The organism is Frankia sp. R43 (assembly GCF_001306465.1).
Classification (GTDB): domain Bacteria; phylum Actinomycetota; class Actinomycetes; order Frankiales; family Frankiaceae; genus Parafrankia; species Parafrankia irregularis.
On the sequence record NZ_LFCW01000005.1, the window covers coordinates 230687 to 692059 of the forward strand.

Here is a 461373-nt window from a genome sequence, read left to right on the forward strand (position 1 = left end):
TGTTGCTCCTCGTGCCGCTCGGCGTCCCGTTCTACAACTCGATTACACCGAACCTGGTGCTGGTCGCCGACCTGACCCGGCTGCAGGAGAATCTGATCAATGGCACACAGGTCGGCTTCGCCGTCGCCGTGGGCGGGCTGCTGATTCGCCGGTGGTTCGTCGCGACGCCACCGGCCCGCCGCGTGCTGGCACCGGTGTACGGCGTCGGGATCACGGGAGTCGCCGCGTCGCTGTCACAGCCGGGGCTGCCCGGTGAGAGCGCCGAGCTGGTCAACGAGATCGCCCACCTGGCGACGTTGGGTCTGCCGCTGGCCTTCCTCGCCGGTGCGTTACGGGTCCGGCTCGGCCGCACCGTCGTGGGTGGCCTCCTGCTCCGGCTGCCGCGGGCGGATCCGGCGGAGCTGCGCGACCTGCTGGCCCACGCGCTCGGCGATCCGACACTGCGGATCGCCTACCCCCACCCGGACGACACAGACGACCCCGGCGCCTCCGATCTCTATGTGGACGCCGCGGGGCGCCCGGTCATCCCCCGGCCGCAGGACGCGGTCACACCGGTCCTGCGCGGTCCGCGGGTGGTCGCCGTACTGCTGCATGATCCGGCGCTGCGCGCCGACCGGCACGTCCTGGAAGCCACCATCGCGGCCGCCGCGCTGGAGCTGGACAACCAGCGGCTCGCCGCGGAGGTGCGTGCACAGCTCGCGGAGGCTCGGGCCTCCCGGGCCCGCATCGTCACGGCGGCCGACGAGCAGCGCCGCAGGATCGAACGCGACCTGCATGACGGAGCCCAGCAGCAGCTGGTCACGACCGCGCTGATCCTGCGGCTGGCACGGGACCGGCTCGGCCCCGATCCGTCCGATCCGGAGCTGGGGGTCCTGCTGCGGCGGGCCGCCGACGGGCTGGAGGCCTCGGTGTCGGAGCTTCGGGAACTGGCCCGCGGCATCCACCCGGCGGTGCTCACCGAGGCGGGCCTGATGCCCGCACTGCGGGCGCTCGCGGCCCGGTCCGCGTACCCGGTCGACGTCATCGACGGTCCGGCGCTTCCTCCGCTGCCGGACCAGGTGGCCGCGACCGCCTATTTCGTGGCGGCCGAGGCGGTCACGAACGCCACGAAGCACGCCCACGCCACTCGGATCCACGTCGGTGTGCGGGTGTCCGCGAACCGGCTGGTCGTCACCGTCGCCGATGACGGCGTCGGCGGCGCGGACCTGGCCGGTGGGACCGGACTGCTCGGGCTGCGCGACCGGGTCGCCGCGATCGAGGGCCGGCTGGTCGTGCGGAGCTCCCCCGGCGACGGCACATCCGTCCACGCCAACCTGCCCCTGGAGATGCCTTGACCCCAGCCATCACCCCAGCTGACCAGCCTGCTCCCGCTCACCGTCCTGCGACGGGCCAGCCCGCCACGAACCAGCCCGGACGATCTTCCTCGTCGGGGCCTCGGGTCGTGCTCGCCGACGACGCGGAGCTGTTCCGGACGGCTCTCGCCGATCTGCTGGAACGCGACGGATGCGTGATCGTCGGCCAGGCCGCGGACGCGGACGGACTGCTCGACGCGGTCGAACGACACCGCCCCGACCTCGCGGTCGTCGACATCAGGATGCCGCCCGGCCACCATCTGGAGGGCCTGCGCGCGGCCGTCAGGCTGCGTCGGCGGCACCCCGGGACGGGAGTGCTGCTGCTGTCCCAGCATCTTGAGGTCACGCATCTCGACGAGTTGGTCGGGCAGTCCGCCCGCGGCGTCGGCTACCTGCTCAAGGACCGGGTCACCGGGCCCGATTTCCTCAGCGCGATCCGCCGGGTGGCCTCCGACGGCTGCGCGTTCGACCCGGAGGTGGTCCCGCTGCTCGCCGGCCAGCGGGGCGGGGCGCGGCGCGGCGAGCTGGCCGCGCTCAGCACGCGGGAGCGGGAGGTCCTCGCGCTGATGGCGCAGGGCCGGTCGAACGGCGCGATCGCCACCGAGCTCCAGCTCACGACGCGGACCGTGGAGACACACGTACGCAACGTGTTCCTGCGGCTCTCACTGCCTGACGAGGCGGAGCACAACCGCCGCGTCCTGGCCGTGCTCGCCTATCTGCGTTCGGCCCCGCGCGCCCGCGCCCGCGCCACGACGAGCGCGAGCGCCTCCGCGGACAGCGTCGACTTGGGGAGGAAGCCGGCGGCGGACGACTGGTCGACCGCGTCTCCGTAGTGCTCGGCGTCGCGTACCGAGCAGAACACAACCGTGGCACCGGGAACGGTGTCCCGCAGCTCGCGGCAGACGGCGAAACCGTCCAGGTCGGGCAGGGCGACGTCGAGCAGCACGACGTCGGGGCTCGCCGCGGGTGCCGCGGCCAACGCCTCGGCCCCTGTCGCGGCGTCGCCGACGACCTCGTAGCCACCGCTTTCCAGCAACGCGCGGGCCACCGCCCGGAACGGTGCGCTGTCGTCGACGATGAAGACACGCCCCACCGCCACCCGGTCCACGGCTCGGACGTTAGCACCGCCGCACGCGCCCGGAACTCCGTGCCAGCACTGGGCTGTACCGGTCAAAGAAGCCAGTGGTGGCACAGATGTGCCGGTTTCCGGCCCGCCGGACACTCGTTTCCGTGAAGGCCTTGCGCACCGGCACCGCCGACCCGTTCACCCGCGGGTGACGCCGCCACGCCCGCCGCTGTGGCGGCACCCGGCCCTGGCGCCCGTATACGCGGCGGCGCTGGCGATCGGCTGTGTCGCCCTGGCGAGCCTCGTGGTGGCACCGCACGCCTCGGCCGGTGACGATCCACCGGGTCCGCCGACGGCCCCACCGACGGCCACCGCGCCCGTGGCCTCGCCCACCACCAGGGCCGCCGCCAAGCCCGTGACCACCGCGCCGGGGAAGGTGCCCGTGACCGCGGTGGTAACGGTGACGGAGGCGCGCGCCGGGCTCCGGCTCAGTCACCTGGCCGTGCAGATCCGTGAAGGCGCGGTCGTACTGGCCGACGAACGGGCCGACGACCAGGGACAGTGGTCATCCGAGATCACCGCCGGCAGACGCGAGGTCTGCGTCATGTCGGCAGACGCCCCGGTGCGGCTGGCCGGGACGAAGCCCGCGTCCGCGTGCCGGCAGGAGCAGGTCCCGGGCACCCGACCCATCGAGCTGAAGATCGAACCGGCACGGGTGATCGCGCGGGTCACGGGGGGTGGCACCAAGGTCCCCTCCGACAGCTCCGTCACGATTCGCTACGCACAGGACGGCTATTCGGAGGATGGCGCGCTCGATCAGTCCGGGTCGTTCATCCCGAAGCAGCTGCCGCCTGACGCGCGGGTCTGCCTGAGGCTGGTGGACGGCTGGCGGTTCGCCGGCGCCGCGGCACCCGGCGGCGAGCAGTGCCAGGCGATCACCAATCCGGTCGCCGACGTGACGTTCTCGGTGGAGCCGTCATGACGCCGGCCGCCTCATCAGCCCCATCAGGCCCCATGGGAAAGGTGGTGGCCTGGTGACCGCGAAGGCGACGCGGAACTCCCTCGTCCTGCTCCTGGTCGCCGCCGGCGGCGCGTCGCTGGCCGGTTGGGGGCTGCTGTTCCGCGACCGCCCGGGAACCACCACCGCCATGGTGGTGGCCGGCTCCTTCGCCGTGGGTGTGCTGACGTCGGCGCTGCTGGTCCTGCCGCCCGGGTCGGCGCGACGACCGGCCGGGGCGCGGGATGCACGGCTGGGCGAAGGGCCCCGTCGGCCACATCCCGACCAGGCGCCCGGGCGCACCGGGAGCGCGGGCGCACATCGACCGCATCCCGCGGACCGATCCCATCCCACCGACCGGCAACAGCCCACAGCCGACGACCAGTGGGCGCCACCGCGTGGCGGCGGGAAACGTGAGGCGCCGGCCCAGGCCCAGACACCGGCCCAGGCCCAGGCCGTCCTGCTGCCGGTCGAGCGTCCCGGTACCGAGACGACCCGCAGCGGCCAGTGGTGGACCCAGACCGCAACGCCACCGGGCGGGCCCGCGAGCGGCGCCCGGGAACCCGCCGGGAACAGGACCACCCCGGGTACCGAACCGGTCCGACCGGCTCCCCGTGAGATCGCCGAGCTGCGCGAGGCGGCCAGGGTCGTCCAGTGCCCGCGCTGCGGCGCGTTCCGTGTCGACGCCCGGTACGCCGCTACCGGGTTCGCCTTCCGCTGCCGGGTCGACGGGCACAGCTGGTCCTGGCAGCCCGGGACCGCCTGGCCGGTGACCGTCGTGACGAGCCGCCGTCGGAACGGAAACCCATGAATCCCGGACCGCGCTGACGAGAACGGACAGAGCGAGCATGTACGAGCAGACCTTCTCCCGTGCCAACCCGGGTTGCATCGTGTTCCTGCTGGACCGGTCCGACTCGATGAAACAGCCGTGGCAGTCCAGTGGGGGAACCCTCGCCGAGGGCGCCGCCCGCGCGGTGAACAAGATCCTCCTCGATCTGTGCGTGAAGTCGGCGAAGGAGGTGGGCGGCCGGGCCCGGCACTACTTCGACGTCGGCGTCTTCGGCTACGGCGCCTGCCCGGTGACGGGCGGTGAGGGCGTCGAGCCCGCGCTGATCGGCCCGGTGGACGGTCAGCCGATCGTCCCGATCTCGCACGTCTTCGAGAACCCGCTGCGGATCGAGTCGACGCCGCCGCCATCCGGGCCCGGCGCCGTGGCGACGGTGGACCCGGTCGCGGGCTCACGGCTGCCGGTCTGGGTCGAGCCCGTCCACGGCTACCGCACCCCGATGTGCCAGGCGATCGCCAGCGCCGGCGAGCACGTCTTCGAGTGGGCGGCGAGCCATCCCGACTCCTTCCCGCCGATCATCATCAACATCACCGACGGGATGGTCACCGACAGCCCGTTCGACGGCGTCGGCCTGACTGACTGGGCCTCCCGGCTCACCTCGATCGAGACCCACGACGGCCCCGCGCTGCTGTTCAACATCTTCCTGTCGCCGGCGCTCGCGCCCGAGGTGCTGTTCCCGGTCTCCGCGGCCGGGCTGCCCGAGCCGGGCCCCGAGCTGTTCGCGATCTCGAGCACGCTGCCGGCGTCGATGGTCGCGAACGCCCGCGGTGCCCGGATGGAGATCACCGACGGTGCCCGCGGGTTCGTGTTCAACGCGGGCCTCGCGACGCTCGTGTGGTTCCTGGAGATCGGCACCCGGGTCGCCGACCTGCGGGACCGGTGAGGGCGCACCGATGATCGTCGCCCGCTCGGTCTGCTTCGCGCTGGAGAAGCTGGGGAGCACACCCCAGGAATGGGAGGACGCCGCGGCCTGCCACGACGGCGATCCGGCGGTCGGCGTCGCGCCCCGCTACGCGGTCGCGGACGGCGCCACCGAGGCCTACGACGCGATCCGCTGGGTGGACCACCTGGTCACCTCGTTCGTCGCCGGCGCCGGACCGGACCTCACCTCCGAGGGCCTGCGGGCCTGGTTCGAGTACGTCCAACAGCTGTGGGTGGCCGAGTCACCGGCCCGGTTCGCGACGGTGATCGAGGAGCACAAGTTCCGCAGCGAGGGGTCGTTCGCGACGTTCCTCGGCTGCCGTCTCACCGGCCTGGACGGACCACAGGCCCGCTGGGAGGCGGCGGCGCTCGGTGACACGGTGCTGTTCCACATCCGGGGCGGCCGGCTGCTGACCCACTTCCCTCACCTCGACGTCGACGGGTTCGGCCTGTCCCCCGACGGGGTCAGTACCCGTCCGGAGGCGCTCGGCCCGATGCTGCGCGGCCTGGCCCTCGCCCACGGCGAGCTCCGGGTCGGCGACGTCCTGTTCATCGCCACGGACGCACTGGCCCACTGGCTGCTGACCGAGACGGGCGCGGGCAGCACCAGCCGACACGGCAGCGGCACACACAGCACCGGCACACACAGCACCGGCACACACAGCACCGGCGCACACGGCACCGGCAGGCACGCCACCGGCGGCCGGGGCACCGGCCGGAAACGGGACGGGCTGTGGGCCGACCTCACCGGTATCGACCACGACGCGACCTTCGCCGCGATCGTCGCCGACCAACGCGCCGCGGGACGGATGCGCAACGACGACGTCACCCTGCTGCGGGTGCAGCTCGTGGCGGCCGAGCCCGACGCGCTGGTGGTGTGCCTGTGACCAGCGCTCGCCAGCCGGCTGTCCGCCACCCGTCGGCGGAGGACTACATCCGCGCGGTTCAGCGGCCGGACCTCGTGTTCGACCATCCCGAGCTGACCGGGGCCCGTTTCGACGTCCATCCGCTGCTGGGCATTCCCGTTCCGGCGTCGGGCAGCACCGCGGTCGTGTTCCGCGCGACGATCGGCGGCGCCACGCACGCGCTGCGGTTCTTCACCCGCGAGGACGCGTCCACCCAGCAGCGTTACACCGCGATCGACGACTGGTTCACCGAACGCGGCCTCGGCCCGGACGTCGCCGCCTGCCGGTGGGTGGACGACGCGATCCTGGTGAACGGGCGCCGCTGGCCGATGGTCCAGATGGACTGGGTGGACGGCCACACCCTCGACCGGCATGTGGAGGAGCTCGTCGAGGCCGACGACCGCGCGGCGCTGCGGACGCTGGCCGACTCGTGGCGGGATCTGCTGCGCCGGCTCCAGGCCGCCCAGTTCGCGCACGGCGACCTGCAGCACGGCAACGTGCTCGTCGACACCGCCGGGCGGCTGCGCCTCGTCGACTTCGACAGCTCGTGGATCGCCCCGTTCACGGGCTCGCCGCCGCCCACGGAAGGCGGGCACCGCAACTACCAGCCCGAGAACCGGCCGTGGGGGCCGTGGATGGACACGTTCCCCGGTCTTGTGATCTACCTGTCGCTGCTGGCGCTCGCCCAGGAACCGGACCAGTGGGAGCGGTTCAACGACGGCGAGAACCTGCTCCTGGGCCGCCGCGACTTCCAGCCGCCGCACCAGACCGAGGCCTGGTCCTGGCTGGCCGAGCTGCGCGACCCGCAGATCGACCAGCTCGCGGCCAGGCTGCGATCCTGCTGCGCGGCAGGCTGGACGGCAACCGGCGACCTCGAGGATCTGATCACGGGCTCGGTGCCCTGGTGGACGCGCACCAGCAGCCGCGTCGTACCCACCGCGCCGGCCGAGCCCGCGGCGACCGCGACCAGCTCCACACCCGACCCGGCGACACCGCCGGCCGGGCCGGTGCCCACACCGTCCAGGCCCACCGCCAGACCGTCCAGGCCAGCCGCCAACGCGTCCCGGTCAGCCACCAAGCCAACCGGGCCAGCTACCAGACCAACCGGGCCGAGTGCCAAGCCATCCGGACCAGCTGCCAAGCCGTCCGGACCGGCGAGGACATCGACGGGGCAGCGCCGCCGCCGGGGTACGCAGACAGGTACCCGGCCGGCGGAGGCAACCGCCTGGTGGCAGCAGTCATCCGGCTCCGAGGGAGCGGCCGCGGCCGGACCGGGCCGGGGCTCGGCACCAGCTCCTTCCACACCGGTGCGGCCGACGCCCGCGCACCCGATGCCGACAAACCCGGCGCCGGCTGCGGCGGCTGGCCGCGGGCGGGTGCGGCGCAACCTGAGCGCCGTTGCCGTGGCGGTGCTTACCTGGCTGGCCGCCACCATCGCGATCACCCTCGCGATCGTCCAGGGTGAGGACGCGCGGCCGGCGATCGCGAACGTCAGCGCACTGATTGCTCTCCTGCCGGCGGTCCTCGTCGGCGTCCTCTGGGCACGGTGGCGACGACGCCGCCGTAAGCAGCCCGGGAACCCGCGATAGCGACGTCCGAGCACGGGCGAGACCTCGCACGGCGACCACCGGAGAAGGCGGTATGACAGAGCGGATGTTCGGCCCCTACCGCATCGAGGCCCGACTGGGCCGCGGCGGTATGGGCGAGGTCTACCGGGCGTACGACACCGCCCAGCAACGTCTGGTGGCACTCAAGCTCCTGCTCCCGAGCCTGGCCGAAGATCCGCACTACATCGAGCGGTTTCGCCGGGAATCCGCGACGGTGGCCCAGCTGCGTGAGCCGCATGTGATCCCGATCCACCGTTACGGCGAGATCGACGGCCAGCTGTACATCGACATGCGTCTCGTCGAGGGCGCCGACCTGGGCACGGTGCTGCGGGCCGGTCCGCTCGACCTGCGGACGGCCGGCAACGTCATCGAGCAGATCGCCGCCGCGCTGGACGCCGCACACGCCGACGGCCTGATCCACCGCGACGTGAAGCCGTCCAATGTGCTCTGCGCGGGCCGGGGGCGGCCGACCGACTTCGTCTACCTCGTCGACTTCGGCATCGCCCGTTCGGTCCACGGCACCGACCTCACGACGGTCGGGGCCGCGATCGGCTCGATCGACTACATGGCACCCGAGCGCTTCGGCACCGGGCCCGTCGACCACCGGGTGGACGTCTACTCCCTGGCCTGCCTGCTGTTCCAGTGCCTCACCAGGCGCCGGCCGTTCGCCTCCGCCGAACGGCTGGCGGTGGTACGAGCACATCTGGAGGAGCCGCCGCCGATCCTGTCCGCGGTGCGGCCGGACGCTCCGGCGGCACTCGACGCCGTCATCGCGCGCGGCATGGCGAAGGATCCTGCGGAGCGGTATCCGTCCACTGCCGCCTTCGCGGCGGCGGCCCAGGCCGCCATCATCGGCGCCGCCCCGAGCACCCCGAGCAGTCCAAGCAGTCCAAGGGCTCCGAGCAGTCCAAACGCCCCCAGCAGATCAGGTACCCCGAGCGCGGCCGGAACCCCGGCGGCGCCAGCGGCTTCGAACCCGCCGCCTGCCAGCCCCGCGCCGCGGGCCAAGTGGTGGGCGCAGACCCCCGGCGCTCCCGCGGCGGCATCGCCCGTATCGCAGCCCAGCCCGCCGCAGCCACAGCAGCCACCACCACAGCAAGCACCGTCACAGCAGCCACCGTCACAGCAGCCACAGCAGGCGGCCCAGCCGTCAACACAACCGATGCGGCCGCCGTCCCAGCCAGCGGCGCCGGCGGCAGCGGCACAACCATCACCGCCGGCACCGGCGTCATCCCCCGCGCCCGCCGGCAAGTGGTGGCAGGCGGCGAGCGCCCCGCCCACCCCCGTGCAAGCACCGGCACCGCCGTCCACAACCCCACCGCCCATCGCGGCGCCACCGCCGTCCACAACCCCACCGCCGTCCACAACCCCACCGCCGTCCGCAGCGCCACCGCCATCCACAACCCCACCGCCGTCCGCAGCGCCACCGGAATCCGCGCAGGCTTCGGCTTCGCCCACCGCGGCGCCCGGCGTTCCCGGGCCGCCGACCGGATCCGCCGCCGCCGCGGTGTTCGGAGCCGGGCGCTACCGAGCGGCCCAGCCCCCGCCCACCGCCCGGCTCGGTGCCGGCCAGCCCACCGTCACCGCTCTGCCAGGCGGCGGCCAGCAGACGCCAGCCGCTCGACCGGGCAGCAGCCAGGCAGGCGGCGGCCAGGCGACGACGACCATCGGGCCGGGTGCCGCCCGCCCCACCCCGAGTTCCCGACCTGGCGGCGGCCGGTCGTCCGGGAGTCCGTCCGCCGGTTCGGTGGCTGGAGGGCAGTGGTGGGAGCACCGAGCCACGGCGCTGCATCCGATGACCACCGCTTCCGTCGTCATCGGCCGCGCGCCCGAATGCGACGTGGTGCTCGGCGACCCGCTGGTGTCACGCCGGCATGCGGAACTGCGCCGAACCGGCACCGAATGGAAGATCGTCGACCTCGGCAGCTGGAACGGGACCTTCGTCAACGGTCGCCGGATCGGGCAGCAGGCCCCGCTCGCCGCCGGGGACATCGTCGGCATCGGCCACGCCCTGCTGCACCTGCAGAACGGCACGCTTGTCGAGTACGTCGACGAAGGCGACATCTCGTTCGAGGCTGACGGGCTGACCGTCACCCGCTCCGGGCGGCGGCTGCTCGACGATGTCGGTTTCGCGCTGCCGCAGCGCAGCCTGCTGGCGGTGGTCGGGCCGAGCGGCGCCGGAAAGTCGACACTGCTCGGTGCGCTGACCGGGCAGCGGCCCGCCGACTCCGGCGAGGTCCGCTACGCCGGCCGTGATCTCTACGCCTCCTATGACGAGCTGCGCCAGCGCATCGGGCTCGTCCCGCAGGACGACATCCTGCACCCGCAGCTGACCGTCCGCCGGGCCCTGCGGTACGCGGCCGAACTGCGGTTCCCCGCGGACACAGGTTCCGCGGAGCGCCGCGCGCGCGTCGACGAGGTGATCGACGAGCTGGGGCTGACCGACCATGCCGAGCAGCGGATCAGCACGCTCTCCGGCGGGCAGCGCAAGCGCACCAGCGTGGCGCTGGAGCTGCTCACCCGCCCGTCGCTGCTCTTCCTCGACGAGCCGACGTCCGGGCTGGATCCCGGCATGGACAAGTCCGTCATGCAGACCCTGCGCACGCTGGCCGACGACGGCCGCACGGTGGTCGTCGTCACCCATTCGCCGGCGCAGCTCGACCTGTGCGACCGGCTGCTGGTGCTCGCCTCGGGCGGCCGGCTGGCCTATTTCGGCCCGCCCGACGAGGCGCTCGAATACTTCGGTCAGCAGGACTTCGCCGACATGTTCCTGCTGCTCGACCGCTCGCGGGACGTCGACTGGACGGCCCGTTTCCAGGCCTCGCCCCAGTACGCGAAGTACGGCGCACCGCGCGGCACGGCGCCTTCCGCGGCGCCGCAGCCAGGCGGCCCCGCCGGCCCGGCCAGCCCGGCCCGGGTCGCGCCGGATGCGCCGCCGCGCCAGCAGCCGGCCGTGCGCCAGTTCGCCGTGCTTGCTCGCCGCTATCTGGCGGTGATCGCGGCCGATCGGGCCTACGCGGTGTTCCTGCTGGCACTGCCGTTGGTCCTGAGCCTGTTCGCCCAGCTGCTGCCGGGCGGGCACGGGCTGTCCTGGCACCATCGGCAGACCGGCGCCGACCGTGAAAGCGACATCTCGCCGCTGATGCTCGTGCTCATCCTCGGCTGCGCGTTCACCGGGTTCGCCGGCGCGTTCCGCGAGCTGGTCAAGGAACGGTCGGTCTTCAACCGGGAACAGGCGATCGGGCTCTCCCGCGGTGCCTATCTCTGGTCGAAACTGGCCGTGCTCGGCGCGATCAGCGGCCTGCAGGCGGTGATCCTCGCCGTGGCCGGCCTGGCCGGCAAGCCGCTGCCGGACGCCCCACCGGCACTCGGCGGTGGCCTGACCGAGGTCGTCATCGCCATGGTCGCGGTCGCGCTGGCGGCGATGGCGCAGGGCCTGCTGGTCTCCGCGGTGATCGGTAACGCCGACCGGGGCATGCCGATCCTGGTGGTCGTGCTGCTGCTGCAGCTGCTGCTGTGCGGACTGATCATCCCGTTGGACCATCGGCCGCCGCTGGAACAGCTCGCCTACCTCATGCCGGCCCGGTGGGGCTTCGCGATGCTCGCGGCGACGACCGGCTACCGGCAGACCCCGTCCGACCCTGATATCGACGCGCTGTGGACGTCCGACGCCGGTACCTGGGCACTCGACCTCGCCGCCCTCCTGCTGCTCACCGCCGCCGTCGCGGCGACGATCTGGCCCGTGCTGCGCCGCGGGTCGGCACCGCCGCGGCGCCGGGGATCGGCACCACGGCGGCGACTCGGGCGGCGACTCGGGCGGCGATGAGCCCACTCTGCCGGCCGAGCCGTTCGCCGAACCCGCGGCGGCATGTTCGGACGCGTGACGGCGGAGCCACCAACGGGCCGTGGGCGCCATGGAGCACCGACGACATCCAAGCTAGTGTGGATGTCGTGAGCGTGGCCTACGAGGAAGTCCCGTTCAGCGAGCTGCTCCACCACCCGGCGGCGACCGCCAGGCGGCTGGACGAGGTGCGGGCCCTGCGGTTGCGCCGCCGCGGCGCGACGGATCTCGCCCTGATGCGCGTCGACCAGATGGAGCGGGACTCCGTCGTGGTGGACTTCGCGACCAGCATGCTCGCCGGCCTGATCCGCACCGGGAACACCGCCGCGCTGCGGCAGGCGCTGCCCGACGCGCTGCCCTGGACGATCTTCCTGCCGCCCGAGGACGTCGACACCTTCTTCACCGAGCTGATCGAGACAGCACGCGGCGCGATGGCGCTGAACACGCTGGCTCCCATCGCCGCCCTGCTGGGTCAGTGGCGGCACAGCGCCGAGATCCACGCCGACCCGGACCTGTATACGATGTTGACCCGCGAGCCCGACGGCGACCTCGGGCCCGCCCCACGCCCGTCCGGTACATCCGGTGCGTCCGGTGCGTCCGGCCCGACCGGTTCGACCGGCGCCTCCGGAGCACGTGGGGGCTGACACCGGGAAACGCCGAAGCGTTGCTGAAAAAGGCTGGATGAGCCCGAAGCGAGGAGAGCGCGCCGCCCCACCGCCCAGCGGGGGTGAGTACGACATCCGTTTCGCATCCAACAATGCCGCCGAGGGCTGGGAGCAGCTCGCCGGGCAGGCGCCGAACAACCTGCGCAGGGCCTTCGACGCCATCAGGTCCAGGCCGCGCTCCCGGGACGCGCCGGACCGCCAGCACCGCCTGAAAGGATCCCTCGGCACCGCGGTCTTCAAGGGCCAGCCGCTCGAACGCTGGCAGTACGAGGTGACCACCGGCGGACGAATCTGGTATCTCGTCGACGACGCGAGCCGCACGGTCTGGGTGATCCACGCCGGAACAGGCCACCCCAAAGCCACGGACTGAAGCACGGACTGAGGCGCAGAACCACCGGCCTCGGGTTCAGCGCTCCGTCATGCCTGCCGACACCGGGTCCGCGGCTCGGCGGCCCTCGCCGGGCCCCGAATCCGAGGTGACCGGGGCGGTGGAGGCGTCGACGGGATGCTCGCCGGTTTCGCTGAAGGCGCGCGAACGTTCCTCGGCCTCGGCGCTGCCGGTGAACAGGCGGGCGTCGGCGAGCAGCTCGGGCTGCTCCTTCTCCAGCTTCACCCGGTCCGGGGACGGGGTGCGGTCGATCTCGACCCTGGTGCGCGGCAGTGCCGGCACATGGTTGCGGCGCAGCCAGCCCACCAGCGCCTCGCGAACGTGGCAGCGCAGGTCGAAGGTCGTCGGCCCGTCCTTTCCGCTGACCAGAACCCGGATCCGCACCTGGTCGCCGACCGCGTCGGTGACCTGCAGGACGCTGACCCGACCGTCCCACAGCTCGGTGTTCTCCACGATGCGGTGCATCTCGGCCCGCATGTCGGTGACGGGCACCGACCAGTCCAGATCGAACTCGACCGCGCCGAGGACGGCGGATTCCTTGCGGGTCCAGTTCTGGAACGGGTTCGTCGTGAAATAGGTCGACGGGAGAATCATCCGGCGGTCATCCCAGATGTGCACGACCACATAGGTGAGCGTGATCTCCTCGATGCGCCCCCACTCGTCCTCGACGACGACCACGTCGTCGACCCGGATCGCGTCGGTGAACGCGAGCTGCAGGCCGGCGAAGACGTTCGCGAGCGAGGTCTGCGCCGCCAGGCCGGCGATGATGCCGACGACGCCGGCGGAGGCCACGATGCTCGCCCCGGCGACGCGGACGCTGGGGAACGTCATCAACATCGACGCGGTCGCGATGACCGCGATGACCAGCACGGTGATCCGCCGCAGCAGGGTCACCTGGGTCCGGATCCGGCGGGCATGGCGGTTGTCGGCGATGTCCATCCGGTAGCGGGCCAGCGCCAGATCCTCGACGACGAAGGCGAGCACGCCGATGATCCAGGCCACGGCGGCGATCAGGGCGAGGCCGAGCACACGCACCGTCGGCGGCGTCCACGGCTGCTCCGCCGCCGCGTTCGCGGCCGTGAGCAGGGCGATGAGGACGAACGCGAAGCGGGTGGGCCGGCGTCCGCGTTCGGCGAGGTCGTGGACGATCTGCGAGTGCCGGCCGATCCGGCGCAGGCCCTGGTGCAGTAGCAGGGCTGCCAGGTAGCCGACGACGCCAGCCCCAACCATGATCACCAGCACGGCCAGGCCGGAGTCCAGAGTGTCGAGGTCGGCGAACGCAGGCGCGGATCCATGGATCACAGGCAATACTCCTTGCGATGCGGGCTTTTCCAGGCCACGCCCCGGTATGCCCGCCTCCGCCCGGGTAACGCCCGGTTGTGGCGAACGCCCGGTTGCGGCGAACGCCCGCACCGCCCGGGCGACCCCCGCACACCCGGCCGGGAGACCTCAGACCACCAGCGAATCCGCACCCGGCACGTCCACGCCCACGCCCACGCCCACGCCCGGGGATTGCGCCGGACGGTCCGCCCGCCGGTGTTCCTGGGGGCTGACCCCGCGAACCCGCTTGAACGCGGCGCTCAGCGCGAACGCACTGCCGTACCCGACCTGCCGGGCCACCGCGGCCACCGTCGCATCGGTCGTGCGCAACAGGTCGGCGGCCACGTCGAGCCGCCAGTTCGTCAGATAGGTCATCGGCCCCTCGCCGACCAGCGCGTTGAACCTGCGGGCCAGTGCCGCCCGCGACACCCCGACCCTGGCGGCCAGGGCGGCGACCGTCCACGGAAACGCCGGTTCGGCGTGCAGCAGGCGGATCGCCGGCCCGACCACCGGATCATGCTGGGCCCGGTACCAGCCGACGTCCGGCGCGTCGGCGCTGGAAAGCCAGTGGCGCAACACGCTCACCAGCAACAGGTCGAGCAGCCGGTCGAGGATGAGCTCCTGCCCCGGCTCATCCCGGGCGACCTCCCGCCCGAGCAGTTCGACGAAGGGTGCGTCGGCGGGTGTGGTGGTGCGGGTCAGCACCGGTGGCAGCAGCCTGAGCAGGCGGCGGTGCACATCACCGTCCAGCTGGTATGTCCCGCTGAGCATGACCGTCGCGTTCGGGCCGGCCTCGCCCCAGGTCCGCACGCCCAGCCGCATCGCGTCGGCCAGGTCGTCGCCCTGCGGTGTGCTGCAGCGCTGGCCGGGATGGATGACGACCCGCACGTCCCGCCCCGGCTCGTCGGCCATCGTGTAGCAGTCGGGGCCGCGCAGGATCGCCGCGTCACCCGGCTCCAGCCGCACCGGCGCACCGTCGTCGGGCAGGAGCCAGGCGTGGCCACGGATCAGTGCAACCAGGGTCAACGGCGCCCGGTCCTCGATCCGCAGCGACCACGGCGGGCTCAGGATCGACCGGAGCACGAACGCCCCGCGGGCCCTGGGCTGGTCCAGCAGCTCGGCGAGTGCGTCCACACCTGCGATCGTAGATGCTTTCGTATGAATTCGAGCCGTCCACGCATTGCTCCACGGGGACCGAGATCAATAGCGTGGACGGAAAGGGACGGCGAACAGAATCGCGGGCAGACCGGCAGGCCGGCAGACCGGGCAAACAGATGACCGGCGGACGAGAGAACAGGGCGCGGCGCCGCCCTGGCAGGGGGAAAAATGTCCGAAGCGGCACTGATTGCGGCCGTGGTGACCACCGGATTGATGTCCGGGATCTTTCTCGGATTCTCGACGGCGGTGATGCCCGCGCTGGCCCGGGTTGATGACCGGGCATTCGTCGACGTCATGCGGGCTGTCAACGCCGCCATCCAGAACGGCGTCTTTGCCCTGGTCCTCCTCGGCGCCCTGGCCAGTACCGGCGTCGCGACCTGGCGGTATGCCGGCCACGACGACGTTCTTCCGTGGGTCGCGGCCGGCTTCGCCGGCTATCTGGTCACCCTGGCCATCACCTTCCGGGCCAACATCCCGCTGAACAACAGGCTCGATCGGACGGGGCCGGCCGAGGACGAGGACGTCCAAGATCTCCGCGCGGGCTTCGAACGCTCCTGGGTCCGCTGGCACCACCTCCGGACCCTTGCCTGTGTGTTCGCGTTCGGCTGCCTCTGCGCCGCCCTGCTCACCGCGGCCTGACCACGTCTGACCAGGTCAGGGGCACAAACCCGATCCGGCTCGCACCGGCCGGCGCCAGGTGGGTCAGTCCGGCGGCGACGGCCCGCCCCGGCCGTGCAGCACCAGGGCCCGGGTGAGGAAGGCCAGGGCCGCGGTGCAGGTCAGCGTGCGCAGGATGTTGACGGCGACCCAGGTGCTCTCGAAGTCGCCCCGCACGGCGGCGAGATCCCTGATGGTGCCCGGATCGCCGGCGGCGGCAAGCTCCTCGTTCAGCGGCACCTCGACGGCCATGGTCAGCAGCAGCGTCAGGCAGTAGCAGGCGAGTGCCGCCACGGTCCACGTCACGACCGCACGCCGGCGGAGCCGGAACTGCAGCACCGCCGCGGCGGCGGGGGCCAGCAACGCCCCGGCGAGGACCAGGCCGAAGGCGGGGTTCTCGATGGCCGTGTTGATGTTCTGCATCGCCGTCACGAAGGTGTGGTCGTCCGAGGCCGCGAGCCCCGGCATCACCGAGATGTCGAAGCCCCAGAACAGGCCGGCCATCAGCCCCGTCAGAACGGCGGACACCCCGAGCGCGGCGCCGGCCGTGCGGCCGCGCCCTGATATCCCGGGCGGCACCGGAGCAGGCGACAGCGGCGCCGGAGAAGGAGGCGGAAAGGAATGGCCGGGTGCGACGGACATCGGCGTTCCCCCCTCAGAGCGACCGGTCCCAGGCTCCGGACGCCGCCGTGTTCCGGGCGTAGTCAGCGAAGTCCCGGGGCTCCCGGCCCAGCACGCGGCGCACGCCGTCGGTCAGGCTCGCGTTGCGTCCGTCGAGGATCCTGGCGAACAGTTCGAGCAGGTCGAGCGGCAGGCCGTACTCCGTCAGCACCGCGGCGTACTGCTCGCTGGTCTGCGGCACGTACCGGATCTCCCGGCCCAGCGCCTGGCCGAGCTCCTTGGCGACATCGTGGAAGGTGAGCAGCCGCGGCCCGGTCACCTCGTACACCTCGCCGGCGTGGCCGTCGCCGGTCAGCGCGGCGACGGCCACCTCGGCGATGTCGTCGGCGTCGACGAAGGGCTCCGCGGCGTCGCCCGCCGGCAGCGCGATCTCACCGGCCCGCACCGAGTCCAGCAGGAAGTCCTCGTGGAAGTTCTGGTTGAACCAGGACGCCCGGATGACGGTCACCTCGGCTCCGGACGCCCGCACGGCCTGCTCACCGGCCAGCGCACCTTCCTCCCCGCGCCCCGAGAGCAGGACCAGCCGGTTCACTCCAAGGTTCACCGCGAGCCTGGCGAACGCGCCGACGGTCTCGGCGGCGCCGCGGAACCCCAGGTCGGGGACGAAGCAGAGGTAGGCCGCGCGGGCCCCCTGCAGCGCGGGGTGCCAGGTGCTCTGGTCCTCCCAGTCGAACCGGATCGGCGTGCTGCGGGAGACCGCACGCACCGGCTCGCCGGCGGCGGTCAGCCGCGCGGCGACCCGGCGGCCGGTCTTCCCCGAGGCGACGGTCACGAGGACGGGCTTGGCGGGGTTGCTCTGCGTGTGAATGGTCACGACGTTCAGTCAAGTCCGCGGTGCCGGGACGGACCATAGCCGAACGGCTCAACCACATGTCCGCCCGTCCAGGGCAGGCCGGCGGACCGGCAGAGCGGCGGACCGGCGGACCGGCGGACCGGCCGGCCGCGGTCAGCGCCGGCCGGCCCCCGCACACGAAACGGCCGCCGTCCTGCGGCAGGACGCGCCCGAGCCGTCGGTCAGATGAAACGCCGGACGAAGCCCAGGGCGGTGTCACAGACCTCGCGCCAGCCGGCGTCGATGGTGAGGGAGTGGCCGCGGTTCGGGATCTCGGTGATCTCGGTGACGGCGTCCTTGTTGTGTTCCTGCTTCTTGAAGGCGGCGTTGGTGATCGCCCAGGGCACCGTGTGGTCCTTCTCGCCCGAGATGAGCAGCAGCGGCCCACGCTCGGGGTTCTCCGTGTCGACCTTGACCTCGGACCACGGGTTGAAGTTGGCGACGGCGGCCTGGAAGAGCGGCTTGCCGGGTGCCGGAACGGCGAAGGTGTCGTAGAGCTGCTGGGCCTCGTCCTCGCTGACGGCGTTCGCGAAGGCGTAGCGGAACTGGTCATAGGTGAGCGGCACGGCGCGGTGGACGTTGGCCGGGTTCCCGAGCACCGGGGCCGAGGAGCGCAACGTGGAGATCGGCAGCGGCAGGACACCCTGGAACGGTGCCGGGTCGACCGCGACGGTGGCTGCAGACAGCCCTCGGCCGGCCAGGATCTGCGCGAACAGCCCGCCGAAGGAGTGCCCGATCACGACCGGCTTCTTGTCCAGGCGGCCGATGATGTCGGCGAAGTGGTCCGCGACCTGGCCGACGGTCTTGCCGGCGAACACCTCGGGATGGGCGTTCGCCTCGGCGACGGTCTCCGGATCGTCGGGCCAGCCGGCCAGGACGGGCGCGAAGCCGGCTTCGGTGAACACCTCCGCCCACCGCTCCCAGCTGCTGGGCAGCAGCCAAAGCCCGTGGACGAACACGACCGGCGTGCGCCCGGAGGCGTTGGCCTCTTCGATCTGCTGAACGTCGTGCTCGCTGGGCATCGCGGGTGGCTCCTTCTGGTCGGCGGCATCCTCATCCTGGCCGAACCACCCCCGAGAATCCGGTGACCTGGAAACTCATCGATCGCGGTGGTTGAGGCGGGGGCCGGCGGAACGGAGGCCGGACCGCGCCGATCAGGACACGTCGAGTCGACGCGGTTCGGACGCGACGAACGTCGCCACCCCGCCGATGATCTCCACCCGGTGGGTGGCGAACACGGCCTCCAACGCCCGGTCCAGGGCTCCCACCTGGTCTTCGGTGTTGTGAAAGATCCCCTTCTGGTTGTAGAAGCCGAGCAGTTTCCGCGCCGGCGCGGACAGCTTGGCGGCGTCGGCGAGGATCGTCGATCCGAACAACACCGCACCCGGCCCCATGGTCGGCCGGATCGCCGCCAGCAGCTTTTCCGCCTTGACGTCGAGCGAGCCGGGCATGCAGTGCAGAAGGTAGTTCACGCCGACCGAGTCGAACGGGGCGCCCGGCAGGGTGCCCACCGGCTCGAGCGCATTGCGGACGGCGGTCAGCGGCGCGAGCCTGCCGATCCTGGCCGAAGCCGTCCGCAGGGAGTTCTCGTTGAGATCCACCAGGGTCACGGCGGGGTTCGGTGTGGGCCACCGTGCCTTGTCGAGGTAATAGCCGGTGCCGACACCGATATCCAGGTGCCGGGCGCTGACGTGGTCGTCGTACAGGCGGCGCAGCCGCTTCGTCGGGCAACGCCAGACAAAGCTGTTGGAAATTCCGAGCACCCCGATGTCGTAGGCGGCCAGAACCCACCGGTTGTAGGCCGCCTGACCGGCAACGACGTCATCGGAGAGGTCTCCGGAACCAGCCGCACCACCTGAAGTAGCAGATGCCATACGGCCAGTCTCTCCTATTCGGCCGTCACCGGCCGCTTACCAGCCGCTCACCGGCCGCTCGTCGACGCGCGGTGCCAGGTGAGGGTGATCGTGCCGTCCTCACCGTCACGCCATCGGCGCGCGAGGTCCCGCAGGCGGGTGTGGATCGTGTCGACGCGATCGGATGTGGCGCTCTGCGGCAGCTGGAAGCCGAGGCGTCGGGCGGTACCGGGCAGGTCGGGGGTGGCGAAGGAGCCCGGGTCGACCCGGGCAAGAATGATCTCGCCGGACTGTTCCAGGTGCGGCTGCGGGCCGAGGATGGCGACGGCTTCCTCGGCCCGCCGCAGGCCGGCGAAGCCGGTGTCGGGCCGCTGGGCGAGGGGCACCCCGTCGCGGGTCAGCACGGCCTGGTCACCGACCATGACCACGTAGGCCCCCTGGTCGATCAGGCCCCAGAAGCCGTCGGTCAGGTCGAGGCCCTCCTCCACGACGAGGTGGACGAGGTCGTGGGGCAGGGCGTCGCCATAGCTGGGGAACTCCCAGCCGGTCGTGGTCGTGTCGCCGCGGGTGACGTGCACCTGGTCCGCGCGTCCGCGGCGGCGCGTGAACGAGACGGTCAGCGCGCCGGTCACGGCTGGGCCACCGGGCGAGACGGCTGCCGTCCGTCAGAGCGTGGGCGAGGGCCGGCCGGATCCGCCGCGGCGGGATCCCGCGCGGGTCCGGTCGCCTGGTCGAGGACGTCGTGCAGGCGGGCCGCGAACGCGGTCGGTCGCAGCACGAAGCCGGAATGCCCGCCGGGGAACTCGGCCAGCGGCCGGCCCAGTTCCTCGGCCAGGGCGCGGGCGCACTGGCGGGGGAAGCCGGTGGAGGTGGCACCGGCCGCGGGCACGATCCGGCCAGCCGCGGCCCGCAGACCGGGCCAGGCCAGCCGGTGAAGCCGCACGGCGGGAGCGTCGTGGGACAGGAAGAACGCGAGGTTGGCGATCCGCTCCGGTCTGGGCCGCGGCACCGCGACGTCCGGCTCCCGGTCGGTGACGTCGACCCCGCCGAGCGCGGGGAGCCGCCGCATGGCCGCGGCGAGCCCCTCCTCGCGGTACAGCCGTTCGATCTCCTGCTGGGCATGGACGGCCTGCTGACGTTCCGGCTCGGGGAGCAGTTCGGTCGCCGGCGGCTCGTGTGCGACGAGCCGCCGCACCTGGTGGGGGTGACGGCAGATCAGATCCAGCCCGATCAGGGCGCCGAGGCTGACTCCGAGCACCAGCGCCGGGCCGCCGGCGACCGCCGCGAGCACCCGGGCGGCGTCGTCACCATGCGTCGCCACGTCGACAGTGGCGTCCGCGTCCTGGAGCGGGCTGCGTACCTGGCCGCGCCGGTCATAGCTGATCACCGCGTACCGGCCGGTCAGCCCGGCGGCGAGCGCGTCGGTGGCGTCGGCGTCGCCGTCACCGCCCGGCAGCACCAGCAGCGCGGGGCCGTCGCCGCGGATCTTGTAGTGCAGCGTGGCTCCTGGTACGTCCAGCAGCCCTGTCTGGGTTCCGTCTCGCACGATCCACCCCAACCTACACCAGATAAGATACTCAGGTTTCTTATTGGGCAGCGTAGTCGGCCGCATTAGGGAACTCAAGTATCTTGTTGGCATGCCGCTCGACAGGGACACCCCACTGGCGGAGAACCGTGACCGGCAGACGGCGCCCCGGACACGGCGGCGGGGAGACACCCTCGAGCAGGCGATCCTGGACGCGGCCTGGGAGGAGCTCGCCGCGGTCGGCTCCGCCGAGCTCACCGTCGCCGCGGTCGCGGCCCGTGCGGGAACCAGCAAGGCCGTGCTGTACCGCCGCTGGCCCACCCGAACCGACCTGCTCGCCGCCGCCATCAGCCGGCGCGTCGTCGACCTGGCCGGCCCACCGCCCGACACCGGGAGCCTGCGCGGCGACGTCATCGCCGTCCTGACCGCGATGAACCAGCGCGCCCACGCCGCCCAGGCCGTCCCCGACATCGGCGGCGACCTGGCCGTCCACCTGCGTCGCCAGGCTCACGTGGACGGCGCCGACCAGACGGGAATCGTCCTCGACCGTGCCGCCGGCCGCGGAGAGATCGACCTCGACGCGCTCCCTGCGCGCCTTGCGCGCCTTCCCGTCGACCTGCTGCACGCCGAGCTGTCGCTGCGGCACTCGCCCGCCCCCGACGACCTGATCGTCGAGATCGTCGACGATCTCTTCCTTCCGCTCGCCTTCCTGCGAGCCTCACCATCCGCGTCACACGCACCGCACGCACCGCACGCACCGCGCAGCGACCTGCGCTGAAGCCACGAACCGCGCCGCTCCAGGCGAGCAGGCACTCCGGTCAACCGAGCTGGCTGATCCCGTGCCGGCACCGCCCGGGGTCTGCTCGGCTAGAGCCAGCCGGAGTCCTCGGCGACGCGCAGGGCCTCCATCCGGTTACGGGTTCCGGTCTTGGCGATCACCGCCGACAGGTAGTTGCGGACAGTGCCCTCGGACAGGAAGAGACGCTGGGCGATGTCGGCGACGGTCGCGCCGTCGCGTGCGGCGACGAGCACGTCACGTTCGCGGCCGGTGAGCGGGCTGGCTCCGCCGGCCAGCGTGGCCGCGGCCAGGGTCGGGTCCACCACCCGTTCGCCGCGGGCAACCCGACGGATCGCCTCCGCGAGGGCCTCGGCGGGGGCGTCCTTGACGACGAACCCGAGGGCACCTGCTTCCATCGCGCGGCGCAGGTAGCCGGTGCGACCGAAGGTCGTCACCACCAGCACCTGGGTGTCGGGGGCGGTGGCCCGCACGGCCCGGGCGGCGGCGAGGCCGTCGATGCCCGGCATCTCGACGTCCATCAGGACCACGTCCGGATGCAGCCGGGTCACGGCGGAGACCACCTCGTCGCCGCGCCCGACCTGGCCGACGACCTCGAGATCGTCCTCCAGTGAGATCAGGGCGGCCAGCGCACCGCGGACGAGGTGCTGGTCATCCGCCAGCAGAACCTTGATCACTTCACCGGGCCCCTTCTTCGGCCCGCGCCGTACCCGCCCGGCCCGGAAGGTCAGTGCCCGAGTCGGCAGTGCCCGAGCCGGCAGTGCCCGAGCCAGCAGCGTTCGAGACGGCGGAGCCCACGACGCCGGCGCCCGAGCCGGCAGCCACCGGGGCAGCGGTGTTCGGCAATGGGCCCGCCGGGAAAGCAGTCGTCGGGACCGCCTCGGCGAGCGGTTCCACCGCGGACGGGATGACCGCGCGCAGCACGAAGCCCCTTCTCACGGGCCGCATGCCAGCCGCCGCGAGGCCCGGCGTGGCCGCGGCGGACTCGGCGGGGCCGGCCTCCAGCTGGCCACCGACGGCGGCGACGCGCTCCCGAAGCCCGCCCAGGCCCGAGCCCGGACGCGACGAGGCCGGCGCCGACGGCGGCCCGGACCCGTCGTCGGAGATCTCGATGCTGTGCCCGTCCACACGCACGCGGACATGCTGGGCGCCGCTGTGGCGCACCGCGTTCGTCACTCCCTCCCGAAGCACCCAGCCGAACAGCTCGCGCAGCTCGCCGGGGACGGCTTCGGTGGTGGCGGGCAGCTCCGCCGAGATGCCGGCCGCGGCCAGCACCTGCCGGGCGGAGGCCAGCTCGGTGACCAGGTTCACCTCCCGGTAGCCAGCCACGGTGGCCCGCACGTCGGCGAGGCCCTGGCGGCCCAGTGCCGCGACCTCGGCCATCTCGGCGGCGGCCCGCTGCGGGTCGCGGCGGGCAAGCTTCGAGGCGAGCTCGGCCTTCACCGTGATCGTCGTGAGCGCGTGGCCGAGCAGGTCATGCAGGTCGCGGGCGATCCGCAGCCGCTCCTGCTCCTTGGCCAACCGCTCGATCTCCAGGCGGGCCCGGGTGAGCTCGGCCTGGTTGCGCGCCCCCGCCCGCACCCCGTACATCGCGATCGCGGACAGCAGCGCCGGGCCGGACAGTGACCACTGCGGACCGTCGGCCTGCCACCACCCGACCTGCTCCGGCAGCCAGGTCTCGATCACCACACACGCGGCCACCAGCGGCAGCGAGACGATCGGACGCAGCAGCAGGACGAACGTCATCGCCAGGTAGATCGTCATCACCAGGCCACCGCCGCCCGCGATCGGCAGGTAGCAGACGACGCAGGCCGTCATTCCGATCATCACCGTCAGGCGGTGGCGTTCCCGGTCGCCGAACAGCACCTGCGGCAGCAGACCGATGTAGAGGTAGATGAACACGGCCAGGATCACGAAGCCGTACGCCATGGTGGCGGGGCCTTCGTTCAGGCGGGCCATGTCGACGACCGCGTACGCGAGGTAGATCAGGAACACACCCGCGCTGCGCCGCCAGCGCGCCGCGTTCATCCCGGCCTCGTCGGCCCGCCGCTCCCCCGTCAGCGTGGGGCGCAGAAGCCAGGCCACCAACGCCCCGGGCAGGTCGCGATCACCGCGTACCCCGGTCACCGCCACCGCGGGTTCACCGTCGCCGGCTGGCCAGCGGGCACTCGCCATCGCCGGACTCGCCTCTCTCCGCCGCGCCCGCGTCAGGTACGCAGCTGGTCGCGGGCGTAGGCGCGGCCGGCGACGGCGGCGAGCACGACCGACCAGATCGCGAGCGTGCCTAGCCCCTGCCAGCCAACCCAGCCGCCTTCCAGGACCGCACGGCCGGCCTGCGCCGACCAGTACATCGGAAGCTCCTTCACGATATCGGCGAGCCAGCCCGGGAACTGCTCGATCGGCACCCAGATGCCGCCGGCGAGCGCCAGCAGGCTGAACACCCCACCCGCGACGGCCTGCAGGTTCTCCGGGCGCACGAGATAACCCAGCCAGACGGCGAACCCGCCCAGCGGGAGGAGGCTCAGCAGGATGGACGCACCGGCACCGAAGTAGGTTCCCGCGGACAGTTCCACTCCGCGGGTCGCCCGGCCGTAGGCGAAGACGGCGACGATCGGCAGCACGGCCGTGGTGAAACCGGTCGCCACCTTCCCGAACACGTACTGGGAGCCGGTGAGGGCGGTGAGCCGCAGCTGGCGGTTCCAGCCGATCGACCGTTCGACGGCGATGCGCCCGGCCGAGCCGAGTACCGCGTTCATCGCGCCGAACGTGGCCATACTGATCATGATGTACGGGGCGATCTCCAGCCCGCCGAGCGTGTCGCCGTCGTCGCTCGCGCTGAACGCGGCGAACAGGAGAATCGGCATGACCAGGCTGAACACGACCAGCCGGGTGTTGCGCATAGCCCGGATGATCTCGGAGCGGATGTACCGGAGGTAGGTGCCCCGACCGCCGGCGGCAAGACAGCTCTCGATCATTTATCTATCTCCTCGCGGCCGAAGTGGAGGCGGGGGCGGGGGCAGAGGCAGGGGTCGCGTCGCTGGTAAGGGCGGTCTCGCCGGTGAGAGCGGTGTCGCTGGTGAGAGCGGTGTCGCTGGTGAGAGCGATGAAGGCATCCTCCAACCCGGCACCGACAATCTCGATGTCGCAGGCGTCCGGGCAGGTGGCGAGCAGCGCGCGCAGCGCCCGGTCGCTGTCCGGGCAGGCGAGGCTGACCACGTCACCGCGCCGCTCCGCCCGGGCGACCCCGGGCAGCCCGCGCAGCTCGTCGAGCGCGGAGGCGTCCAGCCCGCGCACCGTGGCCCGGATCGTCCGGCCACCGACGAGTGCCTTCACCTCGGACGTCGGCCCGTCCGCGATCACCCGGCCGCGGCGCAGCAGCACGATGCGGTCCGCGAAGTCGTCGGCCTCCTCCAGGTAGTGGGTGGCGAACAGAACTGTGCGCCCACCAGCCGCCCACGCCCGCATGGCCACCCAGAACGCGCGCCGGCTCTCGACGTCCATCGCCGCGGTGGGCTCGTCGAGCACGATCAGGTCCGGGTCCGGCAGCAGGGCGAGGGCGAACCGGACCCGTTGCCGCTCGCCGCCGGAAAGCCGGTCGGTGCGGGATCCGGCGAGGTCGGTGACACCGGCCCGGTCGAGAACCTCGTCGACCGACAGCGCGCGCGGGTAGAGCGACGCGACGTCGCGCAGCATCCGCCCGACGGAGACCCCTGGCAGCAGCCCGCCGTTCTGCAGCATCGCGCCGACCCGCCCGGCGGCGCAGGCCTGGCGTGGGCCGAGCCCGAACAGTGTGACCGCGCCCTCGTCCGGCCGGGTGAGGCCCAACAGCATGTCGATCGTCGTCGACTTGCCGGCGCCGTTCGGACCGAGCAGCGCGACGATCTCCCCGGCGTCAACGGCCAGGTCGATGCCGTCGACAGCCCGGACCGCCCCGTACATCTTGCGCAGCCCGGACAGGCGGACACTCACAGGAGGGTCGCTCGTCATGGTGTCGAGGGTCCTCTCCGGGCCGGCCTCACCCCAGTCATCGTCGTCACTGTTCAGCCATGACATGTGTCATGAACCATGACCGAGGCGAGTGACAGGAAGCGCCTCAGCCCCGGGGCGACGGGGCTTCTCCGGGGAAGGGTTCGGGGAGGGCTTCGGGCGACGTCCCGGTGGGCTGGCGCAGCGGAATCCGGCCGGTGAAAACGGTCGCGAGCAGCGCGAAGAAGACGAGGACCGCCAGCGAGGCCCGCAACGCCGTCACGCGCGCGTCGGCGTTCTCCTCGACGATGATGTCGACGGTCGGCGCGGGCACACCGGCCGCGGTGAGCTTTGCCCGCAGATCCCGGTCGGAAAGAAACGGAGCGCCCTGGGCCAGCTTCACATTCGCCTGCGCGGCGAGGTCCGGCGGAACCGCCGGGTTTTCCCGCACTCCGGCGAGAAAGGACGTCGTCAGGCTGGCGATGAGCACCGTTCCGGCCACGGCGGTCCCGATCGATGCACCCAGGTTCGTCACCGTGTTCTGCACACCGCCGACCTCCGCGCTGTGCTCGTCCGCGACGGAGGAAACGGTGACGCTGCCCAGCTGGGAGGCGAGCGCGCCGATGCCCAGGCCGGCGAGCAGCAGCGGCCAGACCACGATCTGCGGCCCGGCGCCGAGGTCGAGCGCGGCGACCAGGATCACGATCCCGACGAGGAGTGCAAGAAAGCCGCCGCGGACAGTACGGCGTGGGGAGGCATGCGGAAAGGCCTTCGGGATGCCGACCGCGGCGACGAGCAACGTCACGGACAACGGCAGCAGCCAGACACCGGTCCCGACCGCCGACAGACCCAGCGACACCGACAGGAACAACGGCACAACAAAGAAAAGCCCGGCCTGCAGGAGGTACTGGAAGAAGAAGGATGTCAGGCCGCCGCGCAGGACGGGGCTGCGCAGCATCGCGGGGTCGAACAGGGATGCCCGCCCACGCGCGATCCGTGCGTTCTCCCACCACAGGAACAGGCGCAACACCACCAGGCCGGCAAGCAGCAGCCAGAACGTCGGTGAGATTCCGAGCCAGGCGGGAGCACCGGCCTTGGGACGGAACAGTCCCCAGGATCCCGCCCGCAGAATGCCGTACACCGCCAGGCACAGGCCGAGAGCGGACAGCACGGTACCCACCGGGTCGAGGCCGTTCATCTCACCAGCCCGGCCAGCCTCACCGACCCGTCCAGACCCGTCAGCTGCGTCAGCCCGGCCAGCCGCGTCACGCTGCTCGGAGAGGGCTGGTGCTGGCCGTGCCGTGCTCGGCGGCGGGGCCGGCTCCGGTGTGTCGGTCAGCTGGCGGGCGAAGAACAGGATGCCCAGCACGACCAGCACCTCGCCGGCGAACACCCAACGCCAGGAGAGATAGGTGGTGAAAAGGCCACCCACAAGCGGCCCGGTCGCCACCGCGATCGCGCCCGCCGAGGCGACCAGGCCGTAGGCGCGCGGCCGGTCGGCCGCCGCGAAGTTCGACGCGACCAGTGCGACGATCGCGGGCATGATCAGCGCTGCGCCGATCCCTTCGAAGAAGGACCAGCCCAGGATGAGCACGGGCAGGTTCCCCGCGAGCGAGGTCGTCAGCGACCCGCAGCCGTAGATGGCGCACCCCACGGCGAAGACCCGCCGGCGGCCGAAGATCCGGCCGATCCGACCACCTGTGATCATGAATGCCGCCATGACCAGCGTGTAGAAGGTGATGGCGGTCTGGATGCCGCTCACCGTGGTGCCGACATCCGCGGAGACCGTCGCGATCGACACGTTCATGACCGAGCTGTCCAGAGTCATCAGGAACTGCCCGGCGCACAGCGTGAGCAGCACCATCCCACCGCCGGAACCGCCACCGGGTCCAGGGTCAGGGCCTGGGTCAGGGCCATCTCCGGTCTGGGCCATAGCCGTCCTCCCCACCGAGGCATCCGGGCAGGTGCCGCCGCGGTCACCGCCATATCCGCCGCATTTCTCCGCGTCCCGCCGGTTCGGGCCTCGTCGACGGATTCGGCGACGAGCGCGGAGCCGGCGGTCGGCCGCCTCATTGTCGGTGCACCCGCCAGCCAGCACACCTGCTCAGAAACCTGCGCCGCCGCCCGGTGCCCCTCTGACAACAAGACAGCCAGCCCGGCCGGCGAAAAATCGGAGCATCCACGGACACCCGGAGGAAAGGCGGAGGCGAGGAGATGAGGATCCTTCCCCTGTCACCACGGTATCGCGGCACCAATTCACAGCAAAAGGAACGAAGGTCGCACAAAGCCATCTTGACGATCCACAAAAAGTAAGGATTTCGGTCGTTCCAGCAGCCAAAATCCTCACCTCCTGCCCGTCGGCAACGCCGACCCGAAGCCCACGATTCCGCGAGAGGCCTCAGGACAACAAAATCCTCTCAACCGTGATCGACGCCACCTTTGCGACAAGGACGGACTTGACCCCGAGGGCCGCGTGAGCGATTCCGGTCGACGACGAGTCACAGCCGGAAGCTCGGCGGCAGGCTCGCCGACGATGCTCCCGCCCTGAAGGAGATCACTCCAGCGAGGACGGCGAGGCCTGGCGGGTGGCGAGGGTGGCGCCAGCGATGAACAGATCCATCCACCCCACCCCTAATGCGAGAACAGCACAATGATCCGATTCGTTTCAGCGCCACACGATCACCGCAATGCCAACAGGCACACCAGGACGCATCAGAACGCACCCGACATCACCCGATCTGCGATGATGGACTGCTGCACCGCCGCGGGCTCCAGAGTCACGGCGTTCCGTGCCTGGGGGGGCGAGATGGTGACCGACAACCGTGATCTGATCATGGCCGCATTACCCGGCTACCAGATCGGCAACGAGATCGGCCACGGCGCTTTCGGTGTGGTTTTCGCCGGCCAGAACCGGCTCCATCGCGAGGTGGCCGTCAAAGTCGTGCACGGTGCCGATGGCGACGGTGACGCCAAGGCGGAAGCCCTCACCCTGGCCAGGGTCGAGCATCCGCACGTGGTGCAGGTGTACGACTACATTCAGCAGAACGGCTCCGCGTTCATCGTCATGGAGCTGCTCGGTGGCGGCACCCTGCGCGGGCGGGCCACCCGCGGGCTGTCCACGGAACAGGTGTGCGCGGCGGGTCTCGCCACGGCCGCGGCCCTCGGATACGCCCACGAGCAGGGCGTGCTGCACCGGGATGTGAAGCCGGCGAACGTCCTGTTCACGAACAGAGGGCAGCTCAAGGTCGCCGACTTCGGAATCGCCCGCGAGTACGCCGGCACCGCGCTGCAGACGGCGACCGCCGTCGGAACCCCGCGGTACATGGCACCGGAACAGTTCCTGGCCGGGCGGCTGACGCCGTCCACCGACCTCTACGCGCTCGCCGTCATTCTCTACGAGCTGCTCGCCGGCCGGCCGCCGTTCCGGGCGGCGCCGACCGACGCGCGGTCCTTCGAAGGGCTGCGGCGCAGCCATCTGGACGAGATACCGCAGCCGCTGCACACCGCACCGGCGCCACTCGGCGCCGTCGTGCTCCGCGCACTGGGCAAGCGCCCCGTCGACAGGTACCAGACGGCCCGCGAGTTCTCCGCCGCGCTGGCCCGCGCGGCCTACGATTCGCTCGGGCCGGGCTGGCTGGAACGCGCGGGCATGATGCTGGCTCTGGATGACGACATCCGCGCCCTCGCCGCAGGTGACGCGGTCACAGTCAAGATCCCGCCGCCGGCGCGGACTGCTGCACCGGCTGCCGTGCTGTTGCCGTTGCCAGCGCCAGCGCCGCTGTCTGCGACTGCGCCATTGCCCGCGCCAGGGCCAGCGCCTGCGCCTGCGCCGCTGCCCGCACCAGCGCCGCTGTCCGCGACTGAGCCGTTGCCCGCGCCAGGGCCAGCACCCGCGCAGTTGCCGGCGCCGGTGACTGTGGTCGTGCCCGGGCCGGTGCCTGCCACTGCCCGGGCGTTCCCGCGGCCGGCCGCTGCGCCCCGCCCCGCGGGTGCGCTGCAGCAGGTGGTCGGGGACGAGCCGCGGGTGGTGGTCCACACCGGGTCCGATGTCGGCTACCGCAGGTTCGGCGTCCGCGCGGCGGTCGCCGTGACGGTGCTGCTCGGTTCGGTCGGCCTGCTGGTGGCCGCGGTGGTGGCGCTGGCCAGGTGACTCCGGCCGCGGCCGGAGTACCGGCATACCGGCCCAGGCCCGGCTCAGGCCCGGGCCAGGCCCGGTGAGGACGCTGGGCGGCAGGAGAAGGCCTGCCGCCCCGAACGGGGGAATGATGACGGAATCTCTGGTGGACGCGAGCGAGGCCACCTGGTTCGCGGAACGCTGCGCGGCACTCGTCCGCAACGTGGAGACGTTGATCCGGGGCAAGACCGAGATCGTTCGGCTCGTCACCGTGTGCATGGCGGCCGAGGGCCACGTGCTGATCGACGACGTCCCCGGGACGGGCAAGACGTCGCTGGCGAAGGCGGTGGCGAACTCGGTCGCCGGCACGATGCGGCGGATCCAGTTCACGCCCGACCTGCTGCCCACCGACGTCACCGGCGTGCAGGTGTGGAACCCGGAGAAGAGGATCTTCGAGTTCCAGGCGGGCCCGATCTTTGGCAACATCATTCTGGCCGACGAGGTGAACCGCGCCTCGCCGAAGACGCAGTCGGCCCTGCTGGAGGTCATGGAGGAACAGCAGGTCACCGTGGACGGCCAGCCGCTCGCGGTACCGCGCCCGTTCGTCGTCGTCGCCACCCAGAACCCGGTCGAGCACGGCGGGACGTACGACCTGCCCGAGGCGCAGATCGACCGGTTCATGATGCGCCTCACGCTCGGCTACCCCGACCACGCGGCCGAGGTGGAGGTGCTGGCGAACCGCCGCGGCGGTCAGTCCGCCGCCGCGGTGACACCCGTCCTGACCACGGCCGACGTCGAACGCATGATCGGGATCGCTCGGCGGGTGCACCTGTCCGCGCAGCTGCTGGGGTACATCGTCACGCTCGCCGACGCCACCCGGCGCCGGCCCGAGGTGCGCCTCGGGGTGAGCACCCGTGGTGCGCTGGCGCTCGCCGCCGCCGCGCAGGCGCACGCGGCCGCCGACGGCCGCACCTACGCGACGCCGGACGACGTCAAGGCGCTGGCACCGTCCGTCCTCGCGCACCGGGTGCTGCTGCGTCCCGAGGCGGAGATGTCGGGCCTGCGCGCCGTCGACCTGCTCGGTGAGACGCTCGCGTCGGTCCCGGTCCCGAACCAGCGGCTGGCGATGCGGTGATCACGCGATCCGGTGCCACGATGATCGTGGCCGCGGCGGTGCTCCTCGTAGCGGGGATCCTGCTCGACTACCCGGAGCTGATCGTTCTCGGGCTGGGCGCGGCGACGGTCGTGGCCGCGGCCGCCGGCTGGATGCTCGCCAGGCCCGAGGTGACGATCGAGCGCGAGATCCGTCCGGACCGGGTCGCGGAGGGCGGGATGGCCCGCGGCGTCCTGGTCGTGACCAACACGGCTCGACGTCGCTCCCCACCGATGGTCGTCGGCGAGTCGGTGGGCGGGCAGCCGGTCGGGATCACGGTGGCGAGCCTGCCGCCGGGTGGCTGCCAGCAGGCCGAATACCAGCTGCCGACGGCCCAGCGCGGCGTCTTCGAGGTCGGGCCGCTGACCCTCGGGCACGCCGACCCGTTGCGGCTGATGCATCTGCGGCGGGGGTTCCCGTCCCGCTCGGTGCTGCGGGTGTACCCGAAGCTGCTGCCGGTGGTGCCGCTGCCAACCGGCGGCTCACCTGACCTGGACGGACCGACCACCGCAGCCGCCGCACCGGGCGGCGTGGCCTTCCACGGTCTGCGTGACTACGTCCGCGGCGACGACCTGCGGCTCATCCACTGGCGTTCCACCGCGCGGGCCGGCAAGTTCATGGTCCGCCACAACGTCGTGCCCCGCGAGCCGCGGATGCTGGTCGTGCTCGACACCAGCGCCGCCCCCTACCTGGACGCTCCGAACGGCGGCCGCGCGAACGACGGCCGCCGCGGTGACGGCGACGGTCACAGCGCCGGCGATGGCCGCGGCCAGGGACAGGTGCACGGCCGCTTCGAGGACGCGGTGCGCATCGCCGCCTCGCTCGCCGCCGCGGCGGTGACGCACGGTTTTCCCGTCGAGGTGCATACGACCGGTGGCCAGCGCGCGGTCGCCCAGCGGGGCGAAGGGGCGCCGATGGCGGTCCTCGACCTGCTCGCCGGGGTCGAGGCCGGTGCGGACGACCCGGGCCTGACCGCACTGGCCGGGATGGTTCCCCGCGACGGCGGTGTCGTGCTCGGGATCGTGACCGGTCAGCCGGCCGCGGCCGCCGCGGCCACGGTGTCGGCGGTCCGCCCACGGTTCGCGATGGTGACCCTCGTCCAGGTCGGTGCGACACCGGGGCGGCCCGGCCCGGCAGTCCGCGGAGCGCTGGTGCTCAACGTGCGCACCAGCGAGGATTTCGTGGCCGCCTGGAACACGCGGGTGGCCCGTTGAGCCGCGAGACGCAGGTACCGGGCGCCGGTGCGCTGCCCGGGGGCGCCGCGGGGCGGCAACGAGATCTCGCCCTTGCGGACATCTCCGACGCGGCCACGCTGCTGGCGCCGCCGACCGCGGGACGACCACCGGGTCCACCGCCTGCGGTACCCATGCCGCTACCGATGCCCGCCGTCCCGTCTACGTCCGCGTCTGTGCCGGCGGTCGCGGCCACCGCTGCGCCGACCACGGCGGTGGGCGCGAAGGCCCGGCCCCTGGGCCGTCGGTTCACGCAGGCCGCCGTGGTCGTCCTGCTGATGGTGCAGGTGGCGGCGACCTACCGTGGTTTCTTCGCGGGCACCGCGTTCCTGGCGCCGCTCGGCGGCGCGGTGCTGCTGGCGGGCGTGCTGGCCGCGGCGACATCCAACCGCCTGAAGATCGACGCGATCGTGGCGGTCGCCGCCGGCGGCTGGCTGTTGTTCGCGCTGCTCGCCCTGTTCGGCGCCCGCGGCGGCGCCGCGCCGTCGGCGTTCGCCGGCGCACTGCGTGAGGGCTGGGCGGACCTGCTCACCGTCGGGCTGCCCGCCGACCCGACCGGCGAGCTGCTGCTCGCCCCGAGCCTGCTGCTGTGGGCGGCCACGTTCGCCGCCGTCGCGCTGGCCCTGCGCACTGGGGCGGTGCTGCTCCCGCTGCTGCCCGCGGTGCTCGCGGAGGTTCTCACCCTGATCGTCACCGCGGCCGGCGAACGGTCCCAGCTGCCGCTCACCGGATGCCTCACCTGCACCGCACTCGTGCTCGTGTTGCTGCGGGCGTCGCAGTCCGGCGATGCGGACGGACCGGAGGGTTCCGGCCCGTCGGCGTCGGCGTCGGTGCTGGTGCTCGGGCTGCCGCTGGTCGCCGCCGCCGCCACGGTCGCGACCGTCGGCGCGGCCGTCCTCCCCCTCGCCGACGGCGATGGGCGCTTCGACCCGAGGGAGCATCGGACCCCACCGGTCGAGGCGACGCCGCTGCTCGACCCGCTCGCCCAGGTGCAGGTCGAGCTGCGGACGAACCCGCCGCGCTCGCTGTTCACCGCGCGGCTTTCCACCAGCACCGGACGTCTGCCCGTGGACCGGCTGCGCATCGCCGCGCTCGGCGACTTCGACGGGGCGACCTGGCGCGACGCCGGGCTCTTCCTGCGCGCCGGCAGCACCCTGCCCCAGGACGGCCCGGCCGTGACGGTCCCCACCGCCCAGGTGGGCCTGGACGTGTCGATCGAGGCCTGGGACCGCACCCTGCTGCCGCAGGTCGGTGTGCCGGTCACGCTGCACGGGCGGGAGATCTCCGTCCAGGCCGAGTCGGGTGCCGTCGCGGCGACGTCCGTCCCGCGTGACGGCGACGGCTACCAGCTGCGGGCCGAGGTCGCCACCCCCGGCGCGGAGGACCTCCGCCTCGCCCGCGCGGCGATCGGGCCCGCGACGGACGGCGCGGTGGCGCTGCCGCCAGGCCTGGCCCCCGAGCTGACGCAGCTCGCCGACGAGGTGATGGGGACGGCGGCGACGTCCTACGACAAGCTGCTCGCGCTGGAGCGCTACCTGCGTGACCCGCAGCGTTTCCCGTACGACGGGGACGCCCGGCCGGGCCACTCGTACGGCGCCGTGACCCGTCTGCTCGACGCGGGCAGGACAGCAGCCAGCGGCACAACAGCCGCTTCGGGCACGGGTTCAGGGCCGGGGTCGGACGCGGACGCGGACCGCCGTGGCTACGCCGAGCAGCACGCCGCCGCCTTCGCCATCCTCGCCCGCACCCAGGGGTTCCCGACCCGGATCGCGGTCGGCTACCTGCTGGACGAACAGTCCGGCGACGGCCAGGGGGCGTTCCACGTGACGACCCGACAGGCCCACGCCTGGCCGGAGGTTGCGCTCGCCGGGCTCGGCTGGGTCCCGTTCGAGCCCACCGACGTCAGCCGGCTCGGGCTCGCGCTGCCCCCGGTCGACCGCGCGACCAGCGCCGACACCGGCCAGCAGGAGCAGAGCGTGGATGTGGTGACCCCCGTCGTCGTCCCCCAGCTCGACCCGGCCGGCACGGGCGCCGGCGGCGGCACGGGCACCGGCCGGAGCTGGACGTGGCTCGGCTACGCCGCCGCGGTGGCCGCCGTGCCGGTGCTGCTGGTCGCGCTGGTCCCGGTGGAGAAGCGTCGCCGCCGGCGACGACGGCGGCGCACCGGCACCCCGACCACGCGGATCGAGGCCGCCTGGCGGGAGGTCGGCGACCGGCTCGCCGAACACGGCCTGACCGGCACCGCCGCGCTCACCCCGCGGCAGGTCTGCGGCCACGCCGGGGCTCTGCCCGGCTGCGCCCCGGCGGCGCACCATCTCGAGGCGCTGGCGCCGCTGGTCACGATGGCGCTGTTCGCCGCGGCCGAGCCGGGCGAGGACGACGCCCGCCAGGCCTGGCACCTGACCGACCTGACCATCAACGATCTCGGACGTCGGCCCGGGCACGGCTGGCGCGGGCAGGGCTGGCGCGGGAACGGTGCACGGGCGCGGGCCGCGCTCGACCCGCGCCCGCTGCTGCCCCGCTCCCGCTCTGACTCCCGCTCCCGCTCGGGCCGGCCGAGGGACGTACACGAGGTGACGCGATGAGGAACCTGCGCCGGCCCCCGAACAAGCGCGGGCCCCGGAAGGTGCCGCGGCCCCGGAACGTGCTGCGGGTGGTGGTCGCGCTGGCACTGCTCGCCGGCGGGGCGGTGCTCGTCGGCCAGGCCGGCGGGGTGCCGGGCAGGCTGCTGGCCGTCGAGGACGGCGCGGCCTGGCTGGTGTCCTCCGCCACCGGCCAGGCCGCGCTCGTCGACGGTGCGTCGTCCCAGGTGGTGACCAAGGTCGCCGTCGGCAGTGGGGATCTGACGTCCGCGCAGTCGGGGCCGGACGCCTACGTCGTCAACCGCACGGCGGGCAGCGTGCTGCGCGTCGACGGCGCGACGTTCGAAGCCTCCGAACCGGTCCGGTTCGGTTCGGGCCAGCGACAGCTGCGGGTGTTTCCGACCAGTGCCGCGACCTACGTCGTCGACGAGGAGTCAGGCCTGGTCACGACCGCCGACCCGGGCACCCTGCAGGCACGTTCGCTGCAGTCGGTCGCGGCGCGCGCCGGGTCGGGCAGCGCGGTCACCGACGGCTTCGGCCGGCTGTGGCTGGTCGACCGCGACAACGGTGACCTGGTGCGGCTCGACGAGCACGGCGGGAAGGGCCGGACCCGCGCCGGTGTCACCGCCAGCAGCCAGCTCGTCCTCGCCGGCGACCGGCCGGCCGTGGTCGACCCGGCGGCCCGCACCGTCCGCGCGGTCGGCGACACCGGCGGCGGAGGCGGCGCCAGCGGCGACGATGCCAGCGGAGGCGGAGGCGGAGGCAGCGGAGGCGGAGGCGGAGGCGGAGGCAGCGGAGGCGGAGGCGGAGGCAGCGGAGGCAGTGGCGGAAGCGACGGAGGCGGTGCCGAAATCGGGCCCGATGCCAGCACCTGCCTGGAGACGACGGCCGCCGACCGGTCGGTGGTGATCCTCGGCAGCACAAGCCGTCCGGTGGTGTACGCGGCCAGCGGCCAGCACGGCACACTGGTGATCAGCAATCTTGCGACGGGGCGTTGCGACACCGTTGTGGATCTCGCGGCGGCAGGCCACGACCTGGGCCAGCCGCGGGAGGCCGCCGGCCGGGTGTTCCTCCCCGACTTCACCGACGGGCATGTCATCGTCGTCGACGTCGACCAGCGCCGGGTCGTCGCCCGGCCCGAGGTGCTGCCCGCCGGCACCCGGTTCGAGCTGGTCACGCAGGGCCCGTTCATCTTCTTCAACGACCCGTCCAGCTTCCGGGCCGGCGCGATCCGCCTCGACGGCAGCGTGCGGGTCATCGAGAAGTACAACCCGGACCGGCCCGGTGACGGCCTCGCCGGCGGCTCCGCGACCAGCGGCGCAGGCGATGGCGACAGCAGCACGGACGGCGGCGCGCAACCCGCGACGGCACCGCTGCCCGACACCGCCCCCTCCCCGCGCATCAGCGACGTGAAGAACACCTCGGACGGCGCCGAAACCAGCGACCCCGAGGTGACGATCCAGGTGTCGGCGGTCCGGGTCCGGATCGGCCAGCCGGTCACACTGCGCCTCGCCGCCCGGGACGGAACCCGGATCGCGGGCGCGACCTGGTCCTTCGGCGACGGCACGACCGGCAGCGGCAGCCAGGCGAGCCACGCCTGGTCCCAGCTGGGGAACTACCTGGTCGTCGCGCACGCCGTCCTCGCGGACGGCCGCCAGGCCACCCCCGCCGTGCGCCTCACCGTCGACCGCCGCGGCACACCATCGGTCGAGAACGCCGGCTCCCCACCACCCGGAACGGCACCGATCGACGCGCCGCCGACGAACCTGCTCGTCGCACGGCTGACGGTGACACCGGCGAGCGGCGAGGCACCGCTGCACATCACCGCGGACGCCTCCGGCTCCACCGCCGGCACGGGCCCGATCGCCGGCTACGCCTTCGACTTCGGCGACGGCACCGCGGCCGGCGGCTCGGGGGCGGCGGCGAGCGCCACCCACACCTACGAGTCCGCCCAGCCCGGAGCAACCTTCGTCGTGTCGGTCACCGTGACCGACCAGGCCGGGAACACCAGCCGCGCCAGCCAGCAGGTCACGATCATCGGCTCGGGGGCGCCGCCTCCCCCCACCATGACCGTGACCGCCGCCGGCGACCACTGGCGCGTCGAGGCGGCCCCCGGCACGGGCGGCGCACCGACCGCCCGCTTCGGTCTCACCGCCGACCGGGCGGACGTCGGAGTCACCCCGATCACGGACAGAACGTTCGACGTGATCCCGTCGACCTGCGACGGCTTCAACCTGACCCTCTCCGCCTACGCCGCCGACGGCACCGAGACCCCCGCCAACCCACAGGTCCTCGACCCACGCGAACTCGACCCACAGTCAGTCGGCCTGTGCGCCATGCATAAGCCGGAGCCCGTGGTGCAGCCCGGCGACGGCTTCGGCTTCAGCGTCACCATCGGCAACGCCGTGACGGACGGGTCAGTCACCTACGCGTGGTCCTACACGGACGGCGGTGGCGGTGCCGGCTTCAGCGTGCAGCCGCAGGCCGACCAGATCTCCTTCCGCACCACCGACTGCCGCCAGTTCACCATCACGGTGACAGCCACCGGCCCAAGCGGAAGCCTGGTCTCGGACCCAGTCATCGGCATGGGCTGCGCTACACCAGCCTCGGTCGGCATCATCCGGTCGATCGTCGGTACCCAGATCACCTGGACCTTGACCGCGCCGTCCAACACCTACGTGGAGCAGTACTCCGTCTCGCAGACGTATCCGGGCGTTGCCGGCCAGGACGCGCAGAGCAGCGTCACGACGGCGCTCTCGACCACCGTCGTCGTCGACGGCGTTCCCGGCGGAACCTACGGGATCTCCATCGACGCGACGAACGCGGCCGGCGCCTCGTCCGCCCACGACGAGGTCACCCTGGACGGCTACGGCCCGCCCCCGCCAACGACGTCGCCACCCCCCAGCCAGACCACGGACCCGCCGGAGACTGGACCGACGACTCCAACGACCGAACCGACCACGCCGACAACCGAACCGACGACACCGACAACCGAACCGACCACGCCGCAGACAACGGACCCGCCGACGACGGATCCGGAGCCGATCCCGGATCCGCCGGAGAGCACGGAGCCGCCGCCCGCGCCGACGCCGGAGCCGACCCCGCCGGCGGGCGGGTAACACCGTGCTGACGCCGGGACCAGGCGACACCGTCCGTCCCGGCGCCAGCCGATACTGTCTCCGCACGCGTGCGGCTTGCACGCATGCCAGGTCAGATGGGGTGGAGGGCGGTACGGGTGACACAGCCGGGGATCTTCGGGCTCGGTACTCCGGAGCACTGCTATCTGGAGTTCTCGCTGCACCAGGACGCGTCTGCCGCCGATCTGGTCAAGGCGGTCGCGGGCCTGAGCGACCCGCTGTCGACCGGCGGCGGGGTGAACCTCGTCGTGGGCTTCCGGCCCGAGCTGTGGGCACAGGTCGCACCGGACGAGCTGCCTCCGGACGTCCGGAGCTTCACCGAACCGATCATCGGTACCGACGGTTTCCAGATGCCGGCCACCCAGCGGGACGCCTGGGTGTGGGTCGCGGGCGGCGACCGCACGGCGGTGTTCAACAACAGCCGCAACGTCATCGCCGCCCTCGCCGACATCGCGTCGGTGGCCAGCGAGGTCACTGGCTGGGGGTACGAGCACAACCGTGACCTGACCGGTTTCATCGACGGGACGGAGAACCCGTCCCTGCTGGTGGCGCCGAATGTCGCGGTCGTGGGGGCGGGCGGGCCGGGTGCCGGCAGCAGCGTGCTGCTGTTCCAGCAGTGGCGGCACGACTCCGACGCCTTCCAGGCCCTGCCCGTCGAGGAGCAGGAGCGGGTGATCGGGCGGACGAAAGCCGACAGCGTCGAGCTGGACGAGGACGTCATGCCCGCCACCTCGCACGTCTCGCGGACCGTCGTCGAGGAGGACGGCGAGGAGCTGAAGATCTTCCGCCGGAACACGGCCTACGGCGCCGCGACCGAGCACGGCACGATGTTCGTCGGCTTCAGCCGCGAGCAGCGGGTGCTCGATATCATGCTGCGCCGGATGGCCGGCGCCTACGACGATGGCCTGCGCGACGAGCTCACCCGCTACTCGACGCCGGTGAGCGGCGCCTACTACCTGATCCCGTCGGTGGCCGCGCTGAGCCGTTTCGCCCCCGAAGACGAGGACTGAGCGGGCCGGGGGCCGAGTCAGCCAGGCCATCTACGCCCCGGGGCGCTCGGCCGGCCGCGGCGCCGGTCGCGCCACCGGCTCGGCGATGGGGCCGGACCGGCGTGCCCGCCGGCCGCGTGCGATCTCGGTGGCCAGTGCGTCGAGGGGCTGGACGAACTGGGCGAGTGGATCAGCGTCGCATGCAGCGGACTCAACGGGCTCGCCTGACACCGCCACCGGGACGCCTGACACGGCCACCGGGTCCGCTGACACCGCCACCGGGTCCGCTGGCACGGCCACCGGGTCGACTGCCCGGGAGGTCGCGGCCTCCCGGGCGGCGCGCGCGAGGCGGGTGAACCAGTCCTGGGCGGCCTCGAGCCCGGCTGGGTCGAGGGCGTAGAAGCGGCGGGCGCCCGCGGCCCGCACAGTCACCAGGCCCGCGTCGCGTAGCACCCGTAAATGCTGCGAGACGGCGGGCTGGGAGATCTGCGCGTCGGCTCGCAGCGCCTCGACGACGGCCCCCGCCGGCTGCTCTCCACCCGCGGCCAGCAGCTCCAGAATCCGTCGGCGGGTCGGTTCGCCGAGCGCGTCGAGGGCGAGGTCCACCTAGTTCCCGGAACCCGAGGAACCCTCGGAGTCCGAGGGTTCCTCGGGCAGGGTTGTGTAGAAGGCGACCGTCCGCCCCGCGGCGTCGTGGGCCGGGCCGGGCTCGTCGCCGTCGCTGACAGCGGCGTCTGCCCAGCCGGCGGCTGACCTGCGGACGAACTCGATCCCTTCGGGCGAGGTGGGAAAGGTGATCGCGATCGTCGGGTCGACCGGCGCGCCGCTTTCCAGGTGCAGGCCGAGGCCCATCAGCGCGAGGTCCCAGCCGACGCCGACCGCACCCGGGCCGAACTGCCCCCACATCTGCGGGTCGACCGGTGCCTCATGGACAAGCTCCAGTGTGGTGCCCCGGCCAGCCGGGGCGAGCGTGATCTCCAGCCACGACATCATCTCCCCGAACTCCCAGGTCACGGCGAACGAGTCGGGTGCGGTGCAGCGTTCGACCACGCCACCGGCGTTGCCTTCGAGCTGGTAGCGCCCACCGACCTCAAGGTCTCCGCTGACGGGCAGGAACCATCGCGGGATGCGCTCGGGGCTGGTCAGCGCCTCCCAGAGGTCGAGCTGGTCGGTGGGATAGGTGCGGCGAGCCACGACAATCCTGGTCGCGGCCCCGTCCCGGGTGCCGCTTCGAACCTCTCGGACTACCAGCCCGGCCGTGGCCGCGGGATCAGCGATCATAACCTCACCCTATAAGCATGGGCTTATATTTCAAGCGTATGCGCCTGCCGGTTGTCGGGCGAGTTCGGCGGGCCGCGTCCGCATCGACACGTCCTGGTGGTCGCGCTGGCAGCGCGGACGAGGTCATCGGCGGTTCGGGTGGTTCGGGCGGTTCCGCGGAACCGTGAACCGCCCGATGCGGTTCCGCGGAACCGCCCGACCGATGCGGTTCCGCGGAGCAACCACACCGCGCGGTTCCGCGGAACCGCGCCTCGTCAGGGGTTCCCCGGAACCGGCCCTCGTCAGGTGAGCCCGGCGATGACGGCGTTGAGGGATGCGGACGTCACGGCGCTGAACAGTCGCGCCGCGATCCGCCCGTCGGAATCGAGCACGAAGGTTGTCGGCAGGCCCGGAACGTTCCAGCGCGCCGCCACAGTGCCCCGCTCGTCGACGATGTTCGGGTAGTGCACGGCGTTGTCACGCACGAAGGCCCGGGCGGCGGCGGAACCGTCGGCCTCCCGGTTCACGCCGATGAAGGCGACCTCCGGATGTGTCTGCGCCATCTCGACCAGCGCCTTCGTCTCCGCCCTGCACGGCCCGCACCAGGAGGCCCAGAAATTGACCACGGCCGGACGGCCGCGAATGGACGAGAGGTCGAACGCGTCTGCGGTGAGGGTCCGGCCGGACATGGCCGGCGCCGGCTTCCGGTCAGCGGCCGGAATCACCTCGGCGGCGCCGCCCAGCGATCCGCGTTCGGCGCGGCCACCCGCCGAACCACCGGCAGAACCGTCCGCCGTGCTCGCCCCGGGCGAGCATCCCGCGAATGCCAGTACCAGGCTGGCCCCGACCACCAGTGCGAGAACTGCCAGGCGAGCGGATCCCGGTAGTAACCGTCGTTCGTTCCCCACAGCAGAGCACCTCATCGCCATTCCAGCCAGACCACTTCTACAAGACGTAGAAGCTACCGAACCGGAATTGCACCGGTCTCGCGCCGGTACAGGCGTCAGGTTATCCTGACATCATGAGCAAGAGCGGAAGTCCGTGGCAGGACGCCCGCCGCGCTTGGGAACACCTCGCCGGCTGGCATCGCACCCCCTCGAATCCACCCGCCGACAACCCCCGCAACACCGATAACCCCGATGACCTCGATAACCCCGACAGTCCCGGAGAAGCGGCGCTGGAGGCACTGACCGACATCGGCACGGTGCGCAGACTGCTCGATCAGGTCGAGCTGGACGCGGTCCGCTCCGCCCGGCGGGAACGCAGGTCCTGGGCGGAGATCGCGATTCGGCTCGGCGTCAGCCGGCAGTCCGCCTGGGAACGCTGGCACGAGCTCGACGATGAGATCGCGGGCCCGCGTCCGCCCGCAGGCACCAGCGGGGAAGCCGGCGGCAAGGGCACCGGTGGCAACGCCAGCGGTGCCGCGAGTGGCCAGCCCGGCGACGCTCCCGACGAGAACGCCACGCAGAGCCGACGGCGCTCACTGCGCTTCGGAACGGAATCTCTACTGGGCCGGGCGGCGAGCGAGATGCTGCAGGACGCGACCGACCAGCTCTCGGACGCGCGGCGGCGGCCACGGCGGCACTCCCGCGTCGTACCGAGCGTGATCGGCCTTTCCTGGGACGATGCGCGCGCCAAGCTCTCCGGGGTAAGCCTGATCGGGGTCGGGCCGGACCCCGACGGCCCGCCGCTCCCCGTCGACGCGCTCGACTCCGGTTCGGTCGTGGTGAGCCAGGTTCCCGCCGCCGGCACCCGGGTGGCGATCGGCACGATGGTGCGGCTCAGCCTCGGGCCCGGCGGCGGCTCCGCGGGCGTGCGCGAGCCCCGGCGGCCGGTGCCGTCACCGATCCCCGCCCGCGAGATGCACCCCGAGCCCGCCGACGAGGCGGTCGGCTGACCCGCCGCGAAGGCAGCGGGCACAGCCATGGCCGGCACGGCGGCGGCCACAGCGACGGCAATGGCGGCCACGGCGGGAGCTTCCTCGTCGCGGGCGCCTACCTGCTCGACTGCCTGATCAGCACGCCCCGGCTACCGGTGTGGGGGGACGACCTGCGCGCCGACGCGATCCGGACCGCCCCCGGTGGAAAGGCCCTCAACCAGGCCGTCACCCTCGCCCGGCTCGGTGCGCGGGTGACGGCCCTGGGATGCGTCGGAGCCGACGCGGTCGGCGCGGCCATCCGGGGTGCCCTCGCCGCCGAGGGCATCGACACCGCCGCGATGGCGGTCGTCCCGGGCCTGCCGACTCCGGTCTGCGTCGTCTACTCCCGCGCCGACGGGGAGAACGCTTTCGTGTGGCAGGTGCCGGACGCCTTCGCCGTCACCGCCGATCTCGTCACCGCCGCCCTCGCCGAAACCGGCCCGGCCGCGGGCGCGGGCGCGGCGCGGCCACCGGAGGCGCTGTTCGTCACGCTCGACGCCCCTGAGCACATCGGGGGCGTGCTGAGTGCGGCCGGGGAGCACGGCCTGCGTGTGGTGGTGAATCCGGCGCCGCTGCCGGCGGACCTGTCGGTCGTCGGCGGGATCGCGTGGGAGCAGGTCGACATCCTGGTTCCCAACGAGGCCGAGGCACGGGCCCTGCTCGCGTCTCGGCGAGGTGCGCACGGGCCCGCCGCGCATCTCGCCGACGCCATCGCCGACGAGCTGGGCGTGGAAACGGTCTGCGTGACCCTCGCCGAGCGCGGGTGCGTCCTGCGGATCGACGGGAGCAGCACCGCCGTCCCCGCGCCACCCGCCGAGGTCGTCGACACCACTGCGGCCAGCGACGCCTTCACCGCGGTGCTCTGCGCCCAGCTTCTCACCGGTGCCGGTGCCCAGGCGGCCGTCCGCCGGGCCCAGCACGCCGCCGCGCTCACCATCAGCCGCCCCGGTGCCTACGAGGCCCTTCCCACCCAGGCTGAGCTACGCGGCTGGCCCGACGACGAAAGCGACCGGTAGCGGCGGCACCAACCGCTGCTACCGGTCGCCTCACTCCGTCAGGTCACCGGTCGCCGGTCACCGGTCGCCGGTCAGCGGCCACCGCCTCCACCGGGGACGCCGCCGGCGAATCCACCGCCCGCGAAGCCACCGCCGGCGCCGCCGGGGAACGTCCCGCCGCCGCTGTTGCTGCTGCTGCCGCCGAACAGTCCGCCGCTGTTGGACGAGTCGTCCGAATCGTCGGAGGGCAGCGCGGCGTTGACGTCGGCGAGGACGACCTGGTCACCGGCTTCGAGTCCGGAGGTCACCTCGGTCCGTTCGGGGCCGGTCGCGCCGATCTGCACCTGGACGGCCGTCGCCTTGCCGTCCTTCAGCACGTTGACCGTGGTCAGCTGGCCGGTGCGGTGCACCGCGGACGTCGGCACGGTCAGGACGTCCCTGACCTCCTTGACCGTGATCGACACGCTGGCGCCGGTGCCGTCATAGAGGTTGGCGCTGCTCGGCTTCAGCACGATCCTGACCGGATAGGTCGTGGTCGACCCGGTGCTGCTGTTCAGCGCGCCGATCGACGACACCGTGCCGGTCAGGGGCTCCTTGACACCGTCGACGGTGATGGTCGCCGGGTTGGACACCTTCACCGTGTCGACGGCGGACAGCGGGACCGTCGTGGTGATCTGCTTGTCGCCTTCGCCGAGCACGGTGATGGTCGCGCTCGACGAGAACGAGCTGACCTCGCCGCCGACGGCGACCGAGATGGCGCCGACCGTCCCGCTGATCGGGCTGGTGAGCGTGGCGCCGTTCAGGTTCGCCTGGGCCACCGTGACCTGCGCGGCCGCCGCGTCGATGGCGGCCTGGTCGGCGGCGAGCTGCTCGGCGGTGGCCACCTGGGTCGTCCGCGTCGACGAACCGCCGCCCGTGACGCCGGACATCGCGCCACCGGAGGTGGAGCCGCTGCCACCGGAGGCGCTGAAGCCCGAACCACCGGTACTACCGGTGCCACCAGTCGTGCCGGTACCGCCAGTGCCGCCGGTGGTACCAGTGCCGCCGGTCGTGGATCCGCCGGTGCCGCTGGTCGCCCCACGCCCGTCCGTGCCAGGAGTCGCGCTCTGCGTCGCCGTCGAGCCGGTGCCGCCGGAGGGGCTGGCTGCCGCGGACGGGCGGCTACCGGTGCCCGTCCCAGTACCCGCACCACTGCCAGTACCCGCACCACTTCCGGTCCCCCCGCCGCTGCCGGTACCCGCACCGCTGCCGGTCGAGCCCGTCGCGGACGGTTTCGGGGAGGGAGCGGTCGAGGGCCGGCCACCCGTACCGGAGCCGCCCGTGCCGGAGCCGTTCGTGCCCGGAGCGGACGTCCCGCCGGGGGACGGCGAGGTCGACGGAGGCGAGGTCTGCGGCCCGCCTGATCCGCCGCCGGCGCTGCTCAGCGCGCTGACGGCCTTGTCAAGGTTGGTCTTCGCCGAGGCGAGACGCGAGGTCAGGGAGGCCAGGTTCGACCCGCCCGACGCACCGGACGACCCACTGAACCTGGTCACGAGCGCGTTGATCGCGTTCTGGCACTGCGTGACGTCGATGGTGCCGGTGCCGCCCGCCTGCTGGATCTTCACGGTGTACTCGGCACCGGCCTTCAGCCCGGTGAAGGTGTACGAGCCGGTCCTGGTCGCGATGACGGAGCCGTTGCGGCTCAGCGTCACCTTGTCCTGGTCGCCGACGGTGCCGCTGATCGTGCCGGCCGTGGTCGGCGTCGCGGTGAAGGAGATCGGGGCGGGCGCGGCGCCACTGCCCACTGCGCAGCCGCCGCCCTGAGCGGTCAGCGCGGTCAGGTCGGCACCGAGATCCGCCAGCACGCTGTCCAGCTCCGACTGGGCGGCGATCACGTCCTGCTGTGCCGCGGTCACCGCGGTCGCCAGCGCGCTCGGCTTCCCGGGGGTGGTCGTCGTCGCGGCCGCAGTCGTGGTCGTGGCGGCGGTGTTCGCGGCGGCGGTGTTCGCGGCGGTGCGGATGGCGGCGCCCGTGGAGACGCTCACGATCCGTCCCGCCGAGACCGTGGCCACGACCCGTCCGGTCTCCAGGCTCGTCAGCTGCACGCCGGTGGAACCGCCAGACCCGCCGGAGCCGGGGGCGGCGGTGGAACCGGACGCGGAGTTCGCCAGCAGGCTGACCGCGCCGTCCGACGCCCCGGAGGTCAGGTTCGTCGACCCGCCCTGCGAGCCGCCGCTGCTGCTGGACGTCTGCCCGGAGGCGTCGTTCGCCAGCGTCAGCTTCGCGTCGGCCAGGTTCTGGTTCGCCGTGTTGAGCGCGACCTGCAGCGCGGCCGGGTCCAGATAGGCGAGCACCTGCCCGGCGCTGACCTTGTCGCCGATCTGCACCGGCACCGAGGTCACCGTCCCGCTGACCGGGAAGGCGAGGGTCGCCGTGTTGACCGTGCTCAGGGTTCCGACCGAGGTCAGGGTCTGGGTGACCGACGCGGTGCTCGCGGCGGCGAGCCGGTAGGAGGGGCCGTCATCCCCGCTGGTCGCGAGCCCCGTGCCCACTCCTGCCGCGACGACCACCACCGCGGTCACCGCAACGGCCACGCCCTTGCGCCGGGGCTTCGGCCGGCGCCGCCGGCTCCGCATCGCAGTGGAGTCCGGCCGGGCCCGCACCGCACCGTCAGCCGGCACAGCACCATCGGCCGGCACCGCACCGTCAGCCGCCGGCACCGCACCGTCGGCCGGAACGGCACCGTGGGCAACGGCGACGTCCTCAGCCATTGGCAGTCCCGTTGCCGTTGGAGCCGTTGCCGCCCGCACCGCCGCCGCCACCGAACCCGCCACCGCCGCCGAACCCGCCGGCACCGAAACCGGTCGTGCAGGTTCCGTTCGTCGCGTCGCTCAGCGCGATCCGGGTCGCGGTCACGGTGCCGGTGTCGTCGGTGTCGCCGTTCACGACCGCGCACCGCCCGACCGTCGCCGCGTCGGCGGCCGCCGTGGCCGACTTGGTGTAGGTGGTGCTGCCGTCCACGAGCACCGTGTAGGTGACGGTCTCGTTGCTGCCGAAGCTGGTGCCCGAGACGGTGATCGTGGAGCCGGAGACCGCCGTCACCTCGCCCGTCGCCCGCCCACCGAACCCGCCGCCGCCTCCGGGCGCGCCCTGACCACCGTTGCCGCCGCCACCGAAGCCACCGCCCTGGCCGCCAGGCGCACCGCTCGGCATCGCGGTCGGCATACCACTCGGCATACCGCTGGGCATACCGCTCGGCCGGGTGCCGCCGCCGAAGCCGCTGGTGCAGGAGCCGTCGGTCGGCTGGCTGATCGACACGGTCGTGGCCGTGAAGGACGTCGGCATGGCCGTCGGCTGCGCCGCGGACCGCGCGCTGGGCGTGCCGGAGGCCTGCGTGCCACCCGCGGACACGCTCGCCGCGGTGACGCACACGCCGGTCGTGACATCACCCAGGGCCGCCGAGACGGTCTGGGTGAACGTGGTGCTGTCGCCGAACTTCACCGCGACCTGGCCGGACTGCTGGTTCTGCACCTGCATGGTGCCCGAGTCGACCGCCGCGATGAGCCCGGAAGCGGCCGCGCCGCCGGCCCGGCCGCCGCCGTTGCCCTGCCCGGTCTGCCCGCCGCCCTGCTCGCCCTGCGCGTTGGACGTCCCGGAGGAGCCACCGCAGCCGGCCAGCACCGCGGTCAGCACGGCGGCGGACGCGACGGCGACGACGACGGACGCGCGACGACGCGCAGGACGACGTCCACCGGTCGACGAGCCGGATGACCCCGTCGACGGCACGGACCCGGTCGACGGCACGGAAGTGGGAGCCTGGCCAGTCATGATCTTTGTCCTCGTCATGGTCGGCGACTAGTCGCTGCGGAGCGCGTCGATGGGAGCCAGTCGGGCGGCCCGGCTGGCGGGGTAGACACCGAAGGCGACGCCGATGGCCACGGCGACGGCGAGGGAGCCGAACACCGCCCACCAGACGATGGCCACCGAGTTGTCGATGAACTGGGGCAGTACCAGGGCCCCGGTGATACCCAGCAGGGCACCGACCGCGCCGCCGACGAGGCTGAGCATCGACGCCTCGATCAGGAACTGCCGCCGGATCGCGGCGGGCGGTGCGCCCAGGGCCTTGCGCAGCCCGATCTCACGGGTGCGCTCGGTCACCGAGACCAGCATGATGTTCATGACGCCGATGCCACCCACCAGCAGCGACAGCGCCGCGATGCCGGCCAGCAGCACGGTGAGCGTCTTGCTCACGGACGTCGCCGTGTCGAGCAGCGAGTCCTGGGTGGTGATCGTGAAGTCCGCGCTGGACGAGTCCGTGATGCTGTGCTGGTTCAGCAGCAGGTTGTTGGCTTCCTGGTAGGCCGCCGACAGCGTGTCCGACGAGGTCGCCTTGATGTAGATGGTCGAGACCGAGTTGCGGGTCGTCCCGCCGAACAGCCGGTTCGCCCCGGTCGACATCGGCACGATGGCCTGGTCGTCGAGGTTGCTCGAGCTGTCCGACCCGGCCGATTCGAGCACCCCGATGACCTGGAACGCGATGTTGTTGATCGTCACGCTCTGGCCGACCGGGCTGCGCCGGCCGAACAGCTCCGTCGCCGTGTCCGAAGCCAGGACGGTGACCGCCGCCGACTGGGCTTCGTCCGTCGTGGTGATGAAGCGGCCCTCGGTGAGGGTGCGGCTGCGCACGGGCAGCCAGTCCGGGGTCGTGCCGACCACGGTGGTCGTCCAGTTCGTCGAACCGTTCAGCAGCGACATGGAGCTCTGCTTGATCGGGGCGACGCCCTCGATGTCGGGGGCGGCCGTCTTCGACGTCAGCGCGGTCGCGTCGGCCGTGGTCAGGGTCGACGAGGAACCGAACCCGCCGCGCAGGCCCGTCGACGAGTCCGTCGAGCTGCCCGGCGAGACGATGAGCAGGTTGCTGCCCAGCGAGTTGATCTCCTCCCCGACCTCGTCCTGCGCACCGACACCGAGGCCCACGGTGAGGACCACGGCGGCGATACCGATCAGGATGCCGAGCACCGTCAGCCCGGACCGCAGCCGGTGCGTGCGGATGGCGTCCAGGCCGGTGCGGAGTGTCTCCAGCCAGCCCATCAGCGGGTCGCCGCCTGAGTCGCCGGCTGAGTCGCCGGATGGGCGACCGGCTGGGTCGCCACGGCGGGAGCCGAGCCAGCCACGGAGTCGACGGCGGAGTCGGCCGCGGAGTCGGAATCGATCAGCCCGTCCCGGATCCGAAGCACCCGCCGGGCCCGGTCGGCCACCTCCTGCTCGTGGGTGATTAGAACGATCGTGCGGCCCTGCGCGTGCAGCTCGTCGAAGAGGTTCAGCACGTCGCGGGTCGCCGTCGAGTCCAGGTTGCCGGTCGGCTCGTCGGCGAGGATGAGGGACGGGTCGCCGACCAGCGCGCGGGCCACCGCGACCCGCTGCTGCTGGCCGCCGGAAAGCTCACCGGGCCGGTGCTCGACCCGGTCGGCGAGGCCGACCCGCTCCAGCGCGGCGACGGCCCGGCTGCGGCGGACGTCCCGCCGCTCCCCCCGGTACACCAGCGGCAGCTCGACGTTGCGCCAGGCGGACAGCGACGGCAGCAGGTTGAACTGCTGGAAGACGAACCCGATCCGGCGGTTGCGGATCTCGGCCAGGTCCTCCTCGGTCATCGCGCTGACGTCCTCGCCGGAAAGCCGGTAGGTGCCGCCGGTGAGGACGTCGAGGCAGCCGATGATGTGCATCAACGTCGACTTCCCCGAGCCGGACGGACCGACGATGGCGACGTACTCGCCCTGGCCGATCCGGGTCGAGACACCGCGCAGCGCGGCGACGTCCAGCGCACCGGCCCGGTAGGACTTGGACACCTGGTCCAGCTCGATGACCGGTGGCCCTGCCGCGGTCGCGGTCGCCGCCGCGTCCGTGGTCGCCGCCGCGTCCGTGGTCGCCGCCGCGTCCGTGGTCGCCGCCGCGTCCGTGGTCGCGGCGCCCAGCGGCACCCGAGCCAGCGGCATCGTCGCCGGCTCCTCGTAGGTCACCGGGGTGAACTGGGACGGGACGTCCCGGGACTCAGTGCCCCTGGCCCAGATTTCCGTGTTCGAGGAGTCCGTGGTCGAGAAGTCCGTGGTCGGGGAGTCTGCCGTCGTCGGCGTGTCCGCGAGTCCGTGCTGGGGCGACTCGGCCGCCGCCGCGCGCTCACGCCTGCGCGATCTCCTGGCCATGTCAGTTGCCCCCGCCGGGGAAGCCGCCCCCGCCGCCGGCCGCTCCCCCACTCGGGAAGCTGCCGCCACCGGGGAAACTGCCGGTGCCGCCGCCGAAGCCGCCGTAGCCCTGGCCACCGTTGCGGTTCGTGGTACCGCCGCCGGTGCCGGTGCCACCGGGAACCACACTGATGACGTCGTACTTCACCTGGTCGCCCTCGGACAGGCCGGAGACGATCTGGGTGTAGCCGCCGCTGGCGGTTCCGGTGGTGACCTCGCGGGTCGTCGTCGAGTCACCGGAGACGAGCTTCACGACGGACTTGCCGTCCTGCTGCGTGATCGCGCTGGTCGGGATGACCAGGACGTTGCTGAGCTGCTTGTAGATCAGGGTGACGGTCGCGCTGGCGCCGGAGTGCAGGCCGGTGGGGCTGCCCGTCACCTTGATCACCACGGGGAAGGTCGCGGTCTGGCCGGAGCTGGACGCGATCAGGCCCACCGACTCGACCGTTCCGTAGATCGTGCTGCTGGTCCCGCTCGCGGCCGTGCCCGATCCAGTGCCGGTGCCGGTGCCGGTGCCGGTGCCGCCCGTCGTGCCGCCGCCGCCCGTCGTGCCGCCACTTGTGGTGCCGCCGCCCGCGGTGCCGCCGGCGGCCACACCGCCGTTGCGGGCCGCGAACTGCCCGAAGCCTCCGCCGGTGGTGGTGGAGGAAGAGCTGCTTGAGCTCGGCACGATCGTCGCCTGGTTGCCCTTGGCGATCAGATCGACGCTGTTGGAGTCGACGGTCGCGTTGACGATCCACGAGTCGGTGCTGATGACCGTGATCTGCCCGCTCGTCGACGTGGTGGACGTGCTCCCCGAACCGGTGGACGTCCCGCCGCCCGCGCTCATTCCGCCTGTGCCGCCGCTGCCGCCGCCGGACGACCCGGAGCTGCTCGAGGAGCCGGAGACCTGCTGCCCGACCACCAGGCCCATGCTCGTCACGACGCCGTTGACCGGCGAGGTCATGGTCGCTCCGGCCAGGTCCGTCTCCGCCGAGGTGACGCCGTCCGTCGCGGTCGTGACCGCCGACTCGTCGGCGGCGATCTGCTCGCTGGAGGCGTCGGCGCTCTCGTCGGAGGCGAGCTTCTCCTGGGCGTTGGCCAGCGTCAGCTTCGCCTGGGCGAGGCTGGCGGTCAGCGAGGCCGAGTCGATCGTCGCCAGCTTCTGGCCGACGGTCACCTTGTCGCCCTCGCTCACCAGGACGCTGGTGACCTTGCCGGACGCCGGGAACGTCAGATCGGACTGGGTCGCGGGTGCGATCGTGCCGGTCGTGGAGATCGACTGCTTGATCGTACTGAGCTCCGCCGTCACCGTTCGCGAGGTGACAGTCGGCGTCGCCGCGTCCGCGTCGTCGGATCCACCACGGGTGACCGCGTAGATGATGATGCCGGCGGCGATGACCACCACCACGACCAGCGCGACCAGCAGTCGACGGCGCGCAGCCAGCCGGCCCACGAATGTCATGACCGGGCGCATGGGGCCGGTATCTGTCTCTGCACGTTCGAGAGCTTCTCGAGGACAGCTGTGGCCAGCCCGTGCGGAATCTATGTGTAGGCTATGAATCACCGTTTCCGTTGTTTAGTGCATGGATTTGTGCTGGTAGATCGATGGGCACCCAGATGATCCGGGTTCGGGCGGCGGGCAGACGTTGATCCCACTCCGAAATACCGCACACCGATCCACGGGGACACCACCGGATCGACGAACATCCACCGATCACACACGAACACCGACGGGTCGACCACGCAGGCGACCGGACGTTCCCTCCTGATGCGCTGCCGGACCGAGCCCCGGCGTTCCATCGCCAGTTCCCGGGACGGTGCTTGACCTGAAGCCTGGTTGAGCCTGCAGGATCAGCGCATGATCTTCACCACCGTCGAACTCGCCTATCTGGCCGGGCAGCGCCTCGGCCGGCTGGCCACCGTCGCGCCGGACGGCACACCACAGAACAGCCCGGTCGGTTTCCGGCACAACGCCGCCACCGGCACCATTGACGTGCACGGGTACAACCTGGGCGCCAGCCGCAAGTTCCGCAACGTCGCCGCGACCAGGGTGGTCTCCCTCGTCGTGGACGACATCGCATCGGTGGACCCCTGGCAGGTGCGCGGCCTGGAGATCCGCGGGGAGGCCGACGCCGTCAGCGGCGAGGATCCCCCGGAGGGATACCTGAGCCCGGAGGTGATCCGCATTCGTCCACGGCGGATCATCAGCTGGGGAATCGACCCGGAAGCGCCCGGGATGCAGGCGCGCAACACCTCACTCTGAATCCGGGCACGGCCGACGGCGACTGATTCCTGTTGGTCCGGGGTATGCCCGAGCTGCAGTGAACCTTTTCCGTCGTCAACGCGGACTCGCGGCATCCCTGGCTGTGGAACGTGAGATGGAAAAGGCTCAGTCCGGCCGGAACTTCCTCGATGACATGGCGTTTCATGCGCCGGGGGGAGCAGAGATGGCGTACCGGAAGAGCACCCGATTCCCACTGCTGATCGCCGCTGCCGCACTCGGTTCGGCTCTTTCCGCGGCGCCCGCCCTGGCCGCGCCGGCGTCACCGCCACCTGACCGCGTGCCCACCGCCGCCGGATGTTACTGGCGTCATGTGAGCGGCCACTGGGTCTGGGCGGCCGGAGAACGGCGCTGGGTGCCCCCGCGATCCGTCTGGGTCTGCGGGCGCGGGTGATCCCGGGCCCGGTCGGCGGCCCACCCGCCGACCGGGCCAACCGCCCGTTCCCCAACCGCGCCTCGCCCGTTCTCCGACCACCCCTCGCCCGTTCTCCGACCGCCGCCCCCGACCGCCCACCCGCCGGCGGAACCTGCCACCGGAACCGCCTGCGTAGGAGCCACCGGCGGCGATACGGTCAGCTGCGCCGCGTCGCCTGCGGCACAGGCGAGCCGGAGGCGCCCGCACATGCAGGTCCAGACACCGCGCCGAGACCAGCGGCCCGCACCGACACACGCGCGGCGCACGACCGCGGTCCGCACGGCCACCGACCGCACGACCGCGAAGCCCGCGGCCACCGAGCCCACCACCGCCGACGGCACGACCACCGTCCACGCCACCACCGACCGCACGGCCACCGACCGCACGGCCACCGACCGCACGGCCACCGACCGCACGGCCACCGAACCCGCGGCCGTGGAGGTGTTCCCCGCGATCGAGGACTCGGCCGGCGGCGGCCCCGGGCCGGACGAGCAGCGTCGTGGGCGCGGACGACGGCTCAGGCAACGGCTTGCGCGATGGCGTGCTCGGCGGCGCGAGCGGCGCCGAGGGCGGCGGCGCTCCTCAGCCGACGCCGACGACGGATGCGACGCTCTCGACGCGTGTGACGGTTGTGACGCCTGCGACGGTTGCGACGGATTTCCCGCCTTTCTCGCTCTGTCGACCTGGTTCACCGTGCTGTCGACGCTGGCAGCCGCCGGTGCCCGCCTTCGCTTCGGCCACACCGCGGGCACCGACCACACCGGACAACACGCCAGCCACGCCAGTCACGCCGGACGCACCGGTGGGTCCGGCGCGCGGTCGGCGTCCGTCCGCGGTGTGCTCGGGGCCATTCACCTGTACCAGCGGTTCGGGTCGCCGCGGATGCGGGCGCGGTGCCGCTACACGCCCACCTGCAGTGCCTTCGCCGCCACGGCGATAACCCGCCACGGGCTGGCCGACGGAGCCGCCCTGACCGCACGCCGGCTGCGCGGCTGCCGTCCGGGGGTCGTTCCGGGCACCGCCGACCCGGTTCCCTAAACCCAGGCGGAAGCAGCAGCGGCAGCGGTGACGGCCGGCAGGCCGCGGGCGGCGACGAGGCCGTGTCGGTCTTACCTCGCGGGGAAGAACCACAACATCGCGGGATGTGAGGGGACAGGTGGTCCGACCTTCCTCCCGTGCGGCCGCGTCGTCGTCTGCTTCGAGGGAGGTCCCATGCCACTCCTGGCCGACAAGGTTCTCGATCTGCCGTTTGATGTCGTGCCCGACCCGGAGGAGTTCATCCGGGCGGCGATGGAATGGCATTTCAACCCCGCGACGGGCTCACCGTTCTGGCTGCGGCGAGCGGAGTCCCTCGGGTTCGACCCGCGGGCCGAGATCCGGTCCCATCATGATCTCCGACGTTTCCCGAACGTCCTGCCCGACCTGCGGGACGTCCACGCGGAGGATCTCATTGCGCGGGGGTACGGCGACCGGCCGGACGTCGCCGGGTTCTTCGAGAGCGGCGGCACCACCGGCGCACCCAAACGAGTGGTCCTCATGCGGGAGTGGCAGGACCGCCTGCTACGCCTCCACGAGGACATCCTCGACCGGCACGGCATCCCGCGTGGGCTGAACTGGCTGGGTGTCCTCCCTTCCGGGCCGCACATCATCGGCGCGCTCTTCCGGCTGATCACCGAGCGGCACGGCTCGTACGTGTTCACCATCGACCTCGACCCGCGCTGGGTGAAGAAGCTCATCGCCCAGCGGCGCCTCAACGACGCCGACGCCTATGCCGAGCACATCATCGACCAGGCCGCCGACATCCTGCGCCGGCAGAACGTCGGCGCTCTCAACATCACCCCGCCGCTGCTCGAGCGCCTGTCCCGGCACCGCGACCTGGTCGACCTGGTGAACGAGAAGGTGCGCGCCATCATGTGGGGCGGCGCCCACATGGACGCCGACACGCTGGCGCTGTTCCGCACCGAGGTGTTCCCCGAGACGATCTTCCTGGGCCAGTACGGGAGCACCATGTACCTGGGCTCTGCCGCCGAGCGGCCGAACCTGCCGGTGGAGGCGCCCTGCATCTTCGACCCGTACTCGCCGTACCTCACCTTCGAGGTCGTCAACCCGGACACCCTCGAGCGCGTCGGCTACGGGGACCGGGGCCAGATCCTGGCCAGCCACGTCAGCAAGGGCTTCCTGCTGCCAAACAACCTCGAGCGGGACATGGCGACCCGGATCAAGGCGCTCGACGGCACCGTCGGTGACGCGGTCGCCGACGTCGCCCCGGTCGCGACCTTCGAGAACGAAGCCGTCATCGAGGGGGTCTACTGATGACGTCTGCGGTCAGCTCCCCGGTCGAGCTCGCCGCTCTCGGCCCGGCCGGCGAATATCGGACCAGGAACCAGCAGGCGATCATGGATGTCGCCGGTGCGCAGGTCGCCCAGCTCAGTCTCGTGCCCCCGCTGTACGTCCACCGCACGGTCAGCCAGCTGCGCGCCGCCGACGCCCTGCCCGTCGACGCCTGGACGGAGATCCTCGCCGACGCGGCGAAGCTCTTCGCGAGCGCGACCATCGGCGGGCTGACCGTCGGGGAGTACCAGCGGCTGGTCAGCCGCGTCGGCGGGCTGCCTATCTCGACCGTGCGAGGGGCGACGAGCTCCACCGCCGAATGGATCACGAAGGCCGCCGACACCGTGGCTCGGGCCTGCCCGGTGGGAACAGCCAGCGACTGGCGGGATCCGTCCACCTGGCGTGGGCGGGCGGTCTGGGCCCGCCGCGGCGAGGTGTTCGCGGTCCACGCCGCGGGAAACCATCCGGGCACGCATGCCCTGTGGCCGGAGGCGCTCACGTTGGGATACCGGATCGCCGTCCGCCCCTCGCGCCGTGACCCGTTCACCCCCCACCGGCTCATCACCGCGCTGCGCCTCGCGGGCGCGCCCAACGACCAGGTGGCGCTGCTGCCCACGGACCACGGCGGCGCCGACGCCATCCTGCAGGCCGCCGACCTCGGGATGGTCTACGGCGGCGACGACGTGGTGAGCAGGTTCGGCGCCGACCCGACCGTCCTCATCCAGGGGCCGGGACGGTCGAAGATCCTCATCACCGCCGACGCCGACTGGCGTGATCACCTGGATGTCATCGTCGACTCGGTGGCCCGCGGCGGGGGCACCGGCTGCGTCAACGCGACCGCGGTGTTCGTGGAAGGCGACCCGGCGCCACTGGCCGAGGCCGTCGCCGACCGGCTGGCCCGCCTGCCGAGCCTGCCCCCCGAGGAGGACTCCGCCGCCCTGCCTGTCCAGCCACTGGCGAGCGCCCGGGTCGTCGAGGAGTACCTGGCCCGCAAGGCCGCCGGCACCCGCTCCTGGCTCGGTGGCGACGGCATCGTCGACGAGCTCGGGGACGGCAGCGCGGTGCTGCGGCCCGCCGTCCACGAGCTGGACTCGCCGACCGCCGCGCAGGCGGGGATCGAGCTGTCGTTCCCCTGCGTCTGGATCGCTCCCTGGACCCCCGACGCCGGCATCACCCCGCTGCGGGACTCGCTGGTGCTCACCGTGATGACCCGGGACGGCCGGCTGATCGACCACCTGCTGAACGAGCCGACCATCCGGAACGTCTACCTGGGCGACCAGCCCACCGTCTGGATGGCCGCGGGCGTCCCGCACGACGGGTACCTCGCCGACTTCCTGATGGAGAACAAGGCGTTCATCCGGAGCTGATCGAGACCGGAACGAGACCCACGCCACGCTGATCGCCCCGACGCCGCGGGACGCGATAGAAGGGGAGCTATGGGAGCGAAGTACGACCCGGCGCGGATCCAGCTGGCGAACTACCCGTTCGCCCTCACCATGCAGCCGCGTTTCGGTGACATGGACAGCCTCGGCCACGTGAACAACGTGGCCATCGCGGCGCTGTTCGAGGAGGCCCGCATCGCGATGAACCGGGCCCTGCTCGGCGCGAACCACGGCGGCCTGCCCCACGAGCGGCGTCCCCTCCCGGTGGTCGCAGCCCGGGTGGAGATCGACTACCTGGGAGAGGTCGCCTACCCCGGTACCTACGAGGTCGGGGTCGGGATCGGCCGGCTCGGCAACACCTCGATCCTGCAGGTGTGTGGGCTGTTCGAAGGCGAGACCTGCCTGGCGCTGTGCGACACCGTCATCGTGCACCGGTCGGAGAACGGCCCCGCCCCGGTACCCGAGCGCGTCCGCGGTGTCCTGGCGTCCATGTCCTTCCCCGCCTCCGCCCAGGTGCCGGCCGGCTCCGACTCCTGACCACCGATGCAAATTCTTTATCGATAGGTAGGGGGCCGGCTGCGCCCACTTGGCCGGCGGGCGATGATTCATCCTGGGCGGCCGTTTTCGCTCGTCGCGTCAAGCTCGACGGTGGCACATTCCCCGTCGAGATACGAATGCGGCCGCACCTCATAACGGCGGCCGGTCGGACTCGTCCACCGGAACACCCCCGGCCGAGGCTGGACCACCCGCCACCGACTGTGATGACGCACCCGATGATGCCGCCGACACAACGGCCCCAGATTCTCCACCAGCGTCTTCCCACCCGCGGCGTACGGCCGAGTGTGGTCCAGATCGCAACGCCACGCCCCACGGGTGCAATGCGGAAACGTGCAACACGGGTTCCGGACCTGCACATGACGCCTCTGCCCCGGACTCGGATACCGCCGCTCTCCCAGCTCCACCAGAGAGCCCAGCCCATCGGTGAGCATCCGCCGCCACGTCGACGCAGGCCGTGACGCGATCTCCCGCGCCACCACCGCGGGAATCGGCCCGTACCCCACCAACTCACCGGGATCGGCGTCCAGGCCGAGCAACGTCCCGATCGGAACGATCACCTGCACATCCGCACCTGCCGCACCCGCCGGCCCGGGCTGCCCGTACCGGCCCAGGATCAGATCCATCAACGTGTCCGCACGCACCTCATCCCGACTCCGACCGTCCTCTTCGGCCCTGTCCACGATCGTCGCGTCGGCGATCCGTTCGATCCGCTTCCGGCAGGCCAACGCGCCGTCCGCGGGCAGCAACGCCCCCAACACCGCCATCCCGTCCTCCTCCGGCTCCACCCACACCCGCCGCTCCCGACACCGCTCCTCAGACCGCCGCGCCGCACCCTCCGGATCGATTTTGATCACCCCCCGGCGGCACGCCGCCGTGAACGACCTCCGATGCGCCCGCGGCCCCTTCGCGAGGACGTGGTCCACGACCCGGCCGGCAAGCCCGACATCCAACGGGGCGGTCGCACGCTCCAACGACCGCAGCCGCGGCAGGTCCAACACCCCCGCCGCCAACGCCTCCAACCCGACCGGGATCCGGCGGACCACCTGATCGGCGAAATCCAGATGCCACTCCGCCGACCCCGTCGAGATCCGCATCAACCCCGCCACCTCACCCGCCACCACCGAACCGAACAGACCCAGCTCGTCATAGCCCTCCGGCGGCCGGGCCGCGGCAAGCTCCGCCTGCACCCGGATCGCCACCGCCTGCGCCGCCGCGATCCCCGCCACCGCCACCCGAAGCCGCTCCAGACACTCGTTCAACCACCCCTCGAACACCCGATGAGCGACCGGAACCCCCTCGCCGTCGCCTTCCACCGGCACACGGGACACGCTGGCCGGGTCGGTGCGGGTCGAGCGGGTACTGGAAGCCATGGCACTGCCCTCCGGTCCGGAAACACACACCACACGATCGAACGGGCGTTCGATCACAAGGGCGATGCTAAACCGGAAAGCGGGAGTGAAGACCGGGCCGGAGAACGGAGGACACAACGAGTTCACCGGCCACCCAGACCGCCTTGACAGACAGACGCCCCAGCCGGCAACCTCGCATTCCCAGATCAGCCAGAAGACCACCGCCGACGAGCGGTTTATCCGCAAATCCGTGCGGCCGATATGCCGCACTGTGAGGTCACCAGCCATACCCAGACGTGACATCCAGAGGCATCATGAAACCAAGAGAGTCAGCGAAATCAATGTATTATAGAAGTAGTAGAATAGGCACGGAACGGGCGAGAACTCGGGTTCTTCACCCGGGTTTCAACGCCCGTCCGTATCCCAACCCCGCGGCCAGCCGTAGCGCACGGCGGCATCGGCCTGGGCGCCTTCGACGAAGTCGTTCTCCCGGCGGATCACCAGGTCGTCCCCCACCATGTGGAACGACGCCGCCACGCACGTGCGCGCGTTTTCCGGCGCGTTGCCCAGCCGGATGGTGAGCTGCTCACCGGTCCGCGCGGAGACAACCACCGACGGCCGTAGCAGCGCCCACTCTGGCGCACGGTGCAGGCCATAGGCGTATACGAAGAACCGCTTGAAGGTCGCGAGCGTGCCGAGGTCAGCGAAGATCGTCTGCTCGTCGCGCTCGTCGCCCCCAACGAGCCGCAGGACCTGGCGACCGGCACGCCCAGTGCCGGTCGCCGTACCGGCGCCGTACTGCTGGATCACCCCGGTCTCGCCATCCAACGCCTGCCAGAAGCACCCGAAATGGATGTTTCCGGGGCGGGGCAGGCCCGTCCGCGTCGTCAGCGGGGTCCAGTTCAGCGACACTGTCATGGCACCGCCGGTTCCCCGTTGCTCGCCGGTCCAGATGGTGGCGGGATGCTCCTCGTCCAAGGTGCTGACACGCTCATGGCGCTGGCGGTAACGAGACGAACGCTCGCTCACCTCGATGGTCGCTGGCCTTGGGGCGCCGTCCTTCTGGCTGAGGTCGAGCGGCGACGGCGCGGACTCCCGCGGTGACGACGGGTGCGCGCCGGCTGGGACGGCGCTACTTGGTCTGGCTGCCGGACCCTGGTGCCCCGCAGCAGGTGCCTGCGCGGTACCCGACGGACGGAGCGTGGCTGGCGGCGCAGGCGAGGATACGGGCAGCGGTGGCGCAGACGGCGATGCAGGCGTCGCCCGTGCGGACGGCTGCGGGGCAGGCGCGGGCGGAGACGGAGCAGGCGCAGACGTAGACGCGAGCGGTGTGGGTCTGGCCGGCTGCGGTGACGCGGAGGGCCGCGGTGGTATGGGCGACGGCGCTGGGGGTGAGGCCGCCGGGGGTGAGGCCGCTGGCGGACGTCTCGCCGCCTCCAGGTGGTCGGCCACCTTCCGTCGGCTGTGGGATCGGGAAAGCCGACTCACGAACGAGGCCACCTCCCCCGGCCTGGCCACTGGCAGTTCATCCGGGTAGCCGGCGCCACCCGCGGTACCTACGCCACCCGGCGAGCCGGCACCACTCGGGGAGCCGGCCAGGCCCGCCATCCCGTCCGTGTAGCCCTCGCCGACCGCCCGGAACTTCCAGCCGGTCGGATGCCGGTACAGCTCTCCGAAGACGAGCGCGGTCTCGTAGCCGGTCTCGACCGTGAAGGTGTAGCTGACGATCTCGGTGCCGGTGGCGTCGTCGTACAGCCGGATCGAACCGTGCGGCACCGAACGGAAGCTCCGGCCGGATCCGGAGGCGGCGTAGATCGCGGCCGCGAACTGGAGTCTGGTGACCGTACGTGGCACGGCGGCGAGGGTGACGACGACCTCCTCGCTCCCTCCGCCGGCGGGCTGCCTCGGCAGGGGCGACACCCCGATCGGCTCCGTGGGATTCGGCACCTGGCTGGTGAGGAGCAGCTGCGATGTGGGCTCCGCGTCATCCACCAGGACGAGTACGCCGTCGACCTCAAGCCACGCGCCAGGCCCGCCGTCAGCCCGAGCACCACTGCCAGCCCGAGCACCACTGCCAGCCCGAGCACCACTGCCAGCCTGAGCGCCACCATCAGCCTGAGCACCGCTCCCGAAGCCAGCCCCGGCGCCAGCCCCAGCTCCGCCCCCGGTCCCAGCCCGGGCCCCGAATTCGGGTGCGGCGCCGCTCCAGGAGGTCACGACACGGACACGCTCAATCCCGGGTGCTTCCTTCGCCAGCAGCACGTTGCCGCCGCGGGGCAGGGTCGCCGTCAAGAGTCGAGATCCGATCGGCGGAACTTCGCCTCCAGGAACCGGGCCTGGATCGCCAGTTTCGCGGCGTCCCCGGAGTAGACGGAGTCCTGGAGTTCGATGGCACCCTCGTCGAGGAGCTGCAGCTGGCGCACCAGGTCCTCGGCGGGGGTCGTCCCGGTGATGCCCGGGCGGTCGGTGTACTGCGATGGCAGCGCCAGGAAGTCGTCGAGCGCCCGCGGCAGGTAGTCACGGACGATCATGGTCAGGTAGCGTAGCTCCTCGTCGCTCGCCGACCTGGCCTCGACATATACCAGCAACGGCCGCACGACGTCGTCGATGTCGCGCACGGTCGGCACCGCGCCGGGCGGGAGCCGCCCCCCGTCGGCGTTCGCTCCGGTGACAATCGCCGCGAGCTCCTTGCGCAGCTCGGCTGCCCGCCCTGCGGGGGACGTCTGCGCGTCCTGTTCGGTGTCTTCTTCGGCGCGCCCGCCACGCCGCCGGAAGATCATGCTTCCGGCCCCGGCCGTGGGCCCGCCGTCACTGGGGCGGGCACCGGTCAGCCCTCGCCGTTGTGGGCCCGCTCCAGGTAGGCCTTCGAACGGCCGACCTGCGTTTCCAGCGCGGCGACGGTGGTCGCGAGGCTGTCGACCGCCTTGACCTTGTAGGTGTCGATCGCGTCCATCGTCGCGAAGACGTTGTCGAACGCCTTCTGCAGCGTCTCGACGTCCACGGTGCTGGATGAGGCCTGTTCCTGGATGCGGCCGGACTGTTGGCGCAGCAGCTCGCTCGTCGACAGGATCATGTTGTTGGTGGTCGCGTTGAGCGCCGTGATCTGGTCGAGGACCAGCTGCTGGTTGGCCAGGGCCTGAGCCACCATCACGGCGGTGCGCAGGGCGGCGACGGTCGTGGACTGCGCCCGGTCGACGCCCTTGATCAGCTCGATGTTGTTCTTGCGGACGAGGTCGAGGGCCAGGTAGCCCTGCACGCTCACGGCCAGCTGGGTGACCAGGTCCTGCTGGCGCTGGCGGATGGGGAACAGCGCGTCGGAGGTGAGGGCGTCCGCCGTCGCCGGGTCGGTGATCCTGATCTGGTCGATCCGGGCCGAGACGGCGCTGTCGAGAGCGCGAGCGAGCGTGGCATACTCGGTGATCTTGCCCATCGCGGCCCAGAGCGTGGCCTTCTCGTGCTCGATGGCTGCATTGTCCTTGCGCAGCTCGTCCTGACCCGAGCCAAGGGCACCGATGATCGCATCGAGCTGCTTCTGCGCGGACTGGTAGCGCTGGAAGTAGCGGGCGATCTTGTTCCCCATCGGGACCACGCCCAGCAGCTTGCGGGCGCCCTTCAGGTCCGCCTTCCCCGGATCGAGGTCGGTGACCGTCTGGCGCAGCTCGACCAGGGTGCCGGCGACCCGGGCCTGGGCGTCCGCCCCGGCCCGACCGCCCCGGGACCCGCGGCTCGACTGCAGCGCCGCCGCCGGCCGGTCCAGCATCCGGCTGGACACCCGCGCGCTCGCCACGATCTCCCGCTCGCCCATCCGGGTGATGTCGTTGATCTTGGACTGGAAGGCGGGGCTGCGCGGGTCCTGCGCCGCGAGATCGGCCGCGAACGCCGCGGCGCGCTCCCGCAGCGCCACCTTGGTCGCCTCGTCGAGCGGGACCATGCTGTCCACCTGGTCGTCGGCGACGACGGGCACCGGGGCAGGCGGCACCAGCTCCAGCACGCCACCCGTGGCAGCAGCCCCGGCGGAGGCGGCACCGGCCCCCGAAGCCGGCGTGCCACCAAGGTCCAACGAGTCCGACACGGCGTCCCCTCCCCGACATCCGCCGGGCAGTAACCCTGCTCGGCCGGCGTGGCCCACCACAAACCGGATGAAGTGGGCCGCACGAAGTGTCTGCCACCTTCGACCCTACGCGAAATGCCTTGTCGACCAGCGGACTCAGGCGATGCCCCCGAGCCCTGCCACGACGTCCGTCCAGGTACCGATGGAAGGCGCGCGGGCGGTGCTCGTCAGGTGAGGCGGGTCTCGTCCGCCTTGTCGTAGGGACGGATCTCCGCCAGGCGCCCTTCCCGCAGTTTCGTGGTCCAGGCGGGTTCGGAGAGCACGGCCCGGCCGAGCCCGACCAGGTCGAACTCGCCGCGGGCGAACAGCTCCAGCAGCGGGGCGAGGCTCAGCGACGCGGCCGCGCCCTCATGGTCGCCGCGGAAGGCCGTCGGCACCCCGACCGAACCGATGGCGATGGTCGGGAGGCCGGACAGGTGTTTCGTCCAGCCCGCGAGGGTGCGCGGTGAGTCGTCGAATGCCGGCAGCCAGTAGCGGCGGGTGGACACGTGCAGGGCACTGACGCCGGCGCCGACGAGCGGGGTCAGCAGCGTGTCGAGATCGTGGGGCGTCTCGGCGACGACCGCGTCGTAGTGCCCGCCCTTCCACTGCGAGAACCGGTAGATCACCGGGTAGTCCGGGCCGACCTCGCCGCGGACCGCCGCGACGACCTCCGCCCCGAGGCGGGCCCGGCCAGCCAGGCTCCCGCCGTAGCCGTCGGCGCGACGGTTGGTGAGCGACCAGAAGAACTGGTCCAGCAGGTAGCCGTGGGCACCGTGGAGCTCGACGCCGTCGAAACCGACCCGCCGCGCGTCCGCCGCGGCACGGGCGAAGGAGGCGATCACCGCGTCGATCTCCGCCGTGGTCGCCGGCTCCCCGGCCACGGCGCCGTCGGCCCGCAGGCCGGACGGGCTGAGCACCGGCGCCCGCGGATGCGGCGGTGCCCCGGGCTCACGAACGGCCCCGAGATGCCACAGCTGGGGCACAATCCTCCCGCCCGCCCCGTGCACGGCTTCAACGACCCGGCGCCAGCCGGCCAACGCGTCGTCGCCGTAGAAGCGCGGCACCCGGTCGCTCGTCCCGGCCGAGGGATGGTCGACGTAGGTGCCCTCGGTGACGATCAGGCCGAGGTGCGCGGCCCGCCGCGCATAGTAGGCGGCGACGTCCTCGCCGGGCACACCACCCGGGGAGTGCTGGCGGGTCATCGGCGCCATCACGAAGCGGTTGGCCAGCTCGACGCCCGCCAGCGAGAACGGCGTGAACAGCGGCGCCGCATCGGTTCCGTCCAGCAGTCGCGCGCTGGCCTCCACGGTGGAAAAGCGCTGCGTCGCAGAGCTCGGTGCGGCAGGGACAGGGCTCGATGACAGAGTCACATCGCGTTCAAGGTTGGTGCGGGCCCCCGTGTTCCGTCACGAAGCCGCGGACGTGGCGGCAGACACGGTGGCGGCGGACACGGTGGTGGCGGCAGACACGGCGGCGGCGGCAGACACGGCGGCGGCGGCAGACACGGCGGCGGCGGCAGACACGGCGGTGGCCAGCGGGGCCGTCGGATGGCCGATGAGCCGAGCCAGGTCACCGGTGGTGATCAGCAACCGCCCGGCGCTGATGGCCCGGTCCGCGTCGGCGAGGACGGCCGCGACGGGCGCGGGAACACCGGCGCCGGTCAGGACTGCCTCCAGCTCCGCCTGGGTGACATCCCGGTACACAACCGGGCGGCCGGAGTGCGTGGCGACCTGCTCGGCCAGCTCCGGAAGTGTGAAGGACGTGTCGCCGCCCAGCTCGTACACAGCACCCTCGTGCCCCTCGCCGGCGAGGACCGCGGCGGCGGCCTCGGCGTAGTCGGACCGGGCCGCCCCGCTGATCCGACCCTCACCGGCGCTGCCGACGATCACACCGGTCTCCAGGTAGACCGGGATCTGGCTGGTGTAGTTCTCGAAGTACCAGCCGTTACGCAGGAAGGTGAACGGGACACCGAGCTCGCGGATGCCCTCCTCGGTGCCTCGGTGCTCCGCGGCCAGCAGCAGGTCGGTGGTGTCGGCGTAGGGAGCGCTGGTGTAGGCGACGAGCGCCGCACCGGCGTCGCGCGCGGCCCTGGCCGCACCGACGTGCTGTTCCACCCGACGGCCGAAGTCCGTCCCCGAGACGATCAGCACCTTCTCCGCGCCGGCGAAGCCGGCCGTGAGCGACGCCGCGTCGTCGAAGTCGATCCGCCGGACGTCCACACCCTGCTCGGCCAGCGCCGACAGCGCGCCCACATCGCGTGTTCCCGCAACGATCCGCCGAGGGTCGACGCCTCGCGCCAGCAGGTTCTCCACGACGAGACGGCCGAGGTTGCCGCCGGTTCCGGTAACGACGAGGGACATCAGATCTCCAGGTGGCTGCGTTTGCGTTGCCGCGTTACCGCATCGCTGCATCGCTGCGTTGTCAGGGCGCGGCCGCGCCCATCCGGACTCTCCCGCAGATACTTCCCATCGCACAGTACCCACCTTCAGGTAAGGTACTGACCTTATGGTTAGCACACAGCTCACCGACCAGGCCGACGGACAGATCCGGACCGGCGAGCCAAGCCAGAGCGCCGAACACACCAGCGACCATTTCGGCGAGCTCCGGTCCTACTTCGCGGACGGCGTCTTTCCCTCGTCATGCCCGACCAGGACTGTCCTGGATCATGTGATGAGCAGGTGGGGCGTCCTCGTCCTGCTGACTCTGGCCGAGCGCACCCTGCGCTGGGGTGAGCTGCGCCGCGCTGTCCAGGGGGTGAGCGAGAAGATGCTCGCCCAGACCCTTCGGACACTGGAACAGGACGGGCTGGTCCACCGCGAGGCGTTCCCCGTCATCCCACCGCATGTCGAGTACAGCCTCACCGACCTCGGGAACGATCTCGTGCTCCGCCTGGCACCACTGATGACCTGGATCGCGCGGCACGCGGACGAGATCGTGGCCCGTTCGGCGCAGCCCACCTGAGATCTCGGCAGCGCGGACCGGCGATCACGGTGAAGGCGAAGACCCAGGCAAAGGCTGAGGCTGTACGTATCGGTCTGGTGGCGTTTCGTGGCAGGCTATACAGCTATGGGCACGGGGGCCCCAGGCGGTGGCGTGGATGTGTTTGTCTCCTACACAGGGGCAGACGAGGCATGGGCGACCTGGATCGCCGCTGTCCTGGAAGCCGAAGGTCAGGCGGTCCGGCTGCAGGCGTGGGACTCGCCGGCCGGGGCGAATGTCGTCGCCTGGGTCAACGAGCAGATGACCATCGCGACCCGCACGATCGCGGTCTGCTCGCAGGCCTATTTCACCTCCCACTGGTGCACCCAGGAATGGACTGGTGCCCTCGCCGGCAACGGCCTCACCCCACTGCGAGTGGAAAACTGTGCGATGCCACCGGTGCTGGCCCCCATCGCCTGTCGCGATCTGCACGGTGTCGACGAAGCCACCGCTCGGCGCCGGCTGATCGAAGCCGCGGGCCTGGCCCGCCCGGCCCGCCGCTCTGACGGCTTCCCTGGGCACGCCGCTCCGCAGGTTGGGGCCGTGTTCCCCGGCGGGACCCCGCCGGGGAACACTCCGATGGGGCCGGGGTGGCCGCTGGAGGAGGTGAGCGACCCGTTCAGGCTGGAAGTCCATCGCGCCGTCGCCACGACCGCCGCCGGTGTGCCGGTTCTGCCGGTGTATGTGCCCCGTGAGCATGACCGCCAGCTCGCCGAGGTGGTGGCCCGGACCGCCGACGAGAAGATCAGCCAGATCGCAGTGCTGGTCGGCGGATCCTCCACCGGGAAGACCCGCGCCTGCTGGGAGGCGGTCGGCCTGCTGCGGGGTCGTGGCGAACCGTGGCGGTTGTGGCATCCCATCGACCCGACCCGACCCGAGGCAGCCCTCGCGGACCTGGCGCGGATCGCCCCGTACACCGTGATCTGGCTGAACGAGGCCCAGTTCTACCTGGCCCCGGACGCTGGCGGCGACCAGGTCGCCGCAGGGCTGCGGAACCTGCTCCGCGAGCCAGGGCACGGCCCGCTACTGATCCTGTCCACCCTGTGGCCTGAGCATTGGGACGCCCTGACCACCCGTCCGCACGCCGCCCGACCCGACCCGCACGCCCATGCCCGAGAGCTCCTCGACGGGGCCCACATCATCCGCCTACCAGACGCTTTCGCCGGAGCCGACTGGGAAACGCTGGCCGGTCTGGCCGGCAGCGACCCTCGCCTGGCCGAGGCCGCCACACATGCCCGTGACGGGCAGATCGTCCAGTACCTGGCCGGGGCCCCGGCCCTGCTCGACCGCTACCAGCAGGCACAACCCGCCACCCAGGCGTTGATCCACGCCGCGATGGACGCCCGTCGTCTCGGCGCCGGCCCGCATCTTCCCCTGGCCTGGCTGGCCCAGGCCGCCCCCGGCTACCTCACCGACACCGCCTGGGAACAGGCGCTGCTCGCGGCCGAGAGGACCGGCGTCGACTGGCTCGACCATGCCCTGGACTACGTCACCCCCGCCAACGGCATCCCCGGCGTTCTCACCCCTGTCCTCAGCAACACTGCCCGTAACCAGCGCACGCCCCGCACGAGCAGCAGCACTGGGCCGGAACGGAGGTACCGGCTGGCCGACTACCTCGACCAGCACGGACGCCGTCACCGTGCCGGCCACCTCCCGCCGATCGACTTCTGGACCGCCGCGGCCGCCCACGCCCGCCGCTCCGACCTCGACACCCTCGCCTACGCCGCCTGGAACCGTGGCCTCTACCGCGACGCCACGCAGCTCCACAAAGACGCCACCACCCACGGCAACCCGCACGCCGCCCATGCCCTCATCACTCACCTGAACACCCTGCACCCCACCGACCACCGCCCCGCCGGTCACGCCGCCGCCCACGTCGCTCTCGACGACCCGGCCGCCGTTGCCGCGCTGCTGGACAGGCTGCATCAACTGGGGGCGAGGGAGCAGACAGCGACACTGGCCACGCGAGCCGCCGCACACGTGGCCCTCGACAACCCGTACGCCGTGGCCCGACTGCTGGAAAGGCTGCGCGAGCTGGGAACGGCGCGACAGATGGCCATGCTGCTGGCCCGCGACCCCGCCGCGCACATCGCTGTCGACGACCCGGTCGCCGTTGCCGGTCTGCTGGATGGGCTGGAGGAGGCGGGGGCGGGAAGACAGACACTCATGCTGCTGGTCCGCGACCCCGCCGCGCATGTCACCCTCGACGACCCGGACGCCGTGGCCCAGCTGTTACACAGGTTGCACCGGCTGGGTGCGGCGGATCAGACAGCCACGCTCGCCACCCGAGCCGCCACACACGCAGCGCTCGACAACCCGGACGCCGTGGCCCGACTGCTCGACGGACTGGACGAGGTGGCAGCGGCGGAACAGACAGCCGCCCTGGCCGAACGAGCCGCCGCACACATCGCGCTCGACAACACCTACGCCATGGCCCAGCTGCTGGAAAGGCTGCACCGGCTGGGGGCAGCGGAACAGGCTGCCACACTCGCCACCCGAGCCGCCGCACACATCGCCCTCGACAACCCGGACGCCGTGGCCCGACTGCTCGACCGACTGGACGAGCTGCCAGCGGACGAACAGATGGCCACACTGCTGGCCCGCAACCCCGCCACACACGTCACCCTCGACGACCCGGTCGCCGTAGCCCGACTACTGGACACACTGCACCAGCTGGGAGCCGAGGAACAGACAGCCACACTCGCCGAACGAGCCGCCACACACGTGCCGATCGACAACCCGGACGCCCTCGCCCGGCTACTCGACGGCCTGAACGCGGCGCGGGCCGCAAATCAGACAGCCGTCCTGGCCGAACGAGCCGCCGCACACATCGCCCTCGACAACCCGGATGCCGTGGCCCGACTGCTCGACAGACTGGACGAGCTGCCAGCGGACGAACAGATGGCCACACTGCTGGCCCGCAACCCCGCCACACACGTCACCCTCGACGACCCGGTCGCCGTAGCCCGACTACTGGACACACTGCACCAGCTGGGAGCCGAGGAGGAGGTAGCCACGCTGGCCACCCGAGCCGCCGCACACGTCACCCTGGGCAACCCGGACGCCCTCGCCCGGCTGCTGGAGACACTGCACCAACTGGCCGCGACGGAACAGACGGACACGCTCGCCACCCGGGCCGCTACCCACACCCCCCTCGACAACCCGTATGCCCTCGCCCGGCTGCTGGATCGGCTGCATCAACTGGCCGCGACAGAACAGGCATACATGTTGGCCGAACGAGCCGCCGCAGACGTCACCCTCAGCAATCCGGTTGCTGTAGCCCAACTACTGGCCAGGCTCCACCAGCTCGGAGCCGAGGAACAGACAGCCACACTCGCCACCCGAGCCGCCACCCACACCCCCCTCGACAACCCGTACGCCCTCGCCCAGCTGCTGCACCGGCTGCACCAGGTGAGAGCGAGGGAACATGCAGCCACGCTGGCCACCCGAGCCGCCGCACATGTCGCTCTCGGCAACCCGGTCGCCGTAGCCCAACTACTGGCCAGGCTCCACCAACTCGGAGGCGAGGAACAGACAGCCACACTCGCCACCCGAGCCGCCACCCACACCCCCCTCGACAACCCATACGCCCTCGCCCAGCTGCTGGACCAGCTGCACCAGCTGGGGGCCGAGGAGGAGGTAGCCACGTTGACCGAACAGCTACCCGCCGCGGGGCATTTCGATCAGTTCCTTACCGTCAGGGATCACCGGGAGCGCTTCCGGTTTGGGCGGGAGCCCGATCACAGCCCCGCCGCCCCCTGGTCATGGGATGACCTGGAATAGCCCCAGCGCACTCGCCGCACTGCCGGCATGAACTTCGAGGAGACTCCGGCAACATGCCACGCCGCTGGAGAATCCTGCGGTGTGTTCCGCGCAGGGCTACTGGTCGCGCAGGGCGGCGAGGACGTCCTCGGCCAGCTCGGGACGGCAGATGAGCAGGTCGGGCAGGTACGGGTTGGCCTGGTTGTAGACCAGCGGGGAACCGTCGAGGCGGGAGGTGTGCAGGCCCGCTGCGGCGGCGACCGCGACAGGGGCGGCCGAGTCCCACTCGTACTGGCCGCCGGAGTGGGCATAGACGTCCGCCTCGCCCCGTACGACGGCCATCGCCTTCGCCCCGGCGGAGCCCATGGGCACCAGGGTGGCGTCCAGCCGGCTGAGCAGGTGGTCGACGCAGGCCGGCGGACGGGTCCGGGACACGACCAGGCGAATGGGCCCGGGCTGCCGCGGCGGCAGCACCGGGGGTTCACCGGTGTGCAGGACGAGACCGCCGGCGGCCGGCAGCGCCACGGCTCCGAGGACTGCCCGGCCACCGACGGCGAGGGCGACGTGGACGGCCCAGTCCTCGCGGGGCGGCTCACCGTACTCGCGGGTGCCGTCGAGCGGGTCGATGATCCAGACCCGCTCGCGCTGGAGCCGTTCGGGGCTGTCGGCGCTCTCCTCGGAGAGGACGGCGTCGGCCGGCCGGGCCGCCGCCAGCCCGGCCAGCAGCAGCTCGTTCGACTGCCGGTCACCCTCGGCGCCACCCTGATCGCGGATGGCAACCAGATGCGTGCCGGCCTGGGCGGCGAGGGCCGCGGCGAGGCCGTGGTCGTCCAGGTCAGCCAGGTCAGCCAGGTGAGTCAGGCCGGCCAGGTTGGCGGCCGAGGTCGGGGGTGTGCTCACGATGCCTCCGGTGGGGTCAGGATGCCGGTGCCGCGCAGGTAGTCCACGACCGTCTCAGCCGCGGTCTCGGCCGAGACGGACCCGCTGGCGTCGAGCACGATCTCCGCGTTCTCGGGCGCCTCATACGGCGAGTCGATGCCGGTGAAGTTCACCAGGTCGCCGCGGCGGGCCTTGGCGTAGAGCCCCTTGCGGTCGCGGGACTCCGCCACCGACAGCGGCGTGTCGACGAAGATCTCGATGAACTCGCCCGCGCCGAGCAGCTCGCGGGCCATCTGGCGCTCGGCCCGGAACGGGGAGATGAACGAGGCCAGGACGATGGTGCCGGCGTCGACCATCAGCTTCGCGACCTCGGCGACCCGGCGGATGTTCTCCACCCGGTCGGCGTCGGTGAAGCCGAGGTCCTTGTTGAGGCCGTGGCGGACGTTGTCGCCGTCCAGCAGATAGGTGTGGAAGCCCTGGTCGTGCAGGCGCTTCTCGACGAGGTTGGCGATCGTCGACTTGCCGGCGCCGGAAAGCCCGGTGAACCACAGCAGCGCCGGCCGCTGGCCCTTCTGCCGGGCCCGCGCGGTCTTGTCGACCTCGACGGCCTGCCAGTGGACGTTGTCGGCGCGGCGCAGCGCGAAGTGCAGCAGCCCAGCCGCCACCGTCGCCCGGGTGAAGCGGTCGACGAGGATGAAACCGCCGGTGTCACGGTTGGCCGTGTACGGGTCGAACGGGATCTGCCGGTCGAGGTTGATGTTGGCGACGCCGATCTCGTTGAGCTCGAGCGTGCGGGCCGCGGTGCGTTCCAGGGTGTTGACGTTGACCTTGTACTTGGGCTGCGCGATGGTCACGCTGGTGGTGCGGCTGCCGATCTTGAGCAGGTAGGGCCGGCCCGGCAGCATCGGCTCCTCGCTCATCCAGACCAGGTGGCATTCGAACTGGTCGGCGATGCCCGGCGGGTCGCCGGCGGTGGCGATGATGTCGCCGCGGCTGACGTCGATCTCGTCGGTGAGGGTGAGGGTGATCGACTGGCCGGCGATCGCCTCGTCGAGGTCGCCGTCGGCGGTGACGATCCGCTCGACGGTGCTCTCCTGGCCCGACGGCAGCACCCGGACCCGGTCGCCGGGACGCACGCTGCCGCCGGCGATCTGGCCGGAGAAGCCGCGGAAGTCCAGGTTCGGGCGGTTGACCCACTGCACCGGCAGCCGGAACGGGCCGGCGTGCAGATCGTCGGCGATCTCCACGGTCTCCAGGTGCCCGACCAGCGTCGGCCCGGTGTACCAGCCGATGTTCGGACTCAGCTCGGTGATGTTGTCCCCGCGCAGCGCCGACATCGGGATCGCGACGATGTCGGTGAGGCCGATCTGGGCGGCGAACTCGCGGTAGTCCGCCTCGATGGCGTCGAAGACGTCCTGCGAGTAGTCGACGAGGTCGAGCTTGTTCACCGCCAGGACGACGTTGCGGATTCCCAGCAGCGACACCAGATAGCTGTGCCGGCGGGTCTGGGTGAGCACACCCCGGCGGGCGTCGATGAGGATGACGGCGAGGTCGGCGGTGGACGCCCCGGTGACCATGTTGCGGGTGTACTGCTCGTGCCCGGGGGTGTCCGCGACGATGAACTTGCGCCGCTCGGTGGAGAAGAACCGGTAGGCGACGTCGATCGTGATGCCCTGTTCGCGTTCCGCGGCGAGCCCGTCGACGAGCAGCGCGAAATCGAGCCCGTCGCCCTGGGTGCCGACCTTCTTCGAGTCGTTTTCCAGCGCGGCGAGATGGTCGGAGAAGACCAGCTTCGAGTCGTAGAGCAGCCGGCCGATCAGCGTGCTCTTGCCGTCGTCGACGCTGCCGCAGGTGATGAACCGCAGCATCGACTTGTTCTCGTGCGCGCGCAGATAACCCTCGATGTCGGCCGCGACGAGGTCGTTGGTCGCGTGCGCCATCAGAAGTACCCCTCCTGCTTCTTCTTCTCCATCGACCCGGAGGAGTCGTGGTCGATAACCCGGCCCTGCCGCTCCGAGCTCGTCGTCAGCAGCATTTCCTGGATGATCTCCGGCAGGGTCGCGGCATTGCTTTCCACCGCGCCGGTGAGCGGGTAGCAGCCCAGGGTGCGGAACCGGACGCTGCGCTGCTCGGGAACCTCACCCGGGGCCAGCGGCATCCGGTCGTCATCCACCATGATCAGCGCTCCGTCGCGTTCCACCACCGGCCGCTGGGCGGCGAAGTACAGCGGGACGATCGGGATCTGCTCACGGTAGATGTACTGCCACACATCCAGCTCGGTCCAGTTCGACAGCGGGAACACCCGCACGCTCTGGCCCGGGGCCTTGCTCGCGTTGTAGAGGCGCCACAGCTCGGGGCGCTGTGCCTTCGGATCCCACCGGTGCTGCGCCGACCGGATCGAGAAGACCCGCTCCTTCGCCCGGGACTTCTCCTCGTCCCGGCGGGCCCCGCCGAACGCCAGGTCGAAACCGTGCTTGTCGAGGGCCTGCTTGAGACCCTCCGTCTTCCACATGTCCGTGTGCGTCGCGGAGCCGTGGTCGAACGGGTTGATCCCCCGCTCGACGCATTCGGGGTTCTGGTGGACCAGCAGATCGACACCGAGGTCGGCCGCGATCTTGTCGCGGAACTCGTACATCGCCCGGAACTTCCAGGTCGTGTCCACATGCAGCAGCGGGAACGGCGGCCGGGACGGATAGAAGGCCTTCATCGCCAGGTGGAGCAGCACGGAGCTGTCCTTGCCGACGGAATAGAGCATCACCGGTCGCTCGCTCTCGGCGACCGCCTCCCGGAAGATCTGAATGCTCTCCGCCTCAAGGCGCTGCAGGTGTGTCAGTCGGCCCATGCCGGGGTTGCCCTTCTCCGTCCGTGCTCTCCGTGCCGGCGCGTCCACGCGGTCGGTCTGGCTCATCGCTGCGGTCCTTCGTCACGTCCGGTGACCGTTGCCGGTCGAGGCTGTCGGGGCTGTCGAGGCGGATCGGCGTCGGCGGCCGGTCCGGGATCGGCGGCCGGTCCAGGATCGGCAGCCGATCCCAGCGAACCAGCAGCCGGCCGGGGTGGGCCGGCTGTGGTGAACCTCGTCCCAGCCGGATCCACGGCCCAGTCCGCGGGGCAGCCCCATTCCTCCTCGTACACAAGCTCGGCCAACGGCCTCCGGCGCACCGGGCCATGCCGGCCCGCCGGCCGGCCCAGCGTGATGGTGCCGGCGATGAACGTGCCGTCGGGAACCCCCAGCAGGGCCCGCAGCTCGGCATCGACGGCGAAGTTCCAACCAGTGAACGCGCCACCATATCCGAGCGCGCGGGCGGCGAGCAGAAGATTCTGACAGGCCGGATACACCGACGCGCCCTCGGACGGCGTCGGCTCACGGTAACGCACCAGGCACGGCAGGATCAGCACCGGAATCCGCTCGAACCCGTCGACGAACTGCTGGAGGGCACGGGCCGTCCGGGCCTTCGGCGAGTCGGCGACGCCGCCGGAGCCGCGGTCGTAACCGTCCGCCTGGCGCTTCCCACCCCAGGCCCGCCGGGCGGCCTGCCCGATCAGCGCCTTCGCGGCCTGGGCCTTCGGGCCGTCTGTCAGCACGACGAACCGGAACGGCTGGCGGTTGGACCCGCTGGGGGCCCGGGTGGCCGCGAACAGGATGGTCCGCAGGACCTCCCGGGGCACCGGTTCGTCGGTGTAGCGACGGATGGCCCGCGTCGTCGTCAGGCCCTCCAGCAGGCCCACCGTGTCCACCGGAAGCTCGGTGCCCGCCTGAAACACGGTGTCCGTCTGAAACACAGTGCCCGTCTGAAACACGGTGTCCGCCGGAAGCCCCGGGGGCGCCGTAGGCGCCGGGCTCTCCCCCGTGGTCATCGGTCAGACCCACCTGTCCGCTCGCGGTGCATCCGTCCATCCTCCCGCTCGGTCGCCGCGCCCGTCCGACTGGTTCGTTGTTATGAAGCAACCACGGGCAGGCACTTCCATCCCCTCGGCGTGGATGTGTGGTCCAACACCGTGCCTTCGCGGTCGATGTCCCGGTCGGTCCAACGCCACAGCACCTCGCCGAGCACCACCCGGCCTTCCATGCCTGCCGGCGAGGTGCCCAGGCAGAGGTTCGAGCCACACCCGAAGGCCAGGTGACGGTCGATCCGCCGGTGGATGTCGAACGAGTCCGGGCCCACGAAGTGGCGTTCATCACGGTTCGCAGCGGAATTGAGCAGCGGCGCGGCGCTGCCCGCGGGGACGGTCTGACCGCGGTGCTCGACCACGCGGGAGACCGGGGCCCGCACCGGCGACCCGCGACCCGAACCGCAGCGCCTCGTCGCGGGTAAGCCCCCAGAGGCGGCCGCTGCGGCTGCGCCTGCGGCGATCAGCAGAAGTCGGAGCCGCCGTCGACATTGACGTTCGCGCCGGTCATGTAGGTGTTGCGACGTGAGGCGACAAAAGCGATCACCGCACCTATCTCGGATGGCGCCCCAGCCCGCGGCAGGTGCGCGGGGTGACCGAAATGCTCGGCAATACCGCTCATGACGGCCCGCAGGTCCCCGGGATCGATGCCGACACCGCGCGCCCAGGTGGCCAGCCCCTCGGAGGCGAAACTTCCGGGCGACACGGTGTTGACCAGAATCTCGTCGTCAGCCAGGGTCAGCGACAGGTTCTTGCTGATGCTGGTCACCATCGACTTGGCCGCCGTGTAGGCGATCAGGGAGGCGGTCTGACGCTTGGTCGAATGCGCTGAGATGTTCACGATGCGGGCCCATTCGGCAGCGCGCAGGAGCGGGAGGGCTGCACGTACGCAGCGCACCATGCCCAGGACGCCCACATCGACGGCGGCGAGCCAGTCGTCGTCGGTGAGCTCCTCGAACGGGCCCATCCGGTCGCCCTTCGGACCGGTGGCGTTCACCAGGCTGTTCAGCACACCCCAGCGGCCCCGGACCACGTCGAACGCGGCGGTCACCTCGTCCGCCCGGGTGATGTCGGCCTGCAGGGCGACCGCGTCGGCCGCCCCGAGCTCCAGCAGCCGCGCGACAGTTCGGTCGAGGTTCGCCCGGCCGCGGGCGAGCACTCCGACCTTCGCGCCTTCGGCCGCGAAGCACTCCGCGGCGGCCAGGCCCATTCCCTGGGTACCGCCCTGCACCACGACCGCGGCACCGGCTAAGCCAAGATCCACCTTGACCGCTCTCCCATCCGACAATCGAACGATTCGCCGACGAACAATGCGCGTGACGAACAATCTCTCCGGCGAGCGATCCGCCCGGACGAACCATCCGCCTGACGACCGATTCGCCCCACGACCGATGCGCCCGCCGACCGACACCCGAGGACCAGTTCACCCGAATGAATTTCGCGACAGCATGATGACACCAATATGAGCGTGCCCGCAACACCCGCCGAGAACGGGGGCCAGGCGCGAGCCCGTCGGCGCTACAACAGCCCGGTCCGCCGCGAGCGAGCCATCCAGACGCGGGAACGCATCGTCACCGCCGGCTCCGAACTGGTCCACGGGTTCCCGGTCTGGGACTGGAGCGACCTCACCTTCCGTGCGGTCGCCGAGCGGGCCGGAGTCGGCGAGCGCACCGTGTACCGCCATTTCCCCACCGAGGTCGACCTGCATGGTGCCGTCATGCGCCGGCTGCAGGAGGAGGCCGGCGTCACCTACGACAATCTCGGTCTCGACCGGCTCACCGAGATCACCGCGCGATCCTTCGCGACGCTCTCGTCCTACGCGGTGGCGCGCTGGGACCGCACCGAGCCGCACCAGCCGGCACTCGTAGCCGAGGACCGGCGGCGCCGGGACGCGCTCCTCGCCGCCGTTGCCCCGCACAGCGTCGGCTGGAGCGACGACGAGCGCGCGGCGGCGGCGGGCATGCTCGACGTCCTGTGGAACGTGCCGACCTACGAACGACTGGTCCGGACGTGGAACCTCACGCCCAGCACCGCGACCGAGGCCGTCAGCTGGGTCCTTGATCTGGTTGTGGAGGCGATCCGCGCCGGCCAGCGTCCCGGTGCCGGCCGGCTCGAGGCAGACCGGCACCAGCAGGCCAGCTCAGCACCGACAGACCCCGCTCAAGCCGGGCCAGAGCAGACCGAGCCGGGGCAGGCGGTGTCAGGGCAGGCGGTGTCAGGGCAGGCGGGCGTCAAGCTCGGTCAGGGCGGTCAGGGCGCCGAGCGGGAGTGAGACGCCGCCGCCGGCACGGACACCGGCCTCCACCGGGTTGACCCGGATCAGCCGGCTGCCCGCGACCGACTCTGCCAGCAGCCGCACGGTCGGCACCGCGGTGCCGGCACCGAGCTCGATCACGGCCAGCCGGGCATCGCCACCCCCGGCGAAATGCCCGTCGAGCCAGGACATGCAGGCACGCGTCGCCTGTTCGGTGCGTAGCCCGACCCAGTTCCAGTCACCGAACATCAGGATGTTCGGGCGGGCGAGCGAGCCACAGCGCGGGCAGCGGGGCAGCGGTTCCCGCGCCCGCATCGACTCCTGGTCGACCGCGACGTCGACGCCCTGCGCCGACCAGATGTCCGAGGTGCAGGGCCGCACGCACTGAAGGTGATGGATCGAACCGTGCACCTCGGCCACCTCGGCGATACCGGCCCGCTGGAACTGGCCGTCGACGTTGGAGGTGAACACCCACATGCCTGCCGGCAGCCGAGCGCCCCACCGGCGCAGGATGCCGAAGCCGGCATGCGGCACGGTCTCACGGTAAAGGGCGAGCCTATGCCCGTAGAAGCCCCACGCCAGGGCGGGGTCGGTGCCGAAGTGGGCCGGATCGGCGAGCTCGACGAAGGACAGGCCGAGGCGCGCGTAGGGCGGGTACGCCCGCCAGAACCCGGTGTCGCCACGGAAGTCGGGCAACCCGGAATCCACCCCCATGCCCGCTCCGGCGCACACCAGCAGCGCGTCCGCCTCGCCCAGAAGCTCGGCCGCCCGGTCCAGGGCATCGCGGACCTCGGCCGGCGGAAGTTCCCGCGACGCCGTCATCTTCGCCTCCAGTACCCGTCAGGTCATCGGCGTCCCCATCATCTCGGCCGGGGGCGGACCACTCACGGTCCCGCCCCCTCGATCGGGGCGTCCCCGGCCCCGATCCCATCGCCGCCGCGCCGACGCGCCGCCGCGCCGCCACGCCGCCGAGCCCACGCCGGACGCCCCATCACCGCGACCGGATTCACAATTCCAGCCCGTGCCATGCCGGCCCGTCGTACAGTCCTGGCAGAGTTTCATTCGGAGGGACACTCTCGGACGGATTCTGCGTGCCCATTTCGGGCGCTGTCCGCCTTACCACCCGGCGAAGTGACCCCGTTGATCTCTTCGGGGGCGCGGATGTGCACGAATCAAGATCGGGAGCAGTCCGGCCCGAGTTCGCGCCGACTCATCGAACGGCGACTGGTCGAGGTGCTCGACGACGCCGCCGATCTGCATTCGGAACGCAGCCGCCTGCTGCTGGCCCGCCAGGTCGAGCGGGAACTGAACACCCGCGTCCGGGTGACCGACCTTCCCCTCTCGCGGCAGTGGTTCATCCGACTGCTGGAGATCTGCGCCGAGCGCCCCGGCGGAATGGCCGCACTCGCCGTGGCCGTCGCGCAGATGGAGCCCGGCGGAGTCACCGCGAAGGACGTCGCACAGCTCGCCGCACGCTGGGAGCAGCTCGGAACTCCACGCGGAAATCACGCCACCGCAGCGGAAACCGCAGGACCGCGCATCAGGCCGGCACGGGAGAGCCCCGCACCGGAAAGGATCACCGGCGCTCCGAACGTGCACGGACTCTCCGTCGCCGAGGTGCAGGCTCTGGCCGCCGCCTTTCCGGCCCGGTCCGCGTCACAGAGCCTTCTCACCGCCGCCGGTCTCGCGCCGGAGCAGCAGCCGTCCTGGGCCGCACGCAGCGCCCTGGAGTTCTGGACCGAAGTGAATCAGCTCCTCACCGCCGGCGCGCTGGTGGACGGCCGGCGGAAAATTTTGGCCGCAGCGGCCGAGCGCCTACCCGAAAACCCGCATTTCGGGGGTTTCCAGCCACCTTGTTTGTGCTGATGTAGGACACTCTGAAGAAGGCTCAGCCGCGCCCGGCAGATCTACCTGCGCGGCCGGCGCGAGAGGTTCGGGGGGCCGTGACCGGTGCGGATGAGCCTCGCAACCGTATGACTCGGGATGCTTTCCTGCACCGATACCGGTCCGCGATCGAACGGCAGATCGTCGATACCCTCGACGACCACCCGGACCTGCACGGGGCCGGAAGCCGACCGGTGCTGCTGCGCAGATGCGCCGCCTGGTCGGGAACACGGCTGCCGATCAGTGACCTGCCCCACGCCCGGCACTGGTTCGTCGACCTCGTGGGCTCCTTCAGCCGCGAAGGCCGCTTCGATTTCCTGGCCGAGGCCGTCAACGACCTGACCGGTGACGGCGAGCTGCGCGCGGCACTGCTGCGGCTGGACGACGCCTGGCAGGCAGCCGAGGTCGCCGCCGACGCTCCCGAGGGCCTGTGGGAGGAGCTCCAACGCGAGCTCAGCTCCGTGCCGGCGTCGCGGGTCGCGGACGTCCTGCACCAGGTCACCGAGGGCCGGCACAGCGGGCCGGAGTCCGACCACTGCAGGACCGCCTGGGAACTGTTCGTCTTCCTCTGCGACAGGTCGGCTCCGGGCAGCCGGCTCGGTCCCCGCATCGAGTTCCTCGAGCATCTGGTGCACGACATCGATCAGCGGGTGGCACGCCGGGTCGAGGCCTGGCACCAGTCCTGCGCCGACGACTGGAAGGCGACGGCAGCGCTGCGTGCGCTGCGGCTGGGCCGCGGCAGCCCCGACAGCGGTCGCAATGGTGCCGATGGCCGAAGCCGACAGGCGATCCTGACGCTGCAGCTGGAAAGGATCACCACCAGCCCCGATCTCTATCTGCTGCGCACCTGGCAGCAGTGGGACGGCCGGGAGACCGTCTTCCACCCGGCGGCGCCACCGGTGCAGATCACCCGCCAAGCCCTGGAATGGCAGGTCGAGGCGGCGGTGCAGCGGTTCGAACGCTCGCTCGCGAGCGACGGTGTCGACGCGCGGATCGAGTTCATCCTGCCGCTGGACCTGCTGGGCCTGCGGGTTGAGTCCTTCCGCGTGGAGTGGGCTACCGGTGTGCCGCTCCCCCTCGCGCTGCGCTATCCGGTCGTGCTGCGCAGCCTCGACCGGATGCGCCAGCGGGAATGGCACCGGGCGTGGCGCCTGCGGTGGCGGATCCTCACCCGGGAACCGGCGCGGGCCGCCGTCGTGCGTGGCGAGCCCGCCGACGGCAGCCTGCGCCGGCTGGAGGCACGGCTGCTCTCGGACGAGGGAGTGGTCGCGGTGGTGTTCGACAGCGTGCCGGCGAGTCACATGCCGGCGGGCCGCGTGCCCGTGGACCAGGCGCCGACGAGCCGCGTGCCCGTGGCCCGGGTGCCTGCGGCCCACCATCCCACACCACCGCACGAACAGCTCATCATAGCCCTACGCTGCGGAATTCCGGGAATTCTCTGGTCGTATTCCCCAGATGCGACGGACGCCGCCTCGGGGATCCATGAGTTCGCCGGCACCCAGAAAGTTGACACCCTTCCCGACCGGGTCACCTCCGCCCGCCGTGCGGCTTTCCTGGAAACCGCACCGGACAATAGCCTCGGCGGGTATCTTGCGCTGCTATGGGATGACCCCGACAGGCTGCCGGAACGGGGGTTGGCCGGTTCGCCCAGCCACCCCGAGGGGGGACACCACCGTGACTGACGATGCCCCGGGCCGCGATCGGCCGGATTCCGCCGATGGTGGCGCACGCGCCGGTGATCCCGCGCCCACGAGCCCTCCCCGGCCCAGTGGGCCGGGGAGCACGGACCCCGCGCCGGGCACGCGACCTGCGCAGGCACCGTCAGTGCCGGGCTGGTGGCTGTTCGACGGTGGAATCCGGTCCGAGGTCCGGGAATGGCCTCCGCCACCACCGTGGCGGACGTTCTCCGGGGGTCCCGACCAACCGGAGCCCCCGGAAGAGCAACGCGAAACCACCCGGCGACTCGGCCTCGGCGGTGTCCGCCTGCTCGACCACTCCGCGCTCGCGATGGTGAACGCCGCTCTCGTGCTGCGCCGGCCGTTGCTGGTGACAGGCAGCCCGGGCAGCGGGAAGTCGAGCCTGGCGTATCAGATCGCGGCGAGCCTGGGGCTGGGCCGGGTGCTGCGCTGGCCCATCACCAGCCGCAGCACCCTGGCACAGGGCCTCTACGACTACGACGCGATCGGCCGCGCCCAGTACGAGGTGTTCGGCCGTGCCCAGGCGGCGCCGTCGGGCCGACCCACCGGAACGCGGGCTCGGTCGCCGATACGCGCCAAGGATGTCGCCGACGCCGAACGTCCCGCGCCTGCCGCCATCCCGCCGGTCGGGGACTTCGTGCATCTCGGGCCTCTCGGCACAGCGCTGCTCCCGCATCGCCGGCCGCGGGTGCTCCTTGTCGACGAGTTCGACAAAAGCGACATCGATCTGCCCAACGATCTGCTGAACGTCTTCGAGGATGGGCAGTTCTCCATCCCCGAGCTGGTCCGGGCTCGAGACGCCACACCCGAGGTTCGGGTCCACACCGCGGACCCAGGTGGCACGGCGACGGTCCATGCCGGCATCGTCGAGTGCCACGAGTTCCCGGTCGTCGTCATCACGAGCAACGGGGAGCGCGAGTTCCCGCCGGCGCTGCTGCGCCGGTGCACCCGCCTGGACATCCCGCCGCCCGACACCGATCGGCTGGCGGCGCTGATCGCCGCGCACTTCCCACACGGCGTCGCCGGGCGTGCCGAGCTGGTCGAACAGTTCACCCGGCAGCGGACCCTCGCCGGGCCGCTCGCCGCGGACCAGCTCCTCAACGCGGCCTACCTGCTGACGCTCGGCGCCGACACGGACGGCGCCCAGGCCTGGCCAGATCTGCGCGAACAGCTCTGGCACCGCCTCGCCCCAGACACGGACCCGGGATGACCAGCGAGGGATCCGACCCTGCCCCATCCGCACGGCTGCCGCCCCCGGCGGCTTCCGTGGAAGCCGGGCCGATCACCGGCTCGTCCGCCGGCTCCGCCGCTGGAGCCTCCGCCGTTTCCGCGGTCGGCCGGGCCGCGGCCGCGACCGCGGCCACGGTGGAAATCACGGCCCGCGAGCACGCCGAGGCGCTCTGGCTCTACGGCCTCATGGCCAGCACCGGTTCGAGCGGTTCGAGCGGTTCGAACGCGCAGGGCTCCACCACTGGCGATCCACCACCGGCGCCGTCACCGTCGGGCGCCGGTCCCAGGGACGGCGCCCTCGGCGAGGGGCGCCCGACCGGACCGGTTTCCCTCCCGGCACCCGACCCCGACACCCGCGGCGACAATGCCGGAAACACCGACACCGAAGAACAATTTCCGCCATTTCCGCGGACTGACCGGGACATTGCGCTCGCAGCTCCCGTATCGACGAACACCCGACGCCTTCAGGGTGCCCCGGAGGATGACGCGGAGTCCTTATGGACACCCCTCCCCTGGATGCGGCCCCGTAGTGGTTTCGCGTCGCTGGAGAGGCAATTATCGGGTGCCCGTCGCAGCCTGCGGCCGCTACGGCAGACTGTCGCCTCAAAGGTCCAAATGGTGCTGGACGAGGAGGCCACCGCGGAACGTCTTCTGCGCGGGCCGGCGCCTGTTCCGGTCCGCAGACCAGCCCCGGAGCGCCGCTGGGACCTTGTCCTCCTGGTGGACGACAGTCCGTCCATGCAGGTGGCCTGGCTCGACCTGGTGCCGCTGCTGCGCGGCTACCTCGTCCGCGAGGGCGTCTTCCGCGACATCCGTGTCTGTTTCGTCGACGGAGAGGCCGCGGAGGCGGGCCAGGTCACGCTCCGGCCCGAGTCCCGGGCCGGCGCCCTGCACCGGTCCCCACGGGAAATCATCGATCCGAGCGGCCGGAGGATCATCTGGGTCCTGACCGACGGCGTCGGGCGCGGCTGGCACAACGGGGCGCTGCACAGGCAGCTCTGGTGGTGGAGCCGCCGCCTTCCGGTGGCGGTGATGAACCCGCTGCCGGCCCACCTTTGGCATCTGACCGGCCTCGCCCCGCACCAGGTGAGCATCTTCGCCGCCGCCGGGCCGGGCTCGGTGGCGGTGCGCTGGCGGTTCCAGGATGCCTGGGCCGGTCTGACCGGTGGCGCGGTATCGGATCAGGCCGCCGTGGCGCCGATTCCGATGCTGGGCGTCGACGGAGGCAGCATCGCCAGCTGGGCCCGCTTCCAGTCGGCGGAGCACGAGCGCCGGCTGGACGCGCCGGCTGTGCTGGTAGGACCCGGCGGCACCGGTGCTGGCGCAGGGGCGGCCGCGGGGCGGGACACCGGGGAAGGCACAGCCGCTGGCCGGAACGCGGGGGCCGGAACAGATGGGGCCGGCGCCCGCGTGACAGATGGCGTCGGGGTGACGCTGACGAAGCTGACGCCGTTGGAGATCGTGCGCCGCGCCCGCGCGACGCTGAGCCCCGCGGCCTTCGACCTCGCGGTGCGGCTCGCGGCGGTCCCGTTGACCCGGGACGCGATCCACATGGTCTGTGACCAGGTCTCACAGGCCGGCCGGGCCGAGCTCGGCGAGATCCTCGTCCACCGCCTGCTGCGTCCGGTCACGGCTGCCGCTGCCCTGCCCACGGCCGCCGACGAGGTCGCCTTCGAGTTCGGCGAGGGGGTTCCCGCCGAACTGCTCGCCTGCGGCAGGCAGTCCCAGACGATCCGGACGTGGCGTTCCGCCGGACGTCTGCTGAGTCCGGCGGTGGCGGCGCTTCGGCACGTCGACGTCGTCCTGGACGACCCGGTGGGCGCCCCGCTGCCCGTGATCACTCCGCACAGCGCGCCCTTCATCCGGGTCGAGGAGGTCGTCCTGAGCGCCCTGTCAGGGCCCTACCGATCCCGCGCACTGATGCTTCGCGACGCCCTTCGGACAGCGGAGCGTGAGGTCCGGACGGATGGCGGCCCGGCGCCCCGGTCTGCCGGCTCCGCGCAGGCCGGCGCCGCGCAGGCCGGCGTGTCTGGCACGCGCAGGCGTGGCCGTCGACATGAGGTAGAGCCTGTGACCCACAGTAACGACTCGACATCACGCGCGCCGGCCGCACGGACGCCCATAGATGACCAGCCCACCGCGGCCGAGGTTGCTTCCGCTGACCCTGGAGGAGGGAATGTGGCGCAGTACGACGCGCCGACAATCGTGACCAGCCCGACCGCGGCAGGCATCGCGCCGGAAATACGTCCCCCGGCACGGCGGCCCGGGGGGCAGCCCGCGGTCTGGGGCAACATGCCCCAGCGGAACCCGAACTTCACCGGACGTGCGGAGCTGCTCGACGCCCTGCACGAGCGGCTGCAGACCGGGACCACGGCCGTGCTGCCCGAGGCGCTCCACGGCATGGGTGGAGTCGGCAAGTCGCAGCTCGCCATCGAGTACGTGTACCGGCAGCTGGCCGACTACGACGTCGTCTGGTGGATCCCGTCCGAGCGGACCACCCAGATCAACCAGGCGCTCGTGGAGCTGGCCCAACGTCTCGGCCTGGGCGTCGGTCAGGAGGCCAATGCCGCGGTGCCCGCCGTCATCGAGGCGCTGCGCGTCGGCAAGCCCTTCAGCAACTGGCTGTTGATCTTCGACAACGCCGACGACCCACGGGCGGTGCGCGACTTCTTCCCGGCGAGCGGCACCGGCCGCATCCTGATCACGTCCCGGAACGCGCAGTGGGCGGGGGCCGCCCGTGCGCTGGAGGTCGACGTGTTCCAGCGCGGCGAGAGCGTCGAGCTGCTCCGCCGGCGAACGACGTCGATCGGCGAGGTGGACGCCGACCGGGTCGCCGCCGCGCTCGGCGACCTGCCGCTGGCCATCGAGCAGGCGGCGACCTGGCTCGCGGAGACGGGCATGCCCGCCGACGAGTATCTGCGGCTCTTCGAGGACAAACGTCAGGAACTGCTGGGCACCGCGCCGCCGCTGGACTACCGGATGCCCGTCCGGGCGGCCTGGAACGTCTCGCTGGACCGCCTCGCGCAGTCCAACCCCGCCGCCCTGCGGCTGCTGCAGGTCTGTGCCTATTTCGCGCCCGACCCGATCTCCCGGCAGGTGTTCCGCCGCGGCCGGCACATCTCGATCGTTCCCGAGCTCGACGCGGCGCTGCGCGACTCGTTCCGGCTGAACGAGGCCATCCGCGAGATCAACCAGTACGCGCTGGCCCGCATCGACCACCGCACCAACTCCCTGCAGATGCACCGCCTGGTCCAGGCCGTCCTCATCGGCCGGATGAGCCCCGACGAGCAGGAGACGATGCGCCACGGGGCGCACCGCCTGCTCGCGGCCAGCGACCCGGACGAGCCGATGAACCCCGAATGGTGGAGCGTCTACGCGGAGCTGTATCCGCATGTGATCGCGGCGGGCGCGGTGGAGGGCCACGATCCCCTCATCCGGGACCTGCTCGTCAACGAGGTGCGCTACCTGTGGAAGTGGGGCGACCACGAGGTCGGCGTGGACCTGGCGCGCCAGGCCTACGAGAGCTGGCGGGTCACCCTCGGCGAGGAGCACCCCCACACGCTCTCCGTCGGTGGCTGGTACGGCTGGCTGCTCCAGGTGGTCGGCAACTACTCCGAGGCCGCGCCCATCAACACCCGGATGCTGGAGCTGTGCGAACAGGTACACGGCCCGCGGCATCCCGAGACCCTGGCCGCGTTCGCGAACGTCACGATGGATCGCAAGGTCAGCGGCGACTTCGCGGGCGCGGTCGAGCTGAGCGAGACGGCGCGCGAGCGCGCGGTCAACGTCTACGGCGCCGACCAGCCACAGTCCCTGAACGCCGCGCACAACCTGGCGGCCGCGCTTCGGCTGGTGGGTGACTTCCGGCGCGCGCAGGAGATCGACGACGACACCTGGCGCCGACGTTGCGCCCTGCTCGGCGAGGACAACGTCACCAGCCTGGAGTCCCACAGCAGCCAGAACCTCAACCTGCGCGAGCTGGGTGACTACCTGGGTGCGCGGGCTCGGCAGGAGGAGCTGGTCGCGCGGCTCCGTGCGCTGTTGGGCAACGAGTACCACCCCGACCTGTTGCGGGCACTGCGCAATCTGGCCATCGACCAGCGCAAGGCCGGCGACCACGACGTGGCGCTGCAGACCTCACGCCTCGCCTGGGAGCGGCTCCTGTCCCGGTACGGGCCGGACCATCCCGACACCCTCGCCGCGATCCTCTGCTACTCGATGGACCTGCGCCACAACGGTGATCTCGACGAGGCGCGCCGCCTGTGCGAGGACGCCCACCGGCGTTACCGGAACAGCTTCGGCGACACCCACCCGCACACTCTGGGCGCCGAGACCAACCTGGCCGTCGTCTACCGGCTCGCCGGCGACGCGGAGACCGCGTTCGAGATCGACCTCCGGTCCTGCGCCGCGCTCGCGGCGACGATCGGCCCCGACCATCCGCTGGCCCTGATCTCGGCGACGAACCTGGCGAGCGACCACTACGCGCTCGGGCGGCCGGGCGAGGCCCGTGGGCTCGACGAGGACACGCTGGAGCGGTCACGCGTCCATCTCGGTGCCGACCACCCGTCCACCCTCGCCGTGCTGTCCAACCTGGCCATGGACCTGCGGGCGCTGGGCGAGCGGGAGCGGGCGGAGGAGCTGCACGCCCAGGTCGTCTCGCAGCTGGACCACGCGCTCGGCGTCAGTCATCTGGCGACCCAGTCGGCGATGAGCTGGGTGCGCTCCGACTGCGACGTCGATCCGATGCCACTGTGACGCCGGCCTCCCGGCGAGCGACGAGCGGCGCCACGTCGTTACCAGGAGGCCGGTGTGATCAGGAGGCTGGCGTTGTCAGGAGGGAGGCTGGTGTGATCAGGAGGCTGGCGTGTCCGAGCCGCGGCGGTGTCAGACCGGGAGGCCGCTGAGATCGCCGACGCCGTCATCCCAGTTCGTCGGCCCGGGCCGGGCCTCCAGGATGCGGCAGGCGGCGAGACCGGCGACGGCCCGGTCATCCGCCGGATCCGCCCGGGCCGCCCGCTCATAGCCGTCGCGGGCACCCGCGAGATCGCCTGCCACCAGCAGCCAGTCGGCGGGCAGCAGTGCGTCGCCGGGGCGGGTGGCCCCGGCGGTCGTCTGTGCCGCCCGGGTGCGGAACTCGCGCGGCTCGAGCAGCTGCAGCCGGCACAGGTCGGTCAGCCCCTGCAACGGCAGCGGCCGGACGACGTCCGCGGTGCGGTGCCGCAGGCGCCAGCGCGTCCGGTGCACGTGCCGTGCCAGACCGGCGAACCGCTCGGCCTCCGAGGCCACCGGTTCCCCCAGCCAGCTCTCCAGGCGCAGCACGAGGCCGGTGACGAAACGGTGACCGGCCTGGGTCAGATCCGGGTGCACCCGCACCTGGCGGAGCGCCTCGTCGACCTGCCCGCGCGCCAGCGCGAACTCGAAGTCGGCGTGCAGGCGCGCCGCCCCGTCCAGCGAACTCCGCCAGGTGCGCCAGAACGCGGTGACCTCAAGAAAAGCGTATATCCCGTGCAGCATTCCCTGAAGCGGACGCGGATCATCGCGCCAGGGTGCGTAGCCGACCGGTCCCGGCCGGCGGACCAGCAGCTCCGTCAGGTTGAACAAAGCACCGAGACGGGCGTGCGCCAGCTCGTGCAACAACGTCTCCGCCAGCCACGGCCCGTGATTCGTCTCGGCGAGGCCGATCGAGCCGACCGCGTCGCCATCCGACGCGCTGTTGATCCGGAAGCGCTGCCTGTTCGGTATCGGGGCCAACATCAGCGGAGCCTGTGACAGCAGCACGGCCTGTTGCGGAAAACGAGTCACCAGAATCTCCCACGCGGCGGCGAGGGTTTTCTCCCAGTGCCGTACCGAAGAGGTTTCCAGCCGCAGCGGACGTGCCGGGGTGGCGATATGGCGGAACGGGTCCGTGTCGTCAAGGGCCACGGTCAGGACACGGTCCCCGTATTCAGCGCGCAGCACCGGCAGCGGCCGCCATCCGGCGCCGGCCACCGTGACATCCAGGCAGATCTCCCCACCGGGATCGGCGCGCAGCCGACCGGCCTCGTGGCGCAGGGCCACGACAGCCCAGATCCCGTGGCCGGGCACGTTACCCGAGCCCAACGTCGGCAGCACCAGAAGGCGATGGCGCAGGGGCACCCGGAGCACGAAGTCAAGCCCGGCGCGCACGGCGGCGGACGCGGCGACGGTGTGCAGATAGCCGAGATCCACCCACAGCGGCGTGTCGGAATGGGCCACACCGCGCAGGCGACGCAGCACATGGGCGACCCAGCGCCCGACGGTCGGGTGCTCGAGCACCGCCCGGGCCTCGGCGGGGGCCCGGGCCTCCGCGGCCTCCAGCAGCTCCCAGGCGACGTCCAGCGACGGTAACGGCCCGTAGACACCGGCCCGGGCCCGGGTCTGGTCCAGGAGCGCCCGCAGCAGCAGCCGCCGCCGGCTCCGCTCGGCTCGCCACAGGATCCGGCTGGGCGCGCCGTCGTCCGTCCCCGCGGCCAGCGCGTCGAACGCAGCGGCCGACAGCTCCTGCTGTGCGTGAGCCCCACCGGCCATGGGCCCCCGCGGCCCGTCGACGCCCGTTGCTGGGCGGTAGGTCACACCCACCCGGCCCGAATGCCCCCGATCAGCCGACTGTCCGGTTCGTCGATGACCGCCAGGATCCGGCGCAGTCGGTCATCGAACTCGACGTCGTGGCGATGACGCAGGTCACGAAGGCTGAGTTCGCTCAGGTCCAGGAATGAGCTCTGGATGTTGACCGGGCCTTGGGTCATCACCGTCGGTCTCCTTTCGGGCATGGCTGACCACCGGTGCGAGGCGACGGCCGCTATCACGACGGCACGCCGCGGGAACGTAGCTGGCTTCGCTGCCAGAAGTGTCGCACGGCGTCGCCGCACACGCGGCCGGTTCTGGCCCCACCTGGAAAGGACGAACCACCGCCGAGGAATGGGGCCTTGGATCCCACCGGCCGTATCCAGAGGAGTCCGTTGCCCCGCACCGATCAGCCAACGATGACAATCGCCCAGGAGCCCATTACGTACGGATTTCGAATCATCCGGCGATTTTGCTCGTCCACAACCCGAGGCCGCGTTCCAGGTGCCTCCGACAGGCCGCACCACGCGGACGGGCCGCCGCTACACGCTGGACGACTCGGTAGCCCAGTAGACGTCCCGAAGCGCCTTCTTGTAGAGCTTGCCGTTGTCGAGACGGGGCAGCTCAGGCACGAAGTCGATCGAGCGCGGCCATTTGAACGGGGCCAGCCTGTCCCGGCAGTAGTCCAGCAGGCGGGCCGCCAGCGCGTCCCCCGCGTCGGCCATGGTCGCCGGCTGGACGACGGCCTTGACCTGCTCACCGAGCTCCGGGTGCGGGACTCCGAACACGGCGACGTCCGCCACCTCGTCGTGCATGACCAGGACGTCCTCGATCTCCCGCGGGTAGATGTTGACACCGCCGGCGATGATCGTGAAGTCACGCCGGTCGCTCAGGTAGAGATAGCCGTCCTCGTCGACATGACCGACATCGCCCAGTGTGCGCCAGCCCGGATGGGCGGGGTGGCTCACGGCCTTGGTCCGCCCGGGATCCTTGTGGTAGCTGAAGCCGGCACCCGGGCTCTCGAAGTAGACCGCCCCGGTCTCGCCGGCGGGCAGCTCGGTGCCGTCCTCGGCGCAGATGTGCAGCACACCGCCGCCCTGGGCGCGCCCGACCGAGCCGGGGTGGGCGAGCCATTCCTCGCTGGAGATACCGGTGCTGCCGAAGTTCTCCGAGCCGGAGTAGTACTCGTAGACGATCGGCCCCCACCATTCGATCATCCGGCGCTTCACGTCGACCGGGCAGGGCGCCGCGGCGTGCAGGGCGATGCGCATGCTCGACAGGTCGTAACGGTTCCGGATCTCCGGGGCGAGCTTGAGCATCCGGACGAACATCGTCGGCACCCACTGCGCGGCGAGAACCCGGTACCGCTCGATCGCGCTCAACGCCTCCTGCGCGTCGAACTTCGGGAGCACCACGACGGTTCCCCCAATGCTGTGCAACACGGCCGACACCCTCAGTGGTGCCGCGTGGTACAGCGGCGCGGGCGACAGGTAGACGGAGTCGGCGTCGAGGCCGTACATCCGCACCGTCCCGTTCAGCAGCTGGACGTCGCCGGCGGAGGCGGGAGTGTCCGGCAGCGGGAAACGGATGCCCTTCGGGCGGCCGGTGGTCCCCGAGCTGTAAAGCATGAACGAGCCGCGGATCTCGTCCTCGCGGGGCCCGCTGTCGTAGCCGGCGGTGGCGACGTCGAGATCCTCGTGGTGCTCGGACGACCCGTCGAGCATGAGCCGGCGCAGGACCCCTGGCGTCTCCGCCACGATCCCCTCCGCGACACCGGCCAGCTTCTGCGTGGTGACCAGTGCCTTCGCACCGCTGTCGTTGACCAGGTGGGCGACCTCGGGTGCGGTGAGGTGGGAGTTGATCGGAGTGATGTAGAGGCCACAGTTGAGACCCGCCCACACCAGCTCGAAGTAGCGCAGATGATTCTCGGCGAGTATCGCCAGGCAGTCACCCGGGCGCAGGCCCGAGTGGACGAGTAAGCGGGACAACCGCGCGGAACCCTCGGCCAGCTCACGGTAGGTCTGGACGCGGTCCGCACCGTCGGGGCCACCGGTCAGGATCACCGCGGGCTTGTCGGGGGTCAGTGTCACGAAGTCGGGCGGGTACATGGATCCTCCGGTTCCTGCGGTGCGGGTGACCGCCGCGGGCAACCGGCGGTTCCCCGCGGCGCAGGGGCACCGCCGGCAGACCGCCACCCACCAGACCCACGGCCACCTTCCGCTGCGGAAGCAGCATTCGTGCCGAGCGGAACGACGCTCTTCTGGACGTAATATCAGATTCTCCGAACCGGAGATAGGTGTTGACATCGAGGTCAGGACACCCCCGGCGCCCTGTCGCCGATCCGGCGGGCAATCCTCCAGGCAGGCCCTACGCTCAACAAATGACACAGCAGCGCCGATCGACGGTGGGCCTGATCGGCACTGCCGGGCTGCTGGCTGCTGTGGCGATCACGGTGGCCAATGCCGGGGGCAGCGACAAAGCCTCCGACGCCGGAGCGCCCGGCGACCAGCGGACCACCGGGCCGGCCACCGGCACACCGCGCGACTCGACCGGCGCCGGTTCGTCGGACCGCGACCCGACCGCCACAGCCTCGGCAACCGGGCCGGCCTCAGCCGCCGCCTCCGCGCCCGCGGCCCGGCCCGACGGCGCGGGCGCGGGCGCGGCGCCCTACTGCGGCGCGAGCCGCTACGCCGAGGAGATCACCGTGCAGCGGTGGGCCGGCGGCGACTTCCGGATCTCGTTGTGGCCCACCGACGCGGCGCGGCACGCCGATGACCGCGACGGAGCAGTCTCGGAGATGTGGGCGGCGATCAACAGGTGCGTCGGGACGCTGGACTCCACGGTGACCGAGAGCCTGCAGGACCAGCTCCGCTGCCACGAGTTCCTCGCCCTGGTCCCCGGGTCCGGCGGGGAGCGGTACGCGACCGGGACGACGTTCGACATCGAGAGCTGGCGGCCGACTCCGGGGCGCCGGCGGTGGATCTCCACCCGCTGCGGCAACACCCTGGGCACCGACCCGACCACCACCCCGATGAAGACCTACCGCCCGGACGGCGTCCCGCCCCGTTCGCAGCCCACCGGCGAGCACGCCTAGCGCCGCCCGGCACAGCGCTGCCTGGCGCAGCGTTACCCGGCACAGCGCTGCCCGAACACCGGCGCCGGGAACCGGATCAGCTGCTCGTCCCGTCGGCGCAGACGCGTTGCCTGACGACGTCGAAGGCATCGCCGGCGGGATTTATCTGGACGATCGCCGAACAGGGGCTCGGTTTGCCCATGTTGTCACGCAGGCTCACCGGGGAGATGAGGCCGCCCGCGTCGTAGTCGGTGACCCCTCGCAACGCGTTGATGAATCCCTGGCGGGTGGGGCAGGAGCCGGCCAGCTCCAGGCCGCGCAGGAACATGTCGGTGTAGATGTACGCGAACATCGCCAACTGCTGGTCGGGCCCGCCGGCCTGTGGCGCGAACGCGTTCATGGCCTGCCGATAGCGGTCGATGGCGGGGCCGCCGGACTCGAACGGGCGGAAGGCGACGGGAAAGGAAACACCGGCGAGCTGCTTCCCCTTGGCCGCAAGCAATCGCTGGTCGTACCCGCTCAGCGCGACACTGGCGGCGATCTCCATTCCCGTGGTGTGAGCGGCCTGCATGATGGTGGCGAGATCGTCCAGGCTCGACAGGCCGACAAGTGCGTTCACGCCCGACGCCGCGAGGCGCCGCGCCGTCTGGGTGGCGCTGTCGACCGCCGGGTTGAAGGGGACCGACTCCGACGCAATGCCCACCGACGCCAGCGCGGAGGTGTACCTGGCCGCCAGTTGCAGCGTCGAGGGCGCGTCGCCGGTGATGACAATGCCCGCTCTGACCGCGCCGCTTGTAGCGACATACTGCGCGACGACTTCGGGCGAGTCCGCGTAGACGAAGCTGAACATGTTCAGATAGTTCGACCAGGACGACTCGGCGGCAAGCCCGACCACGGGTACTCCGTCCGCGGAAAGAGCGGCCATCGAGTCGCCCATCGTCACCGAAGCCGTGAGAAGGCCGAAGACGGACTCGTCGTGAACAAGGCTCGTGACGACCTGAACGTTCTGGGTCAGCGAGGTGGCGTCGTCCCGCCAGTCATAGACGATCCGCCGGCCGTGGATTCCGCCCTGCTCGTTGGCGAGGCCGAGCCGGGCGTCGACACCGGCACGGGTCGAGGACAGTGCGTCGCTGCCCGGGCCGGAGTCGGGGTAGACAAAGCCCAACGTGATCTGGTCCGCCGATACCCCGGGGCTCGTGCAGATTTCGGCGGCGCCACCCTGGCTGTCGACAGTGCTGGTAGCCGAGCAGCCAGCACTCGCGGCGACAAGGACGGCGGCCGCCATACCTAACAGGCCAGCCTGACGACACAAGCGCATGATGGGCCCTCTCGCTTATTCACAGACAGCAGCACATCCCCTATATCGGCAAAATTCTAACGAAAAAGGCACCTTCGACACAGACCCGCTCTCAGTGCGTCACGTGGTCAGGCCACGCCGCCGCTCAGCGGGTCCGGGCTGGCGACTCCGGCATGTCGATACGAGATCTGTGTTCCGGCCGGCTCGCTGCGCCATCTCGGCTCCGAACGTCCGCGGCGGGCGGTCTCGGCTCCGGGAGCCAGCCAGCCGGCCGACGGTGAGGACGGAGACGGAGACCGGGACGAATCGTCGTGGCGCCCCGTTGCCGCGCGCGAAATTCCTTGATTCCGCGCAGGTAGGCGGCCTCCTTGCGGCGGGCGATGGCTTCGGGTTCGAGCTCGGTGACACCGTGCCGGCCGTGCTCGCCGACCGCGGCCGCCCAGCCGGCGTCGAGCAGGAAGGGCGCCAGCGCGTCTGCCAGGGCGGCCGGGTCACCGGTCGGGACCACAGTTCCCGCGTTCCAGCGCTGCACGAACGGCGCGACTCCCGTCCGGCTCGTGACGACGACGGGACGTCCAGCCGCGATCGCCTCCACGGCGACGAGGGAGAAGCTCTCGAACCGGCTGGGCACCGCCACGACCCGGGCCCGGCCGAAGACCTCACGGATCTGCGCGGCCGTCAGGTGACCGGTGAACTCGGCGTCAACACCCAGCTCACGGGCCCGGCCCCGCAGCCAGGTGCCGGACTCCACCCCGCCGATCGCACCCGCCGACCGACCCACGACGACGAGGCGGTGCGTCACGCCTGCGGCCCGCAGCCGGGCGGCTGCGTCCAGGAGCACGTCGACGCCCTTGAACGGTTCCAGCCGACCCACGACGGCGATCGTCGGCTCGGTCGCCCCGGCGTCCGGCAGCCCACGCCACGGCGTGGCGTCGAAGAGGTTGGGGATCACCTCGACCGCACGGTCGCCCAGCCAGCCGTCCCGGCGCAGTTCGTCGACGAGCAGCTGGGACGGTGCGGTCACGACGGCGGCCCGCCGCGCCGAGACCTGGTCGAGCCGGTCCGCGACCAGGCCGCGGGTGCCGATCGGCTGCCCGGCGAGGCGGACCGCGAGCATCGTCGGGCAGTGCAGGTGGATGGCCAGCGGCCGGGTGTGGCAGACCGCCTCGATGAGGGCGCGGGTCTCGCCGTCCTGTGTTTCGATCACATCCGGCCGAAGCTGGAGCTGGCGCATCCAGAAGCTGTAGGAGACCGCGAGGCTGGCCCGCAGCGCGAGCGAGTCACGCGGGTGGAGTGGGCCGCGCAGCCGGGAACCGAGGCCGCCCAGCGCACGGGTCGCCGGAGCCTGCAGCAACGGCCGCCGGTGCACGTGCACTCCGTTTTCCACGGTGTCCGAGATCCGCCGCCCCTGAGCACATAGAACGTGCACGTTGTGCCCGAGCCCGACAAGGGCGGCGGCAAGAGCCGCCGTGTACGTTCCGGCACCATCCCAGACAATGGGCGGATACTGCTCGCAGAAGAAGAGAACCGTTAGGTTCCTGAATGTTCCGAGTAGCCCCATCGCATCCCCAGACCCGGACCTGGGAGCGGATCAGGTACCGGAAGAAGTCAAGTACCGGAAAGAGCATGCAAAGGCTACTTGGGTCGGCCGGCCCGGCCGGTCGCACGACAACCTTCCTTGTCACCTGCGTGAGCGCCCGGCGGAATTCGACGCGAGCTGTCGCCAAGCTCTCGCTGTGTACCTGATACGACCTGGATGTCGGACCTCTACCGGCCGCCACCGGTGGCGGCCCGGCCCGAAAGGCCCGGATCGAGCCGGGTCAGTGAGACCTGCAGCACCGGCCGGGTCGCCGCCGCGATCCACTCGGTACCGGAGGCCGTGCGCAGCCGCCGCCAGCCGAGCCCGGGAGCGAGCAGCGCGAGCTCGCCGTCTGAGCGCTGGACCATCGGGATCCGTTCCTCCCAGACGGCGGCCCCGGCGCCGGAGCCGTCCGCGTAACCCACGACGAGTTCCTCGGGCGGCGACGCCGGCGAGATTCCGATCTCGTCCGGACCGGTCGCCAGATCGCTCGTGGTGAGAACAAAGGTGTGGCTGGTGGCACCGTCGAGCGCCCGCAGCGCACCACCGAGCCGCACGTACAGTCGCGGCTCCTGCCCCAGCCCCTGGCCCTGGCCCTGGCCCGCGCCAACGGGTGCCCGCACGTTCACCTGGATCTCGATACGAGTGCCGGTGACCCGCCGCAACGCTTCGAAGGAGCCACGGAAGCTGCCGGGAACGGTCGGGTCGACAATCTCCTCCGGCCGCAGCCGGTAGATCGTCCGGCCGGGCATCCGGTCGGGCAGCGCAGCCGAGCCGGGACCGATGTCCGCCGCGTAGACGACCGGATCATCAAGATCTGGGGAGTTCCGCAGCGTGTGGTACGGGATCTGGGTGTACCGGCTCGGGGTCTGCGGCGTCACCAGGATCACCGCGGGTGTGTCGAGCTCGTCAGGGATCAACTCGTCCACAAAATGATTGCTCTCGTTGACACCACGCTGGACGTCGATGCGCCCCGGCAGACTCGACCAGGTGATCGCGAGGAGTCCCACCCCGGCGACCACGGCCACCCCCGGCCGGGCCAGGTGCAACCCCGCCGCCCACCAGTCCCCCGCCCGCCCGGCCATCACCTGCCCGGCCGTCGCGCGCCGGCCCACCGCGCGCCCGGCCACCGCACGCTCGCCGACCGCACGCCCGGCCAGGCCCAGCCACTCGGTGAGGCGCCGCGACAGGCCCCAGAGCCACCGCGCGCCCTCGGCCGCGAGGATGACGACCGGGGTGAACGCGGCGAGGTGGTAATGCGGCCCGAGCCCGTTACGCAGGCCCGGCATCGCGAACGCGGAGCCCCACCAGAAGGAATAGCCACCGAGCACCATGCCGGCCGCGGCCAGAAGCATGATCCGTTCGGGCCGGCGCCGTGGCGCGAACAGGCCAGCGGCCGCCAACCCCACCAGGACGGTGCCACCGAACAACCAGCTGGGGGCGGCAGCGAGGGTCTCGCGTAGCGCGTCCAGCGCCAGCCGGCGGGTGAACAGAAAACTCGACTCGGACGGCAGGATGCGCCGCGGCCCGAAGCCGAAGCGGTCCAGCGGATCAGAGGCCGACAGGGGCATGCGCAGCGGTGATCCCGTGACGTACCAGCAGTAGGCCGCCGCCACCAGCACGAACGGCAGCGCACCGATCCCGGCCCAGCCCGCGCGATGCGCCATCGTCCGCGCCCGGACCCGCACCCACGCCCGGGCCCCCGACAGCGCCCCCCGCCGTACCACCGGCTCTGACCATTCCGAGCCGGTCAGCTGCCGTGCCCGCAGCAGCACCAGCCCGAGCACCGGGAGAAGTACCAGGACCGCGTCGAACGGCCGGATGAGCAGCGCGAAGCCCGCGCTGGCACCGCCCAGGAGCAGTGCTGGCCGCGAACCGGTCCGGGCCCCGCGCAGAAGCTCGGCAGCCGCGAGCACGAGCGTCGCCGCACCCGCGGCGTACGCAAGCGGAAGTGCGGTGTGCAGCAGCACAATCGGCGACAGGGCCACGCCCGCCGCCGCCATGAGCGCCGTGCGCACATCGGCGAACAGCTCTCTGGCCAGCCGAAACGTCCCGACGACCCAACCGGCCGCCACCGCCGCGGGCGCGACCACCATCGTCCCGAACAGCGCCTGCGACGCGGCGAGCATCGCCGGCCAGCCAGGTAGATACTTCGTGAACACCCTGCCGTCGTGCTCACCGGTGAGCCAGGGCCGGAAGAACGGCTCGACCACCGTGGCGTCCAGGGTCAGCCGCCCCTGGAGCAACATCCGGGCCTGCAGGACGTAGGCGGCTTCGTCCGCGTCACCGGAACCGTCCGGGAAGAGGATCTTCTGCAGGAGCACGCTGCCGACGAACGACAGCAGTGCGAGCACGGTGACGGCGATCGCCGGACGCGAGAGCCGCAGGCGGGTCCGCCTCGTGCGTGCGGGTCGCGACACCACCCGCCCACGTACGCCGAGGCTGCGGGACGCCCCCACCACGGCAGCCTTGTCGAGTGCCGCCTCGTCGAGGGGCGCCTCGCGCACCGTCGACACGTGGACGGTCGACTCGTCGACCGTGGTGTCGACGGTCATCGGCTCGATGGTCATCGGCCGCGGTGGGAGTTGGCGGCGTTTGTCACGCGCAGGCCACGGTGCGGTGCGAACCTTTTCCGATCATGTACCTGCCCGACCCCATCCAAGGCCGCTGGGCGGATTGCTCGCACCCAGCCGTTTGCAACAAATGATCCGTATGCAGTACCTGGAATGATAGAAAACCATTGACGGGTTCCTGCAACGGGGTCGGAAAAGTGTCACTTCAGTGCCCTGAGCTGGCCACATAGGCCAATGCGGATCAGCCGGCCGCGCCGCCGCGTCGCCACGCCACGCCGTCATGTCGCCACGCCACGCCGCTGGCCGATCTCGCTGGTGGCCCGCGGCGCCCACAGGCAAGCCGCACCGACCGGGGCACCACCGCCAAACCAGGTGTTCACGGCCTCCCGTGACACCCGGGTGGCAGGACATGAGGATCCCGGTCGTGGAACGACGAAAATCCCCGGATCTTCGAGCCGCGGCTTCAGGCTGCCGTCGCCGAGTACCGAGTACCGAGTACCGAGGCTCATTGTCGAATACGGGCCGGCGAGGGGTCCGGCTCTCCTAGGATGACGATCGTGCTCGACGACCAAGCAACTGGTTCGGACAGCTGCTATTCATGCAGGCAGGAGGCTTCGCTGGCCACCTTGCCGATCCGCGAGCGAATCCTGGTCGGTGCGGGATGGCGCGCGGCACACGCCATCCGTTGCGCGCTTCCGGGCTGGCTGGTGCTCGTCGCCCGTCGACACATCACCACGATCGCCGATCTGGACGCGGCCGCGGCCGCCGAACTCGGCGTTCTGTGCCGCACGCTGAGCCTGGCGCTGACCGACGTGACAGGGTGCGCGAAAACCTACGTCGCGGCGTTTTCCGAGGCCCCGGGATTCGACCACCTGCACGTGCATGTCATTCCCCGGGCGCACGACGTTCCCGTCGAGGAGCGCGGCCCGTCGATCTTCCGATACCTGCGCGAGCCTTCGGCAGCCTGGGTGCCCGAGGCGGCGATGAACGACCTCGCCCGAGCGCTCGCCGCACGGATCACGACCACCGCGTAGGCCGAGTGATCCTTTCCGTGACCTTCAGCGGTTACGGAGCCGTTCCACCGCTCGGCGGTCCCGCTTGGTCGGGCGCCCCGTACCCCGATCACGCACTGCCATCAGCGGCTGGCGCTCCGGTGGTGGCGGGCTGTTGTCGAGGTAGCACTCCGCCGCGACAGCGGCGCCGACCCGCTTCGTGAGCACCTTGGTCACCACCACGACACGTTCGTGGCCGTCCTGCCGGAGCCGGACCTCGTCCCCGACCCGCACGGGCCGGGCCGGTTTCACCCGCTCACCGTTGAGCCGGACGTGACCACCCCGGCAGGCATCCCCCGCCATCGTGCGGGTCTTGACGAGCCGGACCGACCAGATCCAGATGTCAACCCGTGTGGTCCCTTCCTCCGACGTCATGGAGAGGATGCTACGAACCGACAGCGCTGGTGGCGAGCCTGATCGTGAAACCGCCAGCCGAGCCGCCAACGCGACCGAAGACAATCACTTTCGCCACGGACAAGTCCACCACCTGCGAAAACACATTGGTCAACACGGCCGGGACGGGCAGCGGCCAGGAATCCCGGTCGCCAACGGCCACCAGAGGCCCCGGTTGACGGCCTTTACGCCCACCTGGGTCGGATACCCTCGACAACCGTGGCGGGGGAGCAGCTGCACCAGCGTGGAGCGGATGGAGCCCGCCGGGCAAAGCTCTGGCTCGAGGCCACGACCCGTGCGAACGTCTACTATGTGACTCCCGAGCCAGTGGCAGTGGCGAAGCTGAGCTACCGGTGGGCTGATGGTGGAAGCTTCTCCTACGACCTCGGCGGAGTTCTGCTGGGCGGCGAGTTCCAGGGCCACGAGTTCGTGGCCGAGTCCAAGTTCTACGACGGCCATCACGACCAGGGAACCCTCTATGTGGAGTTCCTCGCGAAATGCTACCGCGCGCTGACGCTGCAGCCCACGCGAATAGACCACTTCATGTGGATCACCTGGGCCCCCTTCCTGGTGACCCGCTGGTCAGACCTCCGCTCACCCGGAGAGATCCGATCGGCTGTGAAGCTGCACCGCAGACGGGTCTTCGGAAGCCCGTCGAACCACCCGTCGAACCACCCGGTGGACCAGATCTCGGACGAGACCTGCGAGCTCCTGGCGGAACGCCTGTGGATCATCGTGCTCTCCGAACGACAGGAGAAGCTGGTGATCTCCACCGAGAACCTAAGTATACTTCGGGCGGTAGGCATCGAGAGGGGAGCCGGATGACCACCCCGACCTACGCCGCCGCACTGGAAGCAGCACTCGGCATATCAAGCACCCGGGAAAGCATCCAGGGCATAAAATCCGTCGTCGCACGCGAGATCGAGGCGACCGACACGTCGGCGCGAATCCGCGACACAGGATATTTCAATCACTCGTACATGCCCGACTTCGTACTGGAATGGCCGGACGACGAGGCCGCCGGCCAGCGATTCATGTACCTGAAGTTCAGCGGCGATGCCGACTACTTCGCCCGCGATGTCGCCCTTGTCGAGGACCGTGAGCCGATCGTCTTCAGCATCGGGCACCACCGCAACGCCCGCGCGGCCCAGGCCCGCCTCGCGGCGGAGACCGGCGCCGTCAACACGCTTCTCACCGACGCCGACGGCCTCGCCACGATGATCGAGCGGCGGGACCGCTCGCCCGACGTCCGGATCATCTCCACGGCTCTCACCCAGGACGGGCGCGGATTCCTCGACGCCGAGAACGCATCCCTCATCGCCGACGGGTTCAGCCAGGGTATCGACGCGGCACGCTCATTGGCGGTCGAGGGCACCAGGCACGCGACGGACATCGTCACCGCCAGGCTTCGTCGGCGGCAGTCCCGCCTGCTGAACCAGTTCCTCCAGGCGGTGTGGGTCGGGTCCGGCGGAAGTATCGAACGGTTTCCGGGTGTCCGCGACCTGTCCGGCGAGATCGCGGACAGCGCACTGGAGTTCCTTCTCAGCGGCGACGAGATCGTCGACCCGGAGTTCTGGCGGCGGCTGGGCCGGCACGCGACACTGGAGCAGCTCACCCGGCTGAAGATCGGCCGCTCGACCCGAAACCTTCAGCATTTCATCACGCACAACATCGACGTCCTCTGGGCCCGCGCGTTCCACCTCCAGCAAACAACGGACAGCCCGACCGAGGAGCCGGCCGCCCTGGAATGGGCGATCGAGAGAAAGCTCCTCTCACTGCTTTCCGCGGGTTTCTCCGCATATTTCGACACCTCCGTCGAGGAGCTGCGCCGGAAAACATCCGGGGCGCGCACCCGCGGAATCAGTCTGGCGGTCCTGCTCGAGCGGGCCGCCGGCACCGTGGTGGCCGAGCTGGAGATCACCGCCGACCGTCGAAGCATCGTCTACCGGTCGGACGAGAGCATCGACATCACCCGTGACGAGCGCCTCGCCGCGCTCGCCGCGTCGCTCGGCCCGGACGCACGTGTCACCAGAGCGCGGATTCCGGTCACCCGGGACAGAAATCTCGTCTGTGACTTCACCGCGCAGATCGTCGCGCCCCGAGGCCCGAGCAAGGTGCCGATGTCGGAGCTGCTGGTCTGCCTTCCGCTGCTGCACGAGCTCACCAGCGCCGAAACGACCGAGCTCTCCGTGATTCTCGAATCGGCCGCCGGGAAGGAGGCCATGACCGACCACTCGACCGTGCGGCTGCCGCCGCCGGCAACCGGCGAGCTTGCGGGCGGCGGCCAGGCCGCGGTGGGCGCCGGCCGGGAGGACACCTGGGAGGACACCGGTTGGGAGCTGGGCCGGCTACCCTTCGACGACGGCTGTTGAGGTCCGGCTGGCGCGGCGAGGGAGCACCGTCAGGGCCGCGACCAGAGCGCCTGCCATGAGAACCAAAGGCACGCCGAGGGTGGTGCGGCAGGCGGCCGCGAAGCCCGCTGCGACGTCGACAGCCGCCTGCGCCGGGCCTGCGCCTGGTACAGCGGTGTCAGATCCACCGCCGGTCTCTCCTCCGGCGAGCACCGCGGCGAGCCCTCGCGAGGCGAGGCCGGAGGCCAGCACGACCGAGGTCGCGGCGGTGCCGATCGACACGCCGACCTGGCTGGTGATGTTCAGCAGCGTGCTCCCCGACGGGGAGTCCCGATCATCGAGGTTACGCAGCGCGGTGGTGATGGTCGGCATGATCGTCGAACCGGCCCCGACACCCGTGACCGACATCGCGAGCATGAGCTGCCAGTACGGAGTGTTGGCGTCGAGCAGAAGCACCGCGGCGAGCAGCCCGGAGGTGGCCAGGGTGATACCGAATCCGACGACCCGCGCCGGTTGCAGCCGATCGACCAGCCGGCTTGCCACCTGCAGCGAAAGGCCGGTGGCCAGAGCCTGCGGTATCCCGAGCATGCCCGTCTCCGCCGGGCTGAGCCCCCGTGCGACCTGCCAGTACAGCGGCAGGACGAGCATCGATCCGAAGTAGGCCGACGAGAACAGCACCAGTGTGACCGCGCCGGAGGCGACCGCCCGCCGCCCCAGCAACGTGATCCGGACCAGCGGAGCCGGTGTCTTCAGGGCACGGACCACAAATCCGGCCACCATCGCGATGCCGACCAGGGCGGGCACGACCACGGAGCTGGACGCGACCGTTCCCAGGCGACCGCTCTCGGCCAGCCCGAAGACGAACAGGGCCAGGCCGGGCGCGACCAGGGCGAGACCGGCGACATCAAGTCGTGGGCCGGTCGCACGATCACCGACAGCACCACCGGCTGCCGCGGCGGCATCACCCGCCGAGCCGGTGAAGGGGCGCAGCGCCCGCGCGGCAAGCAGCAGCGCGGCCAGGCCCACGGGCAGGTTCACCAGGAAGATCCATCGCCAGGAGATTTCGACCAGCCAACCGCCGAGGGTCGGCCCCAGCACCGGCCCGACGAGAACCGGAAGCCCCAGCAGGCCCATCGCACGCCCCCGCCGTTCGGGGGGCGTCGCCCGCAAAACGATCATCATCCCGACCGGTTGCACCAGGCCGCCGCCGACGCCCTGGAGCACCCGGAAGGCGATGAGCGATCCGATGTCCCACGCCAGCCCGCACAGCACCGATCCCAGCACGAAGCCGCCGAGCGCACCGACGTACACGCGACGGACCCCGAACCGGCCCACCAGCCAGGCACTGGTCGGCACCGTCATCGCGAGAGCCAGCGTGTAGCCGGTCGAGACCCACTGGATGACCGGCAGCGAGACCTCCAGGTCCCGAGCCAGCGTCCGGATGGCCACGTTGATGATCGTGATGTCCAGGACGACGAGCAGACCGCCGAGGATCAGCGCGGCGAAGACCATCCGGGGCCGGATCCCGGGCGTTCCCGCGGACGAGGCACCGCCCGCTGCGCCTCCCGATGTGTCCGGAGATGGAGCGGACCCGTCGTCCGCGCTCGGCGGCCTGGCTGGCAGCACGGCCACTGCTGTCTCCTCCCGCGAGGCCAGCGGGGAGGACCCGGCCGGCACGTCAGTCGGGCCAGCCTCCTTCCTCAACCGAGGTTCAGGTCAAGCCGTCCTGATCAGCCCGCCGGCAGCCCAGCCCAACTCAGCCCACCGGCAGCCCAGCCCATCGGCAGCTCAGCCCACCGGCAGCAGCGGCCGGATGGCGGCGACGGTGCCGCCGTCGACCAGCAGGTCGGTGCCGCTGACGAAACTGGCGTCCTGGCCGAGCAGGAAGGCCGCGGCGGCGGCGATGTCGTCCGGGGTGCCGAGACGCTTCGCCGCGGACATCGACACCATCATCCGCATCTGCTCCCCCGACTCCCCGGCCAGCTCTTCCTGGCCCATGGGAGTGGAGATGACCCCCGGGCTGATCGAGTTGACCCGTGCGCCGCGGTCCCCCCAGGGCCCGGCCGCGGCCTGCACCCGCACGATGTTGGCCCGCTTCGACCTGGAGTAGGCAGCACCCGGCGAGCCGAGGACGTCGGGTTCGAAGAAGGGCAGGGCGAGCAGCTCGTCCGTGGGTGTCACGGCGACGATCCGCTCCTCCTCCGGTGTGAGGCCGCCCATGTGGCCGGCCATGCTCGCGATGACGACTCCGGCACCACCGGGGGCGACGACCCGGGCGAACTCGTCGAGCACCAGCGCGACGCCGAGCAGGTCGACCCGCAGGATCGCCTCGGTCGACGCCTGCGTCGGGGACAGGCCGGCGGTGTGCGCGATCTGGGTCACCCGCCCGAGCCCGGCGGCGGTGTCGGCGAGCGCGGCCACCGAGTCACGGCTGGAGACGTCGACGACCTGGGTGACGACGTCCTGCCCCTCGCCCAGCAGCACGTCGGCCACGCTGAGCGCGCCCTCGCTGACATCGGCCAGCAGGATCTTGCGGCCGTTGCCGATCCGGCGAGCGATCGCCCGCCCCATCCCGCCCACGCCGATGACGACAACGATGTCCTTGTCCACCTGACGACCTCCGTCTTGCCGCTCCCAGAACGGTGGGGACTATACGGCTGCGCCCCGTACGGTGCCGGGCTGGACGCCCGGCGCCGAACGACGACCAGTCCGCGTTCGGAAGCCGCGCAGGTCAGGGGCCCGCCACCGGCAGCGGACGGGCCGTCGAACCAGCGCGGCGGGCCCGCAGGACGACGTCGTGGGCGTCGATCTCCCGCCCGTCCGGGGCGGTGAGGCGCCGTGGCCGGCGCTCCGCCACCTCGACGGCCCAGCCCGCGCCCAGCGAGGCGGCGACATCGGCGGCGGTCCAGCCCGTCTCCGCCACCCCCGGGCGAGGTGTCGGGATACCGAGGTCGTTCAGGTCGTGGCCGACGACCAGCAGCGTTCCACCGGACCCGACGGCGGCCGCGAGGTGGGCGAACAGCGCCGGGCGACGGGCCGGTGGCAGATGCAGGTAGTGCGCGGTGACCAGGTCGAACGTCCCCGGCGCTTCGTGCTCCGACAGGTCGATGTGCAGCCAGGCGATGTCATGCCCGAGCTCCTCGGCCGTCGCGGCCGCGCGGCTCAGCGCGAGGGTCGACAGGTCGGCGCCGGTCACCTTCCAGCCACGGGCGGCCAGCCAGAACGCGTCCCCGCCCTCCCCGGACCCGGCGTCGAGCGCGGTGCCCGCGGGCAGCTCGGCGACCTCGGTGACCAGCACCGGATTCGCCCGGCCGCTCCAGATCTTCGGCCGGGCCCGGTACCGCTCGTCCCAGGCCTCCTCACTGAACTCGCTCTCCCAGTCGTGATCACTGTGCCCGTGCCCGTGCGCATGCCCGTGGCCATGGGAGTGATCATGACCGTGACCTGTCGCGTCCATCCGCCTGCTCCTCGGATCCCTCGATGAGGGCGGTGCCGGTCAGGGTCGACAACCGCCTGCTGGCGACCCTGCGCGAACGTCCACGGAGCTGACAAAAATCTTTGCCGAATCGGCAAACAAGCGGGGCGGTGAGATGGGGAACTCACGTAACTGGGCCCGCATCCGCATCCGCACCACGCGACGAACGGCGCTCCGAGACGGGGCGACAGTCTTCGGCATGGCGGGTCACCCTCCGGGGAGGCCGCGGTATCTCCTGGATCGTAGGCACTACACCCTGTAACGACGACCGGAAAGTCAAATCCGCGTAGTTTCTGCGCTTCTACGCCGCAGCGTCGCAGCCTCGGGCCCAGCGCTCCAGACATCCGTGCACACCGCGATGACGCAAGGGCCATGATTACGCTGTGGTCGCCACCAATTTGCTCCGCGTAGTATTTGCGGTCGTCGTACTCGCAGGGACGGGAGCGTGTTCGGCGCCGACGGCCCCAGCGGAGCCGTCACCACCCAGCGACGGCGCCGTCCTGCCCGCCGGGGCGCCTGGCGGCGGAGATCCGAGCATCCCGCCGCTTGATACGGCCCGAGGGCCGCGTGTGACCTCACCGGTTCGAACGCCGGTCCCACCGGTAGAAAGCACAGTGCCAACAGCCGCACATACCCCTAGACCTCCCAAGACGACCGACGTGGAAACGCCGACAACCTCGCCAGGGGAACCACCAACGTTTACCCAAACACTCGACCCGACTTCGACCCCACCGTCGCCGTCTTCCACGCTTCCGCCTGAGGGCGTGAACGGGGCCGGTGGTCGCTAGGCGAGCGAGCGGGGCCTCGTGTCCACGCGGTAGGTAGCGGGGTTGTCGTCGAGGACGACGACAGGAGCTCCGTTGTCACGGCGCCAGTCCGCGGGAAGCAGGAACCAACGGCCCTCGCTGTAAAACAGCACGTGCAGTCCGGTATAGCGGAAGCGCCAGTCGCTCTCCCCCAGGGGAAGCGAGGTGACATTTATGCCGTAGCCGTCGAGCTGCAGCCGCTCCTTGGTGTAGACGATGGCTTCCGGCTGGTGCGGAACGTCACTGGCGACCGCGTAGGTGACCTTCGCTCCTTCGCTGGCCGCCTGGACCGCGAAGCCCCAGAACACAGCGATGAGCACGACCGATCCCAGCAACGCGCGCCGCGCGAGGGTGCCCCCGGAACTCATCAACGGAGACGGGGGCTCACCGCGCCGCCGGCGACGGCGTTGCCGCCAGCGGCGTAGCCGTTGCCCCTCGGCCAGGTGGACGGCGTACTCAGCCAGGATCGCGCCTAGCCCCAGCGGGACCGCTACCTCCTCTCGCGTGAACCACCATGGGCTGCCTGGAAGGCGACCGAATCCGTCGAGCGCGGCCAGGAACGACAGCGCGGAACCCACCGCCACCGCAGGCGCCGCAGCTCGACACCACCGGCTCTGGGGCGACAACTTGTGTAGCCCCCGGGTCATCAGCAGGTGCACGACAATGCCGACCAGCGCCAGCACCGCGAGCACGACAAGCCGGTCGAACACCAGTCGGGAGCTGCGTACAACGTAGTCCTGGCTGGAGAGCCCAAGCCGGCTGATTGAGATCCCGAAGTAGTCACAGACCACCTGGGTCCGTACGTACCCGAAGTAGTAGAGCAATGCAGTCAGCAGCGGAACCGGGACTACCGCGAGCGCTGCCAACTCCAGCGCTCGCTGCCACGACGGCGCGCCCTCAGTGGCAACCACACGCCACGCCCCGGCCTACCCCCATGCGCACATGCTCGCACAGTGTGGATGATTGCTCGCTATGAGCGTCAACGGGGGGCGCGGGAGACCGCAGTTGATCTGGCTGACAGCTGGCGCTGCGGCCGTGCTCGCCGGCGCGGTGGCATGGCCCGCCGGGCAGGGTGGCTGGGCCGCGGTGCTGGTCGCGGCAGGGGTCCTGCTGACGGTGCTCCCAATCCTCCTCGACCGCGAGGCCTCCCGCGCCGGCGACCTGGACATCAAGATGGTCGCCGACCGGCTCGCCGCCGCCGTGCGCAAGCAGTGGGCAGACGAGGCGAAGCGCCGTGAGATCACCAGCCCGCCGCTGGCCGTCTCCTGGCGCCCCGTCAACCCGTCTCTGGTTCAGCCCTGGACCTACCTGCAACAGCTCGCCGGCGACGGCGCTGGCTGGCCCACCACGACGGCGACCGCCGCCGGGCCGCAGGACCTCGCCGGCAGCGGCCCGCAGATCCTCACCACCTACGACCGCACCCCCTGCGGACGCCTCGTTGTGCTCGGCGAACCCGGAGCAGGCAAGACAGTCCTGCTGCTCCGGCTGGTCCTGGACCTGCTCGCGCGCCGCCAAGACGGCGAGCCCGTACCCCTGCTTGTGCCGCTCGCGTCCTGGAACCCTGACGGACAGAACCTGAACGACTGGCTGGAAAGCCAGATCCTGCGCACCTACCCGGATCTCACTGGCTCGATCTCTGCCGGAGGTAAATCCCGAGCTAGAGCACTCCTGGACGACGGGCTGATCGTGCCCATCCTCGACGGCCTCGATGAAATCCGCGGCGGCAGCCGCGCCCAGGCACTCGTGAAGATCAATGCCACTTTGGGTAACCACACCGGCATGGTTCTGTCCAGCCGCGTGAAGGCATTCCGCAACGCCGTGCGCCCACGACCGGGCGTCGGCCCGATCCGACTCGAAGGCGCCGCAGGGGTACACCTGGACCCGATCGCCCCGCACGCCGTCGCCGACTATCTGATCGCCACGGCGGGCGAAGGCGGACAGACCCGCTGGGCCGCCGTACGGACCGCGGTGACCAGCCCCGGCACGCCGCTCGCCCGGACACTGGTGACGCCGCTAATGGCCAGCCTCGCCCGCACCATCTACAACCCCCGCGACGGCGAATCCACCATCGGCCTCCCCAACCCCGCAGACCTGGCCACCCTGCAGACCAGGGCCGCCATCGAACAGCACCTGATCGCCGGATTCGTTCCTGCCGCCTACCGACCCCACCCCCACCAGTCCACGCACTGGAACGCCGAGCAGGCCACCGGCTACCTCAGCTTCCTCGCCCGCCACCTCGAACACCGCCTGCGCACCACCAGCCTCGCCTGGTGGGAGCTGCCGCGCGCGACATCACGCTCGCTTCCGATCATGACGGTCTGGTCAGCGGTCGCGCTCGCGTTCACGGTCGCGGTCGGACTGACATCCGGGCTCACGGCGGGGCTCGCAGGCGGGTTCGTGAGCGGGTTCCCAGCGACGCTCTCGTTCGCGGTGGCCGAGGGACAGGGCGGGTATTCCCGCCATCTGGTAACGCTGCGGCGGCTCCGGCTCGCCGAGATGGCGGCAGTGCTCGCAGCCGGGCTCTTCGCCGGCGTCACGATCGGGGCAATGGTAGGGGTCAGAGGCGGGATCGGGGGCGGGATCGGGGTCGGGTTGGTCTGTGGGCTCGGGGTCGGGTGCGTCACCCAGCTCGTGGAGACGTTCGCACCGTTTGCCAACGCGGACGTGAGCCGCGCCGCAGACCCTGGAAGCCTCCTGGCCCAGGACCGGACCAGCGGGCTGGCGAGCATGCTCATAGCCGGGCTCGCCGCCGGATTCGCTGCCGCGAGCATCGCCGGGTTCGCCGCCGCCCCCGGATTCACGATGGGGCCTGCCGCCAGGCTCACCTTCGCTCTCGCGTTCGGACTCGTGGTCGGGCTCGTGGTCGCACTTGCTTCGGCGTGGGGCCGCCTCGGGCTTGCCCGGCTATGGCTGGCCACCCGCCGCCAGCAACCCCTGCACCTGATCGCCTTCCTCGAGGACGCCCACGCCCGCGGCGTCCTGCGCCAGGCCGGCGCCGTGTGGGAGTTCCGCCACTCCAGCCTCCAGCGCTACCTCGCGGGCCCGCCGTGAGATCGGTGCTCGACTGGTCCTGACAGCCGCCGGCAGCCTGGCCGGACCTCACACCACAGTGCGTGTCGTTCGGCGGCCTGCGCCAGCACCGCGGCGGGCAGGACGGCCGGAACGTCGGGCGCGAAGTCGATCACTCGCCAGACCGAGGCGGGCCGGTTGTCGAACTCGCCGCTGGTGCCGGCCGCGCGATGTGCGTCCTCGGCTGCCGAGCGTAACCATCTGTCCACGCCGTTTGAGGACCGCGGGGGCCGGGGCCCACCGGCGAAGCTGCGCCTAGACCGGATCCGCCGCCTCGACGGCCGCACCCGCGATGTCAGCCGAGGTGGCGGAGTCCTTCCCGTCAGCGGAGTCGTCCCCGTCAGCGGAGTCGTCCCCGTCAGCGGAGTCGTCCGCGCCGGCCGCGGTCGGGTCGGTCCGGCCTCGGCGCGAGTCGCGCATCAGTGGGAAGAGGACCACCTCCCGCAACGTCGGGGCGTCGGTGAGAAGAGCGATGAGCCGGTCGATGCCGATGCCGAGCCCCGACATCGGCGGCATGCCGTACTCCATCGCCTCGATGAAGTCCTCTTCGAGCATCATCGTCTCGTCGTCGCCGGCCGCGCGCAGCTCGGCCTGTTCCTCCAGCCTGCGGCGCTGCTCGACCGGGTCAACCAGCTCCGAGTAGGCCTTCACCAGCTCCCAGCCGTTGACCACCACCTGGAACATGTCCAGCTGGGACGGATCGGAGTCGCTGCGCCGGGCCAGCGGGACCAGCTCCGCCGGGTGGTGCAGCAGGAAACACGGCTGGATCAGATGCGGGCGGACGGTCTTCTTGTAGAGCAGGTCGACGAGCCCCGCGTAGGAGGCCGCGTCGTCGACCTCGAGGCCGAGCTCGGCGATCCGCGCGCGCAGCGTCGGCAGATCACGAACGACCGTCAGGTCGATACCGCTGTGCCGGGCGACCTCGGCGCGGTAGTCCAGCTCCGGCCATTCGGCGCCGAAGTCGAGCTTCACCCCGCCGTAGGTGACCGTCCGGGACCCGAAGACGTCGTCGAGAACAGCGAGGATCATCTCCCGGACGAAACGCATGTTGTCGCGGTAGTCCCAGTAGGCCGCGTACCACTCGAGCATCGTGAACTCCTGCAGGTGCGAGGGGTCCATGCCCTCGTTGCGGAAGTTCCGGCCGAGCTCGTACACACGGTCCAGCGAACCGACGACGACCCGCTTGAGGAACGTCTCCGGTGAGATGCGCAGGTAGAAGTCCTCGCCGAGGGCGTTGTGATGCGTGATGAACGGCCGGGCGGCGGCTCCGGAGGCGGCCTCCTGCAGCATCGGCGTCTCAACCTCGAGAAAGTCGTTGTCGTCGAGGAAGCGACGGATGCGGGAGATGGTCCGGGCCCGGATGCGGAACCGTTCCCGGGAGTCGTTGTTCACCAGCAGGTCGAGGTAGCGGCGCCGTAGCCGGGCTTCGACGTTCGACAGGCCCAGCCACTTGTCCGGCAGAGCGCGCACCGTCCGGTTCAGCACGACGAGTTCGGACGCGCCGACCGTCCGCTCGCCGCGGCGGGTGGTGTAAAGCTTCCCGGTGACGCCGACGAAATCGCCGATCTTGACGGCGCGGGCCCATTCCTGGAAGGTGTCGACGCCCAGCTCGTCACGCGAGAGCGAGACCTGGACGCGCCCGGCACGGTCCTGAATGTGCCCGAAGACCAGGCCGCCCATCCGCCGCCACAGCACGACACGGCCGGCGAGGCGAACGACCTCGCCATCATCGGCGGCGCCGGCGGCGGCGGTCACCGAGTCGGTGCGATACCCGGAACGGGGACCGGCTGTGAACTCGTCCGTCGCCATGCACAACACCCTTTTGCGAGAGGTTCCGAGAGGTTCGCTGCCCGGGGGAACCCGGACGTCGTCACGGCCCGACGCCTCCGCGGGAGCGCCGACGGCCCGCACCCACAAGCCTACTGGCCGCCTCCACCCTGCCCGTGTTCCGTGCCCGCGGCGGCTGGTCTCACCCGGCTCTCACCCGGCTTCCGCGACGGCCTGCGCGAACTGGGCCTGGTAGAGCCGGGCGTACGCCCCGTCCGCCGCCAGCAGGCTGGCGTGGTCGCCCTGTTCGACGATCGCGCCGTTCTCCATGACGAGGATCGTGTCGGCGTCACGAATGGTGGACAGCCGATGGGCGATGACGAAGGCGGTGCGCCCGTGGCGCAGCCGGGACATGGCCCGCTGGATGAGGACCTCCGTCCGGGTGTCAACGGAGCTGGTCGCCTCGTCCAGGACGAGGATCAGCGGCTCGGCGAGGAAGGCGCGGGCGATGGTGATGAGCTGCTTCTCGCCGCCGCTGACGCCGACGCCCTCGTCGTCGAGCACGGTGTCGTAGCCGTCCGGCAGGGTGCGCACGAACCGGTCGACGTGCGCGGCGCGCGCCGCCTCGACGACCTGCTCGTGGGTGGCGCCCTCGGCGCCGTAGGCGATGTTCTCCGCGATCGTCCCGCCGAACAGCCAGGTGTCCTGCAGGACCATGCCGATGGAGGAGCGCAGGTCGGCCCGGGACATCCCCGCGATGTCCGCGCCGTCCAGCGTGATCCGCCCGCCGGTGACCTCGTAGAACCGCATCAGCAGGTTGATGAGGGTGGTCTTGCCGGCACCGGTCGGGCCGACGATGGCGACGGTGTGGCCTGGTTCCGCGACGAGCGACAGGTCGTCGATCAGCGGCTTGTCCGGCTCGTAGCGGAAGGAGACGTGCTCGAACGCGACCCGGCCGCGGGTCTGCTCCGGTATGGCGGGCACCAGCGGGTCGGGCTCCTGCTCGGCGGCGTCGAGCAGGTCGAAGACGCGCTCCGCCGAGGCGACCCCGGACTGCGCCATGTTCGCCATGCTGGCCAGCTGCGTCAGCGGCTGGCTGAACTGCCGCGAGTACTGGATGAACGCCTGGACGTCACCGATGGACAATGACCCGGAGGCCACCCGAAGGCCACCGACGACCGCCACCAGCACGTAGTTCAGGTTGCCGATGAACATCATCGCCGGCTGCATGAGGCCGGAGATGGACTGGGCCCGCCAGCTCGCCTCATAAAGCCGCTCGTTGTGCTCGCGGAAGATCTCGGCGGCCTCGTCCTGCCGGCCGAACGCCCGCACCAGCATGTGCCCGGTGTACATCTCCTCGATGTGACCGTTGAGCTGCCCGGTCGTCTTCCACTGCTTCACGAACTGCGGCTGGGCGAGCTTGCCGACCCGCGCGGTCACGAGGATCGACACCGGGACGGTGACGACCGCGATCAGCGCGAGCAGCGGGGAGATCCAGATCATCATCGCCAGCACTCCGATGATGGTCAGCACCGAGGCGAGGATCTGGGAGAAGCTCTGCTGCAGGGTCTGGCCCAGGTTGTCGATGTCGTTGGTGACCCGGCTGAGCACCTCGCCGCGCTGGCTGCGGTCGAAGTACCGCAGCGGCAGCCGAGTGATCTTCGCCTGCACCTCGGACCGCAGGTCGCTCAGCATGCGTTGCAGGGCCTTGTTCACCAGGCGGGCCTGTGCGACGGCGCAGGCCGTGGCGACCAGGTAGACGATCAGCACGGCCAGCAGCACCATCCCGATCGCCGTGAAGTCCATTCCCTTTCCGGGGGTCACGTCGACGGACGCGAGCAGGTCGGCCTGGGTGCCGTGCCCCTCGGCCCGCAGCCGCGCGATCGCCTCGGCCTTCGTCGTGCCCGCGGGCAGCCGCGAGCTGAGCAGACCGGCGAACACCAGGTCGGTGGCGTGCCCGAGCAGCCGTGGCCCGGTGACGGTGAGGCCGACGCTGATCACGGCAAGGATGACCGCGGGCACCAGCAGGCCCCGCTGGCGGCTCAGCAGCCCGAGCAGCCGCCTGGTCGAGGCGGCGAAGTCGCCGGCCTTCTCTCCGCCGCCGCCCATGAAACGGGCGGGGCCGACCATCGGGCGGGGTCCACCCGCCGGTGGGCGCGTCATGCCGCCGCTTCCTCCTCGGTCAGCTGCGAGAAGACGATCTCCTGGTAGGTCGGGTTCTCGGCCAGGAGCTCATGATGGGTCCCGGTACCGACAATCTCGCCGTCCTCCAGGACGATGATCTGGTCGGCGTCCCGGATGGTCGCCACCCGCTGGGCGACGATCAGTTTCGTGGCGTCGGCGGTCTCCCGGGCCAGCGCGGCCCGCAGCCGGGCGTCGGTGGCATAGTCCAGCGCCGAGAACGAGTCGTCGAACAGGTAGATCTCCGGACGCCGGACCAGCGCCCGGGCGATCGCGAGGCGCTGGCGCTGACCGCCGGAGACATTGGTGCCGCCCTGGGCGACCCGGGTCGCAAGCCCGTCCGGCATCGCGGTGACGAACTCCCGGGCCTGCGCGATGTCGAGCGCCCACCACAGGTCGTCGTCGGTGGCCTCCGGGTTGCCGTACCGCAGGTTCGACGCGATCGTGCCGGTGAACAGATAGGGCTTCTGCGGGACGAGCCCGACCACCCGGGCCAGCAGCGCCGGGTCGAGCTCGCGGACGTCCACCCCGTCGATCAGGACGGCGCCCTCGGAGACGTCCGACAGCCTGGGAACGAGGCCGAGCAGGGTGGACTTGCCGCTGCCGGTGCTGCCGATGATCGCCACGGTCTGCCCCTGGCGGGCCGTGATGTCGACTCCGCGCAGCACCGGCTCCTCGGCGCCCGGGTAGCGGAAGCCGACGTCGCGCAGTTCCAGCTCGCCGCGCCCGGCCAGCTCCCGCACGGGCCGCACGGGCGGGGCGAGCGTGGACTGCGTGTCCAGGACCTCCTGGATGCGCTCCGCGCACACCTCGGCCCGCGGGAGCATCGCGAACATGAAGGTCGCCATCATCACCGCCATCAGGATCTGCATCAGATAGCTGAGGAACGCGGTCAGTGCGCCGACCTCCATGCCGCCGCTGGCGATGCGGTGCGCGCCGAACCAGATGACCGCGATGCTGGAGACGTTCACCACCGCCATGACCAGCGGGAACATCAGCGCCATGAGGCGCCCGATGCGCAGCGAGACGTCGGTGAGCTCGGTGTTGGCGGTGGCGAAACGCCGCTTCTCGTGCCCGTCCCGAACGAAGGCGCGGATCACCCGCAGACCGGTGATCTGCTCGCGCAGGATCCGGTTCACCTCGTCGAGGCGGTCCTGCATACGGCGGCCGAGCGGCGCCATGCGCCGGACGATCAGGACGACCGTCGCCGTCAGCACCGGCACGATCACGACGAGGAGCAGCGAGAGCTTGGCGTCCTGGTGCACGGCCAGCGCGATCCCGCCCAGGCACATGATCGGGGCCGAGATCATCATGGTGAACGCCATCAGCACGACCATCTGGACCTGCTGGACGTCGTTCGTCGCCCGGGTGATGAGCGACGGCGCCCCGAACCGCCCGACCTCGCGGGCCGAGAAGGACTGGACCCGGGCAAACACCGAGGCGCGCAGGTCGCGGCCGATGCCCATGGCGGTGCGCGCGCCGAACAGGACCGCGGCGGCAGAGCAGGCGGCCTGCACCAGCGTCACCCCGAGCATCAGCCCACCGAGGCGGAAGATGTATCCGGTATCGCCCGGGACGACCCCGTTGTCGATGATGTCCGCGTTCAGCGTCGGCAGGTAGAGCATGGCCAGCGTGGCCGTGAACTGCAGCGCCACCAGCAGGGACACCAGCCGCCGGTAAGGGGCGAGGTGACTCCGCAGAAGTCTGACAAGCATGTGATCTCCGTCGGCGAATAGTCCCGGTCGGCGGCCACCGCAGCCAACTGGAACTGTACGACCGGTACGCGCAGGTCGATCGGGTCCGCGAGTGCGACCGATACGGAGAGTACGACCGTTTTCGCGGCCACGGGGCGTACCCGACCTCAACCGGCCGGCGTCGGCCCGCTCGGCCGACCCGGCCGACGGCTGGCGAGCAGCAGGTTCCGGACGGATCAGGAAGTGAGTCGGCCCCGGCCCGAACAGCCCCGCCTCCGGAAACGGGAGGCGTCGGCTGCCCGGGACCGGGGCCGATCAGATCGCGACGTCAGCGACGCTCGAGGAACCAGGAGACTCCAAGAGCCACCGCCAGGACCACACCGACGATCAGCAGACCGCCGAACGTGTAGAAGCCCACCGTCTTCACCAACGCGACGAGGATCGGTAGCGCGGCCGCGAGCAGGAAGATCCCGCGGCTGCGTACCGGAGTGTTGAGAAGGGCGGTGATCTTGCGCGGCCAGCTCTCCCGCGCCACGTTGAGATCATCGATCATGATCGGAATCGCCCTGATGGTGGACCAGCTCAGCGCGACGAACGCAATCGCCAGGCCCCACCCGTAGAGGAAGCCGAGACCCCGCCCGAACGCGTCGAACGAGGAACCTGCTCCGACCACCGTGATCGCCAGCGGGATGTACCAACCGGTCGTGCGGTCCTGCCGGGCCTGCCCGGCGAACCGGCGGGCCTGCGCGAAGCGCTCTCCCTGCCAAGCGCCGTCACCTGGGTTCATGTTGACCATCGACCTTTCCTCCTTCGACGGCCCCCAGTCCGTCCTGACCCGCTGAACTCCCCACGGCCCGCGACGCCCGGACCTCGCGGACCGTGCACCCCCGGTTGCAGGTGCGCACCTTCGCATCGTCCTTCAGAAACGACCGCCATCGCGGCCGGATCCGCCACCTTGGGAGGAACCCGCAAGCACCTGACCTGATTGCCCGACTTCCACCAACCTGGACACACCCAGTATCACGGATACCCACCCGCAGCCGACCTACATCCGCCGATCGTCACAATCCAGGACGGGCGGGCGGCTGCCCGGGTGACATCACTTCCAGCGACGTCCGCCCCAGGGGACATCCACACGAAGTGCTCGAAACAGCACCCTCCGTGGCTGCCACGGAACATCGTGGCGTGGCACACCACCCCCACGCGGCGCAGCCGGTAGGAAAAACCGGATCGGGGCTGGCTTGAGAGAGGCATCACCCATGAAGCGCTCCGTCCGCAACCTACGCAGAACCGTTCTGGCGATCCTCGCCGCCGGATCACTCGCGCTGCTCACCACCGCGGCCGGCTGCCAGCCCGGAGAGCCCTGCCCGTATCCGCCCGGCAAGCACCGGAGCCACTGCTGATCCGATGATCCGACGCGACGCCGTTCGATCGCGTCCGTCGCGTCCGTCTCGCCGGTCGGCGGCGTCCGTCTGACGCCTCCGACCGCGCGACGAACCCATCACGTCAGCCGGAATCCGGACCCGCGATCCGGATTCCGGGTTTTCACTCCGCATCGGGACGTATACGGTCGCACCCCCGCGATCCGCAGCTTTCGGCCCGAGCGAGGTTCAGCGATGCGACGCCTTTTCCGCCCCGCCATCGGTATTGCGACGGCCGCGTGCGTCGCGGTCCTGGCCGCGAGCTGTACCAGTGACGGGTCACCCGACGGTCGCACAGCCACCGACCCGGGTACGCCGACGGCGGCCGCGACCGCGCCGACGAAGCGGGTCACCGTTCCCGGCGATACCTGGGAGACGGTGGATCCGGCCGAGGTCGGTCTCGACCCGGCAAAGCTCGACGAGATCGCCGACACCGCGGAGCGGGGCAAGTCAACCTGTTTACTGGTATCCCGAAACGGGAAAATCGCTGGCGAATGGTACTTTCGGGGCAGCACGCCGAGCACTCCCAGCGCGGTGTATTCCGTGACCAAATCGCTCACCTCCACGCTGGTCGGCATCGCCCAGGACGACGGTGACCTGCGGCTGGACGACTCCGCTGCCACCTGGATCCCGCAGTGGAAGGGCACGGAGTCCGAGGCCGTGACCATCCGTGACCTGGTCAGCAACGACTCGGGCCGGCAGTGGAGCCTGAAGATCGACTACCAGGATCTGATCCGGGCCCCGGACAAGACCGCGTACGCCGTGGCGCTGCCGCAGGAGAAGGCGCCCGGGCAGGTCTGGGCCTACAACAACTCGGCCGTCCAGACGCTCGAGGAGGTGCTGCGCACGGCCACCGGCGAGGAGGTGACCGACTTCGCCCGTGAGCGGCTCTTCGAGCCGCTCGGCATGGACGACAGCCGGATGACGACCGACGCGGCCGGCAACACCCTGACCTTCATGGGGCTGCAGTCGACCTGCCGTGACATCGCCAGGCTTGGGTATCTTATGTTGGCGCATGGAAACTGGAACGGCGAGCAGATTGTCTCCGGCGACTGGGTCGACGCCGCCACCGGCACCTCGTCGACGGAGATGAACGCAGCCTACGGATATCTTTGGTGGCTCAATCGCGAAGGTGTTCTCGCCCAGCCGCTCGCGGCTTCCGACATTTCCGCCGCGGCCGATACGACAAAGAAGAACGGTAGTCTCGTGCCGGGCGCCCCTGCGGACATGTTCTGGGCAATCGGGCTCGGAAACCAGATCCTGCAGATCGATCCGGGGTCGGGAACAGTCGTGGTGCGGCTGGGTACGCCCGAGGCCCGACCAGTACCGCCGACATTCGGCACCGCGGAAGCGGCCCGGGTCGTGACCGAAGCGCTTGTCGGCTGATCCTTCTCCATCGTCGACTCGGACCAGCGGCAACCTCGGTCGTACCGTGAGATGAATAAGATCACCCATTCGATCCAGGTGGACCAGCAGCGCCGAGGAACGCCGCTCCCCGAGCAGGGAGCGGAGTTCCAGGACCGACACAATCACGATGCGGAACACGAGAACGTTCTTCGGCCGTGGTTCGGCGGCACCCACGGCACGGCGAACCGACGAACCCACGGCGAACCCACGGGGACTGCGACACCGCCGACGCGACCTGGGCCCTCGCCCTGGACCGGCCAGCACCAGCCGGTCCAGCACCGGCGCCGCCACCACGACGCCCGTCGTCAACACGACGCCCGTCGTCAACACGACACCGTCTCGAACCGACCAGCTGCGACAGTTGCGCCGATGCCGATGATCGGGCAGTCCGGTTGCGCCGGCCTTCCGCGACACAGGCACCCACCGAGACCGACCCGAAGTTTTCTCGGTCAGCTGGTTGTGCGAACTTGCCGCGCATCTCGCCACCCAGTTTCCTCGTCTCCCAGAGCCCACCGGCAACAGGCCGCCGCTCGGAAAAGGGGTAAAGGAGATGCGGGAGCGCTTACACGGCGACGCGACCAGGAGTCGCACTTCACGCCGCGCGAACGAGGCCGACCCGGCACCAGCTAACCGGCCCCGCGGACCGCACAAGGGCCCACGCTTCACCAGGCATGATCGTTCGCTGTACAACGAAACCGCGCAGATTCAGCGCGCGTCCACATCAGGCGCACCCGAGCCGTATCATGCGCAACAATCAGAGTGGATCGCCGGGGAACGTGCCCGCCCCACCGCCCCACCGCCCGATGCGCCGAGAGCACGCGGGCGAACGAAGCAGAGAGAGGATCCGCGCAGTGCCGCGAACTCGCCCGCCGGCCGACATGCCGCCCCTCGCCCGGACGGGGTGTGGGTGACTCTCGCGGGGGCCCGCCCCAAAGGGCCGCGCGCAGACCTCAAGGACGGGCCACAGAAAGTTCTTCTGACGCGCTTAAATGAGCTGAACAACCCCTATCGCGTCAGTTACGAAATGGTTGCGCGCGAGCTCTGGGCCGACACGGATCCCTCGAAGATCCAGAGGTCGCGGACCAGGGACCTGAGCCGCCAGTTCCGCGGCGAGAAGGCGATCGAGTGGCAGGTCGTCGAGATTTACGTCCACCTGCTGTTCCCCGACCCCGGCACCGGCACGGAGCGTTCCGAGCTTCTGGAGCACCTGCGCCTGCTCCATGCCGAGGCGTTCGGCCAGACCGTCGCGCCCGACGGGCAACCGGCGCCGGAGGCCGAGGAGCCCGTGATCGACGCAGCGTACGTCGCGGAGCTCTCACGGCAGCTCGACGAGGCCCGCACCCGAGCGGCCTTCGCGACCGCGCTGCTGGTCATCGTCCAGGCGGAGAACACCGCGCTGAGGGGCCGCGGTCGGTCCTTCGACTGGTTCGGCACCACCGCGCGGGCCGATCAGCCCGCGCCGCCCAACCGCACGCGACGGCGAGCGACGACTTCGGGCTCGTCCTCGGGCGGCAGAGTCCAGACCGATCCGACCCCAGCCGCCGGCTCCGACGCCAGTTCGATCGACCCGGTCACCGCGCCCATCGCCCGCAGGCAGGCCTACCGGGCCGCGCAACGCCGCCGCTCCGGCTCACCCGCGGGGTCCGGCGAGGCACTGCCGCCCGGGCATCGAGCGGCCTCGGTGAACCCGGTGGTACCGACGCCGTCCACGAGCTACTCACTCGCGGCGCTGACCCGCTACCGGCCGGCACCCGCGTCACCTCGGCGCCTGCCCGGAACCGAGGTCCCGCCCGACGATCTGGGGCCTGACATCCTGGTCGGGCGGGAGAAGCGGCGCCGCGGTCGGCCACGATGAGGCGCTGACACCCCCCGGCCGGCCGGGGGGGGTGGGGCGCGGGTCGACGCCGGCCGGCCCGCGGACCGTCGATCCGGCGGCCGTCCCGGGCCATCCGGCACAGTCTCGGGCCGCTCGGTGGGCTACCAGGCAGCCCAGGGCCGCCGGCGGCAGTCGCTGGGCTGGCGGGCTGGGCTAAAGGAGCGAGATCCCTGCGGACCGCTGCTCCAGGGCCAGCAGATGGCGCTTGCGTTCCAGGCCACCGCCGTACCCGGTCAGGCTGCCGTTCGCGCCGATCACTCGATGGCAGGGCACGATGATGCTGATCGGATTCCTGCCGTTGGCGAGCCCGACAGCGCGGGACGCCCGCGGCTGGCCGATCCTGCGGGCGAGCTCCCCGTAGGAGATGGTCTGGGCGTACGGGATGTCGCGCAGTGCCGACCACACCTCGCGTTGGAACTCCGTACCGGCTGGCCGCAGCGGCAGGTCGAAGGTCGTCCGCCGGCCGGCGAAGTACTCGGCGAGCTGATCGGCCGCCGCTGCGAACGCGGAGTCGTCCCGGTCGCCGAACCAGGCCGGGTCGGGCACGTGACGCCCGCCGTCCATGAAGAGGCCGACGATCGCGCCGTCCCGGCCCACCAGGGTGATCGGACCGATCGGGCTGTCCACGACAGTATGGATGCGCCCGGAGGCGTTCGGCCGCGAAGCCCTGGCCCGAGACATCACCTGAAGTGAATACTCTGGTACTTGCGTGTCACCGATCACGAATGGTCCCCTTCCCTCGGCGGCATCAGGTTGATCGGATGGTCCAGCGCCGCCCAGAGGTACTGGACGGCGTACGCCCGCCAGGGGCGCCAGGCCGCGGCTCGCCGCAGCAGCGCGGCCGGGGTGGCCGGCAGGCCGATCCGTTCCGCCCCGCGCCGTACACCCAGGTCTTCGAGCACGAATGCGTCCGGGTCACCGAGCGCGCGCATGGCGATGGTCTCAATCGTCCAGGGGCCGATGCCGGGCAGGCCCGCCAGGGCCGATCGGGTCCGTGACCAGTCACCGCCCTCGTCGAGCTCGGCCTCCCCGGAAACCAGCGCCGTGACCAGAGCCGTGAAGGCCCGCCTGCGCCCGGCCGGCACCGCCGGAGCCGGCCCGTCCGCCAGTTCGGCGACCGTCGGCCACAGATGGGTGAGACCGCCATCCGGATCATGGATCGGCGGCCCGGCGGCCCGGACGAGGCGGCCCGCGTGGGTGCGCGCCGCGGCGACCGAAACCTGCTGCCCGAGGACCGCGCGCAGCGCGAGCTCGGCCGGATCGACGGTCCGGGGAATCCGCCGTCCCGGGGCCCGCGCGACGAGCGGGGCCAGGTGCGGGTCGGTGCGCAGGTGCGCGTCGACCGCCGTCGGATCGGCGTCCAGGTCGAGCAGGCGGCGGCAGCGCGCGATGACGAAACCGAGATCCCGTATGTCGCTGAGCGCGAGCCGGCAGGCGATGTGGTCGGGCAGCGGGCGCAACGCGACGATGGCGTGCCCGTGCGGGGTCCGCAGAGTCCGCCGGTAGGCCCCGTCCCGCCATTCCTCGACGCCGGGTACCGCGGTTGCGACAAGATGCCCGAACAGGCTGTCCGGGTGCAGCGGGGCTCGGAACGGCAGCCTGACCGTGATCGTCGCAATGAGGTCCGAACCATCGGCCGAACCACCGGCCGATGCCGCGGGCACGGCCCGAGCAGGCACAGCCCGAGCAGGCACAGCCGGGCCCGACAGCGCCCGCCGCCGCAGGTCGCCCGGAGCGAGGGCGAAGATCTCGCGCACCGTGCCGTTGAAGGCACGGATGCTGCGGAACCCGGCGGCCGTCGCGACGTCCCCCATGCTCATGGTCGTGGTCTCCAGCAGCAGCCGGGCGGTCTGCGCACGCTGGGCGCGGGCGAGGGCGAGCGGGCCGGCACCGAGCTCGGCCAGCAGCTGCCGCTCGAGCTGGCGGGGGCTGTACCCGAGCCGGGCGGCGAGCCCCGGCACACCGGCCCGGTCGACGACGCCGTCGGCGATCAGCCGCATGGCCCGGGCGACCACATCGGCGCGATGGTTCCAGGCGGGCGAGCCGGGGCTCGCGTCGGGCCGGCACCGCTTGCAGGCGCGGAAGCCGGCACGCTGGGCTGAAGCCGCGGTCGGGTGGAAACGCATGTTCTCGACCCGCGGCGCTCTCGCCGGGCAGCTGGGGCGGCAGTAGATGCCGGTGGAGGTGACCGCGACGAAGAACCACCCGTCGAAACGGGCGTCGCGGGACCGCACGGCACGCGCGCAGAGCTCGGGATCACGATGCGGCGCGGCCGAGTCGAGACCGTCCAGGCTCCACACCGTGGCCGCGGCGGCGTCCGGCAGCTCGCCGGCGTGGGCCAGCTCGCCGGGCTTTCCGGCGTGAGCCAGCTCGCCGGCGTGGGCCAGCTCGCCGGGTTCTCCGGTGTCAGGCAGCTCGTCGGTGGCGGGCACCTGTCCAGGATTCGCGTGCGGGACCGGCCAGGTCCAGCAAGAATCCGACATCACGCCGGATCGGCGACGCCCCCGCTGTCAGCTCGCGGCGCAGGCGCGCGGCAGCGTCGTCGCGGCGAACTTGCCCGCCGACACCGGCTCGCCGAACAGGTGGCCCTGGCCGAGATCCGCGCCGAACGCACGCAGCGCGGCCGCCTGTTCGGAGGTCTCGATGCCTTCGGCGGTCACCGAAAGCCGGAGCTTGCGCGCGAACTCCACGATCGCCTCGACGAGATGGTCGTCCCGGCCGGGTTCGGTGCCCTTGCCGAGCTTCGCGACGAACAGGCCGGCGAGCTTCAGGCCACGCACCGGCATCGTCGAAAGGTAGGCGAAGTTCGACCAGCCGGTGCCGAAGTCGTCGATGACTATGCGGACACCGAGCGCGTTCAGCTCATGCAGTGCGCCGACCTGCCTGCCCCCGGAATCCATCAGGACGCTCTCCGTCAGCTCCAGCTGGAGGCGCTGCGCGGGGAGCCCGGTCCGGGCCAGGATGCGCTCGACCACCTTGACCAGGCCCGGCTCCCGCAGCTGGCGGCCGGAGAGGTTCACGCTGACGAACATGTGCGCGGGCCAGTCCCGCGCGACCTCACAGGCGCGTTCGAGCACCCACTGCCCGAGCTCGACGATGAAGCCGGAGTCCTCCGCCAGGTCGATGAACTCCCCCGGGCGGGTGGGGCCCAGGTGCGGATGGTCCCATCGCAGCAGTGCCTCGGCGCCAGCCATCGTGGCATCGCGAAGGTCGACGATCGGCTGGTAGGCCAGGGAGAACTCGCCCCTGGCCAGGCCCGGGCTCATCGAGCGGGACAGCAGCCCCCGGGTGGCCTCCCGGGTTCCCCGGTCCGGGTCGAAGGCCGTCCACTGGTTCTTGCCACCGCGCTTCGCCCAGGTCAGGGAGGCGTCGGCCGCGGCGACCAGGTCGCCGGGACGGGTGTCGGCGACGGCCATCTCGACGACGCCGATGCTGCAGGTGATCGGAAGATCACGTTCATCCACGCGGATGGGGTCACGCAGCGCGGCCAGGCACCGGCGGGCGATACCGGTGATCTCGTCGAGCCCGGCGCTGTCGGGCACGAGAATGACGAACTCGTCCCCGCCCATCCGCGCCACGGTGGGCACCGGCCCGGGCGCGGCGACGACCCGGGCCAGGCGGCGGGCGACCTCGACCAGGAGCTGGTCACCCGCCTCGTACCCGAAACCCTCGTTGATCATTTTGAACCGGTCGATGTCAAGGAAGCACAGGCCGATCCGCGCCGAGGGCCCGGCCTCCCGGAACGCGGTCTCCAGCCGGTCGAGGAACGCCGCCCGGTTCGCCAGCCCCGTCAGCGGGTCGTGCCGGGCATGAAAACGAACCTCTTCCTGCAGGCGGTGGCGCTCGGTGATGTCCTCGATCGTCGCGACGCCGAACCACCCACCCGCGCCGGCTCCGGCCTGCGTGGTCGACAGGGTCATCACAATCCACATCGGCGTCCCGTCCGGCCGGAGAATGCGGCATTCCCCCCGGGAACGGCCGTGCCGAGCCTCCTGCCACAGCCGGGCGACCATTTCCCGATCCGCCGGATGGACGATCTCGTCCAGCGGCCATGACACCGGCGGGCGATGCGTGGACAGGCCGAGAATGTCCAGGGCGACGTCACTCGCCTCGAGTATCCGGCCGGCGCGGTCGACCACGAGCACACCCAGCGCGGCGCCGTTCACGATGGCGTTGAGCCTGCTCTGGGAAATGCGGCGTTCCCGCTCGGCACGAACCAGGGCCCCACGGTCGGCGCGACGCAGCGCGGCCTGACCGTCCCGGGCGCGCTCACGCAGCGACTCCGTGTGGCCCCGGACGAGCTCACCGAGCAGGTCCATGATCCGCTCGTTCGGCAGGCTCCGCGCCGGTGACCCGTACGGTTGGGCCAGGTGGCGCCCCAGCAGGGCCACCGTGCGCCCCAGGGCCTCGCCGGACGCCACCTGGCCGTACGCAAGCCTGGCGCCGATGTCATAGCCGACCTCGGGCTGGCAGGACTCGCCGCGCACCGCCCGGAGCAGCTCGGCAGCGAGGCCCGCGAGCCAGGCGCGGGCGTCCGCGGCGGCGAGCGGCAGGAGATCGACCGCGGTGATCTCGGCGAACCATCGGTCCGCCAGGTCCGCCGTCTCGGTCTCGATCGTCACCGGATACCTCAGTCCCGCCCGTGGAGTACCGCTTCCGCGTCGCCACTCATTCACTGAAACCGTGTACTCACATCGCGTTATCATTTGGGCAAAACAGTCCATTTTCGCCAACGCCGCAAACCGTACTCCAGTCTGCGCGGCCCGGGCGGGCGGCAGCCCATACGCGCCAGCGCCACGATTGCCAGGCCGCCATCGTTTGACGACCCAGGAACGGGGCATCCAGCCACCGCGACCATGCCCGAAAGCACCATGAGGCCGGCACCACCACGCTTTGCCTGTGAGGAGTGCCACCTCACCCGACACCCGAGACGCCGGACGGCACACCGGAAAGGCATGAAGGAGACGGAAAGAGCGGCCCCGTGGCTACTGCCGGGCGGTCGCCGCGGCCAATCATAGCGGCACCCAACCCTGGTGACCGTGGTAATGCGTAACTGGTGGCCGAGGACCCATCCGGGCAGGTCCATCCGGGGAAGGATGTCCGGGCCGGTCGGAGCCACCGAAACTGGTTCACCATCAACACCGGACTTCCCGGCGGCCCCGCCGCAATCCAGCGACAGCGCCGACATCCGGACACTGACGCCCGCGGCGCCGGTCAACTCCCACGGGTTCCCGCGGCGGGCGGAGCAGAGAGGCGGCGGTAGGGGTGCGAATCATACTCAACGTGATCTGGCTGGTGCTGTGCGGAGTCTGGCTGGCGATCGGCTACACGCTCGCAGCCTTGATCTGCTTCATCCTCATCATCACGATTCCGTTCGGCATCGCCTCACTGCGTATGGCCAACTACGCACTGTGGCCGTTCGGGCGTCGGGTTGTCGACAAGCCGACAGCTGGAAACGCCTCACTGATCGGCAACATCCTGTGGATCCTCTTTGCCGGCTGGTGGCTGGCGCTCGGCCATCTGACAACCGGGGTCGCACTCTGCCTGACGATCATTGGCATCCCGTTGGGTTTGGCCAACTTCAAGCTCATCCCGATATCGCTGCTTCCCCTCGGAAAGGACATCGTCCGCATCGAGGACGGCGACCAGGACCATTACGGCGCGTCCTTCGGCCGGTAACAGCGCGCTACCGGCCATGGAGGCGCCGACCGACCCGGTTCCCCTGCGCCATGAATTTACCCAAATCCCGCGAGGCTCCACTTCCTACGCACAATCCCCCTTGGGTACCATCTTCGCGCTGCGCCAGGTAACACCAGGGGGGAAATCGTGGGGTACCAGCTGGGCATCCATCTGGGGGCATCTGAAACAACTGTCGCGGTCGCCGACGCGGGCTGGCCCAGCCTCGTTCCGATCGGGGCCTCGGTAACCGTGCCGACAGTTCTCCATCTCGGCCCGGGCGGCTCGGTCGGCGGCGGTGGCCTGGCAGCGGCCAGACTTGCCCGAACTGATCCGGCCCAGTTCGCGCAACGTTTCGTCGAGCGCCTCGGGGACCCCACCCCGATTCTGGTGGGTGGGGTCGGCTACAGCGCATCCGCGCTCGTGGCGCGATACCTGTCCTGGCTGGTGGAGCAGGTCACCGCGGTGCGCGGCGGACCGCCCGAGCTTGCCGTCGTGATCGCCCCGGGGAGCTGGCCGGGGCGGCGCCGGGAGGCCCTCGCCGACGCACTGGCCCGGGTCGAGGCCGACATCCCCATCCTCGCCCGTTCGACGACCGATGCGTTCGCCGCGCTGCTCGACCGGTCAGGCCGGGCGATGCCCGGTCACCACGCCGGAAGCTTCGATCTCGGCACGAACTGGTTCGAGGCCGCCGTGTACGCGGCGATGCCCGCCGGTGTCCTGGTCACAGGTGGGCCGGTCGGGCTCGCCGACACCACCACGACCATGCTCGACGAGTTGCTGCGCACCCACGTCCTGGCGCAGGCCGCGGCCACGTCGCAGGCGGCCATCACGCCGACGACGGCCACGTCCACACCGCCGGCCGCCACACCACCGGCGCCGGGCAGCACGCCATCGGCACCGGCTGACGGGCTGCTCGCCGCCTGCGCGGCGGCCCGCGAGGAGCTGATCGCCGAGGAGAGCACCAGCATCGAGGTCGGCGCCGCGGAATCCGGTACCGGCACCGCGATCAGCGTGCCGGTCACCCGGGCGGAGTACGAGAACCTCGTCCGCCCGATGATCGAGGACTCCGTGCGTGCCCTCGCCCGGGCGCTGCGCTCGGTCCCGGCCGCGCCCGAAGACCTGTCGCTGGTGATCCTGCGTGGCCCTGGCGCACGCATCCCGCTGGTCGGGCGGCTGCTGTCCGAGTCGGTGGGCGCGACGACACGGTGCGAGATCCAGGCCGAATCCGACCTCGCGCTGGGTGCCGCGCTGTTGGCGGCGGCCGAGAACCCGACGGAGCCGGCAAGTTCCCAGACCGTCGTGCTCGGCCCGGCGGCCTACGTCACGACGCCGCCACCGAGCATCCCGCCGATCAGCCGGCCGCCCACCATCAGCTCACCGGTGGACACCCCGCCCGGCGCTGTCGCAGCCGGCGGTGACGCCGGGACAGGCGCAGCGATCGGGGCCGGGATCGGGGCGTCCGCACCGGCACCGGTCACCGCGCTCACGGCACTCGCCGACGGCGGCGCGACGGCCAGCCCGCTCGTCGCGCGGGCCGGCGCCGGGGACGGGTCGCGAACGGTACGGCCCGCGGGTCCCGCCGGCCCGTTCGGATCGACGCGGAAGCTGATCGCCGCTGCCGCCGCCCTCATCGTCTTCGTCGCCGGCAGCGTGACCCTCGGCCTGGTCCTCGCCGACGGCGACGAGGAGCCCGCGGCCATCACCGCCGCCGACACCGGCTCGCTGCCGAAGTCGACGATCGACCAGCACCCGCAGCTCCCGGCGGACCAGATGCGCAACGCCGAGGAAGCCGCCGACCTCAGCGCCGAATACGCCACCGCGCCGACAACCACCGCCGAACCCGGGGCGAACACCGTGATCTCGACCGGTTCGGCCGAGGTCGCACCGATCACCGGCACGGCCTATGCGATGTTCCGCGAGGTACAGAAGGGCGTCACGGTCCAGGTCAGCGCCACCGACACCGACGACGGCCTCGCGAAGCTCTGCTCCGGCCAGGCCGACATCGCCGGGGCGTCGTTCGCGCTGTCCGATCCGGCCTGCAAGGACAAGGTGGTCGGCTTCGAGATCGCGCACCATCTGCTGCCGATCGTGGTGCCCAAGGCGAACACCTGGGTCAAATGCCTCACCGTCGCGCAGGTCGGCGAGATCTGGAAGCGGGATTCCACCGTGACCAGCTGGAACCAGGTCGACCCCGCGTTCCCGAACGTGCCCGTGCGGCTGGTCGGCCCCGGCCCGCAGACCGTGCACGCCAAGGTGTTCCTCGCCAGCATGACCGGATCGTCCGACAACACCCGTCAGTACCAGGAGGTCGAGCTGGAGGAGGTCGCCGAGGACGTCGAGTACGTCCAGGGCGCGATCGGCTTCATGGACTACGCGAACTTCCTGTCGGCCGCCGACGAGGTGCGCGCGATCCAGATCGACAGCGGCTTCGGCTGTGTGGAGCCGAACGCGCTCACCGCCGGCACGGGAATGTACCTGCCGCTGTGCAAGCCGCTCTACATCTATGCGTCCAAGGAGTCGCTGCGCAAGCCCGGTGTGGCCGCGTTCATGCGGTACTACATGGAGAACCAGCGACAGGTGACCGACCGGGCGCACTTCGTCGCCCGGGACGACGCGACGATCCGGGACAACCTGGCGATCGTCAACGGTATGACGGCCGGCGTGGAAGCCGTACGCACCTAAGCCGTACGCACCCGGCCATGCCCGGCACCGGCCTACCGGTGTCTCCGGCGAGTTCCCGTGTCGGACGGCGTCCGGACGGCGCATCGGGGAGGCCACCGGTAGCGTCGTCCGGGTCACCTTCGGTGACGATCGGTTATCCGAACGATCGCCCGAACGGTCGGCGCGGATCCTCGGTGAGGGGCTGGCCATGGACGTGTACGACGACATCACCGATCTGGTCGGTGGCACGCCGCTGGTGCGGCTGACCCCGACGATCGCCGAGACCACGACCCCCGTGCTCGGCAAGCTGGAGTACCTCAACCCGGGCGGCTCCGTGAAGGACCGCATCGCCCTGTCCATGGTCGCCGCCGCCGAGCGGGAGGGCCGGCTCGGCCCCGGCGGGACGATCGTCGAGCCGACCAGCGGCAACACCGGCGTCGGCCTCGCGATGCTCGCGGCGCGGCGCGGCTACCGGTGCGTCTTCACGATGCCTGACAAGATCAGCGAGGAGAAGCAGGCCGTTCTACGGGCCTATGGCGCCGAGGTGATCGTCTGCCCGACGGCCGTCGCGCCCGAGGATCCCCGCTCCTACTACTCGGTCGCGCGCCGGCTCGAGCGGGAGACGCCCGGGGCCTGGAGCCCCGACCAGTACTCCAACCCGCAGAACCCGGCGGCGCATGAGGCCACCACCGGTCCGGAGATCTGGCGTGCCACCGACGGCCGGGTCACCCATTTCGTGGCCGGCATCGGCACCGGTGGCACGATCAGCGGGATCGGCCGCTACCTCAAGCGGGTCAGCGGCGGCACCGTCCAGGTGATCGGCGCCGATCCGGAGGGCTCGGTCTACTCCGGCGGCAGCGGCCGGCCGTACCTCGTCGAAGGGGTCGGTGAGGACATCTGGCCCGCGACGTACGACAAGTCCGTGGTCGACCGGGTGGAGGCGGTGAGCGACCGCGACTCCTTCCTGATGACCAGGGAGCTCGCCCGCCGGGCTGGAATCCTCGTCGGTGGTTCCTGCGGGCTGGCGGTCGTCGCGGCGATCCGGGTCGCCCGCGAACTCGACGCCGCCGCGACCGCGGACGGCTGTGTGGTGGTACTGCTGCCCGACTCCGGCCGCGGGTATCTCTCCAAGATCTTCAACGACGAGTGGATGTACGACAACGGCTTCCTCGACCCGCCCTCGAACGAGCCGACCGTCGCCGCCGTGCTCGCGCACAAGAACGCGCAGACCTCCGCCCCGCCCAACCTCGTCCATGTTCATCCCGGCGAGACGGTCGGCGCCGCCATCTCCTACCTGCGCGAGTTCGGGGTCTCGCAGATGCCGGTGGTGCGCCACGAACCCCCGGTCCGGGCCGCGGAGGTGGCCGGGGCCGTGGTCGAGCGCGACCTGCTTGAGGCCGTCTTCGCCGACCGCGCGGCCGTCGACGCCCTCGTCGTCGACCACATGTCCGCACCACTGCCGACCGTCGGCGCCGGCGAGCCGCTCTCGGTGCTCGTGTCGGCCCTCGGCGAGGACCCGGCGGCACTCGTCCTCGACGAAGGCAACCCCAGCGGGATCCTCACCCGGGCCGACCTGCTGGGCTTTCTCGCCGTCCGGTAGTCCGCCGGCCCTCGGCCTCATCCGCCGGCCCTCGATCGCGGACTTCGCGCGACTCGGTCGAACCGGTGATGTCCCCGGCCCCGCGGCCACCCCGTGCGAAGGTGAGCGCCATGGCTGATCGGAACGCGGGATCGAACGGATTGAACGCGGAGTTCGAGACCCTGGCGGTGCACGCCGGCCAGGAGCCGGACCCGGCGACCGGAGCGGTGGTGGTCCCCATCCACACCGCCTCGACCTTCGCCCAGGACGGCGTCGGCGGGCTTCGCGCCGGCTTCGAGTACGCCCGCTCAGGAAACCCGACCCGCGCAGCGCTGGAGACCAGCCTCGCCGCGCTCGAACGTGGCGCCGAGGCCCTTGCCTTCGCCTCCGGGCTGGCGGCCTCGGACGCCCTGCTGCGCACGGTCTGCCGGCCGGGCAGCCACGTCGTCATCCCGGCCGACGCCTACGGCGGCACCTATCGCCTGTTCGCCCGGGTGCTGGCCGAGTGGGGCGTGGAGCACACCGCCGCCGATCTCAGTGATCCGGCCGCCGCGAGCGCCGCGATCCGACCGGGCTCCACGGCACTGGTGTGGTGTGAGACGCCGACGAACCCGCTGCTGGCCATCGCGGACATCGCGGCGCTCGCCAGCATCGCCCACGGGGCGGATGCGCTGCTTGTCGTCGACAACACCTTCGCCTCGCCGTACCTGTGCCAGCCGCTGACGCTGGGAGCGGATGTGGTCGTCCACTCGACGACCAAGTACCTGGGCGGGCACAGCGATGTCGTGGGTGGCGCGGTGGTGACCGCCTCGGCCGAGCTCGCGCGGCGGGTCCGTTTCATCCAGAACGCGGCCGGCGCGGTGCCCGGCCCGTTCGACGCCTGGCTCGTCCTGCGCGGCGTCAAGACCCTGCCGGTACGGATGGACCGGCACTGCGCGAACGCCCGCGAGGTCGCCGCGCTGCTGTCCGCCCATCCAGCGGTACACGCGGTCCACTACCCGGGCCTGCCCGGGCATCCCGGCCACGACGTCGCCGCGAAGCAGATGCGCGACTTCGGCGGCATGGTCTCGTTCCAGCTCGCGGCGGGTGCGGCGGGAGCGCTGGCGGTGTGCGCGGCGACCCGGCTGTTCACCCTCGCCGAGTCGCTGGGCGGAGTCGAGTCGCTCATCGAGCATCCGGCGAGCATGACCCACGCCTCCGTCGCCGGATCACCGCTGGCTGTGCCCGACGATCTCGTCCGGCTCTCGGTGGGCATCGAGGCGGTCGACGACCTGCTGACCGATCTGGAGCAGGCGCTCCACGCGGGGTGACCGGCAAGTCAGGCGAAACCGGCGCATCCGCCGACCACACCCGACACAACCACGAGAAAACGCATCCACACTCACACGTCAAGATGGCAAGGTTTCGACAAGGCAGACGCCATATGACGAAAGTCCCGAGATCCGACCAGGACGACGACAGAGCGGCGCGAAATCGCTACCGTCAGAGCAGCGTCGCGATCATCTCTTTCCGGAGACTGATGAACCTTTTCCACCTCACGGTGCACGGTCAGGGATGCCGCAGGTCCGCGTAGACGACGGAAAAGGTCCAATCATGAGATTACGTCCGGATCATCCGGGCTTCTGCCGCCGTGACCGGACAACGACGCCCAGGAGTTGGGGATGGACGAAGCGGCGGACAGACGGCTGGTCGTTGCCACTTGCGCGGCCACAGCCGCGCTCGCGCTGGGCGGATCACGTCTCATGATCGCCCCGGACGACCGAAGCCAGGACACTCTCGGCCGGATAGAGACCGGGCTCGCCACCATGGCCCGCCGCTGGGAGACGATGGCGCCCGCGGATCTGGTCGACCGGCTCGATGTGATCTCCCGGCACACCGAAGCGATGTCAGGACGGCGCCAGCCCGCGGCGATCCGCAGGGACTGGCGCCGTACTCACAGCAGGGTTCTCGTCATGTCGGCAGTCGCGCAGGGAGACAACGGGCTCTCCGGGCGCGCGGTGGTGTCGGCCCGCACAGCCCTCGTGCTGGCCCGCCACGTGGGTGACGCGCCGACCGCCGCCCACGCCGGAGTCGTCCTGGCCGAACTGGCCGCCTACACCTTCGACAGTGCCGACGACGGGCTGTCGCTCGCGATGGCCGCGCGGGCCACCGCTCCCCACTCCCACACCGCGATCCTGGCCATGACGACCGAGGCCAACATCCGCGCCGGTCGCGGCGAGCCCGCGGACCGGGTGATGGAAGTGATACGAGAAGCCGAGAGCCTCGCTCGCGGAGCGGCGCCCGCGGCCCAGGGCTACGCACTCGACGGCCTGCATCCGGGCTACCTGCCGACCTTCGGTGGCGCGGCGCTCGTGGGGGCGGGAGCGCTGTCGGAAGGGCGCCGCCGCCTTTCCAACGCCGCCGCCCTGTTCGACCGCTCACGCGCACCCGGAGCACTGGCCGCGGTGCGCCTCTACCAGGCCTCCGCCGCCATGCACGCCGACGCGCTGGACGAGGCTCAGACGCTGGCAACCCGAGCACTGGCCACCTCGGCCGTGCGGCCCACCGCCTGGCTGACCAACGGGATCATGTCGCTGGCGACTCGGGCCCGGCGTCGCGGAGCCGACTGGGCCGGCCTCGTGGCCCAGGCCCGGGAATGGGCGCCGGTCGCCGTGTAGTCCCGCCATGGGTTGGCGTTGCGGTCGGCTTTGAGGCCGGCATTGAGGCCGGTGTCGCGGTCGACGTCACGGCCCATGGCTGCGTCGCGGTCCATGCCGGCGCGGGCCTGCCGCCAGGGCCTCGCCTCGGCCACCCGGGCGCACCAGGCGACAGTCAGCGCGATCACCGCGAGAACGAGCAGCAGGACGAACAGGGCCAGCACCGGTGAGCCGGTAAGGGCGTCAACCAACCAGCCCCTCGGGGCGGCGGCCCCGTCGAGCAGCGAGTGCGTGTCCGCGCGAATGGGCGGAGGCGTCGGCAGTGCGGCCGGAACGGACGGTGGACCCACGGAATGCTGAGATAGCGAACTCAAAGACACGGCGGCACGGTAGCGGATGGCCGATCAACCTAACCGATTGACCTGATCATTCGCAGGCAACTGCAGCCCGGACCACTCAGCTTGTTTTCCGGCAGGCCTTCCCCAACACCTCCCTTATTGAGCCTTTTCCATCTCACGTTTATCGGGTGGTGTTGTTGCGGCTCGGATCCGACGACGGAAAGGGCTCATTGACACACCTACCCTGGCGGCGACCTCCGCAAGGCCGCTCCATCGGGGCTTGTCCGTGGGCTGACGAATGCACGCGGAAGGCTCACCGTACAACCGCGAATGCACACCATACGCTCAGGTGGTCATCTTTTGCACGCCACCCACACCAGAACCCTCCGGACTGGACAGCCAATATCCTGCATCACGACTGGAGCGATCCTGGCACACCTCGGACACAAATCCGGTAGAACCTTCGAGATGTGGCCGGAGAAACGCCGGAATCTACGCTGGCCACCGAGTGCCGCCTCAGCACCCGGCGCCGGCGCCGGGAACAGGCCGGAGCCGGCCTGCGGATCACACCGGGATCCGCCGTGGGGCGGGCCGGATCATCCGGGCCGGGTGATCCGGCCCGGATGGTCCGACATTCGTCACCGGCCCGGGGCAGGCGAGGCAGGCGAGGCAGGCGAGGCAGGCGGGCGCATGATCCTGGCGGGTGCGGCGAAGACGGTGGAGCCGGCGGGGACATCCGTCGTCACGATGGAGCCGGGCCCGATCCGGGTGTCGTCACCGATCGCGATCGGACCGATCAGGTGCACGCCCGGAGCGATGTCCACCCGCGCACCGATCCTCGGAACATCCGCGGGCGGGGCATTCGTCCGCGCATACCCGATGGTCACGCCGTGACGAATGATGGTGTCATCGCCGACCACGCAGTACCGCGGGATCATCACGGCCTGGTGGTGCCCGATCAACACACGACGTCCGATGCGGGCGTCGACGGAGATCTCGGTGCCGTACACGTTGCGGATGACGATGTTGTTCACCGCCTTGAAGGCGATCAGGCCAACCCGGCCGACCAATCCCCCCCGTTCCAGGCTCCATCGCCCGAACCGGTGCACCGCGAGCACCTGAAAGCCCGGATGCAGCCACGAGCCGTAGTGGACAGCCCTGTCCTCGCGGAGCTGTTCGCGGAGCGAGACGGCGGGCCGGGAGTCATTGGACGTCCCGGTGGCCACAGCACCGACCGACTCGGTGCCGACCGACTCGGTGCCGACCGACTCACCGAGCACCGCTGAGCTCCTCGATACACGCGCGCAGCTCGCCGACGTTCGCGAAGGAGGCGAGTCGCTCGTCGGGAATCCGCACGTCGAACTCGGTCTCCAGCGCGTAGATCAGGTTGATGTGCGCCAGCGAGTCCCAGCCGGGTACGTCATCCGCCGTCGTGGTGTCGGAGACGACCAGGGCATGGTCGCTGAAGATCTCCTGGAAGACCCGCTCGAGGCGCTCCTGCACCATCAGCCGGCCACCTCCTGCATCGTCCGTGCGGATGTCCCCGCGTCTGGATGGCCGACCTCCCCCGAACGGGGCTCGGGCGGCCTGGATTCATTCGGGCCCGGCTGGTGCCGGCGGGTGTCGACGACCCGGATGAGGCCTGGCCGTTCAGGGGCGAGCACCACCGGCAGCAGCCAACGAGTGGAACCGTCGGCGCCGCCGTGGGCGGCCCCCACGCGCTGGAAGCCCAACCGGGCGTACAGATCCGCCACCAGCGAGTTCTTGGCGGTCGGAAGGTAGTGACCGCGCACAGCCGTGCAGCCGAGGCGCCGAGCCTCCGCGACGATCAGCTCGGCGAGCTCGCACTCCAGCGTGCGGCCGATGACCCGGCAGCTCATCAGCCAGGTGTCGACATCCAGCACCGCGGTACCGGCGACGAGGCCCGCGGCTGCCTCGGCCTCGGCGTCGGCCACGGCCTCGGCGTCGGCGTCGGCCACGACGGCGGCCACCCGACTGGCGATCACCACCGCGACCAGGCCGTGATCAGCGAAACGGTCGGCCAGCCGCACGCAGATGATCACGGTTGCCGGATCGGCCGCGAGCTCGGCGACCTCGGCCGCCCCGCGCCGCCGGGTCGTCAGGTTGAACTGGTTGGTCTTCCCGATGAGCTGGACGACCCGGGGCAGGGTCAGCTCATCGAGCGGAACCACGGTCGCGACCATCTCGAGCCCGCGGTGGAACTCCTCCAGCGACGACGCGGAGGCTTCGAGCTCGACGGCGCGGGCCCTGGCCCGGTACTGCTCGGTGCGGGCTGAGTCCTCCGCGGTCAGCGCACCCGGCTCGAAGAACGGGTAGTCGGCGAGCGCCCGCACATACTCGTGCGGGTCCTTCGGCAGTGCGATCACGTCGACCTCGGGAACGAGCTGGCGCACCACCTCACGCTCGGCCGGGTTGTCGTCGACGAAAACCAGGGAGTCCAGCCCGATGCCCAGTGTCTGGGCGATACGCCGGATCTGCGTGGGCTTGTCATCCCAGGACGCGCTGAACATCGCGATGTCGTCGAGGCGCAGCCGCATGGCGGGATGTCGGTCGAAAGCCGCCCGGGCATCCGCGTCATTGTTCTTCGAGCACACGGCAAGGACCACGCCGCGTTCACGCAGCAGGGCGATGTACTCCTGAAACTCGCTGAAGGCCTCGCCGGCCGGGCCGTCGCCCAACGCGATGCCCGCGAGACCGTCCTCGCCGAGCACTCCGCCCCACAGGGTGTTGTCCAGGTCGAGCACGAGGCACTTGCGGCTGGTGCCGAGCTGGGCACCCAGCACCGCGGCGGTGTGTCGGGCCAGCGCGGGTACGTGCGCGAGGGAGACCGCCTGCCTGGATCGATGCCAGTACCGCGGGTCGAACCAGCTGCGCTTGCCCACCGTCGCCGCCAGGCGCTCGCAGTCCACGAAGGAGACCTGGCCCGAGCCGGCCCCGATGCCCCCACTGCCCCCGATGTCCCCGCTGCCTCCGATGTCCCCGCTGCCTCCGGCGTCCCCGTTGCTCCCGCGGCTCCCGCTCGCGCCGCCTCCGACGCCCGCGGCGGCCTGGCCGAGCGCCACGTTGACGGCCGCGAGCAACGACGATCGGGCGCCCGATGCCTGCCTGGCAAGGTGGCCGAACGGTTCGGTCTCGGGCACCACGAAGGTGTGCTGGATGACCGCTGCCCCGAGGCGGTGGGTGATGATCTGCCACAACGACGTCCACCGCGCCGCCTCGACGGCGACGGCCTGCTCGGGGTCGCGCGCGAACGACGGCAGGGCCGTGTCGCCCGCGTGCACCGCGAGGATCACGACGTCCGGCCCGAAACGGTGCAGGCCGCTGGCGGGGTCCAGAACCTCCTGCCGGTACTGGCCGTAGCCGCACTCGTACACCTCGACCGCGACCCCCGCGCGCGCCGCGGCCAGGGGCAGCAACGCCGCGAACTGTGCCGTGGTGTAGCTGCCGAGCACCGCGACTCTGGCCGGCCGCAACGTGAGACCCGCTGCGGGAAGGGCCCGGCGCAGCACACCGGCGGCCGCCGACCAGCAGGTGAGATCGCCCCCGGCATCGGTCATCGCGAGCGCCCAGCGCACCGCGGCGGCGGCATCGCCCGCCCGTTCATGGGCGAGGGCAAGATCTCGGCACAGGCCGGCCGCCGGCACCTCGGTCATCGCCGCGGCACCGGCCAGCTCCTCGAGGCTCCGCGGACCTGTCCGCCGGGGATCAACCATCGATCGAATTCCTCCCTGGGCGCCACTCGCGGGCCGCCTCCGCCGGGGAGATACAGGACTAACTCTACCCTTACGTAAGAGTAGCCTGCCGAGTGCGGACGATCTCCGGGCTGATGCCCGAGAAGCCACTCGACGACCACGCCGCCGCGCCCGATCAGGTGACAGCGCACCTGGCGTCGCTCCACGCCCCGCGTCGACAGCTCCCGCCCCGCCAGCGGAATGCACCGGATTTCACCGAGTCCCACTGCCCGGTCAGCAGACACTCACGCTGCCAGCCAGCGCAACGGGCCCACCACGACGACGTAACAACCAGGACACTTCCGCGCGTGAGCGTACGAACATCGCGCGACGAGCGACCCGTCCGATCTCCTGCGGCGGCGCTCGGGCGCGGTGCGGCACCACTCGCCGGTTCGCCTCCGGTCTCCCCTGATCGGCGTCCGGCCGGCCCGACCCCGCGGAGGCACCGATGACCCAGGCAACGTGTGACGTGATCGCGCAACGCCAGCCCTCGGAGGAGGGCGCGGCGGCCACCCCGCGGAGCGTTTTCACCGCGACCGAGAGCGCGGACTTCCGTGCTGTTCTCGGGCATTTCTGCTCCGGAATCGTGATTGTCACGGCGATGGACGGCTCCGAACCCGTCGGCATGACCTGTCAGTCGTTCAGCAGCGCATCGCTCACTCCCCCACTGGTCATGTTCCTGCCCGCGCGGACGTCCACCAGCTACCCGAGAATCCGGGCCGCCGGGCACTTCTGCGTGAACGTTCTCGACAACAGCCAGGAGGCGGTGTCCGCACAGTTCTCCAGGAGTGGCACCGACAAGTGGAGCGGAATCAGCTGGACGCCGGCTGAGAACGGGGCCCCCGTGCTCGACGGCGCACTTGCCTGGATGGAGTGCACGTTGCACCGCGAATACGACGCCGGCGACCACGTGATCACTCTCGGTCTGGTCGAACGGCTCGGCGCCGCCGCAACCGGCGAGCCATTGCTCTACTTCCGCGGCGCCTACGGCCAGTTCCTGGCACGCTCCTGAAGCGACAGTCACGAAAACTCACAGGAGGGCCCTGTCATGCCGCAGCGTCGAGTTCTCAGTGTCGTCGGCAACCCCAAGCCGAACTCGCGCACCCGCACGGTGGCCGAGGCCGTCGCCGCCCGGGTGGCCGCCGCGATCCCGGCCGAGGGCGACGTCGTGACCGAGGTGATCGAGGTCAGCGCACTGGGTCCGGGGCTGCTGGGCTGGGGTGACCCGGCGGTGAAGGAAGCCGTCGCCTCGATGCGGACGGCGGACGCCCTGGTCGTGGCGACCCCGACCTTCAAGGCCACCTACACGGGGCTCCTCAAGCTGCTGCTCGACCAGATCGGGCAGGGCGAGCTCGGCGGGGTACCAACCGTGCCCGTGCTCGTCGCCGGGGCTCCCGAGCACGCGCTGGCGGTGGAGGTGCACCTGCGTCCGCTGCTGGTGGAGATCGGCGCATCGTGCCCGACCCGTGGCGTCTTCGTGCTTGATTCCACGCTTCCCGAGCTGCCCGCCCAGCTGGACACGTGGGCGACGGCCAACCTGGCCGCCATCACCGCTCTCGTCGAGTCCCGAGCCACGGTGTCGCAGGACCTCGGCTGAGACCCCGCGTCCTGTACCCGTCGCCTACCCGTCGGTCGCTGCCGGATACAGGACGCCGGCGTCGCCACCGGCGCCCTCAGAGGACGTCCCGGGCCACCACCGGACGTCCCAGGTCACCGTTCACGGGCAGGCCTCGGCGAGGCCGGCGAGGATGTCCCAGACCGACACGTCCGGCAGCCCAACGCCCAGGCCACCGTCGTCCGTGCCGTAGCAGCCACCGTTGCGGCCCTCCGCCGGTGGCACCCGTGGGTTGCCGCGTGGCGAGCCACCCGTGTCGCGAGCCTGGCCGCCCTGAGCCGCTTCGCCTCGGTCCGGGCTCAGGTCCGCACCGCCGGTGGACGATCCCGTCGTGCCAGCCGAGTCACCGGTCGACAGAGATCCCGATCCCGCGGCGTCCGTGCGGTCCGGTGCCGCGGGCGACGGCGACGACGACGGCCACGGCGTGATCCCGTGAAGGCCAGGGGCCGCTCCACCCGGGACAAGGCCCGGCGGCACCAGAGCACCCGGGCCCGCCAGGTCCTGGCCGGGTCGGACACCGGCCGGGAGCCCATCCCCTGGAAACGCCGGCCCTGGGGACGCCTGGCCAGGCAGCACCTGACCAGGCAGCACCTGACCAGGCAGCACCTGCCCGGGCAGCACCTGCCCCTGCGCTGTCGACCCTGGCATCGTCGGCCACGGCGGGACGACCGGCTGTGCGTAGGAGCCCGGGCCGCCGGAGCCGAACGGCGCGGGGAACTGCCGGACCGCCGCGCGCGGCAGTCCGCTCCCCAGGTCGCCGGTGCGCCCGTCCGTCGGGTGTCCGTCGGAGAGGCTGGGGTCCGTTCCGAGCGGCCGGGCGGTCACCGTCGCGTCCGGCTGATCTCCGCCCGTGGCGAGCACGCCGAAGGTCGCCACGGCGACCGTGAAGCTGGCCGCCGTCAGCAGGCCCGCCATCGGGCGATCGTCGATGCCCAGGAAGCCGATCCGGCCGCGGAGCAGGCCGACGATCCCGACCACCAGCGCGATCATGGCAAGGGCCGCGAGCACGCCGCTGATCAGGGCGATCACGGCTTGCCCTGCGACGTCACGCTTTCCCGCATGCGTCCCCCCAGCCACCGATCCGATGTCCGCGGGAACGTACCTCACTCAGGGTAGCAGGACGGTCTCAATTTCAGGTGTGTCGGCGTCTCGAGGCCTGCCCGACGATGGCTCGGCACCGACCTCACTCACCGCCTCACTTCCGAGCCGCGGGCTTCGACGCGGCAGGCTTCTGAGCCGGTTTCGACCCAGCAGGCTTCGACCCAGCCGGCTTCTGACCAGCCGACCTCGACGCAGCAGGTTTCTGAGCCGATGGCTTCGATGCCCCAGGCTTGGACGCCGTCGGCTTCGAGACAACAGGCTTCTGAGTCACGGGCTTTGCCCCTGCAGGCTTCGACGGCTTCTGAGTCACCGGCTTCGACGCGGCAGGCCTGGACACCGCAGGCTTCTGAGTCACCGGCTTGGCCGCCGCGGGCTTCGATGCCCCAGGCTTCGATGCCCCAGGCTTGGACGCCACCGGCTTCGACGCCCCGGACTCGGACGCGGCAGGCCTGGACACCACAGGCTTCTGAGCCGGCTTCGCGGTGCTGCTCTGGTTTGCCTGAGCCGAGGTGCGGGCGGCGAGTGGCGAGCGCGCTGACCGCGACGAGGGCTTCCCGGTGATCGGCTTTGCGCGGGCGAGCCGGTCGACCGACCGCCGGACCTGCGTGGCAAGCGCGCCGAGTCGATCGCCTCCCGCCGACTCCGCGGAACCGATCGTCCCCGCCGCGACCGCTGCCGTGGTGGTGGGCCACCAGGGGAACGTCGGCATTCGTGCCGGTGAAGGGCTCGCTGTCGCCGAGGTCGGGTCGGACGAGACCGCCGAGGCAGGGGCCGACGGCCGGGTCGTCGTCGGCCGGGTTGTCGACGTCGAGGCCGGCCCGGAGGTGGTTCTGGTCGCCGGCTTCGACGTCGGCGATGCCGTGGCGCGAGGTCGGACACTCGCGGACGGCGTGGCACGCGGGCTCGCGGAGGCCGTCGCCCGCGGCTTCGTGGAGGGCGTCGGCGTCGAGGTCGTTCTGGATGCCGCACCGCCCGGCGTCCGGCTCGTTCCCGTCGTCGGCCGCGGAGAGCGGGACGAGGATGTCGAGGGCGACGGTGACGCTGTCCCCCCACCGGCGGTCGTCCCGGCACCGGTGGTCGGCGGGTAGGTGCGGGTCGCGGTCGGGGACGGGTACTCCAGCCCCGGGATGCCGGTCACGCTCGTCGGTGTGGACGAGCGAGGCCAGGTCGACCCTCCGGGTGTGGACGCCGGCCGCGGGCTGCCGCCGGTTGCGCCGCCGCGCGGTGCGGCGACCCCACCGGAGGAGGTGCCGCTCCCAGATCCGCCAGGGCCGTCGGAGGCCCTCTGCTTGAGGTCGGGATCGTCCTCGGGGTCCGGGCCGGCCGACGCTGGTTGTGACCTGGCGGTGGCCTGCGGCGCCGGCCGCGGGGACGTCGACGCGTCGGCGGCGCCGCTGCCCGCGCCCGGGTCGTCCGGGGTGCTCCGGCGGGCTGCCGCCACGGACTCGCCCGATCCACCGAAGCGCACCGCGATGGCGCTCAGCGCGAGCACCGCGGCGAGACCGGCACCGGTGACGATCCCGGCGGTCCGGCGGTTACGTATCCAGGCCCATTCAGCGACGCCGCGCACGAGCCCAAAAAGGCCCGCGAAGACCACCAGGCCCGCCACGGCAAGAAAGAAGACGATCATCACACCCCCGGAGGCAGGCAACGGGCTCAGCCTAAGAGGCCGACCGCCACCTTCCGCTACGCCATAACCACAGTGCGCTTCCAGCAGTGCGAAACTCGAACCGCAGCAAACTGTCCAGAGTCAGGATAGGACCGGACGTACCTACCAAGGTCACATCGGGCTGGCGTCACACCCGTCCGTGCAACTCTCCGTACTCGTCTGATCGCCGTCGCGCCGCGCGCAACCGATCACCGCAGGCCGCGAGGACTGCGCTCAGACAGCACCGTGCGGGATCCGCCGCAGGATGCCGTCGAGATCGAGACCTGGCGGAAGGGTGCCGAAGGCCAGGCCGGCGTCACCCCCCACCCGGGCCACGCAGAACGCGTCCGCCACCGCCGGCGGGGCGTGCCGCACCAGCAGCGCGCCCTGCAGGAGCAGGGCCATCCGCTCGACCAGCCGGCGAGCGACCAGCTCCAGCTCGACCGGCTCGTCGGCGGCGAGGAGAGCGTCCAGGTCGTGGCGCAGCCGGCGCCAGGCGTCGTCGAGGTGGCGGTTCCCGCCGGCCGCCGCGTCGATCTCGGCCGCATAGGCGGCGAGGCTGGCCGGCTCGCGGCCGAGGGCGCGCAGCACATCCAGGGCGTTGACGTTGCCCGAGCCCTCCCAGATACCGTTCAGCGGCGCTTCGCGGTAGAGCCGCGGCAGCCCCGAATCCTCCACGTAGCCGTTGCCGCCGAGGCATTCGAGCGCCTCGGCGACCATGGCCGGCTGACGCTTGCACAGCCAGTACTTGGCGAGCCCGGTCGCGAGACGACGGAACGCCCGCTCGCCCTCGTCGCCCTGCTCGGCCCGGTCCACCGCGCCGGCCACCCGCATCACGAGCGTGACCGCTGCCTCGGATTCCAGTGCCAGGTCGGCCAGCACGTTGCGCATCAGCGGCTTGTCGACGAGCAGCGACCCGAACGCCGAGCGGTGGCGCACGTGATGTGCCGCGGCCACCAGGGCCGCCCGCATGCCCGAAGCCGTCCCGATCGCGGAGTCGAGCCTGGTGAGCGCGACCATGTCGATGATCGCCCGCACACCCCGGCCCTCCTCCCCGACAAGGTGGGCCAGCGTCCCGTCGAACTCCGGCTCGGCGCTGGCGTTGCTGCGGTTGCCGAGCTTGTCCTTGAGCCGCTGGATGAGGAACGGGTTACGGCTCCCGTCCGGAAGCACCCGGGGCACCAGCAGGCACGACAGCCCGCCAGGGGCCTGGGCCAGCACCAGGAAGACGTCGTTCATGGGCGCGCTGGTGAACCACTTGTGCCCTCGCAGCAGGTACGCCCCGCCCCCGACCGGGGTCGCCCTGGTCTCGTTGGCCCGGACGTCCGAACCGCCCTGCTTCTCGGTCATCCCCATGCCGGCCAGCAGGCCGCGCTTGCTCGCCGGCGGACGCAGGCCGGGATCGTAGACAGAGCTCGTCAGACCGGGCAGATAGACCGCGGCGAGGTCCGGGGCCGTCCGCACGACCGGCACCGCGGCGTAGGTCATCGAGACCGGGCAGAGGTGGCCATGCTCGACCTGGCCCCACACGAGAATCCCGGCCGCCCGTGCCACATGCGCGCCGGGCCGGTCGGCGGCCCACGCGGACCCGGCCAGCCCGGCCCGCACCGCCACGGTGAGCAGCTCATGCCAGGCCGGATGGAAGTCGACCTCGTCGATCCGGTTGCCGTACCGGTCGTGGGTCCGCAGCACCGGTGGATGGCGGTTCGCCTCGTCACCCCAGGACTGTGCCTCGGCGCCGCCCGCGAGCCGGCCGAGCCGGTGCAGCTCCTCCACCTGATCGCCGGCACCCTCACGGACCAGCGCCGCCAGCAGCGGGATGTCGTCGGCGACGTCGTGGCCGACCAGCGGAGGCGGCTGGTTCGTCACCCGGTGGGTCGGACCGCCACCAAACGTCGTCATCTGTCGGACCTCCCGGTCTGCCCGGGCACCGTTGACGGACGAGCCCCGGCCCGCGATCGCTACCGGGACATCTTCGCCTGCCGACCGCGCATCCGCTGCCGACCGCGCACCCGCTGCCGGCCTCGGCCGGCGCGAGCGCCAGTGGGTGCACCCGCAGGAGCATCACCGGGAGCCATCATCCAGGCGACGTCAGCCGGGCGACGTCAGCCGATTCCCTCGGCAACGCTCCAGCCACGGACCATCGGGCGCGCACCCACGCACCTCAGCGCCATCTCGACGACCTCCCGCACCACCGGTTCGGCCTCCCTGCCATCGCGAGGCAGGTCATGGGCCATCGGGACCGGGCCGGCGAGCACCTCACCGATCGCGCCGGTCAGGGCCGCCGCGGCGACCACCGGATCCTGGGTGGGCAGCATCCCCGCCTCGACCCCCGCGCGGATCAGAGCCGCGAAGACATCCCGGTAGCGCCTGCGGAAGTCGCGCCGCTGCGCCTCCAGCGCGGAATCCGACGGCGCGACGAGCAGCGCGTGGACCAGCCCTCGACGCGCCAGCACCCGCCGGGTGAACAGGGCGACCGCCAGCACGAGGCGATCCACCGGATCTCCCGCGGCGGCGGCGAGGCCGACGCCCCGCGCCGGGCTGGGCTCGCCGGCCACCGCACGGATGAGCGCCACCTCCTGCGCCGCGGCTCGCCGGAAGACCTCGCACACCAGCTCCGACTTGGACGGAAAATGCTGGTAGACGGAACCGACCGACATGCCTGCCGCTGCCGCGACCGCCGTGACGGAGGCGCCGGCCCAACCGGCTTCGGCGACGAGATCCGTGGCCGCCGCGACCAACCGCTCACGGGCCGCGGCGAGCCGGTCATCCACAACGGCAGGGCGACGGTAGGGCACGGAGAGAGTGAACCATCGCCCACGCCCCTGAACCACGACGCGGGCAGAATTCAGCCCGGAGCGGCCAGCACGATCAGGCTACTGCATACCGTAACCGGGCGCGGCGCACGCGGACCCGAACCGACAGGTACGGACGCCCAGCGAAACCCTTTAACGAGAAATCGTTCCGGACACGGAGGATTCAGGACTGAGCCGGTAGCGAGACGCACCCGGAACAGCCCGACGCCAGACAGCCATGACCATCACCGCACCCCCACCATCCCGGCCGGGGCCCGGCAATCGATTTGACACCGGCTGGAACCAGCGGCTTTGAGTCACGCCCTTTCTACCACACCGACCATCCGCCGATCCGCGCGTAATCCCACGGGCTCGTCACCCCGACAGCCCTTTCTACTGCGCCCACTGCGCACCAGTAGCGCTGTGTCATGCCAGCCAAACCGCACGACAACCTGCCGCCCTCCACACAGACAAGACGAGGACCAGCACGTTCGCTCGACCACAAGTCGGATCACCGGAAGCGACGCCCTCCCACCATCCCGATCGAGGACATGATCGAGACTACGGAGCGTGCGACCGTCCGAGACCCGGCGGCAACGACTGTCCGACCTTGCCACCGCTACGCTTCCGCATGATCGCTACGTGCTGCGAAGCGGCCGGCGCCCGGCTACCTTGCGGCATGGAGAGACCACTGCGGGGCACCCGGAAGCCACGGCATCCCCCTGCCGCGAGAGTGGCCTACGGCCCGCCATCCGGGCCATCACTCGCACCACCGACGGATTGGCAGCCGTGGTCCCGCAGTGATCAGCGGCCACGCACCAGTTTGACCGCGCAACGATCATCGGCCGAAATGGCTCCGTGCTACACACATGACCTGGCGGATTCCTGGCCACCGGCAATTCGTCCGGCCGGGCACCGGTGACGAAAGAACGCGGCGACCTACCGGCCGGCGAAAGTCTCGAGACGCACACTCGTATGCTCTTCCTGCCGGGATTGCACAGACCGCGGCAATACCACGGTCCAGGTCGGTTCCGGCACGAGGCCGTCATGCCGACGGCGAGATGGTGGAACGGAAACCGACTGATGACGATGGCCCGCCGGCGGCGCCCGATGGCGACCGACGAACACGCCTGGCCACCGGTCAGGCGGCGGTTGTGGTTCCATAACCCGGTCCGGCTTGCCTGTTCACCCCTCCTGAGCGGCGTCTTCGCGATCCTCGTGCTGAGCGCGGTCGCACTGGTCGTCGGCGGGCGCTGGCTCGACGGCGCCGAGAGCACCCGCCTCACGGGCCGCGCGAATCTGATCAGGAACCTGGCGAGCTGGGAAGCCGGCACCGACGACCCGGCCGGCCTGCGCGCCCTGGTCGACAGCACGGCATTCGAGCGCGGCAACTCCGGTCTCAACAACCAGTTGGCAGCCAGGTTCCAGTTCACCACCAGCGGCGACACCACCCTGCTGGTCGCGTTGATCGACCGGTCCGAGGCTCCCCTCACGATCAGGCCGGCGCACGAGACCCTCGACGTCACGGACCTCGGGCCCGCATGGGCGACCGCCTGGCGCGGCGGCAACGCGGTGTCACCGGTGTTCAGGCTGAACGGGCTGGTCGTGCGGGCCACTGTCGTCCCGGTGGGCGGGGCCAGCCCCTGGGCCGTCCTCGTCAGCGTCTCCTCCGAGGAATCCGGCGCCCAGCTCGGCACCGCGCTGGGCGCGCTGCTGCGCCTGCCCGGCAAGGGCTCCGTATCGACAGTCGATCCGAACGGCGTCGCGCTGGTCTCCACGGACAGAGCGCTGATCGGAACCCGGGTGCTCGACCCGGTGCGGCTCGGCGACACTCGACGCTCGGCCGGCGAGCCCACGATCTGGACCACCGGCGGTGAGAACGGCTACACCCACATCGCCGCGGCCCAGCCGACCACCGGGTACTTCACCTACCTCGCCCAGCCGACCGGCCAGTTATACGCGCAGCTGCGGACCCAGCACTCCCACCGCATGGTCACCCTGCTGGTGGTGACGGTCGTCGCCGTCCTCTCGATTGCCGCCGTCGGTCTGCACGAGCAGACGCGCGCCCTGCGCCGGCGTGACGATCTACGCTCCCTGCTCGCCGCCAGCCGCGACATCGTGATGACCGTCTCGGCGGACGGCCTCCTGGAGTTCGTGAGCCCGGCGGTGCTGTCCCGGCTGGGGCACGACCCCGCCGAGCTTCGCGGGCGGCAGCTTTCGGCGCTGGTTCACCGCGCCGACATGTCCCGGGTCGCCGCGGTGCTGTCCGAGGCGCATCCCTCGACGGTGATGAACGTCCGGCTGTTGTCCAGCACCGGCGGCGAGCACTGGTTCGATGTGTCGGCGCGGCGGCTCGCCGACACGGTTCGTCCAGGACAGGTGGTCCTCACCTGCCACTCGATCGAGCGGCGGCGGGTTCTGCTCGACGAGCTCGGGTTCCAGGCCGAGCACGACCCGCTCACGGGCCTGGCGAACCGGGCGACCTTCGATGATCGCCTCGCCACCGCACTCGCCGACCGGGAACCGGCCGGGCCCGTCTCCGTGTTGTTCATCGACCTGGACCATTTCAAGCCGATCAATGACAACTACGGGCATGCCGCCGGCGACCGGGTACTGACCGTCGTGGCCGAGCGGCTCACCGCCGTGCTCGCCGCCGTACCTGTCGCGGGTGCGAAGGCGGCGGCCCCCGCGGCCGATGCCGTGCCGCCGATGGCCGCCGGCACACCCACGCCCTGCCGCTTCGGTGGCGACGAGTTCGGTGTCGTCCTCCCCGGCGTCGGCGAGGAGAGCGCCGCCGAGCTCGCCGAGCGCATCGGCGCGGTGCTGCGTGAACCGATCGCGCTGGACACGGCCGAGGTCACTGTCGATGCCAGCATCGGAGTCGGCGTCACCCGCGCCGCGTGTCCACCGGAACACCTGGTCCGGACCGCGGACGAGGCGATGTACCGAGCCAAGGCCGCGGGTCGCGGCTGCCACGCGCTCAGCGTCGCCGAGGCAGGGGCCGAGGTCGAGGCCGTAGCCCACACCACGGACCGCGGCACGGGCGTGAACAGCCACACGAGCGCAAACAGCCACGCGATCGTAAACAGCCGCATGGGCGCGAACAGCCACACGAGCGTGAACGGCCACACGAGCGTGAACGGCCACACGAGCGTGAACGGCCACACGAGCGTGAACGGCCACACGAGCGTGAACGGCCACACGAGCGTGAACGGCGATGCCACGGTCGACGCGGGCGTCGGCGCAGGCGCCGGCGAGAGCGTCGACGGGGGCCCGATCACGGGCCGGCATCGGACGGAGCAGGAGCCAGCGAGCCCGGCACGGACAGCGCAGTCGGCCCCGGGAAGCTCCGCAGCGTCGCGAGCGGTCCCAGCGCCGACAGGCGGCGAAAGGGCGATCTCGCGACGGTGGCGTGGACGGGCGGGCCGCGGCGGCCGCGGCCGCCGCGGGGCCGCGCCGTACCGGCCGGGCGGCAGGCGTCAGCGGCGGCTGACCGCCGTCTTCCCTGCCGCGACGGTCCTCGTGGTCCTGCTGGGCACGGCGGCCACCGGGCTGTCCGTGGAAGCCTCCGCGGGCGACCGGGCCCAACGGCAGCGACTGGCGGCCGGCGCGGCGCTCGTCGAGCACTTCGCCGAGTACGCGCACGCTGTCAGCGACCCCGCTCGGCTTACCGGTGCCGTCTCGGAGTTTCCGTGGGACCTCGACAACCACGCCGCCCTCGCCGAAGCCCTGCGAACCATGGCCGCGACGCCGATCGCCGGCCCCAGCGCACTTCTCGCCGTGGTCGATCGGACCGGCAGGCCGATGGCGGTCGAGCCACCCGGGGCGGAGGTGCCGATTCCTCCGGACAACCCGCTGTGGGCCCGCTCCAGTCAGGGCGGGGCGCTGACTCCGCTGCTGCCGGTCGCGGGCGGTGCCCGAATCTGCGCCGTCACCCCGATCCTGCGGGACGGCGTGACGGCCGCTCAGCTCATGATGTGCCCGACGAACATCCTGCCGGCGGCCCGGATCCTTCGCACGACCGACGGACTGTCCAGTGACCTCGGCCAGGGCGGCATCTCGATCCTCGACCAGAACGGCCAGGCGGTCCTGGCCTGGGACGGGACTCTGGTGGGCCGCGTCCTGGTCGACCCGGCCGAGCTTGTCGGCATCCGCAACGGCAAGCCCAGGCAGGTGCACTCGCGCAGCGGACCCGACACGATCGCCGTCGTGGCCGCGATCAAAGGCGGCGGTTACGTGCTGCTCGACCAGACCGCCGACGTGGTCGAGCAGAGTGTGCGGGAGCATCGTCCAGTCGGCAACGGGCTGCTCTTCGGCATCATCGGTGTGACGATCATCGGGCTCGCGGTCTCCAACCGGCGGCAGGAGCGCGCCATCCGCCAGGACCTCGACGAGCTCGGCGTCCTCCTGCACGAGGCGAGCGACATCGTCATCCTGCTCGACCGCGGCGGGCGGCTCGCCTTCGCCAGCGCGGCGGTCGGCAACCTGCTGGGCCGGGACGGAGCGACGATGGTCGGCCATGACCTGCTGTGCTACGTGCACCCCGACGACCGGCCCGCCGTACGCATGCTCCTGAACGCACCGCTGGACGGACCATCGCTACAGGATGTCCGGCTCAAGACGCAGGACGGCGCCTACCGCTGGTTCGACATCGAGGCCGCGGCCTGGGAGATGCCGGCCTCGGCGGGGCAGCCGCATGTTCCCGTCCTGACCTGCCGGGAGATCGGGCAGTGGCGGGGTCTCACCGAACAGCTGCGTCGACGAGCCCGCCACGACCCGCTCACCGGCCTGCCCAACCGGGCGGCGCTCGCGGAGCACCTGGAGACGATCTCGCGCGACCAGGCGGCCTTCGCGATCCTGCTCGTCGATCTCGACAGGTTCAAACCCATCAATGACACCTTCGGACACGCGGTCGGTGACCACGTGCTGCGCGTGGCCGCGGCGCGAATCCGGCGGATCCTCACCTCCGAGGGCGACACCGACACCGGCATCGATCACGAGGGCGACAGCCGCGACGACGACGCCGCTGGAGATGCCGCGTGTGGCTGCGCCGCGGACACCACGCAGTCGCTGTCGCTGGATGGCGCGCTGCCACTGGCAGGCACGGTGTCACTGGATGGCGCGCAGTCGCCGGATGGCACGCAGTCGGTGGTCGGCGCGGGCGACGGGTCCGGCGGAGCCGCCCTGGGCCTCGGGGGCGGTGAGCGGAACGACGAAGGACGACGCCGGTTGCGCCGGCCGTCGTCCTGGCTGTGCGGCATCGCGGGGCGGGCCTGGTACCGGCCCGAGCGGGGAGCGGTGTTCCGCGTGGGCGGTGACGAGTTCGTCGCCGTCCTGACCGGGTCCACCGCGCCCACCGGTGGGCTGGACGTGGAGACGGTGGCCTGGCACGCCGCGGATCGGATCACCTCGGCGCTACGCCGGCCCATCCTCGCGGACGGGCAGCTGGTGTCGGTGGGCGCCACCGTCGGCGTCGCGCTCTCCCGCGGGGTGGCCGACCCGCAGGCCGTCGTCGGGCTGGCCGACGCCGCCATGTACGAGGCGAAGCGGGCCGGCGGCGGCCCCCCGGCCGCACCGCCAGCACCTCCCGCGCGCCGCAACCGCGCCGGCCGGATCGCCCTCGCGGACCCGGCGGATCCCGCGCGCTCGCCGGATCCCGGGCATCCGATGACGCGAACGGACCACACAAACGACACAGTCAGCCGGGACGGTGTCGGCAGGGCAGGCAGCCCGCTTCCCGGAGCAGGTGTCGAGCACGTATGGTGACCAATGCTGGCACATCGCGACACGAGACCTCGTGGTTGCGCCATCCAGCATCAGGGTCGTGCCGTATGGTGTCGCCGTTCGGCTGACAGGCGGCGATGAGGTCCTGGTTGAGGGCGACCGAGGTGGCGCGTGCGGAACCCATGTAGTGGTGAGGCGCCCCGGCACGTCCGGCCTCGGGCGCTTGTGGTGGACGATCAGGAGATGATCCGGGTCCTCGCGGCGCGGGTGCTGGCCGACGGCGGCTGGGCGGTGGACACTGCCGCCGGCATCGCCGAGGCCCTCGCACTGCGGCCGCTGGAGTTCGACGCAATCATCATCGACACCCGGCTCGGCCCGGAACGAGGCACCGAGCTGTTCGCCCTGCTCCGTGCGCAGGACCCGCTCGTCTCCCGGCGCTGCCTCGTGCTCACCGGCGCCGTCGCCGACCCCACACCGGACGAGGTGGCGGTTCTCCTCAAGCCCTTCCGGGCGGACGACCTCCTCGACGCGGTCAACCGACTTGCCGGCCACCGCCCCGCCGAGAACGGCCCGTGGGACGGTGTACGCCCCGGGCGCGCCGGGTGAGCCAGCCGAGACCAGTCGGGCCGGCCCACGCAACCGAACGCCTCATGTTCCTCATGATCGCCTTACAGGAACGCGAGAGCCGGGCGCTGACCGACGCCCTGCACGACGGCCCGATGCAGGAGCTCACCGGCATCCTGCTGTCGCTGGCGAGCCTGCGCCGCAACCTGACCGAGGACCTGGCCGAACGGGTCACCCAGATCGAGACCAGGCTGCGTGACACCGCGGCCACGTTGCACCGGCCGCCGTCGCCGTTCCGTCCGGGCAGCAGCCCACGGCAGATGCTCGAGCTCGGCCTGACCCAACGGGTCGAGGGGGTGCTCGTGGAAAGGCTGTACATCAGCCTGGACCTCGATTCCGCCCCGCCGGTGCTGGGAGAGGTCGCCGTTCTGCTCGCCGCCGTTCAGTTGCTCCTTCAGGAGAGCGATCCGATACACCAGGCCGCGCGTGCCCTCGTGTCGGTGCGGGCGAGGCCCGAGGGCATCGACCTGGCGCTGCGGGTCGCGTATGCCGACACGGTTCAGCCCTTCGCCCCGGATCTCACGGCCGAGGCCGACGACCAGGTGCGGCCCGCCGGCGCCGACGACGAGGACGGCCCACTGGCCACGCGGGACAACGCGGCGAGCTGGCGGGAGCGACTCGCGCCGATCGCGCAGCTGTTGGGCGCCGAGCTGCGGACGGACCCCGCGACCGGCGCGTGGTCGGCCGCGGTGCGGTTGCCGCGGCGCGGCAACCGGCAGCGATAGCGGCAGCAGCAGCAGCGGCAGGCCCGGTTCAGCCGCCGCCGTCAGCCGACCAGGGGAGCGGGTACGGGCCCGCCTGTGTCGGGGCCTGGCCCAGCGCGGGCCGGGGCGTCGGGGCGGCGTCGAGCACCTCGCGCACCTTGGACAGCAGCACCCGCTCCGAGAACGGCTTGGTGAGCAGGGCGAGCCCGGGAGCGAGCGTTCCGTTCTGGGCGAGTGCGGGATAGGCGTACCCGGACATGTAAAGCACCCGCAGGCTCGGGCGCCCGAGGCAGATCCGCTCCGCCACCTCCCTGCCCAGCACCTGCGGCATGACGACATCCGTCAGCAGCAGGTGGATGTCGACCGTCAGCTGCTGGGCCATCGTGATCGCCTCGGGCCCGCTGCGGGCCGTGATCACCCGATAGCCGTTGCGGGCGAGGATGCGCCGGGTGAGCTCGCGCATCGCGGACTCGTCCTCCACGACCATGATCGTCTCGCCGCCGAACAGCTCACCGGCCGCCGCGACCTCCTCGATCGCCGGTACCGCGCCCTCGATCGCCGGCAGCATCGCGCTGACGGTGGTGCCGACGTCGACCGTCGAGATGATCTCCACGTGGCCGCCCGCCTGGGTGATGATGCCGTAGACGGTCGCGAGGCCCAGCCCGGAGCCCTCGCCCTTCGCCTTGGTGGTGAAGAACGGCTCGAAGGCCCGCGTGACCACGTCCGGGCGCATGCCCGTGCCGCTGTCGCTCACCCTCAGATGCACGAAACGCCCGGGGCGTGAGCCCGGATGGGTGGCGGCCGCCTCCTCGTCGACCCGCACGTTCGCCGTGTCGATGGTGAGCGTGCCGCCACCGGGCATGGCGTCCCGGGCGTTGACCGCGAGGTTGACCAGAACCTGCTCGATCTGGCCGACGTCGGCCAGCACGGGCCACAGGTCGGGGTACGCGGAGGTGTGCAGCTCCACGTGCTCGCCGAGGGTGCGGCGCAGCAGCTGCTCCATGTCGTGCACGACCCCGTTGAGGTCGAGCGGCCTGGGCTGCACGACCTCACGCCGGCCGAAGGCGAGGAGCTGATGGGTCAGCTGCGCGGCCCGGTCGGCGGCCCGTTGGATCTGCTCGATGTCCTGCCGGGCGGACTCCCAGCGGCCGCCCTGGATCTTCGCGGCGTCAGTGACGACCTCACCCACGAAGGTGGTGTAGTTGATGATGACCGCGAGCAGGTTGTTGAAGTCGTGCGCCACCCCGCCCGCGAGCTGGCCCAGGCTCTCCAGCCGCTGCGACTGGTGAAGCTGCACCTCCAGCCGCTCCCGCTCGGCCTGGGCCCGTAGCCGCTCCCGCTCCGCCTGCGCTTCCAGCCGGTCGGTGACGTCACGGATCGCGGCGGAGACGAGCAGCCCGTCGTCGGTCTCCAGCGCGGACAGCGAGATCTCGGCCGGGAACTCCGTGCCGTCCCGGCGCCGCGCGGCGAGCTGCATGCCCGCGCCCATCGGGCGTGGCCGCGGATCGCTGAAATAACGCTCGCGGTGGCGTGGGTGCAGGTGCCGGGCCGACTCCGGCACGAGGATCTCGACCGACTGGCCGACCAGCTCGTCGCGGCCGTACCCGAACAGCCGCTCGGCCTGCGCGTTCACCAACGCGATGCGGCCATCCGGACGCACACCGACGATCGCGTCCGGCGCCGCTTCCAGCAGGCCCCGGAACATCGCCTCGGCACGCTTACGACTTGTCACATCACGGATCGCTGCCGTGACGAACGTGCCGTCGGCGGTCTGGACGGCCGAGAGCGAGATCTCGGCCGGGAACTGGGTCCCATCCCGGCGAAGGGCCGCGAGCTCCATCCCCGCGCCCATCGGCCGTGGCCGCGGATCCGCCAGATAGGCGCCCCGCCGAGCCGGATGGGCCGCGCGGAACACCTCGGGAACGAGGATCTCCACCGGCTGACCGACCAGCTCCTCGCGGCTGTACCCGAACAGCCACTCGGCCTGGGCATTCACCAGGACGATGCGGCCATCCGGGCGAACACCGACGATCGCGTCCGGCGCGGCATCCAGCAGACTGCCAGGCGGGACGTCGGCATATCCCGCCAACGACAACTCCCAGACTGTGAACGATGTGTCACGCAATGACGCATGTTAGCCCGCGCCGCTTACCAGGATCGACCTCGTACGGATTGAAACGGAATCCTTATAAGGAACATACGATCTAGCCTGCCAGGTGCCGGACGCCGCACGGCCACGGCCAGCGGCGACCACGACCTGCGACCGGCTACCCGGGACCAGCGGGGAGCGGTAAGCAGTGTGCAGCGAGCGGTGAGGCCAGTCCGCCCCACGAAGGTGGTGCCAGCACCCCCGCCGGGGTGACCCCAGCCTGCTGGCGCCGACGGTGCCGAATCGGCTGAATATTGCCATGGCGCGCAACCGCAGGGCGGGCGACAGTACAACCAGCCACACCACGAACGACCACACCACGGGGAACGACCACACCGGGCGCGACCACACCACCGGGCGCGACCACCCGGCCCGCGGCGACGGCCCGGGCGCCGGCGTCCGGACGGCGGCCGCGGCGACAGCAGCGACAGCAGCAGCCGGCGCTACCAGGCCAGCGGACATCACCACAGCGAACGGCGACACGAAAAACATCAACACAGTCCGGACGACGCGTATCACCGTACTGCTCGCGGACGACAACCTCATCGTCCGCGAGGGTGTCCGGGCGCTGCTTTCCCAGGTCGCGGACATCTCGGTCATCGGAGTCGCCGCCGATCACGACGAACTCGTGCGGGCCGCCGGCCGGCTGCGTCCCGAGGTGGTCGTGACCGACATCCGCATGCCGCCGGACTTCACCGACGAAGGGGTACGCGCAGCCCAGCTCATCCGCGCGGCGAACCCGGCCACGGGCATCGTGCTCCTCTCCCAGTACGACGAGCCCGACTACGCGATCGCGCTGCTTCGGGACGGTGCGTCCGGCTATGCCTACCTCCTGAAGGAACGGGTCGCCGACCCCGATCTGCTGGCCCGGGCCATCCGCGAGGTGGCCACCGGTGGCTCCCTGCTGGACCCCGACATCGTCGCGGCCGTCATGACACCGGTGCGCGAGTCCGGGACGCTCAGCCCGGAGCAGGAGGAACTGCTGCGCGACGTCGCCCACGGGCGGCCCGTCGCCGCGATCGCGGCACGTCACGGCGACACCCCCGCCGCGGTCAACGCGGCGATCGACACCCTGCTGCTCCGGCTCGCCCAGGGCGCGAGTGCGGGGCAGGCCGGGGCGCTACGCCGACTGCGCATGCTGCACGAGGCGCTGATGAAACGAGAGGAGCAGGACGCCGAGCTCGCGCGGCTGCTGCCCAGTGGCCTGGCGGAGAAGCTGCGCGACGACGCGACGGCCGCCAGTCGCGCGGAACGCCTCGACGTCACCGTCCTGATGTCGGACATCCGCGGCTACTCGGGCATCGCGCAGCGCACGGACCCGATGGTGCTCGCGCACCAGCTCGACGAGCACCGACGTGAGATGAACGCGGCGATCCTCGACGAGGGCGGCAGCGTCCTGCAGTACGCCGGCGACGCGGTCGTCGCCGTCTTCGGCGCGCCGAATCCGACCAGCGACCACCGGGAGCGGGCGGTGCACGCCGCCCAGGCCATGCACCGCCGCCAGGACGCCCTGAACGAGCAGTGGGCCAGGCGCGGCGGCCTGGAGCCTTTCGGGCTGGGCGTCGGCGTCTCCACGGGCGAGGTGGCCGCGGCGCTGCTGGGCTGTGACGCCCGCCGGGAGTACACCCTGGTCGGCGACACGATGAACCTTGCCGCCCGGCTGCAGACCATGGCCGAGGCGGGCGCGACGATCCTCAGCGCGGCAACGGCGGCGGTGCTTCCGGCCGACCTCGTCGTCCCGCTGGACCCGCGCCCGGTGAAGGGGCGGGTCGGCGACGTGTTCGCGTTTCGGGTGCACCCCGCCTGGCCCACCCCGCCGGCCGGCGTGGCCTCGGCGACGGCTTCCGTGTCGGCGCCCGTGCCCGTACCCGTGGCCGTGCCGGTGTCAGCGCCGGTATCGGTGCCGGTATCGGTGCCCGTGTCAGTCCCCACGCAGGCGCCCGCGATCGGGGCGCGACGGGACGCGACCGGACCCGGGGCATCCCGGGCCGCGTCCGGCAAGTCTCCGCGCCGGCGTCGGAGGCTCCTGCGGCCCGCGGCCTGAGGGGGGCCTGGTTCGGCACCCGCCCGGTCCCGCCTGGTGCCCGTTCGATCCCTTGGGTCCCGTTTGACCGACCCCCTGACCAGGGCCGTCGAGTGGCCGGGGTCGGGCTCCGAGAGAGGATGAAGCCGACCGAGGTGCCGACCGAGACGAGCCGCTGGTGGCCTGGCCCGGCCTCGGCCCGACCGCCGGGCCCCCGCCGGACCGGACGGCCGGACAGGACGGCCGGACCAGGACGGCCGGACCAGGACGGCCGGACCAGGACGGCCGGACCAGGACCAGGAGGAATGCGATGACGCTGTCGGAGCGGTCAGTGCCGAAGGCAGGCCGTGGCGTGGCTGTCGTGACCGGTGGGAGCAGAGGGATCGGGGCGGCGTCCGCCCGGCTGCTCGCAGGATCCGGGTGGACGGTCTGCCTCACCTACCGCAAGGAGAAGGACGCCGCCGCGGAGGTCGTCCGGGCCTGCGACGCCGCCACGCGCGAGTTCTACGCTGCGCACGGCCTGCCCGGGACGCCGACCGGAGCGATCGCCGTCGCGGCGGACGTCGAGGACCCGGCGAGCATCCCCGCGGTGTTCACCGCCGCGGACAGCCTCGGCCAGCTCACCGTCCTGGTGAACAACGCCGGGGTCACCGACCGGGCCGCCCGGGTGGACGAGATGACGGTCGACCGGTTGACCCGCATGTTCACCATCAACACGATCTCGGTGATCGTGTGCGCCGGCGAGGCCGTGCGCCGGATGTCGACCCGGCACGGCGGGGCGGGCGGGTCGATCGTCAACATCTCCTCCGCGGCGTCCCGGCTCGGCAGCCCGGGGGTCTACGTCGACTACGCGGCCAGCAAGGGCGCGGTCGACACGTTCACGATCGGCCTGGCCCGGGAGGTCGCGGGCGAGAAGGTGCGGGTGAACGCGGTCCGGCCGGGGATCATTCTCACCGACATCCACGCGACCACCGGGGACCCCGACCGGCCGGCGCAGGCGGCGAGCAGCATCCCGGCCGGCCGGCCCGGCACCGCCGACGAGGTCGCCGACGCCGTGGCATGGCTGTGCTCGGACGGTGCCTCCTACACCACCGGCGCGATCGTGGACGTCTCCGGCGGACGCTGAGCCGTCCACCGGAGAGCACGCCCGGCCTCCGGGCGGGAACCGGTGGTGGGCCGGCTCAGCCCACCGGCCCACCAGCACCAGCCCCCGTCAACGCCCGGAGGGCGGCCGGAACATCACGAGCGCGGTCGGGTTACGCCGGGCGTAGCGCATCGCGGCACGTTCACACGAGCCGCTGACCCACTCCAGGGTCCACTCGACGTTGACGAGGCTGACGACGTCCGCGACCCGCTGCTGGAACTCGTCGTCGACCTCCTGCTCGGCGTTGCGGGAGGCGTACGCGACGCCTTCCATCCCGAACGCCCCGTACATGCCCGTGGACCAGCGGGCCCACCGCGACCACCGGTCACGCACGGCCACGACGACCAGCCGGGAACCCATCCGTGCCGCGAGCTCCGCCGCCAGCAGGACATCGGCGAGATCTCCGGCGTCTCCGGCGCGAAGGCCCACGATCACATGACTGCCCGACGTCGTCCGCGTGGCGAGTCGACGTCCTTCCGCCTGCTCCACGGCTCCTCCTCCACCGACGCCTACTCGGCCGCCAACTCGACCAAGAATGATGGCCAGATTGTGATGTGTGACGTCACAAAGGGGAAGTGGCAAACAGGATCCTTTTTCCTCCGACCGCCCCCTGGGGTGCGCGACACCGCTGTTCGGCGTAGCCGGCTGGCCGCCTGGTCCACTCGCACCATGAGGCCGGTTTCCGTCCCGGGATTCTGCCCCGCCACGGCGGCCTGTACTCGGATCGGTCGCGGGTGGTACACGAATCAGTCGCGCGCGGGCGGCACGGACACCGAGAATCGGTGGCTCCACGCAGTGGCCCCACCACCCGATGAAGTGCCGTTCACGCTGCGGAGCAGCTCCGAACACCGGAAGCGAGGAACTGACATGTCAGTGCTGGACAGATTCCGCCTTGACGGCAGGGTCGCCGTGCTCACCGGTGCTTCCTCGGGCCTCGGGGTCGGATTCGCCCGTGGCCTCGCCGAGGCCGGTGCCGACCTCGCCCTCGGCGCGCGGCGCACGGACCGACTGGCAGCCACCGCGGCGCTGGTGGAGAAGGAAGGTCGCCGGGCCGTCTGCGTCGGTACGGACGTCGCCGACCCCGCCGCCTGTCAACGTCTCGTGGACGAGGCGATTACCACCTTTGGGCGGGTTGACATCCTGGTCAACAACGCAGGTCTGGGTTGGGCGGCCCCGGCGACGCGGGAGACTCCGGAGCAGTTCCGTTCCGTCATCGACGTCAACCTCAACGGCTGCTACTGGATGGCTCAGGCCGCCGGCCGGGTCATGCAGCCCGGCAGCAGCATCGTGAACATCTCCAGCGTCCTCGGCCTCAAGAGCGGCGGGCTCCCCCAGGCTGCCTACTCGGCCAGCAAGGCCGGCCTGATCGGCCTGACCCGCGACCTGGCCCAGCAGTGGACCGCGCGGCGCGGGATCCGGGTCAACGCCCTGGCGCCCGGCTTCTTCAAGACGGAGATGACCGACCTCTACCAGCCCGGCTACGTGGAGGAGCGGGAGTCACGCATCCTCGCGGGGCGGTTCGGTGAGGTCGAGGAGCTGACCGCCGCGCTGGTCTTCCTCGCCTCCGACGCCGGCAGCTACGTCACCGGCCAGACGCTCGTCGTCGACGGCGGAATCACCGTCATCTGACCCGCGAGGGCGACCACTGCTCCCAGGCAAGATCTGAGGATCTTGGGATCCCGCACCGCCGCGAAGAACTGGCAATTCACCTCAAAAGGTGCAAACTGCACTTGGTGAACCGCAAGAAGTGAGGATTTTGGTCGTTGGAACGACCAAAATCGTTCACTCTTGCGACTCGCCAAGCCGGGCCACCGGGCCACCGGGATCTCGGAGGCCCGGCCGCGCTCGCGGAGGTCCGGCCGCGCTCGCGGAGCCGGCCCGGTCCACCCGGGCAGGTCAGGTCTGCAGCGGCACCAGCTCGCGGACGAAGCCGTCGAGGAACTCCGGCCAGCCGGCCGGCCCGATCGCCGGGTAGATGACGAACTTGCTCACCCCGGCCGCCACATACCTCGCGATGAGATCCCGCGCCGCGGCCCAGCCCAGCGGCACGAGCTCGGCCGGGTCGCCGTCGGGCCGCCGAGCCCGCAGTGCCTCCACGGTCGACGCCGAAAGCTCGCCGAACGTGACGCGCAGGCTCAGCCCGAAGTGCTCGGGGTCGATCTCCCGGCCCGCCGCCGCGGCCGCGGCGTTGATCGCCGAGATGCCGGCGGCGGCCTCCGCCGGATCGATCAGGCTGGCCAGCCATCCGTCGCCGAGGCGGCCGATGCGACGCAGGGCCGCCGGCGCCGCACCGCCGAGCCAGATGTCGAGTGGGCGGGGCGGGCGGTCACCGATACCGAGATCGGTGACGTCGAAGAACTCACCGTGGAAGGTCACGGACTCCTCGACCAGCAGCCGCCGCACCAGCAGCAGCGCCTCGTCGAACACCGCCCCCCGACGCCCGGCGGGCACCGGGAACGCGGACCTGTCGGCGGCCCGGGCGGGGCCGAGCCCCAGCACGGGCAGAACCCGCCGCGGAGCCAGCGCTGCCATCGTCGCGAGCTGCTTGGCGAGCAGCACGGGATTGCGCCCGGGAAGCACCGCGACGCTGGTTCCCACCTTGAGAGTGCTGGTGCGTCCCAGCGCGTAGGCCATGCCCGCGAGCGGGTCGACAGCCACGGTGGAGAGCTGCTCGGACAACCAGAGCGAGTCCAGGCCGAGCTTCTCCATCGCATCGACACGCTCGGCGAACTCCCCGCCGGACACCGAGGCGAAGCCGATCCCGATACGGATCTTCATACAAGCACCTTATGGCGGACCCCGCGCACAGGACGGCCAGCCGGCCCACGGGCGGCCACGGCGAACGGGTCAAGGTGAACAGGTCGTGAACCGGTCGAACCGGCCAAGGTGAACCGGGGTCAGGGCGAGCGGGGCAGACGAGCGGGGCAGGACGGCCGAGCCGGACAGGACGGACGGGTGGCCGACCACTCCCCGCGAGGACTGGCCCGGCTTGGGCAAATCGGGGCATTGACCCCACCGTGGCGGCCCGGGACCGTTCCATGAATGGGCGACGTCGGCAAGCCAGAACGCATCGTCGAGGACGAACCGATCGGATTTCCAGACGAGGAGCCGCTGACGGCTCCCGTGCACGTCCCGGCCCGGCCCGAACCCGCCGAACCAGCTCAGCCCGTCGAACCCGTCGAACCCGCGGTCGAGCCGGCGCCCGCGTGAGCCTGCTCGGGTGGCGCCAGTGGGCCGTGGACGGCGACGGCCTGCTGCGCCCCGCCTGGACCCCGTGGTCACCGTTCCCCAGCGGCCTGCTGCTGTGGCGCCCCGACGGCCTGACCGAGGCATGTTGCCTGCGCACCGAGACGGGCCGGCAGGCTCCGCACGAGCGGACACCGGCCGATGACTGCGTGTGCGGCCTTTACGCCTGGCGCAGCTCCGCACTGCTCGCGGCGGCCCGCCGGCCACGGTGGACGAGGCACCCCTGCGTGGTCGGCGTGGCCCGGCTGGGCGGCCGCGTGATCATCGCGGAACGCGGTTACCGCGCCGAGCGCGGGTACCCCGTCGCGGTCTTCGACCCGCGCGGCCGGGTTTCTCCGCGTTACTCGGTCGCGCGCTATCGCAGGTGGTCGGCACTCGTCGCCGAATGGGACGAACAGGGCGACCAGCCGCCTCCGCATCGGACCCACAGTAAGCATTAGGGTCTATTCCACGTACATCGGATGGATCAGGGCGCATAGCGCCTCAGGTGTAGACATGCCGCTTCAGCCGCAGATCGGCCCGCGATCGGCTACGTCCGTCCGTGCTGAGGGGGGAACGGTGTGGCAACCTGCGCGGATCCGGCGTCCCAGGCCGTCCGGCCGGCCGCTCCTCCCGCCGGCCCCGCCGGGACGGATGGAACGGTTGGGACGGGCGGGCCCGGCGAGGCCGGCAGCATTCTGACATCCGCGGCCGGTCCAGGCCGGGCCCTGCGCCGGGTTCCCAGATCGCTCGCCGTTCTCGCCGGGTACGTCGCGCTCGCGGTCCTGATCTTCCGGGCGGCGTGGGCGGAGCCCGGCGGCGTGCTCTACGGCGAGAGCGACTCGGTGCTTTTCGCGTGGTATCTCGGCTGGATCCCGCACGCACTCACGTCCGGCCTGGACCCGTTCGTCACGTCCCATCTGAATGCTCCCACCGGCACCAACATCCTCTGGAGCACGCCCGTTCCGCTCCTCGGGCTGCTCGTCGCGCCGGTGACCGCGCTGTTCGGCCCGGTCGTCTCCCTCAACCTCCTGCTGACACTGGCACCGGCGCTGTCGGCGTTCACGCTGTTCCGGGTGCTGCTGCGCTGGCTGTCCGCGCCGGCCGCCGCGCTGGCCGGCCTGCTCTACGGGTTCGGGCCGTACATGATCGGCGAGTCCTACGGCCACCTGCACCTCACCTTCGCGGTCTTCCCACCGCTGCTGCTCGCGCTGCTCGACGACCTGGTGGTGCGGGGGCGGCCGCCGGTCCGCACGGGAGCCCTGCTCGGGCTCGCGGTCGCCGCCCAGGCCCTGATCTCCGAGGAGATCGTGGCGACGTCGGCCCTGATGGGCGGGGCGGGCCTGGTCATCGCGGCGCTCCTGCACCGCGACGTCGCACGGGCCCGCGCCGGGGCGCTCGCGCGCGGCCTGGCTGTCTGCGCGGCCGTCGCCGCAGCGCTGCTGCTGTGGCCGCTGGCCGTCCAGTTCCTGGGCCCACTTCGGGTCCACGGCAACATCCAGCCACACAACGTCGCCGTGTCGGACCTGCTGACCTTCGTCACGCCGACCCCCGCCCAGCTTGTCGCACCCGACATCGCGCTGCGGCACAGCGCGCGGTTCACCGGCAACGCGGTGGAGGTCACCGGCTACCTCGGCCTCCCGCTGGTTCTCGTTGCGGCTGCCGTGGCCATCCGGCTACGGCGTGATCCTCTTGTGGCCCTGTTCGCTCCACTTGCGGTGGTGACGGCGGTGCTCTCCCTCGGCGGCCACCTGCACGTGGACGGCCGGATCACCGGCATTCCACTGCCCTGGCTCGCCCTGGAAGACGCGCCGGTCATCAACAGCGCGCTTCCGTCCCGCTTCGCGCTCTATCTGATGATGTTCGTGGGGATCGTCGTCGCGACCGGCCTGCACCGGGCCGCCACGGCCGCACGCCCCGGCGCCCGGCAGCCAGGGTCCGCACCGCACGCCCTGCATACTCGGTACGCCCCGCACACGCGGCGTACCCCGCATACACAGCACGCCCCGCACACTCGGCACGCCCCGCGCCATCGCGCCCCCCGGCGAGGCACCGCCGGTCAGGAAACCTCGTGGCGAGGGGCCGGCCGACCGGGAACGATCAGCGCAGCCCTCGCCGGCCGCACCAGGCTCGTCATGGCCGTCCTGGCCGCCGTGACCGTCGTGGTGCCGCTGCTGCCACGCGCCCACGTGACGACGGCCGCGGTCACGCCCGCCTTCTTCACCGGTGCCGCGGTGGAGGCCGTTCCCGAAGACGCGACGGCGCTCGTGCTGCCCTACCCCTATCCGTCCCGGACCGAGGCCATGCTGTGGCAGGCCGAGGCGCACTACCGCTTCCGCCTGCCCGGCTGCTACTGCACCATCCCGGGCCCGGACGGCCGCGCCGTGTTCAACGCGTGGACGGACCCCTTGAACAGCGCCCTGGTGGCCATCGAGCAGGGCCGGGCGGACGCCGACGCCGCGCTCGCGGATCCCGCCGTGCGCAGCGCGTTCGCCCAACTCGCGCCGGCGGCGGTCATCCTGGGGCCGACGCCGCGGCGCGCCGAGCTGTCCAGGCTGATGACCGGCATCGTGGGCACACCGCCGAAGCAGGTCGACGGTGTGGAGCTGTGGCTTCTGCGCGGCTGATCCGGCGGAGGACCGGCGGTGGACCGACGGAGATTGCGCCCTTTCGTCGTCGGCTCGAACCTGCGGTGGCCTGACCGCGCACCGTGAGATGGAAAAGCTCGTTGTCGGCGATCCGTCCTCGGTGTCCCGTTGCCAACAGTCGCCTGAGATGCTGGCCACGGTGATGTGTGGGGCCGAGGGGGTCAGGTGGCAGTCGGTCCGGAACGTGCACGGTTCGTCGCGGGACGCTACCGGCTTGTCGCACGGCTCGGAGCAGGCGCGATGGGGACGGTCTGGCGTGCCTTCGACGAGGTCCTGGAGACCGAGGTCGCGCTCAAGGAGATGGAGTTCGCCGGCGGTGTGCCGAGCGACGAGCGGGCCGAACGGGTGGAACGCGCGATGCGCGAAGCCCGGCACGCCGCCAAGCTGCGCGGCCACCCACATGTGGTGACCATCCTGGACGTCGTCCTGGAGAACGGCCTGCCGTGGATCGTCATGGAGCTGGTGCCGTCGCGGTCGCTGTTCGAGATGGTGCGTGACTCCGGGCCGCTGCCGGTGCCGGCGGTCGCCCAGATCGGCGTCGCCGTCATCGACGCGCTGCTCGCCGCCCGCGACCGCGGGATCGTGCACCGCGACGTGAAGCCGTCGAACATCCTGATCGGCACGGACGGACGGGTGGTGCTCACCGACTTCGGTATCGCGACCGGCGACGGCGATCCGACGCTGACCGTGACCGGAGTGCTCGGCACGCCGCTGTACATGGCGCCGGAACGACTGAACAACTCTCCGGCCACGTTCGAAGCCGACCTGTTCAGCCTGGGCGGAACACTGTATTTCGCCGTCGAGGGCCATCCCCCGTTCGAGCGGGAGAGCTTCGGCGCCATGTTGACGTCCGTACTGCTCCATCCGCCGACACCCATGCGACTCGCCGGTCCGCTGGCGGGCGTCCTGACCGGCCTGTTGGAGAAGGAACCACAGCGGCGGCTCCCGGCCGGCGCGGCCCGGTCGATGCTCGGCGAGCTCGCCGACGCGAGGCCGGCCGTGGAGGCGACCGGCACGATCGCGCTAGGCGCTCTGTCGGGCGGCGTCGGCTCCCGGACCGGGACAGCCCTCCTCGGCGGTGCCGGCCAGTCGACACCGACACCGGCGGCGGCGGCGGACGAGCCTGGGCAGCCAGGTAGCGGCGGTCCCGTGGTCCGCGTGGACGGTCTGGGCTGGCGCGCCCGAGCCGACGACACCCCGGCCTCACGGCTCCCACCGACCCTGCCGGATCCGGACGCGCCCACCACCCTCGCGCGCCCCGCTTCACGGCCTACCGCCCCTGCCGACAGCTCCGCTCCACGGCCCACCGGCAGCCCCAGCACGGCCAGCAGACCCAGCCCGGACGCCAGACCCAGCCCGGCCGATGGAGCGCCACCGCCGCCGGCCGAAGTGACCGTCGTCGAACAGGACGGCGCGTTGCTGATCGCCTGGACGGCCTCGCCCGGCGCCGAGAGCTACCGGGTGGTGCGCGTGGTCGCCACCCCCGAGGCCGACAGCGGCCGCCGGGAGCGCAGCCTCGGGATCACCTCCGCCACGGAGCTGTTCGACGCGGGCGTCCCCAAGGGCGTCCAGGTCTGGCACGAGGTGGTCGCGGTCGGCCCGCGCAGCGCGGGCGCGGCCAGGTCCGCGGCGGCCCGTAGCCCGATGCGGACCGTGCTTCCCCCGGTCACCGCCCTGCGCGCCGACATGACCGACGACGCGGTGGCCCTCTCGTGGCGTCTGATGCCCGGTCACGACGAGGTGATCATCGAACGGACCCACGACGAGACGTCGTCCGTCCGGGGGGCGATGCGCCGCTACCGCGGTTTCAAGGGCAGCTTCGTGGACAGCGACGTGCAGGCCGGCGCCGTCTACCGGTACCGCGTCTGGGTCGCCGCCGGCGAGGAGTCGGACGGGCTGCGGCCCGAGACCTTCACCGAGGTCGCCGCCAAGGTCATCGCCCGGCCGCGCGCGGTCGTGGACCTGGAGGCCCGCGACACCCTCGGCGGAACGGTGCTGCGCTGGACGACGGTGCCCGGCTGCGTCGTCCGGGTGTACGCCACACAGGCGCCGCAGCAGGCCGGCCTGGTGGGCACCGGCCCGTTCGGTCCGGCTGACCGCGAGGTCGGCCTGGACTCCCTGAAGGGCCGCGCCAGGGAGGTCGGTGAGAGCCGGCGGGGGCGCCTGGTCGACCGCGAGGGCAGCGGCACCGTCGTCTACACCCCGGTGAGCATCGTGGAGAACCGGGCAGTGATCGGCACCGCGGTCACCCACACCTGCGCCTGACCGCGGCCGGCACCTGACCGCGGCCGGCACCTGCCGCTGCCGGCGGCGGCCCTGCTCCGGCCGGGTGGTGCGACCATTGCCGCCGTGACCATTCCGACCGACCCCTCCTACGGCTACACCGAGATGGACTCGGAGGACGCCAGGGCCGCCAGCCGGCACTACTGGGACAACGAGGCCCCCGCCTACTACGCCGAGCACGGCGAGTTCCTCGGCGACGTCGACTTCTGCTGGTGCCCGGAGGGACTTCGCGAGTCCGACGTACGGCTGCTGGGCGACGTCTCCGGCCGGGTCGTGCTGGAGATCGGCTGCGGCGGGGCCCAGTGCGCGCGGTGGCTGGCCACCCAGGGCGCGACCGTGATCGCCACCGACCTCTCCGCGGGCCAGCTGGCCCAGGCGCGCCGGCTGAACGAAGACACCGGAGTGCCGGTTCCGCTCGTCCAGGCGGACGCGATCACTCTCCCGGTCCGCTCGGAGAGCATCGACATCGCCTGTTCGGCGTTCGGCGCCGTCCCGTTCGTCGCCGACAGCCTGGCGCTGATGCGGGAGGCCGCCCGGGTTCTGCGACCGGGAGGCCGGTGGATCTTCTCCACCACCCACCCCTTCGTGTGGTGTCTGCCGGATGCCCCCGACGCTAACGGGCTAGTCGTCTTCCACAGTTACTTCGATCGTCGCGCGTATACGGAGCATTCCGCCGCAGGTGAACCGCTCTATATAGAGGCACACCGGACGATGGGCGACCGGATCCGGGAGATCGTTGCCGCTGGCCTGGTACTAGTCGATGTCATCGAGCCGGAATGGCCTGAGGGGCACGACCAGGTGTGGGGCCAGTGGGGCCCCCTTCGAGGGCAGTTCGTTCCCTCCACATCGATCTTCGTCACGGCCAAGCCGCACTGACGGCGACCGACCTTCGGGCTATCCGTGGCGTCGCTCACCGCGACTGGAACGGGCCGATCCGCGAGATCCGGCCTACGGTGGGGTTCAGGTCGACGCGACGCCCCAATGCACGGGCGCCGGGAGGTGATCGCCATGCGTGATACGCCAAAAAGCCAGTCGGCCCAGTACTTGCGGGCCTCGATGTACGAGGTGCTCGGGATCGCACCAACGGCTTCGGACGAGGAAGTCCACGCTGCCTATCGCCGCGTGGTGAAACGCGCTCATCCGGATGCCGGCGGATCCCAACGTGCATTCCTTCGGGTAAACGCGGCATACCGGGTGCTTTCTGATCCCGGTATGCGGCGTGCCCATGATCTGTGGCTTGCCCACCTGCTCGACGCCTATGACGAGCCGGGCCGTTCCGGTGGCAACCGTTCGCCGCAGGGACGGGGCACGCCCGGCGGACGGACCGGTTCCGGCGGGCGGGCGGGCTCGGCAGCCCCGGATCCGTCCGGGCGCTCGGGCCGGCCGGATGCCACGGCCCCGGGTCAGGCCCAGGCCGGCGGATCGGGCGCACCGGCGCCGGGCGCGGGCTCACCCGATGCCTGGGCCGGAGCCGCCGGGGCCGCCGGGGCGGGCTCCGGGCCGTTCGGGGCGAGCTCAGGGCCACGCGGGGCCGACTCAGGGCCCTTCGGCAGCGCCGACGGCACCCTGGGCGGCCAGGAGAACCTGGACGAGCCCGGGCACCGGGGCGCCACCAGCGGGCGGCGGCGCTCGCGCCGACGCGCGCAGTCGGCGGACAGCACGGTCTGGCAGTCGGACCAGCCCGACATCTGGGCCGCCTGGTCGGACGACGAGGCGACGGCCTGGAGCCCGAGCCGGCGGGCACGGCACCGGTACCTGATCTCGATGGCACTGTGCCTGACCCTGTTCGTCCTGGCCGGCGCGGTTGTCCGGCTGTACTCCATCCCGGTGGCGCTGGGCATGACCGCGGCCGCGATGATCATTCCGCCGTTGGCGGTCTTCGCGGTCAACACGTCTCGACGTCGCTGATCCCTGACGTCGCTGACACTTACGTCGCTGGTCTCGACGTCGCACGGCCCCGGAGCCGGTGAGGTGCCCACCTCGCCGGCTCCGGGCCGTGTTCCGCACCGGCATGGCTGGGCGTCACGCCGCGAGCGCCCGAGCGGCGCAAAACATGACAGAACACCACGAACCGGAAAACTCAACTTTCTCGAGCCCACCTCAGCAACCGGTGGCACCGGCCTTCGATTAGCCCCGCCGCACTCCCATGAAGTCAACACAAAACGGTCTCACCCCACTGTTGACACAACACCCAAGCCTGGGTGAAGCGGCGCTAATCGACACGGTTATGGTTGGCGCCGCACTCGCTGTTGGGGGCCGACCGTGTATCTCGCGCTTCGCACCGCCGGACGCGCCGCGTCCGCAGGACGCCGGCTACCCGGGCTCGCGGTATGCGCACCGTTCGCGCTGGCTGCTCTGCTCGGGCTAACCGCAGCTTGCTCCAACGACGCCGCCGCGTCCACCTTCACCCCCGCCCCGCATGCCACCAGAGTGCCGCCGGCGGTGTCCGCGGACCCGCTCCCGCCGCTGAGCAGCTTCATCACCCAGGCCGACGGCAGCCGGGTCTCCACGGTCAGCGCCGACTACCTCTTCGACGCCAACAGCGCCGCCCTGCGCCCCGAGGCGGCCACCGCGCTCGCCGGCATCGTGCCCCAGATCCGCGAGCACGACGGGAAGGTCCAGGTCGTCGGCTACAGCGACGGCCTCGGCTCCACGGAGCACAACCTGGAGCTCTCCCGGGATCGCGCGGTCGCCGTCCAGACCTATCTCACGAGTCAGGACATCCCCGCGGCCATGCTCGAGGTCGTCGCCAAGGGCGAGGCGGGCGCCGCCGACAACGTTGCCGACGCCAGCCGGCGCCGGGTCGAGATCGTGCTGAGGTGACCGGGATGACCCGCCTGCGCTTCTCCCGGCCGCGAGGCTCGTCCCGGCTACCGGGCTCGTCCCGGCTACCGGGCTCGTCCCGGCTGCGGGCGACCAGCCTGCTCGCCGCGGCGCTGCTCGTCGCGCCCGCGCTGGCCGGCTGCCAGACGATGGACACGATGCTCGGCAAGAAGGCCGACGGCCCCATCGACTGCACCAGCTACCAGGACGACCCGCCCAAGAGCGACGCCCCGCTGCTGCTGATCTATCTGGATATCTCGGACAACTCACCGGAGAGCGCGTCCCGGATCTCCGAGAACCTGCGCCCCTACTTCGAGGGGGCGCTGCGGGAGGGCCAGTACATCCGCCTGCTCGCCAGCGGCGGCGGAGACGCGGGCCTGACCAGCTCGGACTGCCTCGACGGCGGAGCGCTCTTCAAGATCGACCGGAACAACGACACCCGCGAGGAGAAGGACCGCAACGCCGCGGTGGACGCCCTCACCGAGGAGGTCGACCACATCGTCCAGAGTGAACGGGTCAGCCCCACCGGCAGCGTCACCAAGCTGCTGTCCGGGACGAACGACGAGATCGCCACGCTGCGCGCCGCACCGGGCGCCAGGATCGGCGCGGTGACCGTCGTGGTCTGGACCGACCTGCTGGGCTCCGGCGAGGCCTCCGACTGCCTCAACGTCGACGGCAAGAAGGCGTCGGTGCAGATCGCGGAGGCGATGGTGCGGCGCTGCTTCTCCCCCGAGGCCCAGCAGCTGACCCCCATCACCGATGGCAAGGTCCGCTTCATCGGAGTGAACGCCGGCCCCGCGACCAAGCCACAACAGGACATCGCCCGCTATCTCAAGGGTGAGCTGTGCCGACGGATCAGCAGTGACTGCGGCTGACACCGGGCCGGCCACCGGCCCGGCCGCCCGGACGGCGGCGACCATGCCGGGCGGAGCCGCCTTCCCCACCGGGATCGCCTCCACCGGGATCGCCTCGACGGGGCCACTTCCGGCCGGCGCCGCGTTCGTCGCCGGAACCACGACCGGGCCGCTCCCGGCCGGCGCCGCGTTCACCGCCGGTATCCGGTCCTCCCGCGCCGCCGCCCCTGGAACCGGAACCACGGCCGGGAACGCAGGGAACGCAGGAAACACGTCCACCGCCGCTGCCACCGCCGGAACAGCCACCACCGCGAGGAGGCGACCGATGGGCGTCCTGTTCGAGCCCGAGGAACAGCACTTCAGCCCGGCCCTGATGCGGTCGACGGTGGTCATCCTGACCTGCGTCGTCCTGCTCGCGGTCCTGGAGGTCTGGGTCTGGGTGACCCTGTCGTCGCCGTTCGCCCGGGTCTCCGTGACCGGCTCGATGATTGTCACCGCGGTGAGCTTCTTCATCGCCGGCAACACCTTCCGCCTGCGCGACATCCGCCGCCGGGTCGGCAACCGGGCCCGCGCCGGGCGGATCGCGCCCATTGACGCGCTCTCCACCCTGCCGCCCCGGGAGACCATCGCCCGCCGTTTCATGCTCGGCGCTATCGGCGCCGTCGTCGGGGTCGGCACGCTGGTACTGACGATGATTTTCGCCGGCGACGAGACGGAGGGCGCCCGAGAGGCCATGGTCGCCTCCGTTCTCGGCATCGTCTGCGCCATGCTCTGCTTCGTGGGAGGGACCTTTGCCCGCCCCATCGACTGAGCCTTTCTCGTCGCCGGCCCGGACTCGCCGCACGCCTGACCGTGGACCGTGAGACGAAACAGGCTCACCGAGCCCTCTCCGCCTGATTTCTGATTTCTTTTCTGATTTCTGCGGCCGACCGGAACTGGGAGGCCGTCCAGCCCACCGAGGCCGTCCGCACGAAGACACGGAAAGAGAGACCCTCAGGTGCTGCGCAGGGGAAATCGGCCAGGACGTCTCGCCAAGAAGCTCATCCGGCAGGTGGGGGACGCCGATATCGCGCTGGCGGGGGCCGAGACGCGGCCGAAGGTTCTCAAGAGCCTGGAAGAAGCCGAGGTCCAGGAGGTCCGAGCGGCCGTCCGCGCGGACGCGAGAACCCTTGAGGAACTGATCGCCGAGCTCCGGATGGAGATCGACTCGCGGGCGGAACGCCGTGAGCGGCGCACCGAGCTGATCAGGAACCGGGTCGAGCAGGGCCGGCTCTGGCGCACCGTCGGCATCCAGGAGCGCATTCCCCTGATGCCGTTCGCCCCGCTGATCCGGACCCTGGTCCTCACCGTGCTCGCCTCCCTCGACTTCTTCGTCTTCGCCGAGGCCTACGGCGTGCTCACCGACGCCGCGGACTACGGCGTCAGCTGGTTCCTGGGCGGCATCCTGGGCATCGCGGTCTTCATCGCCGGCATGGTGCTCGCCCACGCGATCAAGGGCGCGATCCTGGCCCGTGCCCAGGTCCAGCTGCTCAAGGCCGCGGACGCCGGCACCGTGAAGGTGGATGCCGAGACCCGCGAGCAGCTCGTCACCACCCAGTCCTCGGCACTGGCACTCGCCCTGACCTCGATCGTCTTCCTGCTGCTGTCGATCGCGGGAATCATGGTCCGCATCCAGGGCGCGGCGACCGACGGCAGCGACGGGCCCGCGATCCTGTTCACCGCGCTGATCCCCTTCGTGGCGGTCGTCGTCGAGCTGTCCCTGCACGACCCGACCGAGCGGGACGAGCCGATGCCCAACTTCGTCGACCGGCGGCTGGAGCGGCGCCTCGCGAAGGCGGAGCGACGGCTGCGGATCGTCGCGGCGCAGGTCGAGGCGAAGGTGGCGAAAATCGAGAAGCTGTACCGGGTCGAGGAGGCGATCCTCGACGTCGAGCAGCGGGACATGGGGCTTCGGCACACCACGGACCTCGTGCTCGGCGGTGGGCACCAGATTCCCGCCGTGGCCACGAACGGCCGCTCCACCGAGGCCGACCGGGAACACCTGGAGAAGACCCTGAAGATGGCGCGCCGCGCCTGATTCCGGCGGATCGGCGGGCACCCGCCCTTTCGCCACGGCCGGCACGACGGACCACGAGGGACCACGGTGGGCCGCGGCGAACCACGGGAAGCGCTATGACCGGCGCCACCGCCCGCAACCCCCGGACGCGCCTGCCGGTCAGTGCCCCGAACCGGCTCGGCGCCAGCCGCGACGTGATGGACTTGGCTACGTGGACCAGATCTTCTCCGTTGACGAGGCCCGTGCCCTGATGCCCGAAATCCACGAACGCGCCGCCGAATTCGTGGCGCGTCGGGCTGATCTCACGGAGCTCAGCGCGGCCCTCTCCGAAGGCGCGTCATCGCCGAAGGGCGGCCTCGCCGAGATGAAGGCCCTGCAGGCCTGGCTGTCCGAAGCGCTGGCCTGGTTTCCAGCCCACGGCATCCAGGTCAAGGGGGCCGCTCCGCTCCTGATCGACTTCCCTTCTGTCCTCGACGGCGAGAGCGTGCTCCTCTGCTGGATCGAGGGCGAGCCCGAGCTCGCCTGGTACCACCGGGCCGACCTCGGTTTCGCCGCCCGGCGCCGCCTCCCGGACTAGGCCCCGGGATCCGCCGCCTGGCGACCCACCGAGGATCCCGCACCGCCACACAACGCCATCAATTCCTACCAACAGCCGCAAACGGCGCCTGACAATCCGCAAGAAGTGCGGATCTCGGTTGTTGCAGCAGCCAGAATCCTCACTTCTTGCTCAGCAGCATCGGTAGCAACAGCGGGCCTTCACGCTCCACGTTCCGGCTGGCGGAGCAGAATGGCCGGGTGCTCACCGAGGACGACATCGACGACATCACCATCCGTGCCGCGGGTGACGGCCGGCACGAACAGGCGGCGGCCGAGTTCGAGGACCTCGCCGGCCAGCCCGCGCTTCACGGCGAGATCAGCGCCACGACGCTGCTGGTCCACGCGGGAGGCCAGTACGGCCTCGCCCGCCGGTGGGACGAGGCCGTGCGCTGCTACCGCGCCGCCCTGGTCGCTTCACGCGACAGCGGGCGGGAGGAGTTCGATCCCAGGGTCTGGCTGCACGACGCGCTCCTGCGTTGGAACAGTGACAGTACGGCGACCGCAGCGCCCGTCACCGACGAGCCGGACCGCGGCGCCGACGCCACCGCCACGCCCGACGCCACCGAGCGGCTCGAGCGCGCCACCGAGGCCACAGCTCTGCTGGCCGAGATCAAGGCAAGCCGGCCCAGGGACCCGGACGTCTACGCGGCGGTTGCCGAGACCCTGGCGGAGCACGACCAGCTCGTCGAGGCGCACACCTGGTACACGATGGGCTTCCAGCGGTGCCAGCGCGCCGACGTCCCGGAGTACCTGCTTCAGCTGCTGCTCGTCGGGCGCCGCACGATGCGACGCAAGCTCGACTACCCTCTCGACGAGCTCGACCTGATCGCCGACGCCTACGTCGACCACCAGGAGCAGGTGGCCGAGCGCTCCGTCAACTAGGCCGGTCAACAAGTTCGTTCCGTGCTGCGGCCAGGTTTCGCGCGGCCGACCGCCCATGACGCCACGCCGGAGAATCAGCCAACCAATAACCGTTCTCAGCGTGTTCCCGAAGCCGCACCCCTGTACTACGATCCAGTGCGGGGGATGCTACTTGTTTTTTGATCGGGAGCAAGCGCAGGCCGCACTACCCAACTACCAGCTGGGCAGGCCACTCGGAAGCGGCCGTTTCGGATTTGTTGTCGCCGGGCGCCATCGAAATCTCGACCGACCGGTGGCCATCAAGACCATCCTGTTGGATGACGCCGTGGACGGCGATCTCGCCCGAGAAGCACGGGTGATCGCCGGGGTTGACCATCCGCATGTGGTCCGAGTCTACGACTATGTGGAGCGGGACGACGTCGCGTACATCGTGATGGAGCTGCTCTCCGGGGGAAGCCTGCGGGAATGGTCCCGACGCGGGAGTGTCACCCCGGCAGCGGTGTGCGCGGTCGGGGTCGCGCTCGCCTGGGCGCTGGACGATGTGCACGCCAGCGGAGTTCTGCACCGTGACATCAAGCCGGCGAACATTCTGTTCGCGGCCGACCGGGCGCCCAAACTGACCGATTTCGGGATCGCGAAGGTCCTTGCCGCCGCCCATGCCACGGCCAGCAGAATCATCGGCTCGACTCCCTACATGGCACCCGAGCAGTACACGCTCGGCCGGCTCGCTCCGGCCACCGACGTTTACGCACTGGGTGCCGTCCTCTATGAGCTGCTCGCCGGTCGGCCGCCCTTTCTCGCACCACCCGAGAGCCAGCGAATCAGCGAGGAGCACGTCTTCGGGCCGGTACCTCCCCTGTCCGGTGCTCCGGCGCCGGTCGCGGATGTCATCCTGCGTGCGTTGAGCAAAGAGGCTCGGGACCGTCAGAACACGGCAGGAATGTTCGCCGAGGAACTGATGAGCGCGGCCGGCGATGCGCTCGGCGCGGACTGGGCAGACTCCGCCGGGATCACGGTGCGGGTCCCGGACCTCCACAGGGCCGTACCGGATCCGTTGTCCAGGACAATCCGCGAGCAGGACACGAGGGAGACGGTCCGGGTGGCAAGGGACGGGCGGAGGGCTGATCCGGCCAGCGGGGACCGGGCGTTCCAGCCGTACCCCGGCCGGCGGTGGGCCTACACGCTCACGGGGCTGCTCGCGGTCATCACCGCCGTCATCACTCTGGTGGCCGCGGTCTGGCCACCGGGTCGGCCCGAGCCGTGGAGCACCACCCGGTCGGTGCGACTCATCGGAGCGGTGGCACTCGCCGTCGACCCGGGCGGCAACCTGCTGCTCACCGATCAGGTGAAAGGAACCCTGATCAGGGTGACTCCGCAGGAGGACTTCGAGACGATCATCGGGATCCAGGACAGTGACGAGCCCTCGCGCGGCCTGGCGGAGGGCGAGCCCGGCTCGTGGCGGGAAGCCAGCTCGGCCCATCTCAACGGGCCCACGGGTGTGGCGGCCACCTCCGACGGCGCGATCTTCGTGGCGGATGCCGGGAACTGCGTCGTACGCGTCGTCCGTAAGATCGGGAAGAGCTGGAGCACGAACACCATCACCGGCGATGGGCGGACGTCGGAGAGCGATGGCTGCACCGACCGCGGCGCCGAGCCCGGCAGGAACCTGCAGCTGCGGAGAACGGCCGACATCGGAACCCCGACTGATGTGGCCGTCGACGCCGACGACAATCTGTATATCGCGACGGGGCCGGCGGGCCAGGTCTGGAAGCTCCGCCGGACCACCGGCGAATGGTCGGAACGGATCCCCTATGCCAGTACTCTCGAACTGGTCGCCGGGACAATGTACGCGGGTCCCGAATCCAACGAGTCTCTCGACAGGTTCGACGGCGAGACCAGTGCCACGGATGCGGATCTGGACCACGTCTTCAGCCTCGCCGTCAGCCAGAGCGGCAATATATGGCTGCTCAGCAAGATGAACAGGGAGAAGACTCCGCTCGGCACGGACCGGTTGCACCTCGTCGAACCCGACGGCTCGATCAGGACAGTCCTGTCCTGGCCGCCCGGGCGTGAGATCCGCGATCTCGGCACCGCTGGCAACGATCCGTCAGCCGTACTCGCCACCGAACGTGGAGACGGGATGATATACACCGTCAGCGCCTCCGGCGAGGCGGAGGTGTGGAGAGTAGGACGGGCGTGCTCCCAGCTCAACGGCCTCGCCAGGGATAATCAGGGAGACCTCTTCCTGAGCTGCTCGTCCGATCTCGCCGATGGCGGGTCATATGTACTTCTGGCGCGCCCCGCGGAGAAGGGCACCCCGAACTCCCCGACAAGGATTCTCACGTGAGCCAGACGGCCCAGGATTCCGACGAGGCGACCCTCGAAGCCGTCCGGGCGGTGTGGGAGCGCGCTGCGGCGACAGCGAGCAGATCCGTTACGCTGCTGTTTGTCTGTGCCGCGCTCTTCGAGTTGCTCGCGGATAAGAAGGCAACCGAGGGGGGCTTCGACCTGCCACTGGTCGAGCTGGTGGTCGCAAGCGACACCTGGTATCTGCTGCCGGTCGCGAGCGCCTATCTGTACCTGAACTTCGTCCGCTCCTCCTTCACCTGCCTCGACCTCGACCTGGAGCACCGCCAGCTGCTGCGAAGAAGGTTCTGGCACGAGGAAACCCGTGAGGTCGCGCGGGTGCACGCGCTCTATCGCCCGCAGCACATCGTCTCGTTCGTTCTCCCGGATCCCCACGACCCGCCCGGGGCCAGGTTCATCCAGGCCTTCTCACTGTTGGCGTCAAGCGTGCTCGTAGTACTTCCGGTCGTGTTCTTCATCCACGCAGGCCACAAGATCCACACTCTGCAGGGTGTGGAGGCACCGGTCCGCCTGCTCACGCTGGCCGGAATGACGCTCATCGCCTCCCTGGCGCTTGCGCTGGTAGTACTACGCATCGGTGCGGAGATCGCGCGCCCACGCGCGGAGACCCCGTCGGCTTCGACGGATCCGGGCGGTACTCGCGGCACCGGGTGAGTTCCAGCGGCGCAGGACCGATGCGGCCAGCCCAGTACAGCCAGTCGCCGGGCCTGTTCCGATCGCGGTCCCGGCACCGCGAGCAGGCCGGCCGGGACCAGGGCCAAGATCAGGAGTCGGGGGCCAGCACCGGGCGGATCGCGTCGAGGACCGCCACGTCCTCGATGGTGGACGGAACCGCCGGCGAGCGGCCGTCCGCCAGCTCACGCATGGTCCGGCGCAGGATCTTGCCGGACCGGGTCTTGGGCAGCGCGGCGACGACGTCCACCCGCCGCAGTGAGGCGACCGGCCCGATCTCGGCGCGGACCAACGCCACGAGCTCGGCCTCCAGCGCCGCCGAAGAGGTCTGCACGCCGCTCTTCACGACCACGAGCCCGCGCGGCACCTGCCCCTTGAAGGTGTCCGCCACGCCGACTACCGCGCATTCGGCCACCGCCGGATGCGAGGCGAGCACCGCCTCCATCGAACCGGCGGAGAGCCGATGGCCGGCCACGTTGATCACGTCGTCGGTGCGCCCGAGGACGTACAGATAACCGTCGTCGTCCACGAAGCCGCCGTCGCCGGTCAGGTAGTAGCCGGCGAACGCCGAGAGATACGACGCGACGTAGCGGTCGTCGTCCTCCCACAGCGTGGGCAGGGTGCCGGGCGGCAGCGGCAGCCGCAGGCAGATGGCGCCCTCGACCCCGGCGGCGACCTCCTCGCCCGCCGGGCCGAGCACCCGGACGTCATACCCCGGCATCGGGACGGACGGGCTCCCGGCCTTGAGCGGCATCCGCTCCAGCCCGAACGGCGAGGAGCAGATCGCCCAGCCGGTCTCGGTCTGCCACCAGTTGTCGATCACCGGGAGCCCGAGCACCGCCGTGGCCCAGTCGAACGTCGCCGGGTCCAGGCGCTCACCGGCGAGGAAGAGCGCCCGCAGCGAGGCGAGGTCGTACCTGCCGGCCAGGGCGCCCGCCGGGTCCTCCTTCTTGATCGCGCGGATCGCGGTGGGCGCGGTGAACAGGATGTTCACCCCGTGCTCCGCGATCACTCGCCAGAAGGCCCCCGCGTCGGGGGTGCCCACCGGCTTCCCCTCGTACAGGATGGTCGTCGCACCGGCGATCAGCGGCGCGTAGACCGTGTACGAGTGGCCGACCGCCCACCCGATGTCGGAGGCGGCCCACATCACGTCGCCTGGCCCGATGCCGTACACGTTGCGCATCGACCAGGCCATCGCGACCGCGTGGCCGCCGTTGTCCCGCACGATCCCCTTCGGGCGCCCGGTCGTCCCGGACGTGTAAAGGATGTACAGCGGGTCCGTCGCCGCGACCGGGACCGCCGGGTGCGGCGGCGCCGCGGTGACGAGCGGCTCCCAGTCGTGGTCCCGACCGGCGAGCAGCTCGCAGCGCTGCTGTTCGCGCTGGACGATGACGCAGGCCGCCGGCTTGTGGGTGGCCAGGGCGATGGCCTCGTCCAGCATCGGCTTGTAGGGCACCAGCCGCGTCGGCTCGATGCCGCAGGACGCGCTGACGATCGCCACCGGGCGGGCGTCGTCGATGCGGGCCGCGAGCTCCGGGGCGGCGAAGCCACCGAAGACCACCGAGTGGACCGCACCGAGCCGGGCACAGGCCAGCATCGCCACGACCGCCTCGGGGATCATGGGCAGGTAGATGATGACCCGGTCGCCGCGCCCGACCCCGAGCGACGCGAGCGCGCCGGCGGCCCGGGCCACCTCGTCGGTGAGCTGGGCGAAGGTGAGGCGGCGGGTGGTGCCCGCCACGGGCGAGTCGTAGACCAGTGCGGTGGCGTCCCCGCGGCCGGCGTCGACGTGCCGGTCCAGGGCGTTCACGCTGGTGTTCAGCTCCGCGTCGGGAAACCAGCGGTAGAAGGGCGGGGTGCCGGCGTCGAGGACCCGGACCGGCGGGCGGGTCCAGGTGACCGCCTCCGCCGCGGCGCCCCAGAAGCCCTCGGGGTCGGCCTGCCAGTCGTCGTACGCGCGCCGGTATTCGCCCATGCCTGCCATCCTCTCGCCGACGCGCCGTCTGTCCAGAGCACTTTGACGCTGGACGGACGGCGGCGTCGGCGCGCCGCGGTCAGCCGTGCCGCGGTCAGGCGTGCCGCAATCAGGCGTGGCCGGTCTGCGGGCCGAGGACCCGCGCGGTGATCCCCGCGACGAACCCGCGGCGCAGCAGGCGGGACGCGTTCGAGGTCAGGTAGTTGAGCCGACCGTCGATCACGTAGGGCTGGCCGCGCTCCAACGCCCGGAAGGCGCTGGTCACAACCTCCTCGGTGGTGCGCAGCCGGCCGCCCGCGCTCATCGTCGACCCGAGGGCGTCGAAGAAGCTGGTGTCGGTCGGCCCGGGGCACAGCGCGAGCACCTGGATACCGCGGGACCGGTACTCGGCCCACAGCGCGATCGAGAAGGACAACACGAAGGCCTTCGACGCGCCGTAGACAGCCATGTAGGGGACCGCCTGGAAACCCGACGTCGACGAGACGTTGATCAGTGTCCCGCATCCGCGTTCGACCATGGCGGGCAACAGCAGGTGGGTCAGCCGCTCGACCGCGACGGCGTTGAGCATGACCTCGCGGTGGTCTCGTTCGGCGGCCAGCTCGTCATACCGGCCGCGTGTTCCGAAGCCGGCGTTGTTGATGAGCACGTCGATCTGGTGGCCGTCGGCCAGCACCCGTTCGATCAGGTCGTCCGGGCCGCTCTCCTCGGAGAGATCCGCCGGGACAACGGCGACGTCCACGCCGTGCAGGAGTCGAATTCTGTCCGCGACGGCCCGCAGGCGCGTCTGGTCCGGCGCGGTGAGGACGAGATCGGCCCCGCGCCCGGCCAACGCTTCGGCCAGGGCGGCGCCGATCCCCGAAGAAGCACCCGTCACCAGCGCGGTTCGGCCGCGGAAATCGGTCACGTCGCCAAGCTCCTCAGGTCGGTGACGGAGCGCCGGACAGCCCGCCGGCGGCCGAGCCGGTCTCGACCGCCAAACAGCGACGAACAGTGACGAAACGGGAGGGATAGGACGGACTGGGGCGCTTCCGACGGAAGCCAAGGTACCGGAGCAGGGGGGCGATGCCGCCGCCGTGGGCCGGGAAATCAGTGCCGTGACCGGCAGAATCCCAGATCGGGGTTACACCTGCCGGTCACGGCACCGGGAACGGGCACCAGCACGGGCCACGGTCACGTTCCGTCACCGATATCGCCTCGTCGCGACTTCGGCCGGTACCGCATTCGCCGCCTCACTGGGCCCTCGGCTCAGGCGATGAACGCGCGCACTCCGGCGGCCACAGTGTCGTCGTCATGCAGCTCGGAATGGCCCAGGCAGCCGGCGGCGGTATTTGTCGCACCGGTCAGCGCAACACTCGAATCGGGATTGATGGTGTCGTCACACGACGACCACCAGGTGCCGTAGTTGACCGAGCCCGGCGTCTCGTCGGTGGCGTTGAGCGCGTTCAGGAAAGAGGATCCGGGGACCATGTCCGAGCAGGCCGTGAACAGCCAGCTGCACAGGGAGGCGGTGGTGGTGCCGTGATTCGGGCCGCCGAGCGAAACCCAGTCGTCGACGACGGACGTCCCGCCCAGGTTCTTCAGGAAGTAGCGGGAGGACAGCGCGCCCATCGAGTGGGTGACCAGGTCGACCTTGGCCGCGCCGGTGGCGGACCGCACCGCGGCGACCTTACTGGCCAGCTGGTTCGCCGTGGTCACGTTCGACTGGGTCGAGGTGTAGGTGAAGATGGTCAGTTCGGACGCGGAGTAGCCGTGGGCCTGGAAGTCCGCGACCATGTCGGTCCAGGTGGACGTCGAGCCGTTGAAACCGTAGACGAAAATTACCGGGTCGTGGGTCGCCGCGGACGCCGAGGTGCTGGTTCCCAGCAATGCGGTGAACGCGACGGCGAGGGCACCAAGAATTCTGGCTGCTCTGAACACTGAGCCCTTTCCATCGTCGGCTCGGACCCCCGGCGTCCGGACCATTCACCGTGAGATGGAAAGGTCTCGCCGGGGCTCCTGTTGGAGGTCGGATCAGAGCTCGATTCTCACTGCCGGCCCGGGGCATCGCCGCCGGACCATTTCATGTTCACCATCAATTGCACGCCCGGAAATCCGGGTGTCGTTTCGTTACATCGCCGCGACCTTCTGCGTCGGCCGCATCACGATGTCGGTCACCTCGACCCGGCGCGGCAGCTCGACCACGGAATGCACCATCGCCGCCACGTCCTCGGGCTGCATGAGGGCATCGGGATCCCAGTCCCGGCCCTCCGTCTCGAAGATCCTCCGCTGCATCGCGGTGGCCGTCCGCCCTGGCAGGATCGTGCACACCCGTGGCCCCTTCGGCCCGAGCTCGGCGCGCAGGCTGTCCGCGATCGCGCGCAGCGCGTGCTTCGTCGCCGCGTACTGACCGACCGCCGGCCCCGCCGCCAGCCCCTGGGTGGAGTTCACGAAGATGATGTCGCCCAGAGTCCGGGTGAGATCGGGCAGGAGCAGCTGCGTCAGCGCGTACGGCGCCCGCAGGTTGACGGCGTACTGATCGTCGAGATCGGCGAGGCTCGCGATGCTCATCGGGTCGCTGTGGTAAACGCCGGCTGAATGAACGAGCACGGAGACGTCGCCCAGCATTTCCCGCGCGGTTTCGACCAGTCGCTCCCGACCGGCGGGATCGGTGATCTCGGTGGCGAAGACGCGCACGTCGAGCTCGTGACGAGCGGCCTCGGCGGCGAGGCGGGACAACGCGGCGGCGTCCCGCCCGGTCGCCAGGACAGCCGCCCCGGCGGCCGCGAGATCGAGCGCCACCGCATAGCCGATTCCGCTGGAAGCACCGGTCACCACCGCCGCCCGGTCCGCCAGACGGCGCGGGGACGGCGTGTCACCGCTGATCGGCGACCGCACCATGACAGGCAAACAACCCTTACGTTAGTGGAAGGTTCAGCGGGCTCAACCTTACGCCGAATCCAGCACAGTCCGGCCGATCGACCGCCCACGCCACGCAGGGACGACACCCCATCGGTGCCGGAAACGTCCCGACATCCCCGCTGGGGCTTCAGGATCGGAGCAGGTCCGTGATCTTCCCGAGGCTCACGATCTCGCCCTCCTCGACCTTGTACAGGTAGACGGTGGGCACCTTGAGCTCGCCGGTCTCCTCGAACGAGATGTCCCGGGTGACGCCCTTCCAGCTGACGTCCGCGAAGGCACGGGCGACCGCCCGGCGGTCCCCGTCGGGGCCGACGACCCGCAGCGCGCGCACCAGGGCCCTGGTGGCGTCGTACGCCTCGCCCGAGTAGACCCCGGGCTGCGCCCCGCCGTTGGCCGTCTCGAAGGAGGCGACGAAGTCCGCCGCGTTCGCGTCCTCGTGGACGTCCGCACAGGCGCACGAGAAGAACGTTCCCTCGGCGACGTCGGCGCCGGCCCGGGTGACGTACCGCTGGTCCCGCGAACCGTCACCCGACATCACGGTGCCGGCGAAGCCCTTGTCCCGCAACGCCTCGGCGAGCCGGGCGAGGTCGGTGTAGTAGCCGGCGTAGTAGACCACGTCCGGTGCCTCGGCGATGATCCGCTCGGCCTGGGTGGTGTAGTCCCTGGCCGGGTCGATCCCGTCGTGCGTGACATCGACCCCGTCGGAGGTCAGCTCGGCCTCCAGCGCGGTGGACAGCCCGATGCCGTAGTCACCGCGGTCGTCGATCGAGTACACCTTCTTCGCCTCGAGGACGGTGGAGATGTAGTCCGCGACCGCCCGCCCCTGCACGGTGTCCGGGGCGATCGCCCGGTAGAAGGTGGTGAAGCCAAGATCGGTCAGGGCCGGACCGGTCGCGGACGGGCTCACCGAGAGCAGGCCGGCCTCGCTGTAGAGCGGCTCGCTGACCTCGGCGGTGTCCGTCAGCAGCGGCCCGATCACCGCCACCACGTCGGAATCCCGGACGAGGCCGCGCGCCGCACCCGGCGCCCGGTCGGGCGAGCCGCCGTCATCGACCTCGACGAGCTTCAGCCGGAACGGGACGCTGGCGTCGGCGTTCACCTCCGCGACCGCCGTCCGCACCCCGTAGAGGGCGTTGACGCCGAGCTTGCGGTCGTCGCCGGACAGCATGCCCTGAAAGCCGATGGTGATGGTCTTCCTGCCGTCGCCGGGCGAGTCCTCCCGACCGAGCCCACATGCCGTCACGGTCACCGCCGTCACGACGGCGAGGGCGATCGCGCCCATGGCCGGTCGCCTGATCATGTCCTGCGTCGCCTCCGGTTCGCGCCACCACGAAGTCGCAAAACCCAGTCCTACGCGACGACAGGCCTGTGGACGAGACAACCCGGCCCGTTCAGGCGGTCATCGGCGAGCAGGACCTGAGGATCGTGGTTGCTGGAACGACCAGAATCCTCAGATCTTCGCACTGTGGCTACGAGCTGCCGCTGCTCCCGAGCAACACCGAGGCCGGGCCCCGCGGGCAGGGGCAGGGCCGCAGCAGAGGCGTCGGGCAGCGGGCAGCTAGGCCTCGTCCCGGGGCTCCCAGCCTGGCGGGCTGGTGCCCAGTGAGGCTGGCGCCATCGTCCAGCCCGGCGCCCGGCCGCCGACCGTTCCCGGGGGTGCGATGTAGGAGACCTCACCGAACTCGCTGCGCAGCCGCCGGCAGAAGCCCTCCGCGTCGGCTCTGGTCTGGTCAGGCACCGCGAGCGTGTCGCGGTGGCCCAGCTCCTGCAGCCACCGCCCCGCCTGGGCCAGCGACGTCCGGACGTGCCAGCTCCCGCCCTCCTCGCCCCGCCGGGCCAGGGCTGCCAGGACGCCGTAGGCGGCGAGATAGCCGGCCGCGTGGTCGAGCACCTGGGCGGGCAGGAGCCGCGGGCCGTCGTCACCACCAGCCCGCCCCTCCGCCATCGCGATGCCCGAAGCGGTCTGGACGAGGCTGTCGAAGCCACGCAGGCCGCTCCACGGGCCGGTACGGCCGTAGGCGCTGATCGTCGCGACCACGACGCCGGGCCGCAGGCGGGCCAACGCGTCCGGGCCGAAACCCAGGCGGTCCAGCGCACGCGGGCGGTAGGCCTGGATGACGACGTCGACGGTCGAGATCAGCTCCCGCAGCCGGCGTGCGTCCGCGGCGACCCGCAGGTTGAGGAACGCGTTCCGCTTCCCGAAGCCGGTGTCGATGAGCAGTGACCGCTCCTCGGGCAGATGCGCGGCGCCGACCCGCAGCACCTCCGCGCCGTAGCCGGCGAGGGTCCGGCCGCAGACCGGCCCGGCGACGACCCGGCTCAGGTCCAGCACCCGGATGCCCTCGGCCGGCAGGTCGGCCGGTCGAAGCCGGGTCGGCGCGGCCTCCCCGAGCGGCTCGATCTCCAGGACGGGCAGCTCGGCCAGCGCCTTCGCCTGCCGGTGGGACGACCACTCGTCCTCGTCACGCGCCATCGTGGCGCACATGCCCATCGCCTGCAGCTCCAGCTCGAGCGACTCCGCCTCGAAGCGCGCGACCGCTCGTTCGACCTCGGCCCGGTCGTTCGACACGTCGAGCAGCTCCAGGATCCCGGCCCGATGATGCGGGAAGTTGCAGTGCAGCTCGATCCACCGGTCGTCGGCGGTGCGGTAGTAGCCGGAGATCGGGTCCCAGGGCGTCGGCATGGGCCGGCCATCGACCCGCAGATACCGTTCGCTGCGGAACGCCGCGCAGGCGTGCCGGGTATCGATCTCGATCTCCGGTTGGCTCGTCGCATCCAGATCCGCACCCGGCCAGCAGGCAGCGGAACCAGCGGAATCGCCGAAACCAATGGAACTATCGGCACCGTCGGAACCACAGAGGCCACCGGCGCCGGAGTTCCGCGCGACGAGTAACCGGCCGGCGCCCACGGCCGCGGCGGCGACGCTCGCCGTGGCCAGCTCCGTCACCCGGTGCAGACTCGGCAGGACATCCACCGGACCGGTGATGGTCAGCCGGTCCACGACTCCCTGATCGCGGACGAGCGTCGCGACCTGGGCAGCAATCATCGCGTTGTCGGCCATCTCCCCATCCTGTGCAGCGGATCAACAATGCTGCCTGACGCGTAACCGGCCGGACCGCCCGAGTTACCACCACCCCCTGGCCATGTCCCAGAGTGAGGCTTATGTGACGGACAGCATTACACAGCTGTGCCACCACACGCACGCAACGCCGCTTTCGGGCACGTCGCAGGCCTGGACACCGACACATGGCCGGGAGCAGACACCCGACCCGGCACCCGGAATCACACGCCGATGTCACGCACTGTGATCACGCACCCGGCGAGAGGACCACGCGCAGCACACCCACCTCCGCGCCCCCGCCGAACATCTTCGGCGTGCCGAGCTCCTCGACACGGGCCAGATCGGCGGCAGGGTCGGCGCCGAACGCACCGAGATACCGCAACGCGGCGATCAGCACCGGCATCGCGGCACGCTGAGAACCATCCTCGATCTTGACGGCGGCCGCGAACCCGGCCGACGTCGCGGCGACGGACACGCCTTCCGCGCCGTCCTTCGCGATCAGTGACGGCACCGCGAGCATCAGCTCCGTGTCCGGGCGCCCGGGCCCGCCGACGCGGGCGGGGAAGGCGCGCATCGCCGCCGCGACCCGCTGCCTCGGCGACGCCGTTCCCGCCGGCCCCGGCCCCACCGGCCCGGCCCCCGCAGGCCCCGCAGGCCCGGCCGCCGCGAGCGCGAGCTCACGCATCCCGCGTACGAGGCCGAGCAACGGAACGCCGAACAGCGGTGCGCCACAGCCGTCGACGGCGGGGGCCGTCACCGGGCCGCCGACAAGCTCCTCGATCGCGGCCCGGATCCGCTGCTGGAGCGGGTGGTCCGGCTCAAGGTAGCCGCTCACCGGCCAACCGGACCCCACACAGCAGGCGATCATGCCTGCGTGCTTGCCCGAGCAGTTCATCAGTAGTCGTTCGGGGCCTCCCCCGGCGGCGAGATGCCGCTCGTGGGCAAGACGCCCGAGCGGAAGATCCGGCGGGCAGGCCAGGTCGCTCGGCCCCCGGCCGGCCGCCGCCAGCACGGCACGCACGGCCGCCACCTGCTCGGGCTCACCGCTGTGCGACGAGGCCACGATCGCGAGCAGCTCCGGCGGGATGCCGCCTGCAGCGCCGCCCGCGGCGCCGCTCCCACCGCCGGACACGCCCGACACAACCGGCCCGACCGGCCCGACCGGCGTCGCCCCGAAGACCACGTCGAGCCCGGCCGTCAGCATGCCCACGGCCTGCATCGGCTTGACCGTGGAACGCGGCGAGATCACCGCGCTCGGGTCACCGGCGGCCAGCAGCACGGCGCCAGTGGGGTCGAGCCCCACGACGGTTCCCCTGATCCGGCTCTCGACCAGTACGTCGACGCCGGGCGCGCGGCCCCGCAGGATCTCGGCGACGACAGGTGGCGCCGCGCCGTCGGACCCGCCAGCCACGTACCGCTGCGGCCGGCCCTGCTCCGGCGCGGGCTGCCCGGCCCCACCCCGCTCCGGCTCGCGCTGCTCCGACTTCGACACGCTCGCCTCGGACATCCTCATGATCGCGGAGCCGTCATGGGCTCAGGCTACGCGGGCTCGGGGCCTGCGCCACCAGTGAGTTGCCTTTTCCAACCCATAGGTCCAGACTGACCTACATAGTGAGTCTGGTATTCGGACTCACTCGGGAGAAGGAGTCCTCCATGCGTGACGCCGTCATCGTCGAAGCGGTACGGACCCCGATCGGGCGCGGGCGGGCCACCGGCAGCCTTGCCCCGGTCCACCCCATCGACCTGCTGGCCCACAGCATCTCCGCGGTGGTCGAGCGGGCCGGCATCGATCCCGCCCACATCGACGACGTGATCGCCGGCTGTGTCACCCAGACCGGCGAGCAGTCCGCGAACATCGCGCGCTGGGCCGGGCTCGCGGCCGGTCTGCCCGAATCCGTGCCCGCCACCACCGTCGACCGGCAGTGCGGCTCGTCCCAGCAGGCCGTGCACTTCGCCGCGCAGGGCGTGATCGCCGGTGCGTACGACATGGTGGTGGCGTGCGGGGTGGAGTCGATGGGCCGAGTCCCGATGGGCTCGGCGACCCAGCCCGGCGACAGCCGCGGCGTCCGCATCAACGAGCGCTACCCCGCCGGGCTGGTGCCGCAGGGCATCAGCGCGGAGCTCATCGGCGCACGCCGCGGCACTCCTCGCGCGCAGCTGGACGAGTTCGCGCTCGCCAGCCATCAGCGGGCCTTCGCCGCCACCCGGGAAGGGCTGTTCACCCCCGAGATCGCGCCGGTGAAGGTCACCCAGGCGGACGGATCGGTCGTCGAGGTCTCCGCCGACGAGGGGATCCGTCCGTCGACGAGCCTGGAGGCGCTCGCCGGGCTTCGTCCCGCCTACTACGACGAGGCGGCCGCGGCGCGTTTCCCGGAGATCGGCTGGAACGTGACGGCGGGCAACGCCTCACAGATCAGCGACGGCTCCGCAGCGCTGCTGATCACCACCTCGGAACGGGCCCGTGAGCTGGGGCTGCGCCCGCGAGCCCGGCTGCACAGCTTCGCCGTCGTCGGCGACGACCCGTTCCTGATGCTGCGCGGGGTCATCCCGGCGACCCGCCGGGTGCTGGAGCGCTCCGGGCTGCGGCTCGACGACATCGACCTGTTCGAGGTGAACGAGGCGTTCGCCGCCGTCGTCCTCGACTGGCAGGCCGAGATCGGCGCCGCGGCCGAGCGGGTCAACGCACGGGGAGGTGCGGTCGCACTCGGCCACCCGCTCGGCGCCAGCGGCGCCCGGATCATGACGACCCTGGTGCACGCCCTGGAGCAGACCGGTGGGCGCTACGGGCTGCAGACCATGTGCGAGGCGGGCGGACTCGCGAACGCGACGGTTCTCGAGCGCCTGTGACCCTCAGGTGCGCTCTCAGCAGGTGGGCTCTCAGCAGGTGGGCTCTCCGGCGCCGGTGACTCTCCAGGCAGGAGCCAGTGACTCTCCAGGCGCATAAGGGCCTCCAAGCGTCTGTGGCTCTCAGGCGGCTGTGAGGATTCTGGACTGGCCGGGCTGGGTGACTCCGCCCCCGCGGCACCCGGCACCGGCCTATCCTTGCCCTGTGCCCGCCTACGAGTACCGATGCCGTGTCTGTGACGCCTCCTTCGAGGTGCGTCGCGGTATCCACGCTGACACCACCGCCCCGGCGCCGTGCCCCGCGGGCCACCAGGAGACCTCTCGGGTTTTCTCCGCGGTCGCGGTGAGCCGCGGCGCGTCGGCGCCCGCGATGGCGAGCGCGCCCGCGCCCGCGTCCGGTGGCGCCTGCTGCGGCGGAGGCTGCTGCGGCTGACCGGAGGCTGCTGCGGCTGTGTGTGACCTGAGCCGGGGCTGACCCGGACCGGACGAGCTATCGGCCCTGCCGAGACCCGTGCGCGCGTCCTTCGCCTCGCCCCGTGGGCTCCTGGTGCCCGGCTGGCCCCGTGGCCGACTTCGTGGTGGCCGACGACTTCGCGGCGCCTGACGGCTTGGTGGCGGCTGGCTTGGTGTCATGGGTGGACGTCGGAGCCTGACCCGGGGCACGCCGCCGTGAGGCCCGGTTACGGGTCCCCACGTCGACCTGCCGCTCACGCTGGCCGCCGGCCGCGGCCGCACGCTCGGCGATGAGCCGCCGGGTGATGATCTGCATGGTCTCCACCCGCTCGGCCTCGTCGAGACCGCCAGCCAGCGTCACCAGCAGGTCCGAGGATCCCGGTCCACACGCACCGTCCAAGGTCCCAGCCATGCCGGTTCCCTACCCATCTTCTGGGTCGGGCACGCCTGGCTGGGCCGGCCGCGGGCGTGTTCCGCTTCCTCGCCCGCTCCGGCGAGCGGTCCGGCCGGCAGCCAGACGCCGGGTGAGCGTCCGGGCCTCATGCCTCGTCTCGGCGACGGCGGCCCTGGCGCCGCGACGCAGCTGCTCGGTCGGTATCTGCCAGTCGATGCCCGGCCGGCCGAGCACAAGACCGGTCGCGGCGATCAGGACCCAGAAGCCGAGGACGGCGCCCGCGGCGAACAGGTCCAGTGCTCCCAGCAGGGCCGAACAGCCGAGCAGCACAGCCGCTCCGACCAGCGCGAACACCACCGGATGCCGGGCCACCCACCTGGAGCACGAACGGGAGCGGGAGCCGGCGCGCCCGACGGGGCGACGGCGTGCCGTCCCCGCGCCGCGCCCCCGACTGGCACGCTCCCGACCGGGATGTACCGCGATCGGGCTCGGCGGCTGCGGACCGGTGCGGGGACCGGTCGCGGTACGCCCCGACTTCGCGAGCCTCCCGGATCCCGATGCCGCGGAGCCCGCGGACGCCGTAGAGCCCGCGGATGTCGCGGAGCCCGCCGAAGCCCTGGAGCTCGCGGATGCCCCGGCCTTCGCGGGGCGTCGGCGGGGGCTCGGCTGTCGTTCCAGGACAGGACCATCCATGCCAGGCCTGTGCCCAGCGTGAGGGCCGTGTACCAGCCTTGCCGGCAACCTCGGCTGTCTTTCACCCACGTCGTCTCTCACCCAGGTCGCAGGTTTGGATCAGCGGCGGGAGGTCCCGGGCCTCAGTAGCGCCGGGACTCGACGTGCGCGTCAGCCCGCAGCGCACGCCAGAGCTGCCCGAGCGACGTGAACTGGACCCCTTCGGGCGCGCCACCGACCTCGTCGATCACCCGGTCGGGCGCGTGCTGGTGGCGCAGGTGGTCCATCACCTCGTTGCGTTCGGCGGGGAAGACGGCGCGGCCCAGCCACCGGGCCAGCTCGGAGCGTTCCTCCACGTCCGCCGAGGTCATCCCGGGCGGGGCACTGCCGAGGACGCCCGCGCCGTCCGGACGGGCGGCCAGCGCCGAGGTGTCCTCCGCCGGCGGCTCCGGCGACCTCCACTCGCCGACGCGGGTGTCCCGACGCGCGCGGACGAAGCCTGCGACCTCGTGCGCCAGCACCTCGTCGCGCACGGCTCCGTGCTTGGCACTGCCCCGATCCATCGACATGAGCACGCCCCTTCTCGTCTGGTGTTCTGGGCGTACCCGCACCAGCCGGTCATGCTCACCTCGAACGCCACAGATTCGTAGTCGAACTGGCCCGTTCGGGTGACGACGCGGGCCGCCGGCCGGCCGTGGGCCGCTCCGTGGCGTGGTCCGTTGCGTGGTCCGTCGCGGCGGCGGTCCCCCGCGGAGCGCAGGCGGCCTCGTCGACCTCGTACAGCGCGAAGGCCCGGCCGATCACCGGTCTGGCGACGTTGCGGACGGGGACTCCCCCGGCCGTGCGCCCCTTCTCGGTGCCCGCATGGGCATGCCCGTGCAGCGCGAGATGGGCTCGGCCGGCGTCGACCGCCTCCGCCAGGTGGTAGCTGCCGAGGAACGGGAAGATCTCCGGACGCTCCCCGGCGAGGGTGTCGGGCACCGGCGAGTAGTGCGTCAGCGCGATGCGCACGTCGCAGTCGAGGTCGTCGAGGGCGGTGCGCAGGCCGGCGCTGACCTCCTTGGAGTGGCGGATGAACGTCTTCATCAGCGGCTCGCCGAAGTCACTTCCGCTGGCCCCGGCGAAACCACCGCCGAAACCCTTGGTTCCGGCCACCCCCAGGCGCACGGCACCGACCGGCAGCACCGTCCCGGTGCCCTCCAGCGTCCGCACCCCGGCATCGGCCAGCACCGAGACGATCTGGTCCGGCTGGTCACCGTGGTAGTCGTGGTTGCCGAGCACCGCGATCACCGGCACCTCGGCGTCGACGAGCTCCCCCGCCACCACCTCCGCCTCCGCCACCGACCCGTGCTGGGTGAGATCACCCGCGACGAGCAGCACGTCCGCGAGGTCGCCGACCCCGGCCATGCAGGGCGCGAAGGTGCCCGGGGAGTCCGTGCCCAGATGGATGTCACCGACAGCGGCAATTCTGATCATGGCACGGTCTCCACGATCTCCGCTGTCGGCGGCAGCTCCCGGTGCGAGACGGTGACCTTGTTGCGGATCGGCCGGTCGGGGACCAGCTCCGCCAGCACCGCGTCCAGCATGTGCCGGCGGGCCTCCGTCGCGACCTCGCCCCGCACGGTCACCCCCTCCGGACCCACGGCCACCTCCAGCCCGAGCTCGGCCACCCGCGGGTCCTCGGCGAGGCGCTCATGCAGATCACCGGCGAGATACTCCGCGGGCTCGGTGACGTCCAGCCCCGCCGGAGGCGCGGGCACTCCGATGGGTGGCGGAATCAGCTGCAGGCGGGTCGCGATGAGCAACGCGGCCTCGGCGAACGGGGAGTCGGCGGTGGCCCGCCGAACCTGGGCCCAGTCGACCTGTTCCCGCATCGCGCGAATCATCGGAAGTACCCGGCCGAGATCGCAGTAACGCTCGTCCAGCGCGAGCAGGGTCATCTCGAACCAGTCGGTCGCATCGAGGACGGGCATCCGGACCGAATCGACGGACAGGTCACGCGAGCGCGCGAGCATCTCGTCGGTCACCGCCCGGCCGACCGGGTGATGAATGAGATCGACCAGGACGTCACCGTCGTAGACCTTTGTCAACCAGTCCTCAGGTGGGTCCACCGGACGCAGCCCCGCCGAGCGCAGGACGTCCACAGCTGCGGGGACGTCGGACTCACGGAGCATGAAGTCGACGTCGTGGACCGGCTCCGGACCACCACGGGCCCAGCAGGCATAGCTGCCGCCGAGCGCGAAGGGGATCTCGGCCTCCTTCAGCGTCACGGCGACCCGTTTGAGGCTTTCCCGTAGCCCTCGTGGTGCATCATCCATGACCATCGGGGTACCCGCGCCGATGTCGGTGACTCCCCGAACGCCGCATCCGTGTCGGGCGCCCCGCATCATGCCCCGGCGGGACACATCACCGCTAATTCGGACACAAGGTGCCGACCGCACCTCAGTGACACACGCAGCCCTATGGTCGTGTTCACGACACGTAAGCACACGGTCTTCTGCCGGGCGCATCCGCACGAGCATGGCACTGATTCCAGCCGGCAGGTGGTTCCACGAGTACCACCGGTAAGCCATCGCCGCCCTGCGCGCCAAGTACGTCACCCGGAGCGGAGACGAAGAAGTCCTACGTGTTGTTCCCCCGTGGGACCACCGTGACGCACGCATCCCGCCCTTCGGGGACTCTATGCACCACGCCGGAGTCGCTGGACGAAATTTCATGACATAGGTCTGGCTGACATATCTGGTGGGAGCCTTGTGGCCCAGGCAGTGGATCACCTTCCGGACGACCCGCCGCGCGGGCCCTGCCGCACGTCAACGGCCCGCACGGGCTACGCCGAACACGTCACGCTCCCACCCTCGAGCCGGCAAAATGGAACGGCCGGACACACCTCAAGCCGGCCGTGATGACATGTCGGGCACGCCCCACCGGCCGGCGCTGGATGCCCGTGCAGATCCGCGGCACGCCGACCGGTGACCATCCACCGGATATCTTTGGAACGAACAGCGCGGTTTGGAACATGCCGGATGAGTTACCCGTTCCGTGGGGTCATCCCCGTGCGATTCCTCCGGCTTGCCGGCAACGGGCGTAGAGATGCGAGATGATGACCAACGCGAAGCCCCATGCCGTCGGGCGCGCGAACGTCCCAGCCCATCCCAGCCCGACATCCCTGAATGGAACGAAGCCCTGACCCCGCCCGCGTCATCCGCCTATGTGACCATTGAGACCCGTGAGGACGCCGTGAACCAGCGATACCCGGGACCGAGACGGCCGGCCGAGGAGACCGACCCCGGCCGCGCACGGCCCGTAGCTGACCTGTCGACACACCCCGGACAGCTCGCCCGCCGTCTGCAGCAGGTCACATATCAACTCTGGACAGCTGTCGTGTCCACCGAGACGACCCCACCGCAGTTCGTCGTTCTCAACAGCCTGCTCGCCGACCCCGACATCGACCAGCGCACGCTGGGCGAACGGGCGTCACTCGATCGTTCCACCGTCGCCGACGTCGTCGCCCGCCTGGTGCAGCGAGGGCTGATCCGCCGCGTTCGCGACCCGCGCGACGGCCGTCGCAACGTCCTGCGCCTGACGCAGCGCGGCGAGGCCACGCACAGCCAGGTCGCGAGCCGGGTGGAGCGGATGAACGACCTCCTGCTCTCCCCCCTGAACACGGACGAGCGCACCGCGCTGCGTTCCATGCTGACGCGGATCATCGAATCCGTCCCCGCGATCTCGGCGGCAGAGGGCACCGCCGCGGTCTGAGCCGGGTCGGCCTCACCGCCAGAAGAGCAACCACTCGAAGTAGTGAGGCCGACACCCGCCGCCGGGCGCCCCACCACCGGGCGCCCTGCCCCCAGGATCGTTCTGGCACCCGCGCCCGCGCCCACGCGGCAAACCCCGACCAGCCACACCCGCACCGCCTCGCACCGGGCCGATGGGGCCTCCTGCGCGCAAGCTGTCGAATCTGCGGCGAAGTAACGCTAGCGTCTGCAGTCATCCGACCAGACCAGTGCTGACAATCGTCAGCTGGTCCTTACGCCCAGGAGAGGAAGGTCCCGTGACCTCGCCCGACACCGCGGCGCTCGTTCTCAGAGTCGTCGTCGGCCTCACGATCGTCGCGCACGGCTACAACCACCTCTTCGGGCCGGGCGGCGTGCAGGGCACCGCGGGGTGGTTCTCCAGCATGGGCCTGCAGCCGGGCATCGTGCATGCCTGGACGTCCGGCCTGCTGGAGCTCGCCGCCGGGTTCGGCCTCGCCTTCGGGTTCCTGACCCCGTTCTCCGCGGGCGCGATCATCGGAACCATGGTGGTGGCCGGCATCACCGCGCACCGCACGAACGGCTTCTTCATCTTCAAGCCGGGGCAGGGCTATGAGTACGTCCTGATGATCGCGGTGGTGTGCGCCGGCATCGCCATCCTCGGGCCGGGCAAGGCCTCACTCGACAACGTCATCGGGATCGAGGACCTCAACGGCTGGGCGGGTGGGCTCATCGCCGTCCTGCTGGGTGTCCTCGGCTCGGCCGGACTGCTGGCGACCTGCTGGCGGCCCGGCAAGCCGGCCTCGTCGACCTCCTCCTGAGCCGACCCCGTCGGGAGCCGGTCCTTTTCTGGCCCGGCCTCCGACCCGGCGCTTCGCTGAGCGGGCTCCTTCGGTGAGCCGCCGCCGGTCGCGGGTGCGGGTGCGCATCCACCGGCGGCAGCCCGCCGAGGAAACGCCCTAGGCCGGAACTCCGGCCGCCCGGCGGCGGCCAGCCCTGGTCCTGCGTGGATCCGGGCTCGCCGCGTCCGGGAAGCGGCGCAGGTACTCGCGCTCCAGTTCCAGCATGCGCTGCGTGTGCGTTTCGAACGCGTCCTCGCTGCCGGTCAGAAACGTGTCATGCCTGGTCAGGTGCAGATGGCGCACTTCGCGGACGAGATCGGCGTCGGTCAGTTCGGGCGCGGGGATTCCCTCGGGGCGATGGCTCATGAAGCACCAGTACCCGCGTCGGTCGCGGGAAAGCCCAGGCGGGAAAGCCAGCCGGACACCAGCCCGGGAATGAGATCCGGGCCGGGCGGCGGTGGCACCGGATCCGGCAGCGGACCGGGCGGCACCGGATCGGGGTCGGGCCCGGGCAGCACCGGATCCGGACCCGGCCCGGGAGGTGCCGGATCAGGCCCCGGGCCCGGCGGCACCGGGTCGGGCAGTGGCCCGGGTGGAATGGGATCGGGCCCCGGGCCGGGCGGCCTGACCGCGCGCCGGGGTTCCGTTTCCGCCGAGATCGCGATGTGCATGGCTGAAACCTCCCTAGGATCGCCGACGCTGCGCGACGACGTCCCGCGACGAGGTGATCTCCCTTGGTCGCGTACCCAGTCGAACAGGTCGCACACCCGGCCCGCCGAACCACTCGCGCAAGTGCGTCGCTACGATTCCCGGAAGACCTGGGTCATCTCCGGACATCACGCCGCACGCGAACGGTCGGGCCTCCGACCAACGGTGAATCATTCGCCCGGCGCTCCGGGCGGCTCGGGCCGCGACCGTCAACGGGAGGGTGCCGGTGGGAGAGCCGATCCTCGCGATCGACTTCGGCACCTCCAGCGCGTCGGCGGCCCTGGTGGTCGACGGCCAGGTCACCGCGATCCGGGAGCCGGCGAGCGGTGCCGTCGCCTGGCCTTCGTCCGTTCTCGCCGACGGTGACTCCGTCGTCGTCGGCACGCTCGCGGAACGCCGCAAGCGGATCTGGCCCGGCGCCTACCACGGCGGCATCAAACGCGGGCTGACCCGCAACGCCGCCATCGTGCTCGACGGCCGCAGCCACGCACCGGCCGCGCTGGTCACCGCGGTGCTGGCGGCACTGCGCGCGGAGGCCGAGGCCCAGCTCGACGGCACCGCGCTGCACCGGGCGGTCATCACCGTGCCCGCCAGCTACGACCCGGCCGGCCCGCTGCGCCGGGCGATGATCGCCGCGGCCGAGGAAGCCGGTTTCGTCGACGTCGACCTGCTCGCCGAGCCGGTGGCGGTCGCCTGGGCACCGCTGGGCGCCGGCGGCCCGCGGCCCGGCGACCTGGTGCTGGTGTACGACCTCGGCGGCGGCACGTTCGAGGCCGCGCTGCTGCTGATCGGCGAGGCCGGCCGGCACGAGCTGCTCGGGCACAGCGCACTGCACGACTGCGGCGGCCGGGACTTCGACCAGCTGCTGTTCGACGAGATCCTCGGCCACTACGGGCCCGGCCTGGAGCCGCTGCTCAACCCGAGCGGTGTCGGCGAGGTGTTCCAGACCGCCGCCAGCCGCACCCGCCACGAGCTGCTCGACTTCGCTCGCGCGGTCAAGCACCAGCTCACCGACGTCGCGTTCGTCGAGGACGTCTTCAGCCCCGCCGGCCTGCTCGTCAGCCTGGACCGGGACCGCTTCACCAAGCTGGCCTCCCCCACCCTGGCCCGGACGATGGCCTGCTGCCAGCATCTGCTGGAGTCCAGCGGAGTCTCGCCGGAGAAGCTCGACGGGGTGCTGCCCGTCGGCGGCGCGTCCCGGATGCCGGTGGTCACCGAGATCCTCGCCGGGCGGCTCGGCGTCGGCACCGACTGGCCGGCGCAGCATGTCTTCGCCGCGCCCGACCCGGACCAGGCCGTCGTCCTCGGTGCCGCGTCCTGGGCGGCCACGGTGTCGACCCGCCGGATGGTCGCGGCCCGGCCCGATCCGGTGGTGCAGCCGGCCCGCTGGGACATTCCAGGTGGGCGGGCCACGATGGTGCGATGGCTGGTCGAGCCCGGTGCGCGGTTCGACGCCGGCGCGGTGCTCGCCCGGGTGCGGCTCAGCGACGGCGCCCTGTTCGACCTGGCCTCGGAATCCCCCGGCAGTCTCGTCGAGACCCACGCCGAGCCCGGTGCCTCCGTCCGGGACGTCGACTGGCTCGCGACCACGCTGCCGTCGGCTCCGACGCCCGTCGGCACCGCGCTGCCCGCCGACCTGCGCGGCTTCGAACGCACCAGCCGCCCGTCGAGACACGTAGAGGTCACGTCCCGACTGACCCTGAGCGGCCACGAACGCGACGTCACCTGCGCAGCATTCTCCCCCGACGGCCAACTGCTGGCCACCACCAGCAAGGACGGCGCCCGGCTGTGGGACGCCGGCACCGGCCGCGCCGCCGGCCAGCTCAACGGCCGGCGCATCTCCGGCCTGCACGGCTGCGCGTTCTCCCCCGACGGGCGCCTGCTCGCCACCACCAGCTACGACAAGACCGCGCGGATCTGGGAGCTCGCGACCGAGAAGCAGACCCTGACCCTCAACGGCCACAAGGGACCCGTCTACGGCTGCGCGTTCTCCCCCGACGGGCGCCTGCTGGCCACGGTCAGCACGGACCGCACCGTCCGGCTCTGGGGCGTCTCGACCGGCACCTGCATCGCCACCCTCGCCGGGCACCGCGGCTCCGTCTACAGCTGCGCGTTCTCCCCCGACGGCCGCCTGCTCGTCTCGGCCGGCGCCGACCAGACCCTGCTGTGGGACGTCACCAACGGCGAGACGGTGCACCACCTCGACGGGCACACCAACTACGCCAACGGCTGCTCGTTCTCCCCCGACGGCCTGCTGCTCGCCGCGACCAGCAACGACGGCACCCGCCTGACGGACACCCCGACCGGCTCGACCACGCTCACGCTGCCCGGTTCGGCGCAGAGCTGCGCCTTCTCCCCCGACGGCCTGCTGCTCGCGACGGCGAGCACCGACGACACCGCCAAGCTGTGGGACGTCGCCACCGGCACCGCGGTGGCCACCCTGACCGGGCACACCAGCACGGTCATGGCCTGCACGTTCGCCCCGTTCGGCCTGGTGCTGGCCACCACGAGCACCGACAAGACCGCCCGCCTCTGGGACATCTCATACACACCGGACACCACAACCCGCTGATTCAGCGATTCGGGTGGAGAGCTGGCGTTTTGGTCTCAATCAGGCCCCTATAACCTGCCGACGGCAGACATACGGGGAACCGGGCAGGTCAGCCTGCGATCGGGGCCCAGCAGCGAGTGGTGCGGAGGAGCGGGCATGTCCGGATGGCAGAGTGCGGCGAGCAGGGGACGCGGTGTGGTCGAGACCCCCACCCGGCTGATCGGCCCGGGGCTGCGGGGCTTCAAGCAGTTCCTGATGCGCGGCAACATCGTCGACCTGGCCGTCGCGGTCGTCATCGGCACGGCGTTCACCGCCGTCGTCAAATCGCTGGTGGACAACATGTTCACACCGCTGATCGCCGCGATCGGCGGTGAACCGGACTTCTCCAAGCTGCACTTCAAGATCAACGGAAGTGTCTTCAACTACGGGCAGTTCCTCAACGATGTGATCTCGTTTCTCGTCGTGGCCGCGGTGATCTACTTTGTGATCGTGCTGCCCATCGCGAAGGCGAACGAGATGCGGCGCCGCGGTGAGCCGCAGGCGAAGGCGGACGAGCCGGCGGTCAGCGACGAGACGCGGCTGCTCACCGAGATCCGTGACCTGCTCGCCGCGGGCAACGGCCCGGCGGGTGGCGGTATCGGCCCGGCGGGTGGCCCCACCTACACTCCGCCGGCACCGCGGGCCTGACCCGGAGCCCGGCCTGGGACGGGCCGCGCGGGCAGCGGGCCGCGCCGCCCGTACCAGTCACACAGAACAGAGCCACGCACAGAACAGAGCCACGCACAGTACCGGCAATTCGCGTCAAGCGTGACCAAAAGGGGCGCCAGATCGTCTGGCGAGTCGCAAGAAAGAAGGATTTCGGTCACCGGAACAACCAAAATCGTTCACCCTTGCGACTCGCCAAAGCGGGCTACCGGGCGCTCAGACGTCCGGGCACGCGGAACCGCAGGGCACGACAGCGGGAAAGGGCAGCGGGTCAGAGCGGCGGGTCAGGCGTCGTAGCCCGGCTCGTCGCCGGGGCACTCCAGCTCGAGATCCGCGGCGACACCGGCGGGCACCAAGCCGCAGCCGACCTCGTAGCTCCCCAGCTGGACCAGCTCCCACCCCGTGGCGCCGCGGTGCAGCACACCCTCGGCACGGTCGACATCCGCCACCACGGGAACAAGCTCGACCCAGGCCCAGGACTGGTCGGACCGGGCCAGGACGGTGCCCACCACCTGATAGCTCCCGGGCGCGACGGCTGCCGTGAGCGAGCTGCCGCGGACCGCCTCGGCGATCACCGTGGACTCGTTCGACGACGGGGTCACGGTTCCCGGCCCGGCGGCCGCCGCGGTCTGGACCTCGGCCCGCGGGGCGGACACCCGAACGGCCGGGGCGGAGCCTGACGAAACGGCGAACGCTGTGCCGACCGTCACGGCGCCCGCCGCCACCACAGTGGCGGCGGCGACGGCGGGACGCGCGGCACGCGCGCGGACAGATCCCTCGGGACGCACGGACCGGCGGGGCGAGGCGGGGCGGCGGTGGCGAGCCATTGACTGCACGTACCCAGTCTGCGCAGGTAAAGCCGCCAAATCGAGTGAGTTTCCGGTCAGGCTGACGACAGACCACATCCGACCCACAGCACACGAACCATTCCCCTTGCGACGCAAGGGCTTTCTCGGCATGAGGGGACACCGACCAGCCGAATTCGCACCGGCGGCGACGGCACTCGGACCGCCGCCGGACGAGCAGTCCGGCCCTTGACGGCACCCCCGGACCCCGGACCCGGACCTCACCGAAGGCAGGCGGCAAGGAAAGGCAGGCCGCAGGCGGCAGGGAGCAGCATGGGGGCGGCCTGATCCACAGCCACGTCGATGATGCGGGGTGACGCCTGTACTCCGGCGGCAGCCGGAACGCCCGGCGAGCCGGAACCCAGGATGGGTGTTCCCCCGCGGGCCGGCATCGGGTGAAATGAGCAATCTGACGGGCGTCCGAGGACAGGAGGCCCGAGCACCGCTGCGAGGGTGAGGGGGGCGGACCGGTGTCAGACGCACCTGCCACACCGCAGGCGCCACAGAGCTCGCCGATCTCGCAGGCGCCGCCGCGGCCCGGCCCGGCCGATGCTCGAACCGGCGACGCCCGAACCGGCGGCGATGCCCGAACCGGCGACGCCGCCGTCCTGTTACGTTCCGTCTACAAGACCTTCGCCGCCGACACGGCACCGGTGCACGCGCTGCGCGGCGCGGGGCTGACCGTCGCGCACGGCGAGTTCGTCGCCGTGATGGGTCCGTCCGGGAGCGGCAAGTCGACCCTGCTGAACGTCGTCGCCGGCCTCGAGCATGTCGACGACGGCTCGGTGACCGTCGCCGGGATGTCGCTGGCATCGCGGTCCGAGGCCGATCTGGCGCGGTTACGCCGGCGCCACATCGGCATGGTCTTCCAGTTCTTCCACCTGCTGGAGACCATGACGGTCGCGGACAACGTGGTCCTGGCGGCCCGGCTGTCCGGCGTCGGCCGGCGGGCGGCGGTGCGCCGCGGGCACGACCTGCTGGATCTGCTCGGGCTGCTCGAACGCGCCGACTCGCTGCCCGGCACGCTGTCCGGTGGCCAGCGCCAGCGCCTGGCGATCGCTCGGGCGCTGGCCAACGAGCCGACCGTCCTGCTTGCGGACGAACCGACCGGCGCGCTGGACTCGGCCGGCGCCGCCGAGGTGCTGGACCTGTTCACCCGCCTGCACCGGCGCGGCCAGACCATCCTGATGGTCACCCATGATCATCAGGTCGCCGCCGGCGCCGAGCGGATCGTGACCATGCGCGACGGCCGGGTGTCCGAACGGCCCGGGGCCGGCGCATGACGGGCCCGCATCGGCAGCTGCTGGCGGCCGCGGTACTGACCGCCGCGGCGGTGACCGCGACGTGCGCCGTGCCGCGGCTGCTCGGTGGCGCGGACCCCACCTGGTCGGTACCGGTCTCGGTCGACGCGGTCCTGCTCGTCGCGGGGGTGGGTGCCGGCGCCCTGCCGTGGGCGCGGCGGCGGTCGGAGCGGCTGTTGATGATCGCCGCGGATCTCGCCTGCCTCGCCGGGATCGCGGCACTGGGCCTGGTCGCCGCGATCGCCGTGCTCGGGCATCGCCCGCTCGACGGCGGGGACGACTTCACCGGGCCGGTGCTGATCGCCACCGCCCTCGCCGCGATCACCGCCACGCGCGCACGGACCCGCGCCACGAATGTGGTCCTCGACGTGGTCCGAGGAGCCCGGTACGAGCCGGAGGACGTCCTGCGCAGGTTCGGCGAGGACGCCAGCCGGGGAGCCGACCTCGACGAGACGCTCAGCGGGCTCGGCGAGGCGCTCCGGCGCAGCCTCTCGCTGCAGCGGGTCGAGATCTGGACCGGTGCCGCCGGGCGGCTCACCGCGGCGGTCGTGCTTCCCGAGGGCTCCGGCGGCCTGCCAGGCAACGATCCGGCCACGGATCCGGGCACGCCCGGTGCTTCAGTCGCTCCCGGTACCTCAGTCGTTCCCGGCGTTCCCGGCGTTCCGCGCGCTTCGGGCACGGATGCGGCGCGATCGGGTCCGGGTGGTGGCCTCGGCGACGACATCCGCCTCGTCGAGGTGGGCTCGACGATCACACTCACGGTGAGCGACCGCGTCGCGCTCTCCCGTACCCGGGTGGCCGGCCCGGGCTGGTTGTCCCTGTGGGTGCCGGTGCTCGCCCGGATGCACGAGCACGCCCAGCTCCGGGTGATCCCGGCACGGGCCGGCGGAGCGCTGCTCGGCATGATCGTGGTGCGCAGGCCGCTGGAGGCGCCCCGTTTCTCCGAGCCCGAGGACCGCATGCTCGCCGAGCTCGGCACCCGGCTCGGCACCGTCCTGCACAACCGGCAGCTGGACGCGAACCTGCGGGACGCGCTCGCGGACCTGCGCCATGCCAACGACGAGCTGCGAGTCTCACGGGCGCGCCTGGTGGCGACCGCGGACGCCGAACGCCGGCGGATCGAGCGGGACCTGCACGACGGGGCCCAGCAGCAGCTCGTCTCGCTCGCCGTCGGGCTCCGGCTGGTCCGTGACCTGGTGGCCGACAGCGCCGACAGCGCGGACGGGGCCGACGGCGCCACCGGTACCGGCACCGACGCCGACAGCGCCGAGAACGCCGCCCGCCGGAACGAGGACGTCGCCGCGGCCGACGAGCTGCTCGCGGCCATGGCCGAGCAGGTGGCGGAGACCATCGCCGAGGTCCGCAACCTCGCCCACGGCATCTACCCGCCGCTGCTGCGTTCCTCCGGGCTGACCGAAGCCCTCCGCGCCGCCGGCCAGCGCTCGACGGTCGGGGTCACGGTGCGGGCCGACGAGATCGGCCGGTACCCGGCCGACATCGAGGCCGCCGTCTACTTCTGTTGTCTGGAGGCGCTGCAGAACGCCGCGAAGCACGCCGCGGAGTGCTCGGTGGAGCTGGTCCTGGCCGAGCGGGAGGGCGCGCTGACCTTCACCGTGCAGGACAACGGCGCCGGGTTCGACCCGCGACGGCTGGAACGCGGCCACGGCATGACCAACATGGCGGACCGGATCGGCGCCATCGGCGGGACCCTGCGCTGGGAATCCGCGCTCGGTGCGGGCACCCAGGTGCACGGCGTGGTTCCGGTCTCGATCTTCCGGGGCGACCCCGGCGACGGATCATGGCAGCCGGCGGATCTCCGCGGGTCCATGGCACCCGGCCAGCCCACGGACCCCGCGCGAGCCGTGGGTTCCGTGCGACCCGGGGGTTCCGTGCGACCCGGAGATGCCGTGCGACCCGGGGATGCCGCCGGGCACCCCGAATCAGCGGTTCCGAGGTGATCCCTGGTACCGGAACGCACCGCGGTGCCGAGGTGAGAGGCGTTCTGGGCGCCGTCCGGATGATCGCGCGCGACGAGCTGCGCCGGCGCTGGCTCGCGCTCACGGCGCTTGGCGTGCTCCTCGGCCTGGTCGTCGCGATGGTCACGGGCACGGCCACGCTGATCCGCCGCACGGCCACGGCCCATGATCGTCTCGAACGCGCCTCCGCGGTGCCCGATCTACAGGTCACCAGCTACCTCCGCCACGATCCGGGCCTGGCGGACCGGGTGGCGGGCGTCCCGGGCGTCGCCGACTCGTGGACGACCGTCGGCGCGGTCGGGCGCATCGAGAACCGGGCGTCGGTCTCCTATCTCGGCCTGATCGGTGACACCGGCGGCCCGCGGGAGCTGTACAAGCCGGTCGTGGTCGAGGGGCGCGCCTACGACCCACGGTCACCCGACGAGGTGCTGCTCGACGAACGTGCGGCCGCATGGTGGGGATTCGGTGTCGGCGACACCATCACACTGCGCCTGCTCACTCAGTCCGACTACATCAGTTTCGACACCGGCTTCGGGACACCGGGCGGGCCGACCCTGAATCTGGTCGTCACGGGTCTGACCCGCACGGCCGGCGAGAACGCGCAGCAGATGCCCGTGATGGTCACGCCGGCGCTCGCCGAGAAGCTCGACGCCGTGACGACCGTGGTCATGCTGCGGCTGGAACCCGGGCCCGAGGCCATGGGCGCCGCGACCGCCGCGCTGCGGCGCCTCGGCCAGAGCCTGAGCACCGACCCGCTCGCCCGGGAGTTCCCCACCCTGCAGGTCTCTCGGCCGGCGACGGACGGAGACGCCCGAATCGCGGCGACCCAGCGGGTCCTCATCACCGGGCTGATCGTCTTCGCCGCCGTCGTCGGCGTGGCCGGGCTCGCGGCCAGCGGCCAGGCCTTCTACCGCCATCACGCCCTCGGTGCCGGGACCCAGCACATCGAGGCGATGCTCGGCCTGCCCACGCTGGGGCGGGCCGGTGCCCGGACAATCGCGGCGCTGCCCGCCGCGGTCGTCGCCGGCACGGTCGCCACGGCCGGGCCGCTGCTGGCAGGCCGGCTCGAACCGCTGGGGCCACTCGCCGGTATGGAGCCGCACCCGGGCTATGCCGGGCACACCGCGCTCACCTGCCTCGCCGCCGCGGCGGGAATCATCGCGACTGCGCTGCTCGCCGCCACAACCGCGGTGCGGGCCGGTCACCGGCCCGCCCGGCTCAGCCGGGCGAGGCCGGCCGGCCGAGCCGCCCGCTTTCCGGGCCGAGCGGGGCTGTTTCCAGGCCAGTCCGTGCCGTTCCCGGGCCGGTCCTCGGCCGGCACCGGCCCCGGCCCCGGCGTCGGCGTCGGCGCGAGTCCGGGTTCGGGCCGGCCGGTGGGTGCCGTGCTCGGCGGGCGTTCGTCGTCGATCAGGCGACCGATCTCGCCGGCGACCCACACCACCCGCGGCGTGGTGGGCCGGCGTGGCCCGCTCTGGCTGTGGCTCGGTGCCTCGTTCGCGCTCGCCCGGGGGCAGGACCGTCCGGTCGCCGCCCGGCGCCCACCGATCACCGGCACGGCGATCGGCATCACCGCCCTGATCGCCGCCGCCACCATCGCCACCAGCATGAACCGCCTGGTCGACGATCCGCACCGCTACGGCCGGAACGCGGACCTGGAGGTCACCGACGCCCGACCGAAGATCATCGCCCAGCTCGCCGAAGACCCCCGGGTCGCCGCGGTCAGCATGCTCGACGTCTCGACGGCGACGATCGAGATCGACGACCAGGGGCACGCGCTGCCGTCACCGGAACCGGAGGTGGCCAGCGGCCCCGGCGACGCCGGTCCGGGTGCGATCGGCCGCGGGGACGTCGCCCCCGGCGAGGACGTCACCGTCTACGCGCTCTCCCCCAAGCCACTCCCCGCCAAACCGCGCCCCGCCGCCGGCACGGTTGCCCGCACGGATTCCCGCACGGCCGCCGACCAGGATGTCGGCCCGGATGTCGGCCCGGATGTCGGCTGGACGATCTTCGAAGGTGCCCGGCCGACCCGGACGAACCAGGTCGCCCTCGGCCCACGCACCGCAAGCCGCTTCGGCCTCGGAATCGGGGACCATCTCAGCGTGGCCACGAACACCGGTGGACATGCCCAGCTCCAGGTCGTCGGCATCGGGGTCGGCCCGGTCCTGGGCGGCGAACGCCTCGGCGAGAGCATGCTGGTGGCACCGGACATGCTGACCCGCATCCAGCGGACCCAGCCGATGCGCAGCGCGCTGGTCCGGGCCATCCCGGAGACGGACCCCGCGACCTTCGCCGCGGCGCTGGGAACCGAATACGAGATCGACACCGGGCGGGTCCCCGGCGAGGTGGCGAACCTCGGCGGCATGGGCCGGCTGCCCGCGATGCTGCAGACCGTGCTCGCCGCGCTCGCCGTCGCCGCGGCCGGCCACGCGGTCGGGACCACCTGCCGCCACGCGCAGCGCGAGCTCGCGATCCTGCGCACGCTCGGTTTCACACCGACCCAGACCGCCCGGATTCCGCTGGTCACGTCCTGCGTGACAACCGCGCTGGCGGTCGCCGTCGGTGTTCCCCTCGGCCTGTTGCTCGGACGTCTGGCCTGGTGGGAGATCGCCACCGCCACCGGCGTCGCGACCAGCCCGGCGATTCCCGTCAGCCTGCTCGCCGCACTGCCGCCGGCGGTGATCCTGATCGGCCTGGTCCTCGCCGCGCCACCGGCGTCACGGGCCGGGCGGTTGCTCCCCGGCGCCCTGCTGCGCCGCGAGTGATCCGGGCACGGCCAGACCTGGATCCCCAGCTTCGGACGGCTGCAGATTCGCATTTCACGAACGCGGCCGGACCTCCAGGAGCCCGAGAGCCGGGTAGCCCCGGTAGCCCGGTTTGACAAGTCGCAAGAGTGAACGATTCTGGTCGTTCCAACGACCGAAATCCTTCTTTCTTGCGGGTCGCCAGGCGACCGCGTGCCCTTTTTGCCCGCTTAAGGTCGAATTCGCCGGTGCTGCGCGGCGGTGCGGGATCCTCGACGGGTGGCCGTGCGGGCGGGGTTCGCCCTCCGTCAGCACGGCTGCGCCAAGTCCATGCGCGCTGGGCTACGAGCCGCCGCCGAGCGCGGCGCCGTTCTAGGCGGGAGCGGGAGCGGGGGCGGGTGCGTCCGGCGGGCCGTCCGGACCGTGGCGGCGCCAGATGTCGCGCAGCACGCTCGGCGCCAGGTCCTCCTTGCACAGGTAGTCCAGCCCGCTGTCCGCGACGGCGGCCGGCAGATCCGTCCGGACGTAGGTCGAGCACAGGACGACCACCGTGCCCGGCGCGTCCTGCTGGATCCGCGAACCGGCGACCACTCCGTTGATGCCCGGCAGGTTCACATCCATCAGCACCAGGTCGGGGCGCAGCCGCGCGGCGGCGGTCAGGGCGTCCTCGCCCGTCTCCGCCTCACCGGCCAGTACGAAGCCCGCCGCGCGGCGGAGCACCGCCCGCACGGCCAGCCTGAAGGGGCGCTGGTCGTCGACGACCAGCACGGAGACCGCCGGGGAGGAGCTCATGTCCGTAGTCTCGCCGCAGCGGGCACCGGCGCCCAAGGGTGCAGCCATGTCATGACGTCGGTGTGGCTACCTTCCCCGTCGGCCCGCCGGCCGGGTGGTTCCCCGAATGCAGAAAGAGCAGAACCGCCTTGACCCGCCGGTTCAGATCCGGCTCATCGGTCAGGCCGAGCTTCGCGAAAATCGAGTTGCTGTGCTTCTCCACCGCACGCTCGGACAGCACGAGCGCAGCCGCGATCGCCGCGTTGCTCCAGCCCTGCGCCATGTGGCTGAGCACTTCCAGCTCCCGGGGCGTCAGCCTTTCCAGCTCGCTGGGCTGCCTGCGCGCGCTCGCGGCGACGAGCCCCTCGACCACGGCCGGGTCGATCACCGACTCGCCGGCCGCGACGGCGCGGATGGCCCGCAGCAGGTCGTCCACCCCGGCCACCCGCTCCTTGAGCAGGTAGGCGCGACCAGCCGATCCGCCTTCCAGCAACGCCAGGGCATAGGTGGCCTCGGCATGCTGGCTGAGCACGACCACGCCGACCTGCGGCCGCTCGCGGCGCAGCCACCCCGCGACCTTGATGCCCTCGTCCGACCGGGACGGCGGCATCCGGATGTCGGTGACCACCACATCCGGATCATGGTCGAGGACGGCCTGCTCCAGCGACGGGCGATCGGTCGCCGTGCCGACCAGCTCCAGGCCGTCCGCCCGCTCGATAAGGGTCGCAAGACCATGCCGGAGCAGGGCATTGTCCTCAGCGAGAATCACACGAACGGCCATTGGACCACTTTAGGCCCGCCCAGGTGCGCACAAACAGCCACGCGAACACGACTGGCGTCCGAGAACGTGACCGTCTTGCGACAGCGGGCGGTGCCGTTCACGCCGCCGCGACCGCCGTTCCCGTCTCGGTGCCACCGCGTCCCCGCTCGATCAGCTCGGCTGTCGGGACCACCGTGACCTGCTGCGCGAGCGGACCGGCCAGACCAGGTGGGACGGGGCCGCCGCCACGGTCAGCGGTGGAATCCGCCTGACTCGAACCACTTGAATCGCTCGAACCGCTCGAACCACCGCCGGGAACCGAGCCCTGACCGGTCGTCCCGCCCTGCTGCTGGCCCTGTCCCAGGCCTTGCCCCAGGCCCTGGCTGGGGAGCTGGCCCTGGAACTGGCCGCCCTGGCCCTGGGACAGACCACCCTGGCCGGTCGAGCCCTGCCCGGTCGAGCCCTGGCCGCCCTGACTGCCGGTGCCGCCGAACTGGTTGCCGAGCTGGTTGGTGAACTGCCTGCCACCGCCGAAGCCGCCGAAGCCACCGCCGCCCTGGCTGTCCCCGAGGCTGCTGGCGTTCACGGCGGCCGCCCCGCCGACACCGAGAGCGATCGCGATGGCCCCGGCCACGAGCGTGCGGCCCAGGCCCCAGGTATGTGGCCCCGCGGATTTCGCCGACGCGGGCGGCACCGGACCGGCCGCGGCCCCCACCACCGGCGGCGGGCCGTCCAGACTCGAACCACCCGTGCTCGCAGAACCGGGGTTCGGGGCCGGCCAGGCCCACTGGCCCGAGGTATGCCACGGTTCCGGCAGCGGCGCCGCGATCACCGGAGGCGCTGCGGGCGCGGGTGGCGTCACTGCCCCTGGTGGCGTCACGGGCAACGGTGGCGTCACGGGCAACGGCAGCTGTGCGGGTTGGAACAGTGCCGGAAGCTGAGCCTCTCCCCCGTCTGACGGCGAGGGCGGCCCACCGGCTGGCGGGGACGCGGGCGGGTCGGTCGGACCGACATGACTCATGTCCGTGCTCCTCGTCCCGGCGGGTCAGGTGCCGCGCCGTCGGGAAGCAGAGTTCGCCGTGAACCTGTGAGTGGCCTGTGACGATGCTGGGTGCCGGATGTGTGATCGCACCGGCCGCTCGGCGTCCCGCAGAGGAGCGAAGGAACACAGCCAGTACACAGATGATCTTCAGCAATCACACAGGAAGCGGTCGCATTCTGGCGACATGCAGCCGTCGAGCCCCCGCATCCTTGTCGTTGACGATGAGAGCACCCTCTCGGAGCTGCTGTCCATGGCCCTGCGGTACGAAGGCTGGGAAGTACAGACCGCCCCCGACGGGCGCGGCGCGCTGAAGGTCGCCCGAGATTTCCGCCCCGACGCGGTGGTCCTCGACATCATGCTGCCGGACATGGACGGCCTCGAGGTGCTCCGCAAACTGCGCGCGGAGAGTCCGGACGTGCCCGTCCTCTTCCTCACCGCGCGCGACGCGGTCGAGGACAGGGTGGCCGGCCTGACCGCGGGTGGCGACGACTACGTCACGAAACCGTTCAGCCTGGAGGAGCTCGTGGCCCGGCTGCGCGGCCTGCTGCGCCGGCTGCACCGCTCCACGCTCAGCGACGGCGCGGTGCTGGTTGTCGGCGACCTCATCATGAACGAGGAGAGCCGGGAGGTCAGCCGCGCGGGCCAGGAGGTCCGGCTGACGGCGACCGAGTTCGAGCTGCTGCGGTTCTTCATGCGCAACCCCCGCCGGGTGCTGAGCAAGGCGCAGATCCTCGACCGGGTGTGGAACTACGACTTCGGCGGGCAGGCGAACGTCGTCGAGCTGTACGTCTCGTACCTGCGCCGGAAGATCGACGCCGGCCGGCAGCCGATGATCCACACCATGCGTGGCGCCGGCTACGTGCTCCGCCCGGCGACCTGAGCCGGCCGCCGCAATGACGGAAGCCCCCGCCGGTATCCCCGGCGTGCCAACCTTCGGCCACCACATCCCCAGCCACCACGCCGCGAGTCACCACACCACCAGTCACCACGCGAGCGGGCCCGTCGGCGTGCGGCGGCGGCGCGGCCCGGCCGGCTGGTCGCTGCGGACCCGGCTGCTCGCACTCCTGCTCGCACTCCTGGCCGTCGTGTCGGCAGTGATCGTCCTGGTCACTCTGGTCGCGCTGCGCGGGGTCCTCGTGGACCAGCTCGACGAGCGGCTGCACGACGCAAGTGAACGCTGGAACATGGCGGATCCCTCGCTGCGGCCGAACTTCCTGCCAGGCACCACCGGATCCGGTGGCAGTGGCAGTCTCCGCCAGGGCACCGGTGCCGGCATCGGCACGATCACACCGGCGGCGTCCACGCAGCTGTCCGCGTTCCTGGGCAGGCCTGGTCAGACCGTGGGCACTCTTGGCGCGGTCCTCGAACTCCGGGACTCCGTGCCCTTCAGGCCCGCCATCGGCCCGGAGAACCCACCCACTGCGCTGAATCCGAACGTCGCCGAGCTCATCGAGCAGATCAACGCAGCAATCTTCGACGGCGGCTCCGGCTCCGAGATCACCCTGACGGACACGGACGCCGCCACGGTGGCGCAGGTTCCGCTGGACGGCAACGCACACACCCTGACGATCGGCGACCACGGCGACTACAGACTGACGGCCCGCCTCTCCGGAGACGGAAGCCGGATCCTGGTCACGGGCCTGCCGATGGACGAGGTCGGCGCGACCCTGACCAGGACCGCGGCGATCGGAGCGCTCGTCGCGGCGCTCGGCGTGCTCGCTGCCGCGATCGCGGGTGGGGCGATCGTCCGGGTGACGCTGCGCCCGCTGAGCCGGGTGGCGGCGACGGCGGCGCGGGTCGCCGAGCTGCCGCTGCACCGCGGCGCCGTCGACCTTCCGACGCTCGGGCCGGACGTCGACACCGACCCGCGTACCGAGGTCGGGCAGGTCGGTGCCGCGCTCGGCCGGATGCTGGGCCACATCGGGGACGCGTTCGACGCCCGGCACGCCAGCGAGACGCGGATGCGCCAGTTCCTCGCCGACGCCAGCCACGAGCTGCGCACACCGCTCGCCGCGATCAGCGGGTACGCCGAGCTGACCCGGCGCACCAGGGACACGGTTCCGCCGGACGTCATCTACGCCATGGGCCGGGTCGAGTCGGAGAGCGCGCGGATGACCGCGCTCGTCTCCGATCTGCTGCTGCTGGCCCGCCTCGACTCCGGCCGGCCGCTGGTCCGGGAGACCGTGGACCTGTCCAGGCTGGTGGTGGACGCCGTCAGCGACGCCCATGTCGCCGCGCCCACGCACCGCTTCGAGCTCGACCTGCCCAGCGAGCCGGTCACGACGACCGGTGACCCCGCACGTCTGCACCAGGTGCTGACCAATCTGCTCGCGAACGCCCGCACCCACACCCCGCCGGGAACCCGGGTGACTGCCCGGCTGACCACCCAGGCCCGACCGGCGCCGCCCGGGAGCCTCACACCCCCGGGTGTGCCCGGGCCGCTCGTCTGGTGTGCCGTGCTGCAGGTGATCGACGACGGGCCGGGGATTCCGCCCGAGCTGCTTCCCAAGGTCTTCGAACGGTTCGCCCGGGGTGACAGTTCGCGCTCGCGCGCCGCCGGCAGCACCGGTCTCGGGCTGTCGATCGTGTCCGCCGTGGTCGAGGCCCACCACGGCCGGGTCGAGGTGGCCAGCCGGCCCGGCCAGACCGTGTTCACGGTTCTCCTGCCGGTGGGCACGGCCACCGGCCCCCGCTACCGGCCGAGGCCCGACCTCATGCTCACCACGGGGCAGGAAGCTGACGCGGCCGACTGGACGCCCGACCTCGCGGAGCCTGGTGCCGGAGGGGCCGGAGGGGCCGGAGGGGCCGGACCGGAGTCCCACCCTGCGGCCGAGCCGGCTGCCCCACCGCAACCCGCCCGCACGAGCTGGCCCGTTGCCGCGCCTGTCGCCGGGCCCGTTGCCATGCCCGTTGCCGAGCCCGTTGGCGGGCATATGTCGGCCGGGACGGAGACTGCGGCGCCGGGCCGTCCGAGCGCGGCCCATCCGGGCGGCGGGCCGGGGCGTGGCCGCCGAGCCCGGGCGAAGGAGATCGTCCACGCTCCCCACCGGGACGCCCACCCTCACAGGTGACGCACAGGCCGATCACAAGGACCGGAAAGGTCCCCGGCCGAGCCTGATACGTATGCCGAGCTCACCGACGTCGCCACTACCGACCGACCAGGCCGGTCCTCCGGGGGGAGTGGGGGCCGGGCCATGGCCCGCCGCCAGCTCCACCCCGGGTGGTGCCAGCCCCTCGCCCGCCCGACGCGACGGCCTGTACCCGGGCCCGGAGCCGGAGCAGCCCACCTTCCTCTGGTCCAGCGAGGCGACCCTGCCGGACCTGCACCGGCCGGTGCGGCAGGCCCCGCCGCCGGACACGGACTGGGGCTGGGGCAGTACCGGAGCCGGCGGCGGAACGCCCGGCGACCAGCCCGGCCCGGCTTCAGGTCCCGGCCCGGCTTCCGGTAAGGACGCGGCGGACGGCGGACGGCTCGCCCGGCTGGTGCGGGGGCGTCCGGATGATCCGCGCTGGGTGCGTCCCGCGCTGTTCGGGCTGCTGGTGGCGACGGCCGTGCTCTACCTGTGGGATCTGGGCGCCTCGGGCTGGGCGAACGCCTTCTACTCGGCTTCGGCCCAGGCCGGCTCGGTCAGCTGGAAGGCGATGTTCTACGCGTCGTCCGACGCGGGGAACGCCATCACCGTCGACAAGCCGCCGGCCGCGATGTGGGTGATGGCGCTGTCGGCCCGCATCTTCGGGGTGAACTCCTGGAGCATCCTCGTCCCCGAGGCGCTGATGGGCGTCGGCTCGGTCGGGCTGCTCTACCTCACCGTGCGCCGGGCGTTCCCCGCGGGCGCCGCGCTGCTCGCCGGGGCGGTCCTCGCGCTCACCCCGGTCGCGACGCTGATGTTCCGCTTCAACAACCCGGACGCACTGCTGGTGCTCCTGCTGATCGCCTCGGTGTACGCGACCCTGCGCGCCATCGAGACCGCCAGCACCCGGTGGCTGGTGTGGGCCGGGGTGTTCATCAGCTTCGGCTTCCTGACGAAGATGCTGCAGGCGCTGCTGATCGTCCCGGTGCTGGCGATCGCCTACCTCGCCCTCGCACCGACCCGCTTCACCCGGCGGCTCTGGCAGGTCGGTGCCGGGACCCTGGGCCTCGTCGTCCCCGCCGGCCTGTTCATCGCGATCGTCGAGCTCGTCCCGGAGTCGTCGCGCCCGTACATCGGCGGATCGCAGCACAACAGCATTCTTGAGCTCACCCTCGGCTACAACGGCCTCGGCCGGCTCACCGGGGACGAGACCGGAAGCGTCGGCGGCGGTGGCGGTGGCGGTGGCGGCATGTGGGGCTCCACCGGTTGGGGCCGGATGTTCGGCTCGGAGATCGGCACCCAGGTCTCCTGGCTGATCCCGACCGCGCTCGTCCTGCTGGTCGCGGGCCTGTGGGTGACCAGGCGGGCCGCCCGGACGGATCCGGCCCGCGCGGCGTTCGTGGTCTGGGGCGGCTGGCTGCTGATCACCATGATCGTGTTCAGCCAGATGAAGGGCATCTTCCACGCCTACTACACGGTGGCGCTCGCGCCGGCCGTCGGCGCGCTCGTCGGTATGGGTGCGGCGGTTCTGTGGCGCCGGCGGGAGCACCCGCTCGCCACGGCCACCCTCGCCGGCACGCTGACGCTGACGGCGATCTGGTCCTACGTCCTGCTGAACCGCACTCCCGACTGGCATCCGTGGATTCGCTGGGCGGTGCTGATCATCGGCTTCGCCGCGGCGCTGCTCTTCGTGGTCTACCGCTGGCTGCCCCGAGCCGCCCGACTGGCGGTCGTGACCGCGGCCCTGGTCGCCGCGCTGCTCGGCCCGCTGGGGTATTCGATGGCGACCGCGGCGGTGCCGCACACAGGTTCGATCCCGTCGGCCGGGCCGAGCGGGAGCGGCGGATTCGGTGGCATGGGCGGCGGCGGCCGCGGCGCCGCCTTCGGTGGGGGCCAGAACGGCACCGGCCAGGGCACCTTCCCAGGTGGCGGCACCGGCACGTTCCCCGGCGGCGGCACGGGTGGGTTCCCCGGCGGCACCGGGCAGAACGGCGGTGGCCAGAACGGCACCGGCCAGGGTCAGGGCACCTTCCCCGGCGGCGGCACCACGGGCGGCCTCGGTGGCGGTGTCGGCGGCATGGGTGGCGGCGGCGGTATGGGCGGCCTGTTGGGAGCCACCGATCCCAGCGACGAGATCCTCGCGCTGCTGGAGCAGGACGCATCGTCGTACACCTGGGTGGCCGCGTCCGTCGGGTCGAACAACGCGGCCGGCTACCAGCTCGCCACCGGCGACCCGGTGATGGCGATCGGCGGCTTCAACGGCAGCGACCCGTCCCCGACGCTTGAGCAGTTCAAGCAGTACGTCGCGGACGGCCGCATCCACTACTTCATCGGTGGCGGCGGATTCGGCGGGCAGAGCGGTGGCAGCCAGGCATCCAGCGAGATCGCCGCCTGGGTGCAGGAGAACTTCACCGCCACCACCGTCGACAATGTCACGCTCTACGACCTGACCGCCTCGGCCTCGACCTCGGCGACGTCCTCCGCGTCGGGGAGTTCCTCGGGCAGCTCAAACACCTGATCCGGACTAATCCAGCACTAACCAGCAGGGCACGAAAGTGGTGGCCGGATGGTTCCTCTGCGGACCATCCGGCCACCACGCGTCCCAGCCTTCTCGTATTCGGAATCTTCAGCAGGATCGCCATGTTTCCTTTTCGTTCCCCCTTTTCGAAAGGTTGCGGAGCGGGCTCACAGCGAGCGCACAGCACTGCCACACGGCCGGCACAGCCCACCCGTCGACAGTGAGGCTATGACCACGGATGCCTGGACCGGCGGCACGACAGCGACCAGGACGGACGCCGCAATGCCGGCGCGACACGGGGAACCGGGGAGCCGATCGGAAACAGCCCACCGCGCCGACCACCCGGTCGGCACACAGCGAGGCTTCTTCACCGAACCGGCACGGCGCACCGCGCCGGCGGGCGGCACCGACCTGGTACCCAGGCCCCGCAGCGAACGACTTTTCACGGATCGCCCGGTTCTGGACGTAGTCATTCCCGTCTACAACGAAGAAAACGACCTGGCGCCCTGCATAGCCCGGCTGCACACACATCTGCGGACGACATTTCCGTACCCTTTCCAGATCACGGTCGCCGACAACGCCAGCACGGACCGGACGCTGGCGATCGCGTATGCGATGGAGGCCGAGCTCCCCGAGGTCTCGGTGATCCACCTCGACGTCAAAGGGCGCGGCCGGGCCCTGCGCGCGGCCTGGGGTGTCTCGACCGCACCCGTCCTGGCCTACATGGACGTCGATCTCTCGACCGACCTGGCCGCACTGCTCCCCCTGGTCGCCCCGCTGATCTCCGGGCATTCGGATCTCGCGATCGGGACCCGGCTCGCCCGCTCCTCCCGGGTGGTGCGCGGGCCGAAGCGCGAGGTGATCTCCCGCTGCTACAACCTGCTGCTGCGCGGCATGCTCGCCGTCCGGTTCACCGACGCCCAGTGCGGTTTCAAGGCCATCCGCGCGGATGTCGCCGGGAGCCTGCTGCCGCTCGTCGAGGACAGCGGATGGTTCTTCGACACCGAGATGCTGGTCATCGCGCAGCGCAGCGGGCTGCGCATCCACGAGGTTCCGGTCGACTGGGTCGACGACCCGGACAGCCGGGTGGACGTCGTCGCGACCGCGATAGCCGACCTGAAGGGCGTCGCCCGGCTCGGCCGTGCGCTTGGCACCGGGGCGCTGCCGATCGCCGAACTGCGCCGCGAGTTCGGGCGAGCACCACTGAACGGAGCCTCGATGGTTGCAGGAAACGGGGCCAGCCTGGGCCCGGGAGCGGGCGCCGGGGCGGGGGCGGCCACGGCCGCGGCCGGCGCCGTGGGAACGCGCGGCGCCGGAACACGCGGCGCGGGCGGGCCGGTGCCCGGGGTCCCGGCGGGGTTGACCCGGCAGCTGGTGCGCTTCACCGGCGTCGGGGTCGCCAGCACGCTGGCCTACCTGCTGCTGTTCCTGCTGCTGCACGGCGCCACCGGCGCCCAGGCGGCGAACCTCATCGCGCTGCTGGTGACGGCGATCGCGAACACGGCGGCGAACCGCCGGCTCACCTTCGGCGTCAGCGGCCGTGACGACGCGGGCCGCCACCATCTGCAGGGCCTGTTCGTCTTCGCGATCGGCCTCGCGCTGACCAGTGGCTCGCTGGCCGCCCTGCACGCCGTCAGCGACGACCCCGGCCGGCTCCCCGAGCTGAGCGTGCTGGTGCTCGCGAACCTGGCGTCGACCGTGATCCGGTTCCTGCTTCTGCGCGCCTGGGTGTTCCATCCGTCCCGGCTGCGCCGCCGCGCCCGCCACGGCGGCACCGCCTGACCGCTCCACGAACGCGACCGGGACTGGACCTCCGAGCGCCCGGCAGCCCGGCAGCCCGGCTTGGCGAGTCGCAAGAGTGAAGGATTTCGGTCGCTCCAACGACCGAAATCCCCACTTCTTGCGGCTCGCCAGGCCCTTTTTGCCGCTCTTGAGGTGAATTGTCGATACGGCCACGCGAGCGGGCGTCCGCGCGAGCAGGCGTCCGCGTGTGTCAGGAGCTCAGGAGCTCAGGAGCCGAGTACCAGCAGCAGGTCACCGACCTCGACGGACTCGCCGCTGGTGCGGACAAGCTCGGTGACGGTGCCGGCGGCGGGGCTGGTCACGGCGGCCTCCATCTTCATGGCCTCGATGACGGCGAGCTTCTGGCCCTTCTCGACGGTGTCGCCGACGGAGACGGCGAAGGTGACGATGCCGGGCAGGCCGGCGCCGACGTGGCCGGGGTTGCCTGGGTCGGTGCGCCGGGCGGCCGCGGCGGTGGTGGTGATGGACTTGTCCCGGACCCGGACGGGCCGAGGCTGGCCGTTGACGCGCAGGTAGAGGGTGCGCATGCCGGCGTCGTCGGGCTCCCCGATGGTCTCGAGCTCGACGATGATCTCGACGCCGGGTTCGAGGAAGACGTGGGCGGGGCGGCCGGGCTGCAGGCCGAACAGGAACGCCTCGGTGGGGATGACGGAGGAGTCACCGTAGGCGGCGACGGCCTGGGTGTAGTCCTTCCACGGGCCGGGGAACAGCAGCCGGGACAGAGCCGCGCGCCGGGTAGCGCCGGGGTCGGCGATGGCGGCGGCGTCGTCGGGGGCGAGGGTGGCGGCCGGTGGTTCGGGGTGGCGCCCGGCCAGTGCCCGCTCGCGGAACGGCTCGGCGAACCCGGCGGGCGGGGTGCCCAGCTCCCCGGCGAGGTAGCCCAGGACGCTCGCGGGCAGGTCGTACTCCTCGGGGTGGTCACGCAGCCGGTCGACGTCGACGGAGCCGCCGGCGATGTAGAGGGCGAGGTCGCCGACGACCTTGGAGGTGGGGGTGACCTTGATGGGCTTGCCGAGCAGCTCGTTGGCGACGGCGTAGCACTCGGTGACCTCGGTCCAGCGGTCGCCGAGGCCCAGCGAGATGGCCTGCTGGCGCAGGTTGGTCAGCTGCCCGCCGGGGATCTCGTGCCGGTAGACCGCACCGGTCGGGGCACGCAGCCCGGCCTCGAACGGCACATACAGGTCACGGACCGCCTCCCAGTACGCCTCCATCGCGGACAGGGCGGGCAGGGGGATGCCGGTGGCCCGGTCGGTGTGGTCGGTGGCGGCGACGAGCGCGGACAGGTTCGGCTGGCTGGTGCCGCCGGACATCGGCGCGGCGGCGGCGTCGACCGCGTCGACCCCGGCCGCGGCGGCGGCGAGCAGGGTGGCGAGCTGCCCACCGGCGGTGTCGTGGGTGTGCAGGTGGACGGGCAGGTCGAACCGTTCCCGCAGCGCGGTGACGAGCTGGCTCGCGGCGGCGGGGCGCAGCAGGCCGGCCATGTCCTTGATGGCGAGCAGGTGCACGCCGGCGTCGACCAGCTGTTCGGCGAGGCGCAGGTAGTAGTCGAGGGTGTAGATCTTCTCGCCGGGGTTGGTGAGGTCGCCGGTGTAGCACAGGGTGCCTTCGGCGAGGGCGGTGCCGGTCTCCAGGACGGCCTCGATCGCGGGGCGCATCTGCTCGATGTCGTTGAGCGCGTCGAAGATCCGGAAGATGTCGAGGCCGGTCGCGGCGGCCTCGGCGACGAACGCGCGGACGACGTCGTCCGGGTACGGGGTGTAGCCGACGGCGTTGCGGCCACGCAGCAGCATCTGCAGGCAGATGTTCGGCACCGCCGCGCGCAGGGCGGCGAGCCGCTCCCACGGGTCCTCGGACAGGAAGCGCAGCGCCACGTCGTAGGTGGCCCCGCCCCAGCACTCCAGGCTCAGCAGGCCCGGTGTCGCCTCGGCGAACACCGGGGCGGCGGCCAGGATGTCGAAGCTGCGCAGCCGGGTCGCCAGCAGCGACTGGTGCGCGTCGCGCAGCGTGGTGTCGGTGACCGCGAGCTCGGTGCGGGCCCGCAGGTCGGCGGCCCAGCCGGCCGGGCCGAGGGCGACGAGGCGCTGCCGCGAGCCCGAGGCCGGGGTGTCGGCGGACAGCGGCGGCAGCATGGTGCGCGGGTCCGTCAGCGCGCCGCCCGCGGGCCGGGCGTGGCCGTTCACCGTGCTCTCGGCGAGCCGGGCCAGCATGCGGCTGGTCGGGTCGCTGTCATCGGCGGCGCTCAGCAGCCCCGGCCGCTCGTCGATGAAGGACGTCGTCACCCCGCCGGCCAGGAAGTCGGGATCGGCCAGCAGGCTGGTGAGGAACTCGATGTTGGTCCGTACTCCGCGCACCCTGAACTCCTTCAGGGCACGGCGCGCCCGCCGCGACGCCTTCTCCAGCGTCGCGCCACGCGCGGTCAGCTTGACCAGCAGCGAATCGAAGTACGGGCTGACCTCCGCACCCGGATAGGTGGCACCATCCAGGCGTACTCCGGGCCCGCCCGGCGACTGGTAGAAGGTGATCGTCCCGGTGTCGGGCCGGAATCCGTCGGAGGGGTCCTCCGTGGTCACCCGGCACTGGATCGCCGTCCCCCGCAGCGAGACGGCCTCCTGCGACAGGTTCAGATCGGCCAGGCTCTCCCCGGCCGCGATCCGCAGCTGCGCGCCGACGATGTCGACCCCGGTGACCTCCTCGGTCACCGTGTGCTCCACCTGGATGCGCGGGTTCATCTCCATGAAGGTGAACGTGCCGTCCGCGCCGACGAGGAACTCCACCGTGCCGGCGTTGACGTAGCCCACGTGCCGGGCGAACCGCACCGCCGCGTCGCACAGCGCGTCGCGCACGGCGGCGTCCAGAGCGGGCGCGGGCGCGATCTCGACGACCTTCTGGTGCCGGCGCTGCACCGAGCAGTCCCGCTCGAACAGGTGGATCACATTCCCGTAGGCATCGGCGAGGATCTGCACCTCGACGTGGCGGGGCCGGTCCACGGCCTGCTCCAGGAACACCGTCCCGTCACCGAAGGCCGCCGCCGCCTCGCGCGACGCGCTGGTCACCGCGTCGGCCAGGTCCTCGGGCCGCTCGACCCGGCGCAGACCACGCCCACCGCCACCACCGGACGCCTTCACGAACAGCGGGAAGCCGACCGCTTCGGCCGCCGCCGCGAAGCCGGTGCCGTCCGGCAGCGGCTCCGAGGCCCGCAGCACCGGCAGCCCCGCCGCGATCGCCGCGTTGCGTGCCGCCACCTTGTCACCGGTCAACCGCAGGACCGCCGGCGGCGGGCCTACGAACGTGACACCGGCCGCCGCGCAGGCCTCCGCGAGCACCGCCGACTCCGACAGGAACCCATAGCCCGGATGCAGCGTGTCCGCATCGGCGATCTTCGCGACCCGCAGCAGCGCGTCGATGTCCAGATATCCCCGCACGGGATGACCCGGCTCGCACAGCTCGTACGCCTCGGACGCCTTCGTCCGGTGCAGCGCCGCCACATCCTCCGGGGTGTAGACCGCGACGGTGCGCAGCCCCAGCTCATACGCGGCTCGGAACACCCGGACCGCGATCTCACTGCGGTTTGCCACAAGCACCTTGCGCACGCGCGGCTCCTCATGGAATGTGCCCCGGAACGTCCCGCACGGACCGAGGGAGTCCGTCGATTTTCGACTGTTTGGCCGGCGAGCGCCAAGATTAGTGACATACATTTCGTCGCCTGGAACGAGGCACCACCCCGCCGGCCCGGTATGGATACCCCCTCACCCGCGAAGATGCCACAACAACGGAACAACAGGGGTTCCCGCGCCGCCCACCGGCCGACCCCGAAACGGCCCGCCGACCGCCCGGGCCCGCCGACCGGCCCCGTCACCCCAGGCTCGACGAGCATGCGTCCGCCGACAAGGCGACAGGAAACATGTCAAACATCGGTGACGCTCCGGCTCGGCGCGCCCCACGCTCACCGACGCCCGCCCCGCAGCCACACCGTTCCCGCCCCGGTACCGGCGCCGCAGCCGCCCCGTACCCACCCCCGCAGCCGCGCTACTCCCGCCCCGCAGCCGCCCCGGCGGGCAGCCGTCCACAGGTGCCGATGTCGGAAACCCCCGGCCAGCAGGGACAGACCACTCCTCCGGGCGTGGATATCCCCAGGCAGACCGCGGTCATCCACAAGTTATCCACAACCTGGGAGTGTGTCGTCCCCAGAACCCGGGCACGATCATGAGGTGCTGCCCTTCGTGGAGAACCTCTCCCTGGTGGACCATCACTGTCACGGGCTGCTCACCCGCGACCTCAGCCGTCCGGACTTCGAGCGCATGCTCACCGAGTCCGACGAGCCCGCCCCGGCCGGCACCACGCTCTTCGACAGTCATGTCGGCTTCGCCGTGCGGCGCTGGTGCGCACCCGTCCTCGACCTCGCCCCGCACAGCAGCCCCGAGGACTATCTGGCGCGCCGCGGGGAGCTCGGTGTGGAGGAGGTCAACCGGCGGTTCCTGCGCGCGGCCGGGATCGGCGCCTTCTGCGTCGACGCCGGCTACCTGCCGGAGCCGCTGATGTCAGCGGGTGAGCTCGCCGTCGCCTGCGACGCGACCGGCCACGACATCCTGCGGCTCGAACGGCTCGCCGAGACCCTGGCGGTCGACATCGTCACCGGCCAGCTCGGCGTCAACCACTTCGCCGACACCATCCGAGAGCGGATCGCCGGGGCGAGCCCGACGACGGTGGGGCTGAAGTCCGTCGCCGCCTACCGGGTGGGCCTCGCGCTGCCGGCGGCCCGGCCGACCGACCGCGAGGTCACCGCCGCGGTCCGGGACTGGATGGCGCTGATCCGGCGGGGAGTACCCATCCGGCTGGCGAACCCGCTGCTGCACGCCTTCCTGATCTGGACCGGGGTGGACGCCGGCCTGCCCATCCAGATCCACGTCGGCTACGGCGACGCCGATCTCGACCTCGACCGCTGCAACCCGCTGCTGCTCACCGGCCTGCTGCGGGCGCTCGCACCGACCGGGGTGCCGGTGATGCTCCTGCACTGCTACCCCTACCACCGCGAGGCCGGCTACCTGGCCCAGATTCTGCCCACCGTGCACATGGATGTCGGGCTCGCGCTCCAGAATCTCGGGCGCCGGGCGCCGGTGCTGCTCGGCGAGGCGCTCGAGCTGGTCCCGTTCAGCAGGTTCCTCTTCTCCACCGACGCGTTCGGGCTCGGCGAGCTCTACCTGCTCGGCTCGCTGCTGTTCCGCCGAGCGCTGTCGACCGTGCTGGCGGACGGGATCGCCGACGGCGACTGGACCGAGCCGGACGCCACCCGACTGGCGGAGATGATCGGCGTCGGCAACGCCCGCCGTGTCTACCGGCTGGACGAGCCGGGCCGGGAGACCGCGGCGGTCACCGCCTCACGCCTCCCGGCCGCGGCCGCCGCCGCGAACACGACGCAGCCGGCGGCGAAGCGGCCGGAGAGAGCACAGCCGACGGCGACGCAGCCGGAGGCAGCACAGCCTGAGGGAGCACAGCCTGAGGAAACGCAGCCTGAGGAAACGCAGCCGGCCCCGGCACAGCTCGCCCCGGCGGCAGCCCGAAGCCGGTCTTCGAAGAGATGATCTGGTCAGTGAGCGGGGACGTTCGCGCTCCACGGACGCGGCCGGACCTTCCGCCCGACGGCCCGGTGACCGAGTGGGCCGGCCGGTTTGGCGGGTCGCAAGAGTGAACGATTTGGTCGTGCCGACGACCGGAATCCTTCTTTCTTGCGGGTTGCCAGGCGAATCTGCGCCCCTTTTGTCCCTCTTGAGGGGAACTCCGCCCGCAAACCCGGAGCCAGTGGCAGCCCGGAGCGGCGGCCGAGATCGGCGGGCGCTGAGGGGCGCGAACCCGAAGCACCCGGTTTGGCCCGCCCGGACGTTCCCGAGGTGCCGCACCAGGCGGGCGTCCAGATGACACCACTGGGGCTAGGCTGGCGGCCCTATGAGCAGGATCGAGCAGCGGCGGGCCTTCGCCGGCACGGGGGCGGCAGCATGATGATCGTCGCGATCGAGGGCGTCGACGGCGCGGGAAAGCACACCCTCACCTCCCGTCTCGTCGAGGCCCTGACCGCGGCCGGGCGCACCGCCGCGACCTTCTCCTTCCCCCGCTACACGGCCGGGCCGCTCGGCACCGCCGTCCGGGCGATGCTCGACGGCGACGAGCGCCTCGCCGGGGTTGCGGGATCGGCCCGGGCCACCGCCGTCCTGTTCGCCCTCGACCGGGCGAACGCGCTGCCCGAGCTCGCCGCCCGCGCGGCCGGGCACGACGTCCTCCTGGTCGACCGCTACCTGGCTTCCAACGCCGCGTACGGCGCCGCCCGTCTGCCGGCCGACGAGCGGCCCGACTTCCTGGCGTGGATCGCCGAGCTGGAGCTGACCGCCCTGCGCCTGCCGCGGCCGGATCTCCAGGTGCTGCTGGACGTCCCGGTGGAGACGGCCCGCGCGTCGGCCCGCCAGCGCGCCGCCGGCGACGCCACCCGCGCGCTGGACACGTTCGAGCGCGACGAGGGTCTCCAGGAGCGCTGCGCCGCCATCTACCGCAGCCTGGCGGCCGGCGGCTGGGTCGCCCCCTGGCTCGTCGCGGACCGGGCGACCGGGGCCGAGGCCGTCCTGGACGCGCTGCTGGCCGGGTCGGCCCGGGCGCTCCAGTCGTCGCAGTCGTTCTAGCCGTCCCGCGCACCGCGAAGCCGTCCCCGGGCACCGCGAAGGCATCCCGGGGCACCGCGAAGCCGTCCCGGGGCACCGCGAAGGCATCCCGGGCACCGCGGCCCGGCCCGGGTTGCCCTGACGCGGGCCGCAGGTTGTCCCGTGCAGGCAGAAGTCCCCTGACCGATCGGAAGGTTGCCGACGAAAACTGTTCCCCGGAGACAGTTTTAGGACCGGATTCCACTCCGCGCGGCCATGGCCACGAATCATGGAGCGATGTCAGAGTTCATCTATGGGATCCCCTACGGACATCGACCTGTTGCGCGAACTTGAGCCGGTCGCGGAGGCGAACGTCAACCGGCACCTGAGCATCGCGGCGGAGTGGATGCCACACGAGTACGTCCCGTGGAGCCAGGGCCGTGACTTCGACACGACGCCGTGGGCCCCGGAGCAGTCCGTGCTCTCCGAGGCGGCCCAGATGGCCTTCGAGGTCAACCTCCTCACCGAGGACAACCTGCCCAGCTACCACCGCGAGATCGCGGTCGCGTTCGGGCGGGACGGCGCGTGGGGGACGTGGGTCGGCCGCTGGACCGCCGAAGAGGGCCGTCACGCGATGGCCATGCGGGACTATCTGCTGGTGACCCGCGCGGTCGACCCGGTGACGCTGGAGCGCGACCGGATGCTGCAGATGCAGCGCGGCTACGACTCCGGGGCGAAGACCGCGCTGGAGGCGATGACCTACGTGTCGTTCCAGGAGCTGGCGACCCGGGTCAGCCACCGCAACACCGGGCGGGTGACCGGCGAGCCCTTCGCCGAGAAGCTGCTCAGCCGCGTCGCCGCGGACGAGAACCTGCACATGATCTTCTACCGGAACCTGGTCGCCGCGGCGCTGGAACTGGCCCCGGAGCGCCTGCTGCCGATCATCCGGGACGAGCTGATGAAGTTCGAGATGCCCGGCACCGGCATCCGGGACTTCGGCCGCAAGGCCCGCTACATCGCCCAGTCCGGCATCTACGACCTGCGGATCCACCACGACGACGTGGTCGCGCCCATCCTGCGGCACTGGAAGCTGTTCAGCCTCGAGGGTCTTTCGGGCGAGGCCGCGAAGGCACAGGCGGACATCGGCGTCTTCATGAACGGCCTCGACGCGCTCGCCACCCGTCAGGCGGAGAAGAAGGCCGCCGCAGCGGCCCGCCGGGCCGCCCGTGAGGCACGGCAGCCCACGCCGGTCGCCGCCGGCTGAGCCGGCACACGCCCACCGGTCGGAGGGCGGAACGAGGGAAACTCCGGCCCCCTGTCGTAACTGCTCCCCGATGTCCGTAGTGTCCGTGGCGTGAGTGGCGGGACCACCCGGTGCTCACCGCCACCACGCACGAAACGGACGGACCGAAGTGAGCACACATCGCGGGTCCGCGCGACCGATCCCCAGGTCCCAGCTGATTACCGGGGCGCTGGCGGTGATCGCGCTCGTGGCCGCCTTCATGGTCGGGCAGAAGGGCTCGGGCGGCGGCGGCTCCTCGGCCGTGGCCGAGGAATGCCGATCCGGCGCGGCCAGCGGCGCGGCCAGCTCTCAGGCGGCCAGCTCCGAGACGGCCTGCCGCTCGGCCGCACCGGCCGCTCCCACCGGGGCCGGCGACAGCCGCACCCCGGCCACCCCGACGACAACGCCCAGTTCCAGCACCCGGCCGGCGGGAAAGGGCACCGCCGGGCAGACATCGTCCGAGGGCGGCGACAGCGATGCGGCCGACGGCGCCGACACCACCACGGTGCGCTCACAGTCCGCGACGACCACCCGACCGAGCAGTACGCGGCCAAGGGCCACAACGGCCCGGCCACGTGCCGGGAACACCCAGACACCGGGCCTCGACCTGCGGCTGCCGCCCGTGACGCTCCCAAGCTGCCTCATCGGCTGCGGCTGATCCGAGCGGCTTCCGAACGGCGCCGGCCCCTCGGTCCGGTGTGTCCACCCGGGTTGGCCGGGTGGAGGCAGGACGGGCCGAAGCTTTCGCGTGAGGTTTCACACGGCACCGCGACGTACCAGTGAGTGCACAGGTAATTCAGTTTCATCTCGTATCCGGTTCACAGCTGGGTGCTGTCTCGTTGGAGGGACGTCGACAGCGCCCGCTGTGAACCTGATCAAGACGAACACGAGCACCTGGGCCTCCAGTACGGATCCCCGAGGAGCCGCCATGCCGCCGTCCGCCGCCAGGCCGCGTCCAGCCGCCCCGTCCATCTCCCTTGCCGTGATCGGTGGCACGCTCGCCGGTGCGGCGGTCGACCGGCTGGCCGCGCGGCTCGCGGTCCGCCGTGCCAACCGCCGGCTGAGCGGACGTCTCGGCGCGCTGGACGCGACGGTGCGGGTCCGGCCGCCGCGGTTCCCCTATCTGCTGCACGCGGCCACCGGGCGCCACGCCGTCCTCGAGGTCAGCGCGACGGCGTCCTACGGCGAGCTGCGACGGTTGCGACGCGGTTGCGATGCCGCCGGCAACACCTGGGACGACCCGGCCTACGCGCTGATGTCCCTGTTCGGCGGCTATCTGGGGGTCTTCGGCGACTCCTGCGGGCCCGTCTTCGACGGCGACCCGGCCAGGATGTCCCCACCCGAGGCGCGGTGGACGGACATCACCTACGGCGGCGACGAGCGGCTGTCCATCGGCACCGAGATCGACCTGGGCAACCGCACGCTGGCCATCCGGATCATCGGCATTCCCCTGGTCCGGGACGGCCGCCTCGCCCTGCTGCCGGACGAGATCGTGCTGGGGAACCAGCGGCTGCCGGGTGAGCTGATGACCTCCGCGAACACGGCGGTCTTCGCCGAGCCGGTGGTGATCCTGCCGTCCTTTCCCCGCGGGACCCGCCTCGCCGATGCTGTCGCAACCCCCGAAGGCCTGCGCCTGCGCTTCGAGCAGCGCGAGCCCGCCCGCCACTGACCGCCCCTGACCGCCGCTGACCGCCGCTGACCGCCCCAGACCACCGCTGACCGCCCCTGACCACCGCTGGCCGTTCGCGCTCCCGCCCTGCGCCGGACGCGGTACGTCCGCTGCGGTATCCCGGTCTACGCCTCGGGACGGATGACCTCCCGGACCGCCGCCGGTTACCGTCGGAACGATGCAGCGGACCAGTCGTCGGGTCCAGCCGAGGGTCAGCCAGCTCGTCGCGAGCCTCGGGAAGTGGGCCGGGATCGAGGAGGGCACGGGCGTCTGCGACGTTCGCAGCTGTCCGCCTGCCGGCCTGCTCGCGCGCATCCCCTCTGCGGCCGTCCGCCGCGTCGCGACGGTGGTGATGGCCGACGTCCTGCCCACGGTGATCCTCGGCGTGGTACTGCTGGCCGGGTCACGCAACGCGGCCCAGGATGAGATCCCGCCCGGCCGCGAGCTGGACAGCACCGCCTACGCCCTGATCATCCTGGCGACCTGCCTGTTCCCCCTGCGCAGGTACAAGCCCCTGGCACTGTTCGTCGCCGAGCTTCTCGTCATCGGCGTCTACATCGCGATCGGCTATCCACACGGGCCCGCGGTCATCGTGGTCATCATCGCTGCGTTCACGCTCAGCGTGCAGGCACCGACCCGTACCGCCGGCCGGGCGGCGAAGTCGGCCGGGGCCGTTCTGCTGACGGCCACCGTGGTGGCCCACCTCCGCGGCTACGTCGGCGGTGGATGGGAGCTCGCCTTCGCATGTGCCGGGGTGCTCGCGGTCGCCGTCATCCCGGCGATGCTGGGCTCCCTGCTCCGGTTGAGCAGGATCGCGTCGGCGCGGGCCAAGGAGGAACAGACCCGCCGGCGGGTCGAACAGGAGCGCCTGCGGATGGCCCGCGAGGTCCATGACGTCGTCGGCCACGGCCTGTCGATCATCTCGCTGCACGCGGCGGTCGCGCTGCACGTGCTCGACCGGCGGCCGGAACAGGCCCAGGTGGCCCTGGAAGCCATCCGCCGCACCAGCGTCGACGCGCTGAACGAGCTGCGCGCCACGCTCGCGATCACCCGCGCGGGCGACGGCCGCGCCCCCGACCTGCGCCTCGACCCGCCCGACGGAACACCCGCCGCTCACCGCGAGGCGAACCCCGGCACCGCGCCCACCTCCGCCGAACCGGATGGGCACGCGGGTCCGAGCAGCTACCCGGCGGCCGGCGGCCCGGCGCCGAACGGCTGCGCGGCACACGGCCAGGCGGACTGCCCGACGGGCAGCCAGGCGGGCAGCCGGGCGGCGGACGGCCCGGCGACAGGCGGCCCGGCGGCGGACGACTGGGCGGCAGACGACCGCGCGGCGGACGGCTGTCGCGGCGCGCCCCGGACACCCCAGACCGGCCTGAGCCGGCTGCCGGGCCTGATCTCCGAGGTCCGGCTCTGCGGAACCGCCGTCGACCTGATCACCGCGGGGGACCTCGACGGCCTGCCCGCCGAGGTCGATCTCGCCGCCTATCGGATCGTGCAGGAGTCGCTGACCAACGTGCTGCGCCATGCCGGTGCCGCCGAGGTCAGGGTCGCCCTGCACGCGACCGACATCCGGCTGTGCATCGAGGTCGTCGACACGCCCACGCGGGCCGCGGATGCGCCGGACCCGGCGAGGACTCCGGTCACAGACGGACACGGCCTTCGGGGGTTGCGCGAGCGCGTCGCGGAACTGGGCGGAGCCTTCACCGCCGGGCCGCGCCCGGCGGGAGGCTGGTGCGTACGCACCGAGCTGCCGATCGCCGCACGGGCCGCGCCGGGAGCCGCGCAACCACCACCGCAATCGCAGGCACGGCCGCAACCACAGCCACAGGCACAGGCACAGGCCGACCGAACCGGGACCGCCGGATGATCCGGGTGGTGATCGCCGACGACCAGCCGCTCATCCGCCTCGGGCTGAAGGTCCTGATCGAGACGGAGGCGGACCTCGAGCTCGTCGGCGAGGCGGAGAACGGCCTGGCCGCGCTCGACCTCGTGCGCCGGGTCAGCCCGGATGTCGCCCTGCTCGACATCCGGATGCCGGGCCTGGACGGGCTGGCGGCACTGCGGGAGATCACCGCCGACCCGGCCCTGGCGGCCACCCGGGTCGTCATGGTCACCACCTTCGAGCTGGACGAGTACGTCTTCGAGGCGCTGCGCAACGGGGCCTCCGGCTTCGTCCTGAAGGACGCCGAGCCCGCGGACCTGCTGCGGGCCATCCGGGTGGTGGCCGCCGGCGAGTCGCTGCTGTCCCCCACCGTCACCCGCCGGGTGATCGAGACGTTCGCCCGGCGGCCCAGTGCCCCGGCGGCGGTGGATCTCAGCGGCCTCACCAGCCGGGAACGCGAGGTCATGGGCCTGGTGGGGTTGGGCCTGTCCAACGACGAGATCGCGGCCCACCTCGTCATCAGCCCGGCGACCGCGCGAACCCACGTCAGCCGGGTGATGATCAAGCTCGCCGCCCGTGACCGCGCCCAGCTCGCCGTCCTCGCCAACCAGGCCGGGCTCGCGGGCTGAGACCGCCCAGCTGAGGCCGCCCAGGGTCGCCGAGCGCAGGCGCCCCGGCGACTACTCCCGCAGGCGTAGGTATCGGCCCGCCACTTTGCGCAGATCGATGACGATCGTCGACGGACGACGTGACAGCCGGTGACGATCAGGCTGAGCGGCATGACAGCAGCCACCACCATCCGGACCGGGCCGGTGACCGGCCCACCGGCGATCGACGTCCGCGGACTGACGAAACGGTACGGCCGCCGCACCGTCGTCCAGAATCTCGACATCACCGTTCCGGCCGGGGTCGTCGCCGGGTTCGTCGGCCCCAACGGGGCGGGCAAGACAACCACGCTGCGCATGCTGCTCGGCCTCGTCCGGCCGACCGCGGGTGGCGGCACCGTGCTGGGCGAGCCGCTGCGGGCGCCCGAGGACTTCCTCCCGCGGTGCGGGGCGCTGATCGAGGGCCCCGCGCTGTACCCGGGGCTGTCCGGACGGCGCAACCTGCACTCGCTGGCCGTCCTCGCCGGGCAGGACCCGGCCATCGCCGACGACGTCCTCGACCAGGTGGGGCTGGCGGGGCGGGCCGACGACGCCTACCGCACCTACTCGCTCGGGATGAAGCAGCGGCTCGGCATCGGAGCCGCCCTGCTGTCCGACCCCGACCTGCTGGTGCTCGACGAGCCGACGAACGGCCTGGACCCCGCCGGCATCCGGCAGATGCGGGACCTCGTGCGATCGCTGGCCGAGGCACCGCCCGGCGAACGGCAGCGGGCGCGCACGGTACTGGTCTCGTCCCACCTGCTCGCCGAGATCGAGCAGATCTGTGACTGGCTCATCGTGCTGGAGAAGGGCCGGCTCGCCTACCAGGGCCCGACCGCCAGCTTCATGGCCTCCACCGGAAGCCGGGTCGAGCTGCGGCCCGAGAGCCCCGACGCACTGGGCATGCTGGCGGACCTGGTCGCAGGCCTGGGCCTGCCCTGCGAACGGGCCGGTGACCGGGTCCTCGTCGAGATCAGGCCGGCCGTGGCAGCAGACCCGGCGGGCGACACGCGGCCGGCGCCCGAGCCGGCCCTCGCCGCGGTCAACCGGGCCGCGCACGCGAACGGGATCACTCTGGTGGAGATGACCTGGCGGCAGGCCAGTCTGGAGGATCGCTACCGGGATCTGGTCGAGGTCGCCGCCGGGGGTGCCCAGTGAGCGCGGCACTGCAGGCCACCATCCGCGCCTACCGCGCCGAGCTCGTCAAGCTGCAGCGTCCTGGCGTGGCCCTGGCGATGGCCGCCGTCACGTTGCTCACCGTGCTGTCCACAGTGCTGGCGATCGTGCTGGCCGACGACACGTTCACCCCACCGAGCCCGGGCGCGCCGGGCCTGTCGATCTCCGTTCCGCAGCTCGAGACGGCGCAGGGCCTGGTCCTGGGCTTCCGGGGCGGCACGACGTTCATCGGGCTGCTCGTCTTCGTGCTCTTCACCGTCAGCATGACCGCCGAGTTCGGCCAGGGCACGCTGCGGAGCCTGTTCCTGAAGGAGCCCCGGCGCCTGAGCTGGCTGGTCGGGCGCCTCGGCATCATGCTCTGGACGGTGGCGATCACGCTGTTCTTCGCGCTCGCGCTGAGCCTGGTCACCGCGGCGCTGCTGGCCGGCACCCGCGATATCGACACCGGCGAGTGGTGGACGGCCACCGCGCTCGGCGAGGTTGCCACCGCCTACCTGAACGCGCTGCTCGCCGCGGCCTTCTTCGCGATCGCGGGGACGGCGCTGGGCATCGCGCTGCGCTCGACGACCGCGGCCCTGGTCGTCGGCATCGCCTGGATGTTCCCGCTCGAGCACATCGTGCAGGACTCGTGGGGCACCGCGACGTCCGTCCTGCCCGGTCTCGTCTTCGACGCGGTGGGGCGCGGCGGTGTGCCGGACGCGTCCTACACCCCGGCGCTGCTCGCCGGGCTCGGCTACGCGGTGGCCGCCCTGGTGTTCGCGTCGGTCAGCCTGCAACGCCGCGACGTCACGGCCTGAGCCGGACGAGCCCGGCAGGCACACCGCGGGCCCGGTGCCCCGAGATTCGTCTCGGGGCACCGGGCCCGCGGCACGAAGATCGGCGGTCGTCGTCAGCTCGGACTCACGGGACCCGGAGCGTCGCCCGTCAGACGGAGAAGGTTCACTGAATTCATGACCGAGGGAACTCCGGTGGGGCGGCGGGTGGTCTTCGCCATGCTCGGTCTCGGCGCGCTCGGCGTCTTCGTGGGCGCCGACGTGCAGCGCGGAACCGACCGCTTCGTCGCCCCGCTACGCGAGAACGACCCGACCGGGCTGACCGGCCTGCTCCCGTCCAGCGGCTTCCGTTACTACTCGGTGGTCAGCCATGTTCCGGCCCGGACGGCCGCGGACTATGTGCTGACCGTGCACGGGCTGGTCGACCGGCCGCTGCGGCTCACCCTGGACGATCTCTCCCGGCTGCCGCAGACCGAGCTCGTACGCGACTTCCAGTGTGTGACGGGCTGGCGCGTCCCCGACGTCCGCTGGACGGGTGTGCGCCTCGCGGCCCTGCTCGACGCCGCCGGGCCCAGGCCGGCGGCCACCGCGCTGACCTTCCGCTCGTTCGACGGCGCCTACGACGAGAGCCTCACCCTGGAGCAGGCCCGCCATCCCGAGGTCCTGGTGGCCCTCACGATGCTGGGCGGCCCGGTCACCCACGACCACGGCGGGCCGGTGCGCCTCTACGTGGCACCGATGTACGGCTACAAGTCGATCAAGTGGCTGGGCGAGATCGAGCTGGTCGACGCGGTCGCCCCGGGCTACTGGGAGCAGCGCGGCTACGACGTCGACGCCTGGATCGGCCAGTCGAACGGGCGCGACGATGAGCCCGTCTGACAGCGCATGGGACGGCCCGTCGGGCAGCCCGTCCGACGAATCGACGGAGTACGGCGACGCCGCCGACTACAGCGAAGCCGCCGACTACAGCGAAGCGGCGGGGCACGGCGAGGTGCCGCGGCTGGTGCGGCGGTTCGGCCGGGCGAGCCGGGCCGCGCACTGGTCCACCGCGGTACTGACCGGAATCTGCCTGGCGACGGCGGCGGTGCTGTACCTCGGCCCGCTGGCGACGCTGGTGGGCCGCCGGCAGATCGTGTCGGCCGTCCACCTGTACGCCGGTCTCGCGTTGCCGCTGCCGATCCTCGCCGCCGCCGTCTCCGCCGCGTACCGCCGGGACGTCGCCGCGCTCGACCGGTTCACCGCCGGCGACTGGGCCTGGCTGCGGACCCGCCCACGCCGCCGGGACCGCTCGACGGTCGGCAAGTTCAACGCCGGCCAGAAGCTGTACGCGGCGTTCGTCGCGGGTGCCGTGCTCGTCATGCTGGGCACCGGTCTGATCATGGAGTACGGCGGCCCGGGCGCCATCCCCGTCTCCTACCGCACCGGCGCCACCTTCGTTCACGACTCACTCGCGCTCGGCCTGTTCGTCGGGGTCTGCGGCCATCTGTGGATGGCCTCGCGCGACCCGGTCGCCCTGGTCGGCATGCGCACCGGGATGGTCCCGCTCCCCTGGGCACTGCGCGAACATCCCGCCTGGCTCACCGGGCCCGACGGCGGCCCCGATGGCGGGCCCGGCAGTGGGGCCGGCAGGGGGGCCGACGGCGAGTCGCAGGCCTGACATGCCGAGCCTTCCCACCCTCACCGGAGCCATCGAACTGCCCGACGGCACCTGGGTCCGCGGGCGCGGCCTGCGCCACCCCCGCCCGGACGGACGATCACCCGACTTCGGTCTCTACCTGGGCTCACCGCGGCTACGCCGTCGGCACGACGACGCGCTGACCTGGGCGCGACAGTGGATCGACTGGCCCGACTTCGGGCTGCCCCGTGATCGCGACGAGGCCATCCGGCACATCCGCGCGCTGCACGAACGTGCGCAGCCCGCCGGCTCGGCGGTCGAGGTCGCGTGCGGCGGCGGTGTCGGGCGCACCGGCACGGTCATCGCCTGCCTCGCCGTGCTGACCGGCCTGGACCCCGCCACCGCCATCGCCTGGACCCGGGAACACCTCCACCCCCGGGCGGTCGAGACCCCCTGGCAGCGCAGATGGGTCGCCACGTTCCGGCTGTCACAGACCGACGCCGGCCAAGATCGCTAGTTGGCGGGCGGGGGAGGCTCGCAGCCCCTCGAACGCGGCCGGACCTCCGAGCGCCCGGCAGCCCGGCAGCCCGGCAGCCCGGTTTGACGAGTCGCAAGGGTGAACGATTTTGGTCGTCCCGACAACCAAAATCCTTCCTTCTTGCGGGTCGTCAGGCGAAGCTACGCCCCTTTTGCCTCTCTTATGGCGAATTGCTGGTGCTGTGCGGCGGTGGCCGGGCGAATTGCTGGTGCCGTGTGGCGGTGGCCGGCGGCAAGGAACCGCCGAGGCGCCGCCCTAGCGCCACCCGGCCAGCTTTCGATCACCTTCGAGTGGCCCGGCCGCGGGCCGACGCGGGCCGACGCGGGCCGACGGTCACCCAGGCGGGCCGATCGTTGACAGTTGCTACCTAGCCGTTATACATAACCGTTATGCAGATCGGCTGGACGTCCCACGGCGCCTCGTGAGGTTCCTGATGCTTGCCCTGCTCGACCGCGGGCCCGCCCACGGCTACGAGCTCAAACGAGCCCACGACGAGCTGTTCGGTGACGTGGCGCCACCGGTCAACGTCGGCCAGATCTACGTGACCCTGACCCGGCTCGAACGTGACGGCTCGGTCGTCCATCACGTCGAGGCCAACGCGGACGGGCCCGATCGCAAGATCTACGAGCTCACCGAGGTCGGCCGCAAGGCGCTGCGCGGCTGGCTGGCTGATCCGTCCGAGCTGCCCGTGGGCAAGAGCGACATCGTGCTGAAGCTGGTCGCGGGCCTGATCACCGACGGGACGATCGCCCCGGCCGTCGCCGAGCACCGGATGCGCTGCATCCAGGCCCTGCGCACGCTGGCCGATCTGCGGGCGGCGAAGCACCCCGCGGGCAAGCCCCGCGGCCCCGGCGGCCTGAACGAGGCCGCCAACACCAACGACACCAGCACGGGCGCCAACGGCACCGGCGGTCGGACAGACCTGCCTGTCGGCCTCGGCGATCTGCTGCGCGAGGCCTCCGTCCTGCACCTGCAGGCCGAGCTGCGCTGGCTCGACCTGGTCGAGGAACGACTTTCGGGGAGATTGTGATCATGGAGCCGAAGCCGTCCAGCTCGGCGGGAACGCCGATCATCGAGGTGACCGGGCTGACGAAGGCGTTCGGGCGGGCGCCGGCGAAGCGGGTCGCCCTGCGCGGGGTGGACCTGAGCGTCGCGCCCGGGGAGTGGGTGGCGATCGTCGGGCCGAGCGGCTGCGGCAAGTCGACCCTGCTGCACCTGCTCGCCGGGCTGGACACGGCCGACTCCGGGTCGGTCCGCCTCGCCGGGGAGGAGATCAGCACGCTCTCGGCGGGCCGGCGCGCCCTCGCCCGCCGGCAGCGGGTCGGGCTGGTCTTCCAGGCGTACAACCTCGTCCCCCACCTGACCGTCCAGGCCAACGTGGAGCTGGGCATGCGGGTGGCCGGCACCGGGCGGCGGGCGACCCGGGCCCGGGCCCAGGAGCTGCTCGACCTGCTCGGCCTGTCGGACGTCGCCCGGGCGCTGCCGGCCACGCTCTCGGGTGGCCAGCAGCAGCGGGTGGCGATCGCCCGGGCCGCGGCGACCCGCCCCGACGTGCTGCTCGCCGACGAGCCGACCGGCGCGCTCGACAGCGAGGCCACGGGCACGGTCGTCGATCTGCTGCGCACGGAGAACGCGGGCGGGCGGACGGTCGTGATGGTGACCCACGACTACGCGGTCGCGGCCACCGCGGACCGTATCGTCTTCCTCCGCGACGGGAAGGTCACCGACGAACGGCGCCCCCGAGGCCTGACCGACAGCCCGGGCGTGGTCGGGGCCCTGCCCGGCTCTGGCGCCACCGCCGCGACGGCGGCCGGCTCCGGCTCCGGCTCCGGCTCCGGCGACGATGCCGAAGGCCCAGAACGGGCCGGCGCTGACAGTGACACCGGCACCGCGACCGGCACCGGCGACGTCGACCTGCTGGGCCTTGGGAGCTGGTGATGAGTGCGATCATCGCCCTGACCATGGCGGGGCTGCGCAGCCGCGGCCGTGCCGGGACGGCTGTGCTCCTCCTGGTTCTCGTCATCGCCGCGACAGGGCTGACCGCGGGGGTGAGCGTGGCCCGCGGCGGCGAGGGCCGGCTCGACGACCTGGCCGAACGGACGAACGTGCCCGACGTCGTCGTCCAGGCCCGAGGCCTTCCCGCGGAGCCCACTGCGGCCACCGCAGCCACCCCGAGCACCGCGGCCACCGCGGCCACCGCGCGGGACGGTGCCGCGACGCTGGCCGGTGTGCCCGGGGTCCGGGCGGTGGCCGGGCCGCAGCGGGTCGTCGACGGCGAGCTGGTCACCGGATCGGGGCCGGCCGACCTGGAGTCCGCCGAGGTGGCGGCGGTCGATGATCCTGACCAGGTCGTCGGCGCCTCCCAGGTGACCGCGGGCCGGTGGCTCGACGGCCCGGGCGAGCTGGTCGTCGAGCGCAGCGCCGCCACCCATCTCGGGCTGGTGCCGGGGTCGGCGGTCACCCTGCGGTCTTCCGGTGGCGCGGACGTCCCGTTCACCGTGGTCGGCACCGCGACCGATCTGACCGACTGCGCCTTTCCGGACTGCGACCCGATCCGCATGTTCGCCAGCTCGTCCGGGGCGCGCCGGCTCGACCCGACGGGGACGGCGTCGTCCACCAGGTATCTGCTCGACGCCGCACCCGGCACCGACCCCGAGGAGCTGGCCGGACGCCTCCAGCGTGACCATCCCGACCTGGCCGGCTGGACCAACACCTGGCCGGACACCCGCGGGGACATCCTCGTGGCGTCCCGGATCTTCGGCCGGTTCGTCTCCGCCTTCGGTGTCTTCCTGCTGGTCGCCTGCGCGATCGTGATCGCCGGGACGATGACGATCCGGGTCATCCGGCAGCGGCGGGAGATCGCCATGCTGGGCGCGGTCGGCTGCCGGCCCCGGGAGATCGTCGCAGCCCTCGTCGGCGAGCACCTCGTTCTCGGCCTCGCCGCGGCGGCGGCGGGGTGGGTGCTGGGCTCCCTCGTCTCGCCGCTGCTCGATCTCGGCGCGGCGCCGCTCGCCGGCCGGCCCGCACCGGTGTGGTCGGTGGCCGACCTGCTCCTCACCGCCGGCGTGCTGAGCCTGGTGCTGGTCATCGCGACGATCAGCCCTGCCGTCCGGGCCGCGCGGGCACCGGTCACCGAGGCACTGCGCGACAGCCCGTCGGCCGGAAGGCTGTGGTCACGGGGGCCGGCGACCCGGGTGCCGGCACGGCTGAGCCTGCTCGGGCTCGGTCCGCTGGCCACCAGGCCGGCCCGCACCGGGCTGAGCACGCTGGCCGTCGTCGTCGCCGTCGTCGGCCTCATCGTGACCGGTGGATTCCTGCGCATCGTCGAAAGCGCGGCGACCGACCCGTTCCAGACCGGCAGCCCCTGGGACGTCACGGTGAGCGCGCAGGCCTCGGACAGCGCGCCCGCACAGGACGGCAGCGGCCCGCAGCACGGCACCGGCGCACAGGGCGGTGCAGCCGCACCGGACGTCGCGGCGGCGCAGGGCGCCGAGGCCGCGCGGATCGGCTCGGTCGTGCGGACCGCGCCGGGAGTCGCGAGCTGGTACGCCGAGGCCAACCGCCCGGCGAACCTCGGCGGTGAGACCGTGCTGGCCCGGGCCTTCGACGGTGGCCCGCCGGCCTACCAGATCGGCGCCGGGCGGCTTCCGCTCGGCGCGGGCGAGGTCGCCGTCGGCTACGGGCTGATCGCCGACCGCGGCCTGAAAGTCGGCGGCACCGTGGCGTTCGAGGTCGCCGGAGCCACCCACACCGCCCGGGTGGTCGGCTGGTACCGGACCACCGAGGACACCGGCGACATCCTGCTGCTGCCGATGGCGGAGCTGCGCCGCACCGAACCAGGCGCCGTGGCGACGGTCTTCCGGCTGACGGCGGGGCCGTCGGTCAGCCCGGCGGCGCTCGCCGACCAGCTCAGCGAGGCCCTGGGTGACGACGTCCCGCTCGAGCTGCAGGACAGCTCGACCGAGGGTCTCGCCATGGTCCGAACGGCCATGCTCTCGATCGCCGGCCTGGTCGCCGCGGTCGCGCTGGTGAACCTGCTCTCCACCCTGCTCGCCGGCAATCGGGAGAACGGGCGGGCGCTGGGTGTTCTCGGGGCGCTCGGGCTCACCCCGCGCCAGCTCGTCGGGCAGGGAGCGGTGGCCGGCGCCGCGCTCGGCGTGCTCGGTCTGGCGGTGGGGATCCCGCTCGGCCTGGTCTGCTTCCGTGTGCTGAGCGATCTCGTCTCCGCCAGCATCGGGATGGGCCCGGGGTACGGGAGCGGACCGGGCCTCGGCGTGCTGCTGGGCCTCGCGGTGACCCCGCTGGCCTGCGCGGCGGCCGGCGGCCTCGCCGCCCGCGTCCTCGCCGCGCGGCCGGTCTCGCACCTGCTGCGCTGGGACTGATCTCCGCAGGAAATCCTGAGCCACAGGCTGCCGCTGCCGCTGCCGCTGCCGCTGCCGCTGCCGCTGCCGCTGCCGAGCAGGATACGAAGATCGGGGTTGCCAAAACGACCATAATCCTCAGATCTTCGAGCCGCAGCTACAGGTACCGAGCAAGATCTGAGGATCGGGGTCGCCGAGCCGGAGCCCGGCGGCCCGGCGGCCCGGCGGCCCGGCGGTCCGGCGGTCGTCAGACCAGGGGTCGCCGGGTCGGGGCTCGCCGCTGTTACGCGCATGCGCATCGTCACCCCACAGGCGTATGTGCGGCGACAGCGGAAACGGGGCCGGGGTGGGGGCCAGGCCCTCCGCACCTGTCCGGTTGCGGCATCACCACCACCCGACCGCGAAGCAAGTTCAATTAACAAATTGGGCGCTAAATCAACGCCGGAATCACCGCAAGGTGTCGGTCAGACGACAAGGTGCGGCCCGAAACAACCATCGCTCACGCAGAGCGACAGTCCGTGCGGGATAGCTCCCCCCGCCTACGTGGCCACCCACCTCCGTGTACGCTGCCGTCACAACTGTCTAGTCACGTCAGGGTGACCAGAAGGAGTTTCGTCAGACCAAGCCCTGTGGAGGGTCGTCCGCTCAGGAGTAGGCGGGTGGGATCGGGGGGTCCACAACGACACCGCCCGGCACGTCACGGCCGGGCACGGAGGGATGTCCGCGGTGAGACATCGTGCGGAGGGCCAGCCCAGCCCGCGCAGAAAACCGTCCGGATTGCGCCGTCGATGGCGCGGTCCGGTCAGAAATCCCGCCTGGATAGCTTCGCTGAGCATCATGGCATTCGTTGCGGTGGCGGTCGGATGGACGCTGGCCCCGGAGCGGGACAGTGATTCCTCGGCCGTCGTCGAGGCATCGGCCATCGACCCCAAGGACCTCCGGGAAGCCCGCCCGGACGTCAACACCGGCGACGGCCAGGACACGTCCCCGTCGCCGAGCCCGAGCCCGAGCCTGAGCCCCTCCCCCGTCGCGACGACGGCGGCGGCGACCACACCACCCGCGGCGACCACACCGCCCACCACCCCCGCGCGCACAGCCCTCGGCGCGGCCGGCTCCAACACCCCCTCCGGTGGTGGCGGCGGCAGGGTGCCCGGTGGCATGAGCGGCGTCTACGCGAACAACCTGACCACGGTGCGCGACTGGGAGGCACTGCGCGGATCGGCGGTGAACGTCGTCCTGACCTTCGCCGACCGGGGAAGCTGGGAGACGATCACGCATCCGTGGGTCGGCGGCAGCACGGAGAAGTTCGCCGGCTTCGCCGGCACCTGGGTGATCTCGCAGCCCTTCTTCCCCACCGGTCAGGGCAGCATCTCCGCGTGCGCGTCCGGTGCCTACAACAGCCACTGGGCCGAGTTCGGCCGCTGGCTGGTCAGCAAGGGCCGGCCGGCGACCATCATCCGGCTGGCCTGGGAGTTCAACGGCACCTGGTTCGAATGGTCGGTGCGCGGCAATCCGAGTGCCTGGGCGAGCTGCTACCGCCAGGTCGTGTCCGCGGTCCGCTCGACGGACCCGCAGGCCCGTTTCGACTGGGCGATGAACGCGCACAGCTCCAGCCCCTGGGACGCCTACCCGGGTGACGACTACGTCGACATCATCGGCATCGACTCCTACGACCAGTGGCCCGCCAGCACCACCGCGGAGATCTTCGACAAGCAGTGCAACCAGGCGGTGGGGCTGTGTGCGGCCATCGCGTTCGCCCGGGCGCACGGCAAGCAGTTCTCCGTCCCCGAATGGGGCCTGGTCGCCAGTTCGGGCACCGAGGCGGGCCGGTCCGGGCAGGCCGGCGGCGACAACCCGGTCTACATCCAGCAGATGTACGAAACCTTCCGCGCGAACGCGGATGTGCTGGCCTATGAGACCTACTTCAAGGACTCCCGCGCCGGGAACGTGCACTCATCGCTGATCAACCCCAACGAGAATCCCAAGAGCTCAGCCGTCTACGCCTCGCTCTGGTAGCAGCGGGCGACCGCACTGGTTCCTCCTGCCGCCGATCCGCGCGGCAGGAGGTTCAGCGGGCGGCCTACCGGTTGCCGGCGCCAGCCGGCGTCGGTGCCGCGACGGCCGCGACGGCCTCGGGTGTGCCCCGCAGCTCGACCTGGGCCGCGGCGTACCGCCCGAACGCGAAGAGCAGGAGCTCCTCCGGCGGGCCCACGATCTCGACGACCGGCTCCCGGCGGCGCAGGGTGAGCCGCCCGGGCGCGTCGGTCCGTTCCGCGACCACACCGACCGCACTGTGCCGGAACTCGGCGAGCCCGATCAGCCGCAGCGCGGCCCAGATGGCGTCCCGATCGACAGCCGCGTCGCCCGCACCGGCCGGGACGTCCGCGGCGGCTGGGAGACGTCCGGGCGCGGCGCGGCGCAGGTCCTCGGTGTGGACGAAGAACTCGACCAGGTTGGCCGCGTCGTCCAGGGGTGCGAACCGGGTCGGGTGCCACCATGGCGGGCCGGCGCGGAACATCTCGACCAGCTCGGGGTAGTTGTGCGCACGCATCGTCGCCCGCTCGGCGCGTTCCGTCAGGCCGTGCAGCGCGCCGACGACCAGACCGGGGCCGGCCCACGGCACCCGCTCCCGGGTGACCAGGTGGGCGGCGAGGTCGTGCGCGGTCCAGCCCGCGCACAGCGTGGGGCTGGCCGGCCCGAGGTCACGAAGCAGGTCCGCGAGAATCTCCCGTCGCACTCCTGCGCGCCCAGCAGCCATGCGGTGACTTTAGGCAGACGAGGCGACTACTGAGTGGGAAGCCGGGCGACCGTGATGAAGAAGTCGTCGATCTGGCGGACCACCGACACGAACCTCTCAAAGTCGACCGGCTTGGTGATGTACGCGTTGGCGTGCAGGTCGTAGCTGCGCAGGATGTCCTCCTCCGCCTCGGAGGTGGTGAGCACGACGATCGGGATGCGCCGCAGCCGCTCGTCGGACTTGACCTCCGCCAGCACCTCCCGGCCGTCCCGGCGCGGGAGGTTCAGGTCGAGCAGGATGAGATCAGGCCGCGTCGCACCCGCGTACACGCCCTCGCCCCGCAGGTAGGCCAGTGCCTCGACACCGTCGCTGACCACGTTGAGGTTGTTCTTGAGCTTGTGGTCCTCGAACGCCTCACGGGTCATCAGCACATCGCCCGGGTCGTCCTCGACCAGCAGGACCTCGACCGGGACGACAGGCTCGGGCTGGGTCACGACGGACCTCCTGGTTTCGGCAGAGCGGGCGGCGAGGACTGCGCGGGTGGCGAGGACTGCGGGAGGAGCGACGCGGGCGACGGCTCCGTCGAGTTACCGTGCGGGACCAGATCGGTGGGCAACACCACGGTGCGGCGCTTCGGCAACGTCCAGCGGAAGGTGGTGCCGGACTCCACCGTATTGTCCAGCCAGATCAGCCCTCCGTGGAACTCCACGATCTTGCGGCACAGCGCGAGGCCGATCCCGGTTCCCTCGTAGGCCTCCCGCGCGTGCAGGCGCTGGAAGATGACGAAGATCTTCTCCGCGTACTCGGGCTCGATGCCGATGCCGTTGTCGGCGCAGAACAGCTCCCACTCGTCCGGGCGCTCCACCGCCCCGATCCGCACCCGCGGCGGCTGCTCGCCATGGAACTTCAACGCGTTCCCGATCAGGTTCTGGAACAGCTGGGTGAGCAGTACGGGGTCGCCGGGAACCGTCGGAAGCCCGGTCGCGGTCACCTCCCCGCCGCTGCCCTCCAGCGCGATCGACAGCGTCACCCGGGCCCGCTCGACGACGTCGGTGAGATCGACGTCCACGAAGCTCTCGGTGCTGCGGCCGACCCGGGAGAACGCGAGCAGGTCGTTGATGAGCTGCTGCATGCGCTTGGCGCCGTCCACAGCGAAGTGGATGTACTGGCTCCCCCGCTCGTCGAACTGGTCGCCGTAGCGGCGGGACAGCAGCTGGCAGAAGCTCGCCACCTTGCGCAGCGGTTCCTGCAGGTCATGCGACGCGACGTAGGCGAACTGCTCCAGGTCGCGGTTGGAGCGGCGCAGGATCTCCGCCTGCGCCTCGACGGAGGCCCTGGCCTCCCGCGCCGTCTCCAGCTCGCCGATGAGCTGCAGCCGCATCAGCTCGACGTCGCGGGCCAGCGACTCGATGTCGGGTGGGCCGGTGGGCCCGATCTGGTGCTCCAGGCTGCCGGCGGCGACCCGGCGCACATCCGCCCCGACGGTCTCCAGCGGCCGGGTCACCCACAGCCGCAGCGCACGGAAGATGAACGTCAGCAGCACGATGAGCGCCACCGCCGCGACCACAAGCGAGATCACCAGGGTGCGCACCGCGTCGCTCACGTTGTCACGGGCCTGCAGCGCCGCGGACCGCACCGCGTCGTCCAGCGCGGTGCCGGCGGCCCGGACCGCGTCGAACCGGGCCTTCCCGATTGTGGGGTCGAGACGGTTCGCGGCGTCGACGCCACCGGCGCGCACCGCGGCTATCGCCGGGTCGGCATAGGCGCTGTGCCACTCGTTGACGCGCTGCTCCAGCGTCGCCAGCCCACGTTGCAGGTCAGGGCGACTGGCCACCCTGGCGGCGAGGCTGGCACGCAGCTCGTTCTCGGTCTCGCGCCCCTGCGTGTACGGATCGAGATACTGGTCGTCGCCCTCCAGCACGTAGCCGCGGACGCCGGTCTCCTGGTCGACCAGGCTCGAGATCAGCCGGACGGTGCCGACCTGCACCGGGGCGAGGATGTCGCTGCGGACGTGAATGGCGTCGTCCAGGCGCGCCACCGACCAGCCGATCATGCCCGCGGAGAGCAGGAGGATGACGGCCACCGCGCCGTAGACCGCGCCCAGCCGCCGGCGCAGCCGCCAGCCCCGCATCGCCGCGGCGCTCACGCGGGCGGCACCCGCTGGAGCAGCAGCAGAGCCACGTCATCGGTCAACGGGCCGCCGTTACGTTCCTCCACCCGGTCGATCAGCGCGTCGAGCAGATCGTCGGGACCGGACTCGGGCCACAGGTCGGCCACCTCCGGCAGCACCCCCTCCCAGCCGAGTGGTTCGCCGCCCGGGCCGTCGCGCCCCTCCAGCAGACCGTCCGTCGCGAGCAGCAGGGCCCACTGCTCCCCGAGCTCGACCGTCACCTCGTCGCTCACCAGCTCGTCGAGGATGCCCAGGGCGGGGCCGACCACCTCGCCCGGCAGAGCGGCGACCCGCGGGGACAGCAACGCCGGCGGCGGATGCCCGGCCAGGGTCATCCGCAGGCTGCGCCGGTCCGGCGCGATCGCCAGGGCGCAGACCGTCGCGAAGATCTCGTCGTGCTCCCGCTCGCTCACCAGCACCTCCTGCAGGAAGCCGAGGCGATCGGCGTCCGGGACGCCGGCCAGCACCAGGGTGCGCCAGGCGATGCGCAGGCTGACCCCCAGCGCGGCCTCGTCCGGGCCATGCCCGCAGACGTCGCCGAGCAGCACGTGGACGGTGCCGTCCCTGGTGGAGACCATGTCGTAGAAGTCTCCGCCGAGCAGCGCCTGCCGGTGGCCGGGCCGGTAGCGGGTCCGGTGCTCCAGCGTCGCGTCGTCCATCAGCGGCCTGGGCAGCAGGCCGCGCTCCAGCCGGGCCTTCTCGTCCGCTCGCAGCTCGGACTCACGCAGCGCCCGCGCCGCGGTGTCGGCCCGCTCACGCTCGATCGCGTAGCGCACGGCACGGACCAGGTCCCGCCCGTCCACCTGGCCTTTCACCAGATAGTCCTGCGCGCCCGCGGCGACGGCCTCGGCACCCCGGTGCTCGTCCACCAGACCGGTGAGCACGACGACGGGCGCCCCGCCGTCGATCGACAACAGCCTGTCCAGCGCGGACAGGCCCTCGCTGTCGGGCAGGCCGAGGTCCAGCAGGACGCAGGCGGTGTTCTGGGTTCGTAGAACGGCCTCCGCGACCGTCCGCACCCGGGTGACCTCGACTGGGGCGGAGACCTCGTCGAGCAGGGCCGACACCAGGAACGCGTCGCCGTCGTCGTCCTCGACGAGCAGCAGTGGCCAGCTCACGCCCGCCAGGCGTGCCGCCTCGCCCTCGGCCGCGGATGGCCGCATGGCAGGGATCTCGCTTGCCGTCACTTCTCTCCAGGCAGGGGCGACGCCACGCTGATCGGCGGGCACCAACAAATACTGACAGGTAACAAGTAATGGTTGTAGCAGCTGACTAGGAGAAGGTAGCGCCGGCCGCGCGGCGGAACGTGTGCTTACGGCCTCAATCTCCGGAAGTTCCGGTGCCCGGGTGCCCCTGGTCACCGGTCGGGCGCCCCAGCTGGTCACTGGTCGGACGCCCCAGCAGGTACCAGCCCCACAGACCGGCCGGTGCCGGCGCGCGGACCGGACGGCCCGCCACCGCCCGGGCGTCCATCGTGTCCAGCAGATGGTCCCAGTGGCCGGCCAGCCGGGCGGCGAGACGGCTCGCCAGGCCCGCCCGATGCCCAAGATGCGGGTGCGGGCGGGTCGGTGCGCGCCGCATCGCCTGCTGGACGTCCTCGCGCAGCCGCAGCAGCTGTGCACCGGCCAGCCGCTCCTCGAGATCGCTCAGCAGCCGTTCCTCCACCCGGGCGTGCGCCTGCCCGAGCTCCACCAGGTTGGCGCGGAGCTCGGACACCCCGCTGCCGGGCTGGTACCGGTCGCCCTGCACATACTGCTCTATCCCGCGCATCATGCCGGCCGCCTCGCGGGCGGTCTCGCGCAGCGCAGCGGTTCGGGCCGGCCCGTCCGGAACCGCCGTGGCGGCTGTCGGGTACACGACGCCCTCCATGACGCTCAGGTGCGCGCTGAACGCGGCGACGGCGGCGTCGATCGCATGCATGGCCAGCCGTGGATCCGCCGACGGGCTCTGGGGGCTGCCGGTGTTCTTCGCGAGCTCCTGCCTGGCCAGCTCGAAAAGATCAGCCGCATCGCGGTGCGTCTCATGCACCAGGCCCGAGAGCGTCGACACATCCGCACCACCGGCGGTGCCGCCACTGCCGGTGCCGACTCCCGCACCGGTGCCGGTGCTGGCGCTGGTCGCCTCATCCTGGTGAGCCATGACCGCCTCCCGTACGTCCAAGCTACGCCGGCCGCCCCCCGCACGCATTCACACCGGACGAACACCATGCGCACCCAACTTCGCCGGAAATGCTGGTTCTTCCCCGATCAACGCCGGAGGATGCCTACGGACCGGATGGAGTCAGCTACTGTTCAGTACATGCTTGGCAGCGTCGCACCGGCCACCCTGAACGAGGCGATAACCGTCGCCCGTTCGCGACTCGGCCACGCCCGCCGACGCCTGACCCACGGGGAGCTCCCACCGCTCGGCCATCTGATCATCAGGCACCAGCTTCCCGTGCCCGACGGGGTCGAGGCGTTGTGGGCCATCGTGTCGACCTGGCCGGATCCGCGGACGATCCACGGCCGCAGCCTCAACGACGGCGCGCACCCGGCCCTGGTCCACATCCGGATGGGCAGCCCCGTGGTCGTCCCGGCCAGCTCCGTGATCGACTGGGCGGTGATCGACGGCACCGCGGAGATCGAGGAGGGCGGGTGGACACGGGGCCTCACGGCCAGCCAGTCACCCCGAACGGCCAGCCAGCCGCCCCGAACCGCCGGCCAGCCGTCCCGAACCGCCGGTCAGCCGTCCCGAACCGCCGGTCAGCCGTCCCGAACCGCCGGTCAGACTCCTCGGACGGGCGGTCAGCCGCCCCGGGCGACCGGTCAGTCGCCCCAGCCGGTGATCTCCGCCCCGCGGGGATGCTCAAGGCGGTAGGAGAGCCCGATCTCCCGGCTCGCGCCCGGATCAAGCTCCAGGTTCCAGGTCAGCAGCCCCAGCTCGGTGTGCTCGGCCGCCGCCGGCTCGGCTGACACGTCCCGCACGGTGATGCTCTCGTGCCGCGGCACCGGCACCTGATCGCGGACCGTCACCCGGGCCCGCATGGACGCGTAGTTGGTCACCAGGATGGTGTAGGCGACGTCCGTCCGGCGGACGTTGCCTACCATGCGCCGGCCGGTGCTCCGGCGAGCCAGCCTGCGCTCGACCTTCACTCTGTCGTCCACCCCGAGCTGCAGCTCCAGCTCGCCGCCGGGCGGGATGAGGTCCAGCCTGCTGGTGCCGACGAACTCCCGCTCGTGGAAGACCGACACCCGCCCGGCCGGGAGCGTGTGCGCGGAGGTGTTCACGACCGCCGCCCGCAGATGGGCCTCCGCGGCCAGCTTCGGGACGGTCAGGTGGTCGAGAACCGCGTCGAGCTCGATCACGGCCACCGTCGCACGATGCGGGTCGCCGTCAGCGGGCACGGCCACCGGGCGCGGGGGACGGTAGGTGGACGCCGCGCCCGCCGACTCCAGCACCGCCGTGGCGGCGGCCATCGGCGGCGCCGGTACGGGCGCCCGCCGAGGCGCCGCGGCGAGTGGCATCGCGGCGCCCGCCTCGGTGGGCATGCCGCCGACCAGCACCGGGCCCCCGCCCGGCGCCGCGAGCGCCCCCCGGATGTGTACGGACTCCGGCGTACGCCGGATGTCGACGAACTGCGGGTCCAGTTCGGGAAGCCTGAATCCGCTGGCGGGACGGGCTGTCGACAGTCGAAGATCGGTCGCGGGCCAGTCCTCACCCGTGCGCTGGCTGATCATCGCGAACCAGGTCAGCGTCACCCGCTCGCCTTCCAGCCGCGCGTCGTAGCCGGACACCCACGAGGCCGACCCGACCAGGTAGGAGACCTCCATCTCCGCCATCTCCGCGGCGGTGTCGCTGTCCGCGGGCAGCTCCAGATCGGCGGGCAGCTCCAGATCGACGAGGACCGCGCGGGTGTCGGGCACCGGCTTCGCCCCGCGGGACTCGATCAGCCGGCCGATCATCGTCAGTTCCTTCTCCGCCTCCTCCCGCCGCCTGGCCAGCTCCCGCCGACGCGCGTGCACACCGGCGATCTGTGCCGCGAACGCATCGCCGACGGAGACCAGCTGGCCGGCGGCATCGACGTCCCCTGGGCCGGCCGGACGTCCGCTGCCGGCAGCCCAGCCGCGGGCCAGCGCGCCCGCCCCCACCCGCGCGGCGACGTCGAGGAAGATGCGGCGGGCCCGCTCGGTCTCGTCCTCGTCGCCGATCTCGGCCAGCAGCGCGCGCAGCTCGTCCTGACGGGCACGCAGGTCTGCCAGGGCACCGGCATCCGTTGTCGCCCGCGCCTGGGACACCACCCGCACACCCAGTACCCGGGCCGGGCCCGTCCCGCCCACCCGCACCGAGTTCTCGTCGAGGCCGATGGGCAGGCCGCCCACGACCGCCTCGACCCGGGTCACACCCTCCGGCAGCGCGGAAAGATCGAGTGGGCCTCGACGGGTCACCCTGGCGGCGGTGGGGTAAACGACAACAGCTGTGATCGGCGCGTCCAGCGCCACCGCGGCGGTTCCAGCAACCGCGGCGGCCTCGGTGACCGCGTCAGCCTCGTTCGGGGTGTCCGATGTGTCGTCCGCCACGGCAGCCATGCGGTCACCCTACGGGCAAAACGATCCTTGATCGCCGGTGGCCCGCAGACCCTGGCCAGCCCTGGTCGGCCCTGGACGGCCCTGGACGGGCTCGGTCGGGCCCACCCGTCGGGGCAGCCCCGTCGCCGCGCCTTGCCCCCGGTCGGGTTCGCCGGCACGGCCCCGCCGGCCGTGCCGGCTCCGCCGGGACGTCGTCGACCGCCGGGTCGGTCGACCGGCGCGCAGCGTCACCGGTCTCGATCATCGAGCCGCGAGTCGCGATTACCCTGCGACACGACGAGGGTGGCCGTACGGCCACCGGAGGCCCTCGGCCTGATCCATCCGCCGGCGGCGACCACGGGGCAGGTCGACATCACGGCCACACGCGGCGCCCGTCCGGTTCCCTCCCGCCGATCTCCCGCCCGGCGGCACAATCCCCCCAACTCGACCATCTCATCGCGCGCCCAGGAACCCAACCGCCGTGGCCGGTACCGATGATCGGATCCGACACCGACCATCGCAGCACGGACAATCCACCGGGACGGGTCTTCCGTCCGTGCCGGTGCGAAGTCGCGCGCCGAACCGCCGCGCCGAACTGCCGCAACGGGCAGGTGGACCGACCGACGAAAGCCTTACCTCCCAGCGGCGGGCCGATCTCTTTCCCCGCCGGGAAGAGCAGCGTCGAGCAGGTCACCCGACAGCCGCGGGCCGCCGTGGCGCGGGGCGGCAGCTGCCGCGCACAGCAATGCCGAGAGATCCGGGCAAACCGCCCCGGCTGTTTACGGCGCCGCCGTCGGCCAAACTGATCAGCGTTGCCCGACACACGCCGCAAGCATCTGGGCAGACGAAAACATGGCCCGGTGAGCCCGTCGCGGATCGCGCCGGGGATTTCTGACGATCGCCGCAGGTTCGCCCGGTGGGATCTGGCGGTTGCCGCTGGTGGTGACAGTGCGGGGGGCGGGCGATCTCCTCGGCCACGGGGCCGCCCGCGAGCGCGGCCGTAGCTGCCGGGCAGGGTCTGAGGATTGTGGTCACGAGAACAGCCGCAATCCTCGACTCCTCGAACCGCGGCTTCGAGCTGCCACCACGCCCGCCACCACCGCCGGAGGGGACCTGAGGATTATGGTCGCGAGAACAGCCGCAGTTTTCGACTCCGCGAACCGCGGCCTCGAGCCGCCGCCGTGACCGCCACTGCCGCCGGACGAGATCTGAGATCTGAGATCTGTGGTCGCCAGGGCGCGGGTGGCAAAAATCCCGAGAAGCGGCGGATCCGGGCGAGCGAATTCGGCTGGGCAGCCCGGGCTCGTCCGCCAACGGCGATCCCAGCCAGGTCCACCCGACTAACCGGCCTTGATCGATGTTGTTGCACGACAGGATCCTATTCTTAGGAAACCGTCCAAAACCGGTTCACATACTTGCTCCACACGGCGCCATCCGGATCCACCGACACATCCACACGGATCGGCTGCACACTGATGATGACGATGACCGGGCATCAGCCAGGATCGCGGCTCCCGGCCATCGCCACCCGCACCCCGCCCATGCCACGGGGCCATGACGGTCGTCGCGATCGATCACAGGCCACAAGCCACATCACTTATTGTGACGATCAGTCGGATGGCATCCAGTGGCCAGAACGGCGCAAGCCACTCGCCCGCCGCTTCGCTCCGTCACATCCGAAACCTTCCGTTGTCGACACGGAGATCTCCGATCGCTGGATCACACGGCAACCGGTGATGATCCATCCAGTCGGGTGCATCCGTTGGTCGACACCCGTCTGGTGGCCTCGACGCGCGCCGTCGTCCGTTGACTATGTGCCGGATCCTGCCGACCGCACGCCTAAAATCCCATGCGTCGACTAACGTAACCAACCGTGTCGGAACTTCGGCGATGGTCGAGAGCGGGGCGATGGTGCGCCTCCAGGCTGCCTTCCGCCCAGATCACGACGCCCCTCCAGCAGGCCCGCACCGCAGGCCGCGGCCGGAGTCAGCCATGACGCACCCCCAGCCGAGGCGACACGAGCTCTCGCTCCTGCCCGGCCGCGGCGATCTGATGGCCGAGCTCGCCAGCCGCCTGGAGGCTCTGGACGCGCTGCTCAGCCGGCTGGAGGACGCGGAGCGCCAGGCCGCGGACGCCGGCGAGCACATCATTCGCACCAGGCAGTGGCAGGAGGACACGGTCCGGACGCTCCAGGAGGAGCGAGCCCGGATGCGTCAACGCCAGCAGGCTCTGGACGATCTCGCCGAGCACGCGCGCGCGGCCGTCGAGGCCATGCAGAGCAGCTACCGCACTCTTCCGCCCGAGGTGACACAGCTCGCGATCGAGCTGCAGGTGCTCCACAACTCCGGGTTCCTGAGCCGCCGGAGCGGCCGTCCGCGCTGAGCCGGCCGTCCGCGCCGAACAACCGTTCCCCTGGGCAGGCCCGTCCACGCCGAGCCGGCCCGTCCACGCCGAGCCGCCGTCCGCGCCGAGCCGCACCCCTCCGTGGCCGTGCTTCACGGCCCGCTCCGGCGTCTGTTGCGGGCCGCCAGTTCGGAACTTCTCGTCACCTAAAGTGTTTGTCCGTGATCCTCGTGTGGCCGTCCAAAAACGTGACGTGAAGCTCAGCACCCCCTCTGACCTGGGCAGATGCGCTCCCGCAAGGGGCACTTCTTTGCACACTCGGTGTAGTTGGGGGGGACTAGTGTTTACCCACACCATCCGTGTGGACTAGTCTCGCTTGCGACGTCACGACAACACCGGGCCGAACGCCGAATCCTGCCCGCGGCCCCGGTGTCCCCTCCGAGTCGTCACCTCGGGCAGGAGCGGGGGACCCACCTCCACCGACCGGCACCAAGTAGTGGTGCGGGTCTAGGGGTGAAGTCCATCGCACGAAGGTCGCGCGACGGACCGGGCAGCCCAGCCCGAACCCGACAGCTCACCTCGCAGGCGTACGGGAAGGAACGCAACGTTGTCTGCGCAAAGCGTGCAGCTTGATACCGAGAGACGCCGGCAGCAGGAAGGCCGCGGCCGCCACCGGGCACCGTCAGCCCCCACGGCGTCGAGTCGAGCAAGAGCCAGGGCCCGAGCTGTGGCCGCCGTCACCACCGGGACTGTGGCAGTCTCCGGGGTCGCGCTCGCCGGATGTGCTCCGGACACCAACGCGGACGCTGCGTTTGATGAGGCGTCGAACACCGCCCCGATGACCCTCGCGACGCAGATCGGCTCGCGACTGGCCGTCGACGGGGCCATCCAGGTTGCGTCCGTGGCCGGCAGTGGGTCCACCACCGTGCTCGACGCCACCACCGACATCTCCGCGCCGACCCTCTCCTCGAAGGTCGACGTGGGCCTGCGGGTGACCAACCCCGAGGTCACCGTCAACGCGAACGAGCCGGTCAACATCGGTTTCTCGCTCTACGACGAGCAGACCAAGGCCCCGCTGGCCGACCAGCTCATCAAGGTCCAGGTCAAGCTGCCCACCGGGTGGGCGACCTTCCTGCACCTCACCACGGACGACCGGGGCCAGGCCTCCTACACGGCCCGAGTCCTGACGACCACCAACGTCACGGCGATCTTCGATGGTACGGACTCGCTGCAGTCCGCCCACTCCGAGAACGACGCCACCCTGACGGTTCGCCCCCCCGTGCCGGCGCAGGCCTCCCGTCAGGCCGTCCGCTCGACCGTCGAGGTCGAGACGCCCGTCGTCAGCGTGAACGTCGGAGCGAACACGATCGGCGAGAAGGCCGTCTACCTGGCATCGCTCCAGGCCGGCAAGCCGTACATCTACGGCGCGGAAGGCCCGAACTCGTTCGACTGCTCCGGGCTCGTGCAGTACGTCTACAAGCAGCTCGGCAAGAGCGTGCCCCGCACGACGGACCAGCAGTACGCGGCGACCACGCACATCTCCCAGTACAACAAGGCCCCCGGCGACCTGATCTTCTTCGGCACCCCGGGCAACATCTACCACGTCGGTATCTACGCCGGCGACGGCAAGATGTGGGTCGCCCCGCACAGTGGCGATGTCGTCAAGCTGCAGACGATCTACACCACTTCGTACCTGGTCGGCCGCGTCGCCTGAGCACCGTGAGTACCGGCCGGCCCACCTTGCTTTGCCGGCTGGCTCCGGGCTCCCCCCTGTTCACCTGATAAGCCGCACGCACTGACGGGGCAGCACGGATCGCCCTGTCCTCGGAACGAGCCGCCGCGCGATCTCCCCCTCCGGTCGCGCCCGGCTCCCGCCGCCGGGTCGGCGTTGGTCGGGATTGACTCCGGCCCGGCGGTCACCAGATCCGATGTGTGGTCCCCTGCACCGGACCGCAGCCTCACCTTCCGCAGACCTGCGAGCACGCCCCGTAGCCCGCACCGCCAGGAAGTGCCTGACGCCGCGCGACTCGCGCTCGCCGCGTGACCGTCTCGACACTTCCAGCACTTAGGCCGTTGCGACATCATTCTACTTCGGCATAAGCGGTGTAGATGCGGCGCAAACCGTCCAGAATGCGACCATCGGGCATCAACACCTGCCGCATAAACAAAACAGAACCACACGCGCCACCCACCCGGATCCGCAGATCGTAGATCCTTCCGGTGGGATGGACGTCAGATCCCCCCCCATCTGACGTCCATCCGGCCGGAAGGCCTCGGACTCCGCTGGTCGCCGTTCCGATCCCCCCCCCATTGGACCGGCGGCCAGCGGACCCTCCGCCACCCGGCCTCCTTGTGGCCTGTCGACGCCGTTACCCCCCTCCCGGCGACGCCGACAGGCCACGCGGGCCCCGACCGTGACTCCTCACCGGGATCACGGTCGGGGCCCGAACAGGAAATCGGCGCCGACGGCCGGAGGCAGCACCTCCGGCGCCCCTGGAGCCAGCCGAGAGGCAAGACCGGCAGGCCTGCTGATCCAACCTTCACCGGATCCGCAAGACCCGAATTGGCCAGCGGCTCCGCGACATCCTCGGCCGCCGCCGGACATCCGAGCTAAGTGACTAGTTCTTTGCAACTAGAGCAACTCGGCTGGAGTATGACGTGGCGGCCGATGCGGGGCCGATGGAGTCAGATGCGGGGCCGACCCCGCACCCCACACCCGTCCTCGTCGCACCCACCCTCGTCCCACCCGTCTCGTCGAGCCGGACTGTCTGTCACACGGTCCGGTGCAGGTCGCGGGAGAACTTCCACAGGGCGTCCGTGACGCCCTTGTCCCACTCGGTCTCGGCGAACCGGCCATGCGGCGTGACGTTGTCGCAGGTCGGCCCGGGCTCGGTGTCGAACTGCCCCACCACGCCGACCGCGGCGTAGATGGGCGTCGCCGAGGTGCAGGCCGCGAGCAGCGCCAGCCGGGCCCCCTCGCCCATGCCCCAGAGGTACACCCGGTCCAGGTCGATGTCGGACCGCTTCTCGTCCATATAGCGCACGACGTCGCTCAGGTACTGCACGTCCGCGCCTTTCGGGTCGTCCAGTCGCCAGGTTCCGGCGACGGCCTCCGGGAAAGCGAGCGCGAGATCCTTGCGATTCGCCAGCGAGGACACCTTGCTCCCCTCTTCCAACGTCTTCGCATCCGAATTGTCATCGTGCAGGATGATTACCAACGGCAACGGGTCGCCCGGATCAGAAGGCGCCTGGACGAGCAGTTCCCGGCCGGCCGAGGGATAGCTGTCCGGGATGGTCGCCTTTTCGACCTTTGGATGGCCCCGTCCCGCGGCCAGCCACCAGACGACCACCAGCACGACGCCAATGATGATCACGTTTCTCTTGTTCTTGCCCCACCAACCGGCAAGGGGATTCGACGCCACGATGCAACCGAACCACACCCCACGCCCGGAAATCGCCTGATTCGAAGCAGCGCGTCCCGGCAGACCCGTTCAGGACGACGCCGGAAGCGCCGGACGACGCCTGGGACAACGCCCGGACGACCATCACGCCACCCCGCCGCCCCCGCGACTGCCGGCCACCGGCGCGGGTGTGCTCAGCCCTCCGCGAGCGCGTGAGCTCTGGCGTCACGCAGGATGCCCACCTCACGCGGGCCGTCCAGCGGCGCCAGCGGGCCGTGCACCCAGGTCAGCAGCAGGTCGGCCAGGGCCGGGTTCTGCGCCAGCACCGGCCCGTGCAGGTAGGTGCCGATGACCTTCCCGTCGACGACACCATCGGTGCGGGCGGGCGTCCCGTCCCCGACGCCGACCCGGACCGTGCCGAGCGGGATGCCGCGGAAGCCCGGCAGCGGGCGGGTGCGCCCGCCATGGTTCTCATAGCCGTAGAGCGTCGGCAGGCCCAGCTGGGGGCTCGGTTCCACCACGATGTCGCCGACCGCGCGCGGCGGCGGCGGGACGTCCGGTGGTTCGAAGGAACGGCGGGTCTCGACGTCGATCAGGTTGACCCCGTCGTGGATCTGGCCGTTGCCCGCCGGGAAGGTCGCGCCGATCACCTGGTAGCCCGCGCAGACGGCCAGCACGGCCGCGCCGCCGGACACGGCGCGCAGCAGCGAGCGGTTGCGGCGCATGCCGTCGGCGGCCAGCACCTGCGGCTCGTCCTCACCGCCGCCCAGCAGGTAGATGTCGCAATCGGCCGGCACCACCTCACCGGCCGGCACCTCCACGATCTCCGCCCGCAGCCCACGCCAGCGCAGCCGCTGGGCCAGCACGATCGCGTTGCCACCGTCGCCGTAGGTGCCGAGCAGCTCCGGATAGATCAGCGCGATCCGGGTCGCCGAGGGGCGGATCACCGGGTGGTCCGCACGAGCAGGTCGCGGAACGCCGTGTAGTTCGCGACGACGTCCACCACCTTGTCGTTCGCCGCCGCGGCGGCGGCCTCGGCGTCGGCATGGACGCTGTGAGGAACCTCGGCATAGGCCAGGCGCACGCTCATGTCCTCCTTGCGGCCCCCGGTGACGAGCACCTGGCGGCCGGAGAGCCGCTCGAAGGGCACATCCCAGATCCAGGACGGGTCACGCCCGTCCGCCGTCTGCGAATTGAAGTCGATCACGACCGGCCGCGGCGGCGCCGAGTTCAGCAGCTCCATCATCTCGACCCAGCCGGCCGGGTTCTTCGCCAGCAGCAGGCGGGCCTGATGGCCGTCCTGGCCCAGCGGCACCTCCTGGTAGCGGCCCTGGACGTCGCCGATACCCCGCATCGCGGCGAGCGCGTCCTCGACCTCGACGCCGAACTCGCGCGCGGCCGCGGCGGCCATCGCCGCGTTCGCGAGGTTGACCCGCCCCGGCAGGTCGATACGGGCGGGGATGCGCCGGCCGAACCACATCAGCTCACCGAGGCCGGCCACCGAGACGATCGGCTCAGGCCTGGCCAGGCCACACTCACACCACCAGCCGGCGGCGTTGCGGTGCAGCAGCCTGGCGCACTGCGGGCAGACCATCGCGTCCGCGGTCCAGTTCTGGCCGGCCGACACCCACACCTGGCGTGACCAGGTCATCGCCGCCCAGGCCACCAGCGGGTCGTCGACGTTCGCCACCACGACCGTGTCGCGCAGCTCGGCGCCCAGCTCGCGCCAGATCGCGGCGATCCGGCGGGTCTCGTTGGACCGGTCGAGCTGGTCACGCGAGATGTTGAGCAGCAGCACCACCCGCGGCAGGATCGCCCGCGCCACCTTGGGCAGCCAGATCTCGTCGACCTCCAGGGCCGCGGGAGAGTCGTACGGCGGCCTGGCCAGCGCGGTCATCACGCCGGGCGCCATGTTCGCGCCGCCGCCGTTCGACTTCACCGGGCCCAGCGTGCCCAGTGCGCGGGCCAGCAGCCTGGTGGTGGTCGTCTTGCCGTTGGTGGCCGAGACGCAGGCCGTCGGGCGGTTGGAGCCGACCTCGGCCAGCGCGCCCGGGGAGATCCGCAGGGCGATCTTTCCGCCGATCATCTCACCGGAGCCGCGGCCCAGACGGCGGGACGTACCCGACGCCAACCGCTCGGCCGCGAGCGCAAGCTGGGTACGGGCTGTGAGCCGGCGTGGCAGGGGTGTCGTCATCGCGTCTCAAGAGTGCCATGCGCCCGCGCGGGCGTGATGCGGGCCCTGCGCTCTGCCCCTGTTTCCACCGTGTCCCGCCCTGTCCCCGCCCTGTCCGCGACCGCGCACCGCGTGTCCTTCGCACGAGTTTGCCCAGGTAGGGGAATCACCTGACGTGGGTCGAGCCCGTCCGCCGAGGCACATGTGAGGCCCACGCGAGGCACGTTCGCCCCGCGGCCACGCGGTCACGGTGCACTCATGAGTAGGAAGGCGCGGCCCCTGATGGATGAGTAGGGCACCCAGCGGTGAGAATCACAGAAGGGATACGGCATCACCCCGGGTCGGCAGGCCAGCGGGCCCCATGAGGGCACGCCCAGACCCGGCGGGAAGGGACGTGAGGACAGCCAGTGAGCACCAAGGGGATAGCGATCGCCCAGCACGGCGAACGGTGGACGGCACACGACCTCCACATCGCCGACATGGAGGATCTCGACTCGCTCGTCGACGCCATGCACGACCTCTCCTCCGGCACCGTCATCGCGTTCGTCGAGGAGGACGACGAGTACCTCGCCATCGTGCGGATCACCGCGCGGGATCCCGACCCGAAGGTCTTCCTTTCGGACCGCCGGGTCCTGTTGACCTCGGATCACGCCGAGCGCCTCTTCGCGGACGCGCTTCCGTCCATGGCGGGGTTCGACAGCGACGACGACTCCGACGAGGACACCCCCGTCGGCCAGGCGTCGCCCGTCGGCGACCTCGACCTCCTCGCCGATCTGGGGACGCCGGCCGAGGCGCTGCTCGAGCTGATCGCCGAGGAGGGCATGCTGCCCGCCGACGTGATCAGCGCCATCAGCGAGCGGGCCGGCGCCGGGGAGATCTTCGACGACGCCCGTGGCTGACGTCCCGGCAGGGGCGGCGAGTCCTGCGGGCGGGGCGACCCGGGCCGCGGACGGCGGGGCGCCGCCGTCCGGGCCGGGCGTCTACCACGATCTGATGGGGCTCGCGCTGGCCGAGGCGGCGCTGGCCGAGACGGCCGGGGACGTCCCGGTCGGCGCGGTCGTCGTCGCCGCGGACGGGCGGATCCTCGGCCGCGGGCACAACGCCCGCGAGGCCGTCGGCGACCCCACCGCGCACGCCGAGGTCATCGCCCTGCGCCACGCCGCCACCGAGCTCGGAGCCTGGCGGCTGGGCGGGACGACCCTCGTCGTGACCCTGGAGCCGTGCACCATGTGCGCGGGCGCGCTGGTACTCGCCCGAGTCGACCGCGTCGTGTACGGCGCGGTCGACCCCAAGGCCGGCGCCGTGGGCTCCTTGTGGGACGTCGTCCGCGACCGGCGGCTGAACCACCGCCCCGAGGTCATCTCCGGCGTCCGCGCGCAGGAATGCTCCGACCAGCTCGCCGCCTTCTTCGACGGCCGCCGCGGCCAGCGCCGCCCCCGCGACGGGACGGACCGGCCGGGCTGAGCCCGGTCCGCGCCCCACCAACCACGCACCCCGACCACCCGCCCACAGACCCGACCGTGGCAGGCGAGCGGGACCGGACGGCGGGGCGCCCGAAGCTCCACCCACCCCGGTGAACCGAACCGGGACGACATCGCGTAAGCTAACCCGCGGTGGAGTCGCCTAGTGGCCGAGGGCGCACGCCTCGAAAGCGTGTGAGGGGGCAACCCCTCCGTGGGTTCAAATCCCACCTCCACCGCTCCGATGGCTGACGTGTGCCCACCCCCTGAGGGGTGGGCCTGGTCGGTTCGGTTATGTCTGCCGGGGGGCAGGCCCCCCGAAACCCCCCGACCCGAAAAGCCCGTGGCACCGGTACCTGACGTGTGCCCACCCCCTGAGGGGCGGGCCTGGTCGGTTCGGTTATGTCTGCCGGGGGGCAGGCCCCCCGAAACCCCCCGACCCGAAAAGCCCGTGGCACCGGTACCTGACGTGTGCCCACCCCTCTGGAGGGGCTCGCTCTGCGGTCGCGGATCGAGGAGCGGGTCGGGGCATGTTCAGGGAGAGTGGCTGACGGTCTGGGCGTCGGTGTGTGCAGGCTGCGGTTCCGCTGTCGTCCCAAGGGGTGTTGGCGGTGCAGGTTGTTTCCTGTGCGGGCCTTCCACGGAGAGGTTGGGGAGCAGGGCTTCGAGCCGGCGTGGCAGCCACCAGTTGGACCGGCCGAACAGGTGCATCGCGGCGGGTACCAGGATGGTCCGCAGGACGAAGGCGTCCAGTGCCACCGCGGCGGCCAGTCCGACGCCGAACTCGGAGATCACGCGTTCGCCGCCGGCGGCGAACGCAGCGAACACCGCGATCATGATCGCCGCGGCGGCGGTGATCACCCGGCCTGTGGCGGCCTGGCCGACGATGACGGCCCGCCGGTTGTCCCCTGAGCGCAGCCATTCCTCGTGCATCCGGCTGACGAGGAACACCTGGTAGTCCATCGAGAGACCGAACAGCACCGGCAGCATCAGCACCGGCAGGAACGGCTCCACCGGCCCTTCGCCGAGGCCTAGCGGCTCCGAGCCCCAGCCCCACTGGAAGATCGCCACGATGACGCCGAAGGCCGCGGCGGCGGCGACCAGGTTCATGACAGCGGCGGTCAGCGGGACGACGACGCTGCGGAACGCCAGCAGCAGGAGCAGACAGCCCAGGACGACGATGACGGCGACGAACCAGGTCAGCCGCTCGGCCAGGAGGTCGGCGAAGTCGTCGTTGATCGCCGTCTCGCCACCGACGTGGACCCGCAGGCCGGTACCTCGTTCGGCCGTCGGAACCACCTCGTCGCGCAGGTTCCTGATGAGCTGCGACGTCTGTTCGGACTGCGGCGACGTCGTCGGCGTCACCTGGATCGTCTGGACCCGCGATCCTGGCAGCCGTGGTGAGGTCGCGACCTTCGCGACCCCCGGAGTTCGCGACAGTCCTTGTGCCAGCGCGCTCAGCGCCCGCTCGTCCTCGCTGGTGGGCACCTCCGCGACGAGCAGCAGCGGGCCGTTGAACCCCGGCCCGAAGCCTGCCGCGAGCAGGTCGTAGGCCTTGCGGGTCGTTGTGCCGGCGGGAGCGTTTCCGGCGTCGGAGCTGCCGAGCCGGATCGCGAAGAACGGTATGACCAGGACTGCCAGGACGGCCACCGCGACCAGCGTGAGTGCCCGGGATCGCCGTTGGACCAGATGCGACCAGCGCGTCCAGAAACCAGCCAGGTCGGCCTCGGGCCGCGGGCCGGTGCGCTCCAGATCGCGGCGTTCCCGTCGGCCGAGGGCACGCCGCCCGACGACCGCGAGCATCGCCGGGAGCAGGGTGACCGCGGTGAGCATGGTGAACAGGACCGTGAGCGCCGCAGCGACGGCGACGCCGTTGAGGAAGCTCAGGCCGAGGACGAACATCCCGAGCATCGCGATGATCACGGTGGATCCGGCGAAGAGTACGGCGCGGCCCGCCGTGTCCATCGCGGTGACGGCCGATTCCTCCACCGACCTGCCGGCCATCAGGCCGTTGCGGTGCCTGGTGATGATGAACAACGCGTAGTCGATGCCCACGCCGAGGCCGATGAGCGCGCCGAGGGTGGGTGCGAGGTTGGCGATGCTGAACAGGTGGCTGAGCAGGCCCATGCTCAGGCTCGCCGCGCCGAGCGCCGCGACCGCGCTGATCAGCGGCACGGTCATGGACAGCACCGAACCGAAGGCGATGAAGAGCACGACCGCGGCCGCGAGAATGCCGACCAGCTCGGACAGGTGCGCCGACGGGGCCAGGGTGGTCTGCACCGCCGGTCCGCCCAGCTCGACGGCGAGGCCGTCGGTCCGGGTGCTCTCGGCGATCTCCACCACTGTTTCGATGTTGTCGGCGTCGAGGTGGCTCGCCTGCCGGGTGTAGGTGATCGTCGCGTAGGCGGTGCGGCCGTCCGCACTGATCTGGCCCGCCCCGGCTGGCGTGTACGGGGTGTCGACCGCGCCGACCTCAGGGACTTTCGCGATCTCCGCCAACGCCTGTGCCACGCGTCGGCGCGGTTGCGGGTCGTCGACGCGGCCGGACTCGACCTGCCAGACCATCGTGTCGCTCGCGCCGGAGATGTCGGGAGCAGCGCCTGCCAGCAGGTCGAGTGCCTGCTTCGACTCGGTGCCCGGCAGCGTGAGGTTGTTGTCGTAGTCGGTACCGGCCGCCCGCGACCCGAACGCCAGGCCGACGGTTGCGGCTATCCAGATCAGGACGACGAGAAGCCGGTGCCGGACGCACCACCGGGCGAGGGCGGACATGAGGAGGCCTCCTGGCTTGGGTTGTTGCGCCTGAGCTCGGACGGTCGGCTCGCGGTTTCGGCGCGGCAGGCGACAGGTCGTCGCCGGACCGAGCCCGGCGCTCGCCCCAGCAGCAACAAGTGAGAGGTTGGCTCACATTTCACGCACCTAAGATCTGCGACAGGCATCCCGTTACTGGTCCCAGCGTCGATGTCGTCGACAGTAACATGAACAATACCTCATGTTAGGTCTGCGGAACACAGCTTCCTCGACCGTGGGTCACTGTTGGACCACGCGCGCGAGAACCGGCCTGATGGCCTGGTAGTACGGTGCTGCGGGGAACGGGAGGAAGGCCGATGTCGACACTCGGCGCGGGTCGCCCGCGCGCCGACGCCGTACGCAACCGCGCCAGCATCCTCAGAGCGGCCCGCGAGCAGATGGCGGTGCGAGGCGCCGACGTCGGGATGGACGACGTCGCTCGCGAGGCTGGCGTCGCTGTCGGAACCGTCTACCGGCACTTTCCGACCAAGGCCGACCTGCTGGCGGCGATCCTGGACGAACAGGCGTCGCGGATGTTCCAGGCGCTCGACGAGGCCGTCGCCCGGATCAACGCCGGGTCGAGCGCCGTCGTCGAGCTGGCCCTGCTCGCCGAGCGGATGAGCCAGGCCGCCGGACGTGACCGGGCGGTGAAGGCGGTTCTGTCCCGGCTCGGCGTCGAGGCGCCGCCCGAGATGTCACAGCGCGCCTACGGCGGACTGGAGCTGATCGTCGCCGCAGCACACGCCGAGGGTGCGCTCCGACCCGACGTCACCGCCTCCGACCTGGTCATTCTGCTGAGCGGCACGCCATCCGAGGACCTGCCGGAACCGGCTCGGCGCCGGTGGCTGACGCTGATGCTGCGAGCGATCACCAACGACCGCGGCCACGCCGCCATGCCGGACGAATCCCAAGGCCGCGAGTGAGCGGGCCCAGCAGGCTGAGCGGGTCGTAGCAGGAGGCGCTGGCTCCGCCGAGAACCGCTTCGGAGCAGCGGCGCCGACCGCCGGCGACGCGACTCGCGGCGGCCGGCGGTCGCCGCGACGGCGTCCGTCAGAGGACACGTCGGTTGGCCCGACCGCGCAAGGTGCTCGAGTTGCGTCGACTCCGGAGCGTGTCATAGTCGATGCGCAAGGTAAACAACCGTGACCATGCCGCTGTTGCACATCATCCAGCGGATCGATTTTCCACGGTGGCTCCGTAACCGAATCCGGAGGTCAGGAATGGCAAGGATCGTTGTACTCGGTGCCGGTGGTCAGGTAGGTCAGTCCATCGTCGCCGAGGCCGTCAAGCGCGGCCACGAGGTCACGGCGGTCGACCAGGACAAGAACTCGTTGAACGGAATCTCCCGGCAGGCCAACGCGGTCGCCGGGGACGTCACCTCCCGTGACGTCATTCAGAAGCAGGCGCAGAACGCGGACGTCGTCGTCGTCGCGCTGACCGGGTCCGCCCGCCCCGAGCACGCGAACGCCGCCCGCGCGATCGTCGACGTCGCCGGAAAGCTCGGCAACAAGGCTCCCGCGGTCATTCAGGTCTCCAGCGGCGGGCTGCTGGAGAACACCGACGGCGAGCGGATTCTCGACACGAAGGACTTCCCCGCCTCCGAGCGCAAGGAAGCTCTGGACCAGGCCGACGCGCTCGACGTGCTGCGCGCGGCCAAGGGCAGCGTGAAGTGGTCGAGCATCGCCCCGCCGCCGCGGAACTTCGGCCCGGGCCGCCGCCGCGACGCGTACCGCACCGCGAGCGACCGCCCGGTTGTGGACGCGCAGGGCAACATCGGAATCTCGTACGAGGACTTCGCGCTCGCCGTCATCGACGAGGTGGAGAAGCCGCGGTTCCGCAACAAGCGGTACACGGTCGGGAACTGACCTGACGGCGCAGAAAACCGCCTGAGGTAATAACCGGCGAGAAACCAGGGCCGGGCTTCCGGACATACGGTCCGGAGGCCCGGCCCGTCTGGTCGGTGACCCGGATTCACCTGTTATCGCGCCTACCCTCCCGAAGATCCAAGGATTTTCGTCATCCTGGCGACCGGATTTCTCAGATCTTGTTCGGCGGCAGGCGGCTGCCTGAAGCTCGGGATCGGCCACACGTGCGGGAGCCACCGACCGGTGGCTTTCATCGGCCGTCGGACATCGTCGCGAGAATCCGGTCGATGTCGTCCGGCGTCGTGCGGGGATTGACGATCGCGAAGCGGGTCACGGTCTCCTCGTTGTGGACGGTGGGGGTGACGAAGCCCAGCCCGCTGCCGAGCAGCCACGTCGTCCAGCGGTGGTAGTCCTCCGCGGACCATCCCAGCCGGCGCAGCACGACGACCGAAAGCTCCGGCTCGCGCACCAGCTCCACATAGGGCAGCTCCCGGATGCGGTCCGCCGCCGCCCGGGCGGTCGCGAGGCAGCCCTCCACGGCCCGGCTGTAGGCACGGGTGCCGTAGGTGGCCAGGGAGAACCAGAACGGCAGGCCGCGTACCCGCCGGGAGAGCCCGATCTGGTAGTCGGACGGGTTCCACGGGCTGTCGCGGTCGAGGACCTCCAGGTAGCCCGCCTGTTGGGCGTGGGCGGCCCGCGCCGCGGCCGGGTCGCGGTAGACCAGCGCGCACGCGTCGAACGGAGCGAACAGCCATTTGTGCGGGTCGACGATGAACGAGTCGGCGTCGCCGACGCCGTCGAAGAGATGGCGGGTCGAGGGGGCGGCGACGCCCGCGAGGCCGTAGGCGCCGTCCACATGCACCCACAGGTCGTGTGGACGGGCAGCGTCGACGATTCCGCGGATGTCGTCGACGACGCCGAACTGGGTGCTGCCCGCGGTGGCGACGACGGCGAACACCTCGGAGTCGCCGCCGGTCCCGGTGGCTGCGCCCTGAGTGCCCAGCAGGCCCGGGCCCCGCGTGCCCAGGGCACCGAGCGCCGCCGCGACCGCCTGGCCGGTCAGCCGTCCGTCGTCGTCGGCCGCGACGAAGACCGCGTCGACATCCATCACCTCGGCGGCCTGCCGCAGGGACGAGTGCGCCTCGGATCCGCACAGGAAGCTCCAGCGGGCCGGCGCGGGCAGGCCCCGGGCGGCGCGCCGGGCCCGCGCCGCGTGCCGCGCGGCCACCAGCGCCGAGAGGTTGCCGATGGTGCCGCCCTGCACGAACGCGCCGCCCGCCTCCGCCGGAAATCCGACCAGTTCGGACAGCCAGCGCAGCGCCTCGTTCTCGGCGTGGACCGCTCCGGCGCCTTCCAGCCAGCTCCCGCCGTAGATGGACGAGGCGCCGACCACCAGATCGAACAGAATCGAAGCGCGCGTCGGCGCGGCGGGGATGAAGGCGAGATTGCGCGGATGGTCAGCCGAAATGCAGGCCCGGGACAAAACCTCGTCAAACACCCGCAGCGCCGCCAGCCCGCCGATGCCGTCCGGGGTAACCGTCGGCCCGGCCCGTTCCGCCAGTTCGGTGGGTGTGGCGCTCCCGTCCAGGGGTACCGGGTCGAGGCTCATCCGCGTCCGCGCGAGATCCACAACCGCCTGTTCGAGGCCAGGAGTGAGTGCTTCGAACATCGGGGAAGAGGAATCGGGCTGGCGCACCCGGCGGAGTCTAGGTGCCGCCCGCGTCATGCCGAAGAGATCAAGCGGTGGGCCCGGCGCGAGTCCCCGCCGGCGGGCGTTTACCTGCCGCGCTGGCGCCGCACCAGGAATCCGCCACCGACAAGGGCGAGGATCGCGACGATCAGACCTGCGCGCTTCATGCGAAACCTCCACGATGAGGGCTTGGTGATCGCCGGCTCCGAGCCGGCTCCCACCGCGTTCAGCCGCCAACATACCGAACACGGAGGCCACCCTCGACACGCCGCGCGGAAGTGAAGAAGTGTTGTCCCGGAACGGGCTTTGTTGCGTGGCCCTGCACCGTTCCACGATGAGATCTCCACTCCGACGACCACAGGTCGACGGCCGCCGCAACCGAAGCCGTCGGTGACCGGTTCACGAACCCCGCGCGCTGGGCCGGTCGGATGCCCCGGGCTGGGCCGGCTGTTACGTTTTCTCCACCGTCTTCTCCACCGTCGGCTCCGGGCGACCGCCAGGCACCGACGGGCCGCCGGATGCTCTGACCTGCGTCGGCGGCAGGTTGAGGATGTGTCGTGGCGGCGTTGAAGGGGGCGGCGAGTGAAGGTCGACGGCACTCTCGGTGGGCTGGCGGACGCCGTGGCGCGGGCCGGCTCCGCCGAGGACGCGGGCTATGACGGAATCTGGGCCGGCGAGGTCAACCAGGACCCTTTTCTGCCGCTCACCCTCGCCGCCCAGACGACGTCCAGGGTGGAGCTGGGAACGTCGATCACGGTCGCCCTGGCGCGTTCTCCAATGTCACTCGCCTATACCGCGAACGATCTGCACCGCTTTTCCGGCGGGCGGCTGCGGCTTGGCCTCGGCTCGCAGGTGCGGGCGCACATCACCCGGCGCTTCTCCATGCCCTGGGGGCGGCCCGCGCCGCAGATGCGGGAATTCGTCCTGGCTATGCGGGCGATCTGGTCGAGCTGGGCCGACGGCACTCCGCTCAGGTTCGAAGGTGAGTACTACCGGCACACGCTGATGCCGCCGGCCTTCGTGTCACCGGCGCACCCGTTCGGGCCGCCGCCGGTTTTCCTGGCCGGGGTCGGGGATGCCATGACCCAGGTCGCCGGTGAAGTGGCGGACGGATTTCTGTGCCACTGGTTCACCAGCCCGCGGTGGATCCGCGAGCACACGATTCCGGCGCTGGAGCGGGGCCGCCAGCTCACCGGCCGCACACTCGACGGGTTCGAGATCGTCGCGGGCGGCTTCGTGGCGACCGGAACCGACCAGGAGATAACCGAGGGCGTGCAGAGAATGCGCTCCCAGATCGCCTTCTACGGGTCGACGCCGGCCTACCGGCCGTTGCTGGAGCTGCACGGCTGGGGTGACCTCGGTACCGAGCTCACCGTGCTTTCGAAGCAGAACCGATGGGTGGAGATGGCCGGGCTGATCGACGACCAGGTCGTCGACGCGTTCGGCCTGGTGACCACGCCCGAGGAGCTTCCCCGCCGGCTGGCCGAACGTCTGGGCGGCCTGGTGACCAGGGTGGCCTTCACGCCACCGGCATCCTTCGGCCCGGAGCGGGTGCGGGAGACGCTCCACGCGATCCGCGCCGTCACGCCCTACTCCCCCGCACCCGGCCCGGCGCCCGAAGCCGCAGCCGAGCCCGAAGCCGCCCGCGAGGCGGCGGTCAGACGATGACGGGCAGCTTCTCGTAGCCGCGCACCGTGCTGGTGTGCAGGCGCACCGCGCGGTCCCGGTCGACCTCCCAGTTCGGGAAGCGGCGCAGCGTCTCCTCCAGCGCGATCCGCCCCTCCATCCGGGCCAGCGCGGCGCCCAGGCAGAAGTGCGGACCGTGGCCGAACGAGACATGGCTGTCGAAGCGGCGCCGGACGTCGTAGCGGTCGGCGTCGGGGTACTTGCGTTCGTCCCGGCCCGCCGAGGCGGTGAGGAGCAGGATCCGCGACCGGGCCGGAATCTCGATGCCGTGCAGGACGACGTCCCGGGTGGTTGTGCGGCCCTGCACCGGCGACGGTGCCTCGTAGCGCAGCGTCTCCTCCACGGCGTTCGCCAGTCCGGACGGGTCGGCGGCGAGGTCGGCGCGCTGGTCGGGATGCGACTCCAGCAGGTCGCAGGCCCAGCCGAGCAGCCGGGCGACGGTCTCCGTCCCGGCGGCGACGAGGAGGTTGGTGAAGTCGGTCGCCTCCGCGGTGGTCAGCCGACGGGTCCCCTCCGCCGTGGTGATCTCGGCCTGGGCGAGGCCGGTCATCATGTCGTCGCGCGGCTCGCGGCGCCGGGCCTCGATCTGCTCGGAGAAGTAGGTGTGCAGCTTGATCTGGGCGGCGAAGGAGATGTCGTTGATCATCCCCTTGCCGTCCTCGATGTGGAAGGTCTGGTCGATGGTCCGCCGGATCTCCTCCCGGTCCTCCGGGTTGACCCCGATCAGCTGGGAGATCACCATTGAAGGCAGCTGTGCGGCGAAGTCCTGCACGTAGTCGAACCCACCGCCGCCGACCTGCCGGTCGAGAAGCTCCGCACAGAGCTGGCGAATGTGGCTTTCCAGAGCAGCGACCCGCCGTGGGGTGAACGCACGGGAGACCAGCGCGCGCAGCAGGGTGTGCGCCGGCGGGTCCATGAAGATGATCTGTCCGGTGCTCAGCGGCTCCGGCCCCATGAGCTCGAGGACCGTGCCGTGCGCCGAGCTGTAGGTCGCGGGATCGACGTGGGCCTGGTCGACGTCGGAGTGCCGCGAGAGGGCGTAGAAGTCCAGCTTGTCGTTGCGGTAGACCGGGGCCTCGTCCCGCATCCGCCGCCACACGGGGTAGGGGTCGACATCGACGATCTTGTCAAACGGGTCCCAGTACAGGTCGTCCGTCACGGTCAGCCCTTCCCTCGCCATGCCCGCGCCTTCCAGCCCGAGCGGACAGCCAGTCCGGTCGCTGCGTCAGCCACTCCCGCACCCGTCGGATGCGGACATGCGCCTGCGCGCTGATTCGTCAACCTCTCCTAGCAGATTGACGCGTACACCACTCGACGAGCAACCAAATGCGACCGCCGGTCGCCTGATTGGGCATCTGGGCCAGCCAGCCGGCGCAACACCGGCCTGACCGGCCTGACCGGCCGCCGGGCGGTCCGGGGTGACCGGCCGCCGGGCGGTCCGGGATACAGGAGTCACCCGGCGCCGCCCGGCAGAGAAGTCAGCTGAGACGGTCAGCTGACCGTGATCGCGCGCTCCGGGCAGTTCTCCGCAGCCTCGCGAGCCTTGGCCTCATGAGCCGGGGGAACCTCCGGCACCGCCACTAAGCCGTGGCCCTGCTCGTCAAGCTCGAATACCTCGGGGCAGATATCCCAACAGCGGGCGTGCCCCTGGCAGAGGTCGTGATCGATCGACACCTTCATGGCTGTATCTCCCATCTCGTTACGTCGCTACCCAGCCGGCCCATCGCGTGGGCCGGCACACCGCGTGGGTCAGTCGAACCAACTGAGCTTCTCCATCTCACAGTGCACTGTCACGCGACACCACCGGTCGGAGCCGCCGACGGGAAGGGCTCAACCGAGCCCGCTGCGCCTCACGCCGCACGGTCACCGGACGACGCCAGTCACAGCCGGCGACGGAAAGGGCTCGCTGGTCATCCGGCGCCGCGCCAGCTCGGACGATTCGATGAACGGCGCGTTGGTCTCCAGACACGCGGCCCAGGCCGCGCGGCTCCGGGCCGGGTCGCCCGCCACCAGCGCCGCGACCACCTCCTCGAACAGCCGGACGTTGTCCTGCGCGGTCGCCACCCAGACCTCGTCAACCCCGGTGGTGAGCGCCGCCCCGGTGCCGAGGCGCACCCACTGGAGGATCTCCGCGATCACGGTGAGCGCGGGATTGCCGGTCGCGGTGAAGGCGAGCGCGCTGCCCCGGCCCCAGATGTCGGCGAACCGGGGCATGTCCCGGGTGCAGCTGCCCAGCTCGTCCCGCAGGGTGCACAGCGTGGCCAGTGACTCCTGGTCGATCCTCGACGCGGCGAGCTCCATCATCGCCGGCTCGATGACCGTCATCGCGCGGAAGAAGTCGGCGAGCGTCGTCTGCCGGGCCTCCAGCGCCGTTCCCGCCAGCTGGGCCGCGACCTTCGTCGAGGGATGGCGGATCCGCGGGCCGGAACGGTCCCCCGTCCGCAGCTCGATCAGGCACTCGGTCTCCAGGATGCGCAACGCCTCCCGCAGCGTGGGACGGGAGATGCCGAACTCCTTGGCGAGGTCGGCCAGCGAGGACAGCCGGGCACCGTCGGCGAGACGGCCCTCGGCGATCCGCGCCCTGATCTCGGTCGCGACTGCCATGGCCATCCGCTGCGGTGGCCCGCTGCCCACCGAGCCGCCGCTGCCCACCGAGCCGCTTTGGGCCCGCCACAGCGGGACGACGTCGATCACCTGCCGGCTGCGGCTGCGGCTCACCTGGAGTCTGCTGGTGCTGACCAGATAGTCGCTCCAGGCCTGGCTGGCGCGGGCACCGTCGCGAGCACGCACGGCCCGCAGCAGCTCGCCCTGGCTGGCGACGACGCGGCGGGCCGCCCGCTCGGCCGACGCCAGGTCGGGGGTACCGACCACGGCGTAGACCTGACCTGCGTAGATGTCGCGCAGCACGCCGGTGAACACCGCGATCGAACGGTTGCCCGCCAGGTCGGTGACGGCCTGGTCGAACGCCGCGACCGCGGTGGCGAAGGCGAGTGGATCGCCTTCGGCCGCTCGGGTGTTCTCGTGCAGCGCCGCGACGTGGTCGAGCCCTTCCTGCCCGCAGCGCAGCGCCAGCTGCTCGGCGGCGTGCGGCTCGATGACCAGGCGGGCCTCTTCAAGGTGGGCCAGCGTCGTGCGCCGCAGCTGCAGCAGGAGCGCCACGTACCGGCTGACCGCGGCCAGGCCGGGCCGGCGGATGACCGCGCCACCACCCCGCCCGCGCCGGACCTCCAGCAGCGACTGCGACTCCAGGATCCGCAGTGCTTCGCGCAGCGTCTCCCGGGACACCTCGAAGGCCGCGGTGAGCTCGGCCTCGCGCGGTAGCTGCTGGTCCACGACGAGCTCGCCGCCGAGGATCTGGCGACGCAGGTCCGCCGCGAGGATCTGCGCGATCTTGAGGGGTGGCCGACGGGCCGACACCCGGAAAACGGCTGCTCGCTCGTCGTGGCCGCTGGCCACGCCCGCTTCGTCCGTCAAGAACGCTCGCCGCCCGTCAGCGACGCTGAAACCAAGACCAGCATCCGTTTCTCCTAAGCCTCCCGCATCCTCCCACGCCCCGTGACGCGCTGCGGAAGCTTGGAACCATGCCCGCCGGCAAGCGGTTCCCGGCCAGCGCCAAGCCCCGGACCGGCGCTGGGACCTGGGCCGGGGCTGGACTCTGGGCCGGGGCTGGACTCTGGGCCGGCGTTCAGCCGCGGACCGGCACTCAGCCGTGGCCATGTAGCGCGGCCACCACGGCCGCGTACATGCGGGCCTTGATCGTGCCCAGGGTGTCCCCGGCCTTGCCGGCCTGTGCCTCGGCGATCTCGACGGCCGTCGACCGCACCGCGTCCTCGTCCACTGCCTGGTCGACGATGCCGGCCGTGGCCGCGGCCGTCCCGCCGTAGCGGCGGGCGGTGACCATCGCCTCGTGCGCCGTCTGCGGCGTCAGCCGGGACTGGATGAGCGCGGACATGCCCTCGGTGAACGGAATGTGGATGTCGGCCTCGGGCAGGCACCAGAAGCCACGGTCGGCGCGCATCACCCGGAAGTCGTGCGCCAGCGAGAACATCGCGCCGGCGGCGAACACGTGGCCCTGCAGCGCGGCGACCGTGACCAGGGGCAGGGTCAGCATCCGCGCGAGGAGCCGGTGCACGGAGTCGACGTAGTCCTGGTGTTGCTCGGCGTGCGCGAACAGCCAGTCCAGATCAAGGCCGTTCGAGTAGAACCGGCCCGTCGCGGTGGTCACGAGCGCCCGGGGCCCGTCGGCCTTCTCCAGCTCGTCCAGGGCGGCGTTGACGGAGCTGATCCAGTCGGGATGGAACCGGTTCTCCCCATCGCCGAGATCGAGAACGGCGACGTCGCCGTGGCGCTCCAGAGTGGGCATGTGCGGTCCTCGGCCTTCCGTGCGGGGAGATCGTCAGAGCGGCGGAGCCAGGCCGAGACACCCCCCAGCCCGTTCGGCCCCACAGTGCCGTTGCACAAGAGTGCTGGATAGTGCCGCTCACGAGCACCCGGCCACGCTCGGCCATACCTGGCGACGCCGCTGCCCGCGGCCTCCGTTCCGGCGCCGCCCGCCGCCAGCCTCCCGTCAGCCGGCCCCGTCGAGCGGCAGGTCCGCGTGCTCGGCGAGGCCCGCGGCCAGCGTCGCCAGCGTGTTGTACTTCCAGATGAAGTTCCCCGGCAGGGTGATGCCCAGGTCCGGTTCGAGGCGGGAGCGCAGCTCGAGCGCGAGCAGCGAGTCGAACCCGAGCGAGCGCAGCGGGACGTCCGGGTCGAGGATCTTCGAACCCAGCCGCAGCACGGCCCGGATGTGATCGGTGAGGTAGGTCTCGAACGCCCCGCGCCGCGGGGCACCGGGTGGGGTCGTGCGCAGCTCACCCAGGACGTCCCGCGGCCCGGCCGGCGTGCTCCCCGGTGCCGACGCCGACGCGGGCGCTCCGGGCGGTGCGCCGACCAGGCGGCTGAACAGCGGCAGGGAGCGCCCCGCGGACGGCACCCAGCTTCCGGGGGCCCCGGGGAGCACACCGGTGTGCCGCCGGCCGTGGACCAGCACGGTCCGCAGCGCGGCGAGCCCGGTCGCGGTCGGGATCGTGGCGTAGCCGCGGCCGGCGAAGTCCGTCGCGGCCCCGACCTCGTCCCAGGGCCCCCAGTTGACCGCGTGCGTCGGCAGCCCCTGGGCGTTGCGCCAGTCCGCGAAGCTGTCCAGCCAGGAGTTCGCCGCGGCGTACACCGCCTGGCCGGGATTGCCGAGCAGCGACGACATCGACGAGTACAGGACGAACCAGTCGAGGCGTTCCCCACCGGTCGCCTCGTGCAGGCGCCAGGCGCCGCTCACCTTCGGACGCCAGACGCGGCGTAGCTGGTCGGCGGTCGCCGTGGTCAGCGCCGCGTCGTCGAGCACCATCGCGGCGTGCACGACTCCGCGCAGCCGCCCGCCGTCCGCGGTGGCGGCGGCGACGAGCCGCTCGGCGACTCCGGGGCCGGCGACGTCGCCGAGCACCACCCGCACCGCGTCGTCCCACGGTGCCAGCCGCCCCAGATGCTCCAGGCGGCCGGCGACCTGCTTCGTCGGGGCGGACCGCCCGTTGAGGATGACCCGGCGGGCGCCCTGGGCCACCAGCCAGGCCGCGGTCTCCAGACCGACACCGCCGAACCCGCCGGTGACGATGTAGGAGCCGTCGGCGCGGACCGGCGACGGCGGGCCGCCCGGAAGGGCGACCGTGGTCTGCCCACTGGCGGGCACCGCGAAAACGATCTTGCCGATGTGGCCCGCGCCGGCCATGAGCCGGAAGCCGTCCGTCGCCGCCTCCAGCGGGAAGGTCGTGACCGGCAGCGGGTGCAGGGCACCGGCGGCCAGGGCCGCGCCGACCGCCTGAACCAGCCGGGTGAAACGCTCCGGCTGGTGCCGGCACAGCTCCATCATGTTCACGCTGGCGAAGGTGATGTTCCGCCGGAACGGCAGCAGGCCCAGCGGGGCGTCCGCGAGGATGTCGCGCAGCCCGAGCTCCACGAAGCGGCCGTGCGGCGCCAGGCAGTCCAGGCCCGCCCGGATCGCCGGCCCGGCCAGGGAGTTGAGGACGACGTCCACGCCCCGGCCGCCGGTCGCCGCCCGGGTCTGCTCGGCGAACTCGACCGAACGTGAGTCCATGACCTGGCGGATCCCCATTCCGCGCAGGTAGGCACGCTTCTCCGGCGTGCCGGCGGTGGCGAGTACCTCGGCCCCGATGCCACGGGCGACCGCGATGGCGGCGAGGCCCGTGCCGCCGGTGCCGGCATGGATCAGGACGCTCTCACCGCGCCGCAGCCGCGCTACGTCGTGCAGCGCGTGCCAGGCCGTGAGGTAGGCGATGGGCATCCCCGCGGCGGTCGGCGGGTCGTACCCGTCCGGGATGGGGATGGTGTGGGCGGCCTGGGTGGTCAGGAACGAGCCGAACGCGCCCCCACCGTCGAGGTTGACCGCCATCACGGTGTCGCCGGGGCGCGGCTGGTCGACGCCGGGCCCGACCGCGGTGACCACACCCGCGCATTCGAAGCCGACCGCAGTGGCGGGCAGCGCGCCCAGGGCGATGAGCACATCCCTGAAGTTCAGGCCGGCGGCCTGGACCCGGATCTCCACCTGGCCCGGTCCGGGGGGCGCCGGCTCGGAGCGGACGATCCGCAGCTGGTCCAGATCTCCGTTGCCCGGCGGGCGCAGCACGAACCGGTCCCGGCCGTACGTCGCCACCCGGTGGCCGGCGGCCCGCCGTTCGACGTCGGTCACCGGAGCGGGAACCACGCGGGCGACGAAGCGGACACCGGCCCGCAGTGCGACCTCGTCATCCGGGCTGTCCGCGAGCAGCTCCCGGACGATCGTCGCCGTGTCCGCGGCCTGGGCGGGCCCGGCGCCCCGGGGGGACCGTGCCCCGGGATCGGCATCGATGTGGACGACCCGCAGTTCGGGGTGCTCGAGGGCGATCACGCGGATCAGCCCGTGCACACCGCCGTGATCGAGGTCCGGTGCGGTGTCCGCGGCCGGGGCGTGCGCGCCGCGGGTCAGCACGTAGAGCCTCGGCGCCGGACCGGTCCGCGCCGTCAGGGACTGGACGACCTGCAGCAGCACGCCGGTGACCCGCTCGGCCTCGGCCGGCCCGGCGACCGTGATCGAGCCCTGGCGCGGGATACCGAGCGCGGCGTCCCGCGTACCGACCGGCCCGGACGTCGCCGGGGAGCCCGCGGGCACCACATCGTCGAGGACGACGAGCACCCGGGCGTGGTGCTCGTCGTCCGGGTGCTCGTCGGCAGGGTGCTCGCGGGCGGCCTCGTCCCGGCCTCCGCTGCCCCGGCTCCCGTCATCCCGGCCCCCGGCGGTGTCGGCACCTGTCAGGCCCGGGAGACCAGGCCCCGCGGGCGGAACCGGCAGGTCCTCGAGGTCCACCTGAGCACCAGCCGCCAGCAGGGCGTCATGCAGGGCGGCGGCGGAGCTCGCGACGCTGCCCAGGAGCCCCCACCGCCCGGCCGGTGCCGGTGCCGGTACGGGCGCGGGAGCTGGAGCAGCAGCTGGAGCCGCTGGCGACGGCGGCGGTGCCGACGCCAGCGGCCCGGGCAGCGCTGCCGGCCCAGAAGGCAGCGCTGCCGGCACGGACGGCTCCCAGGCCAGCGTGTACAGCCATTCCCCGGCTTCGGTTTCCGCTTCCGTTTCGGCCACAGCCGAGGCAGAGGCAGAGGCCGCCGAGGTGCCGCCACCGGGAACGACCTGCTCCAGGAACCGGATCCCCGCCGCGGACACGACCGGCGCACCTGTCGCGTCGAAAACGCGCAGCCCGCCGACGAAGGACTCGGCGGTGGCCTGCTCGATCCATCCATGGCAGTACCGGGCTGCCGCCGGATCCCCGAGAACCCGCAGGCTCGCCACCCGCACCGGGAGAATGAGCCGCCTGGCCCCCGTCCCGTCGAGGAGCCCGGGCACGCAGCCCGTCAGCGCCTGCAGCGCGGCGTCGAGCAGGACGGGGTGGATCCGCAGGCCGTGATCGGCGGCGTCCGCCATCGGCGGCATCGCGATCGCGCCCCAGACACTCCGGTTGTCCGGGGCGACGTGGAGTTCGGTGAGCGCCGTGAAGGCGTCGCCGTACTCGATGCCCCGCTCGCGGAGCCGGTCGTACAGGCGGGTGGGCCCGACGGGCTTCGGGTGCGCGGTCGCGAGCGCCGCCAGCGGGGAATCGGTCGGCGGCGGGCCCGGCGCACGGCCGTGACGCAGGTTGGCGGTCATGTGGCGGGTCCAGGCGCCGTCGGGTCCCCGCGAGTGGATCTCACAGGATGTCTGGCCGGACCCGGTGGCGGCGGTGGTGGTGGTGATCTCCGTGTGGCTGTCGAGATCAAGCAGCTGCAGGAAGGTGACGTCGGTGATCTCGACGTCGGCGGGGCCGGCTTCGAACAGATCGCAGGCCGCCGTCAGCGCGAGCGCGCAGAAGGCGGCCCCGGGCAGCACCGCGCGCCGGTGTACGCGGTGGTCGGCCAGCCACGGAAGGGCCGCGGTCCCGGCGTCTCCTCGCCACAGGTGACGCGGCTGCCCCCCGGGGAGCTCCAGCCGGGTACCCGGAAGCGGAACACCGTCTGTCGTGGGCACAGCGCCCGCCCCCGGCTCCCGCCCCGCGCCACCACCCACACCGGCACCGGAGGCGGAGTGAGAACCGACGCCGGCACCAGCACCGACGCCGGCACCAGCACCGACGCCAGCGCCCAGATCTTCGTCCGGCCTGCCTTCCACCCAGTGCGGCGCACGGTCGAAGGTGAGCGGCGGGACGTCCACCAGCTCCCCATCCGGGTAGAGCGACGACCAGTCGACGGGCACCCCCACGCAGTACGCCGCGGCCAGCTGCGTGCGGAACACGAGCTGGCCGTCCTCGTCCCGCCGCAGCGTCGGCAGCACGGTCGGTTCGCGGGAGCCGCCGGACAGGATGTCACCGACCGACCGCGCGACCACCGGATGCGGGGAGATCTCGACGAACACCCGGTGACCGTCCGCCGCGGCGGCGGCGACCGCGTCCCGCAGCCGCACGGTCCGGCGCAGGTTGTCGCACCAGTAGGCGGCGTCGAACGCCGGAACCTCGCGCGGGTCGTCCAGCACCGTCGTGTAGAAGACCACCCGTGGCACGGCCGGGCGCACCTCGCTCAGGGCCGCCCCGAGGTCCCCGAGCAGCGGGTCGACCTGCGGCGAGTGGGAGGCGACGTCCACCGCGATCGGATGCGCCGGGATGCCGCGGGCGTTCCAGGCCGCGACCAGATCCCCGATCGCCGCCGTCGCGCCGGAGACCACGGTGGATCCGGGGGCCGCCAGCACCGCGACGTCGACGTCGCCACCGGCGCCGGCCGCCACGATCTCCGCCTCGGCCTGTTCCCGGTCAAGGCCGACGGTGGCCATCGCCCCGCTGCCCGCGACCCGGGTGAGCAGCTGGGAGCGCCGGCAGATGACCTGGACGCCCTCGGCGAGGGCCAGCGCGCCCGCGACGACCGCGGCCGCCACCTCGCCCATCGAGTGGCCGATGACCGCGGCGGGCTCGACACCGTGGGCACGCCACAGCGCGGCGAGCCCGACCTGCATCGCGAAGAGAACCGGCTGTATCCGGCCACAGCCGGTGAGTGGCTCCGCGCGGCGTAGCGCCGCCAGCACGGAGAACCCGGCCTCGGCGGCGATCAGGGGCTCGACCTCGGCAAGGGCCGCGGCGAACGCCGGTTCGGTGTCGAGCAGGTCGGCGCCCATGCCCGCCCACTGCGAGCCCTGACCGGAGAACACCCAGACGGTCTGCCTGCGCACCCCGGCGCCGACGGCACCGGACACGACGGATGGTGACACTCCTCCGGCCGCCCAGGCGCGCAGATCGCGGATCAGCTCCGCACGGTCACCGGTGACCACCGCGAGCCTGCCGTGCCCGCGCGAGCGTCGACGGGCCAGCGTGTAGGCGACGTCGTGCAGGTCGTCGAATCCGCCGGTCACGCTGTAGTCACCGGTCACACGGTGCCCGCCGGTCACGCCGCGGTCGCCGGTCGCACTGCGGTCACCGGCCACGCTGTGGTCGCCGTCCGCCAGCCAGGACGCGAGCCGGGTCGCGGCCGCGGGCAGCGCCGCCACCGACCCGGCGCCGACCAGGACGACCTCGGGTCCGGAGGAACGTCCGAGCCTGGCGGAACTACCGCGCCTGGCAGGACTGCCGAGGCTGGAGGAACTGCCGGGCGCGCCCGTCCCGAGGGCGGTCCCGAGGTCGGGCTCAGGTGCCTGTTCGAGCACCACATGCGCGTTCGTGCCGGAGAAGCCGAACGATGACACCGCGGCCAGCCGCCTGGGCGCCGTGTTCGGCCAGGCGGCGAGCTCGGTCGGGACGAAGAACCGCGACCGGGTCGCGTCGATCGCCGGGTTCCACCGGGTGAAGTGCAGGTTGGGTGGAATATGCCCGTGCTGCAGGCACAGCACCGCCTTGATGAGCCCGGCGACACCGGCCGCGGGCTCCAGATGGCCGAGGTTCGTCTTGACCGAGCCGAGGGCACACGGCTGGCCGGCGGCGCCGTACGCCCGCGCGAGCGCCGAGAACTCGATGGGGTCGCCGACCGGAGTTCCCGTCCCGTGGGCCTCCACGTAGCCGACGTCGGCGGGCTCGACCCCGGCGCGGCGCAGGGCCGCGTTGGCGACCTCGTACTGGGCCTCGGCGGACGGAGCGGTCAGGCCGTCGGTCCGGCCGTCCTGGTTGACCGCGGAGCCACGGATCACGGCCAGCACCCGGTCACCGTCACGGCGCGCGTCGGCCAGCCGCCGCAGGACCACGAGTCCGCAGCCCTCGCCCCGGACGAACCCGTCGGCGGCGGCGTCGAAGGTGTGGCAGCGGGCGGTCGGCGACAGCATTCCCATCCGGACGAAGGACTTCGTGACCCGGGGCCAGAGCATCAGGGCCACGCCGCCGGCGAGCGCGACGTCGCATTCCTCGGATCGCAGGCTCTGGCAGGCGAGGTGCACCGCGACCAGCGACGACGAGCAGGCCGTGTCGATCGAGATGTTGGGACCGCGCAGCCCCAGCAGGTAGGAGATCCGGCCGCCCGCGACGGAGATCCCGTTCGTGAGCACGGATCCCTCCAGTTCCCGCGGATGTCCGGCGAGGTGGTCCATGTAGTCGGTGTAGCTGAGGCCGGTGAACACGCCGGTCGGGCTCGAGCCGAGGGTGTCCGCGGGCCGGCCCGCGTGGTCGAGGGCTTCCCAGGCGACCTCCAGCAGCAGCCGGTGCTGTGGGTCCAGGACGGCCGCCTCCCGCTCGGAGACGCCGAAGAAGCCGGCATCGAAGCCGGCGACGTCGTCGAGATAGCCGCCCTGGCGGGGTACCTTCCTGCCCGCCGCGGTCAGGACCGGGTCGGCGAAGGCGTGGCGCGCCCACCGGTCCGCGGGCGGCTCACCGACGGCGTCGCGCCCCTGCGCCAGCAGCCGCCACAACGCCGCCGGGGAATCCGCCCCGCCCGGCAGCCGGCACCCCATTCCGATCACCGCGATGGCGGTCCGGTCGCTGTCCAGGCCGCTGGCCCGGTCGGTGTCCAGGCCACCGGCCCGGTCGGTGTCCAGGCCACCGGCCCGGTCGGTGTCCAGGCCACCGGCCCGGTCGGTGTCCAGGCCACCGGCGCGGTCGGTGTCCGGCATGTACTCCCGGTGGTTCCGCACAGTTGTCGTCATCGCTGCCACCCCCGTCAGCAGGCGTCGGCGGAACTCATCAGGACGACGCTCTTCAGGCCGCCTATCTGATAGGTGAAGCTGAGCGCGTGGTCGAAGTCCAGCGGGCGGGGCCGGGTGCCCGGAATCGGGTCGAAGCTCAGGAAGTCGACGGGCTGCTCACAGTTGGCCGTGGGGCATACCTGGCTCTTCTCCATCATGAGCAGGGTCAGCGCCAGGCCCAGGTTTCCCGACTGCGCCCCGCTGTGCCCGAAACACGCCTCCTGGGAACTCAGCAGAACGGCGGGAACCGCCGGTCCGTACAGCTCCCGGATGGCATTCGACTCGGTCATGGTGACGTTCATGTCGCCGTCGCTGCCCCCGTTGACGTACGGAATCTGGTCGACGCTCCAGCGGTCCCCCAGGCAGCTGCGCACCGCGGCGACCAGGGCGGCGCCGGAGTCGTCCAGGGACAGCGGGCTGGCCAGGCCGTCCCGGGTCGTCGCCTGCGCGAGCAGTTGCCCGTAGATGTGGGCGCCGCGCTGCTCGGCATGCTGACGGCTTTCCAGCACCACCGTCACCGAGCCCTCACCGAAGTTGACGCAGTCGGCCCGGACGTCGTAAGGCCGCATCGGTCGGTCCATCGACGGCAGGGTCTCGGGCAGCGTGTCCGCACCTGGTTGTGGCCCGCCGCGCTTCGCCGCGAACAGGAGGCGCTGCGCGTTGCGCATGATGTCCATGCTGAAGGCGTCGACGCCGGTCACCACGGCGACGTCCACCTCACCGGTCGCAATCATGCGAAGTGCGATCCCCAGCTGGACTGTGGAGGACGAGCAGCCGCAGGAGACGGTGAAGCTCGGCCCGGTGGAACGCGCCAGTGACGCCTGCAGCAAGGTCACGTCATACGACGTGATCCCGAGCTGAGCACGGATGAACAGCGCCGTCGCCGCCGTCGCCGCCATCTGTTCGGGTTCGGCGTCCCGCAGGGCGATATAGGGATCGATATTGTCGTCGAGCCCTCCCCGGCCGACGAGCACCGCAGCCTCGGTCAGGTCACCGGCCCGGAAGTCGAGTTTTCCGTCCGCACACGCCTCGGCAAAGGAGACCAGCCCGAACCGGTGGGCGCGGGTCAGCCCGGACGTGTAGAGCGAGGGAAGCTCCGGAAACCGTTCGTCGAACATCGCCTCGGTCAGATCGACCCGGCCATGATAGATGCCGCCGCTCACGATGCAGGAGCGTCCGTTCGCGGCGACATCCCAGATCTCCTCCGCAGTGAACAGCGGCGCCGCCGCCGTTCCTCCGGGGAGGCAGAAACCCATTCCGGTGACCAGGACGTCCCGCGCACCGCGTTCTGGACGTCGCACACCTGCTTCAGCCATTCGAACCATCCACATCGCGCCGTGGCTCTCGTCTCGGCCACCTTTCCGTGGTCACCGGAATCTGTCGCGGTTTAGGTCATACTGGTCACCGACGGGATGACGGGTGCGCCCCCGCCACTGATAGAGGTGTTCCGGCCGCCCAGGCCGGCCATATCGCTGGGTGCGAACAACCATCCGCTGCCCGGCCAGCCATTCCAGGTAACGGCGTGCCGTGACGCGGGACAGCCCGAGCAGCCCGGCGGCCTGGTCGGCCGAGACTGGTGCCGCCGCCTCCCCGAGATAGTCGACGACCGTGTTCAGGGTCGTCACGGAGAGGCCTTTGGGCAGTTCCGCACCGGGGGTGCTGTGGGACCGGAGCACGGCCAGCGCGGTGTCCACCTCGTGCTGGCTCAGGCGTGCGGTGGCGGCGGCATCGAAGTGGCTCCGGAAAGCCGCGTACCGTTCGAGCCGGGCTCGGAACGCGGCGAAGCCGAACGGCTTGACGAGGTAAAGCAGAACGCCGAGTGACACCGCCGCGCGGACGGTCGCGACGTCCCGGGCCGCGGTGACCGCGATGATGTCGGGGTTCGCGCCACGCGAGCGCAGGACCCGGCACACCTCCAGACCGCTGATGTCGGGAAGGCTCAGGTCGAGCAGGACGAGGTCATGCCGACCACCGGTCGCCTCCCACAGCGAGCCCGCACCGGTGTGCGCCACACCGCTCACCACGAAACCCCGGATCCTCCCGATGTAGGCGCTGTAGGCACCCGCGACGAGCGGATCGTCCTCGACGATCAGCGTGCGGATAGGCGGCCGCGCCATCGCCGTCTACCCGCCCGGCGGGGCAGGCGCACCACCGGGCGCGGCCAGGCTCACCGTGAAGACGGCGCCCCGTTCCCGGCCGACGTGTACCTGGCCGCCGTGTCTGGTCACGATCTGCCGGACCAGCGCGAGCCCGAGCCCACGGCGCAGCGCCCCGACGGCTCGGGCCGGCTTGGTCGTCCAGCCCGCACCGAAGGCGTCGGCGACGGTGTCGGGATCAAGGCCCGGGCCGCTGTCCGCCACCCGGATCAGCAGGCCGGTGGCATCCGCGCGGATGGTGAGGTCGACCTGCCGCGACGCTGCCGGTTCCCCGACGGCATGGCCCGTGCCCAGCACGGCGTCCATCGCGTTGTCCACGAGGTTCCCCACCAGGGTCACCAGGTCGACCGGGTCGATGTCGAACGCCTCGTAGCGGGTGTCCTCGGTGATGCGCAGGTCGACTCCCCGGTCACGGGCCTCGGCCAGTTTGCTCACCAGCAGGGCCGAGAGCACGGGTTCGTCGATCGCCAGCACCACCCGCTCGGCCTCCCGCTGGACGACCACACTGCCGGCCGCGGCGAACGCGAGATCGACAGCCTGCGCGTATCGCTCGAGCTGCACGAGAGTGACGACCGTGTGCAGCCTGTTCGCCGCCTCATGCAGCTGCGCGCGCAGCTCCGCCACCAGCCCCAGGGCGACGTCCAGCCGGCAGGAAAGCGTGTGCGTGTCGGTGACGTCCCGCAGCGTGGCGACCCTGAGCCCCTCGCCGCCCGGGTGGAGTGTTCCCGCCGGTCTCTCGCCGAGGCACCCTGGCGCGCTCAGACGCCACTCGACTGCCAGAAGGCGACCCCCGACCGGCATTACCTCCGCACCCAGCCGGTGCCGGAAACCGAGCACCCGTGCGACTTCAGGGTCAAGTTCCAGCTCGTCGACCTGGCGGCCCTCGATGTTCGGCGGTAGACCGAGCAGACGACCTGCTTCATTATTTATCACGGCTATATGATCCACCCCATCGACGATCAGAATCCCGTCCGGGGCGATACTCACGACCGCATCTCGGAATTCACACCATCGACTCGCCTCGGCTCTCGGCAGGCCACCGCTCAGCCCGCACCAGCGCCTGTTCTCAAGCATTTGCCTCCCCCAACAGCACATGATGGACGACGGCAGACACCGGAGCAGCCGCGGCACCATCACCCGTCGACGGCCGGCCGAGCAGCCCGGGAAGACGCGTGAGGATCTGGACCGATAGCCGCGAGTGAACGTGGGCGCCACCGGCCAACCACGGCCAGCGCCATTTCCCCAAGGTGACAGGGTCCGAACCAAAATCCGACCAGGGCGCCCCGGAAAACCTGATCCACAACCACAGAAACGACCGGGAAATGATCACAAACGCAGCTCCGGACCCGGTCGCGACACGGCCACGCACCGACGATCACAAGGAAAACCGCCGTAGCCGACCACCGCCGCCACACACATCTACCGACAACCGCCCCGGCAGTCAATCCTTGGCGCGAGGTAGCCGTCGAGAGAACACAGCCGCGCCGTCACGAGAGGTCCGATTAGCCGCGAATCCGAAGAAGGCGCGGCAGTACGTACGCCTCCGTACACCACAGGCCCGACAGCCCGGACTCGTCACGCACGGGCGCTCACCATGAATGCACACGCATCCCGCACGGTCCACCGCCCCGCACGACACCGAAAAAACGCCACCGACAAAGCGGCAAGGCCGGTTTATCGCAGCGCAGCCAGGGCCGTCAGCCCCGTAGGCCGAAGGACTGGGCGCGGGGGCCGAAGGACCGCCGCCGCGATCACCCTTCGTCGGTTTCCCCAGCACGCCCCCAGGTCGCAGGCTGGCACCAGCACCTTCCGGCCCACCCGGACAGGTGCGCAGCGCACGCCGGATAGGGCAGGCACGCCGGATGGGGCAGCGCCCGCAGGATGGATGGAGGAGGACCACGGTGAGCACCGAACACCGCCGCGAGATCCTGGTCGGCATCGACGGCTCCGATGGTTCGGCGGCCGCACTGCGCTGGGCCTACGAGACGGCCCAGATCGAGAAGCGGCCGGTCACCGCACTGCTGGGGTGGACCGCCGACGGTCTGCCCCGGTCTGTCTACGAGGCCGCGGTCGCGGCGAACCACCAAGCTCTCACCGAGGCGGCCGCCGAGCAGCTCGAGCGGACGATCGCCCGGATACCCGCCCCGGTCCCCCCGGTCGAGGTGCGAAAGCTCGTCGTGAACCAGGACCCGGTGGAAGCCCTCGTCTCGGCGGCCAAGAACGCCGAGATGACCGTGGTCGGGCAGCGCGGCGCCGGGCTGGTCCACCGCATCCTGGCCGGCTCCGTCGCCCACCGGCTCCTGCATCATTCGTCCGGCCCCGTCGTCGTGGTCCGCGGCACACCGCCGGACACCGGTAACGCACCCGACCGCAGGCCGATCATCGTCGGCGTCGACGGCTCCGAGCCGTCCCAGGCGGCGGTGCGCTGGGCCGCCGCGCGGGCGCAGGAGCGGGGTGTCGCCCTGCACCTCGTGAACGGCTACCGCATCGACGTCACGACCTTCGGCGTGCCCGTGCCCGATTTCTACCCATCGCTGCGCACCGGGTCCGAGCAGCTGCTCAAAGACGTGGCGACGGCCGATCTCGATGACGAGAGCGCCGTCCAGGTCAGCCTGGAGGCCGTCGACGACTCCGCGTCACACGCGCTCCTGCAGGCCGCCGAGCAGGCCCAGCTGCTGGTCGTCGGTACGCGGGGGCGCGGCGGGTTCGCCGAGCTGGTACTCGGCTCCACCGCGCACCAGTGCGTGCTGCACGCGGCCTGCCCGGTGGCGGTCATCCACGCCTGAGACGGGCGGAGGCGCCCTGTCCGAGGTGCCCCCGGCCGGATGCACACCATGCCGGATGCACACCCTGCCGGTGACGCCCTAACAGGAGTCCCGGGCGTCGCCGGCAGCTCCGCCTCCGCCCCCACCCCCGCCGCCCGCGGTGCCTGCGGCCACGGTCCCCAGCAGCACCGTCACCGTGCTGCCACGCCCGTTGGCGACGATCACATCGGAATGGCCGTCACCGCGAAGGTCGTCCACCTCCACCGTGGACGGGCCCGGGCCGGCGAGGTGGAGCAGCGGTGGTCCGAGGGTGCCGTCGCCGTTGCCGAGCAGGATCGACAGCGTCGAGTCCGAGGCGTTGCCGACCGCCACATCGGCGATGCCGTCGCCCGAGAAGTCACCCGTGTCCACCGCCGACGGCCCCGGGCCGGACAGGTACGGCCGCGCCGGCTGGAACGTACCGTCACCGTTTCCCAGCAGCACCGACACCGTGCCGTCACCGGCATTGGCAACGATCAGATCCAGGTTGCCGGCGTCGCCGCCGCTGACCTTGCCTCTGCCTGCGCCGCCCCTGCCCTCGTCGTCGCCCTGGTCGTCGCCCGCGTCACGCAGGACGGCCGCCGCCAGGTCCGTCGGGCCCGGGCCGGTGAGGTACGGCCGCGGTGGCTGCAAGGTGCCGTCACCGTTGCCCAGCAGCACTGACACGGTGGCGTCGCCGAGGTTCACGACGGCGATGTCGATGATCCCATCCCCGTTGAAGTCACCGGAATCCAACGACGACGGCGCCGACCCGGCCAGCTGCGGCACCGGTGGGCCGAAGGTCCCGTCGCCCCGGCCCAGCAGCACCGACACCGTGCCGCTGTACTGGTCCGCGACGGCCACGTCAGGAACGCTGTCGCCGTTGAAATCGTCCACCGACAGCGAGGACGGGCCGGGCCCGGCCGGGTAGGGCACCGGCAGGCCGAGGGTTCCGTCCCCGTTTCCCAGCAGCACCGACACCAGGCCGCTGGACGAATCAGCGACGATCACATCGAGAACGCCGATGCCCCGCAGATCCTCGATCGACACATCGGACGGACCCGACCCGGCCGGGTAGGGCACCGGCGGGCCGAAGGTCCCGTCCCCACGGCCCAGCAGCACCGACACCGTGCCGTCGGCGATGTTGACGGCGGCGAGGCTCTGCCGGCCGTCACCGGTGAGGTCCCCCGCGGCGACCGACACCGGCCCGTGCCCGCTGAGGTAGTACTCCGGCAGCGCGAACAGCCCGCTGTGCGGCGCGCCTCCGGAAGGCGCGGACGGGGCAGCCGGGGCTGCCTGGGCCGGCGGGGCGGCACCGACCGGCGCCGCGAGCGTCGCCGTCATGACCAGCCCGGCGGCGGATCGCCGGCCCGCGGACCACAGTCTCATCCGTCCCCGCATCCCTACCTGTGCCGGCGGGCCCCAGACAGCCCCAGGGATGCCACCCTTCGCATCCACTGATGCGCAGATAGTGACCGATGGCGTCGCCGAACAACCGCAGCGACACCCCGACGCCGCACATGCCCCCTCGACGGCGGCTATCAGGGGATCAGTCGACGACGTAGCGGCGCGGGACCCAGGTCTGGCTGTCGATCGGCGGGCGCTTGTAGGCACGCTGCTGGCGGTGCGGCAGCTTCACCTCGGGGTAGTGGACCGGCTCGTACGGGACCATCGACAGCAGATGGCTGATGAGGTTCAGCCGCGCGCTGCGCTTGTCGTCCGCGTCGACCACGTACCAGGGCGCCTGCCGGATGTCCGTGTACGCGAACATCTCGTCCTTGGCCTCGGCGTAGTCGACCCAGTGGGCGCGGGCCTGCAGGTCGAGATCGGAGAGTTTCCACCGCTTCTCCGGATTCCGGATCCGGTCGGTGAAGCGGCGCTCCTGCTCCTCGTCGCTCAACGACAGCCAGTACTTGACCAGGGTGATTCCCGAACGGACCAACGCGCGTTCAAGCTGCGGGCAGGTCCGCAGGAACTCGTCGTATTCCTCGTCCGTACAGAAACCCATGACCCGTTCCACCCCGGCCCGGTTGTACCAGCTTCGATCGAAGAAGACGATCTCGCCGGCCGACGGCAGATGGGTGATGTATCGCTGGAAGTACCACTGGGACCGTTCCCGCTCGGTCGGCGTGCCCAGGGCGACCACCCGGTAGTGCCGTGGGTTGAGCCGCTCGGTCAGCCGCTTGATGGTCCCGCCCTTGCCGGAGGTGTCCCGGCCCTCCATCACGACCACGAGGCGGCCGCCGGTGACGACGAGCCACTCCTGCATCCGCACCAGCTCGGTCTGCAGCCGGACGAGCTCCTTCTCGTACGCGGCCTTGGACAGCCGAGCAGGTGCGGTGTCGACGGCCTCCGGGGCCGCCTCCGGCCGGTCAGGCACAGTGCGCCTCCAGTTTCGGTGGACGTCCGAGGTCAGTGAGCCCTTTCGGCTAGCGAAAAGATCACACAAGGCGACCAAGACTTCCACCTGACGGGGCTCAGGGTCCAGCGCTCAGCCTCCTGCGGCCTCGTCGTGGACGACGGCCACCGGGCACGCCGCGTGCAGCAGGCACTGATGACTGACCGAGCCGAGCAGCAGATCGGCGAAGCCGCCGTGGCCGCGGCGCCCGACGACGAGCAGCTGCGCCAGCTCCGCCTCGTGCAGCAGGGCGACGCTGGGCGCGTCCGGGGCGACGACGGTGTCGACCGCCACCTCGGCGGCGCTGGCGAGCCCCTTGCCGACCGTCTCGTCCAGCATCGCCTGGGCCCGTCGCAGCAGGTCCACCTGCCCGCTGATCATCAGCTCCGGGTACAGCGGATCCGTGCGGCCCAGCGCGAACACGACCCGCAGGGGCGCCCGCCGCAGGGCCGCCGCCTGGGCGGCCCAGCGCAGCGCGCCCACGGAGTTCCCCGAACCGTCGACGCCGACCACGACCGGCCTGCGCTGGCTGTCGGGCCGGTCGGCGTCAGGGCGCTGGCCGTTCGGACGCTGGCCGTCGGGGCGCTGCGTGGTTCGTCCCCTGACGACGACCACGGGGACCTGGACGTGATTGACGACGGTCTGCGCCACCGAGCCCGCCAGGACCCGGGTGATGGGCCCATGGCCGTGCGATCCGACGACGATCATCTCGGCGCCGGGTGCGTTCTCCTCCAGCGCGACCGCGGGTGCCGCCTCGACCAGCATCGGGTGCACCTCGACGCCCTTGGCGTCGGCGCGTTCGATGGCCTGGTCCAGCGCCGCGACGGCCGAGGCCTCGAGTTCGGCGTGGTCGGCCCGGCCGGCCCGGCGGTGCAGCTCCCGTGGTAATCCGTCCGTGCCCCAGGCCAGCAGTGCGGTCACCGGCCGCCGGCGCAGCCGCGCCTCACGGAAAGCCCAGCGCAGAGCTTCTTCGGAGCCGGTGGATCCGTCCACACCGACAAGAATTGTTCTGTCCATTTCCGGCCACCTTTTTGTTGCTGAGGCGAAATTGACAGTTCAAATTTCGCATCATGGCCGGAACGGCGCATCTGTCGTCGGACTGCCCGTGTGCGGTTCGTCGGACATGCCGGTAGCGGGACCATGGTCCCGCCCGTCACGGGCGCCGGCCCGGCACTGGTCAGTGCCGGTACCGGTACCGGCTAAAGCGGGGCCGTCCAGTGCAGATGGGTTCCACCGGTGGGCGGTGTCGTCACGGCGAAGGTGCCACCCAGGTTCTCAGCCCGGGCCCGCAGGTTGTCCAGACCGCTGCGGCGGACGGTGTCACCGATGCCGACCCCGTCATCGACGGCGTCGAGGGTGACGTTCCCCCCGTCCACGGCGAGCCGCAGCTGCACCCTGGTCGCGTGGGCGTGGCGCGCCACGTTGGTGAGGGCCTCCCGCGCCACGGCGAGCAGCTGGTCGGTGAGCTGGTCGTCGACGACGGTGTCCAGCGGGCCGGCGAGGGCCACGGTCGGCGCGAACCCGAGCGCCGGCCGGACATCCTCCGCGATCTTGTCAAGAGCGGCCTGAAGGCGGCCGCGCCGGACGGCACTCCTGCCTCGCAGCTCGAAAATGGTGCGACGGATGTCCTTGATGGTGGCGTCGATGTCCTCGACGTATCCGTTGATCCGTTTCGCGTTCGACGGATTCTCGTACTGGGCGAGATCCTGCATTCCGAGCGCGACGGCGAACATGCGCTGGATGACGTGGTCGTGCAGGTCCCGGGCGATTCGGCCGCGGTCGGCGAGAACGCGAAGATGCTCCTGATCCATCTTGGCGCGGGCCAGTTCGAGCGCGACGGCGACGTGCCCGGCGAAACTGGAGGCCATGTCCAGGTCGCTGTCCGTGAATCCGTGGTCTCCGCGGTCGCGGCCGATGAGCAGCGCCCCGCCGCACTGGTCGGTGCCGGCGACGAGCGGGACGACCATGAGCGGCCCGGTGCTCACGGCGCGCTCCTCGGGAAGCGCGTCGAGCTCAGCGTCGTCGACCCGCAGCGCCTGCCGCTCGGCGATGACACGGCCGGTCAGGGTCCGTCCCAGCGGGACGAGGTGACCGACCTTCGCGCCTTGCGCCGCGCCCGCGCCCGCGGAATCCGGGGCCACGGAATCCGAGACCCCGGAGCCTGAGATCACCGAGCCCGAGACCACGGCGGCGACCCGGGCGTAGCCGGCCACGCCCTCCTCGCGATCACTCTCACCTCTTTGACGGGTTTCGCCCTGATCGCCGCGCCGACCCCGGTCATCCCGGTCATCCTGGTCGTCGGCATCGGCATCGGCGTGCAGCACGAGCGCGACGAAGGTGGCGTCGGCGACGACCTGCACCCGGGCGGCGAGCGCGGTGAGCGCGTCGTCGGCGCCGGCCATCAGCAGGCGCGTGACCTCCGCGGAGGCGGCCATCCAGCGGTGCCGCTGCTGCGACTCGTGGTAGAGCCGGGCGTTCGCGATCGCCACACCGGCGTTCGCGGCGAGCGCGAGCGCGAGCTCCTCGTCCTCAGCGGTGAACGGAACACCGTCATGTTTGTCGGTCAGGTACAGATTGCCGAAGACCTCCCCTCGCACCATGATCGGCACGCCGAGGAAGGACCTCATCGGTGGATGGCCCGGCGGAAAGCCCTGCGAGCCCGGGTCCCGGGAGATGTCTGCGACACGCCGCGGGCGCGGGTCGTCGATGAGCAGGCCCAGCAGGCCGTGCCCGGAGGGCAGGTCCCCGATCGTGCGCACATCGGACTCGTCCAGGCCGACGTGGACGAACTCCTCCAGCGTGCGGTCCGGCGCGACGACGCCCAGGGCACCGTAGCGGGCGCCGAGCAGGACGGTGGCGGCCTCGACGATGCTGCGCAGCAGCACAGGCAGCCGCAGGTCGGTGACGATGGCCCGGTTGGCCTGGAGCAGCCCACGCAGCCGGCTCTGGGTGGCCAGCACATCCTGGGCACGTTCGACGAGCTGGCTGAGCAGGTCGTCGAGCTCCAGCCTGGCCACCGTGGGGAACATCAGCCCGTCGCCCGGCGGCGTCGCCGGCTGTGCGGCCACGGGCTGCGCGCCTGGGGCGGCCACGGGCCGCGCGCCGGCGGGCCCTGGAGCCGAGGGGTGCGCGCCCGGGGGCTGGGAGGTCGAGGACTGGGATCTCGCCGCCACGCGAGGAAGATACGCGAGACCACGCCCGGATGATGCCGATTCCCCGGCCACCGGCTCATCCGGCGGCACGCCGCGCCGCTCGCAGCAGGGCGTCGGGCCCGGCGCCCTGGGGCAGGGTCGTCGCCTCCGGCCAGGGATCCGGATGTTCCGAGCTGGCCGCGGCCATCCTGCGCACCGGTCCGGACGTCCGCTCCCACCGCAGGCCACCCCCCGCGGAGCTGCCGGGCCCGCCGCGCGCCGTTCTGAGCTGGACGAGGTCGGCGGCGGTCACCCGCGCGAGCTCGGCAGCGCGGTCACGGTCGGCGCGGCGCTCCCAGGCCGCGTCGATGACCACGCTCTCACCGCGTTCGAGCGCGACGCGGGCCCGCCGAAACAGCTCGTCGTAGCCGGCCTCCACATCGGTCGGGTCACCGTCGGTGGCGTCACCGTCGGCGGCGTCACCGTCGGCGGCGTCACGGCCGGCGGCGTCACGGCCGGCGGCCTCGGTGCCGGTGGGGTCAGTGCCGGTGGGGTCGTCGGCGGCCCCGTCGACCAGACCGATGTCCTCCGCACGCAGCAGCGTCCATTCCTCGGCGTCGGCGAGGCCGGCGGCCAGCGCACCGCGGCCCGACCCGGGCGCGCCGCCGACCAGGACGAGCCGCACCCGCCCCTGACGCAGATGTGACAGGGCCAGCGCGGCCAGTGCCCGCGCCTCGGCGGCGGCGGACTCCACGCCCTGCGCGTACCTGGTGCAGGCGACCTTGCAACGGACGAACGCCCGGTAGGCGATGTAGAGGTCGGCCAGCGAGCGGGGATGGCTCTCGGCCGCGTACTGGCGATAGTGCGCCAGGAGGAAGGCGGCGAGATCGGGGCGGCCGAGACTCTCCAGATCCATCGCCAGGAACCCGATGTCACCGAGGACGTCACCGACGCGCAGCCGCTGGTCGAACTCCAGGCAGTCCAGGATGCGGGGGCCGTCGTCAAGGCAGTAGATGTCACCGGCGAGCAGGTCACCGTGCCCGTCGCGGATCAGCCCGAGGCGCTGCCGTTCCCGCAGCAGGGGCTCCCGGCCGGCCAGGAAACGGGCGGCCAGCCGACCGATGGCGTCGATGGTGGCGCCGTCGAGGACGGTGCCGAGGTAGGGCTCGACGCCCCGCAGGCCCTCCTCCCACAGCCCGCCCAGCGTGGCGGACGAACCGGCGTCCGCGATCTCGGCGGAGGTCTCGCAACGGGTGTGGAACGCCGCGAGCAGGCGGGCTGTCGCCCGCAGCTCATCAGTGACGTCGACACCGGCGGTGACGAGCGTGGACAGCCGCCGATCGGCGGGCAGGCGCCGCATGACGACCATGTGGTCGCAGAGGGCGCCGTCCGGGCCCTGGACGTCGGCGACGCCGAGGTAGACATCCGGAGCGAGGCGGCGGTTGAGGTCCACCTCGGCCTGACAGGCAGCCAGGCGTGCCTGGCGCGTGCGGAAGTCGAGGAACCCGAGATCGGCTGACTTCTTGACCTTGTAGACCCGGTCCCCGAGAAAGATCAGGATGGATGTGTGCGTCTCGACCAGCGCGGCCGGCGCGGCCACTGCTCCCGGCATGCCCGGCGCGGTCGGGGCGGTCGGTGTGCCCGGCGCGGTCGGGGCGTCGCGGGCGGGGCGCGAGCTCTCCGCGCTCACCGGAAGGCCGGCCGTGAGGGTCGCTGTCGCCACATCCATACGTCCACCCTGACGGCAGCACCCTCGCCGCGCAGGTTGCCGGAGTCGGGCGGGCTGCGTTCGAAGGTCCCGCGACCGGCGGGACCAACGGGCCCACCGGCCGTTTCCCGGACCTGCCGCCCGCCGCGCCACTGGCCGCGGACGGACGTTCCGGCGCCCCCGTCCGGGTGACGTTGCGCCGACCACCGCCCGCCAAAGGTCCCTTTGCCGTCCCTTTGCCCGGCTACCCCGCAGGACGTACGCTTCGCGGCGCGGGCGGGTGCGGAAACCGCCGGCATCACCCGTTCAGGCGATCCAGGTCGATTGGCGAGGCGGTCCGGAGACCGTATCGTCGCGGTCATGGAGAAGATCCGGGTGTTCGTTCTCGATGACCACGAGATCGTGCGGAATGGTCTGCGTCAGACGCTCGCCCGGCATGACGATATCGAGGTCGTCGGTGAGGCCGGGCTGGCGGCGGAGGCGCTGCGGCGTATTCCGGCGTTGCATCCGCATGTGGCGGTGCTGGACGGGCGGTTGCCTGATGGCAGTGGCATCGACGTGTGTCGGGAGATCCGGTCGGCGTTGCCGGGGGTGGCGTGTCTGATTCTGACGTCGTATGACGATGACGAGGCGCTGTTCTCCGCGATCATGGCTGGTGCGGCGGGGTATGTGCTGAAGGAGATCCGGGGCAACGATCTGGTGGGTGCGATCCGGACGGTGGCGTCGGGTCAGTCGTTGCTGGCTCCGTCGGTGACGCGTCGGGTGTTGGAGCGGCTGCGGGACGGGCCGCACGAGGATCCGGCGATGGCGACGCTGAACCAGCGGGAGCGGGAGATCCTGCAGCTGATCGCGGACGGGTTGACGAACCGGCAGATCGGTACCCGGCTGGGGCTGTCGGAGAAGACCGTGAAGAACTATGTGTCGAGCATTCTGGAGAAGCTGGGCCTGGCCAGCCGCACACAGGCGGCGGTCTACCTGATGAAACAGGCCGGCGAGTAGCCGATCCAGCACCACCCGCGTCACCCGCAGCACCAGCGTCACCTGCGCCCCCACCGCCTGGACGGCGGTGGGGCCCGCGCGGCGCCGGCGTTACCCGAACGTCCCGTCATCGTCGGGACCCAGGTCAGTCGGCTGGTGCCCGCTCCGCCCCCTGACAGCCCGCCACAACTGGGGAATCGTGTGCGGCGGAGAGAGTCGCACCAGGTCGGACGATCTCCACGGCCGGATATGCGGACCATCACCGGCACGCCCGCAGGAGAAGGCGGTCGCGTCCGATGGCCGTCGACTGGTCGTCGACGATTACTTGTCTGGAGACGTCGGATGCCCGCAGCGGGGAACTCTCTTTCGATCAATGCCACGCCTCCACCTGATGTTGTGGCTGACATTCCGTCCGGTTCGACGGCCGGGTGGGGCCAGGAAACGATTTCCGGCGAGCTTCGCCTCGGCGGCTGCGAAACCGTGGAGACACACACCTCGATTCTTTTCCTGACCGAGGACCGGGTCTACAAGGTGCGCAAGCCGGTTGATCTCGGGTTCGTGAGTTTCCGGAGCCGCCAGGCACGGCAGGCGGCCTGCGAGAACGAGGTGCGGCTCAACCGTCGGCTGGCACCCGATGTGTACCTCGGGGTGGCCGACATCCGCGACGAGGCGGGGCGGATGCGCGACCACATGGTGGTGATGCGTCGGCTGCCCGCGGCCCGCTGCCTGGCCGAGCTGGTGCGCGGCGGTGCCGACGTCACCGGCGAGGTCCGTGCGATCGCGCGAGCGCTGGCCGCCTTCCACGAGCGATGCGAGACATCCCCGGAGATCAGCAGGGCGGGCGGCGTCGCGGAGCTCGAGGCGCTGTGGCTGGAGGCGATGGACGGCGTGGCGCCCTTCCGCGGCTCGATCCTCGACGCCCCGGTGGTCGACGAGATCGGCCGCCTGGCGCTGCGCTACCTCATCGGGAGGGTGCCGCTGCTGGTGGAGCGCCAGCGGGCCGGCCGGGTTCGCGACGGCCACGGCGACCTGCTCGCCGAGGACATCTACTGCCTCGACGACGGCCCGCGGGTGCTCGACTGCATCAACTTCGACCACCGGCTGCGCGTCGGGGACGTCCTCGCCGACGTCGCGTTCCTCGCGATGGATCTGGAGCGGCTGGGCGCACCCGACGCGGCCCGGACGTTCCTCGACGCCTACCGGGAGTTCAGCGGCGAGACCCACCCGGCCTCGCTGGAGCACCTGTACATCGCCTACCGCGCGTTCGTCCGCACACGGATCGCCTGCATCCGCCACCATCAGGGCGAGCCGGGCGCCGCCGACGAGGCCCGCCGGCTGGCCGCCATCGCGCTGCGGCACCTGCGCCAGGCCAGGGTTCGGCTGGTCCTCGTCAGCGGCCTGCCCGGCACCGGCACGTCGACCCTGGCCCGCAACCTCGCCGAGGGCGAGGGCGAGTGGGTGCTGCTGGCGCGGGAGGACCCGGCCGGCGCCTCGGGACGAGGCGCTGCCACGCAGCGGGCTGACGGCCCTGACAGCGGCGCTGCCGCGGACTGGGGCGCCGCTGCGGACAGGGGCGGGCCGGGGCTCGCCGAGCTCGTGGAGCAGGCCCGGCGAGCGCTCGTCCGTGGGCAGAGCGTGGTGCTCGACGCACCCTGGCCGTCGCGGGAGTCCCAGGACCTCGTCGCGGAGGCCGCGGACGAGACCGGCGCCGATCTGGTGCGGCTGCGGTGCGTGGCACCGCCCCGGGTGGCCGTCGCCCGGGTCGCCTCGCGCCAGGCCGTACAGGCCAGCGGGTCGGGAGCCGAGATGTCGCACGCGGACGTCGCCGCCTACCTGGAGGCCGCGACCCACTTCGACCTCTGGCCGGCCACCCACAACCTCGACACCACCGCCGCCGTCAAGGAGACCGTCGAGGCCGCGCACCGCGTCATCGGCTGACCTGCGTCCCCCCGTGGGCGGAGGTCATTGCGACGCAGGCCACCGCGGGTGAAGATCACGGCGGGGCGCCACGAGGGAACCACGCGGCACCACGAACGGTCAGAAGTCGCTCCCGCCGTCGACGTTGATGTTCGCGCCCGTCATGTAGCTGTTCACCCGGGAGCCGGCGAAGGCGATGACCGGGCCGATCTCCGCGGGATCGCCCGCACGCGGCAGATGCGCCGGGTGACCGAAGTCGTCCCTGATGACGGTCATGGCGTCGGTCAGGCTCTCGGGGTCGATGCCCCGCTCGGCGGGCAGCCCACGCAGATAGTCCTTCATGCCCTCGGACAGGAAGGAGCCGGGTGAGACGGTGTTCACCAGGATCCCGTCCGGGGCCAGGGAGAGGGAGAGGTTCTTGCTGAAACTGGTCAGCGCCGCCTTCGCCGCGGTGTAGGCGACGAGGTCCGGCGACTGGCGTCGCGTCGAATGCGCGGAGACGTTCACGATCCGGGCCCATTCGGCCGCCCGCAGCAGCGGCAGCGCCGCGCGGACGCAGCGCACCGCGGAGAGCGTCCCGATGTCGAAGGTCGCCGCCCATTCGGCGTCGTCGAGATCATCGAACCGGCGGACGCCCACCTCCACCGGGCCGGCAGCGTTCACCAGCACGTTGAGCACTCCCCCGAAACGGCTGGCGACCTGTTCGAACGCGGCTGTCACCGAGCCCGCGTCGGTCAGGTCGGTCGCGATGCCGACGGCGTCCTGTGCGCCAAGCGCGTTCAGCTTCTCGACCGTCTCGTCCAGCGCCGCCCTGCCCCGGGCCAGCACCGCGACCCGCGACCCGTCGGCCGCGAACCGCTCGGCGGCGGCCCGGCCCATTCCCTTCGATCCGCCGCTGACAACCACCGTCGCACCACCAAGGCCAAGATCCACCCTCGACTCCGTTCCCCAGAGCTCGATTCGACGGCCCGCTGCCCGACCGCCGACCAGGAGTGCTCTTCGAACGAAGGGCAGCGCGACCTGTATATAATATCCATCACAGCCGGAGGGCAAGCCCTTCCCGCGTACACCCACCCATCCCGGAGCCGAGGCGGCGCTGCCGTCGGCAGCGCACGCGATCGCGAACCGTGGTACCTCTGTTCTCAGCCGCGCAGCCACCCGCGGCGGGGGGTCGGCCTGCCCTCACTGTTCCCACTCCAGCGGAGCAGGCCGTACACGGTGGTTACGGGGGGAACGGTTGTCTCTCAGTCGGCGTGCGCTGCTCACGGCGCCGGTACTCGCATTTCCCACGATCGCGGCGTGCGGCGTCCAACAACGTTCCGCGGACCCGCCGGCGCCTTTCCCCGCGGATCGGGCCCCGCGCTCAGGGCCACCACGGCCCCCCGGCGCCGACCCTTCGATCATCACCGCGGAATCCGTCGGCACGGCACCACCAGCCGGGGCTTCGGCCGCCGGGGCACCGGCCGAAACGGCGCACCCGACAGCGAACTCGACGGCGTCCGCGACGCCGTCCCGCACGGAGATCATCTCCCGATATCAGGGCGTACAGCCCACCGCCTGGGGACTGGAGGTGGCCGGCGTCATCACGAGGCTGCCCACCCGTGACCGTGTGATCGCGCTGACCTTCGACGCCTGCGGTGGACCGCACGGAAGTGGCTACGACCGAGCCCTGATCGACTGTCTCCGCGAGAACGGAACTGCGGCGACGCTGTTTCTCAACTCCCGCTGGATCGACGCGAACCCGCGGGTGTGCCGCGACCTCGCCGCCGAACCGCTGTTCGAGATCGCGAACCACGGCACCGTGCACCGTCCGCTTTCGGTCTCCGGCCGATCCGCGTACGGAATCTCCGGGACGCACGATGCCGGTGAGGTGTTCGACGAGATAGCCGTCAACCGGGACCGGATCCAGGCGCTCGTCGGACACCCACCGCGGTTCTTCCGGGCGGGTACAGCACACTGCGACAACGTGGCGACGGCGATCGTGGCCGATCTCGGCGAGCATGTCGTCAACTTCGACGTGAACGGTGACGCCGGCGCGACGTTCAGCGCCGGTCAGGTCACCCGGGCCGTGCTGACAGCGCGACCCGGGTCGATTGTCATCGCCCACCTGAACCACCCCGAGGGCGGCACCGCGCGGGGCTTCGCCAAGGCCCTGCCCCAGCTGGCCGCGGCCGGTTACCGCTTCGTCCGGCTCTCGGACCAGATCGGCACCGCTCGGTAACGCCTACCCGCCTGCTCAGTGGCGCAGCCGGCGGCCTGACCAGCAGGAGGCTCGCGGATCAGGTGGCCAACCAGATCAGGAGGCCAACCACTTGTCGAAGGACGGCCGGTCCTTCACCTGGGCAAGGCCGCCGCGCCGGTGGGCGCGGAGGATCTGCACATACGCCCAGAGGTCGTCGGCGTCGATCCAGCCGGCCCGCCTGGCCGCGATCTTCAGCAGGTCCCAGGTCGTGACGACTCGTATGCCTTCGCGGGCGGCGAGCTGCGCGGCGCTGCGGTCGTCGGTGACGAAGAAGGCCCGCAGGCGACGACGCAGCATGATCGCGACTGTCTCGGCCTCGCCGAGATGCTGGTAGGGACGGTCACCGGGGCTGGCGAGCTGGGCCCGGAAACGCCGCGCCTCCTGAAGCTCCGCCGAGCTGGGTGATAGCGGTGGGCCGAAGATGTCGTGCGCGCGGACCAGTTCGTCGAGGCCGGCTTTCCGCGCGGAACGATCGCATTCCGAGGCGACCGTCGCGCACCAGCGGCCCCTGCCGTTGGCCAGTTTCTCCAACAGGTCCATACGGCCGATGATCGCGAAGTTGATCAGCACGGTGTTGTCGGGGAAGAGGAGTGCGGTCAAGGTTCAGAGGCCCAGCGCCTCGGCGAGATCGTCGACATCGACCTCGGGCACGCTCGGGGTGTCGACTTCGAGCGCATCAGGATCGACTCCCAGTAGCCACGCAAGCGTTCCCTTCCCCAACCGGCCCGCCGCGATCGCCTCGATATGAGCATGTTGCAGCGCGAGGGGGATCCGCCGCTGGGTGGCCTCATCCATCCGCAGGGTGATCTCGTCAACACCCGACTCGCTCACCCAGTGGCGCCGCAGCAGGCGCTGGGTGGCGTGCCCCGCCCACTCCCGTACGAGATCGGGAACGTAGCTGTTCACGGCCGTGAGTCGCCGCGCGAGCGCATCCGTGGACACGCCGCAGCGCCACACCAGCTCGGCCAGACCGCCGGCGCTCACCGCCTCCCAGTCGACGGCGTCGAGCGTCTCCCTCGGGAGGAGAAGATCCGCCGCGAAGGCGTTCGCCGCGGCCTCGTGCCCATCCCACTCGGCGTTGGAAAGGCCCTGGTCGTGATGGCCGAGCACGTGGTGCCCAAGCTCGTGGGCCAGGGACCAGTTGTCCCGGAACCAGTTGCCGGTGATGGGAAGCGCGATCACCCGATGCCCGCCGATCGCGAACGAGTAGGCGGTGGAAAGCCCGGTGACCCGCAGGACGTCGACCCCCAGATGGCCTTCCAGCCTGGCCGCGAACGGGCGCACGAAATCCTCGCCCAGCGCGACCGCGACCTTGGCGGGGCTGTCGGGAAGATCCGGCTGATGACACGGCTCGGGGTAGGCCTGGCGGTAGGCCAGCGCGATGCTCTGCAGCACCTCGTCGTCGGCCTCCCGCCCGGGTACGGCCCGCCGGCCGGTGCCATGGTCGAAGTCGTGACGTGCCGCGACGACGAGCCGGTGCGGGTCGGGCTCCCCGGTGATCAACCAGTGAACATCCGCCCCCAGATGGTCGGCGAGGCGCGCCAGCTCGATCGAGGAGAACGCCCGTTTGTCGTTCAGGGCACGGGAGAAGGCATCAGGGGTCATCCCGACGTGGGCCGCGATGGCCCGGTGCGGGATCGTCGGACAGGTCTGTCGGATGTGCTCCAGCACGCGCTCACCGATGCTGCGCATGGCGACCATGCTACCCCCCTGTTGGGAAAATCCCAACAGGGGGTTCGTCCCAGCGGGCCCGCCATCCCCCACACAACCACCGGCGGGCCCCGCCGCGGGCGGTGCGCGGCCGGGTGGATCACGCTTCGCCACCTCCTCATGCCCACGCCCACGCCACCGACGGCACGGGAAGTTCGCTCCCTCTTATCGTTGAAGACAACGGGTCCAATCCAAAAAGCACCGCAATGCCCTTGAGATGACAGACGGCCCATGCCTATTCTTGCCCGGGATGTCGCCGGCCTTGCGTCCACCCCGGCGGCATCAGCACCCAATTCGCCCGCACCAGTTCTCCTCCGAATGATATCCGGAGGTCGCGACCCCAGAATCTCCTCGGCGGCCACCCCTTCACCGGCCGCGCTACCCGGCCAGTCGTTTTTCCTCCAGCTCGGACGGAACCGAGGATGCCTGACGAACCCGCCCCGCTGCCGCCCACCCAGGTCGATGCACCCGACTCCTCGCAGAGTCGACGGCGTACAGCCTCGTCGCGAACGGCGGCACCGTCCGCGCCGGCAGGTTTCAGTTCCGCCGTCGAGGCCCTGCGCGCACATTCGGCCCGAATTCCGGATCGAGCTCTGTTCACATTCCTGCCCGACGGCGCGGAGGCGGACCCGTCACTCACCTTCTCGATGGTCGACGCAAGAGCCGGAGTGATCGCCGCGAATCTGCACGCACAGGCGGATCCCGGCTCCCGGGCTCTGCTGCTGTTCGGTGCCGGCCTGGATTTCATCGTTGCGTTCTTCGGTTGCCTGTACGCGGGGGTCGTGGCGGTGCCCGTCCACCTTCCCCACCCGACGCAGCGGGCTCGTGGAGTCCTCCGGCTGGCCGGGATCGCGGAAGACGCGCAGCCCGCCGTCGTTCTCACCACCTCCGCCGTCCGGGCCGCCACCGAACCGGCGGTGAAGGTGATTCCAGAGTTCCAGGACGCCGCCTGGCTGACAGTCGACACGATGGTCGACGCGCCTGGAAGAGGATGGGAGCCGACCACCCCCGACCCGGAAGCCCTGGCTGTGCTGCAGTACACGTCCGGTTCGACCGGCCAGCCGAAGGGGGTGATGGTCACCCACCGCAACATCACTCACAACATCGATCTGATTCGCAGGTCCTTCGAGCTCGACGAGTCGGCGGTCCTCGTCGGGTGGGCGCCGCATTTTCACGATCTGGGGCTGATCTCCATGATCCTCCTCCCGACAATGATGGGCACCCATTCCGTGATGATGCCGCCAACCGCTTTCCTGCAGCGGCCGGCGCGGTGGCTCGGCGCGATCTCGAAATATCGCGGCACGTTCTCGGCGGCCCCCAACTTCGCGTACGACCTGTGCGCACGCAAGGTCACCGAGGAAGAGCGGGAATCTATCGACCTGTCGTCCTGGGCGGTCGCGGTGAACGGTTCCGAGCCGATCCGCGCCGAGTCCCTGCGGCGTTTCTGTGACACCTTCGCTCCGGCCGGGTTCCGGCCGGGTTCCATGGTCCCTTCCTACGGGCTCGCCGAAACCACGATCATGGTGACCGGCGTGCCGATGGGAGCACCGCGGATATTTCGCTCCTTCGACGCGGAGGCACTCGACCGCGGCATCGTGCGGAGCGTGCCGGAGGGAAGCCCGAACGCGCGTGTCCTGGTGTGCTGCGGCATCAGCCAGGACCTCGATGTCGCCATTGTTGATCCGCAGGAACGCACTCGGCGTGCGCCGGGACAGATCGGCGAGATCTGGGTCGCCGGGCCGAGCGTGACGGCAGGCTACTGGCAACGCCGGGGCCTCAGCCAGGAGGTCTTCGGGGCGACGCTGAGCGACGGCGGCGACGGACCGTTCCTGCGGACGGGCGACCTCGGTTTCCAGACCGAGGAGGGTCTTTTCGTCGTCGGACGCGCCCGGGACCTCATCATCGTGGCCGGGCAGAACCACCATCCACCGGACATCGAGTGGACGGCCGAGGGCGCCCACCCCGCGATCCGGCCCGGATGTGTCGCGGCCTTCGGGGTCGCGGGCGAGGACGGCGAAGTCGTGGTGGTCGCCGCCGAACTCCGCGCCACTGGTGCGGGCATCGATTCGGCGGGCCCCGCGGGCGCCGGAGACCTCGAAGGCGTCGCGGCCGCGGTCCGACGCGCGGTGATGCAGGAACATCGGCTGGCAGTACGGGACGTCGTCCTGCTCCCCGCCGGATCTCTTCCCAAGACGCCGAGCGGCAAGCTGCAGCGCGCCCAGGCGCGGAAGGACTATCTCGCCGGCCAGTCTCCCTGGCGGCGACTCGCCTGAGGCCGCGGCCGCCGAGAGCGGCACGCAAGCCCTCAACCACTGTCGAGAACCGGGGAGAACAGCATGGAAGAGGCGGAGCTGGGCGCCTGGCTCAGGCGGCGGATCGCGCAGATCGCCGGTCGGGAGGCGAACGACATCGCATTCCACGAACCGCTGGCGACGTATGGGCTCTCGTCGATCCACGCTGTCGCTCTCGTCGAGGAGCTCAGCTCCCGCCTCGGCAGAAGGATCCCATCCACGGTCCTGTACGAGTTCCCCACCCTCGGTGCGGTGATCGCCCATCTCGAGGGCAGGGCGCCGACCGGGCCTGGCAGCGCCGGGGCCGGCCAGGTCGCATCCGGACCTGTCGCCAACGAGCCGATCGCCATCATCGGTATGGGCTGCCGCTTTCCGGGGGCCGCCGGGCCGGATGCGTTCTGGGACCTGCTCGAACGCGGTGTCGACGCGGTCGGAACGGTGCCCGACGGGAGATTCTCACGGTGGCGAGGCCGACGCGAGGGAATTGATGCTGCGAGCCGGGCGAGGCTCGGCGGCTTCCTCCCCGAGGTGGGCGGGCTCGATCTCGATTTCTTCGGCATCGGCGAGGACGAGGCCGCGCGGATCGATCCACAGCAACGGCTGATTCTGGAGGTCGCCTGGGAGGCCCTTGAAGACTCGGGGGTCGATCCCCACAGTCTGGCGGGCTCGCCGACCGGGGTCTTCGTCGGCATCTCCAGCTCGGACTACCGAGGCCTTCTGACGGAATCAGCGGCGGTGGACGCCTTCTCACTGCTCGGCGGAGCATCCAGCGTCGCCGCCAACCGGCTTTCGTACCTGCTCGACCTTCGCGGGCCCAGCCTGGCCGTCGACACAGCGTGTTCCTCCTCCCTTGTCGCCGCTCATCTCGCCTGCAACGCCATACGAAGCGGCGAATGCGCGATCGCCGTCGTGGGCGGCGTGAACGTGATCCTGGATCCCTTCATCACGGCGGCGTTCGACAGTTCGGGCGTCATGGCGCCAGACGGGCGCTGCAAGGCCTTCTCGGCGCAGGCGGACGGTTATGTGCGCAGCGAGGGCGCGGGCGTGATCGTGTTGAAGGCGCTGAGCGAGGCGCTGCGCGACGGCGACCGCGTCTCGGCGGTGATCCGGGGCTCGGCGGTGACCTCGGACGGGCGGACCAACGGACTGCTGGCACCCGGCCGCCAGTCGCAGGAGGACGTCGTACGGCTCGCCCTGGCCCGCGCCGGCGTCGAGCCGCGGGAGGTCGACTACGTCGAGGCTCACGGAACGGGCACGCCGATCGGTGACCAGATGGAGGCGTCCGCGCTCGGTGTGGTGCTCGGCAAGGGGCGCTCCGCCGATCAGCCGTGCGCGATCGGCTCCCTGAAGACGAATGTGGGGCACCTTGAGGCCGCTGCAGGGGTCGCCGGCCTGATCAAACTGGCCCTGTGTTTCGAACGGAACGCTCTCCCACCCACGCTGCACTGCGCGCAGCCGAACCCTGACATCGACTTCGACGGCCTCGGGCTGCGAGTGCAGTCCACGCTGCGGAGGTGGGAGCCCGCGGGGGCAGGTGCGGTGGCCGGTGTCAGCTCCTTCGGCTTCGGCGGAACCAACGCGCATGCCGTGCTCGGCCCCGCCCCGGCGGCCGGACGTCCGGCGGGTAACGGCCAGCATGCTGAGCAGCCCGAGAGGGCCGTCCAGATTCTGGCGTTCTCCGCAGCCACCGAGGAATCCCTCCGGGCCCAGGCCACTCGCCACGCGGCGTGGGTCGAGAACCTCAACCGCACCGATGGCCTCAGCGGCCACCAGGGCGACAGCGACAGCGACGGCGAAGGAGAGCTCCGGAAGGGATGCGCCGAGGCGACGCTGGTCCGAGGTGGCGGCGGATTACGTCGGCGCCGTTTCCGAGCCGCGTTCGCCTTCGAAGGCGCCAGTGATCTTCTCCCGCGGCTGCGGGATCCGGCGATGGCACCCGTACCTGTGCCGGAGAACCCCGATGTCGTCTTCGTGTTCCCCGGACAGGGCGCGCAGTGGGTCGGGATGGGGCAGGCACTGATCGCGGCGGAGCCCGCCTTCGACCTCGCCATCTCACGCTGCGAGCAGGCGTTCTCCCCGTTCGTCACCTGGTCCGTCCGCGAGGTCCTGACCCGGGAGGGGACCGCCGCGGAGCTGGACCGCATCGATGTCGTCCAGCCGGCGATCTTCGCCATCCAGGTCGGCCTGGCCGCGCTGTTCCGGGCGTGGGGCGTGCGACCGGCCGGCGTCGTCGGGCACAGCATGGGCGAGGTCGCGGCGGCCCATGTCTGCGGCGCGCTGCGGCTGGAGGACGCGGCCCGGATCGTCTGCCGCCGCAGCGCGCTGATGATGCGACACCGCGGGCAGGGCGCGATGGCGGTCGTCTCGCTGCCGGTGGCGCGTGCGCGGGATCTCCTGCGGCCGTACGGCGACCGGCTCTCGCTCGCCGCTCACAACGGTCCGGAGACGATCGTCGTCTCGGGCGAGAACGAGGCTGTCGACGAGTTCGTCGCGGCCCTGGAACCGGCCGGTGTCTTCGGCCGGCGGATCCAGGTGGATGTGGCGTCGCACTGTGCCCTGATGGACGATCTCAGGGAGGATCTGCTCTCGGAGCTCTCCGGGCTTTCGCCGCGGCGGGCGACCGTGCCGTTCTACTCGTCGCTCACCGGGCAGCGCTTCGACACGACCGCTCTGGATGCGGCCTACTGGTGGCGCAACCTACGTGAGCCGGTCTCCTTCGCATCCGCGGTGCGCGACGCCGGATCCGCACAGCACGCCGTCTTCCTGGAGCTGAGCCCGCACCCGCTGCTGTCCGTATCCGTGGCCGAAGGTCTCGCGGCTGCCGGCCGGCCCGCGACCGCGCTGGCCGCGATGCGACGGCTGGACGAGCGTGCGCCCTACGAGGCGGTGGCCGCACTGTTCGAGGCTGGCTGCGACATCGACTGGCCCCTGTTCCACGGGGGCCCGGTCCGCGCCGGCACACGTCTGCCGTCCTACCCCTGGCAGCATCAGGAGTGCTGGGTCGAGCCCGCCGGGGCGCCCGCGGAGGGGACGGTGGTCACCGGTTCGCTGCCGGCGATCCGTGACCACCAGGTACGCCAGCGGACGATAGCCCCCGCCGCGTGGATGCTCGATGCCGCGCTGGACGAGCTGAATCCGGGCCCGGCCAGCCGGTACGGTCTCACCGACGTCCTGGTCACCAGCCCGTTGGCGGTCGCCGAAGGCGAGTCTCGCCGGGTGCGGGTCTCCCGGCGCTTCCGGGCGCGGAACGAGCCGGACCTGACCGTCGAAAGCCGGCCCGCCGACGACCGGAGCGCCGTGTGGGAGGAACACGCCTCGGCGCAGTGGGCGCCGACCGGGCCGCTCCCGTCCGCTCCCGATCTGGCCGCGATCCGCCGGCGGTGTCCCCGGGACGTCGAACCTGAGGCCCTGTACGAGCATCTGGCCGCGTCGGGCCTCACCTACGGAACCACCATGCGGATGGTTACCGGCATCCGGCTGGGCGACGGGGAGCTGCTCGCGCGGCTTGCCCGGCCCTCGGCGCGGACCCGCGGCCGCTGGCTCCCCGCGGACGTCGCGGACGGTGCGATGCAGTCTGTCGCCGCACTCTCCCTCGACGGTCCGATTACGGGCACCTTCGTCGGATTCGGGTTCCAGCGGGTGGACGTCTTCGAGAAATGGTCGGGGCCGACGCAGGCTCACGTGCTCCTTCGTAGCGACCTCGACAACCGGCTGGACAGCTTCGAGTGCGACGTCAACATCCTCGACGACGCGGGCCGGGTCCTCGTGCGGTTCGCGGGGGTGTCACTCAAGCGCATGCGTGACCGGCACACGCTGCGCTTTCTCGCCGTGGAGCGGATGCCGCGGCCCCGACCCGCCGAGCGGGCCGACCACACCGACGAGGTCATCATCCTGGCCGACGACGCCCAGCGGTGCGCACGCCTGGTGGAGGAGCTGCGCAGCGGCGGCACCACCGGCGTCGTCGCCGCGGTGCCCCAGGGCAAGGATGGCCTGGCCTTTCTGGAGGCGCGGCCGCCAACCGCGCGTCTGGTCTGCGTCGAACCGGAACGGGACGCCTTCCTCGCGTTCCTGCGGTGCGCCGCGCGGAGCCAGCCCACCTCGCACCGGGAGCTCACGCTGGTGACCAGCGACGCCGCGCTCCCCCCGCTGCTGCGCGCGCTGGAGCGGGAGACCGGATGCTGGTCGGGACGTGCGATCCAGATCGACGCCACCGAGCTGGCGACCCGTGAGCTGGCGCGCGACCTGGCAGCGGAGCTCGCCGCGCCACTGAGCTCGTTCCACGTCCACTACCAGGGCGGGGAACGCACGCTGCCCTATCTCACCCAGGTGGAGGCCACATCGGCCGCGGCCCCGCTCAGGCCGCGCGGGGTCTACTGGATCACGGGTGGCCAGGGAGGTCTGGGATCAACAGTCGCGGTCGCTCTCGCCCGAGAGGCAGGCGCCCGGCTGGTGCTCACCGGGCGCCGTGACCGGCTCGATCGCGGCGTCAGGGATGCGATCGAATCCGCTGGTGGTCAGGTTCTCTACCGCCAGGCCGATGTCACCGACGAAACCGCCGTGCGGCGCGTCCTGGGCGAGGCGCTCCACCGTTTCGGCGCGTTACACGGGGTGATTCACACCGCCGGCATTCTCGATGACTCGCTGCTTCAGTCGACGTCCACCGACCGAATGCATGCGATCATGAAGCCGAAGGAACTCGGGGCGCAGGTCCTCATCGACGTGGTCACCGCCGAGGACCCCGACTTCATCGTGCTTTTCTCCTCGCTGGCAAGCCTGCTCGTGACGCCAGGCCAGGGCTGCTACGCGGCGGCCAACGCGGCGCTCGACGCGCTCGCGTCGAGCGCACGTGGCCGGAACGCCTCCGTGCGCACGATCAACTGGGGCCCGTGGGCTGAGCTGGGCATGGTCGCGGACGCCGAGCATCAGCGCGGCCTGCTCGAGGCGGGCCTCCATCCGATCGCGCCGCCCGACGGTGCCCGCGCGTTCCTCGAGTTCCTCGCGAGCACGCACCGACAGGTCGCGATCGTGGATGTGCGTGACGACGTCGCGGACGAGCTGGTGGCCCAGTTCAACCGCGGGCAGCCGGACACCGTACGCGCCGGGCGGGGCGGGCAGACCGGCTGGCCGGGGAGCGCTGGCAGCTCGGCTGTGGGCGGTTCGGCTGTGGGCGGTTCGGCAGGGGGTAGCTCGGCAGTGGGCGGTTCGGCCACGGCGAGCTCGGTCGCCGGCTTCGTCCTGGCCGAGCTGGGCCGTGCCCTGCGCCGCGCACCGGACGAGATCGACCCGTCGGTCCGGTTCGACCGCCTGGGGGTGGACTCGCTGCTGGCCGTCTCGATCACCCGCCGGATCGCCGCCCACTTCGGGCTGGACCTGCCGGCGACGTTCATGTTCACCCGCCAGACCGTGGACGCGGTGACGCTCTACCTGAACGGCTTGCTCGGGCTCGGAACGCCGGGTGGCCCCGAGGGCGCGCAACGGCCTTCCGGGGATGTTGTCCCCGAACGCCGCGCGGACGTCGCAGGCCCGTGACGGCCGCGTCCCAGGCCAGGCCGAGCAGCCGCGGGCCCGGCGCCAGTTCCCCTGATGAGGATGGTCATGGAAGACTCGAGAAGTCGATCACAGTGGGGAACGATCTGCCGCACCTTCGCCGACGAGGTGATGGCGCCGCATGTCCGTCGCCACGACGAGGAACGCTCCTTCCCGCGCCAGGTGCACGAACGAGCGGCGGCCGAGGGCCTTCTCAACGCCCGGTTCCCGGTGGAGCTGGGCGGCCGCGGAATCTCCTGCGCCGACTTCGCCGAGGGAATCGCCGAGCTTTCGGGTGCCTGCCCGGCGATGACCTGGACGCTGGTGTTCAATTTCGGCGCGCTGCATCCCGTGCTCGCCGCCGGAACCCCGGAGCAGAAGGACGTCTTCGTTCGGAGGCTGCTCAGCCGGAACGGTTATGCCGCGCTGGGCCTCACCGAGCCCGAAAACGGCTCGAACCTCCTGGCGACCCGGACTCGCGCCGTGCAGACGGAGTCCGGGTGGCTGCTCAACGGGGTGAAGTGCATGTCCGGGAACGGGACGGTCGCCGACGTCTTCCTGGTTCTGGCCAACACGGTGGTGAACTCCCGGAGCAGCGGCCTGTCGTTCTTCGCCGTGCCCCGCGAGTCTCCCGGTGTCGACGTCGGCCCGGATGTGGAGAAGGCGGGTTTCCGCTGCCTGCCCACCCCCACCATCACCTTCCGGGACGTCGCGCTGGAGCCGGTCACCCTCGTCGGCCGGGTCGGCGACGGTGAGGCGCTGCTGACCGAGCTTCTCGCGACGATCCGCATCGGCGGGGCGGCGTGCGGGACGGGAATCGTCACCGCCCTGCTCAGGGATGCCCTGGTGTGGGTCCGTGAACGCCGCCTGTACCCGGACGACCGGATGGACACCCTGAGCCACGTTCAGCTGACGCTGGGGCGGCTTTACGTCGAGCTCTGCGCGGCCCGCAGGCTGCTCGACGCCGCGACGAACCGGGTCGATCAGGGGCTGTCCTTCAGCCGCGAGAGCACCATGGCCAAATATGCCGCCACAGAGCTCGCGGTACGCGCGTCGAACGAGATCCTGCAGCTTCACGGATGGCGGGGGATCGCCACCGACTACGGCGTCGAGAAACGCTGGCGGGACTCACGTGTTCTGACGATCTTCGAGGGTTCGAGCGAGATCCAGCTGCGCCAGGTCTTCCGCGAGATGCGCAGAGCCGCCGCCGGCGCGGACGGCCTGTGACAGCGAGGCCTTGCCCACCGGGTTCATGAGCCGAGACCACCGGCACGGTGCCGGACATTTGATCAGGGACGATTTCGATCAGGACAGGGACCGCCGCCTGCGCCCGTATGCGCAGGCTCTCCGACCGCCGACTGGAGAACTGCGATGCCCATCTCGTGGGACGTTATCGACGACAATCTGGTGAACCCCGAATGGTATCTGGAGGATGACTACCGCGAGGCATTCCGCCGGCTACGCGACGAGGACCCGCTGCACTGGTCGGAGAACAGGGCATTCGGCCGCGACTACTGGGTGGTCACTCGGTACGACGACGTCAGGGCTGTCATCAGCGATCACGCGGCCTTCAGCTCCTCGTTCGACACGAGGTTTCCGCGGAACCCGCAGCGGCTGTCGACGGACCAGCGCCGGGCGCTCATGTTCGACGTCAGCGTCGTCATGATGGACCCGCCGTACCACACGGTCTACCGCCGGCCGATCAACAAGCATTTCAGCGTGCCCGCGATCGGTCGGATGCAGAGCGACATCGAGAAGATCATCGATGAGCTCCTCGCCGCCGTCGCAGGCCGGGGCGACTGCGACATCGTCGAGGACATCGCCGCGCGGCTGTCCATGAACGTGGTCTTCCGCCTGCTCGGTGTTCCGGAAGCCGACCGGCCGCGGCTGGCCGCGCACGCGTGGCAGGCCTTCGCGCCCGCCGATCCGCGCAACCACATCCCGGGGAGGTCTCCCGCAGAGATCTCCTTCATCGGCATCCAGGCCATCGCGCAGTACGCCCGCGACCTGGCGAAGGACCGCCGGGAGAACCCACGGGACGACCTCGCCACAGTGATCACCCAGCTTGTGGTCGACGGAACCCAGCTGGACAGCCATGAGGTCGCCGGCTGGTTCGTCACGCTCATCATCGCCGGGATCGAGACGACCAGGAACGCGATCTCCGCGGGCACCTGGCTGTTCCTGACCAACCCCGACCAGCTGGACCTGCTGCTGTGTGACCCGGAAACTCACAGCAGACGCGCCGGCGAAGAGGTCGTGCGGTGGGTGACGCCGGGCCGCGGTCGGCTCCGGGTCGCCCGCACCGCATACGAGATGCACGGGAAGACCATCCGGCCCGGTGACTGGGTGCTGGCCTTCCTCACGTCCGCGAACTGGGATGAGCGACGCTTCGAGAATCCCGAGGCGTTCGACATCACCCGGTTTCCCAACGATCATCTCGCGCTGGGCGCCGGCGTTCACCTCTGTCTCGGGCGGGCGCTCGCGCGCCTGGAGCTCGCGCTGCTGTGGCCGAAGCTCTTCACCGCCCTGCCGAACATGAAACTGGTCGACGACGGCCCCCCGCAGTGGCTGGTGGACCATCAGGTGTCGGGCCTGCGTTCGCTGCCGGTCACCTTCACACCCGCCGGGTGACGGGCAGGCCGACATCGGCGGTGCATGCCGTCGACCGGTATTCGGGTGCCACCGGCACCGGCGACCTGCGGCGCTCTACCGGCAGTGGCCCCGGACCCGGCCGAGGAGGTTTCATGAGTCCGGTGAAGCTGACAAAGCTCGCCCGGATGAGTTCGGGGCGCGTGACCGCCGCGTTTCTGATCAGCGGCACGGTCCACCTGGTACGGCCCGCCGTGTTCGAACCGGTGGTACCCCGGTGGCTGCCGCGCCCCCGCGAGATCGTCTACGTGAGCGGCGTCGCGGAGCTGGTCTGCGCGGGCGGGCTGCTCGCGGGAGCGCCGTGGGCCAGGAAGGCCAGTGCCGTGCTGCTCCTCGGAGTCTGGCCGGGCAACCTGCAGATGGCCCTCGACGCGACCGCGCAGGCACGCGCAGACGACAGACGACCGCGCGACCTCGCGTTCGCCACCGCGGCCTGGGCCCGGATGCCGCTGCAGATCCCGATGATCCGAGCGGTCCTCTCCACCGGCCACCCGCGCTCCGGGCCGACGAAAGGCTGACCGGCCGCGGCCGCTCAGCCGACCGCGGACCGGGGACCGGGTGGCCGGGGACCGGGTGGCCGGGGACCGGGTGGCCGGGGACCGGGGACCGGGGACTGGGGACTGGGGACCGGGGCACCTTGCCTCAGTCCACGCCTGACTGCAGGGAGTAGCGGAGCAGGGCCCCCACACCGTCGGCCGGTGACTCGGGCGTGTCCGGTGGGATGGCGTGGATGGAGGCGCCTGTTCCCAGCGCCGCCCGGACCAGCGCGTCCTCCCGTGCGGCCCGAACCGGCCGCCGCAGGCCGTCAGCGCCCGCCGGGTCGAGAGCGATCTCGGTGGCGTCGTCGCCGATCCATGCTGGTTCGTCCGCCGACGGGCTCTCGGCCAGCAGCAGTCGGCTCACCTGGCTGCGGCTCAGGGCGTAGGCGGTGGCCGCGGCCCCGTCGGAGGCCGCCAGCATCGGCCGGCCCGGCGATCCCGCCGGGGCGGGCCCGATACCTGCAGGCCCACCAATGCCATAGGGCCCGCTGGCCCCTGCCGGCCCACCGAGGCCGGCCTGCACCCCGGAGCCGACGCCTGCACCCGCGCCGACGAGGGTACGGGCGCGACCGCGGTACCGCTGGAACTCGGCCAGCAGCTCGGACCGGCGTCGCGCGACCTGCACGGCGAGAACCTCCGCGACCCGGGTCGCGAGATGATCCGCTGAACCGTCCCGGGCCCGGCTGCCCTGGACGACCACCACCTTGGCCGCAACCTCACCGGGCAGCTCGTCGCGCAGCAGGCTCAGCGCCTTCGGGTCGCCGGCGAGGATCACCACCTCCGCACCCGTCTCGCGGCAGGCGCGGGCGATCAGCTCCGCGTCGTCCTTCGCGCCGTGCTTCCAGTGCTCTTCGACGTGGCTCTCGTACCGCCGCTGCGCCCAGCCGCCGGCATGCGCCTTGTGCCACGGCGGACGGGTCGTGTCCTGCGAGATCGCCTCCGCCGGCAGCGGCCCACCGGCATATGCGAGGACGTCCACCCCGAGCCGGTCGACGACGGCGACCACGTGGGGAAGCCGGGAATCCATCCAGTCCAGCACGGGCAGCAGGTGCGGCAGCCCGCCCACCGCGAGGACGTCGACGTCCGACCGCCCGGGCAGCCACTGCGTGAGGCACGTCCGCGCCTGCTTCCCCTCGCCTGACACGACGACCACCCGGGTACCGCCCTCACGCTGGTACCGGTCGCCCCGCTCCGCCATGAGCAGCTCGCGGACCTCCGGCCCGATACCGAGCCGTTCGAGTTCCGCGACGATGTCGCGCCACCGCAGGTCGTACAGGTGCGCCGCGTTCTCCAGGACGGGGTTGCTGCTCGCGTACGCGGTCACGTACCGGCCGGGTGAAGCATAGAGATCACGCACCGTGCCGATGTCCATGTGAACTCCTCCGTCCGCTCCCGGCAGCCGCCTGCCGGCATCTGACCCGGAGCGTCACAGGACCTGATCGGAGGTCCCGTCGTCGGTCCACATCCGGGGCGCTGCCCCGAACGACGTCTCAGGGAAGGGCTGCCCTCCTGGTGAAACGCCAACCTCCCCGGCGGATCCAGGCGGCACGGACGGCGCCGGTCAACTGAAGCCAAGCTGTCGAATCCCGTCAGCGGCGATGATCGGGAGGAGCGGGCAGTTTCAACTCCCGGATGCCAACGCGGGTCAGGGAGTACGAGCACGGGCCGGCAACATCGGTAAGGGGCTCGATTCTGGCCCAGTGCTGGACGACCATGCAGAGCATGTCCCACCGTGGCATGCTGCCGCTTTTCGTAAGAAAAATGCCTTTAACATTATGTAGCAAGAACAGCCGCTTCTCGGCTGGTCGATGCCGGATCCTGACATCACGGGTGATCAATACCAGGCCGGCGTCGCCCACGTAGGGCAGCCACTCGATGTCCAGCGCTCCCACCCAAATCGGGCAACGCCGGTGACCGGGATAGACAACGTCGGCACGGACGGCGGCGAGGGCTTTTCCCAAGGGCAGGGTGTTCTCGTCGACGAAGAAACGCGGCCTGAGGTCAGGGGCAGCGTTCATGCTCAGGCCGCGCTCTCCTCCCGGTCGCGGAGGCGAGCCTCATACCGCACTGCGGCCTCGACATCGGTCTCGGGGAGCTCGTAGGCCTCGGCGACCTCCGCGATGGACTCGCCAGCGGACCACAGCTCGTACAGGTTCGCCGTGCGGGTGTTACGCACGACCGGGGAGCCGAAGCCACGCAGCGGGTCGAGCACGACCTGCCGAGCGGCCGAGTCGGGATAGATGCGCAGCGCCTCGTCGCCACCACCACCGTCGCCGGAGGCGAACTCGACCTTCTCGAAGAAGTCCTGCGCCCTGGGCGCCAGGACGAGCTGGCCGTCGTGGACGCGGACCATCGACAAGGCGGTCGCAAGGCCGACCTCCTCCTGGACCTCCATCACAACATCGCGGCCGAGGACATAGGGGCGCGCGTGGGCGAGGGGGTAAAGCACACCGAAGCGATCACGAAGCCGCTGGACAACGACGCGCATCCGCTGCAGCGAGATTCCGCGGACGCGGTACTCCCGCAGATACCCTGCCTCGACGAACTCCCCCCAGGTAACCAGCTCGCTCCCCGTGTGTTCGGGACGGATCACCGGCTCGTAGTGGATCTGCCCGCGCGTGTAGCCATCGATCCACGACCGCAGCCGAGCCGGCTTCACCGCGAGCAGACGAGCAGCCTCACCCATCGAGTAGATCTCGCGTTCGAGCACCACGGCAGCCACGTCACCATCATGACGCCCCACTCGCCGGTGACCGCTGCTCTCGGCCCAGTCCGGGCCAGGTCGGCACATTCAGACCACAGCGGACCGACAGCGATCTCATTCACATGCGACGCCGTCGTGGTCACGGTCAAGACTGCTGCTGTAGCCCGGCTGGCCCCGGTACAGCGGAGCCGCGCCAGCCGCGCGTGCCTCGGCGCAGGACCCGAAGGAGACGCCGGCCGGCGCCGGATCCGCAGGCGGTTGCGTCTGCGCGGGTTGCGCGGGAGCCGCGGGAGGTTGCGTCTGCGCAACCTCCGGTGCCGGCGCTTCGGCCTGCTGCTGCGCCACCTGTGTCGGGGCGGCAGCGGGGGGCTGGGTCCGCTGCTGTACCGCCTGCGTCGAGGGAGCAGGCGGCGGGGCCTGCTGCTGGACAGGCGCAGTCGCGGCCGGACGTGAAGGCGACGCGGTAACCGTGGTTGCGGGCGGCACGGACACGAAGGTGCTCGGCGTCGTGAAGCCCGTCGGAGTCGACGAAGTGATGACCTTGGTCGGGCTGCTCGTAGCAGTCTCCTGCTCCTCCGGTGGCGCCGCCAGCAAGCCGACAACGAGCAGCAGCAGGAAAACTCCGATGACCCCGCTTGCGATCGGATGCCGGCGGATCCAGGCAAGGACCCGGTAGCCCAGCACAGACAACTGACGCGACATGTCGCGATCCCCCCTCGCTCGTCCACCCCCGTGGAGACGAGCGGCGAGCAGATTAGCGGACCACCCGATTCCCTTATCCGGCGGGTGGCGCCCGAAAGTGCGGGGCCGGTCGGAACCGAGCGGCCCGCGAAGGTTGGAACGGTCACCCACCCTCAACGGCGAGACCTGGGCGACCTCCCAGCTGTCCCGGCGGACGCGGTGCCGGCAACGGCAACGGCAACGGGCAGCGCGGCCGCCGGAAGCAGGCCGAGAACATCACGCCGCTCACATCTCACGGCCCAAAGTCCCGGAATGCTGAGAGTCCGAGTCGACGACGAAAAGGCTCATCGCCGGATCAGGGATCGGTGTCCTTCTTCGACCGGAGCAGAACCTTGTGGTCGGTGCCGATGACGGTTCCAGCGGCCGGTTCCTGAGAGACGACCTGCCAGTTACGGTCCAGGATCAGCGCACGTCCCTGCCCGGTCGCGTCCTCCTCGGCGAGATAGTAGAAGCCCGCCGCCTGGAGTGTGTCCTGCGCCAACTGGTGGTCCAGACCCACGACGTTCGGCACAGCCTTCGAGTCCGTCGCAGGTGCCACCGCCGCAGGCGCGGGGGCAGCGGCAGGTGCTGTGGTCGGGCCAGCGACGGGAACGCCTGCGGTGTTCGCAGGCGCGACGACGGCCACCGAAGACGCTGTGGACGTCTCCTCTCCCCCACCGGCGGCAAGTCCGATCACGACGAGAAACAGGAATACTCCCCCACCGATACCGATCTTCGCGTTACGGGACAGTCCCTTCTTCTCCGGTGGTCGGGGCTGCCCAGGTGGCTGCCTGTATTCATAGCGGCCGTAGTCCTGCGGCGGATAGTCGTATTGCGGATCCCGCCGCCCGGACTGGCCGTCGGCTCGGTAGCCACCGGACTCCCGCGGGCGGCCGTAGCGATCCGACGGCGGATCATACCGACCGCTTCGATCGTCGTATCGATCCGGCGGCGAGTCGTACCGACCGCGCCGATCGTCATAGCGATCCGGCGGCGGATCAGACCGACCAGTTCGATCGTCATTGCGATAACTCACGTTCTGAATCCCCCCTGGCATATCAGACCGCAGACGCTAGTGACCGCTCACCGACCGGCAGACAGCAATCCGGATGATTGTCGAGGAGTTGACCACACAACGATCATCCATAGACCAAACCGTGGAAGTGGCCAACAGGTGGGCCGTGCATGTCACATCAGCCGCAGGGTGTTCTCGTCGACGAGTGGGCCCGGTCGGCACATTCAGACCAGACTGGACCGACCTCGGCGGGCGCTGATCCGGCCGAGGGCTTCTCTGTTGGTGCAGGTCCGTCAGGTTGAGCACACATCGGTAACCCGGACGGGCGCCCGGCCCGACCGGAAATCCGGTGGACGGCGGTCGGTTGGGGGCGGCATGCTGCGCCTCATGCGAGCCTGAGTCGCCATCCAGTCGATCATCTCAGCGGCCGGTGCCCGGACGGCACCAGCCGTGGGTTCCCCCTGCCTTCGCACAGGAATGACTGATGGAGACTCACGAATACGCATGCCATGACGGGGTCGGCCTGAGCACGCTGATCCGCCGGGGCGAGGTTAGTGCCACCGAGGTCGAACAGGCCGCCCGCAGCGCCCTGACGAGCATGAACGAGAAGATCAACGGGCTGGCCGCCCCGCTGTTCACCCCGGCTCTGGAGCACGGGAACGGTCCGTTCTCCGGGGTGCCGTTCCTCATCAAGGACATCGGCCCGATGGCCCGGGGCGTCCGTTTCTTCTGCGGCAGCCGCGCCCTCGGCCCGGGTGTGCCGGCTCAGGAGGACCACGAGCTCATGTCGCGTTTCCGGGCGGCAGGGCTGGTCACGATGGGCCTGACGACCGCGCCGGAGCTGGGTCTCAACTTCGCCACCGAAGCGGTCCGGTACGGGCCGACCCGCAACCCCTGGGACCTCGGCCGCGGGGTCGGCGGCTCCAGCGGCGGCGCCGCGGCCCTCGTGGCGGCCGGCGCCGTCGCGCTTGCCCACGGCAACGACGGCGCGGGCTCGCTGCGCATTCCCGCGTCGTGCTGCGGGCTGGTCGGGCTGAAGCCGAGCCGCGGGCGCACCCCCGTCGGCACCGACACCGGGATGGGCCTGCTCGGGATGCTCAGCGAGTTCGCCCTGACCAGAACCGTCCGCGACACTGCCTGGCTGTTGGACGCCGTCGCCGGCCCGGCGCCCGGCGATCCGTTCGCCGTCGCGGCACCCACCCGCCGCTTCGCCGACGAGGTCACCGCGGATCCAGGTCGACTCCGGGTGGCCGTCACCACCCGGGCCTGGTCCGGGGGTGCGGTGGACGGTGAGGTGGCACAGGTGGCCGTGCGGGCCGCCGAATGTCTGGCCGGGCTCGGTCATCATGTTGACGTCGCCAGCCCGGCCGTCGACTGGGAGAGCGTGGTCAGCGCGGTGGCGGCGGAGGCGGCGGCCGCCGCGGCGCCTTTCCTCCTGGCGCCGCGGCAGCCACCGGCCGAGCGGCTGGAGGCCGTCTCCCGGGTGATGATCGCTGCCGCCCGGGAGCGCCGTGCCGTCGATCTGGTGGCCGGGCTGAACGCGGCCGGGCGGGTCAGCCGGACGGTCGCCGGGTTCTTCTCGGACACCGACCTGCTGGTCACGCCCACCCTCGCGCAGCCGCCCGCGCCCCACGGCACGCTGAACTACGACGAGGACGGGTACACCGTCGAAAGCTGGCTACGGCGCCTGTTTGACCACGGCCCATTCACCGCGGTGTTCAACATCACGGGCCAGCCCGCGATCAGCCTTCCGCTCGGCGAAAGCGCTGGCGGGCTGCCGATCGGGGTGCAGGTCGTCGCCGCGCACGGCCGTGAGGATCTGCTGCTGCAGGTCGCCGCACAGCTCGAGCGGGCGCTGCCCTGGGCGCACCGCACACCGACGGTGCACGCCAGCCGCCGCTGAGCCACCGGCACCACCGGATCGTTCGTACCGAGTGCCCCCTGACATCGCGGCTCCGGCGCAGCTGCGCGGCGCACAGGATCAGGGGGCCTCGGCTCCGGTCCTCCACGCGGCGTATTCGGACCGTGCGGCGTCAGCCGATGGCGGCGGGCATGCTGTCCCAGCCGCGCACGGTGGTGGTGGGCTTGCGGGTCGCGTTCGCCAGGTCGACGTCCCATTCGGGGAAACGGTTGAGCACCTCGTCGAGGGCGATGCGGCCCTCCATACGGGCCAGCGCGGCGCCGAGGCAGAAATGGGTGCCGTGGCCGAAGGTCAGGTGCTGGCTGATCCGGCGGTGGATGTCGAAGCGGTCCGGGTCGGTGAACTGCCGCTCGTCCCGGTTGGCGGACGACAGCATGAGCAGCAGGGCGCTGCCCGCCGGCACCGTCTGCCCGTGGTATTCGACGTCCTCGGTGATGTATCGGGCGACGTGCGGCCCGGGCGGCTCGAAGCGGAGCAGCTCCTCGATGGCGTTCGGGATGAGTGAACGGTCGGCGGCGAGCTGCGCCCGCTGGTCGGGGTGCTCCGCGAGGAGCTTGCCGAGCCAGCCGAACAGGTTGCCGGTGGTCTCGACGCCCGCTCCGGCGATGACCGCAAGAAAGATCAGAATCTCGTCCTTGGTCAGCCGCCGGGTCGTGCCGGAGGCGTCCTCGAACTCGACGCTCAGCAGCTCGGTGATGAGGTCGTCGGACGGGTTCTTCTCCCGCCAGGCCACGTAGTCGGCGTAGAACTCACCGTCGAAGTACTTCTCCTTGGTCACCTTGAGTGGTTTTCCACGCTCGTTGCGCAGGCCGCGCTGCGCGTGGTCACGCACCGTCGGATGTTCCGCGTCGGGGATGCCGACGAGCATGCCGATGGCGCGCATCGGCAGCTCGTCACCGAGGTCGATGACGAAGTCGAAGCGGTCCGCGCCCTCGAAGGGCTCCAGGCAGGCGATGCAGAAAGCCCGGATCTTCTCCTCGATGGCTCTCATCTTCTTCGGGGTGAAGGCGCGGGACACCAGGACACGGTGCACGGTGTGCAGCGGCGGGTCCTCGTTGATGAAAACCCCGGGTGGCATGACCGGATCGGCCTTGATGACCTCGAGAATGTCGCCCTTCGCCGAGCTGAGGCGCTTCAGGTCCTTCAGCGCGGCGCTGACATCGGCGAAACGGCTCAACCCCCAGAAGTCGAGCTTCTCGTTGTGGTAGAGCGGCGACTCTTCCCGCAGGCGACGGTAGACCGGGTACGGATCCACGTCGATTTCGATGTCGTATGGATCGTAATAGAGATCGCCCTGGCTCACGGACCCTCCTCGAACCGAGATTTACAGGCGTATAGCACGGGGTCAGATGCCGGCCGGGCCCGGGCCGCCGTTGACGTAGAGGGTCTGACCCGAGCAGAAGCTGGCGGCGTCGGAGGCGAAGAACAGCACGGCGCTGCCGATCTCGTCGGGTTCCCCCAGCCGCCCGGACCCGTTCATCAGGCCGATCGCGTCCGGGTCGAGGCCGTAGCGGGCGGCGTCGTCGGTCAGCGTGGCGGCCCGGACCGCCCCGACGGCGATCGCGTTGACCCGGATGCCCCTGCCCGTCCAGGCGGCGGCCATCGACCGGGTCAGGCTGTTGACCCCGGCCTTCGCCGCACCGTACGGCGCGGCCTGCGGCATCCCGAGCAGGCTGGCGCCCGAGGAGATGTTCACGATCGCGCCCCCACCCTGGCTCAACATGGGCTCCGAGGCGGCCCGGGAGAGGAACCACACGCTGCCGAGGTTGAGCGCCAGCACCTGGTGCCACTCGTCCTCCGTCCACCGACGCAGCGACTTCGTCTCGGCGCCGCCGGCGCAGTTGACGAGGATGTCGAGCCGGCCCAGCTCGGCCAGGGTGGTGTCGACGAGCTGATGGCACTGCTGCGCACTGGTCACGTCGGTCGGCAGCGCGAGCGCGCGTCGGCCCAGCGCCTCGACGTCCTTCACCGTGGATTCCAGCGGCTCCACCCGGCGCCCGGCGAGCACGACGTCCACGCCGTATTCGGCGAGCGCCAGCGCCGCACCCCGGCCGATCCCGGTCCCCCCGCCGGTGATGACGGCGACCCGCCCGTCGAGCGCGAAACGGTCCCTCACGTGAGCGCCCCTCCGTTGACCGCGATGACCTGGCCGGTGAGATAGCCGGCCTCGTCCGTGCACAGGAACGCGCAGACCGAGGCGATGTCATCACCGGTACCCAGCCGGCCGACCGGGACCATCCGCGCCAGCGTCTCGGCCCTGGGCAGGTGTTTCGACGCCTGCATGGACCGCAGCATCGGGGTGTCGGCGGTGAACGGCGGAATCGTGTTCACCGTGATCCCGCTGGCGGCGTATTCCAGCGCCAACGTCTTGGTCAGCGCGATGACGCCGCCCTTGGACGCCGCATAGTGGGCCTGGCGGGCGACCCCCGTCTGGCCCGCCGCCGAGGAGATCGTGACGATGCGACCCCAGCCGGCCGCCGTCATGTCGGTGATCGCCGCCTGTGCGCAGTGGAACGTCCCCGTCAGGTTGACCTCGAGCGCCTGCGACCAGACCTCGTACGTCAGCTCCTCGAAAGGCACGAACCCCGAGACGCCGGCACTGGTGACGAGGATTCCGACCGGCCCGAGCTCGGCTCGCACCACCTCGAACGCCTTGTCCACCGACGCCCGGTCGGCGACATCCACCCCGACGGCGGCCGCCCGGCTGCCCCCTGACCGCAGCCGGGCGGCCACCTGCTCCGCGGCGTCGACATCCAGGTCGAGCACCCCTACCGCGCTGCCCTGGCGAGCCAGATGCGCGCAGATCGACAGGCCCAGCCCCGACGCACCACCGGTCACCACCGCGACCCGACTCAACCTGGCCAACCTTCGCCTCCTCGCCACTCACCCACGGTCGCAAAGCACCCCACGCAGGAGCACTCTGTACGAATGTATGGCGCAATGCTATACGTTCGTAAAATTTTGTCCAGGGGCCCGTTTTGGAGGACCCTGGGGCCACTCGCGAAACCACGTCAACCAAGATCACCAATCGAGGCGGGTGCGGCCGAGATCGCCGCCCGAAGATCATGGGATTTTGGTTGTCCCGACGACCAAAATCCTCAACTCTTGCCCGGCAGCAACGGCTGCCCGAAGCTCGGGATTCGGCGGCGGCACGAACACGGCCAAAATCCTCAGCTCTCGCCTAGCAGGAACGGCAACGCTTGTAGGCAGCCTCGACTTGCGCGGGTCGCTGCGGGCTCGTCGCACGGAGGTAGGGCACGGTGGGGGCCATGAGCGCCCCAGCCGAGCCCGAGCAAAGCGCCGGAAACGTGCGATCCCCCGAGCGCACGCGTTCCCCCAAGGGCATGGTGCGGATCCCGGGCGGGACGTTCCTCATGGGGTCGGATCGGTTCTATGCCGAGGAGCGGCCCGTTCATCCGGTGGCGGTGGACGGGTTCTGGATGGATGAGCATCCGGTGACGGTCGCGAGGTTCCGCGCGTTCGTGAAGGCGACCGGCTATGTGACGGTCGCGGAGCGGGAGATCGATCCGGCGGACTACCCGGGCGCCGACCCCGCCGGGCTGGTGCCCGGGGCGCTGGTCTTCCGGATGACGTCCGGTCCGGTGGACCTGGACGACTGGCGACGCTGGTGGTCGTACGAGCCGGGGGCCTGCTGGCATCGGCCGCTGGGTACCGGCAGCACGGTGCACGGGCGGGAGCGGCATCCGGTGACGCAGGTGGCGTTCGCGGATGCCGCAGCGTACGCGGCGTGGGTGGGCAAGGACCTGCCGACGGAGGCGGAGTGGGAGTTCGCCGCCCGGGGCGGCCTGGACGGGGCGGTCTTCGTCTGGGGCGACGAGTTCACGCCGAAGGGGCGGCGGATGGCCAACATCTGGCACGGCGCCTTTCCCTGGCAGTACGTCCCGGCGTCGGCGAAGCAGCCGATGCCCGGTACGACACCGGTGGGTTCGTTCCCGCCGAACGGCTACGGACTGTGCGACATGGCCGGCAACACCTGGGAATGGACGGCCGACCACTACCTCGATCGGCATCCGGACCCGACCCCCCGGCCCTGTTGCGCCCCACGCAACCCGCGTGTCGACCGTCCAACCGCGACCGCGACCGCGACCACGGCCACGACTGCGGCCGCGACCGCACCGGCGTCGGCGTCGGCGTCGGCGTCGGCAGGACGGTTTCCGCGCCGAGTGACGAAGGGCGGCTCGCACCTGTGCGCGCCCAACTACTGCCTGCGCTACCGACCGGCCGCCCGCAGTGCCCAGAGCGAGGACACCGCGACCTGTCACCTCGGCTTTCGCTGCGTCATCCGCTGATCGACCCGACGGCCGCCCCGTTGAGAACGGAGGAACACGACATCCCGGTGCGCCGGGCCGCATCGGGCATTGCTCGTGCTCGCGCCTGCCGGGAGGCGGCCGGGCCTCGCAGGCCCGAGACTGCTGGCAGCCGCCGCTCGCCGGCGCCGTGCACGAGGGCTGGGTACCGCCACGGGGGCCGGGTACCGCCGCGCGCGTGAGGAGTTGGGCCATGCCAGACACGTTCCGCGGTGTCGTCAATCTGGACGTCCGCGACTCGGTGCCCGACTGGGGGCCGTACGAGCAGCCGAAGGCGGCCGCCGGCTCGCCCAACGTCGTGTTCATCGTCCTCGACGACGTCGGCTTCGGGGCGATGAGCTGCTACGGAGGCCCGATCAGGACACCGAACATCGATCGCATCGCCGCGAACGGCCTGCGCTACGCCCAGTGGCACACCACCGCCCTGTGCTCGCCGACCCGCTCGGCGCTGCTGACCGGGCGCAACCACACCACCAACGGGATGGCCTGCATCAGCGAGGCCGCGATCGGTTTCCCCAGCGGCAACGGCCGCATCCCGCCCGAATGCGCCACCCTCGCGGAGGTCCTCGTCGACAGGGGGTACCGCACCGCGCTGGTCGGTAAATGGCACCTCACCCCGGAGGACGAGATGAACCTCGCCTCCACGAGACACAACTGGCCCACCGGCCGCGGCTTCGAGCGGTTCTACGGCTTCCTCGGTGCCGAGACCAGTCAGTGGTACCCCGACCTCATCCACGACCAGCACCCCGCCGAGCAGCCGTCCCGGCCCGAGGACGGCTACCACTTCAGCGTCGACATCACCGACAAGGCCATCCGGTACATCGACGACGTCAAGGCCATCGCCCCCGAACAGCCCGTCTTCCTCTACTACGCGCCCGGCTGCGCCCACGCCCCGCACCAGGCGCCACCCGAGTGGATCGAGCGGTACCGGGGCCGGTTCGACGCCGGCTACGAGGCGATGCGCGAGGAGATCCTCGCCCGTCAGAAGGCGCTGGGACTCGTCCCGGAGAACACCGAACTGCCGCCGTTGAATCCGATCGGTACCCCGGAGACCCGCCACGGGCCCGGCGGCGAGCCGTTCCCACCGCTGGACTTCACCCGCCCCTGGGCGGAGCTGAACGAGGACGAACGCAGGCTGTTCGCCCGGATGGCCGAGGTCTACGCCGGATTCCTGTCGCACTGCGACGACCAGATCGGCCGGCTGCTCACCTACCTCGAGGAGATCGAGCAGCTGGACAACACGATCTTCGTGGTGGTGTCCGACAACGGCGCGAGCGGTGAGGGCGGCCCCAACGGCTCGGTCAACGAGAACAAGTTCTTCAACAATGTCGCCGATGACCTCGCCGAGAACCTCGACATGCTCGACAGGCTCGGCGGCGTCGAGACGTACGGCCATTACCCCAATGGCTGGGCCATGGCCTTCAACACACCGTTCAAGATGTGGAAGCGGTACTCCTTCAACGGCGGGACCTGCGACCCGTGCATCATCTCCTGGCAGGCCGGTATCAAGGCCCGCGGTGAGGTCCGCGACCAGTACCACCACGCGGTCGACATCGTCCCCACCGTCCTCGACTGCCTCGGCCTCGAGCTGCCCGGGACGGTCAAGGGCTACCCGCAGATCCCGCTGCAGGGCGTGAGCATGCGCTACAGCTTCGACGCCGCTGCCCTGCCGTCCGCCAGGAGCACGCAGTTCTACTCCATGCTCGGTACACGCGGCATCTGGCACCAGGGCTGGAAGGCGGTCACCACGCACCCCGCGCTCAGTGGCTGGGGCAGCTTCTCCCAGGACACCTGGGAGCTCTACCACGCCGAGGTCGACCGCTCCGAGATCACCGACCTCGCCGAGCAGGAACCCTGGCGGCTGGCCGAGCTGATCGGCCTGTGGTTCTACGAGGCCGGCGTCAACCATGCGTTCCCCCTCGACGACCGCTCCCCGCTGGAGGTCCTGGCCACCCCGCGCCCCGCGCTGACCCCGCCCCGCGACCGGTACGTCTACCGGCCCGGCGGCTCCGAGGTCCCCGAGTCCGTGGCGGTCAACATCCGCAACCGCTCGTACGCCATCGGCGCGCTCGTCGACCTGCCCGCCGGCCCGGAGGCGTCCGGTGTGCTGTTCGCCCACGGCGGTCGCTTCGGCGGTCACGCGCTCTACATCAAGGACGGCCGGCTGACGTACGTGTACAACTTCCTCGGCAGCGAGGAGCAGCGAATCATCGCCACCGAAGCCCTGCCGACCGGCGAGAAGATCATTCTCGGAGCCTCCTTCGACAAGGACGGGGAGGCGTCCCCCGGCGTCGCCACCGGCATTCTCAGCCTCCACCACGGCGACCGGAAGGTCGGCGAGGGGCGCATCCGGACCCAGCCCGGCAGGTTCACCCTCGCCGGCGAGGGCCTCAATGTCGGCCGGGACGGCGCCGACGCCGTCGCCTCCGACTACCGCGGGCAGGCCCCCTTCACCTTCACCGGCGGAACCCTGCACCGGGTGGCCGTCGACGTCAGCGGCGAGCCGTACGTCGACCTCGAACGCGAGGCCGAGGCAATGCTCGCCCGCGAGTAGGCGACCGCACCGGGACAACGCACCACGAGAACGCACCACGAGAACGCACCGGGATAATCAGCCATGGCTGAATCCGCCCCGGGTTATCTGGCGACCGTCGCGGCGGCGTATGACGGTGTGGCCGAGGTGTACTCGGAGCTTTTCGCCGGCGTGCTCGACCACCAGCCGCTGGAGCGTGCGCTGCTGTCCGTGTTCGCCGACCTCGTCCGCCCCCTGCCTGGCCCGGTCGCGGACCTCGGCTGCGGGCCGGGCCACGTGACGGCCCACCTGCGCGGGCTGGGGCTGGACGTGTTCGGCGTGGACCTGTCGCCGGAGATGGTCGCCCTGGCTCGGAGCACGCATCCGGGGCTGCGGTTCGAGGTGGGCACGATGACCGCGCTGAACCTGCCGGACCGCACGCTCAGCGGTGCCCTCTGCCGTTACTCGTTCATCCACACCCCGCCCGCCGACCTTCCCGACGCCCTCGCGGAGGTGCACCGCGTGCTGGCACCCGGCGGCCATCTGCTGCTCGGCTTCCTGGCCACCGACGAGCCCGACGCCGAGGTGCACACCTACGACCACCGGGTGACCGGCGCCTACCGCTGGCCGCCCGGCCAGCTCACGGAGCTGGCGGCGCAGGCCGGGCTGGTCGAGGTCGCGCAGCTGGTACGAACACCGACAGACGGGGAACGGGGCCGCCAGGCACAGCTGCTGGCCCGCCGCCCGCTGGGGACATAGGCGGCGAAGCTCAACTCCTCATGCCCTCCTCATACAGGAGGTAGCGCCCCCGGCCCTGCCGCTTGGCGGAATACATCGCAATGTCAGCCGCGTTGAGCAGTTCCTCGGGGTCAAGGAGCCCCGGGCCGGACAGCGCGACGCCGACGCTGGCGGCGACCGTCGGCCTGTCGCCGCGCCTGGCCAGTGCGAGCGCATCGACGACATGACCGGCGATCGTCTCGACCGCACCAACCGTCGCGATCTCCTCGCAGAGCACCGCGAACTCGTCGCCGGCGAACCGCGCCACGACATCGGCGGGCCGGACGGTTCGCCGCAGCCGGCCCGCGACCTCACGGAGCAGATCGTCACCCGCGCGATGGCCCAGCGTGTCGTTCACTGCCTTGAAGCCGTCGAGATCGACGAACAGGACAGCCACCCGACCGCTTCTCCGCCGGGAGCGGAGAAGCGCCCTGCCAAGATTCCGCAGGAACGAGGTCCGGTTCGGCAGCCCGGTGAGAGCGTCGTGCAGCGAACTGCGCCGCGCGGCGTCCGCGCGGGTGCGCTCGGCCTCACGCGCACGTGCCAGCATCAGACCGAGCGAGATCTGGCCGGCGATCGCCTCGACGAAATCCCGGTAGTCCTGATCCAGCGCAAGCAGGTCGCTGACCCCGATGACGAGGAGGCCGGCGGGCGTGGCAGTGGCAGCCGGGCGGTTCCTCAATGCCACCACCAACGCGGTTGCCGGCGCGGGAGAACCGCCGGCCAACTGGACGGACTCCCACTCCGGAAGCCGCGAGACAACCCGCCCGCCCGCCAGCGACGTCGCATCCACCACCTCAGGCAGGACGCCACTGCGATCGAGCACCGCGAGCGCATGCCGGGTCGCCCGTCGCTCTCCCAGTCCTGATGCCGCGACCGCCAGCGGCGCCGACAAGGACGGAAGCCTGTCCCAGAGCACCACGATGCTGTACGGAATATCCTCCGGATATTTTTCCAGCACTGCGGGGGTACGGGTGCATACGGAGCGCTGCGTCCGCAACCGCGTAAGGGTGGCGGTGAGCTCCCGCTGACAGGCCAGGCGCCTGGAATGGATCAGTTCTCGGGTCGTCTCCTGATACGTCGACAGGACTCCGGCTATACGCGCACCATCGGAAATTTCCCTTATGGGACTGAACGAAAAGGTGAAGTACGCCTCCTCCAGGTAGCCGTGCCGCCGAATCAGGAGGCGTTTGTTCGCCGACCACGTCGCCCCGCCCCCGGACATCACCTGGGCCGACAGAGGGTACAACTCGTCCCAGACCTCCGGCCAGACCTGCCGGAGCGGCATGCCCATAGCAGCCGGATGTTTGTCGCCGAGATTAGGTATACACGGGTCGTTGTAAATGTATGCGAGCTCCGATCCCCACATGACAATCATCGGGAACCGGGACTCCAGGCAGATGCACACCGCTGTCCGCAGGCTCGGGCTCCAGTCCCGAGGCGGGCCCAGTGTCGTGGCGGACCAGTCCTTGGCCGCGAGTACGCGGCCTGCCGCTCCAGATGCCGCAAACAGTGACTCCGGGTCCATGCCACGCCCGCGCCCCAGGGCCCGGGACGAGACAGGCCGACCCGTACCCCCAGCACCGCGGGCGCTCATGGACCGCGGAGCATCCGCGCGTGTCCTGGACCGTGCCGTCGCCCATCGACCCCCATCCGCCATCGCCCGACGCCCACCGGCCGCATGACACGTCATCTGGCCGACCGTCCGACGCTCCCTTGGCGGCACGGTGAACGCCCGTTGTCCGCAGCAACACCACATGTGTCCCCCGGCACCGAGCCACACAAGCAATCAGGACGCCCGTCAGCTCCCGTCCGGTCGCCGCACAGGAACACCGCGGCGTTCGCGATGTCCTCGGGGCGGCCGGCGCGGCGGAAGCGCGAGCGCGGCGATGATCGCGGGCCGCGAGCGCGGCGGTGATCGCGGGCCGCGAGCGCGGCGGTGATCGCGAGCCCGAGGCCTGACGCCCCGCCCGTCAGGACCGCGGTGGTCCCTTCGAAGCGCATGCGTGTCCGTCCTTGCTGATGGTGAGGGTGGCTTGACAGTGCCCGAGTGTGGCGCCCATCATGCCGCTAATCAAGCGATCGATTTTTTCTTCGGCCGGTGGTCCCCGCACGACCCCCGCACACGGAAACCCTTCGACCCTGTTTCGCCCTGCTCGAGGAGGTCTGGACTGATGACGATCAAGGCGGCGCAACCGACACAGCCGACGCGGCCGGCGCAGCCGACCCGGCCCGGGGAGTGGCTCGACGACCCGGCGACTGGGCTGTCGGGCCTGCACTCCGCGCCGGCCGACTTCCAGTGGAAGATTCCCACCGAGCGCTACACCTCGCCGGAAATCGCATTACAGGAACGCGAGCTGGTCTGGAAGAAGACCTGGCAGATCGTCGGCCGGGCCGACGAACTCGCGAAGGCCGGTGACTGGAAGACCTACCAGCTCTTCGACCAGTCCTTCATCGTGGTGCGAGGCCGCGACGACGTGATCCGGGGCTTTGTGAACGCCTGCCGCCACCGCGGCAACCTGCTGTGTGCGGAGCGCTCCGGCACCTCACGCCAGTTCCTCTGCCAGTACCACTTGTGGTCCTACGACCTGGAGGGCAACTGCCGGGGCATCCTGCGCGAAAACCTCGCGGGCGTCGACAGGAATAACGTCCCGTTGCTTCCCGTTCCGGTGGAGACGTTCGGCGGTTTCGTCTTCCTGAATCCCGACCCTGAGGCGAAGCCGCTCGCCGAGTACCTCGGCCCCGAGGTCGTCGAGCTGCTCCAGCCCTACACGATGGACCAGTTCATAACCGTCATGGACGTCGAGGAACCCCTCGAATGCAACTGGAAGGTCGTCATGGATGCCTTCCAGGAGGGCTACCACATCTGGGGCGTCCACCCGCAGCTCCTGAACGTGATCTTCCCGGACCCGGAGACGGGCCGTTACCGGTTCCTCGGCGACCACAGCGTCGCGACGACACCGTTCGACGTGCCCAGGGGCGAGCAGTTCGGCCCGGAGGAGCAGGTCGCCGGAATCCGCAAGCTCCCCGAGACCTTCCCCGCGATTCCGCTGATGCTTCCTCGTTTCGAGGAGCTCGTCGCCGAATACCGCGGCGCCGACGGCACCCTCGTCTTCCCGGAGGGCGTCACCGCGCGCACGCTGCTACAGCGGGCCACCCGCGACACGCTCACCGGAATGGGTCTGGACGTCAGTGGGCTGACGGACAACCAGATGACCGACAACCAGGGCTGGGTGCTGTTCCCGAACTTCTTCATGACGGTCCGCGCGGGCGAGTGCCACATCGTCATGCCCACCCCGCACCCCTCTGGTGACCCGAACCGATGCGTCTGGCGGGTCGCCAGCTACATGTACCTGCCGACGGAGCTCGCCGAGGTGGCGAAGGTGGAGCCGACAGTCGTCACGGAGCCGGGCAGCCACACCTATTTCGAAGCGCTGCAGCAGGACTACGAGCAGATGCAGCGCCAGCAGGCCGGGCTGCGCAACAGCCGCCTGGAGTTCGAGACGATAACCCGGGAGGAGATCGTCGTCGCGGCCTTCCACCATGTGCTCAACGGTTACCTGGCCGGCGCGAAGTCCTGACCGGCTGACCGGCTGACCGCGCCGCCGGGCCGCCGCGCGGCGCAGGTCCGCAGTTCCCCGCCCTCACCCTCATTCCTGGGAGCATCGCTATGGCGCTCGCGCTGCACGACCTCGACGAGGTCATCGGCGACCACACCGGTCTCGCCCGGGCCGCGCTGGAATACACCCGGCTGATGAAGAAACTGGTCGACGCGGGCAAGGAGCCCGGTTTCTCGGCCGAGCGCTGGGCGCCTGTCGCCGAGCTGGTCGCGGTTGACACCTTCGAACGGATCGGCCCGTTCAAGGAGGTCATGAACTGGGCGGAATACGTCGCGTTCCTCACCCGGTGGGCGCAGATCTCCGAATGGGAATGCTCGTTCAGGCGGGTCACCGAAACCGGCTCGCTGGTGCTGCTCGAGCTGGAGGAACGCAGCACGACCGGCGGTTTCAGCAGCACTGTGAACTCCGCGACGACCTACGAGTACGACACCGACGGCAAGGTGATCCATCTCGCCGTTTATCTGCAGATGCAGCTGCCGGGACCGGAGACACTCACGAGCTACGAGGGAATCCAGATCACGAAGTGACGCACACATACCGGCCTTTCACAGCCCTCGCAGGAAGGTATCACCCATATGGCCCGCGTCGAACCGCTGCGGCCTCGCCAGTTCCCGCCGGAGATGGGCGCCGCCCTGGCCGCCATGATCCCCGCGGAACCGCGTTATCCCCTACCGAGCGCCGGCGGGAGACCCAAGGTGCTCGGCATGCTGGGAACGTTCGCGCACCATCCCGCGCTCGCCCGGGCGTTCTTCACCTTCAACGGCCAGGTGCTGCTCGCGACGACGCTCACCCCTCGGCAGCGCGAGCTCCTCGTCCTGCGCGTCGCCGCCGCGCGCGGCTGCGACTATCTGTGGGCGGAACATCTCCACCTCGCCCAGGAGGCAGGGCTCACCGCCGAGGAGACAGGAAACATCGCAGAAGACGCCGGGCGCATCGCGGCCAGTTCCGGGGACGGCTCCGCGGAGGGCTCCACCGAAACACCCTTCACCCCGTTTGAATCGGCGCTCGTGCGCGCCGTCGACGAGATCATCGCCGATGGACAGCTGACGGACGGCACCTGGGCAACACTCACCACCGAGCTCGACACCCAGCAGATGCTCGACCTCATCTTCACCGTCGGCGCCTACGAGACGGTGTCGGCCATGCTGCGAACCTTCGGGATCGGAACCGACGATCCCCTTGATCTGTCGTGAGCACCTCACGACCTGCCATGCGCCACCGCGGTGCGTTACTCCCCCGCGGGCGCGACGGCGAGGCACTTCGCCCGACGTCCGCATGCGAGACTGGAGGAGACGACAACCAGGAGATTCATCCGTGGCGAGCACTCCGTCGCTGTTGGGCAGGCCGGTCGGCTCCCGGGGCGATCAGACGAGACAGCGCATTCTTGAAGCGACGCTGCACTGTGTCGCCGAGGTCGGCTATGCGCGCGCCACCATCCGTGAGATCGCCCGGGCGGCGGGCATGACCAGTGGCAGCCTCTACCACTACTTCCCGAACAAGGCCGAGCTGGTCAAGGAGACCTTTCGTGACGTCGCCCGGCAGACCTCCCCTCGGTTCACGGCCGCGGTGGGGTCCGTCGACGGTGTCCTCGACAAGCTCATGGCCGTCCTGGACGAGGTTGCCCGGATGATCCGCGACAACCCGGACGTGGTCCCCTTCGACCGCGCGATCCGGGTGGAAAGCGCCGCGGACCTGCACCTGGCCGAGGAAAGCGACACCATCGTCGCAGCGGTGCACACGGTCGTCGCCGAGATCCTGCGCGAGGCCGACGCGCAGGGAATCCTCGGGAGCCAGGTCGACGTCCAGGCCGCCACGAATGCCATCGACGTGCTGCTCATGGGCCTTTACGACCATGCACTGACCGCACCGGCCGACACTTTCCACACCACCGTTCACGCCCTGAAGCTGCTTATTCGGGGGATGTTCTTCGACCAGGCCCGGATAGCGAGCCTCTGAGGTTGTTCTGACAGCACGCGACGCGCGGTGCACGCACATTTTCTGGTGCTGCGGCGATGCGGATCGACCTCCCGACGCGTCCTGCCATGTTTATGTCGCCGGTTCCCTGCGCCGGAGAACTTCTCGCGCGCGACGGTACGGCGAATGCGAGAGGAGCAGGTTTCATGGATATCGACTCCGTCGACTTCTTCACCGACAACAGCCTTCTGCACGATCCGTACAGTTATCTCGCCGACCTGCGCAGGGAGTGCCCGGTCCGCCGGGAGAAACATCATGACGTCGTCATGATCACCGGATACGACGAGGCGCTGGCGATCTACAACGACACCGAGCGGTTCTCGTCCTGCCTTTCCGTCACCGGGCCTTTCCCCGGCTTTCCGGTTCCGCTCGAAGGCGGAGACGTCCCGGCGCTGATCGCCGAGCACCGTGACCGGCTGCCGATGAGCGACCAGCTGCCCACGCTGGACCCGCCGACCCACACCGCGCACCGCGCGCTGCTCTCAAAAATGATCACCCCTCGCCGTCTCAAGGAGAACGAGGAGTTCATGTGGCGGCTCGCCGACCGTCAGCTCGACGAGGCGCTGACCGGCGGGCACTGCGAGTTCAACCGCGCCTTCGCCTCCCCGTTCGCCATGCTCGTCATCGCCGACCTGCTCGGCGTCCCGGCGGAGGACCAGCCGGAGTTCGTCACGAGACTCAACCGGCCGCACGGCGGAACACTCGGCAGCACCGGCGACGACCCGATGACCCAGTCGCCGCTCGAATTCCTCTACGAGAAGTTCACCGGCTACATCGAGGACCGCCGCCGCCATCCGCGTGCCGACGTCCTGACCGGTGTCGCCTCGGCAACATTTCCCGACGGACGCACACCGGAGGTGCTCGACGCGGTCTGCGTCGCCGCGAACCTCTTCGCCGCCGGCCAGGAGACAACCGTCCGCCTGCTCAGTACTGCGGTGATGATGCTCGGCGAGAACCCCGAGCTGCAGGCGAGACTACGGGCCGACCGCCACCTGATCCCGGGCTTCGTCGAGGAGGCCCTTCGGTACGAGAGTCCCATCCGCGGCGACTTCCGCCTGGCGAAGGTCCCGGTCGAGGTCGGTGGTGTGGCGCTGCCGGCCGGCACCGTCGTCTTCCTGGCCAACGCCGCGGCGAACCGCGACCCGGGCAGGTTCCCCGAACCCGACACGTTCGACATCGAGCGCGCCAACGCCCGCAGCCACGTCGCCTTCGGCCGCGGCGTCCACAGCTGCCCCGGGGCTCCGCTCGCCCGCGCCGAGGCGCTGGTCAGCCTCGAGAGGCTGTTCGACCGCACGGCCGATATCCGGATCGACGAGGAGCAGCACGGCCCCGCCGGGGAGCGGCGCTACACCTACCTGCCCACCTTCATCCTGCGTGGGATCACAAAACTCCACATCCGCTACACCCCCGCCGACGGTGGAGCGTGATCGCGTCCGTCGACCCGGAGCGCTGTGCCGGTCACGGCGCCTGCGTCTCGACCTGTCCCGAGGTCTTCACCTTCACCGACGACGGCTATGCCGAGGTGGCTGTCGATCGGATTCCCGACGAGCTGGCCGAACTCGCCAGGCGAGCGGCGTACGAGTGCCCGGAAAGAGCAGTCCTCGTCGAATCCCCTTAGCGCACTGCGGACGAGTGCGGTGCCGGCCAGGCGGGACCCTTGCCTCAGCTGTTGCACACCTCCCAGAATTAATCATACTGTTGATTAATAACCTGTCCATCCCGTGATCCTCAGGCCGCCAGGCACCCCCCACGTGCACAGGAGCGCCCGAGCCGATCAGGGCGAGACCAGCGACAAGAAAGCGAGGGTCAGATGAACCTTGAAGAGAAGATCGCCTTACACCGACGGATGGCCGACGGTTACCGGGACGCGTATCTCCAGCAGGGTGTGAAGGACGGCGCGACCTACGACGGTTGGAAGTTCGCGACCGACGCCATCTACTCGTCGCCGTACTTCACCGGCGATGACGTCATCAACCTCGGGGAGATCTCCGGTGGCGCGGACGCCTCGCTGATCCTCACCGCAATGGCGGACTCCGCCATCCGGGAGGCCAAGGCCTACTCGGTCACCTTCCCCGACTGGAAACTGGTCGACTACGCCACCTGGGCCGCCGAGAACGGATATGTCGCGCGCGTCCGGTGGGAAGGCCACACCAGGGCCGGCGTGAAGATGGGCTTCTACTCGACCACCTTCATCGAGACGAACGACGCGGGCGAGATCCGGCACTGGCAGACCTTCGTCAACGACGAGGAGTACGGCCCGTTCCTCGAGGTCGCCATCGGCAAGCGCGGCCCGTTCAAGGGCCACCTGGAATACATGGAGCTCGTCGACAGGCTCCTCAAGGACAACGGCCTCGCGTAGACGTCGGCCGACGCACGGCCACAGCTGAGCACGCGAGCATTCCCGGCCGCATAAGGCGAGGACGACCTGCCGGATCGAGGTCGGCGGCGCCGCGCGACGCCGACCCCGATCCCGACACCGGTCCGATCCGGGTCGGCGCCGTTCACCCAGGGACCGGGCCGTCGAGGAGAGGTGCCAGGCCGTCGAGGAGGCGGGCGAGGCCGAAGCGGTAGGCGTGGTCGGGGTCGTGGGCGCTGCCATGTGCCTGGCCGGCGGCCGTGCCGACGCGGCTCGCACGCGGGTAGCGCTGTTCGTCCAGCACGCGGGCGAGCATGGGCCCGACCCGCGCCCACCACCGCGTGTCGTCACCGTCGGGGCCGGCCGCCGCACTTGCCGACTCGTGGGCCGCGCGGGCGTTGGCCTGGACGAAGGACAGCAGGTAGGTCAGGCAGTCGTCCCGGTCGACGTCCGAGAGGCCCAGGTCGTCGAAGGCGGACAGCTCGTGCTCGTATTTGGCCATCAGGCCCGGCCCCAGCGGAGGACGCAGCGTGCCGACCTGGGCCGCCCAGGGATGCGCGGCGAACAGGGCGCGGTTGTCGTCGGCGACGGCGGTGAGCCGCTGCCGCCAGGGCGCACCAGCGGTGTCCGCGCGCGGCATCCGGGCGTAGGCGGCGTCGAGCATCAGGTCGAGCAGTTCCTCCTTGCCCGGTACGTAGGTGTAGAGCGTCATGGGGACCACGCCCAGGATTCGGGCGACGGCCCGCATGGTCACCGCGGCCAGGCCTTCCTGGTCGGCGAGATCGGTGGCGGCGCTGACCACGGCGGCGAGGTCCAGTGCCCGGCTCGGCCCGCGACGTGAGGCCGCCGGTGCCTCGCCCCACAGCAGCGCCAGCGTGCGGGCCGGATCGCCGGCGCCCGATCGTTCTGCTGTCACGGTAGCCATCATCGCCCGTGAAACTCTGTACATTGTATGATGTACTGCGTACAGAGTTAACGGCTCGCCAGGCTCCGGAGGATCCCCATGAAGATCACCTCGTCCGCCGTGTCGCTGAACGTCAACGACGTCGACGCCTCTGCCGCCTTCCTCACCAGGCACTTCGGCTTCACGGAGCTGATGTCCGCCGACGGCTTCGCCTCCCTGGGCCGTGCGGACGCCGGCATGAACGTCGTCTACCTACGCCGCGGGCTGCCGACCCTGCCCGCCGACCAGCGCGACAACCACGCAGGCGGGCTGATCCTCGCCTTCGTCGTGGACGACCTGGAGGGCGAGCTCGCCCGGCTTCAGCGCGCGGGCGTGACCATCACGATGCCGCTGACAGCCGAGGAATGGGGGGAACGCGCCTTCCAGGTCCGCGACCCCAACGGCGTCATCGTCCAGCTGGTCGACTGGAACGGCCCCGGCGCCCACGCCACCACCGGGAACGCCTGACGCACCGACACACCGATGCAGCGGTCGAACGGGTTCGGACGGATCAGGTACCCGACGGCGCGGGGACTCCGAGCACCGCGTGCATGGCGCGCAGCGCCCAGGCGGGGGCCAGGTCGTCGCCGTGGAGCTGCCGGGCGGGGTTGACGCCGACGGCCAGCGCTTCCAGGGCGAAGACGACCTGCCCCGGGTCGGTGTCGGCGGCGAGCTCACCCGCTGCCACCGCCGTCTCGATCTCCCGGCGCAGGACGCGGCGCCAGAGCTCCGTGGTCTTGGCGAGCGCGTCGTGCACCGGGCCGGTCCGGCCATCCCACTCGAACGTCACGGCCGCGATGAAGCAGCCGCCCGGGAAACCTGGGTCGTCTTCGTGGCGTGTCCAGGACTCACAGATCGCGAGCAGGCGGTCGAGGCCTGGCCGTCGGTGGCTGACCGGATCCCACACGCGTACCCGGAAACGGTCGGCGGCGTACTCGAGGGTGGCGAGCTGAAGCTGCTCCTTCGTCCCGAAGTGGCCGATCACCCCCGACTTGCTCATCTCCAGCTCGGCGGCGAGCCGGCCGATCGTGACGCCCTCCATGCCCTCGACCGAGGCGATGTCCGCGGCGCACCGGACGATCGCCGCACGGGTGTCGAGCGCGGCGGCGACGGAGCGGCGGCCTGCCATCACCACAGCATAGCGACCGGGTGTTCGGCATTGAAGTACGAACGTTCGTTCGCTGAATTGAGAGGACGTCAGACCTGCCTGACGACGTCGTCGCCCGCGCTCGCCGGTCTGTTGCCTCACGCCGCCTCTCCGGCGTCACGCTGCCCGGCGGTACGGCGCCGCTCATGTTCGGCGTCGAGTTCCTCCAACTCGTCGAGCGCTGCCGCACGCTCATCCTCGGTGACGGGGCCGTGCTCCGCCTGCAGCCAGTCGACCAGTTCGACGAGCCGGTCCCGGTCCCGGTCTACCTGCGGATCACGGCACCGACGATTCGGCGATCAGACCGCCTCCGCCAGCCCGCTTCTGGTCGGGCTTGCACGCGCTCGTTGCCTATGCCGGTGATGCTCCTGCGGCCGTGGTGGCGGCCACGCGGTACCTCTCCCGGATCTCGGGGCGCGGCGGCGCGGTGTGGATGGCGGCGTCCACCGCCGGCCAGTCGAGCTGACCGCCGAGCAGCACCGCGGCGGCCTGGCGGGCGGCGCCGTCCGCGACATACTCGCCGGGCGCCGGGATGGCGACGGGGACACCCAGCACCTCCGGCGCCAGAGCGCGGACCGCCCGTGAGCGGGCACCGCCACCGACCATCGTCACCCGCCCGACGTCGACGTTCTGCGCCCGCAGGACGTCGACACAGTCGGCCATCAGGCACAGCAGGCCCTCGACGGACGCACGGGCGAGGTTCTCCCGGGTGGTCGAGGCAACGGAGAGGCCGTGCAGCGAGCCGGTGGCGGTGGGCAGGTTCGGGGTGCGCTCCCCTTCGAGGTAGGGCACGAACACCAGCCCGCCCGCACCCGGCCCGGCGCCCAGGGCGAGAGCGTCGAACGTGTCACGGTCGACGTCGAGAAGCCGGCGGGTCACGTCGAGGACGCGGCTGGCGTTGAGCGTGCACGCCAGCGGGAAATGGTGGCCGGTGGCGTCGGCGAAACCGGCCACCGCGCCGGAGGCGTCCCGGGTGCCGACCCGCGACACCGCCGCGACCACACCTGAGGTACCGAGCGAGAGCAGGCATTCACCGAGCCGCAGGCCCAGGCCCAGGGCGGCGCCCGCATTGTCGCCGCAGCCGGGGCCCAGCAGCAGCTGCCCGAGCCCGGCGCCGGGGTCGCCGCGGCCCACCGCCTCGCCGGGCGCCGCGACCTCGGGAAGGCGAATCCGTGCGGTCTCGCCGGGGGTGCGCCGCAGCGCGAGCGCGAGCAGATCGCGACGGTAGCCGCCCGTGGCAGCGCCGGAGGCGTCGTAGTAGCCGGTGCCGGAGGCGTCGGAGCGGTCGGTGCGCAGGGTGTCGAGCGAGCGGGCTCCGGCCAGTCGCCAGGTGAGCCAGTCGTGGGGCAGCGCGATCGCGGCGATGCGTGCCGCGGCGTCCGGCTCGTGGTCGGCGAGCCAGCGCAGCTTGGTCACGGTGAACGAGGCGACCGGGACCGAGCCCACCGCGTCGGCCCAGGCCGCGGCGCCCGCCGTGGGGTCGCCGCCGCCGAGGTCGGTGACGAGGTCGCGGGCCGCCTGGGCTGAACGGGTGTCGTTCCACAGCAGTGCCGGCCGGATGACGTCGCCCTCGGAGTCCAGGCAGATCATGCCGTGTTGCTGGCCGGCGACCGAGATCGCGGCGACGTCGTCCAGCCCGCCGGCCCGGTCGATCGCGGTGCGCAACGCCGTCCACCAGTGTTCGGGGTCGAGCTCGGTGCCGTCGGGATGCGGCGCGCTGCCGGCGCGGACGAATCTGCCGGACTCGGCCGCACGAATGACGACCTTGCACGACTGGGTCGACGAATCGACACCCGCGACCAGGGTCATCGCCTTCTCCCGCTGCTTTCGCCTTCTCCCGCTGCACTCTTCTTCTCCCGCTGCACTCTTCTTCTCCCGCTGCGCTCGGCGCGGTCAGCCGAGCAGGTGCTCGACGGCGAGCTGCTGCAGGCGGACGAAACCGAAGTCCCGTTCGGCGGCCTTGTCGGGGTCGAATCCGTCATCGTCGGCCAACAGGTCGGCGGCGGTCTCACCGGGCGCCAGGGTCGGCTCGGCGAGCTCGAGAACGCCGGCGTAGGCCATCGCCTCCCGCACCCGGGGGTCCGCGCGGAACCGCTGTGCCTTCTCCGCCAGCAGCAGGTAGGTCGCCATGCACGCCCGCGCCGACTCCCAGACGCCGGCCAGATGCTCCGTCCGCGACGGCTTGTAGTCGAAGTGGCGGGGACCGGTGTAGCGCGGCCCGTCGGGGTAGCCGGGGAAGCCGTTCTCGATCAGGTCGACCGTGAAGAACGCCGACAGCAGGTCACCGTGACCGAAGACCAGGTCCTGGTCGTACTTCAGGCCGCGCTGGCCGTTGAGGTCGAGGTGGAACAGCTTCCCGCTCCACAGCGCCTGACCGAGCGCGTGGGTGTAGTTCAGGTTCGCCATCTGCTCGTGGCCGGTCTCCGGGTTGAGCCCGACGATGTCACCGTGCTCAAGCTCCGCGATGAACGCCAGCGCATGCCCGACGGTCGGCAGGAAGATGTCACCACGCGGCTCGTTCGGCTTCGGCTCCAGCGCGATCCGCAGGTCGTGGCCCTGGGCCTTGATATAGCCGGCGACGGTGTCGATGCCCTCCCGATAGCGCTCCATGGCCGCGTAGACGTCCTTCGACCCGTCGTACTCGCCGCCCTCACGGCCACCCCACATCACGAAGGTGCTCGCGCCCAGCTGGGCGGCGATCTCCACCGCGCGCAGCACCTTGCGCAGCGCGAACCGTCGCACCGACCGGTCGTTGGACGTCAGGGCGCCGTCCTTGAAGACCGGGTGGGTGAAGGTGTTGGTGGTGACCATCTCTATCACCAGGCCGGCGGTGTCCGCCGCGTCGCGGAGCCGGCGGACCCGCTGCTCGCGGGTCGCCTCGTCGGCGTCGAACGGGAACACGTCGTTGTCGTGGAAGGTGATCCCCCACGCCCCGAGCTCGGCCAGCCGGCCGGCGTACTCCCAGGGATCCAGCACCGGACGGGTCGCGGCACCGAACGGATCCGCCCCGGGCCAGCCCACCGTCCACAGCCCGAACGAGAACCTGTCCTGGCTCGTCGGCTGTCGCACCATCCCGCATCCCGCCCTTCCCACCGAGGAACTCGCACGCACTGGTCCTGCGCCGGTCAGCGGAGGCGGCCCGCGCGAGCGATCTCGCCGAGCCAGCGCGCGGACGGCTTGACCGTGCGCGCGAAGGTACTCCGGTCGACGGCGATCAGTCCGAAGGTCATCGCATAGCCGGACGTCCACTCGAAGTTGTCGAGCAGGGACCAGTGGAGGTAGCCGCGCACGTCGACGCCGTCGGCGATGCAGCCGGCCAGGCCGTCGAGGGCGGCGGCGGTGTAGGCGATGCGGGCTTCGTCGTCGGCGGTGGCGATGCCGTTCTCGGTGACCAGGACGGGCACGCCCGCGTGTTCGGCGGCGAGCCGGACCGTGTGCCCGAGGGCCTGTGGGTAGATCTCCCAGCCGGTCTGGGTCGTCGCGGCCCCGGCCGGCACGGGCAGGACGCCGCCGGGCCCGATCCGTTCCCGGGTGTAGGTCTGGACGCCGACGAAGTCGTCGTCGCGGGAGACGTCGAGCCAGTCGAGTTCGGCCGCCTGCCGCGTCGCGGCCCAGCGCACCTCGCCGCCGTCGGCGGACTGGAGGTCGATGAGGGCGAGGGTCCAGCCGACGGCGGGGTTGCCGGGGCCGGATTTGATCGCCTCGACGGCCTTGCGGTGCGCGGCCGCCATCACCTCGATGTTCGGGGCGGGCCAGCTCCCGCCCGATCCCGACTGCCCGCCCGCCTGGCCGTCAGCGCCGGTGCCGGCGGTACCGGCGGTGCCACCGGTGCCGTCGGGCAGGCCGAGGCCGTCCTCGCGCGCGGCCGCCGGGACGATTCCGAGGTGCACCATCATGGAGATCACGTTCGGCTCGTTGAAGGTGCAGGCCCAGGGCACCAGGTCCCCGATGTGCTCGGTGACCCGGGCCGCGTAGCGGGCGAACCGGTCGACGGCGGCGGTGCCGTTCCAGCCGCCGGCCGCGGCGAACCAGCGGGGCGTCGTGAAGTGGTTGTAGGTCACGACGGGGGTCACGCCGTTCTCCAGGCAGGTGCCGACCATGCGCCGGTAATGGTCGAGCGCGGCCCGGGAGAAATAGCCCTCCTCCGGTTCGATCCGGGCCCATTCGACCCCGAAACGATAGGCGTTCAGCCCCAGTCCGGCGAGCAGGCCGATGTCCTCGGGATAGCGGTGGTAATGGTCGCAGGCGTCACCGGACGGCTCGGCGAACCGCGATCCGGGAGCCCATTCACCGGCCCACAGGTCGGCGTTGACGTTGCCGCCCTCGACCTGGTGGGCGGCGGTCGCGGCACCCCACAGAAAACCATCCGGGAATTGATTCATGATCGATAATCCTCTCGGTGTCGCGGGGTAGGGCGGGCGTCAGCCGTTGGCCGAGGGCGCCGCGAGTACGGCGAGCAGGTCGTGTTCGATGGCCGGTGCCTGTTCGGGGAAGTAGCCCAGCAGGGTCCGCAGGTTCGGCAGGGACGGCTCGGTGCCGCTGTCGGCCGCGCCGAACTGCGGCAGGTGCCGGCGGAGCGTGGCGTGCACCACCGCCCAGGTCCGGGCATCGTGGAAAAGCACCTTCAGCGGGGTGTCGAGGGTGTATTCCGGCCGAACCGACCGTGGAATGCGGTATTCCCAGCGGTGCTCGCCGGCGTCGACGTGGGCGGTGAGCCCGTCCGGATGGTGCGGGAGAACGACGTCCGCGGTGGTGCCGCCGGGGATGGTGACCTCGACCGTCATCCGGTCGTCGGCGGTGTGCCGCCAGGCGACGCGAACCCGCCCGTGCGGGGTGTCGTGGGCGACGGTCGCGTGGGTGAGCCCGCCTCCGGGCTGCGGCGCGATCCGCAGGCGCCGGTAGCCGGGCTCGGCCGGCGCCACGCCGCCGACGACACGGTGCAGCCAGTCGGCGACGGCGCCGAGCGCGTAGTGGTTGAGCGACGTCATGCTGGTGTCCTGCAGCGATCCGTCGGGGGTGACGGCGTCCCACCGCTCCCAGATTGTCGTGGCGCCCTGGGTGACCGGGTAGAGGAACGACGGGCAGTCCGTCTGCAGGAGCAGGGCGTAGGCGGTGTCGAGGTGGCCGGTGCGGCTCAGCGCGTGCGTGACGAGCGGGGTGCCGGCGAAGCCGGTGCTGATGCGATGTTCGGCCTTGGTGACGAGCTCGGCGAGCCGGCCGCCGGCGCGGGCCTGCTGGGCGGCATCGAGGATGTCGAAGCAGATGGCCAGGGCGTAGGCGGTGACCGAGTCGTTCGCGACCAGCCCGGTGGGGGTGACCCATTCGTCGCGGAACGCCGCGCGGACCCGCTGGTGCAGCGCCCAGTAGCGGGCCGCGTCGTCCGCGCGACCGAGGACGTCGGCCGCCTGGGCCAGTTCGCCGGTCGTCCGGCACAGGTAGGCGGTGGCGACGAGGTAGGCGTTCGTCTTGCCGCCGGCCGGGTTGGTGGGCGGGGCGTCCGGGTCGAGCCAGTCACCGAGCTGGAAGCCGCTGTTCCACAGGCCTCGTTCGTCGAGGAGACCTTCGATGCTGTCGATGAACGCGGTCATGGAAACGTACTGGCGGGCGAGGATGTCGGGGTCGCCGTACTCCTGGTAGAGCGCCCAGGGCAGGCTGACCGCGACGTCGCCCCACAGCGCGGTGGGGGTGGTGACGGGCATACCCAGCGCGTCCGGGACGACCAGCGGGACGTACCCCTTCTCCCCCTGTTCGGCGGCGAGGTCGGCGAGCCAGGCGCCGAGCAGGTCACGGACGTCGTAGAGGAACGCGGCCGTGGGCGCGAAGGCGTTCAGGTCGCCGGTCCAGCCGAGGCGCTCGTCGCGCTGCGGGCAGTCCGTCGGCACCCCGACGAAGTTGCCGCGCATGGACCAGACGACGTTGCGGTGCAGCTGGTTGACGAGCTCGTTCGAGGTCTCGAACCAGCCGGTCCGGCGCAGGTCGCTGTGCACGACCACCGCGCGCAGCGCGTCGGCGTCGAGGTTCCCGGGCCAGCCGTCGACCTCGACGTAGCGGAAGCCGTGGAAGGTGAACCTCGGCTCCCACGTCTCCGGATCTCCGCCGCCGCGCAATGTGTACCGGTCGGTGGCGAGCGCGGTCCGGTTGGTCCGGAAGTCCGCCTCACCGCCGATCATGATCTCGGCGTGCCGCAGGGTGACCGTCGTGCCGGCGTCGCCGCGGACGGTGAGGCGGACCCAGCCCGCCAGGTTCTGCCCGAAGTCGACGACCGTCCGGCCGGCCGGGGTGGTCAGGATCTCGACCGGCGCCACCTCCTCGATCCGCCGGATCGGCGGCGCGGTCGGCGCGGTCGGCCCGGTCGGCCCGGTGAGGGCGCCCAGGTCGTGCTCGATGACGTCGACCGGCGACCAGCCGGAGTCGTCGAAACCCGGCTGGTCCCAGCCGTCCGGATGGCGGCGCGCGTCGTAGGTCTCACCGTCGTAGATGCCGTCGGCGAGGATCGCGCCGGTACCGGCCCGCCAGTCGGCGCCGCTGCCGACCACGTCGACGCGGTCGCCGTAGTCGAGATCGAGCTGCAGGAATCCGGCCGGCCGGCCGGCCCACAGCGCCCGCCTGCCTCCCTCCCAGGTCAGCCGGCCCACGGCCCAGCCCTCCCCCAGAACCACGCCGAGCGCGTTCACACCCTCCGCCAGCGCGCCGGTGACGTCGTGGCTGCTCACGACCAGCCGATGCCGGTAGGACGTCCATCCGGGGGCGAGGACCTCGTCGCCGACCCGGCTGCCGTTCAGGTAGGCCTCGACCAGCCCCAGGGCCGTGACGTGCAGGGTGGCCGACCGCAGGCCGGGGCCGACCGTGAACTCCCGCCGCAGGTACGGCGCCGGCACCGGCTCGGTACCACGCCCGGTGGCGAGCCCGTTGGCGCCGGCCGGCGCGGCGATGAAGCTGGCCTTCCAGGGGTGGGACACGGGACCTCGCTTCTCGGACACGACGGCGGGAACGGTCCGGTCAGGCATCGGACGCAGGCAACGTGATCGTTCTGGTGCAGCGGATGTCGTCGCTGCCGAGCCCGGCGAGCACGGTGACCTCGCCGGCCTCGATGCCCCGGGTGCCGTCGGACCTCGTGTGGAAGAGCCGTGCGACGGGGGCTTCGAGCGTGACCGTCGCGGTTTCGCCCGCGGGCAGCGCGAGGCGGGTGAAGCCGATCAGCTGGCGGACGGGCCGGACCACGGTGGCGGCCTCGTCGCGGGCGTAGAGCTGCACGACCGTCTCGCCGTCGGCAGGGCCGGTGTTGGCCACGACGAGCCGGGCGCGGATGAGCCCGCCGGTCTCCTCGACCGCCGGCCCGGCGGAGTCGCCGAAGGAGTCGCCAGCGGAGTCGCTGGCGGAGTCGCCGAGGGAGTCGCCGAGGGAGTCATCGAAGGCGACGTCGAAGGTGCTGTAGGACAGGCCGTGTCCGAAGGGGTACAGCGGGCTGGGGTCGGCCAGGTCGTTGTAGCCGTGCCGGGCCCCGGTGGGATGGCCGTACCCGCTGCCGTGGTGGTGGCCGTGGTAGATCGGCAGCTGGCCCAGGTGCCGGGGGAAGGTGCTGGGCAGCTTGCCGCTCGGGTTGACGGTGCCGAAGAGCGTGTCGGCGATCGCCTGGCCGGCCTCCTCACCGAGCAGCGGCGCGAGCAGCACCGCGTTGGACACCCACGCCACCGCGTCGAGCAGCAGCGGCCGTCCCGAGACGACGACGGTCACCAGCGGCTTCCCGGTGGCCGCCAGCAGGGCGACCAGTGCCTCCTGGTCACCCGGCAGGGCGGGCTCGGCGGTCGACTGGCCCTCGCCCGCGGTGTTGTTGCCGACCCAGCCGGTCCGCTCGCCGACCACGGCTATGACGACGTCGGCACCGGCTACCGCCCGTTCCACCGCGTCCCGGTCCAGCGGCTGCGCAGGGTCCGCCTCGAACCGCCCGAGCGGAACGTGCTCGACGGACGGGTCGGTACGCCGCAGCGCGTCGAGCACGGTGGGTGCGTCGGGGTGGATCCTGCGCGCCTCGGCCTCGAAACGTCCGTCGAGCCCCGGCATCCGGGGCTGGAAGATGTCGGTGAAGACGAAGGTCGCCGGGTCGACGCCGGGGACCTGCCCGGTCAGCACCGCCATCATCCCCAGCGGCACCTCGGCGTTCGAGACCGAGGTGTAGGCCCCGAAATGGACCCGCAGCTCGTCGGCCGCCGGGCCGACGACGACGATCCGGCCGCCGCGGGGCGTGAGTGGCAGCGTCCCGTCGTTGTCGAGCAGAACCATGGCCCGTTCCGCGACGGCCCGGCGCACCGTCGCGGCCTCGTCGTGGCCGGGCGCGGGCGCCCCGGGCGCCCGCGCCCCGGTCGTCCCCGTCCCCGTCCCGGGCGCCCGGCCGGGAGGCGTCATGCCCGGGACGAGTCCGACGCGCGCCTTGGCGGCGAGCACCCGGGCCACAGCGGTGTCGATGACCTGTTCGTCGAGCCGGCCGCTGCTGACCTCGTCGACCAGGAAGGCGTAGTTCGCGTCGCCGGGGAGCTCGACGTCGAGGCCGGCGCTGATCGCCCGCACAGCGGCCTGGGCCGGTGAGTCCGCGGTGCGGAAGAAGTGGGTCTGCAGGGTCACGGAGTCGTAGTCGCTGACGACGACCCCGGCGAAGCCGAGCTGGTCGCGCAGCAGCTCGGTGAGCAGCCAGCGGTCCGCGACGCACGGAACGCCGTCGATCTCGTTGTAGGAGTTCATGACGCACGCGAGGCCGGCTTCGGCGATCGCGCGGCGGAACGGCTCGGCGTACTCGTCCACCAGCGCGCGTCGCCCGAGCTGGGTGACGGCCTGGTTGAGCCCGCCTTCGGAGGCGCCGTAGCCGACGAAGTGCTTCCCGGTGGCGAGCACGCCGGACGTCCCGTCGGCGCCCTGGATGCCGCGGACGAACGCGACGCAGAGCTGCGCGGCGAGCTCGGGGTCCTCCCCGTAGGTCTCGTGCACCCGGCCCCAGCGCGGGTCCCGGGCGAGGTCCATCACCGGGGACAGCGCGTGCCCGATCCCGGCCGCGCGCATGTGGGCGGCGGTCACGGCGGCGGCCCGGGTCACGAGCGCGGGCTCCCAGGTGGCCGCCTGCGCCCAGGCCGTCGGGAACTGCGGGCCCGAGCTGTGCAGCAGGCCGCTGATCGCCTCGAAGTGGACGAGCGCACCGATCCCGAACGGCGTCACCGCGCGGACGGCCGCCTGGACGCGCGCGAGGTCCGTCCGCAGGCTCTCGGCGTCATGGCCGAGGAACCAGGCCAGCGACAGATGTCCCACGCCGTGGGGCCGCAGTGCCGGCAGCCGTTCGACGTCCAGCGCGGGGCTCGCCGCACCCGCCGGGCCCTGGCTGGAGCCGGAACCAGGGCCGGGGCTGGGGCTGGGCCGCCGCGCGATGAGGTCGGTCACGGCGAATCCGGTGAGCTGGGCGACCTTCTGTTCCACTGTCAGCCGGCGGACGAGGTCCTCGATCCTGCCCGGCGGCAGCGTGGTGGCGGTCATGCTTGTGTCCCCTGTTTGTTTTCGAAGACCCCGTGACGAGCGGGGAGCGAATTCCCGGGCGCACCGGGGATCCCTTTCTGCCGCCCAGCGCCAGCGATTCTCACCAATGGCCGCAAAAGGGGTCATGGAGTCGCTTGGCGATCCGCAAGAAGTAAGGATTTCGGTTGTTCCAGCAGCCAAAATCCTTACTTCTTCCTCAGAAGCAGCGACCACTGCGGACGTGCGCGGACGGGTCAGCCCGCGGCGAGGAAGAAGCCCTTCTTCGCCGGATCCCATGCGAAGATGCGCGGCGGGATGTCGCCGTTCGGCGTCTCACGGCTGTAGGTCGCGGCGTCGGCCAGAACCGGGACGTGGAAGGATCCCAGCGCGAAACCGGCGTCCTGGAAGGACTTGTAGGTGAGGTCCTTGCCGGCCTTCGCGGCGATGGCCTGGAACAGGGTGAGGTAGCGGCAGGCGGCCGACTCGGACGTGCCCCACCCGGTTTCCTTCGGGGCCACCAGCGCCGGATCGATGATCTTACCCTTGGTTTCGGGCACCGCGGCCTCGACCGTCGAGAGGCAGGTGTTGACGGCCGGGTCGGCGTAGTCGGCGGCCTGGCCGATGGCCAGCGCGTCGCTGAGCACGCCCAGGTCCCCGTTGCGGGCGCCGAGAACATAGGCCGAGGCGGTGTTGACGCTCCCGAACAGCAGGCGGGGGCGATAGCTGGTCTTCTGGAGCTCGGCGGGGAACTGGGCCTGCGAGCCTCCGACGAGCAGCACGGTGTCGACGCCGGCGGACTGGAACTTCTGGATGAAGACGTTGAGCTGCGACGACACCGCGGCCGGGTCGGTGGTGTCGGCGTCGAGGACACCCGTCTCGGTGACGGGAATGTTCCTGGCCGCCAGGGCGGGCAGGACGGTCCTGTCCAGGACCGCCTGGTCGTCGCGGTAGGCGACCACGGCGAGCTTCTTCCCAGCCAGCTCACCCTTGTCGGCGTACAGCCCCAGGCCCTGGCCGAGCTCGTCGCCGCCGCGCTGGTCGGAGAACCACGGCGCCTGGGCCTTGGCGTACCGCGCGGCGGTGAGGTCGCCGCCGACGACCAGCGTCCTGTGCGTCTGCACATAGCAGTTCACGTCTTCGGCGTTGAGGCTGCCGACCGCGGCGAAGACCTTCTCGTCCTCGGTCAGCTTCACGCAGGTCTCCTGCGCTCCGGTGGGCGAGAGGACGTCGACCGCGCCGAACACCGGGACGATCTTGCGCCCGTTGATGCCACCGTCCCTGTTGATCCTGTCGATGATGGCGCCGGCCACCGCCTCGTAGTCGCCGTGGTCGACGTCGACGTACTGCTTGACCTTGGACAGGTCCGGGTAGACGAAGCCGATCTTGATGCTGTCGGCGGTGACCCCCGGGGAGATCGCCGGCGCCGGCGGGGCCGGGAAGGCGGCGGCGCCGGTGGCACCGCCGGCCGGTGTGTCCTTGTCGTCCTTCGACTCGACACTGCAGGCGGTGGCCGCGGTGGCGGTAAGCGCGACGGCGGCCAGGAGGAGTAAGGCGCTGGATCTGCGGGTGCGGCGCGGCGAACTCATCTGCGAACTCCAGGAGGGTGACGTGGGTGACTACGCGGTTGGCTGGACGGAAACGGGCGTGCCGCCGCTTCGGCTGATGGCGCGTTCGTCGGTGCCGAGGTAGCTGGCGATGACCGACGGGTCGGCGCGGACGACGTCCGGGGCGCCCTCGGCGATGACGCGGCCGGTCTCCAGGCAGTAGACGCGGTCGCTGATGCCCATGATCAGCGGCATGTCGTGCTCGATGACGAGCATGGCTGCGTCGAGCTCGCGGCGGATCTCCTGGATCAGGGGGCCGAACGCCTCCGTCTCCCGCTGGGCGACGCCCGCGGTCGGCTCGTCGAGGCAGAGCAGCCGGGCGTCGAGGGCGAGGAGCCCGGCGAGCTCGACGATGCGGCGGGTGCCGGTGGACAGGTCGGCGATGAACGCGTCGGCGTACCGGCCGAGGCCGAGGAAGCCGATGAGGTCGTCGGCGGCGGCCCGCTGGGCGCGTTCCCGGGTGAAGGTGTGCGGCAGGTGCAGGGCGGTGGACAGCAGGCCGGTGCGGCCCCGCGATTCCAGCGCGATCTGCACGGTCTGGCGGACGGTGAGCTCGGGGAACAGGGCCGCGGTCTGGAAGGTGCGCCCGAGCCCGGCCCTGGCCCGGGCGGTGGGCCCGGCCGCGCTGATGTCCTTGCCGAGGAGCTCGACGGTGCCGGTGGCGGGCACGAAGCCGCCGATCGCGTGCATGAGGGTGGACTTGCCGGCGCCGTTGGTGCCGATCAGGCCCACGATCTCGCCGGGTGCGACCCGCAGGGACACCCCGTCGACCGCGGTGAGGCCGCCGAAGCGGACCCGGACCTCGCTGGTCGCGAGGACCGGACGCCGTGGCGCGAGCGGCTCCCGGGACCGGGGGACGGCCCGGGTGAGCGCCCTCGCGGCGGGGATCTTCGGCGCGGCCGCCGGTGCGGGTCCGAGGCGGCGCTCGGCGAGGCGCAGCAGGCCGTCGCGGGCGCTGTAGCCGATCTGCACCAGCCCGCCGGGGAAATAGAGCAGCAGGACGAGCAGGCCGAGGCTGGAGGTGAGCAGCGGGACGATCTCGTTGTCGGGGAAGAACGCCGGCAGGCCGATGACCCAGAGCGAGCCGAGCACCGGCCCGTACACCGAGCCGAGACCACCGATGACGACGATGGACACGACGAGCAACGAGTCCGCGCTCAGGAAGTACCGGTCGGCGTAGGGGACGTTCTGCACCGCGCCGGCGAGCAGGCTGCCCCCGAGACCCGCGATCCCGCCGGCCAGCGCGAACGCACGCAGCTTCACCCGGGTCGTCCCGACGGTGTAGGCCGCGGCGGTCGCCGGGTTGTCCCGCACCCCGATGGTGGTGCGCCCGACGCCGGAGCGGCGCAGCCGGGCGACGACGGCCAGCACCACCGCCAGCACGATCAGCACCAGGTAGTAGTAGGCGCGCTGGCTGGTGACGTCGACGCCGAAGGCGGTGTCGCGGGGGAACGACGCCGTGCGGGCGCCCGGGTCCTGGAACACTTCGCGGCGGTAGAGGTACTGCTCCGCGGCGATCCCGAACGCGAAGGTGCTGACCGCGAGCATCAGCCCGCGTACCCGTAGCGCTCCCGCGCCGACCGCGGCGGCGAGCGCGGCGGTGACGAGGCTCGCGATCCCGACGGCCACCGGGAACGGCAGCGCGTCCAGCGCGACGGTGCTGCCGCCGACGGAGATCTCCAGGCCGCGGTGGAGCGCCGCGGCGGTGAGCGCGCCGAGGCCGGCGAACGCCATCTGGCCGAGCGAGAGCTGCCCGGCCCAGCCGGTGAGCACGGTGACCGAGGCGGCACAGATCGCGTAGCAGAGGATGACCGTGTAGAGCAGCTGCCGCGAGGACTGCGTGACCAGCAGCGGCAGGACGAGGGCGAGCACGCCGAGCGCCAGCAGCGGCGCCCGTTCGAGCTGGCGGACCCACCACAGGTCGCGCAGCCGTTCGGGGATCGGCGCGGCCTTGGGCGCGAACGAGAACGACGACGTCGGGGTGTCACGGCCGCGGCTGGCCCAGAACACCGCCGCCAGGACCAGCCCGAGGATGACAAGGTCGGTCAGGCCGGGCTGGTCGAGCCAGTTGAACTGGACGAACGACTGCAGCAGGCCGAGTGCGACCCCGGCCAGCAGCGCGATCCACAGCGACGCCATCCGGGCGATCACCGCCGCGGCCAGCGCCCGCACCAGTGTCGTGGGGCCGAGCGTGGTGATCTGCGTCAGCGACTCGTTCTGCGCCGAGATCAGGATCAGGCACAGAGTGGCGACCATCCCGGCCACCGACCACATCGCGGTGGAGACGGCCTTCGGGCTGATGCCCTGCAGCCTCGCCAGCTCCGGGTTGCCCGCCGCCGCCCGCACCGTGCGGCCGAGCACCGTGCGGCTCAGGAACAGGCCGAGCCCGATCGCGACGAGCGGAACCACGACCAGGACGCTCAGCTGCGCGCCGCTGATCCGCAGGCCGTCGACCGGCGACCATGTCCCGCCCCACGGCACCGGATACGACTCGGACGCATGGTCGTCCAGGTCGGGCAGGCCGGTGACGATGGTGAGCGCGAGCTGCGCCACGCCGATGGTCGCGACGACCAGGATCACCCGCGGTGCCTGGAACAGCCGGCGGATCACGGCGAGGTCGACCAGCGCCCCGAACGCCGTCCCGACCACCAGCGCGATGGCCAGGGCGATCCAGTACGGCACGTTCCACCGCACCACGAGCAGCGCGAACAGGACGGAGCCGACGAGGCCCATGTTCGCGACCGCGAAGTTGATGACCCGGGTGGACCGGTGCACCAGCACGATGCCGATCGCGAGCAGGCCGATGACGAGACCGGTGACGGCGCCGTCGAAGAGCAGCTGGGTGGTGGGCATCTGCATGGCTGCTCAGCCGCCTTCCCGGCCGAGGAAGACCGCGCGGGCGAGGTCGTCGCGTTCGGCGAGCTCACGGGCCGGTCCGGTGAACCGGACCTGGCCCTTCTCCAGAAAGACGGCCCGGTCGGCGATGGCGAGGGCGATGTTCAGCGACTGCTCGACGACGACGATCGTCAGCCCGTCGGCCTTGAGCCGTTCCAGGATCGCGAGCAGGTCCTGGACGACCGCCGGGGCGAGCCCGAGGGACAGCTCGTCGATCAGCAGCACCTCGGGGTCGTGCAGCAGCACCATCGCCAGCGCCAGCATCTGCTGCTGGCCGCCGGACAACGACCCGGCCAGCTGCGACTGCCTGCCGGCGAGGTCGGGGAACAGACCCAGCACGTAGCCGAACCGGCGCTCGCGGCCGGCCCGGTCGCGGCGCATCCGGAACGCCGCCATCTCCAGGTTCTCCCGGATGGTCAGGTCGCCGAACACACCCTTGCCGCCAGGCAGCAGGTGCACGCCGTACGTCCCGCGCCGCTCCGGCGAGACGTAGGTGATCGTCCGGCCGCCCAGCCGCACGACACCGCGCGACGGCGTGCCGAGCCCGCAGACGACCTTCAGGATGGTCGACTTCCCGGCCCCGTTCGTACCCAGCAGCGCCAGCGTCTCGCCGCGGCGGACCTCGAACGCGACGTCGAACAGCACCTGCACATGCCCGTAGGAGAAGTCGACGTTGTTGACCTGCAGCACCGGGACGCCCTCGGGGTCGGCCCGCTGCCGGTCGCGCTCGGCGAGCTCCTCGCGCAGGTCCGCGACCACCAGCGACAGGTCGCTCTTCACGAACGACGCGCCGCGGATCATCATCAGCCCGCCGACCAGGGTCGCCGGAACACCGATCACCAGCACCGCGACCCGCGGGTCGTAGGCATTGCTGATCAGCCCGGACAGCAGCGCGCCACCGGTGGCGCCGACGAAGAACATGTACACCGAGGCCAGCGCGATCCCCAGACCGCGCAGCCGGTAGGGCACCACCGACTGCACCACCGGGCCGACCATCGCGAACGCGACCGACGCGAACACCGCGCCCGGAATGCTCGCGAGCATGAACCCGACCCAGTGCGGCATGAACCACTGGATCGGCAGCAGTACCGCGCCCGGCAGCACGCACAGCCCCAGCAGCCGCACCGCACGCTCCGGATCGCGGTGGTAGAGCCGGTCGTAACGGGGGGCGACGACCAGGGCGGCACCGCCGAGCGAACCCATCAGGCCCCGCTGGAACGTCGACATCCCGTAGTGGTCCTCGGCCCACAGGTTCGCCAGGACGCTCGTGGTGAACAGGCTGAAGCCGAGCGCCGAGAAGGCGACGATCGCCGTCTTCACGGTGCGGATCCGCATCAGCCGGGCGAACGCCGCCTCGATCGAGATCGGCATCGCCTCGGCGTCCTCGACGACCTCGCCGAGCACCGAGCGCATCTCGTGCTGGCCGCGTGGCGGCTCCGGCAGCCGGAACGCGACGATCGCGACGACGAGCGCGGGCAGGCCGAGGACGAAGAACGGCCAGCGCCAGCCGTTCTCCCCGCCCGCCCAGGTCGCGATCCCCGCGACCAGCAGCGGGCTGAGCGCACCCGCGGCCCGCGCCGCCCCGTACACCGACGCCGACATCCGCCCGCGCACCCCGATCGGATAGGCGTCCGCGATCAGGGAGCCGTGCACCGTGTTGTTGCTCGACTTCGCCACCCCGACCCCGAACCGGGCCAGGAAGAACAGAAAGGCGTTCGCCGCCAGGCCGGAGGCGAGCACCATCAGCGAGAACACCGCACCGGCCCAGCCGATCACCCGGCCGCGCCGGTAGTGGTCCGCCAGCCAGCCCATCGGCAGCGCGCCCAGCACCAGGAAGGCACCGGCCGCGGCCGAGATGAACACGATCGCGCCGTCGGACAGCCCGAACGCGTCGCGGATGTCGGGTGCCAGCACCGACAGCGCCGCCGACTCCAGCTCGTCCAGCGCGTTCAGCAGCACCAGGACCCCGAAGGTCAGCGACCCGCCCGCGGCCAGCCCCTGGCGCAGCGACAGCGGCTCGCCGCCGACCCCCGGCAGCAGCTCGTCCGCGAACAGCACGTCCCGCCGGGCCTGGGCCTGCCGTTCCCGGCGCTCGGCCTCCGCGTCGATCAGTCCCGCGGCCAGCCCGGCCACCGAGGGCCCGTCCTCGGTGGCCGGGGCGGGGTCGGTGGGGGCGCTCACGGGCACCCCTGGTCGTCGGGCGTGCACCACAACCCGGATCGGTCGGACATCGTTGCCTACTTCCCGAGGGGAACAGGTAAGACGGGGGACACGTCGCCGACGGTCACCCTGGACAGGTAGGAGCGGCGCTCTTCGAGAACCACCCGGTCGCCGACGACGTCGAACGCGCCGCGCAGCCGGATGTCGTCGGAGGCGCTGCCCACGAGGACCTGGACCGGCCCGGGCTCCAGCCCGAAACGCCCGTCGAGGCCGAGGTAGCCGAGCTGGCTCATCGCCACGGTGAACTCGACCGGCACCGCGGTGCCGGGATCGAGGCTGATCCTGGTGAAGCCGACCAGCTCCTGGGCGGGCCGGGTGACGCCGGTCGCCTGGTCGGCGAAGTACAGCTGGACGACCTCGTCACCGGCACGCTCGCCGGAGTTGCGGACGGTCAGCCGGACCGTCACCGCCGCCTCGACGTCGGTGCCGACAGTACCGCCACCGCCACCGCCGACGACGCCGCCGCCGACGACGCCGACAGCGACGTCCGACGGGCTGATCGCGAGGTCGGTGTAGTCGAACGTGGTGTAGCCCATGCCGTGGCCGAACGCGAACAGCGGGGTGGACGCCACGTCGAGATACCCCCGGTGCATGTCGTGCTCGGTCCGCCGGTAGCCGGAGCCGGTCGGCTGGCCGGAGTGGATCGGCACCTGGCCGCTGTGGCGGGGAAGCGAGATCGGGAGCCTGCCGCCCGGGTTCACCTCGCCGAACAGGACCTCGGCCAGGGCGGTGGCCGCGTGCTGCCCGCCGTAGTACCCGTACAGCAGGGCGGGCAGGACGTCGACGATCTCGGCCAGCACCATCGGCCGGCCGGTGTGGACGATGCCCACGCATGGGGTGCCGGTCCGCGCCACCGCCTGGGCCAGCGCGATCTGGTTCGCCGGGAGGTCGATGTTCGCGGTGTCGCTGCCCTCGCCTTCGGTGATGCCGGGGGTGAACCAGCCTCCCCGCCCGCCGAGGGCGAGGATCACCACATCGGCGTCGCCGGCGGCCGCCACGGCCGCCGGAATGTCGGCCGGCTCGTGGTCCAGCACGCCGCACCCGGCGGTCACCGTCACCTCGGCGCCGGGTACGGCCGCGCGCACGGCCTCGGCGAGGGTCCGCGCGCCGTAGGTCTCGCGCAGGTAGTCGTCGATGGGCATCCCCAGCGGGCCGGCGAGCTCCTCGATCATCATCCGGACGGCCTCCTCGGTGACCGTGCCGGCCATCTGCTCCGTTCCGGGGATGTCGACCCGTGCTCCCCGGAACCGGGCGGCGAACATCTGCAGCGCGCCCGGGTACGTGTAGGCCGGGAACGCGAAGGCGATGCTGTCCGCGTGCGGGCCGACGAGCGCGATCCGCCGCAGGTCACGCGACAGGGGAAGCAGGCCGTCGTTCTTGAGCAGCGTCACGGACTGCCGCGCGAGGCGGTGGGAGAGCCCGTCGCCGTCGCGGGCCGTCGCGGCGATGACGACCGGATCCTCGGGGACGTACGGCTGGTCGAACAGGCCGAGCGCGAACTTGTCCCGCAGCACCCGCCAGCAGGCCTGGTCCAGCTGCCCCAGCGGAACCTCACCACGGTGGACGGCTTCGGCGAGGCCGGGGCCGTAGCCGTCGGCGATCGGCAGCTCGACGTCGACGCCGGCCGCGAGCGCCAGCCGGCCGGCCTCCGCGGCGTCGCGGGCGACCCGTAGCCGCCGGTGCAGGTGGCCGATGGTGTCGTAGTCGGACACGACGGTGCCGGTGAAACCGAGCCGGTCGCGCAGCAGGCCGGTCAGGATCTCGCGGCTCGCGCCGACCGGGACGCCGTCGACGGCGCTGTACGAGTTCATCACCGCCGCAAGCCCCGCCAGCTTCACCGCGGCCTCGAACGGCCGGGCGAACACCTCGTACAGCTCACGGGCCCCTGCGGTGCTCCCGGCCATGTTCTGGCCGGCCTCGGTGAGGCCGTAGCCCAGGAAGTGCTTGCCCGTCGCGATCGCGCCGTCGCGCAGGTCGGTGCCCTGCAGGCCGCGGGTGAACGCGACGCTCATCGCCGAGACCAGGTACGGGTCCTCGCCGTAGGTCTCGTGCACCCGGCCCCAGCGGGCGTCCCGGGCGACGTCCATGACCGGCGACAGGACGAACGGGTGGCCGATCGCCCGGACCTGCCGGCGCAGGATCGTCGCCATCTCCTCGACGTCCGCCGGGTTCCAGGTGGCGGCCAGCGCGATCGCGGTCGGGAACGTCGTGAACCCGGGGGACACCACTCCGTTCAGCGCCTCGATGTGGAAGATCGCCGGGATGCCGAGCCGGGTGTGGGTGACCAGGAACCGCTGGATCTCGTTGACGGTCCTCGCCACCTGCGCGGGCGACTTGTGGCCGAGCATGCCCAGCGCGGCGATGTGCCCGATACCCAGTCCCAGGTCGCGCTCCGCCGCGTCCTGGAGCAGGCCGTCGACACCGACGAGGCCGATCGGCATCACGCCGGTGACCTGCTGCGCCTTCTCCTCGACGGTCATCGCCCAGAGCAGATCGGTAGCACGCTGTTCAGGGCTCAGGGCCGGGCTGCCTGCGGGTGCGCCGGTCATCGCGCGGCCTCCGCCTGGTCTGCGTCTGCCGGCGCTGCCTCCGCCTGGTGTGCCGGTGCTGCCTCGACGCGGACGACGGCCGGTGCTGCCTCGACGCGGACGACGGCCGGTGCGCAGCCGTCCGCGGTCACCGTCACCGTGATCACACCAGGCCCGGTCGGACGGATCACAGCGAGCGCACGCCCGTCGAAGGTCGTCCGGGTCCGGTCGAAGAAGTTCTCCTCCGGCCGCGGGTCCGCGCTGCCGAACCCCTGCAGCACACCCGGCCCGGTCAGCTCGACAGCCACCGGGCGGTCCGCGGTGTTGTGGAGGTTGCCGGCGGCGTCGACCAGGGTGACGGTCACGAAGGCGAGGTCGCGGTCATCGGCCGTGATCCGAGACCGGTCGGCGGTGACATCGAGCCGGACGTCACCGGTGGCGGACCGCAGGGACGTCCGGCCGGTCTCCCGGCCTTCGATGTAGGCGACGGCGGTCAGCTCACCGGGCTGGTAGACGGTTTCGAACGCGGCGGTGAAACGGTTCTTCTCCCCCGCCGGCTCCCTGCCGACCGAGCGGCCGTCGATCAGGAGCTCGACCTCGTCCGCGGCGGAGTAGACGTCGATCCGCACCGGCCGGCCCTCATGGCCGGCCCAGCTCCAGCTGGAGATCGAGTCGCTCCACGACCACCAGGTCGCCAGCCGCACCTGGTCGCCGTGCCGGTCGGGGCGGTGGACGGCGATGTAGGGCTCGGCGCGCAGGCCGAAAACGATCTCCCGGTAGTAGGAGGCGGGGCGCCGGTGGCCGGTGATGTCGATGTCACCGCACCAGGCCGCCAGCCACGGGTAGGCACCCTGATGGCCCGGCATGCCCCCGGCCGTCGGCGCCGGATCGCTCTGGTACTCGACCCGGCCGATCCCGGGCTCACCGAGGTAGTCCCAGCCGGTCCAGGTGAAGTCGCCGATGACGTGGCTGTTGTCCTGGACGAGCCGCCAGTTGCGGTCGATGTCGGTCGGGTAGGTCTCCGTACCGACGATCACCCGGTTGGGGAACAGCGTCCGGTCGAGCTCGTACCGGGAGTCGAGGTAGTTGTAGCCGGCGACGTCGAGGTAGGCCATCGCCTCCGCGGTGCGGGAGGTGACCAGCTCCGAGGTCATCAGCATCGGCATGAACTGGCGGAAGCGGGTCATGGCCGCGTTCACGTCGAGGTTCTCGGCACCGGACGCCTCGGCACCAGCCACACCGGCCGCCTCGGCACCGGCCGCACCCGCCGCACCGGACGTCTCGGCACCAGCCGCGCGGGACGGTTCGGCACCGGACGCACCCGTCGCTCCGGCGTCCGTCTCCGCCGGTCGGGCACCGCCGCCGGTCAGGGAGCCGAGCAGTTCCGGGCCGCCGGCGAACATGCCGTTCACGCCGTTGGTGATGAGCCGGGTGCCGTCGAGCTCACGGACCCGCTCGGCCAGCCGGCGACTGAACACGGCGCCTACCGGACCGCCGATCTCCGGGATCTCGTTGCCGATCGAGTAGAAGACGACGCACGGATGGTTCTGATCCTTGGCGACCATGGCCCGCAGGTCGGACTCCCAGGAGGCGGCGAAGTCACCGGCGTGGTCGTCGGCCGTCTTCGACCTGGTCCAGACGTCGCTCAGCTCATCCATGACCAGCATGCCGAGCTGGTCGCAGGCGTCGAGCAACGCGGCGCTGACCGGGTTGTGGGCACTGCGGATCGCGTTGAAGCCGGCCTGCTTGAGGATCTCCACCCGGCGGTGCTCGGCCCGGTCGATGGTGGCCGCGCCGAGCACCCCGTTGTCGTGGTGGATGCAGGCGCCGCGCAGTTTCACCGGTTCGCCGTTGATCCGCAGGCCCCGGCGGGCGTCGACGGTCAGGGAACGGATGCCGAAGCGCGTGGTCTCCTCGTCCAGCCGTTCGCCCTCGGCGGTCACGGTCGTCCGGCAGGTGTGGAGGTACGGATGATCAACGCCCCATCGGCGCGGCTCGGTCACGGTCAGCCGCTGGCGCAGGGTGGCCGTGTCGCCGGGGAAGACGGTGACCGGGGCGACGTCCCGGGCGACGATCTCGCCTCCGGCATCCGCGATCTCGGTGCGCACCTCGACCGTCCGCGTCACGGCCGACTGGTTCTGGACGTCGGTCGCCACGGCGACGACAGCCAGCTCCCCGTCGATGACCGGGGTCGTGACGCGTACGCCGTCGAGTGCGACGTGCAGCAGACCGCCGACGATGAGGCTCACGCCGCGGTAAAGGCCGCCGCCGGAATACCACCGGGTGTCGTCCTGGCTGCGCGCCTCGACCCGCACCTCGTTCTCCGCGCCATACCGCAGCAGATGGTCGACCGGCACGCGGAAGGTGGAATAGCCGCTGGCGCACTGCCCGGCCAGGTCATCGTTGACGTACACCCGGGCCTGGCGGTAAACACCCTCGAACTCCAGCGTGACCCGCCGCTCTCGGTGCTCCGCCGGCACGGGGAACGACTTCCTGTATTCGTAGCCGTCCGCCGGGAAGTAGCCACGATGAGCCGATTCCGGGTCGGAACCGGACCGCTCGCGGCACACCATCGCGTCATGGGGCAGCCGGACAGGCTCCCAGCCGTCGGTCGCCCTGCCGAGCAATGCCTGGAACGTGTCGGGCTTCCGCCGATACGACCAGTCGTCGTTGAACGATGTGCGGATCAATCGAAGCTCTCCCGGTCGTGGCTGAACTCGGCTGCCCACCGGCGGTGGCAGCCTCGACGGCAGGTGGGCCCTCGCGGCGAAGCCTCTGGCTGTGCGGGGCGGAGCTGGAGGGTGATGCATCCCGCATCCGGTTCACTAGCGGGCACTAGTGATGAGGCCCGTAAGCTAGCATCGCCGACTAGCGCGCACAAGTGCGTACGAGGACGATCCTGTCCGGGTCGTCCGGCTGCGAGGACGGGGGGCCGGCGGGTGACCGCGTCAGAATCGGCGACCGGCCGGCGGGTGACCGCCCAGGACGTCGCCCGCGAGGCGGGGGTGTCGCGGGCGACCGTCGGGTTCGTCCTGAACAACACCCCGGGCCAGACCATCCCGGAGCACACCCGCGAGCGGGTGCTGCGGGCCGCCGCACGCCTCGACTACCGGCCGAACAGCGCCGCCCGCGCGCTCGCCAGCGGGCGCAGCCGGATCATCCTGCTCGTGCTGCCCGACTGGCCGATCGAGTTCCGGCTGCAGAACTACCTGGACGAGGCGTCCCTCGTCCTGGACCGGGCCGGCTACTCGCTGGTGACCTACACCCGCCACCCCGACCGGACGTCGCGGCCGCTGTGGGAGTCCCTCAGCCCGGACCTGGTGGTCGGCCCGGCACCGTTCAGCGCGCCGGACATCGCGTCGATGCTCGCCTGCGGCGTCAGGGAGATCTACCCGGACCCGGACCACCCGGGCACCACCGACGTCTCGCTGGCGATCAGCGCCGGGCCGGAGCTTCAGGTCGAGCACCTCCACGGCACCGGCCATCGCAGGCTGGTGTACGCGGCCTTCACGGAGGACCACCCCTCCTCGATGATCATTTCCCGCCATCGGGCGGCGTCCGACCGGGCCCGGTCCCTGGGCCTGGCGGCACTCGGCCTGGAGCGCATCCACTACCGCGACGACTCCCCCGACGACGCGATACGCCGCTGGCTCGGCACCGGTATCACCGGCGTGGTCGCCTTCAACGACGATGTCGCCGCCGCGGTCACCGGCGCGGCCGTCCGCGCCGGCCTGCGGATGCCGGCGGATCTCGCGGTGATCGGTCATGACGACTCCCCGATCTCGGCGATGTTCGTGCCCGCGCTGTCCACCATCCGGTTCGACACGGCCGCGCTGGGGCGTGGGTTCGCCGGCTTCGCGCTCCACCTGATCGACGGCCGCCCCCTGCCCGCCTCGTACGCCGTGCCGAAACCCGTCCTCGTGCGGCGCGCCACCAGCTGAGGCCTTCCCGGCGGCTTCGCCCTGGAGCCAGGCATCCTGCCCATCGGCAACACGGCGGTAATGTCAGGATCCCAACTATCTCGCGCTAGCTTTCGGCGCGAGCCGGGCCGCCTGGCGCCCGGCGCCACCGCGACGGAGGGCAGCGCACAGAGCCTCCACCGACCCGGCGAACGGGTGCTCAGGTGCGCCATCCACGATCGGGAACGAGGGGCATGATGCCCCGGCCTCCGCCTCGCGGGCCGTGCCGAAGCCCTCCCTCGCGGGGCGATACCAGCGCGACCAACGGCCCGTGGGTCAGACCCGACGGGCCCTCCGGCTGTTCCGCAGTATCAGAACCAGCGCCGCCCCGGTCGCGGCAACACCGGCGGTGAACAGGAGACCGTTGGAGTATCCCTCGTCTCGGTAGAACCGGATGCCGTGAATGATCTGACTGTCCCGGGCGAGAATGATGAAGGCCAGTTGGCTGAGAATGGTCTGGGTGGCCCCTTGCGCCATTGACTGGGCGCCGTTGGCCAGGGCCTGTTCCGCTGGGTGCACCGCCTGGATGACCAGGATGGGAACAGTGGCCACCACGAGGCCCATGCCCACCGCGGTCCCGGCGCCGAGGAGCATCAACTGCGGCACGGTGTGGTGGTGCACGGAGATCGCACCATAGCCGCCGGCGACGAGCAGGCCGCCGAAGGCCAGCAGGAGCCAGGGATCGATCCGACGGGCAGCCATCCCGGCCGCTATCGCACCCAGAAGAACCAGGACACTGCTGGGCGCATTGACCAGCGCGTTCTTGGTCGCGGAGAACCCCAGGCCGTCGGACACGCCGGGGATCGTCGGCATCAGGGCGAGCAGGAACATCACCGTGCCGACGGCGTACGCTGCCCCGCCGACCAGTGAGGTCGTCAGCAGCATGGTCCAGACCGACCGCCGTTTCAGCAGGGGCAGCGGAAACATCGGATGCGGCACCCGGCTTTCGACGAAGGCGAAACCGGCCACCGCGGCGAGACCGCCGCCGATGAACAGAAGGGTGCGGGCACTGGCCCAGCCCCAGCCTGCGCCCTCACCGATCCCGTAGATGACCGCGGTCAGGCCACCGCCGAGCAGGAGCCCGCCCAGCCAGTCGATGCGGGTGCGTTCCTCGCGCACGGGACTCTCGGGAACGAGAAGCACGAGCGCCGCAAGGCCGATCGCGCTGGCGGCGGCCATGAACCACAGCGCGCCGCGGAAGCCGAAACCGTCGACGAGCCACGCGGACAGAAACGGGCCGCCGAGCGCGACCAGCCCGACGCCGCCGCCCAGCAGGCCGCTGGCCGGACCGACGAGCCGGCGCGGGAAGACGTCACGAACCATCGAACAGGCCAGCGCGGCGATCGGACCGTAGCACCCGGCAATGCCACGTCCGATCAGCAGCATGGAGTAGTTCGTCGCGAGGGCGGCGATCACGTCACCCACCAGGCCGAGGACGGTGATGACCACCATGACGCGCTTCTTGCCGTACATGGCCGCAGCCTTGACCACGAACGGCGTGACGAAGGTGCCGACCAGTGCCGTGACCAATGTGAACCACGAGATCCTCGCGGTGTGAAAATGTATGGCGATGTCGGCCTGAATGTTGCCGGACAGCAGGCCGACCAGCCCCAGGAGCTGGGATGCCCACATCAGCACAAGCAGGATCAGCGCATTTCGCGCGCCGAATCCGGATTCTCCGGATGCTGTCCGGGACGGGGCCGCGATAAGGGTCATGAACGGCTCCTGTCTTCTCGAATGGTGAAACCCCTGGCACCAGGGGCACGCCGACAGCGCCGTAACACCGTTGTTCAGGACGGGCGACGGCCCCGGCTACAACGGAATGGAACCGCCACCACTGGCCGGGCTGTCATGGAGTTCCAGCAGCCGCGGTGTGGCGTCAGGCGGTAGGTCGAACACCATCCTGCCGTGAATGGACGCACCCGGCTCGGCGGTGTTCCAGATCGTCTCGCCGGGCAGGTAGTAGCGCGACAGGTAGTCGGCGGTGCGACGGGCCCCGGTGCTGTCGTACACGTACTGGTAGGAACTATCCAGGGCACGGGGCGACGTACCGGTGTTACGGATCGTTATGGCGACCAGGCAGAACTGGCCAGCCGGGTGGCGGGCCAGGAACCCGAGGCCGAGTTGTTCGACCCCGCATTCGACGCCGTCGACGGCAAACGACAACGGGCCGTCCTGGAAGGCGCCGGGGCCCGGTGCGGTACGCGGGCCGGAAAGCGGCATGGCCGAGGAGTCCGCCGGTACGGCCGGGGACGCCACCGACGTGGCCGGGGTGGCCGAGGTGGCCGAGGTGGCCGGGGATTCCACCGGCGTCGCCGCAGGAGTGGCCGGCTCAGCCGACGTCCCGTCATCGCGGTTCGCCGCCAGCCTGATCGCGGTGAGGGCCACCATGACCAGCACGAGGCTGACGGTCAGCAGAACGCGGCCACGTCCCCGGAGCCGCCGCCGCGCATCCGCGGACCGGTCCGCGGACCGGTCCGGCGAGCGCGCGAGCTCCGCGGTGAGCCCGAGCAGGCGGACAGCCGGATCGGTGGAGTGCTCCCCCGGCCGGCGCTCGACCAGACGCAGGAGCAGGTCCCGGGCATCAGGCCGGCCGGCCGCGTCTTTCGTCAACGCATCGCGGACGAGATCCACCACCTGCCCGGGCAGGCCGGTCAGGTCCGGTTCGGCGGCGGTGATCCGGTGGGAAAGCTCGACATCCGGGCCGTCCCCGAAAGGGTGCCGCCCGGTGCCCGCATAGGCGACAAGAATGCCCCAGGCAAACACGTCAGCCGCCGCCCCGATCGGCTGACCGTTGATCTGCTCGGGTGCCATCCACCCCGCCGAGCCGAACCCCCAGGCCGTCGGCTTACCGGCGCCATCGCGGGCACGGGCGATACCGAAGTCAATGACTCGCGGACCGGTCAGTGAGAGGATCACATTGCTGGGTTTGAGATCCCGGTGGACCAGCCCGGCATGGTGAATCGCGGTCAACGCCGTCGCGACCCCGACTGCCAGCCCGGTAAGAGTCGACGAGTCGAGCGGCCCCCCGTCGGCGACGGCGTTGTCCAGCCGGGGGCCGTCGATGAACTCGGTCACCAGGTACGGCGCGAACGCATCCGGGTCGGCGTCGAGAACTTCGGCGGTGCAGAACGAGGCGACGCTGCGAGCCGCCTCGACCTCCCACCGGAACCGCCTGCGGAACTCCTGGTCCCTCGCCCGATCCGACCTGATCACCTTGACCGCGACCGGCCTCCCCTGCTGGTCGCGCGCGTAGTAGACGGCGCCCATCCCACCCACGCCCAACCGGCTCATCAACACATAGGGGCCGATGACGGTCGGCTCGTGCGGAAGCAGGGGTTCGCCCGGGACGGACACACCGTGCGCAGTCTCCACCGCCACCTTCATCCGAGCCGGGGCCGGCCGCACATTCTGATCTGGTCGACGGCCGTGCCCGGGCGTCTATGCACCCCCGCGCAATACTGTCCCGGCCGGGCCGCTCCGTCATCGTCCATCCGCAGGCAGTACCGGCTACGTATGACGCAGTACCTTTCCGGCCGCCGTACTCCAACCGGAGTACCTGCCGCGGCTCCGGCTCCGGCTCCGGCCGACGACAAGCCGGCCGGCCGGTTTGTCGTCGGCGCCCTGACCGCCCCCGGATACCGGCAACCGCCAGCCTGCCGCTCGGCCTACAGGCAGACGTATGACCACCCTGTCGTCAGGCGTTGTCGGCTGGGTAGTGCACCCCGATCCGGGCTCGCACAGTGTCGAGGGTTCGCATGATCGCGACGGTTTCGTCCAGCGGCATGATGTCGCTTTCGAGGTGCCCCGACCGCAGCCGTTCGTGGACGTGACGGGCCTGGTGGTGCAGGCCGCCCCCGGCCGTCTCGTCCCCACGGCCATCGCCGTCCCGGGCGGCCGGCAGGCGCAGGCGCTCGACGGCGCCGGCCCGTTGCACGACGAGCTCGTCGGGGCAGTGCATGAAGGCCGGCAGCTCGATGCTTCCGGCGGTGCCGGTGACCCGGCCGGTGCAGGCCAGGTTGGCCCGCAGCGACGCCTTGGCGACGGCGAACGCGCCGCTGTCGTAGGAGGTCAGGACGGCCAGGTGCTCATCGACGCCGGTCTCGCCGAGCTGCCCGAACGCCGCCACCAGGCTCGGCTCCCCGAGCAGCATGCTGGCCAGCGACACCGGGTAGACACCGAGATCCAGCAGTGCGCCGCCGCCCAGGGCCGGGTCGAACAGCCGGTGGGTGGGTGTCATCGGCACCCGGAACCCGAAGTCGCCCTCGACCGAGAGCACGGTGCCGATCTCGCCGGCCGTGACCAGTTCGCGCAGCCTGACGTAGGCGGGCAGGAAGCGGCTCCACATCGCCTCCATCAGAAACCTGCCCTGTGCTCTTGCGGCGGCCACCATTTCGGCGGCCTGGCCGGCGTTCAGCGCGAACGGCTTCTCGCACAGCACGCCGTGGCCGGATTCCAGGAAAAGCAGGGTGTGCTCGTGGTGGTGCGAGTGGGGCGAGGCGACATAGACGATGTCGATGTCGTCGTCGGTGGCCAGGCTCTCGTATGAGCCGTACCTGCGGTGCGGCGCGATGCCGTACGTCTCGCCGAACTCGTCGGCGGTCGCCCGGTTGCGGGAGCCGACGGCCACCAGTTCGGCTTCCGGAAGGCGGCCCAGCGCGTCGGCGAAGCCCCTGGCGATCGCTCCGGTCCCCGCGATGCCCCAGCGTAAGGCCATGTGTACCCCGTTCTCCGAAGAATGCCGCGGTCGGGTGCCGCCCGTTCCTCTCACGATCGGGGAAGGTCGGCCCGGTGGGCGGTGTCACGCAGCACTTGCACCCGGAGGTTACACGTGTAACATGACCCTCGCCGGCAAGTTACACGTGTAACTTGATCACAGAGTCGAACGGGTGTAGCGCGGGCAGAGGATGGGTGATCGCACGATGCCGGTTGATGGTCGACGGGGCGAGGAGCTGTCGAGGCTGCCCGCGGGGCCGGGGCCGGGGCCGTCCAGGCCCACCAGCGCCGACGTGGCGCGCCGTGCCGGGGTGTCACGGGCGACGGTCTCCCACGTTCTCAACGGCACCGACCATCCGGTCAGCGAACAGACCCGGCAGCGGGTCCTGGTCGCGGCGCGGGAGCTGCAGTACGCCCCGAACGCCTCGGCGCGTGCCCTGCGCGCCGGGCGCAGCAACGTCGTCCTGGTGCCCATGCTGCGGTCCGCGACCGTGCCCGGCGCGGACCGGTTCCTCGAGAACCTCGACCGGGAGCTGGCCGCTCGCGACCTGGTCCTGCTGATGCACGGCGACCGCACCACCAGCGGGGTGCGAGGGGCTCAGGCCTGGGCCGAGCTTCGCCCCGCCGCCGTGTACGTCAACGTGGCCCGCGGTACCCCGGCCGCCGTGGAACTTCTGCGCCGGGCAGGCGTACAGGCGGTCCTGCTCACCGGTGCCCCGCGGGTGGACTACGCGCCCACCGTGCCGCTCGATCCCGCCGCGGTGGCCAGCCTCGCGACCCGGCACCTGCTCGCGCGGGGCTGTCGGCGCCTCGCCTGCCTGGTGCCCGCCGGGCCGCTGGCGGAGCTGCCCACGCAGCGTTATGAGGCGGTCGTGGAGGTCGCGTCGGCCGCCGACGTGCCCGTCGAGCGGGTGGACTGCGAGCTCTCCTCGGACAGCATCGCGCCGGTGGTGGACCGGTGGCGCGACCCGGCGCACCGGCCGGACGCGGTCTACACCAACAGCGACCCGTTCGCCATCCTGCTCATCGACAAACTGCGCGCCGCGGGCATCGAGGTTCCCCGCGACATCGCGGTGGTCGGTTCGGGTGACCACCCGCTGGGTGCCGCGCTGCGGCCCGCGATCACCACCGCCACCTTCGACGTCCCGGCGATAGCCCGGGTGGTCGCCTCCTCGATCCGGCGGCTCCTCGACGGATCGGACCTGGATCCGGGCCTGGAGGCCGCCCTGCGACCGCACCTGATTGTCAGGGAGTCCGGGTGAGGACCTTTCCCCGGAAAAGCCCACGCCTCATCCGGCGATTACGACGAGAGGACTTATCGACATGACGGACGATCTGTACTGGGACCCGTTCGACAAGGAGATCGACGTCGACCCGCACCCGCGGTGGAAGCGGATGCGCGACGAGGCGCCGGTCTATCGCAACGAGAAGTTCGACTTCTACGCCCTCTCCCGCTTCGCCGACGTCGACGCGGCCCATCTCGATCCGACGACGTACAGCTCCAGGTACGGCACCGTCCTCGAGCTCATGAAGCCGGAGCCCTGGGACACCGGGCAGATAATCTTCATGGACCCGCCCGCGCACACCACCCTGCGCGTGCTGGTCTCCCGGGCCTTCACCCCGCGCCGGGTCGGCGGTCTCGAAGGCGTCATCCGGGACCTGTGCGCCGAGCTTCTCGACCCGCAGATCGGCGTCGGCGGGTTCGACTACGTCCAGGACTTCGCCGCCCAGCTCCCCTCACTGGTCATCTCCCAGCTCATCGGCGTCGACCCCGCCGACCGGGAGGACGTCCGAAAGATGATCGACGGGACGTTCTACCTGGACCCGGAGAAGGGCATGTTCAACGAGACCGCCATGGCGGCCACCGCCCGGTTCCACGGCTACCTCACCGCCCAGCTCGAGGAGCGGGCCAGGAGCCCCCGCGACGACATGATGACCGCGCTCATCCAGGCGGAGATCGCGGCCGAGGGCGGCACCCGCCGCCTCAGCCTGCGCGAGGCCACGGACTTCACCGCGCTGCTCGTCTCGGCGGGCACCGAGACCGTCGCCCGCCTGCTCGGCTGGGCCTGCGTGCTGCTGGCCGCCCACCCCGACCAGCGGGCCGACCTGGCCGCCGACCCGGCACTGCTGCCGGGCGCCGTCGAGGAGACCCTGCGCCACGAGGCACCGTCTCCCGTCCAGGGGCGCATGGCCACCCGCGACATCGACCTGCACGGCACCCGGATCCCGGCGATGTCGAAGGTCCTGCTGCTCACCGGCTCCGCCGGCCGCGACGACCGCAAGTACGACGACCCGGACCGCTACGACATCCGGCGCAGGTTCGACAGCCACGTCTCCTTCGGCCACGGCGTCCACTTCTGCCTCGGCGCCGCGCTCGCCCGCATGGAGGGACGCATCGCCCTGGAGGAGACCCTGCGCCGCTTCCCGGCCTGGGACATCGACCACGCCAACACGGTCCGCCTGCATACCAGCACCGTGCGCGGCTACGAGAAGCTGCCGATCATTCTCTGATCGGCCCGTCCGGCCCTTCCCCCTCCTCGGCCCGGGGGGCGAGGAGGTCGGCCAGTGCCTGCAGCGCGACCTTCACCCGCTCGACGTCGGCCGGGTCGGCGCTGTCGATCGCCGCGGCCACGGCGGCGTCGATCTCGGCTGGCGGGCGGGCCTGGGCGCGCTCCAGCGTCGACGCGGTCAGGTGGACGAGGGTGCGGCGCCGGTCGCGCGGATCGGCCGCGGTCTCGACCGCACCCTCGTCCCGCAGCCGGGCGACGCACACCGAGACCTGGCTCTGCGGGAAGCGGACGCGGGCGGCGATGTCGGAGATCGAGGTGCCCGGGTTCTCGAAGATGTCGAACACGACCGCGCGGGTCGGCGCGGACATCTGGCGGAAGCCGATCTCGGGCATCGCCTGCTCGCCCAGCTTCATCAGCCGGCGGCCCAGCTGGAAGAGCTCGAATCCGTCCACGCGGCAACGTTACCGTTCCATCAACCTAGATGCATAACTCTTGATGTAGTTGCCGAGATCGGGTTATCGTCGGCGCGCCCCGGTTCCGCACCGCGCCGGTACCGCGCCCCGGAGCCACACCTCGGAACCGCACGCCACGGTTCCGCACCCCCGGCCAGACCGTGAGGGGACGCATGCTGACCCGACTGCTTCCGCGTTACCTCCGCCCGTACCGGCGGATGACCGTCGCCGTCCTGGCGCTGCAGGTCGCCCAGACCGCGGGCGCCCTGTACCTGCCGGCGCTGAGCGCCGACGTCATCGACCACGGCGTCCTCGCCGGCGACACCGGCCGCATCGTGCGGCTCGGCGGCGTGATGGTCGTCGTCTCGCTCGGCCAGCTGGCCTGCGCCGTCGCCGCCGCGGTACTGGGCGCGCGGGTGGCCACCTACCTGGCCCGTGACCTGCGCGCGGAGATCTTCGCCCGGGTGCTCGCCTTCTCCGCGCGGGAGCTCGACCGGTTCGGTGCCGCGTCCCTGAGCATCCGGGCCACCGTCGACGTCCAGCAGATCCAGATGCTCGTCCAGCTCACGCTCACATTCATGATCACGGCACCGCTCATGTGCGTGGGCGGGATCGCCTTCGCGCTCGGCCAGGACGTCGTGCTGTCGCTGCTGCTGGCCGTGGTCATACCGGCGCTGGGCCTGGTGGTCTGGCTGATCGTGGGCGGCATGACGCCGCTGTCGGAGGCGCTGCAGACCGCGATCGACGCGACCGGCCGGATTCTGGGCGAGCAGATCGCCGGCCTGCGCGTGATCCGGGCCTTCGTCCGCGAGGACCACGAACGGGCCCGGTTCGCCTCGGTGAACCGCCAGCTCACCGACGTGTCGCTGCGGCTGGGCCAGCTCTCGGCGCTGATCTTCCCGGTTATCACCGCGGTGGGCAGCCTGGCCGGGGTCGCCGTGGTGTGGTTCGGCGCCCGGCGGGTCGACTCGGGGGCGATCCAGGTGGGGGCGCTGACGGCGTTCCTCGGCTACCTGCTGCAGATCCTCGGCGCGGCCATCACGGCCACCTTCCTGCTGCGGCAGCTGCCGCGGGCCGAGGTCTGCGCGCGGCGCATCGACGAGGTCCTGGCCACCACCCCGACCGTCCGCCCGCCGGACCGGCCGGTCACCGCCCTGCCCCGCCCCGGCCTGGTCGAGCTGCGCCAGGCCGGATTCCGCTACCCGGGCGCCGAGGCGGCCGTGCTGCACGGCGTCGACCTCGTCGCCGAACCCGGACGGACCGTCGCCGTCGTCGGCGGCACCGGCAGCGGGAAGAGCCTGCTGCTCAGCCTGATCCCCCGGCTGGCCGACGTCACCGAAGGCGAGGTGCGGGTGGGCGGGCACGACGTCCGGGCACTCGACGGTGCCGCGCTGCGCCAGGCGATCGGCTACGTCCCGCAGCGCCCGCACCTGTTCTCGGGGACGGTCGCCACGAACCTGCGCCTGGCCGACCCGGACGCCTCCGACGCCGACCTGTGGCGGGCGCTGGAGATCGCGCAGGCCCGTGAGTTCGTCGAGGCGCTGCCCGAGGGGCTGGCCGCGCCGATCACCCAGGGCGGCACGAACGTCTCCGGCGGCCAGCGCCAGCGGCTGGCCATCGCGCGTGCCCTGGTCGGCCGGCCCGCGATCTACCTGTTCGACGACTCGTTCGGCGCGCTGGACTACGCCACCGACGCCAGGCTGCGGGCGGCGCTGGCCCGGGAGACCGCCGACGCCACGGTGATCATCGTGGCCCAGCGGGTGAGCACCATCCGCGACGCCGACCGCATCCTGGTGCTCGACAGCGGGCGCGTGGTCGGCGACGGCACCCACGACCAGCTGCTGGCCGGCAACCCGACCTACCGCGAGATCGTGCGGTCCCAGCTCTCCGCGGCGGAAGCGGCGTGAGCAGCGGAAGCGGCGTGAGCCCCATCGGCGGTGGACGCGGCACAAGCGGCGGGGGCGGCGAGGGCGGCGGAAGCGGCGTGAGCCCACGGCCCGCCGCCGGCCGCCAGCTGCGGCGGGTCGTGGGGCGCGAACGCGGGATGCTGCTCGGGCTCGGGGTCTTCGGCCTGCTCACCGTCGCCCTCACCGCGGCCGGCCCGTGGCTGCTGGGCCGGGCGACCGACCTGGTCCTCGGCGGCGCCCTCGGGCGCCGCTTCACGGCCGGCACCACGGCGGACGAGGCCATCGAGGACCTGCGGGCGGACGGCCACGGGACGCTCGCCGACGTCCTGGGCACCGTGCCCTTCACCCCCGGCCACGGCGTGGACTTCGCGGCGGTCGGGCGGATGCTGCTCTGCGCGGCCCTGGTCTACGCCGCGGCCGGCCTGTGCGGGGTCATCCAGGCCTGGCTGGCCAACGTGATCTCCCATCGGGTCCTCGAACGGCTGCGCGGCGAGGTCGAAGACAAGATCCACCGGGTCCCCCTCGGCTACCTCGACCAGCAGCGGCGCGGTGACGTGCTCAGCCGGGTCACGGGCGACCTCGACAACCTCGGGCAGTCCCTCCAGCTCGTGCTCGGCCAGTTCGTGGTGCCGGTGCTGAGCATCGTCGGGATGCTCGCCGTGATGTTCTGGGTCTCGTGGGTGCTGGCACTGATCGCGCTGGTCACCGCGCCACTGTCCGTCCTGGTCGTGGCCCTGCTCGCCCGCCGGGCGCAGCCGGCGTACGGCCGGCAGTGGCGGCACACCGGCGAGCTGAACGGCCACATCGAGGAGATGTTCGACGGCCACGCGCTGCTCAAGGTCTTCGGCCAGGAGCAGGCGGCGGCGGAGGCCTTCGCGGCGGGCAACGAGCGGCTGAGCCGGGCGACCGTCCGGGCGCAGTCACTGTCCGGAGCGACCCAGCCAGCGATGATGTTCCTCAGCAACCTGAACTACGTGCTGATCGCGGTGGTGGGCGCGATGCAGGTGGCGGCCGGCGCGCTGACCGTCGGCGGGGTCCAGGCCTTCATCCAGTACTCACGGCAGTACAGCCAGCCTTTCTCCTACCTGGCCGGCATGTCCGGGATGGTGCAGTCCGGGCTGGCGTCCGCCGAGCGGGTCTTCGAGCTTCTCGACGCCCCCGACCAGGACCCTGACCCCGCCGGGCCGACCGAGCCGGCCGGGGCGGCGGGGGCGGCGGGGGCGGCGGGGGCAGGGGCGGCCGGGATGTCCGGGGCGGTCGGGACCGCGCGCGGGGCGGGCCGGGTGGCGTTCGAGCACGTCTCGTTCCGCTACCGGCCCGACCGGCCACTGATCGAGGATCTCCAGCTCACGGCGGAACCGGGGCACACCGTGGCCATCGTCGGCGCCACCGGCTCCGGGAAGACGACCCTGGTCAACCTGCTCCTGCGTTTCTACGAGACCGACGCCGGCCGGATCACCGTCGACGGCGTCGACACCACGGCCATGACCCGCGCCGAGCTGCGTTCCCGGATCGGCATGGTCCCCCAGGACCCGTGGCTGTTCCGCGGCACCATCGCCGACAACATCGGGTACGGCCGTGCCGGGGCCACCCGCGCCGAGATCGTCGCGGCGGCGACGGCGGCGCACGCCGACCGGTTCATCCGGACCCTGCCCGACGGCTACGACACCCTCGTCGCCGACGTCGCCGGGGCCGGGGTGAGTGCGGGCGAGCGGCAGCTGCTCACGATCGCCCGGGCCTTCCTGACCGAGGCCCCGATCCTGGTGCTGGACGAGGCGACCAGCTCCGTCGACACCCGCACGGAGCTACTCATCCAGCGGGCGTCGGCCCGGCTGCGGGAAGGACGGACCGCGTTCGTCATCGCCCACCGGCTCTCCACCATCCGCGACGCCGACACGATCGTCGTCATGGCCGACGGCACCATCGCCGAACAGGGCAGCCACGACGAGCTGCTCGGCCGCGGCGGTGCCTACGCCCGCCTCCACGCCGCACAGTTCACCCGGGCCGAGGCGGACGTCATCTGAACGGCGAGCGTCAGCCGAGTGCGGGCGGGGGCGCCGTGCTGCGGCGCAGGACCAGCTCCGGCGGGATGACCACGTGGGTCCCGCCGGGCGCGCCCGTCTCGACCTGCTCCAGCAGGGAACGCAGGCTCTGGCGGCCGACCTCGGCGAAGTCCTGGCGCACCGTGGTCAGCGGCGGCGAGAAGAACTCGGCCTCGGGGATGTCGTCGAACCCGACGACGCTGACGTCCTCGGGCACCCGCCGGCCGCCTTCGCGCAGGGCGCGCAGCACGCCGAGGGCCATCTGGTCGTTGGCGACGAAGACGGCGGTCAGGTCGGGCTCGCGGGCGAGCCGACAGCCGGCGGCGAAGCCGGCGCGGGCGGTCCAGTCACCGGCCAGCGGCGGATGGACGTCCGCGCCGGCCGTTTCGAGCGCGGCACGCCAACCGGCGATCCGCCCGGCGCCCTCGTACCAGTCGGGCGGCCCGGCCACGTGCCGAACGGTGCGGTGGCCGGCCGCGAGCAGGTGCTCGGTGGCGGTGCGGGCGCCGTGCTCCTGGTCCACCGAGACGGTGGCGATGCCCCCGTCGGGCCGCCCTTCGACGGCGACGAGCGGCAGACGCGCCGCGACCGCGGCCAGCGCATCGGTCGCATCGGCGGTATCGGCGGTATCGGGCACACCGGCGGTGCCGGCGGTGTCGAGGAGCGGGGCGACCGCCACGACCCCGTCGATGCCGCCGGCCAGCAGGCGCTGGAGAGCCTGCCGGAGGGCCTGCGGGTCGAGGGAGTGCAGGCTGACCACCGTGACCTGGTAGTCAGCCTCCCGTGCCGCCTGCTCGACGGCGTACAGCGTCGACGTCGGCCCGTACAGCGTGCCGGCCAGCGCCAGCACACCGAGGGTGCGGGTCCGGCCGGTGGCGAGCGCACGGGCGGCCGGGTTCGGCCGGTAGCCGAGCTCCCGCATGCCCGCGAGGACCCGTTCCCGGGTCCGTGGCCGGACACCCGGATGGTTGTTGACGACCCGGGACACGGTCTGGTGGGAGACCCCGACGAGTCGGGCCACGTCGGTCAGCGCCGGCGGCCGACCGGACGCGCCGACGATCGTTCCCGGTGCGGGGTCGCCCTCCCGGTCCGGTGCCGGTCCGTCCACTGTGGCCCACCTTCGTCGCTCCTGACGAGCCGCTGTCATGCCGCCTGGCCGGGCAGGCCAGTGCTCTCGCGACTCGCGCCTGGGACCGTCCAGTCACTTCGTTATATCCGGCCTGTCCTGCCCGGCTGTCGGACGTCGGCACCGGCACATCGCGGCGGCGTGCAACCCATGCGGACCGGTCGGCCTGGTCGCAGCGGTTGCCCGAGGTGCGACCCAAGGTCATCACCCGAAGATCATGGGATTTTCGTCGTCCCGACGACCACGATCCTCAACTCCTGGGCTTCCGTCTTCGTGACCGCCGGCACGCCAAACCCTGCCCCCGCAGCTGCGCACTGGCACAGGTCCGGCACGGACAGCCCGTCCACCCGTTGAACCTGAGCTTGACCCGCGAAATGTTAGCGCTAACATTTTCCTGCGCGGCTGTTGCCGCCCAGCTCGGGCGGCATCCGCCGCGGATCGGATCACCTCGGGTCGCCGGCCAGTCCGGCCATGCACAGAACGGCAGGCGCAGGTGCAGCAGACGCGTGAGTTCCTCCGCTCGCTCGGGCTTCCGGGCGCTGATCCGTCCGATCTCCCGTCCAGCGGGAAGCGGTTCCCCGACGGGGCCCAGTACCGGGTGGAGATCCCCAGCGTGGAGGGGCCGGAGGCGGTGGCGGCCGTGCTGGCCGAGGCGGACCGGCGCGGCGTCGCGGTCCACCGGGTCTCGCAGGGCAGCGGCGGGATGCTGCTGACCGGCGGGGAGCTGGCGGCGATGGCGGCGGCCGGGTCGTCCGCGGGAGTCGAGGTCAGCCTGTTCGCCCGGCCGCTCGCCGGGTGGGACACCGGGGCCGCCGCGCTGGCTCCCGGCAGTGCCGGCCTGGCCGCGCAGGCACGCGGGACGGAACAGCTCGTGCACGTGCTGGAGGACATCCGCCGCAGCACAGAGGCCGGGATCCGCAGCGTTCTGGTCACCGACGTCGGGGTGCTGTCGGTCGCGGGCCGGATGCGGGCGGCCGGCGAGCTGCCACCGGAACTGATCTTCAAGGTGAGCGTGCAGATGGGCTGCGCCAACCCGGCGTCGATCCGCCTGGTGGAGCAGCTCGGCGCCGGCACCTACAACGTGCCGACCGACCTGTCGCTGGCGCAGCTCGCGGCGGTCCGGGCGACGGTGGACCTGCCGATCGACCTCTACGTCGAGGCGCCCGACGACCTCGGCGGCTTCATCCGCCACTTCGAGATCGCCGAGATCGTCCGGGTCGCCGCGCCGGTGTACCTGAAGTTCGGGCTGCGCAACGCGCCGAACATCTATCCCAGCGGCACCCACCTGACCGCCACCGCCGTGGCGCTGGGGCGGGAGCGGGTCCGGCGGGCCGAGATCGGCCTGGAGCTGCTGCACCGCTACTACCCGGACGCCGTCGGCTCCGGGCCACGACCGGCCGGCCTCGCCGTGCCGGCTGTCCCCGCGGTCGCCGCCGTTCCCGCCGTTCCCGCGGTCACCGCCGTCCCCGCTGCCGAGGGAGCACTTCGATGAAGATCGTGGACGTACGGACACATGTGTACGGGACGCCGTGGCGGGACCTGACCTACGTCCAGGTGTTCACCGACGACGGGCTGGTCGGCGTGGGTGAGACCCGCATGCTCGGCCACACCCAGGCACTGCTGGGCTACCTGGCCGAGGCGGTGCGCAACCATGTGCTCGGTTCGGACCCGTTCGACATCGAGTCCCTGGTGGACCGGATGAAGCGCGGCGACTACGGCCGGGCCGGTGAGATCGTCATGTCCGGCATCGCCTGCGTGGAGATGGCCTGCTGGGACATCGTGGGCAAGGCCCTGGGGCAGCCGGTCTGGCGGCTGCTCGGCGGCAAGGTCCGCGATCGGATCAAGGCCTATGCCAACGGCTGGTACACGGTCGAGCGCACACCCGAGGAGTTCCACGCCGCCGCGCGGGCCGTCGTCGACCGCGGCTACCGGGCACTCAAGCTCGACCCGTTCGGCGCCGGCCGCTGGGAGCTGGACCGGGCCGAGCGCCGCCACTCCATCTCCCTGGTCGAGGCGGTGCGCGACGCCGTCGGGCCCGATGTGGAGATCCTGGTGGAGATGCACGGGCGGTTCGCGCCGCACGAGGCCATCCGGATCGCCGCCTCGCTGGCCGAGTTCGAGCCGGGCTGGATCGAGGAACCGGTGCCACCGGAGAACCTGAAGGCGCTGGCCAAGGCCGCCGCCGGGATCGACGCCCCGGTCGCGACCGGGGAGCGCATCCATGACCGCACCGAGTACCGGGAGCTGTTCGACCTCGGCGCGGCCGACATCATCCAGCCCGACATCGGCCACCTCGGCGGCATCGGCGAGACCCGCAAGCTCGCGGCGACCGCGGAGACCCACTTCACGCTGGTCGCCCCGCACAACGTCGGCGGGCCGGTCCTCACCGCCGCCAACCTGCACCTGGCCGCCTGCACCCCCAACTTCATGATCCAGGAGCATTTCAACGACTTCGCCGACGAGGAGGTCAAGCTCGCCGCCCCGGGCCTGCCCCCGGTGGTGGACGGCTACTTCGCCCTGCCGACCGAGCCCGGCCTCGGCGTCGCCCTGGACGTCGACGTGATCGCCGCCCATCCGTCCCGCGGCGCCCACTTCGACCTGTACGCCGACGGCTGGGAGCTGCGCGGCTCCCAGCCGGCGCGCCGCGGCGGCTGACGATGACCGGCCGCGCGGTGTGGATCGACGCGCCGGGGCAGCTGGCGACCCGGCCGGCCGAGCCGGTCGCCCCCGGGCCCGGCGAGGTGCTGGTCCAGGTCGCCTGGGCGGGTATCTGCGGCTCCGACCGGGAGTTGCTGCGCGGCACCCGGCCGGCCGGGTTCGTGCGGTACCCGGTCGTCCCGGGGCACGAGTGGTCCGGCACGGTGACGGCGGTCGGCCCGGCTGTCGACCCCGGTGCCGGCCCGGCTGCCGACCCCGGTGCCGGCCCGGCTGCCGACCCCGGTGCCGGCCCGGCTGCCGACCCCGGTGCCGGCCCTCCTGCCGGCTCGACAGGAGACGCCGCTTTCGGCCCGGCGGGGGACGCCACGCTCGTGGGTCGACGGGTGGTGGCCGAGGGCTTCCGCTCCTGCCGGATCTGCGCCGCCTGCCGCGGCGGCGACACCAACATGTGCGCCTCCCCCTACGACGAGACCGGTTTCACCCGCCCAGGCGCGTGGTCCGACCACCTGGTCGTGCCGAGCCATCTCCTGCACGTCCTCCCGCCCGATGCCGACCTGCGGGCCGCCGCCGGTCTGGAGCCGGCCGCGTGCGCCGCGGCGATGTGCCTGCGCGCCGAAGCCGTTCCGGGGGAACGGGTCGCGGTGGTCGGCGCCGGCACCCTCGGCCTGCTGGCCACCCAGCTGCTGGCGGCGGGCGGCCCGGCCGAACTGGTCGCCGTGGATCCCCGCGTGAACCGCGGCAGGCTCGCCGCCCGGTGCGGCGCCACGACGCTGCTCACACCGGACGAGGCCGCCGCCGCCCCGTGGGCGCGGCACTTCGACGTGGTGGTCGAGGCCGCCGGTGCCGCCGGCAGCGCGGTGCTGGCCTGCGGGCTGGCCCGCCGCGGCGGGCGGGTGGTGCTCGCCGGTCTCGCCGCCGACGGCGACCACCCGCTGCGCGCCATCGATCTCGTGCTCCCCCAGCTCACCGTGCACACCGTGTTCGGGGCGCCGTCGCGGGCCTGGAGCCACGCGGTGCGCGCGTTCGCCGCCGGCCACCTCGACCCGGCGGCACTCGTCACGCACGAGCTGCCGCTCGACGACGTCGGCGCGGCGTTCCGCCTGCTCGACGATGCCGCCAGCGCCGCCGTCAAGATCCTGCTGCATCCGTGAAGACCTGTGGCGCAGGTGAGGAACCTGCCGCGGCCGATCGCGGCGGCGGCGCACCGCGCCGCGCCACCCCGTGAACGGAAGGACGGAAGGAAGGTCTTGAGCACCGTCACGACCGACATCGAAGGACTGCTCGCCGCCGCCGCGGCGGCGGCCCGACCGTTCGGCGCGCTCGCGCCGGCCGCACGCGCCGCCATGCTGCGCGCCGTGGCCGACGCCCTGGACGCGGCGGCCGAGACCTTGGTCCCGGTCGCGATGCGCGAGACCCGGCTCCCCGAACCGCGCCTGCGCGGCGAGCTGGTCCGGACGACGTTCCAGCTCCGGCTGTTCGCCGAGCTCCTCGACGACGGCGGCTACCTGCAGGTGACGATCGACCCGCCGGACCCGGCCTGGCCCACCGGGCCACGCCCCGACCTGCGCCGGATGCTGATCCCGGTCGGGCCGGCGCTCGTCTTCGCCGCCTCGAACTTTCCGTTCGCGTTCAGCGTCGCGGGTGGCGACACCGCCGCCGCGCTCGCCGCCGGCTGCCCGGTGCTGCTCAAGGCCCACCCCGGCCACCCGGAGCTGTCTCGCCGCACCGCCGCCGTCGTCGTCGACGCGCTGGCTGCCACCGGCGCACCCGCGGGGACGATGGCGCTGTTCGAAGGGGACGAGCAGGCCCGGGCCGCCCTCGTCGACCCGCGGGTGCGGGCCGGTGCCTTCACCGGCTCCGAGCACGCCGGCCGGTTGCTGTTCGACCTCGCCGCCGCCCGGGACGAGCCCATCCCGTTCTACGCCGAGATGGGCAGCGTCAACCCGGTCTTCGTGACCGAGGCCGCCGCCGCGGCGCGCGGACCGGAGATCTGGGCCGGGTACGTCGAGTCCTTCACCCTGGGCACCGGCCAGTTCTGCACCAAGCCGGGGCTGCTGTTCGTCCCGGCCGGCGCCGCCGAAGCGGACCTGGTCAGGCTGGTCACCGGGCGGCCGGCCACCCCGCTGCTGGGGGATCGGATCGCGGCCGGTTACCGGCACACCCTCGGCACGCTCGCGGGCCATCCCGCGGTGCGGGTGCTCGTCGCCGGAACCGAGCCGACCTCCGGACCGACATCCAGACCGGCAGCCGGACCGCCAGCGAGCGGAGTGACGCCGGCCGGGGCGACAGCTGACGGAGTGACAGCGGACGGAGTGACGCCAGGCGGGGTGACAGCGGACGGAGTGACGCCGACGCTGCTGGCCACCGGCATCGCCGACTGGCTGCGCGATCCGGGCGTGCTGGCCGTCGAGTGCTTCGGCCCGACGTCCCTGCTCGTCGCCTACGACGACCCGGCCGACCTGCTCCCGGCGGCCCGCGCCCTCGGCGGGCAGCTCACCGCCACCGTGCACGGTGAGGACAGCGACGACGTCCTCGCCGCCGGCCTGCTCGCCGAGCTGCGGGAACGGGTCGGGCGGGTGCTGTGGAACGGCTGGCCGACCGGCGTGTCGGTCAGCCCGGCGATGACCCACGGCGGCCCCTACCCGGCGACCACCTCGCCGCACACCTCGGTCGGGACGACGTCCATCACCCGGTTCCTGCGCCCCGTCACCTACCAGTCGCTGCCCGCGCGCCTGCTGCCCGAGCCGCTGCGCGACGACAACCCGTGGGGGATCCCCCGCCGCCGCTACGGTGTCTGACCGATGAGCATCGACAGTGAGCAGATCACCGATCCGGTGGCCTTCCACGGCGAAGGCCCGGTCTGGAGCACTGCCTGGTGCGCGGACTGGGGTGGGCTGCGCTGCGTCGACCTACTCGCCGGCGACGTCCTCGCCGTCGACCCGACGACCGGCGCCGTCCGCCGTGACCATGTCGGCGCGGTGGCGGCGGCCCTGCGGCCACGGCGCACCGGCGGGACGGTGATCGCGCTGGAACGGGGCTTCATGCTGGTCGACCCCGCCGGCCCGGACGACCCGACCGGGCTGATCTCCGGCACCCGCCGGTATCTCGGGGATCTGTGGGACGTCGCCGCCGAGGTCCGGATGAACGAGGGCGGCTGCGATCCGGACGGCCATTTCTACTGCGGATCGATGGCCTACGCCGAGACGACCGGCGCCGGATCGCTCTACCGGCTCTCGCCCGACGGCACCGTCAGCGTCGAGCTGACCGACGTCACGATTTCGAACGGTCTGGCCTGGAGCCCGGATGGCGCACAGGCCTACTACGTCGACTCCCCGACCGCACGGGTGGACGTCTTCGACTACGACACGGAGCGGGGGCTCCACGGCCGCCGAACTCTGCTGACCGTTCCCGACGGTTCGGGTGTGCCGGACGGGCTCACCGTGGACGCCGACGGCTACCTGTGGGTGGCTCTGTGGGGCGGCGGAGCGGTCCACCGCTACTCCCCCGCCGGCCGCCTCGACGGGATCGTCGCGCTCCCGGTGCCCCGGGTGACGGCCTGCGCCTTCGGCGGTGACCGCCTCGACACCCTGTACATCACCACCTCCCAGCGCCACACCGACCTCACGCGCTACCCGGCCGCGGGCGCGGTCTTCGCCGCCGCCGCCGGGGTCCGCGGCCAGCCGGTCCTGCCGTTCCTGGGATGACGCGGCCGTCAGCCCGACACAGGACGCTTCGTCCTGGGGGTGAGGTCAGGGGTCACCGAGGCCGGCGCGGCGGGCCGCGAGGATGGCGGCGGCGCGGTCAGTCGCGTGGAGCTTGGTGAGGATGTTGGAGACGTTGTTGGCCACCGTCTTCGGGGTGAGGCCGAGGTGGCGGGCGATGCGGCCGTTCGGCCACCCGTTGGCGAGCAGGCCGAGCACGTCGCGCTCACGGTCGGTCAGCTCCGGGAACGGCTTCGCCGCGGGTCGCGGGTCGGTGAAGGCACGCAGGACGCGGTGCGCGACGTCCGGGCCGAACACGGCGTCGCCGCGGGCGGCGGCGCGGACCGTGCGTACGACGTCCTCCTGCTGGGCGCCCTTGAGCAGGTAGCCGCGGGCACCGGCGCGCAGCGCGGCGAAGACGAACTCGTCCTCCCCGTACATCGTCGGCATCAGGCTCGGCAGAAGATCCTCCGACTACCTATCGCGGCCCGCCCTACGAGCGGCATCAGCACTTGGCCACGATCGTGGCCGTGAAACCCCTTCTGGAATCACCGTCCGCGCACTCCCTCGGGTCAAATTAAGCTGCCTTCGACCTAGTCCTCGCACGCGAGCGAGGTTGGCATCGGTGAGGTCGGCGTCGGCGAGGCTGGCTTTGGTGATGTCAGCGCCGGTGAGATCAACGCCGGTGAGGTTCGCGCCGGTGAGGTCCGCGCCAGTGAGATCGGCTCCGGCGAGGTTGGCATTAGTCAGGTTGGCATTATCCAGATTGGAGTAGGTCAATTTGACCTTAGTGAGGTCGGCGTCGGCGAGGTTCACCTTCGCGAGTCTTGTGTTGCGGAGGCTCGCGCCGGCGAGATTGGCACCAGAAAGGTTGGCTTCTCCGAGATCGGCACGATCGAACGAAGCATCGACCAGGTTGGCGCGAATGAGGCTGGCCCGAGTAAATTTCGCTCCCCCGAATGAGGCATGGGCGAAATTGGCGCCAGAGGCTTCCGAATCCGTGAAATTTGCACCCCAGAGGCCGGCGCCTGCGAAATTTATGCCAGAGAGATCGACGCCGGTGAAGTCTGCACTACCGAGACGAGCGCTGTTGAAATTGGCACGGGTGAGGCCCAGCTCGACAACGTCGATGTTTTCGAGGTCGGCGCCGATAAGGTCGACTGGTTGACCGTTGGAGAGTTGGCTAAGCGCTGCTGCCGCAGCTCGGCGGTCCTTCTCGGCGGTCTCGCCTCCCCTCCTGACGCTGTGATGCAGGTAGTCGATTAGAACCTGGACGATCTCGTCAACGAGGTTGGGGTCGTCCGCCGCGCGTTGGAGCGCTCGAATGCCCGCGAGGCGCACAGGCATCGTGGGTGAGCCGATCTGGTCGAGCGCAGCGGCCAAAATGACGGCCGGATCAGTAACCGTCACCCCTGCGGCCGCGGGAGGCTGTTGACCGACCAGCCCAGGGAACGTCGGGCGGACAGCCCTCTGGCGGCCTGGGAAGACCGCGAGACGCGGCAGTACCTGGATGCCGACGGCGTACAAAAGTCGCTCGCGTGCCCGCACCTCGTCCAAGTCGAACAGGTCTACCCACGTCAGCGTCGCCAGGCTGTCAGGAGGAGTGACCGATTCCAGCCGAACCGGCAGCAAGGTCTTACGTGCCAGCGCGGCCGTCCACTCCGTCGTGCACCACTGGGAGGCGAAGTACGCCTTGGAGTAGAGCGCCACTGTCCACTGAGCCGTAGCAAGCTGGGAGTTCATCCACTCGACAAAGTTCGTCCCCGGCTGCGAGTCCCAGACCTGCACCCGCGCGGCCAAGCCCGCACCCTCCAACACGGCAGCGACCCAGGTCGCCCATGCCTCGTCGGCACCGGTGTAGGACACGAACACGAACGAGCCCGACTCTCCCTCAGCCATGACAATGTTCTACGCCCAGTCCGCCGTGATGCGACAGCCGGCCAGCTCGGCGGGACAGAATGTGCCCACCTCGCCGCGCTCGGCACTCTGCACGTCAGGTCGCGCGTGTCGGAGCGACGCGCCAAGAGATCAGTGGCCAGCGGGCGGAACACTTTCGACCGCGAATGACATCAGGACTGAGATTGCCTTCCGAGACCCCGTCCCCGACTCCAGGGTCGTCCGATGGAGAAAGCTGGTATGGCGGCAAGCCGCCGGATCACAATCCAACGGCCCGGTATCTGGTGAGCGTGTCCTGCGGCCGACGCCATCGACGGACCGCTCGACCGACGCGACGATCCGCGAGATGGAGCGGATCGCCTGTGAGCTGATTGAGCGAGGCGGGAAGTGACCGCCCTCGCGACCATCGCCACGCCGTGTGCTGATCACCCCGGCGCCGGCCAGCCCGTTCGCCACGGCGCTATGCCTACCCGCCGACCTGGTCGACCAGATGCGCGCGACCGGCCCGGACCTCCGGGTGTCGGTCAGCGCGATGGACTGCACCGGGACGGATCTTCCTGAGGCCCGGTTCCTGTTCCACGGGGCCGACCGCGACCGCGGGAAACCGCCGTTCTGAGCCGCCCCGCCGGCACACCGCGGCCACCACGCTTCTCCTGCGGGGAGTGCCTGACCGGATCATCATGGGGATCATGAACTGGTCCCCGGACATGCGCCGTCGCTACCAGCGCGTGACCGACCCGATGGTGCGCGACACGGCGGACAGGGTCGGCCGGCTGCTGTAGGAGGCGTCCACGCCGGTGAAGCCCGCCGCGCGGGACGAACGGGACCAGAACCAAGACCACAGGATCGCGGGTCGGTTTCCGGGATGGACCGACCCGCGGCACTTGCCCCGACAGGGCGGGATGATCGTTGCGGAGGATGAGAGATTCGAACTCTCGAGGGGTTGCCCCCAACACGCTTTCCAAGTCTGTTCCTGGGTGTCCATCGGGGTACGCCAGCGTTCGCGAGCGAGCGAGGCCTGCTGATCGATCGACCGGCGAACGCGGTTGAACGGCGATGAATGAGACCGGAACTGAGACCACGGATGGTAGGGATGCGCTGGCTGACGCGACGAGCCGCCACGCCTAGAGTGGAGGTGCAGGTGCCGGCCACACGGCTGGTGAAGGGAGGGACCATGAGCGCAGCGCCCGGCCGGCCACTGCCTTCGGAGCGGCTCGAGCCGGCACACCCGTTGAGAACGATCAGAGAGATCCGGGCGTCCCTGCCGGCAGAGCAACGCGGACACTTCGACGTCGAGCTCGCCGATACCGATCTCGATGCGCTGCCGGACGTACTGCGGCGCTGGGCTGTCCTGGGTAGCGACAAGTTCGTGGACTCGCTGCTCGCGACGCCGTTCGAAGGCCTGGAGTTCGGCGAACGCTCCTACGACGACGCCGCGAACAGCCAGTGAACTACCTACTGGACACCAATGTCATAGCGGAGCTCACCACTCGACCCCGCCCATCTCCCGCAGTATTGGCTTGGGCTCGTTCCGTTCCCGCTCCGGATCTTTTCCTGAGCGTCGTCACTATCGCCGAGATCGGACTGGACATCGCCGCCGTACTCGACCCCGGCCGTCGTGCCACTTTCGAACAGGCACTCAACGGTGTCAGACACGAATACAAAGATCGGATTATCGCGATCGGGGAAGCGGAGGCTCTCGCCTACCTTACGATCCAAAAAAAGCTGAAGAGCGCTGGGACGCCTATTTATTCACCAGATGCTCTTATCGCCGCGACGGCACTCGCCAACGGTTGGACGCTCGCAACCCGCAACATCAAGCACCTCGTCCGGGCTGGGGCTCCCACGATAAATCCCTGGGATCATCAGTAATTCCTCCAGGAGAGATCTTCGAGGCCGTCACCGCCAGCTGCGCGTTGGCGACCAGCCAATAACCGCCGCAGCGCGGGAGATATCGAAAGCACCTTCATGTCCGTTGAAGCGGCGTCTCCGGCGGGTCTCCGGCGGAAGGTATCTAGTGAGCAGATCCTCCGTCTGAACGTCGGACAACGTCTCGTCGCTGGCAATTAGCAGCGCTTCATAGCCGCGATGCCCTGTTCGGGGCTGCAAGGCGAGGACGCAGGCCCTCGCAGCGTCCTCCACGTCGACGTACCCCCAGAGGTTCGCAATGCCAGCGGCTACATCGCTGCTACGAGCAAACTTCCTGGCTTCCTCCGCGGTGAGGATCCAGTGTAGCCGGAGCGCGGTCACGACCATTCCGCGACGTGCGTACATCTGTCCCATGCGTTCGGTGTAATCTTTGGTCAGCGCGTAGGGATCCACGTAGGAGAGCGGCGTCTCCTCGGTAACAGGCACTTCGGCGGACGACCGTGGTTTCGGGCGACCAGGCCGTGCCGTAGATCGACCCACTCGACGCGAGCACTGCCGTCCTGACTCCAGCCGACCATGCCTGCTCAAGGGCGTTGAAACAGGCCATCGTGTTGTTCCGGACCAGTTCGGCGGGCTCGATATTCTCGGGGCTTGGGGCCGCCGCGCAGTGCACGATCGCGTCCGCACCGGCCATCGACTGCGCCACTGCACCAGCGTCAGTCAGATCGACAGGCGATGGCCCTCTGCGATCCGCCTCGATGACCTGGCGCCCGGCTCGCCCGAGCTGACGGCAGACCTCGCGTCCAAGCTTCCCCGCAGAGCCACTGACCCAGACCACATCATTGCTCTCCGGCATGACCCGACCCTAAAGTCACCCAGACCCATACTCCCGCATGGGACCACAGACCTGACGGAGACGCCAGCACCCATCTGTGGGCCTAGCCAACGTCACGCCCGGCAGACAGGCTGGCGGAGGATGAGAGATTCGAACTCTCGAGGGGTTGCCCCCAACACGCTTTCCAACTGTTCGTCTGGGGGTCCGGGAAGGTTCGCCACCGTCCTGAACTGCAGTGGAACCGTGCCAGCTGGCCGAGCTGAACCCCCGCGAACAGAGCTGAATGCAACTCAAACTGCAACCCTCCCTCACCCGGTGAATCCCTCCCGTCATCGGCCTTTCGGCCGATCCGGCAGTGCCGCGTCCCCTGCATCGGGGCACGGTGGATTGCCCTCCCGCCTGTGCGCGTGGCTTCCAGCCGCGCGGTTACCCGGCGGGGGCTCCTCCGGACCCCGCCCCCAACGGCCTGTGCGACCCGTGGCACGGGACGCGTCAGCTCCGGGCGACCGCTGACCAGCCGATCCGGTCGAGCTACAGTAGGACGCCGGTGTCGTTGATTGCCTTGCTGAACAGCACGCGCCAGAGCTTGCCGGGCACCGCCGACCGGTCGGGATAGACACTGTCGGCCCACACCAGCGTGATACGCCAGTGCCGCTGACGCAGCCGCTCCAGCATCGTCGTTCCGGCGTCGCGGTCGGTGATGCAGGCCGCGGTGCCCAGTACCGTCAGCAGCAGTCCGAGGGTGTCCACGACGATGTGCCGCTTGCGGCCGTTGACCTTCTTCCCGCCGTCGAAGCCCCAGCTCACGGTCGGCATCGGTGCCGACCGCGACTAGGTAGCGCACCGCGTCGACCAGGTGCCGTTGGCAGTAGCCCTCCGGCTGCCCGCCCCTCCCCTCCAGTCAGGCGGGCACGGGCATCGCCTCGCGCACGACAGCTCACTCCGCATCGGTCATGTCCGAGGGATACCTCGGACGCCTGTGCGGCCGGTCCCCGGCATTCCAGAACCGGTGGGCGAGACAATCACACTCCCGGACAGCGGAAGCCGACCGGCGCGAGGACGTACAACTGCGACAACAGGGTCTCCATGCGCGCTCAAGGTCTCGACAAGCCCGAGCTGCACCAGAGGCCCTGTCTTCATGCCCGCCAAGCGGCAAGACCACCCGGCCGAGCTGCTCCAGTCGAACCCACGTCCACCAAAATCGGTATGAAAACGGCTTCTCAGATCAGCGCCGGCCGCGCAATGTAGCGGCAGACAGCGCAGACAGCGCAGACAGCGGCGAGTTTGGGCATATGCCGACCGGCGGCGGGTCGGCGCGGGCACGCTCTTTGGGCAGCGGCGGGGTGCCGGTTCGCGAGCGCCGACGTACGTGCGCGCGAGCCCCGGCCAAGGTGTGGGACAAGGGGGACGCACGTGGGGTTCGAGGATCCGGCGCACGCCGATGCGGTCGGGGTGGAAGAGGGGCTGCTGCACGACGAGGGCTTGATCCGCCGGGCGAAGGCGCTGGCGTGCACGGCGCCCCTGCACGACCTGGACGCGAACAAAGGCAAGGTGGAATGGGCCGACGCCAAGGTCTACCAGATGGCGGAGATAGGCCTGCACACCATCGACCAGGTCGCCATCGCGATGGACTTCGACACCGGAGCCAGCCGCCGCCACGTCCTTGACCGGGTTCAGCGGTTCGTCGCCCGCCAGGCGCCCAACCGCACGCAGGAAGAGCACGCCCGGGTGGCACGGTGGGTCCTGGACAGCCTGATCAATCACGGCGACGTCGAGAAGGCGTTCCACCGACCCTACGGCGCGGTGGACGCGGACGGCGTCTACCGGGTGCTGACGTTCCCCTTCAAGCTGATCGTGGAGCGCCGCGACAGCGCCGGCGTGCTGTACCTGCACGCCTCACATGAGGCGTTGAACGTCCTGGTCGGCGCTTTGGACACGGACGTGGAGTCCGCCCAGGAGGCCGCGGAGGTCAAACTCGCCAACCTGATCAGGCGGGGGCGGCTCGCGGACGCGAAGCAGGTGGCGGAGCAGGCAAGGATCCGGACCATCCAGTACGGGGAGTTGATCCACGTCCAGTTGGAGGCGACCCGGCGCAACATCGCGTCGGTCGACTGGCTGGAGAAGGTCCCAGACCTGCTGACCGAGGCATTGGCGCACGTCCAGGAGCGGGTGCGGGCGGAGCGGGCGATCGCCAAGAACATGGCCGAGGCCCGGGACGAGGCCCAGAACCTGGTCCGTAAGCGGCAAGCCGCCGAGCTCGTCGTCATCGTCGAGGACTGCATCCGCCGACACACCCGCCTACAGCAGCGCCTGCTGGAGGCGCGGGAGGTGTTCCGCGCGGAGCAGGACCGCCAGCAGTTCTCCTTGAAGCCGCAGCGGTCGACGTTCGATCTATTCGGGCAACTGCTGCGTCCCGCACTGGGCCTCACCGTCGCGGACGCGGTCGTACCGGTGGACTGCTTCTTCGCCCGGGCAACCGGGCCCGGGACGCAGAACATTCCGCGCCTGGCCACGCTCGTGCCCGCGTTGCTGCGTCCGGCGCCGCAGCCGGCCCGGTTCGCCGGGCCGGTGGAGGATCCGCAGGTGGAGCCGCTGGAGGACGCCGCTCGGTTCACCAGCGAGCAGTGTGAGATGGCCGAGCAACTGCTGCGCCTGCCCGGGAGCGTGCGCTCACTGTCGAGCCTGCTCCAGGAGGCGGCACAGCTCGACGCGGACCTGCCCGCTCTCGTCGCGTTGCTTGCCGTGTACGCCTACAACCCCGACGCCGGCGCCGCCCAGCGTCGCGGGGACGAGCACGTGCGGTTGGCCGTCCGGGCGGACACCGTCTTGGACAGCGCCGGCTTTCACGGGGACGACCTGTGGCTGACCACGGCGCAGGTGCTCCCGGACACCGTGGGCGGAACGAACCAGACGAGGGATGGGGGACCCGGGAAGTGACCACCGCAGTGGGCGGGTACGCAGGGGATGACGCCGAGGCGGCGGCACGGCTGATCGGGTACGCGTTCCGGCCGCGGGTGCTCCCGCACCGCGACCGGGATTACGCCGCGTTGGTGCGGCGCTTCGACGAGGAGCCCGCGTTCGAGGACCTGGTGCGGCGCAGCGCGACCGGGCTGGGGCTGAACGTCCTGGGCGTCACGATGCGGGCGGGCTCGGTGATCGTCCCGGTTCCCGGGTCGGTGTTCGAGACCCGGCTGGAGGGCTACGCGCGGCAGGCGCGGCAGGGCCACCAGCGTGAAGCGGAGCGGGTCCTGCACGGGATCGCGCACCTGGCGATCGCGGCGCTGTGCTTCCCGCGTCCCCAGGACCTGGCCGAGGACAGCTATGTGGGGGCGGTGACGGCCGCCACGGTCGACAAGCAGGTGCGCCACACGTGTCAGGAGCTGGCCGAACGGTTGGCCGCCGGGCCGGAGAGCGGCGACGCGCCGGTTGAGACACCGGAGTTGGAGCGCGCGTGGCGGGTCTATGCGCGCCGGTCGGAGGCCGGTGAGACGAGCAGCGGGCAGGTGGTGCCGACGACCTCGGAGGCGATCGTCGGCAAGGCCCTGCGGTACCTGGTCGACCAGGGATTGCTCAACGAGGGCGAGAACGCGGAGCTGATGGTGAAGGTCTACCGCACGACGGGCCGCTATCAGCTGCAGGTCCGCGAGCTCGCGGCGGTCGACGCTTACCAGGAACTGCTGCTCCTGGGCGTCGTGCCGCCCACAGACACCACCGCGTCCCTTCGGGTGACCGGCGACGACGACACCCTCTACTGAGCGGGAAGCAGACCACCATGTACGAACTGTCCCGCATTCGCGTGTGCTCGGCCGGGCCGGCCGGCGCCCGCTTCCAGGACGTGATCTTGGACTTCTCCGGCGCCGGGCAGCCGGTCGTCGCCGCTCAGGGAGACCTGTTCGGGGCCGGGGCCCAGGGGCTGCGTCCGTCGCCGGCGAGCGTGGTCTTCCTGGAGAACGGGGGCGGCAAGTCGGTCCTGCTGAAACTGGCCTTCTCGGTCCTCCTGCCGGGCCGGCAGCGCGTGAAGGACGCACCGGATCCGCGGCTGCTGGAGGACTACGTCCTGGCGAAGGACGTGTCCCACATCGCGTTGGAGTGGATGCACGCCATCACGGGAAAGCTACTGGTCACCGCCAAAGCGCTGTACTGGAAGGACCAGGTCGTCTCGACGGTTGCCGAGAACCTCATCGAGCGGTGGTACGCGTTCTTCCCCACCGAGACCCTCGGCCTGGACACGCTTCCCGTCGTCGAGGAAGGCCAATACGTGGCCTTGCCGACGTACCGCGACCGTGTAAACGAGCTGTATGCGCAGGACCAGCGGCTGGCGGTGAACTGGCCCAAGTCCCAGGGCGACTGGACCGAGCTGCTGGGCCAGCTCGGGCTGGACCCCGAGCTGTTTCGCTACCAGCGGGCGATGAACAGGGACGAGGGAGAGGCTGTCCACGCGTTCGCCCTCGAATCCGACGGGGGCTTCGTCGACTTCCTCCTCGAGGCCGTGTTCGACCACCAGGGCCTGAACGATCTGGCTGCCCTGGTCTCCAAGTACGCCCACAAGCTCGCCGGGCGCAAGGACCTGGCGCTTGAGCTGGCGTTCGTGGAACAAGCCATGGTGCTGCTCGAGCCGCTGATCGACGCGGCAGACGCGGTGCACGAGGCCCAGGGGCAGGTTCAGCGGGCCGGTACGGAGCTGGCGGCCTTCCACGGGCAGGTCAAGGCCCGCGTCCGCGATGACCAGGACCGCGTGTCGATGCTTGACAGGCAGTTGGAGGGCCTGGCAGGTGAGTTCAAGCGTGCATCAAGGCTGACGCGTCGCTGGGCGGCGACGGTCGCGGGCCGGCGGGAGAGGCTCGCTCAGTTACAGGTCGAGCGGGCCAAGGCTGACGCAGAGGAGGCCTCCCGCCGCCAGCGGGAGGCCAAGACCGTGGCGGACGGCTGGAGAGCAACCGCTGCCGTGGAGCGGCATCTGACCCGGTCGAACGCGCTCCGGTCGCTGGCGTTGCTGGTCAAGAAGGGTGAGCTGGCGGCCGCGCCTGCGCTCGCAGCACGTGAACGGGCCGCTGGGGCCTTCGCCCAGGGGTTGCTGGCGCTCAGGCAAGCGGCGGCGAGTGCACAGGAGAAGGAATTCGAACAAGCAGGCGTGGAGGCGGCGGCCGAGAAACAGGCACGAGGCGAGCGGGAGGCCGCGCTGAAGAAGGCAGGCCAGGCCGAGGCGAAAGCCAGCGGCCTGCTGGAACAGGTCGCTGCGGCACGGACCGACGCCGAGGAGGCTGTCGCAGCAGGGCTGGCACCCGCCACTGATCTTGTTCCCGCCGCTGCGGCGGATGCCCGACGCGCCGTCGACCTGGCGTCAGAGCAGATCAAGGCACTGGAGTTGGAGCGGGAGGGCCTCGACCAACGTCAGATCGCTGTCCAGGAGACCTTGTCCGCGGCGATCCGCGAGGAGGAGGCCGCACGCGGCCGCCGCACGCAGGCGCAGCGGGCCCTGGACACGGCCCGCTCCCGCGCCCGGGCGATCGAGGCCACACCAAGGCTCACTGATCTGCTGGGCACCGAGGTGCGCCTGGACCTGGACGCGCACGCTCTGCTGGACCGCCTGGAGACGACGATCGCAGAAACGGAACGTGAGCGGGTCGCCGTGCAGATCGAGCAGGCCCGTGACGAGTTCGCCCGGCTGGCCTTGGCCGACGGCCGCATGCTGCCCCCACCCGAGGTCGTGCGGGATGCCTGCCGGCTCCTGGAGCAGTCCGAGCCCCGCATCGACGCCTGGCCGGGCTGGGAGTACCTCACGGAGTTTCCCCTCCAGCAGCGCGAGGAGATGCTCGCGCGCGCCCCGCATCTGATCAGCGGCGTGCTGCTGAACTCGCCAGACGACCTGGAGCGCGCCCGGGAGATCCTCGGGCGGGCGGCACCGACGGCCTACTACGTCACCGTGGGCGCGGTCGCGGGACTGCTGGAATCGGCGGACGCCCCGACCCGAGAGCCCTGGTTCACGCTGCCGTTCAACGTCGCGCTCTACCAGGAGAAGGCCGCCCAGACCGAACAGAAGGTCATCGAGGAGCGCTGGGCCCGCTCGGAGGAACGCCTGAAGCAGTTGGACTTTGCTCATCGGCACGACGGCCAACTGCGGCAACAGATCAGCCAGTGGCGCCAGGACTACCCCGAGGGCGCCCTGGCCGGCCTGCAGGAGGCGTTGACGACCGCGGGAACGGTCTTGGAGGAGGCGGAGAAGGACGCCGCCGAACAACAGCTGATCATGAACGCGCTGGTGGCGCGCCGGGACGGTATCCGCGACGAACTGCACGATGCCCAGAAGGATTTCGACCACTGGCAGAAGGTGAGCCGGCGGCTGACCGAGCTCAGTGAGCGGCTGACGCAGATACCGTCGTGGCTCCAGCAGGCTGCGGCCGCCGAAACACAGCAGGGCGCATGGCAGAAGCAGGCTGACGAGGCCGAAGCCACCGCGGATGAGCACCGCCGTCTCGCCGAGGGCCACCGCGCTGCCGGCGATGAGCAGCGCCGAGCCGCCGCCGCGGCCGGCCGGGAGTGGGCTGCGCTGCCCGGAGCCAACGACATGCGACTGGACGCCGAACCGCCGAGCGACCCGGTGCCGGTGCTGCGGGACGCTTACGAGAAAGCCGAGGCCAACTTCAACAACGCGGATGTCCCGGGCAAGCTGCGCGAACGGCTCGCCCAGGCCGAGGCGAGGGCCGCGGAGGCGGCGGCAGAATACTCGGCGCTGGACGAGACGGACCGGGCCACAGCGTGCCGTCTGCTGCAAACGCCCGAATCGCTGGACGAGCGCAGCCGCGCCGAGGCGCAGGAGCGAGCGGACCGGACGCTGGAGGCAGCTGAAGCCGCGATCACACAGGCCGTACTGGAGCAGGGCAAGCACGAAAACGCCCTGAGCGAGCGGCACAGGGAGTTCCATGAGCTGACCGCTGACGGCACCGCCACCATGCCGGCCGCTGGCCTGCCGGACACGATCGAGGGCTGCCTTCAGTCGGTGGCGGCAGCGGAGACGGAGCACGCCGCGGCGCAGGCAGCACAGACCGGGATCGGCGAACAGCAGAGCGCCGTGGCACAGGAGGCGGCGCAGGCCAAGGACGCGGCGGGGGCCTTCGCAAATCTCGCACAGGCGTTGGCGGATACGGCAGCGGAACCGGACGCCGCCCCCTATGCCGGCGACGGTAAGACCGGCTGGAGTGACTATGGACGTCTGCGCGGTGCGGCCGAGGAAGGGAAGAAGGAACTGAGCCGCACCGAGAAGGTGCTGCGCAGCGCGACGGAGAAGATCAAGCAGCACGCCGCCGCCGAACGATACGCGGGACTGAGCATCCCGGTGCGCCAGCAGATCACGAACCTGTCGCCCGAGAAGACAGCCGAGCACGCGGCGGACTGGCTTGCCGCGCTCCAGCCGCGGAAAAGGAACCTGGCCGACGAGATCCACGAGGTGGACCTGCACCGGCAGACCATCGTCGACCATCTCAAGGGCGAGAGCGACAAGGCCCTGTCCTTGCTGCGTTTGGCCCAGCGGCTATCCCGGCTGCCACGAACCCTCGGCGACTGGGCGGGGCAGGAGTTCATCCACTTCTCCTTCCAACCGCAGCCCGACGAACTGCTCCTGCCACGCCTGGGCGAGCTCGCCGAAGAGGCCGCGGCAGGTCGCACCACTGACGGCCGCAAGGTGGCACGCGATGGCCTGTCGCTGCTGCTGCGCGCCGTGCACACCGCTGTACCCGGCGGGTTCAAAGTCCAGGTACTCAAGCCGGACACGGTCCTTCGCGCGGAACAGGTGCGGGTGTCGAAGGTCAAGGACGTCTTCTCCGGGGGGCAGCAGCTGACGGCGGCGATCCTGCTGTACTGCACGATGGCGGCGCTTCGGGCCAACCAGCAGGGCCGCGAGCGCTCGCGCCACGCAGGGGTGCTGTTCTTGGACAATCCGATCGGCCGGGCAAACGCCGACTACCTGCTGGACCTGCAGCGCGAGGTCGCGCAGGCGCTGGGTGTGCAGCTCGTGTACACCACCGGCCTGTACGACGAGAAGGCGCTGGGGAAGTTCCCGCTGATCGTCCGGCTGCGCAACGACGCCGACCTGCGGGCAGCCCGCAAGTACCTGGTCGTCGACGACATGATCCGTCGGCACCTGGATGCGCTGGCGCCTGAGGACGGCACCGGGCAGATCGACAGTGCCAGAATCTTCCGCCGTGAGGAACCGCCGCACGAAGGCCCCGAGGGGAACGATGGCACTGCCACGCCGCGAGAGTGAACTGATCGCAGGACTTCGGGAGTGGGCCGCGGCGCACGGCCGCAGCCCCTACAAGGATGCCTTCATCCCCCTTGACGCCGTGTGGGAGGTCTTCCGCCGGGTGCCGCACCGCAACGTGGCCGGGGCGTTCGAACCCGCGGTCTTGGCCAGCCTGTTGAACGCGCTGGACAGCGCCGGCCTGATCCGGCAGGTCCAGCGACGAACACCGGACAAGGTCTCCCTGCCCGTCAAGGTCCGGCTCCTGCCGCAGGCGCAGCCACCGGCAGTGCCGCCCATGCCCAGATGGCATCCCGCCCTGACCTGGCTTGCCGAGGAGTGGGCCACAGCGACCGTGAAGCAACGGCCCGCCTACGCGGTGATCGACCGGTGGCTCAAGAGCGGACCGGACCTGTTCCGGATCCCGTTGCGGGAGCGCGCCCTGGAGATCTTCGGGACGTTCGGCAGCGCGGAGGACTTCCTCATGCCGGAGAAGACTCTCGACGACCTCAAGTCCGGGCCGCTGTTCTCGGACCAGGGCCGGCTCGACCAACTGCTGCACGCCTTCAGGCCACCCCCACCGTTGATCACCGAGACGTTCCCGCTGGAGGATGAGGACGGACGCTACTGCCGCGTCGGGACCGGTGATGTGCTGTTCGTGGTGGAGAACGCCACCACCTGGTGGTCCCTGGTGGAAAGCCTCCCCAGTGATCACCGCCTGGGGTATGTGGCCTGGGGCCTGGGCGGTACCTTCCGGGCGTCGATCCGCGCGATCAAGGCCAAGCACCGCATTACGCAGATCCGGTACTTCGGCGATCTGGACACCAGCGGCCTGCGAATCCCCTTGCGGGCCTGCGACACCGCAGCGGAGCTCGGGCTTCCCCCGGTCCAGCCGGCCGAGCACCTCTATCGGGCGCTCCAGTTGCTGGGACGCCCCCGCCCTGCCACGGCCAAGGAAGCGTCCATCAGCGCCGCAACCGCCGGCGAGCTGGCCCAGTGGCTCCCGGCGCCATGCCAGGAGAGCGGGCGCCAACTGCTGCTGGAGGGACAGCGCCTGGCACAGGAATGGGTGACCTACCGCTACCTGCGCCAGAACTGCGACTGGCACGACGACGTGCGCTGACATGGACGACCTGATCCGGGGCGGACGACTTGACAAACAGGACCCAGGGGGAACGGGAGCGGCACCAGCACCTGTCCACGCAGCAGTACAGGACGAACCTGAGCCAGGCCCCGACCAGCAGCCCGTCGTGCACGTCAGCGCCTGGGTCCAAGACACCTGCCAAGGCGTCGCTGAGGAAGCCACGCCTTGGACCGGCACTGACCTGCCACAGGGAAGACGGCCAGGACGGCACCGTGCTACGGGCCGATCTCCGCGTCTCCATCGCGGACGGCAGCGAGACAGGCGCCTCGGCGTTGCCTGTTCCCACCAGGGCCACCTGCCGGGCGAGTGACCCGCCGCCCAGGCAGCTGGTGCCTTGCAACACAGGACGTCACCGGCAGACCGGTCAGCTCCTCCAGCCGGTAGGCCTCGCCGCTCATCCGCAGCCAGCGACCGGCCGTCGGGGTGAGCGTCACGCCGGAACCGCCCACCAGGTTCACCGGACCGTGCGCGCCGCCCTCAACGAGGCCAGGCGCCGCCGCCACCTGACCGAGAACCCGGCCACCATCGCCAAGCCTCCACGCCTGGTCGAGGCAGAGGTCGTGCCCTACACGATCGAGGAGGTTCAGCTCCTGCTGGAGGTGGCCAACCGGCAGCGGAACGCGGCGCGGTGGGTCATCGCCCTGGCCTTGGGCCTCCGGCAGGGCGAGGTGCTCGGGCTCAAGTGGACGGACGTCGACTTCGACCTTGGGGTACTCGTCGTCCACCGGGGACGGCTGCGACCCCGGTACCAGCACGGCTGCGGCGACACGTGCGGTCGCAAGCCCGGATACTGCCCCCAGAAGGTCAACACCCGCCGCGAGACCAAGGACACCAAGTCCCGCGCCGGGCGGCGCCCCATCGGCGTTCCCGACGAGCTGATGAAGCTCCTCGCACAGCACCGGGACGAGCAGGACCGTGAACGCAGTCTCGCCCGCGACCTGTGGGTGGAGAAGGGATACGTCTTCACCTCACCGACCGGCGAGCCGCTCAACCCCAACACCGACCACCACAAGTGGAAAGAGCTGCTGGAGGCCGCCGGCCTCCGCGACGGGCGTCTGCACGATGCCCGCCACACCGCGGGCACCATCCTGCTCATCCTCGGCGTCCCCGACACCGTCGTGGACGCGATCATGGGCTGGGAACCCGGCCAGTCCGCCCGCATGCGCCGCCGCTACCAACACCTGACCAACCGCGTCCTCAAGGACACAGCCGCCAAAGTCGGCGGACTGCTCTGGACCCGCCCGGACCAGCAGCCTCCCGCCGCCTGATCATGGCAACTGCAAACCCAAACTGCAATCCTGTAACGACGTCGGCCCTGGTGGGCGGGTGCGGAGGATGAGAGATTCGAACTCTCGAGGGGTTGCCCCCAACACGCTTTCCAAGCGTGCGCCCTAGGCCACTAGGCGAATCCTCCGTGGGGGAGCCTATCTGACGGCGCGGCGTTGTGGGGCGACGGGGTGCGCGAACGGGCTCACAGCCGGCCACCGGCCCCCCGCGCTCATGATCGCTGGCAGACGGCTAGACTGCACAGCAGACCCCTCGTGCGGCGTTACCCCGTGAACCCCCCCAGGGCCGGAAGGCAGCAAGGGTAAGCGGGCTCTGGCGGGTGTGCGAGGGGTCCTCCTCGTTCGGGCGAGCATCGCGAGCATCCGGAGCACACGAGTGAGCACTGCGCTGTACAACAGGTACCGCCCTGCGACGTTCGGCCAGGTGGTGGGCCAGGAGCACGTCACCGACGCGCTTGGTCACGCGTTGCGCAGTGGGCGGCTACACCACGCCTACCTGTTCAGCGGCCCCCGCGGGTGCGGGAAGACGTCGTCGGCCCGGATCCTGGCCGCCTCGCTGAACTGTGAGAAGGGCCCGACACCGGAGCCCTGCGGGGTCTGCGACCAGTGCGTCTCCATCCGTACCGGCTCGTCGATGGACGTCACGGAGATCGACGCCGCCTCGCACGGTCTTGTCGATGATGCCCGTGACCTGCGTGAACGCGCGTTCTTCGCCCCTGCGTCCGCCCGGTTCAAGGTGTTCGTCGTCGACGAGGCGCACATGGTCACGGCGGCGGCGTTCAACGCGCTGCTGAAGGTGGTCGAGGAGCCGCCCCCGTACCTGAAGTTCGTCTTCGCCACCACCGAGCCGGACAAGGTGATCGCCACCATCCGGTCCCGGACGCACCACTACTCCTTCCGGCTGGTGCCTCCTGGTGTCCTGCGCGGGCACCTGGAGTCGATCTGCCAGCAGGAGGGAGTCGTCGTCGACCCGGCGGTGTTCCCGCTGGTGGTCCGTGCGGGTGCCGGCTCCGTCCGGGACTCGCTCTCCGTCCTCGACCAGCTCCTCGCCGGTGCCGGTGAGGGCGGGCTCAGCTACGACCGCGCTGTGGCGCTGCTGGGCATGACGGACGGCGTCCTGCTCGACGAGACCATGGACGCCCTCGCCGGGCGCGACGGCGCGGCACTGTTCACCGTGGTCGATCGTGTGGTCTCGTCCGGCCACGACCCGCGCCGGTTCGCGACCGACCTGCTCGACCGGCTCCGTGATCTCATCGTGGTCGCCGCGGTGCCCGACGCGGTGGAGCGCGGCCTGCTGGAGTCGTTCTCCAGCGACCAGGTCGACCGGATGCGGGCCCAGGCCGGCCGCGTCGGGCCGGCGGAGCTCTCCCGCACGGCGGACGTCCTGCATTCCGGCCTGGTCGAGATGCGCGGGACGGCGAGCCCCCGGCTGCTGCTGGAACTGATCCTCGCGCGCGCCCTTCTCCCCAGCGCCTCCGCGGACCCGGCCGCGCTCGCCGTCCGGCTCGAGCGGCTGGAACGCCGGCCGGCGCCGGCGCTCGGAGCGGCTCCGCTCGCGGGCCCGGCGGCCCCCGCCGCGAACGCCCACATGGAGGCACCGCCGCACGCCGGCCCGCCCTCGCCAGCAGCAGTAGCCACCGCCCAGGGCCCCGCAGGTGCAGTCACCGGGCCTCCGGCCTCAGGGCCGGCACCCGCCTACCCACCCGCGCCCGTGGTCGCGGCTCCAGCAGGCCCCGCGTACCCGGCGGCGCCCGCACGCCCAGGGCCCCCCGCGCCCCCGGCCACGCCTGCCTACCCCGCAGCGCCCGCGCACGCGGCAGCGCCCGCGCACGCGTACCCGGCAGCGACGGCGTCGTCTCCGGGCTCCGGCTCCGGCTCCGGCGGCCTTGACGCCGCGGGGCTGACCGCCGTCTGGGATGAGGTGCTCGCGTTCGCCGGGCGCCGCAGCCGCCGGACCCACGCGATCCTGAAGGACTACGCCTCGGTCGTCGAGGTCCGCGGGGACGAGGTCGTGCTCTCCTTCTCCGCACCGGCGATGGGGAAGATGTTCGGCCAGGGGAACAACGCCGAGATCCTGGCCTCCGCGCTCACCGACCGGTTCGGTGGAACGTGGCGGGTCACCATCGGAGGCGGTGGTCCCGGCCCGTCGGGTGGTCGCCCCCAGGCTCCTCGGGGCACCGGCGGGTCGGGCGGAGCCGGGCAGCCCGGTGGCGGCGCGCCCCCGGCCGGGTTCAGCCCGGTGCCACCGGGCGCGTACGGCGGGTCTCCCGCGCCCGCCGGGCCAGGTCCGTATGCCGGCTCCGGCGTCTCCGGTGGGTCTGGTCCGCGGGTCGCGTCCGCGGCCTATGGTGGCGCAGACGCGTACCCGGGCAGCGGGGCCGTCAACGGCATGGCGGGGCCAGGCATGCCCGGCGGCCCGGGCGTCCCCCACGACAGCGGCCCTGGGCAGCGGCAGGGCGTTCCGGGTGTTCCGGGTGCAGGCGGGCCTTCGAGCGACGGCTGGTCGGCTCCCGGGGCACCTGCCGCGCCGGCCGGTGGCTCCTTCGGGTCGCAGGTGGCGCCGGTGGCGGCGGTCGCGTCAGCCGTTGCCACAGCGCCCCCTGCTGTCAGCACCTCGCCGCAGATGTCCAGTGGCGTCGGGCCTGGCGGCGCCGGGGCAGCCGTGCTCGGGTCCGCGGCGGCCGGGCCGCCCGGAGCGTTCGGCGCGTACCCGCCGGCCGATCCGTTCACCGGCAACGGTTCAGGTGGGCCCCCGCCGGCCGTGCGCCCCGGCACCGCACCCGGCCACGACGTCGTAGCCGGTCACGGCGGCGGCGCACCCGGCCCTGGCGTGGCGCCCGGCCCAGGCACCACATTCGGACCCGGCACCACGCCCGGACCCGGGCCCGGCCCTGGCACAGCGCTCGCGTCGCCACCGGCCGGATCGGTTCCGCGGCAGGATCCGGCTCAGCCGGGTGGTGCCATCCCACCGGCGACCGGCGGAGGCCGGCCTCAGAGCGGGGCCGCCGCCGCACGCGCCGCGGTGATGACCGCCCGCGCCGGGCACGCCGCGGCCGGTCGATCGCCTGGCTCCTCGGTGGCCACCGCGGGGCCGGCGGCTGTCGGCGACACCTCCGGGGTGGACGAGGCGTCCCTCGACGACGAGGACGTACCCACCCATCCGGGGGATGCCAGGAGCAGCGAGGAGGCCGCGGTGGCCCTGCTGCGCACAAGCCTCGGCGCGACGGTCATCGACCAGTCGGGCTGACCGGGCGGTCCGGCGGTGGTGGACGTCGGATCGGCATCGCCCGGCACGTAGGCTCACGGTCATGTCGAACCCACAGATCCCCGCCGGGAATGGCGCCAACCTGGGGCAGATCCTCGAGCAGGCACAGCGGATGCAGGCCGCCCTGTTCGCTGCCCAGCAGGAGCTGGCCGAGACCCGGGTCGAGGGCTCGGCCGGCGGTGAGCTCGTCATCGCGACCGTGAACGGTGGCGGCGAGCTCGTCGATCTTGTGATCAAGCCCGCGGCGATGGATCCGGACGACCCCGAGACCCTCGCGGATCTCGTCCTCGCCGCCGTGCGGGACGCGACGACCAACGCGCACCGGCTCGCCGCGGAGAAGATGAACGCGGCCACCGGTGGCCTCGGCGGAGCACTGAGCGGTCTCGGCGGGCTGGGCGGGGCGGCCGGTCTCGGTGGCGGTGCCCCGGCACCCGGTGCGCTGCCGGGTGGGGGCGCGCTGGGCGGCCTGGGCATCCCTGGCCTCGGCTGAGTCTGCCGCAGCCATGTACGAAGGCGTTGTCCAGGACGTGATCGACGAGCTGGGCCAGCTTCCCGGTATCGGGCCGAAGAGCGCGCAGCGCATCGCGTTCCATCTGCTCGCCGCCGACCCGGCGGACGTCCGTCGGCTGGTGAGCGCGCTGACCGAGCTCAAGGAGAAGGTCCAGTTCTGCCGGACCTGTTTCAACGTGGCCCAGTCGGAGCTGTGCCGGATCTGTGTGGACCCGCGCCGCGACCAGACGTCCATCTGCGTCGTCGAGGAGTCGAAGGACGTCGTCGCGATCGAGCGGACCCGCGAGTTCCGCGGCAGGTACCACGTTCTGGGCGGCGCGATCAATCCGATCGGCGGGGTCGGCCCGGATGATCTGCACATCCGGGAGCTGATCGCCCGGCTGGCGGACGGTGCTGTCACCGAGATCATCCTGGCGACGGATCCGAACACCGAGGGTGAGGTGACTGCGTCCTATCTGGCGCGCCAGATCGCGCCGATGGGCCTCACGGTCACCCGGCTGGCGAGCGGGCTGCCGATGGGCGGCGACCTCGAATGGGCTGACGAGGTCACCCTCGGCCGTGCCTTCGAGGGCCGGCGGATCGTCAACGCCTGACCGCCCGGCGCGCGTGTGACCGCTCGGCGCGCCCGGGCGTTCGGGGCGGCCGGGCGTTCGGGGCGGCCGGGCGTTCGGGGCGGCCGGGCGTTCGGGGCGGCCGGGCGTTCGCGGTCAGGTGCCTGATCTCTGCTGCCTGGCCGCCGGTGGACGTCAGAAGCCCAGGATCGGCGCGTAGGCCGAGCTGGGGATGGAGGCGAGGGTCAGCAGGACGACGCTGACATCCAGCTGGTCGGCGCCCGCACCGAACTCGGCGTGCCTACCGTGGGTGGCGTAGACCAGAACGTCGGAGTCCCGCGTCACCCGCACACCGAACATGTGCGTCGCCCGGACCCACCACACCCGGCCCCCCACCCGCACCCGCACCCGCCGAGCGTCGCGGCGCAGCCCGGTCGTGAACCGTGCCAGCCGCCCGGATGGCAGGTCGGGCTGGTCCAGGTAGCCGGTGATGTCCCCGCCGGGGCCGTGCACGACTATGCGCGCCGGGCTGGCCGGCGGGCCGGGTTCGACGAGGCTGGCCTCCGCGGAGATCTCCTGCTCCCAGGGATGCATCTCGGCGGCCCAGACCTGCTCGCCGCACACGAACCGTTTGCCGAGCACGCCGCCTTCGGGATGCCCGCGTGGCAGCAGCCCGCCGACGACCCGACCGGCACCTTCGAGGCGCCAGACGACGGAGACGATCGCCCCGGCCGGCGTCTCGGGGCCCTCCGGCGCACCGGTCGCACTCGTGTTCACGCGCATGCGGGACGGACGCCCGGGCGGTACGCCCCTGCCAGGCCGCACGGTCGCGCGGTGCCCGACACCCCGGACCGTAGTATGGGGTGCAGAGGCCAGTGCACGTACCTCTGCTGTTGCACGTGCGGGTGCCAGTGAACCCGCACCCGCGACGGACGGCCCACGCCTCACCTTCCAACCCCCGCCCTACCATCGGCCCGGACGATCAGCCATTTACGGTCGACGCATCACAGGCCGTCGCCAGCTTCGGCCCGACGCCGGCCGAATCTGCGACCTCCGACACCGAATCACTGCACTATGCATGCAGATGCTACGCGGCATGCGGACTGTCCGGAGTCCCTCGCGCACACCTTTCTCGTCGACACCTTGCTGTCACCACAATTCAATGACAACGGCACACGAATGGACGCCGGCCGGGACCGTTGCTCCGCGGAACACCGGACCCCGGTGCGGCATCGCGTCGACCTGCGGACAAGGTGGAACCATGCCGGGGAATCCAGGCCGGTAACCGTCTCTCGATCCTCCGAGGAGGAGTTGCCCGCAATGAGGCTTTTCCATCTCAAGGTGCATGGTCAGGGATGCCGAAGGTCCGCGTCGACGACGGAGAAGGCTCAATGATCATCAGTTCCCATGTCGGTGCCGGGGCGTTCGTCGGCATGGCCGCGTCGAGGCCGGGGCCGGCTCTGGCGCTTGGCTTTCTGTCGCATCTGGCCATGGACGCGATGCCGCACTGGGGCACCGGTCCCAACACCGAAGCCGAGTGGCTGCCGATCGCGCGCAAGGACGGCGTGGCGGGCCTCGCCGCGATGGCCCTGCTCACCGCCGCCGCCCCCGCGGACCGGCGGGTCGGGGTGCTGGCCGGAATGATCGGCGCCTGCCTGCCCGACACCGACAAGGTCGGCCGCTACTTCGTCGGAACCAGCCCCTGGCCGGCCCGCTTCGACCGGTTCCACGAGGCCATCCAGAACGAGTCCCGGCACCGGTTGCCCCGGGAGGTCGCGACGGCCGCCTGCCTGACCGTCGCGGGCACGGTCGCCCTGCGGCTGCTGGCCGCCCGCCCACGCTGAGGCGCGGCTGATTCCGCCTCCAGCCGGACGGCATGAGCCGCGTCAGCGGCGTCAGCGGCGTCAGCCTCGTCGGGCGCGGGGTCACGGTCGGAGGCGGCGTCACGGTCGGGGGCGGGGGTGGCTCCGCCGGGCCCGGACCGACAGCGCCGAGAACCGTGCCACGCCGCTCAGGTAACAGTTGTCGACCGAGTCGGCGAGGCTGACAGCGCGGTCGAGGAGCAGCAGGCATCGGTCCGGGTCGCGGTCGACAACCAGCTCGGCCTCGCCATAGGCCAGCCAGCCGAGGTCGGACGGGGCCAGCGGTCCCGGCGGCGTCTGGGTCCGCACGACCCGCCCGGCTTCCAGATCGCCCGCGTGGGCATGGGCGAGCATGACGTTGCGCAGCCCAGCCACCTCGGCATGCTGGTCGCCGCAGGCCCTGGCCGCGGCGACCAGCTCCCAGCCGTGGTCGACGGCCTCGCCGATCCGACCGCGGTAGAACGCGAGGTCGCCGAGCAGTTCGAGCGAGAACCTACGCTCGGGCGCGTCACCGGCGATCAGGCGGCCACGTTGCGCGCAGGCTCCGGCCATCTCCAGGTCACCGGTGCTGACATACCAGGCCGCCGCGGTCGCCAGGGCGATCGACAGCGCACCGGCGGACACCCCGGGCGGCAGGGCCACCGACAGGTCCGAGACCAGATCCGCCAACCGGTGGGGCTCCACCCCGGCCGGCGGGTGCAGGCCGAACGCCCGGATGAGTTCGACCGCGGCGGACAACGGCTCGATCCGCAGCCGGCTCATCGCGTAGACGTGCACCGCCGCGGCGATCTCGACCGCGAGCGGCGGATCGTTCGCCAGCGCCCAGGCCCGCGCCGCCCTCGACTCGATGAGCAGGTCGGCCAACCGGCGTTGCCCCTCGGCCTCACGCGGGGTACGGAGCAGCCCGTCCGCGACGCGCAGCTGGCCGAGGACGTACCGCGCGTGCGCCGCGGACAGCGTGTCGTCGGCCGCCCCAAGCTCCCACCGCGCGTAGTCGCGGATGGTGCCCAGTAACGAATATCGGGTCAGGCCGTGGGCCGGATCCGCGACCACCAGCGAACGCGCCACCAGCGCGTCGAGCATGTCCAGGCCGGTTGCCCGCGGCAGCCCCGCCAGTGCGGCGGCGTCCTCGGCGACGACCGGGCCGGCGAAGGCACCCATGATCCGTAGCATCGCCCGGTGCGGGCGGTCCAGCATCGACACCGACCACGCCACCACGTCGGTGAGGGTGCCGTGGCGCGCCGCGCTCGCCCGACGCGTGCCCCGGCGAAGGTCGAGATGCTCATCCAGGCGGTCAGCGAGCTCGGGCAGTGGCATCGCGCCGCTTCGTGCCGCCGCCATCTCGATTCCGAGGGGCAGACCGTCGAGGGTACGGACGATGCGCTCGGCCGCCGCGGCGTCCGCCACCGCACTGCCCGCCACCGCACTGCCCGCCACCGCGCTGTCCGCTATCGCGCTGTCCGCCACCGCCCCGGCTGGCACAGGTTCGGCGGGTGCAGGCTCGGCGGGCGCAAGCTCGGCTGGTGCGAGCTCGGTTGGCACCGACGCGGAACCGTCGGGTGTGGCCCGCGCCCGGAACAGCTCGAGAGCGGGGGCATCCGGCCCGTCGACCCGCAACGGACGCAGCGGCCAGCAGTGCTCGCCGGCCACGCCGAGCGGCTCACGGCTGGTCGCCAGCACCCGCACCCCGGGCCCACCGGAGACAAGGGCTGACGCGGCGGCCGCGGCCGCCCCGACGACGTGCTCACAGCCGTCGAGGATCAGCAACGTCTCCAGGCCGGAGGCGGCTGCCAGGACCGCCATGGCCTCGCCGTCCATCCTGCCCGCGCCGGACCCACCCGATCTGCCGGATCCACCGAAGCAACCCACGCCGAACTCGTCGGCGACGGTCGCGGCGACCGCCGCCGGGTCACGCACACCGGCCAGCTCGACCAGCCGGACGCCGTGCGTGAACTGGCCGGCGAGGCTGTCCGCGAGGTGCAGCGCGAGCCGTGTCTTGCCGACGCCGCCCGGTCCGAAGAGCGTGACGATCCTGGCCGCGCCGATCAGGTCGCTCACCGCGGCCAGGTCGGCGGCGCGCCCCAGCAGAGCGGCGGCGGGCGGGCGACCGTGCCGGGATCGGCCCAGCAGCGTCGACGAGCCCTTCGCCGAGACGGCGGGGGGTGCCGAGCGCGCAGACGGTGCCGAGAAGGCGGACGGGGCTGAGAAGACGGAGGGTGCCGACAGCACCGGGCGCCGCGGCAGCAGAGCCGCCCGCGACTCCCGCGCGGCGGCCCGGGCCTCGGCCAGGCGGACCGCCGCCGGACGCAGGGTCGGATTGTCGGTCAGCTCTCCGAAGGCCGGACCGCGCCAGAGCGCGAGCGCGTCCTCCAGCAGGACGAGCTGCTCGGCGGCCTCGGGCACCTCGTGCGAAAGCCTCAGCAGCCGCTCGAAGACCACGATGTCGACCTGCTCAGGCGCGAGTCGCAGAGACCAGCCGCCGGGACAGGTCGCCACGGCGTCGCCGAGCACCCGCCGCAGCCGCGAGACGTAGGACCGCAGCGTCGCCTCCGCGGTCGGCGGAGGGCACTCACCCCACACCGCGCCCACCAGGCGGGCCTGTGGCACCGCATCGCCCACCCGGGAGCCCAGCACTGCCAGCAGCAGCCGCTGCGTCGGGCTGCCGATGGTGATCGTCGTCCCGGCCGCGTCCACGACGTCCACCGGGCCCAGTAGCCGTACGCGCACACAACCGATCATAGGAGCCACAGCCGGAAACAACCCGTAACACGCCAGATACGCCACTCGGGAGCTATCAGAACGCCGGCGGGCCGCAATCCGACCATAGCGACGCAAGCATCACAATCCGGCACCCCGTATATCGCCACGGCTCATGCGGCGGCGGAAACTCTCACGCGGGAGTCGGGGGGTCACATGGTGTCGGGAAAGAGCACTGCCGCGCCGTCGACCCGGTCGCCGGCCAGGTCGGTGAGCGCCCGATCGGCCGAGGTCAGCGGGTAGGGGGTGACGGTCACCTCGAGGTGGTGGCGGGAGGCCACGGCCAGGAACTCGTGGCCGTCCGCCCGGGTGTTCGCGGTCGTGCTGCGCACGGACCGTTCCTGGAACAGATGCCGCTGGTAGTTCAGCCGCGGGATGTCCGTGAGGTGGATTCCCGCGACCGACAGGGTGCCCCCGCGGTCCAGCGCCTCCAGCGCGACCGGCACGAGATCACCTACCGGCGCGAACAGGACAGCCGCGTCGAGTGGCTCGGGGGGAGCGTCGTAGGCGCCGGTCACCGAGGCGGCGCCGAGGCCGAGCGCAAGCTGACGGGCCCGCTCGGACCTCGTCATGACGTGCACGCGGGCGCCCTGGGCGATGGCCACCTGGGCGGCGAGATGCGCGGACGCACCGAACCCGTAGATGCCCAGCCGCCCGTCAGGCGGTAGTTCCGCGCGTGACAGTGCCCGGTAGCCGACGATGCCCGCGCACAGCAGCGGAGCCAGCTCACCGTCGCTGTAGCCGGCCGGCAGGTGGTAGGCGTAGGCGGCGTTCACGACGGCGTACTGGGCATAGCCGCCGTCGACGTCCCAGCCGGTGTAGATCGACGCGGGGCAGAGGTTCTCGGCCCCGCGTCGACAGTAGGCACACGTCTGGTCGGTGCCGCCGAGCCAGGCGATGCCGAGCCGGTCACCAAGCTGGATCGCGGCGGAAATGGCGGGAGTGGCAGCGGCGGCGGGAGCGGCAGAGGCGGCGGAGACGGGCCGGTCGGCGAGGGTCTCCGGTGCGCCGATGGGCTCGATCCCGGGCCCGAGTGCGTCGACGTAGCCGACGACCTCATGGCCCGGAACCGTGCGCGGGTGGCGCGGAGTGAGGTCGCCCTCGGCGAGATGCAGATCCGTCCGGCAGACACCGCAGGCGGCGACCTTCAGCCGGACCTGGCCGGGCCCCGGTTCGGGCACCGGAAGCTCCACAGCCCGCAACGGGCCCGAGGCCATGGGCCCCGGGCTGGTCACCTGCCAGGCCAACACCGCGCATCAACCTCCGTCGCCCGGCCCAGCCGCTCCGACGGATCGCCCGCGGCCAGGCCACGGATCGCCCGCGCCCACGGATCGGCCCGGCTCTACCTTCGAGGCCCGGCCTCGCGGTCAGGCCCGGCCTCGCCGGTCAGCTCCTGGCGAGACGTCGGTCAGACGTTCACGCCGTGGTCGCGGGCGAGGCCGCTGAGGTCGTTGTGCCCCTGGCCCACCGCGCGGAACTTCCAGTCGGCGCCGTTGCGGTACACCTCACCGAAGATCACCACGGTCTCGGTGGAGTAGTCCTCGGAGAGGTCGTAGCGGACCAGCTCGGTGCCGGTCTGGTCCACCACGCGGATGTAGGCGTTGCGCACCTGCCCGAAGTTCTGCGCCCGGTTCACCGCGTCGTAGATCGACACCGGCACGACGATCTTGTCGATCTCCTGGGGCACCAGGCCCAGGGTGATGTTGATCGACTCGTCGTCGCCCTCGCCGGCGCCGGTCAGGTTGTCGCCGGAGAGCGAGATGCCGCCCTCCGGGCTCTTCATGTTGTTGAAGAAGACGAAGTGACCGTCGGACAGCACCTTGCCGTCGCTCTTGACACCGATAGCGGATGCGTCCAGGTCGAAGTCGGTGCCGGTCGTCGTCCGGGCGTCCCACCCGAGGCCGACGGTGAGCGCGGTCAGCGCTCCGGTTCCCGCCTCGGCGGCCTGCTTCGTGAGGCTGACGTTGCCGCCCTTGGCAAGGCTGATCGCCATGACGAATGTCCTTCCTGAGGAATGCTTCTGACGGCGACGATCCTCCGCAGCGAGGACCATCGGTCCAACATGGTCGCTTCCGTAGCCACCCTTGCACAGGAGTACGAACACAGCCGGCAGGCCGTCGGTCGGATGACACTGATGCCACCGGGACGTCCAAGCCGCCCACGTCACGGAGCGCGACCGGGCGGAAGTGCCCCCGACCTCGGTAATCTGGCACGCATGGCGCTCCTGGTCGCGAAGTTCGGCGGTTCCTCGGTCGCGGACGCGGATCGCATCAAACGGGTCGCCGAGCGGATCGTGGAGACCCGCCGAGCCGGCAACGACGTGGTGGTCGTGGTCAGCGCGATGGGTGACACCACCGACGACCTGCTCGACCTCGCCGAGCAGGTCAGCCCCGTCCCGCCCGCCCGGGAACTGGACATGCTGCTCACCGCCGGTGAGCGGATCTCGATGGCACTGCTGGCGATGGCGATCACCAAGCTCGGCGCCGAGGCGCGTTCCTTCACCGGCTCCCAGGCCGGGGTGATCACCGACTCGGTGCACGGCAAGGCCCGGATCATCGACGTGACCCCGGGCCGTATCCGCACCGCGCTGGACGAGGGCGCGATCGCGATCGTCGCCGGCTTCCAGGGCGTCAGTCAGGACACCAAGGACATCACCACGCTGGGCCGCGGCGGCTCCGACACGACCGCGGTGGCGCTCGCCGCCGCGCTGAACGCCGACGCCTGCGAGATCTACACCGACGTGGACGGCGTCTACACCGCCGATCCGCGCATCGTGCCCGATGCCCGCCGCATCGACCGGATCTCCTACGAGGAGATGCTGGAGATGGCGGCGTGCGGGGCGAAGGTGCTCATGCTGCGGTGCGTCGAGTACGCCCGCCGATACAGCGTCCCCGTGCACGTCCGCTCCTCGTTCTCGTCGAAGCCGGGCACGTGGGTCACCGAGACGCAGGAGGCACAGCTCGTGGAACAGGCCATCATCCGCGGCGTCGCGCACGACCTGAGCGAGGCGAAGGTGACCGTCGTGGGCTGCCCGGACAAGCCGGGCGTGGCCGCCGCGGTGTTCCGCGCGGTCGCCGACGCCGACGTCAACCTTGACATGATCGTGCAGGTCGGCTCGGTCGCCGGCTCCGGCCGGACGGACATCTCGTTCACCCTGCCGAAGACGGACGGGAAGACCGCGCTGGAGGCGCTGGAGAAGGTGCACAGCCAGATCGGCTTCGACCGCACCCTCTACGACGACCACATCGGCAAGCTGTCACTGATCGGCGCCGGGATGAAGTCGCATCCGGGGGTGTCCGCTCGTTTCTTCGGCTCCCTCGCCGACGCCGGGGTCAACGTCGAGATCATCTCGACGTCCGAGATCAGGATCTCGGTGGTCGTGCGGGACACGGACCTGCCCGTCGCCGTGCGCGCCGTGCACAGCGCCTTCGAGCTGGGCGACCCGGACGAGAGCGCCGTCGTGTACGCGGGAACGGGTCGATGAACGCTCCCCGCGACAGCAGCTGCCGCAGTGGCGGCAGCGGTGGCAGCGGTGGCAGCAGCAGTGGACGGACGAGCGGAGGCAGGCAATGAGCGACATCCCCCAGCGCCCCACGCTGGCTGTGGTGGGTGCGACCGGGGCGGTGGGCAGCGTGATGCTCGGCCTGCTGTCCGAGCGCCCGGACGTCTGGGGTGAGATCCGGCTGGTCGCCTCGGCCCGCTCGGCCGGGCGCACGCTTCGGGTGCGCGGCCAGGACGTGCCGGTCCAGGTGCTGGCACCGGAGGTGTTCGACGGTGTCGACATCGCCGTCTTCGACGTGCCGGACGAGGTGTCCGCGCAGTGGGCTCCCGTCGCCGCGGCGCGGGGCGCCGTCGCCGTCGACAACTCCGGCGCCTTCCGGATGGACGCGGACGTCCCCCTCGTCGTGCCGGAGGTCAACGCGGCCGCGGTCGCGGACCGCCCGCGCGGCATCATCTCGAACCCGAACTGCACGACCCTGTCGATGATCGTGGCCGTCGGCGCGCTGCACCGGGCCTTTGGCCTCGAGTCCCTGTTCGCGACCTCCTACCAGGCCGCGAGCGGGGCCGGGCAGTCCGGCATCGACACGCTGTACGACCAGCTCCAGCTGGTCGGCGGCACCCGGGAGCTGGGGCAGGCGGCCGGTGACGTGCGCAAGGCCGTGGGCGAGGACGGCCTCGGCCCGTTCCCCGCACCGCTCGCGCTCAACGTGGTCCCCTGGGCCGGGTCGTTGAAGGACGGCGGCTGGTCCTCCGAGGAACTGAAGATCCGCAACGAGTCGCGGAAGATCCTCGGCATGCCGGGCCTGCGGGTGTCGGCGACCTGTGTACGGGTTCCCGTCGTGACCACGCACGCCGTGGCGGTGCACGCCCGCTTCACCCAGCCGGTCACCGGTGAGCAGGCGCGGGAGGTCCTGACGTCGGCTCCCGGCGTGGCCGTCCTGGACGATCCGGCCGCCGGCCAGTTCCCCACCCCGGCGGATGTGGTGGGCACGGATCCGACCTGGGTCGGGCGTATCCGTCAGTCGCCGGATGATCCGCATGAGGTCGCGCTTTTCGTGTGCGGGGACAATCTGCGCAAGGGCGCCGCGCTCAACACGCTGCAGATCGCCGAACTGCTCGCTGCCCGCTGAGGTCGGTCGGCCCCGCCGGCGCGGGGCCGCCGGTCCGCCGGTCCGCCGACGGTAGCGATCAGCACTGAACGTCACTGCACGCGATTGGCACGATGCGAATTGCGCACGCGCCCGGTCCAGTCATGATCCTGTGAACATCCTATGAATCATGAAGGATCGACGCTTCAGCGCTCCCACCACCCGGTCGGCGCGACGCGCGACCGAACAGAGAGCTGTCACGGAACGTGACATCATCCCAGCACGGAGCAGCACAGGACGTCGCCTCGGAACGAGATATTTGCGCCAGGAAGTATTCCCGACATCATCTTTTTCGGTTCCGACCAATCAGCGAGACGCTTGCCGACTGCTCCACGAATCGATCGACCCAGCTGGGAACGAATGACATCCGTTATTCGTCTGCCCGCCGTGGCATACCGATTCCGGCAACGAGATGACGCGGGATCCCGCAACTACATCCGGATGGATCCTGCACCTGGATCGCACCGGGTCGGTACGCCTTCTGGTGAACGACCGCCGCAGCCGGCGGAAGCCCCAAGGCGGGCTACCCGGACAGATCAGAACGCCACCGGCAAGAGCTACGCCATCGCCCTGACATCACCAGAAAGCGGTCAGCCCGCTCACCGGAGTGATCCGACGAGCGGGCTGACCGACCTTGGTTCTACTGCTACTCGTGGCTCAGACGACGCGGACGGCGTCGGCCTGCGGGCCCTTCTGGCCCTGGGTCACCTGGAACTCGACCCGCTGGCCCTCCTCGAGTGCCTTGTAGCCGTCCATCACGATTGCGCTGTAGTGGACGAAGACGTCAGACCCGCCGCCGTCCACGGAGATGAAGCCGAAGCCCTTCTCCGAGTTGAACCATTTCACCGTGCCCTGAGCCACGTGCCGTTCTCCCTGCTGGTGCAGTCAGGACCCGCACCGCGCGGGCCCCGGGCCGGAACGCTTCGGCGATAGGATTCGCCGCCGCGTTGTTCCGCTGTGTCTCGGTTGAGACACGAACTGACGAACCCCGGCCACGCCTGACGCTACACGTACGCGGCCCCGGACGGGAGTCCTCCGGCAGAAGAAGTCCACTTCACGGCTCGGCATTACGAACATCCACTTCACCGTGGCGGTGTGTCACAGCGCACTCGATCGAAGTCGAGCAGCCACCGGAACAGCTCTTCGCAGGTCTTCGCAGCCCTTCACCGAGTGCCCAAGTAAGGACTCCCAACTCACACAAGTGCGCTGCCGGGCAACGCGGGGCTCTGGCGCGCGGGGCCTTCTCCGGCACCATGACGCTCGATCGCGGTGGCGATCTCATCCAGGTCGCCGCCGCTGAGAACCACCTCGCCACCGGCCGGCAGCCAGGCTTCGATCTGGTCCGGACGCCGGGCCCCGACAATCGCGGCGGTCACCCCATCGAAGGACAACGTCCAGGCCACAGCCACCGCGGCCACCGTCGTCCCGTTCCGGTCCGCGATGGGGCGCAGCGCGTCCACCAGGGCCAGGTTCCGGTCGAGCGCGGGCCGCACGAACTCCGGCGACCGATGGCGCCAGTCATCCTCCGGGAGCGACTGCGAGCGCTCCAGCGACCAGCGGCCACTGAGCAGCCCCGACTGCATCGGGCTGTAGACGATCACTCCGATGTCCCGCATCGCACAGTAGGGCAGGAGATCCGTCGCGGCCAGCCGGTTGATCATCGAGAACGGCGGCTGCAGGACGTCGGCACCACCCACGGTGGCCGCCTCCTCCAGCTGGCCCACCGAGAGGTTCGACACACCCACCGCGCGGATCTTGCCAGCCGCGCGGAGCTCATGCAGGGTGCCGACCGCGTCTGCGATCGACGTGCCGTCCTGCGGCGGCCAGTGCAGCTGGTAGAGGTCGATGCGCTCGGTCCGCAGCCGCCGCAGCGAGGCCTCGACCTCCGCGCGGATCGACGAAGGCGCACCGACCCGCTCCGGCGGCCGGGAGAAGTCGCTCTCGTCCCAGACCAGGCCGCACTTGGTGAAGACGTAGGGCCGCTCGTCGGCGGGGATGTCGGCCAGCGCGCGGGCGACCAGCTCCTCGGAGTGGCCGAGCCCGTAGACCGCGGCGGTGTCGATCCAGTTCACCCCGGACCGCACCGCGGCGCGGATCGCCTCGACGGCCTCGGCGTCGTCCTGGGCTCCCCACCCGAACGCCCAGCCCGCCCCGCCGATGGCCCAGGCGCCGAACCCGACCCGGGTGACGGACATGTCAGTCCTGCCGAGTCGGACGGTCGGCAGCGATTCAGGAGCGGTCATTCGGCATCTCCTCGTGAACGTGGGCACCTGACCCCGGGGTGCCCACCGGACTGCGCGCTGGCGTGACCAGGCTCCGGTGGCTCGGAGCCGCCGGAACGCGGGGACCTCGCCACCGCTCGCCGGACGTCCACCGACACCACCTGGCGCCTGCCGACGTCTGCCGCGCGCCCGCCAGACGTCTCCAGGCCCGATGCTGCCCGACCCGCGCCCCGTCCGCCCGTCAAGGTGGCCAGCCACACGCCCGTGATGCGCCGCGACGAGACGAAAGTCACACGCGAGCAGCCCCTCGCAAACTACTGCAGGCCAGAACATACCGGGACGCAAACGGCAGCCGGCAGGAGCGGCCGTCGCACGGGCGAACATCAGAGGGCCGAACGTCACACAGACAAACGCCGAACGGGCGAACGTCGCACGGGTGAGCGCTGAACGGGTGAGCGCTGAACGGGTGAGCGCTGAACGAGCGTCAGCGGAACCAGCGGCGGTGGCGGCGGGCGGAGGCCGCCGGCCACAGATCGAAGAAGTCCCGTTCGGCCGTGCGGGCCCGGTGCTCCTCCAGCCCGAGCAGCACGCCCAGCGTGAAGGCGGACGGGTCGCCGGCCTCCTGGGCACGCACCCCCCAGTCGCGGAGCAGGCCGCGGGCGATCGTCGCGTCCTGATGTGTTCCGAGCAGCTCCTGCATCGACTCGGCGAGGCGAGCGAACGCCGCCGCGGACGAACCGTAGACCGGGCCGACCGCCTCGGCCGCGTAGCGCAGCCGCTTGGCCTGCTTGCGCGCCGAGTGCAGCAGCTCGTCGCGTTCGAGGCCGATCGGCAGGTCACCGGCGCGGACCACCTTGCGGGTCAGCCGGCGGTCGGCCTCGTGCAGCAGGCCCGGCAGGATCTTCTCGGCGGGCTTGCGGGCGGACCCGGTCAACGGCGCGTTGACGAGCGCGATCAGATCCTCGAGAAGCTGCAGATAGCGGGCACTGCGCAACATCGCGAGCGCCTCTTCCCGTGCCGCGCTCTGGTCGGCTGCGAGATGGCCGGAGATGACCGTGGCCGCGTCACCGCGGACCAGCTCGGCGGGCAGCTCGGCGAGCCGCTCGGTGAAGTAGGCGATCTGCACCTCCGCGTCACGCGCGCCGGACAGCGCCCCGGCCAGGTCGCGCAGCTCGCCGTCCAGGTGCGCGACGAGCTCCGCGGGGAAGAAGGGCGCGAACGTCCGCAGCGTGCTGCGGGTGCGGCGGCAGGCGACCCGCATCCGGTGCACGGCGTCCGGGGCGTCCAGCCGCACCCGCGGGTCGGTGGCGAGCAGCGTCTCGACCTGGGCGATGAGATACGCACGGATCACGGTGCCGGCCGGTGTGCGGCGGCGCAGCTTGGCCGCGGCGGCGGGCACATCCGGGCCCGGCGCCTCGGCGAGTGCCGGGCCGAGCACCTGAGCCAGCTTCGACGCGGACGCCGAGCGGCCGGCCCCGGCGGCCAGCAGCACCCGCTCCACCTCGTCCAGCAGGGCAGGGGCGCCCGCACCGAGCTCGACCTCGATCTCGCGCCACTTCTGCGCACCCGCGGCCGAGCCCAGGATCGTGGCGGACACCTGATCGTCGACGACCTCGGCCAGATCCACACCCGCGTCGTCCCGCAGGCGCCGGGCCGTCCGCAACGTCACCAGACGGGCGACCGGACGAAGCTCGGCTCCGCGCAGGTACGCCGTGACGAGATCAACGAGGTCGGCCGGCACCGGGCCGTCACCGCCGAGCGGGCGCTGGATCTCGTCCCGCGCCCCGGGGGCGACGGGAAGCTTCAGGTGCCAGCCGGCATCGGGCCCGCCGGTGCGCCGGCGCAGCGTGATGCGGTTGCGGGCCAGCCGCAGGTCCTCGGTGTCGTGGTAGACGGCCTCCAGCGTCACCGCCCGGCGGGTCCGCGCGGTCGAGACACCGGGCACCTGGGCCAGCCTGGGCAGCATGAAGCCCGGATCCACCGAGTACTTGCGTTCGATCTCCCGAACCGAGCCCATGCCGGCTCCCTCCCCGTCGTGAGTCGCCCTCGCCGGGACGATCAGTTGGACACCGGACGCATCGGCACCGGGCATCTGCCGCCAGGCGGCCCGTGAGCACGGAAGGCACCTGGCAAGGCACAACACACAACGCACCCGCAGGCGCGTTGTGATCTAGACAACTTTTGTTTGTCTTTTGTTTACCTTAGCGCGGAAGGCTACCTCGGAACGGGGATCCACGAGACCTTTCCGGCAAGAATCACGTATCCGACGAAGGCAACACTGTCGATGAGTGTGTGCGCAATCACCAGGGGTAGCACCCGGCCGGTGCGCTGGAAGATCCGCCCGAACAGCAGCCCCATCGCGACATTGCCGGCGAACCCGCCCAGCCCCTGGTAGAGGTGGTAGGAGCCGCGCAGCAGCGCGCTCGCCAACAGGGCGGAGTTCGAGCGCCAGCCCAGCTCCCGCAGGCGGACGAGCAGATACCCAGCCACCACGACCTCCTCGGCCAGCCCGTTCTCGGCCGCGGAGGCGATCAGCACCGGCACCCGCCACCAGACGTCCGGCAGGCTCGACGGGGAGACCGTGAGGTTCGCGCCGCTGTGCCAGGCCGCGAGGTAGAAGGCGAGCCCTGCCCCGCCCACCACCGCCGCCAGCGCCGCCCCGCGCAGGCCGTCCGCCCACGGGCGACGCCGATCGAGCCCGATGGCCGCGGCGCCGCCGCCGTGCCGGCCGAGCAGATGGCACACGAGGAACACCGGCACCAACGCGGAGGCGATCGACGCGAGCTGCAACGCGAGATCAAGCCAGGGCCGGCCCGGCGCCGCCGACGAGTTCAGGCTCGCGACCTGTGAACGCACCGACTTCTCCGCGGTGAGCACACCGACATAACGGATCAGCGCGAACAGGCCGGAGGATGCGAACGAGACGCCCAGAACGAGGAGGACCTCGTTGCGCAGCAGCCGGTGGCCGAGCGACTCCGCACCGCCCTGATAGGCGGGCGCCAGCTCCGAGGGCGAGGGCGGAGCCGATGTCGGCCCCGGGGCCGCCGAGGGCGAGGGCGATACCGAGGGTGGATCCGATGCCGGCTCCGACGCCGGAGTCGGCGGGCTCGTCGTGGTCATCGCCGTCGGCGGCGGTGCGGCTCCGGTAGGCAGGGCGGAACCGTCCGCTCGGCTGTCACCGGAGCTGGCCCTCATCACCTTATGAAGGTAGTCGCGCCGCCGGAACGACTCCCGCACCGGGAGCCGCCGCCGCCGTCCGCACCTGCCCCGGTGCCCGGCGGCAGACTCGCACCGACACCACGCAAGATCATAAATCTGCCGGACACTCGACCACGGCCCGAAGAGTTGAGGATATTGATCTTTCCGTGATCCACGGGCCTGCGGCGGAATCCCGGCCCCGGGAAGCCGTTGCCGCCAGACAAGAGTGGAGGATCCTGGTCGTCCGCACGACCAAATTCCCATGATCTTCAAACGGTGACCTCGGGCCACGCCTCGCACAGCCGTTGCGACCAGACAAGAGTTGAGGATCCCGGTCGTCAGGACGACCGGGATCCCATGATCTTCAACCGGTGGCGGCCCCGGTCGCGCGTTCCGCTTATCAAGCTTGATCGACGTGATCTTGCGGCGGGCACCCGGCGACCGGAACCCTCACATCTCGCTCGGCAGCGACATCAGCAGCGACCGGAACCACTGTGCCCCTACCAGTGCGCGGCCCTGCGCCGGCAGCACGCCGGCGCAGGGCCGCTTCCCGGGCCGCGTCCCTTGTCAGGACCTGGCTTCGGGGCTGGACACCTCCGGGCTGGAGAACAGGCGGAACAGCATCCACAGCGAAGGCACCAGGATGACGAGCCCGCAGCAGACCGCGATCAGCATCGCCACGATGTTGGCCGACGGGGCGGCGGCCGAGTCGACCGTCGCCCGGCCCATCACGAGATCCGGGTACTGCGCCGCGGCCCAGCCCCACAGCACACCGGCGACCGCGAGACCCGCCGTCACCCTCGCCGTCGTGAACCTGTGCCGCCACAGCGCCACCAGCGAGGACACCCCACCGATCGCGGAGATCACGACGAACGGGATCGAACGGTCGGCGAACCGATCCGCGACCACCGGCGCCTCGGACCACAGCAGGGGCAACAACGCGGCGGCGAGCAGCCCGGACACGACCGCACCGCCGAGCGCGCGGCGCCGGAAGCCCGGCACCAGATGCGCCGTCTCGGCGCTGGCGGCCGCGTCGCGGCACAGGTAGACCGCCGCCAGGAAGGCGGTCACCGCGAGCGCGAAGACACCGCAGAGGATCCCGAAGGCACTCTTCACCGGGGTGAGCGGTGCGCCTTCGGCGACGTCACCGGTGGCGAGCGCGGCGCCGGCCACCCCAAGGGCGACCGGCGTGATCGCCGACGAGACCGCGAACACGTGGCCCCACCAGTGGTCCGGCCCGGCGGCGCCTGAGCCGTACGCCCGGTACACGTAGGCCGCGCCGCGCAGCACGATGCCGGCGAGCGCGCAGATCAGCGGGATCTCCAGGGTCGAACCGACGACACCGAACGCCGCCGGGAAGCCGCTGAACATCATCACCACGACGAAGATGAGCCAGACGTGGTTCGCCTCCCAGATCGGGCCGAGCGCCGCGGAGACGAGCCGGCGCTGGTCCGCGGCGTCGCGGCCGCGGGCGAAGAGGTCCCAGACCCCTCCTCCGAAGTCGGCGCCGCCGGTGAGGGCATAGGCGGTGAGCCCGAGCACCATCACGATGGCGAGCAGGTCCGCGGCGGTCATCGGGCGTCCCCCTCCTGCCCGGCACGGCCCGCGCCGGGACGGTCCGCACCGGGACGGCCGGGCGGCTCGGTTGTCAGGGCGTCGAATCCGGAGGCTTCCGACCTCGCGGAGCCGCCCGGCGGCGCGGACTGTTCCGGCAACGGCGAGGCTTCCGGCCTGGCGGAGGCTTCCGGCGCCGGCGCGGGCTGGCCCGCCGGCGCGGGCCGTGCATCCGGGATGTCCGGCGTGGTGGTGGTCTCGGCGATGGCGCCGCCGAGCACCGGCCCGCCGGTCGCCATCCGGCGCAGGATGAGCACCAGCGCGACCGCGAGGCCCAGGTAGAGCAGGACCGTCCCAGCGAAGATCACCGGCATGCCCTCGGTGGTCGTCACAGCCTCGTCCACCCGCATCCGGCCGTAGACGATCCAGGGCTGACGGCCGCCCTCGGTCACCTCCCAGCCGGCCATCATCGCCGCCACGGAGGCCGGGCCCGAGGCGACCGCCGCCCACAGCCACGGTCTGCCGGTGGGCAGCAGCGGCCGTTCACCGCGCCGTCGCCGGCGCCAGACCGCGATCCCGGTGGCGCCGGCGAAGGCGATCAGGGCACAGCCGAGCCCGACCATCACGTTGAAGGCCAGGTGCACCTGGCGCGCGTCCGGCCGTTCCTCCGGGGGCACCGCCGACAGGCCTGTGATCTCGTGATCGGCGCTGAAGCCCTCCATCAACGACAGCAGGTTGGGGATCTCGATCCCGTGCCGGACCTCGCCGGTCTCCTCGTCGTAGATCCCGCCGATGGTCAAGGGGGCGTGTGTCTGGGTGTGGCCGATCCCCTCCATCGCGGCGAGCTTGATCGGCTGCTTATCACCGACCACCCGGGCCGCGATGTCGCCGACGACCAGCTGCAGGGGGGCACAGACGAGCAGAACGGTCAGACCGACGCGCAGTCCGCGCTGGTGATACGCGTCGCGCCGGCCGCGCAGCATGCCGACGGCATACACCCCGGCGACGATGCCGCCGGTGCACATCAGCGCAGCCAGCAGCATGTGGACGAGCTGATGCGGCGCGGTCGCGGCCAGGAACGGGGCGAACGGCTCTGCCGAAACGACCTTGCCATCGACCTCTGTGATGTGACCGGGGGTGTTCATCCAGGCGTTGGCCGTGATGATGAAGAGAGTCGACATCGTCCCGGCGATGGCGATCGGCCACAGCGTCATCCAGTGAGCCCGCGGCGAGAGGCGCTTCCAGCCGTACAGGTACATGCCGATGAAGATCGCTTCGGTGAAGAACGCGAAGCCCTCCAGGGTGAACGACAGTCCGAGCACACCGCCGTACCGGGCCATGAAGGCCGGCCACAGCAGACCGAACTCGAAGGACAGTGCCGTCCCGGAGACTGCGCCGACGGCGAACAGCACCGCGAACGCCTTGGACCACTTGCGGGTCAGCGCCAGCCAGACCGGGTCACGGGTGCGGACCCAGCGGCCTTCGACGAACAACAGGAGCCACGGCATCCCGACGCCGAACACCGCGAAGCAGATGTGGAACGCCAGCGAGATCGCGGTCTGCGCGCGCGCCAGGTCGGTGGACAGTGCGCTCGCGCGGGTCACATCCGCAGCCAGCGAGAGCGTCTCGACGTGGGAGAACAGCGCGACATCGGTGAGAACTGCGGCGGCTTGGACCATCGGGGCCTCCTCCACCGTGGGTAGCAGCGAGCCCGTCGCGTACTTCTACGTCCCGTAGAAAATTCTACGAGATGTAGAAGATTCTACGTTCTGTAGAAGATTTTTTGTTGTGAGATCGAGCGACCTGACCGAACTTGCGGGCAGGAAGTTCTACGCGGCGTAGGATCGGTCTATGGCTCGCCTGGGTGACCTGGAACGGTCGGTCATGGACGTCCTGTGGTCCGCGGAGGGCTGGCTGACCGCACGTAACGTCGCGGCCCGCCTGCACCACGAACGCGACCTCGCCTACACCACCGTGCTGACCGTGCTGGAGCGCTTGGAGCGCAAGGGCTTCGTGCGCCGCCAGCGGGCCGCGCGCGCCCACCGTTACGCGGCGGCCGACAGCCGGGAGGCCGTGGTCGCGGAGGCGATGCTGGAAGCTCTCGGCACCGCCGACGACCGGGGCTCCGCGCTCGTCCGCTTCGTTGGCTCGGTGTCCGCGGAGGAGGCCGAGATCCTGCGCCGCGCGCTCGAGCCGACCGGCCCCGCCGACACGCCCGAGGCGACACTCGAGGCCACGCCCGGCACCGAGGGCGGCAGCGGCGAGCAGGCACACGCGTCCACCGAGGCCCCGGCGGCCGGATCCGACGGCGGCCCGGCGCGAGCCGAGGCCGGCACCGACAGCACCCCTGACGCGGCGACCCCGAGCGCCTGACACGTCCAGCGCGCCTGGACGACCAGCGCGCCTGGCGCCGGCACTGCCCCACTCCCCCGCGGCCGCAGGGCCGCAGGGCCGCAGGGCCGCAGGCGAAGAGTTGAGGATTTTGCTCGGCGGCGGCAACCCGAAGATCGACGCACGGGACCTTTGGCCATGACCACCGTCAGGGGACTACCGGACGTCACCGAAGTCACCCGTCAGCTGCCCATAACAGCGACGACCAGCGCATTCGGTCAGATGAGGCTCGCAGTCGGCGCGCAATCGTAGTCAGTCCGGGTGCAGAGCGGTAGCGTCAGGCTGGACATGACGACCGCGGCCCTTCTCGCCCTGTTCGCGTGCGCGCTGGCATGGCCAGCCCCACGCCTGCTGGCCGCCGCCCGTTGGCCGCACCGCTGTCCGCGCGCCGCGATCGTGCTGTGGCAGGCGATCGGCCTGGCCGGTGGGGTGTCCGCACTGCTCGCCGCGGCGGCGTTCACCGTGGCCCCGTTGTCGCAGGGCATCCCCGCCGCGATGGCCGACCACGCGGCCAACCTCCTGGCCGGCGACCCACTCGTCGGGCTCGGCCGGATGAATCTCATCGGTCTCGCGATCGCGGCCGCGCTGGCCGCCCGGCTGTTCGGCGTGTTGGCCGTGTCGACGGCGGCGACGCTGCGCGAACGTCATCGGCACCGGCACCTCGTCGATCTGGCCGGTCACCGGCACCGCGACCACCTGCCCGATCACGCACATGGTCCCGCACACGGACGCAGCGCCGGCCACGGCCAGCCCGCGGAGTCAGGAAAGCCGGCAGGCGTCCCGAACGCGGGCCACGCCAGCCCGGCGGCCGACCCGGCAGGGCCAGTTGGCGACCCGGCAGTGACAGTAGGCGCCCCTGCCGGGCCAGCGGGCGGACCGGCAGGGCCGATGGGCCTGACGGGCGGCGGTGCCGAGCGCCCCGGCGACGGGTGTTCGCTGTGCCTGCACCGGGAACGCAGCGCCGCCCGGCTGCGCATCCTCGACCATCCGGTCGCCGTCGCCTACTGCGTTCCCGGCGGGCGGCACGCGCGGGTCGTGGTCTCCGAGGGGCTGTTGCGGACGCTTACGCCGGAGGAGCTAGACGCCGTCCTCGCGCACGAGGAGGCGCACGTCGCCGGCCGGCATGACCTGGTGATCCAGCCCTTCATGGCCTGGGAGCGCACCTTTCCGTTCCTGCGCCCCGCCCGCGAGGCCACCGCCGCGGTGTCGCTGCTGGTCGAGATGCTCGCGGATGACGCCGCCGCACAGCGGACCAGTGGGCGCACGCTGGCGCGGGCACTGGCCCGGCTCGGGGTGACCCGTGCCGCGGTGCCCGCCGGCACGCTGGGGGTGACCGGCATGCCGCCGGGCACCGCCCCCGAGTCACTGGCGGCGCTGGGCGTCGGCGGGGCCGGCCGCCTCGTCGCCACGATGACCACCTTTCTCGGCGAAAGCTCCGGCGCCCAGCGGCGCAGTCCCGTGCACACACCTGTTGTCACCCGGATCTCCCGGCTGCTCGACCCCCCGACGGTCCCGATCTGGCTGCCCGGCGCGGCCTACCTCACCGCGGTGGCGGTGTTCCTCGCCCCGGTCCTGTTGCTGCTCCTCTGAGGGACGTCCTTTGACCAGTCGCCCCGGCCCGTCGTCGCCCGCATCGGAACCAGACGGCCCCGCGGCCGGCGCGCAGGCGGGACCAAAGTCGCAACCACCACCAAAGTCACCACCGACGTCACCGCCACCAACGCCGACGTCACCGCCACGAACGCCGCTGCCAGCGCTGGCCTCGTCGCCGTCGTCGCGGAGCCAGGCTCAGGATCCGGGTGGTTTCTCCGGCGGTGTCTCCTCCGACACTCGCCACGCGGCAGTACGCGCCGACGTGCGCCGGCTGGGAACGCTGCTCGGTGAGGCGCTCACCCGCCACGAGGGCGCCGAGCTGCTCGACCTGGTCGAACGGGTCCGGCTGCTGGCCCGCGGTGAGGACGCCGGCGCCGAGCTCGCCGCGGTGCTCGACGAGGTCGACGCATCCAGGGCGATTCCGCTGGCCCGGGCGTTCAGCGCCTACTTCCAGCTGGCCAACATCACCGAGCAGCTGCACCGCTCACGGGAGATCTCCGACCGGTCGAGCGGGCGGCTGCAGGCGCTCACCGAGCAGATCGCCGACGCGGTGGCCGACGGCAGCCTGGACCCGGGCCTGCCCGCCGAGGTGATGCGGCGCCTTGAGCTCCGGCCGGTGTTCACCGCGCACCCCACCGAGGCCAGCCGACGCTCCGTGCTGGACACCCTGCGCGGCATCGCGGATCTGCTCGACGCCGCCGACGACCCGCGCCGCCCCGGCGCCGACGACGAACGGCTGGCCCGGCGGCTCGCCGAGATGGTGGACGTCCTGTGGCAGACCGACGAGCTGCGGGTCGAGCGGCCCAAGCCGGCGGATGAGGCCCGGTCCGCCACGTACTACCTGGGGTCGATCATCACCGAGGTCCTTCCGGACCTGCTGGAGGACCTGGACCGGGCGCTGGCCCGGATCGGCGTGGAGCTGCCGGTCACCGCCCGCCCGCTGACGTTCGGCTCGTGGGCGGGCGGCGACCGGGACGGCAACCCGAACGTCACCCCGGCCGTCACCCTTGAGGTCCTGAACCTTCAGCACGAGTTCGGCATCAGGGTGCTCACCACGGCGCTCGACCGGCTGGTCCGTGAGCTGACCGCGTCCACCCGGGTCGTCGGGGAGATCAGTGCCGGGCTGCGGGCCGCGCTGGCAGCGGACCGGGCGGCGCTGCCCGAGGTGTACGACCGGTTCATCCGGCTCAACGCCGAGGAGCCCTACCGGCTCAAATGCAGCTTCATCCTGGCTCGGCTGGCCGCCACCCGGGCCAGGCTCGCCGCCGGCTCCCCGCATGTGCCGGGCAAGGACTACCTGCGGATCACCGAGCTGGTGGACGAACTGGAGCTCATGCGGGCCTCCCTCGCCGCAAGCCACGGTGAGCTGGTGGCGAACGGGCCGCTGCTGCGCGCGATCCGGACCGCGAACGCCGCCGGGCTGTCGTTGGCGACACTCGACATCCGTGAGCATGCCGACGCCCATCACGCGACCCTCGGCGCGATCTACGACCAGCTCGGCGAGCTCGACGTCCCCTACGCCAGCCTGGACCGACCAGCCCGGCTCGCACTGCTGGTGGCGGAGCTGGCGGGGCGCCGACCGCTGCTGGGTGCGGTCCCGCCGCCGCTGCCGGAACGCGCCGCGCGGACCTTCGAGCTGCTCACCACGGTGCGCCGGGCGCTGGACCTGTACGGCGACGGTGTCATCGAGAGCTACATCGTGTCGATGACCAGAGGCGTCGACGACATCCTCGCGGTGGTCGTCCTCGCGCGGGAGGCGGGGCTCGTCGGCACGGGCCGCTCCGCGGGAGCGGAAACCGGCACGGGCACCGGCACGGGCACCGTGGCGGGCACCGGCACCGGCACCGGCACCGGCACCGGCGCCGGAAGCAGCAGCACCGGCGGCGCAGCGGGCACGGGCGGGGCGTGGGCGCGCATCGGGTTCGTCCCGCTGTTCGAGACCGTCACCGAGCTGAGGGCGGCGGGCAGCCTGCTCGAGCGGCTGCTCGCTGATCCGTCCTACCGCTCGCTGGTCGCGGCGCGTGGTGACGTGCAGGAGGTCATGCTCGGCTACTCGGACTCGTCCAAGGATGCCGGCATCACCGCGTCCCAGTGGGAGATCCACAAGGCGCAGCGCGAGCTGCGGGACACCGCGCGGGCCCACGGCGTCGTCCTGCGGCTGTTCCACGGCCGGGGCGGCTCGGTCGGCCGCGGCGGCGGCCCCTCCGGGGAGGCGATCCTCGCCCAGCCGTACGGCACCCTGGACGGGCCGATCAAAGTCACCGAGCAGGGTGAGGTGATCTCGGACAAGTACATCCTGCCCAGCCTCGCCCGGCAGAACCTGGAGATCGCCCTGGCCGCGGTGGTCGAGGCCTCGGTGCTGCACCGGACCTCGCGGCAGCCCGACCAGGTCCTCGCCGGCTGGGACGACACGATGGCCGCGGTCTCGGAAGCGGCGCAGGGCGCCTACCGGGCGCTGGTGGCCGATCCCGCACTGGTGCCGTTCTTCCTCGCCGCGACGCCCGTCGACGAGCTGGGGAACCTCAACATCGGTTCCCGGCCGGCGCGGCGGCCCGGCGGCACCGGGGGGCTCGCCGACCTGCGGGCCATCCCGTGGGTGTTCGGCTGGACGCAGTCACGGATCCTGCTGCCCGGCTGGTTCGGGGTCGGCTCCGGCCTGGCCGCGGCGCGTGCGGCCGGAGCCGGCGACGAGCTGGCCGAGATGTACCGCTCATGGCACTTCTTCCGCACCTTCCTCGGCAACGTCCAGATGACGCTGGCCAAGGCGGACCTCACGATCGCGCGCCACTACGTGTCCACCCTGGTCGATCCCGAGCAGGCCGGCCTGCTCGACGTCATCCGGGCCGAGTACGACCGCACGGTAGGCGAGGTCCTGGGCGTCACCGGCCAGTCGGAGCTGCTGGAGACCGCACCCGTGCTGCGGCACACCCTGCAGGTCCGGGACGTCTATCTCGCTCCGCTGCACGCCCTGCAGGTGTCGCTGCTGGCCCGCACCCGGGCCGCCGGCGACGACGCGGATCCCCGCCTGCGTCGCGGCCTGCTGCTGACCATCAACGGCATCGCCGCCGGCCTTCGCAACACCGGGTGACGCCGCTGACACCCCTGACCCCAACGACACCGCTGACGTCAACGACACCGCTGACCCCGACGACACCACCGACGCCGCTGACACCACCGCGTCGGCGACGCGTGGGCGGCGAGGAGCGGTCGTCAGGCCCAGGACCAGGGTGGCCGCGCTGGCAGCGACGACGACCCACCGGCCGGCCGGGCTCATCGCATCGATCACGGTCGTCGACTCGCCTCCGCCCCCAGCCCCACCCGCTGCCGCCGTGACGGTGACCGCCGTGACGGTGACCGCCGCGACGGACCCGACCAGTGCGACGCCCAGCGACTGGCCGACCTGACGGCTCGTCGAGGCGACCGCCGCGGCCACCCCCGCCTGCTCGACCGGCATGCCGGAGACCGCGGTGTTCGTGATCGGCGCGTTCACCAGCCCGAAGCCCGCCCCGAACACCGTGTAGGCGGTCAGCAGCTGCCCGGTCGAGCTGCCGGCGTCGAAGCCGACCATCGCGAGGCTGCCCAGCGTGAGACCGACCCCCGCCGCGAGCAGCGAAGGCCTGGGGCCGAACCGCGCGACCGCCCGCCCCGACAGCGGCGCGCCGATGATGATGCCCGCCGCCATCGGCAGCGTCACCAGGCCCGCGTGCAGCGGTTGGTAGCCGCGGACGTCCTGCAGGTAGATGGTGTTGAGCAGCAGCGAGCCGCCGAGCGCCCCCAGCGCGCACACCGCGGTCAGCGTCGCCCCCGAGAACGACGCGACGCGGAACAGGCGGACGTCCAGCAGCGGTTCCTCGCGGCGGGACTCGTAGCGCACCAGCAGCGCGACCGCGACGCCGGTGGCGGCGAGCAGGCCGAGCGTCCTGGCGGATGTCCAGCCAGCTTCAGGCGCGGCGATGAGCGAATACGTCAGCGCGGCGAGAATGAAGATCACGAGTACCTGGCCGACCGCGTCCAGGCGCCGTGGCCGCGACGCGCGCGACTCCGGCACGTACAGCTGGGCCAGGGTCAGGGCGATCAGGCCGATCGGGATGTTGATCCAGAAGATCGAACGCCAGCCGACCCACTCGACCAGAACACCGCCCAGTACCGGGCCGAGTGCCATGCTGATTCCGACCACAGCGCCCCAGACGCCGATGGCCCGCGCCCGCTCGCGCGGGTCGGTGAACGTGTTCGTGATGATCGACATCGCCACCGGGTTGAGCATCGAGCCGCCGACGGCCTGCACCATCCGGAACGCCACCAGCCAGTGCAGACTGGGCGCGATGCTGCACAGCAGGGAGCCGAGGGTGAACAGCGCGAGACCGGCCTGAAAGACCCGGCGGCGGCCGAGCCGGTCCCCCATCGAGCCGGCGAGCATGAGCAGGCTCGCCAGCACGATGGTGTAGCCGTCGATGGACCACTGCAGGCCGGCGGGGGACGCGTCGAAGTCGCGCCGCAGCGAGGGCAGCGCGATGTTCACGATCGTGTTGTCGAGCCCGACGATGAGCAGGCTCATCGAACAGATCCCGAGCACGGCGAACCTTCGGTTCCTGCTCAGTTCGACTTCGACCATCGGACGGATCACCTCCGGGGCGGATGTCGGCTCTGCACCCCTTGCGGCGCCGGGGGCCAATTGTTTAGCTTATAGCAACTAACGGATGAGGCTTCCCGGATCTTTCGCCTCGCCCCGGATCGCCCCGCCCACCCACCTCGAGCACCCGGGCACCACGCGCCGCCGCCACCCCGAGCTGGAGCGGGCGGCGCATACCGGCCTGGGTCGCCTGCCGGGCGAAGTGGCATGAAACGGGAGAACCGTCCTGGTCGCCAGAATCGCCCCATGTCGGCATGTCGAGGTATTACGGGGGCCGCCACCGGTGGGCGATCTGCCCTTTTCCTGGACGGCTTCCGGATGACGGCGAGAAGAATTCCGTGGCGTAGCCGATACCACTGCCCACCATGAGTACCGTGCCGGAATGCTCATTGCATCTGGTCGGTGACGCCCGTCGGACAGCGCCCGGATAAATCGGGCGTGGCTGGTCGTGGAGGGGCTGTGGTTGGGGCTTTTCAAGGTCTTCCGGTGGTGAGTGGTGCTCTTCACAGGGGTCTGGAAATCGTGGGTGGGTGGTGGGTAACGTTGGTGACGTGCTTCCGACCTGGGGAGTGCGCATCGGGTGGCACGCTGAATCCCGCCCCGCCCGGTTGGTTGAAGGCGATCTGTGGGCGGGAGCGATTTTTCTGCCGGTGCCGTGGCTGGCTGGTCTGACGTTCGACGGCTGGTGTGGTGCGGATTTCGCAGGTGTGGGGAAGGGTATTTATTTTGTCCCTGATGACTTCGGGTGCTCGCAGGAACCGTCGTTCCATCCGTCGTGGCCGTGCTTTGCTGGTCGCGCCGGTGTTGGCGGCGACGATTGGTGGCGGTATCGCGATGTCCCAGCCGGCGGGTGCTGCGGCGCGGCCGGATGCGCATAGGTTCCTGAGTGCTGTGGTGCCGTGTGAGTCCGGTGGTAATCCGCGTGTGGTGAACTCGATTGGGGCTGGTGGGCTGTTCCAGTTCATGCCGGGTACGTGGCATGCGGTGGGTGGTAAGGGTCTGCCGCAGAACGCGAGTGTGGCTGAGCAGTGGAAGCGTGCGCATATTCTGTATGCGCAGCAGGGTTCGAGCCCGTGGGTGAGCTCGAAGCCGTGCTGGGGCCACAAGGTCTGAGTCGATCGATCGATGCGCTGATCCGGTGTCGCGCGGCCTTTGTGGGTTGGCTGTGGCTGGGTGAGGTGTGGATCAGGGCTGGGGCTACCGCCCTGGGTATGACGCCGGTGCGCCCGTGACGTTCACAAGACGTCCGGGCGTACCGGCGTTTCCGCGTCCGTGTTCATGCGGGTGGTCAGGCTCTGCCCTGCCTGTCGCCGCCAGGTTGGTCACCGCCGCGCGAGCATCCGCGCGGCCCGCTCGGCCAGGAGCCGCACCTCGCCCGCGACGTCGTTCCCATCGACGATGAACTCGAGGATGCCGGGGTCGGTGTAGTACTGATAGATCAGTGCTTCGAGCTGGTCGGCGGTCGCCTCGGCCAGTCCGGTCCGGTCCGCGAGCTCGCGGATGTCCGCCGCGTCCTTGCGGCGTTGGGCGATCAGCTTGGTGGCGAGCAGGAAGCCGTCCGATGCATAGGTCACATGCAGCCCGGGGCCAGGCGCTGGGGTGGAAGCCTCCGCTGGTAGCGGCGGCATCCACATGCCCGCCCTGGTGTTGAGCCAGTTCTCCGGAAGGCCCTCCGCGCGTGCGAGCTCACGGGCCTCGGTGACAACCACGCTGTCTGACGTGATCGCGTCGACGTCCTCGGTGCGCCGCAGATCCCGACCCGACGTCACGGCGACGGCCGCGCCGCCGACGACGAACACCGACCCCGACACTCCTCGTGCACGCAGCCGCTCGTCGAGCCTGGCCAGCAAAGCGACGATCTCGGCCGCGGAGAACTCGTACCGCTCGTTCATGCGGTCAACAGGTCACGGGCGGGGACGAAGACATTGAGACGCTTCAGATCGTCGGGAGTAGCGGCGATCACCTCGTCGGGGTCGAGGAAGGGGTGCTCGGGCACCCAGGGCAGCGGGAGACGCTGCGCTTCACACCAGGCGGGCGGCTCGACTCCTGCCCGGTCGAACTCTCTGCGAGCCAGCGCAGCGAGCAGGACGTCGAAGCCGGGGCTTCCCGTTGACGGCGGCGCGGCCTCCCACGCCCCGGGGCAGCCGTCCTGCTGGTCGAGGAGGAGGCTGAGGTGGTCGCGGCCCTGCAACAGCATTCGCCACGCTCGGTCCTCGTCGCCCATCGCGTGCCGAATCGCCTTGGCAGTCTCCGGTGCGGACATCAGCCGGGAGGAGCGTGCGGCGGCCAGCGCGCTGGCGACCCTGAGTGCGCGGACGCAGAACACCGCGGTCGGCCTGGTCCGGCCCGAACGGTAGGTCGACAGCCTCGAGGCCGAGGTACCCAGCGCGACGGCGAAATCTGCCTGGCTCAGGCCACTGTCAGCCAACGCGCGATCCAGCAACGCGATGACCTCACGGGTGTCCCGATCGGGTTCCACAGGCACCATCCTATCCGTGGGTTATCCGATTAGATAAGCAGACTGGCGAGCGGCCGGGTGCCCGCGGCCGAGGGCGGGTCTCGGCGTGTCCAACGGCTGGACGTCGGCGTGTCGACTTCCACAGGGCAGAAGCGCTGGAACGTCCGCGGCTTCCCGCCCCTGGCGAGCCTTCGGCCCTGTCGGTCCCGTGGGCGGGCCGCCGCCGGTGCCGGGGCGCGCCGCATGAGCAGGGATCTGATCCGCCCGCCCTTTTTCTGGCGAGATATCGCGTGAATCGGGCGATATCGTCCCAGCCTCCCGAAGGAGCTGTGTCGGTATTTCGGTCACTTTGTCTACCGTCATCGGCGGGTGATTTACCTGCGCTCTGAGCCGGTCGGGAGCTGGCCCAGGAAAGAAATTCGCTGCGCACGTGGAGCAGTCGCGGACGCTCTGCACAGGCCGGTTCGCATGCCGGTATTGAACCGGTGACGCTGGCCGTACAGCATCGGGAAAATACGGGCATGGCTGGTCGTGGAGGGGCTGTGGTTGGGGCTTTTCAAGGTCTTCCGGTGGTGAGTGGTGCTCTTCACAGGGGTCTGGAAATCGTGGGTGGGTGGTGGGTAACGTTGGTGACGTGCTTCCGACCTGGGGAGTGCGCATCGGGTGGCACGCTGAATCCCGCCCCGCCCGGTTGGTTGAAGGCGATCTGTGGGCGGGAGCGATTTTTCTGCCGGTGCCGTGGCTGGCTGGTCTGACGTTCGACGGCTGGTGTGGTGCGGATTTCGCAGGTGTGGGGAAGGGTATTTATTTTGTCCCTGATGACTTCGGGTGCTCGCAGGAACCGTCGTTCCATCCGTCGTGGCCGTGCTTTGCTGGTCGCGCCGGTGTTGGCGGCGACGATTGGTGGCGGTATCGCGATGTCCCAGCCGGCGGGTGCTGCGGCGCGGCCGGATGCGCATAGGTTCCTGAGTGCTGTGGTGCCGTGTGAGTCCGGTGGTAATCCGCGTGTGGTGAACTCGATTGGGGCTGGTGGGCTGTTCCAGTTCATGCCGGGTACGTGGCATGCGGTGGGTGGTAAGGGTCTGCCGCAGAACGCGAGTGTGGCTGAGCAGTGGAAGCGTGCGCATATTCTGTATGCGCAGCAGGGTTCGAGCCCGTGGGTGAGCTCGAAGCCGTGCTGGGGCCACAAGGTCTGAGTTGATCGATCGATGCGCTGATCCGGTGTCGCGCGGCCTTTGTGGGTTGGCTGTGGCTGGGTGAGGTGTGTCAGGGCTGGGGCTACCGCCCTGGGTATGACGCCGGTGCGCCCGTGACGTTCACAAGACGTCCGGGCGTACCGGCGTTTCCGCGTCCACACCGCTTGGCCTGAGGCCCTAAGCAGCTCGGCCGGCCTCGACGCGGGCCCACGGGGCTTGGGAAAACCGGGCTCGCAAGGGCCACAGGGCTCGCAAGGGCCACAGGGCTCGCAAGGCCGCGGATTCGCGGGACTCGCGGGCTACGAGCCCGGGGCGATGCTCTCGGCAGGGCCGCCGATGTGGATCCAGTCGGTGCCCGACCCGGAGTACATGTACACACCCTGCTTGTCCGGGGTCAGCGAGTACAGCCGATTCCCCGTCACCACGAACTGGGCACCAGGACCACCCACCAGCTCCCAGTTCGTCGACCGACCCGAATAACGGTAAATATCACCCGAACCCGGCGCTATCGAAAAAAGACCATACCCACCACCGTAAAGCACCACCCCAGGACCACCGATCTGCACCCAGTTCGTCCCCGACCCGGAATACACATACACACCCTGCTTGTCCGGAGTCAGCGAGTACAGCCGATCACCCGTCACCACGAACTGGGCACCAGGACCACCCACCAGCTCCCAGTTCGTCGACCAACCCGAATAACGGTAAATATCACCCGAACCCGGCGCTATCGAAAAAAGACCATACCCACCACCGTAAAGCACCACCCCAGGACCACCGATCTGCACCCAGTTCGTCCCCGACCCGGAATACACATACACACCCTGCTTGTCCGGAGTCAGCGAGTACAGCCGATCACCCGTCACCACGAACTGGGCACCAGGACCACCCACCAGCTCCCAGTTCGTCGACCAACCCGAATAACGGTAAATATCACCCGAACCCGGCGCTATCGAAAAAAGACCATACCCACCACCGTAAAGCACCACCCCAGGACCACCGATCTGCACCCAGTTCGTCCCCGACCCGGAATACACATACACACCCTGCTTGTCCGGAGTCAGCGAGTACAGCCGATCACCCGTCACCACGAACTGCGCGCCGGGCCCTCCGATGACCTCCCACCGGCCCGGGGAACCGAGGTACCGGGAGATGTCACCGCTGTCCCGGCTGGTCGCGAAAAGGCCGTAACCTCCGCCGTAGAGCTTCCCGGTGGGCCCGCCGATCGGAACCCAGTTCGTGCCGGACCCCGAGTACACCTCGACACCGCTGCGGTCAGGGGCAATCCGGTACACCCCGCCGCGCGCTGTGGTCGCGCGGCCCTGCTGCTGCGCCGGCAGGCCGGATGCCGGCACCGCCTGGGCGGACGGCAGGGCAGCGGCGTTCCCGGCCCCGGTGACCGCCGAGCCGCCAGGCACCGAACCGGCGGCCATGCCCGCATCCGAGCCGGAAAGCGGCACGCCGCCGCCCGCGACGGAACCGGTACCGGCGCCCGGGCCGCCTGACGGCGACGAGCCCGTCAGCACCGAACCCGTCTCGACGCCCGGGTCGGCCCCGGGGTCGTCCCCACCGGCCAGACGATCGACAGGCCCGTTGTGCCGGGTCAGCAGAAGCACGGCCGCGACGAGCACCACGAGCGCGGCGACGGCCGCGGCCAGCACGCCGCCGAGCCGGGACCGGCCGCGGCGACGACCACGGCGACGACCGTCGCTGTCCGGCAACGTGGGCGTCGACGACTTCGCTTCCTGCGCGGGCGCGGGCGCGGACGCGGGCGCGGCCGGCAGTGCGGACGCCACCTCACCCGCGGAGTCCTCCGCGCCGCCGAGGGTGCCGACGGTGCCGCCGGCTCCCTCGGAATCCCCGGAATCCCCGGATCCGAACGGTTCCTGCGGGGTGAGGACGTAGCGCGTCAGGTCGGCGAGAACGGTCGGCGGCAGCCAGCCCTCGCCGACGCGAAGCCGTTCGTCTGTTGACTGCCTCCGACACAGGCTGATCAGATCGGTGGGGGTGGGCCGGGCCGCCGGATCCTTTTCCAGGCAGCGCTCCAAAATGCCGCGGATCTGCTCCGGGCAGCTGTCCCAGTCGGGCTGCTCGTTCACGATGCGGTGGAACACGGCGACATCCGCGCCGAACGGCAGCTCGCCGGTGGCCGCGTAATAGGCGGTGGCCCCGAGCGAGAAGACGTCACCCGAGGTGTCCAGGGCTTTCCCGCGAATCTGCTCGGGCGCCATGAAGGCGGGTGTGCCGATCGGTTCGCCGGTTCTGGTGAGCCGCACCGACGACGCCTCGACAGCTCGGGAGATGCCGAAGTCGATGACCCGCGGGCCGTCGGCGGCAAGGATGACGTTCCCCGGTTTCAGATCCCGGTGGATCACGCCCGCCACATGGATGGACTGCAGTGCCTCGGCGACCCCGGCGATGAGCACGAGGACGCTTTCCACCGGCAGCGGGCCCTGGCGGGCGACGGCCACGGCGAGGGAGGGCGCCGCGACGTAGGCGGTCGCCATCCAGGGGCGCGGGGCCTGGGCGTCGCTGTCGATGACCGGGGCGGTGTACAGGCCCTGGACGCGTTGGGCGATCGCCACTTCCTTCTCGAAGCGGCGGCGGAACTCGGGGTCGGAGGCGAACTCCGGCCGGGCGACCTTGAGCGCGAGCGGCCGGCCACCAGGGGTGTAGGACAGGTACACCGCACCCATGCCACCGGCGCCGATCCGGGCCCGGAGCCGGTAGCCGCTGATCTCGCGAGGATCCTGGGGCGTGAGCGGATTGAACACCGCATCCGGGGCCGGCCCCGATCCGTCAGGTGCGCCTGGTGGCGTACCGTTCATCGGTCTCCCTCAGGGTCGGGTTCCGTGCCGCACAGCGGTGACCAGCACAAACAGCCCAGCGCCGGCCATTCAGCCAAAACAATAGCCAACCCTGACTCTATGCATCATTCAGGGCACGGCACGCGAGACCTCGTCCGCGGTCGCCGCTCCCGCCCCACCCCGCCCCGCCCCGCCGCCTGAGGCGACCAGCCATGACCGCGGCCCGGCCGCCAGCCGACCGAACGCACAAAATGCCGGTGTGCCCGGACGTCTCGTGGACGTCCGGGCACACCGGCATGATCACCAGAGCACCGACTCCGGCACGGTTCTCACCGGGAGGTGCTCCGCAGTGCGGCCCGAGGGCTCACCCGGGCTCAGACCTTGTGGCCCCAGCACGGCTTCGAGCTCACCCACGGGCTCGAACCCTGCTGCGCATACAGAATATGCGCACGCTTCCACTGCTCAGCCACACTCGCGTTCTGCGGCAGACCCTTACCACCCACCGCATGCCACGTACCCGGCATGAACTGGAACAGCCCACCAGCCCCAATCGAGTTCACCACACGCGGATTACCACCGGACTCACACGGCACCACAGCACTCAGGAACCTATGCGCATCCGGCCGCGCCGCAGCACCCGCCGGCTGGGACATCGCGATACCGCCACCAATCGTCGCCGCCAACACCGGCGCGACCAGCAAAGCACGGCCACGACGGATGGAACGACGGTTCCTGCGAGCACCCGAAGTCATCAGGGACAAAATAAAAACCCTTCCCCACACCTACGAAGTTAGCTGTCGGGTTCGAGCCGGAAAAGCCCGGCCACACAGTGCGTGACAGGTCGACCGCACTATGCGGCTTCACCCCGAGGACGCCTGCCTACGACGCCCGGGAACCTGGGTCCCCCGCTCCCGCCTACTGGATGTCGAAGCACCGGGCGAGGCGGGATTCGGCGTGCCACCCGATGTGCGCTTCCCAGGTCCGGAAGCACGTCACCAACGTTACCCACCACCCGCCCGCGATTTCCAGGCCTCCGTGAAGAGCACCACTCAGCACCAGGAGGCCTTGAAAGCCGCTGCCGGCCTCCTCGACCCGGTGGAACGCCCCTTTCATGCCGCCGACATTCCATCAGCGTCAGCATCCCGCCACAGCACAACCGGAACCACCGTGCACCCGGTGACCGCCGGACTCGGCTGCGCGACGAGAAATTCTCCGGCCCGCGGAGAACACATCACGCGAAACAGACAGAACGCCGCCTGGCCACGGGGCTTCCGGCCGGCAGTGCGCGGGGGATTTGTCGGTACTATCCCGCGATTGGCGACAGAGATGATGGTTGACGCCATCCGCCGATATTCGAAGTATAAGTCGCGACGCACGTCGCAGAGGAGCTCGCGATGGACAGCGCACCGCCGCCGCAGAAGACCAGCGAACAGCCACCGCCGATCCTGGTCGCGCTCGACGCGGTCAGCCGGCAGAACCCGTACCCCACCTACCGGTCGATCCAGGAGAGCGGAGCGTTCGTCCGCAGTGAGGTCCGCGGCTGGGTCACCACCATCATCACCGGGCACGCCGACTGCTCCGCGGTCTTCCAGAGCCCGGACCTGGGCAGCGGCTACTCGGCCGGCCTCCACGCGGGTGCCCATCGGTCGACCGGATCCGACGACAGCGGGCTGAAGTCCCTGCTCCGGAAGGACCCGCCGGAGCACACCCGGCTTCGTGGCCTGGTGAACCGTGCCTTCACCCCGGGGGTCGTCGCGACCCTGACCGCCGAGATCACCTCGGTCGTCGACACCCTGCTCGACGCGGCTCTCGCGGCCGGCGAGGTCGACATGATCGAAGCGTTCGCCCGCCCGCTGCCACTGTCGGTCATCTGCCGCCTGCTCGGCGTCCCGGCCGAGGACGAGCCGGTCTTCAGCGAATGGGTCGTCCCGCTCGTACGCGGTCTGGCCCCCGACATGACCCTCACACCGGAGGACCTGCGCGCCCGCGCCGAGTCCACGCACTCCATCCAGGACTATTTCCGTGGCCTGATCGCCGAGGTCCGGGCGAAGCCACGCGAGGACCTGCTCAGCCAGCTCGTCGCAGCCGGGCAGGACAGCGACGTGCTCCCGGAGCAGGAACTGCTCGACCTTTGCATCCTGCTGCTCCTGGCCGGGTTCGAGACGACGGTGAACCTGATCGGCAGCGGCATCGTGGCGCTCCTGCGCAACCCCGACCAGCTGGCGCGGCTACGGGCCGAACCCGAGCTCGTACCGGCGGCGATCGAGGAGATGCTCCGCTACGACCCCACGTTCCCCTTCCTGATCCGCACCGTGCTGCGGGACACCGAGCTGAACGGCCATCCGTTCAGCCGCGGCGACAGCGTGGTGATGCTCATCGGAGCCGCGAACCGTGACCCTGACGTGTACCGCGAACCCGACCACTTCGACGTCGCCCGCTACGCGCAGACGACCAGCGCTCCCCGCCACTTCGGTCTCGGCCTGGGCATCCACTACTGCCTCGGTGCGCCGCTCGCCCGCGCCGAGGGCGCGATCGCGCTGCGTGCCCTGCTCGCCCGCACCGAGAAGATCACCCTGCTGGACGAGCCCAGCTACCGGCCCAGCGCCTGGGTACGCGCGATGAGCCGGCTGCCACTGCGCCTCTCGGCGTAACCGGGCTCTCGGCGTAACCGGGCTTTCGGCGTGGCCGGCCTCCGAGCGCTAGTCCCGCTGCACCCGCGGCAGCGGGACGGCGCCGTGATGCGAGGTCAGCCCGCCGTCGGCGACGAGCGTGGTGCCCGTGATGTAGGAGGCCGCCGCGGAGGCCAGGAACCAGACGGCGCCGGCCTGCTCGTCCGCACGGCCCCAACGCTGCAGCGGGATCCGCTGGCTGCTGGCCTCCACGACCGCCGGCTGCGACAGGTACGGGGCCATCAGCGACGTCTCGGTCAGGCCGGGCGCCACCGCGTTCACCCGGATGTTCTGCGCCGCGTAGTCGACCGCCGCGGCCCGCACCAGATTGATCACCGCGCCCTTCGACGCGTGGTAGGCCCAGTTGCCGGGATCCGCCTGCAGCCCACCGCTTGACGCCGTCACGACAATCGAGCCCCCGCCGCCGGCCCGCAGCACCGGCGCGACCGAACGGATGCCGATCGCCACACCACGGACGTTCACGGCGAGGATCCGGTCCAGCCGCTCGATCGCTCCGTCGGCCTCCCAGGGCACGGTCCCGCCGATGCCGGCGTTGAGGACGGCCACGTCCAGGCGCCCGAAGCTGGCGAGCGCGAGCTCGGTCATCCGTGCGCCGCACTCCTGCGTCGAGACGTCCGCGACCAGCGTGACCACCTCCGGCTCCGGACGAACGGCTCCGTCGAGGCGGGCAGCGGGCTGTGAGGCGGGGGACGCGGGCGGGGCGGAGGGAGCAGGCGGTTCCGCGGAACCGGCGTCCGCGGCAAGGTCTGCCAGCCCGGCCAGACCGGCCTCGTCCGCGTCGACCGCCACCACACCGAACCCGCGGGCGGCGAACAGCTCGACGCAGGCCCGGCCGATGCCGGAAGCGGCGCCGGTGATGACGACAGCCTGGGCGACCACGTGACCTCCGCGCGTCTCCCGACCCGGCGCCGCCGGCTCGGCCTGACCAGATCGATCAGCCAGCAGAGTCTCGCCGACTGGCATGAACGGGACGGATCGACCAGGTGAGGGCCGGCGGTCGGCTCAGGGACGTCCGATAGCTCGGGCCGCCGCCGGCACCACGCTCGAGTAGCCAGGCTTCCCCGCGGTATGGAGACCGGAACCGCCCCACATGGGCCGGCCGGCGATGCTGCGCGGCTGCTGCCGGGCAAGCTTCCCGGCGATCTGGTCAGCGATCAGCTGCAGTCGTTCCGTCGGAGGGGCCGGCTCGTGGTTCGTGTACGTGACGGTCACCTCGACGTGATCGACGAGGAAGAAGAGGGTGTCCATCGCGATGTCGTAGGTGACTCCCTGGCCTCGTACCTGCACCGTCGCGCGCGCATACCTGGCGGCTCCGGTCGGCGCCGGGGGAGTCTGGGCGCCGGTCAGCTGATATTCAAGCTCATCGCCGTCGGTGCTGCGCTCGTCGATTCTGGCCTGGGTCTCCCTGCCCCAGCAGTCCGCGAACCAGGGATTGGACCACATCACGGTCTCGAAAACAGCCTGCTTCTCGCTCACTATCTCGGCGGAGGAAAGGATGATCGCGCTCTCGCCATCGTCACTCACGAAACTCGCGCCGGCAGCGACTGCCTCGATCTCGTAGTCGAGCTCCGCCATGGAAAAGCCGACGCAGTCCGCGAACTCAGGGGAGTAACGTTCCTCGGGCTGGACAGCGGCGGCGGCATCGACGGGCACACCGGTGAAGCCGGCCGTCGCCGGGCCCTCGGTCAGCACGAAGTCCTCGGGCCACAGACCCAGCGCGCTCGGCTCCGGCGTTGCCGTCCCCGACGGCGTACCGGCGCTCGGCGTGGCCGTTCCCGAGATGACCGTGGTTTCGAATCTCCTGACCATGTCGCCGTCACCAGAGCACGACGAAACGGTGAACGCGATGACCGCCAGGAGGAGGCCGTGGCGCTGCAGCGGGAGCTGTCGCGGTCGGTTTCCGAGGACCGAGGGCGGCCGCTGGCCCGCGGTGTCCTGTGTCAGCACGGCATCCTGACCCGCGGCCGGACCGCACCGGGCCTCGCCCGGTGCCCGCCCACCCAGTCGAAACAGATCGCGAACAGCCATGTCTCACCCACCCCCACGTACACGCCATATGGACATCAATGCGCCCACAACGCCGCATGAACGCTATGGGCGCACTGGTGTTGTCTACTCAGGCCACCGCGCCTCAGGCCACCGCCGGAAGCACGGTCGAGGGGTCAGCCTTCCCCGCGGCCTGGAGCCCGGTACCGGCCGACGTGGGCCGGCCGGCGATGGGGCGCAGCTGCTGCTGGGCCAGCTTGCCGGAGATCTGGTCAGCGATCAGCTGCAGCCGATCCATCGGCGGGGCGGGCTCGTAGTTCGTGTACGTGACGGTCACCGCGACGTGATCGACGATGAAGACGAGGTTGTCCACCGCCATGTCGTAGGTGAATTCCTGCTCTCGCACCTGCAACGTCACGCGCAGATACCCAGCGGCTCCGGTCGGCGCCGGGGGACGCTGGACCCCGGCCAGCTGATATTCGAGCCCTTCGGGGTCGGCGCCGGACTCGTCGATTCGGGCCTGGGTCTCCCTGCCCGAGCAGTCCGCGAACCGGGGATTGGCCCACATCGCGCGGACGGCAGCGGCCTGCTTCTCGGTCACTATTTCGGCGTAGGACGAGATGAACGAGTCCCCGTCATCACTCACGAAGATCGCGCCGACAGCGGTCGCCTCGGGCTCGTAGTTGAGGTCCGTCGCCGACAGGCCGAGGCAGTCCGCGAACTCAGGGGGGTACCGTTTCCCGGGCTGGACAGCGGCGGTATCGGTCTCGGCGGGAACGCCGGAGAAATAGGTTGTCGCCAGGTCCTCGGTCAGCACGAAGTCCTCGGGCCACAGACCCAGCACGCGCGGTGCTGACGTGGCAGGCCCCGGCGAGGCCGCTCCCGAAGTGACCGCGGTCTCGGGCCTCGCGGCGACGTCACCCGAGCAGGACGACACGGTGAACGCGATGACCGCCAGGAAAAGCCCGTGGCGCTTCGACGGGAGCTGGCGCGGTCGTCTTCCCAACGCCGAGGGCGCCGGCTTGCCCGCGACGTCCCGTACCGCGGACGGTCCGCCCCGGCCCTCGCCCGGCGCATACTCGCTCAGTCGAAACAGATCGCGAACAGCCACGTCTCGCACCCCCACGCATGCCAGCACCGGCGCAACCACCGGATGCCTCCCGCGCGGCAGGCACACACGACATACGTGCTCTATCGGGCCGGAAGGACAGCGAAGCTATCAGGCAGCTGTCAGCCTGCTGTCAGATGCCTGATAGCAGACCCAGGGGATACCAAACGAAGACAACGGACAACAATCAACAACCACTCACACGCCACACAAACGCCGATGCGCCCGCAACGTCATGAGAACGTCACGGGCGCACCGGTGTTGTCTGCTGCGGGTCAGATCCTGCCGCCCCAACAGCTCTTCGAGGAGTACCAGGGGCTGGTGCCCTGCTGCGCGTACAGGATGTGGGCGCGCTTCCACTGCTCGGCGACGCTGGCGTTCTGCGGCAGGCCCTTGCCGCCGACGCCGTGCCAGGTGCCGGGAAGGAACTGGAACAGGCCACCCGCGCCGATGGAGTTCACCGCGCGGGGGTTACCGCCGGACTCACAGGGGACAACCGCGCTCAGGAAGCGCTGTGCGTCCGGCCGGGCAGCGGCGCTCGCCGGCTGGGACATCGCGATACCGCCACCGATGGTCGCGGCGAGCACCGGCGCGACGAGCAGAGCACGGCCCCGACGGATGGAACGACGGTTCCTGCGGGCAGCCGAGGTAATAGTGGACAAAATGGTGTCCTTCCCCCACGCCTGCGAAGTTAGCTGTCGGGTTCGGGCCCGGGAATGGCCCGGCCGGCCGGCGCTTTCAGATCGCGCTCTCGGCGGCTTCACCCCAAGGACGTCCGCAATTCGACGTCCGGGAAACCTGGGTCCCCCGCTCCTGCCTGCGGTTTTGTTAATCACCGGGTGGGGCAGGATTCGGCGGGCCACCCGATGTGCGCTCCCCAGTCGGAAGCACGGCAGTGACGTTACACACGAGCCACAAACCAATTCAAAGGCTTTGTGAGGAGCGTCACATCCGACACCTCGGTCTTGAATTTCTTCCGCGTTACGTCTAGCCGGCCGAGAATTCGCCCTTTTTCTCCCGGCGCCATGCGACCGGCGTCAGCGATTCGTCACCACCCGTCAACCCAACCACTGCGCAAGGTGCGTGGCACGATCGGGCCCGCGACCGAATTTCCCGCCGTGGCGACGAAGAATTTTTCCGGCCCGAATTTCGACACATCATGACTTGATCCGTTTTCGCCGGCACCGCACCCGGTGGGGTCAGGGCTGGCCGGCGCCGACCTCGCCGTAGGCCACGACCGACAGGAACCGGATCGGCAGCTGGACCAGCTCCCTCGGCCCGTGCGCACCCTCGCCGTCAAGCTGCAGCGCGTCGCCGGGGCGCATGACGTAGCTGGCATCGCCGTGGCCGTAGATCATCTCCCCTTCGAGCATGTAGAGCAGTTCGGTACCCGGGTGCTGGAAGAGCGGGAACTCCTCGCTGCGCTCGGTCAGCGTGACGATGTGGGCCTCCATCCGCTTGTGCGGGCCGCGCAGCGCGCCGAGCAGGGTGTACTCGTGGCCCACCCGGGTCCCGCGCTGGGTGATCCGCGGCCCGGTGCCGGCGCGGGTGAAGACCGCCTCCCGGGCGGCGTCCGCGCCGCGGAACAGCGACGTCACCGGCACGTCGAGCGTCTCGGCGAGCCGGTCGAGCGTGGTCAGGCTGCAGGAGATCGACGCGTTCTCCACCTTCGAGATCATCGCGCTGGACACACCGCTGCGCGTCGCGAGCTCGGCCAGGGTCAGCCCACGGTCATGGCGCAGGCGCCGGACGTTGCCCGCGATGGCACGCTCCAGCCGCCCCTGCCGGGACGCGTTCTCCTCCCCCACACCCGAAACACTAGCGATGGCGCCCTCTTTGCCCGATCCGTCCGGTCGCCTGCTCCGCTGACCGTCCGGCCGCCTGCTCGGCTGCCCGGGTGGCTGGCTGCTCGGCTGCCCGGGCGGCTCGCCGCTCAGCGCGTCTCCCCGTTCACCGGTCGGCGCCCGGGATCCAGGTGGTCCCGGCAAGCGGCACCCGGGCCATCGCCGCGGCTTCGACCGTCAGCGCGACGAGGTCCTCGGGCTCCAGATTGCGCAGGTGCGCCTTGCCGCAGGCCCGGGCCAGCGTCTGCGCCTCCATGGTCAGCACCCGCAGGTAGTTCGCGAGCCGCCGGCCGCCCTCGACCGGGTCGAGCCGGGCCGCGAGCTCCGGATCCTGGGTGGTGATGCCGGCCGGGTCGCGGCCGTCCTGGAAGTCGTCGTAGTAGCCGGCCGCCGAGCCGAGCCGCTCGTACTCGCCCGCGTACCGCGGATGGTTGTCACCGAGCGCGATCAGCGCCGCCGTGCCGATGGCGACGGCGTCAGCGCCGAGCGCCATCGCCTTCGCGACGTCCGCCCCGGTACGGATGCCACCGGAGACGATCAGCTGGACCTTTCGGTGCAGGCCGAGCTCGTCCAGCGCCTGCACCGCCTGCGGCAGCGCGGCCAGCGTCGGGATGCCGACGTGCTCGATGAAGACGTCCTGGGTAGCGGCGGTGCCGCCCTGCATGCCGTCGAGGACGACGACGTCCGCGCCGGCGGCGACCGCGAGCTTCACGTCGTAGTAGGGGCGGCTCGCGCCGATCTTGACGTAGATCGGCTTCTCCCAGTCGGTGATCTCGCGCAGTTCGAGGATCTTGATGGCGAGGTCGTCGGGGCCGGTCCAGTCCGGGTGCCGGCAGGCGGAGCGCTGGTCGATGCCGGGCGGCAGGGTGCGCATGGCGGCGACCCGGTCGGAGATCTTCTGGCCGAGCAGCATGCCGCCGCCGCCGGGCTTCGCGCCCTGCCCGAGCACCACCTCGATGGCGTCGGCCTTGCGCAGGTCGGTCGGGTTCATCCCGTAGCGCGACGGCAGGTACTGGTAGACGAGGTGCTTCGACTGGTCGCGTTCCTCGGGAGTCATCCCGCCGTCGCCGGTGGTGGTGGACGTCCCGACATCGCTCGCGCCGCGGCCGAGCGCCTCCTTCGCCTGCGCGGAGAGAGCCCCGAAGCTCATCCCGGCGATCGTCACCGGAATGTCGAGGTGCAGCGGGTACTTCGCGTTGCGGTCCCCGAGGATCACATCGGTGCCACACCGCTCGCGGTAGCCCTCCAGCGGGTAGCGGGACATCGACGCACCCAGGAACAGCAGGTCGTCGAAATGCGGCAGGGCCCGCTTGGCCCCCCAGCCGCGAATGTCGTAGACGCCGGTGCTCGCGGCCCGCTGGATGCCGGCGATGGTGGCGCGGTCGAAGGTCGCCGACTCGCGCAGGCCATAGGTGGCGGGCGACGAAGGATAGCCGGACATGAATCTCCTCAGGCTACGGACGATATCCGCGGTCAGTGCGCCTTTTCCATCTCACGTTTGTCGAGTGCCGTAGCCACAGGCCGGAGTCGACGGCGGAAAAGGCTCAGTACGCGTCGGAGTTGTGGGCGGCGAAGTGGTAGAGCGTGCGGGCCGACCCGTAGCGGCGGAACTCGGCCGGGTCGTACCCCGGCTCCCCCGGCTCTCCCGGCTCTCCTGGTTCCGCGGGCTCGCCGAGGCCGGCGGCGGCGAGCAGCTCGGCCAGCTCCGCCCGGTGCTCGTCCCGCATCGGCTTCTCCACACAGTCCGCGCCGAGGGAACCGACCTTGCCGCGGACGTAGATCCGGGCCTCGTAGATCGAGTCACCGAGCCCGTCCCCGGCGTCACCGCAGACCACCAGCCGGCCGGCCTGCGCCATGAAGGCGCTCATCGGGCCGATGTCACCACCGACGACGATGTCGACGCCCTTCATCGAGATCCCGCAGCGCATCGACGCGGACCCCTCGATCACCAGCAGCCCGCCGTGCGCGGTCGCCCCCGCCGACTGCGATGCGTCCCCGCGGACCCGCACCAGCCCCGACATCATGTTCTCGGCGACCCCGGTGCCCGCGTTGCCGTGCACGACCACGGTCGCGCCGTCGTTCATCCCGGCGCAGTAGTAGCCCACATGGCCGCGGATGTCGATCGTGACCGGCGCGTTCACCCCGGCCGCGATCGCGTGCGCCCCCTGCGGCCGCAGCACCTCGAACGCCGCCGGAACGACATCCGCTACGCCGCCCGCAACGCCGTCCGACGGCCGCACCGGGCCGGAAGGCTGCCCGCCGACGCCGCTCGCGCCACCCACGCCACCCACGCCGCCCGCGCCAAGCGCGTGCAGCGCGGCGTTGAGCTCGCGGACCTTCGACGTCGACAGGTCGAACGTGCGGGTGTCCGCCCTGCTGGTAGCGGTGTCCGTCCCCGTCAGCGCTGCCATGCGTAGACCCTTTCCGGCTCGGGCTCGTAGATGCGGGCGGTGTCGATGCCCGGCAGGTCCGCCAGGGCGCGGAACTCGGACGCCATCGCCACCCAGGCATCGGTCTCGGCGATGATCGCCGGCTTGCAGGCGATCGCGTCCCGGACGACCGCGAACCCGTCGGCGCTGGTCACCAGCAGCGTGTAGAACCCGTCGAAGCGCTCGCACAGCCCGCGCAGCGCCTTGTCGAGATCCTCACCGGCGGCCAGGCGGGCGGCGACGAAGCGGGCACCGACCTCCGAGTCGTTGTCCGAGTCGAACCGCACCCCCTCGGCCTGCAGCTCACGCCGGATCGTCGCGTGGTTCGCGAACGAGCCGTTGTGGACGAGGCACTGGTCCGACCCGACCGAGAACGGGTGGCAGCCCTGCGGAGTCACCGCCGACTCGGTCGCCATCCGGGTGTGCGCGAGCCCCTGCCAGCCCGACGCGCCGGCCAGGTCATAGACGCCGGCGAGCCGCCGCGGGTCACCGGTGCCCTTGTAGACGGTCAGATCCGTCCCCGACCCGACGATCAGCGCCGCGGGCAGCGCCCGACGCACGGCCGCGACCAGGTCGCCGAGGGGGACGGGGGCGGCGACCACGGTGGTGTCACCGGCCACGGTGACCAGGGGAGACGCCTCCGCACCTGCCCCGGGGCCCGCGCCCGCCCCTGGACCCGCGCCCATGTCTGCACCCGCGCCGGCCAGCGCCGTGGCGATCAGCGGTCCGACACCCGCGGGTTCGGTGGACGTCCCGCCGAGCAGCAGCGACACCGCGGCGTGGCCTGGCGGACAGCGGCGGACGTCCCCGTAGACGGCGACGCCGGCCGAGTCGGGGCCGCGTTCGACGACCTGGCCCAGCATGGACTCCAGGAGACGTCCGAGCCGCGGGTACAGGTCAGGGTCACGCAGGTGGAGTCCGACGATCCCGCACACGGGTCGTCTCCTCTCTGTGTTCTCTTCTCTGTGTTCTCTTCGGTCAGAAGGCGGTGAGGTAGCGGTCGTGCTCCCAGGAGCTGACCGTGCCGTGCCAGGCGAAGAACTCGTCCCGCTTCAGCTCGGCGAAGTAGGAGCTGACGCCGGCGCCGGCCGCGTCGAGCGCGCCCCGCACCACCGGGTCCGCGTCGAGCGCCTCGACCGCGTGCAGCAACGTCGGCGGCAGGGCGGGCCGGGCCGACAGCGTCGACCGCGCGGACGGCGCGGACGGCGCGGACGACTCCCCCGTCTGGGCCAGGCCAGGCGAGCCCGGGTCGAGATCGAGCTCGATGCCGTCGAGACCGGCGGCCAGGACGACGGCAAGGGCCAGGTACGGGTTCGCCGAGCCGTCGGTGCCACGCAGCTCGATGCGGTGCGGGTCGGGTATGCGCACGAAATGGGTGCGGTCGTTCCCGCCGTAGCTGGCCTGGCGCGGTGACCACGTCGCCCCCGACCGGGTCGACGTCGCACCGGTGCGCTTGTAGGAGTTCACCGTCGGGCCGAGCACGGCCTGCATGCCCGGCGCGTGCGCGAGAACCCCGGCCAGGAACCGGCCCGCGAGGGCCGACAGCCCGAACGGGCCGCTCCGGGCCCCGTCCCCGCCGCCTTCGCCGGTGCCGTCGCCGGGGAACAGCGCCTGGCCGGCGCGCCACAGCGACAGGTGCAGGTGCATGCCGGAGCCGGTCTGGTCCGCGAACGGCTTCGGCATGAACGTCGCCGTCATCCCGCGCTGCTCCGCCAGCATCGAGATCAGGTAGCGGGCGGTGATGACCCGGTCGGCGGTGGTCAGCGCGTCGGCGTAGGCGAAGTTCTGCTCGAACTGGCCGTTGGCGTCCTCGTGGTCGTTGGCGTAGTTGCCCCAGCCGAGCGCGTTCATCGCCGTCGAGACGCCGGTGAGATGGTCGTACATCCGGGTCAGGCCACGGGCGTCGTAGCAGGGCCTGGCCGCGCCGTCGCGGGCGTCGGCGGGGGTGAGACGCCCGTCGGCGTCCCGGTTGACCAGGAAGTACTCGACCTCGGCGCCGGCGAACAGCTCCAGCTCACGCGCGCGTGCCCGGGCCAGCATCGTCTTGAGGATGATCCTGGGCGCGAACGGCCACGGCCGCCCGTCGACATGCGGGTCGCAGTGGACGAGCGCAAGCCCGTCCCGCACCTGCGGCAGCAGCGTGTAGCTGGCCAGGTCGGGCAGCGCGATCAGGTCGGGGTCGGCCGGCCGCTGGCCGATCGCGCCGACGGCGAACCCGGCGAACCCGACCCCGTCCCGCTCGAACTCGTCCGCGGCCTCGACGGGCACCAGCTTGGCGCACGGCTTGCCGGTGAGATCGACGAACAGGGCGAGCAGGAACCGGACCCCGTCGGCCCGCGCCCGCGCCGCCAGCGCACCGCCACCACGGCCGCTGGGTGCGGGCGGGGCATCGACCGGGCCGGGAAACACGTCGAGCGTCATCGGGACTCCAGATCGGGGACGTGCCGACTGCTCAGGCCGGCGGCGGGGCGGGCTCCTGCCCGCTGCATCCATGTCTTGAGAGGAGAACTTCTCTCCTCACAGGAGAACAGCGCCGGGTTTCGGCTGGATGAACCCGGGTTAAGAACGCGCAGCACGAACCGTTCGCGACGAATCAGTCACGCCAGGCGAGCCTGCGAGCGCTGGGTGTCGTTTCCGAGTAGCACGCTGGCGCCGGCCGGCTCTGATCGCGGGTGGTGCTGACGCCAGCGGACCGGCCTGTGTGAGACTCCCACGATGATCGTCGTCTTCGAGAGCGAGCTGTGGGAGTGGGCGGCGCGGCGCCCCGACAGCTGGGTGTTCGTCAGCCTGCCCGTCGAGGTGTCAGAGGAGATCCGGGATCTGACCGGCGGGCTGCGGCGCGGATTCGGCTCGCTGCGGGTGCGGGCCACGCTCGGCGGCAGCACCTGGCGGACGTCAATCTTTCCCGACAGCAAGCGAGGCAGCTACGTACTCCCCGTCAAACGCGCCGTGCGCAAGGCCGAGGCTCTGGAGATCGGGGACGTCACCTCGACTACCATCGAGCTCCTCGACGCCTGATTCCAGCCGGCCGCGCGATTCAGATCGGCGCCGGGTCACGGCTCGAAGAGCTGAGGACTTTCGACGCCCCAGACCCCGTCGCGGAATCGCAGGCAGCAGGTCGGCTTTGCCGACGGGCAAGCGTTGAGGATTTTGGCTGCTCGAACGACCAAAATCCTCACTTTCTGTCGATCGTCAGGTGGCCCCACGGGCACTTTTACGCCTTTTGTTCTGATTTGCTGGCGCGGTGCGGCGCTGCGAGGTCCCCAGCGGGTGACAGATGGCAGGTGGTAGGCGGCCACCGACTTGCGGCTTTCTCGTGCGCGATGAACGCTGGTACCCATCTTCGGTGAGGGGGCTCGACGTGACCGATGATCTGCTGGAGCTGGCCACCGACGCCTACATCTACGGATTTCCCCTGGTCTACAACCTCATGGAGGTCGAGCGCATCTCCAACCAGGGCATGGGAACTATTGAGCCGGCGCCGTTCAATGTTCTCAGCCACGCCTCGGCACTGGCCGGGCCGGCCGACAGGTTCGTCTCGATAAACAATGACACGATCTACTCCTTCGCACAGGTCGACGTGAGTGGTGGTCCGCTCCTGCTGCGCGTTCCGGACACTTCCGGGCGTTACTATGTTCTGCAGTTCATCGACGCCTGGACGAACAACTTCGCGTATGTGGGCCGGCGGGCGACCGGGACGGCCGCGGCTTCCTTCCTGCTGGTCCCCCCGGGGTGGCGGGCCGGCGGGCCCGCGGGCGTCCCGGTGATCGAGTTCCCCACCGCGGTGGGCTCGATCGTGGGCCGCTGGGCCTGTGACGGCCCGGCCGATCTGGCCAATGTCCGAACCCTGCAGAGCAGCCTGACCCTCGAAGCCGCCGCGGGCGCCGCCGGCAGCCCGGGTACCACCGACACCGCTGGCACTGCCGACGCCACCGACGCCGACGCCGGGCTGGTGGGGATCCCTGCACCCACAGCGGTTCCGATCGAGCTCGCTTTCTTCGAGCGGATGCGGGCCTGGATGCGCGCCTTCCCGCCCGCCGGCCCGGACTTCGCCTACCAGCAACGGTTCGCGCCCCTCGGGCTGCTGGACGAGGCCTCGCCGTACGCCGACGCCCCGCCCGAGCTGGCCAAGGCGCTGACAGCCGGGCAGGACGCGGGCAAGCAGCGGATCGAGGACCGGCTCCGGAAGGGCGGCCCGGCGCCGGTGGTCAACGGCTGGGCGATCACCTTCCACATGTTCGACTACAACCTGGATCACCTGGGGCTGGGCACGATCGACACCCCGGAGTGGAAGATCGATGACCGCGAGGCCGGCTATCTCGCCCGCGCGCTGGCCGCCCGGGCCGGCCTGTGGGGCAACCACGGTTACGAGGCCGCATACCCGATGACCTACACCGACTCCGACGGCGACCAACTCGACGGCCACGGCCGCTACACAATCCGGTTCGACCAGGAGCCGCCGGTCGACGCGTTCTGGTCCATCACCATGTACGACCTGCCCGGATTCCATCTGGTCGCCAACAGCGCGAACCGGTACTCCATCGGCGACCGCACACCTGGCCTGCAACGCGACGGCGACGGATCGCTCACCATCGTGATCCAGCACGACCCGCCCGCCGACACCCGCAACTGGCTACCCGCCCCGGCAGGTCCGTTCCGTCCGATCCTGCGGCTCTACCAGCCGAGAGCAGCCGTGCTCGACGGCACCTACCAGCTCCCCGCCATCACCAAGGCCCGCCCGCGGTCGACGGCCTGACCCGACGCCGGGTGGTCTCGAGGTAGCGCGGTCGGGCGTGCGCGGTCGGGCGTGCGCGGTCGGGCGGGCGGGCGGCGCGGCGCGGCGCGGCGCCGCAGGCATCCGCAAAGCTCAGGCCTGCGGAATCTCCACCCGATCACGCACGTAGAGCGGGTTGTGGGCGATCACGGCCCGCGGGGTCAGGCCGGCGCCGGACACCCGGTAGCGCACCCGCCCGGAGACAGCCTGGGCGACGGAGCCGATGAAGGCCTGGGCCGCGGTACGCAGCGGGCCGAGCCACCGGCCCTCAACGGCCTCATGCACCCAGATCTGCTCCAGGTGGATCTTTTCGCGCAGGGTTGCCGCGTCCACGCTGGCCTGCTCCAGGCGGCGGTAGGCGTCGAGGAGCAGATGCGCGGCAGGCATCTCCCGCACCTCCTGCACCTTCTGCCCGTTCGCTATCTCCTCCAGTCCGATATACCTGCCGAGGCCGTACGCGCCGACCAGGGCGTTGAGGGAACGAACCAGGTCGGCCGCCGAAAGCGCCTGTCCGTCGAGCGCGACCGGCGCACCGTGCTGAAAGCTCACCTCCACCTCCACCGGCTCGGTGGCCGTCGGTGTGGTCCACTCGTAAAGCGCTTCCGGGACGTCGATCCGCTCCGGGTCGTCGAGGCCATCGGCTTCGAACTCACGGCACCACAGGTTCACGTCCGTGCTGTACCGAGCGGATTCGGGCCGGGAGCGTTCCACCAGCTCCAGCAGCCCGCTGTCGGCGAGTTCGAGCAGCTTCTTCTCCCGTGATGGCGCGTCGACGGCGAACGGGGAACCGTAACTGCCCGAGAAACGCAGTGCCGCGAAGGTCTGGTTGAACCGCCGCAGGCTGTTCTGCGTGCCGTCCGCAGTGTGCAGTACCGCGTCATAGCCCTGCTCATGGGCCACCGCGGTGGCCACCTGGACCATCAGCGGTCGGGTCAACGACGCCGAGATCGGATGGGTGCCCAGGTAGACGGCCTGGGCAGCGATCGCCGGGAAGGCATAGCCTGCGAGGAACTCGTCCGTCTGGTCGAGCACCAGATGGTCGAACCCGAGCCGGTCGCACACCCGCCCCGCCCGTAGGCCATCACCGCCGCCAAGCTCGATGGTGAGCGCGAGCACGGACGCCGACGGCAGCACGGACGCTATGTGATGAAGCAGATAGGTACCGTCCAGCCCACCACTGAACAGGCAGATCACCCGGTTGTTACGCAGGAATCTCTCGTCTATGTCCGCCAGGTCCACGACAATCTTGCCCATGGCTACTCTTCTCGAATTTGACGTAGTTTCTGAATGATGAGATTCGCGACGAAGAAGCAGTCGGCGGCCAGATCTCCGTCATTCACGGGGGTCGCGAAGGTCTCCAGTGCCGCCATCGCGGCAGGGTATCTTTCGTCAAGCCGTAGTTCGTTGACGACGTCACCAAACTCAACCGGCCCGGCGAGACGGCCGGAGTGAAATGCCTCGCGAGCCCGGATGACGGCCTCGGAGTACTCCTGGCGGTCCCGATGGTAACCGCTCACTATGAGTGCTCGTAGGGCGGTAAAGAAGGAACCCCGATCGAAGGTGACGAAAAAGGAGTCTTCTTCTCCGCTAGCGCCCTCGTGCTCCACCGTGCTCACATGAGCCGATGCCGGCATGGTGAGCTGCGCGGCTCGCTGCTGCTCCGGCAGGTTCATCATGAGCGCCGAGATCTGTGGCAGCGACTCGTTCAGAAAGCCCTTGATGTAGCCACGCCAGAAAGCGGCGAGCGCCGGTGCTTCGGCCGGGTCGGCGGACCGCAGGAAGCTCCGGCCCACAGTGATCTTCCAGGCATCGTCCGTGACGCTGTCGAGCGTGTACGTACCCCATCCACCGGTGCGGTCCCAGTAGTTCCACAACGCCACAAAGGCCTTCGGGTCGATCGGCACGAAACGGCCGCCGCGCAGCACGAACTCGACCAGGTCGCTTGCGGCGCCCGCCCCGATCTTCTGCGCCGCGTTCTCCAGCAGGTCGACGCGGTCCGGGAGCAGCAGGCGGAGCAGCTGGACAACCGTCTCGGTACGGAGGATGACGTGCCGGACGCCGGCCCGGCTGATCACGCCGTCCTCGGCCGAGAGGCTGAACTCCGGCAGCATGTCACCCAGCCGTTTACCGGCCTCACGCAGCAGGGGATGCGTCCCGTAGGACGATCGGTCGATGGTGAACAGCGGCTGGAACGATTCCGCGAGAAACCCAAGGAAACCCTGTACCTGCACCCGGGACGACGAGTTCCCGGCGTCGATCAGGTCACGGACGCCCTCGAGGTCCGAGTCGAAGACGGCGTAGGCCTGGGCGGGCGCAGGGGCGTTCATCTCCCCTACTACGCGCGCGAGGTCGACCGTCACCCGGAACGCGAGGTCCGCCGGGCTGGTGAACAGCCGCGCCGGGTGCCGACGGCGCAGCTCGTCGCGGAAGTCCGCCTGGTGTTCACGCAGCTCGTCGGACGGCACGATGTCGTGCGGGACGGGCAGGCTCTCATCCGCAAGGTAGACGAGAACCCGCTTACCCGTGGCCCGCGCGTGGTCGTACTCGGCCATTGCCACGGACCTGGTCGGATACTGGGAGGGCACACCGAACGTGTGCCCGAAGATACCGATGAAAACCGCACAGGCGTCCACCGCCTCCGTGGCCGGATGCTCGGGCTCCTCGACCCGGGCGCCGACCGTGGTCACCACCACGCCGTGGTCGGTCATGCTCCCGTCGATCGCGTCGGCGACAGCCCGCCGGTGATCCGTGAGGTCGACGTATGTACCCCCGACGAACACCGTGATCCCGAGCCGCGCGGGCGCCGGCAGCTCGGCCGGGCGGGCATCCGCCGGCCCTTCGAGGATCTTGAGGGCCAGTTCCTCGATGGCCTCGTTCTCGTAGTTCTCGATCGTGTCCGGATGCAGCCTGAGCGCCTCGGCGAGCTGGCGGCGGCGCGCGGTGAGATAGCCCGGGTCGCGGCCAGGCCACGTCGCCGGCGTGGAGGAGTCCGCCGCCGGCTCCGGCACCGCGAGCGCGTTACGCAGCGAATGCGCCTTCGCACCTGTTCCCAGGTCGACCAGCAGCGCACGCAGCAGATCAAGGGCCGCGGTCACCGAGTCGGTCCGGCCGAGAAGCCGGTTCCAGTCCTGGAGCGCGACGAGCAGGGTTCCGCGTTGAGCCAGAGCGGCCAGTGACAACCCCCGGCCCCTGCGTAACTGTGTCAACTCCACGACAAGGGATTTCCGGGTCCCTTCCCCATTGGTTCCCGTTTCGTTCCGGATCACTAGCACCCCCCTTTTTCTTCCCGCTCACATCCGGTCAATCTCCGCTTGCCGATCACGCTGGCATCAGCAACTCTAGGACTGTACGACACGGTGCAGCGCCGGACCACAGCCGGCACCGCCGGAGCAGAAGCAGCCGAAGGGAGTCCAGATGACCCAGCTTCTCGTCGTGCTGCTCGCCGTATCTCTCGTACTGGCGATCGGCAGCGTATTCCTTCTCACTCTTTCCAGGTTCACCGACGAGCGGCGTGACGTGGCGGACGTGGAACGACTCCGCGCAGCACAGTACGTCATCGCACAGGGCGGGCAGCATGATGGCGACGTCACCCGGAAATAGCGCTGGCTCCTGATCGCACGGAAATAGCGCCTGTTTCACACCGCGACATTTTCGTCGCCCCGGTCCGCCGGAGATCCCCGGTGGACCCGCGCCGCCGTCGCACATCCCGGTTCTGTCGATCGTGCCTCGGGGGGACGATCGGCACCAGGCGGCTCCCGCCGCCTCTGCCCGTGGCCAGCCGAAACGCGCCGGTCACGGGCAGGCACGCTTTCCGGACTGTTCTCGGCCGCGCGCTATCGGGTCGCGATCAGGGCGGCGCGGATCATGTGGGCGGGGTCGCCCAGGTGGTAGCGGTGTTCACTGGCCTCGATGTTGTCGAGGAACTCCTGGTAACGCACCGCGTAGGAGATGTGGCCCAGCGGTGCCGCAAGGGTGAGTGCGCGGTGCGGGTCGCTGCCCGGCCGGCACCGCGACCAGGCGGTCGCCCACACGTCGGCGACGTGTTCCCACAGATCGTCGGGCAGGAACTCGCGGGGCCGCAGGCCGTCCAGTACCGGGTGGCCCAGATGGCTGTCCGCGAAGTCGACGGCGACCCCAGCACCGGTGCGGGCGCCGGTACCGGTACCGGCGTTCTGGTTGTCCGATCTCCAGTTGCCGGGGTGGAAGTCCCCGTGGACGAGTGTGAGCGGCAGGTCGCAGGCGGCCAGTTCGGCGACGAGATCCGGCAGCTGCGCGGCGAGGTCGCGGGCGGCGGCCAGCTCGGCGGCGGTCAGCTCTGCCCCGGCCGCACTATCGAGCAGACGGTCGAACAGGCCGATCAGGGCCTGCGGAGTCCGGTCGGGCAGGTCCGCAGGCATCAGCTCGGGGTGCTCGGCGAATGCCGCCTGCGCCCGCACGAGCCGACGGATCGTGGTCTCGATGTCCGTCCGCGACGGGTTCCAGCAGTCGCGGCCCGGCACATGTTCGAGCAGGGTCCGTCCCGCGGGCACATCCGCGGCCACCACGGCGGGTACCAGCGACGGGTCGATCCGGGCGAACGCCGCGATCACGTCGGACTCCCTGGCGGCGAACGGCGGTGTCGTCTTCAGCCAGACCAGCCCGGCGGCCGTCGGGATGCGGAACAGGCCGGAGAGGTTCCAGGTCCTGACCTGCTCGGCGGCGCCGACCGGCGGGCGCCCCGCGGCCCGCAACGCCGCGTCTGCCCAGCTCAGGGCGTCCTGAAGACCCTCCCTGGTGGCCCAGGTCGCCCGGCCCGCCGCGGGCGCCACCAGACTGTCGTGGTCGATCGGCACCCCGGTGAGCCGGCCGTCGGGCGGACGCCCCGCGGCTTCGACGTGGTAGGTGACGTGTCCGTCCCGTGCACCTTCGCCGTTCTCGACATCGATGAGCCGCAGCACCGTCACCCGCACCCCGAGCTCGCGGCCAAGGCGGCGCACGACCGGGCCGACGTCCGCCCACCAGGGGCTGTCGGCCTCGAACGGCCCGAGACCGCCCAGGCATTCGCCGCCCGCCGTCACCACCGCACTGAACGTACGCCCCGCCCTGCGATCCACCCGCCCAATGTCACGACGGTGCGGCGTCAGGGCAAACGGTTTATCGGAACGGTCGTTGACGGCGTAGTGCTGCCGCAGGCCTGAACAGGCAGGCCTGCGGCAACGTCACGATGGACGGGTGCGTCGCCTGGTCACGCTGCCAGGCGCGACCCGCAGTAGTTGGGGTCGACCACCTCGAAGCTCCGCCCGCTGGCCGCGACCCGGACGAAGGCGTAGCACTCGCGAAGCTGCCCGAAGTCGGCCTCGAAGTCGGTGGTGGGGACCAGGCCACCGGCGGTGTAGTCGTGAACCCCGCGCAGCCCGTCGATGAAGCTCTTCCGCGTCGGGCACGGCCCCGCTTCCTGCAGGCCGCGGATGAACATGTCCGCGTTGATGTAGGCGGCCAGCGCGGTCGTCTGGTTCGGGTCGGTGGTCTCCGGCGCGTGCAGCGCCATGGCTTCGTGGTAGGAGTCCAGAGCGGGGCTGTCGAGCTCGAACGGCGTGAACGGCTCGAAGAAGGTGAGGCCAGCCAGGGACTGCCCATGCTGCTCCAGCAACGCGGCATCGGGTGCCGTGGCGGCCAGCACCACCTTGAGCTGCACTCCGGCCTGACGGGCGGCGCTGATGACCTCGACGATGTCGGCGGCAGAGCCACCGGTCACAAGCGTGTCGATGTTCTCCGCGACCATCCGCTGCGCCAGGCGCGCAGCGCTCGTGACGCCCGGCAGGAACTCCACGACCGGGTTCTCCTCATCGACCTGGACACCCGTTGTGCGAAGGCTGACCACCAGCTGACTGTTCAGGTCGGTCCCGGTCAACCTGGTGGTCGGCCCGATGACCAGCGCCCGCGTGCCGCCGTGCTCCTTCACGAACCGACCGAAGGTGTCGACGGACGAGCCCTTGGTGGTCAGATAGCCGAAGGCGAACATGTTTCGGTAGGCGGTCCAGACCTCTTCCGCCGAGATTCCGATGATCGGAATGTTCTCGTCGGCGAGATATTTCGCGGCACCTGACGTCGACGCGCTGGACTCGAGGATCGCGAACGCGTCGTAGTTCTCCACGAGATCCTGGCTGACCGCCAGGTTCCGAGCCGGGCTTCCTTCGTCGTCGCGCCACTGGGCGACTATCTGACGGCCGTTCACCCCACCCTTTTCGTTCTCGACCGCGAGACGCGCCTCGAAACCGGCACGCGACGGTGAGAACGCGGCTGACAGCACACCGCTGTCGGTATAAACGACACCGACCCGCACTTCGCTGCCGGTGACTCCGGCGGCCACGCAGGAATCTTCGGCGACCGGTGCCTGCGGCGACCCGGAACAGGCGGCCAGCGTGACGGCCAGCGATGACACGACCATGACACCGCACAGGCGGCGAGCGCGGCCAACGACAGCGCCACGAGAACAGGCGGGTAAGCGCGTCGGCACTCCTGGTAACACATCGCCCCCACAAGGTAATCAGCCAACGGTTGACGGCGAAGCTCCGGCCGGCAACGAAACGGCGGTCTCGTCGTTGGACCGGGTACCCGAAGCAGCGATCTGAGACCGGGCACGATTCTGCCTTGTCATTGCGCAACGAGCCAGGACGAAAGCGGCAGATCGGGGCAGATCATGCTCCAGTCCTGCGACGACCGAGGCTCGGCGCGCCCCCGTACTGTCTGACGAAGGCGCTGAAGCCGCCGCCGGAGGTCTCCGTCGGCCCGGTGAGGAGTTTGCGGTGTTCCATTCACCTCGTTCACGTCCGGCTGTCTCGCTCACCCGACTGTTCGCTTCCTCGCTCGCCACGCTCGCAGCCGCCGGCACGCTGTTGGCTGGCTGCGGGCCCGGCGAGGCCGACGGCGCCGCACCACCCGGGGCCGCTGTCCCACCCGGGGCAGAGCCACACCGGTCAGGCGCACCCGGGTCAGGCGCACCCGGGCCGGACGAAAGCGGGACGACGTCCGATGCGCAGGATCTGCGGCAGGTGGCAACAGATCTCACCTCGCCCTGGGGGCTGGCCTTCCTCCCGGACGGCCGTGCCCTCGTCGCCGCCCGGGACAGCGGGCGCATCCTGATCGTGCCCGCGGCGGGCGGAACGCCGACGGAGGTGACGACGCTGCCCGTGCGGCATCGCAGCGAGGGCGGTCTGCTCGGGCTCGCGGTCTCGCCACGGTTCGATCAGGACCACCGGGTCTACGCCTACTACACCTCGGCGGCGGACAACCGTGTCGTGCGCTTCCAGCTCGACGGCGACCGTGCGGGCGCACCCGAGAACGTGCTGACCGGGCTACGCGCCGCACCGAACCACAACGGCGGGCGGATCGCGTTCGGCCCGGACGGCCAGCTCTATGTGGCCGTCGGCGACGCCGGCGAGCCTGCCACGGCGCAGGACCCGACGAGCCTGAACGGAAAGATCCTGCGGATCACCGCCGACGGCGGGATACCCGCCGACAACCCGGACCCGTCGTCAGGCGTGTACAGCCTCGGCCACCGCAACGTGCAGGGCCTGGCCTGGGACTCGGCCGGGCGGCTGTGGGCATCCGAGTTCGGGCAGAACACGTTCGACGAGATCAACCTGATCCGGCCGGGCGGGAACTACGGCTGGCCGGTGGTGGAGGGCACCGGCGACCCGGCCGGCGGGCGCTACACCAACCCACAGGTCACCTGGTCGACCGACGAGGCGTCCCCCAGTGGCATCGCGATCCGGGACGACGTCCTCTATGTGGCCGCGCTGCGCGGTGAGCGCCTGTGGGTGATGGACCTGGCCGACGGCCGCGTTGCCGGGGCGCCCAGGGCGCTGTTCACGGGCGAGCTCGGCCGCCTGCGCACCGTGGAGCCGGCGCCCGACGGCAGCCTGTGGCTGATCACATCGAACACCGACGGCCGCGGCACTCCCGGCGCGGGCGACGACCGGATCCTCGCCCTGCGTTGAGCCGCCCCGAACCGCTCAACGCGGAGCGGCTCGGGGCCAGCCGGGTACAGGACGCCTGGATGCAGGGCCGCGCAGGCCAGCTGGGCTCAGCCTCGGATCGGCCCGGCCCAGATCGGCCCGGCATCAGATCGGCCCGGCATCAGATCGGCCCAGCCTCGCTCAGGTCAGTGCCAGTCGCCGATCTGGACGTCACGCGGAGCCGGCGCCCCCTGCCCGGTCTCCACCAGGGATTTCAGGCTCATCAGGTACGAGCCCCACTTGGTGCTGCAGTGGTACATGAACTCCACCGGCTCCTTCCAGCCCTGATGCCGGAACAGGACGATCGTGTAGTCGCCGGACTGCTGCAGGTCCCAGTCGATCGTCGTCCCGACCCACTCCTCGGGTCCGTCGACCACGCGCCACACCACCCGCTCGGACGGCCGGGTTTCGACAACCTCCATGTCGAAGCCACCGGGCAGGAACCGGAACTCGAGCACACCGCCGACCTCGGCTGTGCCCTTCGTGTCGTCCGTCCACCAGCCGGCGAGACCCTCGACGGTCGTCAGCGCGTCGTACACCTTCTTCGGCTCCGTGGTCCGGACACCGATCCTGTGCAGAATGTCCACGATTCTTCGTGCTCCTCTTCCTGGTCAGCTTTCCTGTTGGTCCTGATGACCCGGATGGTCCTGTGGCTTCTGTTGGTCCTGTGGTTTCTGCTGGTTCTGCTGGGCACGTTGGATCGCCTCGGCGATCCGCTTGATCCGGCGCAGGCGGGCGTCCCAGGCCGACCCGACCGAGGCGAGCTGGGCGACCGCGCGGGCGAGCTGGGCGTCGTCCACTCGATAGCGCTTCTCCCGGCCCACCGGCGTCGCCTGGACGAGCCCGGCCCGGTCGAGGACGCCGAGATGCTTGGCCACGGCCTGGCGGGTGACCGGCAGATGTTGGCTCAGGGTGGTCGCTGTGCCGCCACCGTCGGCGAGCAGCAGGTCGAGCATGCGGCGCCGGGTCGGATCCCCGATGGCGGACCAGAGATCGTCGTCGACGGCTTCGGCCACCGCAGTGCTCACGGACGCACCCGCAGCGTCGCGACGTACGAGACGAGCCGCGGCAGGAAGTGGGCCCAGCCGCTGACGTGGTCGTTGTAGTGATGCTCGAGGACGGCGGCCTCCCAGCCCATCTCGCGGAAGCCGGTCTCGGTCATCCGCAGCAGCGTCCCGTCGCCGGACGGCGCCAGGTCGAACGTGACCAGCAGCGAGTTGCCCTCCGCCGCCGGCTCCCCGGCCGGATGCGTCCAGCGGAACGAGAACATCCGCGGCGGCCGGGCGTCGACGACGGTGACCGGCACCACCGTTCCGCCGGCGTCGCGGTCGCCGAAGACGATCTCCCCCACTGCCCCGGGCACCGGCTCGAACCGGGCGTCGTCCGGCCACCACTCCCTCAGGTGCTCCGGACTGCTCACGACGTCGAAGACGATCTCCGGCGACGCCTCGATGAAGATCTCGCGCTCGATGGATCCGAACTCCATGCCAACCTCCAGCAACCTTTGGTTGCACGTCACCATAGGCGACGGGGCGGCTTCATGCAACCATCAGTTGCGCTGTCGGCGAGTCCACGCGTCCAGCACGGATACCGGCGGCCCACGGAGGCGGGACGGAGCGGGAGCGGAGCGGGGCCGAGGGCGGAGCGGCCCGCTGTAACAGACCGAGCGGTCACGCTGTCGCACGTCGATCCGGCCGAACGAGGCGCTTCCGCGGGTCTGAACAGGCAGGCCTGCGGAAGCGTCACGGCGGACGGCTACACCGCCGGGTCACCCAGACAGGCGGGTCCCGCAGTAGTTGGGGTCGATCACCTCGAAATGCTTCGCGTCGGCCGCGACCCGGACGAAGGCGTAACACGCGCGAAGCTGCCCGAAGTCGGCCTCGAAGTCGGTGGTGGGGACCAGGCCACCTGCCGTGTAGTCGTGTACCTGGCGCAGCCGATCGATGAAGCCCTGCCTGGTCGGGCACGGCCCGGCTTCCTGCAGGCCGCGGATCAGCATGTCCGCGTTGATGTAGGCGGCAAGTGCGACCGTCTGGTTGGGATCGGAGATCTCCGGCGCGTGCCGTGCCATCGCCTTGTGGTATGCGTCCAGCCCTGGGTTTTCGGACTCGAACGGCGTGAACGGCTCGAAGAAGGCCAGGCCAGCCAGGGACTGCCCGTACCGCTCCAGGAGCGCGGCGTCGGGGGCGGTGGCAGTCAACACCACCTTCAGCCGCACACCGGCACTGCGGGCGACACTGACGACCTCGGCGATGTCGGCGGCAGCACCGCCGGACACCACCGTGTCGATCTTCTGGTCGACCATCCGCTGTGCCAGGCGCGCGGCGCTCGTCACCCCCGGCAGGAACTCCACGACCGGGTTCGCCTCGTCGATCTGGACACCCGTTCCGCGAAGGCTTTTCACCATATGGCTGTTCAGGTCAGAGCCGGTCAGCCTGGTGGACGTCCCGATGACCATGGCCCGCGTGCCACCGTGTTCCTTCACGAACCGACCGAAGGTGTCCACGGGTAGGCCTTTGCTCGCCAGGTAGGCGAAGGCGAACATGTTCCGGTAGGACGACCAGACCTCTTCCGCCGAGATGCCGATGACCGGAATCTTCTCGTCGGCGAGGTACTTCGCGGCGTCGGAGGTCGTCGCACTGGACTCGAGGATTGCGAACGCGCCGTAGTTCGCCACGAGATCCCGGCTGACCGCCAGGTTCCCCGTGGTGCTCCCCCCGTCGTCACGCGGCTGGTAGACGATCCGGCGGCCGTTCACCCCACCTTTTTCGTTCTCGACCGCAAGGCGTGCCTCAAATCCGGCACGCGCCGGGGCGAAGGGAGCCGACAGCGCACCGCTGTCCGTGTACACGACACCGACCCGAACTTCACTGTCAGTGACTCCTGGTGATGCGCAGGAACTCGCGTCGACCTGCCCCCCAGGCTGCCCGGTACAGGCGGCCAGGGCTACGAGCAGCACGGACACGACGGCGACGCCACATACGCGGCGCACACGACTCACGACAGCTCCGCGGGAACAGTCGATTAGGTACCCCGATAACCCTGCCAGCACCTTATCCCCCCGCAGAAGATAACCAACGGGCAATACAAGCCCGCCGAACAGACAGATGCGGAGACCCGACCTCCGGATCGGGGGCTGGAACCAGCACCCCACAGCGAGACCGGATCACGCCCGGCTATCTAACAACAAACCCGACCAGGACGATTCGTCGGGCTGTCATCGGGCCGGGCGCAAGGCCGGTCGACCCTCCCCTCGAGCAGCTCAGTGCCAGTCGCTGATCCGGACGTCGCGCGGAGCCGGCGCGCCCCCGCCGGTCTCCACCAGGATCCTGACCAGAATGTCCATCGTCGTCGCAATTCTCCTTATGGCCACATTTCTTACCGGTCCTGTCGTTGCTGCTGGCAGGCATCGGGGCCACCGCTGGCAGGCATGGCGATGGACGATGGACGCGGGGCCAACAGCCCCGTACTCCCGGACACGCGGCGCACGGACAGCAGCCCGGCGATCCCCATGGGCCACGGCAGGGAGCTCGGCGCACACCGACGAAAGCCAGGACCCGGCGACCGCCGGGCGAAATGGCTGCCTCACCGGCGGCATCTGAGCAAAATGCTGGGACATGACATCCACCAGACAGCTTTTTCTGGACGCCGCGGCATCAGCCGCCGCGCTGCTGCGCGCTCCTGCCGTCGCCACTCGCTGGAATGCGGACAGCGCGCTGCCGAAGTTCACCGTCAGCGGGCTGGCCGGGCATCTCGCCTGGCAGGTCACCATTGTTTCTCGGCTGCTCGCCGACCATGAGCCCGAGGCGAAGCCCACCAGCCTCCTCGAGCACTACACCCAGGCGGTATGGATAGGCGCTTCCCTCGACGATGATCTCAACGTGGGCATCCGCCAGATCGGGGAGGCGACGGCCGAGGGCGGCCCGGACGAGCTCGCAGCTCGCGTCGAAGCCGCCATCGCGGAACTACACGGCCTGCTGCCGGCCGAGCCCGCCGGACGGATCGTGCGCATGGCGTCGTTCGTGCTGTCCCTTGACGACTTTCTGACCACCCGAATCCTGGAGATCGCCGTGCACTCGGACGATCTGGCCGTCAGCGTAGGCGTCCCGACGCCGGAGCTGCCGACGGCTGCCACCGACGCGGTCCTGGTGCTGCTGACCCGCCTCGCGGCCCACCGGCACGGGCCCACCGCGGTCCTGCGCGCACTCAGCCGCCCCGAACGTGCCCCGGCCACGATCGCGGGAATCTGACATTCCAGGTTCCAGGTCGAGAGGGACAAAAAGCGCGCCACCTGCCTTTGGTGACCCGCAAGAAAGCAGGATTCTGGTCGTCGCAACGACCAGAATCGTTCACTCCTGCGACTCGCCAAACCGGGCCACCAGGCGCTCGGGGGCTCGGGGGCTCGGGGACTCGGGGACTCCGAGTCACCGCCACAACCGAGTGGAGCCGCGCATCAGGGCACGTCGTCGTAGCCCTCGCGGAGGGCGAACCGGGTCAGCTCGACCCGATTGCGGAGCTGAAGCTTCGCGAGCACGTTGTGGACGTGGTTCTGCACCGTCCGATGCGACACGCCCAGCTGGCGGGCCGCGTCCCGGGCGGACAGGCCCTTCGCGACCAGCCTGAGCACCTCGACCTCCCGCGCGGTGAGTCGCGGTTCGGCAGCCGAGCCCGAGCCTGCAGCCGAGCCCGGCTCCCGGGACGCCCGGGACGCCTCACCGAGGACGAGCGCGGCCAGCCCCGCGGTGAAGACGGCGGCCCCTCGCGCGGTGCGGCGAACCGCGTCGACGAGCTCCTCGGGACGGGCTGACTTGAGCAGGTACCCGGATGCCCCGGCCTTGACGGCGTCCAGCACGTCGGCCTGTTCCCCGGAGGCGGACACGACGAGTACCGACACCGGCGCTCCGGTCAGGGCGTTCGGGGCCTCCGTCGTGCCGACCAGGGCGCGGATCACCTCGACGCCAGGACCGTCCGGCAGCCCAAGGTCCAGGACGAGGACCTCGGGCCGGGTCGCCGCCAGGACGCGCAGCGCCTGCGCGACGGAGCCGGCCGTGCCCACCACCGAGAAGCCGGCTTCGGTGAGATCCCGGCTCAGCGCCTCCCGCCACAGCGGATGATCGTCGACGACGACCACCCGGCCGCCCACGCCAGCCCGGTCGGCGCCGGTTCCATCGCGGGCACCCGGGTCGGCATCACCGTGGGACACGCAGCTCGACCTCCGTCCCCTCACCCGGGCGCCCGGTGACGGCGACGTCGCCGCCGAGCTCACGGATCCGCCCGCGGACGGAGACCGCGAGCCCGAGCCGGCCCTGCGCGGCGGCCCGCTCGGCCCGCCCGGGCTCGATGCCGATCCCGTCATCGCGAACGGTCACGACAACCGAACCGCCGTCGTCCTCAAGCAGGATCCACGCCGACGCCCCGGGGCCGGCGTGCATGGCCACATTGTCCAGCACAGCACGGACGGCCGCGACGATCTCGTCCGCATGCCTCCTCGGCAGAGGCACCGGCACGCCCGGAGTCGAGACCGTCACCTGCAGCGGCAGGTCACCGACCGCGCCCGCGGCCATCGCCGGCTGCCTCCGAGTGATCGCCATCAGCAGGCCCCCGAGATCCGCCTCGCCGGGATCGGGCCGCGAGGATCCGCCCCTGCCGCCTGGCCGGCCTGGAGGTCCTGGCCTGCCTGGCAGGCCGGCCAGGACCGCCCGGACCGCCCGCCTCCCAGCGCCCTCTGGATCTTTCGGATCTTCTGGATCGACCCGCACGGCCGCGCCCGGCGACCGCAGCAGGTCACGCAGCGCTGTCTCCTGATCGGCGGCCAGCCTGGCGACGTCGGCGGCGGGCAGGCCTCGCTCGGCCTCGCGGGCGATCAGGGAGAGGACCTGCAGCACTCCGTCGTGGACGTCGCGGGCGAGCCGCTCCCGCTCGGCGTCCCCGGCCCGCGCGGCCAGCAGTCGTGCCAGGGCCGACTCGGCGCGGAACGCGGTCTGGCTGAGGTAGCCGACAACGGCGCCCGAGACCACGAAGAGAACCGCCGGACGTATCGAGGCCTGGCTCACCGAGCCGGTCGCGACGAAGGACGCCACGGCCAGGACCACACCGCCGGCGACACCTCCCACGGTTCCACCGACGAGCGCGGCGCTGAACACACCACTCGCCGTCCACAGGGCGGGAAGGACATCACGCGACCCGGCCGGGCTCACCGCACCGGCCGACAGCAGGACCGCGACGCACACCACGACATCCGCCGCGACCAGGTAGTCGCGCAGCCGAGGCCTCCGGCGGTCGGCCGCGGGCGCGAACAACGACATGACCACCGACCAGAGGGTCACCGCGACGAACCAGAGCAGACCGGGGACCGCGGACGTGCCCTGCCCGAGGTCACGCCCGACCGTCACGACCGCGTAGCACGCCGCGACCAGGCGGAAGACCGCGAGTGAACGCCACAGCGCGCCGCGCACACCGTTCGGCCCACGGAGGCGGGCCGAACCCGGTGGCCTGCGCACCGAACAAGTCTCGCAGACAGTGACTGATCCCGCTTTCCACCAGGAGTTGGCATGGATCACCCTGGCCGGTCAGCCGCGGGCCGTCGGTGCCGTCAGGGCCAGGGCCGTCAGGGAAACCGTCAGGGAAAGATGAGTACGGATACTCAAGCCGGGTGGGGCGGCCGGGCCGACACTGTGCTCATGACCACCTCCAAGGCCCCCGTGCCCCGGACGACGACTGCTTTCATGGTCCAGGCCGCGCTTTCCTTCAGCATCTCGGTGATCGCGGTCCTCTATGCGATCGCGCACCTTCCGGGCGATGCCTGGATGCGTGGTTTCCTCCTGCTCGGCACGCTGTACATCGTCACCTCGACGTTCACGCTCTCGAAGTGCGTCCGTGACCACCAGGAGGCTTCCGCCGTCATCAGCCGGGTCGACCAGGTGCGGCTGGAGCGGCTCATGGCCGAGTACGACCCCTTCAAACAGCAGTTGACGCCCTGAGCACCGCGCCGGTGGTCAGCCGGCCGGCAGGTCGCGGCGCCGCAGCCCCGCGAGGCCGGCCACCACGAGCAGGGCGGCGAGAACGGTGAGCAGCGCCAGCGGCAGGACGGGCACCGATCCACCGATCGAACGGCTGGTGTGGGTGAACGGTGAGACGTCCAGCAGCCAGTGGCTCGCCCCCGCCGCGGTGCCGAACAGGCCGATCAGCAGGCAGCCGGCCCATGCCACCCAGCTCACCGCCCACAGCCGGGGGAACACGCCGAACAGCATCACCGCGAGCGCCGCGAGCACCGCGACGGCGGGCAGCTGCGGCGCCGCGAGCCGCACCAGGTGCGACAGCGAACCACCGACACCGACGCCGGCGCCGTCATCGCCCACGCCGCCATCGCCGCCTCCACCACCGCTCAGCCCGTGGACCAGCCCCGTGACGATGCCGGCGGTGAGCAGTGCCGCGGTCGGGCCCAGCGCGGCGAACACCAGGTGGGACGCCGCCCACCGCAGCCGGCCGGCAGCCGTGGCCAGCACGGGCTCCGCCCGGCCGGCGATCTCCTCGGCCCGCAGCCGCAGCACGGCCTGGATCGCGTAGCCCGCGACGAGCATCGCCGTGATCGACATCACGGACGCGAAGTAGGCGTCGATGATCCCGGACCGGCCGCCCAGCCGGGTGAAGACGTCCCGCAGCCCCGGGTTGTCCCCCACCAGATCCCCGACGCTGCCGGCGACGCCGCCGAACACCAGGCCGAGCAGGGCGGAGCCGGCGACCCAGCAGACAAGCAGCCCCCGGTGCAGCCGCCAGGCGAGGGCGAGCGGCGAACGCAACGACGGCGACGCCTGCGCCGGCCCCGGACGATCCGGGAACACACCGGCCCCGAGGTCACGCCTCGCGGACAGTGCGACAGCCACCCCGACGAGAACGACGACCATCCCGACGGCGGGTACGCACACCCACCAGTGCCGCGCGCCGAACGGGTAGCTCCGCTGAAGAAGACCGATCGGCGACAGCCAGGAGAGCCAGGCCCACCCCGCCGAACCGGCACCATCGCCACCGGGGCCACCACCGCCACCGCCACCGTCGCCGACGACTCGCATCGCGTAGGCCGCGGCCACGACCGCGCACGCGATCCCGCGAGCACTGCCGGCACCCGTGGTGACCTGCGCGGCGACCGCCCCGACCGCCGCGAAGACCCAGCCGCCGAGCGCCAGCGTGAGCCCGAAGGCCAGCGATCCGCCCGTGGGCAGGCCACGGCCGGACAGGCTGGCCGTGACGATCACGGCGAGGACGAGGTTGGCGGCGAGCAGGACAGCCAGCGCCGCGGCGAGGCCGGAGTGCCGGCCGACCGCGGTCGCGCCGACCAGCTCCCGGCGCCCGGCCTCCTCCTCGGCCCGGGTGTGCCGGATGACGACCAGCGCGCTGATCAGACCGATGACAACCGGCAGGAATCCGGCCCGCCAGCACACCAGCTCACCGAGGCTGGAGCCGCGCAGCGGACCGTACAGCGCGATGAGGGCTCCGTTTCGCGCACTCGTCGCGGCGAACTGCTGCCGCTCGGCGGCCGTCGGGTAAAGGCCCGCGAAGGACGCCGCCAGGGCGGCCGGCAGGATGCCGAGGACGAACACCCAGCACGGCAGCAGCACCCGGTCACGGCGCAGGATCAGCCGGATCTGCGTTCCGGTACCGGTCAGGTGGCTCATGGCCGCGTGCCTGAGCGGCCCTGCATGCCTGAGCGGCCCTGCATGCCTGAGCGGCCCTGCGTACCTGAACGGTCCTGCGTACCTGAGCGGGCCTGCGCGCCTGCGCGGTCGTAGTGCCGCAGGAACAGCTCCTCGAGGGTTGGTGGCTGGCTGACCAGGCCACGCACGCCGGCGGCGGTGAGCCGCAGCAACGCCGCGTTGAGGGCGTCGCCGTCCGCCTCGAAGCTGACCCGGTTCCCGGCCACGTCCACGTTGTGAAGGCCGGGGACGCCGCGCAGACCACCGAGAACGTCCAGGGCGTCCGCCGGGGCGGCGAGCTCGGCGCGGACGGACGTGCGGGTCAGGTGGCGCAGCTCGGCGAGGGTGCCGGTCTCGACCGAGCGACCGTCCCGGATGATCGTGACGCGGTCACACAGCGCCTCCACCTCGGCCAGGATGTGGCTCGACAGCAGGACGGTGCGCCCGTCGCGCCGCTGCTCCTCCCGGACCAGCTCGCGGAACGTCTCCTCCATCAGCGGATCGAGGCCCGAGGTCGGCTCGTCCAGCATGAGCAGCTCGACGTCCGAGGCGAAGGCGGCGACCAGCGCGACCTTCTGCCGGTTCCCCTTGGAGTAGGAACGGCCCTTCTTGCGCGGGTCCAGGTCGAAGCGTTCGAGCAGGTCGGCCCGCCGCCGTGGATCGAGCCCGCCGCGCAGCCGCCCGAGCAGGTCGATCGCCTCGCCACCGGACAGGTTCGGCCACAGCGTGACGTCGCCGGGCACATACGCCAGCCGGCGGTGCAACGCGGTCGCGTCCCGCCACGCGTCCCCGCCGAGCAGGCGCACCGTGCCCGCGTCGGCCCGGACCAGGCCGAGGACGATGCGCAGCGTGGTGCTCTTGCCGGCGCCGTTGGGGCCGAGGAAGCCGTGCACCTCACCGGTGCGCACGGTCAGGTCCAGGCCGTCGAGGGCACGGGTGCGACCGAAGGCCTTGACCAGCTGCTCCACCTCGATCGCCGCGGTCACTGCCGGTGCTCCCCGTCCCGCGCCCGCGACGGCTCCTCATTCCGCGCCCGCGCCGGCTCCCCGTCCCGGGCACGCGGCGGCTGCTCATCCGGGGCACCCGCCGGCTCCCTGCCACGCGCACGCGCCGGCCGGCGGGCCTGGATCTCGTCGTACGCCGCCCGCGCCTGGGCGGCCTGCTCCGCGCTGAGCAGCGAACGTGAGTGGATGTCGACGACCGCCCGGCCGAGCCGCACCTGCCCGTCGACGTCGAGCATGTCGGTTCCGAGCGCCCGCGAGACGTGGTCGTGCAGGATGAGCAGGCCGGTCTGCATCGCGACCAGCGCGGCCGCGAAGGCCCGAGGGTCGTCGTCGTCATCGGGCCCGGGCCCGGCCAGCCGGCCGGTCGCGATCCACCGCTCCGTCTCGGCGACCATGCCGTCGAACAGGCCGGCGGCCGCCGCGGAGCCGTCGACCATCGACCGGGCCACATAGCGCTGGAGCAGCAGCAGGGTGGGATGGACGGCGACCATGAACGCCGGATCGGCCAGCCGGCCGGCCACGACCGCCTCCTCCTTGATGGCCATCGCCCGTTCCAGCGCATAGGTGTCGCAGGCTTCGCGCAGCGCCTCCTTCGCTCCGAAGTGGTGGCGCACCAGGCCTGAGGACACCCCGGCCGCCTCGGCGACACCCCGGATGGTCGTGGCCTCGAAGCCCTGTTCGGCGAACAGGCGCAGGGCCGCGTCCCGGATGCGCGCCCTGGCCGTCAGGTCCTCGAACGCCGGACCCGCCCGGCCGCGGCCGTCGCCACCGCCACCATCGGTAGCTCGCGTGATCGCCATTTTCCGCTCGGCCATGGCGCTTCAACCACCTCTCCCGCATCCATCACCCCTGCGGCCAGGCTGTCGCTATACGCATGAGCAGCTTACTACACAAGCGTGTAGCCGATCGAACCAAGGCGTTGATCGCGAGAGCGAGGGGAAGGTCGCCTGCGCCCACCTGCACCCGGGGCCGAGCGGCCAGACGCCGGCAGCCAGACAGGAGGCCCAGGATGTCCACAACCGGGCGCGAGCACGCCATCCTCGACCCACGGGTACGGGCTGCGGTCCACCGCATCGCCCACCGCCTCATGGCCGAACAGCAACAAGAGCTCACCCCGGCCTGACGGCAGGCGATGCATGCCGTCAGGCCGGGGCGCGGCTCTCACCCAGGCGGATTCGACCTCGCCGGCCTCAGCCCGGCCCGGGCGATCCGGCGCCTCCCACCTCCCCAGCCGCCTCCGTCGGCCCCGGAAGTGTCGGCATCGGCGGGAAGACCTCCTCCCCTTCCGGATGGCTTTCCAGATACTCCTGCATCTCCTGCTGAGAATCCGGATTCGCCGACGCCCACGCCGTCGCCTCAGCCTTCATGAATCCCGGTATATCGATGAGAGTCAGCTGCTTCCCGTCCCGGCCGTAGGCCCTGATGGCCGGGATACCGGACAGCGCCCATTTCTCAAAATCGTCCCGATGCGCGTACATGTAATCAACAAATTCCTGCTCCGACATCCCGGCGCCAGGCCACGGGCCTTTCTGAACAGTCCTGACGACAACCCTGCCGTCCTGGACCGGCACCTCGACCACGCCGGCGGCGACAGTCGCCGTGACCCGGGCCACCTGGTCGGATGCCTGGGCGACGTAAATCGAGACCACGTCCCCGCCGCCGGGCTCCGATGCGGCCTCGCTGCCGTCATCGATCGCGTTACCACCGCCGCCCACCAGGCTGAAATCGGCATTTCCGGACAGCGGGGACGGCTCCCCCGAGTCCAGATCGCTCATTACAGCCCTGTCGTAGGCGAGCTGGCCGGCCGCGTCCACCGGAAGGTCACAGTCGAGGAAGACCGGCCCGTCCCACAGCACCACGGACGCCCCGTCATCGTCCCGCACCGCCGCCCACACCTTCAGCTTGTCGAACGCGGGCTCCGGCATCCCCTCGACTGACGAATATCCACGCCTGCAGGAGGAGACGAGTCGCGTGGTTTCGGCTGGGGTGAAGGTCAGCGGATGCAGCTGAATGGTTGCCGGTCCCGGCGGAAGATCCGCGGGTGTGAGGGAGGCCCGCCCCTCGCCGCCGGACAGCAGCACTCCAGTGGCGATCCCGGTAGCAGCGACGGCCAGCGCGACGGCCGGCGCCACCCACCGGGCGGTGCGCCGCAGGCGCTCCCGCGGCTCCCTGCTCCGCGCCCCGGCCCACAGATCCGCCGAGGAACGGACGGAAACCGACTTCGCCATATCCCGAAGGTGTTGCGCGATCTGCTCATCGGTGGTCATGCCGGACCTCCCCACACCTCGTCACGTTCCATCGATCCGGATACGGGCAACGGCAGGGGGACGTCCCCGCCCCCGGCCCCCACCACCAGTCGCGCCTCGCCCCGAGGCACACCAGACGGCTCCGCACCAGACGGCACGGACCCCGCAGGCTCCACGGCCGCGGGTTCCGCGGAGCCGGCTGCCGCCGGGTTGCCTGCCGGGCCGGGTGCCGAGAGGCCGCGCTCAGCGGCCACCGGCAGCGGTCGCACAGCCGTCACCAGCGACGGATCCGCACGCAGGCGGGCCAGCCCGCGCGAGGCGTGCGTCTTCACCGACCCCACCGAACAACCGAGGATCTGCGCGACCCGCGCCTCCGGCAGGTCCTCGCAGTACCGCAGTACGACCACAGCGCGCTGCCGGGCCGGCAACGCGGAAAGCGCCCGCGCCAGATCCGCCCGATCCTCAACCGCCGACATCTCACCACCGGCAACGCCCGCCGCCTGGTCTGGCACGGCGGACACCAGCGTCTCGGGCACCCGGCGCCGCCGGAAACGCCGCCGCTGCGCGTTCACAAGAACGCGACGCACATAGGCATCCGGGGAATCGCTCGCGCGAACCCGTCGCCAGGCGACGAAGGTGCCGGCCAGCGCCGTCTGCGTCAGGTCCTCCGCCTCGACCACATCGCCGGTCATCAGGTATGCCAGCCGCAGCAGGCCCGGCAGCCGTGCCGCGAAATACTCCCGGAACTCGCGGTGCAACTCATCGTCCATCACCCCTCCTCACACATAAGGAGTCCGATGGACGTAGCCCGGGTTGACCGCGCCCCGCACCGGAACGGACAACTCCCTCGCGTGGCCTCACGCCCAGGGCGATCCGCACCGCTCGGTGGCTGTCACCAGGGCACGACTCCGGCGTCCTCGAAGAAGCCGCCGGACGGGCCGTCGTCGGGGATCATCGCGAGCCGGATCGCGATCGCCGCGCCCTGTTCGGGGGTGCGGATGCCGCGGAAGCCGTTGAGGTCGGTCGCGGTGTAGCCGGGGCAGACCGCGTTGATCAGGATGTTGGTGTCACGCAGCTCCTTGGCGTACTGGACGGTGACGGCGTTGAGGAACGTCTTCGACGGCGAGTACGCGGCGGAGATCGGGCCGGTCACGCTCACGTCGGCGGATTCGCTCTGCCGGGTGATGGATCCGACGCCGCTGGACATGTTCACGATCCGCGGCGACGCCGAGCGGCGCAGCAGCGGCAGCATCGCGTTGGTGACTCGGATGACTCCGATCACGTTCGTCTCCACGACCGTCCGCACGGCCGCGGGGTCGACCATGGTGGGCTGCTGCGGCATTCCGCCGGTCACCCCGGCGTTGTTGACGAGGACGTCGAGGCGTCCGGCGCGTTCCTCGACGAGTGCCGCGGCGGCGGCGACGCTCCCGTCGTCGGTCACGTCGAGCGGCACGCCGAAGACGTCGAAGCCGGCCGCGCGCAGCTTCTCCACGGCGGCCTCCCTGCGCCCGGCGTCCCGGGCGCCGACGCCGACGCTCCAGCCGAGCGCGCCCAGGCCGGCCGCGATCTCGTAGCCGATGCCCTTGTTCGCGCCGGTGACCAGCGCAGTCGTCCGTCCGGGCTGCTCGTTCCGTTCGTTTCGTTCGCTCATGGGTCGATCCTCGGGGCGCGTCGGCGGGACCTCCAACACCGTCTGGGTGGGCAGCGATACCTCAGCGGCATCGATCCGGCAATCGGTGGCGGTACCGTCAGCTCATGGAGACGCGGGAGCTGCGTTACTTCATCGCCCTCGCCGAGGAGCTGCATTTCGGGCGGGCCGCGCAACGCCTCGGGATCACGCAGCCGCCGCTGTCGCGGGCGATCAGCCAGCTGGAGCGCCGCCTCGGGGTGACGCTGTTGGAACGCAACAGCCGCAGTGTCACGCTGACCGAGGCCGGGGCGGTGCTGCTGCGGGAGGGCCGGGCCGCCCTCGACGCGGTCGACGCCGCGGACCGCCGGACCCGCCGCGCCGCGCTCACCGGAACCGGCCAGGCCGACCTGGTGCTCGTCACGAAGGCCGGCGCGTCCGGTGAGCTGCTGGCGAAGCTGCTCGACGCGTACGCCGCCGAACCAGGCGCGGCCACCGTCGACGTGATCCTCTGCGGGATCGCCGAGCAGGAACGGCTGCTTCGCGACGGGCGGGCCGACGTGGCGCTGCTGCACCGGCCGTACGACTCGACGGTCGGGTTCGACACCGAGGAGCTGTGCACGGAAGGTCAGGTCGCGCTCCTGCCCGCCGGGCATTTCCTCACCGGCCGGGCCAACCTGCGGATGGCCGACGTCGCCGCGCTGCCCGGCCTGCCGATGCCTCGCTGGCCGGGCCGTGACGGCACCTACCCCGACGGCCCCGGCCCGCAGGTTCGGGACCACACGCAGCTGTACCAGCTGATCGCGCTCGGCCGGACCTGCACCGTCCTGCCGGAGTCCTGCCGCGTCAGCCTTCGCCCCGACATCACCGCCGTCCCCGTGCTGGATGCACCGCCGGTGACGACGGTGATCGCGTGGCCGCCGCACAGCCGCTCCCGAGCCCTGGCCGGACTGGTCCGCGCCGCCACCCGCCTCTGACCACCGCACCACCCACACCTGGGGAACAGCCCGGACATCCGGGGCGGGATACTGGCCGGCTTCACGTTTCGACCGGTCGCCTCACCAGGGAGATCCCTTGATCCGGACAGGAATTCGGCACCGCGGCGCGAATGGCCATGGCGTCGATCGCGTCGATCGCGTCGGCCACCGCCGCCCGCGGACGACGCCCGGTGGCGTCGCGATGCTGGCGCTCCTGCTCGCCACGGGCTGCGCCGCCGAGAACGACGACCGCGGCGATGACAGCGAACGATCCGCCGGGGGCGCGGCCACCGCCTCGGCGCCGACGGAGCGGCCGGTGCCAGCCGAAGGCCTCCCACCCGCGGAGCTGCAGGGGCGATGGTGGACCTGGGCGGCATCGGCGATCGGGGACGACAACCCGGTCGAGGATCCCGACGGCCACGCCTGCGCCGTCGGGCAGCCGGCGGACGTCTGGTTCCTGGCCGGCACGTTCGGTGGGTACACCACCCGCGACTGCACCCTGCCCGCCGGCCGGCCGCTGGCCGTCCCGCTCGTGAACCTGACCAGCGACGAGCCCACCGACTGCGACGCGCTGATGGCGGACGCGCAGGGCAGTGCCGACCTCGACGGCACCCCCGTGCAGGCCAGCGCCATACCCGCGACGCCGATCAGCTACGAAGGTGCGGCGGACAACCCGGTGACCCGCGAGGCCGGAACCTTCCAGGGCTACGGCTGCGGCCTGTGGGTCCAGCTGCCCCCGCTGTCACCGGGCGAACACGCCCTTGCCATCCGGGGGCGCTCGACCGACTTCAGCACCGGCGTCGACTACCTTCTGCACGTCGTCGACCCGGCATCGGGCGACGTGCCGACCTCCGGCCGGCCGAGCTCCGTGGATACGGCGTCAGCCTGAAACCCGCTCAGGTGCATGGGCCCGACGGAATGCGGGCCCTGACACGAATACATTGTGTCGCCGTAGTTTCACGGAGAGAAGTTGTCACCAGGCGTGCGGATACCAGGACGTCTCACGATTCGGCCACTGACGGGACAACTACACGGGTGACCGCGAGAGTGAAGGACTCGTCCTCAGTGCGCGCCCGACTACGACCGCACTCTCGCGGCGGCCTGCGCGGCTATTCGTTCCGCGCCGATTCGGGGCCGGTGATCCGGCGTAGCAACGGCAGCGTGGACGCGACGATCGCCAGCGACAGCGCAAGGCCACCGGTCACCGTCAGGTAGTACGAGACGGGTGGGGCGAGCAGGGTGTACTCGAGTTGTGCTCGTAGGAACAGGTGCGCTGCCAGGAGCCCCATCCCGATGGCGACCACGGCGACGGCCAGCAGCGGTACCACCGTCTCGAGGACGATGACCCGGCGCAACGTCGCGAGTTGGACCCCGGTGAGCCGGAGCAGGCTGAACGGCCGTCGCCGGTCGCTGAGCCCGGCCACCACGCTCACTGCCAGGCCGCATCCGGCGATCGGGAGACTGCACACGACGACGACGTCCGCCAGTCGCTGGAACCGGGTCAGCTGGCGCGCCGAACCGGCCTCCCACTCGCCGACGCTGGCCGGGAAGCGTCCCGCCGGGAACGCGTTGATCAGCACCGTGCGGGCTCGCTCGAACGCTGATCGGGTGGTCGTGTCCACGACCACGGACAGGACGGGCCGCTCGTCGACCGCTGCGGGCGGGACGTCGGCGGCATCCCAGACGACCGATGTGGTGAGCGAGAAGGCCATCGGCCCGACGAGGTCCGGGTGGACGCTCGCGACCTGCACACCCGCCGGGCAGCTACCGAACACCTCCAGTCGATCCAGCTCGGCGCAGGTGATCAGGCCGCGGTAGCCCGACGGGTCCTGGCGCACGAGCGTCACGCTGCGCACGCCGGGGATCGCCGCGAGGCCGAGGCCGGCTGAGACCTGGTCGGCGGCCGGCGCGGGGCCTTCCTCCGGCCAGAACACCTTGGACAGCGAGGTCGTGGCAATCGAGTTGTCAGGGGGCTGGCCACGGTTCACGACGTAGGTGGTGATCGCACCGGTGGCGACGGTGCTCACGAACAGCGCCACCACGAGCCCACTGACCGACCGGAAGCCCGCGTGCGGGTCGTCCGCCAGCCGGCGCCCGGCGATCAGCGTGGCCGGCCGCCTCGCCCGCCCGGCCAGCAGCCGCGCGACGACCATGATTATCCATGGTCCGGCCGACACCAGACCGACCATGATCAGAAATATCCCCGTCAGGTACGCGAGGATCTGTTCGTCCGATGTCTGCGGCCGGCGGCCGATGAAGAAGGTCAGCTCGGCGAGTCCGACTGCCAGCGGCAGCAGACGCCATGCGCTCGGCCGATTCGGCGTGACCCGCTGGCGAACGCCCAGCGGCGAGACCCGCACCCGACGCAGCGCCAACCAGGCCGCGAGCGCGGCCCCCAGCGGAAGGCCGAACGCGACCGCGAGCACGTCGGCGAGCCCAAGCGAGAGGTCGCCGGGATAGAACCGGTCGCCGGTGAACGGGATCGCGGCGAGGCCTGGCCGGCTCGCGAAGAACAGCGCGAATCCGGCTACCGTGCCGGCACCGGCCGCGACGGTCGACTCGACAGCCGAGAACACCGAGACCTGCCGTGGGGTCGCCCCGAGCAGCCGCATCGCCGCGAACCGCTGCTCCCGCCGGGCGGCGCCGAGCCGCGTCGCCGTCCCGACGAACATCAGCACCGGGAAAAGCAGCGCCACCGCGACCACGGACAGCACCAGCGTCAGGGCGTCGGGGTTGAACCCGACCACGCAGCCGTCACAGGCACCCGGGTCGGCCGTCGAGATCTGGTTGACCCGCTGCCCCCCGAGCCGCTCCAGCGTGGCGGGGTCACGCCCGATGATAATGATCAGCGAGTCGGGCGACGGGAGCGCGGCCGGGCCGAGGACACCGGCCTCACGCCCAGGGAAGCGGTCGCCCAGCTCCCCAGGCGGCACGGTGCGCAGCAGCTCGGAGAGAGCGGGTGACACGTAGAACTCACCGTCCGCGGGCAGCCGCGGGATGCCTGGCGGGACGGGGACGCCCGGCCCGAGGGAGGCGACATCGATCCGGCCGATGGATTCGCCGTGGTAGTAGTCCTCGCGCAGCAGCCACCACAGCCCGTCACCCGAACCCTGGGTGGAGTCCGGCGCGATCGCCGTGTTGAGCCAGCCGTAACGCAGGTTCTGCGCCTGGACGGCGTTCATCCCGGCGAGGGTGGCCAGCAGCATGCCGACGCCGAGCGCCACCGCACCGGCGAGGATGGCGAGCCGCCCGGCGGACTCCCGCCCACCGGCCAGCGAGAGGCGCAGCGCGAACCGGATCATGACGGCACCAGCGCGTTCACCTGACCGTCGCGCACCATGACCTGCCGGTCCGCGTACGCGGCGACGCGGGCCGAGTGGGTGACCAGCACGACGGTCGTGCCCTGTTCCCGAGCGGACCCGACGAGCAGGCCCATCACCTGTTCGCCGGTGAAGGAATCGAGCGCGCCGGTCGGCTCGTCGGCGAACAGCACCTCCGGCCGGCTGACGAGGCCCCGCGCCAACGCCACCCGCTGTGCCTGGCCGCCGGACAGCTCACCGGCTCGGCGCCGCTCCAGCCCGGCGATACCGAGCCGCTCGAACCACGGCCGCGCCTGCGCCAGCGCGGCGGCCCGCTTCGCCCCGCCGAGCAGCAACGCCAGCGCGACGTTCTCCTCCGCGGACAGTTCGGGCACGAGCTGTCCGAACTGGAACACGAACCCGAAATGATCCCGCCGCAGGAGACTGCGCGCCGTCTCGCTCAGCCTGTCGACGCGACGGCCGGCGAAGGAGACCTCGCCCGACTCCGGCACGAGGATCCCGGCGAGGCAGTGCAGCAGCGTCGACTTGCCCGAGCCACTGGGGCCCATGACGGCGACGATCTCCCCCGGCCCCACCGCCAGGCTCGCGCCGCGCAGTGCCGGGGTCGCACCGAACGACAGGATGACGTCCCGTGCCTCGATCGCGCTCATCGCCGCACCGCCTCCCGCAGGGCGTCCAGCCGGACGGTGGCGGTGTCGATCCAGTGCAGGTCGGCCTCCAGATGGAACAGCCCGTGGTCGGCCAGCAGGGTGTCGACGAGATCGCCGCCGCGTTTGAGCGCGGTCAGCTCCTGCATCCGGCGCAGGTGAGCGGCGCGTTGGGTGTCGAGGTACTCGTCGGCCGGCCGGCCGAGCATCAGGGCCAGCACGACCTTGGTGAACAGCACGGTCTGCAGGTTGGGCTCGGGCTCCACCGGCTGGGCCAGCCACGTGTCGACCTCGGTCGCGCCGAGGTCGGTGATGACGTACCGCTTTCGCTCCGGCCCCTCGCCCGCCGCCACCTCACCGATGACGATCTTGCCGTCTCGGGCGAGCCGGCCGAGCGTGGCGTAGACCTGCCCGAACGGCAGCGGCTTACCACGGCTGAAGAACAGGTCGTAATCACGCTTGAGGTCGTATCCATGGCTGGGTTCACGCTCGAGCAGGCCGAGCAAGGTCAGCGGAACGCTCATGCCGCGAACTATACATCGAGAGTATACGTCGCGTGTCTACACTGCGTGCCTAGCTACCGACGCGCCTGGCTACCGAAGACGCGACGATCCCGGATCCCGGGCTGACTGCGCCGGGGATCCGGGATCCGTCGAACTCGAAGCGGGCGGGTACCGGTTGACGGGGCCCGATGGGTCCGTCAACCGGTGGCTGGCGTCCTAACGGCGCTGTCCTGACTAACGGCACTGTCCTGATCGGACGCCGTTGACGGTGTTGCCCTGCTCCCGCACGGTGGGGATGTTTCCGGTGCAGCTCAGCCCGCCGCCGATACGGTTCGCGGTGATGGCGGGGACCGGGTCGCCGGGGTCCGGTCCGTCACCGCTGTTGTCCCGGACCGTGAGTGGCCCGCTGATCGTGGTGCCACTGACCGACAGTCCGCCGGTGTTGGCGCTCACGGTAACGGTGCCGTTGATGGCGTTGCCCGCGCAGGGCAGGTAGTCCGAGCCGATCAGGACGAGCCCGGTGCCGCTCTGCACCGTGACAGAACCGCTCACCGAGGACTGGCACAGCGTGAACGCGGCAGCCTGGTTGACCGAGAGCGCCCCGGCGATCTCGCCGCCGGTCACGGCGAGCGCGCCGCCGGGGTTGACCGTCACCGGGCCCTTCTGCTGGCCGCCGGGCCCGATGCACAGGGACTGGTCGGCCGTCACGGTGACGGCGGCCTTGTGCACGGCGGTGATGCACGGCTGGCTGAAGCCGACCGTGATCGTGGTCGGTGCCGTGGTGGTGCTGGGCTTGAAGGTCGGGCCCCCGCTGTAGCGGGCCGTGATCTGGTGGGCACCGGGCTGCAGGCTGGTGGTGCGCAGGACGGCCTGCCCCGCGGTCACCGGAACGACCGCCAGGAGGGTCTCCCCGTCGGAGAAGGAGACCGCACCGGTGGGGCTGCCGGCATCAGGCACGACCGGCTGTACCGAGGCCGTCAGCTCGACGGCCCGGCCGAACAGGGGACTCGGGGTGCTCGCCGCCAGTGACGTCGCCGACTCGTGATCGAAGTCGGCACACAACGCGAATCCGAGCGCGGGTGCGTCACCTGTCCCGCTAGAGCCGCCGGCCGCGATGACCGCACTCCAGGATGCGGGGTTCGTGGCACCGTTGACGGCGGGATCACCCAGTGCGTCGCTGGGATAGCTCCCGCGCAGATGGGTGCCGCCGGTCACCGGCCCCGAGGTCGGGCCCTGCAGCAGGTGCACACCGCCGCCGATGAGGGTGCGGCCGGTCGGGCAGGTCGCGGTGGTGATCGCGTAGCTGCTGCCCTCCTGGGGGCCGAGCCGCTCCGTCCGGACCACCTGGACGTCCATCTCACCGGGCTCGGCGCACACCGCGTACGCGAAGGTCTGCGGGGGCACGTCGAACCGCCCGTTGGCAACGCCCATACCGGTCCAGTACCGGGGGTTCAACGCCCCGTTCGGGAGCGGGTTGCCCTGCGCGTCGCTGGGGAAGCTACCCACCGCCTTCAGGGTGGCCGCTTCCGGCGGCAGCGTGTGCGAGCCACCACCCACCACGACGGTTCCCTCCGGACACGCGGCGGTGACCAGGACGTTTCCCGCTCTGAGCGGGCCGGGGGCGGAGGCGACCGAGACCACCCGGTGGTCGAGCTGCGTTCCCTGCGCGCACACCGCGAAGCTTGTGATCTTGTCACCCTCTTCGGCCTGCCCACCGAAGTTACCCACGGCCGCCCAGAACTGCGGGTTCTGCGTGCCGGTCGAGCTCATGGTCCCGCTCGCGTCACTGGGGAAGGACCCCTTCGCGCGCAGGCCGTTGATCGGGGGGACGGGGTCGGTGGCATCGACCTTGCTGCCCCACAACCCCCCGCTGACCAGCACGCTGCCTTCCGGGCACGCGGTCACCGCGGTCGCGAACGCCGACGACGCCGGCGGTACGGGAAGGTCGGTGGTGGCCACGTGGATCACCGGCTCCCGCGGGTCCCTCGGTTCCTGCGGTTCCTGCGGGTCCTGCGGGTCCTGCGGGTCGGTCGGACCCGGGCCGGGATCACTGTTGCCCTCGACCGTCAGTGGGCCGTTCGTCGTGTTGCCGATGACCTGTACGCCGCCGGTGTTGCCGGTCACCGTCAGGCTGCCCTTGATCGTGTTGCCCGCGCAGGGCAGATCGTCCGAACCGATCAGGACGAGACCGGTGCTGCCCTGCACCGTGACAGGGCCGCCCACCGTGGACTGGCACAGCGTGAACGCGGAGGCGCCGCTACTGGAAACCGTCCCGGCGATCTCGCCGCTGGTCACCGCCAGCGCGCCGCCCGGTTCGACGTTCACCGGGCCCTTCTGCAGGCCGCCAGGACCGATACACAGAGCCTGCTCAGGCCGCACCGTCATCGTGCTCTTGTGCACCGTGGTCAGGCACGGCTCACTGAAACTGACCGTGATCGTCGTCGGTGCCGTGGAGCTGGGGTGGAAGGTCGGGCCTCCGCCGTAGCTCGCCGTGATCGAGTGGGTTCCGGGCTGCAGGCTGGGAGTACGGAAGACGGCCTTTCCCTCGGCGTTCAGGGGAACGGTCGCCAGCGGCCTCGTCGCGTCGGAGAAGGTGACGGTTCCGGTCGGGGTGCCGACATCGCGCAGCGCCGGCAGCACGGAGGCCGTCAGTTCGACCGGCCGGCCGAACAGCGGGCTCGTGATGTTCGTAGCCAGCGACGTCGTCGTGTCGTGGTCGAAGTCGCCACACAGCGCGAACGTGCTCGCGACCTGATCGCCCGTCCCGCCGGAAGCACCGGCGACGATGGTGGAACTCCACGACGACGGACCGGTCGACCCGTTGCCGGCGGGGACGCCCGCCTGGTCGCTGGGATAGCTGCCGCGCAGATACGCGTCAGGCGCATACGCCCCACCCGCGCCCCTGCTCAGATGCTGCCCTCCGCCCAGCAGAGCGAGATCCGCCGGGCAGCTGGCCGTGTAGGTCACCTGGCCGTTGCCGGCCTGCGGGCCCAGGCCGTCCTTGCGAACCACCCGGACATCCATGTCGGCGGGCTTGGCGCACATGACGCTCGCGATGGTCCGCGTGGTCGTCGGGGCCGCCCCGCTGCCGACCACCACCGCCGTCCAGTACCGAGGGTCCGCCGCCCCGTCCGGGAGCGGATTCCCCTGGGCGTCGCTGGGAAAACTGCTGACCGTCGTCATGCCGGCAAGCGACCCGCCCGACGCCATCAGCCCGCCGCCGCCCACCGCCACTGTTCCGCCGGGGCACGGGGCCGTCACCTGGACGGCGCCCGCCTGGGTCGGGCCGACCGCGAGCCGTGCGACGACCGACAGCTGGCCGAGCAGCCTCGCCTCCTCCACACACACCGCGAAACTGGAGACCTTGCCACCGTCCCCGGGCGGACCGGTGACATCGCCGACGGCCGCCCAGTACTCGGGAATCTCCCCGGTGCTGTCCTCGATCCGGGTCCCGTTAGCGTGGCTGGGGAAGGTCGCCTTCGCGCGCAGCCCGCTGGCGGCGGTGGCATCGGTTCCGCTGGCCAGCGCACCGCCGCTGAGCAGCCGGCTGCCCGCCGGACACGAGGTCACCGCGGTCGCGGAGGCCGACGGCGTGGCCGGGACAGTGAGCTCGGCGGAGGCGACCCGGATCACCGGTTCCTGTGGTTCCTGCGGTTCAGCCGCCGCGGCCACGACCGGCGCTATGACGGTGGGCGCCACCGCGGCGACAGCCACCACGAGAGCGGACAGGGCGACGGCCACTCCCCGCGATCGCCCAGATCCCACCGGTCGTCGACCTCGGGCCCTGGCCCAGTCCCTGCGTCGCATCGCGCGAGCCCCCCTGACATCAACTGGTCGGTCCACAGGCGCAGCAAGTCCCCGTACCCGACGTTGCTTGCGGCCCAGCCGATTGATGGCGCGGCACCGCAGACGCCGGCGACCACACCGGTCACGGACCGTCATCCGTCTCGGCGAGCAGCACGGTACTACTTGTAGAACCGCAAAAACAACAACTTACGGTGAAATCACCCTCATATGCGGAAGTTGGAGGTCGGCGGCGGCGCTCCGTAGATCCTCCAGCGCATCGGGTGGCTCGACAGGCGGGGCATCCGCCCAACGTCGCCCCACCTGCCGAGGTCAATCTGTCACTCCGTGTTACGGACGTGCCGTGCTGTGCGTGTCGATCGGTTGCCGGCCAGTCGCCGATCAGTTGCCGATCAGTTGCCGGTCAGGCACAGCGCCCAGACGTGGGATGTGGTGGCACCTGTCGAGCCGCTTCCGCCGGTGTGCGTGAGGGACGTCCAGTGCGCCGGCGAGGTGGTGAGCGGATTCCCGCTGCTGTCGCTGGGGTAGCTGCCGTTCAGGTGATCGCCCTGGGTTCCGGGTGCGGTGAAGTCGGAGGTGGTGATGTCACCGCCGCTGATACCGGCGCCGCCGCTGATCAGCGTTCCGTCTTCTTCGTCGCATCCGACCGTGGTCTCGTGCAGGTCGGTGTTGCTGGTCGGACCACTCGAGTCGTCGTATCGCACGGTGACAGTGACACCGCTGACGTCGATTTCCTCCCCGCTGCAGATCGCGTATGCGTACGTGACGTTGCTGGAGCTCGTGCTCATACCGCCGTACGAGCCGCCCGCGGCCCAGGAATCCGGGTTGATCTCCCCGTCGGCGGCGGCGATGGCACCGTTGTCGTGGGTACCCGGGCCGGTGCCGTCCAGGAAGGTGGGGTAGCTGACGATTGGCTTGAGGGGCCCCACGGTGCCCGGGAGAGTTCGCGCGCCGCCGCCCAGCAGACGGGTGCCCTCGGGGCAGGTCGCCACCGCCAGGTCGATTGTTCCCGGGGCGGTCGGCCCCGCGACGTGGTCCATCACGATCTGGGTACCCGTGAT

343 protein-coding genes, 3 tRNA genes, 1 other RNA gene, 5 pseudogenes and 3 riboswitches (2 of these 355 only partly in view) are annotated in these 461373 nt (G+C 71.3%); of the genes and pseudogenes, 164 read left to right on the forward strand and 188 right to left on the reverse strand.

The genetic code is table 11. The features are described 5' to 3' along the window. Window positions 1-1334: the 3' portion of a sensor histidine kinase gene (locus ACG83_RS22015; RefSeq protein ID WP_054568136.1), read on the forward strand. 349 nt of this gene lie to the left of the window's left edge; the window shows 1334 of its 1683 coding nt (coding positions 350-1683); its start codon lies off the left edge, out of view; its stop codon occupies window positions 1332-1334. Window positions 1335-1441: 107 nt separating this feature from the next. Next, window positions 1442-2185 (forward strand): response regulator transcription factor, encoded by a 744-nt coding sequence (locus ACG83_RS42660; RefSeq protein ID WP_054568137.1) that lies wholly within the window; start codon window positions 1442-1444, stop codon window positions 2183-2185. Window positions 2186-2187: 2 nt separating this feature from the next. On the opposite strand, the pseudogene ACG83_RS48030 reads toward ACG83_RS42660, so the two are convergent. Next, window positions 2188-2574, reverse strand: a pseudogene (locus tag ACG83_RS48030) (response regulator transcription factor); the annotation flags it as partial. Between the two features lie 52 nt (window positions 2575-2626). On the opposite strand from ACG83_RS48030, the gene ACG83_RS22025 reads away from it, so the two are divergent. The 8 genes from ACG83_RS22025 to ACG83_RS22060 all read left to right on the forward strand — a co-directional run bounded on the left by ACG83_RS22025 (window position 2627) and on the right by ACG83_RS22060 (window position 12571). After that, entirely contained in the window at window positions 2627-3400 is a 774-nt protein-coding gene (locus tag ACG83_RS22025) for a hypothetical protein (protein ID WP_054568138.1), read from the forward strand. 52 nt (window positions 3401-3452) lie between these two features. Then, window positions 3453-4226: a hypothetical protein gene (locus ACG83_RS22030; RefSeq protein WP_054568139.1), complete on the forward strand. Its 774-nt coding sequence runs from the start codon at window positions 3453-3455 to the stop codon at window positions 4224-4226. Between the two features lie 37 nt (window positions 4227-4263). Next, window positions 4264-5145 carry a vWA domain-containing protein gene (locus ACG83_RS22035; RefSeq protein WP_054568140.1) on the forward strand — a complete coding sequence of 294 codons (882 nt, stop codon included), beginning with the start codon at window positions 4264-4266 and terminating at the stop codon, window positions 5143-5145. Between the two features lie 10 nt (window positions 5146-5155). Beyond that, on the forward strand, window positions 5156-6070 hold the full coding sequence (locus ACG83_RS22040) for a hypothetical protein (RefSeq protein ID WP_054568141.1): 915 nt from the start codon (window positions 5156-5158) through the stop codon (window positions 6068-6070). Further along, window positions 6067-7677 (forward strand): phosphotransferase, encoded by a 1611-nt coding sequence (locus tag ACG83_RS47760; RefSeq protein WP_054568142.1) that lies wholly within the window; start codon window positions 6067-6069, stop codon window positions 7675-7677. The genes ACG83_RS22040 and ACG83_RS47760 overlap by 4 nt, the downstream gene beginning before the upstream one ends. A 52-nt stretch (window positions 7678-7729) precedes the next feature. Next, the gene (locus ACG83_RS22050) at window positions 7730-11521 is read left to right on the forward strand and encodes an ATP-binding cassette domain-containing protein (RefSeq protein ID WP_054568143.1); all 3792 of its coding nucleotides are present in this window, start codon (window positions 7730-7732) and stop codon (window positions 11519-11521) included. Between the two features lie 125 nt (window positions 11522-11646). Then, on the forward strand, window positions 11647-12180 hold the full coding sequence (locus ACG83_RS22055; protein ID WP_235498088.1) for a hypothetical protein: 534 nt from the start codon (window positions 11647-11649) through the stop codon (window positions 12178-12180). A 37-nt stretch (window positions 12181-12217) separates the two neighbouring features. Continuing rightward, window positions 12218-12571 carry a hypothetical protein gene (locus tag ACG83_RS22060; protein WP_054568145.1) on the forward strand — a complete coding sequence of 118 codons (354 nt, stop codon included), beginning with the start codon at window positions 12218-12220 and terminating at the stop codon, window positions 12569-12571. Window positions 12572-12607: 36 nt separating this feature from the next. Here the strand turns inward: ACG83_RS22060 and ACG83_RS22065 are convergent, their stop codons facing one another. Then, a complete protein-coding gene (locus tag ACG83_RS22065) occupies window positions 12608-13891 on the reverse strand; it encodes a mechanosensitive ion channel family protein (RefSeq protein ID WP_054568146.1) in 1284 nt (427 codons plus the stop codon). A gap of 147 nt (window positions 13892-14038) precedes the next feature. Beyond that, entirely contained in the window at window positions 14039-15043 is a 1005-nt protein-coding gene (locus tag ACG83_RS22070) for an AraC family transcriptional regulator (RefSeq protein WP_063793170.1), read from the reverse strand. A gap of 192 nt (window positions 15044-15235) precedes the next feature. Here ACG83_RS22070 and ACG83_RS22075 point away from each other — a divergent pair, with 192 nt between their 5' ends. Further along, a complete protein-coding gene (locus ACG83_RS22075; RefSeq protein ID WP_054568147.1) occupies window positions 15236-15706 on the forward strand; it encodes a DUF1772 domain-containing protein in 471 nt (156 codons plus the stop codon). 63 nt (window positions 15707-15769) lie between these two features. Here the strand turns inward: ACG83_RS22075 and ACG83_RS22080 are convergent, their stop codons facing one another. The 6 genes from ACG83_RS22080 to ACG83_RS22105 form a co-directional block, all read right to left on the reverse strand. Next, entirely contained in the window at window positions 15770-16366 is a 597-nt protein-coding gene (locus ACG83_RS22080) for a DUF1772 domain-containing protein (protein ID WP_083473451.1), read from the reverse strand. 13 nt (window positions 16367-16379) lie between these two features. Then, window positions 16380-17213: a sugar nucleotide-binding protein gene (locus ACG83_RS22085; protein WP_198955692.1), complete on the reverse strand. Its 834-nt coding sequence runs from the start codon at window positions 17211-17213 to the stop codon at window positions 16380-16382. A 206-nt stretch (window positions 17214-17419) separates the two neighbouring features. After that, window positions 17420-18259 (reverse strand): alpha/beta hydrolase, encoded by an 840-nt coding sequence (locus ACG83_RS22090; RefSeq protein ID WP_054568148.1) that lies wholly within the window; start codon window positions 18257-18259, stop codon window positions 17420-17422. A gap of 132 nt (window positions 18260-18391) precedes the next feature. Next, a complete protein-coding gene (locus tag ACG83_RS22095; RefSeq protein WP_054568149.1) occupies window positions 18392-19111 on the reverse strand; it encodes a class I SAM-dependent methyltransferase in 720 nt (239 codons plus the stop codon). A 47-nt stretch (window positions 19112-19158) separates the two neighbouring features. Continuing rightward, on the reverse strand, window positions 19159-19722 hold the full coding sequence (locus ACG83_RS22100; protein ID WP_054568150.1) for a hypothetical protein: 564 nt from the start codon (window positions 19720-19722) through the stop codon (window positions 19159-19161). Then, window positions 19719-20636 (reverse strand): alpha/beta fold hydrolase, encoded by a 918-nt coding sequence (locus ACG83_RS22105; RefSeq protein ID WP_076832503.1) that lies wholly within the window; start codon window positions 20634-20636, stop codon window positions 19719-19721. The genes ACG83_RS22100 and ACG83_RS22105 overlap by 4 nt, the downstream gene beginning before the upstream one ends. Before the next feature lie 91 nt (window positions 20637-20727). Between ACG83_RS22105 and ACG83_RS22110 the strand changes: the two genes are divergently transcribed. Further along, window positions 20728-21393 (forward strand): TetR/AcrR family transcriptional regulator, encoded by a 666-nt coding sequence (locus ACG83_RS22110; protein WP_054568152.1) that lies wholly within the window; start codon window positions 20728-20730, stop codon window positions 21391-21393. A gap of 89 nt (window positions 21394-21482) precedes the next feature. Here the strand turns inward: ACG83_RS22110 and ACG83_RS22115 are convergent, their stop codons facing one another. From ACG83_RS22115 to ACG83_RS22135, 5 genes are read right to left on the reverse strand one after another with little or no spacing between them, the layout of a single operon-like run. Then, window positions 21483-22088, reverse strand: coding sequence for a response regulator (locus ACG83_RS22115; protein ID WP_054568153.1), 606 nt, complete (start codon window positions 22086-22088; stop codon window positions 21483-21485). A gap of 1 nt (window position 22089) precedes the next feature. Beyond that, window positions 22090-23586, reverse strand: coding sequence for a sensor histidine kinase (locus ACG83_RS22120; protein WP_054568154.1), 1497 nt, complete (start codon window positions 23584-23586; stop codon window positions 22090-22092). Between the two features lie 32 nt (window positions 23587-23618). Continuing rightward, entirely contained in the window at window positions 23619-24386 is a 768-nt protein-coding gene (locus ACG83_RS22125; RefSeq protein WP_054568155.1) for an ABC transporter permease, read from the reverse strand. Between the two features lie 4 nt (window positions 24387-24390). Further along, window positions 24391-25464, reverse strand: coding sequence for an ABC transporter ATP-binding protein (locus ACG83_RS22130; protein ID WP_054568156.1), 1074 nt, complete (start codon window positions 25462-25464; stop codon window positions 24391-24393). A 40-nt stretch (window positions 25465-25504) separates the two neighbouring features. Then, complete coding sequence (locus ACG83_RS22135; protein ID WP_235498090.1) at window positions 25505-27241, reverse strand: MFS transporter; 1737 nt, start codon at window positions 27239-27241, stop codon at window positions 25505-25507. Between the two features lie 942 nt (window positions 27242-28183). Here ACG83_RS22135 and ACG83_RS22140 point away from each other — a divergent pair. The 6 genes from ACG83_RS22140 to ACG83_RS22165 all read left to right on the forward strand — a co-directional run bounded on the left by ACG83_RS22140 (window position 28184) and on the right by ACG83_RS22165 (window position 38605). Beyond that, a complete protein-coding gene (locus ACG83_RS22140; protein ID WP_161934786.1) occupies window positions 28184-29527 on the forward strand; it encodes a serine/threonine-protein kinase in 1344 nt (447 codons plus the stop codon). A gap of 112 nt (window positions 29528-29639) precedes the next feature. Beyond that, a complete protein-coding gene (locus tag ACG83_RS22145) occupies window positions 29640-30626 on the forward strand; it encodes a MoxR family ATPase (RefSeq protein ID WP_054568159.1) in 987 nt (328 codons plus the stop codon). Next, on the forward strand, window positions 30623-31858 hold the full coding sequence (locus tag ACG83_RS22150) for a DUF58 domain-containing protein (RefSeq protein WP_054568160.1): 1236 nt from the start codon (window positions 30623-30625) through the stop codon (window positions 31856-31858). Before ACG83_RS22145 ends, ACG83_RS22150 begins: the two co-directional genes overlap by 4 nt. Then, a complete protein-coding gene (locus tag ACG83_RS22155) occupies window positions 31855-34461 on the forward strand; it encodes a transglutaminase-like domain-containing protein (protein ID WP_152991491.1) in 2607 nt (868 codons plus the stop codon). The genes ACG83_RS22150 and ACG83_RS22155 overlap by 4 nt, the downstream gene beginning before the upstream one ends. Continuing rightward, window positions 34458-37577, forward strand: a complete 3120-nt coding sequence (locus ACG83_RS45470; protein WP_054568162.1) for a PKD domain-containing protein — start codon at window positions 34458-34460, stop codon at window positions 37575-37577. Before ACG83_RS22155 ends, ACG83_RS45470 begins: the two co-directional genes overlap by 4 nt. A 116-nt stretch (window positions 37578-37693) precedes the next feature. Next, window positions 37694-38605, forward strand: a complete 912-nt coding sequence (locus ACG83_RS22165; protein ID WP_054568163.1) for a Dyp-type peroxidase — start codon at window positions 37694-37696, stop codon at window positions 38603-38605. Window positions 38606-38635: 30 nt separating this feature from the next. Here ACG83_RS22165 and ACG83_RS46860 read toward each other — a convergent pair whose 3' ends face one another. The 3 genes from ACG83_RS46860 to ACG83_RS22180 all read right to left on the reverse strand — a co-directional run bounded on the left by ACG83_RS46860 (window position 38636) and on the right by ACG83_RS22180 (window position 40752). Further along, window positions 38636-39190 (reverse strand): helix-turn-helix transcriptional regulator, encoded by a 555-nt coding sequence (locus tag ACG83_RS46860; RefSeq protein ID WP_054568164.1) that lies wholly within the window; start codon window positions 39188-39190, stop codon window positions 38636-38638. Further along, window positions 39191-39865: an SRPBCC family protein gene (locus tag ACG83_RS22175; RefSeq protein WP_054568165.1), complete on the reverse strand. Its 675-nt coding sequence runs from the start codon at window positions 39863-39865 to the stop codon at window positions 39191-39193. A gap of 281 nt (window positions 39866-40146) precedes the next feature. Beyond that, window positions 40147-40752 carry a TlpA disulfide reductase family protein gene (locus tag ACG83_RS22180; protein ID WP_161934787.1) on the reverse strand — a complete coding sequence of 202 codons (606 nt, stop codon included), beginning with the start codon at window positions 40750-40752 and terminating at the stop codon, window positions 40147-40149. A gap of 113 nt (window positions 40753-40865) precedes the next feature. On the opposite strand from ACG83_RS22180, the gene ACG83_RS46110 reads away from it, so the two are divergent. Next, window positions 40866-41741, forward strand: coding sequence for a PASTA domain-containing protein (locus tag ACG83_RS46110; RefSeq protein ID WP_054568167.1), 876 nt, complete (start codon window positions 40866-40868; stop codon window positions 41739-41741). A gap of 137 nt (window positions 41742-41878) precedes the next feature. After that, window positions 41879-42778: a PfkB family carbohydrate kinase gene (locus ACG83_RS22190; RefSeq protein ID WP_054568168.1), complete on the forward strand. Its 900-nt coding sequence runs from the start codon at window positions 41879-41881 to the stop codon at window positions 42776-42778. A 71-nt stretch (window positions 42779-42849) separates the two neighbouring features. Here ACG83_RS22190 and ACG83_RS22195 read toward each other — a convergent pair whose 3' ends face one another. The 5 genes from ACG83_RS22195 to ACG83_RS22215 form a co-directional block, all read right to left on the reverse strand. Then, the gene (locus ACG83_RS22195) at window positions 42850-45507 is read right to left on the reverse strand and encodes a biotin/lipoyl-binding protein (protein ID WP_054568169.1); all 2658 of its coding nucleotides are present in this window, start codon (window positions 45505-45507) and stop codon (window positions 42850-42852) included. Then, window positions 45500-46564, reverse strand: a complete 1065-nt coding sequence (locus ACG83_RS22200; RefSeq protein ID WP_235498091.1) for a hypothetical protein — start codon at window positions 46562-46564, stop codon at window positions 45500-45502. The genes ACG83_RS22195 and ACG83_RS22200 overlap by 8 nt, the downstream gene beginning before the upstream one ends. A 27-nt stretch (window positions 46565-46591) precedes the next feature. Continuing rightward, entirely contained in the window at window positions 46592-47827 is a 1236-nt protein-coding gene (locus ACG83_RS22205) for an ABC transporter permease (RefSeq protein WP_054568170.1), read from the reverse strand. Further along, the gene (locus tag ACG83_RS22210; RefSeq protein ID WP_369812908.1) at window positions 47827-48729 is read right to left on the reverse strand and encodes an ABC transporter ATP-binding protein; all 903 of its coding nucleotides are present in this window, start codon (window positions 48727-48729) and stop codon (window positions 47827-47829) included. The genes ACG83_RS22205 and ACG83_RS22210 overlap by 1 nt, the downstream gene beginning before the upstream one ends. Window positions 48730-48937: 208 nt before the next feature. After that, window positions 48938-50419, reverse strand: a complete 1482-nt coding sequence (locus tag ACG83_RS22215; RefSeq protein WP_054568559.1) for an efflux RND transporter periplasmic adaptor subunit — start codon at window positions 50417-50419, stop codon at window positions 48938-48940. A gap of 396 nt (window positions 50420-50815) precedes the next feature. Between ACG83_RS22215 and ACG83_RS22220 the strand changes: the two genes are divergently transcribed. From ACG83_RS22220 to ACG83_RS22240, 5 genes are all read left to right on the forward strand, one after another. Beyond that, complete coding sequence (locus ACG83_RS22220; protein WP_054568171.1) at window positions 50816-51220, forward strand: PPOX class F420-dependent oxidoreductase; 405 nt, start codon at window positions 50816-50818, stop codon at window positions 51218-51220. A 640-nt stretch (window positions 51221-51860) separates the two neighbouring features. Then, a complete protein-coding gene (gene yidD / locus ACG83_RS46115; RefSeq protein WP_200931355.1) occupies window positions 51861-52691 on the forward strand; it encodes a membrane protein insertion efficiency factor YidD in 831 nt (276 codons plus the stop codon). 174 nt (window positions 52692-52865) lie between these two features. Beyond that, window positions 52866-53966 (forward strand): AMP-binding protein, encoded by a 1101-nt coding sequence (locus tag ACG83_RS22230; RefSeq protein ID WP_054568172.1) that lies wholly within the window; start codon window positions 52866-52868, stop codon window positions 53964-53966. Continuing rightward, complete coding sequence (locus tag ACG83_RS22235) at window positions 53966-55351, forward strand: aldehyde dehydrogenase family protein (protein WP_054568173.1); 1386 nt, start codon at window positions 53966-53968, stop codon at window positions 55349-55351. Before ACG83_RS22230 ends, ACG83_RS22235 begins: the two co-directional genes overlap by 1 nt. Window positions 55352-55420: 69 nt before the next feature. Continuing rightward, entirely contained in the window at window positions 55421-55903 is a 483-nt protein-coding gene (locus ACG83_RS22240; RefSeq protein ID WP_054568174.1) for a thioesterase family protein, read from the forward strand. Between the two features lie 68 nt (window positions 55904-55971). Here the strand turns inward: ACG83_RS22240 and ACG83_RS22245 are convergent, their stop codons facing one another. The 6 genes from ACG83_RS22245 to ACG83_RS22270 form a co-directional block, all read right to left on the reverse strand. Beyond that, complete coding sequence (locus tag ACG83_RS22245) at window positions 55972-57294, reverse strand: HNH endonuclease signature motif containing protein (protein ID WP_054568175.1); 1323 nt, start codon at window positions 57292-57294, stop codon at window positions 55972-55974. 384 nt (window positions 57295-57678) lie between these two features. Next, window positions 57679-59565, reverse strand: coding sequence for a TerD family protein (locus ACG83_RS22250; RefSeq protein WP_054568176.1), 1887 nt, complete (start codon window positions 59563-59565; stop codon window positions 57679-57681). Further along, complete coding sequence (locus tag ACG83_RS22255; protein WP_054568177.1) at window positions 59562-60053, reverse strand: hypothetical protein; 492 nt, start codon at window positions 60051-60053, stop codon at window positions 59562-59564. The genes ACG83_RS22250 and ACG83_RS22255 overlap by 4 nt, the downstream gene beginning before the upstream one ends. Window positions 60054-60100: 47 nt before the next feature. Next, window positions 60101-61345, reverse strand: coding sequence for a toxic anion resistance protein (locus ACG83_RS22260; protein WP_054568178.1), 1245 nt, complete (start codon window positions 61343-61345; stop codon window positions 60101-60103). Window positions 61346-61551: 206 nt separating this feature from the next. Continuing rightward, window positions 61552-62673, reverse strand: a complete 1122-nt coding sequence (locus ACG83_RS22265; protein WP_235498093.1) for an NADH:flavin oxidoreductase — start codon at window positions 62671-62673, stop codon at window positions 61552-61554. A 99-nt stretch (window positions 62674-62772) separates the two neighbouring features. Further along, window positions 62773-63726, reverse strand: coding sequence for an NmrA family NAD(P)-binding protein (locus ACG83_RS22270; protein WP_083473457.1), 954 nt, complete (start codon window positions 63724-63726; stop codon window positions 62773-62775). A 145-nt stretch (window positions 63727-63871) separates the two neighbouring features. On the opposite strand from ACG83_RS22270, the gene ACG83_RS22275 reads away from it, so the two are divergent. Both ACG83_RS22275 and ACG83_RS46120 read left to right on the forward strand, forming a co-directional pair. After that, on the forward strand, window positions 63872-64327 hold the full coding sequence (locus ACG83_RS22275; RefSeq protein ID WP_200931356.1) for a helix-turn-helix domain-containing protein: 456 nt from the start codon (window positions 63872-63874) through the stop codon (window positions 64325-64327). Window positions 64328-64459: 132 nt separating this feature from the next. Further along, the gene (locus ACG83_RS46120; RefSeq protein WP_054568180.1) at window positions 64460-68128 is read left to right on the forward strand and encodes a toll/interleukin-1 receptor domain-containing protein; all 3669 of its coding nucleotides are present in this window, start codon (window positions 64460-64462) and stop codon (window positions 68126-68128) included. 96 nt (window positions 68129-68224) lie between these two features. Here the strand turns inward: ACG83_RS46120 and ACG83_RS22285 are convergent, their stop codons facing one another. The 6 genes from ACG83_RS22285 to ACG83_RS22310 all read right to left on the reverse strand — a co-directional run bounded on the left by ACG83_RS22285 (window position 68225) and on the right by ACG83_RS22310 (window position 74138). Then, entirely contained in the window at window positions 68225-68941 is a 717-nt protein-coding gene (locus ACG83_RS22285; RefSeq protein ID WP_054568562.1) for a 3'(2'),5'-bisphosphate nucleotidase CysQ, read from the reverse strand. A 62-nt stretch (window positions 68942-69003) separates the two neighbouring features. Further along, window positions 69004-70926, reverse strand: coding sequence for a sulfate adenylyltransferase subunit CysN (gene cysN, locus ACG83_RS22290; RefSeq protein ID WP_054568181.1), 1923 nt, complete (start codon window positions 70924-70926; stop codon window positions 69004-69006). Next, the gene (gene cysD, locus ACG83_RS22295; protein ID WP_054568563.1) at window positions 70926-71828 is read right to left on the reverse strand and encodes a sulfate adenylyltransferase subunit CysD; all 903 of its coding nucleotides are present in this window, start codon (window positions 71826-71828) and stop codon (window positions 70926-70928) included. Before cysD ends, cysN begins: the two co-directional genes overlap by 1 nt. A gap of 62 nt (window positions 71829-71890) precedes the next feature. After that, a complete protein-coding gene (locus ACG83_RS22300; protein WP_235498094.1) occupies window positions 71891-72721 on the reverse strand; it encodes a nitroreductase family protein in 831 nt (276 codons plus the stop codon). Window positions 72722-72921: 200 nt separating this feature from the next. Continuing rightward, window positions 72922-73236 carry a cytochrome P450 gene (locus ACG83_RS22305; RefSeq protein ID WP_200931358.1) on the reverse strand — a complete coding sequence of 105 codons (315 nt, stop codon included), beginning with the start codon at window positions 73234-73236 and terminating at the stop codon, window positions 72922-72924. A gap of 101 nt (window positions 73237-73337) precedes the next feature. Next, window positions 73338-74138, reverse strand: a complete 801-nt coding sequence (locus tag ACG83_RS22310; RefSeq protein ID WP_054568184.1) for an SDR family NAD(P)-dependent oxidoreductase — start codon at window positions 74136-74138, stop codon at window positions 73338-73340. A 198-nt stretch (window positions 74139-74336) separates the two neighbouring features. Between ACG83_RS22310 and ACG83_RS22315 the strand changes: the two genes are divergently transcribed. Further along, window positions 74337-75146 carry a TetR/AcrR family transcriptional regulator gene (locus ACG83_RS22315; RefSeq protein ID WP_054568185.1) on the forward strand — a complete coding sequence of 270 codons (810 nt, stop codon included), beginning with the start codon at window positions 74337-74339 and terminating at the stop codon, window positions 75144-75146. Here the strand turns inward: ACG83_RS22315 and ACG83_RS22320 are convergent. Then, window positions 75090-75950 (reverse strand): Sir2 family NAD-dependent protein deacetylase, encoded by an 861-nt coding sequence (locus tag ACG83_RS22320; RefSeq protein WP_054568186.1) that lies wholly within the window; start codon window positions 75948-75950, stop codon window positions 75090-75092. The genes ACG83_RS22315 and ACG83_RS22320 overlap by 57 nt on opposite strands. 339 nt (window positions 75951-76289) lie before the next feature. Between ACG83_RS22320 and ACG83_RS22325 the strand changes: the two genes are divergently transcribed. From ACG83_RS22325 to fxsT, 4 genes are all read left to right on the forward strand, one after another. After that, complete coding sequence (locus tag ACG83_RS22325; RefSeq protein WP_054568187.1) at window positions 76290-76994, forward strand: effector-associated domain EAD1-containing protein; 705 nt, start codon at window positions 76290-76292, stop codon at window positions 76992-76994. A gap of 107 nt (window positions 76995-77101) precedes the next feature. Continuing rightward, the gene (locus ACG83_RS22330) at window positions 77102-78694 is read left to right on the forward strand and encodes a hypothetical protein (protein WP_054568188.1); all 1593 of its coding nucleotides are present in this window, start codon (window positions 77102-77104) and stop codon (window positions 78692-78694) included. A 142-nt stretch (window positions 78695-78836) separates the two neighbouring features. Continuing rightward, a complete protein-coding gene (locus tag ACG83_RS22335) occupies window positions 78837-79919 on the forward strand; it encodes a MoxR family ATPase (protein ID WP_054568189.1) in 1083 nt (360 codons plus the stop codon). Next, window positions 79916-84694, forward strand: coding sequence for an FxSxx-COOH system tetratricopeptide repeat protein (fxsT, locus tag ACG83_RS22340; RefSeq protein ID WP_054568190.1), 4779 nt, complete (start codon window positions 79916-79918; stop codon window positions 84692-84694). Before ACG83_RS22335 ends, fxsT begins: the two co-directional genes overlap by 4 nt. Window positions 84695-84823: 129 nt before the next feature. Here fxsT and ACG83_RS22345 read toward each other — a convergent pair whose 3' ends face one another. The 3 genes from ACG83_RS22345 to ACG83_RS22350 all read right to left on the reverse strand — a co-directional run bounded on the left by ACG83_RS22345 (window position 84824) and on the right by ACG83_RS22350 (window position 88629). Further along, window positions 84824-86485 (reverse strand): HEXXH motif domain-containing protein, encoded by a 1662-nt coding sequence (locus ACG83_RS22345; RefSeq protein WP_054568564.1) that lies wholly within the window; start codon window positions 86483-86485, stop codon window positions 84824-84826. Between the two features lie 41 nt (window positions 86486-86526). Beyond that, complete coding sequence (locus tag ACG83_RS45475; RefSeq protein WP_158230837.1) at window positions 86527-86703, reverse strand: hypothetical protein; 177 nt, start codon at window positions 86701-86703, stop codon at window positions 86527-86529. 360 nt (window positions 86704-87063) lie between these two features. Then, the gene (locus tag ACG83_RS22350) at window positions 87064-88629 is read right to left on the reverse strand and encodes an acyl-CoA synthetase (RefSeq protein WP_054568191.1); all 1566 of its coding nucleotides are present in this window, start codon (window positions 88627-88629) and stop codon (window positions 87064-87066) included. Between the two features lie 272 nt (window positions 88630-88901). On the opposite strand from ACG83_RS22350, the gene ACG83_RS22355 reads away from it, so the two are divergent. After that, window positions 88902-89615, forward strand: a complete 714-nt coding sequence (locus tag ACG83_RS22355; protein WP_054568192.1) for a DUF2599 domain-containing protein — start codon at window positions 88902-88904, stop codon at window positions 89613-89615. A 76-nt stretch (window positions 89616-89691) separates the two neighbouring features. Here ACG83_RS22355 and ACG83_RS22360 read toward each other — a convergent pair whose 3' ends face one another. The 3 genes from ACG83_RS22360 to ACG83_RS22370 form a co-directional block, all read right to left on the reverse strand. Next, a complete protein-coding gene (locus ACG83_RS22360) occupies window positions 89692-90879 on the reverse strand; it encodes an ABC transporter substrate-binding protein (protein WP_347280148.1) in 1188 nt (395 codons plus the stop codon). Between the two features lie 157 nt (window positions 90880-91036). Next, complete coding sequence (locus tag ACG83_RS22365) at window positions 91037-92452, reverse strand: glycosyltransferase family 4 protein (RefSeq protein WP_054568194.1); 1416 nt, start codon at window positions 92450-92452, stop codon at window positions 91037-91039. A gap of 206 nt (window positions 92453-92658) precedes the next feature. Continuing rightward, the gene (locus ACG83_RS22370) at window positions 92659-95040 is read right to left on the reverse strand and encodes a hypothetical protein (protein ID WP_054568195.1); all 2382 of its coding nucleotides are present in this window, start codon (window positions 95038-95040) and stop codon (window positions 92659-92661) included. A gap of 551 nt (window positions 95041-95591) precedes the next feature. Between ACG83_RS22370 and ACG83_RS22375 the strand changes: the two genes are divergently transcribed. Further along, window positions 95592-96077: an HIT family protein gene (locus tag ACG83_RS22375; protein WP_054568196.1), complete on the forward strand. Its 486-nt coding sequence runs from the start codon at window positions 95592-95594 to the stop codon at window positions 96075-96077. Between the two features lie 24 nt (window positions 96078-96101). Here ACG83_RS22375 and ACG83_RS22380 read toward each other — a convergent pair whose 3' ends face one another. Continuing rightward, window positions 96102-96470: an RNA-binding S4 domain-containing protein gene (locus ACG83_RS22380; RefSeq protein WP_054568197.1), complete on the reverse strand. Its 369-nt coding sequence runs from the start codon at window positions 96468-96470 to the stop codon at window positions 96102-96104. Window positions 96471-96800: 330 nt separating this feature from the next. Here ACG83_RS22380 and ACG83_RS22385 point away from each other — a divergent pair, with 330 nt between their 5' ends. Both ACG83_RS22385 and ACG83_RS22390 read left to right on the forward strand, forming a co-directional pair. Further along, window positions 96801-97313, forward strand: a complete 513-nt coding sequence (locus ACG83_RS22385; RefSeq protein ID WP_152991492.1) for a hypothetical protein — start codon at window positions 96801-96803, stop codon at window positions 97311-97313. Then, entirely contained in the window at window positions 97310-98860 is a 1551-nt protein-coding gene (locus ACG83_RS22390; RefSeq protein WP_200931359.1) for a hypothetical protein, read from the forward strand. The genes ACG83_RS22385 and ACG83_RS22390 overlap by 4 nt, the downstream gene beginning before the upstream one ends. Here ACG83_RS22390 and ACG83_RS22395 read toward each other — a convergent pair. From ACG83_RS22395 to ACG83_RS22410, 4 genes are all read right to left on the reverse strand, one after another. Then, a complete protein-coding gene (locus ACG83_RS22395; protein ID WP_054568199.1) occupies window positions 98837-100351 on the reverse strand; it encodes a DHA2 family efflux MFS transporter permease subunit in 1515 nt (504 codons plus the stop codon). The two genes, ACG83_RS22390 and ACG83_RS22395, sit on opposite strands and share 24 nt — an antisense overlap. A 276-nt stretch (window positions 100352-100627) precedes the next feature. After that, complete coding sequence (locus ACG83_RS22400; RefSeq protein ID WP_054568200.1) at window positions 100628-101449, reverse strand: SDR family oxidoreductase; 822 nt, start codon at window positions 101447-101449, stop codon at window positions 100628-100630. 121 nt (window positions 101450-101570) lie between these two features. Further along, window positions 101571-102296, reverse strand: coding sequence for a class I SAM-dependent methyltransferase (locus ACG83_RS22405; protein ID WP_235498097.1), 726 nt, complete (start codon window positions 102294-102296; stop codon window positions 101571-101573). An 802-nt stretch (window positions 102297-103098) separates the two neighbouring features. Then, entirely contained in the window at window positions 103099-104031 is a 933-nt protein-coding gene (locus ACG83_RS22410; RefSeq protein ID WP_054568201.1) for a hypothetical protein, read from the reverse strand. Window positions 104032-104125: 94 nt separating this feature from the next. On the opposite strand from ACG83_RS22410, the gene ACG83_RS22415 reads away from it, so the two are divergent. Continuing rightward, entirely contained in the window at window positions 104126-106171 is a 2046-nt protein-coding gene (locus ACG83_RS22415; protein ID WP_235498098.1) for an NACHT domain-containing protein, read from the forward strand. Between the two features lie 273 nt (window positions 106172-106444). Here ACG83_RS22415 and lysS read toward each other — a convergent pair whose 3' ends face one another. From lysS to ACG83_RS22440, 4 genes are all read right to left on the reverse strand, one after another. Next, the gene (lysS, locus tag ACG83_RS22425) at window positions 106445-107998 is read right to left on the reverse strand and encodes a lysine--tRNA ligase (protein WP_054568204.1); all 1554 of its coding nucleotides are present in this window, start codon (window positions 107996-107998) and stop codon (window positions 106445-106447) included. 171 nt (window positions 107999-108169) lie between these two features. Further along, window positions 108170-110119, reverse strand: a complete 1950-nt coding sequence (locus tag ACG83_RS22430) for an ABC transporter ATP-binding protein (RefSeq protein ID WP_054568205.1) — start codon at window positions 110117-110119, stop codon at window positions 108170-108172. Continuing rightward, complete coding sequence (locus tag ACG83_RS22435) at window positions 110116-111852, reverse strand: ABC transporter ATP-binding protein (protein ID WP_054568206.1); 1737 nt, start codon at window positions 111850-111852, stop codon at window positions 110116-110118. Before ACG83_RS22435 ends, ACG83_RS22430 begins: the two co-directional genes overlap by 4 nt. Before the next feature lie 307 nt (window positions 111853-112159). Then, window positions 112160-112627, reverse strand: coding sequence for a hypothetical protein (locus ACG83_RS22440; RefSeq protein WP_054568207.1), 468 nt, complete (start codon window positions 112625-112627; stop codon window positions 112160-112162). 463 nt (window positions 112628-113090) lie between these two features. Here ACG83_RS22440 and ACG83_RS46125 point away from each other — a divergent pair, with 463 nt between their 5' ends. The 3 genes from ACG83_RS46125 to ACG83_RS22450 all read left to right on the forward strand — a co-directional run bounded on the left by ACG83_RS46125 (window position 113091) and on the right by ACG83_RS22450 (window position 116514). Continuing rightward, entirely contained in the window at window positions 113091-113234 is a 144-nt protein-coding gene (locus ACG83_RS46125; RefSeq protein ID WP_006541121.1) for a hypothetical protein, read from the forward strand. A 396-nt stretch (window positions 113235-113630) separates the two neighbouring features. Further along, a complete protein-coding gene (locus ACG83_RS22445; protein ID WP_235498099.1) occupies window positions 113631-114638 on the forward strand; it encodes a serine hydrolase in 1008 nt (335 codons plus the stop codon). 1045 nt (window positions 114639-115683) lie between these two features. Beyond that, on the forward strand, window positions 115684-116514 hold the full coding sequence (locus ACG83_RS22450) for a hypothetical protein (RefSeq protein ID WP_054568209.1): 831 nt from the start codon (window positions 115684-115686) through the stop codon (window positions 116512-116514). Window positions 116515-116688: 174 nt separating this feature from the next. Here ACG83_RS22450 and ACG83_RS22455 read toward each other — a convergent pair whose 3' ends face one another. The 3 genes from ACG83_RS22455 to ACG83_RS22465 form a co-directional block, all read right to left on the reverse strand. Next, window positions 116689-117216, reverse strand: a complete 528-nt coding sequence (locus ACG83_RS22455) for a methylated-DNA--[protein]-cysteine S-methyltransferase (protein ID WP_054568210.1) — start codon at window positions 117214-117216, stop codon at window positions 116689-116691. A 38-nt stretch (window positions 117217-117254) separates the two neighbouring features. Then, the gene (locus ACG83_RS22460) at window positions 117255-118835 is read right to left on the reverse strand and encodes an AlkA N-terminal domain-containing protein (RefSeq protein WP_304438442.1); all 1581 of its coding nucleotides are present in this window, start codon (window positions 118833-118835) and stop codon (window positions 117255-117257) included. A gap of 210 nt (window positions 118836-119045) precedes the next feature. Beyond that, window positions 119046-121157, reverse strand: a complete 2112-nt coding sequence (locus ACG83_RS22465) for a bifunctional diguanylate cyclase/phosphodiesterase (protein ID WP_054568211.1) — start codon at window positions 121155-121157, stop codon at window positions 119046-119048. 643 nt (window positions 121158-121800) lie between these two features. On the opposite strand from ACG83_RS22465, the gene ACG83_RS22470 reads away from it, so the two are divergent. From ACG83_RS22470 to ACG83_RS22490, 5 genes are all read left to right on the forward strand, one after another. Further along, a complete protein-coding gene (locus tag ACG83_RS22470; RefSeq protein WP_054568212.1) occupies window positions 121801-122214 on the forward strand; it encodes a YccF domain-containing protein in 414 nt (137 codons plus the stop codon). Between the two features lie 147 nt (window positions 122215-122361). Beyond that, complete coding sequence (locus ACG83_RS22475; RefSeq protein WP_054568213.1) at window positions 122362-124896, forward strand: substrate-binding domain-containing protein; 2535 nt, start codon at window positions 122362-122364, stop codon at window positions 124894-124896. 187 nt (window positions 124897-125083) lie between these two features. Next, window positions 125084-126475 (forward strand): cystathionine beta-synthase, encoded by a 1392-nt coding sequence (locus ACG83_RS22480; RefSeq protein ID WP_054568214.1) that lies wholly within the window; start codon window positions 125084-125086, stop codon window positions 126473-126475. A gap of 110 nt (window positions 126476-126585) precedes the next feature. Then, window positions 126586-127764 (forward strand): cystathionine gamma-synthase, encoded by a 1179-nt coding sequence (locus tag ACG83_RS22485; RefSeq protein ID WP_054568215.1) that lies wholly within the window; start codon window positions 126586-126588, stop codon window positions 127762-127764. Window positions 127765-128115: 351 nt separating this feature from the next. Continuing rightward, window positions 128116-129111: a hypothetical protein gene (locus ACG83_RS22490; protein WP_054568216.1), complete on the forward strand. Its 996-nt coding sequence runs from the start codon at window positions 128116-128118 to the stop codon at window positions 129109-129111. A 955-nt stretch (window positions 129112-130066) separates the two neighbouring features. On the opposite strand, the gene ACG83_RS22495 is transcribed toward ACG83_RS22490, so the two are convergent. From ACG83_RS22495 to ACG83_RS22505, 3 genes are read right to left on the reverse strand one after another with little or no spacing between them, the layout of a single operon-like run. Next, window positions 130067-130654, reverse strand: coding sequence for a serine O-acetyltransferase (locus ACG83_RS22495; protein ID WP_054568567.1), 588 nt, complete (start codon window positions 130652-130654; stop codon window positions 130067-130069). A gap of 43 nt (window positions 130655-130697) precedes the next feature. Further along, window positions 130698-130934: an acyl carrier protein gene (locus ACG83_RS22500; RefSeq protein ID WP_054568217.1), complete on the reverse strand. Its 237-nt coding sequence runs from the start codon at window positions 130932-130934 to the stop codon at window positions 130698-130700. Further along, complete coding sequence (locus ACG83_RS22505) at window positions 130934-133162, reverse strand: HAD family hydrolase (protein WP_054568218.1); 2229 nt, start codon at window positions 133160-133162, stop codon at window positions 130934-130936. Before ACG83_RS22505 ends, ACG83_RS22500 begins: the two co-directional genes overlap by 1 nt. Before the next feature lie 466 nt (window positions 133163-133628). Here ACG83_RS22505 and ACG83_RS22510 point away from each other — a divergent pair, with 466 nt between their 5' ends. Both ACG83_RS22510 and ACG83_RS22515 read left to right on the forward strand, forming a co-directional pair. Next, window positions 133629-134192 (forward strand): flavin reductase family protein, encoded by a 564-nt coding sequence (locus tag ACG83_RS22510; protein WP_054568219.1) that lies wholly within the window; start codon window positions 133629-133631, stop codon window positions 134190-134192. A 36-nt stretch (window positions 134193-134228) separates the two neighbouring features. After that, a complete protein-coding gene (locus ACG83_RS22515) occupies window positions 134229-134777 on the forward strand; it encodes an NADPH-dependent FMN reductase (RefSeq protein WP_006540025.1) in 549 nt (182 codons plus the stop codon). A gap of 120 nt (window positions 134778-134897) precedes the next feature. Here ACG83_RS22515 and ACG83_RS22520 read toward each other — a convergent pair whose 3' ends face one another. Beyond that, window positions 134898-135824: a hypothetical protein gene (locus ACG83_RS22520; RefSeq protein ID WP_054568220.1), complete on the reverse strand. Its 927-nt coding sequence runs from the start codon at window positions 135822-135824 to the stop codon at window positions 134898-134900. Window positions 135825-136405: 581 nt separating this feature from the next. On the opposite strand from ACG83_RS22520, the gene ACG83_RS22525 reads away from it, so the two are divergent. Continuing rightward, window positions 136406-136984: a hypothetical protein gene (locus tag ACG83_RS22525; RefSeq protein ID WP_054568221.1), complete on the forward strand. Its 579-nt coding sequence runs from the start codon at window positions 136406-136408 to the stop codon at window positions 136982-136984. 794 nt (window positions 136985-137778) lie between these two features. Here the strand turns inward: ACG83_RS22525 and ACG83_RS22530 are convergent. Further along, the gene (locus ACG83_RS22530; protein ID WP_054568222.1) at window positions 137779-139446 is read right to left on the reverse strand and encodes an acyl-CoA dehydrogenase family protein; all 1668 of its coding nucleotides are present in this window, start codon (window positions 139444-139446) and stop codon (window positions 137779-137781) included. Between the two features lie 203 nt (window positions 139447-139649). Continuing rightward, the gene (locus tag ACG83_RS22535; RefSeq protein ID WP_054568223.1) at window positions 139650-140342 is read right to left on the reverse strand and encodes a TetR/AcrR family transcriptional regulator; all 693 of its coding nucleotides are present in this window, start codon (window positions 140340-140342) and stop codon (window positions 139650-139652) included. A 1044-nt stretch (window positions 140343-141386) separates the two neighbouring features. Between ACG83_RS22535 and ACG83_RS22540 the strand changes: the two genes are divergently transcribed. The 3 genes from ACG83_RS22540 (at window position 141387) to ACG83_RS22550 (ending at window position 147412) form a co-directional block, all read left to right on the forward strand. Continuing rightward, window positions 141387-146105 (forward strand): diguanylate cyclase domain-containing protein, encoded by a 4719-nt coding sequence (locus ACG83_RS22540; RefSeq protein ID WP_054568224.1) that lies wholly within the window; start codon window positions 141387-141389, stop codon window positions 146103-146105. A gap of 186 nt (window positions 146106-146291) precedes the next feature. Then, on the forward strand, window positions 146292-146669 hold the full coding sequence (locus ACG83_RS22545; protein WP_235498100.1) for a response regulator: 378 nt from the start codon (window positions 146292-146294) through the stop codon (window positions 146667-146669). A gap of 44 nt (window positions 146670-146713) precedes the next feature. Continuing rightward, window positions 146714-147412 carry a hypothetical protein gene (locus ACG83_RS22550; protein WP_054568226.1) on the forward strand — a complete coding sequence of 233 codons (699 nt, stop codon included), beginning with the start codon at window positions 146714-146716 and terminating at the stop codon, window positions 147410-147412. 28 nt (window positions 147413-147440) lie between these two features. On the opposite strand, the gene ACG83_RS22555 is transcribed toward ACG83_RS22550, so the two are convergent. Further along, on the reverse strand, window positions 147441-149480 hold the full coding sequence (locus ACG83_RS22555; protein WP_054568568.1) for a PAS domain-containing sensor histidine kinase: 2040 nt from the start codon (window positions 149478-149480) through the stop codon (window positions 147441-147443). A gap of 319 nt (window positions 149481-149799) precedes the next feature. Here ACG83_RS22555 and ACG83_RS22560 point away from each other — a divergent pair, with 319 nt between their 5' ends. Together ACG83_RS22560 and ACG83_RS22565 are read left to right on the forward strand one after the other, a co-directional pair. Further along, window positions 149800-151584, forward strand: a complete 1785-nt coding sequence (locus ACG83_RS22560; RefSeq protein WP_083473459.1) for an adenylate/guanylate cyclase domain-containing protein — start codon at window positions 149800-149802, stop codon at window positions 151582-151584. A 289-nt stretch (window positions 151585-151873) separates the two neighbouring features. Further along, window positions 151874-152689, forward strand: coding sequence for an SDR family oxidoreductase (locus ACG83_RS22565; protein ID WP_054568227.1), 816 nt, complete (start codon window positions 151874-151876; stop codon window positions 152687-152689). A gap of 87 nt (window positions 152690-152776) precedes the next feature. Here ACG83_RS22565 and ACG83_RS22570 read toward each other — a convergent pair whose 3' ends face one another. Further along, window positions 152777-153196: a hypothetical protein gene (locus ACG83_RS22570; protein ID WP_006540014.1), complete on the reverse strand. Its 420-nt coding sequence runs from the start codon at window positions 153194-153196 to the stop codon at window positions 152777-152779. Window positions 153197-153574: 378 nt separating this feature from the next. Between ACG83_RS22570 and ACG83_RS22575 the strand changes: the two genes are divergently transcribed. Next, window positions 153575-154336 (forward strand): SDR family NAD(P)-dependent oxidoreductase, encoded by a 762-nt coding sequence (locus tag ACG83_RS22575; RefSeq protein WP_054568228.1) that lies wholly within the window; start codon window positions 153575-153577, stop codon window positions 154334-154336. 267 nt (window positions 154337-154603) lie between these two features. On the opposite strand, the gene ACG83_RS22580 is transcribed toward ACG83_RS22575, so the two are convergent. Further along, window positions 154604-155485 (reverse strand): TIGR03854 family LLM class F420-dependent oxidoreductase, encoded by an 882-nt coding sequence (locus ACG83_RS22580; RefSeq protein WP_054568229.1) that lies wholly within the window; start codon window positions 155483-155485, stop codon window positions 154604-154606. A 264-nt stretch (window positions 155486-155749) separates the two neighbouring features. Here ACG83_RS22580 and ACG83_RS46130 point away from each other — a divergent pair, with 264 nt between their 5' ends. The 14 genes from ACG83_RS46130 (at window position 155750) to ACG83_RS22645 (ending at window position 171075) form a co-directional block, all read left to right on the forward strand. Continuing rightward, window positions 155750-155917 carry a hypothetical protein gene (locus ACG83_RS46130; RefSeq protein ID WP_198955674.1) on the forward strand — a complete coding sequence of 56 codons (168 nt, stop codon included), beginning with the start codon at window positions 155750-155752 and terminating at the stop codon, window positions 155915-155917. After that, window positions 155914-156393, forward strand: coding sequence for a hypothetical protein (locus tag ACG83_RS22585; protein WP_054568230.1), 480 nt, complete (start codon window positions 155914-155916; stop codon window positions 156391-156393). Before ACG83_RS46130 ends, ACG83_RS22585 begins: the two co-directional genes overlap by 4 nt. A 120-nt stretch (window positions 156394-156513) precedes the next feature. After that, complete coding sequence (locus ACG83_RS41640) at window positions 156514-158559, forward strand: hypothetical protein (RefSeq protein WP_235498101.1); 2046 nt, start codon at window positions 156514-156516, stop codon at window positions 158557-158559. Between the two features lie 186 nt (window positions 158560-158745). Beyond that, the gene (locus ACG83_RS22595; protein ID WP_054568231.1) at window positions 158746-160845 is read left to right on the forward strand and encodes a serine/threonine-protein kinase; all 2100 of its coding nucleotides are present in this window, start codon (window positions 158746-158748) and stop codon (window positions 160843-160845) included. A 123-nt stretch (window positions 160846-160968) separates the two neighbouring features. After that, the gene (locus ACG83_RS22600) at window positions 160969-161739 is read left to right on the forward strand and encodes a class I SAM-dependent methyltransferase (protein WP_054568571.1); all 771 of its coding nucleotides are present in this window, start codon (window positions 160969-160971) and stop codon (window positions 161737-161739) included. A gap of 132 nt (window positions 161740-161871) precedes the next feature. Beyond that, a complete protein-coding gene (locus ACG83_RS22605; protein WP_054568572.1) occupies window positions 161872-162771 on the forward strand; it encodes a DnaJ domain-containing protein in 900 nt (299 codons plus the stop codon). Window positions 162772-163125: 354 nt separating this feature from the next. Continuing rightward, the gene (locus ACG83_RS22610) at window positions 163126-163686 is read left to right on the forward strand and encodes an OmpA family protein (protein WP_054568232.1); all 561 of its coding nucleotides are present in this window, start codon (window positions 163126-163128) and stop codon (window positions 163684-163686) included. Between the two features lie 5 nt (window positions 163687-163691). Further along, window positions 163692-164561 carry a hypothetical protein gene (locus tag ACG83_RS22615; RefSeq protein ID WP_054568233.1) on the forward strand — a complete coding sequence of 290 codons (870 nt, stop codon included), beginning with the start codon at window positions 163692-163694 and terminating at the stop codon, window positions 164559-164561. Further along, window positions 164548-165351 carry a hypothetical protein gene (locus ACG83_RS46865; RefSeq protein ID WP_235498102.1) on the forward strand — a complete coding sequence of 268 codons (804 nt, stop codon included), beginning with the start codon at window positions 164548-164550 and terminating at the stop codon, window positions 165349-165351. Before ACG83_RS22615 ends, ACG83_RS46865 begins: the two co-directional genes overlap by 14 nt. Window positions 165352-165537: 186 nt before the next feature. Further along, window positions 165538-166617, forward strand: a complete 1080-nt coding sequence (locus tag ACG83_RS22625) for a hypothetical protein (RefSeq protein ID WP_006540001.1) — start codon at window positions 165538-165540, stop codon at window positions 166615-166617. A gap of 190 nt (window positions 166618-166807) precedes the next feature. Then, window positions 166808-167173, forward strand: coding sequence for a DUF2203 domain-containing protein (locus ACG83_RS22630; protein ID WP_006540000.1), 366 nt, complete (start codon window positions 166808-166810; stop codon window positions 167171-167173). 218 nt (window positions 167174-167391) lie between these two features. Next, complete coding sequence (locus ACG83_RS22635) at window positions 167392-168075, forward strand: hypothetical protein (RefSeq protein ID WP_054568234.1); 684 nt, start codon at window positions 167392-167394, stop codon at window positions 168073-168075. Between the two features lie 55 nt (window positions 168076-168130). After that, window positions 168131-170401, forward strand: coding sequence for a serine/threonine-protein kinase (locus ACG83_RS22640; RefSeq protein WP_083473462.1), 2271 nt, complete (start codon window positions 168131-168133; stop codon window positions 170399-170401). Continuing rightward, on the forward strand, window positions 170398-171075 hold the full coding sequence (locus ACG83_RS22645; protein ID WP_054568236.1) for a hypothetical protein: 678 nt from the start codon (window positions 170398-170400) through the stop codon (window positions 171073-171075). The genes ACG83_RS22640 and ACG83_RS22645 overlap by 4 nt, the downstream gene beginning before the upstream one ends. 109 nt (window positions 171076-171184) lie before the next feature. Here ACG83_RS22645 and ACG83_RS22650 read toward each other — a convergent pair whose 3' ends face one another. The 7 genes from ACG83_RS22650 to ACG83_RS22680 all read right to left on the reverse strand — a co-directional run bounded on the left by ACG83_RS22650 (window position 171185) and on the right by ACG83_RS22680 (window position 180438). Further along, window positions 171185-173068, reverse strand: coding sequence for an AMP-binding protein (locus tag ACG83_RS22650; RefSeq protein ID WP_200931360.1), 1884 nt, complete (start codon window positions 173066-173068; stop codon window positions 171185-171187). A 109-nt stretch (window positions 173069-173177) separates the two neighbouring features. Further along, window positions 173178-173972: an SDR family oxidoreductase gene (locus ACG83_RS22655; RefSeq protein WP_054568238.1), complete on the reverse strand. Its 795-nt coding sequence runs from the start codon at window positions 173970-173972 to the stop codon at window positions 173178-173180. Between the two features lie 341 nt (window positions 173973-174313). Then, the gene (locus tag ACG83_RS22660; protein ID WP_054568573.1) at window positions 174314-174985 is read right to left on the reverse strand and encodes a triacylglycerol lipase; all 672 of its coding nucleotides are present in this window, start codon (window positions 174983-174985) and stop codon (window positions 174314-174316) included. Between the two features lie 189 nt (window positions 174986-175174). Further along, complete coding sequence (locus tag ACG83_RS22665) at window positions 175175-175945, reverse strand: SDR family oxidoreductase (protein ID WP_054568239.1); 771 nt, start codon at window positions 175943-175945, stop codon at window positions 175175-175177. Between the two features lie 148 nt (window positions 175946-176093). Further along, on the reverse strand, window positions 176094-177266 hold the full coding sequence (locus ACG83_RS22670) for a branched-chain amino acid ABC transporter substrate-binding protein (RefSeq protein WP_054568240.1): 1173 nt from the start codon (window positions 177264-177266) through the stop codon (window positions 176094-176096). A 258-nt stretch (window positions 177267-177524) separates the two neighbouring features. After that, the gene (locus tag ACG83_RS22675) at window positions 177525-179027 is read right to left on the reverse strand and encodes a CoA transferase (protein WP_054568241.1); all 1503 of its coding nucleotides are present in this window, start codon (window positions 179025-179027) and stop codon (window positions 177525-177527) included. Window positions 179028-179274: 247 nt separating this feature from the next. Beyond that, window positions 179275-180438, reverse strand: a complete 1164-nt coding sequence (locus ACG83_RS22680; protein WP_054568574.1) for an asparaginase — start codon at window positions 180436-180438, stop codon at window positions 179275-179277. Between the two features lie 242 nt (window positions 180439-180680). Here ACG83_RS22680 and ACG83_RS22685 point away from each other — a divergent pair, with 242 nt between their 5' ends. Both ACG83_RS22685 and ACG83_RS42685 read left to right on the forward strand, forming a co-directional pair. After that, entirely contained in the window at window positions 180681-181874 is a 1194-nt protein-coding gene (locus tag ACG83_RS22685) for a thiolase family protein (RefSeq protein WP_054568242.1), read from the forward strand. 202 nt (window positions 181875-182076) lie between these two features. Then, window positions 182077-182304, forward strand: a complete 228-nt coding sequence (locus ACG83_RS42685; protein WP_076832037.1) for a zinc ribbon domain-containing protein — start codon at window positions 182077-182079, stop codon at window positions 182302-182304. Between the two features lie 57 nt (window positions 182305-182361). Here the strand turns inward: ACG83_RS42685 and ACG83_RS46135 are convergent, their stop codons facing one another. From ACG83_RS46135 to ACG83_RS22710, 5 genes are all read right to left on the reverse strand, one after another. After that, window positions 182362-182736 (reverse strand): hypothetical protein, encoded by a 375-nt coding sequence (locus ACG83_RS46135; RefSeq protein WP_063793172.1) that lies wholly within the window; start codon window positions 182734-182736, stop codon window positions 182362-182364. A gap of 9 nt (window positions 182737-182745) precedes the next feature. Continuing rightward, on the reverse strand, window positions 182746-183090 hold the full coding sequence (locus ACG83_RS22695; protein WP_054568243.1) for a hypothetical protein: 345 nt from the start codon (window positions 183088-183090) through the stop codon (window positions 182746-182748). 443 nt (window positions 183091-183533) lie between these two features. Next, window positions 183534-183959 carry a DUF2795 domain-containing protein gene (locus ACG83_RS22700; RefSeq protein WP_054568575.1) on the reverse strand — a complete coding sequence of 142 codons (426 nt, stop codon included), beginning with the start codon at window positions 183957-183959 and terminating at the stop codon, window positions 183534-183536. 55 nt (window positions 183960-184014) lie between these two features. After that, complete coding sequence (locus ACG83_RS22705) at window positions 184015-184866, reverse strand: metallophosphoesterase (RefSeq protein ID WP_054568244.1); 852 nt, start codon at window positions 184864-184866, stop codon at window positions 184015-184017. Beyond that, complete coding sequence (locus ACG83_RS22710) at window positions 184863-185714, reverse strand: phospholipid-binding protein (RefSeq protein WP_054568576.1); 852 nt, start codon at window positions 185712-185714, stop codon at window positions 184863-184865. Before ACG83_RS22710 ends, ACG83_RS22705 begins: the two co-directional genes overlap by 4 nt. An 886-nt stretch (window positions 185715-186600) precedes the next feature. On the opposite strand from ACG83_RS22710, the gene ACG83_RS22715 reads away from it, so the two are divergent. Continuing rightward, entirely contained in the window at window positions 186601-187146 is a 546-nt protein-coding gene (locus ACG83_RS22715) for a MarR family winged helix-turn-helix transcriptional regulator (protein WP_193209761.1), read from the forward strand. 295 nt (window positions 187147-187441) lie between these two features. Then, window positions 187442-187963, forward strand: coding sequence for a DoxX family protein (locus ACG83_RS22720; RefSeq protein ID WP_054568245.1), 522 nt, complete (start codon window positions 187442-187444; stop codon window positions 187961-187963). Window positions 187964-188101: 138 nt separating this feature from the next. Here the strand turns inward: ACG83_RS22720 and ACG83_RS22725 are convergent, their stop codons facing one another. Further along, entirely contained in the window at window positions 188102-188350 is a 249-nt protein-coding gene (locus ACG83_RS22725; RefSeq protein WP_006539984.1) for a DUF6158 family protein, read from the reverse strand. A 568-nt stretch (window positions 188351-188918) separates the two neighbouring features. On the opposite strand from ACG83_RS22725, the gene ACG83_RS22735 reads away from it, so the two are divergent. Both ACG83_RS22735 and mscL read left to right on the forward strand, forming a co-directional pair. Continuing rightward, window positions 188919-191264 carry an Hsp70 family protein gene (locus tag ACG83_RS22735; protein WP_054568247.1) on the forward strand — a complete coding sequence of 782 codons (2346 nt, stop codon included), beginning with the start codon at window positions 188919-188921 and terminating at the stop codon, window positions 191262-191264. Between the two features lie 135 nt (window positions 191265-191399). Further along, complete coding sequence (gene mscL / locus ACG83_RS22740) at window positions 191400-191930, forward strand: large conductance mechanosensitive channel protein MscL (RefSeq protein WP_083473463.1); 531 nt, start codon at window positions 191400-191402, stop codon at window positions 191928-191930. Between the two features lie 302 nt (window positions 191931-192232). Here mscL and ACG83_RS22745 read toward each other — a convergent pair whose 3' ends face one another. After that, window positions 192233-192775, reverse strand: a complete 543-nt coding sequence (locus tag ACG83_RS22745; protein WP_235498104.1) for a hypothetical protein — start codon at window positions 192773-192775, stop codon at window positions 192233-192235. A gap of 488 nt (window positions 192776-193263) precedes the next feature. Between ACG83_RS22745 and ACG83_RS22750 the strand changes: the two genes are divergently transcribed. The 3 genes from ACG83_RS22750 to ACG83_RS22760 are packed head-to-tail and all read left to right on the forward strand — an operon-like array spanning window position 193264 to window position 198832. After that, window positions 193264-194076, forward strand: coding sequence for an ABC transporter ATP-binding protein (locus ACG83_RS22750; protein ID WP_083473464.1), 813 nt, complete (start codon window positions 193264-193266; stop codon window positions 194074-194076). Further along, complete coding sequence (locus ACG83_RS22755) at window positions 194073-196052, forward strand: histidine kinase (RefSeq protein WP_054568248.1); 1980 nt, start codon at window positions 194073-194075, stop codon at window positions 196050-196052. Before ACG83_RS22750 ends, ACG83_RS22755 begins: the two co-directional genes overlap by 4 nt. Before the next feature lie 32 nt (window positions 196053-196084). Next, the gene (locus ACG83_RS22760) at window positions 196085-198832 is read left to right on the forward strand and encodes an ABC transporter permease (protein ID WP_235498105.1); all 2748 of its coding nucleotides are present in this window, start codon (window positions 196085-196087) and stop codon (window positions 198830-198832) included. 351 nt (window positions 198833-199183) lie between these two features. Here ACG83_RS22760 and ACG83_RS22765 read toward each other — a convergent pair whose 3' ends face one another. The 3 genes from ACG83_RS22765 to ACG83_RS22775 form a co-directional block, all read right to left on the reverse strand. Then, window positions 199184-199603, reverse strand: a complete 420-nt coding sequence (locus ACG83_RS22765) for a response regulator transcription factor (RefSeq protein ID WP_054568249.1) — start codon at window positions 199601-199603, stop codon at window positions 199184-199186. 49 nt (window positions 199604-199652) lie between these two features. Then, complete coding sequence (locus tag ACG83_RS22770; protein ID WP_054568250.1) at window positions 199653-200363, reverse strand: response regulator transcription factor; 711 nt, start codon at window positions 200361-200363, stop codon at window positions 199653-199655. A 97-nt stretch (window positions 200364-200460) separates the two neighbouring features. Beyond that, a complete protein-coding gene (locus tag ACG83_RS22775) occupies window positions 200461-201363 on the reverse strand; it encodes a hypothetical protein (protein WP_152991493.1) in 903 nt (300 codons plus the stop codon). Window positions 201364-201568: 205 nt separating this feature from the next. Here ACG83_RS22775 and ACG83_RS22780 point away from each other — a divergent pair, with 205 nt between their 5' ends. From ACG83_RS22780 to ACG83_RS22795, 4 genes are all read left to right on the forward strand, one after another. Next, entirely contained in the window at window positions 201569-202264 is a 696-nt protein-coding gene (locus tag ACG83_RS22780) for a response regulator transcription factor (RefSeq protein ID WP_054568252.1), read from the forward strand. Between the two features lie 13 nt (window positions 202265-202277). Beyond that, window positions 202278-204455 (forward strand): HAMP domain-containing sensor histidine kinase, encoded by a 2178-nt coding sequence (locus ACG83_RS22785; RefSeq protein WP_054568253.1) that lies wholly within the window; start codon window positions 202278-202280, stop codon window positions 204453-204455. 52 nt (window positions 204456-204507) lie between these two features. Next, a complete protein-coding gene (locus tag ACG83_RS22790; RefSeq protein WP_054568254.1) occupies window positions 204508-206973 on the forward strand; it encodes a glycosyltransferase family 39 protein in 2466 nt (821 codons plus the stop codon). A 282-nt stretch (window positions 206974-207255) separates the two neighbouring features. After that, the gene (locus ACG83_RS22795) at window positions 207256-208755 is read left to right on the forward strand and encodes a bifunctional glycosyltransferase family 2/GtrA family protein (protein ID WP_235498106.1); all 1500 of its coding nucleotides are present in this window, start codon (window positions 207256-207258) and stop codon (window positions 208753-208755) included. A 227-nt stretch (window positions 208756-208982) separates the two neighbouring features. On the opposite strand, the gene ACG83_RS22800 is transcribed toward ACG83_RS22795, so the two are convergent. Beyond that, entirely contained in the window at window positions 208983-212366 is a 3384-nt protein-coding gene (locus tag ACG83_RS22800) for a pyruvate carboxylase (RefSeq protein WP_054568255.1), read from the reverse strand. A gap of 618 nt (window positions 212367-212984) precedes the next feature. On the opposite strand from ACG83_RS22800, the gene ACG83_RS22805 reads away from it, so the two are divergent. The 3 genes from ACG83_RS22805 to ACG83_RS22815 all read left to right on the forward strand — a co-directional run bounded on the left by ACG83_RS22805 (window position 212985) and on the right by ACG83_RS22815 (window position 216663). Further along, entirely contained in the window at window positions 212985-214355 is a 1371-nt protein-coding gene (locus ACG83_RS22805; RefSeq protein ID WP_235498107.1) for an amidohydrolase family protein, read from the forward strand. Window positions 214356-214769: 414 nt separating this feature from the next. Further along, on the forward strand, window positions 214770-215441 hold the full coding sequence (locus ACG83_RS22810; protein ID WP_054568583.1) for a dTMP kinase: 672 nt from the start codon (window positions 214770-214772) through the stop codon (window positions 215439-215441). 271 nt (window positions 215442-215712) lie between these two features. After that, window positions 215713-216663, forward strand: coding sequence for an acyl-ACP desaturase (locus ACG83_RS22815; protein ID WP_054568256.1), 951 nt, complete (start codon window positions 215713-215715; stop codon window positions 216661-216663). Between the two features lie 327 nt (window positions 216664-216990). Here the strand turns inward: ACG83_RS22815 and ACG83_RS22820 are convergent, their stop codons facing one another. Then, window positions 216991-217326, reverse strand: coding sequence for a hypothetical protein (locus tag ACG83_RS22820; RefSeq protein WP_152991494.1), 336 nt, complete (start codon window positions 217324-217326; stop codon window positions 216991-216993). 283 nt (window positions 217327-217609) lie between these two features. Here ACG83_RS22820 and ACG83_RS22825 point away from each other — a divergent pair, with 283 nt between their 5' ends. From ACG83_RS22825 to ACG83_RS22880, 12 genes are all read left to right on the forward strand, one after another. After that, a complete protein-coding gene (locus ACG83_RS22825) occupies window positions 217610-218350 on the forward strand; it encodes a hypothetical protein (protein WP_054568258.1) in 741 nt (246 codons plus the stop codon). Window positions 218351-218528: 178 nt separating this feature from the next. After that, a complete protein-coding gene (locus ACG83_RS22830; RefSeq protein WP_063793173.1) occupies window positions 218529-220220 on the forward strand; it encodes a sensor histidine kinase in 1692 nt (563 codons plus the stop codon). Next, window positions 220217-220864 (forward strand): response regulator transcription factor, encoded by a 648-nt coding sequence (locus ACG83_RS22835; protein WP_054568259.1) that lies wholly within the window; start codon window positions 220217-220219, stop codon window positions 220862-220864. The genes ACG83_RS22830 and ACG83_RS22835 overlap by 4 nt, the downstream gene beginning before the upstream one ends. 150 nt (window positions 220865-221014) lie before the next feature. Continuing rightward, window positions 221015-222037 carry an ABC transporter ATP-binding protein gene (locus tag ACG83_RS22840; protein ID WP_054568584.1) on the forward strand — a complete coding sequence of 341 codons (1023 nt, stop codon included), beginning with the start codon at window positions 221015-221017 and terminating at the stop codon, window positions 222035-222037. Further along, on the forward strand, window positions 222034-222852 hold the full coding sequence (locus tag ACG83_RS22845; protein WP_083473466.1) for an ABC transporter: 819 nt from the start codon (window positions 222034-222036) through the stop codon (window positions 222850-222852). The genes ACG83_RS22840 and ACG83_RS22845 overlap by 4 nt, the downstream gene beginning before the upstream one ends. 153 nt (window positions 222853-223005) lie before the next feature. Continuing rightward, entirely contained in the window at window positions 223006-223707 is a 702-nt protein-coding gene (locus tag ACG83_RS22850) for a molybdopterin-dependent oxidoreductase (protein WP_235498109.1), read from the forward strand. Further along, window positions 223694-224485 carry a cytochrome b/b6 domain-containing protein gene (locus ACG83_RS22855; RefSeq protein WP_235498110.1) on the forward strand — a complete coding sequence of 264 codons (792 nt, stop codon included), beginning with the start codon at window positions 223694-223696 and terminating at the stop codon, window positions 224483-224485. The genes ACG83_RS22850 and ACG83_RS22855 overlap by 14 nt, the downstream gene beginning before the upstream one ends. 1 nt (window position 224486) lies before the next feature. Beyond that, the gene (locus ACG83_RS22860) at window positions 224487-224960 is read left to right on the forward strand and encodes a protein-tyrosine phosphatase family protein (protein ID WP_054568260.1); all 474 of its coding nucleotides are present in this window, start codon (window positions 224487-224489) and stop codon (window positions 224958-224960) included. Between the two features lie 454 nt (window positions 224961-225414). Beyond that, complete coding sequence (locus tag ACG83_RS22865; RefSeq protein WP_054568261.1) at window positions 225415-226011, forward strand: PadR family transcriptional regulator; 597 nt, start codon at window positions 225415-225417, stop codon at window positions 226009-226011. A gap of 2 nt (window positions 226012-226013) precedes the next feature. Continuing rightward, on the forward strand, window positions 226014-226919 hold the full coding sequence (locus tag ACG83_RS22870) for an ABC transporter ATP-binding protein (RefSeq protein WP_054568262.1): 906 nt from the start codon (window positions 226014-226016) through the stop codon (window positions 226917-226919). Beyond that, window positions 226919-229363: an ABC transporter permease gene (locus tag ACG83_RS22875; protein WP_054568263.1), complete on the forward strand. Its 2445-nt coding sequence runs from the start codon at window positions 226919-226921 to the stop codon at window positions 229361-229363. The genes ACG83_RS22870 and ACG83_RS22875 overlap by 1 nt, the downstream gene beginning before the upstream one ends. Before the next feature lie 816 nt (window positions 229364-230179). Continuing rightward, entirely contained in the window at window positions 230180-231358 is a 1179-nt protein-coding gene (locus ACG83_RS22880) for a glycoside hydrolase family 26 protein (protein WP_198955677.1), read from the forward strand. 64 nt (window positions 231359-231422) lie between these two features. On the opposite strand, the gene ACG83_RS22885 is transcribed toward ACG83_RS22880, so the two are convergent. The 7 genes from ACG83_RS22885 to ACG83_RS22915 form a co-directional block, all read right to left on the reverse strand. Further along, entirely contained in the window at window positions 231423-232100 is a 678-nt protein-coding gene (locus tag ACG83_RS22885) for a TIGR03085 family metal-binding protein (RefSeq protein ID WP_054568264.1), read from the reverse strand. Window positions 232101-232126: 26 nt separating this feature from the next. After that, a complete protein-coding gene (locus ACG83_RS22890) occupies window positions 232127-232573 on the reverse strand; it encodes a response regulator (protein WP_054568265.1) in 447 nt (148 codons plus the stop codon). Continuing rightward, window positions 232570-234210 carry a CHASE3 domain-containing protein gene (locus ACG83_RS22895; protein WP_054568589.1) on the reverse strand — a complete coding sequence of 547 codons (1641 nt, stop codon included), beginning with the start codon at window positions 234208-234210 and terminating at the stop codon, window positions 232570-232572. Before ACG83_RS22895 ends, ACG83_RS22890 begins: the two co-directional genes overlap by 4 nt. Window positions 234211-234221: 11 nt before the next feature. Beyond that, window positions 234222-235412 (reverse strand): PP2C family protein-serine/threonine phosphatase, encoded by a 1191-nt coding sequence (locus tag ACG83_RS22900; RefSeq protein WP_054568266.1) that lies wholly within the window; start codon window positions 235410-235412, stop codon window positions 234222-234224. 157 nt (window positions 235413-235569) lie between these two features. After that, window positions 235570-236388: a hemerythrin domain-containing protein gene (locus ACG83_RS22905; RefSeq protein ID WP_054568590.1), complete on the reverse strand. Its 819-nt coding sequence runs from the start codon at window positions 236386-236388 to the stop codon at window positions 235570-235572. A gap of 522 nt (window positions 236389-236910) precedes the next feature. Beyond that, window positions 236911-237066 carry a hypothetical protein gene (locus ACG83_RS48035; protein ID WP_152991507.1) on the reverse strand — a complete coding sequence of 52 codons (156 nt, stop codon included), beginning with the start codon at window positions 237064-237066 and terminating at the stop codon, window positions 236911-236913. Further along, window positions 237054-238814, reverse strand: coding sequence for a DUF4139 domain-containing protein (locus tag ACG83_RS22915; RefSeq protein ID WP_083473467.1), 1761 nt, complete (start codon window positions 238812-238814; stop codon window positions 237054-237056). Before ACG83_RS22915 ends, ACG83_RS48035 begins: the two co-directional genes overlap by 13 nt. 1971 nt (window positions 238815-240785) lie before the next feature. Here ACG83_RS22915 and ACG83_RS22920 point away from each other — a divergent pair. Together ACG83_RS22920 and ACG83_RS22925 are read left to right on the forward strand one after the other, a co-directional pair. Next, on the forward strand, window positions 240786-241175 hold the full coding sequence (locus tag ACG83_RS22920) for a hypothetical protein (protein WP_006541059.1): 390 nt from the start codon (window positions 240786-240788) through the stop codon (window positions 241173-241175). Between the two features lie 395 nt (window positions 241176-241570). Next, window positions 241571-241738, forward strand: a riboswitch (cyclic di-AMP (ydaO/yuaA leader). Window positions 241739-241863: 125 nt separating this feature from the next. After that, window positions 241864-242850: a C40 family peptidase gene (locus ACG83_RS22925; RefSeq protein WP_054568267.1), complete on the forward strand. Its 987-nt coding sequence runs from the start codon at window positions 241864-241866 to the stop codon at window positions 242848-242850. A 1057-nt stretch (window positions 242851-243907) separates the two neighbouring features. Here ACG83_RS22925 and ACG83_RS22930 read toward each other — a convergent pair. The 3 genes from ACG83_RS22930 to ACG83_RS22940 form a co-directional block, all read right to left on the reverse strand. Next, a complete protein-coding gene (locus ACG83_RS22930; RefSeq protein WP_006541057.1) occupies window positions 243908-244576 on the reverse strand; it encodes a PHB depolymerase family esterase in 669 nt (222 codons plus the stop codon). A 155-nt stretch (window positions 244577-244731) separates the two neighbouring features. Then, complete coding sequence (locus tag ACG83_RS22935; protein ID WP_054568268.1) at window positions 244732-245484, reverse strand: type 1 glutamine amidotransferase; 753 nt, start codon at window positions 245482-245484, stop codon at window positions 244732-244734. Continuing rightward, complete coding sequence (locus tag ACG83_RS22940; RefSeq protein ID WP_054568269.1) at window positions 245481-246731, reverse strand: MurT ligase domain-containing protein; 1251 nt, start codon at window positions 246729-246731, stop codon at window positions 245481-245483. The genes ACG83_RS22935 and ACG83_RS22940 overlap by 4 nt, the downstream gene beginning before the upstream one ends. A gap of 386 nt (window positions 246732-247117) precedes the next feature. On the opposite strand from ACG83_RS22940, the gene ACG83_RS22945 reads away from it, so the two are divergent. The 3 genes from ACG83_RS22945 (at window position 247118) to ACG83_RS22955 (ending at window position 248409) form a co-directional block, all read left to right on the forward strand. Next, window positions 247118-247609: a tRNA adenosine deaminase-associated protein gene (locus ACG83_RS22945; protein WP_054568270.1), complete on the forward strand. Its 492-nt coding sequence runs from the start codon at window positions 247118-247120 to the stop codon at window positions 247607-247609. 94 nt (window positions 247610-247703) lie between these two features. After that, window positions 247704-248174, forward strand: a complete 471-nt coding sequence (tadA, locus tag ACG83_RS22950) for a tRNA adenosine(34) deaminase TadA (RefSeq protein WP_054568592.1) — start codon at window positions 247704-247706, stop codon at window positions 248172-248174. Between the two features lie 148 nt (window positions 248175-248322). Beyond that, a tRNA-Ser gene (locus tag ACG83_RS22955) sits at window positions 248323-248409 on the forward strand. A gap of 295 nt (window positions 248410-248704) precedes the next feature. Here the strand turns inward: ACG83_RS22955 and ACG83_RS22960 are convergent. Further along, window positions 248705-250939: an MMPL family transporter gene (locus ACG83_RS22960; RefSeq protein WP_063793174.1), complete on the reverse strand. Its 2235-nt coding sequence runs from the start codon at window positions 250937-250939 to the stop codon at window positions 248705-248707. Window positions 250940-251274: 335 nt separating this feature from the next. Here ACG83_RS22960 and ACG83_RS22965 point away from each other — a divergent pair, with 335 nt between their 5' ends. Together ACG83_RS22965 and ACG83_RS22970 are read left to right on the forward strand one after the other, a co-directional pair. After that, window positions 251275-251880 carry a TetR/AcrR family transcriptional regulator gene (locus tag ACG83_RS22965; RefSeq protein WP_054568271.1) on the forward strand — a complete coding sequence of 202 codons (606 nt, stop codon included), beginning with the start codon at window positions 251275-251277 and terminating at the stop codon, window positions 251878-251880. A gap of 297 nt (window positions 251881-252177) precedes the next feature. Further along, window positions 252178-252822, forward strand: coding sequence for an NAD(P)-dependent oxidoreductase (locus ACG83_RS22970; protein ID WP_054568272.1), 645 nt, complete (start codon window positions 252178-252180; stop codon window positions 252820-252822). 250 nt (window positions 252823-253072) lie between these two features. Here ACG83_RS22970 and ACG83_RS22975 read toward each other — a convergent pair whose 3' ends face one another. After that, window positions 253073-254491 carry a pyridoxal-dependent decarboxylase gene (locus ACG83_RS22975; protein ID WP_054568273.1) on the reverse strand — a complete coding sequence of 473 codons (1419 nt, stop codon included), beginning with the start codon at window positions 254489-254491 and terminating at the stop codon, window positions 253073-253075. Between the two features lie 603 nt (window positions 254492-255094). Between ACG83_RS22975 and ACG83_RS22980 the strand changes: the two genes are divergently transcribed. Continuing rightward, a complete protein-coding gene (locus ACG83_RS22980; protein ID WP_054568274.1) occupies window positions 255095-256180 on the forward strand; it encodes an LLM class F420-dependent oxidoreductase in 1086 nt (361 codons plus the stop codon). On the opposite strand, the gene ACG83_RS22985 is transcribed toward ACG83_RS22980, so the two are convergent. The 8 genes from ACG83_RS22985 to ACG83_RS42695 all read right to left on the reverse strand — a co-directional run bounded on the left by ACG83_RS22985 (window position 256170) and on the right by ACG83_RS42695 (window position 271042). Then, window positions 256170-257357 (reverse strand): cytochrome P450, encoded by a 1188-nt coding sequence (locus ACG83_RS22985; RefSeq protein ID WP_054568593.1) that lies wholly within the window; start codon window positions 257355-257357, stop codon window positions 256170-256172. The genes ACG83_RS22980 and ACG83_RS22985 overlap by 11 nt on opposite strands. Window positions 257358-257689: 332 nt before the next feature. After that, complete coding sequence (locus tag ACG83_RS22990; RefSeq protein ID WP_054568275.1) at window positions 257690-257878, reverse strand: ferredoxin; 189 nt, start codon at window positions 257876-257878, stop codon at window positions 257690-257692. A gap of 183 nt (window positions 257879-258061) precedes the next feature. Further along, entirely contained in the window at window positions 258062-259672 is a 1611-nt protein-coding gene (locus tag ACG83_RS22995; RefSeq protein WP_054568276.1) for a FadR/GntR family transcriptional regulator, read from the reverse strand. Window positions 259673-259901: 229 nt separating this feature from the next. Beyond that, complete coding sequence (locus ACG83_RS23000) at window positions 259902-260561, reverse strand: enoyl-CoA hydratase-related protein (RefSeq protein WP_054568277.1); 660 nt, start codon at window positions 260559-260561, stop codon at window positions 259902-259904. Window positions 260562-260765: 204 nt separating this feature from the next. Beyond that, window positions 260766-267860, reverse strand: a complete 7095-nt coding sequence (locus tag ACG83_RS23005) for a type I polyketide synthase (RefSeq protein WP_235498112.1) — start codon at window positions 267858-267860, stop codon at window positions 260766-260768. A 14-nt stretch (window positions 267861-267874) separates the two neighbouring features. After that, the gene (locus ACG83_RS23010; RefSeq protein WP_116437544.1) at window positions 267875-269215 is read right to left on the reverse strand and encodes a beta-ketoacyl synthase; all 1341 of its coding nucleotides are present in this window, start codon (window positions 269213-269215) and stop codon (window positions 267875-267877) included. Between the two features lie 51 nt (window positions 269216-269266). After that, a complete protein-coding gene (locus ACG83_RS23015) occupies window positions 269267-270016 on the reverse strand; it encodes a response regulator (protein WP_054568278.1) in 750 nt (249 codons plus the stop codon). 6 nt (window positions 270017-270022) lie between these two features. Beyond that, window positions 270023-271042 (reverse strand): sensor histidine kinase, encoded by a 1020-nt coding sequence (locus ACG83_RS42695; protein ID WP_161934789.1) that lies wholly within the window; start codon window positions 271040-271042, stop codon window positions 270023-270025. 914 nt (window positions 271043-271956) lie between these two features. On the opposite strand from ACG83_RS42695, the gene ACG83_RS23030 reads away from it, so the two are divergent. After that, a complete protein-coding gene (locus ACG83_RS23030; RefSeq protein ID WP_054568281.1) occupies window positions 271957-272841 on the forward strand; it encodes a universal stress protein in 885 nt (294 codons plus the stop codon). A 78-nt stretch (window positions 272842-272919) separates the two neighbouring features. On the opposite strand, the gene ACG83_RS23035 is transcribed toward ACG83_RS23030, so the two are convergent. From ACG83_RS23035 to ACG83_RS23055, 5 genes are all read right to left on the reverse strand, one after another. Further along, window positions 272920-274227, reverse strand: a complete 1308-nt coding sequence (locus ACG83_RS23035; RefSeq protein ID WP_054568282.1) for a VCBS repeat-containing protein — start codon at window positions 274225-274227, stop codon at window positions 272920-272922. A 160-nt stretch (window positions 274228-274387) separates the two neighbouring features. Further along, on the reverse strand, window positions 274388-275218 hold the full coding sequence (gene ppk2, locus ACG83_RS23040; RefSeq protein WP_054568283.1) for a polyphosphate kinase 2: 831 nt from the start codon (window positions 275216-275218) through the stop codon (window positions 274388-274390). Between the two features lie 111 nt (window positions 275219-275329). Further along, window positions 275330-276253: a universal stress protein gene (locus ACG83_RS23045; protein ID WP_054568284.1), complete on the reverse strand. Its 924-nt coding sequence runs from the start codon at window positions 276251-276253 to the stop codon at window positions 275330-275332. A gap of 182 nt (window positions 276254-276435) precedes the next feature. After that, on the reverse strand, window positions 276436-278265 hold the full coding sequence (locus tag ACG83_RS23050) for a GAF domain-containing sensor histidine kinase (protein ID WP_054568596.1): 1830 nt from the start codon (window positions 278263-278265) through the stop codon (window positions 276436-276438). Window positions 278266-278464: 199 nt separating this feature from the next. Next, complete coding sequence (locus ACG83_RS23055) at window positions 278465-280096, reverse strand: AAA family ATPase (protein WP_054568285.1); 1632 nt, start codon at window positions 280094-280096, stop codon at window positions 278465-278467. 339 nt (window positions 280097-280435) lie between these two features. On the opposite strand from ACG83_RS23055, the gene ACG83_RS23060 reads away from it, so the two are divergent. Beyond that, a complete protein-coding gene (locus ACG83_RS23060) occupies window positions 280436-281074 on the forward strand; it encodes a response regulator transcription factor (protein WP_054568286.1) in 639 nt (212 codons plus the stop codon). 321 nt (window positions 281075-281395) lie between these two features. Continuing rightward, window positions 281396-282991 carry an AAA family ATPase gene (locus tag ACG83_RS23065; protein WP_054568287.1) on the forward strand — a complete coding sequence of 532 codons (1596 nt, stop codon included), beginning with the start codon at window positions 281396-281398 and terminating at the stop codon, window positions 282989-282991. Between the two features lie 99 nt (window positions 282992-283090). Here ACG83_RS23065 and ACG83_RS23070 read toward each other — a convergent pair whose 3' ends face one another. Beyond that, complete coding sequence (locus ACG83_RS23070; protein ID WP_054568288.1) at window positions 283091-283903, reverse strand: SDR family NAD(P)-dependent oxidoreductase; 813 nt, start codon at window positions 283901-283903, stop codon at window positions 283091-283093. 637 nt (window positions 283904-284540) lie between these two features. Between ACG83_RS23070 and ACG83_RS23075 the strand changes: the two genes are divergently transcribed. Continuing rightward, complete coding sequence (locus ACG83_RS23075; RefSeq protein ID WP_235498113.1) at window positions 284541-285191, forward strand: polysaccharide deacetylase family protein; 651 nt, start codon at window positions 284541-284543, stop codon at window positions 285189-285191. A 75-nt stretch (window positions 285192-285266) separates the two neighbouring features. On the opposite strand, the gene ACG83_RS23080 is transcribed toward ACG83_RS23075, so the two are convergent. Next, the gene (locus ACG83_RS23080) at window positions 285267-285812 is read right to left on the reverse strand and encodes a hypothetical protein (protein WP_083473470.1); all 546 of its coding nucleotides are present in this window, start codon (window positions 285810-285812) and stop codon (window positions 285267-285269) included. Between the two features lie 3 nt (window positions 285813-285815). After that, entirely contained in the window at window positions 285816-286913 is a 1098-nt protein-coding gene (locus ACG83_RS23085; protein ID WP_083473471.1) for an ImmA/IrrE family metallo-endopeptidase, read from the reverse strand. Window positions 286914-287344: 431 nt separating this feature from the next. On the opposite strand from ACG83_RS23085, the gene ACG83_RS23090 reads away from it, so the two are divergent. From ACG83_RS23090 to ACG83_RS23110, 5 genes are all read left to right on the forward strand, one after another. After that, a complete protein-coding gene (locus ACG83_RS23090; protein ID WP_054568290.1) occupies window positions 287345-289195 on the forward strand; it encodes a fatty acyl-AMP ligase in 1851 nt (616 codons plus the stop codon). Between the two features lie 63 nt (window positions 289196-289258). Continuing rightward, a complete protein-coding gene (locus ACG83_RS23095) occupies window positions 289259-294742 on the forward strand; it encodes a type I polyketide synthase (RefSeq protein WP_054568291.1) in 5484 nt (1827 codons plus the stop codon). 66 nt (window positions 294743-294808) lie between these two features. Beyond that, window positions 294809-295966 carry an acyl-CoA dehydrogenase family protein gene (locus tag ACG83_RS23100; RefSeq protein WP_054568292.1) on the forward strand — a complete coding sequence of 386 codons (1158 nt, stop codon included), beginning with the start codon at window positions 294809-294811 and terminating at the stop codon, window positions 295964-295966. Between the two features lie 144 nt (window positions 295967-296110). After that, window positions 296111-297370, forward strand: a complete 1260-nt coding sequence (locus tag ACG83_RS23105; protein WP_054568293.1) for a cytochrome P450 — start codon at window positions 296111-296113, stop codon at window positions 297368-297370. A 113-nt stretch (window positions 297371-297483) separates the two neighbouring features. Beyond that, window positions 297484-297906 (forward strand): DoxX family protein, encoded by a 423-nt coding sequence (locus ACG83_RS23110; RefSeq protein ID WP_054568294.1) that lies wholly within the window; start codon window positions 297484-297486, stop codon window positions 297904-297906. A gap of 124 nt (window positions 297907-298030) precedes the next feature. Here the strand turns inward: ACG83_RS23110 and ACG83_RS23115 are convergent, their stop codons facing one another. The 5 genes from ACG83_RS23115 to ACG83_RS46870 form a co-directional block, all read right to left on the reverse strand. Then, on the reverse strand, window positions 298031-299299 hold the full coding sequence (locus ACG83_RS23115) for a Vms1/Ankzf1 family peptidyl-tRNA hydrolase (RefSeq protein WP_054568295.1): 1269 nt from the start codon (window positions 299297-299299) through the stop codon (window positions 298031-298033). A 217-nt stretch (window positions 299300-299516) separates the two neighbouring features. Then, window positions 299517-299945 (reverse strand): hypothetical protein, encoded by a 429-nt coding sequence (locus ACG83_RS23120; protein ID WP_054568296.1) that lies wholly within the window; start codon window positions 299943-299945, stop codon window positions 299517-299519. Between the two features lie 2 nt (window positions 299946-299947). Continuing rightward, on the reverse strand, window positions 299948-300649 hold the full coding sequence (locus ACG83_RS23125) for a DUF433 domain-containing protein (protein ID WP_235498114.1): 702 nt from the start codon (window positions 300647-300649) through the stop codon (window positions 299948-299950). 96 nt (window positions 300650-300745) lie between these two features. Further along, window positions 300746-301333: an excalibur calcium-binding domain-containing protein gene (locus ACG83_RS23130; protein ID WP_054568297.1), complete on the reverse strand. Its 588-nt coding sequence runs from the start codon at window positions 301331-301333 to the stop codon at window positions 300746-300748. Between the two features lie 334 nt (window positions 301334-301667). Then, complete coding sequence (locus tag ACG83_RS46870) at window positions 301668-301883, reverse strand: PASTA domain-containing protein (RefSeq protein WP_054568298.1); 216 nt, start codon at window positions 301881-301883, stop codon at window positions 301668-301670. A 967-nt stretch (window positions 301884-302850) separates the two neighbouring features. Here ACG83_RS46870 and ACG83_RS23140 point away from each other — a divergent pair. Beyond that, complete coding sequence (locus tag ACG83_RS23140) at window positions 302851-304269, forward strand: amidase (protein ID WP_054568299.1); 1419 nt, start codon at window positions 302851-302853, stop codon at window positions 304267-304269. A 130-nt stretch (window positions 304270-304399) separates the two neighbouring features. Here ACG83_RS23140 and ACG83_RS23145 read toward each other — a convergent pair whose 3' ends face one another. From ACG83_RS23145 to ACG83_RS23155, 3 genes are read right to left on the reverse strand one after another with little or no spacing between them, the layout of a single operon-like run. Beyond that, window positions 304400-305590 (reverse strand): cytochrome P450, encoded by a 1191-nt coding sequence (locus tag ACG83_RS23145; RefSeq protein WP_054568300.1) that lies wholly within the window; start codon window positions 305588-305590, stop codon window positions 304400-304402. A 42-nt stretch (window positions 305591-305632) separates the two neighbouring features. Beyond that, window positions 305633-306403, reverse strand: a complete 771-nt coding sequence (locus ACG83_RS23150; RefSeq protein ID WP_054568301.1) for an SDR family NAD(P)-dependent oxidoreductase — start codon at window positions 306401-306403, stop codon at window positions 305633-305635. Beyond that, window positions 306400-307143 (reverse strand): SDR family NAD(P)-dependent oxidoreductase, encoded by a 744-nt coding sequence (locus ACG83_RS23155; RefSeq protein WP_054568302.1) that lies wholly within the window; start codon window positions 307141-307143, stop codon window positions 306400-306402. Before ACG83_RS23155 ends, ACG83_RS23150 begins: the two co-directional genes overlap by 4 nt. A gap of 488 nt (window positions 307144-307631) precedes the next feature. Between ACG83_RS23155 and ACG83_RS23160 the strand changes: the two genes are divergently transcribed. The 3 genes from ACG83_RS23160 (at window position 307632) to ACG83_RS23170 (ending at window position 311886) form a co-directional block, all read left to right on the forward strand. Beyond that, window positions 307632-308597, forward strand: a complete 966-nt coding sequence (locus tag ACG83_RS23160; RefSeq protein WP_054568303.1) for a formylglycine-generating enzyme family protein — start codon at window positions 307632-307634, stop codon at window positions 308595-308597. Window positions 308598-308808: 211 nt separating this feature from the next. After that, entirely contained in the window at window positions 308809-311169 is a 2361-nt protein-coding gene (locus tag ACG83_RS23165) for an arylsulfatase (protein WP_054568304.1), read from the forward strand. Window positions 311170-311232: 63 nt separating this feature from the next. Beyond that, on the forward strand, window positions 311233-311886 hold the full coding sequence (locus tag ACG83_RS23170; protein WP_054568305.1) for a class I SAM-dependent methyltransferase: 654 nt from the start codon (window positions 311233-311235) through the stop codon (window positions 311884-311886). A 10-nt stretch (window positions 311887-311896) separates the two neighbouring features. Here the strand turns inward: ACG83_RS23170 and ACG83_RS23175 are convergent, their stop codons facing one another. Next, a complete protein-coding gene (locus tag ACG83_RS23175) occupies window positions 311897-313282 on the reverse strand; it encodes a sensor domain-containing diguanylate cyclase (protein ID WP_235498116.1) in 1386 nt (461 codons plus the stop codon). Between the two features lie 796 nt (window positions 313283-314078). Between ACG83_RS23175 and ACG83_RS23180 the strand changes: the two genes are divergently transcribed. The 7 genes from ACG83_RS23180 (at window position 314079) to ACG83_RS23210 (ending at window position 319857) form a co-directional block, all read left to right on the forward strand. Then, on the forward strand, window positions 314079-315485 hold the full coding sequence (locus ACG83_RS23180; protein WP_054568307.1) for an SRPBCC family protein: 1407 nt from the start codon (window positions 314079-314081) through the stop codon (window positions 315483-315485). 89 nt (window positions 315486-315574) lie between these two features. Next, on the forward strand, window positions 315575-316051 hold the full coding sequence (locus tag ACG83_RS23185; RefSeq protein ID WP_054568308.1) for a hypothetical protein: 477 nt from the start codon (window positions 315575-315577) through the stop codon (window positions 316049-316051). A gap of 48 nt (window positions 316052-316099) precedes the next feature. Then, window positions 316100-316717, forward strand: coding sequence for a carboxymuconolactone decarboxylase family protein (locus tag ACG83_RS23190; protein ID WP_054568309.1), 618 nt, complete (start codon window positions 316100-316102; stop codon window positions 316715-316717). Window positions 316718-316838: 121 nt separating this feature from the next. Further along, window positions 316839-317480 carry a TetR/AcrR family transcriptional regulator gene (locus tag ACG83_RS23195; protein ID WP_235498117.1) on the forward strand — a complete coding sequence of 214 codons (642 nt, stop codon included), beginning with the start codon at window positions 316839-316841 and terminating at the stop codon, window positions 317478-317480. Window positions 317481-317644: 164 nt separating this feature from the next. Continuing rightward, window positions 317645-318925: a cytochrome P450 gene (locus ACG83_RS23200; protein WP_054568311.1), complete on the forward strand. Its 1281-nt coding sequence runs from the start codon at window positions 317645-317647 to the stop codon at window positions 318923-318925. Then, window positions 318922-319116 carry a ferredoxin gene (locus ACG83_RS23205; RefSeq protein WP_054568312.1) on the forward strand — a complete coding sequence of 65 codons (195 nt, stop codon included), beginning with the start codon at window positions 318922-318924 and terminating at the stop codon, window positions 319114-319116. Before ACG83_RS23200 ends, ACG83_RS23205 begins: the two co-directional genes overlap by 4 nt. A 192-nt stretch (window positions 319117-319308) precedes the next feature. Further along, a complete protein-coding gene (locus ACG83_RS23210) occupies window positions 319309-319857 on the forward strand; it encodes a hypothetical protein (protein WP_054568313.1) in 549 nt (182 codons plus the stop codon). Between the two features lie 142 nt (window positions 319858-319999). On the opposite strand, the gene ACG83_RS23215 is transcribed toward ACG83_RS23210, so the two are convergent. Beyond that, window positions 320000-320779 (reverse strand): TetR/AcrR family transcriptional regulator, encoded by a 780-nt coding sequence (locus ACG83_RS23215; RefSeq protein ID WP_054568600.1) that lies wholly within the window; start codon window positions 320777-320779, stop codon window positions 320000-320002. A 78-nt stretch (window positions 320780-320857) separates the two neighbouring features. Here ACG83_RS23215 and ACG83_RS23220 point away from each other — a divergent pair, with 78 nt between their 5' ends. Beyond that, a complete protein-coding gene (locus tag ACG83_RS23220; RefSeq protein WP_054568314.1) occupies window positions 320858-321265 on the forward strand; it encodes a VOC family protein in 408 nt (135 codons plus the stop codon). Window positions 321266-321308: 43 nt separating this feature from the next. On the opposite strand, the gene ACG83_RS23225 is transcribed toward ACG83_RS23220, so the two are convergent. The 12 genes and pseudogenes from ACG83_RS23225 to ACG83_RS23275 form a co-directional block, all read right to left on the reverse strand. After that, the gene (locus ACG83_RS23225; protein ID WP_054568601.1) at window positions 321309-321926 is read right to left on the reverse strand and encodes a TetR/AcrR family transcriptional regulator; all 618 of its coding nucleotides are present in this window, start codon (window positions 321924-321926) and stop codon (window positions 321309-321311) included. 116 nt (window positions 321927-322042) lie between these two features. Then, window positions 322043-322207, reverse strand: a pseudogene (locus ACG83_RS48040) (CopG family transcriptional regulator); the annotation flags it as partial. Between the two features lie 88 nt (window positions 322208-322295). Next, window positions 322296-323753 (reverse strand): FGGY family carbohydrate kinase, encoded by a 1458-nt coding sequence (locus tag ACG83_RS23230; protein WP_054568315.1) that lies wholly within the window; start codon window positions 323751-323753, stop codon window positions 322296-322298. Between the two features lie 84 nt (window positions 323754-323837). After that, the gene (gene xylA, locus ACG83_RS23235; RefSeq protein WP_054568316.1) at window positions 323838-325016 is read right to left on the reverse strand and encodes a xylose isomerase; all 1179 of its coding nucleotides are present in this window, start codon (window positions 325014-325016) and stop codon (window positions 323838-323840) included. Between the two features lie 53 nt (window positions 325017-325069). Further along, window positions 325070-326326, reverse strand: coding sequence for a glycoside hydrolase family 1 protein (locus ACG83_RS23240; protein ID WP_063793175.1), 1257 nt, complete (start codon window positions 326324-326326; stop codon window positions 325070-325072). 39 nt (window positions 326327-326365) lie between these two features. Continuing rightward, the gene (locus ACG83_RS23245; RefSeq protein WP_054568602.1) at window positions 326366-328903 is read right to left on the reverse strand and encodes an alpha-L-rhamnosidase; all 2538 of its coding nucleotides are present in this window, start codon (window positions 328901-328903) and stop codon (window positions 326366-326368) included. Window positions 328904-328943: 40 nt separating this feature from the next. After that, entirely contained in the window at window positions 328944-331460 is a 2517-nt protein-coding gene (locus ACG83_RS23250) for a glycoside hydrolase family 3 N-terminal domain-containing protein (RefSeq protein WP_054568318.1), read from the reverse strand. A 233-nt stretch (window positions 331461-331693) separates the two neighbouring features. After that, window positions 331694-333025, reverse strand: coding sequence for an ABC transporter substrate-binding protein (locus ACG83_RS23255; protein ID WP_054568319.1), 1332 nt, complete (start codon window positions 333023-333025; stop codon window positions 331694-331696). 30 nt (window positions 333026-333055) lie between these two features. Further along, window positions 333056-335902 carry a branched-chain amino acid ABC transporter permease/ATP-binding protein gene (locus ACG83_RS23260; RefSeq protein ID WP_054568320.1) on the reverse strand — a complete coding sequence of 949 codons (2847 nt, stop codon included), beginning with the start codon at window positions 335900-335902 and terminating at the stop codon, window positions 333056-333058. A gap of 6 nt (window positions 335903-335908) precedes the next feature. After that, a complete protein-coding gene (locus ACG83_RS23265) occupies window positions 335909-338119 on the reverse strand; it encodes an ATP-binding protein (RefSeq protein ID WP_083473476.1) in 2211 nt (736 codons plus the stop codon). A 56-nt stretch (window positions 338120-338175) separates the two neighbouring features. Then, window positions 338176-340707, reverse strand: a complete 2532-nt coding sequence (locus tag ACG83_RS23270) for a beta-glucosidase (protein WP_054568322.1) — start codon at window positions 340705-340707, stop codon at window positions 338176-338178. Continuing rightward, window positions 340704-343376, reverse strand: coding sequence for a glycoside hydrolase family 2 TIM barrel-domain containing protein (locus tag ACG83_RS23275; RefSeq protein WP_083473477.1), 2673 nt, complete (start codon window positions 343374-343376; stop codon window positions 340704-340706). Before ACG83_RS23275 ends, ACG83_RS23270 begins: the two co-directional genes overlap by 4 nt. Window positions 343377-343625: 249 nt before the next feature. Between ACG83_RS23275 and ACG83_RS23280 the strand changes: the two genes are divergently transcribed. Continuing rightward, window positions 343626-344627 (forward strand): LacI family DNA-binding transcriptional regulator, encoded by a 1002-nt coding sequence (locus tag ACG83_RS23280; RefSeq protein WP_054568323.1) that lies wholly within the window; start codon window positions 343626-343628, stop codon window positions 344625-344627. Window positions 344628-344921: 294 nt separating this feature from the next. Here the strand turns inward: ACG83_RS23280 and ACG83_RS23285 are convergent, their stop codons facing one another. The 3 genes from ACG83_RS23285 to ACG83_RS23295 form a co-directional block, all read right to left on the reverse strand. Continuing rightward, window positions 344922-346361, reverse strand: a complete 1440-nt coding sequence (locus ACG83_RS23285; RefSeq protein ID WP_054568324.1) for an MFS transporter — start codon at window positions 346359-346361, stop codon at window positions 344922-344924. Window positions 346362-346457: 96 nt separating this feature from the next. Next, on the reverse strand, window positions 346458-348032 hold the full coding sequence (locus ACG83_RS23290) for a serine/threonine-protein kinase (protein WP_054568325.1): 1575 nt from the start codon (window positions 348030-348032) through the stop codon (window positions 346458-346460). 310 nt (window positions 348033-348342) lie between these two features. After that, window positions 348343-349362 (reverse strand): Gfo/Idh/MocA family protein, encoded by a 1020-nt coding sequence (locus ACG83_RS23295; RefSeq protein ID WP_076833826.1) that lies wholly within the window; start codon window positions 349360-349362, stop codon window positions 348343-348345. 205 nt (window positions 349363-349567) lie between these two features. Here ACG83_RS23295 and ACG83_RS23300 point away from each other — a divergent pair, with 205 nt between their 5' ends. Together ACG83_RS23300 and ACG83_RS23305 are read left to right on the forward strand one after the other, a co-directional pair. Beyond that, window positions 349568-350623: a LacI family DNA-binding transcriptional regulator gene (locus tag ACG83_RS23300; RefSeq protein WP_054568326.1), complete on the forward strand. Its 1056-nt coding sequence runs from the start codon at window positions 349568-349570 to the stop codon at window positions 350621-350623. 61 nt (window positions 350624-350684) lie between these two features. Further along, complete coding sequence (locus tag ACG83_RS23305) at window positions 350685-351872, forward strand: cytochrome P450 (RefSeq protein WP_054568327.1); 1188 nt, start codon at window positions 350685-350687, stop codon at window positions 351870-351872. Here ACG83_RS23305 and ACG83_RS23310 read toward each other — a convergent pair. Further along, window positions 351862-352323 (reverse strand): MarR family winged helix-turn-helix transcriptional regulator, encoded by a 462-nt coding sequence (locus ACG83_RS23310; RefSeq protein WP_054568328.1) that lies wholly within the window; start codon window positions 352321-352323, stop codon window positions 351862-351864. The genes ACG83_RS23305 and ACG83_RS23310 overlap by 11 nt on opposite strands. A gap of 173 nt (window positions 352324-352496) precedes the next feature. Between ACG83_RS23310 and ACG83_RS23315 the strand changes: the two genes are divergently transcribed. Continuing rightward, on the forward strand, window positions 352497-354230 hold the full coding sequence (locus ACG83_RS23315) for an ABC transporter ATP-binding protein (protein WP_054568329.1): 1734 nt from the start codon (window positions 352497-352499) through the stop codon (window positions 354228-354230). 137 nt (window positions 354231-354367) lie between these two features. Then, a complete protein-coding gene (locus ACG83_RS23320; RefSeq protein WP_200931372.1) occupies window positions 354368-356254 on the forward strand; it encodes an ABC transporter ATP-binding protein in 1887 nt (628 codons plus the stop codon). A gap of 10 nt (window positions 356255-356264) precedes the next feature. Here the strand turns inward: ACG83_RS23320 and ACG83_RS23325 are convergent, their stop codons facing one another. Beyond that, window positions 356265-357380, reverse strand: coding sequence for a LacI family DNA-binding transcriptional regulator (locus ACG83_RS23325; protein ID WP_235498118.1), 1116 nt, complete (start codon window positions 357378-357380; stop codon window positions 356265-356267). Window positions 357381-357891: 511 nt separating this feature from the next. On the opposite strand from ACG83_RS23325, the gene ACG83_RS23330 reads away from it, so the two are divergent. From ACG83_RS23330 to ACG83_RS23350, 5 genes are all read left to right on the forward strand, one after another. Further along, window positions 357892-358890, forward strand: a complete 999-nt coding sequence (locus ACG83_RS23330) for a U32 family peptidase (protein WP_054568331.1) — start codon at window positions 357892-357894, stop codon at window positions 358888-358890. Next, on the forward strand, window positions 358887-360053 hold the full coding sequence (locus tag ACG83_RS23335) for a mandelate racemase/muconate lactonizing enzyme family protein (RefSeq protein ID WP_054568332.1): 1167 nt from the start codon (window positions 358887-358889) through the stop codon (window positions 360051-360053). The genes ACG83_RS23330 and ACG83_RS23335 overlap by 4 nt, the downstream gene beginning before the upstream one ends. 2 nt (window positions 360054-360055) lie before the next feature. After that, window positions 360056-361207: a zinc-binding dehydrogenase gene (locus ACG83_RS23340; RefSeq protein ID WP_054568333.1), complete on the forward strand. Its 1152-nt coding sequence runs from the start codon at window positions 360056-360058 to the stop codon at window positions 361205-361207. Window positions 361208-361303: 96 nt separating this feature from the next. Then, a complete protein-coding gene (locus ACG83_RS23345) occupies window positions 361304-362854 on the forward strand; it encodes an aldehyde dehydrogenase (NADP(+)) (protein ID WP_054568605.1) in 1551 nt (516 codons plus the stop codon). Between the two features lie 3 nt (window positions 362855-362857). Then, window positions 362858-363760 carry an SMP-30/gluconolactonase/LRE family protein gene (locus tag ACG83_RS23350; protein WP_054568334.1) on the forward strand — a complete coding sequence of 301 codons (903 nt, stop codon included), beginning with the start codon at window positions 362858-362860 and terminating at the stop codon, window positions 363758-363760. A gap of 45 nt (window positions 363761-363805) precedes the next feature. Here the strand turns inward: ACG83_RS23350 and ACG83_RS23355 are convergent, their stop codons facing one another. Next, window positions 363806-364207 carry a response regulator transcription factor gene (locus tag ACG83_RS23355; protein WP_235498119.1) on the reverse strand — a complete coding sequence of 134 codons (402 nt, stop codon included), beginning with the start codon at window positions 364205-364207 and terminating at the stop codon, window positions 363806-363808. Window positions 364208-364231: 24 nt separating this feature from the next. Then, complete coding sequence (locus ACG83_RS23360) at window positions 364232-365656, reverse strand: pentapeptide repeat-containing protein (RefSeq protein ID WP_054568335.1); 1425 nt, start codon at window positions 365654-365656, stop codon at window positions 364232-364234. A 415-nt stretch (window positions 365657-366071) separates the two neighbouring features. On the opposite strand from ACG83_RS23360, the gene ACG83_RS23365 reads away from it, so the two are divergent. From ACG83_RS23365 to ACG83_RS42710, 3 genes are all read left to right on the forward strand, one after another. Then, window positions 366072-366269, forward strand: coding sequence for a hypothetical protein (locus ACG83_RS23365; RefSeq protein ID WP_054568336.1), 198 nt, complete (start codon window positions 366072-366074; stop codon window positions 366267-366269). Between the two features lie 558 nt (window positions 366270-366827). Next, a complete protein-coding gene (locus ACG83_RS23370) occupies window positions 366828-367103 on the forward strand; it encodes a hypothetical protein (protein WP_054568606.1) in 276 nt (91 codons plus the stop codon). Continuing rightward, window positions 367100-367525, forward strand: a complete 426-nt coding sequence (locus tag ACG83_RS42710; protein ID WP_083473479.1) for a type II toxin-antitoxin system VapC family toxin — start codon at window positions 367100-367102, stop codon at window positions 367523-367525. Before ACG83_RS23370 ends, ACG83_RS42710 begins: the two co-directional genes overlap by 4 nt. Before the next feature lie 27 nt (window positions 367526-367552). On the opposite strand, the gene ACG83_RS46875 is transcribed toward ACG83_RS42710, so the two are convergent. The 4 genes and pseudogenes from ACG83_RS46875 to ACG83_RS46880 all read right to left on the reverse strand — a co-directional run. Next, window positions 367553-368008, reverse strand: coding sequence for an NAD(P)-dependent oxidoreductase (locus tag ACG83_RS46875; protein ID WP_054568337.1), 456 nt, complete (start codon window positions 368006-368008; stop codon window positions 367553-367555). 34 nt (window positions 368009-368042) lie between these two features. Next, window positions 368043-368378 (reverse strand): annotated as a pseudogene (locus ACG83_RS48045) (NAD-dependent epimerase/dehydratase family protein); the annotation flags it as partial. A gap of 111 nt (window positions 368379-368489) precedes the next feature. Beyond that, window positions 368490-368626, reverse strand: a tRNA-OTHER gene (locus ACG83_RS44450). A 262-nt stretch (window positions 368627-368888) separates the two neighbouring features. Continuing rightward, window positions 368889-369155: pseudogene (locus ACG83_RS46880) on the reverse strand (transposase); the annotation flags it as partial. A gap of 615 nt (window positions 369156-369770) precedes the next feature. On the opposite strand from ACG83_RS46880, the gene ACG83_RS23385 reads away from it, so the two are divergent. From ACG83_RS23385 to ACG83_RS23405, 5 genes are all read left to right on the forward strand, one after another. Then, on the forward strand, window positions 369771-371294 hold the full coding sequence (locus ACG83_RS23385; RefSeq protein ID WP_083473481.1) for a hypothetical protein: 1524 nt from the start codon (window positions 369771-369773) through the stop codon (window positions 371292-371294). Then, window positions 371291-372112 carry a hypothetical protein gene (locus ACG83_RS23390; protein WP_054568339.1) on the forward strand — a complete coding sequence of 274 codons (822 nt, stop codon included), beginning with the start codon at window positions 371291-371293 and terminating at the stop codon, window positions 372110-372112. The genes ACG83_RS23385 and ACG83_RS23390 overlap by 4 nt, the downstream gene beginning before the upstream one ends. Before the next feature lie 86 nt (window positions 372113-372198). Next, entirely contained in the window at window positions 372199-376617 is a 4419-nt protein-coding gene (locus ACG83_RS23395) for a hypothetical protein (protein WP_152991495.1), read from the forward strand. Next, window positions 376592-377716, forward strand: coding sequence for a Wadjet anti-phage system protein JetD domain-containing protein (locus ACG83_RS23400; RefSeq protein ID WP_054568341.1), 1125 nt, complete (start codon window positions 376592-376594; stop codon window positions 377714-377716). The genes ACG83_RS23395 and ACG83_RS23400 overlap by 26 nt, the downstream gene beginning before the upstream one ends. A 485-nt stretch (window positions 377717-378201) precedes the next feature. Next, complete coding sequence (locus ACG83_RS23405) at window positions 378202-379005, forward strand: site-specific integrase (protein WP_235498120.1); 804 nt, start codon at window positions 378202-378204, stop codon at window positions 379003-379005. 61 nt (window positions 379006-379066) lie between these two features. Here ACG83_RS23405 and ACG83_RS23410 read toward each other — a convergent pair. Beyond that, window positions 379067-379151, reverse strand: a tRNA-Ser gene (locus ACG83_RS23410). A 116-nt stretch (window positions 379152-379267) separates the two neighbouring features. Between ACG83_RS23410 and ffs the strand changes: the two genes are divergently transcribed. From ffs to recR, 4 genes are all read left to right on the forward strand, one after another. Beyond that, an RNA gene (gene ffs, locus ACG83_RS41655) (signal recognition particle sRNA small type) lies at window positions 379268-379363 on the forward strand. 36 nt (window positions 379364-379399) lie between these two features. Then, on the forward strand, window positions 379400-382270 hold the full coding sequence (locus ACG83_RS23415; RefSeq protein WP_054568342.1) for a DNA polymerase III subunit gamma and tau: 2871 nt from the start codon (window positions 379400-379402) through the stop codon (window positions 382268-382270). Between the two features lie 61 nt (window positions 382271-382331). After that, complete coding sequence (locus ACG83_RS23420) at window positions 382332-382778, forward strand: YbaB/EbfC family nucleoid-associated protein (RefSeq protein ID WP_054568343.1); 447 nt, start codon at window positions 382332-382334, stop codon at window positions 382776-382778. Window positions 382779-382791: 13 nt separating this feature from the next. Next, entirely contained in the window at window positions 382792-383391 is a 600-nt protein-coding gene (gene recR, locus ACG83_RS23425; RefSeq protein ID WP_054568344.1) for a recombination mediator RecR, read from the forward strand. Between the two features lie 153 nt (window positions 383392-383544). Here the strand turns inward: recR and ACG83_RS23430 are convergent, their stop codons facing one another. Continuing rightward, complete coding sequence (locus ACG83_RS23430) at window positions 383545-384132, reverse strand: hypothetical protein (protein WP_054568345.1); 588 nt, start codon at window positions 384130-384132, stop codon at window positions 383545-383547. Between the two features lie 608 nt (window positions 384133-384740). Between ACG83_RS23430 and ACG83_RS23435 the strand changes: the two genes are divergently transcribed. Next, window positions 384741-385193 carry a hypothetical protein gene (locus tag ACG83_RS23435; RefSeq protein WP_054568608.1) on the forward strand — a complete coding sequence of 151 codons (453 nt, stop codon included), beginning with the start codon at window positions 384741-384743 and terminating at the stop codon, window positions 385191-385193. Between the two features lie 99 nt (window positions 385194-385292). Here ACG83_RS23435 and ACG83_RS23440 read toward each other — a convergent pair whose 3' ends face one another. The 3 genes from ACG83_RS23440 to ACG83_RS23450 all read right to left on the reverse strand — a co-directional run bounded on the left by ACG83_RS23440 (window position 385293) and on the right by ACG83_RS23450 (window position 389961). Beyond that, complete coding sequence (locus ACG83_RS23440) at window positions 385293-387950, reverse strand: BTAD domain-containing putative transcriptional regulator (RefSeq protein WP_054568346.1); 2658 nt, start codon at window positions 387948-387950, stop codon at window positions 385293-385295. A gap of 170 nt (window positions 387951-388120) precedes the next feature. Beyond that, on the reverse strand, window positions 388121-389218 hold the full coding sequence (locus tag ACG83_RS23445) for a zinc-binding alcohol dehydrogenase family protein (RefSeq protein WP_054568347.1): 1098 nt from the start codon (window positions 389216-389218) through the stop codon (window positions 388121-388123). A gap of 158 nt (window positions 389219-389376) precedes the next feature. Then, entirely contained in the window at window positions 389377-389961 is a 585-nt protein-coding gene (locus ACG83_RS23450) for a TerD family protein (RefSeq protein ID WP_054568348.1), read from the reverse strand. Between the two features lie 222 nt (window positions 389962-390183). Here ACG83_RS23450 and ACG83_RS23455 point away from each other — a divergent pair, with 222 nt between their 5' ends. Then, window positions 390184-391452 carry an aspartate kinase gene (locus ACG83_RS23455; RefSeq protein ID WP_054568349.1) on the forward strand — a complete coding sequence of 423 codons (1269 nt, stop codon included), beginning with the start codon at window positions 390184-390186 and terminating at the stop codon, window positions 391450-391452. An 85-nt stretch (window positions 391453-391537) separates the two neighbouring features. Further along, a complete protein-coding gene (locus ACG83_RS23460; RefSeq protein WP_006540799.1) occupies window positions 391538-392599 on the forward strand; it encodes an aspartate-semialdehyde dehydrogenase in 1062 nt (353 codons plus the stop codon). Window positions 392600-393274: 675 nt separating this feature from the next. Here ACG83_RS23460 and ACG83_RS23465 read toward each other — a convergent pair. The 6 genes from ACG83_RS23465 to ACG83_RS23490 form a co-directional block, all read right to left on the reverse strand. After that, window positions 393275-393478 carry a cold-shock protein gene (locus ACG83_RS23465; protein ID WP_006540798.1) on the reverse strand — a complete coding sequence of 68 codons (204 nt, stop codon included), beginning with the start codon at window positions 393476-393478 and terminating at the stop codon, window positions 393275-393277. 332 nt (window positions 393479-393810) lie between these two features. Then, window positions 393811-394860, reverse strand: a complete 1050-nt coding sequence (locus ACG83_RS23470) for an aldo/keto reductase (RefSeq protein ID WP_054568350.1) — start codon at window positions 394858-394860, stop codon at window positions 393811-393813. A 463-nt stretch (window positions 394861-395323) separates the two neighbouring features. Then, a complete protein-coding gene (locus ACG83_RS23475) occupies window positions 395324-396856 on the reverse strand; it encodes a CYTH and CHAD domain-containing protein (protein ID WP_054568609.1) in 1533 nt (510 codons plus the stop codon). A 197-nt stretch (window positions 396857-397053) separates the two neighbouring features. Further along, the gene (locus ACG83_RS23480; protein ID WP_054568610.1) at window positions 397054-397959 is read right to left on the reverse strand and encodes a CPBP family intramembrane glutamic endopeptidase; all 906 of its coding nucleotides are present in this window, start codon (window positions 397957-397959) and stop codon (window positions 397054-397056) included. 645 nt (window positions 397960-398604) lie between these two features. After that, window positions 398605-399612, reverse strand: a complete 1008-nt coding sequence (locus tag ACG83_RS23485; RefSeq protein WP_054568351.1) for a cytochrome d ubiquinol oxidase subunit II — start codon at window positions 399610-399612, stop codon at window positions 398605-398607. After that, window positions 399609-401270 carry a cytochrome ubiquinol oxidase subunit I gene (locus ACG83_RS23490; protein WP_054568352.1) on the reverse strand — a complete coding sequence of 554 codons (1662 nt, stop codon included), beginning with the start codon at window positions 401268-401270 and terminating at the stop codon, window positions 399609-399611. Before ACG83_RS23490 ends, ACG83_RS23485 begins: the two co-directional genes overlap by 4 nt. Window positions 401271-401442: 172 nt before the next feature. Here ACG83_RS23490 and ACG83_RS23495 point away from each other — a divergent pair, with 172 nt between their 5' ends. From ACG83_RS23495 to ACG83_RS23505, 3 genes are all read left to right on the forward strand, one after another. Next, entirely contained in the window at window positions 401443-401964 is a 522-nt protein-coding gene (locus ACG83_RS23495) for a BlaI/MecI/CopY family transcriptional regulator (RefSeq protein ID WP_054568353.1), read from the forward strand. 306 nt (window positions 401965-402270) lie between these two features. Then, entirely contained in the window at window positions 402271-403572 is a 1302-nt protein-coding gene (locus ACG83_RS23500) for a M56 family metallopeptidase (protein ID WP_054568354.1), read from the forward strand. 265 nt (window positions 403573-403837) lie between these two features. Then, window positions 403838-406663 (forward strand): phosphoenolpyruvate carboxylase, encoded by a 2826-nt coding sequence (locus ACG83_RS23505; RefSeq protein WP_054568355.1) that lies wholly within the window; start codon window positions 403838-403840, stop codon window positions 406661-406663. A 90-nt stretch (window positions 406664-406753) separates the two neighbouring features. Here ACG83_RS23505 and ACG83_RS42725 read toward each other — a convergent pair. Then, window positions 406754-408187: pseudogene (locus tag ACG83_RS42725) on the reverse strand (MFS transporter); the annotation flags it as partial. A gap of 753 nt (window positions 408188-408940) precedes the next feature. Here ACG83_RS42725 and ACG83_RS42730 point away from each other — a divergent pair. Then, on the forward strand, window positions 408941-409318 hold the full coding sequence (locus ACG83_RS42730) for a transglycosylase family protein (protein WP_083473528.1): 378 nt from the start codon (window positions 408941-408943) through the stop codon (window positions 409316-409318). Window positions 409319-409527: 209 nt separating this feature from the next. On the opposite strand, the gene ACG83_RS23520 is transcribed toward ACG83_RS42730, so the two are convergent. Then, the gene (locus tag ACG83_RS23520; protein ID WP_054568358.1) at window positions 409528-410097 is read right to left on the reverse strand and encodes a hypothetical protein; all 570 of its coding nucleotides are present in this window, start codon (window positions 410095-410097) and stop codon (window positions 409528-409530) included. Next, window positions 410094-410693 carry a helix-turn-helix transcriptional regulator gene (locus ACG83_RS23525; RefSeq protein ID WP_054568359.1) on the reverse strand — a complete coding sequence of 200 codons (600 nt, stop codon included), beginning with the start codon at window positions 410691-410693 and terminating at the stop codon, window positions 410094-410096. Before ACG83_RS23525 ends, ACG83_RS23520 begins: the two co-directional genes overlap by 4 nt. A 788-nt stretch (window positions 410694-411481) precedes the next feature. Here ACG83_RS23525 and ACG83_RS42735 point away from each other — a divergent pair. After that, window positions 411482-411859, forward strand: a complete 378-nt coding sequence (locus ACG83_RS42735; RefSeq protein ID WP_083473528.1) for a transglycosylase family protein — start codon at window positions 411482-411484, stop codon at window positions 411857-411859. A gap of 299 nt (window positions 411860-412158) precedes the next feature. Here ACG83_RS42735 and ACG83_RS42740 read toward each other — a convergent pair whose 3' ends face one another. Together ACG83_RS42740 and ACG83_RS42745 are read right to left on the reverse strand one after the other, a co-directional pair. Beyond that, window positions 412159-414687, reverse strand: a complete 2529-nt coding sequence (locus tag ACG83_RS42740) for a serine/threonine-protein kinase (protein WP_083473482.1) — start codon at window positions 414685-414687, stop codon at window positions 412159-412161. Window positions 414688-415040: 353 nt separating this feature from the next. Then, window positions 415041-415418 carry a transglycosylase family protein gene (locus ACG83_RS42745; protein ID WP_083473528.1) on the reverse strand — a complete coding sequence of 126 codons (378 nt, stop codon included), beginning with the start codon at window positions 415416-415418 and terminating at the stop codon, window positions 415041-415043. Window positions 415419-415430: 12 nt separating this feature from the next. Next, window positions 415431-415631: riboswitch (cyclic di-AMP (ydaO/yuaA leader) on the reverse strand. A 429-nt stretch (window positions 415632-416060) separates the two neighbouring features. On the opposite strand from ACG83_RS42745, the gene ACG83_RS23540 reads away from it, so the two are divergent. After that, window positions 416061-417317 carry a cytochrome P450 gene (locus tag ACG83_RS23540; protein WP_054568361.1) on the forward strand — a complete coding sequence of 419 codons (1257 nt, stop codon included), beginning with the start codon at window positions 416061-416063 and terminating at the stop codon, window positions 417315-417317. 48 nt (window positions 417318-417365) lie between these two features. Here ACG83_RS23540 and ACG83_RS23545 read toward each other — a convergent pair whose 3' ends face one another. The 9 genes from ACG83_RS23545 to glnT form a co-directional block, all read right to left on the reverse strand. Further along, window positions 417366-418235, reverse strand: a complete 870-nt coding sequence (locus ACG83_RS23545) for an SDR family NAD(P)-dependent oxidoreductase (protein WP_054568362.1) — start codon at window positions 418233-418235, stop codon at window positions 417366-417368. A gap of 123 nt (window positions 418236-418358) precedes the next feature. Continuing rightward, window positions 418359-419303, reverse strand: coding sequence for a hypothetical protein (locus ACG83_RS23550; protein ID WP_054568363.1), 945 nt, complete (start codon window positions 419301-419303; stop codon window positions 418359-418361). 184 nt (window positions 419304-419487) lie between these two features. Continuing rightward, window positions 419488-420453, reverse strand: coding sequence for a hypothetical protein (locus ACG83_RS23555; protein WP_054568364.1), 966 nt, complete (start codon window positions 420451-420453; stop codon window positions 419488-419490). A 272-nt stretch (window positions 420454-420725) separates the two neighbouring features. After that, window positions 420726-421103, reverse strand: a complete 378-nt coding sequence (locus tag ACG83_RS23560; RefSeq protein ID WP_369812909.1) for a transglycosylase family protein — start codon at window positions 421101-421103, stop codon at window positions 420726-420728. A 13-nt stretch (window positions 421104-421116) separates the two neighbouring features. Continuing rightward, a riboswitch (cyclic di-AMP (ydaO/yuaA leader) is annotated at window positions 421117-421317 on the reverse strand. A gap of 332 nt (window positions 421318-421649) precedes the next feature. Further along, entirely contained in the window at window positions 421650-422258 is a 609-nt protein-coding gene (locus ACG83_RS23565; RefSeq protein WP_235498122.1) for an XRE family transcriptional regulator, read from the reverse strand. 142 nt (window positions 422259-422400) lie between these two features. After that, window positions 422401-423735, reverse strand: a complete 1335-nt coding sequence (locus ACG83_RS23570; RefSeq protein ID WP_054568366.1) for an FMN-binding glutamate synthase family protein — start codon at window positions 423733-423735, stop codon at window positions 422401-422403. 103 nt (window positions 423736-423838) lie between these two features. Then, window positions 423839-424705, reverse strand: coding sequence for a glutamate synthase (locus ACG83_RS23575; RefSeq protein WP_054568367.1), 867 nt, complete (start codon window positions 424703-424705; stop codon window positions 423839-423841). After that, on the reverse strand, window positions 424693-425658 hold the full coding sequence (locus ACG83_RS23580; RefSeq protein ID WP_054568368.1) for a glutamine amidotransferase: 966 nt from the start codon (window positions 425656-425658) through the stop codon (window positions 424693-424695). Before ACG83_RS23580 ends, ACG83_RS23575 begins: the two co-directional genes overlap by 13 nt. Window positions 425659-425701: 43 nt before the next feature. Further along, window positions 425702-427144 carry a type III glutamate--ammonia ligase gene (gene glnT, locus ACG83_RS23585; RefSeq protein WP_054568369.1) on the reverse strand — a complete coding sequence of 481 codons (1443 nt, stop codon included), beginning with the start codon at window positions 427142-427144 and terminating at the stop codon, window positions 425702-425704. A 294-nt stretch (window positions 427145-427438) separates the two neighbouring features. Here glnT and ACG83_RS23590 point away from each other — a divergent pair, with 294 nt between their 5' ends. Continuing rightward, window positions 427439-427741, forward strand: coding sequence for a DUF1905 domain-containing protein (locus tag ACG83_RS23590; protein ID WP_054568370.1), 303 nt, complete (start codon window positions 427439-427441; stop codon window positions 427739-427741). A 343-nt stretch (window positions 427742-428084) separates the two neighbouring features. Further along, complete coding sequence (locus ACG83_RS23595) at window positions 428085-429479, forward strand: DUF1254 domain-containing protein (protein WP_054568371.1); 1395 nt, start codon at window positions 428085-428087, stop codon at window positions 429477-429479. A 111-nt stretch (window positions 429480-429590) separates the two neighbouring features. Here ACG83_RS23595 and ACG83_RS23600 read toward each other — a convergent pair whose 3' ends face one another. Next, window positions 429591-430751 (reverse strand): argininosuccinate synthase domain-containing protein, encoded by a 1161-nt coding sequence (locus ACG83_RS23600; RefSeq protein ID WP_054568372.1) that lies wholly within the window; start codon window positions 430749-430751, stop codon window positions 429591-429593. A 2-nt stretch (window positions 430752-430753) separates the two neighbouring features. Beyond that, entirely contained in the window at window positions 430754-432676 is a 1923-nt protein-coding gene (locus ACG83_RS23605; RefSeq protein ID WP_054568373.1) for a DUF4062 domain-containing protein, read from the reverse strand. A 235-nt stretch (window positions 432677-432911) separates the two neighbouring features. On the opposite strand from ACG83_RS23605, the gene ACG83_RS45825 reads away from it, so the two are divergent. Then, window positions 432912-433097, forward strand: a complete 186-nt coding sequence (locus ACG83_RS45825) for a hypothetical protein (RefSeq protein WP_054568374.1) — start codon at window positions 432912-432914, stop codon at window positions 433095-433097. A gap of 233 nt (window positions 433098-433330) precedes the next feature. Here ACG83_RS45825 and ACG83_RS23615 read toward each other — a convergent pair whose 3' ends face one another. Both ACG83_RS23615 and ACG83_RS23620 read right to left on the reverse strand, forming a co-directional pair. Then, window positions 433331-434557 (reverse strand): aminoglycoside phosphotransferase family protein, encoded by a 1227-nt coding sequence (locus tag ACG83_RS23615; RefSeq protein ID WP_063793176.1) that lies wholly within the window; start codon window positions 434555-434557, stop codon window positions 433331-433333. Between the two features lie 164 nt (window positions 434558-434721). Next, window positions 434722-435924: an ABC transporter substrate-binding protein gene (locus ACG83_RS23620; RefSeq protein ID WP_054568375.1), complete on the reverse strand. Its 1203-nt coding sequence runs from the start codon at window positions 435922-435924 to the stop codon at window positions 434722-434724. Between the two features lie 604 nt (window positions 435925-436528). Between ACG83_RS23620 and ACG83_RS23625 the strand changes: the two genes are divergently transcribed. Next, the gene (locus tag ACG83_RS23625; protein ID WP_054568376.1) at window positions 436529-437476 is read left to right on the forward strand and encodes a sorbosone dehydrogenase family protein; all 948 of its coding nucleotides are present in this window, start codon (window positions 436529-436531) and stop codon (window positions 437474-437476) included. Window positions 437477-437640: 164 nt separating this feature from the next. On the opposite strand, the gene ACG83_RS23630 is transcribed toward ACG83_RS23625, so the two are convergent. The 4 genes from ACG83_RS23630 to ACG83_RS23645 all read right to left on the reverse strand — a co-directional run bounded on the left by ACG83_RS23630 (window position 437641) and on the right by ACG83_RS23645 (window position 440648). Then, entirely contained in the window at window positions 437641-438084 is a 444-nt protein-coding gene (locus ACG83_RS23630; RefSeq protein WP_083473485.1) for an SRPBCC domain-containing protein, read from the reverse strand. A gap of 21 nt (window positions 438085-438105) precedes the next feature. Continuing rightward, entirely contained in the window at window positions 438106-438522 is a 417-nt protein-coding gene (locus ACG83_RS23635; protein WP_054568378.1) for a metalloregulator ArsR/SmtB family transcription factor, read from the reverse strand. Beyond that, window positions 438519-438980 (reverse strand): SRPBCC family protein, encoded by a 462-nt coding sequence (locus tag ACG83_RS23640; RefSeq protein ID WP_054568379.1) that lies wholly within the window; start codon window positions 438978-438980, stop codon window positions 438519-438521. Before ACG83_RS23640 ends, ACG83_RS23635 begins: the two co-directional genes overlap by 4 nt. A gap of 282 nt (window positions 438981-439262) precedes the next feature. Next, window positions 439263-440648, reverse strand: coding sequence for an ABC transporter substrate-binding protein (locus ACG83_RS23645; RefSeq protein WP_369812906.1), 1386 nt, complete (start codon window positions 440646-440648; stop codon window positions 439263-439265). A 463-nt stretch (window positions 440649-441111) separates the two neighbouring features. On the opposite strand from ACG83_RS23645, the gene ACG83_RS23650 reads away from it, so the two are divergent. Next, a complete protein-coding gene (locus ACG83_RS23650; protein ID WP_054568381.1) occupies window positions 441112-441744 on the forward strand; it encodes a maleylpyruvate isomerase N-terminal domain-containing protein in 633 nt (210 codons plus the stop codon). Window positions 441745-441947: 203 nt separating this feature from the next. On the opposite strand, the gene ACG83_RS23655 is transcribed toward ACG83_RS23650, so the two are convergent. Then, the gene (locus ACG83_RS23655; protein ID WP_054568382.1) at window positions 441948-442697 is read right to left on the reverse strand and encodes a response regulator transcription factor; all 750 of its coding nucleotides are present in this window, start codon (window positions 442695-442697) and stop codon (window positions 441948-441950) included. Continuing rightward, the gene (macS, locus tag ACG83_RS23660) at window positions 442684-443994 is read right to left on the reverse strand and encodes a MacS family sensor histidine kinase (RefSeq protein ID WP_054568383.1); all 1311 of its coding nucleotides are present in this window, start codon (window positions 443992-443994) and stop codon (window positions 442684-442686) included. Before macS ends, ACG83_RS23655 begins: the two co-directional genes overlap by 14 nt. Window positions 443995-444174: 180 nt before the next feature. On the opposite strand from macS, the gene ACG83_RS23665 reads away from it, so the two are divergent. Then, window positions 444175-444474, forward strand: a complete 300-nt coding sequence (locus ACG83_RS23665; protein ID WP_054568613.1) for a YiaA/YiaB family inner membrane protein — start codon at window positions 444175-444177, stop codon at window positions 444472-444474. A 15-nt stretch (window positions 444475-444489) separates the two neighbouring features. On the opposite strand, the gene ACG83_RS23670 is transcribed toward ACG83_RS23665, so the two are convergent. From ACG83_RS23670 to ACG83_RS23695, 6 genes are all read right to left on the reverse strand, one after another. Continuing rightward, the gene (locus ACG83_RS23670; protein ID WP_054568384.1) at window positions 444490-446166 is read right to left on the reverse strand and encodes an ABC transporter permease; all 1677 of its coding nucleotides are present in this window, start codon (window positions 446164-446166) and stop codon (window positions 444490-444492) included. After that, a complete protein-coding gene (locus ACG83_RS23675) occupies window positions 446163-447170 on the reverse strand; it encodes an ABC transporter ATP-binding protein (protein ID WP_054568385.1) in 1008 nt (335 codons plus the stop codon). The genes ACG83_RS23670 and ACG83_RS23675 overlap by 4 nt, the downstream gene beginning before the upstream one ends. Next, the gene (locus ACG83_RS23680; protein ID WP_054568386.1) at window positions 447167-448003 is read right to left on the reverse strand and encodes a TetR/AcrR family transcriptional regulator; all 837 of its coding nucleotides are present in this window, start codon (window positions 448001-448003) and stop codon (window positions 447167-447169) included. Before ACG83_RS23680 ends, ACG83_RS23675 begins: the two co-directional genes overlap by 4 nt. Before the next feature lie 375 nt (window positions 448004-448378). Continuing rightward, window positions 448379-449455: a hypothetical protein gene (locus ACG83_RS23685; RefSeq protein WP_152991496.1), complete on the reverse strand. Its 1077-nt coding sequence runs from the start codon at window positions 449453-449455 to the stop codon at window positions 448379-448381. Then, window positions 449452-450204: a SigE family RNA polymerase sigma factor gene (locus ACG83_RS23690; protein WP_054568388.1), complete on the reverse strand. Its 753-nt coding sequence runs from the start codon at window positions 450202-450204 to the stop codon at window positions 449452-449454. The genes ACG83_RS23685 and ACG83_RS23690 overlap by 4 nt, the downstream gene beginning before the upstream one ends. 122 nt (window positions 450205-450326) lie before the next feature. Beyond that, window positions 450327-451085, reverse strand: coding sequence for an SDR family oxidoreductase (locus ACG83_RS23695; RefSeq protein ID WP_054568389.1), 759 nt, complete (start codon window positions 451083-451085; stop codon window positions 450327-450329). Between the two features lie 104 nt (window positions 451086-451189). On the opposite strand from ACG83_RS23695, the gene ACG83_RS23700 reads away from it, so the two are divergent. Both ACG83_RS23700 and ACG83_RS23705 read left to right on the forward strand, forming a co-directional pair. Next, window positions 451190-452038 carry a LysR family transcriptional regulator gene (locus ACG83_RS23700; RefSeq protein ID WP_054568390.1) on the forward strand — a complete coding sequence of 283 codons (849 nt, stop codon included), beginning with the start codon at window positions 451190-451192 and terminating at the stop codon, window positions 452036-452038. Window positions 452039-452240: 202 nt separating this feature from the next. Next, complete coding sequence (locus ACG83_RS23705; protein ID WP_063793178.1) at window positions 452241-452927, forward strand: hypothetical protein; 687 nt, start codon at window positions 452241-452243, stop codon at window positions 452925-452927. Between the two features lie 220 nt (window positions 452928-453147). Here the strand turns inward: ACG83_RS23705 and ACG83_RS23710 are convergent, their stop codons facing one another. From ACG83_RS23710 to ACG83_RS23730, 5 genes are all read right to left on the reverse strand, one after another. Continuing rightward, complete coding sequence (locus ACG83_RS23710) at window positions 453148-455340, reverse strand: FtsX-like permease family protein (protein WP_054568391.1); 2193 nt, start codon at window positions 455338-455340, stop codon at window positions 453148-453150. After that, complete coding sequence (locus ACG83_RS23715) at window positions 455337-456008, reverse strand: ABC transporter ATP-binding protein (protein ID WP_054568392.1); 672 nt, start codon at window positions 456006-456008, stop codon at window positions 455337-455339. Before ACG83_RS23715 ends, ACG83_RS23710 begins: the two co-directional genes overlap by 4 nt. Further along, the gene (locus tag ACG83_RS23720) at window positions 456005-456529 is read right to left on the reverse strand and encodes a PadR family transcriptional regulator (RefSeq protein WP_054568393.1); all 525 of its coding nucleotides are present in this window, start codon (window positions 456527-456529) and stop codon (window positions 456005-456007) included. Before ACG83_RS23720 ends, ACG83_RS23715 begins: the two co-directional genes overlap by 4 nt. A gap of 213 nt (window positions 456530-456742) precedes the next feature. Then, the gene (locus ACG83_RS46885) at window positions 456743-460273 is read right to left on the reverse strand and encodes an Ig-like domain-containing protein (protein WP_235498123.1); all 3531 of its coding nucleotides are present in this window, start codon (window positions 460271-460273) and stop codon (window positions 456743-456745) included. Window positions 460274-460704: 431 nt separating this feature from the next. Further along, window positions 460705-461373, reverse strand: partial view of a hypothetical protein gene (locus tag ACG83_RS23730; RefSeq protein ID WP_054568395.1) — the 3' portion only. It continues 447 nt past the right edge of the window; only the last 669 of its 1116 coding nucleotides appear in the window; the start codon falls outside the window, past its right edge; it ends in the stop codon at window positions 460705-460707.

What these genes read in the sequence shown, in the direction of transcription:
- ACG83_RS22035 (WP_054568140.1), top strand. Translation starts at nt 4,264, where the DNA reads ATGTACGAGCAGACCTTCTCCCGTGCCAACCCGGGTTGCATCGTGTTC.
- ACG83_RS22040 (WP_054568141.1), top strand. Translation starts at nt 5,156, where the DNA reads ATGATCGTCGCCCGCTCGGTCTGCTTCGCGCTGGAGAAGCTGGGGAGC.
- ACG83_RS22050 (WP_054568143.1), top strand. Translation starts at nt 7,730, where the DNA reads ATGACAGAGCGGATGTTCGGCCCCTACCGCATCGAGGCCCGACTGGGC.
- ACG83_RS22060 (WP_054568145.1), top strand. Translation starts at nt 12,218, where the DNA reads ATGAGCCCGAAGCGAGGAGAGCGCGCCGCCCCACCGCCCAGCGGGGGT.
- ACG83_RS22075 (WP_054568147.1), top strand. Translation starts at nt 15,236, where the DNA reads ATGTCCGAAGCGGCACTGATTGCGGCCGTGGTGACCACCGGATTGATG.
- ACG83_RS22080 (WP_083473451.1), bottom strand. Translation starts at nt 16,366, where the DNA reads ATGTCCGTCGCACCCGGCCATTCCTTTCCGCCTCCTTCTCCGGCGCCG.
- ACG83_RS22090 (WP_054568148.1), bottom strand. Translation starts at nt 18,259, where the DNA reads ATGCCCAGCGAGCACGACGTTCAGCAGATCGAAGAGGCCAACGCCTCC.
- ACG83_RS22095 (WP_054568149.1), bottom strand. Translation starts at nt 19,111, where the DNA reads ATGGCATCTGCTACTTCAGGTGGTGCGGCTGGTTCCGGAGACCTCTCC.
- ACG83_RS22110 (WP_054568152.1), top strand. Translation starts at nt 20,728, where the DNA reads ATGCCGCTCGACAGGGACACCCCACTGGCGGAGAACCGTGACCGGCAG.
- ACG83_RS22120 (WP_054568154.1), bottom strand. Translation starts at nt 23,586, where the DNA reads ATGGCGAGTGCCCGCTGGCCAGCCGGCGACGGTGAACCCGCGGTGGCG.
- ACG83_RS22125 (WP_054568155.1), bottom strand. Translation starts at nt 24,386, where the DNA reads ATGATCGAGAGCTGTCTTGCCGCCGGCGGTCGGGGCACCTACCTCCGG.
- ACG83_RS22130 (WP_054568156.1), bottom strand. Translation starts at nt 25,464, where the DNA reads ATGTCATGGCTGAACAGTGACGACGATGACTGGGGTGAGGCCGGCCCG.
- ACG83_RS22135 (WP_235498090.1), bottom strand. Translation starts at nt 27,241, where the DNA reads ATGGTGCTGCTCACGCTGTGCGCCGGGCAGTTCCTGATGACTCTGGAC.
- ACG83_RS22140 (WP_161934786.1), top strand. Translation starts at nt 28,184, where the DNA reads ATGGTGACCGACAACCGTGATCTGATCATGGCCGCATTACCCGGCTAC.
- ACG83_RS22145 (WP_054568159.1), top strand. Translation starts at nt 29,640, where the DNA reads ATGATGACGGAATCTCTGGTGGACGCGAGCGAGGCCACCTGGTTCGCG.
- ACG83_RS45470 (WP_054568162.1), top strand. Translation starts at nt 34,458, where the DNA reads ATGAGGAACCTGCGCCGGCCCCCGAACAAGCGCGGGCCCCGGAAGGTG.
- ACG83_RS22175 (WP_054568165.1), bottom strand. Translation starts at nt 39,865, where the DNA reads ATGATCGCTGATCCCGCGGCCACGGCCGGGCTGGTAGTCCGAGAGGTT.
- ACG83_RS46110 (WP_054568167.1), top strand. Translation starts at nt 40,866, where the DNA reads ATGAGCAAGAGCGGAAGTCCGTGGCAGGACGCCCGCCGCGCTTGGGAA.
- ACG83_RS22195 (WP_054568169.1), bottom strand. Translation starts at nt 45,507, where the DNA reads ATGGCTGAGGACGTCGCCGTTGCCCACGGTGCCGTTCCGGCCGACGGT.
- ACG83_RS22200 (WP_235498091.1), bottom strand. Translation starts at nt 46,564, where the DNA reads ATGACTGGCCAGGCTCCCACTTCCGTGCCGTCGACCGGGTCCGTGCCG.
- ACG83_RS22205 (WP_054568170.1), bottom strand. Translation starts at nt 47,827, where the DNA reads ATGGGCTGGCTGGAGACACTCCGCACCGGCCTGGACGCCATCCGCACG.
- ACG83_RS22210 (WP_369812908.1), bottom strand. Translation starts at nt 48,729, where the DNA reads ATGCCGCTGGCTCGGGTGCCGCTGGGCGCCGCGACCACGGACGCGGCG.
- ACG83_RS22215 (WP_054568559.1), bottom strand. Translation starts at nt 50,419, where the DNA reads ATGACATTCGTGGGCCGGCTGGCTGCGCGCCGTCGACTGCTGGTCGCG.
- ACG83_RS22220 (WP_054568171.1), top strand. Translation starts at nt 50,816, where the DNA reads ATGATCTTCACCACCGTCGAACTCGCCTATCTGGCCGGGCAGCGCCTC.
- yidD (WP_200931355.1), top strand. Translation starts at nt 51,861, where the DNA reads ATGCAGGTCCAGACACCGCGCCGAGACCAGCGGCCCGCACCGACACAC.
- ACG83_RS22230 (WP_054568172.1), top strand. Translation starts at nt 52,866, where the DNA reads ATGCCACTCCTGGCCGACAAGGTTCTCGATCTGCCGTTTGATGTCGTG.
- ACG83_RS22235 (WP_054568173.1), top strand. Translation starts at nt 53,966, where the DNA reads ATGACGTCTGCGGTCAGCTCCCCGGTCGAGCTCGCCGCTCTCGGCCCG.
- ACG83_RS22240 (WP_054568174.1), top strand. Translation starts at nt 55,421, where the DNA reads ATGGGAGCGAAGTACGACCCGGCGCGGATCCAGCTGGCGAACTACCCG.
- ACG83_RS22245 (WP_054568175.1), bottom strand. Translation starts at nt 57,294, where the DNA reads ATGGCTTCCAGTACCCGCTCGACCCGCACCGACCCGGCCAGCGTGTCC.
- ACG83_RS22255 (WP_054568177.1), bottom strand. Translation starts at nt 60,053, where the DNA reads ATGATCTTCCGGCGGCGTGGCGGGCGCGCCGAAGAAGACACCGAACAG.
- ACG83_RS22270 (WP_083473457.1), bottom strand. Translation starts at nt 63,726, where the DNA reads ATGTCCCTCGTCGTTACCGGAACCGGCGGCAACCTCGGCCGTCTCGTC.
- ACG83_RS22275 (WP_200931356.1), top strand. Translation starts at nt 63,872, where the DNA reads ATGGTTAGCACACAGCTCACCGACCAGGCCGACGGACAGATCCGGACC.
- cysN (WP_054568181.1), bottom strand. Translation starts at nt 70,926, where the DNA reads ATGGCGCACGCGACCAACGACCTCGTCGCGGCCGACATCGAGGGTTAT.
- cysD (WP_054568563.1), bottom strand. Translation starts at nt 71,828, where the DNA reads ATGGGCCGACTGACACACCTGCAGCGCCTTGAGGCGGAGAGCATTCAG.
- ACG83_RS22315 (WP_054568185.1), top strand. Translation starts at nt 74,337, where the DNA reads ATGAGCGTGCCCGCAACACCCGCCGAGAACGGGGGCCAGGCGCGAGCC.
- ACG83_RS22320 (WP_054568186.1), bottom strand. Translation starts at nt 75,950, where the DNA reads ATGACGGCGTCGCGGGAACTTCCGCCGGCCGAGGTCCGCGATGCCCTG.
- ACG83_RS22325 (WP_054568187.1), top strand. Translation starts at nt 76,290, where the DNA reads ATGTGCACGAATCAAGATCGGGAGCAGTCCGGCCCGAGTTCGCGCCGA.
- ACG83_RS22330 (WP_054568188.1), top strand. Translation starts at nt 77,102, where the DNA reads ATGACTCGGGATGCTTTCCTGCACCGATACCGGTCCGCGATCGAACGG.
- fxsT (WP_054568190.1), top strand. Translation starts at nt 79,916, where the DNA reads ATGACCAGCGAGGGATCCGACCCTGCCCCATCCGCACGGCTGCCGCCC.
- ACG83_RS22345 (WP_054568564.1), bottom strand. Translation starts at nt 86,485, where the DNA reads ATGGCCGGTGGGGCTCACGCACAGCAGGAGCTGTCGGCCGCTGCGTTC.
- ACG83_RS45475 (WP_158230837.1), bottom strand. Translation starts at nt 86,703, where the DNA reads ATGACCCAAGGCCCGGTCAACATCCAGAGCTCATTCCTGGACCTGAGC.
- ACG83_RS22350 (WP_054568191.1), bottom strand. Translation starts at nt 88,629, where the DNA reads ATGTACCCGCCCGACTTCGTGACACTGACCCCCGACAAGCCCGCGGTG.
- ACG83_RS22355 (WP_054568192.1), top strand. Translation starts at nt 88,902, where the DNA reads ATGACACAGCAGCGCCGATCGACGGTGGGCCTGATCGGCACTGCCGGG.
- ACG83_RS22360 (WP_347280148.1), bottom strand. Translation starts at nt 90,879, where the DNA reads ATGGCGGCCGCCGTCCTTGTCGCCGCGAGTGCTGGCTGCTCGGCTACC.
- ACG83_RS22365 (WP_054568194.1), bottom strand. Translation starts at nt 92,452, where the DNA reads ATGGGGCTACTCGGAACATTCAGGAACCTAACGGTTCTCTTCTTCTGC.
- ACG83_RS22370 (WP_054568195.1), bottom strand. Translation starts at nt 95,040, where the DNA reads ATGACCATCGAGCCGATGACCGTCGACACCACGGTCGACGAGTCGACC.
- ACG83_RS22375 (WP_054568196.1), top strand. Translation starts at nt 95,592, where the DNA reads ATGACGATCGTGCTCGACGACCAAGCAACTGGTTCGGACAGCTGCTAT.
- ACG83_RS22380 (WP_054568197.1), bottom strand. Translation starts at nt 96,470, where the DNA reads ATGACGTCGGAGGAAGGGACCACACGGGTTGACATCTGGATCTGGTCG.
- ACG83_RS22390 (WP_200931359.1), top strand. Translation starts at nt 97,310, where the DNA reads ATGACCACCCCGACCTACGCCGCCGCACTGGAAGCAGCACTCGGCATA.
- ACG83_RS22395 (WP_054568199.1), bottom strand. Translation starts at nt 100,351, where the DNA reads ATGGTCTTCGCCGCGCTGATCCTCGGCGGTCTGCTCGTCGTCCTGGAC.
- ACG83_RS22405 (WP_235498097.1), bottom strand. Translation starts at nt 102,296, where the DNA reads ATGGACGCGACAGGTCACGGTCATGATCACTCCCATGGCCACGGGCAT.
- lysS (WP_054568204.1), bottom strand. Translation starts at nt 107,998, where the DNA reads ATGGCGACGGACGAGTTCACAGCCGGTCCCCGTTCCGGGTATCGCACC.
- ACG83_RS22430 (WP_054568205.1), bottom strand. Translation starts at nt 110,119, where the DNA reads ATGACGCGCCCACCGGCGGGTGGACCCCGCCCGATGGTCGGCCCCGCC.
- ACG83_RS22435 (WP_054568206.1), bottom strand. Translation starts at nt 111,852, where the DNA reads ATGCTTGTCAGACTTCTGCGGAGTCACCTCGCCCCTTACCGGCGGCTG.
- ACG83_RS22440 (WP_054568207.1), bottom strand. Translation starts at nt 112,627, where the DNA reads ATGGTCAACATGAACCCAGGTGACGGCGCTTGGCAGGGAGAGCGCTTC.
- ACG83_RS46125 (WP_006541121.1), top strand. Translation starts at nt 113,091, where the DNA reads ATGAAGCGCTCCGTCCGCAACCTACGCAGAACCGTTCTGGCGATCCTC.
- ACG83_RS22450 (WP_054568209.1), top strand. Translation starts at nt 115,684, where the DNA reads ATGGTTGCGCGCGAGCTCTGGGCCGACACGGATCCCTCGAAGATCCAG.
- ACG83_RS22455 (WP_054568210.1), bottom strand. Translation starts at nt 117,216, where the DNA reads ATGTCTCGGGCCAGGGCTTCGCGGCCGAACGCCTCCGGGCGCATCCAT.
- ACG83_RS22480 (WP_054568214.1), top strand. Translation starts at nt 125,084, where the DNA reads ATGGACGTGTACGACGACATCACCGATCTGGTCGGTGGCACGCCGCTG.
- ACG83_RS22485 (WP_054568215.1), top strand. Translation starts at nt 126,586, where the DNA reads ATGGCTGATCGGAACGCGGGATCGAACGGATTGAACGCGGAGTTCGAG.
- ACG83_RS22490 (WP_054568216.1), top strand. Translation starts at nt 128,116, where the DNA reads ATGGACGAAGCGGCGGACAGACGGCTGGTCGTTGCCACTTGCGCGGCC.
- ACG83_RS22500 (WP_054568217.1), bottom strand. Translation starts at nt 130,934, where the DNA reads ATGGTGCAGGAGCGCCTCGAGCGGGTCTTCCAGGAGATCTTCAGCGAC.
- ACG83_RS22505 (WP_054568218.1), bottom strand. Translation starts at nt 133,162, where the DNA reads ATGGTTGATCCCCGGCGGACAGGTCCGCGGAGCCTCGAGGAGCTGGCC.
- ACG83_RS22510 (WP_054568219.1), top strand. Translation starts at nt 133,629, where the DNA reads ATGACCCAGGCAACGTGTGACGTGATCGCGCAACGCCAGCCCTCGGAG.
- ACG83_RS22515 (WP_006540025.1), top strand. Translation starts at nt 134,229, where the DNA reads ATGCCGCAGCGTCGAGTTCTCAGTGTCGTCGGCAACCCCAAGCCGAAC.
- ACG83_RS22530 (WP_054568222.1), bottom strand. Translation starts at nt 139,446, where the DNA reads ATGACGACGTTTGGTGGCGGTCCGACCCACCGGGTGACGAACCAGCCG.
- ACG83_RS22540 (WP_054568224.1), top strand. Translation starts at nt 141,387, where the DNA reads ATGCCGACGGCGAGATGGTGGAACGGAAACCGACTGATGACGATGGCC.
- ACG83_RS22550 (WP_054568226.1), top strand. Translation starts at nt 146,714, where the DNA reads ATGTTCCTCATGATCGCCTTACAGGAACGCGAGAGCCGGGCGCTGACC.
- ACG83_RS22560 (WP_083473459.1), top strand. Translation starts at nt 149,800, where the DNA reads ATGGCGCGCAACCGCAGGGCGGGCGACAGTACAACCAGCCACACCACG.
- ACG83_RS22565 (WP_054568227.1), top strand. Translation starts at nt 151,874, where the DNA reads ATGACGCTGTCGGAGCGGTCAGTGCCGAAGGCAGGCCGTGGCGTGGCT.
- ACG83_RS22575 (WP_054568228.1), top strand. Translation starts at nt 153,575, where the DNA reads ATGTCAGTGCTGGACAGATTCCGCCTTGACGGCAGGGTCGCCGTGCTC.
- ACG83_RS22580 (WP_054568229.1), bottom strand. Translation starts at nt 155,485, where the DNA reads ATGAAGATCCGTATCGGGATCGGCTTCGCCTCGGTGTCCGGCGGGGAG.
- ACG83_RS46130 (WP_198955674.1), top strand. Translation starts at nt 155,750, where the DNA reads ATGGGCGACGTCGGCAAGCCAGAACGCATCGTCGAGGACGAACCGATC.
- ACG83_RS22600 (WP_054568571.1), top strand. Translation starts at nt 160,969, where the DNA reads ATGGACTCGGAGGACGCCAGGGCCGCCAGCCGGCACTACTGGGACAAC.
- ACG83_RS22605 (WP_054568572.1), top strand. Translation starts at nt 161,872, where the DNA reads ATGCGTGATACGCCAAAAAGCCAGTCGGCCCAGTACTTGCGGGCCTCG.
- ACG83_RS22615 (WP_054568233.1), top strand. Translation starts at nt 163,692, where the DNA reads ATGACCCGCCTGCGCTTCTCCCGGCCGCGAGGCTCGTCCCGGCTACCG.
- ACG83_RS22640 (WP_083473462.1), top strand. Translation starts at nt 168,131, where the DNA reads ATGACGCCACGCCGGAGAATCAGCCAACCAATAACCGTTCTCAGCGTG.
- ACG83_RS22650 (WP_200931360.1), bottom strand. Translation starts at nt 173,068, where the DNA reads ATGGGCGAATACCGGCGCGCGTACGACGACTGGCAGGCCGACCCCGAG.
- ACG83_RS22665 (WP_054568239.1), bottom strand. Translation starts at nt 175,945, where the DNA reads ATGGTGCGGTCGCCGATCAGCGGTGACACGCCGTCCCCGCGCCGTCTG.
- ACG83_RS22670 (WP_054568240.1), bottom strand. Translation starts at nt 177,266, where the DNA reads ATGATCAGGCGACCGGCCATGGGCGCGATCGCCCTCGCCGTCGTGACG.
- ACG83_RS22675 (WP_054568241.1), bottom strand. Translation starts at nt 179,027, where the DNA reads ATGGCCGACAACGCGATGATTGCTGCCCAGGTCGCGACGCTCGTCCGC.
- ACG83_RS22685 (WP_054568242.1), top strand. Translation starts at nt 180,681, where the DNA reads ATGCGTGACGCCGTCATCGTCGAAGCGGTACGGACCCCGATCGGGCGC.
- ACG83_RS46135 (WP_063793172.1), bottom strand. Translation starts at nt 182,736, where the DNA reads ATGGCTGGGACCTTGGACGGTGCGTGTGGACCGGGATCCTCGGACCTG.
- ACG83_RS22700 (WP_054568575.1), bottom strand. Translation starts at nt 183,959, where the DNA reads ATGTCGATGGATCGGGGCAGTGCCAAGCACGGAGCCGTGCGCGACGAG.
- ACG83_RS22705 (WP_054568244.1), bottom strand. Translation starts at nt 184,866, where the DNA reads ATGATCAGAATTGCCGCTGTCGGTGACATCCATCTGGGCACGGACTCC.
- ACG83_RS22710 (WP_054568576.1), bottom strand. Translation starts at nt 185,714, where the DNA reads ATGGTCATGGATGATGCACCACGAGGGCTACGGGAAAGCCTCAAACGG.
- ACG83_RS22725 (WP_006539984.1), bottom strand. Translation starts at nt 188,350, where the DNA reads ATGAGCCATCGCCCCGAGGGAATCCCCGCGCCCGAACTGACCGACGCC.
- mscL (WP_083473463.1), top strand. Translation starts at nt 191,400, where the DNA reads ATGTCCGGATGGCAGAGTGCGGCGAGCAGGGGACGCGGTGTGGTCGAG.
- ACG83_RS22745 (WP_235498104.1), bottom strand. Translation starts at nt 192,775, where the DNA reads ATGGCTCGCCACCGCCGCCCCGCCTCGCCCCGCCGGTCCGTGCGTCCC.
- ACG83_RS22755 (WP_054568248.1), top strand. Translation starts at nt 194,073, where the DNA reads ATGACGGGCCCGCATCGGCAGCTGCTGGCGGCCGCGGTACTGACCGCC.
- ACG83_RS22765 (WP_054568249.1), bottom strand. Translation starts at nt 199,603, where the DNA reads ATGAGCTCCTCCCCGGCGGTCTCCGTGCTGGTCGTCGACGACCAGCGC.
- ACG83_RS22770 (WP_054568250.1), bottom strand. Translation starts at nt 200,363, where the DNA reads ATGGCCGTTCGTGTGATTCTCGCTGAGGACAATGCCCTGCTCCGGCAT.
- ACG83_RS22775 (WP_152991493.1), bottom strand. Translation starts at nt 201,363, where the DNA reads ATGAGTCATGTCGGTCCGACCGACCCGCCCGCGTCCCCGCCAGCCGGT.
- ACG83_RS22780 (WP_054568252.1), top strand. Translation starts at nt 201,569, where the DNA reads ATGCAGCCGTCGAGCCCCCGCATCCTTGTCGTTGACGATGAGAGCACC.
- ACG83_RS22785 (WP_054568253.1), top strand. Translation starts at nt 202,278, where the DNA reads ATGACGGAAGCCCCCGCCGGTATCCCCGGCGTGCCAACCTTCGGCCAC.
- ACG83_RS22790 (WP_054568254.1), top strand. Translation starts at nt 204,508, where the DNA reads ATGCCGAGCTCACCGACGTCGCCACTACCGACCGACCAGGCCGGTCCT.
- ACG83_RS22795 (WP_235498106.1), top strand. Translation starts at nt 207,256, where the DNA reads ATGCCGGCGCGACACGGGGAACCGGGGAGCCGATCGGAAACAGCCCAC.
- ACG83_RS22810 (WP_054568583.1), top strand. Translation starts at nt 214,770, where the DNA reads ATGATCGTCGCGATCGAGGGCGTCGACGGCGCGGGAAAGCACACCCTC.
- ACG83_RS22815 (WP_054568256.1), top strand. Translation starts at nt 215,713, where the DNA reads ATGGGATCCCCTACGGACATCGACCTGTTGCGCGAACTTGAGCCGGTC.
- ACG83_RS22820 (WP_152991494.1), bottom strand. Translation starts at nt 217,326, where the DNA reads ATGAGGCAGCTTGGGAGCGTCACGGGCGGCAGCCGCAGGTCGAGGCCC.
- ACG83_RS22825 (WP_054568258.1), top strand. Translation starts at nt 217,610, where the DNA reads ATGCCGCCGTCCGCCGCCAGGCCGCGTCCAGCCGCCCCGTCCATCTCC.
- ACG83_RS22830 (WP_063793173.1), top strand. Translation starts at nt 218,529, where the DNA reads ATGCAGCGGACCAGTCGTCGGGTCCAGCCGAGGGTCAGCCAGCTCGTC.
- ACG83_RS22835 (WP_054568259.1), top strand. Translation starts at nt 220,217, where the DNA reads ATGATCCGGGTGGTGATCGCCGACGACCAGCCGCTCATCCGCCTCGGG.
- ACG83_RS22840 (WP_054568584.1), top strand. Translation starts at nt 221,015, where the DNA reads ATGACAGCAGCCACCACCATCCGGACCGGGCCGGTGACCGGCCCACCG.
- ACG83_RS22850 (WP_235498109.1), top strand. Translation starts at nt 223,006, where the DNA reads ATGACCGAGGGAACTCCGGTGGGGCGGCGGGTGGTCTTCGCCATGCTC.
- ACG83_RS22855 (WP_235498110.1), top strand. Translation starts at nt 223,694, where the DNA reads ATGAGCCCGTCTGACAGCGCATGGGACGGCCCGTCGGGCAGCCCGTCC.
- ACG83_RS22860 (WP_054568260.1), top strand. Translation starts at nt 224,487, where the DNA reads ATGCCGAGCCTTCCCACCCTCACCGGAGCCATCGAACTGCCCGACGGC.
- ACG83_RS22865 (WP_054568261.1), top strand. Translation starts at nt 225,415, where the DNA reads ATGCTTGCCCTGCTCGACCGCGGGCCCGCCCACGGCTACGAGCTCAAA.
- ACG83_RS22870 (WP_054568262.1), top strand. Translation starts at nt 226,014, where the DNA reads ATGGAGCCGAAGCCGTCCAGCTCGGCGGGAACGCCGATCATCGAGGTG.
- ACG83_RS22875 (WP_054568263.1), top strand. Translation starts at nt 226,919, where the DNA reads ATGAGTGCGATCATCGCCCTGACCATGGCGGGGCTGCGCAGCCGCGGC.
- ACG83_RS22880 (WP_198955677.1), top strand. Translation starts at nt 230,180, where the DNA reads ATGGCATTCGTTGCGGTGGCGGTCGGATGGACGCTGGCCCCGGAGCGG.
- ACG83_RS22885 (WP_054568264.1), bottom strand. Translation starts at nt 232,100, where the DNA reads ATGGCTGCTGGGCGCGCAGGAGTGCGACGGGAGATTCTCGCGGACCTG.
- ACG83_RS22895 (WP_054568589.1), bottom strand. Translation starts at nt 234,210, where the DNA reads ATGCGGGGCTGGCGGCTGCGCCGGCGGCTGGGCGCGGTCTACGGCGCG.
- ACG83_RS22900 (WP_054568266.1), bottom strand. Translation starts at nt 235,412, where the DNA reads ATGCGGCCATCCGCGGCCGAGGGCGAGGCGGCACGCCTGGCGGGCGTG.
- ACG83_RS22905 (WP_054568590.1), bottom strand. Translation starts at nt 236,388, where the DNA reads ATGGCTCACCAGGATGAGGCGACCAGCGCCAGCACCGGCACCGGTGCG.
- ACG83_RS22915 (WP_083473467.1), bottom strand. Translation starts at nt 238,814, where the DNA reads ATGGCTGCCGTGGCGGACGACACATCGGACACCCCGAACGAGGCTGAC.
- ACG83_RS22920 (WP_006541059.1), top strand. Translation starts at nt 240,786, where the DNA reads ATGACGCACCCCCAGCCGAGGCGACACGAGCTCTCGCTCCTGCCCGGC.
- ACG83_RS22940 (WP_054568269.1), bottom strand. Translation starts at nt 246,731, where the DNA reads ATGACGACACCCCTGCCACGCCGGCTCACAGCCCGTACCCAGCTTGCG.
- tadA (WP_054568592.1), top strand. Translation starts at nt 247,704, where the DNA reads ATGGGGCTCGCGCTGGCCGAGGCGGCGCTGGCCGAGACGGCCGGGGAC.
- ACG83_RS22960 (WP_063793174.1), bottom strand. Translation starts at nt 250,939, where the DNA reads ATGTCCGCCCTCGCCCGGTGGTGCGTCCGGCACCGGCTTCTCGTCGTC.
- ACG83_RS22965 (WP_054568271.1), top strand. Translation starts at nt 251,275, where the DNA reads ATGTCGACACTCGGCGCGGGTCGCCCGCGCGCCGACGCCGTACGCAAC.
- ACG83_RS22970 (WP_054568272.1), top strand. Translation starts at nt 252,178, where the DNA reads ATGGCAAGGATCGTTGTACTCGGTGCCGGTGGTCAGGTAGGTCAGTCC.
- ACG83_RS22975 (WP_054568273.1), bottom strand. Translation starts at nt 254,491, where the DNA reads ATGTTCGAAGCACTCACTCCTGGCCTCGAACAGGCGGTTGTGGATCTC.
- ACG83_RS22990 (WP_054568275.1), bottom strand. Translation starts at nt 257,878, where the DNA reads ATGAAGGTGTCGATCGATCACGACCTCTGCCAGGGGCACGCCCGCTGT.
- ACG83_RS23000 (WP_054568277.1), bottom strand. Translation starts at nt 260,561, where the DNA reads ATGCCCACTCTGGAGCGCCACGGCGACGTCGCCGTTCTCGATCTCGGC.
- ACG83_RS23005 (WP_235498112.1), bottom strand. Translation starts at nt 267,860, where the DNA reads ATGACGACAACTGTGCGGAACCACCGGGAGTACATGCCGGACACCGAC.
- ACG83_RS23010 (WP_116437544.1), bottom strand. Translation starts at nt 269,215, where the DNA reads ATGGCTGAAGCAGGTGTGCGACGTCCAGAACGCGGTGCGCGGGACGTC.
- ACG83_RS23015 (WP_054568278.1), bottom strand. Translation starts at nt 270,016, where the DNA reads ATGGCGCGGCCGCCTATCCGCACGCTGATCGTCGAGGACGATCCGCTC.
- ACG83_RS23035 (WP_054568282.1), bottom strand. Translation starts at nt 274,227, where the DNA reads ATGAGACTGTGGTCCGCGGGCCGGCGATCCGCCGCCGGGCTGGTCATG.
- ACG83_RS23045 (WP_054568284.1), bottom strand. Translation starts at nt 276,253, where the DNA reads ATGGACAGAACAATTCTTGTCGGTGTGGACGGATCCACCGGCTCCGAA.
- ACG83_RS23050 (WP_054568596.1), bottom strand. Translation starts at nt 278,265, where the DNA reads ATGTTCCCCACGGTGGCCAGGCTGGAGCTCGACGACCTGCTCAGCCAG.
- ACG83_RS23055 (WP_054568285.1), bottom strand. Translation starts at nt 280,096, where the DNA reads ATGGATGTGGCGACAGCGACCCTCACGGCCGGCCTTCCGGTGAGCGCG.
- ACG83_RS23060 (WP_054568286.1), top strand. Translation starts at nt 280,436, where the DNA reads ATGGAGAAGATCCGGGTGTTCGTTCTCGATGACCACGAGATCGTGCGG.
- ACG83_RS23065 (WP_054568287.1), top strand. Translation starts at nt 281,396, where the DNA reads ATGCCCGCAGCGGGGAACTCTCTTTCGATCAATGCCACGCCTCCACCT.
- ACG83_RS23085 (WP_083473471.1), bottom strand. Translation starts at nt 286,913, where the DNA reads ATGGTCGCCATGCGCAGCATCGGTGAGCGCGTGCTGGAGCACATCCGA.
- ACG83_RS23090 (WP_054568290.1), top strand. Translation starts at nt 287,345, where the DNA reads ATGCCTGACGAACCCGCCCCGCTGCCGCCCACCCAGGTCGATGCACCC.
- ACG83_RS23095 (WP_054568291.1), top strand. Translation starts at nt 289,259, where the DNA reads ATGGAAGAGGCGGAGCTGGGCGCCTGGCTCAGGCGGCGGATCGCGCAG.
- ACG83_RS23100 (WP_054568292.1), top strand. Translation starts at nt 294,809, where the DNA reads ATGGAAGACTCGAGAAGTCGATCACAGTGGGGAACGATCTGCCGCACC.
- ACG83_RS23105 (WP_054568293.1), top strand. Translation starts at nt 296,111, where the DNA reads ATGCCCATCTCGTGGGACGTTATCGACGACAATCTGGTGAACCCCGAA.
- ACG83_RS23110 (WP_054568294.1), top strand. Translation starts at nt 297,484, where the DNA reads ATGAGTCCGGTGAAGCTGACAAAGCTCGCCCGGATGAGTTCGGGGCGC.
- ACG83_RS23115 (WP_054568295.1), bottom strand. Translation starts at nt 299,299, where the DNA reads ATGGACATCGGCACGGTGCGTGATCTCTATGCTTCACCCGGCCGGTAC.
- ACG83_RS23120 (WP_054568296.1), bottom strand. Translation starts at nt 299,945, where the DNA reads ATGAACGCTGCCCCTGACCTCAGGCCGCGTTTCTTCGTCGACGAGAAC.
- ACG83_RS23130 (WP_054568297.1), bottom strand. Translation starts at nt 301,333, where the DNA reads ATGTCGCGTCAGTTGTCTGTGCTGGGCTACCGGGTCCTTGCCTGGATC.
- ACG83_RS23140 (WP_054568299.1), top strand. Translation starts at nt 302,851, where the DNA reads ATGGAGACTCACGAATACGCATGCCATGACGGGGTCGGCCTGAGCACG.
- ACG83_RS23160 (WP_054568303.1), top strand. Translation starts at nt 307,632, where the DNA reads ATGGTGCGGATCCCGGGCGGGACGTTCCTCATGGGGTCGGATCGGTTC.
- ACG83_RS23165 (WP_054568304.1), top strand. Translation starts at nt 308,809, where the DNA reads ATGCCAGACACGTTCCGCGGTGTCGTCAATCTGGACGTCCGCGACTCG.
- ACG83_RS23170 (WP_054568305.1), top strand. Translation starts at nt 311,233, where the DNA reads ATGGCTGAATCCGCCCCGGGTTATCTGGCGACCGTCGCGGCGGCGTAT.
- ACG83_RS23175 (WP_235498116.1), bottom strand. Translation starts at nt 313,282, where the DNA reads ATGATTGTCATGTGGGGATCGGAGCTCGCATACATTTACAACGACCCG.
- ACG83_RS23180 (WP_054568307.1), top strand. Translation starts at nt 314,079, where the DNA reads ATGACGATCAAGGCGGCGCAACCGACACAGCCGACGCGGCCGGCGCAG.
- ACG83_RS23185 (WP_054568308.1), top strand. Translation starts at nt 315,575, where the DNA reads ATGGCGCTCGCGCTGCACGACCTCGACGAGGTCATCGGCGACCACACC.
- ACG83_RS23190 (WP_054568309.1), top strand. Translation starts at nt 316,100, where the DNA reads ATGGCCCGCGTCGAACCGCTGCGGCCTCGCCAGTTCCCGCCGGAGATG.
- ACG83_RS23200 (WP_054568311.1), top strand. Translation starts at nt 317,645, where the DNA reads ATGGATATCGACTCCGTCGACTTCTTCACCGACAACAGCCTTCTGCAC.
- ACG83_RS23210 (WP_054568313.1), top strand. Translation starts at nt 319,309, where the DNA reads ATGAACCTTGAAGAGAAGATCGCCTTACACCGACGGATGGCCGACGGT.
- ACG83_RS23215 (WP_054568600.1), bottom strand. Translation starts at nt 320,779, where the DNA reads ATGGCTACCGTGACAGCAGAACGATCGGGCGCCGGCGATCCGGCCCGC.
- ACG83_RS23220 (WP_054568314.1), top strand. Translation starts at nt 320,858, where the DNA reads ATGAAGATCACCTCGTCCGCCGTGTCGCTGAACGTCAACGACGTCGAC.
- ACG83_RS23225 (WP_054568601.1), bottom strand. Translation starts at nt 321,926, where the DNA reads ATGGCAGGCCGCCGCTCCGTCGCCGCCGCGCTCGACACCCGTGCGGCG.
- ACG83_RS23230 (WP_054568315.1), bottom strand. Translation starts at nt 323,753, where the DNA reads ATGACCCTGGTCGCGGGTGTCGATTCGTCGACCCAGTCGTGCAAGGTC.
- xylA (WP_054568316.1), bottom strand. Translation starts at nt 325,016, where the DNA reads ATGGTGCGACAGCCGACGAGCCAGGACAGGTTCTCGTTCGGGCTGTGG.
- ACG83_RS23240 (WP_063793175.1), bottom strand. Translation starts at nt 326,326, where the DNA reads ATGAATCAATTCCCGGATGGTTTTCTGTGGGGTGCCGCGACCGCCGCC.
- ACG83_RS23250 (WP_054568318.1), bottom strand. Translation starts at nt 331,460, where the DNA reads ATGACCGCCACCACGCTGCCGCCGGGCAGGATCGAGGACCTCGTCCGC.
- ACG83_RS23255 (WP_054568319.1), bottom strand. Translation starts at nt 333,025, where the DNA reads ATGAGTTCGCCGCGCCGCACCCGCAGATCCAGCGCCTTACTCCTCCTG.
- ACG83_RS23260 (WP_054568320.1), bottom strand. Translation starts at nt 335,902, where the DNA reads ATGCAGATGCCCACCACCCAGCTGCTCTTCGACGGCGCCGTCACCGGT.
- ACG83_RS23270 (WP_054568322.1), bottom strand. Translation starts at nt 340,707, where the DNA reads ATGACCGGCGCACCCGCAGGCAGCCCGGCCCTGAGCCCTGAACAGCGT.
- ACG83_RS23285 (WP_054568324.1), bottom strand. Translation starts at nt 346,361, where the DNA reads ATGACCCTTATCGCGGCCCCGTCCCGGACAGCATCCGGAGAATCCGGA.
- ACG83_RS23290 (WP_054568325.1), bottom strand. Translation starts at nt 348,032, where the DNA reads ATGAAGGTGGCGGTGGAGACTGCGCACGGTGTGTCCGTCCCGGGCGAA.
- ACG83_RS23295 (WP_076833826.1), bottom strand. Translation starts at nt 349,362, where the DNA reads ATGGCCTTACGCTGGGGCATCGCGGGGACCGGAGCGATCGCCAGGGGC.
- ACG83_RS23300 (WP_054568326.1), top strand. Translation starts at nt 349,568, where the DNA reads ATGCCGGTTGATGGTCGACGGGGCGAGGAGCTGTCGAGGCTGCCCGCG.
- ACG83_RS23305 (WP_054568327.1), top strand. Translation starts at nt 350,685, where the DNA reads ATGACGGACGATCTGTACTGGGACCCGTTCGACAAGGAGATCGACGTC.
- ACG83_RS23315 (WP_054568329.1), top strand. Translation starts at nt 352,497, where the DNA reads ATGCTGACCCGACTGCTTCCGCGTTACCTCCGCCCGTACCGGCGGATG.
- ACG83_RS23320 (WP_200931372.1), top strand. Translation starts at nt 354,368, where the DNA reads ATGCTGCTCGGGCTCGGGGTCTTCGGCCTGCTCACCGTCGCCCTCACC.
- ACG83_RS23335 (WP_054568332.1), top strand. Translation starts at nt 358,887, where the DNA reads ATGAAGATCGTGGACGTACGGACACATGTGTACGGGACGCCGTGGCGG.
- ACG83_RS23340 (WP_054568333.1), top strand. Translation starts at nt 360,056, where the DNA reads ATGACCGGCCGCGCGGTGTGGATCGACGCGCCGGGGCAGCTGGCGACC.
- ACG83_RS23350 (WP_054568334.1), top strand. Translation starts at nt 362,858, where the DNA reads ATGAGCATCGACAGTGAGCAGATCACCGATCCGGTGGCCTTCCACGGC.
- ACG83_RS23355 (WP_235498119.1), bottom strand. Translation starts at nt 364,207, where the DNA reads ATGCCGACGATGTACGGGGAGGACGAGTTCGTCTTCGCCGCGCTGCGC.
- ACG83_RS23360 (WP_054568335.1), bottom strand. Translation starts at nt 365,656, where the DNA reads ATGGCTGAGGGAGAGTCGGGCTCGTTCGTGTTCGTGTCCTACACCGGT.
- ACG83_RS23370 (WP_054568606.1), top strand. Translation starts at nt 366,828, where the DNA reads ATGAGCGCAGCGCCCGGCCGGCCACTGCCTTCGGAGCGGCTCGAGCCG.
- ACG83_RS23400 (WP_054568341.1), top strand. Translation starts at nt 376,592, where the DNA reads ATGGCACTGCCACGCCGCGAGAGTGAACTGATCGCAGGACTTCGGGAG.
- ACG83_RS23420 (WP_054568343.1), top strand. Translation starts at nt 382,332, where the DNA reads ATGTCGAACCCACAGATCCCCGCCGGGAATGGCGCCAACCTGGGGCAG.
- recR (WP_054568344.1), top strand. Translation starts at nt 382,792, where the DNA reads ATGTACGAAGGCGTTGTCCAGGACGTGATCGACGAGCTGGGCCAGCTT.
- ACG83_RS23430 (WP_054568345.1), bottom strand. Translation starts at nt 384,132, where the DNA reads ATGCGCGTGAACACGAGTGCGACCGGTGCGCCGGAGGGCCCCGAGACG.
- ACG83_RS23435 (WP_054568608.1), top strand. Translation starts at nt 384,741, where the DNA reads ATGATCATCAGTTCCCATGTCGGTGCCGGGGCGTTCGTCGGCATGGCC.
- ACG83_RS23440 (WP_054568346.1), bottom strand. Translation starts at nt 387,950, where the DNA reads ATGATCGGTTGTGTGCGCGTACGGCTACTGGGCCCGGTGGACGTCGTG.
- ACG83_RS23450 (WP_054568348.1), bottom strand. Translation starts at nt 389,961, where the DNA reads ATGGCGATCAGCCTTGCCAAGGGCGGCAACGTCAGCCTCACGAAGCAG.
- ACG83_RS23455 (WP_054568349.1), top strand. Translation starts at nt 390,184, where the DNA reads ATGGCGCTCCTGGTCGCGAAGTTCGGCGGTTCCTCGGTCGCGGACGCG.
- ACG83_RS23460 (WP_006540799.1), top strand. Translation starts at nt 391,538, where the DNA reads ATGAGCGACATCCCCCAGCGCCCCACGCTGGCTGTGGTGGGTGCGACC.
- ACG83_RS23470 (WP_054568350.1), bottom strand. Translation starts at nt 394,860, where the DNA reads ATGACCGCTCCTGAATCGCTGCCGACCGTCCGACTCGGCAGGACTGAC.
- ACG83_RS23475 (WP_054568609.1), bottom strand. Translation starts at nt 396,856, where the DNA reads ATGGGCTCGGTTCGGGAGATCGAACGCAAGTACTCGGTGGATCCGGGC.
- ACG83_RS23480 (WP_054568610.1), bottom strand. Translation starts at nt 397,959, where the DNA reads ATGACCACGACGAGCCCGCCGACTCCGGCGTCGGAGCCGGCATCGGAT.
- ACG83_RS23485 (WP_054568351.1), bottom strand. Translation starts at nt 399,612, where the DNA reads ATGACCGCCGCGGACCTGCTCGCCATCGTGATGGTGCTCGGGCTCACC.
- ACG83_RS23490 (WP_054568352.1), bottom strand. Translation starts at nt 401,270, where the DNA reads ATGGTCCAAGCCGCCGCAGTTCTCACCGATGTCGCGCTGTTCTCCCAC.
- ACG83_RS23495 (WP_054568353.1), top strand. Translation starts at nt 401,443, where the DNA reads ATGGCTCGCCTGGGTGACCTGGAACGGTCGGTCATGGACGTCCTGTGG.
- ACG83_RS23500 (WP_054568354.1), top strand. Translation starts at nt 402,271, where the DNA reads ATGACGACCGCGGCCCTTCTCGCCCTGTTCGCGTGCGCGCTGGCATGG.
- ACG83_RS42730 (WP_083473528.1), top strand. Translation starts at nt 408,941, where the DNA reads ATGACTTCGGGTGCTCGCAGGAACCGTCGTTCCATCCGTCGTGGCCGT.
- ACG83_RS23520 (WP_054568358.1), bottom strand. Translation starts at nt 410,097, where the DNA reads ATGAACGAGCGGTACGAGTTCTCCGCGGCCGAGATCGTCGCTTTGCTG.
- ACG83_RS23525 (WP_054568359.1), bottom strand. Translation starts at nt 410,693, where the DNA reads ATGGTGCCTGTGGAACCCGATCGGGACACCCGTGAGGTCATCGCGTTG.
- ACG83_RS42735 (WP_083473528.1), top strand. Translation starts at nt 411,482, where the DNA reads ATGACTTCGGGTGCTCGCAGGAACCGTCGTTCCATCCGTCGTGGCCGT.
- ACG83_RS42740 (WP_083473482.1), bottom strand. Translation starts at nt 414,687, where the DNA reads ATGAACGGTACGCCACCAGGCGCACCTGACGGATCGGGGCCGGCCCCG.
- ACG83_RS42745 (WP_083473528.1), bottom strand. Translation starts at nt 415,418, where the DNA reads ATGACTTCGGGTGCTCGCAGGAACCGTCGTTCCATCCGTCGTGGCCGT.
- ACG83_RS23540 (WP_054568361.1), top strand. Translation starts at nt 416,061, where the DNA reads ATGGACAGCGCACCGCCGCCGCAGAAGACCAGCGAACAGCCACCGCCG.
- ACG83_RS23570 (WP_054568366.1), bottom strand. Translation starts at nt 423,735, where the DNA reads ATGTCCGGCTATCCTTCGTCGCCCGCCACCTATGGCCTGCGCGAGTCG.
- ACG83_RS23575 (WP_054568367.1), bottom strand. Translation starts at nt 424,705, where the DNA reads ATGGCAGCGCTGACGGGGACGGACACCGCTACCAGCAGGGCGGACACC.
- glnT (WP_054568369.1), bottom strand. Translation starts at nt 427,144, where the DNA reads ATGACGCTCGACGTGTTTCCCGGCCCGGTCGATGCCCCGCCCGCACCC.
- ACG83_RS23590 (WP_054568370.1), top strand. Translation starts at nt 427,439, where the DNA reads ATGATCGTCGTCTTCGAGAGCGAGCTGTGGGAGTGGGCGGCGCGGCGC.
- ACG83_RS23600 (WP_054568372.1), bottom strand. Translation starts at nt 430,751, where the DNA reads ATGGGCAAGATTGTCGTGGACCTGGCGGACATAGACGAGAGATTCCTG.
- ACG83_RS45825 (WP_054568374.1), top strand. Translation starts at nt 432,912, where the DNA reads ATGACCCAGCTTCTCGTCGTGCTGCTCGCCGTATCTCTCGTACTGGCG.
- ACG83_RS23620 (WP_054568375.1), bottom strand. Translation starts at nt 435,924, where the DNA reads ATGGTCGTGTCATCGCTGGCCGTCACGCTGGCCGCCTGTTCCGGGTCG.
- ACG83_RS23640 (WP_054568379.1), bottom strand. Translation starts at nt 438,980, where the DNA reads ATGGAGTTCGGATCCATCGAGCGCGAGATCTTCATCGAGGCGTCGCCG.
- ACG83_RS23650 (WP_054568381.1), top strand. Translation starts at nt 441,112, where the DNA reads ATGACATCCACCAGACAGCTTTTTCTGGACGCCGCGGCATCAGCCGCC.
- ACG83_RS23665 (WP_054568613.1), top strand. Translation starts at nt 444,175, where the DNA reads ATGACCACCTCCAAGGCCCCCGTGCCCCGGACGACGACTGCTTTCATG.
- ACG83_RS23670 (WP_054568384.1), bottom strand. Translation starts at nt 446,166, where the DNA reads ATGAGCCACCTGACCGGTACCGGAACGCAGATCCGGCTGATCCTGCGC.
- ACG83_RS23680 (WP_054568386.1), bottom strand. Translation starts at nt 448,003, where the DNA reads ATGGCCGAGCGGAAAATGGCGATCACGCGAGCTACCGATGGTGGCGGT.
- ACG83_RS23685 (WP_152991496.1), bottom strand. Translation starts at nt 449,455, where the DNA reads ATGACCACCGATGAGCAGATCGCGCAACACCTTCGGGATATGGCGAAG.
- ACG83_RS23690 (WP_054568388.1), bottom strand. Translation starts at nt 450,204, where the DNA reads ATGGACGATGAGTTGCACCGCGAGTTCCGGGAGTATTTCGCGGCACGG.
- ACG83_RS23695 (WP_054568389.1), bottom strand. Translation starts at nt 451,085, where the DNA reads ATGAGCGAACGAAACGAACGGAACGAGCAGCCCGGACGGACGACTGCG.
- ACG83_RS23700 (WP_054568390.1), top strand. Translation starts at nt 451,190, where the DNA reads ATGGAGACGCGGGAGCTGCGTTACTTCATCGCCCTCGCCGAGGAGCTG.
- ACG83_RS23705 (WP_063793178.1), top strand. Translation starts at nt 452,241, where the DNA reads ATGCTGGCGCTCCTGCTCGCCACGGGCTGCGCCGCCGAGAACGACGAC.
- ACG83_RS23710 (WP_054568391.1), bottom strand. Translation starts at nt 455,340, where the DNA reads ATGATCCGGTTCGCGCTGCGCCTCTCGCTGGCCGGTGGGCGGGAGTCC.
- ACG83_RS23715 (WP_054568392.1), bottom strand. Translation starts at nt 456,008, where the DNA reads ATGAGCGCGATCGAGGCACGGGACGTCATCCTGTCGTTCGGTGCGACC.
- ACG83_RS23720 (WP_054568393.1), bottom strand. Translation starts at nt 456,529, where the DNA reads ATGAGCGTTCCGCTGACCTTGCTCGGCCTGCTCGAGCGTGAACCCAGC.